Source organism: Corynebacterium kutscheri (assembly GCF_000980835.1).
Taxonomy (GTDB): Bacteria; Actinomycetota; Actinomycetes; order Mycobacteriales; family Mycobacteriaceae; genus Corynebacterium; species Corynebacterium kutscheri.
The window spans coordinates 922,747-1,384,119 of the sequence record NZ_CP011312.1 but is presented as its reverse complement, the minus strand read 5'-3'; the positions used below and the strand labels follow the sequence as shown (position 1 = coordinate 1,384,119).

414 protein-coding genes, 10 tRNA genes, 3 rRNA genes, 7 pseudogenes and 1 riboswitch (1 of these 435 only partly in view) are annotated in these 461,373 nt (G+C 46.1%); of the genes and pseudogenes, 246 read left to right on the top strand and 188 right to left on the bottom strand.

Annotated elements, in window-relative coordinates; translation table 11 throughout:
• The 6 genes from dxr to UL82_RS06325 form a co-directional block, all read left to right on the top strand.
• On the top strand, nucleotides 1-461 hold the 3' end of the coding sequence (gene dxr / locus UL82_RS06350) for a 1-deoxy-D-xylulose-5-phosphate reductoisomerase (RefSeq protein WP_046441302.1). Its footprint begins 715 nt before the window's first position; only the last 461 of its 1,176 coding nucleotides appear in the window; its start codon lies off the left edge, out of view; it ends in the stop codon at nucleotides 459-461.
• Nucleotides 462-1,658 carry a M50 family metallopeptidase gene (locus UL82_RS06345; RefSeq protein WP_046439763.1) on the top strand — a complete coding sequence of 399 codons (1,197 nt, stop codon included), beginning with the start codon at nucleotides 462-464 and terminating at the stop codon, nucleotides 1,656-1,658.
• 74 nt (nucleotides 1,659-1,732) lie between these two features.
• The gene (ispG, locus tag UL82_RS06340; RefSeq protein WP_046439762.1) at nucleotides 1,733-2,896 is read left to right on the top strand and encodes a flavodoxin-dependent (E)-4-hydroxy-3-methylbut-2-enyl-diphosphate synthase; all 1,164 of its coding nucleotides are present in this window, start codon (nucleotides 1,733-1,735) and stop codon (nucleotides 2,894-2,896) included.
• A 64-nt stretch (nucleotides 2,897-2,960) separates the two neighbouring features.
• On the top strand, nucleotides 2,961-4,784 hold the full coding sequence (locus UL82_RS06335) for a penicillin-binding transpeptidase domain-containing protein (protein ID WP_046439760.1): 1,824 nt from the start codon (nucleotides 2,961-2,963) through the stop codon (nucleotides 4,782-4,784).
• A gap of 41 nt (nucleotides 4,785-4,825) precedes the next feature.
• The gene (gene map / locus UL82_RS06330; RefSeq protein WP_046439757.1) at nucleotides 4,826-5,719 is read left to right on the top strand and encodes a type I methionyl aminopeptidase; all 894 of its coding nucleotides are present in this window, start codon (nucleotides 4,826-4,828) and stop codon (nucleotides 5,717-5,719) included.
• Nucleotides 5,720-5,721: 2 nt separating this feature from the next.
• Nucleotides 5,722-7,185, top strand: a complete 1,464-nt coding sequence (locus tag UL82_RS06325; RefSeq protein ID WP_046439755.1) for a cobyric acid synthase — start codon at nucleotides 5,722-5,724, stop codon at nucleotides 7,183-7,185.
• Here the strand turns inward: UL82_RS06325 and UL82_RS06320 are convergent.
• The 3 genes from UL82_RS06320 to UL82_RS06310 all read right to left on the bottom strand — a co-directional run bounded on the left by UL82_RS06320 (nucleotide 7,085) and on the right by UL82_RS06310 (nucleotide 10,661).
• The gene (locus UL82_RS06320) at nucleotides 7,085-7,924 is read right to left on the bottom strand and encodes a hypothetical protein (protein ID WP_126316972.1); all 840 of its coding nucleotides are present in this window, start codon (nucleotides 7,922-7,924) and stop codon (nucleotides 7,085-7,087) included. The two genes, UL82_RS06325 and UL82_RS06320, sit on opposite strands and share 101 nt — an antisense overlap.
• A gap of 187 nt (nucleotides 7,925-8,111) precedes the next feature.
• The gene (mtr, locus tag UL82_RS06315; protein WP_407921673.1) at nucleotides 8,112-9,500 is read right to left on the bottom strand and encodes a mycothione reductase; all 1,389 of its coding nucleotides are present in this window, start codon (nucleotides 9,498-9,500) and stop codon (nucleotides 8,112-8,114) included.
• A gap of 129 nt (nucleotides 9,501-9,629) precedes the next feature.
• Nucleotides 9,630-10,661, bottom strand: coding sequence for an alpha/beta hydrolase (locus UL82_RS06310; RefSeq protein WP_046439750.1), 1,032 nt, complete (start codon nucleotides 10,659-10,661; stop codon nucleotides 9,630-9,632).
• Nucleotides 10,662-10,995: 334 nt separating this feature from the next.
• On the opposite strand from UL82_RS06310, the gene mqo reads away from it, so the two are divergent.
• From mqo to cobA, 6 genes are all read left to right on the top strand, one after another.
• Nucleotides 10,996-12,501, top strand: a complete 1,506-nt coding sequence (mqo, locus tag UL82_RS06305; protein WP_046439749.1) for a malate dehydrogenase (quinone) — start codon at nucleotides 10,996-10,998, stop codon at nucleotides 12,499-12,501.
• Nucleotides 12,502-12,508: 7 nt separating this feature from the next.
• A complete protein-coding gene (locus UL82_RS06300; protein WP_046439747.1) occupies nucleotides 12,509-13,558 on the top strand; it encodes an ATP-binding protein in 1,050 nt (349 codons plus the stop codon).
• 70 nt (nucleotides 13,559-13,628) lie between these two features.
• Nucleotides 13,629-14,327: a vWA domain-containing protein gene (locus tag UL82_RS06295; RefSeq protein WP_046439745.1), complete on the top strand. Its 699-nt coding sequence runs from the start codon at nucleotides 13,629-13,631 to the stop codon at nucleotides 14,325-14,327.
• A 32-nt stretch (nucleotides 14,328-14,359) separates the two neighbouring features.
• Entirely contained in the window at nucleotides 14,360-14,980 is a 621-nt protein-coding gene (gene cobO, locus UL82_RS06290; RefSeq protein WP_046439743.1) for a cob(I)yrinic acid a,c-diamide adenosyltransferase, read from the top strand.
• Nucleotides 14,974-16,341: a cobyrinate a,c-diamide synthase gene (locus UL82_RS06285; protein WP_046439741.1), complete on the top strand. Its 1,368-nt coding sequence runs from the start codon at nucleotides 14,974-14,976 to the stop codon at nucleotides 16,339-16,341. Before cobO ends, UL82_RS06285 begins: the two co-directional genes overlap by 7 nt.
• Nucleotides 16,342-16,397: 56 nt before the next feature.
• Nucleotides 16,398-17,117 carry a uroporphyrinogen-III C-methyltransferase gene (gene cobA / locus UL82_RS06280; protein WP_052735899.1) on the top strand — a complete coding sequence of 240 codons (720 nt, stop codon included), beginning with the start codon at nucleotides 16,398-16,400 and terminating at the stop codon, nucleotides 17,115-17,117.
• Here cobA and UL82_RS06275 read toward each other — a convergent pair.
• The gene (locus tag UL82_RS06275; protein WP_046439738.1) at nucleotides 17,114-17,812 is read right to left on the bottom strand and encodes a YaaA family protein; all 699 of its coding nucleotides are present in this window, start codon (nucleotides 17,810-17,812) and stop codon (nucleotides 17,114-17,116) included. The two genes, cobA and UL82_RS06275, sit on opposite strands and share 4 nt — an antisense overlap.
• A 24-nt stretch (nucleotides 17,813-17,836) precedes the next feature.
• On the opposite strand from UL82_RS06275, the gene UL82_RS06270 reads away from it, so the two are divergent.
• Complete coding sequence (locus UL82_RS06270; protein WP_046439737.1) at nucleotides 17,837-19,597, top strand: proline--tRNA ligase; 1,761 nt, start codon at nucleotides 17,837-17,839, stop codon at nucleotides 19,595-19,597.
• A 333-nt stretch (nucleotides 19,598-19,930) separates the two neighbouring features.
• Here UL82_RS06270 and UL82_RS06265 read toward each other — a convergent pair whose 3' ends face one another.
• Nucleotides 19,931-20,683 carry a hypothetical protein gene (locus UL82_RS06265; RefSeq protein ID WP_046439734.1) on the bottom strand — a complete coding sequence of 251 codons (753 nt, stop codon included), beginning with the start codon at nucleotides 20,681-20,683 and terminating at the stop codon, nucleotides 19,931-19,933.
• Nucleotides 20,684-20,744: 61 nt separating this feature from the next.
• Here UL82_RS06265 and rimP point away from each other — a divergent pair, with 61 nt between their 5' ends.
• The 9 genes from rimP (at nucleotide 20,745) to UL82_RS06220 (ending at nucleotide 29,222) form a co-directional block, all read left to right on the top strand.
• A complete protein-coding gene (gene rimP / locus UL82_RS06260; protein WP_046441300.1) occupies nucleotides 20,745-21,287 on the top strand; it encodes a ribosome maturation factor RimP in 543 nt (180 codons plus the stop codon).
• Complete coding sequence (nusA, locus tag UL82_RS06255; RefSeq protein WP_046439733.1) at nucleotides 21,284-22,276, top strand: transcription termination factor NusA; 993 nt, start codon at nucleotides 21,284-21,286, stop codon at nucleotides 22,274-22,276. Before rimP ends, nusA begins: the two co-directional genes overlap by 4 nt.
• A gap of 61 nt (nucleotides 22,277-22,337) precedes the next feature.
• A complete protein-coding gene (locus UL82_RS06250) occupies nucleotides 22,338-22,616 on the top strand; it encodes a YlxR family protein (RefSeq protein ID WP_046439731.1) in 279 nt (92 codons plus the stop codon).
• A 100-nt stretch (nucleotides 22,617-22,716) separates the two neighbouring features.
• Entirely contained in the window at nucleotides 22,717-25,413 is a 2,697-nt protein-coding gene (gene infB / locus UL82_RS06245) for a translation initiation factor IF-2 (RefSeq protein WP_046439730.1), read from the top strand.
• Nucleotides 25,414-25,481: 68 nt separating this feature from the next.
• Nucleotides 25,482-25,901, top strand: coding sequence for a 30S ribosome-binding factor RbfA (rbfA, locus tag UL82_RS06240; RefSeq protein ID WP_046439729.1), 420 nt, complete (start codon nucleotides 25,482-25,484; stop codon nucleotides 25,899-25,901).
• 2 nt (nucleotides 25,902-25,903) lie between these two features.
• Nucleotides 25,904-26,476 (top strand): DHH family phosphoesterase, encoded by a 573-nt coding sequence (locus tag UL82_RS06235; protein ID WP_046439727.1) that lies wholly within the window; start codon nucleotides 25,904-25,906, stop codon nucleotides 26,474-26,476.
• Nucleotides 26,477-26,485: 9 nt separating this feature from the next.
• Nucleotides 26,486-27,772, top strand: coding sequence for an MATE family efflux transporter (locus UL82_RS06230; RefSeq protein ID WP_046439726.1), 1,287 nt, complete (start codon nucleotides 26,486-26,488; stop codon nucleotides 27,770-27,772).
• The gene (locus UL82_RS06225; RefSeq protein ID WP_046439724.1) at nucleotides 27,769-28,566 is read left to right on the top strand and encodes a metallophosphoesterase family protein; all 798 of its coding nucleotides are present in this window, start codon (nucleotides 27,769-27,771) and stop codon (nucleotides 28,564-28,566) included. Before UL82_RS06230 ends, UL82_RS06225 begins: the two co-directional genes overlap by 4 nt.
• Nucleotides 28,566-29,222 (top strand): 4'-phosphopantetheinyl transferase family protein, encoded by a 657-nt coding sequence (locus UL82_RS06220; protein WP_046439722.1) that lies wholly within the window; start codon nucleotides 28,566-28,568, stop codon nucleotides 29,220-29,222. The genes UL82_RS06225 and UL82_RS06220 overlap by 1 nt, the downstream gene beginning before the upstream one ends.
• Here the strand turns inward: UL82_RS06220 and truB are convergent.
• The gene (gene truB / locus UL82_RS06215) at nucleotides 29,212-30,102 is read right to left on the bottom strand and encodes a tRNA pseudouridine(55) synthase TruB (protein ID WP_046439721.1); all 891 of its coding nucleotides are present in this window, start codon (nucleotides 30,100-30,102) and stop codon (nucleotides 29,212-29,214) included. The two genes, UL82_RS06220 and truB, sit on opposite strands and share 11 nt — an antisense overlap.
• Before the next feature lie 180 nt (nucleotides 30,103-30,282).
• Here truB and UL82_RS06210 point away from each other — a divergent pair, with 180 nt between their 5' ends.
• From UL82_RS06210 to UL82_RS06195, 4 genes are all read left to right on the top strand, one after another.
• Nucleotides 30,283-31,257 carry a bifunctional riboflavin kinase/FAD synthetase gene (locus UL82_RS06210; RefSeq protein WP_046439720.1) on the top strand — a complete coding sequence of 325 codons (975 nt, stop codon included), beginning with the start codon at nucleotides 30,283-30,285 and terminating at the stop codon, nucleotides 31,255-31,257.
• Nucleotides 31,254-32,207 (top strand): nucleoside hydrolase, encoded by a 954-nt coding sequence (locus UL82_RS06205; RefSeq protein ID WP_046439719.1) that lies wholly within the window; start codon nucleotides 31,254-31,256, stop codon nucleotides 32,205-32,207. Before UL82_RS06210 ends, UL82_RS06205 begins: the two co-directional genes overlap by 4 nt.
• Nucleotides 32,208-32,331: 124 nt before the next feature.
• The gene (gene rpsO / locus UL82_RS06200; RefSeq protein WP_046439718.1) at nucleotides 32,332-32,601 is read left to right on the top strand and encodes a 30S ribosomal protein S15; all 270 of its coding nucleotides are present in this window, start codon (nucleotides 32,332-32,334) and stop codon (nucleotides 32,599-32,601) included.
• Between the two features lie 137 nt (nucleotides 32,602-32,738).
• The gene (locus UL82_RS06195) at nucleotides 32,739-34,997 is read left to right on the top strand and encodes a polyribonucleotide nucleotidyltransferase (RefSeq protein WP_046439717.1); all 2,259 of its coding nucleotides are present in this window, start codon (nucleotides 32,739-32,741) and stop codon (nucleotides 34,995-34,997) included.
• A 44-nt stretch (nucleotides 34,998-35,041) separates the two neighbouring features.
• On the opposite strand, the gene UL82_RS06190 is transcribed toward UL82_RS06195, so the two are convergent.
• The 3 genes from UL82_RS06190 to UL82_RS06180 are packed head-to-tail and all read right to left on the bottom strand — an operon-like array spanning nucleotide 35,042 to nucleotide 38,663.
• On the bottom strand, nucleotides 35,042-36,319 hold the full coding sequence (locus tag UL82_RS06190; protein ID WP_046439716.1) for an ABC transporter permease: 1,278 nt from the start codon (nucleotides 36,317-36,319) through the stop codon (nucleotides 35,042-35,044).
• The gene (locus UL82_RS06185; protein WP_046439715.1) at nucleotides 36,316-37,005 is read right to left on the bottom strand and encodes an ABC transporter ATP-binding protein; all 690 of its coding nucleotides are present in this window, start codon (nucleotides 37,003-37,005) and stop codon (nucleotides 36,316-36,318) included. Before UL82_RS06185 ends, UL82_RS06190 begins: the two co-directional genes overlap by 4 nt.
• Nucleotides 37,005-38,663, bottom strand: coding sequence for an efflux RND transporter periplasmic adaptor subunit (locus UL82_RS06180; RefSeq protein ID WP_046439713.1), 1,659 nt, complete (start codon nucleotides 38,661-38,663; stop codon nucleotides 37,005-37,007). Before UL82_RS06180 ends, UL82_RS06185 begins: the two co-directional genes overlap by 1 nt.
• A gap of 154 nt (nucleotides 38,664-38,817) precedes the next feature.
• Here UL82_RS06180 and dapB point away from each other — a divergent pair, with 154 nt between their 5' ends.
• The 7 genes from dapB to UL82_RS06145 all read left to right on the top strand — a co-directional run bounded on the left by dapB (nucleotide 38,818) and on the right by UL82_RS06145 (nucleotide 48,132).
• Entirely contained in the window at nucleotides 38,818-39,561 is a 744-nt protein-coding gene (dapB, locus tag UL82_RS06175; RefSeq protein WP_126317171.1) for a 4-hydroxy-tetrahydrodipicolinate reductase, read from the top strand.
• Nucleotides 39,561-40,313: an FAD-dependent thymidylate synthase gene (gene thyX / locus UL82_RS06170; RefSeq protein WP_046439710.1), complete on the top strand. Its 753-nt coding sequence runs from the start codon at nucleotides 39,561-39,563 to the stop codon at nucleotides 40,311-40,313. Before dapB ends, thyX begins: the two co-directional genes overlap by 1 nt.
• 59 nt (nucleotides 40,314-40,372) lie before the next feature.
• Entirely contained in the window at nucleotides 40,373-41,278 is a 906-nt protein-coding gene (dapA, locus tag UL82_RS06165) for a 4-hydroxy-tetrahydrodipicolinate synthase (protein ID WP_046441299.1), read from the top strand.
• A complete protein-coding gene (locus UL82_RS06160) occupies nucleotides 41,279-43,237 on the top strand; it encodes a ribonuclease J (protein ID WP_046439708.1) in 1,959 nt (652 codons plus the stop codon).
• The gene (locus UL82_RS06155) at nucleotides 43,234-43,842 is read left to right on the top strand and encodes a TIGR03085 family metal-binding protein (RefSeq protein ID WP_052735898.1); all 609 of its coding nucleotides are present in this window, start codon (nucleotides 43,234-43,236) and stop codon (nucleotides 43,840-43,842) included. The genes UL82_RS06160 and UL82_RS06155 overlap by 4 nt, the downstream gene beginning before the upstream one ends.
• Before the next feature lie 76 nt (nucleotides 43,843-43,918).
• The gene (locus UL82_RS06150; protein WP_046439704.1) at nucleotides 43,919-46,723 is read left to right on the top strand and encodes a DNA translocase FtsK; all 2,805 of its coding nucleotides are present in this window, start codon (nucleotides 43,919-43,921) and stop codon (nucleotides 46,721-46,723) included.
• A 365-nt stretch (nucleotides 46,724-47,088) separates the two neighbouring features.
• Nucleotides 47,089-48,132 (top strand): TerC family protein, encoded by a 1,044-nt coding sequence (locus UL82_RS06145; RefSeq protein WP_046439702.1) that lies wholly within the window; start codon nucleotides 47,089-47,091, stop codon nucleotides 48,130-48,132.
• Here the strand turns inward: UL82_RS06145 and UL82_RS06140 are convergent.
• Nucleotides 48,129-48,416: a YciI family protein gene (locus UL82_RS06140; RefSeq protein ID WP_046439701.1), complete on the bottom strand. Its 288-nt coding sequence runs from the start codon at nucleotides 48,414-48,416 to the stop codon at nucleotides 48,129-48,131. The two genes, UL82_RS06145 and UL82_RS06140, sit on opposite strands and share 4 nt — an antisense overlap.
• A gap of 36 nt (nucleotides 48,417-48,452) precedes the next feature.
• Here UL82_RS06140 and pgsA (UL82_RS06135) point away from each other — a divergent pair, with 36 nt between their 5' ends.
• The 4 genes from pgsA (UL82_RS06135) to UL82_RS06120 are packed head-to-tail and all read left to right on the top strand — an operon-like array spanning nucleotide 48,453 to nucleotide 50,722.
• On the top strand, nucleotides 48,453-49,022 hold the full coding sequence (pgsA, locus tag UL82_RS06135) for a CDP-diacylglycerol--glycerol-3-phosphate 3-phosphatidyltransferase (protein ID WP_046439700.1): 570 nt from the start codon (nucleotides 48,453-48,455) through the stop codon (nucleotides 49,020-49,022).
• Complete coding sequence (locus UL82_RS06130; RefSeq protein WP_083966436.1) at nucleotides 49,019-49,522, top strand: CinA family protein; 504 nt, start codon at nucleotides 49,019-49,021, stop codon at nucleotides 49,520-49,522. The genes pgsA (UL82_RS06135) and UL82_RS06130 overlap by 4 nt, the downstream gene beginning before the upstream one ends.
• Before the next feature lie 16 nt (nucleotides 49,523-49,538).
• A complete protein-coding gene (locus tag UL82_RS06125) occupies nucleotides 49,539-49,853 on the top strand; it encodes a helix-turn-helix domain-containing protein (RefSeq protein WP_046439698.1) in 315 nt (104 codons plus the stop codon).
• 47 nt (nucleotides 49,854-49,900) lie between these two features.
• The gene (locus UL82_RS06120) at nucleotides 49,901-50,722 is read left to right on the top strand and encodes a PspA/IM30 family protein (RefSeq protein ID WP_046439696.1); all 822 of its coding nucleotides are present in this window, start codon (nucleotides 49,901-49,903) and stop codon (nucleotides 50,720-50,722) included.
• A gap of 71 nt (nucleotides 50,723-50,793) precedes the next feature.
• Here UL82_RS06120 and UL82_RS06115 read toward each other — a convergent pair whose 3' ends face one another.
• The 3 genes from UL82_RS06115 to UL82_RS06105 all read right to left on the bottom strand — a co-directional run bounded on the left by UL82_RS06115 (nucleotide 50,794) and on the right by UL82_RS06105 (nucleotide 52,747).
• Nucleotides 50,794-51,405 carry an energy-coupling factor transporter transmembrane component T family protein gene (locus UL82_RS06115; RefSeq protein ID WP_046439694.1) on the bottom strand — a complete coding sequence of 204 codons (612 nt, stop codon included), beginning with the start codon at nucleotides 51,403-51,405 and terminating at the stop codon, nucleotides 50,794-50,796.
• Between the two features lie 3 nt (nucleotides 51,406-51,408).
• The gene (locus UL82_RS06110) at nucleotides 51,409-52,098 is read right to left on the bottom strand and encodes an energy-coupling factor ABC transporter ATP-binding protein (protein WP_046439693.1); all 690 of its coding nucleotides are present in this window, start codon (nucleotides 52,096-52,098) and stop codon (nucleotides 51,409-51,411) included.
• Between the two features lie 70 nt (nucleotides 52,099-52,168).
• Nucleotides 52,169-52,747: a biotin transporter BioY gene (locus UL82_RS06105; protein WP_083966513.1), complete on the bottom strand. Its 579-nt coding sequence runs from the start codon at nucleotides 52,745-52,747 to the stop codon at nucleotides 52,169-52,171.
• A gap of 76 nt (nucleotides 52,748-52,823) precedes the next feature.
• On the opposite strand from UL82_RS06105, the gene UL82_RS06100 reads away from it, so the two are divergent.
• The 5 genes from UL82_RS06100 (at nucleotide 52,824) to UL82_RS06080 (ending at nucleotide 57,404) form a co-directional block, all read left to right on the top strand.
• Nucleotides 52,824-53,030, top strand: a complete 207-nt coding sequence (locus UL82_RS06100) for a DUF3046 domain-containing protein (protein WP_046439689.1) — start codon at nucleotides 52,824-52,826, stop codon at nucleotides 53,028-53,030.
• Between the two features lie 321 nt (nucleotides 53,031-53,351).
• A complete protein-coding gene (recA, locus tag UL82_RS06095; protein WP_046439687.1) occupies nucleotides 53,352-54,461 on the top strand; it encodes a recombinase RecA in 1,110 nt (369 codons plus the stop codon).
• The gene (locus UL82_RS06090; protein WP_046439685.1) at nucleotides 54,454-55,047 is read left to right on the top strand and encodes a regulatory protein RecX; all 594 of its coding nucleotides are present in this window, start codon (nucleotides 54,454-54,456) and stop codon (nucleotides 55,045-55,047) included. Before recA ends, UL82_RS06090 begins: the two co-directional genes overlap by 8 nt.
• Before the next feature lie 143 nt (nucleotides 55,048-55,190).
• On the top strand, nucleotides 55,191-56,741 hold the full coding sequence (miaB, locus tag UL82_RS06085; protein ID WP_269078381.1) for a tRNA (N6-isopentenyl adenosine(37)-C2)-methylthiotransferase MiaB: 1,551 nt from the start codon (nucleotides 55,191-55,193) through the stop codon (nucleotides 56,739-56,741).
• Between the two features lie 18 nt (nucleotides 56,742-56,759).
• The gene (locus UL82_RS06080; protein ID WP_046439684.1) at nucleotides 56,760-57,404 is read left to right on the top strand and encodes an Rv2732c family membrane protein; all 645 of its coding nucleotides are present in this window, start codon (nucleotides 56,760-56,762) and stop codon (nucleotides 57,402-57,404) included.
• A gap of 59 nt (nucleotides 57,405-57,463) precedes the next feature.
• Here the strand turns inward: UL82_RS06080 and UL82_RS06075 are convergent, their stop codons facing one another.
• Nucleotides 57,464-58,069 carry an NAD(P)-dependent oxidoreductase gene (locus tag UL82_RS06075; RefSeq protein ID WP_046439682.1) on the bottom strand — a complete coding sequence of 202 codons (606 nt, stop codon included), beginning with the start codon at nucleotides 58,067-58,069 and terminating at the stop codon, nucleotides 57,464-57,466.
• A 103-nt stretch (nucleotides 58,070-58,172) separates the two neighbouring features.
• Here UL82_RS06075 and UL82_RS06070 point away from each other — a divergent pair, with 103 nt between their 5' ends.
• Nucleotides 58,173-58,556: a winged helix-turn-helix transcriptional regulator gene (locus tag UL82_RS06070; protein ID WP_046439680.1), complete on the top strand. Its 384-nt coding sequence runs from the start codon at nucleotides 58,173-58,175 to the stop codon at nucleotides 58,554-58,556.
• A gap of 23 nt (nucleotides 58,557-58,579) precedes the next feature.
• On the opposite strand, the gene UL82_RS06065 is transcribed toward UL82_RS06070, so the two are convergent.
• Nucleotides 58,580-59,725: a GNAT family N-acetyltransferase gene (locus tag UL82_RS06065; protein WP_046439678.1), complete on the bottom strand. Its 1,146-nt coding sequence runs from the start codon at nucleotides 59,723-59,725 to the stop codon at nucleotides 58,580-58,582.
• Nucleotides 59,726-59,805: 80 nt separating this feature from the next.
• The gene (locus tag UL82_RS06060) at nucleotides 59,806-61,113 is read right to left on the bottom strand and encodes a DUF349 domain-containing protein (RefSeq protein ID WP_046439676.1); all 1,308 of its coding nucleotides are present in this window, start codon (nucleotides 61,111-61,113) and stop codon (nucleotides 59,806-59,808) included.
• Nucleotides 61,114-61,432: 319 nt separating this feature from the next.
• Between UL82_RS06060 and UL82_RS06055 the strand changes: the two genes are divergently transcribed.
• From UL82_RS06055 to dapF, 3 genes are read left to right on the top strand one after another with little or no spacing between them, the layout of a single operon-like run.
• Complete coding sequence (locus UL82_RS06055; protein ID WP_046439675.1) at nucleotides 61,433-62,083, top strand: hypothetical protein; 651 nt, start codon at nucleotides 61,433-61,435, stop codon at nucleotides 62,081-62,083.
• Entirely contained in the window at nucleotides 62,080-63,003 is a 924-nt protein-coding gene (miaA, locus tag UL82_RS06050) for a tRNA (adenosine(37)-N6)-dimethylallyltransferase MiaA (RefSeq protein WP_083966435.1), read from the top strand. Before UL82_RS06055 ends, miaA begins: the two co-directional genes overlap by 4 nt.
• Nucleotides 63,004-63,011: 8 nt before the next feature.
• A complete protein-coding gene (gene dapF / locus UL82_RS06045; RefSeq protein WP_395921542.1) occupies nucleotides 63,012-63,866 on the top strand; it encodes a diaminopimelate epimerase in 855 nt (284 codons plus the stop codon).
• Nucleotides 63,867-63,895: 29 nt separating this feature from the next.
• Here the strand turns inward: dapF and UL82_RS06040 are convergent, their stop codons facing one another.
• Complete coding sequence (locus tag UL82_RS06040) at nucleotides 63,896-64,429, bottom strand: hypothetical protein (protein ID WP_083966434.1); 534 nt, start codon at nucleotides 64,427-64,429, stop codon at nucleotides 63,896-63,898.
• A 200-nt stretch (nucleotides 64,430-64,629) separates the two neighbouring features.
• The gene (locus UL82_RS06035; RefSeq protein WP_046439672.1) at nucleotides 64,630-65,373 is read right to left on the bottom strand and encodes a hypothetical protein; all 744 of its coding nucleotides are present in this window, start codon (nucleotides 65,371-65,373) and stop codon (nucleotides 64,630-64,632) included.
• Nucleotides 65,374-65,599: 226 nt separating this feature from the next.
• Between UL82_RS06035 and hflX the strand changes: the two genes are divergently transcribed.
• Together hflX and UL82_RS06025 are read left to right on the top strand one after the other, a co-directional pair.
• Nucleotides 65,600-67,261 carry a GTPase HflX gene (gene hflX, locus UL82_RS06030; RefSeq protein WP_407921672.1) on the top strand — a complete coding sequence of 554 codons (1,662 nt, stop codon included), beginning with the start codon at nucleotides 65,600-65,602 and terminating at the stop codon, nucleotides 67,259-67,261.
• A 124-nt stretch (nucleotides 67,262-67,385) separates the two neighbouring features.
• Nucleotides 67,386-68,672 carry a uracil-xanthine permease family protein gene (locus UL82_RS06025; protein WP_046439670.1) on the top strand — a complete coding sequence of 429 codons (1,287 nt, stop codon included), beginning with the start codon at nucleotides 67,386-67,388 and terminating at the stop codon, nucleotides 68,670-68,672.
• 191 nt (nucleotides 68,673-68,863) lie between these two features.
• Here UL82_RS06025 and UL82_RS06020 read toward each other — a convergent pair whose 3' ends face one another.
• The 4 genes from UL82_RS06020 to UL82_RS06005 all read right to left on the bottom strand — a co-directional run bounded on the left by UL82_RS06020 (nucleotide 68,864) and on the right by UL82_RS06005 (nucleotide 73,342).
• Complete coding sequence (locus UL82_RS06020) at nucleotides 68,864-69,130, bottom strand: HPr family phosphocarrier protein (RefSeq protein ID WP_046439668.1); 267 nt, start codon at nucleotides 69,128-69,130, stop codon at nucleotides 68,864-68,866.
• Nucleotides 69,131-69,449: 319 nt separating this feature from the next.
• Nucleotides 69,450-71,492: a PTS fructose transporter subunit IIABC gene (locus UL82_RS06015; RefSeq protein WP_046439666.1), complete on the bottom strand. Its 2,043-nt coding sequence runs from the start codon at nucleotides 71,490-71,492 to the stop codon at nucleotides 69,450-69,452.
• A gap of 84 nt (nucleotides 71,493-71,576) precedes the next feature.
• Nucleotides 71,577-72,542, bottom strand: coding sequence for a 1-phosphofructokinase family hexose kinase (locus UL82_RS06010; RefSeq protein WP_046439664.1), 966 nt, complete (start codon nucleotides 72,540-72,542; stop codon nucleotides 71,577-71,579).
• The gene (locus UL82_RS06005) at nucleotides 72,539-73,342 is read right to left on the bottom strand and encodes a DeoR/GlpR family DNA-binding transcription regulator (RefSeq protein ID WP_046439662.1); all 804 of its coding nucleotides are present in this window, start codon (nucleotides 73,340-73,342) and stop codon (nucleotides 72,539-72,541) included. The genes UL82_RS06010 and UL82_RS06005 overlap by 4 nt, the downstream gene beginning before the upstream one ends.
• Nucleotides 73,343-73,604: 262 nt before the next feature.
• Here UL82_RS06005 and ptsP point away from each other — a divergent pair, with 262 nt between their 5' ends.
• Nucleotides 73,605-75,299 (top strand): phosphoenolpyruvate--protein phosphotransferase, encoded by a 1,695-nt coding sequence (gene ptsP, locus UL82_RS06000; RefSeq protein WP_046439661.1) that lies wholly within the window; start codon nucleotides 73,605-73,607, stop codon nucleotides 75,297-75,299.
• Between the two features lie 156 nt (nucleotides 75,300-75,455).
• Here the strand turns inward: ptsP and UL82_RS05995 are convergent, their stop codons facing one another.
• Together UL82_RS05995 and lexA are read right to left on the bottom strand one after the other, a co-directional pair.
• Nucleotides 75,456-76,235, bottom strand: coding sequence for a DeoR/GlpR family DNA-binding transcription regulator (locus UL82_RS05995; RefSeq protein WP_046439659.1), 780 nt, complete (start codon nucleotides 76,233-76,235; stop codon nucleotides 75,456-75,458).
• A 358-nt stretch (nucleotides 76,236-76,593) separates the two neighbouring features.
• Complete coding sequence (lexA, locus tag UL82_RS05990; RefSeq protein ID WP_046439657.1) at nucleotides 76,594-77,286, bottom strand: transcriptional repressor LexA; 693 nt, start codon at nucleotides 77,284-77,286, stop codon at nucleotides 76,594-76,596.
• 327 nt (nucleotides 77,287-77,613) lie between these two features.
• On the opposite strand from lexA, the gene UL82_RS05985 reads away from it, so the two are divergent.
• Nucleotides 77,614-77,997: a hypothetical protein gene (locus tag UL82_RS05985; RefSeq protein ID WP_046439654.1), complete on the top strand. Its 384-nt coding sequence runs from the start codon at nucleotides 77,614-77,616 to the stop codon at nucleotides 77,995-77,997.
• A gap of 129 nt (nucleotides 77,998-78,126) precedes the next feature.
• Nucleotides 78,127-78,582, top strand: coding sequence for a transcriptional regulator NrdR (gene nrdR / locus UL82_RS05980; RefSeq protein WP_046439653.1), 456 nt, complete (start codon nucleotides 78,127-78,129; stop codon nucleotides 78,580-78,582).
• A gap of 38 nt (nucleotides 78,583-78,620) precedes the next feature.
• Here the strand turns inward: nrdR and hrpA are convergent, their stop codons facing one another.
• Nucleotides 78,621-82,556, bottom strand: a complete 3,936-nt coding sequence (gene hrpA / locus UL82_RS05975; protein WP_083966432.1) for an ATP-dependent RNA helicase HrpA — start codon at nucleotides 82,554-82,556, stop codon at nucleotides 78,621-78,623.
• A gap of 157 nt (nucleotides 82,557-82,713) precedes the next feature.
• Here hrpA and UL82_RS05970 point away from each other — a divergent pair, with 157 nt between their 5' ends.
• The gene (locus UL82_RS05970) at nucleotides 82,714-83,607 is read left to right on the top strand and encodes a hypothetical protein (protein WP_046439650.1); all 894 of its coding nucleotides are present in this window, start codon (nucleotides 82,714-82,716) and stop codon (nucleotides 83,605-83,607) included.
• A 25-nt stretch (nucleotides 83,608-83,632) separates the two neighbouring features.
• Here UL82_RS05970 and UL82_RS05965 read toward each other — a convergent pair whose 3' ends face one another.
• On the bottom strand, nucleotides 83,633-84,574 hold the full coding sequence (locus tag UL82_RS05965) for a hydrogen peroxide-inducible genes activator (protein WP_046439648.1): 942 nt from the start codon (nucleotides 84,572-84,574) through the stop codon (nucleotides 83,633-83,635).
• Between the two features lie 406 nt (nucleotides 84,575-84,980).
• Between UL82_RS05965 and UL82_RS05960 the strand changes: the two genes are divergently transcribed.
• Together UL82_RS05960 and UL82_RS05955 are read left to right on the top strand one after the other, a co-directional pair.
• On the top strand, nucleotides 84,981-85,577 hold the full coding sequence (locus UL82_RS05960; protein WP_046439647.1) for a peroxiredoxin: 597 nt from the start codon (nucleotides 84,981-84,983) through the stop codon (nucleotides 85,575-85,577).
• 2 nt (nucleotides 85,578-85,579) lie between these two features.
• Complete coding sequence (locus UL82_RS05955; RefSeq protein WP_046439645.1) at nucleotides 85,580-86,104, top strand: carboxymuconolactone decarboxylase family protein; 525 nt, start codon at nucleotides 85,580-85,582, stop codon at nucleotides 86,102-86,104.
• Between the two features lie 96 nt (nucleotides 86,105-86,200).
• On the opposite strand, the gene UL82_RS05950 is transcribed toward UL82_RS05955, so the two are convergent.
• Together UL82_RS05950 and UL82_RS05945 are read right to left on the bottom strand one after the other, a co-directional pair.
• Entirely contained in the window at nucleotides 86,201-88,744 is a 2,544-nt protein-coding gene (locus UL82_RS05950) for a DEAD/DEAH box helicase (RefSeq protein WP_046439643.1), read from the bottom strand.
• Between the two features lie 80 nt (nucleotides 88,745-88,824).
• Nucleotides 88,825-89,796, bottom strand: a complete 972-nt coding sequence (locus tag UL82_RS05945) for a PAC2 family protein (RefSeq protein WP_046439642.1) — start codon at nucleotides 89,794-89,796, stop codon at nucleotides 88,825-88,827.
• Nucleotides 89,797-90,222: 426 nt separating this feature from the next.
• On the opposite strand from UL82_RS05945, the gene UL82_RS05940 reads away from it, so the two are divergent.
• Entirely contained in the window at nucleotides 90,223-91,335 is a 1,113-nt protein-coding gene (locus UL82_RS05940) for a DUF4192 domain-containing protein (protein WP_046439640.1), read from the top strand.
• 123 nt (nucleotides 91,336-91,458) lie between these two features.
• Here UL82_RS05940 and UL82_RS05935 read toward each other — a convergent pair whose 3' ends face one another.
• The 5 genes from UL82_RS05935 to UL82_RS05915 form a co-directional block, all read right to left on the bottom strand.
• Nucleotides 91,459-92,139, bottom strand: a complete 681-nt coding sequence (locus tag UL82_RS05935) for a metal-dependent transcriptional regulator (RefSeq protein WP_046439638.1) — start codon at nucleotides 92,137-92,139, stop codon at nucleotides 91,459-91,461.
• A 313-nt stretch (nucleotides 92,140-92,452) separates the two neighbouring features.
• Nucleotides 92,453-93,442 carry a sigma-70 family RNA polymerase sigma factor gene (locus UL82_RS05930; RefSeq protein ID WP_046439636.1) on the bottom strand — a complete coding sequence of 330 codons (990 nt, stop codon included), beginning with the start codon at nucleotides 93,440-93,442 and terminating at the stop codon, nucleotides 92,453-92,455.
• Between the two features lie 145 nt (nucleotides 93,443-93,587).
• On the bottom strand, nucleotides 93,588-94,025 hold the full coding sequence (gene dtd, locus UL82_RS05925) for a D-aminoacyl-tRNA deacylase (protein WP_046439634.1): 438 nt from the start codon (nucleotides 94,023-94,025) through the stop codon (nucleotides 93,588-93,590).
• Between the two features lie 30 nt (nucleotides 94,026-94,055).
• A complete protein-coding gene (locus UL82_RS05920) occupies nucleotides 94,056-95,585 on the bottom strand; it encodes a DUF7782 domain-containing protein (RefSeq protein ID WP_046439632.1) in 1,530 nt (509 codons plus the stop codon).
• Nucleotides 95,586-95,596: 11 nt separating this feature from the next.
• A complete protein-coding gene (locus tag UL82_RS05915; protein ID WP_046439630.1) occupies nucleotides 95,597-96,064 on the bottom strand; it encodes a DUF3099 domain-containing protein in 468 nt (155 codons plus the stop codon).
• A gap of 57 nt (nucleotides 96,065-96,121) precedes the next feature.
• Here UL82_RS05915 and UL82_RS05910 point away from each other — a divergent pair, with 57 nt between their 5' ends.
• From UL82_RS05910 to UL82_RS05900, 3 genes are all read left to right on the top strand, one after another.
• Nucleotides 96,122-96,361 (top strand): DUF3039 domain-containing protein, encoded by a 240-nt coding sequence (locus tag UL82_RS05910; RefSeq protein ID WP_046439628.1) that lies wholly within the window; start codon nucleotides 96,122-96,124, stop codon nucleotides 96,359-96,361.
• Entirely contained in the window at nucleotides 96,358-98,061 is a 1,704-nt protein-coding gene (locus UL82_RS05905) for a DEAD/DEAH box helicase (protein ID WP_046439626.1), read from the top strand. Before UL82_RS05910 ends, UL82_RS05905 begins: the two co-directional genes overlap by 4 nt.
• A gap of 340 nt (nucleotides 98,062-98,401) precedes the next feature.
• Nucleotides 98,402-98,887, top strand: coding sequence for a DUF4190 domain-containing protein (locus UL82_RS05900; RefSeq protein WP_046439624.1), 486 nt, complete (start codon nucleotides 98,402-98,404; stop codon nucleotides 98,885-98,887).
• A 155-nt stretch (nucleotides 98,888-99,042) separates the two neighbouring features.
• Here UL82_RS05900 and UL82_RS05895 read toward each other — a convergent pair whose 3' ends face one another.
• Entirely contained in the window at nucleotides 99,043-100,665 is a 1,623-nt protein-coding gene (locus tag UL82_RS05895) for an RNA polymerase sigma factor (RefSeq protein ID WP_046441285.1), read from the bottom strand.
• 453 nt (nucleotides 100,666-101,118) lie between these two features.
• Complete coding sequence (ppgK, locus tag UL82_RS05890) at nucleotides 101,119-101,871, bottom strand: polyphosphate--glucose phosphotransferase (protein ID WP_046439622.1); 753 nt, start codon at nucleotides 101,869-101,871, stop codon at nucleotides 101,119-101,121.
• Between the two features lie 126 nt (nucleotides 101,872-101,997).
• Here ppgK and UL82_RS05885 point away from each other — a divergent pair, with 126 nt between their 5' ends.
• Nucleotides 101,998-102,867 (top strand): inositol monophosphatase family protein, encoded by an 870-nt coding sequence (locus tag UL82_RS05885; protein ID WP_083966431.1) that lies wholly within the window; start codon nucleotides 101,998-102,000, stop codon nucleotides 102,865-102,867.
• Between the two features lie 207 nt (nucleotides 102,868-103,074).
• On the top strand, nucleotides 103,075-103,371 hold the full coding sequence (locus tag UL82_RS05880; protein ID WP_046439621.1) for a DUF4193 domain-containing protein: 297 nt from the start codon (nucleotides 103,075-103,077) through the stop codon (nucleotides 103,369-103,371).
• A gap of 169 nt (nucleotides 103,372-103,540) precedes the next feature.
• On the opposite strand, the gene UL82_RS05875 is transcribed toward UL82_RS05880, so the two are convergent.
• Nucleotides 103,541-104,083 carry a DUF3093 domain-containing protein gene (locus tag UL82_RS05875; RefSeq protein WP_046439619.1) on the bottom strand — a complete coding sequence of 181 codons (543 nt, stop codon included), beginning with the start codon at nucleotides 104,081-104,083 and terminating at the stop codon, nucleotides 103,541-103,543.
• 166 nt (nucleotides 104,084-104,249) lie between these two features.
• Between UL82_RS05875 and dut the strand changes: the two genes are divergently transcribed.
• The 5 genes from dut (at nucleotide 104,250) to dxs (ending at nucleotide 108,961) form a co-directional block, all read left to right on the top strand.
• Nucleotides 104,250-104,717 carry a dUTP diphosphatase gene (dut, locus tag UL82_RS05870; RefSeq protein WP_046439617.1) on the top strand — a complete coding sequence of 156 codons (468 nt, stop codon included), beginning with the start codon at nucleotides 104,250-104,252 and terminating at the stop codon, nucleotides 104,715-104,717.
• Between the two features lie 62 nt (nucleotides 104,718-104,779).
• Nucleotides 104,780-105,499 carry a DUF3710 domain-containing protein gene (locus UL82_RS05865; RefSeq protein WP_046439616.1) on the top strand — a complete coding sequence of 240 codons (720 nt, stop codon included), beginning with the start codon at nucleotides 104,780-104,782 and terminating at the stop codon, nucleotides 105,497-105,499.
• Between the two features lie 96 nt (nucleotides 105,500-105,595).
• On the top strand, nucleotides 105,596-105,814 hold the full coding sequence (locus UL82_RS11410) for a TRAM domain-containing protein (protein WP_232009532.1): 219 nt from the start codon (nucleotides 105,596-105,598) through the stop codon (nucleotides 105,812-105,814).
• Between the two features lie 84 nt (nucleotides 105,815-105,898).
• The gene (locus UL82_RS05860) at nucleotides 105,899-106,849 is read left to right on the top strand and encodes a class I SAM-dependent RNA methyltransferase (RefSeq protein WP_232009531.1); all 951 of its coding nucleotides are present in this window, start codon (nucleotides 105,899-105,901) and stop codon (nucleotides 106,847-106,849) included.
• 210 nt (nucleotides 106,850-107,059) lie between these two features.
• The gene (dxs, locus tag UL82_RS05855; protein ID WP_046439615.1) at nucleotides 107,060-108,961 is read left to right on the top strand and encodes a 1-deoxy-D-xylulose-5-phosphate synthase; all 1,902 of its coding nucleotides are present in this window, start codon (nucleotides 107,060-107,062) and stop codon (nucleotides 108,959-108,961) included.
• Nucleotides 108,962-108,980: 19 nt separating this feature from the next.
• Here dxs and UL82_RS05850 read toward each other — a convergent pair whose 3' ends face one another.
• Complete coding sequence (locus tag UL82_RS05850; RefSeq protein ID WP_052735897.1) at nucleotides 108,981-110,165, bottom strand: HRDC domain-containing protein; 1,185 nt, start codon at nucleotides 110,163-110,165, stop codon at nucleotides 108,981-108,983.
• Between the two features lie 105 nt (nucleotides 110,166-110,270).
• Nucleotides 110,271-110,924 (bottom strand): DUF3000 domain-containing protein, encoded by a 654-nt coding sequence (locus tag UL82_RS05845; protein ID WP_046439612.1) that lies wholly within the window; start codon nucleotides 110,922-110,924, stop codon nucleotides 110,271-110,273.
• Nucleotides 110,925-111,124: 200 nt separating this feature from the next.
• Here UL82_RS05845 and hemQ point away from each other — a divergent pair, with 200 nt between their 5' ends.
• Nucleotides 111,125-111,826: a hydrogen peroxide-dependent heme synthase gene (gene hemQ / locus UL82_RS05840; protein WP_232009529.1), complete on the top strand. Its 702-nt coding sequence runs from the start codon at nucleotides 111,125-111,127 to the stop codon at nucleotides 111,824-111,826.
• A gap of 90 nt (nucleotides 111,827-111,916) precedes the next feature.
• Here hemQ and msrB read toward each other — a convergent pair whose 3' ends face one another.
• The 3 genes from msrB to UL82_RS05825 form a co-directional block, all read right to left on the bottom strand.
• Complete coding sequence (gene msrB, locus UL82_RS05835; protein ID WP_046439610.1) at nucleotides 111,917-112,327, bottom strand: peptide-methionine (R)-S-oxide reductase MsrB; 411 nt, start codon at nucleotides 112,325-112,327, stop codon at nucleotides 111,917-111,919.
• Nucleotides 112,328-112,449: 122 nt separating this feature from the next.
• Nucleotides 112,450-113,667 (bottom strand): glycosyltransferase family 87 protein, encoded by a 1,218-nt coding sequence (locus UL82_RS05830; RefSeq protein WP_197719652.1) that lies wholly within the window; start codon nucleotides 113,665-113,667, stop codon nucleotides 112,450-112,452.
• A gap of 39 nt (nucleotides 113,668-113,706) precedes the next feature.
• Nucleotides 113,707-114,363, bottom strand: coding sequence for a dihydrofolate reductase family protein (locus UL82_RS05825; RefSeq protein ID WP_052735896.1), 657 nt, complete (start codon nucleotides 114,361-114,363; stop codon nucleotides 113,707-113,709).
• Between the two features lie 180 nt (nucleotides 114,364-114,543).
• On the opposite strand from UL82_RS05825, the gene UL82_RS05820 reads away from it, so the two are divergent.
• The 17 genes from UL82_RS05820 to UL82_RS05740 all read left to right on the top strand — a co-directional run bounded on the left by UL82_RS05820 (nucleotide 114,544) and on the right by UL82_RS05740 (nucleotide 126,067).
• A tRNA-Val gene (locus UL82_RS05820) sits at nucleotides 114,544-114,615 on the top strand.
• Nucleotides 114,616-114,792: 177 nt separating this feature from the next.
• Nucleotides 114,793-114,868 (top strand) — tRNA-Gly (locus tag UL82_RS05815).
• Between the two features lie 33 nt (nucleotides 114,869-114,901).
• Nucleotides 114,902-114,973 (top strand) — tRNA-Val (locus UL82_RS05810).
• A 54-nt stretch (nucleotides 114,974-115,027) separates the two neighbouring features.
• Nucleotides 115,028-115,103 (top strand) — tRNA-Gly (locus UL82_RS05805).
• A gap of 36 nt (nucleotides 115,104-115,139) precedes the next feature.
• A tRNA-Cys gene (locus UL82_RS05800) sits at nucleotides 115,140-115,210 on the top strand.
• 10 nt (nucleotides 115,211-115,220) lie between these two features.
• Nucleotides 115,221-115,292, top strand: a tRNA-Val gene (locus tag UL82_RS05795).
• A 54-nt stretch (nucleotides 115,293-115,346) separates the two neighbouring features.
• A tRNA-Gly gene (locus UL82_RS05790) sits at nucleotides 115,347-115,422 on the top strand.
• A gap of 591 nt (nucleotides 115,423-116,013) precedes the next feature.
• A complete protein-coding gene (locus tag UL82_RS05785; RefSeq protein ID WP_046439608.1) occupies nucleotides 116,014-116,601 on the top strand; it encodes a copper resistance CopC family protein in 588 nt (195 codons plus the stop codon).
• Between the two features lie 3 nt (nucleotides 116,602-116,604).
• Entirely contained in the window at nucleotides 116,605-117,204 is a 600-nt protein-coding gene (locus UL82_RS05780) for a copper chaperone PCu(A)C (protein ID WP_046439606.1), read from the top strand.
• A 19-nt stretch (nucleotides 117,205-117,223) separates the two neighbouring features.
• A complete protein-coding gene (locus tag UL82_RS05775) occupies nucleotides 117,224-118,483 on the top strand; it encodes a Dyp-type peroxidase (RefSeq protein ID WP_046439604.1) in 1,260 nt (419 codons plus the stop codon).
• A 172-nt stretch (nucleotides 118,484-118,655) separates the two neighbouring features.
• Nucleotides 118,656-120,713 (top strand): threonine--tRNA ligase, encoded by a 2,058-nt coding sequence (gene thrS, locus UL82_RS05770; protein WP_046439602.1) that lies wholly within the window; start codon nucleotides 118,656-118,658, stop codon nucleotides 120,711-120,713.
• Nucleotides 120,714-120,751: 38 nt separating this feature from the next.
• Nucleotides 120,752-121,324, top strand: a complete 573-nt coding sequence (locus tag UL82_RS05765) for an HIT family protein (protein WP_046439600.1) — start codon at nucleotides 120,752-120,754, stop codon at nucleotides 121,322-121,324.
• A complete protein-coding gene (gene pgsA / locus UL82_RS05760; protein ID WP_083966430.1) occupies nucleotides 121,317-122,081 on the top strand; it encodes a phosphatidylinositol phosphate synthase in 765 nt (254 codons plus the stop codon). Before UL82_RS05765 ends, pgsA (UL82_RS05760) begins: the two co-directional genes overlap by 8 nt.
• Nucleotides 122,069-123,007 carry a phosphatidylinositol mannoside acyltransferase gene (locus tag UL82_RS05755; RefSeq protein ID WP_046439598.1) on the top strand — a complete coding sequence of 313 codons (939 nt, stop codon included), beginning with the start codon at nucleotides 122,069-122,071 and terminating at the stop codon, nucleotides 123,005-123,007. Before pgsA (UL82_RS05760) ends, UL82_RS05755 begins: the two co-directional genes overlap by 13 nt.
• A gap of 145 nt (nucleotides 123,008-123,152) precedes the next feature.
• Nucleotides 123,153-124,247: a glycosyltransferase family 4 protein gene (locus UL82_RS05750; RefSeq protein ID WP_046439596.1), complete on the top strand. Its 1,095-nt coding sequence runs from the start codon at nucleotides 123,153-123,155 to the stop codon at nucleotides 124,245-124,247.
• On the top strand, nucleotides 124,248-124,733 hold the full coding sequence (locus tag UL82_RS05745; RefSeq protein WP_046439594.1) for a hypothetical protein: 486 nt from the start codon (nucleotides 124,248-124,250) through the stop codon (nucleotides 124,731-124,733). It begins immediately after the preceding gene.
• A gap of 119 nt (nucleotides 124,734-124,852) precedes the next feature.
• Nucleotides 124,853-126,067: a DUF418 domain-containing protein gene (locus UL82_RS05740; protein ID WP_046439592.1), complete on the top strand. Its 1,215-nt coding sequence runs from the start codon at nucleotides 124,853-124,855 to the stop codon at nucleotides 126,065-126,067.
• Here UL82_RS05740 and UL82_RS05735 read toward each other — a convergent pair.
• Entirely contained in the window at nucleotides 126,057-127,349 is a 1,293-nt protein-coding gene (locus tag UL82_RS05735) for a hypothetical protein (RefSeq protein ID WP_052735895.1), read from the bottom strand. The two genes, UL82_RS05740 and UL82_RS05735, sit on opposite strands and share 11 nt — an antisense overlap.
• A 722-nt stretch (nucleotides 127,350-128,071) precedes the next feature.
• Between UL82_RS05735 and UL82_RS05730 the strand changes: the two genes are divergently transcribed.
• The 10 genes from UL82_RS05730 (at nucleotide 128,072) to UL82_RS05685 (ending at nucleotide 140,123) form a co-directional block, all read left to right on the top strand.
• Nucleotides 128,072-128,824, top strand: coding sequence for a YebC/PmpR family DNA-binding transcriptional regulator (locus UL82_RS05730; RefSeq protein WP_046439591.1), 753 nt, complete (start codon nucleotides 128,072-128,074; stop codon nucleotides 128,822-128,824).
• A gap of 176 nt (nucleotides 128,825-129,000) precedes the next feature.
• On the top strand, nucleotides 129,001-129,630 hold the full coding sequence (gene ruvC / locus UL82_RS05725; protein WP_046439589.1) for a crossover junction endodeoxyribonuclease RuvC: 630 nt from the start codon (nucleotides 129,001-129,003) through the stop codon (nucleotides 129,628-129,630).
• 34 nt (nucleotides 129,631-129,664) lie between these two features.
• The gene (gene ruvA, locus UL82_RS05720) at nucleotides 129,665-130,276 is read left to right on the top strand and encodes a Holliday junction branch migration protein RuvA (protein ID WP_046439587.1); all 612 of its coding nucleotides are present in this window, start codon (nucleotides 129,665-129,667) and stop codon (nucleotides 130,274-130,276) included.
• Between the two features lie 83 nt (nucleotides 130,277-130,359).
• A complete protein-coding gene (gene ruvB / locus UL82_RS05715; RefSeq protein WP_046439585.1) occupies nucleotides 130,360-131,436 on the top strand; it encodes a Holliday junction branch migration DNA helicase RuvB in 1,077 nt (358 codons plus the stop codon).
• Between the two features lie 59 nt (nucleotides 131,437-131,495).
• Complete coding sequence (yajC, locus tag UL82_RS05710; protein WP_046439583.1) at nucleotides 131,496-131,834, top strand: preprotein translocase subunit YajC; 339 nt, start codon at nucleotides 131,496-131,498, stop codon at nucleotides 131,832-131,834.
• Nucleotides 131,835-132,199: 365 nt separating this feature from the next.
• Entirely contained in the window at nucleotides 132,200-134,149 is a 1,950-nt protein-coding gene (gene secD, locus UL82_RS05705; protein WP_407921689.1) for a protein translocase subunit SecD, read from the top strand.
• A 2-nt stretch (nucleotides 134,150-134,151) separates the two neighbouring features.
• Complete coding sequence (gene secF, locus UL82_RS05700; protein ID WP_046439580.1) at nucleotides 134,152-135,258, top strand: protein translocase subunit SecF; 1,107 nt, start codon at nucleotides 134,152-134,154, stop codon at nucleotides 135,256-135,258.
• Between the two features lie 282 nt (nucleotides 135,259-135,540).
• Complete coding sequence (locus UL82_RS05695; protein WP_232009528.1) at nucleotides 135,541-137,139, top strand: ABC transporter substrate-binding protein; 1,599 nt, start codon at nucleotides 135,541-135,543, stop codon at nucleotides 137,137-137,139.
• 16 nt (nucleotides 137,140-137,155) lie between these two features.
• On the top strand, nucleotides 137,156-137,701 hold the full coding sequence (locus UL82_RS05690) for an adenine phosphoribosyltransferase (protein WP_046439578.1): 546 nt from the start codon (nucleotides 137,156-137,158) through the stop codon (nucleotides 137,699-137,701).
• Between the two features lie 139 nt (nucleotides 137,702-137,840).
• On the top strand, nucleotides 137,841-140,123 hold the full coding sequence (locus UL82_RS05685) for a RelA/SpoT family protein (RefSeq protein ID WP_046439577.1): 2,283 nt from the start codon (nucleotides 137,841-137,843) through the stop codon (nucleotides 140,121-140,123).
• Nucleotides 140,124-140,186: 63 nt separating this feature from the next.
• Here the strand turns inward: UL82_RS05685 and UL82_RS05680 are convergent, their stop codons facing one another.
• From UL82_RS05680 to UL82_RS05670, 3 genes are all read right to left on the bottom strand, one after another.
• Entirely contained in the window at nucleotides 140,187-140,444 is a 258-nt protein-coding gene (locus UL82_RS05680) for a hypothetical protein (protein WP_046439575.1), read from the bottom strand.
• A gap of 160 nt (nucleotides 140,445-140,604) precedes the next feature.
• Nucleotides 140,605-140,985: a hypothetical protein gene (locus UL82_RS05675; protein WP_046439573.1), complete on the bottom strand. Its 381-nt coding sequence runs from the start codon at nucleotides 140,983-140,985 to the stop codon at nucleotides 140,605-140,607.
• A gap of 472 nt (nucleotides 140,986-141,457) precedes the next feature.
• The gene (locus UL82_RS05670; RefSeq protein ID WP_046439571.1) at nucleotides 141,458-142,300 is read right to left on the bottom strand and encodes a peptidylprolyl isomerase; all 843 of its coding nucleotides are present in this window, start codon (nucleotides 142,298-142,300) and stop codon (nucleotides 141,458-141,460) included.
• A gap of 332 nt (nucleotides 142,301-142,632) precedes the next feature.
• On the opposite strand from UL82_RS05670, the gene tpx reads away from it, so the two are divergent.
• The 3 genes from tpx to hisS all read left to right on the top strand — a co-directional run bounded on the left by tpx (nucleotide 142,633) and on the right by hisS (nucleotide 145,127).
• Nucleotides 142,633-143,130 carry a thiol peroxidase gene (tpx, locus tag UL82_RS05665; RefSeq protein WP_046439570.1) on the top strand — a complete coding sequence of 166 codons (498 nt, stop codon included), beginning with the start codon at nucleotides 142,633-142,635 and terminating at the stop codon, nucleotides 143,128-143,130.
• Nucleotides 143,131-143,211: 81 nt separating this feature from the next.
• The gene (locus UL82_RS05660; protein WP_046439568.1) at nucleotides 143,212-143,841 is read left to right on the top strand and encodes an MBL fold metallo-hydrolase; all 630 of its coding nucleotides are present in this window, start codon (nucleotides 143,212-143,214) and stop codon (nucleotides 143,839-143,841) included.
• An 11-nt stretch (nucleotides 143,842-143,852) separates the two neighbouring features.
• Nucleotides 143,853-145,127 (top strand): histidine--tRNA ligase, encoded by a 1,275-nt coding sequence (gene hisS / locus UL82_RS05655; RefSeq protein ID WP_046439566.1) that lies wholly within the window; start codon nucleotides 143,853-143,855, stop codon nucleotides 145,125-145,127.
• Nucleotides 145,128-145,163: 36 nt separating this feature from the next.
• Here hisS and UL82_RS05650 read toward each other — a convergent pair whose 3' ends face one another.
• From UL82_RS05650 to UL82_RS05640, 3 genes are all read right to left on the bottom strand, one after another.
• Nucleotides 145,164-146,567, bottom strand: coding sequence for an L-serine ammonia-lyase (locus UL82_RS05650; protein ID WP_046439564.1), 1,404 nt, complete (start codon nucleotides 146,565-146,567; stop codon nucleotides 145,164-145,166).
• Nucleotides 146,568-146,808: 241 nt separating this feature from the next.
• Nucleotides 146,809-147,366, bottom strand: a complete 558-nt coding sequence (locus UL82_RS05645) for a CE1759 family FMN reductase (protein ID WP_046439562.1) — start codon at nucleotides 147,364-147,366, stop codon at nucleotides 146,809-146,811.
• A gap of 29 nt (nucleotides 147,367-147,395) precedes the next feature.
• Nucleotides 147,396-147,998 (bottom strand): TetR/AcrR family transcriptional regulator, encoded by a 603-nt coding sequence (locus UL82_RS05640; protein ID WP_046439560.1) that lies wholly within the window; start codon nucleotides 147,996-147,998, stop codon nucleotides 147,396-147,398.
• A gap of 182 nt (nucleotides 147,999-148,180) precedes the next feature.
• Here UL82_RS05640 and UL82_RS05635 point away from each other — a divergent pair, with 182 nt between their 5' ends.
• Nucleotides 148,181-150,916, top strand: a complete 2,736-nt coding sequence (locus UL82_RS05635) for a DEAD/DEAH box helicase (RefSeq protein ID WP_046439558.1) — start codon at nucleotides 148,181-148,183, stop codon at nucleotides 150,914-150,916.
• Nucleotides 150,917-151,014: 98 nt separating this feature from the next.
• Here UL82_RS05635 and ypfJ read toward each other — a convergent pair whose 3' ends face one another.
• On the bottom strand, nucleotides 151,015-151,890 hold the full coding sequence (ypfJ, locus tag UL82_RS05630; RefSeq protein ID WP_046439556.1) for a KPN_02809 family neutral zinc metallopeptidase: 876 nt from the start codon (nucleotides 151,888-151,890) through the stop codon (nucleotides 151,015-151,017).
• A 437-nt stretch (nucleotides 151,891-152,327) separates the two neighbouring features.
• Here ypfJ and aspS point away from each other — a divergent pair, with 437 nt between their 5' ends.
• From aspS to nusB, 15 genes are all read left to right on the top strand, one after another.
• Complete coding sequence (gene aspS / locus UL82_RS05625) at nucleotides 152,328-154,124, top strand: aspartate--tRNA ligase (protein ID WP_046439554.1); 1,797 nt, start codon at nucleotides 152,328-152,330, stop codon at nucleotides 154,122-154,124.
• Between the two features lie 340 nt (nucleotides 154,125-154,464).
• Complete coding sequence (locus tag UL82_RS05620; RefSeq protein ID WP_046439552.1) at nucleotides 154,465-155,718, top strand: phosphotransferase; 1,254 nt, start codon at nucleotides 154,465-154,467, stop codon at nucleotides 155,716-155,718.
• 56 nt (nucleotides 155,719-155,774) lie between these two features.
• Complete coding sequence (locus UL82_RS05615) at nucleotides 155,775-157,094, top strand: replication-associated recombination protein A (protein WP_046441268.1); 1,320 nt, start codon at nucleotides 155,775-155,777, stop codon at nucleotides 157,092-157,094.
• Between the two features lie 171 nt (nucleotides 157,095-157,265).
• Nucleotides 157,266-159,938 carry an alanine--tRNA ligase gene (gene alaS, locus UL82_RS05610; protein ID WP_046439550.1) on the top strand — a complete coding sequence of 891 codons (2,673 nt, stop codon included), beginning with the start codon at nucleotides 157,266-157,268 and terminating at the stop codon, nucleotides 159,936-159,938.
• Between the two features lie 131 nt (nucleotides 159,939-160,069).
• Nucleotides 160,070-160,576: a Holliday junction resolvase RuvX gene (gene ruvX / locus UL82_RS05605; protein WP_046439548.1), complete on the top strand. Its 507-nt coding sequence runs from the start codon at nucleotides 160,070-160,072 to the stop codon at nucleotides 160,574-160,576.
• 89 nt (nucleotides 160,577-160,665) lie between these two features.
• Nucleotides 160,666-161,817 carry an endolytic transglycosylase MltG gene (mltG, locus tag UL82_RS05600; RefSeq protein WP_046439546.1) on the top strand — a complete coding sequence of 384 codons (1,152 nt, stop codon included), beginning with the start codon at nucleotides 160,666-160,668 and terminating at the stop codon, nucleotides 161,815-161,817.
• A gap of 114 nt (nucleotides 161,818-161,931) precedes the next feature.
• Entirely contained in the window at nucleotides 161,932-162,768 is an 837-nt protein-coding gene (locus UL82_RS05595) for a shikimate dehydrogenase (RefSeq protein ID WP_046439545.1), read from the top strand.
• A gap of 10 nt (nucleotides 162,769-162,778) precedes the next feature.
• The gene (locus UL82_RS05590; RefSeq protein ID WP_052735893.1) at nucleotides 162,779-163,204 is read left to right on the top strand and encodes a prepilin peptidase; all 426 of its coding nucleotides are present in this window, start codon (nucleotides 162,779-162,781) and stop codon (nucleotides 163,202-163,204) included.
• A 60-nt stretch (nucleotides 163,205-163,264) separates the two neighbouring features.
• Nucleotides 163,265-164,473 (top strand): chorismate synthase, encoded by a 1,209-nt coding sequence (aroC, locus tag UL82_RS05585; RefSeq protein WP_046439543.1) that lies wholly within the window; start codon nucleotides 163,265-163,267, stop codon nucleotides 164,471-164,473.
• Nucleotides 164,474-164,620: 147 nt separating this feature from the next.
• Complete coding sequence (locus UL82_RS05580) at nucleotides 164,621-165,205, top strand: shikimate kinase (RefSeq protein ID WP_046441264.1); 585 nt, start codon at nucleotides 164,621-164,623, stop codon at nucleotides 165,203-165,205.
• 31 nt (nucleotides 165,206-165,236) lie between these two features.
• Nucleotides 165,237-166,313: a 3-dehydroquinate synthase gene (gene aroB, locus UL82_RS05575; protein ID WP_046439541.1), complete on the top strand. Its 1,077-nt coding sequence runs from the start codon at nucleotides 165,237-165,239 to the stop codon at nucleotides 166,311-166,313.
• 4 nt (nucleotides 166,314-166,317) lie between these two features.
• Nucleotides 166,318-166,755 carry a type II 3-dehydroquinate dehydratase gene (gene aroQ / locus UL82_RS05570; protein ID WP_046441262.1) on the top strand — a complete coding sequence of 146 codons (438 nt, stop codon included), beginning with the start codon at nucleotides 166,318-166,320 and terminating at the stop codon, nucleotides 166,753-166,755.
• Nucleotides 166,756-166,865: 110 nt separating this feature from the next.
• Nucleotides 166,866-167,960: a M24 family metallopeptidase gene (locus UL82_RS05565; protein WP_046439539.1), complete on the top strand. Its 1,095-nt coding sequence runs from the start codon at nucleotides 166,866-166,868 to the stop codon at nucleotides 167,958-167,960.
• A 224-nt stretch (nucleotides 167,961-168,184) separates the two neighbouring features.
• A complete protein-coding gene (gene efp / locus UL82_RS05560; RefSeq protein ID WP_046439537.1) occupies nucleotides 168,185-168,748 on the top strand; it encodes an elongation factor P in 564 nt (187 codons plus the stop codon).
• A gap of 2 nt (nucleotides 168,749-168,750) precedes the next feature.
• Complete coding sequence (gene nusB, locus UL82_RS05555; RefSeq protein ID WP_232009527.1) at nucleotides 168,751-169,446, top strand: transcription antitermination factor NusB; 696 nt, start codon at nucleotides 168,751-168,753, stop codon at nucleotides 169,444-169,446.
• Nucleotides 169,447-169,509: 63 nt separating this feature from the next.
• Here nusB and UL82_RS05550 read toward each other — a convergent pair whose 3' ends face one another.
• From UL82_RS05550 to UL82_RS05540, 3 genes are read right to left on the bottom strand one after another with little or no spacing between them, the layout of a single operon-like run.
• Nucleotides 169,510-169,938: a hypothetical protein gene (locus UL82_RS05550; RefSeq protein WP_046439536.1), complete on the bottom strand. Its 429-nt coding sequence runs from the start codon at nucleotides 169,936-169,938 to the stop codon at nucleotides 169,510-169,512.
• A complete protein-coding gene (locus tag UL82_RS05545; protein WP_046439535.1) occupies nucleotides 169,931-170,404 on the bottom strand; it encodes a YbjN domain-containing protein in 474 nt (157 codons plus the stop codon). The genes UL82_RS05550 and UL82_RS05545 overlap by 8 nt, the downstream gene beginning before the upstream one ends.
• A gap of 8 nt (nucleotides 170,405-170,412) precedes the next feature.
• Complete coding sequence (locus UL82_RS05540) at nucleotides 170,413-171,780, bottom strand: TIGR01777 family oxidoreductase (RefSeq protein WP_046439533.1); 1,368 nt, start codon at nucleotides 171,778-171,780, stop codon at nucleotides 170,413-170,415.
• Between the two features lie 181 nt (nucleotides 171,781-171,961).
• Between UL82_RS05540 and pyrR the strand changes: the two genes are divergently transcribed.
• The 31 genes from pyrR to UL82_RS05385 all read left to right on the top strand — a co-directional run bounded on the left by pyrR (nucleotide 171,962) and on the right by UL82_RS05385 (nucleotide 206,702).
• Nucleotides 171,962-172,534 carry a bifunctional pyr operon transcriptional regulator/uracil phosphoribosyltransferase PyrR gene (gene pyrR, locus UL82_RS05535; protein ID WP_046439531.1) on the top strand — a complete coding sequence of 191 codons (573 nt, stop codon included), beginning with the start codon at nucleotides 171,962-171,964 and terminating at the stop codon, nucleotides 172,532-172,534.
• A gap of 6 nt (nucleotides 172,535-172,540) precedes the next feature.
• A complete protein-coding gene (locus tag UL82_RS05530) occupies nucleotides 172,541-173,482 on the top strand; it encodes an aspartate carbamoyltransferase catalytic subunit (protein ID WP_046439529.1) in 942 nt (313 codons plus the stop codon).
• A gap of 15 nt (nucleotides 173,483-173,497) precedes the next feature.
• Nucleotides 173,498-174,886: a dihydroorotase gene (locus UL82_RS05525; protein WP_046439527.1), complete on the top strand. Its 1,389-nt coding sequence runs from the start codon at nucleotides 173,498-173,500 to the stop codon at nucleotides 174,884-174,886.
• A gap of 61 nt (nucleotides 174,887-174,947) precedes the next feature.
• Nucleotides 174,948-176,096 carry a glutamine-hydrolyzing carbamoyl-phosphate synthase small subunit gene (carA, locus tag UL82_RS05520; RefSeq protein ID WP_046441257.1) on the top strand — a complete coding sequence of 383 codons (1,149 nt, stop codon included), beginning with the start codon at nucleotides 174,948-174,950 and terminating at the stop codon, nucleotides 176,094-176,096.
• Between the two features lie 33 nt (nucleotides 176,097-176,129).
• Nucleotides 176,130-179,486, top strand: coding sequence for a carbamoyl-phosphate synthase large subunit (carB, locus tag UL82_RS05515; protein ID WP_046439525.1), 3,357 nt, complete (start codon nucleotides 176,130-176,132; stop codon nucleotides 179,484-179,486).
• 73 nt (nucleotides 179,487-179,559) lie between these two features.
• On the top strand, nucleotides 179,560-180,384 hold the full coding sequence (pyrF, locus tag UL82_RS05510) for an orotidine-5'-phosphate decarboxylase (RefSeq protein ID WP_046439523.1): 825 nt from the start codon (nucleotides 179,560-179,562) through the stop codon (nucleotides 180,382-180,384).
• A 315-nt stretch (nucleotides 180,385-180,699) separates the two neighbouring features.
• A complete protein-coding gene (gene mihF, locus UL82_RS05505; protein ID WP_046439521.1) occupies nucleotides 180,700-181,023 on the top strand; it encodes an integration host factor, actinobacterial type in 324 nt (107 codons plus the stop codon).
• A gap of 3 nt (nucleotides 181,024-181,026) precedes the next feature.
• Nucleotides 181,027-181,599, top strand: coding sequence for a guanylate kinase (gene gmk / locus UL82_RS05500; RefSeq protein WP_046439519.1), 573 nt, complete (start codon nucleotides 181,027-181,029; stop codon nucleotides 181,597-181,599).
• A gap of 64 nt (nucleotides 181,600-181,663) precedes the next feature.
• Complete coding sequence (rpoZ, locus tag UL82_RS05495; RefSeq protein WP_046439517.1) at nucleotides 181,664-181,942, top strand: DNA-directed RNA polymerase subunit omega; 279 nt, start codon at nucleotides 181,664-181,666, stop codon at nucleotides 181,940-181,942.
• 114 nt (nucleotides 181,943-182,056) lie between these two features.
• On the top strand, nucleotides 182,057-183,346 hold the full coding sequence (gene coaBC, locus UL82_RS05490) for a bifunctional phosphopantothenoylcysteine decarboxylase/phosphopantothenate--cysteine ligase CoaBC (RefSeq protein WP_126317167.1): 1,290 nt from the start codon (nucleotides 182,057-182,059) through the stop codon (nucleotides 183,344-183,346).
• Between the two features lie 55 nt (nucleotides 183,347-183,401).
• Nucleotides 183,402-184,616 carry a methionine adenosyltransferase gene (gene metK, locus UL82_RS05485; RefSeq protein WP_395922003.1) on the top strand — a complete coding sequence of 405 codons (1,215 nt, stop codon included), beginning with the start codon at nucleotides 183,402-183,404 and terminating at the stop codon, nucleotides 184,614-184,616.
• A gap of 102 nt (nucleotides 184,617-184,718) precedes the next feature.
• A complete protein-coding gene (locus UL82_RS05480; protein ID WP_046439514.1) occupies nucleotides 184,719-186,743 on the top strand; it encodes a primosomal protein N' in 2,025 nt (674 codons plus the stop codon).
• A 101-nt stretch (nucleotides 186,744-186,844) separates the two neighbouring features.
• Nucleotides 186,845-187,354 carry a peptide deformylase gene (gene def / locus UL82_RS05475; RefSeq protein ID WP_046439513.1) on the top strand — a complete coding sequence of 170 codons (510 nt, stop codon included), beginning with the start codon at nucleotides 186,845-186,847 and terminating at the stop codon, nucleotides 187,352-187,354.
• Nucleotides 187,355-187,367: 13 nt separating this feature from the next.
• Nucleotides 187,368-188,303 (top strand): methionyl-tRNA formyltransferase, encoded by a 936-nt coding sequence (gene fmt / locus UL82_RS05470; RefSeq protein ID WP_046439512.1) that lies wholly within the window; start codon nucleotides 187,368-187,370, stop codon nucleotides 188,301-188,303.
• On the top strand, nucleotides 188,300-189,766 hold the full coding sequence (locus UL82_RS05465) for an RsmB/NOP family class I SAM-dependent RNA methyltransferase (RefSeq protein ID WP_046439511.1): 1,467 nt from the start codon (nucleotides 188,300-188,302) through the stop codon (nucleotides 189,764-189,766). Before fmt ends, UL82_RS05465 begins: the two co-directional genes overlap by 4 nt.
• Before the next feature lie 10 nt (nucleotides 189,767-189,776).
• Entirely contained in the window at nucleotides 189,777-190,454 is a 678-nt protein-coding gene (gene rpe, locus UL82_RS05460) for a ribulose-phosphate 3-epimerase (RefSeq protein ID WP_046439509.1), read from the top strand.
• Complete coding sequence (ribD, locus tag UL82_RS05455; protein ID WP_046439507.1) at nucleotides 190,454-191,461, top strand: bifunctional diaminohydroxyphosphoribosylaminopyrimidine deaminase/5-amino-6-(5-phosphoribosylamino)uracil reductase RibD; 1,008 nt, start codon at nucleotides 190,454-190,456, stop codon at nucleotides 191,459-191,461. Before rpe ends, ribD begins: the two co-directional genes overlap by 1 nt.
• A gap of 6 nt (nucleotides 191,462-191,467) precedes the next feature.
• Nucleotides 191,468-192,070, top strand: coding sequence for a riboflavin synthase (locus tag UL82_RS05450; RefSeq protein ID WP_046439505.1), 603 nt, complete (start codon nucleotides 191,468-191,470; stop codon nucleotides 192,068-192,070).
• A 6-nt stretch (nucleotides 192,071-192,076) separates the two neighbouring features.
• On the top strand, nucleotides 192,077-193,336 hold the full coding sequence (locus UL82_RS05445; protein WP_046439504.1) for a bifunctional 3,4-dihydroxy-2-butanone-4-phosphate synthase/GTP cyclohydrolase II: 1,260 nt from the start codon (nucleotides 192,077-192,079) through the stop codon (nucleotides 193,334-193,336).
• A 39-nt stretch (nucleotides 193,337-193,375) separates the two neighbouring features.
• On the top strand, nucleotides 193,376-193,864 hold the full coding sequence (gene ribH / locus UL82_RS05440; protein ID WP_046439502.1) for a 6,7-dimethyl-8-ribityllumazine synthase: 489 nt from the start codon (nucleotides 193,376-193,378) through the stop codon (nucleotides 193,862-193,864).
• A gap of 11 nt (nucleotides 193,865-193,875) precedes the next feature.
• The gene (locus UL82_RS05435; RefSeq protein WP_046439500.1) at nucleotides 193,876-194,400 is read left to right on the top strand and encodes a PH domain-containing protein; all 525 of its coding nucleotides are present in this window, start codon (nucleotides 193,876-193,878) and stop codon (nucleotides 194,398-194,400) included.
• A 5-nt stretch (nucleotides 194,401-194,405) separates the two neighbouring features.
• Nucleotides 194,406-196,406 (top strand): excinuclease ABC subunit UvrC, encoded by a 2,001-nt coding sequence (gene uvrC / locus UL82_RS05430; RefSeq protein WP_046439498.1) that lies wholly within the window; start codon nucleotides 194,406-194,408, stop codon nucleotides 196,404-196,406.
• A gap of 5 nt (nucleotides 196,407-196,411) precedes the next feature.
• The gene (gene rapZ, locus UL82_RS05425; protein ID WP_046439496.1) at nucleotides 196,412-197,311 is read left to right on the top strand and encodes an RNase adapter RapZ; all 900 of its coding nucleotides are present in this window, start codon (nucleotides 196,412-196,414) and stop codon (nucleotides 197,309-197,311) included.
• Nucleotides 197,312-197,323: 12 nt separating this feature from the next.
• Nucleotides 197,324-198,310 (top strand): gluconeogenesis factor YvcK family protein, encoded by a 987-nt coding sequence (locus UL82_RS05420; RefSeq protein ID WP_046439494.1) that lies wholly within the window; start codon nucleotides 197,324-197,326, stop codon nucleotides 198,308-198,310.
• Nucleotides 198,311-198,366: 56 nt separating this feature from the next.
• On the top strand, nucleotides 198,367-199,350 hold the full coding sequence (gene whiA, locus UL82_RS05415; protein WP_046439492.1) for a DNA-binding protein WhiA: 984 nt from the start codon (nucleotides 198,367-198,369) through the stop codon (nucleotides 199,348-199,350).
• Nucleotides 199,351-199,747: 397 nt separating this feature from the next.
• The gene (gene gap, locus UL82_RS05410; RefSeq protein WP_046439490.1) at nucleotides 199,748-200,752 is read left to right on the top strand and encodes a type I glyceraldehyde-3-phosphate dehydrogenase; all 1,005 of its coding nucleotides are present in this window, start codon (nucleotides 199,748-199,750) and stop codon (nucleotides 200,750-200,752) included.
• A 92-nt stretch (nucleotides 200,753-200,844) separates the two neighbouring features.
• The gene (locus UL82_RS11405; protein WP_046439487.1) at nucleotides 200,845-202,059 is read left to right on the top strand and encodes a phosphoglycerate kinase; all 1,215 of its coding nucleotides are present in this window, start codon (nucleotides 200,845-200,847) and stop codon (nucleotides 202,057-202,059) included.
• A 24-nt stretch (nucleotides 202,060-202,083) separates the two neighbouring features.
• Nucleotides 202,084-202,866 (top strand): triose-phosphate isomerase, encoded by a 783-nt coding sequence (gene tpiA, locus UL82_RS11400; RefSeq protein ID WP_046439485.1) that lies wholly within the window; start codon nucleotides 202,084-202,086, stop codon nucleotides 202,864-202,866.
• 77 nt (nucleotides 202,867-202,943) lie between these two features.
• Nucleotides 202,944-205,712, top strand: a complete 2,769-nt coding sequence (ppc, locus tag UL82_RS05395) for a phosphoenolpyruvate carboxylase (protein WP_046439483.1) — start codon at nucleotides 202,944-202,946, stop codon at nucleotides 205,710-205,712.
• Between the two features lie 74 nt (nucleotides 205,713-205,786).
• Complete coding sequence (gene secG / locus UL82_RS05390; RefSeq protein WP_046439481.1) at nucleotides 205,787-206,023, top strand: preprotein translocase subunit SecG; 237 nt, start codon at nucleotides 205,787-205,789, stop codon at nucleotides 206,021-206,023.
• 70 nt (nucleotides 206,024-206,093) lie between these two features.
• Entirely contained in the window at nucleotides 206,094-206,702 is a 609-nt protein-coding gene (locus UL82_RS05385) for a GNAT family N-acetyltransferase (RefSeq protein ID WP_052735892.1), read from the top strand.
• 7 nt (nucleotides 206,703-206,709) lie between these two features.
• Here UL82_RS05385 and pgl read toward each other — a convergent pair whose 3' ends face one another.
• The 5 genes and pseudogenes from pgl to tkt all read right to left on the bottom strand — a co-directional run bounded on the left by pgl (nucleotide 206,710) and on the right by tkt (nucleotide 213,216).
• Nucleotides 206,710-207,417: a 6-phosphogluconolactonase gene (gene pgl, locus UL82_RS11035; protein WP_052735983.1), complete on the bottom strand. Its 708-nt coding sequence runs from the start codon at nucleotides 207,415-207,417 to the stop codon at nucleotides 206,710-206,712.
• Between the two features lie 15 nt (nucleotides 207,418-207,432).
• Nucleotides 207,433-208,377: pseudogene (locus tag UL82_RS11030) on the bottom strand (glucose-6-phosphate dehydrogenase assembly protein OpcA); the annotation flags it as partial.
• Between the two features lie 9 nt (nucleotides 208,378-208,386).
• Entirely contained in the window at nucleotides 208,387-209,940 is a 1,554-nt protein-coding gene (zwf, locus tag UL82_RS05375; RefSeq protein ID WP_046439478.1) for a glucose-6-phosphate dehydrogenase, read from the bottom strand.
• A 24-nt stretch (nucleotides 209,941-209,964) separates the two neighbouring features.
• On the bottom strand, nucleotides 209,965-211,047 hold the full coding sequence (gene tal / locus UL82_RS05370; protein WP_046439476.1) for a transaldolase: 1,083 nt from the start codon (nucleotides 211,045-211,047) through the stop codon (nucleotides 209,965-209,967).
• Between the two features lie 75 nt (nucleotides 211,048-211,122).
• Nucleotides 211,123-213,216: a transketolase gene (gene tkt, locus UL82_RS05365; protein WP_046439473.1), complete on the bottom strand. Its 2,094-nt coding sequence runs from the start codon at nucleotides 213,214-213,216 to the stop codon at nucleotides 211,123-211,125.
• A 279-nt stretch (nucleotides 213,217-213,495) separates the two neighbouring features.
• On the opposite strand from tkt, the gene UL82_RS05360 reads away from it, so the two are divergent.
• The gene (locus UL82_RS05360; protein WP_046441254.1) at nucleotides 213,496-214,428 is read left to right on the top strand and encodes a heme o synthase; all 933 of its coding nucleotides are present in this window, start codon (nucleotides 213,496-213,498) and stop codon (nucleotides 214,426-214,428) included.
• 60 nt (nucleotides 214,429-214,488) lie between these two features.
• On the opposite strand, the gene UL82_RS05355 is transcribed toward UL82_RS05360, so the two are convergent.
• From UL82_RS05355 to mptB, 4 genes are all read right to left on the bottom strand, one after another.
• The gene (locus tag UL82_RS05355) at nucleotides 214,489-215,466 is read right to left on the bottom strand and encodes a COX15/CtaA family protein (RefSeq protein ID WP_046439471.1); all 978 of its coding nucleotides are present in this window, start codon (nucleotides 215,464-215,466) and stop codon (nucleotides 214,489-214,491) included.
• 70 nt (nucleotides 215,467-215,536) lie between these two features.
• Nucleotides 215,537-216,286: an ABC transporter permease gene (locus tag UL82_RS05350; protein WP_046439470.1), complete on the bottom strand. Its 750-nt coding sequence runs from the start codon at nucleotides 216,284-216,286 to the stop codon at nucleotides 215,537-215,539.
• 9 nt (nucleotides 216,287-216,295) lie between these two features.
• A complete protein-coding gene (locus UL82_RS05345; RefSeq protein WP_046439469.1) occupies nucleotides 216,296-217,195 on the bottom strand; it encodes an ABC transporter ATP-binding protein in 900 nt (299 codons plus the stop codon).
• Between the two features lie 33 nt (nucleotides 217,196-217,228).
• Nucleotides 217,229-218,857, bottom strand: a complete 1,629-nt coding sequence (mptB, locus tag UL82_RS05340; protein ID WP_046439467.1) for a polyprenol phosphomannose-dependent alpha 1,6 mannosyltransferase MptB — start codon at nucleotides 218,855-218,857, stop codon at nucleotides 217,229-217,231.
• A 106-nt stretch (nucleotides 218,858-218,963) separates the two neighbouring features.
• Here mptB and UL82_RS05335 point away from each other — a divergent pair, with 106 nt between their 5' ends.
• The 7 genes from UL82_RS05335 to UL82_RS05305 are packed head-to-tail and all read left to right on the top strand — an operon-like array spanning nucleotide 218,964 to nucleotide 225,188.
• On the top strand, nucleotides 218,964-219,650 hold the full coding sequence (locus tag UL82_RS05335) for a helix-turn-helix transcriptional regulator (protein ID WP_083966507.1): 687 nt from the start codon (nucleotides 218,964-218,966) through the stop codon (nucleotides 219,648-219,650).
• Nucleotides 219,647-221,080 carry a Fe-S cluster assembly protein SufB gene (gene sufB, locus UL82_RS05330; RefSeq protein WP_046439465.1) on the top strand — a complete coding sequence of 478 codons (1,434 nt, stop codon included), beginning with the start codon at nucleotides 219,647-219,649 and terminating at the stop codon, nucleotides 221,078-221,080. The genes UL82_RS05335 and sufB overlap by 4 nt, the downstream gene beginning before the upstream one ends.
• Nucleotides 221,081-222,247: a Fe-S cluster assembly protein SufD gene (gene sufD, locus UL82_RS05325; RefSeq protein WP_046439463.1), complete on the top strand. Its 1,167-nt coding sequence runs from the start codon at nucleotides 221,081-221,083 to the stop codon at nucleotides 222,245-222,247. It begins immediately after the preceding gene.
• 18 nt (nucleotides 222,248-222,265) lie between these two features.
• Nucleotides 222,266-223,021, top strand: a complete 756-nt coding sequence (gene sufC, locus UL82_RS05320; protein ID WP_046439461.1) for a Fe-S cluster assembly ATPase SufC — start codon at nucleotides 222,266-222,268, stop codon at nucleotides 223,019-223,021.
• A gap of 57 nt (nucleotides 223,022-223,078) precedes the next feature.
• Nucleotides 223,079-224,344, top strand: a complete 1,266-nt coding sequence (locus tag UL82_RS05315; protein ID WP_046439459.1) for a cysteine desulfurase — start codon at nucleotides 223,079-223,081, stop codon at nucleotides 224,342-224,344.
• 23 nt (nucleotides 224,345-224,367) lie between these two features.
• Nucleotides 224,368-224,823 carry a Fe-S cluster assembly sulfur transfer protein SufU gene (gene sufU, locus UL82_RS05310; RefSeq protein WP_046439457.1) on the top strand — a complete coding sequence of 152 codons (456 nt, stop codon included), beginning with the start codon at nucleotides 224,368-224,370 and terminating at the stop codon, nucleotides 224,821-224,823.
• Nucleotides 224,820-225,188 (top strand): metal-sulfur cluster assembly factor, encoded by a 369-nt coding sequence (locus UL82_RS05305; protein WP_046439455.1) that lies wholly within the window; start codon nucleotides 224,820-224,822, stop codon nucleotides 225,186-225,188. Before sufU ends, UL82_RS05305 begins: the two co-directional genes overlap by 4 nt.
• On the opposite strand, the gene UL82_RS05300 is transcribed toward UL82_RS05305, so the two are convergent.
• Both UL82_RS05300 and UL82_RS05295 read right to left on the bottom strand, forming a co-directional pair.
• The gene (locus UL82_RS05300) at nucleotides 225,139-226,311 is read right to left on the bottom strand and encodes an HNH endonuclease signature motif containing protein (RefSeq protein ID WP_046439453.1); all 1,173 of its coding nucleotides are present in this window, start codon (nucleotides 226,309-226,311) and stop codon (nucleotides 225,139-225,141) included. The genes UL82_RS05305 and UL82_RS05300 overlap by 50 nt on opposite strands.
• Before the next feature lie 102 nt (nucleotides 226,312-226,413).
• Nucleotides 226,414-227,688 (bottom strand): YkvI family membrane protein, encoded by a 1,275-nt coding sequence (locus UL82_RS05295; protein WP_046439451.1) that lies wholly within the window; start codon nucleotides 227,686-227,688, stop codon nucleotides 226,414-226,416.
• 184 nt (nucleotides 227,689-227,872) lie between these two features.
• On the opposite strand from UL82_RS05295, the gene UL82_RS05290 reads away from it, so the two are divergent.
• Nucleotides 227,873-229,504, top strand: coding sequence for an ABC-F family ATP-binding cassette domain-containing protein (locus tag UL82_RS05290; protein ID WP_046441250.1), 1,632 nt, complete (start codon nucleotides 227,873-227,875; stop codon nucleotides 229,502-229,504).
• Nucleotides 229,505-229,842: 338 nt separating this feature from the next.
• On the opposite strand, the gene UL82_RS05285 is transcribed toward UL82_RS05290, so the two are convergent.
• Nucleotides 229,843-230,688 carry a serine/threonine protein kinase gene (locus UL82_RS05285; protein WP_083966426.1) on the bottom strand — a complete coding sequence of 282 codons (846 nt, stop codon included), beginning with the start codon at nucleotides 230,686-230,688 and terminating at the stop codon, nucleotides 229,843-229,845.
• 862 nt (nucleotides 230,689-231,550) lie between these two features.
• Here UL82_RS05285 and UL82_RS05280 point away from each other — a divergent pair.
• From UL82_RS05280 to UL82_RS05270, 3 genes are read left to right on the top strand one after another with little or no spacing between them, the layout of a single operon-like run.
• Nucleotides 231,551-232,402 (top strand): GDSL-type esterase/lipase family protein, encoded by an 852-nt coding sequence (locus tag UL82_RS05280; protein ID WP_046439447.1) that lies wholly within the window; start codon nucleotides 231,551-231,553, stop codon nucleotides 232,400-232,402.
• 15 nt (nucleotides 232,403-232,417) lie between these two features.
• Nucleotides 232,418-234,082 (top strand): AMP-binding protein, encoded by a 1,665-nt coding sequence (locus tag UL82_RS05275; RefSeq protein ID WP_046439445.1) that lies wholly within the window; start codon nucleotides 232,418-232,420, stop codon nucleotides 234,080-234,082.
• Nucleotides 234,083-234,094: 12 nt separating this feature from the next.
• Complete coding sequence (locus UL82_RS05270; RefSeq protein WP_046439443.1) at nucleotides 234,095-234,289, top strand: hypothetical protein; 195 nt, start codon at nucleotides 234,095-234,097, stop codon at nucleotides 234,287-234,289.
• On the opposite strand, the gene UL82_RS05265 is transcribed toward UL82_RS05270, so the two are convergent.
• From UL82_RS05265 to UL82_RS05255, 3 genes are all read right to left on the bottom strand, one after another.
• Nucleotides 234,279-235,643: a PFL family protein gene (locus UL82_RS05265; protein WP_046439441.1), complete on the bottom strand. Its 1,365-nt coding sequence runs from the start codon at nucleotides 235,641-235,643 to the stop codon at nucleotides 234,279-234,281. The two genes, UL82_RS05270 and UL82_RS05265, sit on opposite strands and share 11 nt — an antisense overlap.
• A 3-nt stretch (nucleotides 235,644-235,646) precedes the next feature.
• Entirely contained in the window at nucleotides 235,647-235,916 is a 270-nt protein-coding gene (locus tag UL82_RS05260) for an ACT domain-containing protein (protein ID WP_046439439.1), read from the bottom strand.
• Nucleotides 235,917-235,991: 75 nt separating this feature from the next.
• Nucleotides 235,992-236,495, bottom strand: coding sequence for a CAP domain-containing protein (locus UL82_RS05255; protein ID WP_046439437.1), 504 nt, complete (start codon nucleotides 236,493-236,495; stop codon nucleotides 235,992-235,994).
• A 329-nt stretch (nucleotides 236,496-236,824) separates the two neighbouring features.
• Here UL82_RS05255 and UL82_RS05250 point away from each other — a divergent pair, with 329 nt between their 5' ends.
• Nucleotides 236,825-238,258 carry a hypothetical protein gene (locus tag UL82_RS05250; RefSeq protein WP_046439435.1) on the top strand — a complete coding sequence of 478 codons (1,434 nt, stop codon included), beginning with the start codon at nucleotides 236,825-236,827 and terminating at the stop codon, nucleotides 238,256-238,258.
• On the opposite strand, the gene UL82_RS05245 is transcribed toward UL82_RS05250, so the two are convergent.
• From UL82_RS05245 to can, 4 genes are all read right to left on the bottom strand, one after another.
• Entirely contained in the window at nucleotides 238,248-238,700 is a 453-nt protein-coding gene (locus tag UL82_RS05245) for an RDD family protein (protein WP_046439433.1), read from the bottom strand. The two genes, UL82_RS05250 and UL82_RS05245, sit on opposite strands and share 11 nt — an antisense overlap.
• A gap of 56 nt (nucleotides 238,701-238,756) precedes the next feature.
• On the bottom strand, nucleotides 238,757-239,476 hold the full coding sequence (locus UL82_RS05240) for a glutamine amidotransferase (protein WP_046441248.1): 720 nt from the start codon (nucleotides 239,474-239,476) through the stop codon (nucleotides 238,757-238,759).
• Between the two features lie 46 nt (nucleotides 239,477-239,522).
• A complete protein-coding gene (locus UL82_RS05235) occupies nucleotides 239,523-240,095 on the bottom strand; it encodes a TetR/AcrR family transcriptional regulator (protein ID WP_046439431.1) in 573 nt (190 codons plus the stop codon).
• A gap of 62 nt (nucleotides 240,096-240,157) precedes the next feature.
• On the bottom strand, nucleotides 240,158-242,968 hold the full coding sequence (gene can / locus UL82_RS05230; RefSeq protein WP_232009525.1) for an aconitate hydratase: 2,811 nt from the start codon (nucleotides 242,966-242,968) through the stop codon (nucleotides 240,158-240,160).
• Nucleotides 242,969-243,333: 365 nt separating this feature from the next.
• On the opposite strand from can, the gene UL82_RS05225 reads away from it, so the two are divergent.
• The 3 genes from UL82_RS05225 to UL82_RS05215 all read left to right on the top strand — a co-directional run bounded on the left by UL82_RS05225 (nucleotide 243,334) and on the right by UL82_RS05215 (nucleotide 247,335).
• Complete coding sequence (locus tag UL82_RS05225) at nucleotides 243,334-243,798, top strand: Rv1476 family membrane protein (protein WP_046439427.1); 465 nt, start codon at nucleotides 243,334-243,336, stop codon at nucleotides 243,796-243,798.
• Between the two features lie 640 nt (nucleotides 243,799-244,438).
• Nucleotides 244,439-246,127 carry a DIP1281 family NlpC/P60 protein gene (locus UL82_RS05220; RefSeq protein WP_083966506.1) on the top strand — a complete coding sequence of 563 codons (1,689 nt, stop codon included), beginning with the start codon at nucleotides 244,439-244,441 and terminating at the stop codon, nucleotides 246,125-246,127.
• Nucleotides 246,128-246,201: 74 nt separating this feature from the next.
• On the top strand, nucleotides 246,202-247,335 hold the full coding sequence (locus UL82_RS05215) for a ferrochelatase (RefSeq protein ID WP_046441246.1): 1,134 nt from the start codon (nucleotides 246,202-246,204) through the stop codon (nucleotides 247,333-247,335).
• Here UL82_RS05215 and UL82_RS05210 read toward each other — a convergent pair.
• Nucleotides 247,328-248,095, bottom strand: a complete 768-nt coding sequence (locus UL82_RS05210; protein ID WP_046439423.1) for a hypothetical protein — start codon at nucleotides 248,093-248,095, stop codon at nucleotides 247,328-247,330. The two genes, UL82_RS05215 and UL82_RS05210, sit on opposite strands and share 8 nt — an antisense overlap.
• Nucleotides 248,096-248,140: 45 nt before the next feature.
• On the opposite strand from UL82_RS05210, the gene UL82_RS05205 reads away from it, so the two are divergent.
• From UL82_RS05205 to UL82_RS05195, 3 genes are read left to right on the top strand one after another with little or no spacing between them, the layout of a single operon-like run.
• Complete coding sequence (locus tag UL82_RS05205) at nucleotides 248,141-248,983, top strand: DUF3097 domain-containing protein (RefSeq protein ID WP_046439421.1); 843 nt, start codon at nucleotides 248,141-248,143, stop codon at nucleotides 248,981-248,983.
• A gap of 58 nt (nucleotides 248,984-249,041) precedes the next feature.
• Nucleotides 249,042-249,470, top strand: a complete 429-nt coding sequence (locus UL82_RS05200; RefSeq protein WP_046439420.1) for an NfeD family protein — start codon at nucleotides 249,042-249,044, stop codon at nucleotides 249,468-249,470.
• Nucleotide 249,471: 1 nt separating this feature from the next.
• On the top strand, nucleotides 249,472-250,653 hold the full coding sequence (locus UL82_RS05195) for an SPFH domain-containing protein (RefSeq protein WP_083966424.1): 1,182 nt from the start codon (nucleotides 249,472-249,474) through the stop codon (nucleotides 250,651-250,653).
• A 52-nt stretch (nucleotides 250,654-250,705) separates the two neighbouring features.
• Here the strand turns inward: UL82_RS05195 and UL82_RS05190 are convergent, their stop codons facing one another.
• Nucleotides 250,706-251,284 (bottom strand): helix-turn-helix domain-containing protein, encoded by a 579-nt coding sequence (locus UL82_RS05190; protein ID WP_046439418.1) that lies wholly within the window; start codon nucleotides 251,282-251,284, stop codon nucleotides 250,706-250,708.
• Nucleotides 251,285-251,387: 103 nt separating this feature from the next.
• A complete protein-coding gene (locus tag UL82_RS05185; RefSeq protein ID WP_046439416.1) occupies nucleotides 251,388-252,113 on the bottom strand; it encodes a TVP38/TMEM64 family protein in 726 nt (241 codons plus the stop codon).
• Nucleotides 252,114-252,351: 238 nt separating this feature from the next.
• Between UL82_RS05185 and UL82_RS05180 the strand changes: the two genes are divergently transcribed.
• The 3 genes from UL82_RS05180 (at nucleotide 252,352) to meaB (ending at nucleotide 257,517) form a co-directional block, all read left to right on the top strand.
• Complete coding sequence (locus UL82_RS05180; RefSeq protein WP_046439414.1) at nucleotides 252,352-254,151, top strand: methylmalonyl-CoA mutase family protein; 1,800 nt, start codon at nucleotides 252,352-252,354, stop codon at nucleotides 254,149-254,151.
• 6 nt (nucleotides 254,152-254,157) lie between these two features.
• Nucleotides 254,158-256,362, top strand: a complete 2,205-nt coding sequence (scpA, locus tag UL82_RS05175) for a methylmalonyl-CoA mutase (protein WP_046439413.1) — start codon at nucleotides 254,158-254,160, stop codon at nucleotides 256,360-256,362.
• 108 nt (nucleotides 256,363-256,470) lie between these two features.
• Nucleotides 256,471-257,517, top strand: a complete 1,047-nt coding sequence (meaB, locus tag UL82_RS05170) for a methylmalonyl Co-A mutase-associated GTPase MeaB (protein ID WP_046441243.1) — start codon at nucleotides 256,471-256,473, stop codon at nucleotides 257,515-257,517.
• Between the two features lie 45 nt (nucleotides 257,518-257,562).
• On the opposite strand, the gene UL82_RS05165 is transcribed toward meaB, so the two are convergent.
• From UL82_RS05165 to UL82_RS05155, 3 genes are all read right to left on the bottom strand, one after another.
• Complete coding sequence (locus UL82_RS05165) at nucleotides 257,563-258,507, bottom strand: DNA glycosylase AlkZ-like family protein (RefSeq protein WP_046439412.1); 945 nt, start codon at nucleotides 258,505-258,507, stop codon at nucleotides 257,563-257,565.
• A 20-nt stretch (nucleotides 258,508-258,527) separates the two neighbouring features.
• The gene (locus tag UL82_RS05160) at nucleotides 258,528-259,970 is read right to left on the bottom strand and encodes an SDR family NAD(P)-dependent oxidoreductase (protein WP_046439410.1); all 1,443 of its coding nucleotides are present in this window, start codon (nucleotides 259,968-259,970) and stop codon (nucleotides 258,528-258,530) included.
• Between the two features lie 57 nt (nucleotides 259,971-260,027).
• Nucleotides 260,028-260,113: transfer RNA gene (locus UL82_RS05155), tRNA-Leu, on the bottom strand.
• Nucleotides 260,114-260,289: 176 nt separating this feature from the next.
• Here UL82_RS05155 and UL82_RS11600 point away from each other — a divergent pair.
• From UL82_RS11600 to UL82_RS05140, 3 genes are read left to right on the top strand one after another with little or no spacing between them, the layout of a single operon-like run.
• On the top strand, nucleotides 260,290-261,822 hold the full coding sequence (locus UL82_RS11600) for an ABC transporter transmembrane domain-containing protein (protein WP_052735891.1): 1,533 nt from the start codon (nucleotides 260,290-260,292) through the stop codon (nucleotides 261,820-261,822).
• A complete protein-coding gene (locus UL82_RS05145; RefSeq protein ID WP_232009524.1) occupies nucleotides 261,819-263,630 on the top strand; it encodes an ABC transporter ATP-binding protein in 1,812 nt (603 codons plus the stop codon). The genes UL82_RS11600 and UL82_RS05145 overlap by 4 nt, the downstream gene beginning before the upstream one ends.
• 14 nt (nucleotides 263,631-263,644) lie before the next feature.
• Entirely contained in the window at nucleotides 263,645-264,187 is a 543-nt protein-coding gene (locus UL82_RS05140; protein ID WP_046439406.1) for a YbhB/YbcL family Raf kinase inhibitor-like protein, read from the top strand.
• A 74-nt stretch (nucleotides 264,188-264,261) separates the two neighbouring features.
• Here UL82_RS05140 and UL82_RS05135 read toward each other — a convergent pair whose 3' ends face one another.
• Together UL82_RS05135 and UL82_RS05130 are read right to left on the bottom strand one after the other, a co-directional pair.
• Nucleotides 264,262-265,368 carry a quinone-dependent dihydroorotate dehydrogenase gene (locus UL82_RS05135; RefSeq protein ID WP_046439404.1) on the bottom strand — a complete coding sequence of 369 codons (1,107 nt, stop codon included), beginning with the start codon at nucleotides 265,366-265,368 and terminating at the stop codon, nucleotides 264,262-264,264.
• Between the two features lie 18 nt (nucleotides 265,369-265,386).
• Nucleotides 265,387-266,397 carry a YncE family protein gene (locus tag UL82_RS05130; protein ID WP_126363849.1) on the bottom strand — a complete coding sequence of 337 codons (1,011 nt, stop codon included), beginning with the start codon at nucleotides 266,395-266,397 and terminating at the stop codon, nucleotides 265,387-265,389.
• Nucleotides 266,398-266,615: 218 nt separating this feature from the next.
• Between UL82_RS05130 and UL82_RS05125 the strand changes: the two genes are divergently transcribed.
• The 10 genes from UL82_RS05125 (at nucleotide 266,616) to UL82_RS05080 (ending at nucleotide 279,605) form a co-directional block, all read left to right on the top strand.
• A complete protein-coding gene (locus UL82_RS05125) occupies nucleotides 266,616-267,440 on the top strand; it encodes an undecaprenyl-diphosphate phosphatase (protein WP_046441239.1) in 825 nt (274 codons plus the stop codon).
• Nucleotides 267,441-267,494: 54 nt separating this feature from the next.
• Nucleotides 267,495-268,754, top strand: coding sequence for a cysteine--1-D-myo-inosityl 2-amino-2-deoxy-alpha-D-glucopyranoside ligase (gene mshC, locus UL82_RS05120; RefSeq protein ID WP_046439401.1), 1,260 nt, complete (start codon nucleotides 267,495-267,497; stop codon nucleotides 268,752-268,754).
• Nucleotides 268,755-268,757: 3 nt separating this feature from the next.
• Nucleotides 268,758-269,123, top strand: a complete 366-nt coding sequence (locus UL82_RS05115) for a hypothetical protein (protein WP_046439399.1) — start codon at nucleotides 268,758-268,760, stop codon at nucleotides 269,121-269,123.
• 31 nt (nucleotides 269,124-269,154) lie between these two features.
• A complete protein-coding gene (gene metH, locus UL82_RS05110; RefSeq protein ID WP_046439397.1) occupies nucleotides 269,155-272,736 on the top strand; it encodes a methionine synthase in 3,582 nt (1,193 codons plus the stop codon).
• A gap of 23 nt (nucleotides 272,737-272,759) precedes the next feature.
• Nucleotides 272,760-273,446: an HAD family hydrolase gene (locus tag UL82_RS05105; protein ID WP_046439394.1), complete on the top strand. Its 687-nt coding sequence runs from the start codon at nucleotides 272,760-272,762 to the stop codon at nucleotides 273,444-273,446.
• A gap of 32 nt (nucleotides 273,447-273,478) precedes the next feature.
• Nucleotides 273,479-273,742 (top strand): phosphoribosyl-ATP diphosphatase, encoded by a 264-nt coding sequence (locus tag UL82_RS05100; RefSeq protein ID WP_046439392.1) that lies wholly within the window; start codon nucleotides 273,479-273,481, stop codon nucleotides 273,740-273,742.
• A 9-nt stretch (nucleotides 273,743-273,751) separates the two neighbouring features.
• Entirely contained in the window at nucleotides 273,752-274,597 is an 846-nt protein-coding gene (gene hisG / locus UL82_RS05095; RefSeq protein WP_046439391.1) for an ATP phosphoribosyltransferase, read from the top strand.
• A 243-nt stretch (nucleotides 274,598-274,840) separates the two neighbouring features.
• A complete protein-coding gene (locus UL82_RS05090; protein ID WP_046439389.1) occupies nucleotides 274,841-276,148 on the top strand; it encodes an anaerobic C4-dicarboxylate transporter in 1,308 nt (435 codons plus the stop codon).
• A gap of 216 nt (nucleotides 276,149-276,364) precedes the next feature.
• The gene (gene aspA, locus UL82_RS05085) at nucleotides 276,365-277,879 is read left to right on the top strand and encodes an aspartate ammonia-lyase (RefSeq protein ID WP_046439387.1); all 1,515 of its coding nucleotides are present in this window, start codon (nucleotides 276,365-276,367) and stop codon (nucleotides 277,877-277,879) included.
• A 70-nt stretch (nucleotides 277,880-277,949) separates the two neighbouring features.
• Nucleotides 277,950-279,605: a formate--tetrahydrofolate ligase gene (locus UL82_RS05080; protein ID WP_046439385.1), complete on the top strand. Its 1,656-nt coding sequence runs from the start codon at nucleotides 277,950-277,952 to the stop codon at nucleotides 279,603-279,605.
• A 42-nt stretch (nucleotides 279,606-279,647) separates the two neighbouring features.
• Here UL82_RS05080 and UL82_RS05075 read toward each other — a convergent pair whose 3' ends face one another.
• Nucleotides 279,648-280,445, bottom strand: a complete 798-nt coding sequence (locus UL82_RS05075) for a RecB family exonuclease (RefSeq protein WP_046439384.1) — start codon at nucleotides 280,443-280,445, stop codon at nucleotides 279,648-279,650.
• A 66-nt stretch (nucleotides 280,446-280,511) separates the two neighbouring features.
• Here UL82_RS05075 and UL82_RS05070 point away from each other — a divergent pair, with 66 nt between their 5' ends.
• Together UL82_RS05070 and UL82_RS05065 are read left to right on the top strand one after the other, a co-directional pair.
• Nucleotides 280,512-281,870, top strand: coding sequence for a M18 family aminopeptidase (locus tag UL82_RS05070; RefSeq protein ID WP_052735890.1), 1,359 nt, complete (start codon nucleotides 280,512-280,514; stop codon nucleotides 281,868-281,870).
• 6 nt (nucleotides 281,871-281,876) lie between these two features.
• Complete coding sequence (locus UL82_RS05065; protein ID WP_046439382.1) at nucleotides 281,877-282,713, top strand: tRNA (adenine-N1)-methyltransferase; 837 nt, start codon at nucleotides 281,877-281,879, stop codon at nucleotides 282,711-282,713.
• A 69-nt stretch (nucleotides 282,714-282,782) separates the two neighbouring features.
• On the opposite strand, the gene UL82_RS05060 is transcribed toward UL82_RS05065, so the two are convergent.
• Complete coding sequence (locus tag UL82_RS05060) at nucleotides 282,783-283,922, bottom strand: HNH endonuclease signature motif containing protein (RefSeq protein WP_126316917.1); 1,140 nt, start codon at nucleotides 283,920-283,922, stop codon at nucleotides 282,783-282,785.
• A 188-nt stretch (nucleotides 283,923-284,110) separates the two neighbouring features.
• Here UL82_RS05060 and arc point away from each other — a divergent pair, with 188 nt between their 5' ends.
• The 9 genes from arc to UL82_RS05015 all read left to right on the top strand — a co-directional run bounded on the left by arc (nucleotide 284,111) and on the right by UL82_RS05015 (nucleotide 294,856).
• The gene (arc, locus tag UL82_RS05055; protein ID WP_046439380.1) at nucleotides 284,111-285,688 is read left to right on the top strand and encodes a proteasome ATPase; all 1,578 of its coding nucleotides are present in this window, start codon (nucleotides 284,111-284,113) and stop codon (nucleotides 285,686-285,688) included.
• Nucleotides 285,688-287,178 (top strand): depupylase/deamidase Dop, encoded by a 1,491-nt coding sequence (gene dop, locus UL82_RS05050; RefSeq protein WP_046439379.1) that lies wholly within the window; start codon nucleotides 285,688-285,690, stop codon nucleotides 287,176-287,178. Before arc ends, dop begins: the two co-directional genes overlap by 1 nt.
• 61 nt (nucleotides 287,179-287,239) lie before the next feature.
• Entirely contained in the window at nucleotides 287,240-287,428 is a 189-nt protein-coding gene (locus tag UL82_RS05045; protein WP_046439378.1) for a ubiquitin-like protein Pup, read from the top strand.
• 3 nt (nucleotides 287,429-287,431) lie between these two features.
• Nucleotides 287,432-288,856, top strand: a complete 1,425-nt coding sequence (gene pafA / locus UL82_RS05040) for a Pup--protein ligase (protein ID WP_046439376.1) — start codon at nucleotides 287,432-287,434, stop codon at nucleotides 288,854-288,856.
• Between the two features lie 9 nt (nucleotides 288,857-288,865).
• Entirely contained in the window at nucleotides 288,866-289,843 is a 978-nt protein-coding gene (locus UL82_RS05035) for a helix-turn-helix transcriptional regulator (RefSeq protein WP_046439374.1), read from the top strand.
• Nucleotides 289,844-289,851: 8 nt separating this feature from the next.
• Complete coding sequence (locus UL82_RS05030; protein ID WP_046439373.1) at nucleotides 289,852-290,829, top strand: helix-turn-helix transcriptional regulator; 978 nt, start codon at nucleotides 289,852-289,854, stop codon at nucleotides 290,827-290,829.
• Nucleotides 290,830-290,861: 32 nt separating this feature from the next.
• Nucleotides 290,862-291,110: a Sec-independent protein translocase subunit TatA gene (gene tatA, locus UL82_RS05025; protein ID WP_046439372.1), complete on the top strand. Its 249-nt coding sequence runs from the start codon at nucleotides 290,862-290,864 to the stop codon at nucleotides 291,108-291,110.
• 12 nt (nucleotides 291,111-291,122) lie between these two features.
• On the top strand, nucleotides 291,123-292,067 hold the full coding sequence (gene tatC, locus UL82_RS05020) for a twin-arginine translocase subunit TatC (RefSeq protein WP_052735889.1): 945 nt from the start codon (nucleotides 291,123-291,125) through the stop codon (nucleotides 292,065-292,067).
• Between the two features lie 38 nt (nucleotides 292,068-292,105).
• Nucleotides 292,106-294,856, top strand: a complete 2,751-nt coding sequence (locus tag UL82_RS05015) for a DEAD/DEAH box helicase (RefSeq protein ID WP_046439370.1) — start codon at nucleotides 292,106-292,108, stop codon at nucleotides 294,854-294,856.
• Here UL82_RS05015 and UL82_RS10620 read toward each other — a convergent pair.
• Nucleotides 294,853-295,458: a trypsin-like serine protease gene (locus tag UL82_RS10620; RefSeq protein ID WP_126363846.1), complete on the bottom strand. Its 606-nt coding sequence runs from the start codon at nucleotides 295,456-295,458 to the stop codon at nucleotides 294,853-294,855. The genes UL82_RS05015 and UL82_RS10620 overlap by 4 nt on opposite strands.
• Between UL82_RS10620 and UL82_RS05005 the strand changes: the two genes are divergently transcribed.
• The 4 genes from UL82_RS05005 to UL82_RS04990 all read left to right on the top strand — a co-directional run bounded on the left by UL82_RS05005 (nucleotide 295,439) and on the right by UL82_RS04990 (nucleotide 299,390).
• Nucleotides 295,439-296,569, top strand: a complete 1,131-nt coding sequence (locus UL82_RS05005) for a M24 family metallopeptidase (protein WP_046439369.1) — start codon at nucleotides 295,439-295,441, stop codon at nucleotides 296,567-296,569. The genes UL82_RS10620 and UL82_RS05005 overlap by 20 nt on opposite strands.
• Before the next feature lie 69 nt (nucleotides 296,570-296,638).
• Nucleotides 296,639-297,907 carry a bifunctional cobalt-precorrin-7 (C(5))-methyltransferase/cobalt-precorrin-6B (C(15))-methyltransferase gene (locus UL82_RS05000; protein ID WP_046439368.1) on the top strand — a complete coding sequence of 423 codons (1,269 nt, stop codon included), beginning with the start codon at nucleotides 296,639-296,641 and terminating at the stop codon, nucleotides 297,905-297,907.
• On the top strand, nucleotides 297,904-298,677 hold the full coding sequence (cobM, locus tag UL82_RS04995) for a precorrin-4 C(11)-methyltransferase (RefSeq protein WP_046439367.1): 774 nt from the start codon (nucleotides 297,904-297,906) through the stop codon (nucleotides 298,675-298,677). The genes UL82_RS05000 and cobM overlap by 4 nt, the downstream gene beginning before the upstream one ends.
• Entirely contained in the window at nucleotides 298,665-299,390 is a 726-nt protein-coding gene (locus UL82_RS04990) for a cobalt-precorrin-6A reductase (protein WP_046439365.1), read from the top strand. The genes cobM and UL82_RS04990 overlap by 13 nt, the downstream gene beginning before the upstream one ends.
• Nucleotides 299,391-299,441: 51 nt before the next feature.
• Here UL82_RS04990 and UL82_RS04985 read toward each other — a convergent pair whose 3' ends face one another.
• The 4 genes from UL82_RS04985 to UL82_RS04970 all read right to left on the bottom strand — a co-directional run bounded on the left by UL82_RS04985 (nucleotide 299,442) and on the right by UL82_RS04970 (nucleotide 303,079).
• Nucleotides 299,442-299,663: a hypothetical protein gene (locus UL82_RS04985; RefSeq protein WP_046439364.1), complete on the bottom strand. Its 222-nt coding sequence runs from the start codon at nucleotides 299,661-299,663 to the stop codon at nucleotides 299,442-299,444.
• An 81-nt stretch (nucleotides 299,664-299,744) separates the two neighbouring features.
• Entirely contained in the window at nucleotides 299,745-301,247 is a 1,503-nt protein-coding gene (cobJ, locus tag UL82_RS04980) for a precorrin-3B C(17)-methyltransferase (protein ID WP_046439363.1), read from the bottom strand.
• Nucleotides 301,248-301,895 (bottom strand): precorrin-8X methylmutase, encoded by a 648-nt coding sequence (locus tag UL82_RS04975; RefSeq protein WP_046439361.1) that lies wholly within the window; start codon nucleotides 301,893-301,895, stop codon nucleotides 301,248-301,250.
• Nucleotides 301,892-303,079, bottom strand: a complete 1,188-nt coding sequence (locus tag UL82_RS04970) for a precorrin-3B synthase (protein ID WP_046439359.1) — start codon at nucleotides 303,077-303,079, stop codon at nucleotides 301,892-301,894. The genes UL82_RS04975 and UL82_RS04970 overlap by 4 nt, the downstream gene beginning before the upstream one ends.
• A gap of 333 nt (nucleotides 303,080-303,412) precedes the next feature.
• Between UL82_RS04970 and cobN the strand changes: the two genes are divergently transcribed.
• The 4 genes from cobN (at nucleotide 303,413) to UL82_RS04950 (ending at nucleotide 310,168) form a co-directional block, all read left to right on the top strand.
• Nucleotides 303,413-307,012, top strand: a complete 3,600-nt coding sequence (gene cobN, locus UL82_RS04965) for a cobaltochelatase subunit CobN (RefSeq protein WP_046439357.1) — start codon at nucleotides 303,413-303,415, stop codon at nucleotides 307,010-307,012.
• A gap of 64 nt (nucleotides 307,013-307,076) precedes the next feature.
• Nucleotides 307,077-307,595, top strand: coding sequence for an FxsA family protein (locus UL82_RS04960; protein WP_046439355.1), 519 nt, complete (start codon nucleotides 307,077-307,079; stop codon nucleotides 307,593-307,595).
• Nucleotides 307,596-307,698: 103 nt separating this feature from the next.
• Nucleotides 307,699-309,303 carry an apolipoprotein N-acyltransferase gene (lnt, locus tag UL82_RS04955; protein ID WP_052735887.1) on the top strand — a complete coding sequence of 535 codons (1,605 nt, stop codon included), beginning with the start codon at nucleotides 307,699-307,701 and terminating at the stop codon, nucleotides 309,301-309,303.
• Between the two features lie 61 nt (nucleotides 309,304-309,364).
• Complete coding sequence (locus tag UL82_RS04950) at nucleotides 309,365-310,168, top strand: polyprenol monophosphomannose synthase (protein WP_046439352.1); 804 nt, start codon at nucleotides 309,365-309,367, stop codon at nucleotides 310,166-310,168.
• Between the two features lie 53 nt (nucleotides 310,169-310,221).
• On the opposite strand, the gene UL82_RS04945 is transcribed toward UL82_RS04950, so the two are convergent.
• Nucleotides 310,222-310,614 (bottom strand): RNA polymerase-binding protein RbpA, encoded by a 393-nt coding sequence (locus UL82_RS04945; protein WP_046439350.1) that lies wholly within the window; start codon nucleotides 310,612-310,614, stop codon nucleotides 310,222-310,224.
• Between the two features lie 134 nt (nucleotides 310,615-310,748).
• Here UL82_RS04945 and UL82_RS04940 point away from each other — a divergent pair, with 134 nt between their 5' ends.
• Genes UL82_RS04940 through UL82_RS11240 form a run of 3 tightly spaced genes read left to right on the top strand, consistent with a single transcriptional unit; the run spans nucleotide 310,749 to nucleotide 311,958 of the window.
• Nucleotides 310,749-311,084 (top strand): hypothetical protein, encoded by a 336-nt coding sequence (locus UL82_RS04940; protein ID WP_046439348.1) that lies wholly within the window; start codon nucleotides 310,749-310,751, stop codon nucleotides 311,082-311,084.
• 8 nt (nucleotides 311,085-311,092) lie between these two features.
• Nucleotides 311,093-311,782 carry a YceI family protein gene (locus UL82_RS04935; protein WP_046439346.1) on the top strand — a complete coding sequence of 230 codons (690 nt, stop codon included), beginning with the start codon at nucleotides 311,093-311,095 and terminating at the stop codon, nucleotides 311,780-311,782.
• An 11-nt stretch (nucleotides 311,783-311,793) separates the two neighbouring features.
• Nucleotides 311,794-311,958, top strand: a complete 165-nt coding sequence (locus UL82_RS11240) for a hypothetical protein (RefSeq protein ID WP_046439344.1) — start codon at nucleotides 311,794-311,796, stop codon at nucleotides 311,956-311,958.
• A gap of 142 nt (nucleotides 311,959-312,100) precedes the next feature.
• Here UL82_RS11240 and UL82_RS04925 read toward each other — a convergent pair whose 3' ends face one another.
• Nucleotides 312,101-312,370, bottom strand: coding sequence for a hypothetical protein (locus tag UL82_RS04925; protein WP_046439342.1), 270 nt, complete (start codon nucleotides 312,368-312,370; stop codon nucleotides 312,101-312,103).
• A 174-nt stretch (nucleotides 312,371-312,544) separates the two neighbouring features.
• Between UL82_RS04925 and UL82_RS04920 the strand changes: the two genes are divergently transcribed.
• Nucleotides 312,545-313,852 carry an MFS transporter gene (locus tag UL82_RS04920; RefSeq protein ID WP_083966504.1) on the top strand — a complete coding sequence of 436 codons (1,308 nt, stop codon included), beginning with the start codon at nucleotides 312,545-312,547 and terminating at the stop codon, nucleotides 313,850-313,852.
• Between the two features lie 21 nt (nucleotides 313,853-313,873).
• On the opposite strand, the gene UL82_RS04915 is transcribed toward UL82_RS04920, so the two are convergent.
• Nucleotides 313,874-315,169 carry a class I SAM-dependent methyltransferase gene (locus UL82_RS04915; protein ID WP_046439339.1) on the bottom strand — a complete coding sequence of 432 codons (1,296 nt, stop codon included), beginning with the start codon at nucleotides 315,167-315,169 and terminating at the stop codon, nucleotides 313,874-313,876.
• 321 nt (nucleotides 315,170-315,490) lie between these two features.
• On the opposite strand from UL82_RS04915, the gene UL82_RS04910 reads away from it, so the two are divergent.
• Entirely contained in the window at nucleotides 315,491-316,897 is a 1,407-nt protein-coding gene (locus UL82_RS04910) for an NAD(P)/FAD-dependent oxidoreductase (protein ID WP_046439337.1), read from the top strand.
• Nucleotides 316,898-316,954: 57 nt separating this feature from the next.
• On the opposite strand, the gene UL82_RS04905 is transcribed toward UL82_RS04910, so the two are convergent.
• A complete protein-coding gene (locus UL82_RS04905) occupies nucleotides 316,955-317,539 on the bottom strand; it encodes a class I SAM-dependent methyltransferase (RefSeq protein ID WP_046439336.1) in 585 nt (194 codons plus the stop codon).
• 57 nt (nucleotides 317,540-317,596) lie between these two features.
• Here UL82_RS04905 and UL82_RS11535 point away from each other — a divergent pair, with 57 nt between their 5' ends.
• Both UL82_RS11535 and UL82_RS11530 read left to right on the top strand, forming a co-directional pair.
• The gene (locus tag UL82_RS11535; protein WP_126316903.1) at nucleotides 317,597-318,136 is read left to right on the top strand and encodes a CorA family divalent cation transporter; all 540 of its coding nucleotides are present in this window, start codon (nucleotides 317,597-317,599) and stop codon (nucleotides 318,134-318,136) included.
• Nucleotides 318,081-318,632 (top strand): CorA family divalent cation transporter, encoded by a 552-nt coding sequence (locus tag UL82_RS11530; RefSeq protein ID WP_158407827.1) that lies wholly within the window; start codon nucleotides 318,081-318,083, stop codon nucleotides 318,630-318,632. The genes UL82_RS11535 and UL82_RS11530 overlap by 56 nt, the downstream gene beginning before the upstream one ends.
• A gap of 161 nt (nucleotides 318,633-318,793) precedes the next feature.
• On the opposite strand, the gene UL82_RS04895 is transcribed toward UL82_RS11530, so the two are convergent.
• On the bottom strand, nucleotides 318,794-319,315 hold the full coding sequence (locus UL82_RS04895) for a PaaI family thioesterase (RefSeq protein WP_046441231.1): 522 nt from the start codon (nucleotides 319,313-319,315) through the stop codon (nucleotides 318,794-318,796).
• A 264-nt stretch (nucleotides 319,316-319,579) separates the two neighbouring features.
• On the opposite strand from UL82_RS04895, the gene gndA reads away from it, so the two are divergent.
• The 9 genes and pseudogenes from gndA to UL82_RS04850 all read left to right on the top strand — a co-directional run bounded on the left by gndA (nucleotide 319,580) and on the right by UL82_RS04850 (nucleotide 329,745).
• Nucleotides 319,580-321,034, top strand: a complete 1,455-nt coding sequence (gene gndA / locus UL82_RS04890) for an NADP-dependent phosphogluconate dehydrogenase (RefSeq protein ID WP_046439334.1) — start codon at nucleotides 319,580-319,582, stop codon at nucleotides 321,032-321,034.
• A gap of 79 nt (nucleotides 321,035-321,113) precedes the next feature.
• Entirely contained in the window at nucleotides 321,114-322,445 is a 1,332-nt protein-coding gene (locus tag UL82_RS04885; RefSeq protein ID WP_046439332.1) for a DEAD/DEAH box helicase, read from the top strand.
• A 3-nt stretch (nucleotides 322,446-322,448) separates the two neighbouring features.
• A pseudogene (locus tag UL82_RS04880) lies at nucleotides 322,449-323,831 on the top strand (hemolysin family protein); the annotation flags it as partial.
• Nucleotides 323,832-323,922: 91 nt separating this feature from the next.
• The gene (locus UL82_RS04875; RefSeq protein ID WP_046439331.1) at nucleotides 323,923-324,975 is read left to right on the top strand and encodes a hemolysin family protein; all 1,053 of its coding nucleotides are present in this window, start codon (nucleotides 323,923-323,925) and stop codon (nucleotides 324,973-324,975) included.
• Nucleotides 324,962-325,858, top strand: coding sequence for a hypothetical protein (locus UL82_RS04870; protein ID WP_046439329.1), 897 nt, complete (start codon nucleotides 324,962-324,964; stop codon nucleotides 325,856-325,858). Before UL82_RS04875 ends, UL82_RS04870 begins: the two co-directional genes overlap by 14 nt.
• Nucleotides 325,859-325,877: 19 nt before the next feature.
• Nucleotides 325,878-327,290 (top strand): VWA domain-containing protein, encoded by a 1,413-nt coding sequence (locus UL82_RS04865; RefSeq protein ID WP_046439327.1) that lies wholly within the window; start codon nucleotides 325,878-325,880, stop codon nucleotides 327,288-327,290.
• A 271-nt stretch (nucleotides 327,291-327,561) separates the two neighbouring features.
• A complete protein-coding gene (gene nrdI, locus UL82_RS04860) occupies nucleotides 327,562-328,077 on the top strand; it encodes a class Ib ribonucleoside-diphosphate reductase assembly flavoprotein NrdI (RefSeq protein WP_046439325.1) in 516 nt (171 codons plus the stop codon).
• 42 nt (nucleotides 328,078-328,119) lie between these two features.
• Nucleotides 328,120-329,121, top strand: a complete 1,002-nt coding sequence (gene nrdF, locus UL82_RS04855) for a class 1b ribonucleoside-diphosphate reductase subunit beta (protein WP_083966421.1) — start codon at nucleotides 328,120-328,122, stop codon at nucleotides 329,119-329,121.
• 30 nt (nucleotides 329,122-329,151) lie between these two features.
• Nucleotides 329,152-329,745 (top strand): NADPH-dependent FMN reductase, encoded by a 594-nt coding sequence (locus tag UL82_RS04850; RefSeq protein ID WP_046439323.1) that lies wholly within the window; start codon nucleotides 329,152-329,154, stop codon nucleotides 329,743-329,745.
• Nucleotides 329,746-330,022: 277 nt separating this feature from the next.
• Here UL82_RS04850 and UL82_RS04845 read toward each other — a convergent pair whose 3' ends face one another.
• The 5 genes from UL82_RS04845 to secA2 form a co-directional block, all read right to left on the bottom strand.
• Nucleotides 330,023-330,577, bottom strand: a complete 555-nt coding sequence (locus UL82_RS04845) for a MerR family transcriptional regulator (RefSeq protein ID WP_046439322.1) — start codon at nucleotides 330,575-330,577, stop codon at nucleotides 330,023-330,025.
• Nucleotides 330,578-330,800: 223 nt separating this feature from the next.
• Entirely contained in the window at nucleotides 330,801-331,397 is a 597-nt protein-coding gene (locus UL82_RS04840; RefSeq protein ID WP_046439321.1) for a bifunctional nuclease family protein, read from the bottom strand.
• A 131-nt stretch (nucleotides 331,398-331,528) separates the two neighbouring features.
• Nucleotides 331,529-332,263: a transcriptional regulator FtsR gene (gene ftsR, locus UL82_RS04835; protein WP_046439320.1), complete on the bottom strand. Its 735-nt coding sequence runs from the start codon at nucleotides 332,261-332,263 to the stop codon at nucleotides 331,529-331,531.
• 54 nt (nucleotides 332,264-332,317) lie between these two features.
• A complete protein-coding gene (gene odhI, locus UL82_RS04830) occupies nucleotides 332,318-332,764 on the bottom strand; it encodes an oxoglutarate dehydrogenase inhibitor Odhl (RefSeq protein ID WP_046439318.1) in 447 nt (148 codons plus the stop codon).
• A 311-nt stretch (nucleotides 332,765-333,075) separates the two neighbouring features.
• Entirely contained in the window at nucleotides 333,076-335,367 is a 2,292-nt protein-coding gene (secA2, locus tag UL82_RS04825; RefSeq protein WP_046439316.1) for an accessory Sec system translocase SecA2, read from the bottom strand.
• Nucleotides 335,368-335,614: 247 nt separating this feature from the next.
• On the opposite strand from secA2, the gene UL82_RS04815 reads away from it, so the two are divergent.
• Together UL82_RS04815 and UL82_RS04810 are read left to right on the top strand one after the other, a co-directional pair.
• Nucleotides 335,615-336,013, top strand: coding sequence for a YchJ family protein (locus tag UL82_RS04815; protein ID WP_046439312.1), 399 nt, complete (start codon nucleotides 335,615-335,617; stop codon nucleotides 336,011-336,013).
• Between the two features lie 96 nt (nucleotides 336,014-336,109).
• Nucleotides 336,110-336,183 (top strand) — tRNA-Pro (locus UL82_RS04810).
• Between the two features lie 171 nt (nucleotides 336,184-336,354).
• Here UL82_RS04810 and UL82_RS04805 read toward each other — a convergent pair.
• Entirely contained in the window at nucleotides 336,355-337,656 is a 1,302-nt protein-coding gene (locus tag UL82_RS04805) for a DUF418 domain-containing protein (RefSeq protein WP_046439311.1), read from the bottom strand.
• 132 nt (nucleotides 337,657-337,788) lie between these two features.
• Here UL82_RS04805 and UL82_RS04800 point away from each other — a divergent pair, with 132 nt between their 5' ends.
• Complete coding sequence (locus UL82_RS04800) at nucleotides 337,789-338,571, top strand: class I SAM-dependent methyltransferase (RefSeq protein ID WP_046439309.1); 783 nt, start codon at nucleotides 337,789-337,791, stop codon at nucleotides 338,569-338,571.
• Between the two features lie 37 nt (nucleotides 338,572-338,608).
• On the opposite strand, the gene UL82_RS04795 is transcribed toward UL82_RS04800, so the two are convergent.
• The 23 genes from UL82_RS04795 to UL82_RS04700 all read right to left on the bottom strand — a co-directional run bounded on the left by UL82_RS04795 (nucleotide 338,609) and on the right by UL82_RS04700 (nucleotide 363,517).
• The gene (locus UL82_RS04795; protein ID WP_046439307.1) at nucleotides 338,609-340,384 is read right to left on the bottom strand and encodes an ABC transporter ATP-binding protein; all 1,776 of its coding nucleotides are present in this window, start codon (nucleotides 340,382-340,384) and stop codon (nucleotides 338,609-338,611) included.
• Nucleotides 340,377-341,012, bottom strand: a complete 636-nt coding sequence (locus tag UL82_RS11595) for an ATP-binding cassette domain-containing protein (protein WP_330217326.1) — start codon at nucleotides 341,010-341,012, stop codon at nucleotides 340,377-340,379. Before UL82_RS11595 ends, UL82_RS04795 begins: the two co-directional genes overlap by 8 nt.
• 42 nt (nucleotides 341,013-341,054) lie before the next feature.
• Complete coding sequence (locus UL82_RS11590; RefSeq protein ID WP_330217325.1) at nucleotides 341,055-341,483, bottom strand: ABC transporter transmembrane domain-containing protein; 429 nt, start codon at nucleotides 341,481-341,483, stop codon at nucleotides 341,055-341,057.
• A gap of 15 nt (nucleotides 341,484-341,498) precedes the next feature.
• Complete coding sequence (locus tag UL82_RS11585) at nucleotides 341,499-341,933, bottom strand: ABC transporter ATP-binding protein (RefSeq protein ID WP_330217324.1); 435 nt, start codon at nucleotides 341,931-341,933, stop codon at nucleotides 341,499-341,501.
• A gap of 63 nt (nucleotides 341,934-341,996) precedes the next feature.
• Nucleotides 341,997-343,619 carry a ribosome biogenesis GTPase Der gene (der, locus tag UL82_RS04785; protein WP_046439305.1) on the bottom strand — a complete coding sequence of 541 codons (1,623 nt, stop codon included), beginning with the start codon at nucleotides 343,617-343,619 and terminating at the stop codon, nucleotides 341,997-341,999.
• A 5-nt stretch (nucleotides 343,620-343,624) separates the two neighbouring features.
• Nucleotides 343,625-344,335, bottom strand: coding sequence for a (d)CMP kinase (cmk, locus tag UL82_RS04780; RefSeq protein WP_046439303.1), 711 nt, complete (start codon nucleotides 344,333-344,335; stop codon nucleotides 343,625-343,627).
• Complete coding sequence (locus tag UL82_RS04775; RefSeq protein ID WP_126363960.1) at nucleotides 344,335-345,147, bottom strand: pseudouridine synthase; 813 nt, start codon at nucleotides 345,145-345,147, stop codon at nucleotides 344,335-344,337. The genes cmk and UL82_RS04775 overlap by 1 nt, the downstream gene beginning before the upstream one ends.
• A gap of 267 nt (nucleotides 345,148-345,414) precedes the next feature.
• Entirely contained in the window at nucleotides 345,415-345,969 is a 555-nt protein-coding gene (scpB, locus tag UL82_RS04770; protein WP_083966420.1) for an SMC-Scp complex subunit ScpB, read from the bottom strand.
• A gap of 161 nt (nucleotides 345,970-346,130) precedes the next feature.
• Entirely contained in the window at nucleotides 346,131-346,946 is an 816-nt protein-coding gene (locus tag UL82_RS04765; protein ID WP_046439297.1) for a segregation and condensation protein A, read from the bottom strand.
• A 3-nt stretch (nucleotides 346,947-346,949) separates the two neighbouring features.
• Nucleotides 346,950-347,822, bottom strand: coding sequence for a ParA family protein (locus UL82_RS04760; protein ID WP_046439296.1), 873 nt, complete (start codon nucleotides 347,820-347,822; stop codon nucleotides 346,950-346,952).
• A gap of 178 nt (nucleotides 347,823-348,000) precedes the next feature.
• On the bottom strand, nucleotides 348,001-348,903 hold the full coding sequence (gene xerD, locus UL82_RS04755) for a site-specific tyrosine recombinase XerD (RefSeq protein ID WP_046439294.1): 903 nt from the start codon (nucleotides 348,901-348,903) through the stop codon (nucleotides 348,001-348,003).
• Complete coding sequence (locus UL82_RS04750) at nucleotides 348,896-349,546, bottom strand: NUDIX domain-containing protein (RefSeq protein ID WP_046439292.1); 651 nt, start codon at nucleotides 349,544-349,546, stop codon at nucleotides 348,896-348,898. The genes xerD and UL82_RS04750 overlap by 8 nt, the downstream gene beginning before the upstream one ends.
• Before the next feature lie 11 nt (nucleotides 349,547-349,557).
• Entirely contained in the window at nucleotides 349,558-350,508 is a 951-nt protein-coding gene (locus UL82_RS04745; protein ID WP_046439291.1) for a copper transporter, read from the bottom strand.
• Between the two features lie 12 nt (nucleotides 350,509-350,520).
• Nucleotides 350,521-351,714 (bottom strand): putative cytokinetic ring protein SteA, encoded by a 1,194-nt coding sequence (gene steA, locus UL82_RS04740; RefSeq protein WP_126317156.1) that lies wholly within the window; start codon nucleotides 351,712-351,714, stop codon nucleotides 350,521-350,523.
• A gap of 144 nt (nucleotides 351,715-351,858) precedes the next feature.
• On the bottom strand, nucleotides 351,859-353,613 hold the full coding sequence (gene recN / locus UL82_RS04735; protein WP_046439287.1) for a DNA repair protein RecN: 1,755 nt from the start codon (nucleotides 353,611-353,613) through the stop codon (nucleotides 351,859-351,861).
• 50 nt (nucleotides 353,614-353,663) lie between these two features.
• Nucleotides 353,664-354,617 carry an NAD kinase gene (locus tag UL82_RS04730; protein ID WP_046439285.1) on the bottom strand — a complete coding sequence of 318 codons (954 nt, stop codon included), beginning with the start codon at nucleotides 354,615-354,617 and terminating at the stop codon, nucleotides 353,664-353,666.
• The gene (locus tag UL82_RS04725; protein ID WP_046439283.1) at nucleotides 354,614-355,435 is read right to left on the bottom strand and encodes a TlyA family RNA methyltransferase; all 822 of its coding nucleotides are present in this window, start codon (nucleotides 355,433-355,435) and stop codon (nucleotides 354,614-354,616) included. The genes UL82_RS04730 and UL82_RS04725 overlap by 4 nt, the downstream gene beginning before the upstream one ends.
• A gap of 45 nt (nucleotides 355,436-355,480) precedes the next feature.
• A complete protein-coding gene (locus UL82_RS11215) occupies nucleotides 355,481-355,642 on the bottom strand; it encodes a hypothetical protein (protein WP_162487493.1) in 162 nt (53 codons plus the stop codon).
• The gene (locus UL82_RS04720; protein ID WP_046439281.1) at nucleotides 355,642-356,628 is read right to left on the bottom strand and encodes an HAD-IIA family hydrolase; all 987 of its coding nucleotides are present in this window, start codon (nucleotides 356,626-356,628) and stop codon (nucleotides 355,642-355,644) included. Before UL82_RS04720 ends, UL82_RS11215 begins: the two co-directional genes overlap by 1 nt.
• A gap of 174 nt (nucleotides 356,629-356,802) precedes the next feature.
• On the bottom strand, nucleotides 356,803-358,044 hold the full coding sequence (locus UL82_RS04715; protein ID WP_046439279.1) for a hypothetical protein: 1,242 nt from the start codon (nucleotides 358,042-358,044) through the stop codon (nucleotides 356,803-356,805).
• Between the two features lie 122 nt (nucleotides 358,045-358,166).
• A 5S ribosomal RNA gene (gene rrf / locus UL82_RS04710) occupies nucleotides 358,167-358,283 on the bottom strand.
• 198 nt (nucleotides 358,284-358,481) lie between these two features.
• Nucleotides 358,482-361,566: ribosomal RNA gene (locus UL82_RS04705) — 23S ribosomal RNA — on the bottom strand.
• A gap of 419 nt (nucleotides 361,567-361,985) precedes the next feature.
• A 16S ribosomal RNA gene (locus tag UL82_RS04700) occupies nucleotides 361,986-363,517 on the bottom strand.
• Together the 16S, 23S and 5S rRNA genes form the textbook arrangement of a ribosomal RNA operon.
• 884 nt (nucleotides 363,518-364,401) lie before the next feature.
• Nucleotides 364,402-364,580: riboswitch (cobalamin riboswitch) on the top strand.
• 52 nt (nucleotides 364,581-364,632) lie between these two features.
• Here UL82_RS04700 and UL82_RS04695 point away from each other — a divergent pair.
• Genes UL82_RS04695 through UL82_RS04680 form a run of 4 tightly spaced genes read left to right on the top strand, consistent with a single transcriptional unit; the run spans nucleotide 364,633 to nucleotide 367,179 of the window.
• Nucleotides 364,633-365,349 (top strand): energy-coupling factor ABC transporter permease, encoded by a 717-nt coding sequence (locus UL82_RS04695; protein ID WP_046439277.1) that lies wholly within the window; start codon nucleotides 364,633-364,635, stop codon nucleotides 365,347-365,349.
• 3 nt (nucleotides 365,350-365,352) lie between these two features.
• On the top strand, nucleotides 365,353-365,688 hold the full coding sequence (locus UL82_RS04690; RefSeq protein WP_046439275.1) for an energy-coupling factor ABC transporter substrate-binding protein: 336 nt from the start codon (nucleotides 365,353-365,355) through the stop codon (nucleotides 365,686-365,688).
• A 1-nt stretch (nucleotide 365,689) separates the two neighbouring features.
• Nucleotides 365,690-366,427 carry an energy-coupling factor transporter transmembrane component T family protein gene (locus UL82_RS04685; protein WP_052735886.1) on the top strand — a complete coding sequence of 246 codons (738 nt, stop codon included), beginning with the start codon at nucleotides 365,690-365,692 and terminating at the stop codon, nucleotides 366,425-366,427.
• Nucleotides 366,409-367,179, top strand: coding sequence for an energy-coupling factor ABC transporter ATP-binding protein (locus tag UL82_RS04680; protein WP_046439274.1), 771 nt, complete (start codon nucleotides 366,409-366,411; stop codon nucleotides 367,177-367,179). The genes UL82_RS04685 and UL82_RS04680 overlap by 19 nt, the downstream gene beginning before the upstream one ends.
• A 69-nt stretch (nucleotides 367,180-367,248) precedes the next feature.
• On the opposite strand, the gene tyrS is transcribed toward UL82_RS04680, so the two are convergent.
• The 3 genes from tyrS to UL82_RS04665 all read right to left on the bottom strand — a co-directional run bounded on the left by tyrS (nucleotide 367,249) and on the right by UL82_RS04665 (nucleotide 370,189).
• On the bottom strand, nucleotides 367,249-368,526 hold the full coding sequence (tyrS, locus tag UL82_RS04675) for a tyrosine--tRNA ligase (RefSeq protein ID WP_046439272.1): 1,278 nt from the start codon (nucleotides 368,524-368,526) through the stop codon (nucleotides 367,249-367,251).
• A gap of 59 nt (nucleotides 368,527-368,585) precedes the next feature.
• Nucleotides 368,586-368,762, bottom strand: a complete 177-nt coding sequence (locus UL82_RS04670; RefSeq protein ID WP_046439270.1) for a Trm112 family protein — start codon at nucleotides 368,760-368,762, stop codon at nucleotides 368,586-368,588.
• 155 nt (nucleotides 368,763-368,917) lie between these two features.
• Nucleotides 368,918-370,189, bottom strand: coding sequence for a thymidine phosphorylase (locus tag UL82_RS04665; protein ID WP_046439268.1), 1,272 nt, complete (start codon nucleotides 370,187-370,189; stop codon nucleotides 368,918-368,920).
• Nucleotides 370,190-370,395: 206 nt separating this feature from the next.
• Here UL82_RS04665 and UL82_RS04660 point away from each other — a divergent pair, with 206 nt between their 5' ends.
• Both UL82_RS04660 and UL82_RS04655 read left to right on the top strand, forming a co-directional pair.
• On the top strand, nucleotides 370,396-370,845 hold the full coding sequence (locus tag UL82_RS04660) for a cytidine deaminase (RefSeq protein WP_046439266.1): 450 nt from the start codon (nucleotides 370,396-370,398) through the stop codon (nucleotides 370,843-370,845).
• Between the two features lie 6 nt (nucleotides 370,846-370,851).
• Nucleotides 370,852-372,068, top strand: a pseudogene (locus UL82_RS04655) (NupC/NupG family nucleoside CNT transporter).
• Between the two features lie 87 nt (nucleotides 372,069-372,155).
• Here the strand turns inward: UL82_RS04655 and argH are convergent.
• The 10 genes from argH to infC all read right to left on the bottom strand — a co-directional run bounded on the left by argH (nucleotide 372,156) and on the right by infC (nucleotide 383,024).
• Nucleotides 372,156-373,589, bottom strand: a complete 1,434-nt coding sequence (gene argH, locus UL82_RS04650; protein WP_046439265.1) for an argininosuccinate lyase — start codon at nucleotides 373,587-373,589, stop codon at nucleotides 372,156-372,158.
• Nucleotides 373,590-373,765: 176 nt separating this feature from the next.
• Complete coding sequence (locus UL82_RS04645; RefSeq protein WP_046439264.1) at nucleotides 373,766-374,965, bottom strand: argininosuccinate synthase; 1,200 nt, start codon at nucleotides 374,963-374,965, stop codon at nucleotides 373,766-373,768.
• 62 nt (nucleotides 374,966-375,027) lie between these two features.
• On the bottom strand, nucleotides 375,028-375,525 hold the full coding sequence (locus tag UL82_RS04640) for an arginine repressor (protein WP_046439262.1): 498 nt from the start codon (nucleotides 375,523-375,525) through the stop codon (nucleotides 375,028-375,030).
• Between the two features lie 79 nt (nucleotides 375,526-375,604).
• The gene (gene argF, locus UL82_RS04635; protein ID WP_046439260.1) at nucleotides 375,605-376,564 is read right to left on the bottom strand and encodes an ornithine carbamoyltransferase; all 960 of its coding nucleotides are present in this window, start codon (nucleotides 376,562-376,564) and stop codon (nucleotides 375,605-375,607) included.
• 515 nt (nucleotides 376,565-377,079) lie between these two features.
• Nucleotides 377,080-379,605: a phenylalanine--tRNA ligase subunit beta gene (pheT, locus tag UL82_RS04630; protein WP_046439256.1), complete on the bottom strand. Its 2,526-nt coding sequence runs from the start codon at nucleotides 379,603-379,605 to the stop codon at nucleotides 377,080-377,082.
• Nucleotides 379,606-379,649: 44 nt separating this feature from the next.
• The gene (pheS, locus tag UL82_RS04625) at nucleotides 379,650-380,705 is read right to left on the bottom strand and encodes a phenylalanine--tRNA ligase subunit alpha (RefSeq protein WP_046439254.1); all 1,056 of its coding nucleotides are present in this window, start codon (nucleotides 380,703-380,705) and stop codon (nucleotides 379,650-379,652) included.
• A gap of 147 nt (nucleotides 380,706-380,852) precedes the next feature.
• A complete protein-coding gene (locus UL82_RS04620) occupies nucleotides 380,853-381,683 on the bottom strand; it encodes a TrmH family RNA methyltransferase (RefSeq protein ID WP_046441224.1) in 831 nt (276 codons plus the stop codon).
• A gap of 144 nt (nucleotides 381,684-381,827) precedes the next feature.
• Nucleotides 381,828-382,211 (bottom strand): 50S ribosomal protein L20, encoded by a 384-nt coding sequence (gene rplT, locus UL82_RS04615; protein ID WP_046439252.1) that lies wholly within the window; start codon nucleotides 382,209-382,211, stop codon nucleotides 381,828-381,830.
• Between the two features lie 66 nt (nucleotides 382,212-382,277).
• Complete coding sequence (rpmI, locus tag UL82_RS04610) at nucleotides 382,278-382,472, bottom strand: 50S ribosomal protein L35 (RefSeq protein WP_046439250.1); 195 nt, start codon at nucleotides 382,470-382,472, stop codon at nucleotides 382,278-382,280.
• A 30-nt stretch (nucleotides 382,473-382,502) separates the two neighbouring features.
• Nucleotides 382,503-383,024 carry a translation initiation factor IF-3 gene (infC, locus tag UL82_RS04605; RefSeq protein WP_083966419.1) on the bottom strand — a complete coding sequence of 174 codons (522 nt, stop codon included), beginning with the start codon at nucleotides 383,022-383,024 and terminating at the stop codon, nucleotides 382,503-382,505.
• 414 nt (nucleotides 383,025-383,438) lie between these two features.
• Here infC and UL82_RS04600 point away from each other — a divergent pair, with 414 nt between their 5' ends.
• Nucleotides 383,439-385,376, top strand: a complete 1,938-nt coding sequence (locus UL82_RS04600; RefSeq protein ID WP_046439247.1) for a DUF2339 domain-containing protein — start codon at nucleotides 383,439-383,441, stop codon at nucleotides 385,374-385,376.
• A gap of 115 nt (nucleotides 385,377-385,491) precedes the next feature.
• Here the strand turns inward: UL82_RS04600 and uvrA are convergent, their stop codons facing one another.
• Nucleotides 385,492-388,350 carry an excinuclease ABC subunit UvrA gene (uvrA, locus tag UL82_RS04595; RefSeq protein WP_046439246.1) on the bottom strand — a complete coding sequence of 953 codons (2,859 nt, stop codon included), beginning with the start codon at nucleotides 388,348-388,350 and terminating at the stop codon, nucleotides 385,492-385,494.
• Nucleotides 388,351-388,500: 150 nt separating this feature from the next.
• Between uvrA and UL82_RS04590 the strand changes: the two genes are divergently transcribed.
• The 3 genes from UL82_RS04590 (at nucleotide 388,501) to UL82_RS04580 (ending at nucleotide 392,883) form a co-directional block, all read left to right on the top strand.
• The gene (locus UL82_RS04590; protein ID WP_046441222.1) at nucleotides 388,501-389,118 is read left to right on the top strand and encodes an MBL fold metallo-hydrolase; all 618 of its coding nucleotides are present in this window, start codon (nucleotides 388,501-388,503) and stop codon (nucleotides 389,116-389,118) included.
• 257 nt (nucleotides 389,119-389,375) lie between these two features.
• The gene (locus UL82_RS04585; protein ID WP_046439245.1) at nucleotides 389,376-390,323 is read left to right on the top strand and encodes a DoxX family protein; all 948 of its coding nucleotides are present in this window, start codon (nucleotides 389,376-389,378) and stop codon (nucleotides 390,321-390,323) included.
• 301 nt (nucleotides 390,324-390,624) lie between these two features.
• The gene (locus UL82_RS04580) at nucleotides 390,625-392,883 is read left to right on the top strand and encodes a HelD family protein (RefSeq protein ID WP_407921686.1); all 2,259 of its coding nucleotides are present in this window, start codon (nucleotides 390,625-390,627) and stop codon (nucleotides 392,881-392,883) included.
• Between the two features lie 15 nt (nucleotides 392,884-392,898).
• Here UL82_RS04580 and UL82_RS04575 read toward each other — a convergent pair whose 3' ends face one another.
• From UL82_RS04575 to uvrB, 3 genes are all read right to left on the bottom strand, one after another.
• Nucleotides 392,899-393,363: a universal stress protein gene (locus UL82_RS04575; protein ID WP_046439242.1), complete on the bottom strand. Its 465-nt coding sequence runs from the start codon at nucleotides 393,361-393,363 to the stop codon at nucleotides 392,899-392,901.
• 165 nt (nucleotides 393,364-393,528) lie between these two features.
• Nucleotides 393,529-393,981 carry a universal stress protein gene (locus tag UL82_RS04570; RefSeq protein WP_046439241.1) on the bottom strand — a complete coding sequence of 151 codons (453 nt, stop codon included), beginning with the start codon at nucleotides 393,979-393,981 and terminating at the stop codon, nucleotides 393,529-393,531.
• A 63-nt stretch (nucleotides 393,982-394,044) separates the two neighbouring features.
• Nucleotides 394,045-396,138, bottom strand: a complete 2,094-nt coding sequence (gene uvrB, locus UL82_RS04565; protein ID WP_046441220.1) for an excinuclease ABC subunit UvrB — start codon at nucleotides 396,136-396,138, stop codon at nucleotides 394,045-394,047.
• Nucleotides 396,139-396,367: 229 nt separating this feature from the next.
• Between uvrB and UL82_RS04560 the strand changes: the two genes are divergently transcribed.
• Entirely contained in the window at nucleotides 396,368-397,351 is a 984-nt protein-coding gene (locus tag UL82_RS04560) for a hypothetical protein (protein ID WP_046439240.1), read from the top strand.
• Here the strand turns inward: UL82_RS04560 and coaE are convergent.
• The gene (coaE, locus tag UL82_RS04555) at nucleotides 397,290-397,922 is read right to left on the bottom strand and encodes a dephospho-CoA kinase (protein ID WP_046439239.1); all 633 of its coding nucleotides are present in this window, start codon (nucleotides 397,920-397,922) and stop codon (nucleotides 397,290-397,292) included. The genes UL82_RS04560 and coaE overlap by 62 nt on opposite strands.
• Before the next feature lie 189 nt (nucleotides 397,923-398,111).
• Complete coding sequence (locus UL82_RS04550) at nucleotides 398,112-400,160, bottom strand: glucose PTS transporter subunit IIA (protein ID WP_046439238.1); 2,049 nt, start codon at nucleotides 400,158-400,160, stop codon at nucleotides 398,112-398,114.
• 484 nt (nucleotides 400,161-400,644) lie between these two features.
• On the opposite strand from UL82_RS04550, the gene UL82_RS04545 reads away from it, so the two are divergent.
• From UL82_RS04545 to UL82_RS04530, 4 genes are read left to right on the top strand one after another with little or no spacing between them, the layout of a single operon-like run.
• The gene (locus UL82_RS04545) at nucleotides 400,645-401,637 is read left to right on the top strand and encodes an ABC transporter substrate-binding protein (protein WP_052735885.1); all 993 of its coding nucleotides are present in this window, start codon (nucleotides 400,645-400,647) and stop codon (nucleotides 401,635-401,637) included.
• 14 nt (nucleotides 401,638-401,651) lie between these two features.
• A complete protein-coding gene (locus tag UL82_RS04540) occupies nucleotides 401,652-402,668 on the top strand; it encodes a FecCD family ABC transporter permease (RefSeq protein WP_046439237.1) in 1,017 nt (338 codons plus the stop codon).
• Nucleotides 402,665-403,465: an ABC transporter ATP-binding protein gene (locus tag UL82_RS04535; RefSeq protein WP_046439236.1), complete on the top strand. Its 801-nt coding sequence runs from the start codon at nucleotides 402,665-402,667 to the stop codon at nucleotides 403,463-403,465. The genes UL82_RS04540 and UL82_RS04535 overlap by 4 nt, the downstream gene beginning before the upstream one ends.
• A complete protein-coding gene (locus tag UL82_RS04530; RefSeq protein WP_052735884.1) occupies nucleotides 403,462-404,202 on the top strand; it encodes a (2Fe-2S) ferredoxin domain-containing protein in 741 nt (246 codons plus the stop codon). The genes UL82_RS04535 and UL82_RS04530 overlap by 4 nt, the downstream gene beginning before the upstream one ends.
• 78 nt (nucleotides 404,203-404,280) lie before the next feature.
• On the opposite strand, the gene rpsA is transcribed toward UL82_RS04530, so the two are convergent.
• Together rpsA and UL82_RS11380 are read right to left on the bottom strand one after the other, a co-directional pair.
• Complete coding sequence (rpsA, locus tag UL82_RS04525) at nucleotides 404,281-405,744, bottom strand: 30S ribosomal protein S1 (protein ID WP_046439234.1); 1,464 nt, start codon at nucleotides 405,742-405,744, stop codon at nucleotides 404,281-404,283.
• A gap of 374 nt (nucleotides 405,745-406,118) precedes the next feature.
• Complete coding sequence (locus tag UL82_RS11380) at nucleotides 406,119-406,268, bottom strand: hypothetical protein (protein ID WP_232009521.1); 150 nt, start codon at nucleotides 406,266-406,268, stop codon at nucleotides 406,119-406,121.
• Nucleotides 406,269-406,304: 36 nt separating this feature from the next.
• Between UL82_RS11380 and UL82_RS04520 the strand changes: the two genes are divergently transcribed.
• From UL82_RS04520 to UL82_RS11280, 5 genes are all read left to right on the top strand, one after another.
• Nucleotides 406,305-406,982, top strand: a complete 678-nt coding sequence (locus UL82_RS04520; protein ID WP_232009520.1) for a class I SAM-dependent methyltransferase — start codon at nucleotides 406,305-406,307, stop codon at nucleotides 406,980-406,982.
• A 521-nt stretch (nucleotides 406,983-407,503) separates the two neighbouring features.
• Nucleotides 407,504-407,929, top strand: coding sequence for an Rrf2 family transcriptional regulator (locus tag UL82_RS04515; protein ID WP_046439232.1), 426 nt, complete (start codon nucleotides 407,504-407,506; stop codon nucleotides 407,927-407,929).
• 8 nt (nucleotides 407,930-407,937) lie between these two features.
• Nucleotides 407,938-408,225: an alcohol dehydrogenase catalytic domain-containing protein gene (locus tag UL82_RS11375; RefSeq protein WP_232009519.1), complete on the top strand. Its 288-nt coding sequence runs from the start codon at nucleotides 407,938-407,940 to the stop codon at nucleotides 408,223-408,225.
• An 88-nt stretch (nucleotides 408,226-408,313) separates the two neighbouring features.
• Nucleotides 408,314-408,949: a zinc-binding dehydrogenase gene (locus UL82_RS11370; protein WP_232009518.1), complete on the top strand. Its 636-nt coding sequence runs from the start codon at nucleotides 408,314-408,316 to the stop codon at nucleotides 408,947-408,949.
• An 832-nt stretch (nucleotides 408,950-409,781) separates the two neighbouring features.
• Nucleotides 409,782-411,941, top strand: coding sequence for a DUF5979 domain-containing protein (locus UL82_RS11280; protein ID WP_052735883.1), 2,160 nt, complete (start codon nucleotides 409,782-409,784; stop codon nucleotides 411,939-411,941).
• Between the two features lie 384 nt (nucleotides 411,942-412,325).
• On the opposite strand, the gene UL82_RS04500 is transcribed toward UL82_RS11280, so the two are convergent.
• From UL82_RS04500 to UL82_RS11335, 25 genes and pseudogenes are all read right to left on the bottom strand, one after another.
• A complete protein-coding gene (locus UL82_RS04500; RefSeq protein WP_046439230.1) occupies nucleotides 412,326-412,676 on the bottom strand; it encodes a hypothetical protein in 351 nt (116 codons plus the stop codon).
• Between the two features lie 367 nt (nucleotides 412,677-413,043).
• Nucleotides 413,044-413,247 (bottom strand): hypothetical protein, encoded by a 204-nt coding sequence (locus UL82_RS04495; RefSeq protein ID WP_046439228.1) that lies wholly within the window; start codon nucleotides 413,245-413,247, stop codon nucleotides 413,044-413,046.
• A 165-nt stretch (nucleotides 413,248-413,412) separates the two neighbouring features.
• On the bottom strand, nucleotides 413,413-414,114 hold the full coding sequence (locus UL82_RS11275) for a hypothetical protein (protein ID WP_197719651.1): 702 nt from the start codon (nucleotides 414,112-414,114) through the stop codon (nucleotides 413,413-413,415).
• A 373-nt stretch (nucleotides 414,115-414,487) separates the two neighbouring features.
• On the bottom strand, nucleotides 414,488-414,727 hold the full coding sequence (locus UL82_RS04485) for a hypothetical protein (protein ID WP_046439226.1): 240 nt from the start codon (nucleotides 414,725-414,727) through the stop codon (nucleotides 414,488-414,490).
• A complete protein-coding gene (locus UL82_RS04480; protein ID WP_052735881.1) occupies nucleotides 414,727-415,104 on the bottom strand; it encodes a hypothetical protein in 378 nt (125 codons plus the stop codon). Before UL82_RS04480 ends, UL82_RS04485 begins: the two co-directional genes overlap by 1 nt.
• Before the next feature lie 37 nt (nucleotides 415,105-415,141).
• Entirely contained in the window at nucleotides 415,142-415,543 is a 402-nt protein-coding gene (locus UL82_RS11205) for a hypothetical protein (protein ID WP_052735880.1), read from the bottom strand.
• Nucleotides 415,544-415,765: 222 nt separating this feature from the next.
• Nucleotides 415,766-415,978 carry a hypothetical protein gene (locus tag UL82_RS04470; RefSeq protein ID WP_126363840.1) on the bottom strand — a complete coding sequence of 71 codons (213 nt, stop codon included), beginning with the start codon at nucleotides 415,976-415,978 and terminating at the stop codon, nucleotides 415,766-415,768.
• A 22-nt stretch (nucleotides 415,979-416,000) separates the two neighbouring features.
• A complete protein-coding gene (locus UL82_RS10600) occupies nucleotides 416,001-417,176 on the bottom strand; it encodes a VG15 protein (protein ID WP_052735879.1) in 1,176 nt (391 codons plus the stop codon).
• A gap of 19 nt (nucleotides 417,177-417,195) precedes the next feature.
• Nucleotides 417,196-418,632, bottom strand: a complete 1,437-nt coding sequence (locus UL82_RS04455; protein ID WP_046439223.1) for a phage portal protein — start codon at nucleotides 418,630-418,632, stop codon at nucleotides 417,196-417,198.
• Nucleotides 418,632-419,381 carry a hypothetical protein gene (locus UL82_RS11005; RefSeq protein WP_052735878.1) on the bottom strand — a complete coding sequence of 250 codons (750 nt, stop codon included), beginning with the start codon at nucleotides 419,379-419,381 and terminating at the stop codon, nucleotides 418,632-418,634. The genes UL82_RS04455 and UL82_RS11005 overlap by 1 nt, the downstream gene beginning before the upstream one ends.
• Nucleotides 419,342-420,223 (bottom strand): hypothetical protein, encoded by an 882-nt coding sequence (locus UL82_RS11000; protein ID WP_126363838.1) that lies wholly within the window; start codon nucleotides 420,221-420,223, stop codon nucleotides 419,342-419,344. Before UL82_RS11000 ends, UL82_RS11005 begins: the two co-directional genes overlap by 40 nt.
• A 27-nt stretch (nucleotides 420,224-420,250) precedes the next feature.
• A complete protein-coding gene (locus tag UL82_RS11155) occupies nucleotides 420,251-420,400 on the bottom strand; it encodes a hypothetical protein (RefSeq protein WP_158407826.1) in 150 nt (49 codons plus the stop codon).
• Nucleotides 420,378-420,737, bottom strand: a complete 360-nt coding sequence (locus UL82_RS04445) for a hypothetical protein (protein ID WP_052735876.1) — start codon at nucleotides 420,735-420,737, stop codon at nucleotides 420,378-420,380. Before UL82_RS04445 ends, UL82_RS11155 begins: the two co-directional genes overlap by 23 nt.
• A gap of 245 nt (nucleotides 420,738-420,982) precedes the next feature.
• Complete coding sequence (locus UL82_RS11635; protein WP_083966415.1) at nucleotides 420,983-421,381, bottom strand: HNH endonuclease; 399 nt, start codon at nucleotides 421,379-421,381, stop codon at nucleotides 420,983-420,985.
• A gap of 547 nt (nucleotides 421,382-421,928) precedes the next feature.
• A complete protein-coding gene (locus UL82_RS10995) occupies nucleotides 421,929-422,108 on the bottom strand; it encodes a hypothetical protein (protein WP_126316872.1) in 180 nt (59 codons plus the stop codon).
• Between the two features lie 62 nt (nucleotides 422,109-422,170).
• Nucleotides 422,171-422,299, bottom strand: coding sequence for a hypothetical protein (locus UL82_RS11525; RefSeq protein WP_269078407.1), 129 nt, complete (start codon nucleotides 422,297-422,299; stop codon nucleotides 422,171-422,173).
• 62 nt (nucleotides 422,300-422,361) lie between these two features.
• Nucleotides 422,362-422,694, bottom strand: a complete 333-nt coding sequence (locus tag UL82_RS04425) for a hypothetical protein (RefSeq protein ID WP_046439218.1) — start codon at nucleotides 422,692-422,694, stop codon at nucleotides 422,362-422,364.
• Nucleotides 422,691-423,350 (bottom strand): DEAD/DEAH box helicase, encoded by a 660-nt coding sequence (locus UL82_RS11680; RefSeq protein ID WP_232009516.1) that lies wholly within the window; start codon nucleotides 423,348-423,350, stop codon nucleotides 422,691-422,693. Before UL82_RS11680 ends, UL82_RS04425 begins: the two co-directional genes overlap by 4 nt.
• Before the next feature lie 92 nt (nucleotides 423,351-423,442).
• Nucleotides 423,443-423,706 carry an SNF2-related protein gene (locus tag UL82_RS11675; protein ID WP_442873411.1) on the bottom strand — a complete coding sequence of 88 codons (264 nt, stop codon included), beginning with the start codon at nucleotides 423,704-423,706 and terminating at the stop codon, nucleotides 423,443-423,445.
• A gap of 902 nt (nucleotides 423,707-424,608) precedes the next feature.
• The gene (locus UL82_RS11355) at nucleotides 424,609-424,896 is read right to left on the bottom strand and encodes a hypothetical protein (protein WP_232009569.1); all 288 of its coding nucleotides are present in this window, start codon (nucleotides 424,894-424,896) and stop codon (nucleotides 424,609-424,611) included.
• Between the two features lie 135 nt (nucleotides 424,897-425,031).
• Nucleotides 425,032-425,223, bottom strand: a pseudogene (locus tag UL82_RS11520) (VapE domain-containing protein); the annotation flags it as partial.
• Nucleotides 425,190-425,579, bottom strand: coding sequence for a VapE domain-containing protein (locus UL82_RS11350; protein ID WP_269078412.1), 390 nt, complete (start codon nucleotides 425,577-425,579; stop codon nucleotides 425,190-425,192). The gene UL82_RS11350 and the pseudogene UL82_RS11520, both read right to left, overlap by 34 nt.
• A gap of 11 nt (nucleotides 425,580-425,590) precedes the next feature.
• The gene (locus UL82_RS11345; protein ID WP_232009515.1) at nucleotides 425,591-426,577 is read right to left on the bottom strand and encodes a hypothetical protein; all 987 of its coding nucleotides are present in this window, start codon (nucleotides 426,575-426,577) and stop codon (nucleotides 425,591-425,593) included.
• 614 nt (nucleotides 426,578-427,191) lie between these two features.
• Nucleotides 427,192-427,956: a DNA polymerase gene (locus UL82_RS11340; RefSeq protein WP_232009514.1), complete on the bottom strand. Its 765-nt coding sequence runs from the start codon at nucleotides 427,954-427,956 to the stop codon at nucleotides 427,192-427,194.
• 252 nt (nucleotides 427,957-428,208) lie between these two features.
• Nucleotides 428,209-428,574 (bottom strand): hypothetical protein, encoded by a 366-nt coding sequence (locus tag UL82_RS11335; protein ID WP_232009513.1) that lies wholly within the window; start codon nucleotides 428,572-428,574, stop codon nucleotides 428,209-428,211.
• Nucleotides 428,575-428,927: 353 nt separating this feature from the next.
• Between UL82_RS11335 and UL82_RS11330 the strand changes: the two genes are divergently transcribed.
• Nucleotides 428,928-429,074: a hypothetical protein gene (locus UL82_RS11330; protein WP_232009512.1), complete on the top strand. Its 147-nt coding sequence runs from the start codon at nucleotides 428,928-428,930 to the stop codon at nucleotides 429,072-429,074.
• A gap of 71 nt (nucleotides 429,075-429,145) precedes the next feature.
• Here UL82_RS11330 and UL82_RS04395 read toward each other — a convergent pair.
• From UL82_RS04395 to UL82_RS04385, 4 genes and pseudogenes are all read right to left on the bottom strand, one after another.
• A pseudogene (locus UL82_RS04395) lies at nucleotides 429,146-429,579 on the bottom strand (ssDNA-binding protein).
• Nucleotides 429,494-429,760, bottom strand: coding sequence for an ssDNA-binding protein (locus UL82_RS11515; RefSeq protein ID WP_269078406.1), 267 nt, complete (start codon nucleotides 429,758-429,760; stop codon nucleotides 429,494-429,496). The pseudogene UL82_RS04395 and the gene UL82_RS11515 overlap by 86 nt, the downstream one beginning before the upstream one ends.
• A 161-nt stretch (nucleotides 429,761-429,921) precedes the next feature.
• A pseudogene (locus UL82_RS04390) lies at nucleotides 429,922-431,070 on the bottom strand (DUF2800 domain-containing protein).
• A 16-nt stretch (nucleotides 431,071-431,086) separates the two neighbouring features.
• Nucleotides 431,087-431,494: a BRO-N domain-containing protein gene (locus tag UL82_RS04385; protein WP_052735875.1), complete on the bottom strand. Its 408-nt coding sequence runs from the start codon at nucleotides 431,492-431,494 to the stop codon at nucleotides 431,087-431,089.
• Nucleotides 431,495-431,686: 192 nt separating this feature from the next.
• Between UL82_RS04385 and UL82_RS10585 the strand changes: the two genes are divergently transcribed.
• Nucleotides 431,687-432,139 carry a hypothetical protein gene (locus UL82_RS10585; RefSeq protein WP_052735874.1) on the top strand — a complete coding sequence of 151 codons (453 nt, stop codon included), beginning with the start codon at nucleotides 431,687-431,689 and terminating at the stop codon, nucleotides 432,137-432,139.
• A 723-nt stretch (nucleotides 432,140-432,862) separates the two neighbouring features.
• The gene (locus UL82_RS04375; RefSeq protein ID WP_046439212.1) at nucleotides 432,863-433,978 is read left to right on the top strand and encodes a site-specific integrase; all 1,116 of its coding nucleotides are present in this window, start codon (nucleotides 432,863-432,865) and stop codon (nucleotides 433,976-433,978) included.
• A 41-nt stretch (nucleotides 433,979-434,019) separates the two neighbouring features.
• Here UL82_RS04375 and UL82_RS04370 read toward each other — a convergent pair.
• Nucleotides 434,020-434,093, bottom strand: a tRNA-Leu gene (locus tag UL82_RS04370).
• 175 nt (nucleotides 434,094-434,268) lie between these two features.
• Between UL82_RS04370 and polA the strand changes: the two genes are divergently transcribed.
• Entirely contained in the window at nucleotides 434,269-436,917 is a 2,649-nt protein-coding gene (gene polA, locus UL82_RS04365) for a DNA polymerase I (protein WP_046441202.1), read from the top strand.
• A gap of 113 nt (nucleotides 436,918-437,030) precedes the next feature.
• On the opposite strand, the gene UL82_RS04360 is transcribed toward polA, so the two are convergent.
• The 5 genes from UL82_RS04360 to UL82_RS04340 all read right to left on the bottom strand — a co-directional run bounded on the left by UL82_RS04360 (nucleotide 437,031) and on the right by UL82_RS04340 (nucleotide 442,574).
• Complete coding sequence (locus UL82_RS04360) at nucleotides 437,031-438,677, bottom strand: phospho-sugar mutase (protein ID WP_046439210.1); 1,647 nt, start codon at nucleotides 438,675-438,677, stop codon at nucleotides 437,031-437,033.
• Nucleotides 438,670-439,335, bottom strand: a complete 666-nt coding sequence (gene deoC, locus UL82_RS04355; RefSeq protein WP_046439208.1) for a deoxyribose-phosphate aldolase — start codon at nucleotides 439,333-439,335, stop codon at nucleotides 438,670-438,672. The genes UL82_RS04360 and deoC overlap by 8 nt, the downstream gene beginning before the upstream one ends.
• Before the next feature lie 42 nt (nucleotides 439,336-439,377).
• The gene (locus tag UL82_RS04350; RefSeq protein ID WP_046439207.1) at nucleotides 439,378-440,736 is read right to left on the bottom strand and encodes an MFS transporter; all 1,359 of its coding nucleotides are present in this window, start codon (nucleotides 440,734-440,736) and stop codon (nucleotides 439,378-439,380) included.
• A 49-nt stretch (nucleotides 440,737-440,785) separates the two neighbouring features.
• Nucleotides 440,786-441,502 carry a purine-nucleoside phosphorylase gene (gene deoD / locus UL82_RS04345; RefSeq protein WP_046439206.1) on the bottom strand — a complete coding sequence of 239 codons (717 nt, stop codon included), beginning with the start codon at nucleotides 441,500-441,502 and terminating at the stop codon, nucleotides 440,786-440,788.
• Nucleotides 441,503-441,635: 133 nt separating this feature from the next.
• Nucleotides 441,636-442,574, bottom strand: coding sequence for a sugar-binding transcriptional regulator (locus UL82_RS04340; RefSeq protein ID WP_046441201.1), 939 nt, complete (start codon nucleotides 442,572-442,574; stop codon nucleotides 441,636-441,638).
• Between the two features lie 293 nt (nucleotides 442,575-442,867).
• On the opposite strand from UL82_RS04340, the gene UL82_RS04335 reads away from it, so the two are divergent.
• The 4 genes from UL82_RS04335 to UL82_RS04320 all read left to right on the top strand — a co-directional run bounded on the left by UL82_RS04335 (nucleotide 442,868) and on the right by UL82_RS04320 (nucleotide 446,800).
• Entirely contained in the window at nucleotides 442,868-443,839 is a 972-nt protein-coding gene (locus UL82_RS04335) for a DUF368 domain-containing protein (RefSeq protein ID WP_046439203.1), read from the top strand.
• 280 nt (nucleotides 443,840-444,119) lie between these two features.
• Entirely contained in the window at nucleotides 444,120-445,034 is a 915-nt protein-coding gene (locus tag UL82_RS04330; protein WP_046439202.1) for an ABC transporter substrate-binding protein, read from the top strand.
• Between the two features lie 35 nt (nucleotides 445,035-445,069).
• Nucleotides 445,070-446,008 carry an amino acid ABC transporter permease gene (locus tag UL82_RS04325; RefSeq protein ID WP_046439200.1) on the top strand — a complete coding sequence of 313 codons (939 nt, stop codon included), beginning with the start codon at nucleotides 445,070-445,072 and terminating at the stop codon, nucleotides 446,006-446,008.
• 24 nt (nucleotides 446,009-446,032) lie between these two features.
• Nucleotides 446,033-446,800: an amino acid ABC transporter ATP-binding protein gene (locus UL82_RS04320; RefSeq protein WP_046439199.1), complete on the top strand. Its 768-nt coding sequence runs from the start codon at nucleotides 446,033-446,035 to the stop codon at nucleotides 446,798-446,800.
• A gap of 176 nt (nucleotides 446,801-446,976) precedes the next feature.
• On the opposite strand, the gene UL82_RS04315 is transcribed toward UL82_RS04320, so the two are convergent.
• From UL82_RS04315 to UL82_RS04280, 8 genes are all read right to left on the bottom strand, one after another.
• A complete protein-coding gene (locus UL82_RS04315) occupies nucleotides 446,977-447,723 on the bottom strand; it encodes a sulfite exporter TauE/SafE family protein (protein WP_269078405.1) in 747 nt (248 codons plus the stop codon).
• A 164-nt stretch (nucleotides 447,724-447,887) separates the two neighbouring features.
• Nucleotides 447,888-448,382, bottom strand: a complete 495-nt coding sequence (gene coaD, locus UL82_RS04310; RefSeq protein ID WP_046439198.1) for a pantetheine-phosphate adenylyltransferase — start codon at nucleotides 448,380-448,382, stop codon at nucleotides 447,888-447,890.
• A 4-nt stretch (nucleotides 448,383-448,386) separates the two neighbouring features.
• On the bottom strand, nucleotides 448,387-448,986 hold the full coding sequence (locus UL82_RS04305; RefSeq protein WP_046441197.1) for an RsmD family RNA methyltransferase: 600 nt from the start codon (nucleotides 448,984-448,986) through the stop codon (nucleotides 448,387-448,389).
• An 8-nt stretch (nucleotides 448,987-448,994) separates the two neighbouring features.
• A complete protein-coding gene (locus UL82_RS04300; RefSeq protein ID WP_046441195.1) occupies nucleotides 448,995-449,210 on the bottom strand; it encodes a biotin/lipoyl-containing protein in 216 nt (71 codons plus the stop codon).
• Between the two features lie 62 nt (nucleotides 449,211-449,272).
• A complete protein-coding gene (locus UL82_RS04295; RefSeq protein WP_046439196.1) occupies nucleotides 449,273-451,408 on the bottom strand; it encodes an ATP-dependent DNA helicase RecG in 2,136 nt (711 codons plus the stop codon).
• A 3-nt stretch (nucleotides 451,409-451,411) separates the two neighbouring features.
• Nucleotides 451,412-453,055 carry a DAK2 domain-containing protein gene (locus UL82_RS04290; RefSeq protein WP_046439194.1) on the bottom strand — a complete coding sequence of 548 codons (1,644 nt, stop codon included), beginning with the start codon at nucleotides 453,053-453,055 and terminating at the stop codon, nucleotides 451,412-451,414.
• 47 nt (nucleotides 453,056-453,102) lie between these two features.
• Nucleotides 453,103-453,732 (bottom strand): uracil-DNA glycosylase, encoded by a 630-nt coding sequence (locus tag UL82_RS04285; RefSeq protein ID WP_236685501.1) that lies wholly within the window; start codon nucleotides 453,730-453,732, stop codon nucleotides 453,103-453,105.
• Nucleotides 453,732-454,694: a thiamine-phosphate kinase gene (locus UL82_RS04280; protein WP_046439192.1), complete on the bottom strand. Its 963-nt coding sequence runs from the start codon at nucleotides 454,692-454,694 to the stop codon at nucleotides 453,732-453,734. Before UL82_RS04280 ends, UL82_RS04285 begins: the two co-directional genes overlap by 1 nt.
• 25 nt (nucleotides 454,695-454,719) lie before the next feature.
• Here UL82_RS04280 and UL82_RS04275 point away from each other — a divergent pair, with 25 nt between their 5' ends.
• Nucleotides 454,720-455,685 (top strand): DUF3515 domain-containing protein, encoded by a 966-nt coding sequence (locus UL82_RS04275; protein WP_046439190.1) that lies wholly within the window; start codon nucleotides 454,720-454,722, stop codon nucleotides 455,683-455,685.
• Between the two features lie 84 nt (nucleotides 455,686-455,769).
• Here UL82_RS04275 and UL82_RS04270 read toward each other — a convergent pair whose 3' ends face one another.
• Together UL82_RS04270 and UL82_RS04265 are read right to left on the bottom strand one after the other, a co-directional pair.
• The gene (locus tag UL82_RS04270; RefSeq protein ID WP_046439189.1) at nucleotides 455,770-456,849 is read right to left on the bottom strand and encodes a D-alanine--D-alanine ligase family protein; all 1,080 of its coding nucleotides are present in this window, start codon (nucleotides 456,847-456,849) and stop codon (nucleotides 455,770-455,772) included.
• A gap of 24 nt (nucleotides 456,850-456,873) precedes the next feature.
• Nucleotides 456,874-457,869 carry an NAD(P)H-dependent glycerol-3-phosphate dehydrogenase gene (locus UL82_RS04265; RefSeq protein ID WP_269078404.1) on the bottom strand — a complete coding sequence of 332 codons (996 nt, stop codon included), beginning with the start codon at nucleotides 457,867-457,869 and terminating at the stop codon, nucleotides 456,874-456,876.
• A gap of 132 nt (nucleotides 457,870-458,001) precedes the next feature.
• On the opposite strand from UL82_RS04265, the pseudogene UL82_RS04260 reads away from it, so the two are divergent.
• A pseudogene (locus UL82_RS04260) lies at nucleotides 458,002-459,000 on the top strand (bifunctional NUDIX hydrolase/histidine phosphatase family protein); the annotation flags it as partial.
• Nucleotides 459,001-459,287: 287 nt separating this feature from the next.
• Here the strand turns inward: UL82_RS04260 and leuD are convergent.
• Nucleotides 459,288-459,878, bottom strand: coding sequence for a 3-isopropylmalate dehydratase small subunit (gene leuD / locus UL82_RS04255; RefSeq protein WP_046439187.1), 591 nt, complete (start codon nucleotides 459,876-459,878; stop codon nucleotides 459,288-459,290).
• A gap of 18 nt (nucleotides 459,879-459,896) precedes the next feature.
• Nucleotides 459,897-461,339: a 3-isopropylmalate dehydratase large subunit gene (gene leuC, locus UL82_RS04250; protein ID WP_046439186.1), complete on the bottom strand. Its 1,443-nt coding sequence runs from the start codon at nucleotides 461,337-461,339 to the stop codon at nucleotides 459,897-459,899.
• Nucleotides 461,340-461,373 lie beyond the last annotated feature (34 nt).

Below are 461,373 nucleotides of genomic sequence, written 5' to 3'. Positions count from 1 at the left end.
GTATCGACGTTAGTGTGCATCCGCAATCAATTATTCATTCCATGATTACTTTTACTGATGGCGCGACTATTGCACAGGCTTCTCCACCATCAATGAAACTACCTATTGCTCTGGCACTTGATTGGCCTCGTCGGGTAGAAAAAGCCCATCCTCCCTTGGATTTTACTCAGTCTTTTTCGTGGGATTTTCAGCCAGTAGATAATGAAGCCTTCCCGGCAGTTGAACTTGCCCGTGAGGTAGCTCGCCGTGGCGGAACTTATCCTGCTATTTATAACGCGGCAAATGAACAAGCTGCGGCCGCATTTTTGCGAGGCGAAATCCATTTTCCACAAATTGTTGATATTGTCGCTGAAGTTGTGGAGTTGGGGATAGATTTTGCCGGTGTACCCTCAACTATTAATGATGTGCTGGAAACCGAAGCCCATGCGCGTCGAAAAGCTGATGAGCTGATGGGAGTTTAAGTGGCAGCGTATTTGTTAGGTGTTTTTCTTTTTGCATTAGGAATAGCAGCAACTATTGCCTTGCACGAAGCCGGTCATTACACTACCGCGCGCATGTTTGGGATGCGTGTACGTCGATTTTTTGTTGGTTTTGGTCCTATTGTGTGGTCGATGCGTAAAGGACATACGGTCTATGGCTTAAAAGCAATTCCAGTAGGTGGTTTTTGTGACATTGCCGGGATGACTAACCAAGATGAGGTAACCAGTGAAGAAGAGCCTCATGCTATGCGAACTAAGCCGTGGTGGCAGCGCATTATTGTCTTGCTTGGTGGCATCATTGTCAATGTTGTTGTTGCCGTGGTCATCTTTTATTTCTTGGCGATAAGCAGTGGCCTACCAAATCCTAACGTGGATACAACTCCAGTTGTTGGTGAACTTCGTTGTATTAGTAGTACTGCTGGGCAAACGTGCAGTGGTACTGGTCCTGCTGGGGAAGCAGGCATACAATCTGGTGACCGTATTGTTCAACTTGATGGTCAATCGGTAGAAAGTTTTGTTGACGTACGAGAATACGTATTAGCGAGACCAGGGAAAACAATAGAGTTTATTGTTGAACGTGGGCAGGAACAGTTCAGTATCCCGGTCGTAGTTGGGCACGTGGAAGGTATCGACAGCCGGGGAAACGTAGTTACCGTTGGTGCTGTTGGTTTAGTCGGTGAAACACCGAATTATTATCAGAAGTATTCGCCAGCACAGGCTATCGAAGCTAGTCTGCAATTTACGGGCACTGTTGTATCCGCTACGTGGGATGGATTAAAAGCTTTTCCTGCTAAACTGCCCGGCGTTCTTGCTGCTGTCTTTGGGGCTGAACGTGATGTAGAAAGCCCAATGAGTGTGGTCGGCGCCTCGAGAGTTGGTGGCGAACTAGTTGAACACAATATGTGGTCATCGTTTTTTATGCTGCTAGCTAGCCTTAATCTTTTTCTTGCAATGTTTAACTTGGTGCCATTGCCACCGTTAGATGGTGGCCATATAGCTGTTGTTATATATGAAAAAATCCGTGATTTTATTCGCCGGTTACGTGGGTTGCCGGCTGGTGAACCTGCCGATTATCGCAAACTTATGCCGTTGACTATCGGAGTTGCTGGATTATTAGTCAGCGTCGGTGTGCTGGTGATTATTGCCGATGTTGTCAACCCGGTTCGTCTGTTTGGTTAAGTGGTAGAATTAATCGGCATTCTAAGTTCAACGAGAGTGACTTTTTATCGAAGTCTTCAAGGAGCATCTCACCCGTGTCTAATGCTATAGGCCTTGGCCTTCCAGAAGCCCCACCACCAGTGCTTGCCCCCCGGCGCAAGACACGCCAACTAATGGTTGGCAATGTTGGTGTCGGTTCTGATTATCCGGTGTCTGTGCAGTCAATGACTACTACAAAGACTCACGACGTTAATGCAACTCTGCAACAAATTGCACAACTGACCGCTACTGGTTGCGATATTGTTCGGGTGGCCTGCCCGAAAACTGTTGATGCGGAAGCATTGCCGATTATTGCAAAAAAATCGCCTATTCCTGTGATCGCTGATATTCATTTCCAGCCCAAGTATATTTTTGCAGCGATTGATGCAGGTTGTGCGGCTGTGCGCGTGAATCCTGGCAATATTAAAGAATTTGATGGTCGTGTGAAAGAGGTTGCCAAGGCTGCTGGCGATGCTGGTATTCCCATTCGTATTGGTGTGAATGCTGGATCTTTAGATAAGCGGTTATTAGAAAAATACGGTAAGGCCACTCCTGAGGCGCTAGTGGAATCTGCGCTGTGGGAGGCGGGTTTATTTGAAGATCATGGCTATGGGGATATTGCGATCTCAGTGAAACATAATGACCCAGTCATTATGGTGGAAGCATATCGTCAACTTGCTGCCCAAAGCGATTATCCTTTGCACTTGGGTGTTACTGAAGCTGGGCCTGCTTTCCAAGGGACTATTAAATCTTCAGTAGCATTTGGTGCTTTGTTGGCTCAGGGAATCGGTGACACAATTCGTGTTTCACTATCGGCAGATCCGGTAGAAGAAATTAAAGTAGGCGATCAAATTTTACAGTCGCTTAACTTGCGTGAACGCGGGCTAGAGATTGTTTCTTGCCCTTCTTGTGGTCGTGCGCAAGTTGACGTGTACACCTTGGCAGAAGAAGTCACCGCAGCGCTTGATGGAATGGATATTCCATTGCGAGTAGCAGTTATGGGATGTGTGGTCAATGGTCCTGGTGAAGCACGCGATGCAGATTTAGGCGTTGCCTCTGGAAACGGCAAAGGACAAATCTTTGTTAAAGGCCAAGTCATTAAGACAGTGCCAGAGTCACAGATTGTGGAAACATTGATCGAAGAAGCAGTACGGCTATGCGATGAAATGGGTATTGAGATTAAAGAAGGAGCCGCCGCTAAGGTTTCCATCACTCAATAACATCTTTGTATTTTTGAGCACGCGAATACCCGCTTGATGGGGGTTCGCGTGCTATTTTTTAGCCATGAAAAACTCTTTCTCGGCAGTGCTCGTAGCAATGATGGCGTGCACAACACTAGTTGCTTGTACCCCTAAACCGGCTTCGGCAAAACCAGTAGTGGAGGAGTTTTTATCGGCGTTAGGTCACAGTGAATTTGCCGCTGCCGCGGAATTAACTGATCAAAAAGAAAGCGTAGAAGAAGTTCTGCGCACCTCTTATGAAGGTTTACAAGCGGAATCTTTATCTTATGAGCTTGAATCTGTCGAGGTAAAAGATACTATTGCGACTGCAACATACACGATGAAGTGGGCATTGCCACGAGAACGAGATTTTGAATATGAAACCTCGATGACTTTGAATCGGGTTAATGGGCAATGGTCAATTCGTTGGTTGCCTTCTGCTTTACACCCACAATTAGCTGCATACCAGCACTTAGAATTGCGAGCAATTAATGCGGAACGATCACGGGTTATTTCCTCTGATGGTGCGGATGTTTTAGTTCCCGGAAGCATTTATCGTATTTTGGTAGAACCTGATCAAATAGTTGATGCGGCAGCAACCGCTCGTGTTATTAGTAATGCACTTCAGGCGGCACATCAGCGTGATGAAACAGTACGCACTATTGATGCAGCTGAGCTAACTGAACAGTTAAAAACGGCTTCCGGAACATATTCGGTTACTACAGTTAATGCCGCTCAAGGCGTTATTGTTGAACAAGATCTTGCTTATACCCAAGGGGTGCGGCTGAATGAAGAAGCTGCGATGGTAGCGACTGATCCGAATTTTGCCCCAGATATTGTTTCTCGCGTCGCACAGCTAGTTGAAGAAGATTTGGCTGGAGCAAATGGTTGGCGAATATCGACAGTAACTTCTGACGGTGTGGTGATGGAAGATATTATCCATCACAGTCCAGAAGTAGCTCCGGCAGTAACTGTGAGTTTGGATCATAATATTCAGCGAGCGGCAGAAGAGGCTGTGGATTTGCGTGCTGATATGAAAACCATGATGGTGGTAATGCGCGCGTCAACTGGCGAAATTCTTGCCGTTGCTCAAACTGATAAAGCTGATGAAGATGGTGCAGTTGCTTTAACCGGACAATACCCACCTGGTTCGACTTTCAAGATTCTTACCGCAGCCGCAGGTATCCAGCGTCAAGGTCTGGTATCTGGATCACCGGTAGCATGTCCTGGAACTATGAACATTTTTGGACGTACGGTGACTAACTACAATGGTTTTTCTCTAGGGAATACTACTTTAGAGCGCGCTTTTGCACGCTCGTGTAACACCACTTTTGCTAGCATTTCGACGGATTTAGATAAAGGTGTTTTAAAAGATGTTGCCGCCCAATTCGGTTTGGGTGTGGACTATGACATTCCTGGTCTTACTACTATTACTGGCTCGGTACCAGAAGGCGAAACTGCTTTAGAAAAAACCGAAGCTGGTTATGGTCAAGGCTATGATCTTGCCTCTCCTTTTGGTATGGCCTTGGTCTCGGCAACGGCAGCGACCGGTCAAGCACCCACTCCAACCTTGATTTCTGGATGGGAAACAAAAGCCTCACATACACCTGCTGCACTTGATCCAGTACTCGTGGAGCAATTGCGAACTCTTATGGGCTCAGTTACTGAGGCTGGTGGCACAGCTGGGCGGATAACCTCAGCATATAAGGTGTATGCAAAAACAGGTGAGGCAGAAATTAATGGTGGATCGCATGCTTGGTTTACCGGTTATCGTCAAGAAGATGATCTTTCTTTTGCCACATTGGTAGTACTTGGTGGCGGTTCTGAGTCTGCAGTAGCGGTAACTAATCGCTTCTTTAGCCTTTATGATCAGTACGCTGGTCTATAAAGAACTGGGAGACTACCACCTAGCAGAGGTCGGGGTTTACGATGTTTGGTATGACTACAAAGCGTAAGCCCTTGACTCCGCAGCCTGCTACACCGATTCGTGAAGTTCCAGCGCATATTGCGCGCCCAGAATATGTATGGAAAGACAGCGTTCAAGAAAATATCGGTGAACCTTTTATCCAAACTCCTGAAGTCATTGAAGCAATGCGCGAGGCATCGAAGATTGCGGCCAATGCGTTACAGGTTGCTGGTGCTGCAGTAGCCCCAGGAGTAACTACTGATGAGCTTGATCGTATTGCACATGAGTACATGTGTGACCACGGTGCCTACCCATCGACGCTTGGTTATTTAGGTTTTCCCAAGTCTTGTTGCGTATCACTGAATGAGATCGTCTGCCATGGTATTCCTGATACTCAGGTGATCGAAGACGGCGATATTGTCAATATTGATGTCACAGCTTTCAAAAATGGTGTACACGGCGATACTAATGCCACCTTTTTAGCTGGCAATGTTTCCGAAGAACATCGTTTATTAGTCGAACGTACTAAAGAAGCTACTATGCGAGGAATTCGAGCAGCCAAGCCAGGACGTGAGATCAATGTGATTGGTCGAGTTATTGAGTCTTATGCAAAACGTTTTGGTTATAACGTGGTTCGTGATTTTACCGGACACGGTGTTGGTCCTACTTTCCACAATGGATTGATTGTCTTGCATTATGATTCTGAGTTGTACACCGATATTTTGGAACCTGGTATGACCTTAACTGTTGAGCCAATGATTAACCTTGGAGCCTTGGATTATCACATTTGGGATAACGGTTGGACAGTACAAAACGACGACCGCAAATTTACTGCTCAATTTGAGCACACCATTGTTATTACTGAGGATGGGCCAGAGATTCTTACCCTTGCAGATCAAGAGCTGGTCACTGAGTAAAAATGGTTGCAGTTCTTATCGCCGGGTGCACCTCAGATGCTGGGAAATCAGTAGTTGTGGCAGGGTTATGTCGAGCATTGTATCGACGTGGGATAAAAGTAGCGCCTTTTAAAGCTCAAAATATGTCGAATAATTCTGCGGTCACTCCCGATGGCGGTGAGATTGGTAGAGCGCAGGCATTACAAGCATTCGCTTGTGGGCTTGAACCTCGTACAGAGTTTAACCCGATTTTGCTCAAACCTGGTTCAGATCGGCAATCACAGTTGGTTGTCAATGGAAAGGCTACTGGAACCGTAAGCGCACGTAATTATATTGAACATCGCGAATATTTGCGTGAGGTAGCAGCCGATAGTCTTGCTCGTTTGGAATCTGAGTTTGAGATAGTTATTTGTGAAGGTGCAGGTTCGCCAGCCGAGATCAATCTGCGTGCTACGGATGTCGCTAATATGGGTCTTGCTGAGGCGGCAGATCTGCCAGTGTATTTAGTCGGTGATATTGATCGTGGTGGGGTACTAGCACATTTTTTTGGTACCCATCAGATTCTTAGTCCATCAGATCGGAAACGTTTCCAGGGATTTATTGTTAATAAATTTCGTGGTGATGCAAGTATTTTGCAGCCCGGTCTTGTTGAACTAGAAAAACTTACTGCTGTGCCAACTATTGGTGTTTTACCCTTTGTCGATGGTTTATGGATTGATGCGGAAGATTCCTTGCAATCACAGATTGGCAGTTCAATTGGTCCAAGTACCCAGGCGTTAGGTAATCAACGTATAAGAGTGGCAGCGATTCGATTGCCACGAGTATCAAATGCAACTGATGTAGAAGCATTAGCTTGTGAACCAGGTGTTGAAGTTACTTGGAGCGTTGATCCAGATTTTATTGCTGAGGCAGATCTAGTTGTTCTACCAGGATCAAAGGCAACTGTAAGCGATCTTGCTTGGTTACGTGAAAAAGGTATTGATCGGGTACTTATTGAACGCGCGCAAAAGAATCGCCCTCTCTTAGGTATTTGTGGTGGGTATCAGATGATGGCACAAAGTATTACTGATCCAGTGGAATCTGGTTTGTCCACACCGGTTGTAGGTTTGGGTATTTTCGATATTGATATTGCTTTTGATCCGGTTAAGACTCTACTGAGATATCCCGATGGTGCCTATGAGGTTCATCATGGTCAAGTCGTACGTGATAATGAACAACATTGGCTTATCGACGAAGGCACTCGTCGTGGGGCATTATTTGGCACTCATCGGCATGGGCATTTAGAAAATGATCATGCTCGGCGTGCATTTTTTCAAGAAATTATGTCCTATATAGATAAACCAGGATTTGTTCTTGCCCCAGATACTAGTTTTACCGCTGAGCGTCTTAGGCAGCTTGATTTACTTGCTGATGCATTGGAGCAGGCGATTGATATTCCTGCTTGGCTGAATGCGGTAGGTAGTTTTCCACGTTCAGGTCAGCATTAGCCGTTGGTAATGCATCATAGGCAGTGATGCTTGCTAGCACTGAAGACATAATTGAGCTAAGAAGAAGCCAATTGATGATTTCTAGTTTTAAAAAATCTGGCCAAAGATACAGTGGTGCGAAACTAATGCTGAGAAAAAGTACAATGACTATTGTTTTAAGTAGGAGGGCACAATAGGCGAATAAACGAGCTAATCGGCGCTGGCTTAGCCGTCGAAAAGCTCGTAGAGCTAAAACACAACTCAGTAGAGTTGCTAGCGATAACAAGATAATCAAAAGATTATTAGTGTTGCTTGCTTGGCGGATAACCAACGCTGCGATCATAAACGGACCGAGGCTAATAAACACCGTGATAATGGAAGTGTGCCAGGACAATTGCGCAAAGCCACTGAGAAAGGCGATAGCTACTGCAATAGGCATAGCAATGCTCACTGAGTTTAAGGCAATACTAGCTACGGCACTGGTAGAACTAAGTTGACCTAATCCTACGATGATCCCCACACTGAGAATAATTGTGGCGGCTATCGCAGAGCAGATACGGAAAATACGTTTTTCGCCACGGCGAAGGGTACATAAAAGAGTTCCTGCCGCACTGGCTGACATAAGTGCAGCAACTGAGATGGCGTAGGCTGTATTGTGATGCATCATGGTGGGGCTAAGCACAGCAAGCAGCAGCAGGCTAGCAGTTCCAATACTTAGCGAGGGGGCTAGGAAAGGATAATAAGGTGATGGTGCTGGCATAAAGTTGCTTTCCAATGGGGTGCAAGATGTAACGAGAGTCCATTCTAAAGGGGAAGCGATTCTGGTCTCGATTGCAACACGCGTAACACAAATAACAGCTTCTAGGTCTTTTGAAACAATAAAGTTGCTGGTCATGGGCATAAGAAAACACCCCAGCAGGTGCTGGGGTCACATGAGTTGAAGAAGTTTAGAATTCGAGTCCTAAAAGGGCATTCTCGGTAAGTTCGGCTAAAGCTGGGTGAATCCAATATTGATCGCGGGCTACTTCACGAACATCTAGATCGAAGGCCATGACGGTAATCAATTGATGGATAAGGGTAGTAGCTTGTGGGCCGAAGAAGTGGGCACCAATAAGCCGGCCAGTGTCTTTATTAGCAATAAGCTTGACAAAGCCTGTGCTATCTTCCATCGCCCAGCCATAAGCAACATCGCCATATTTTTGGATTTTTACAGTGATATTGATCCCCGCCGTACGTGCTTCTTCTTCGGTGAGGCCTACGGTAGCAATTTCTGGGTGGGTGAAAATACCGGCCGGAACAAATTTATGCGGCAGCTCGCGCAAATCATCTGCATGGAGCAGATTGTGCTTAATAGCTCGCATTTCCGCATTTGCTACATGCTTGAGTTGATATGGTGAGCTAACATCGCCGAGTGCCCAGACACCTTCGGCAGTAGTACGGCCATATTTATCAACTTTGATGCGGTTACCTGTCATCTCGACACCAGCTTGATCTAGGTCAAGCTGGTCGCCATTAGGAGTGCGGCCAGTTGCTACCAATAATAGATCCGCATCAAGATGGGTGCCGTCGTCAAGCGTAATAAAGATACGGTTTTCTTTTTCCTCGATGGTTTCTAATTTTCTACCTAGATGGGCATCCATCGCTTGGGAAGTTAAATCAGTAAAGGCCGTAGAAATATCTTTATCTAAATGGCGCAGCAAGCTAGCAGAGCGGTTAACAATGTGCACCTTGACACCAAGGCTATGAAAAACGTGCGCAAATTCCATAGCGATAAAACCACCGCCAAGGATAATCATTGATTGAGGTAGATCCGCTATGCGCATAATGTTTTCATTTGTGTAGTAGCGCACTCCAGATTTTTCGATTTGTTCTGGGATATTGGGACGAGCACCGGTAGCAATTACAATTTGCTCACCGCTAATTATGACATCGGTAGCGCCATTTTTAGTGGCAATAGTTTTTTCACCTACAAAGTGAGCGTGTCCGTCGTAGACATTGATATTAGGTGTCTGATCGCCACGGCGATAGTCTTCACCACTTTGGGCGATCGGGTCAATGCGATCAGCAAATACTCGGGTGCGGATGCTGGGCCAATCAATTGAGTCGATATGCGAGTTAATGCCAAACCGTGCGCTATCACGTATGATCTGGGCAACTTCGGAGGCATAAACAAACATCTTTGTTGGAATGCAACCGACGTTAAGGCAGGTGCCACCGAAGCGTCCTTTTTCGATAATTGCAATAGATTTGTCTGCGAACTCCTCGCCGGCGATAGAATTGCCAGAACCAGCGCCGATAATAATGAGGTCGTAGTGTTTATCGATGGCAGTAGGCACTTGGGTGATACCTTTCCTTCTTATGTTTTATTTTTTAGCGCGAGCTAAAAAGGAATAACGAGAACTTTTAACAATAGCAATGTGCCTATTATGCAACCATAAAAGGCGCTACGATGTTCCCGCTAAAAGTTAATTTTTTTCGACTGAGTTTTTCGTTGCCAGTATGTGTTGGATAAATGTGGTGGTCACGTTGAGTGCTTTTTCGCGTACCGCACTCTGAGAGAGAAAAACATCGTGAAGCGCGTTTTCGAGTTGAACCGTGGTAACTTCTCGCGCCAAAAATGGTGCCCACATACGAATCTGACGAACATCTAAAACAGTATCACTACGTTGCGAAGCAGGATTAAAAGCTTTATTCAGTTGCGAAGCAGTTGAACACAAAACCAGAGTGGGAACACCGGTTTTGATCTGATCTGCATGAATGCGGCGTTGACCTAATAAAACTGCGTGCAACCAACCCAAATATTTTACATGTCCGGTAATTGGTTTAAGTGATAGATCAAAATCCCATTCGCCTTTTTCACTGATATGGATGGATTCGCCGTAGGTAGATAGTTTGCCACCTGGGAACACAACATGGGGACGATGAGCATGAGAAATTCGAGTAATCTGGGACAATGTCTTGGTTACTGCCGGAGGAGCCATCATATCTAACCAAGGACTATTTAATACGCATGCTGCGATATGCGCATGTAAATCAGGACGTGTGCGCCGTAGATGGTCAAGCCATAGGCTAGCAATAAGACCACCCGTGGAGTGCGCAAGCGGAATAACGCTGTGGTGATCAGCAAGAATGATCTCCAGACTGGTGGTGAGTTCGGAGAAATAAAGTTCCATATCAGTGGCATAGTGTGCGCTTTGTCCGGCACGTAGCGAGCGACCACATTTTCGCGTATCGACGGCAAAAGTATCAATGCCATAGTGGTAAAGATGCTCGGCTATATGGCGATGGAAGAAATAGTCTGTCATACCATGTAGATAAAGTATTGCTACCTGATTTTTTGCTGGTTGCTGGGGTTGATAGCGAATAAGTGTTGCAACAATATCTGTTTCCCCATCGGGGTCGATACCAAGATTAATAGTGTGGTTAAAAAAATCTTCCCCCAGGATGTCTTGTTCCCAGGTAATTACATCTGGATTGATGAGGTAATCGTTATTCATGGTAGCGATCCTAATCGTAAAAAGAGGGGGGAGCGCGATGACTCTAGTGAATAAAGGTGGGTTAACCGTGGTCACTTAGTGTGTGTTTCTAGATAAAAGTTTTTGAAATGGGGGTAAAAGTGTGTGAATTTATAGAATAATGATGAGATTTTGATCTCTTATTTACAGAAAGGCGTACACTTGCAAAAGCAGTAAGCAATTGTGTTCCTCACATTGGTAAAAGGAATGTGAGTTTAGCTGGCATTTGTATTGGTGCTAGTTAATTTCACAGTTCACGATTGTTTTTAACAATTGAATCTGGACAGAAAAAACGTCACAACGCAAGGAAATTGATATGGCAGATTCCCCGCAGAGCGTAACAAGCAAGGCCACTGAAGAAGTTGATGTCCTTCTTATCGGTGCTGGAATTATGAGTGCAACCCTGGGGGCAATACTTCAGCAATTGGAACCTTCTTGGTCACAATTAGTCCTTGAGCGCTTAGCCGGTCCAGCGCAAGAGTCGTCCTCACCATGGAATAATGCCGGTACTGGCCACTCTGCCCTCTGCGAATTGAACTACACACCGGAAACTAAGAGCGGTAAAGTCAAGATTGAAAAAGCCGTTGATATTAATGAAAAATTCCAGGTCTCTAGGCAATTCTGGTCGCACCAACTAGAAGCAGGTGTGTTATCAGATGCTAAAGATTTCATTAATCTCGTACCACATGTTTCTTTTGGTCGTGGGGAACAGCAGATTGAGTATTTGCATCGTCGATATGAAGCACTAAAAAACCATCCGCTTTTCCCAGGCATGAGTTTTATTAGTGATCATGATGAATTCGCTGATCGACTACCACTTATGGCGGCAGGTAGGGATAAAAATGAAAAAGTTGCTGTGTCCTGGATCAATTCTGGTACCGACGTTAATTTTGGTAGCTTAAGCCAACAGTTTTTTGCTTCCGCAGCTAAAAATGGTGCTGAGGTACGCTATGGACACGAAGTAACCAACATTAAAGGTGAAGGAACCAAATGGAAAGTTACAGTTAAAGACCTACATACTGGGGATATTCACACTGTTTTAGCTAATTTTGTTTTTGTTGGTGCTGGAGGCATGGCCTTACCGCTCTTACAGAAGTCTGGAATTATTGAAATTCGCGGTTGGGGTGGATTCCCAGTCTCTGGTCTATGGTTGCGCTGCACGAATGAAGAACTGATTGCCCAGCATCATGCAAAGGTTTACGGACAAGCTGCTATTGGCGCACCACCAATGTCGGTGCCGCACCTAGACACCCGAGTAATTGATGGGAAAACTGGCCTTCTTTTTGGCCCTTATGCTGGTTGGACACCAAAATTCTTAAAAACTGGTAGTTGGTTTGATCTTTTTAAGTCGATTCGACCAACTAATCTGTTGAGTTATGTTGGTGTGGGCTTACAAGAATTTTCACTGACAAAGTATCTGCTCACCGAACTCATGATGGATAAAGAAGCCAAGATGGAATCTTTGCGGGAATATGTTCCGCAGGCACAGGATAAAGATTGGGAAATCGTGGTGGCAGGACAGCGGGTACAAGCTATCCAACCAGTAGTTGGCCCGAGATTTTCTACTCTGGCTTTTGGTACCACATTGATTAATAACGGTGAAGGCACTATCGCTGGATTGTTAGGTGCCTCACCTGGGGCCTCTATTGCCCCATCGGCCATGATTGAATTAATTGAGCGCTGCTTCGGACACAAGATGATTGAGTGGGGGCCAAAGTTAAAGGAAATGATTCCTTCCTATGGAACCAACTTATCTGCTGATCCAGCTCTTTTTGCACAGCAATGGGAACGCACCCAAAAAACATTAAAACTAGAGGATTAACACAATCGTGAGTACAACCACCGCACCAGGATTTCCTTTTTCGGCAGTGTATGACCAGGAGAGACTACAACTTGCCCTTATTTTAACGGCCATTGCCCCGCGGATCGGTGGGGTAGTTATTCGTGGTGAAAAAGGAACCGCAAAAACAACAACAGTGCGTGGTTTCCAGTCCATCTTAGGCGGGGCACCATTGGTTAATCTTCCTATTGGGGCCACCGAGGATCGCGTGGTGGGTGCTCTTGATTTAGAAACCGTGCTGACCACTGGTAAAGCCAATTATCGCCCAGGTCTTCTTGCCGAGGCAGACGGCGGAATTTTATATGTTGATGAGGTCAATCTGCTTGCAGATCATTTAGTCGATGCACTATTAGATGCGGCGGCTACTGGGCGAGTCACCATCGAACGCGATGGTATTTCGCATACTTCGCCGGCAAACTTTATTTTGGTAGGCACCATGAATCCGGAGGAAGGTGAATTACGCCCGCAGTTACTTGACCGCTTTGGACTTTCTATTGATGTTAGTGCCTCGCGCGATGTGGCAACACGCACCGAGATTATGCGTCGTCGATTAGCTTTTGAAGATGATCCGCAAGGATTTGCCGATGATTGGTCAGCTAGCGATGACACATTAAGCCAACGTGTTGCTCAGGCCAAGCACATCATTTCTCAGGTTGTGTTGAGCGATGAGAATTTAGCCCGCATTGCTCAGATCTGTGCTGCTTTTGATGTAGATGGTATGCGCGGTGATTTGGTGATTGCTCGAACTGCTCGTGCGCATGCTGCCTGGAGCGGGCGTAGTGAGGTTCTCGATGAAGATATTCGCATTGCTGCCGAGTTAGCGCTACCACATCGCCGGCGACGTAATCCTTTTGATGAACCAGGCCTTGATTCTGAGCAGTTGGACGAAGCTATGAATGAGCCTCTGCCACAAAATGGTTCCCCCACTGATCCACCGACAGAAAATGACTCTTCGCCAAAAGATAGCCCAGCAGAAAGTGAACCAACCAGCGATGGGGAGGTAGGTAGCGCAGATACAGGCGCGCCCTTTCGTAGCTAGGACGCTTTTACGTAAAACCTCACGGGTTCTTGATGCCACTCCTGGTAGACGTGCTCCTGCACAAACTCGTATTGGTTCGGATGTTCGACCGGTCAGAAATGGGCGTGGACTGAACTTGATTGGCACAATTCGTGCTGCTGCTGATCGTGGAGCACACATTGATGCCGGCCGTTTGGAATTTATTCCTACTGATTTGCGTGGTTCTTTGCGGCGAGGTAAAGAAGCTAACCTTATTGTTTTTCTCGTTGATTCTTCCGGTTCAATGGCCGCACGCGATCGGTTAAATGCAGTTACTGGTGCGGTGCATTCTTTACTCGGTGATGCTTATCAACGTCGAGACAAGGTTGCGGTGATCACTGTGCGCGGTAGTGCACCAGAAATAGTGCTACAACCAACAGGATCAATTGATATTGCCAAAAAACGTCTTGACGGTTTGCCCACAGGTGGACGCACCCCGTTAGCTGAGGGGTTGAATATGGCGCATGAACTTATTGAACGCGAATACCGCCGCGAACCCGGCCGGCCAGCTTTATTGGTGGTGCTTACCGATGGTCGGGCTACCGGAAAAGATGGATTGGCCCATTTGCGCAGCATCGCCGCCACTATTGCACAACGCGGACATACCGGAAGCGTAATAGTAGACTGTGAAAAAGGTGGCCGCATTCGCCTTGGTCTAGCTACTGAGTTAGCTCAAAATCTGGGCGGAACGTGTGTGCGTATCGAAGAGTTAAATGCCGAAGCACTCACTGAAGTCATCCAGGCACTATAAAACTTATCCAATCTCACCCAAGGAGAACACCCATGCCGCAGGGCAAAGTCGATCCAGCCAATATTCCTGATGATGGATTAACCACTCGACAACGCCGCATGTTACCCATAACAGCAGTACATACCGGCCCAGGCAAAGGAAAATCTACTGCTGCTTTTGGTATGGCCATGCGGGCTTGGAATCAATCAATGAATGTGGGCGTGTTCCAATTCGTTAAATCTGCAAAATGGAAGGTCGGTGAGGAGGCAGTATTTAAACGTCTTGGCCAATTGCATGAAGAAACCGGCATCGGTGGCGCTATTGAGTGGCACAAGATGGGCGAAGGGTGGAGCTGGACTAAAAAGCATGGCAGCGATGAAGACCATGCCAGAGATGCTCATGATGGTTGGCTAGAGGTTAAACGTCGCATTGCGCAGGAAGCCCATGATTTTTATGTGCTCGATGAGTTTACATACCCCATTAAATGGGGCTGGATTGATATCAATGATGTGGTGGAAACCTTAAAAAACCGCCCAGGAACACAGCATATTGTTATTACTGGACGTGATGCTGATCCACAACTTATCGAGGCGGCCGATTTAGTAACTGAGATGACTAAAATTAAGCACCCAATGGATGTTGGTCGAAAAGGCCAAAAGGGTATTGAATGGTAACCCCCGGCGTTATTATTGCCGCCACCAGCTCTTCTAGCGGAAAAACTACTATTGCAACCGGCTTAATGCGTGCCTTAAGCCAGCGAATGAGTGTTGCTCCTTTTAAAGTTGGCCCAGACTATATTGACCCTGGCTACCACGGACTAGCTACCGGATATTCGGGCAGAAATCTTGATTCCGTATTATGTGGTAGTGAACTTATCGGTGGCTTATACGCTCATGGAGCACAAGATAAAGATATTTCAGTAATTGAAGGCGTTATGGGGCTTTTCGACGGCCAAATTTCCCCAGACGAGCATACTGAGATTGCGCGTGGTTCCACTGCTGAGATTGCTGCGTTGCTTAAAATGCCGGTTGTTTTGGTTGTTAATGTCCGGGGAATGAGCCAGTCGGTAGGCGCACTAGTCAAAGGTTTTGCTACAACAGCTGCTGAGGTTCAGATTGCAGGAGTAATTCTTAATAAAGTAGGTAGTCCACGCCATGCTCAGGTTTGCCGGCGTGCTGTTGAAGCACAAGGTATTGAGGTTTTAGGGGCGATTCCTAGGGTAAGTGGCATTGAGGTGCCTTCTCGCCATCTTGGATTAATTACTGCTGGTGAGTTAGATAGTGCACAACAAGCAGTAGCGCAGATGGCGGAGTTCGTCGATAAACATATTGATATTGATCGGCTTATTTCTTTTGCGAATGTGCGCCAAGATATCACCCCCTGGCAGCCAGCTAAGGTAGTCAGGCGACAAGGAGAAGCAAGAATCGCTGTAGCAGCCGGTCCAGCATTTAGTTTTACCTATGCTGAACATTATGAATTGTTAGCGGCAGCTGGGGCAGAGATAGTGCCTTTTGATCCTATCGTTGATGATCTTCCTGATTGTGATGGCTTGATTATTCCTGGTGGATTCCCGGAAGAACATGCAGAGGCCCTCGCACAGCGCCAGGATTTAAACGCACAGGTACGAGCTTTTGTAGCAGCCAAAAAACCAGTACATGCCGAGTGTGCGGGACTACTATGGTTGCTAAAAACATTAGCTGGACAAGAAATGGTTGGTGTTATTGATGGGCACGGCGAACTAGGTAGTCGCTTAACTTTAGGTTATCGGCAAGCTGTAGCCTTAGCGGATTCAATTGCCTATGTCTCTGGTCAGCGCGTAATAGGACATGAATTTCACCATACGGCGTTGCACAATGTGACTGAAATCAATCCGGCATGGGGGTGGCATTTGTGGGATGGCACTGCAACTACCGAGGGATTCATTATTGATAATGTTCATGCCAGTTACCTTCACGTACACCCAGCTAGCGTGCCTGAGGCAGTGGAAAGATTCGTGCGTAGCGCTGTTGATAATCAAACGAGCACCCCGGTGTGAGCAATTACCTTGCGCGTTGTTAGGGCAAAATTAACCGGGGGACTAGAGTAGAAGAAATGATTGGAACAGTAACATTGGTTGGCGGCGGCCCAGGGGCATTTGATCTCATCACTGTACGAGGGCTGCGAGCGTTAGAAGCTAGCGATGTTATTCTCACTGATCATCTTGGCCCCGCCAGTGAATTAACTAAACTTATCGACGTATCCGATAAGCACGTTATTGACGTTTCTAAACTTCCCTATGGCAAACAGGTCGCCCAAGAGAAGATCAACGAACTTTTAGTCGCTTATGCTAAAGAAGGCAAAAAGGTTGCTCGCCTTAAAGGCGGGGATCCTTATGTGTTTGGCCGTGGTTTTGAAGAATTCCAATATGTTTCTGCAGCCGGTATTGCAGTTGAAGTAATCCCCGGTGTGACTAGCGCAATTTCAGTTCCTGCTTTAGCTGGAATACCGATTACTCAGCGTGGTGTGGTACACAGTTTTACTGTTATCTCTGGGCATGTGCCACCGGAGGAATCATTGAATGATTACCGTGCACTTGCTCAAACTGGTGGCACCTTGGCTGTCATTATGGGGGTAAAAAATGCCAGTGCTATTGCCCAAGCGCTTATCGACGCAGGAAAGCCTGCTGATACTCCAATTACTATTATTGAAGAAGGCGCTACCATATCCCAGCGCAGCTTCCGTGGACGATTGGACGAACTAGGCACAATTATTGCCGACAACAATATCAAGCCGCCGGCAGTTTATGTGATTGGTACCGTTGCTGGATTTTAATCAATCACCATAACAAGTTGTGAGCCAACAATGCGCAGATTCAGCCTGTTATTGTGGGCTATTTCTATGACCTCATCAATGGTGGTGGCCTGTTCAGGGTGATGCGCTAGCACCCTGGCCAGGACTCCCTTGTAGTGCTTATTAAAGTGGCTAATTATTTTTCCTTCTTTATTTTCCACTCGAATGGTATAAGCCTTGGGCGCTTTACCCAGAGACTGATATACACCGCTGCGAAAATCTAATATAAGTTCATCTACCTGTGCTAATGCATCAGTAATTTGTGTTGCCCACCGACTTTTAAGAGTGACCCCGCCAAGTTTGCTCTGCCCAGATAACCGATAGTATGGAATCGGATCAAAAGCACGTACGATCCCAAAAAGTGCGGAACCAATGGCAAGACGTTCTGGATGACGAAGATCATTGGCTTGTAATGCGTCGTAAAGTACACCGGTATAACGCATAATCGCAGGGGTAGTAGGAGAGTTAAAAAGCTTAGTATTTGCCTCGGCATCGCCACGTAATTTTTCTGAAAGCTTGAGAATTTTCATTGCCTCATCAACATCGAGTGTGGCTAGCTCTTGAGCAATCTCTAAGCGAGTGCGGTTGAGTGAGGGAAAACTCAAAGAAGCAAAGTTAAGCGGTGCTCCATCACCACCACGGTGCTTGGTTTCTGAAGGCGGCAAAATAATCAGCATGTAACTAGGGTATATTTTTTCACTATGATTACACGCTTATCCACGCTGTTCCTGCGAACCTTGCGCGAAGACCCCGCAGATGCCGAAGTACCCAGCCACAAGCTGCTTGTGCGTGCTGGATATATTCGCCGAGTAGCTCCCGGAGTGTATACCCTCTTGCCACTAGGACTTCGCACCCTACGCAAAATCGAAAAGGTTGTCCGCGAGGAAATGGATTCTATTGGCGCCCAGGAAATGCTTTTCCCCGCACTACTGCCGAGGGAACCCTACGAGGTAACCGGACGCTGGACAGAATACGGTGATGGTCTTTTCCGACTTAAAGACCGTAAAAACGCGGATATGCTGCTAGGTCCTACCCATGAGGAAATGTTTGCCGGAGTAGTAAAAGACCTTTACTCTTCGTATAAAGATTTCCCGGTTACCCTGTATCAAATTCAAACTAAGTACCGTGACGAAGAACGGCCTCGCGCTGGTATTTTACGTGGGCGCGAATTTGTGATGAAGGATTCTTATTCCTTTGACTTAACCGATGCTGGATTAGCAGAGTCTTACCTAGCACATCGACGTGCCTACCAGCGGGTTTTTGATCGCCTAGGGGTTAAGTACGCAATTTGTGCTGCTACTAGTGGCGCTATGGGCGGTAGCGCTTCCGAAGAGTTTTTAGGCTACGCGGAAACCGGTGAGGATACTTTTGTCCGCGCTACTGAGGGTGATTATGCCGCCAATGTGGAGGCTGTGGTTACTCAGCCTGGCATTGAGCGTCCCATTGAAGGACAACCCGAGGCCGTTGTGTACCAAACTCCAGCTGCGGAAACTATTGCAGCACTTGTGCAATGGGCACAGTCTGAGGGAGTGCTTATCGACGGTCGTCCAGTAGAGGCCAGCGACACACTGAAATGCATTATGGTGCGCACAACCGCCCCAGGCGCTGAGAGCTCCGAATTAATGGGCATTCTTGTTCCTGGTGATCGTGAAGTTGATATGAAACGACTCGAAGCTTCACTAGAACCACTCAGCGTTAGCTTGGCTGAGGAAGAAGATTTTGTAGCACACCCATTTATGGTTAAAGGATATATCGGCCCACGGACACTTAATGACAATGGTATTCGGGTACTTGCCGATCCGCGCGTTGTCAGTGGCACTAGCTGGATAACTGGTGCTGATATACCGCAACACCATATTGTTGGGCTGGTAACCGGACGAGATTTTCACATCGACGAATACATTGAAGCCGCCGAAATCAAAGAAGGTGACCCTGCTCCTGATGGACAAGGCGTGCTAACTCTTGCCCGCGGTATTGAACTTGGTCACATCTTCCAGCTTGGTCGCAAATATACTGAAGCTTTTGACGTTCAGATTCTTGATGAAAACGGCAAACGCGTTATCCCAACTATGGGTAGCTACGGTATTGGTGTTTCTCGCCTCATGGCTGTTTTAGCTGAACAACGCCACGACGAAAAAGGCCTTAACTGGCCAATCGATGCGGCTCCATACCAAGTGCACGTGTGCGTGGCTAATAAGGATGAAGCAGCGCTTCGCGCCGGGGAAGAGCTTGTTACGGCTCTTGATGAAGCAGGCATCGAAGTGCTTTACGACGACCGCCCTAAGGTTAGCCCTGGCGTAAAATTCAAAGATGCTGAGCTACTTGGTATGCCACTAGCAGTTATTCTTGGCCGATCTTTTGCCGACGGCATTATTGAGCTACGGGTACGCGGTGGGGAAACTTTTGATGTTGCTAAAGATGAAATTCTTGAGGTAATCAAGCAGCAGCTGGGTCGTGAGTAACAATCATTAGTACGAGAAAACTTTTCTCAAACACAGTAAAAATCTGTGGATCCACAGCCTTTGTGTAGGTAAGGATTCACAGATTTTTGGCTTTGGCTACTTACCATTTTGGGCGGGATCAATTTTATTTAGGGAATCAATATGCGAGACATTCTCACTTAGTAGACATGCTTTAAGGATGTTTTGTGCTGTAGCTTTATGGCTTAAGTTTTTCTTGATGTCGTGATTTTTCAATACCGAATAGCAATGTGGATCGTGCAGGAACGACGTGCTCACTATATGAGTACGGTTTGGTAAGCACTTACCGGATCATGCTAAGTCATATGAAAAACTTTAATGAGCACTAGTAGCAGCTCGTGCTGCTTCAATGAGAAGATATTGTCGCCAAGAAGGAGTTTCGGCTTGGCTAGCATGAAAAAGAATTTCTTCGAGAAAAAGTTTCTCTTCGGTAGTAATAAAATTTTGTGCGCTTGCCGCATCGGTAATCTGCGCAGATTCGGTAAAGCTATAACCTGCCTCCGCTACGAGGTCGTCGCTGAGGAGTTGTTGTAGCTGGGAAGCAGATTTGGTGTGGGTGCTAATAAGCGAAGTAATTGTGTCTTCGTTGTCGCTATAACTCAGCGCAACACCTAAGCCATAAATTGTTGCGTGGTGTCGCTGTAGTAATGCGGTTGCAGCTTCTGTTTCTGCATCGGTGAGTGTGATGTTAGCTGGGAGTTCAGGAATTGTAGCGCCAAGTGATGCTAGATGCACAAACTGGGTAGCAACAATACCCATGGATTCCTGCGGGATACTATCGACAGAAGTGAAGATTCTGGTGCTGGACTCAGTGATGTTATGTGCTGGAGTTGTAGCGGTTTTGATGGCACAAGAGTCAGGTGTGGAACCATCTTCGTGGTGTCCACATAAGCGAAGAATTTCTTTTTCCAGGGTTGCAGCATCTTCGGCTCGGTCGATGCCTTGTTCCGTGTTGGCTACCGCATCGGAATAGATAAGCGAGAGGGTGGGATCGGCGGTCGGGCCATGGAGTACACTACAGGAGGCGAGTGCGAACGCGGACAGAATGAGGCTGAAGACAGGTTTCATAACGCTTGCTACTTTATCGTGAATGCGCGGTGGTGCTGTAGCACACGCTAGGCTTGCAGGTATGGCATTTCCATCGAATTTAGATATTGAGGCAATAGTTTTACCGATTATTACCCGTTATGGATTAGATCTTGAAGGGATTAAAGTCTCACGGGCAGGGAAAAAATCTGTGGTTGCCATTGCAGTTGATGGTGATCAGCGGGTTGATTCTGATCGGATAGAAATTCTTTCTGGAGAGATTTCCCAGGCGTTCGATAAGGCCGAAGAAAATGGTGCCATAAACTTTGGGCCTGGTTACACCTTGGAGGTGGGAACTCCCGGAGTCGATCAGCCATTGACTAAGCCAAGACATTGGCGACGCAACCGTGGTAGGAAAATAATTCTTTCTTCCGGGGTAGGGCGCATTGGTGCGCTTGATGATACCGAAGAACGCGTGATTATTATTCGTCGAGTTGCTAAGAAATTAGTTGTGGATCCAGTTGAATTGGTGTCAGAGCTGGGTGCAGTGGTAGATATTGAATTCGCAAAGCCAGCAGCCGATGAGTTGGAGCTGGCAGCAATGTCATTTGATGAAGCCATTTCGTGGCGAGAGGAAAATAAGTGAATATTGATGTTTCGGCGCTCAAAGATATTGAGTCGCAAAGTGGGATCGCCGTTGATGATATGTTGGCTGTGATCGCACAAGCATTATTGCGTTCGTATCTTGAGTTTAAAGAAGCACCTGAACAAATCCCTGTTCGTGTTGATATTGATTCGGTAACAGGTGCAGTAAGTGTCATCGTTAGCGAACTTGATGATGACGGAACTGTGGTTTCTGAATATGATGATACTCCGTCGAATTTTAGCCGTATCGCAGGTACTGCAGTTCGGGAGGCGACGCTGCGAAGGATGCGAGAAGGTGAGGTTCGCCAAGCCTATTCGGAGTATTCGGAATACACTGGCCAAATTGTCTCTGGGGTAGTTCAAGCTGATTTTGCGGCAAATGAGCGCGGCATTGTTGTTGTGCATTTTGGTTCGGAAAATGATGGCCAGGATGGTGTGATTATTCCAGCCGAACAGATCCCGGGTGAGAAGTTTTCTCATGGCGATCGAGTCAAAGCATATGTGGTGGAGGTCAACCGTAATGAGCGTTCGCTGCAGATTAATCTTTCGCGTACCCACCCAGAACTGGTTCGTCGTTTGTTTGAATTAGAGGTGCCAGAAGTAGCCGATGGTTCGGTGGAGATTGTTTCTATCGCTCGTGAAGCTGGGCACCGCTCGAAGATTGCCGTGCGAGCAACTGTAAAAGGGCTTAACGCTAAAGGAGCATGTATCGGTCCACGTGGTCAGCGTGTGAATAATATTATGCGGGAGCTTGGCGGCGAAAAGATCGACATTATTGATTTCGACGAAGATCCCGCAAAGTATGTTGGGAATGCTTTAGCTCCATCGAAGGTTGTTAAAGCTGTCATCACTGATGAAGAAGCTCAAGCCGCACAGGTCACAGTTCCGGATTATCAGCTTTCACTTGCTATTGGCAAAGAAGGCCAGAATGTTCGTTTGGCAGCGCGTCTTACCGGTTGGAAGATTGATATCCGTTCGGACGCTAGCTAAATAATTACCAATTAGGACAAAAAATCGCGTACACTGGTGCGTTGTCCAACAAGGGAGCGTCATGCCAGCGCAGTGTCGCATGAAAACATGCATTGCTACTAAGCAGCGTTTACCTGAGCATGAATTGTTGCGGGTTGTCGCCGACCACGGTAACCCGTCGATTATTCTTGCCGACCCAGCAAGAGTTCTTCCTGGTCGGGGAGCGTGGATTACTGCCACGCTTGCGGCGTTGGAACAAGCAGAAAAGCGTCATGCATTTGCACGGGCGCTGAAAGTGTCTGCTCCGGTAGATACAGGTCATGTACGAAAGTACCTAACTGATAGGAAGACCGAACACTGATGGTAAGCACACGATGAAGCATCAGCGATGAACGTCAATGTAACTACGGTGGAGGCACGCGCATAACGGGCGGCCTCCTCCAAAAAACACGAGGAGAGAAGTGCCCGGAAAGCTACGTGTACATGAGCTTGCAAAGCAACTCGGTGTAACAAGCAAGGAACTACTCGCAACCCTGAAAGAACAGGGTGAGTTTGTTAAAACTGCATCTTCAACCATTGAACCACCAGTGGTTAAGAAGATGAAGCAGCATTATGGTCAAACTGAGGAAGCAAAGCCTGCGCCAGCTAAAGCAGCAGCACCTCAGCCACCAAAGCCGGCTGCTGCTAAGCCGGCAGCGCCAAAACCTGCTGCTGTGAAACCACAAGCGCCAAAACCAGCCGCACCAAAGCCGGCTGCACCTAAACCAGCAGCGCCAAAACCTGCTGCTGTGAAACCACAAGCGCCAAAACCAGCCGCACCAAAGCCGGCTGCACCTAAGCCACAAGCAGCGAAACCAACACCTTCCGCAATGCCTAAACCACAGGCACCAAAGCCGCGGGTAGCAAATAACCCATTTTCTACCGGTTCTCAGGCTCCACGACCAGGTGGCGGTCCTCGTCCAGGAGGTAACCCACGTCCTGGTCAGCGTCAGCAACGCCAAGATCGTGCCCCGCGTCCTGGTCAGCGTCAGGAACGCAGTGGTAATTCTCAGCCGTCGCAAGGTGGCGGACGCCGTCCATCTCCAGCGATGATGCCATCAACACCTTCGCCAGGAGCAATGCCATCGCGTTCAAATCGCGGAGGTCGCCCACAAAATAATCAGGGTGGCGGTGCAGGAAACTTTGGCGGCGCTAACCGTGGTGGTGGCGCAGCAGCACGTGGTGGCCGTCGCGGCGGCACCGCAGGTGCTTTTGGTCGCCCAGGTGGCGCACCACGTAAGGGACGCAAGTCGAAGCGGCAAAAGCGCAATGAGTACGAGGCAATGCAAGCACCAAATGTTATTGGTGGTGTGCGCCTTCCCGATGGTGGTGGCATGACGATTCGTCTTGCCCGCGGTGCATCATTGTCCGATTTTGCAGAGAAGATTAATACCGATGCCGCAGCTTTGGTACAGGCTCTGTTTAATCTTGGCGAGATGGTTACAGCAACTGCCTCGGTTAATGAAGAAACCTTGCAGCTGCTCGGTGAAGAAATGAACTACAAGGTTGAGGTCGTTTCTCCAGAGGACGAAGATCGCGAACTTTTGGAATCTTTCGACTTGCAATTCGGTGAAGACGAAGGCAATGAAGAAGATCTTGCTCAGCGTCCACCAGTAGTCACTGTGATGGGTCACGTTGACCACGGTAAGACTCGTCTTTTGGATAGCATCCGTAAGACTAACGTTGGTGGCGACGAAGCCGGTGGTATTACCCAGGGTATCGGCGCTTACCAGGTTAATGTGGATGTTGACGGTACTTCCCGCAAGATCACCTTCCTTGATACCCCAGGTCACGAAGCCTTTACGGCTATGCGTGCTCGTGGTGCTAAATCTACTGATATTGCGGTTCTTGTGGTCGCTGCCGACGACGGTGTTATGCCTCAGACGGTGGAAGCAATCAACCATGCTAAGGCAGCTGATGTGCCAATCGTGGTTGCCGTGAACAAGATTGATAAGCCAGGTGCATCGCCGGAAAAGATCCGAGGCCAGCTTACCGAGTATGGCTTAGTGCCAGAAGAGTACGGCGGCGATACCATGTTTGTCGATATTTCGGCGAAGCAGAATATCAACGTTGATGGCTTGCTTGAGGCTGTTCTTTTGACAGCTGATGCTAGCCTTGATCTACGCGCTAACCCAGATATGGATGCCCAGGGTGTTGCTATTGAAGCTCACCTGGATCGTGGCCGTGGCCCAGTGGCAACTATTATCGTTCAACGTGGTACATTGCGCGTGGGCGACTCTGTTGTGGTTGGCGATGCCTATGGACGCGTGCGTCGTATGGTCGATGAATTCGGTCATGATGTTGCCGAAGCTGGCCCATCACGACCAGTGCAGATGCAGGGTCTTAATGGCGTGCCAGGTGCTGGCGACAATATCCTGGTTGTTGAAGATGACCGGGTTGCTCGTCAGATTGCTAGCCAACGTAATGCTCGTAAGCGTAATGCTTTGGCTGCAAAGACACGCAAGCGCGTTTCCCTGGAGGATCTGGATGCAGTGCTTAAGGAACACTCCACCCTTAACCTCATTCTTAAAGGCGATAACGCTGGTTCCGTGGAAGCCCTGGAAGAAGCACTGCTTAAGATTGAAGTGGACGACGAGGTTCAGCTCAACATCATCGATCGTGGTGTTGGTGCCGTAACTCAAACCAACGTTACCTTGGCTGCTGCATCTGATGCCGTGATCATTGCGTTCAATGTTCGTGCCGAAGGCAAGGCTACTGAAAGTGCTAATGCTGAAGGCGTGGATGTTCGCTACTACACGGTTATCTACCGTGCAATCGAAGAGGTTGAAGCAGCTCTTAAGGGTATGCTTAAGCCAATCTACGAGGAGCGAGAGGTTGGTCGTGCCGAAATTCGTGCGATCTTCAAGGCTTCCTCTGTGGGACTTATTGCAGGTTGTATGGTCGAGTCCGGTAAGGTTCGTCGTAACGCAATGATCCGTTTGCTGCGCGACAATGCCGTTGTTGTGGAGAAAGCAACAATTGAGTCGCTACGACGCGAAAAAGACGATGTTACCGAGGTATCGGCTGGCTACGAGTGCGGTATGGTACTGAGCTATCCAGATATCCAAGTTGGTGATATTGTGGAAGTATTCGAACAGGTCGAAGTCCCTCGTGACTAAGAGCTAGAAAAAGAGACCGCGGTGTGCACTAACCACCGCGGTTTCTTATATAGAAAGGAAAAACTGAGATGAATGCTCGTGCCGGTAGGCTTGCTAAGCGCATCCAGACTATCGTTGCGACGGCTATTGAACTACAAATCAAAGATCCGCGCATGGAATATATAACGGTTACTGATACTCGTCTTACTGGTGATCTACATGATGCCACTGTTTTTTATACAGTGCGGGGTAAAACTCTCGACGATGCCCCAGATACTGAGGCGGCGGCGGAAGCACTCCATCGCTATAAAGGTCAACTACGTAAAATCGTTGGTGATCAACTAGGGGTACGGTTTACTCCTACGCTTTCTTTTGAGCTTGATACCGTTCCAGAATCTAGTGCACATATGGAACGTTTATTAGAACGTGCCCGACAGCGCGACGAAGAATTGGCTCAATTGAAAGAAAACGCTACGCCCGCAGGAGATGAAAACCCATATAAGGATTAGTAATGCTTGATTGGACCCCGGCAACTGCACGAGTAGATAAGACACAACGAATTGTCATTGTTGGGCATATTAACCCTAATGTCATTGGTAGCGTGTGTGCGTTGGGGTATGTGCTTTCATCTTTTGGTAAGCAGGTGCACGGGGTCATTGGGCAGCGAGAAGTTTTCGCTACTTTATTGTTAAGTATCCTTGGAGTACCACAGATTGAGTGCGTCGATAAGCTTTCAGAAGCTGATCTAGTAAACGTTGTTGATTATGGTGCACCTTTGCGAACAGGATTGTTAGAAACAGAGATTCTTCAGCGACCTCATCAAGTGATGATGTTTGATGATTATCGTTTCAACCAAAGTTTTGCTGACTCTAACATGATTGGCGTAGTCCTTTTGCAGCTAAGCACACACACTATTGGTCAGTTTCAGGAAGTTAGTACACAGGTAAAACACGATATTATTCGCAGACATTCCCATGATGCAGTAGAAAAATTGTCGGATACCTTTGACGGTGGTGGACAGGTGTGTGCCGACGAATGCATACTTGATGGCTCTTATGAATATGTTCGAACTATTTTTTCATAGCGGTAAATAATGTACGTTAATGCCCGAAAAATTCTGTCGCTTAGCCTTCCTGCTCTTGGTGTTTTAATAGCGACACCACTATTTCTACTTTTTGATACCGCCGTCGTAGGTCAGCTTGGTGCCTATTCTTTAGCTGCGCTAGGTGCTGGCTCAACTATTTATGCAATGGTTACCGGACAGTTAACCTTTATTAGCTACGGCACCACAGCACGTGCTTCGCGTAAATATGGAGCCGGGGACAAACAAGGAGCTATTGAAGAAGGTGTGCATGCCACGTGGTTGGCATTATGTGTAGGTAGTGTATTAACGCTTACTATCTATACTTTGGCGCCTCAGATTACTAGCTGGTTAGCCAATAATGATGAGGTCGCTCAGTTAGCTACTTCCTGGCTGCGTATTACCTGTTTTGGTATCCCATTAATGCTTATTGTTATGGCGGGAAACGGTTGGCTGCGTGGTATTCAAAATACGCAGTTACCTTTGTTGTTTACCCTAAGCGGTATTGTTCCTGGAGCGATATTAATACCGATTTTAGTTAATAGACTTGGAATTATTGGTTCGGCCTGGGCAACACTAATCGGTACGCTCATTATGGCTATCTGTTTTGTAAGCTACCTGGTATATCAATACTCGGGTTCGTGGCGCCCGGATGCAAAAATTATGCTCAATCAACTCATTTTAGGAAGAGATTTGATTGTGCGATCGCTGTCGTTTCAAATAGCAATTTTAGCTGCGGCAGCAGTGGCCGCGCGTTTTGGGCCAGAATCTTTAGCGGCACACCAGATTGCATTACAGCTGTGGAATTTTATTACTCTGGTGCTTGATTCGCTAGCTATTGCAGCACAAACTCTTACGGGGGCAGCCTTAGGTGCTGGGAGTGCAGTATTAGCTAGAGAAGTAGGTAAGAAAGTTATTGCTTATTCGATGAGCTTTGCCTGCGTATTGGCAATAGTTTTTCTGCTAGGAAAGGGTTTTCTTCCTCAGATTTTTAGTTCAGATCCTAATGTGGTTATGCAACTTCAGTCTCTTTGGTTTCCTTTGATCGTTATGATTGCTGTGGGCAGCATAGTATTTTCTATTGATGGTGTCCTTTTAGGTGCAGCTGATGCGGCCTTTTTAAGAACCATTTCTGTGCTTGCCATAGTTATAGGTTATTTACCTGGGGTATGGTTGGCCTGGTTAAGCGGTTCAGGTCTTGTTGGCGTGTGGTGGGGAATCCTCGCATCGTTAGTGATTCGGTTGTTAGCGGTTGCCTGGAGGTTCCAATCAATGCGGTGGGCTAGGGTAGAAGCGTGACTACGACTCTTTGGGCTGTTGCAGATTTGCATGCTGCGGTTAAAGCAAATACCGCGCGTATTGATGAAATTCAGCCGCGTGATCCTTCTGATTGGCTGATCGTAGCTGGTGATGTTGCTGAGCGAACAGAGTTGGTTATTTCGATATTGAATAAACTACGCAAACGTTTCGCAAAGGTTATTTGGGTGCCAGGCAACCATGAACTTTTTTCCCGTTCAACAGATCGCTATCAAGGTCGCGCCAAATATGATGAGTTAGTAGCAGGATGCCGCAAAATTGGTGTGCTAACCCCAGAAGATCCCTACCCGATATTTCATGGGATTACCATTGTTCCACTTTTTACCCTTTACGATTATTCTTTCCGTCCACAGGGCACCACGGTAGAAGAAGCAATTGCTCAGGCGCGGGCGAAGCAAATTATGCTTACCGACGAGTTTGCTATTGCTCCTTTCGTCGATATTCGGGGATGGTGCTGGGATCGCTTGGCTTATTCCATTAAGCGGCTTAGTCGGATTAGTGGACCAACGATTTTGATTAATCATTGGCCATTAGTAGTAGAGCCGATTAATTATTTACGCTCCCCTGAAATCGGCTTATGGTGTGGTACGCGTCATACGCGACATTGGGCACAGCGATATAACGCACAAGCAGTCATTTATGGACATTTGCATATGCCAAGTGAAATCGTCGTTGATGGAGTAACCCACTGTGAGGTTTCCTTGGGGTATCCAAAAGAGTGGCGAGTCCATGGAGATAAGCAACCGTGGCCATATCCAGTAATGGAGGTGGACTGATGCTTAACGCATTGTTATTTCCCGAAGAGGCCCGTTTTTTTACCTTGCGTACCGAAGGTATTGATTTAAGTCGGTTTAATGATCTACATCCGTTGGAAAAAGTTTTAGTTACTCATGCAGTGGATGCCCGAAAAGCAGAATTTGGTGATGCACGGTGGTGCGCGCATAAAGCATTAGAACTATTAGGTCGAGATACCGGTGAACCTATTTTGCGTGGCGAACGGGGTATGCCGTTATGGCCAGCAGCGGTTTCAGGTTCTATGACTCATACTGAAGGGCTGCGCGCGGCAGTTGTCGCACCGAGGCTTATCGTACGATCAATGGGACTTGATGCTGAACTTGCCGAACCAATGCCAGAGGGAGTCCTAAGCTCAATTTCTCGACCAAGTGAATTGCCGCAGTTAGAACGACTGAATGAAATTCCTGGAGTTAAATGTGCTGACCGGCTATTATTTTGCGCTAAAGAAGCCACCTATAAAGCATGGTTTCCCCTTACTCATAGGTGGCTAGGTTTTGAGCAAGCCGAGATTGAATTGCGTGACGACGGCAGTTTTATTTCGTATCTATTAGTTCGCCCAACACCGGTTCCTTTTATTGAAGGACGTTGGCTTATAAAAGATGGATATGTTTTTGCTGCGACAACGGTTAGAGCGTAGAAGGACGGGCGACGAAAATCGTCGATAAGCGCTTTCCTTTTTCGCGTACTAAAGCAATGGATTGTCCTGTCGGATTAACTGCTACCGCAACTTCTTTGAGCCCGCGCGGAGAGAGCCATTTGCCCATAGCTAAATCTGCTGCCTCAGATTCCGATACCGCGAGTACCGGGTAATTGCGTTGTAATGCTTGATCTAGGCTTAAACTCAGTCGCGGGTTATCGGCAAGCTCATCTAAAGTAAGCGCATCATTAAGGTGGTACGGACCAACGCTAGTGCGGCGCAGGCTGATCAAGTGACCGCCCACCTTAAGATCAGCACCCAAATCACGTGCAAGTGAGCGGATATAGGTGCCAGAGGAACAATCCACCTGGACATCAATATCGAGGAACTCTTCACGTCGAATGCCCGTAATATCAAAGCGTGACACAGTTACTGGTCGGGCAGGAAGTTCTACTTCTTGACCTTCACGGACTAACTGGTGGGCGCGTTTGCCATTAATTTTAATTGCGCTCACCGAGCTTGGCCGCTGCATGATTTCACCAGTGAGTTTTTTAACACCAGCTGTGATCTGTTCGTCAGTAATATGCAGTGCATTTGTGCTGTGCAATACCTCGCCTTCAGCATCATCAGTGGTGGTAGTTATGCCGAGACGGATGGTAGCTGTGTAACTTTTGGTGGCAAGGCGCATATGGGCAAGAAATTTTGTACCACGCTCAATACCTAGAACCAGTACACCGGTTGCCATCGGGTCAAGGGTTCCTGCATGTCCGATTTTGCGGGTATGAAAAATGCGTCGTAGACGGGCGACAACATCATGGCTGGTCATATCTTGTGGCTTATCGACGATAATAAGTCCGGATGTTGCTAGAGGATCAGTCATAAGAGCAGTCTAGCGGGAAATAAATACAGTTCTAATTAAGAGAACCTGTAGTGGAAGTGCGGTTGAGAATATTTGCTTTTATAACTGGACATATTCACGCTATCGCCATACAAGAGTCTGGGTAGATTTTTCTGACACTTACTGCCAGCTAGTAGTTCAATCTGAATATCAAGTATGTTTATGGACGTGGATATCTGGCATGGACTCGACGATGTACCCCAAGATTTTGCGGCCTCTGTGGTTACTATTGGTGTCTTTGATGGCATACATCGAGGTCATCGACTTTTAATTAGCGAAGCCACTCAGCGTGCTCGTAGTTTGGGGGTGCCATCGTTATTATTGACCTTCAACCCACATCCATTGGCTATTTTGCGCCCGGATCATATGCCGCCGATGCTTGGTAGTGTCGCACAGCGCGCTGATCTAGCAGAAGAACTTGGTGTTGATCATATGTTAGCGCTTAATTTTACTGCGGATCTTTCCCGGAAAACCCCGGAAGAGTTTTTCCATGACATCGTGGTAGGAACTTTAAAAGCCAAGGCTGTTGTGGTGGGGGAGAATTTTACTTTTGGTTTTAAAGCAGCAGGAACTACCGCTACGTTACGTAAACTATGTGCTGATAATTCAGTAGAGTTAACCGTCGTACCATTATTGACTGAAGATGACACGGTAGTTTGTTCCACATTTATTAGAAATGCATTGACGCAAGGTAATATTCGCCAGGCTAATTGGGCACTTGGGCGAGAATTTTCGGTTAAAGGTGAAGTAGTTCGTGGTGCTGGTCGCGGAGGCAAAGAACTCGGCTTTCCAACAGCTAACCTTTATTTCCCGGATAGCGTAGCTCTGCCGCGTGATGCAGTATATGCAGCCTGGTTTACTGTGGTCTCTGAAGCGCCGATTGATGGCGATATACAACGTGGGGTACGTTATCCAGCTGCGGTGTCAGTTGGCCATAATCCTACTTTTGGTGACGAGCGCCGTAGCGTGGAAAGTTATGTAATTGATCGTGATGCGGACCTTTATGGGCACACCGTGGTAGTCGAGTTCGTTGATCATGTACGTGATATGGAAAAGTTTTCTGGAGTCGAAGAACTTCTTGATGCCATGGCGCGCGATGTCGAAAACACTCGCCAAATCTTAGGAGTACAACGGTGACCAAGAAGGTTATTCTTGATTTAGACACCGGTATTGATGACGCTCTTGCTCTGGCATATACCTTAGGCTCAGAGGAATTAGAACTTATTGGTATTACTACCACATATGGAAATATCACCGTCGAAGACGGTATCCGTAATGATCTTGCTTTGCTTGATCTTTTTGGTCATCCTGAGATACCTGTTTATGCTGGCGAACCTCATGCCCTAGCAAAACAAGGTTTTGAGGTTTTAGAAATTTCTCAGTTCATTCACGGTAAAAATGGCATCGGTGATGTCACTATTCCAGATTCCCATCGACAAGTAGAAAAACTACCTGCGGTGGATTTTCTTATTCAAGCAGTTCATGAATATGGCGATGAGCTAATTATCGTGCCTACCGGAGCGATGACGAATATTGCGGCAGCAATTACTAAAGATCCTACTTTTTCCCATAAAGCACATATTGTGTTTATGGGTGGTGCGTTAACTGTTCCCGGCAATGTTAGCCACTGGGCAGAAGCAAACGTTCATCAAGATCCCGAAGCTGCAGACATTATGGTGCGTAATATAGCCGATATCACTATGGTTGGTCTTGATGTTACGTTGCAGACTTTGCTGACTACTCAAGAAACTAGCCAGTGGCGAGAATTGGGAACCCCAGCGGGAATTTTTCTTGCTGATGCAACGGACTACTATATTCGAGCCTATGATACTACCGCGCCGCATCTTGGTGGTTGTGGACTACATGATCCGTTAGCAGTAGGTGTTGCCGTTGACCCCAGCTTGGTTCAATGCATAGAAATGAATCTCAAAGTAGAAACCGCTGGCGCTACCAGGGGTAGAACTATTGGTGATGAAACACGTCTTAATGATACACAGAAGAATGCCCGTGTTGCTATCGGTGTTGATGTATCCCGCTTTTTAGCAGAGTTTATGCTTCGGGTAGGGCGCGTTGCACAGAGGCGATAATAACTGCTAAGCTTCTTAAGGTTTCTCATACTGTGGTCTGTAGCAGTTGAGAAGTGGGGCGTCGAGTAAAAATCGGGGCAACAATTTTGAAATACAGACTGAAATATATCAAGGAGTTTTACTCATGGCTTTGAACAGTGAGCAGAAGAAGTCCATTTTGGCCGAGTATGGCCTTCACGAGACCGATACCGGTTCTCCTGAGGCACAGGTTGCATTGCTAACCAACCGGATCAATAATTTGACTGAGCACTTGAAGTCTCATAAGCATGATCACCACTCTCGTCGTGGTCTATTGCTTCTGGTGGGTCGCCGTCGTGGCCTTTTGAAGTACCTAGCTAATAACAACGTTGATCGTTACCGTGACTTGATCGCCCGTTTGGGTCTGCGTCGCTAAGTTAAAGCTATGAAAACCCGCTACCACATATGGTGGCGGGTTTTTTCATGCTAAACTGCATAATCGTTGCAAAACATTAGAGTTTAAGACGGCACCGATGACCGTCGCCCCCAACGTCACAAAGAGGAGACGTTTCTTTGAGCAACGCCAATAAATACATCGAATTCATTGAAGATACCGAATTCGGAGTCACAGAGGCTATCGCCACCATCGATAATGGTGATTTTGGTACTCGTACCATACGTTTTGAAACCGGTCAGCTGGCCCGTCAAGCAGACGGTTCTGTCACAACTTATCTTGATGATGACACCATGCTGCTGGCTACCTGTACAGCTAGCAGTCAACCCCGCGAGGGATTTGATTTCTTTCCACTGACCGTGGACGTAGAAGAACGCATGTACGCAGCCGGTAGAATCCCAGGTTCTTTCTTCCGTCGTGAAGGTCGTCCATCGACTGAGGCGATTTTGGCCTGCCGTCTTATCGACCGCCCCTTGCGTCCCACCTTTGTTAAAGGACTGCGCAATGAGGTCCAGGTAGTAGTCACTGTTATGTCGATGAACCCAGAAGATTACTATGACGTAGTTGCCATTAATGGTGCTTCGGCAGCGACTCAGCTATCTGGTTTACCAGTTTCTGGTGCTGTCGGTGGTGTGCGTATGGCACTTATTGCTGATGATAAGCACCCAGAAGGAACTTGGATTGCTTTCCCTAACCACGAGCAGCATGAACAAGCTCTTTTTGAGCTAGTAGTTGCAGGTCGTTTGGTAACCAAGAAGAAGGGTCGTAAGACCACTACCGATGTCGCCATTATGATGGTTGAGGCCGGTGCTACTTCCACAGTGGTGGACAAGGTTGTTCATGGTGCTCCAGCTCCGACTGAAACTGTTGTTGCTGAAGGTCTAGAGGCCGCAAAGCCGTTTATTGAAGTTTTGTGTAAAGCACAAGAAGGCCTAGCACGCCGTGCGGCAAAAGAAGAGCAGGAATTCCCGCTCTTCCCACCATATTCTGAGCCAGTTTATGAGGCTGTGGAAAAGAAAGCAGCAAAGCGACTGCGCAAGCTTATGACCATCAAGGATAAGCAAGAGCGCGATGAAGCAACCAATGTGTTCATGGAGGAAGTTGAACAACAGCTTCTAACTACTTTTGATGAAGAAAACTCTGCTAAAGAGATCCGTGCTGCTTATAACGCGGTGATGAAGAAGATTGTGCGCCAAATGATCTTACGCGATCACTTCCGTATCGACGGTCGTGGCGTAACTGATATTCGTGATTTGGCGGTTGAGGTTGATCTTATTCCTCGTGCTCATGGTTCTTCACTTTTTGAGCGCGGTGAGACTCAGATTATGGGTGTTACCACTCTTGACATGCTCAAGATGGAACAGCACGTTGATTCATTGACTCCTACTGATTCAAAGCGCTACATTCACCACTACAACTTCCCACCATATTCTACTGGTGAAACCGGTCGAGTGGGATCTCCTAAGCGACGCGAAATCGGCCATGGTGCACTTGCAGAACGCGCAGTGATACCAGTGCTGCCTTCCCGCGAAGAGTTCCCTTATGCAATCCGTCAGGTCTCTGAGGCATTGGGCTCCAATGGCTCAACTTCAATGGGCTCTGTGTGTGCATCGACTATGTCTTTATATAATGCGGGCGTGCCGCTGAAGGCACCAGTAGCTGGTATTGCCATGGGCTTGGTTTCTGATGAAGTAGATGGCGAAACTCGTTATGTAGCCTTGACCGATATTTTAGGTGCCGAAGATGCTTTCGGTGATATGGACTTCAAGGTAGCTGGTACCGCTGACTTCATTACCGCATTACAGCTGGATACTAAACTTGATGGTATTCCTTCTGAGGTGCTTGCTCAAGCTCTAGATCAGGCGAAGACTGCTCGTCTGACTATTTTGAACACTATGGCTGATGTTATCGATACCCCAGATGATATGAGCCCACTAGCACCACGGATTGTATCGGTGAAGGTTCCTATTTCTAAGATCGGTGAGGTGATTGGACCTAAGGGTAAAACCATTAACCAGATCACTGAGGAAACCGGTGCGGATATTTCCATCGAAGAAGACGGTACCGTGTATGTATCGGCAGTCGGCGGTGAAGCTGCGGAGGCGGCGATTGAAAAGATCAATGCTATCGCTAATCCACAACTGCCAAAGGTAGGGGAGCGTTTCTTAGGTACTGTTGTTAAAACTACTGCTTTTGGTGCCTTTATTTCGCTTATCCCAGGACGTGATGGCTTGATCCACATCTCCAAGCTTGGTGGCGGAAAGCGCATCGAGAAGGTTGAAGACGTGGTCAATGTTGGCGATAAGATCGAGGTAGAAATCCTCGATATTGATAATCGCGGCAAGATTTCTTTAGGGCTTGTTGCTGAAGAAAGCTAAAAATGTGGCAGAATGCCCCTAGGAAGGAGATCCTTCCTAGGGGTTTATTCGTATCTTAGTGCGTCAATAGGATTCATCTTTGCGGCTTTATTCGCCGGGTAGTATCCAAAGAATAAACCGATGCCTAGAGAGAAAAGCAGCGCAACGACGATACCGGTTATTGGTGGGAATACTGCAAGGCCAATTAATTTTGCTCCTAGTATCCCTAGCGTACTACCAAGTACAACACCAATAATGCCTCCGATAAGGCACACAATCATAGATTCAACTACGAATTGTTTGCGGATATCTTTGCGTCGAGCACCGAGTGCTTTGCGTACACCGATCTCTCTGGTGCGTTCGGTAACAGTAACCAACATAATGTTCATAACGCCGATACCACCGACTAGTAGGGAAATACCAGCAATCGCAGAGATAGCAAGGCTAATTGTTTGTAGCTGTTTGCTAAAACTGGCAGCCTCTTGTCGGAAGTCCAGAACTTTACCAGTAAATTCATTGTTGTCGGCGTAGATTTCATCAAAGAATTTTTGTAGCTCGACCTTGAACGTAGAAGGATCTGTCGTTTCTAGAGGGCGGATAGAGATACTATCCCATTTTAGTTCCGAATTAGAGATATCTGGTTCTACGGTGTACGGGAAATAAAATTCCGGTGGGTCTTGGAAAGAAATAACACCTGATTGCTTTTTGGGCGCATACACTCCGATAATGGTGAAACTTCCGTATTCGCCGCTGGAGTTTTGCAATTCAATATCTTTGCCTAAAGCGGCTTGTGCATTGCCACCAAAGAGCTCATTAACCGTAGTTGGCGAAATAACTGCCACGTTTGCGGCAGCATCAATTTCATCTTCGGTAAAAAAACGTCCCGTCTGAAGTTTGACTTTTTTGATAGTAAAATAGTCGAGATTTACCCCACGAGCAGTTGTTTTTTCTTCTTTATCATCATCATTGCTCAGTGTCACAGTGTGCGAGCTATTATCACCAATAGAAATACCGGTTATCTGAGAGCCAAGAGAAGAGTCTTTAATACTATTAATAATTTCTGGGGTGATCTTTGAATCCTTATCGACAGGAGTTGAAGAATAAAGATAGGCATAGGGATCGTCGCTTTCTTGTGCTTCCCGAGAAATCACCTGCACAGTGAAATCATTAATACCGGATTCCGCTAATGATTGATTTGTTTGGGAGCTCAGTGAACGACCCAAGGTCAAGATCGCAATAACTGAAGAGATACCAACAATAATGCCTAATAGGGTAAGCAAAGAGCGCATTTTATTGGTGCGCAAACTCGATAGCGCTAGCCGGATGGCTTCAAGATAATTCATATCAGCGCTCCCTCTTGTAAATGTCCATCGACCATAGTGACTGTTCGAGAAGTTTCCGCAGCAAGCTCAGGATTGTGAGTAATAAAGACAATAGTTTTACCTAGATCACGGTTGAGATCGTGGAAAAGATCCATAACCATGCGGCCGGTAGAGGAATCGAGAGCACCGGTAGGCTCGTCGGCAAGCAATAATTTAGGATCATTAGCGAGCGCACGTGCAATAGCTACTCGCTGTTTTTGTCCACCAGATAGTTCTGCCGGGGTATGGGTCATCCGGTCTGCCATACCAACCTGAGCAAGTAATTCTGCAGCACGCTGCATACGTTGTTTACGCCCCATACCGGTGTACATCATGGGCATAGCCACGTTTTCTTGCGCAGAGATCCGGCCAATAAGGTTAAAGTTTTGGAAGACAAAACCAATATTTTGGCTGCGGTGATTTGCTAGTTGATCGTCGTCAAGCGCAAGTACATTTTCATCGGCAAAGTAGTACTCTCCTTGAGTTGGTCGATCAAGCATGCCGATGATATTCATCAGGGTTGATTTACCAGAACCAGAAGCACCAACAACAGCGAGAAACTCACCAGTTAAAACATTGAGGTTCACATTGGGCAGAATGGTAATTTCACCGGGGGTGCCAATATTAAATGTCTTGGTGATCCCATTGAGTTTAATAAGTTCTTCCATTATTGCGTCACCGTTGGGCTAAAGACCTGCTTACCAATTTGAGTGCGATGTGTTTCAGCATTGTTGAGTACTCGATCGCCTTCTTTAAGCCCGGAAGTAATAACAGTATGGGTACCCTCTGCAGCACCAGTTTTTACTTCACGCTCAGCAATAGTCATAGTGTTGCCTTCTGATGTTTCAGCGACAAGCACCTTGGTTGTGCCACTGTCTTCATAAATAGCTTTTGTTGGCACACTAATAGGTTGTTTTGTACTCTCCCCGGTGATACGTGTTTTTGCCGAGCTACCGATACGTAAACCTTCTTTATTACCGGTTACTTCAATTTCGATTGGGAAGGTAGGTTTTGCCGATGATGAGGAAGAAGAGGAATCAGAGCTAGCTGGCTTGTGTACAGCAACGGGGGAGATCAAAGAAACACGACCGGTGAATTCTTGATTGCCGGTTGCCGGGGTAGTAAAGCTAACCTGGTCACCAACTTTTACCTTTGCTAAATCTGATTCTTTGAGCTTAGCGCTGAGCTTGATCGTGGAGTCATCACCAACGGTAATCAGGGAACCGGAGGCTGGTTTGCCCTGTTCAGCTTGGATATCAGTAACTATGCCAGAAAATGGGGCCCGAATTTCTGAGGAGTTAATATCAAGACGCAGACGGTTGATAGTATTTGCTGCCGCAGCATCAGAGGTATTAGCACTGCGCCATGCCTGGTCAGCAGCACTTTGGTAGCTTTGAAGTTGTTGTTGGGAGCTAAAATCAGCAGCGGCAGCAGTAGTTTCTGCTTCCCGACGAGCCTCATAGGCACTAGCTACTTGCTGCTGGGCTTCGGCAAGTTCACGATCAATAGCAAGTAGAGATTCATTGTAAGCAGTTTGTGCTTCATTGAGGCCACGAACGCTAGCATTGAGTCGATTAACCGAATCGGCAGTAGCTAAACCAGAGTTGAGTACTGCTTGATCTTGGTTAGTGTTTTCTTGAGTTTGATTATCATTGTTGGTTCCACCAGTGAGGGCAAAACCTGCATTTGCACCTTGACGGACAACATCTAAGGTGGCAGTAATTAATTGATCGCGTGCGGTTGCCAGGGTAGCACCTTGTTGTCGTAAGTTGGTGTCATTGCCGGTATTAGCGTCGCGGAGCTTATTTTCAAAAGTACGCTGAGCTTTGTCATAGGCCTCAGAAGCGGTACGAATTCCAGATTGTGCAGAGTTAATACCACTGTTATAACCAGCGGCTAGCTGTTCACGATATTGATCTAATTGCAACTGTGCTTGCTCTGCTTGACCTAAGGCTTGGGCAAGTGCTTGAGCTTGACTAGCTTGTTGTGCACTCAGTTCGCGCTCAGCAGTAGAAGTGTCAATGGTGGCAAGAAGCTGCGAAGTAGTTACATTGTCGCCAACTTTGACTGCTAGGGAGGAAACTGGACCAGTGAGATGAGTATATAATGTGGCAGTTTTAGCAGGTTCAACGGTAGATTCAAGGGTTACCCGGCTAGTGGATTCACCAGTACCAATTTCGGTATAGTCGCTTGCTTGTAAAATATTGACTGAGCTGCCAAAGAAAGAACGCACGAAAGAGAATGCAGCAAAAAGAGCAATGATAGAGCCGATGGCTATTGCTGTAATAACCAGGGCTTTCTTTTTATTGGCCACAAGGGCTGACATATTGAATTCCTTTCGAATTTATTATTCTTTCTTAAAATAATCTGCCCCATGGTAACACAGCGTATAGGCCTTGTTACTGGGGAAACCCTGAATGTTTATAAGATTTCGCTACACTTTTAGGAAGTAAACATTTAAAAATATGAAAGTAGGGAGCATAATGAAAAAAGTCGGTGTCCTAGGTGCTCATGGTCGTGTTGGTCAGGCTGTTTGTGAAGGAGTATTGACCGCAGATGATTTGGAACTTGTCGCTAGATTAGATAGAGATGATTCTCTGTCGACACTTATCGATGCTGGTGCCGAGATTATCGTTGATTTCACTACTCCAGAGGTAGTCATGGATAACCTGGAGTATGTTCTTACACATGGTATTCATGCGGTGGTAGGAACCACCGGTTTTACTGCTGAACGCTTAGAAAAAGTACGGCAGTGGTGTGAGCAGGGAAAAGCAAACTGCTTAATTGCTCCTAATTTTGCTATTTCTGCAGTTTTAACTATGCACTTTGCTCAACAAGCTGCCCGCTTTTTTGATTCTGCTGAGGTAGTGGAGTACCACCATCCCAATAAGCTTGATGCGCCGTCGGGCACTGCTATCCACACTGCAGAAGGGATTGCGCAGGCTCGTCGCAAAGCAGGGTTGGGGGTACAACCAGATGCCACTACGCAGTCATTAAGCGGCGCGCGCGGGGCAAACGTGGATGGGGTAGCAGTTCATGCGGTACGAATGACTGGGATGGTTGCCCATGAAGAGGTTATTTTTGGTGCACAAGGTCAGTCGCTGACTATTCGCCAAGATTCCTATGATCGCACTTCCTTTGTGCCAGGGGTGCTTGTCGGTGTGCGAGACATTGAAAAGCATGCTGGTCTTGTTGTTGGGCTGGAACATTATCTCGATATCTAATGACTATTCAATCGAAATTATTGGTTGAACTCATTGCTGCGACAGATTTTCGCTTGCCGACGGATATTCAATGGCAAACCGATGCTGATGGTTCAGAGGCACTTATCGAGTTTGCTGGGCGTGCATGCTATGAAACCTTTGATAAACCGAATCCGCGTACGCAAGTGAATGCTAGTTATATTCAGCAGCTTATGGAGGTTGGCCATTTAGCATTACTTGAACACGCGAGTGCCACAATGTATTTGCGTGGCGTATCGCGTTTGGCAGCTCATGAGTTTATGCAACATCGGCATTTTTCTTTCTCACAATTAAGTCAGCGCTTTGTTTCGCATGATAATCAGCCGGTGGTTATTCCAGAGCTTATTGATGGTGATGAGCAACTGAAAAGACTCTTTTTACGAGCAGTTGACGAATCTCGCTTTGTTTATAATGAGTTACTAACATCACTTGATGAGCACCTTGTAGCGGAAACTAATGCGCTTCTGCGTAAAAAGCAGATATATCAGGCCGCGCGAGCTATTTTGCCTATGGCAATGGAATCACGGATGGTAGTTACTGGTAATTTCCGCACGTGGCGTCATTTTATTAGTATGCGAGCTACTGAGCACACCGAGATAGAAATTCGTCGCATTGCTGTTGAGTGCTTGAAAATTTTACAAAAACAAGCACCCGCAGTTTTTGATGATTTTGAAATCACCCAGCTTGCAGATGGCAGTGAAATGGCCTTAAGTCCTTATGCAATAGATTTTTAAGAGTTAGTTTATCGGGGTCAATTCCATCCCTGGTGCAAGAAGCAGGTAACCTGACTTTTATGAGCACAGATTATTTAGCAACCCGCGGATCTGAGTATTTTGGCACCATTTCTGTAGCAATGGTTACTCCTTTTGATGTCGCTGGTAAGCTTGATATTGATGCCTCGGTGAAGCTTGCAGCTCACCTGGTTGATCATGGTGTTGATTCTTTAGTGCTTTCTGGTACCACAGGTGAAGCACCGACTACAACCAAAAAAGAGAAGTTAGATTTGCTCAAAGCCGTGAAAGCGGCAGTTGGAGAACGCGCAAAAATTGTTGTTGGTGCAGGCACTAACAACACTGCTACTTCGGTTGATTTAGCACAGTGTGTAGCTCAGGCTGGAGCAGACGCGCTTTTGGTAGTAACTCCTTACTATTCAAAACCGAGTCAAGAAGGTATTTACCAGCACTTTTATGCTATAGCACATGCTACAGAGCTTCCGGTATGTGTTTATGATATTCCGCCGCGTTCTGTTATTCCTATCGAACCAGATACCATGCGTCGATTAGCTGAGATTGATACCGTTAAAGCGGTAAAAGATGCCAAAGGAAATATTGCAGAAGCCACCAGTTTAATTTGTGAAACAGGTTTAGCTTGGTATTCTGGCGACGATCCGCTTAACTTGCCGTGGTTAAGCGTGGGGGCAACCGGTTTTATCTCAGTGATAGGACACGTTGCGCCACAACTATTGCGTGAAATGTATACGCACTTTGCTTCTGGGACACTTGATGCCGCCCGTGCTATCAATGCCCAATTGACATCGCTTACCTCTGCTCAGGCTCGTCTGGGTGGGGTGAGCTTCGCTAAAGCTGCTCTGCGAATGCAGGGCATTGAAGTCGGTGATCCTCGGCTGCCTATTATTAAACCTAATGAGAAGCAGTTAGAAGAGCTCCGACGTGATCTAGAAAAAGCTGGAGTTTTATAAATGACTGAACCCCGTAGTCGTGCCCGGAAGGTCACCCGTAAGGCTGGTCCACCGGAGACTGCTGAGTCACCTGTTTTCCGATCAGTAGCGGAAAACAAAACTGAGACAAAATCTCGTAACAATAACCCCCGTCGCCGCCGCAATGGCCGTGGTAATGCGGGCGGAAATAGTGAAAACCGTAATCGTCGCAACGTTGTGAAGTCGATGCAAGGTGTTGACCTCACCGAGAGGTTGCCTGAACCACCTAAAGCCCCTCGTAATGGTTTGCGTATTTACGCTCTTGGTGGTGTTTCGGAGATCGGTCGTAATATGACGATCTTTGAGTACAACAACCGTTTGCTTATTGTGGACTGTGGCGTACTCTTCCCATCTTCAGGTGAGCCAGGCGTGGATTTAATTTTGCCTGATTTTGGTCCTATCGAAGACCAAATGCACCGAGTAGAAGCATTGGTAGTTACTCACGGACATGAGGATCATATTGGTGCTATTCCATGGTTATTAAAACTGCGTGATGATATTCCGATTATCGCCTCGAAGTTCACATTGGCATTGATCGATGCTAAATGTAAAGAACATCGTCAGCGGCCAAAACTAATCGAAGTTGATGAAAAGTCCAATATTGATCGTGGACCTTTCAACGTGCGTTTCTGGGCGGTTAATCACTCCATACCGGATTGCCTTGGCCTGGCCATTAAAACTGGTGCTGGTCTGGTAATTCACACTGGCGATATCAAGCTTGATCAAACACCTACTGATGGTCGTCCTACCGATCTTCCTGCACTATCGCGTTTTGGTGATGAAGGTGTAGATCTGCTGCTTTGTGATTCCACTAATGCTACGACACCAGGTGTCTCTGGTTCTGAATCAGAAATTGCACCTACTCTCAAACGCTTGGTTCGCGATGCCAAGAAGCGGGTTATCTTAGCTTCCTTTGCCTCCAATGTTTACCGTGTGCAAGCAGCAGTTGATGCTGCTGTGGCTGCAGGGCGTAAGGTTGCGTTTAACGGTCGGTCGATGATCCGCAATATGGATATTGCGGAAAAGATGGGTTATTTGCGCGCTCCTAAAGGTACAATTATCACCATGGATGAGGCAGCTAAGTTAGCACCTCATCGCGTTATGTTGATTACCACCGGTACCCAGGGCGAGCCAATGGCTGCACTTTCGCGGATGGCTCGGCGTGAGCATCGACATATTACTGTTCGTGATGGTGACCTCATTATCTTAAGTTCCTCTTTGGTACCAGGTAACGAAGAAGCTGTTTTTGGTGTCATTAATATGCTTGCTCAAATTGGAGCTACCGTTATCACTGGTCGCGAGGCTAAAGTACATACCTCTGGCCATGGTTATTCTGGTGAATTATTGTTCCTCTATAACGCTGCCCGACCAACAAATGCTATGCCAGTACACGGTGAGTGGCGTCATTTGCGCGCAAATAAAGAATTAGCCATTTCTACCGGCGTTGATCCTGATCGCGTGGTACTAGCGCAAAATGGTGTCGTTGTGGATCTTATCGATGGTCGTGCTCGTGTGGTTGGCCAGATTCCAGTGGGACATCTCTATGTGGATGGTTCAACTATGGGTGATATCGATGCTGAGGTGCTTGAAGAACGTACTTCGCTTGGCGAAGGCGGCTTAGTTTCGATTACTGCGGTTATTGATAACCGAACCGGTCGATTATTAGAGCGTCCAACCGTACAAGCACGTGGTTTCTCCGAAGATGCTGTTGCTATGATGCCTCAGGTTACCGATCTAGTAGAGAGCACCATGAATGATTTGGCTGCGGAAGGCGAGAATGATCCTTATCGTATGGTGGGTCATCTACGTCGTAAGATTTCTCGTTTTATTGAGCAAACGTGGCGTCGTAAGCCAATGATTATGCCGACTGTTATCCCAATGACTAGTGATAACGTGAATTTCTCCGATGATGATATTCGAGCAACACGCGAGTCATTGTGAGTCTTTCCGTTACTGAGCGCGCCGGCTTGGCAGACACGCTTCGTCTGCTAGGTCCGGCTGCACCCACATTGTGCGAGGGCTGGAATGCCCATGATCTTCTTGTGCACCTTTATGTGCGTGAAAATAACCGATTAGCTGCATTAGGAATGTTTGTGCCAATGCTGTCGGCGCGTTATCACGCTGCCTGCGCGCAAGCTAAAGCATGTGATTTTGCTGAGCTTGTTGAAAAATGGGCAGCTGGTTCTCCAGTAGGGGATAAGTGGATTAATGCTGCAGAACATTTTGTCCATCATGAAGATTTACTTCGTGGTGGTAGTTGTTGGCAACCCCGGCAATTTTCTCGTACTGATGAATTGGAGCTGCTTCAACTCGTGCGGCGTAGTGCAAAAATGTTATTGCGAGGAACCAATACGCCCGTGGTATGTGAACCGGTAGGCTATCCACGTTTTGTTGCTTATGATCGTCGGGGTGTTGCCGATAAAGGCGATGCGGTTGTTATTCTGCGTGGTCATATTGGCGAGATTTTATTGTGGCTATTTGGTCGGAAGGCAGCTGAGGTGGAAGTTTTAGGAAACACTGAAGAGCTAAAACTTTCAAGTGTATAAACTTGACTGATTTTTAATTTAGGTAAATCGTGTTTCGGATGTGATGAATGTGAATGATGAGTCTATGCTGTAGGGCATGACTGTCAGAAGCACTTCCACCTCATCCTCACGCCCATCCCGCGGCAAGAACACCCGTGGGCCTAATGGGCGAAGCAAAAAGAGTGCTTCACCAACAAGCCCGTCACGACGCGCTGTCGATACTTCTGAGGAAAGAACCGGCAGCGCTTTTCGTGCTGTTGGCGGCGGATTGAATAAGCTTTTTGGTGCTACTGCGCATGCTGTGGGAAGTGTAACTAGAAAAGTTGCCCATAAAAACGAATCAGACTACGACGATGATTTAGCTGGTCTGAACGAAGAGGGACAAACAAGCAGCTATAGCTCACCGCACAACGATACTATTGCGCTTATTTTTATTGCGCTTGCATTTATTATCGGCTCATCAGTGTGGTTTCATATCGCTGGTCCAGTAGGTGATGCAATTGCTACCGGTGTGCATGTGGTAGTTGGTGCTGGTGCCTATATTGTTCCATTATTTTTAGTCGGCTGGGCTGGTGTACTCATGCTGGGATTGCAACCAGAACACCATAGGCGTGGGGGAGTGTATTTCGGAGCTACCCTTATTTGCGGGGCAGTATTGGGTTTGTTGCATATTTTTGCTGGTACCCCTATTGCTTGGGAAGCGCGCAAATTAGCTGGTGGTGCTATTGGCGCTTATATTGGTGGACCGTTAGCAGCTGGCTTTTCTAGCTATATTGCTATCCCATTACTTGTCATTCTTATTGTTTATGGCGCTCAGCGCGTAACCGGTACTACTTTCCGGGAAGTTTATGATTCTATCGTTGAGCTCATTCACAGACCAGAAGAATACGACGATGATAGTGATGATGTCTATGCTGATGTCGATCAAGAACTTGATCATCGTGCAGGAATCACACCAGCTGCTCCGCCATTGCGCACTACAGCACCTCGTAATAGGTCACGCCGAACAACCCCAGCGGAGAACTATCCGCTTGATAGCGGGGTAGAAACACCAAGTCTATTTAATCGAACTACTCAGCCAGCTCAAGAAGCTAGCACGCAGGCTATTCTGGAAGCACCACTTGACGACGATTACCAGCCAACCGTAGCTATTGAACGCCCTGCTGCTCAACCGGCACCAGATGCGGTCGAACACCGTCGACAAGCAATTGTGCAAGCACGTGAGGTTAAAGCTGCAATACCAGTTCCTGATCCAGTTGCTCCACCAGTGGTTGCTCCGGTTGTCTCGGTCACTGAAAACCAGACCCCGCAGGAAAAACCTACCCACATTCCAAATAAAACGCCAGGTAAGAAATATGATTTACCTAGTACTGGCTTATTAGTACCGGGTGTGGCTCCTAAAGGTGAAACTGAAGCAAATCAGCGCATGATTGAAGCTATTAGCGATGTGTTTGCTGAATTTAAAGTAGATGCGCATGTCACTGGTTTTAGCCGGGGACCGACAGTGACCCGCTATGAAGTAGAGCTTGGTCCTGGAGTGAAAGTATCTAAAATTACTAACCTCCAAACTAACCTTGCCTATGCGGTGGCTACCGATAATATTCGTTTGCTTACCCCAATTCCGGGTAAATCGGCAGTCGGTATTGAAGTGCCGAATACTGATCGAGAAATGGTGCGCTTAGGTGATGTACTTAATGCTCCAGCAACTGTAGGCGATACCGACCCAATGCTGATTGGTTTAGGCAAGGATATTGAGGGCGATTTTGTCTCGCATTCGGTACAAAAGATGCCGCACCTATTGGTGGCTGGTTCAACTGGCTCAGGTAAGTCTGCATTTGTGAATTCTTTATTAGTATCATTGCTTACTCGGGCGAACCCAGAGCAGGTACGGTTAATTTTGGTGGATCCAAAGATGGTGGAGTTAACCCCCTATGAAGGAATACCCCACCTGATTACCCCGATTATTACTCAGCCTAAAAAAGCTGCTGCGGCATTGCAGTGGTTGGTTGAGGAAATGGAACAGCGCTACATGGATATGAAACAAGCCCGTGTGCGCCACATTAAGGATTTTAACCGGAAAATTGAAGCTGGCGAGATTCAAACTCCAGCTGGATCGCAACGCGAGTATCACAGTTACCCTTATATTGTGTGTGTGGTTGACGAGTTAGCCGATTTGATGATGACCGCACCAAAAGAAATTGAAGATTCGATTGTTCGTATTACCCAAAAGGCACGTGCAGCGGGTATTCACTTAGTGCTAGCAACGCAGCGTCCTTCAGTGGATGTGGTTACTGGCTTGATTAAAACCAACGTTCCTTCTCGACTGGCGTTTGCAACTAGTTCTTTGACTGACTCACGAGTGATTTTGGATCAAGCCGGGGCAGAAAAACTCATTGGTATGGGAGATGGATTATTTATTCCGCAGGGCGGGCGACCAATTCGTATTCAAGGTGCCTATGTAAGCGATGAAGAGATTCAGGCTGTTGTTGATGCAGCCAAGACTCAAGGCGAGCCGGAATACGTTGAAAACGTCACCGAAGAAAAAGCCACTGAAACTAAACGAGACATCGATGACGATATCGGAAAAGATATGGATGATCTCCTTCAAGCTGTTGAACTGGTAGTTACGGCACAATTAGGCTCTACCTCAATGCTTCAGCGTAAGTTGCGTGTTGGTTTCGCTAAAGCTGGTCGACTCATGGATTTGATGGAAACCCGTGGTGTTGTTGGTCCCTCAGAAGGATCAAAGGCGCGTGAAGTCCTGGTTAAACCAGAGGAATTAGAAACAATTTTGTGGATGATTAAGGGAGCTAATCCAGCTGATGCACCGAAAGAGGAACCTATGGATGAAGAAACAACGACAGTGCAGGCTAGCTATAACCCAACCAATTCTGCATTTTAGAAAATAAAACATTATCAGGCGACCACAGGTATGTGTGGTCGCCTTATGTGCAGACAATGCTATTGGACAATGGCACAGACTCTATCGCTATGAGTTATATCAAAATACAGTGCGTGTGGCTGTATGAATGCGTTTTTTATCTGAGACAGAAGTGTTGAGAGATAGCAGGATTGCGGCCTAAATGGCACAAGGATAAATCTTAAGATAGTATTGCTTGCCATTGGAGGGGAGTACCCCATAATCAGCATTGATCGTCAACACGGTTGCTTAGTGTAAAGCTCCCGGTCGTGCTGGCCGCCGTCGGTTGGTGGGGGAGACCTCTGGTTAATCCGTATTCTTAAAAAAGGAAAGACCGGAGGTCTTTTATGGAAGTCAATGCTTTGACCTGGGCAATAACCATTGCAGTGATTGCAGGTTTCTTTATTTTTGATTTTTATTCGCATGTGCGTACCCCGCATGAGCCGACTATTAAAGAGTCTGCCTGGTGGTCACTGTTTTATATCGCATTAGCTTGTGCTTTTGGGGTATTTTTATGGTTTGCCTGGAGCAAACCAGGTAATCCACACCAGCATGGTTTGGAGTTCTTTACTGGATATATCACGGAAAAAGCACTCAGTGTCGATAATCTTTTTGTCTTTGCTTTGATTATGGGAGCATTTAAAATCCCGCGAAAGTATCAGCAAAAAGTATTACTCATCGGTATTGCACTCGCACTAATATTCCGACTTATCTTTATTATTCTGGGCGCAGCGGTTATTGAAGCATGGTCAGATGTGTTCTATGTCTTTGGTATTTTCTTGCTTTACACTGCGATGAAGTTGATCGTCGATGAAATTCGTGATGTTCCAGAGCAAGACCCTAATGATATGCGAATTATTCGCTGGTTGCGCAAGGTTATTCCAGTTACCCCCACCTATGAAGAAGATCATCTCTTCGTACATAAGCGCGGACAATTTGCCCTGACCCCGCTGTTTATTGCCTTGGTTGCTATCGGCATGATTGACGTCATGTTCGCCTTTGACTCTATTCCAGCGATTTACGGTATTACTTCCGAACCATACATTGTGTTTACCACGAATGCGTTTGCCTTACTTGGTTTGCGCCAGATGTATTTCTTGCTCGATGGTTTACTTGATCGTTTGGTTTATTTGCCTTATGGGTTGGGCGCGATTTTGGGCTTTATCGGCGTTAAACTTATTTTGCATGCACTACATGAAAATAAGTTGCCGTTTATCAATGGTGGAGAGTCACTCAATGTGATGGAGATTCCTACCGCGTGGTCATTAATAATCATTATTGGGATTCTGGCTCTTGCAGTAGTGGCTTCGGTAATTAAAACTAAACGTGACGAGGCTCAGGGCGCTATTGATATTCGCAAGCGCCCCTCAGAATATGCTCGTGAAGACTAAATAGTGCCAATTACTGGATTCCAGGCATGGACTTCTCGCTTATCGACGAGTCCTTGTTCATAAAAAGGATCAGCATTCATGATGGCAGTGGCATCGTCCAAGGTGGCAGTATCGCCTAGCGAAAGAACAATAAGTGCGCCGCTATTGCCTTCTGTGAATGGTCCGGAACCAAGAATTTGTCCTTTTTTATTCAAGCTGGCGATGAATTCGCGATGTTGCGGGCGAGTAGCAGCAATCTCGTCGTTAGTCGGATCATAGTGATAAATAAATGCAAAGTAGCTCATGAAGATTCATTGTAATCTCAAAAAAGGGTAGGGTTTATGACTGTGAACGTGACAGATCCCAAACCATCAAATTTTAATCTGCCTAATGCACTAACTGCGGTACGTATTATTTTTATCCCGGTTTTTGCTTGGCTGGTGCTTAAAGCTGATGGACACCAGACATCATGGATGTGGTGGTCTTTTGTGTGCTTTATTCTTATGATGTTCACCGATAAACTTGATGGGGATATTGCTCGTGCACGCGGTATTGTTACCGACTTTGGAAAAATTGCGGATCCTATCGCAGACAAAGCATTAATGATTACAGCACTAGTGTGTCTTAATCTCGTTGGTTTATTGCCGTGGTGGATTACCACTGTCATTGTTGTGCGTGAATTAGGAATTACTTTCTGGCGGATGGCTGAATTACGTCGTGGTCGGGTAGTTCCTGCCAGCAAAGGAGGAAAGTTTAAAACTGCGTTGCAAACATGTGCTATTGCTTTGTATTTAGTACCAGTTCCGAGTTTTATGGCTATCCTTCAATTGATTGTTATGCTTGTGGCAACGCTGGTTACTGTTGTTACCGGTATTCAGTATCTTATTGATGCTCGAAGGGTTAATGCGTGACAGAAAATAGGCTGCTACCAGCACAAGAACTTATTGCTTGCTACCGTGATCGTCAGTGGACGCTGGCTACCTGTGAGTCGCTTACTGCAGGTTTGCTTGCAGCCACCATTGCTGATGTTGCTGGGGCAAGTGCAGTGCTACGTGGTGGTTTTATTACCTATGAAACAGAGCTGAAACATCAGTTAGCTGGTGTTGCTCGACAGACATTAGCCACCTTGGGGGCGGTAGCAGAGCAAACTGCAATAGAAATGGCTATTGGAGCGCGTGTGCGATGTCACGCTACTGTGGGGGCTTCACTTACTGGGGTAGCTGGTCCAGATGAACAAGAAGGTCATCCAGTTGGTGAAGTCTGGATAGGGGTGAGTATGAATCAACAGGCTTACGCTGTGCGCTGTGATTTAGTAGGCGATCGACGCAGTATTCGAGAACAAGCGGTAGTGCGAGCAATTGGTATGTTGAGCACGCTTGACTCAAGTGGTGGGAACAAACAAGATAGTTGAGCCGTTGGAGTAAGAGATGATGAAATATACAGCAATTCTAGATAAACCAGTGCCAACTAAGAAGACACCAGAGCCTTTGTTGCGTGAGGCTCTTGGTGCTGCTCTACGCTCCTTTAGGGCAGATAAAGGGATTACTTTGCGAGAACTAGCCGAGACTTCGCGAGTTTCGCCGGGTTATCTTTCCGAATTGGAGCGAGGGCGCAAGGAAGTGTCTTCTGAATTATTAGCGTCGGTATGCCATGCATTAGGAACCACGGTGGCTGATGTATTAATCGAAGCAGCCGGATCTATGGCGGTGCGTTCTGCCGAAGCAAGCCTTGTCCGGGTATAGAATAATTAAGAATTAAGATAAAAATAAGAAAGGCCGATGGTTAAGTTATGGCGAATCCGTTTACCAAAGCATGGAAATACTTAATGGCATTGTTTGATAATAAGATTGAAGAGCATGCCGATCCAAAGGTACAGATTCAGCAGGCTATTGAGGAAGCTCAGCGTCAGCACCAGGAGCTTTCGCAGCAGGCAGCTGCCGTAATCGGTAACCAGCGTCAGCTAGAAATGCAGCTCAATCGTCGGTTGGCAGATATTGAAAAACTACAGTCAAATACTCGTCAAGCATTGCAGCTTTCTGATAAAGCACGTGCCGAAGGCGACGAGAAAAAGGCTGTGGAATATGAAAATGCAGCCGAAGCTTTTGCTGCTCAGTTGGTTACCGCTGAGCAAGTGGTAGAAGATACTAAGCGGTTGCATGACCAGGCTTTACAACAAGCAGAAGTTGCCAAGAAGGCTGTGGAGCGCAACTCTATGGCTTTGCAACAAAAGGTGGCAGAGCGCACCAAGCTCTTAAGCCAGCTAGAGCAGGCCAAGATGCAAGAGAAGGTTGCTGACTCCATTCGGTCGATGGATTCGATTACTAATCGTGATACGCCAAATCTTGACCAGGTACGAGAAAAAATTGAGCGTCGATATGCTAATGCGTTAGGTTCAGCAGAATTGGCTGAGAATTCTATTGGTAGTCGTATGTCAGAGATTGAGCATGCAGGTATTCAACTTGCTGGTCATTCTCGATTAGAACAAATCCGTGCCGAGATGGGTGGTCAGCTTAACGCTGGATCTCCACAGCAAGCTATTGAACAAAATACAACTAGTGCCAGTGACGATGCCATTGCCCAAAAGATGCGTGAGCTCCGAGGCGAAGCTTAACAAGTAAGTGCTTAAACCAAATAAAACCGCTTCCTTCACATAAGAAGGAGGCGGTTTTGGTTATCTCGGTTTTAATCGCCAGCTCCGCGCGCATAGAGGGCATCACCAATAGCACGTGCTCGTCGTATAGAACGGATAATTACTGGGGTACCAAAAGCCGCGATAGAGAAATTTGCTCCGCGTGCTTTTCTTGCATCGAGCACTTCATTGACAGTGTTGAGCATGAGTGGGATAAGGCGAATAGTTAGTGAAAAAGCAAGCACAATGGTTTCAACAGGTACATTGAAACGAGCAGTAGGGGCAAGCATTTTTTCAAAGGAATCCATCATCTCTTCTACTGTGGTAGTCAAAGTAAGAAGAGTAGCTACCATAAGCGCTGAAAAAATAATCAAGATAAGGTTGAGCGCATAACTAAGCTCTCTTTGCCACCACTGAAAAATTCCGAGCATAATAAGAATCGGTAGTGCTGGCCAGAGCTGGCTCCATGCAATCCGAATTGGGATACGAGCAAGTACAAATAGTCCAGCGATAAAAAGCACGCAGCCAGCAGCGTAAAGCGGATCAGTGACCACAATGGTACTGACAAAGATATAAAAAATAAGGAAGAAGAATTTAAAACTGGGCGATAGTCGGTGAATGACTGTATTTCCTGGAACATAGAGCCCAAGCGGAATAGTATGCATTGGCTATAGAGTCCTTTGCTGCATAAGGTTCGTATAAAAAGCAATAACCTCTTCGGGGGAACCATCAGCGGCAATGGCATGATTATCTATGCATAATACTCGGTCGAAGCCTTGTAAAAAGTCAAGATCATGGGTGACTACAATAAGCTGCTGCTCGAGGGTATCAAAAATCTGGCGAATACGGCGTCGATTGAGCATATCCAATAGTGTTGTTGGCTCATCAGCAATAATGAGCTCAGGTTCAATAACCAACACACTAGCTAGGGCAAGCAGTTGTTTTTGCCCACCGGAGAGCATATGCGGTGAATGATCGCGATGATTAGCAAGTTGGAATCGTTGCATGACTTCATTAACTTTGGCTTCACGAACATCCTTGGTTAATTTATGCCGTCGTAAAGAAAAGGCAATGTCATCATGGACGGTAGGCATAACGATCTGGTTTTCAGCATCGGAGAAGACAAAACCAACTTTTTTGCGAATCTCTTTTGCCTGCTTATTGACGTTCATTCCATCGACTTCGACTGTGCCAGAGCTAGCTTCGCCAAGACCATTAATAAGTCGGATAAAAGTAGATTTCCCGCCGCCATTGGCACCGATAATTCCGATCCGATGTTCGCTAAGCGTAGTAGTGATATTGTCCAGGATGATTTTGTCATCATAATTAACGCTGACTGAATCAAAGCGTATGTCCATGAGGCTGCCTTAGATGCACTGATGACGCTCACGGTGGCACCGTAAGCGTCGATAAAATTGGAAAACTGTCTTATTTCTTACGCATGAGGTCAGGGAATGCCGCATGCACACTTAATGCAATGATGACTACAACGCTAAATTTGACAGCATCGGGGATAACAAAAGCACCCTGAGCGGCAAGTGCGGCACCAAAACTCATATCAGCACGAATAACAAGGCCAATACTGCCGCATAAATACTGGATAATTAACCCAACTGCTGCTGCGATAATGAAGGTGATAGTTGTCTGAGCTTTGCTGCGTCCACGTGCGGTGTAAGCAATGATGCCTGCTACTAGTGGTGAAATAAGGTAACCCACCAAATAACCAATGGAAACTCCCGGTAAGGCGGCAAGAACTGAACGCCCGCCAGCAAGAACTGGTAAACCTAGAAGTCCTAGGCCAAGAAAAAGCGCGGCAGCAAGAAAACCACGTCTGCCGCCAAGTACTAAACCGGCTAGAACGATGGCTGCATTTTGTAAAACGATAGGTACTCCGGCTGCCCCAACGGGGATAGAGACAAAAGCTAATACAATGATTAGTGCGGAAAAAACTGCAATATAAGCAAGATCCGTAAGACGGTTTCGAGAGTTGATCACGACTGTAGACAATACACTAAACACTGTTCAATTAGGATTGTTATTTGTGTTTTAGCAAGAGAAAAGTAAAGAGAAGTAGAATATTTTTATGCGCCTTACAGAATTTCAACAGTTAGTTGATGATGAATTTGGTCAAGCAAAAGGACAATGGCTATTGCACTCACACGTCCTTTCTACCCACGGCGCAACCCCAGATGAGTTGATTGAGTCTGGTATAGATCCGCGTGATGTGTGGTGGGCGCTGTGCGAAGAATTTCAAATTCCTCCAGAGCGCCAACTTGGTCGGGATGATTAAAAATGTGAGGAAATATGTTCGAAAATAATGATAAACATGATATGTAAATAATTTTCTTTCGAACATATTGGCGTGTATTGTAAAGTTTGTATCTGGGTGTGAATATACACTCGTTGTATCTCTTAGGTGCTTAAGTGCGTAAAGCAATGACCTAAGTACTCTAACTCTTATGCATGGTGTAGGTATGAGATAGTGCGCAGGGGTAGAAAGAAAACGTTTGATCCCATTGTGTCATTATTGGCTACATAGTGGTATCTCATTGATATGTGCTGGCGTAATTAGTAACAAAATATGTAATTAATAAAAATAGGAGAGTGTCTCGTGGCTTCCAAAAAGAACACTAAGGTTATTGCCGAAAAAGGTGAGAATCGTCAAAAGGCTCTTGATGCAGCATTAGCACTTATTGAAAAAGATTTTGGTAAAGGTGCAATTATGCGCCTTGGGGATGATAACCGTCCACCGGTGCAAGCTATTTCTTCTGGTAATACTGCAATTGATATTGCATTAGGTATCGGTGGTTTTCCACGTGGTCGCATTGTTGAGATTTATGGGCCAGAATCTTCTGGTAAAACTACCGTTGCGTTACACGCTATCGCTTCTGCACAAAGAGAGGGTGGTATTGCAGCTTTTATTGATGCTGAGCATGCTTTAGATCCAGAATATGCCCGTAATTTAGGGGTTGATACTGATGCGTTATTGGTTTCTCAGCCTGATACCGGTGAACAAGCATTAGAAATTACTGATATGTTGGTGCGCTCTGGTGCTGTTGATCTTATTGTTATTGACTCAGTAGCTGCTTTGACTCCGAAGGCAGAAATCGATGGTGATATGGGTGATAGTCACGTTGGTTTGCAAGCACGTCTAATGAGTCAGGCACTACGTAAATTAACTGGTGCGCTGTATAACTCTGGTACTACCGCTATTTTTATTAACCAATTGCGCGATAAAATTGGCGTTATGTTCGGTAGTCCAGAAACTACTACCGGCGGTAAAGCTCTGAAGTTCTATGCCTCAGTGCGTTGTGATATTCGGCGTACCCAAACTTTAAAAGATGGTCAAGACGCTATCGGTAGCCGTACTAAACTTAAAGTGGTTAAAAATAAGGTATCTCCACCATTTAAAGTCGCTGAATTTGATGTGATTTATGGTGAGGGTATTTCTCGAGAAGCTTCAATTTTAGAGATTGCTGCTGATAACGGCATTGTGAAAAAGTCTGGTGCGTGGTTTACCTATGAGGGAGAGCAGCTAGGCCAAGGTAAAGAAAAAGCTCGGTTGCATCTTAAGGCGAACCCAGAGATTGCTGATGAGTTAGAAGATAAAATCTTCCAAAAGCTTAAGATCGGTGCTTATGCGAACCAAAATGATGAGCTAACTGATGATCGTATAGATGTAATTCCAAACGTTGATTTTGATGATGTAGACGATGAGTAGTGCTCAAGATAAGCAAGCACGCTTACAACGTTTAGCTGAAGCTCTTGAGCACTATGAAGCTCATGGTAGTGATCTTTTTGATCATGGACTTGAAGAGGAAAAAGCTAAAGTGCGTAAGCGTGCTTTGCTGTTATTGGACCACCGTTTGCGCTCGAGGAAAGAACTTACCGATCGTCTTATCGCATTAGAATTTGAGCCGGACATCGTTAATAAAGTTATTGAAGATTTTATTCGAGTTGGCTTAGTTAATGATGAGGCTTTTGCAGAACAATGGGTGCGGGAACGTTTTGCCATGCGGGGTAAATCACGTTCAATTTTGGCAATGGAGTTAAGAGAAAAAGGCATTGCGGAAAGCATTAGTGCTCAGGCGTTAGCGCAAATAGATGATGACGACGAAGCTGCTAAGGCCGAAAAGCTGGCTGCTAAAAAAGCACGTAGTATTAAGGAAGTACCAGGCGATAAGAAAATGTACAATGCGGATTTGCGTCGGGTGGTTGGGGTGCTGGCTCGGCGTGGTTTTCCGGCAGGTTTAAGTATGCGTATTGCTCGCCAAGAACTTGATCGTCGAATAAATGAATTAAGCTAACCAGTTTTTTATTATTCGAACTGTCTTGAACTTGGTTGGCTCTTATGTTTGGGTAGGTTTAAAAAGAGCTTTTTATCAGCGTTTTTTCTTTTAGTGCTGTTGGTGTTAGGTAAAGCGTGAAATGACTACTACAATGACCAAGCGTGTCTGCACCTACTCAAGATTTTTCACTGCCCAATAGCGTCACTGACATAGGACGCGGCCGTACCTATGAAGTGCGTACTTTCGGATGCCAGATGAATGTTCATGATTCAGAACGCCTTTCTGGTTTGTTGGAAGACGCCGGTTATGTCCAGGCTGCTGAAGGAGTAGAAGCAGATCTGGTCGTGTTTAATACGTGTGCGGTACGTGAAAATGCTGATAAGCGTTTATATGGCACTCTTGGTCAGTTACGTAGCGTTAAAGCACAACGTCCCGGCATGCAAATTGCAGTAGGTGGATGTTTAGCGCAAAAAGATAAAGAAACTGTAGTTGAGAAAGCACCATGGGTAGACGTTGTTTTTGGTACCCATAATATTGGTTCACTACCTGCGCTGTTAGATCGCGCAGAGCATAATGCGCGTGCTGAAGTAGAAATTGTGGATTCTTTAGAGCAATTTCCTTCAGTCTTGCCAGCAAAACGTGAATCCGCTTACGCTGGTTGGGTTTCGGTATCGGTGGGATGCAATAACACGTGTACTTTTTGTATCGTTCCTTCTTTGCGTGGTAAAGAAGTTGATCGTCGACCTGGTGATATTTTGGCCGAAGTACAGGCACTTGTTGATCAAGGTGTTTCAGAAGTGACTTTACTTGGTCAAAATGTTAACGCCTATGGGGTTAATTTTGCTGATCCAGAAGCGCCTCGGGATAGAAGTGCTTTTTCAAAATTATTGCGAGCTTGCGGAGATATTAAAGGCTTAGAACGACTGCGTTTTACTAGCCCACACCCGGCAGAGTTCACTTCAGATGTTATTGATGCAATGGCGGAGACTCCGAATGTATGCCCACAGTTGCATATGCCATTGCAGTCTGGATCAGACAAAGTGCTTAAACAGATGCGTCGTAGCTATCGAAGCAAGAAGTTTTTAGCAATTTTGGATGAGGTTCGTGCAAAAATACCGCATGCCTCTATTACTACAGATATTATTGTTGGTTTCCCCGGTGAGACCGAAGAAGATTTCCAGGCCACCTTGGATGTGATGGAAAAAGCTCGTTTTACTAGTGCTTATACTTTCCAGTACAGTCCACGCCCAGGTACACCTGCGGCAGAATATGAGCTGCAAGTTGCTAAAGAAGTAGTGCAGGATCGTTATGAACGTCTGATTGCAGTACAAGAACGTGTTAGCCAAGAAGAGAATAACAAGCTCATTGGGCAAGAAGTAGAGTTGCTTGTGCAAGCTAATGGTGGTCGGAAAAATGATAAGACTCATCGTATGACTGGTCGCGCTCGAGATGGTCGCTTAGTACACTTTTTACCAGCTGGAAAGCTAGATCAAGAGATTCGCCCCGGTGACATTGTTAAAGTAAGCGTGACTGCGGCGAAACCTTTCTTCTTAATTGCTGATTCCGGGGTTAGTGAACATCGTCGGACAAAGGCGGGGGATATGTCGGCTGCCGGCAAGGTTCCTACTACTGCGCCAGTCGGCGTAGGCTTGGGGCTACCTAAAATTGGTGCGCCGTCAAGTGCACCGGCACAAACTAATTGTGGCTGCTAATAGAAAAGAGGGCATAGGGTGAGTACACCAGATTATGCTGAGTTGGAAAAGCAGGCTGCAGCGCGGATCAATCTGAGTAGCTATCAGTGGTTTCTTGTTGGCGCTGTGGTGACTTTCTTAGTGGGTTTGTTCTTGTTTCATTCCGGTGATGTTCGCGGTTATCAAGTACTTTTTTTCAGTGATGCAGCCAGTCAAGCGCGCATTAAAATTGCTGAGTATATTTTTGTGTTCATTGCTAGTATCGCAACGGTGATTTTTGCGGGACTAACGTTGATAACTAGGCGAATGATATGTGCCTATTTTGCTTGGTTACTAGGCGGAATAGCGATGCTAGTTTCCCTCTTGGGGATTTGGATGCGGATCCAATCTCATGCTGTTGATGGTGATCCTGGGCTAGGGATTGGTTTCATTGTAGAAGTTATCGCTGTTATCGTGATGATTTATGCTTTGAGTTGTACCATTTTTGCTCGTAGTGAAGATCAACTTCGGGCTCAGGAAGAGCGTCTACATAATGAAAAAATGGATGCTGTTGGTCAGGCACAGCAAGCTGTTTTTACTTCCCGTGACTACCTTGACCCGGAGACTAATCCTTTGCTTATCGACGACTGTAGACGACAAGCAGCGTTAAGACGAAAAAATAAACCAGACTTGACTCAATCTTAAAAATGTGGGGTGTTCGCTGCCATAACAGCGAACACCCCACATTTTTTAACCATTTCTATCTAGCCACGAGCGTTATCTGTAGTCGAAGCCACAGTAAAACGTTTACCACTAAAAGCTGGGTTTTCGATTTCATCGACAATTGCTACAGCGAAATCTTGACTGGAAACAAAATCGCCAGCAATAGTATCTAGCTCAGTGCGGTATTGACCAGTGCGTACTCCTGGTGCGATGAGTGGGGATGGGGCAACCATTGTCCAATTTAAATCGGTTGCTGCGAGATAAGCTTGGTAAATGGCGTAAAAAGCTTGTGCCTCGGGAAGGTATTCTGCCGGGAAATTAGGGTTTTCGAAAAGCAAGCCAGATTCGGTATTGAGTGATCCAGCACCTCCTACCACGATGAGTCGTCCGGTAGGTTTAGCGTCGATAAGCGCTTTGTGAGCATTGATTGCACCGTTGTAGTCATCTCGGCTAGCAACAGTGATAACTGTAGCGTCGTGATTATTAATGATTTCAGTAATAGCTTGGGTATCTTGAAGCTGGATGGGGTGGCTGCCAGAAAGGCTACCAGAGCGGGTATAGGTACTGACTTTATGTTCTCGATCATTTGCCTCTTGGGTAAGTGGCTGGCCAACAAGACCAGTAGCGCCGATTATCGCAATCTTCATGGGGTACTCCTTTTGGTGTGGTATCGGAACAATACTGATACTATCTATTAGTAACTGATTACCTCAACGTAACTAAAAGAAAATTTTTTTAGAAAGTTTTAATATGACTAGCACTTCTGTCAATCAACCTGCGGATATTTTAAATTCTTCTTGCCCATCACGTACGGTACTCCGTCATCTTACTGATCGCTGGACGCCTATGATCGTGACAGTACTAGCTACTGGTGAACAGGTACGTTTCAAAACGTTAAAAGAAAAAGTACAAGGTATTAGCCCTAAAGTGCTTACTGAAACTCTTCGTTCTATGCAAAGAGATGGATTGCTAAGACGTGAGGTTACCGCGAGTATTCCACCACGGGTTGACTATCAACTAACAGATTTAGGCATGAGTATTGTTGAACCGCTGAGTACCTTGCGATGTTGGGCAGAGACACATGTTGATGAGGTGATCGCACACCGCGAGGCTTATGATCGTGGCGTGAACTAAGCATTGGATGCTTGGTTATAAAGCTAAGAAAGTGTTTTCTGCCATGCCTGAGTCCGTGCGATAGAGTGAAACCCAAATTGTTCATTGATTTTTAGTATGCGGGTATTGGAAATTTCCATATCGGTATAAATTTTTCGTGTTTCTGGCCAAAGCTCGATAGCACTACGTATGGCCTGGGCTTTTAATGCCTGTCCAATTCCGCGACCTTGATGTTGTGGGTGGACAAAGGTAGCGCCTTGTTCAACCACTGTTGGATGGGATCCAGCTCGGTTAATTATCTCTGAAAAGGCGATGGGGTGGTCGTCGAAAAGCACGATGACGGTAGTAGTCTGATTTCCGCGATCTACAGTATGCACATGGCTTTGTTTAAGGCGCTGTGTGGTCCATGGTTGTGGCGATACACTAAGCGTTCCGGTGGGAATATGGGATTCTGCCAGTTCAAATAGGTTAAGCAAGCTATTGATATGAGCTTTATTCGGATTATGATCGCGATAAAAATCAAAACTATAACGTGGTGGTAGCGGTAAAATATGTTTTTCGGCCGGAATATAACCTTGTATTTCTGCTAGCGCGCAGTGAAAACCATTTTGAGAAAGTTCAGTGGTAACAACTTCATGAAGTCCGCTACCTGGGTGGGAGTGCCGCAGCCAAAAACGAACCACGGGGCGGTGAATTTTTTGGGCAAAACTGCAGGCTTCTGCAACAAGTGCTGAGACAATGGTAAATATCTCTTTATCGAGTGTTTCTCCAGGTAATGGCTGTAACTCTGCATCAAGAGTTATATCGCAATCAATGGCATTGAGATCTGATTGCATATTTAAATTGATCTCTAAAAACCCAAGGATAGGTTCGGTGAAATTATCTGGAGCATTAACAAAACCAGCTGTAAGCGTGGAGGTTTCTACTGCTGAGATCATTGGATAACCGTAGCTACCAGTAGCCGAAAGGGTAGTAGTACCAGCTAGTTGTACTGCAAGCAGGATGGTTTGTTTGAGTGGTGATCCGGCAAGCGCAGATAAAATTTGGGTGGCAGAAGAACTGGTTGCAGTATCATTGGTGATGTCTTGAGCAGCAAGGTTGGCAGAGAAAATAAAATTGCGCAGAACGTCACTAGGCTCATTGTGCGGTGCGTGGTTTGGAGGTAGTACTACCTGATAAAAGGAAACCATGAAAAAAGGGTAGCAGGGACAATAAAAAACTGTGGCACCTGCGTCGAGGTACCACAGTGAAGCAGTAATAAAGAAAACTTTTAGCGGTTTTCTACAGCATTGAGTGCAGCATCTGCCCATTCTTGCCACTGCTGTGCTTGTTGGCGAAGCTCAGCAGCTTTGGTTGTATTTCCCTTCGCCTCAGCTTGCTCAGCCTGAGCAGTAAAATCTTTGACCTTATCCAAGAATTGGCTAGCTCGCGCTTGTGCTGCTGGGTCGGTACGACGCCACTGAGCATCGGCAGCTTGAGTGACTCGCTTTTCGACGGCGTGGATCTTGTCCTCGTACTCACGTACCTTGTTACGCGGAACGTAACCGATAGCTTCCCACTTTTCTTGTAATTCAGCGAGCTTTCTACGTGCCTGATCAAGACCTTTTTCCGGATCAATCAACTGATCATATTCAGCTAATAATGCATCCTTAGCCTGGGCATTAGCCTCAAATTCTTGGTCTCGTGCAGTATTAACCTCATTACGTGCATTAAAGAAGTGATCTTTTGCAGCACGGAAAGCTTCCCACAGTTTGTCGTCGATATCGCGAGGTGCACGACCAGCTGCTTTCCACTCATCCATAAGACCACGGTATTTGCGGGCGGTTTCGGACCAATCGTTAGAGTCTTTTAACTCCTCGGCACGGGCAACAATGTCTTCTTTGATCTTACGAGCTGTTGCACGGACACGATCGAGTTCTGCGAAATGTGAGCCACGGCGGCGGTTAAAGGAATCGCGCGCTTTAGAATAACGCTTCCACAATTCATCATCAGTTTTACGGTCAATACCGCGAATAGTTTTCCACTCGGTGAGGATAGCCGAAATTCGGTCTCCAGCTATCTTCCAGTCTGTAGAAGTTTCTGCAATATTTTCTACTTCTGCTACGAGTTCTTCTTTGCGCGCAATAGCTTGAACGCGGTGAGCTTGTTTTTCTTGTTTTACTTGTTCAGCAGCAGCATCGGAGCTAGAAATGATTGTTTCCAGACGGTTAATAAGGCTATCAATATCGCCAATAACCGCAGCGCTAGGAACCTCCTCATTAAGCTGACTAGCCTTTTTCTTAATGTGTTCAGCGTCTTCAGGATGTGCTGCAAGTCGAGTTTCTAAGAGGCTAACTTCGGTGGCTAAATCGTCGAAACGCGCTGCATAATGTGCCAGCCCTTCTTGAGGGGTGCCAGCTTGCCACTCGCCGATTTTGCGTTCGCCAGTACTAGTGCGAACAAAGACAGCGCCAGTATCGTCAATGCGACCAAACTCAGCTGGATTGGTAGCTGTTTTAGCAGCAGTGACAGTAGTGCGGATGTGTGCTCCGGGGCGAGCGCCAGGGGTAGGGCGGGGGCCGGGCTTTGGTGTGGTCATGAAAGGATTCTTCCTCTTATTACTCGCGCCACGCGACGTGGCTGCCGATAACCGTATAGTGCCTAACTAGCATACGAAAAACTTAAGTGGGTTTAAAATATGGCATAGCACTGAAGATGCATATGCGCATATGCAAAACTCACTGTTTATAAAGATACCTTTTACCCGCAGTGCTGTCAGTTCATTGTCGCCGAGATACCAAAAGATACAGTGAGATATTTATGCCACCATTTAGTTCATTAGGTGAAAGAATCAACATCGTATGCTCGTAGCATTGCGGCTACAGCTCTTAAGGAAGTAAGGCATTAGAATCGATACAATGACCGCACACCGTAGCACAGTGATTATCGCGCCAGGATCACCAGCAATTATCGACGGGCTTGGTAGCGATAAGCCGTCGCATGAGCTTCGAGAAATCGCACGTGAGTGTATAAACACATCGAGTGGCGCGGCACGTATCGCAATTGTCGGCGATAAAGATGAAGCCATGCGCACAAATATTTCCGGTAGTTTTCAAGCCTGGGGTGCACCCCAGGTTCAGCTTGGTGTGGGGCAGTACTTACCCGAACTAATTGGTTATTACCTTATTGGAACAAAAGAACAGGGTAAGCGCATACACCAGGTAGAAATTAAATCTTATGCTTCTTTTGCTGAGGTTATTATCAACCCGCCTGAACTGGTGTTATGTATTCTAGATGGTAGCGCTGGTCTGACTGCACGTGCTCCGCTGGCACTGATTGATACCGCAGCTCAAGCTCATCAATGGTGTTGTGATCTATTGGCTACAACTAGTTCTTCTCGTCAAAATAACCTAGAAGTTGATCAGAAGTGGTTATCTGAGCGTGGTGTACTAGCACCTCAGCTATGGCTTGAATTAGCGCAGCTAACTGTTAGCGATGCACAGTTACATTATGTTGATGAATCCCTTGGCGTTGGCCGTTATGTTGCTCGTTGGGAGGTAGAGTGGTGATCCGTCCTATTGCTATTGTCGGTCCTACTGCTAGTGGAAAATCTGCATTAGGTATTCAATTAGCTCATAAACTGAATGGGGAAATAGTCAATGTAGATTCCATGCAACTGTATAAGCATATGGACATTGGTACCGCAAAACTTTCCCTAGCTGAACGAGAAGGAATCCCACACCACCAACTTGATGTATGGGAAGTCACAGAGACTGCGTCCGTGGCACGGTATCAGCTTTCAGCAATTAAAGATATCGAACATATTCTTTCTCGCGGCAAGGTTCCTATTCTCGTTGGTGGTTCCATGCTGTATGTGCAATCGCTTATCGATAACTGGCAGTTTCCACCTACCGATAACACAGTGCGTCAACGCTATGAAAAACGTTTGGCGGAAATAGGAATTGATGCCCTTCATGCTGAGTTAGCTTTAGTAGATCCTGCGGCTGCTGCAATTATTGAAGATAAAGATCCTCGTCGTACGATCCGCGCGCTAGAAGTTATTGAGTTAACCGGGCAGCCATTTAAAGCATCTCAGCCGGAAAAAGATGCGCCTCCGCGGTGGAATACTATGATTTTGGGATTGCGCACTAGTACTGATTGGCTTAATCCACGTATTGAAACTCGTACTCGGATGATGTTTGAAGCGGGTTTTGTTGAAGAAGTTGATCAACTAGTTAACCAGCATGGACTCATTGCTGATTCAACAGCAGGTCGTGCCATTGGCTATAACCAAGTACTTGCGGCTAGAGCAGGCGAACTTGATTGGGCGGAAGTTGAAGAAAAAACCGTTATTGGCACGCGTCGGTATGTGCGCAGACAACGTAGTTGGTTTAACCGTGATCCACGTATTACCTGGTTAGATGCGGAAAATATAACGGATCGGGTAATCAACGAGATAATAAACCAAAAATACGGTATCGCTGAATAAGGATGGCTATGGTGTTAAATTTTGCTAAAGGACACGGCACTGAAAACGATTTTGTTATCGTCGAAGACCTTGATGCTCATTATGATTTATCGGCAGAAAAAATTACGTTGTTATGTGATCGTCGTGCTGGGATCGGTGCTGATGGTTTATTGCGTGTGGTACGTGCTGGTGCATTAGTAAACTCAGGGATGATTAACACACTTGATGAGGGTATTTCTGATACCGATCTTTTTATGGACTACTACAATGCAGATGGTTCGATAGCAGAGATGTGCGGTAATGGTGCGCGCGTTTTTGCCCATTGGGTATTCGCACAAAATTTAGTAAACAGTGAGCAATTTGTGATTGGTACCCGGGCGGGGGCAAAAACTGTCACTGTACACAGCTGTGATGATAAAAATGCTGATATTTCGGTAAATATGGGTTCTGCTGAGGTTATGGGAGTATCGACGTGCATTATTGGTGATAAGACTTTTGCCGGGTTAGGCGTTAATGTAGGAAACCCACACCTTGCATGCATTGTTCCTAATCTGAGTAGTGATGATTTAACGAAGCTATTTTTAACCCAACCTGTTTTTGATCCAGAGTTTTTTCCTGCTGGAGTCAACGTGGAAATTGCCACAGAAATCACTAATGGTGCAACAAGTATGCGCGTGTATGAGCGAGGAGTAGGAGAGACCCGTAGTTGTGGCACAGGCACTGTTGCTACTGCGCTTGCCGCACTTGCTGATCAAGGAAATACTGAAGGCGTGGTTGAAGTGCATGTGCCTGGAGGGACGGTAATTGTGACTATTGACGCTAATGGTTCGGTATTGCGCGGGCCGTCGAAAATTGTGGCTCGGGGAACAACTTCGTTGATATAGGTTTGTTGTTGCTAGTTGAAGTGGGATGGTTATTCGCTCAGACGGCGTGCGGCCTTGCGCGCAGCGAGCCAGGATTCTTCTAATTCAGCGGCACGAGCATCGGCAATTTGTAAGAGTTTTTCTAATTGTGTGATGTTAAGATTTCGTTCCAGCCGGGCATGCATTCGGGAAGTAAAGCGATCTGAAGTATTGACTAAATAGTGAAAGCGCTCGATCGCTTCTTCTTGACAGTCGAGATCAGCTAGTGCTGGGCGGTACAGGGTACGATCAGCAATGGTCTCGGTGGACTGACCATGAAGGAAATCATGATACTGATCCAAAACATCTTGGATGTCTTCCATCGATAGGGTAATGCTAGAACGCAGCGCGGCTGTTTCTTTTTCATCAGGAGTGAAATGAATCAGCAGGTAGCTTGATAACAAGATAAATGAAGCTAGTACTACCCCAGGAAATTTAAGTAACCAGATTAGAACAAGGCAACCGATGACGATCACAATAAGAGGCCATCGAGGCCGTTGTGCGTTGATGGGAAGTCCGTCAAAATCTGGCATAATGACGATCATTGTACCGAATCTTGGTATAAACAGGGAATAAAATATAACAAATAAGTAATGTTCTGTTTTTGCTTCCGTGGTGATAAAAGTAAATTAAACCTGGTGGATAGGGTGAAAATGGATAAGAAAAGCGCCCAATGGTAAACATTGGGCGTTGAGTCTGTTCTTAAAATAGGGTGTGGTGAAATAGGTATGGTGTTAAAATTTCATTAGTGTCCACAGCCGCAGCCACCGGAACCACAACCGCCCCCGCCGGAACCACAACCTTGAGGAGCAATAATAGAACCAACCATGACTGCCGATCCAGCAAGTACTGAATTTTTCACTGGTAATTCAATGGTGTCCGGGAGGCAAACATCGAAAGCAAAAGAACCGTCGACAGTAGCATGGATAAAACGCTCGCCAGTGAGGGAATTTGTACGGTAGTCAGCCTCTAGTACACGAGCGCTAAAAGTTGCGCTGGCATCAGGGGTAGTGGCACCATCATTAATTTTTTGTGCGCCGAGAGAAGTTAATGTACCGACTTTATTACCAGTAGTTTCTTCAAAGTCGGCAACCGTTTCATAGTAAGCCACATCAGTAGCTAGAGCGGTGACAGCAACTTGTTGCCAGCGTTGTTCAGGTTCGTCGATAAGCAAAGGTCCTTGAGCTAGGTTTAAGGTAACTGTAGTTACTGGTTGATCGTTGTAATCGACAATTTCACACAGTGCTAACACATCATTGATCATGCTGACGTGTCCAAAGCTAAGCGCTACGGATTCGAAACCAGCAAAAGTAGCAAAAGGTTCAACTGCGAGAATATTAATTTGAGCGCCCGAGGAATCAGAATATTGGATTAATTGACCGCCGCGAACTTCCCCAGTGACGGTGAGTTTATTGGTAGCGATGGCCGCTTCAACTGCGTCCTGCCACTTATCAAATTTCATACCTAGGCTTAACAGGTCTGTGCTCATAGCTGCCCATCTTACGTGGTTGTGAGTCCTGATGTGCGTATCGAAGTGTCGTGATCTGCGCCCTAGTTTTTGGTATGCAGTAGTAGTTCGGGATCAGTGAGCTTATAACGGTGTTTTCAGCTATGGCTAGGTGATGGCTGAGTGAAAAAATCTTCTATGCCTGAAGAGAAAACCTGTAATTGGTAGCGATGACCAGCACATCTATGTAAGAATGAGGAGAACTATTATGACTAAAAATAATTTTAAACCTGAATTTAACCGTGATCAGCAGCCGCAGGAATCTGAGACTAAAAAGAAATACTCATTAGGTGCTCATACTCAAGAGCCTAAAAATAGTGTGAGAGATTCGCTATTAGATAAGGCTTTTAGTGATCATTTACCTACTCAACCGGCGGAACCACACAGTGAGGATCTTACTGGCTTGATCCGATCTGGTACTGACGACGAGATTTTTGATACCAGTTTGTTGGATCAGTTTTCGAATCAGCACGCTCCAACTACCGGTGAACTTGACTTAGAAGCTCGTTCTTCTTTACGACGATTGACTCGTGGTAGTGAAATCCATGCTACTGATCAAGATGATGGCTATGACGTTGAGTATCGAAAACTGCGTCTAGAAAGAGTCATCCTTGTAGGAGTGTGGACTAGCGGCACTACCGCTGAAATTGAAGCGACAATGAATGAACTAGCAGCACTAGCTGAAACTGCTGGTTCGGAAATCGTCGATATGCTCTACCAAAAACGAGATCGACCCGATCCAGGTACCTATATCGGTTCTGGCAAAGTAAAAGAGCTTGCTGAGATTGTGCAAGCAACCGGTGTTGATACAGTGGTTTGTGATGGTGAATTATCCCCTGGTCAGATGATTGCTTTAGAAAAAGCATTAGACGTTAAAGTCATTGACCGCACCATGCTTATTTTGGATATTTTTGCTCAACATGCCAAGAGCAAAGAAGGCAAAGCACAAGTATCACTAGCACAGATGGAATATTTAATTACGCGTGTGCGTGGTTGGGGTGGTGCATTATCACGCCAGGCTGGTGGTAGAGCAGGTTCTAATGGCGGCGTGGGTTTGCGTGGTCCTGGCGAAACCAAAATTGAGGCAGATCGTCGTCGATTGCGTGCAGATATGGCGAAATTGCGTAAAGAAATCGCTGGCATGAAAACTGCTCGTGAGATTAAACGCTCCCAGCGACGTGCTGCTACAATCCCACAGATCGCAATTGCTGGATACACCAATGCTGGTAAGTCATCGTTGATTAACGCTATGACTGGTGCTGGGGTACTAGTAGAAGATGCTTTATTTGCCACCTTGGATCCTACTACCCGGCGTGCAGAACTTGGTGATGGTCGTACGGTAGTGTTTACCGACACTGTGGGATTTGTACGCCATTTACCTACCCAGTTAGTGGAAGCATTCCGTTCTACCTTAGAAGAAGTGGTAGAAGCTGATCTTGTGCTACACGTCGTTGATGGTTCTGATCCTTTCCCATTAAAACAAATTGAAGCAGTCAATGGGGTTATTAGCGATATTGTTCGAGAACTGGGAGTAGAAGCGCCACCAGAGATCATTGTGGTTAATAAGATTGATGCTGCTGATCCGTTAGTTTTGGCAGAGCTGAAACATGCGTTTGACGACGTTATTTTTGTTTCTGCACACACTGGGCAAGGGATTCCAGAGCTAGAGACCCGAGTAGAACTTTTCCTTAATACTTTGGATGCTCATGTTGAATTACTTATCCCATTTACTCGTGGTGATATTGTTTCACGCTTGCATGAGCAGGCAACTGTTGTTTACGAGGAATATACCGACGCTGGTACCAAACTAGATATTCGCTTGCCGCAGTCGATGGCAGATGAATTAAAAGAGTTTATTGTGACCAGTTAAGTAGAGTAGATATTAAATAACTAAAAATGAAGCAATAAGAACTGTATTCTTATTGCTTCATTTATTTTCATGATGTGGTTAGAAAATTGTGAAAAAGAGCTCTGACAACGGATAATGTACGTTCGTGAGTATTTCTACATGGCGCTGGACTGTGCATGGTGATGGTAAGCATATCGAACCAGGAGCGATTGTTGCTCCAGATCAGCGATTGAGCTGGACACGAACTATTGGTATTGGTATGCAGCATGTAATTGCAATGTTTGGTGCAACACTTTTGGTTCCTACTCTGACCGGTTTTCCAGTTAACACGACGTTATTATTTTCTGGTTTAGGCACCATGATTTTTCTGCTCATTACCCGTAATCGGTTACCGTCGTATTTGGGTAGTTCTTTTGCTTTTATTGCTCCACTGATGGCTAGCCAATCAGAAGGCATTGGGGTGCAGCTCGGCGGCGTGGTTGCTGTGGGTATTACCTTGATTATCGTTGGTTTTATCGTAAAAGCTTTAGGTAAACGGGTACTTGATTTGGTGATGCCACCAGCAGTAACCGGCGCTATCGTGGCTTTGATTGGTTTGAACTTGGCACCAGCGGCAACAACAAACTTTGTTTCGCAACCAGGTGTGGCAGCAGTGACGTTATTTGCCATCTTATTATTTACTGTTGGTGGTAGAGGAATGATGGCTCGTTTGGGTATTTTGCTCGGCGTGATAATCGGTTGGATTTATGCAGCTCTAAGTGGAAATTTATCGGAAAATGCAGCTGAAACAATTGCTGCTGCTTCGTGGGTTGGATGGCCTGAGTTTCATACTCCAGTTTTTACGCAGTCAGCTATTTTGGTTACCTTACCCGTAGTTATTGTACTTATTGCGGAAAATGTTGGACACGTAAAAGCAGTCAGTGAAATGACTGGTAAAAATATTGATGATATTGCCGGAGATGCTTTAATCGCAGATGGTGTTGGTACTACTTTAGCCGGTGGTTTTGGTGGTTCAGGAACTACAACATATGCAGAAAATATTGGCGTTATGGCTGCCACTAAAGTGTATTCGACGGCCGCATATTGGGTAGCTGCTTTAACTGCAGTGGTCTTGGCTTTTATCCCTAAATTTGGTGCCCTGATTTTTACTATCCCTAGCGGTGTACTTGGTGGTGCTGCGATTGTCCTTTATGGTTTGATTGGCATGCTCGGGGTACGTATTTGGCAAGATAATAAGGTTAATTTTAATAATCCAGTGAATCTTACAATGGCGGCAGTAGCGTTAGTTGCTGGTATTGGTGATCTGACCTTGAGTATATTTGGCTTAGAACTCCAAGGTATTGCTTGGGGATCCATGGGGATTATTGTTTTATATCCTCTTATGAAATGGATTTATACCTATATCGGTGAAGGCAACGGTGCTAAATATTAACCCTAGAACGCGCTTAGGCTAGCTAGAACGGAGTAATTCTAGCTAGCTTTGGTTGGATATACAGCGTTTTTGTAGGAACTGAGATAGTCCCAGGCATGGGTATTAAAAATGTGCTTGGGGTATGAAAAATCCGGTGTGTTAAAGCCATTTTTTGTGGTTCAATACACCGGATTTTTATGCTGAATTAATTTTTACTCAGCGTCGAGATCTTTCTCGATAAGAGCAGCAATCTTTTCGACGGCTTCAGCGTTCTCGGAAGTAACGGTAACCTTGTCACCCTTTTCAGCGCCCAGAGCCATGATCATGAGAGAAGAAGCAGCATCGGTTTCATCATCGTCTTCGCCTTCGAGAGCGAGGAAGATCTCCTCATCGTACTCACCGGCAGCTTCAGCGATGATAGAAGCAGGACGTGCGTGCAGGCCGACGGCGGAGCCGACCACAACGGTCTTGGAAGCCATGAAATGGTCCTTTCATTGTGCCCACCCGTTCATGTGATTGGGGAAAGGGCGCTGTGATAGTGATATATGAGTGCTTCTATATTGATATCTAGAAGACCTGTGTCCGATTGTAGGCGGGAATGAATTACTTCGCTATGCAAAATGTGGGAAAATCCGAAAAAATATATGTGATTTATCTCGTTTGATTCCGTTTCTTCCCGAATTTGTTCTGTTTTATTGTTTGAACGGAGGTTTTCCTACTTAAAAAGCGCCCTCCACAGTGGGAAAGCGCTTTTATATCGAGAATTATTTTTAGTAGCTGCCAGTAGCTAATAATCTACTAGGCAGCAACTTTTTCTGCTTTTGCAGCAGCTGCTTCAATGGTCTTATTAGGCCATAGTTGTTTTAAAGCAATTACTGCTGCGGCAGCGGTAGCGATACCAGCGAGCAACGCGATAATCCATCCCCAGAGTGGGTCAATGGCAAAGAACACGAAGATACCACCGTGAGGAGCGCGCGAACCAACGCCAAGCGCCATAGATAGGGCACCAGTAACTGCGCCACCAGCCATCATGGCTGGAATGACTCGGAAAGGATCGGCAGCTGCGAAAGGAATAGCACCTTCGGAGACAAAAGAGAGTCCTAATAGCCAGGCTGATTTACCGTTTTCTTGCTCTGCTGGGGTAAAGAGATTCTTGCGAATCAAAGTAGCGATAGAAAGTGCAATTGGTGGAACCATGCCAGCGGCCATAACTGCAGCCATAATTTGCATGGAAGCCTCATCACCAGTAGATAGACCAGCAGTAGCGAAGAGATATGCAGCTTTATTAACCGGGCCACCAAGATCGAAGCACATCATGAGACCCAAAATAATTCCTAGCAAAATAGCGGAGGAACCAGACATCCCAGCTAACCAGTTTTGTAGTCCGGTCATAATTGCTTCCAGTGGACGACCCAGCAATAAGAACATGGCTAGGCCGACGATGAGGGAGGTAAGCAGCGGGATAATAACTACCGGCATGAGTGAAGCAATAATACGGTGTACCTTCCACGAACCGATCCACATTGCAATCAAACCTGCGAGTAAACCGGTGACCAGACCACCAATGAAGCCAGCACCAAGGGAGATAGAGATAGCGCCACCTACGAAACCTGGTGCAATACCTGGACGTCCGGCAAGAGCATAGGCGATATAGCCCGACAAAGCCGGAACAATAAAGCCCATAGCAGCTTGGCCAATAGCAAAGAGAACAGCACCGATATAAAGCAAGAGGTCAGAGCGTTCAAAGACCATCTCGGCACCGTCAACTATAACGGTGTTACCTGGAAGATCGGTTAATGAATAACCAGTAGCGATAGCTGACCAACCATTGGCCATATCGTAACCACCGAAGAGGAAGCCTAGCGCTAGTAGCAAACCACCAGCAGCAACAAACGGCACCATATAAGAAACGCCAGTCATGACTGCTTGTTGGATGCGTTTGCCCCAGCTTAATCCAGTGCCTTCTTCTGTAGAGCTAGTAGCAGCACTGCCACTGACTGTACGAGCGTGAGGGTTCTTTGCTGCTGCGATAGCTTCTTGAATCATGATTGCAGGCTCATTGATTGCTCGTTTGACACCTGATTCAATGACCGGCTTACCAGCAAAACGTTCCCGATCTTTTACTCCCACGTCGGTAGCAAATATGACCGCGTCGGCAGCTTTGATTGTTTCTTGTGGTACCGGAGTAACCGAAGAAGAACCTTGAGTTTCCACAACCAGTTCGACCCCATCCATTTCCTGAGCGGTTTGGGTGAGCGAATCGGCAGCCATATAGGTGTGTGCAATACCAGTTGGGCAGGCAGTAATAGCCACGATGCGGGTGACATCGGAGTTTGGTGTTGAATCGGTTGGTGGAGCTGCTACTGAAGTAGCTTTTTTCTTCGGTTCAGCATTGATTACTTCAGTAACTAGTGTGACGATCTCTGTTTCTGTTTGTGCATCACGAAGAGCTTGGACAAAGTCTTTGCGAACAAGAGCACGAGCCAGTTTAGAGAGAATCTTGAGGTGTTCTTTTCCGCCGCCAGCCGGAGCTGCGATAAGGAAGACCAGGTTGGCCGCTCCATCAGGCCCGGAGAAGTCTACGGCTTCACTTAAGCGTGCAAAGGCCAGCGTTGGTACGCTGACTGCCTCAGAGCGGCAGTGTGGGATAGCAATGCCACCCGGAACGCCAGTGCCAGATTTTGCTTCACGGGTCAAGGCATCGTTAGCAAGTTGCTCAGCGGAGTTAGCACGGTGTGCATCTGCAACAATCTGTGCCAAAGCTGTGATTACACCGGTGGTGTCGGTGCCTAACTTGCGATCAAGCGCGACAAGGTCGGTGGTGATAATAGGTTCAGACATAGGTTGAATCCTTGTGTCACTGGGGCCAAAGCTTCACAAACTTTTAGGCCTCGGCCCGCATTAATAAGAGGTTATGAAATTATGTCAGACCAGTGTGCGGATGGTTGTTTCCGCAATATTTACTTGGTCTGGGGTCGGAATGGTGGTACCAGGTAGACTTGCCGCCGCAGTGCCGTAAGCAACGCCTTGTCGTAGACATTCATCAAGAGGTTTGCCATCAGTGTGCGCCATGATAAAACCTGCCAAAGTACAATCGCCAGCACCAACAGTTGATAGAATTTTTGCTGGTGGTGGGGTTGCTACCCAGGCATTATTTGTGGTAACAAGAACAGCGCCGGCACTACCTAGAGTAACTAGCACATGTTCTACACCGCGTACTACCATCTTACGTGCAGCTTCTATAACGGGTAAATAGTTACCTTTTTCGGCCTGTGCTTCTAGTTCAAGACCATTGACGCCGACAAGCTGGCCGAGTTCCATGCCATTAGGTTTTAGAATGCTTGGAGCAGTTGACTCTAATTGTTGACTAAGCGCAATAAGTGGGGCATCTGAGGTATCGATTGCAACTTTGATGTTTGGATAGTTCTTATATAAAAGTTGGGTTAACTGAGCATACCAATCTTGTGGAACTCCAGGTGGTAAGGAACCAGCAAGAACTGCCCATTCGGCGTGAGCGCAGTGATCAATAAGGAGCTTTTCGACGGCTCGTTGCTGTTGTTCAGTTAAAGTAGCACCTTGACCATTTAGTTTTGTAGTAGTGCCGTCTGTTTCAGTAATAGCTGTGTTTACTCGTACCGGCTCGGTAACAGATACAGTTGCGCAGGGGAGTTCCTGGTTTTTCACTAAGGTGATGAAAGGATCATCGGCTGCGGCAGGAAATAGCGCGATAGTCTTTTTTGCGGCAGCTAAAACTGCTCCAGAAACATTGATTCCCTTGCCGCCAGCAACGCGTTGGCTTCCGGTTAGACGGTGAACTTGGCCGCGTTCAAGTGTGGTACCTAGATTGAAAGTGGCATCAATACTAGGGTTAGGGGTTAGTGTGACTATCATGGAATCACCAATTCAGGGTCGAAATTACGTAATGAGTCAATATTTGATTGGCTGATATTTTTATCAGTGACAATAAAGTTCAGGTCATTTAGAGCTGCGAAAGTTTCCACTGAATCTTTGCCAATTTTGGTGGAGTCGCATAGTGCAACAGAAATATTTGATTGATGCAGCATGGCTGTTTTCATATCGGCTTCTCGCGGATCAGAGGTAGTTAATCCTCTATCAATGCTAAGTCCGGTAGTACCTAGGAAAGCGATATCAGCACGCAAATTTTTTAATGCTTCGGTTGCTTGAGGCCCAACTATGGCTTGAGTCCGTGCTTTGACAATACCGCCCACGATAGAAACACTTGGTACTCCTGCTGTGGCTAAACTGCGGGCAATATTGGGGGAGTTGGTTACGACAACCCAGGATTGACCGACATAGTGCCTGGCCAGAGTATTAGCAAAGGCTTCAGTGGTAGAACCAGCATCAATAAAAATAGAAGCACAAGGGCTAGGAATAAGTTCTAAAGCAGCTTGAGCAATAGCTTGTTTGCGTCGCTGTGATTGATGAATCGGAAGGTCATTTACTTCATCAACAGCAAGGAGGTCGCTAGGTGAAGTACCGCCGCCGATAATAGCTCCCCCGTGTACTCGGCGCAGTAGGCCTTGTGTCTCTAGTTGTTTGAGGTCGCGGCGAATTGTTTCTGGAGTGACATCAAATTGTTGAGCTAAATGAGCAACGCTACATCGTCCTAATTGTTCGGTAATCGCAACAATTGTTGTTTGTCGATCGCTGACTTCGGCAAGTGTGGCCATATTCACCTCCTGGTGTCTGATCGTTTTTGAGTGATGCCCGTGGTGACTTTTTATGGCCACGACATGCTTTTATTGTTATTGGTTATGCATTTTTTAAGTCCATTGTGAGGGCTAGTTCTTAAAAATGTTGGTTCTAACGCCTAATTTATGCCCATTTCTTTTTGAATGTCAATATTTTCTTGTTTGATTGGTTGCGAGAGTGTGGATTTTGTGGTGATGTAGAGGGAGGTAATCCGCCATATGTGAAGATAGGTGAGAAAAATTGGATAACGTGATAAAAGACACTGTTATTAAGGGAACAGCTGTCGTCCCCGGCGTCCGATATGCAAAGGCAGTGTGGATTAGTCCACGCCCAGAACTTCCACATGCTGGAGACGTCATTGATGAATCTTTGCGTGAAGCGGAAAAAGAGCGTTTTGCAGCAGCTGCTGATTTGGTTGCCTCCCGCTTATTAGAGCGTTCTGCTACCGCTAAAGGTGCTGCGGCAGGAATTTTGAAGGCTACTGCTGGAATGGTTAATGACCGAGGCTGGCGCAAAGCAGTTAATAAAGGCATTCAAGGTGGTCACCCCGCGGCTTATGCAGTGGTGGCAGCAACTACCAAGTTTGTCACCATGTTTGAGGCTGCTGGCGGCGTTATGGCAGAACGTACAACCGACTTGCGGGATATTCGTGACCGTGTGATCGCTGAGTTACGTGGTGAAAAAGAACCCGGTTTGCCAGACGTTTCCGAGCAGGTCATTCTGTTTGCTGATGATCTTTCGCCAGCAGATACTGCTGCTTTAAATACCGAATATTTTGTTGGTTTGGTTACTGAGCTAGGTGGACCAACAAGCCATACTGCAATTTTGGCTCGACAGCTTAACGTTCCATGTATCGTGGCTGTTGGTGACAAAATTTCGCAAATTTCTGCTGGTGATCCAGTGCTTGTCGATGGTGCCCTTGGCACAATTACTCTCGGCGCTGATCCAGAAACTGCGAAGCAGGCTGAGCAAGAGTCGAAACTCTTAGCAGAACGAATTTCTCAATGGCGTGGTCCTGCCCAAACTAAAGATGGGTACCGGGTACAGCTACTGGCTAATGTGCAAGATGGTAAGGCTGCCCGCATTGCAGCTACTGAGAGCCAAGCTGAAGGTATTGGGTTGTTCCGCACTGAAATGTGTTTCTTGTCGGCGACCAAGGAACCTAGTGTAGATGAGCAAGCGGAGGTATATAAGAAGGTTCTTGAGCAGTTCCCTGAGTCGAAGGTAGTGGTTCGTTCTCTCGATGCTGGTTCTGATAAACCAGTTGCTTTTGCAAGCATGGCTGATGAGATGAACCCAGCACTTGGTGTGCGTGGTTTACGTGTTGCTCGTGCTAATGAAGCATTGCTTACCCGCCAGTTAGATGCTATTGCAAAGGCTGCCTCTGATTTGGGTCGTGGCGATGAAGCTCCGACATGGGTGATGGCACCGATGGTTGCTACTGCTAGGGAAGCAAAATGGTTTGCTGGTCTATGCGCTGAGCGCGGCCTTATTGCAGGTGCGATGATTGAGGTTCCCGCTGCAGCGTTGATGGCCGATAAACTCATGCCACATCTAGACTTTGTTTCTATTGGTACTAATGATTTAACCCAGTACACAATGGCAGCTGACCGAATGAGTCCACAGTTGGCTTATTTGACCGATCCATGGCAACCAGCGGTACTCCGGTTGATTCAGCATACGTGTGAAGAAGGTAAGCGTTTTAATACCGCTGTTGGGGTATGCGGTGAAGCTGCTGCGGATCCACTGTTGGCATGTGTGCTTACAGGTTTAGGGGTGAACTCGCTTTCTGCAGCTTCAACAGCAGTTGCTGGTGTCGGTGCTCAGCTGGCAGCAGTAGATTTTGAAACTTGCCAAAAAGCTGCAGACGCAGCGATTAATGCTGAGGGTGCTACTGAAGCACGTGCATTAGTACGCGCTATTTTAGAACCATAATTTTTAAGTTTAATCTTCTGACTAAGACTCACCCAAAGGGTGAGTCTTTTTTAGTTGGTTGTAGTTAGCGAATGCTGCCACGTAGATAAGCAAAAATAGCGTCACAGTGTGTGACGCTATGAAAAATTACTTTATCTTGCTTTTGTTAGAAGTATTTTATGGGGCGACAATGACTTCTACGTCGCGCTCGCGTAGAGCACGAACAAAACTTTCGGGTGCATTCGAGTCAGTGATAACTACATCAATATCTGAGACCGAACCGAAGCTAACCAAGTAATCAGTGCCCATTTTGGAGGCATCACAAAGTACAACCACCTTGTGTGCATTAGTAATCATGGTTGATTTAATAGCTGCTTCTTGGGAATCTGCGGTAGAAAGCCCATGATCAAGGGTTAGTGCATTGGTTCCAATAAAAGCTACATCAGCACGCATCAGAGCTAGTGTACGCAAAGCGGTATCACCAACAACTGCTTGGGTAATAGCACGGACAGTGCCACCAAGAAGTTGAACCTCATCAGCACCAGAATTAGCAAGTGAGAGTGCAATATTTAAGCTGTTGGTTACGATCGAGAGCATGTGTGACTGTGGCTGTGCGCCAATGAGATCAGCTAGCGCCGCAGTGGTTGTCCCAGCATCGAGGAAAATGCCTCCCATATCTTCAGGAAGAAAGCGCAGTGCTTCACGCGCAATAGAGTTTTTTGCTCCGGAGGCTGAGCGGGCGCGAGCATCGAGACTGAATTCAGTGGTTTGAAACGTTTGATTAGCTACGGCACCACCATGGACACGATGAACAACGCCTTCACGATCTAAAACTGCGAGATCGCGACGGATGGTTTCAGCGGTAACGTCGAAGCGACTGGCTAATTCAGTAACATTAACGCGGCCTTCCACAGCGGTTAAAGACGCAATCTGACGACGACGCTCCTCCGAGTACATTGTTCACCTTCCTTGGACTGTTTTGCTGGGTAGGGTTCAAACTTAAACACCACACAAAGCAACGTAGCGGTAGACATTTTCTGTGTTTATCTAATGCATCTATTCTTCCACGCTAATGTGAAACCGGGAGCATTTTTGGGATTATTTCGGCTATATTCGGGCACGATACAAAATAACGTGCTGGATTTTAGCGAAAAAGAACAAGGTGAGCGGTGAAAAACAAAACAAAGTGGGCATTATCTCACAGAAGGGAAAAGAGCTTCTGTCGCCTAATTTGGGGGTAAGGAAAGAGATGAATGCCCACGAGAAATACACAGAATTCTGTGTGCGGTTTTGATTGCTATATGTGAGAAATAGATTAAAGTTTTCGTAAAACTGAGACCACTTTACCCATAATTTCTGCATGGGTTCCATCTATTGGATCGAATGCTTCATTATGTGGAAGCAACCATATACCAGATTTGTCTTTGTGGAATTCCTTGACGGTTGCTTCGCCTTCGATGAGGGCGGCAACAAAGTCGCCTTGGTTGGCAGTCGGCTGTGAGCGAATAACTACCCAGTCGCCATCAAGAATTCCGGCGTCGCGCATGGATTCGCCAATAACTTGTAGCATGAAAAGCTCACCATCACCTACAATTTCTGCTGGTAATGGATAATAAACTTCAATATTTTCTTCAGCAAGTATGGGATAGCCAGCTGCAATACTGCCCATGACTGGGATCATATGGGCGGCGGTATTGAATTCTTCCGGAGTTGCTGCAGTGTTGATTGCTAGGCCAGGTTTCTTTTTATTTGTTGTTTCTGGCAATGCTCGAACATCCACAGCGCGAGGTTTATTAGGATCGCGACGAAGAAACCCTTTTTTTTCCAACATTTTCAATTGATATGCCACTGAAGATGTTGACTGCAATCCGGCTGCGTCGCCGATTTCGCGAATGCTAGGCGGATAGCCACGCAGTAGGACGGCATCGTGAATCACTTCAAGGATTCTGCGTTGTCGGGCACTAAGGGAAGAGGCATCGGGTTTCGAATTAGAAGATTGCTTAGCCATTGTTATTCCTAGATTTTATTGATTAAACCTATGTTTTATCTTGTGAGGATGGGTATATTTTCAACTCAGGTGTTCGAATAGATATTAAATCTAGGTGTCGAACAGTTTATGTGTTAATGGCTTTAACCATAGCATCTTTTCCTGACCATGGACACATGTGTTCGACTTTTTTGAAAAAAATCTTGACAACTATCGAACGGACGTTCATAATTTTGATACAAGAGTTTTTCGAACATTTATGCGTAAACGAGAAATGTAATTTCCGAATCCGTTGTTATTGTGACTGTCGATTTACTCATTCATATCAATAATTTTTTAGGAGACGACATGTCCACCACTTTTATTTCAACCACACGTTCAACTGTTTCCCGTAATGAGTTGGCTCGCCATACTGCGGCTTATCGCACACCTGTACAAAAAACTAGCCCAATTAGTGTGTGGGATGGCGAGCCTATTCTTGCTACAACAGGAGATAAGTATTCGGTTCGCACGTTAAATAACACCGCTTATCGGGTGCATTCTCAGAAATATGCTTGGCATAGTCCGCATGTAAATATACAAAAAATAGAAAAACGAAAAGAAATTCTACGAAATGGAATTTTTGGTGGTTTATTTGGACTTACCCTTACCATAGGTTTGCTGGTTGCAAGTCCAACTGCCGAAGAACCGGTAGGAACACCAGCAACCGTTGCTAGGGTAAATACACAGTAAATTTAGCTACAAAACCCTATTAGTTAGCCGTTATCTTATAGTGAGGAAAAGCTCCTTTTCTGGAAACGACAATAATTCTAAAATACGTAGGATAGAAGTCGGCTTAACTAATAGTAGAAGTGAGAGTAGATGTATTGCCCGTTTTGCCAGCACAATAACTCTAAGGTTATTGATTCGCGAATGATTGACGCTGGTACAGCTATTAGGCGACGTAGAGAATGCACTTCTTGCGCCGGCAGATTTACTACAGTTGAAAAAGCACAATTGCTTGTTGTCAAACGTAATGGTCTAATGGAACCTTTTAGTCGAGACAAAGTTATTGTTGGTGTCAGTAGAGCTTGCCAAGGCAGAGACGTTGGCGAAGATGCTTTAAAAAAGCTTGCTCAACAGGTTGAATCAAATATTCGCAGTCAAGGAAGTTCACAAGTTAATGCCAATGATATCGGTTTAGCTATTCTTGATCCGCTGCGAGAATTAGATGAGGTTGCTTATCTTCGCTTTGCTTCAGTGTATAAGTCTTTTGAAAGCGCGGATGATTTTGAGTCTGAGATACGTCTTATGCGGCGTCGTGATCGCACCGCTTGATTATCAGTAGAATCACGACGCCGATTACTGAATGCGTTTTATGATGCAGACAGATTGTTGATTGCTTTGGAGATTTTACGTTCGCTCACTGATTGAGCGGTGCCTAATCGTTGAGCAAATAGACTTACCCGAAGCTCTTGTAACATCCATTGGATTTCGCGAACTTTTTTCACTGGTGCTTGAGAATTAGGTAGCTCAGCTAAACGTTTCTTTAGCTGAGATTCCAAAGAATTTACAACATATTGACGATCTGCATCACGATCTGGGAAATGCTCCATATCCGCTAAACGCAACTGCATTGCTTGAAGATAGCGTGGTAAGTGTTTCAAATGTTCCATGCCATGAATCGCAATGGCATTTTTAGGCAGCAGGAACTTGAGTTGATTTTTAAGATCATCAATTGCAGGACCAGACCATTTTTTTAATTCACTATCCACCGCATAGTAAGCAATTAATGCTGGTGCAATGGCAACAATAGTTTGGCGAACTAGCCCAGGAACTTGCGGTTTAATTGCTGCGAGTAGTTGTGCGAATTTTTCTGGATCACGTACGACACCACCGTGGCTTAATAAAAGATCACGAGTGGCTGCAACACGTGCATCATCGACTAACCCGGTAACCCCACCATGCGGGAAATTTTCTACCCCTACTCGTTGCTTGATGGCTAAACCATTAACCATTTTTTGTGCATTAACTGGAATTTCACGTAACAATAAGGTCAAGGTGGCGGTCAACATGGAAGCGTCAGCTTCTTGACGAGTACCAACAACTTTTACTGCCACACCATTTTTTGTTGCTACCAGTGTGGGGTAGGCAGTGACTTTCTGCCCATCAACAGTGCTGATAATTTCTTCTTTAATTACTCCTAAAGTTTGGTTGGTCCATTCTGCTACCTCTTCTTGTTCAGCAATACGGCTTACCCGAGATACCGATGCTTTAATCTGATGTTGACGACGATGTTTAAGTTCATCAAGATTACGCGAAGCATCAATGATAGTTCCACGTCGATCTACTGCTGCAAAGCGCATACGCAAATGATCAGGAACTTGTGCGAAATCGAAGTCATTAGCATTGATGCCGCGACCGCCAAGCTGGCGAAGTTGATCGGCAAGTTGCACTGTTAACTCGCCAGCATTGGGATCTAAGGAATCGATGACTAATTGAGCATAATTAGGTGCCGGTACAACTTGACGACGTAAATGCTTAGGCAAACTTTTTATTAGTGCGGTAACTAGTTCAATCCGCATACCTGGTACCAGCCATTCAAATCCTTCATTGCGTAAACCAGCTAGTAATGGGATCGGAATATGGATACTTACTCCATCATCAATAGTTCCTGGCTCAAATTGATAGCTGAGTTGGAATTCAAGATTATCTTGGTGCCATATATCAGGGAATTGATCATTGGTAACAACCTCAGCCTCTTTGCTAAGTAACTGCTCTGGATCGAAATCTAACAGGGCAGGGGAGTTCGATTCAGTTTTACGCCACCAACGATCAAAACTATGCGCATTAGTGATATGTGCCGGTATACGTTGATCGTAGAAGGTAAAGAGTCTCTCCTCATCAACAATAAGATCACGGCGACGCGCTTTAGCTTCAATATTGGCGGCGTCGGCAAGCTTTTCGACGTTACGTGCAAAGAATTTGTGTTGGGTTGTCCATTGTCCTTCAATAAGCGCATTGCGAATAAACATATCGCGAGCAGCAGCAGTATCAATTCGACTATAAGCAACTAGTCGGTCATTAATAACTGTTACTCCATAAAGTGTTGATTTTTGATGCACTAAAGCGGTGGCTTTTTTGCTCGACCACACTGGTTCAGAGTATTGGTGGCGCAGTAGATCACCAGCGATATTTTCGATCCAACGAGGATCAATGGTAGCAACATCACGTGCCCAAAGCCGGGTGGTTTCTACCAATTCAGCAGCCATAATATACTCCGGTGGCTTTTTAGCTAGAGACGAACCAGGAAAAATCATAAATTTTGTATTACGGCTGCCATGAAATTCACGACCTTCGGCTGAGCGAACACCAATATGCGAAAGCAAACCAGTGAGCAGAGATTGATGTATTAAATCAGGTTGGGATGAACTAAAGGTTTTTTCTACTGTTGTCCAACCAATCTGTTCGCCAATGCTGCGTAATTGGCGAACTAAATCCCACCACTCGCGAATACGCATGTGATGCAGGTATTCTTTTTGTACTTGGCGTCTAAATTGATTTCCGCTTAGCTGTGCGCGTAGTTCAGAGACGTATTCCCATAGCTTGAGGTAGCTAAGGAAATCACTAGTGTTGTCTTTAAAACGTGCATGGAGTTGGTCAGCATGCGCCTGATGTTCTAAGGGACGTTCACGAATATCTTGAATTGTTAAGGCTGCCACAATAATCATTGTCGCTTCTAAACAACCTAAGCGCTCTGCTTCGATGAGCATACGCGCCATGCGTGGATCAAGCGGGATGCGCGCTAAGGTACGACCAATATGAGTTAACTGTGGTTGTCCATGAGGATCTTCTTTTTGTTTGAGCGCACCAAGTTCATGCAGCAACATAAGACCGTCTCTAATAGAACGGGTATCTGGTTTTTCGATAAAAGGAAAGGCATCAATATCACCTAACTTAAGGCTTGCCATCTGCAAAATAACGCTTGCTAGATTAGTGCGTAAAATTTCCGGATCAGTAAATTCTGGTCGAGATAAGAAATCTTCTTCGGAGTACAACCTAATAGCGATACCATCTGCTACGCGTCCACAGCGTCCTGAACGCTGATTGGCACTGGCTTGTGAAATATCTTCGATAGGCAACCGTTGTACCTTGGTTCGCACTGAGTAACGAGAAATACGCGCAGTGCCAGTATCAATAACATAATGAATACCTGGAACTGTTAGTGAAGTCTCAGCGATATTAGTAGCTAATACAATGCGACGCTTGGTGTGTGGACGGAAAACACGATGCTGCTCTTCGTTGCTTAACCGACCATAAAGAGGAGTGACCTCAATGTTTTTCCATTGTTGGGTAGCAATAAGTTCCATTGCATCACGAATATCAGCCTCGCCAGCAAAGAAACATAAAATATCGCCTTCACCTTCACCCATGAGCTCAATAAGCGCATCAATAAGGCCATCGGTAGGATTGCCCACTTCATTGGGCCGATAACGTATTTCTACGGGATAGGTTCGTCCAGAGACTTCTATGATGGGGGCATCATTAAAATGTCGCGAAAAACGCTCAGGATCAATGGTTGCTGAGGTAATAATTACTTTCAGATCTGGTCGTTTAGGAAGAAGCTGCTTGAGACAACCAAGTAGAAAATCAATATTTAAACTGCGTTCATGAGCCTCATCAATAATGATGGTGTCGTAGGCATTAAGGAAACGATCACGCTGCATTTCGGCAAGCAAAATACCGTCAGTCATTAATTTGATAGCGGTTTTTTGCCCTACGCGATCATCAAAACGAATAGCGTAACCAACTGATTCGCCGATTTTTTGTCCTAATTCTTCTGCAATACGTTCGGCAACGGTACGTGCGGCTAAACGTCGTGGTTGGGTATGCCCAATAAGTCCACGCACGCCTAAGCCTAATTCCAAACAAATCTTAGGAATCTGAGTGGTTTTACCAGAACCAGTTTCACCAGCGATAATAACGACCTGATTATTGGCAATGGCTGTTTTAATATCGTCTTTTCTAGCACTAACTGGTAGCTGAATGGGATAGTTTGGCTTTGGGATAGAGTCTTTTAATTCAATTTGTTGTTGTATTGCAGACTTAACGTCTTGATTAATGGCACTAAAAGCCTTCGCAGAATGTGCGCCTGCTAGGCGGCGTCGAAAAGCACGTTCATCGCTAATACTTACTTGGGCAAGCTTTTCGACGATATTTTTACGTAATTGAACTAGTTCGGGGGCAAGTAAAGTAGGAGAATTTTTTTTCTTATGAGTGTGCTTTTTTTGAGAAGAAGATTGGGCAGACATAGTTAATGTTCTAAAGTAAGTAGCGTTTTTGGCTTTAATAGTGAAAAGTGGGTAAAGAAGATTATCCGTGAAATAGGTTCTTTTGATAAAGAGTTTGTGCGGAAAATCGGTAGTAACTGAATGCTTTTAGTATATGCAGGAAGGGTTTCATTACGAGATGACGACACCACCAAATAATCCTTTTGACGGTTATGGTAATCGGGACGCAGATAAGTATGAGCAAAGTCAGCCTGGATATGGCTATGGCATGGGATATCCCAAAGATTCAAATGATTATGAGCAAGCATCTTATTCAGCAATAGCAGCTACTGATGGCAAGTTAGATATTATGCTGGCCATTAAATATGGTATTCAAGCTACTTTTAAACGACCACTGTTGTGGATCGGTGGTGCGGCGCTATTTATGCTAGTAATTGCTTCCATATCAGCATTTACTGCGCTTATTTCAGATGATTCTTTTGAATCGTCGAATAGTTTTGCAGAGGTTATTTTTAATATAGTACTGACAATTGCCACGTTTTTAATTAATCCATTCCTTTATCGAGCATTTCTTTTGGCAATGGATTTGAAAGAGATTAATTTCACCAGTGTGCGCGAAGGATTTAGCTATAAGTCTTCGTTGCTTATCCAGATCATCTCATCATTGATTACCGGAATCTTATTGTCGCTAGGATTCGTTTTCATACTGATATCCGTAGTCGCAGGTACTGACTATGGGGAACCAAACTGGGCGATGTTTATATTAGGATGCATTGTTCTTCTAGGTATTACAATAATCATTACCCCACTTATTTCTTATTGGCTCTACTACGTTGTTGATGGACAAAGTGGGCTTGTTGATGTGATGAAGCAGGCAGTTGAGGATGGAAAACGTAATTTCTTCCAAATTATTGGGTTCTGCATTCTTTTTAATATTGGTGCTCTACTGTTTATTCTTGTTACTTTGACCTTGGGTACTGTGGTGGCTCTCCCGGTTTATTTACATGCACAAACAAGCGTGTACCGCCAGATTTCTGGACGAGGACACGCTGTAGTAGGTTCTTCGCAATAAGCCAACTGGATCCACTTGTTGTGGATTATAGCTTTTCAATCGCCTCGTGGAATGCTTGCGTTAAGCTGGCAGCCAGGAGGCGATAGTCGTCTGTACGAGAAAAAGAGGTACGGAAAGCTAAACCAATATCGCGTCGTGCATTAACGAAATCGCTGAAATAAGCAGTTTCAACACCTGGGCGCGAACATTCAATATCGACGGCAGATTCGGGCACAAGAGTAGCCCCCATGCCGGCGGAAACCAGCTGCATAATAGTTGTCAATGAAGCTGAACGGGTATGTGAGGTGCTGGTGCTTTCCTCAGGATTAAGATCGATTTGATGACATAAACTTACTATTTGATCATGTAAGCAGTGTCCGTCGTCAAGCAAAAGTAGATCAACATTGCGCAGATTATCAAGCGTGAGATCTTCTTTTCCAGCGAGCTCATGACCTTCTGGGACGACCATGACGAATTTTTCGGTGTACATGGGGATTTCTTGGATACCAGCTTGATTATTAGGGGTGGCTAATATGGCGCAATCAAGCACTCCATCGCGTAGTCCGGTAAGAAGATGTTTGGTTTGGTCTTCGACGATATTAAGTTGTAGTTCAGGGAAATCTTTCTGAGTTATAGCTAGGATTTCCGGCAAAATATAGGGTGCGATTGTAGGAATAATACCCAAGGTAAGTGGACCATGTAGTGTGCCGGCAGCGCCTAGTGCGTGGGCCATAAAAACATCGGCTGCCTCAAGGGTTGCCTTGGCATAGGGTAAAAGGGATTGGCCAGCGGGGGTAATAATGACGCGCCTGGTAGATCGTTCAATGAGCTGTACATCTAAACCAGTTTCCAAAGCAACAAGCGCTTGAGATAGCGAGGGTTGGGAAATATTAAGTTTCGCTGCGGCGGTGCCAAAGTGGCGATTTTCTGCAATCGTAACAAAAGTGCGAAGCTGTGCCAGGGTTGGTCGATACTCTTTATTGTTCATACCTATAACTATATAACTAAATAAAGTAATTTCATATTGACCAATGCTACGCCGCGATGCATAATGATCGAGAGCTTCGTAAAGCGTATATATGAGTCATTATTTATGATCCACGACACGATAGCGATGTGTTGTATTAGTCGATGATTGACATAGCTAGCGGAGTGCATAACTAAAAATACATATTTGATTACGCGTTGTTGTGTAACTGGTGGTTTAACTACTTTCTTAGCTATCGGGGGTAGTGATGAGTGCTGTATGTGCTACCTCGTGTCACCAAAAAGGGGTAGCTGGAAATAATACAGAGTTTTCTCTGCGTTATTTTCGATGTGGCTAGTTATGCAGCCAGCGGGTAGTCAGTGTGACTGATGACATTGATTTTAACTATTTCTATAAGGAGATAGCCATGGCTATTTTGACTGTGGGCGAGAAGTTCCCAGATTTTAACCTCACTGCGCTTAAAGGCGGTGACTTACATGATGTAAATGCAACCCAGCCAGAAGATTATTTTGAAAAGGTTTCTTCGGACTCTTACCCAGGCAAGTGGAAGGTTGTGTTCTTCTACCCAAAGGATTTCACCTTCGTATGCCCAACCGAAATCGCTGCTTTTGGCAAGCTTGATGAGGAATTTCAGGATCGCGATACTCAGATTCTTGGTGGCTCCATTGATAATGAGTTCTCTCACTTTAATTGGCGGGCAACCCACCCAGAGCTCAAGGGCGTTCCATTCCCAATGTTTTCGGATATCAAGCACGAACTTATTCGTGCGCTTGGCGTAGAAAACGAAGAAGGTGTTGCTGATCGGGCAACTTTTATCGTTGATCCAGATAACATTATCCAGTTTGTTTCTGTTACCCCAGATGCTGTCGGCCGTAACGTTGATGAAGTTCTTCGTGTGCTTGATGCATTGCAGTCAGAAGAAGTGTGTGCATGCAACTGGCAAAAGAATGATCCAACCAAGAACATTGATAAGTTTGCAGAACTACAGGAAGGTTTGAAGTAAAAATGAGTTTGGATAACCTAAAGTCTTCGCTTCCTGAGTATGCAAAAGATTTAAAGCTGAATCTTGGCTCGTTAGCTCGTGGCACTGAGCTAAGCGAGCAGCAGTTGTGGGGGACTTTCTTAGCTGCTGCAGCGGCTTCGCGTAATGAGGCAGTATTTTCGGAAATTTCCGAGGAAGCTAGCCAGCACCTTAGCGAAGAAGCAACCAATGCTGCACTAGCAGCAGCATCGATTATGGCAATGAACAATGTGGCTTACCGCGCTCGTAGCTGGCTTGGCGACGATTACGCTCAGGTGAAAATGGGTCTGCGGATGAACGTTATTGCCAACCCTGGTGTGGAAAAGATCGACTTTGAGCTGTGGAGCATCGCAGTATCTGCGATTAATGGTTGTGAGCACTGCACCCTTGCTCATGAGAAAACCGTACGCAATGAAGGTGTAACCAAAGAGCAGGTTTTTGAAGTTATAAAAATTGCTGCAACTATTCAAGGCATTGCCCAGGCCGTAGAGATTGAGGCTGCCCGCTAAAAAGCGAGTTTTTAAGCTATTAACCTATTTTGCCCTAGCACTATTTTTAGTAGGTGCTAGGGCAAAATAGGTTATTGGGCTCGTTGTAATCTGTGGTTAATAGGTGATAGAAAGGCTAGCTAACCGTATCTCACCTGCGGCATCGGTAGCATCGAGATCAACAATTGCGTGGAAGGCAAATGCATTATCGTCTTCTGGGTCTTTAAGTATCTGGCGTACCTTCCAGTGGCGCTTGTCATCTTTGTTGATACTAAAATATTCAGGCCCACGAGCACGAGAACTGGTATCTAGATCGCTGTATTCATCGAAATAAGCGTCGAGAGCAGCCGTGAAGTCTGGTGTTTGATCAAGGTAATTAAACATTGTTTCGAGTGTTTCTTCTTGTTCAAAAGCAAAAAGCTCTACTACCCGGAACATGAGGTTGCGCACCATAACGGTGAGCGCGCGTTGGTTAGCACTCAGTGCATTGGGGTCAGAAACTCCAAAGGCTAGTTCTTGGGCTAGTGTTTCCTCTGAGATTGGGGCATCAGGATCAGATAGTTGTGCCCACTCATCGACAAGTGAGGAATCAACCTGTCGGATAAGCTCGCCAAGCCAAATGATGATGTCCTCAAGCTCGGCAGTGCGATATTCTGGTGGAACAGAATGCTCTAGAGTGCGCCATATATCGGTTAGATAGCGAAGAGCTACGCCTTCACTGCGAGCCACATTATATGTGGCAATAAGATCAGAGAAGGTCATGCCGTGTTCAAGCATATCGCGTACCACTGATTTAGGGCTTAACTCAAAATCACGCGCCCATGGTTGTCCTGTGATATAGGCAGTGTAGGCAGTATCAAGTAATTCTTCTAGTGGCTGTGGCCAGGTAATTTCTTCGATGATATTCATGCGTTCGGTGTAATCTACACCTTCCGCTTTAAGATTAGCTAGTGCTTCATTACGAGCATGACGCTGTTGTGCTAAGAGAATTTGCCGTGGGTCTTCTACAATAGCTTCAAAAACACTGATGATATCCAAGGTATAGGTATCAGAATCAGGATCAAGCAGCTCTAAAGCAGCGAGTGCAAAAGGCGCAAGTGGTTGATTAAGTGCAAAGTCGCGTTGCAGATCAATAGTTAATGCATAACTGCGTCCATAGATATCAGGTTCCTCATAACGTACAACGATGCCAGCTGCTAATAGACTGCGTAAAAATTCAAGGAGGGTAAGAATATCTCGATTCTGTTTTTCCCGACTATCGTGATTTCCCCGGATAAGTTTTTTGAGTTCCTCATAGGTATCACGAGGCCGAGTAATCATATTGATGAGCATTGAGTTGGAAACTCGGAATTGGCTTTTCATCCCCTCGGATTGAGCGTCGATAAGCCGATCGAAAGTTTTTTCTGTCCAAGAAATCTGCCCCTCGCGTGCTGATTTTAACCGCAGTTTTTTTAATTTCTTAGGATCTTGACCAGCACGTTTGCGCAGAGCAGCATTTTCAATTTCATGCTCTGTTGCTTGAATATAGACATGGCCAACGGTATCAAAACCGGCTCGTCCCGCACGTCCAGCAATTTGATGGAATTCACGCGAGTTGAGGATACGTTGTTTATTGCCATCAAATTTAGCTAAGCCCGTAAATAAAACTGTGCGAATAGGAACATTAATTCCTACGCCTAGAGTGTCTGTTCCACAAATAATCTTTAGCAAACCAGTCTGTGAGAGCTTTTCGACGAGTCTACGATATTTTGGCAGCATACCGGCATGATGAATACCGATCCCACGACGTAATAACAATGAAAGAGTGCGCCCAAAAGTAGTGGTAAAACGAAAATCGCCGATTTCTTTTGCAATAGCGCGTTTTTCTTCTTCAGTGATTATCTTATGCAGACTTTTTAGCCCCTGAGCTCGTTCAATTGCTTCACGTTGGGTGAAGTGAACTATATAAATAGGAGCTTTGTTTTCTTCTAGAAGATTTTCAATCGTTTCAGTTACCGGGGTATATACATAATGAAATTCTAATGGGACTGGGCGCAGTGCATGTGCACCAACTAAAGAGGTCGTTCGGCCAGTACGACGGCTTAGATCTTCTTGTAGAAAAGTAGTATCACCTAAAGTGGCACTCATAAGTAGAAATTGTGTTGCCGGTAATTCAAGTAATGGTACCTGCCAGGCCCAGCCGCGTTCCGGATCAGAATAGTAATGGAATTCATCCATCACCACCTGATCAATAGCAGCATCAGCACCATCTCTTAACGCAATATTAGCTACAATTTCTGCTGTCGCACAGATAATAGGGGCATTACCATTAACCGTGGCATCACCGGTCATCATGCCAACGTTTTCTGGTCCAAAAACTGAGCATAAGGCAAAGAATTTCTCGCTGACCAGTGCTTTAATGGGGGCAGTGTAGTAACTGCGTTGCCCTTTGGCTAAGGCAATAAAATGTGCAGCAATAGCCACCATAGATTTACCAGATCCGGTGGGAGTAGCAAGAATAACGTTATCACCAGCAAGGATGCCTAGGCTGGCTTCTTCTTGTGCCGGATATAAGGTAATTTCTTGGCTCTTGATCCAGTCTAAAAAAGAATCGAAAATTGCTTCGTCGATAAAAGACTCGGGGACATCATTAAGATCAGGCAGTAGGTTGCTAAGATTCATCTTTTCTACCTTAGCGTTAAAATAGTGATGCCTCACAGCAATGCGTGAGGCATCAATAATAAACAGTTAAGAAGGTCCGCTTAGTCCTCGCTGGGATCCTCATGGGACGATGAATTACCTTCAATAGATCGGTCATCGAGGGTAGCTAGGAAATTCTCAAATTCTGCGCCGAGTTGTTCTCCACTAGGCATAGAACCTTCACCCGGTAGAACCGCAGTAGGGTTATTTTGACGATAGCGTTCCAACTCTTCGTCGTATTGCGTTTCGAGCATACTTACTACCTGTTCGATCTCCGGTGAACCTTGAATTTGTTCCTCGATTTGTACGGCTATGCGTGCAGCATCCTCTTCCAAGCTATGCAGCGGAATAGTCAAGTGTGCCGCTTTGCTTATCGCCTCTAACAGCCCCAAAGTAGCACTGGGGTAAGGCGAAGCCGATAAATAATGAGGCACATGTGCAGTAAATCCGGCTACCTTTTTCCCGCGTTGATGCAGTAAGCGTTCTAATAATAAAGTTGCTGATCCGGGAACCGTAATTTTTGTGTCTAAACTAAATTGGCTATCGATAAGCTCTGGAGTATTACCATGAGCTGAAATAATAAGTGGCCGAGAATGCGGTACCGCCATCGGTGCAGAATAAAGACAAATTGTTTGATTTACCCCAAACTTATCGACGAGATCAGCAACCGCATGGGTAAAGCTTTCCCAGCGCATATCTGGCTCTGGACCAGATAAGAGTAGGAAAGGGGTACCTTTATTATCCTTCAGAACATTAATGCCAAGGTTGAGATCTTCGACATCAACGACAGTGTTGTAATCGATAGTTACCGCTGGGCGTCGAGAACGATAATCGATGAGTTCATCGGAATTAAAAGATGCTACTGGTAAATGATCTAAGGCAGCTAATAAGTGCTCAGAACTAGCATCAATAGCTTGACCTGCATCAGCGTAGCCTTCTAAAGCGACAATGAGCGTCGGCCCGTCACTATTGGGAGTTTTTACCTCAGGTGCGGGAAATACGAGTTCGTACATGCGGCGATTTTCCTCCTGCATGTTGTCCTCCTTTTTACTGGCTATATATCGCTTTTATTTCTACTGGGAAGAAAAATACAGTAGAAATTTTGTTTAAGAATACCCGTTTTTGTTGTTTTCTTGGTTGAAAAACAGCATTGCTGAGAAACCTACTTTAAGGTATTACATTGTGTAACAGATATGCAGTCTTATTTGTTCCCATATCCTGCGGATAAAAGTACATAAGGTAGGTCTTGGTTTCTCTTTTTTGAGTTGGAATTTCTCAGTCTATTATTGCTTGCAGTGCGACCTATCATTATTGCGAAAAGACTGCATGAAAGTCAATGAGTTATGAAAAATAGATAAAATCTGTGGAAAACCTTTTTCAAAAAGAGAAAGTTTTCCACAGATTTTCTAGAATAAGAAAAAAGTTTCCCGAAAGCTATAAAAACGTGTTCTGCTTATTCTATGAACACATTATTGATTCTAAAACCAGGAGATTTTTTAGCTCAGTTGCCTGGTATTTTAGGTTATTATCCCATCGAGTCACTGGTCCTTGTCGGTTTGGCTAAACCACTGAGCAACTGTAGTGTTATGGGTCCGATTCTAAGAATAGATATAGCCCAATTAGCATACCCGGATATTTTTCGTGACTGTTTAACAGTAGTGGGCAACGACAATTACGTTTACTTTGGCTTTTTTATTAGCGATGATAAAGATGAAATTTTTATCGACCAATACATTCGTTACCTTTTCCAATATGCTAGCGCTGATGCTTTTCCATTAGCTGCTTTATGGTCGGTGGTTGGAATAACAGAAGGTTCTGAATACGAATTGCGTTTTCTTAGTGAAGATGCATTTGGATATTTTGGGCAGTCAACCCCACAAAACCCATGGTATTCCGGATTAGTGGGCAGTATTGCTCATGCACAAAGCACACTCGAACTTACCCAACGCGGTTATAATATTGAACTTTCTGCAGAGCATGTGGCTTGTTTCTTTGCCCCAGATATAGATGATCCTTATAGCGAAAAACTACGAACAATTATTACTGAACAAGCACATCGAGATGCAGAAAATATTCTTTTAAGATCACAAAAATCAGCGTTATCGGATATGAAAAACCTTTATCAAACAATTCAGGACTATCTTTGCACCACCGAGCCTAACCCACCAGGTATGATTCACATTCAGGCATTAGCTACGCTTCTGGCACAAACTCGACTTCGAGACAGTATTATCGATCTTTTATATGCTCACCCACAAACAAGTCGACAATTATTACATGCCACTGCATTAAAAACGCGCAGCATAATTCGTAGCAACGCACTTGCCCTTTATGCGGCGGTGGCAATTAATGAAGGAGTAACCGCACGAGTGCATAAAGCTTTAAAGGCTGCTCATGAGGAGACACCACAGCATGCATTAACTAGGCTTATTGGTCTTGCTTATGCAACAGAAAATGGAAAAGAGATTATTGCTCAGCTTATTGAAGTAAGCCGCAATGAAAGAGAGAATCTTTTATTTGAACTCGATAGTAGATCTACGCATAAAGGCGGAAATCCTGGACATGCTGCATGATAGCTGTTGAATAAACTATGGATCGCCATATGGATGGGCACGTTAATACGAGCAAAAGAAAGCTCCACAGAGCTATTGCCGCTATTGTCAATAGCTAATCTGTGGAGCTTGAAGTATTTGAAGTTAGATGGTCTCGACGCGTACTGCATGTGCAAGGTCATTGTGCAGTTCTACGATTTTGTTATTGTGCTTAATGCGAATGTGATCGCCGAAGTTTTCTATTTCGATTTCGCTGCCAGTACGTACTCCGGCGTTGGTTAGTGCGGAGAAATGCTCAGCATCAACTTGAAGAATTTCATTGACTTGTACCACGCGCACTTTAAGGTTTTGCCCTTGAGGTAGATCAATAGCGCGAGTTCCCACTTCAAGTTTTTCTTGTTTGCTGACACCGAGATCTTTGAGACCTGGAATGGGGTTGCCAAAAGGAGACCGCTCAACGTTATCTAAAACATTGATAAGGCGTCGCTCTACTTCCTCACTCATGACGTGTTCCCAGCGGCATGCCTCATCATGGACTTTGTTCTCGTCTAAACCGATAATATCGGTGAGTAAACGCTCTGCTAAGCGATGTTTACGCATAACGGCGGTAGCTAGTGCACGTCCATCGGGAGTCATCTGAAGACTACGATCGCTTGCTACAACAACAAGGCCATCGCGCTCCATGCGGGCGACTGTCTGACTTACTGTAGGGCCAGACTGGTCAAGACGTTCTGCAATGCGAGCGCGAAGGGGAGTGATACCTTCTTCTTCGAGTTCGTAGATTGTTCGAAGATACATTTCGGTGGTATCGACTAGATCCTTCATGGTTTCGTCTCTTTCACTAAGGCGGCGGTAAACCGCCGGAGTAACGCTAACTAATCTTAGGTTTATTTATACACGTTTATTGAGGTTCATTTAGGGTAAATGGACCTAGGTAATAGATAACACTTCAGAGAATGTCTAAGTGTACGCGTGTAAATTATAGCCTCATTCCATTATTAACGCCATGTAGATAGCGTCTTATTATAGTTCCTGACTATCATTGTACGCGCTATGCAGCAAGTTTGAGGCTATCCTAGGTTTTTAATTCGGTATCTTAATGGATAAAAATAAACCCGATTATGACTAGATAATTTATCTAGCTGGCATAGGCACGAAGCTTTTCTGCTCGAGAACCGTCGCGAAGTTTAGACATAACCTCACGTTCAATTTGACGCACTCGTTCTCTGGACAAACCAAACTGACGACCAATTTGATCCAAAGTGCAGGGAACACCATTATCAAGCCCATAGCGCATTCGAATCACATCTTGTTCACGCTGTTCCAAAGTTGCTAAGACCGTTCGGATATCAGAATGGCGTAAGGAAGCAACCACGGCAGACTCAGCATCGGTGGCCTCTGAATCTTCAATAAAATCACCTAAAGGTGCTTCTTCATCAGCACCTACTGGCATATCTAAACTTACTGGGTCACGTGACTGGCGAAGCAACATTTCAATTTTAGATTCATCAATGCCAGATTCTTCAGCTAATTCTTCATGGGTAGCTTCACGGCCGAGCTGTTGGTACATCTCGCGTTTAATCCGAGAAAGTTTATTAACTTGTTCAACCAAGTGAACTGGAAGTCGGATAGTGCGTGATTGATCCGCCATACCGCGAGTAATAGCTTGACGGATCCACCAGGTAGCATAAGTGGAGAATTTAAAACCTTTAGAATAGTCAAACTTCTCCATTGCCCGGATTAACCCAAGATTTCCCTCTTGAATAAGATCAAGCAACGGCATTCCACGACCGGTATAACGCTTAGCCAACGAGACAACAAGACGTAAATTTGCTTCTAAAAGATGGGAACGCGCTTTGCGTCCTTCTTTAACCAGTACTTTTAAATCACGCTTCATAGCGCGGGTTAAAGGTTTTTCGGAATTTTCTAATAAATATTCGGCATAAAGGCCGACTTCAATAGTTTGGGCTAATTCGACCTCGTCTTCTGCCTCAAGTAGTGAAGTCTTTCCAATTCCGTTGAGGTACACACGGACAAGATCTGCGGAAGGATTGTCGTTAGTATGTCCACGGCGACTTCCGCGGTCTACATCATCTGAAAGAAATTCATTTTGTGCGGGACTTGTCATCAGTGACCTCCTAGAATTAGGGTTTCTGAACTCTTTAACGCTAGAAGTACTAAGAAAGTTCCCGAATTAGAAAACCTGCTGTATAGTAGCCAAATTTAAGACTTAGCCTTATGTTTATGCCGGGATCAATGATCAAGCAAACGACTTAGAGACACTCGACAAGAACTGTAAAAGGACCAGAATTAACGCTTTCGACTTCCATCATTGCACCAAAGCGCCCTTGTTCGACGTGAATACCTAATTCTTGAAGATCAGCAGCAATACGATCAATCATTGGCTTAGCTATCTCACCAGGTGCTGCATCTGACCATGATGGGCGCCTTCCTTTAGCAGTAGCGCCAAGTAAGGTAAATTGACTCACCAAAAGCACAGGTGCGCCAGCATCAAGCACACTACGTTCTCCACAAAGGATGCGCAGTTCAGAAATTTTACGCACCATTTTTTCACATGCAGCTTCGTTATCGGTGCGAGAAATACCGACAAGAGCAAGAATACCGCCGGTATCTGGACAATCAATCGCTCCGACGACCTCACCATTAACACGTACGCTTGCTTTACTGACTCTGGTTAAAACGGCCTTCATTATTATTCCTTTTACACAAGTGCGGCTAGGTTAGAGATTGGTGATTTCGCTTGGCAGAATAAAACCGTGACGAATGAGATCAACGACAGGTACAACCACTGCTTTTTTTAGTGCATCCTCGTTAAGACCTTTACTTAAGGCATATAAATCGGCTACCTCACCCAAACTTAACCCTTGCGGATGCAATCCTTGGATGATTGCCAGCAGATGCGTATCAATATCATGACTAAAGCGTGGTCCATCTGTACGATGCAATCGCAAAGCAGTCGGACTAAAACCCATGGACTCTGCTGTATTCGTTAATTGAACATCTTCTTTTGCCACCCCAGGACGAAGTAAAAATTGAGTGGCCAAGATTTCTTCAGCAGTAATTGTGCGAAGCCAGTGAGTTCGTAAAAAGTATTCTTCGATCTCGTTACCGAGTGGTTCGTCGATAGGCTGAGTAAGTTCTTCAGCAAGAACCTCACTTGGTAGCGACTCATCTATTTTTTGGATAGCAATGTAGCCAAAACCAATATGGGTTACCTCCGCCTGATCGAAATGACGCAACCAATGCTCAGTTTTAAGCTGACCTTCCGCACTACGCGGATCAATAGATTCATCACGAAGCCAAGTCCCTACATAATGCATAGGATCAGCAAGATCTCGCTGTAAAATCCATGCAGCAACACCATGCGACGGTAACCAACTAGCAACACGTTGTTGCCAAGATTCATTATTGCGATGTACCCAGGCGCCCAAAATATGCGCACTACCATCAACGCTGAGATAATCACTGACCTGAGAGACTACTAACTCAGTTGCCCCATCAAGATCTAAACCAGAATCTCGATAAACATGGTTAATTTCTGGTGGACCGACAACAAAAGGTGGATTAGAAATAATCCGTTGGAAGCTACGCCCAGCAACCGGCTCAAACCACGACCCCGCTAATAGCTCAACCTCCATATCCGCCCCGGCGAATGTTGCTTCAGCAAGTTCTAGCGCACGCGGATGAACATCAGTAGCTGTAAAACGTTGGGCACAGTGTGCCTGACCAAGAAGTTGTACCCCAGAACCAGTTCCTAAATCAAGTACGTCATATACCGGAGAACTAGGTGTGGTGTTGATAAGACTTAAACTTGCCGCACCTACTCCCAAAACATGATTCGCCCCGGGAATGTGACCAGCAATCATGGACGCATCCATATCAGAAAATACCCAGCGATTGGTATCAGCAAATACGTGGGGTCGAATATCAATACTGGCATAAAAACCGCTGGTAACTATATCTTCGATAAGGATCTTAGCGGTTGAAAGATCGTCGAAAAGCTCTGTGGATAAAACAGCAGCTAAATCAGGTTGACTAACCGGACGATGTAATAAAAACGCCTGAATTAGTATTGCTATCGGATCATTTTTTCGATGAGCTAGAGCGTGTAGTACTGCCTGTGGCTCCCCACGATAGAGGGCAGCTTGAGCAGCCGAACCAAGTGCAGCGGATACTCCGGCGGGGGTGAAATCTACTGACTTGAAAACTTCGACAAGACGGGGAGCAAGTGGAGTAAGCAAAGAACGCATGAAAAGTAATCTTATGTTGTAGCTTGTGGGGGATCGGTAGGCTGTTCGGCATGTGAACCATCAGTTAGTTGCGGGTGAACAAAAGACTGAAGCTGTTCATAGTGGCGAGCAGCAGCTGGCTTATACATTGCGGGCGTGCGCGAATCGCGAGGAGAACCTGCTCCATTGGCGATCACAACGGCAATCCATGGCAAAGGAACTGAGATCAAAAACAAGATTGTGGAAAGGATGACGTTGTGCCATCCCAAATAGGTCACAGCACTGGCAAGTAAAAAAGGCACACGGGACCCCTGCAACCATTTATAGGCAACCTCGCGACGGTGAATATTATGTTCCGCACTTGGTTTTACGTCTGTGATTAAAGCAACTCGGCGCCAGGGGAGGTGTCGTAACACATGGCGAAGTTTTTTCTTTGTAGAGGAATCATTATCATCATCGCCGTCGATGTGATCAATAATGTGATCATCATTAGCAGCCATGTCCACATGGTAGACCGTTATGTGCTTTAGGAAGAAAAGTGGGGCAATATAGGTGGGGTGACTACACGTACTCAGACTATCGAACGGCCAGACGTTAACGTTGATCCTTCCATCGGCGATGACACTCCGAAGTTCTTCCACTACGTGAAAAAGAACCAAATTGTTGATTCTGCGGTATCCGGCAAGATGGTGGTAGCACTATGCGGTGAAACTTTTCCAGTGACCAAACAAGCGAAACCAGGATCACCGGTTTGTCCAGATTGTGAGCGTATCTATCGAGGTTTACGTAAAAAGTGAGTAGTGATCTTCGTCTTTGGCAGCGTAAGGCGCTAACGAAGTACCTCATGACCAACCCCAAGGATTTCCTAGCGGTGGCAACTCCTGGGGCAGGTAAAACAACGTTCGCTTTACGCGTTGCTACCGAATTAACTACCCGTCGCACAGTTGATCGTGTGATTGTGGTTGTTCCTACCGAACACCTTAAAGTGCAATGGGCCGCTGCAGCCGCGCGAGTGGGAATAAGCCTTGATCCGAATTTTAGAAATTCTGACGCGGTTAATCCCCAATATGATGGTGTTGTAGTGACTTATGCTCAAGTAGCCATGCATCCGTTTAAACATTATGCGGTAGCAACAGCAAAGCGAACTTTGGTGATTTTGGATGAGATTCACCATGGTGGTGATGCTAAAAGCTGGGGTGATGGCATTCGGGAAGCTTATGCTGATGCTGAGCGTAGATTAGCCTTAACTGGTACTCCTTTTCGTTCCGATGATTCACCAATTCCTTTTGTCCGTTATGTTGATGATGGACAAGGACATCAGATTTCGCAGGCTGACCATACATATGGCTATTCTGATGCGCTTGCCGACGCTGTTGTGCGTCCGGTGGTTTTCATGGCATATTCCGGTGAAGCGAGGTGGCGTACCTCCGCTGGGGAAGAATATGCTGCCCGGCTAGGCGAGCCGTTAAATGCTGAGCAAACAGCGCGCGCATGGAAAACTGCACTTGATCCACGTGGCGATTGGATTCCAGCTGTTTTAGGCGCGGCACATAAACGGTTATTGCAATTGCGTAAAGCTATTCCAGATGCTGGTGGCCTAGTTATTGCTACTGATAAAACCACTGCGCGCGCCTATGCAAAAATTCTTGAAACCTTAAGTACAACACCAGTGGCCGTAATTCTTTCCGATGAGGTTGGCGCCTCGGAACGTATTGAAGAATTTTCTGCTAGTGATGATGAATGGATGGTTGCGGTACGCATGGTTTCCGAAGGTGTAGATGTGCCACGCTTAGCAGTGGGGGTTTATGCGACAAGTAGCGCTACTCCGCTATTTTTTGCACAGGCAATTGGGCGTTTTGTGCGTTTGCGTCGTAAAGGAGAAACTGCATCGGTATTTCTACCTTCGGTGCCTGTATTGCTTGATCTTGCTAGCAAGTTGGAGAAATCACGTGACCATGTTTTAGGTAAACCTGATCGATCCAAAGAAGGCTGGGATGACGAACTATTAGCTGAGGCAAATAAGAAGGAAACCGAGAAAGATGAACTGAAATCCTATGAATCCTTAGGTGCTGATGCTGAATTAGATTCATTGATTTACGACGGTTCTACCTATGGCACGTCGACAATGGCTGGTTCTGCAGAAGAAGATGATTATCTAGGTTTGCCAGGGCTACTTGATGCAGATCAAATGCGTTTATTACTGCGTAAACGACAAGCTGAACAATTAGATGCGCGTGAAGCTGAAGCAAAACAATTACGTAAGCAAGAGCAGGAAAAAGCTAAACAGGATCCGCCTAGTAGTGTGCCGGTTGCTAGCCAACAGATTCCACAATTACGTAGAGAACTCAATGCATTAGTAGCGATAACTGCATCACGTACTGGTAGGCCACACGGTGCGATTCATACTGAAGTTCGGCAAAAATGTGGCGGACCTCCGACTGCGATGTGTTCAGCTGAACAATTACAACAGCGTATTGACTATTTACGACGCTGGTAGCTGCTAGGTTATAAAGTCTTTATACGGAACATATAAGCCCCTGCGAAAACCATAGCATTGGATTTTCACAGGGGATCATTGCGCTTAAAACTGAATAATTATGGTTATATTCTTTGCTTATGCAGCAGATATACGGTTATCAGGAGCGTTATCTGGTGAAAATAATGCAGACTATGCTTACCCTTATAAGCATGAAGACTGCTACTATCGAACCTGTTTAATGATGCGGACAATTAAAGCCAAGTGATTTTGGTTACTGTCCAAACAGTGGGCATTTTAGTTTTCTGGGCATAATGAACATGTGTAGAGCAAAGTTTAGCTAAGTGTGAAGGAGTATAAAATGACTTACCCTAACAACAACTCATCTGGTGATTCGCCTTATTCAGATAATAATGAATTCCCTTCTTATAACAGTTATCCCGATCCTGCTTATGGGGCAGCTGGTGGTTATACAAATTATGCGAATGTACCAGAGCGAAAGAACAACATAGCAACATGGGCGCTAGGTGTAAGTATTGCCGCATTGGTACTGACGATTACGGTAATAGGTATCATCGGATCGTGGCTGTTTGCACTGTTAGGTATTGTCCTTGGCATTGTTGCCATCATGAGAGCGCGTTCTATCGCTAAAGATGGTCAGCCTTTGGATAAGCCTCGTATGGGTCTTTCGATAGCTTCGTTAATAATAAGCGTAATCGCGTTAGTACTTACCATTGTGCTTTTCATTGGTGGGGCAGCGGTTCTTTCACAATTCTCTGATTGTTTTGGCCTTCCAGAAGATCAAGTACAACAGTGCATTCAAGATCGAGTCAACCAGATGAACTAGCACAAATTAAAAATGCAGGCACAACGTAAGTTAAGGTGCCTGCATTTTTTGGTATAGCCTTTTGACGAATAAATAAATGCTCGAAGATGAATGAGTTGGTATTCATCTTCGAGCACTTATTTATTTCTAGCTATCTGCTTTAATTTTTGTATCGATTAGTCTAGGTAATCACGAAGCACCTGCGAACGCGATGGATGACGCAGCTTAGACATAGTCTTTGATTCGATCTGCCGGATACGCTCACGGGTTACCCCATAAACCTGACCGATCTCATCGAGTGTGCGTGGCATACCGTCGGTAAGCCCGAAGCGGAGCTTAACCACGCCTGCTTCACGCTCAGAAAGTGTATGTAGCACATCGCGAAGCTGATCTTGGAGTAACGTAAATGATACCGCGTCTACAGCAATAACTGCTTCGGAATCCTCAATGAAATCACCAAGCTGACTATCACCTTCATCGCCGATGGTCTGATCCAAAGAAATAGGTTCACGCGCATATTGCTGAATTTCCAGCACCTTTTCTTCGGTGATGTCCATTTCTTTAGCTAACTCTTGTGGGGTAGGCTCGCGACCTAAATCCTGCAAGAGTTCACGCTGAATACGGCCAAGTTTGTTGATAACTTCAACCATATGTACCGGAATACGGATGGTACGAGCTTGGTCAGCCATTGCGCGGGTAATCGCTTGACGGATCCACCACGTTGCATAAGTAGAGAACTTGTAGCCCTTGGTATAGTCAAACTTTTCGACGGCACGAATAAGACCCAAGTTACCTTCTTGAATGAGGTCCAAAAACGCCATGCCTCGGCCGGTGTAACGTTTAGCCAACGAGACGACCAAACGCAAGTTAGCTTCGAGCAGGTGGTTTTTGGCTTTGCGTCCATCACGAGAAATAGCTCGCAGATCACGCTTTACAGCAGGAGTCAGCTTTGCTTCTCGATCACCGTTATTGTAGGCCTCTTCCATTTGCTCCATGCGATAAGAAGCGTATAGGCCAGCTTCAATGCGCTTGGCTAAAGATACCTCTTGCTCGGCATTAAGCAGTGCGACCTTACCGATTTGCTTGAGATAAGCGCGAACGGAGTCTGCAGAAGCCGTTAGCTCAGCATCTTTGCGTGCTTGGCGCAATGCGGCTGATTCATCTTCATCCCATACTGAAGAACCATCGTCTTCTTCGTCTTCCTCCTCGTCGCCACCGAGGTTGTCGATCTCATTGACAGAAACGTCATTGTCATCATCAAGATCGTCACTATCAGTATCGTCCTCATCGTCGAGGTCGGTATCAAGATCGTCCTCGTCTAGTGCAGAAGTGAGATCATCAAAGTCATCTGTGCCATCGAAATCAACAAAATCATCAGTGACATTTTGATCGTCATCGAGGACATCGGTGACTTCTAGCACGTTATTTTCTACAGCTGATTCTGTTTCTACTGCTTTAACTGTGCGGGTTGTTTTTTTTGCAGTCTTTTTCGCTGTTTTCTTGGCTGCTGTTTTCTTTGTTGTCTTCTTGGCCGTCGTCTTTTTGGCGGTCTTTTTTGTTGTTTTCTTTTCTGTAGTAGCAGAAGAATCCGTATCAACAGATGAAGACGTAGCAGTAGAAGGAGTCGTGACTACACTATCGCTGGTGCTCAGTGCAGTGCGCGGCGAAGCTTTACGAGCTGTCTTTTTCGCAGTTTTTTTTGCGGTCTTCTTTACGGCTTTTTTAATGGAGCCAACGCCGGCTGGGGTTTCGCCAGTGCGTGCAGAAGCTAAGGATTCTGAAGTCTCAGTGGCTGCCACGTACGCCCTTTCCTCTGGGTGAATTAGTTCTTCAAATAGATGCACAGTGGGCATACCTACACCAAACATCTTTAAGAGCTAAAAAAGTTCTCCGAATCTTTGTTTACCCAGTAATGGATCAACAACGTGTAAAAACCACGTTAGATAAGGAGCTCAAACATACGGGTAAATACCATTATGAAAGGTATCTTTATTTCACCAGCGGATAAGAAAACGCAAGCTTAAAGATATGATAATTGACCGTATGTCAAAGAAGTTTGAAATTATATGCTTGTCAATGTGTATCAGACAAAGTGCCATTATAAAACAAAAAATGCAAAAAGGTGGTTCCGGAACCATTTTCTAGTTTTTACGGTGTTTATAAGCACAATAAAACCAGGCACACCTGAAGCTGATGAACAGCATAAAATTTAAGGGCGCCTGGTCGACTAGACATATAAGATATGTCCTAATTTAGGGATGTAGTTGATCTCGTACCGCAAGTGCCGCGCCGACAATTCCAGCACGATTACGCAAGCTAGCTGGAACAATCGGGGTATTAATATCTAACATTGGACCCCACTTATCGAATTTGCGAGAAATTCCACCGCCAATAATAAAAATAGTGGGATTAAATAAAGCTTCATAGACTTTTAATACTTTGGTCAGACGTTTTGTCCATTGCTTATAGCTGAGTTCTTCACGATCTTTGACCGCAGAAGAAGCGCGATGTTCAGCTTCTTTACCATCAACTTCTAGATGGCCTAGTTCAGTGTTGGGAAAAAGTGCACCATCGATAAGTACCGCAGAGCCAATTCCGGTCCCTAAAGTTAAGAGAATAACCGCGCCGTGGCGAGCATGCTCATCACCAAAATTAACTTCGGCAAGACCTGCTGCATCAGCATCGTTGAGGACAGAAATTTCCCGTTCACCTAAGTGCCGAGCAAATAATTCGGTGGTATCGGTGTTTACCCAAGACGGATCAATATTAGCGGCACTGCGCGCAACACCATTTTTGATCACACTGGGCAAAGTAATACCTACCGGACCATCCCATTGAGCTTGTCGGATAATTTCGGCGATGGTTTCTGCTACTGCATCGGGAGTTGCTGGTTGTGGAGTAAGGATCTTAATCCGTTCACCGATGAATTCACCTGTGGCTAGATCCACCCGGGCTCCTTTGATTCCAGAGCCACCAACATCAATACCAAAACCTACATTTTCCATAGCCTCAGATTCTAGCGAAACTGCTCCTTAACTATGAGGCAGTATTGGCTATGATTTTTGTGATTTACAGCAGAGGTAATTCTGTGAACGCTGGCAGATTTTCTATTTTTCAGGATAATTGTGCCTATGGTTTCCGGTTATGTTTTCCCCAGTTTTGTTGATCTTAATAATGATGATTTGCTGCCTTCTTTGGCTAGCACTGCTGTTGAATGTGCACTTCAGGCAGCGGTAGCTATTAAAGAAAAGCGTGCGGAGCTAGGGGATCCAGGCCAATATGCACGAACGAAATCCTCTGCGGTGGATCCAGTTACTATCGTTGATACGATGGCGGAAGAAATGATTGTGGATTATTTAGAGCACAATCGTCCGGGGGATGGAATTATCGGCGAAGAAGGAAGCTCAACTGTTTCCATTAGTGGAGTTACTTGGGTGATTGATCCCATAGATGGAACTGTGAATTTTATCTATGGAATTCCACACTACGCGGTGAGTATCGCAGCAGTAATCGACGGAGAAGTTATAGTTGGCTGTGTTGTTAATGTGGCTACCGGAATATGTTATCTCGCCGCGCGAGGACAAGGAGCTTTTGCTTGTAGTAGTGATAAGCCACGTCCGTTAACAGCTTCAAAAAGTACTCAGTTAAGTCAGGCTTTAATTGGGACGGGTTTTTCTTATTCGGAGGTACGTCGTAAAGATCAGGCCGAAGTTCTTGTTGAATTTTTGCCTAGGGTACGCGATATTCGTCGTTTTGGTAGCGCAGCTTTAGATTTTTGTGCCCTCGCGGAAGGACATCTTGATGCTTATTATGAACATGGTTTACAACCGTGGGATTTCGCGGCTGGATCATTGATCGCCGCCGAAGCAGGGGTAGTGGTTTCTACCCCTAGTATTTCCGCTCCGGGTGCAGAAGGACATATTTCTACGGGAGCTGCTCCAGGAATTAGCGCTGAGTTTTCCCAGCTTATATCAGGTATTCCAGCTCGGCTTGACCGTTAAGCCCTTTTAGGAATAGTGTTTCCTTCGGCGCATAGGAACGGGGGTAATCTCGTGACAAGATGACAATGATTAATTCTTCCTTTACCATGCGCCCAGAGCGATATGTGATCGTTGGTGTTTCTTGGCTTTACTTGGCATGGTCATCACCTGCGGTCTAAAAGCGATAATTATTGATAAATACTGCATGTATTGCAAAGGAAACTAGCCATGGCCACTGATTATGACGCACCACGTCGTCGTGAAGAAGATGAACTCGAAACTGATTCTCTTGAAGGGCTCAAAGCAGCAGAAGCTCATTCTGGAAATATTGATGCTGATGAAGAAGAAATGGTGGAGGCCTATGATTTGCCATCCCTAGATCTCAGCGGTGAAGAGCTTAATGTCACCGTTGTTCCGCGTCGCGAAGATGAATTCACCTGCTCAAGCTGCTATTTGGTGCAAAGCAATAAGCGTATTGACCATGTTGAAGACGATGGTTCGATTATTTGCAAAGATTGCGCATAACTTCTCATCCATAACTGTCTCACCCTTTATGGCGTTTGAAAGTAAGCATTTAAGGTAAGTGGCCGCTTATTTTATGCTCTAACGAGAATAACTAACAGAGAACCCCTGGTTAGATAAGCCATATGGCTTAACTTGCCAGGGATTTGCTAATGATAAAAGATTCTGAAAACTAGTTGGTTAATGTTTTTATTGCTGTTTCATATTGATTAGGAAGAAACGCTTTGAGTAAAGCCTCTGGATTTTTAGTTCCTACCAGCCAATAAGGCGTGGGGTCTTCTGGATCGTCAAGAACCAACATGACCATTTCTGGTACCCACGAATGCGAGATAAGAAAAGCCGCTGGATCAAGTTGACGGCCCATAGCGTTACGCTTTGCAGTTGCTGGAACGGCTAAACTACGTGCGACTACCGTATGCGGAAGATTTGCCGTATTCGAGACTAACCAACGAGTGCCATCGGGATCTTCTTCAACTTTCAGTATTGTTTTTGACATATTAAGTAACACCCATACCGCTACGATGCTTAAGACAATGGCGGGAATATACAACCACGCCATTGTGCGGTTGAGCGCAAATTGTGCGCTTAAAAGGGCAACAAGAAGCGCTGCGGCAATCCACCAATACCAAGGAACCCATTGGCGTTCAGAGTATAAGACCTTAACCTGGCCAGAGGCCTGCGGATGCGTGGAGTCATTGTCTGTTGATGAGGTCACGCTCACCAAGTCTACTTCACCGGCGAAAAGAAGCGAGCTGTAGAAGTTATTTCTTAAGATGTTTTAAGACCTTGACGTTGGTTTGGGTAGATCAAATAGAACAAGGAAAATATTTGTGACCATATCAATTATGGTTAAGGTGATAAAGCAACGATAGGCTAGAGCGATGAGCAAATTCTTCCAAGTTGATTATGATGTAACCACTATTTCACTGAAACGGCTAGATAAAGAGCTTCCTTTGCCTCAGCGCGCGCATCGTGGTGATGCCGGTGTTGATTTATATAGCACACAAGATGTAGTTATTAAGCCTGGTCAACGATTACTCGTTGGAACTGGAATTGCGCTTGCTTTGCCAATTGGCACTGTTGGTTTGGTACACCCACGATCAGGACGTGCATTTAAAGAAGGTCTGAGCATTGTTAATACTCCAGGGACAATTGATGCTGATTATCGAGGAGAAATTAAAGTCTGTTTAATTAACCTTGATCGAGATCAAGACATTCATATTCAGCGAGGCGAGCGGATTGCACAATTAGTTATTCAACGTGTGGAGCTGCCAGAAATTATTGAGGTGGATGATTTAGACGAGACAGTACGAGGGGCACAAGGATATGGCTCAACAGGATTGAATTAGCTACCAGGTATCGTCGTAAAGCAGGAAAATAGTTAACTAGCACGGACTTCAAGGAAAAAACTATGGCAAAGTGGCCGTTTGGACGCAATAAAAAAGAAACACCAGTTGAATCAACCGAATCTGTATCGGATGCAGTAGATACGCAAGATACGCAGCAGGTAGAAGAATCCGATACCGCTGTCGTGCATGATGCTACAGAGCATGGTCCTTTCGATGGTGATTCTGTTGATATAACCACCTTTGATTTTTCTGATTTCTCGCTCGGCGTATTAAACCTGGGTAGTTTACAGATACCACTTCCAAAAAACAGTGAAGTACAGGTAGAGATGGGAGCGCAGGGGCCAAAGATGTTGCATATTCTTACGCCTTTTGGCCGGATAACACCGGTTGCTTTTGCAGCACCTCAATCAGCTGGTCAATGGCGTGAGGCTACCAAAGAAATTGCCGAGAGCATGCGTAACGACGGATTAACTGTGCATATTGACTCTGGCCCGTGGGGACGAGAAGTTATCGGTTCGACTGACGACGGGGGTGGGATTGTGCGCATCATTGGTGTGGATGGGCCACGGTGGATGCTGAGAATGACTGTTGCTGCACCGATTGCTACCGCCGAGCAAATGGCGCAGATTGCTCGTGAAGTTATTGCGCGTACCTTCGTCTACCGCGGTAATGAACCAATTCTAGCTGGTAGCCCACTACCAGTTACCTTGCCTGGTCCACTAGCTGAACAAGTGCGTATAGAAGCAGAAAAACGCGCTCAAGCGGAACAAAATAACCAGTAGACCACCGCACTATCTGGTGGTGTGGGTGATAAAAGAGTAATCAAAGCTATCGCGAAACGTTCAGCGATAACGATATAGAAATGGAAAAACTACCTCGTGACAGATCTAATTGTTGGCGCTGAACTTATTGCTGAGATCACTCGTATTGCGCATGGTGGGGAAGGCATTGCGGTAATTAATGGTTGCGTAGTTTTCATTCATGGTGGGCTTCCAGGGGATAAAGCTCAGGTGCGCATCGTGGAAAAGCAAAAGAAATTTGCCCGTGCAGATTTAATTAAGGTAGTAGAACCAAGCGATATACGAGTAGAATCTTGATGTCAGGCGGCTGCACAAGGTGGCGGTTGTTGTGGATTTGCTACGGTTGATCCTAGCCAGGAGCTATCACTTAAAGAAACAATCGTGCGCGATCAACTCCAACGAGTCGGCGGTGTACAGCAACTTCTAGTACCTGAACGCATTGATTTACAGCCTTCGCAGCACTGGCGCACTCGTATCCGCTTGGGCGTCGATGAACATGGGCGGGCAGGAGTACGTAAGCGGGCAAGTAACGAGATCATCATTGGTACTGAGTGCTCACAAGCTGTAACCGGACTTTTCGACGCTATTAAAGACGTTCGTTTTTCTCCGGGCAGTGAAGTTGTTGCAGTTAAAGATGATTTTGGTGAGATTCACGTTGTTGAAATTTCTAAAGCACCGCGTGGCCGACGAAGTGAAAAAATTACCCGAGTAATCAGTGGTGATAAATTAGCAACACAAATTGTTGATGGGTTTTCCTTCCGCTTGCCAGCAACTGGTTTTTGGCAAGCACATATCCATGCTGCTCAGGCTTATTCCGATATTATTTCTCGCTGGTTGGAAGAACGTTATGCTGCAGCAACAACTAACGCACCGGTAGCTTGGGACCTTTATGGTGGGGTAGGGGTTTTTGTCCCGGCATTGGCTAGGGCATTAGGTAATAAAGTAGCAATCCACTCAGTTGAATCTTCACCTACCTGTGCGCGCAGCGGTGAAGAAGCTTTGGTAGGACTGGCCGCTAAGAAAGTTACTTTTCATTCGGCAAGTGTCGAAAAAGCCTTAGGGCAACTTCCACATCCTCACGTGGTAGTGCTTGACCCACCACGTACTGGAGCTGGTGAAGATGTCATTCGGGCCATTGCTACTACTGATCCACAGTGCATTGTTCATATAGGCTGTGATCCAGCAACTTTTGCCCGAGATATCCGCACTTGGAGTAATGCAGGTTATACGATAGACAAATGGGTCGTAGTCAATGCTTTCCCTGGTACGCACCATGTAGAAGTGCTAGCGCTACTGCGACCAGCTAACCTTATTGACGCAGAAAAAAGATAAGAAAAAGTGCGTTAGAAAAATCTAAGTGTCGTGTTACGCATCGGAGATGCTGGTTATAATTGAAAAAATAACAGCGCAAAAACAGGTAGCTGAGTAATTTTTCAGTCCGGCAGTTTTGTCGCGCTGCTATAGAAAATTTTGGAATCAACGCAACCTACGTCGGTGTACGAGCAGCGACCTATTGTAAGAAAGGTACTTTCGATTTCACCCATGGGTATTTTGAACCGCATTACACAGCCCAGCGATCTCACGGATCTAAGTTACGAGCAGATGGAGTTACTCGCTGCGGAGATCCGAGATTTTTTGGTGGAAAAAGTTTCTGCCACTGGCGGACATCTAGGACCAAACTTAGGTGTTGTTGAACTCACCTTAGGGTTGCATCGAGTTTTTGATTCTCCTCATGATCCCATCATTTTTGATACCTCGCACCAGTCTTATGTGCATAAAATCCTTACGGGGCGCAAAGATGGCTTTGATACTTTACGGCAAAAAGATGGACTTAGCGGTTATACTGCACGCACAGAAAGCAAACATGATTGGACAGAGTCTTCTCATGCTTCCGCAGCACTAAGTTATGCTGACGGGTTATCCAAAGCTTTCGCTATTCAGAAACAAACAGACCGCAATGTCGTAGCAGTTGTTGGCGATGGTGCATTAACTGGTGGTATGTGCTGGGAAGCTCTTAACAATATCGCCTCTGCTAAAGACCGCAATGTCGTTATCGTGGTAAATGATAACGGACGTAGTTATTCACCTACTATCGGTGGTTTTGCCGAGAATCTTGCTAGCTTACGCATGCAATCCTTTTACGATCGAGTGATGGAACATGGCAAAACTACTCTTAAATCAATGGGCTGGGTTGGCGAGCGTACTTTTGAAGCTTTACACGCTTTTAAAGAAGGCGTGAAATCTGGGGTAGTTCCTACCGAAATGTTTCCTGAACTAGGAATGAAATATATCGGTCCAGTTGATGGACATGATCTTAAAGCCATTGAATCTGCATTTCGATATGCTCGCAATTATCACGGCCCGTTGATTGTGCACTTGGTTACTGAGAAAGGCCGTGGTTATGCACCTGCAGAAAATGATGTTGCCGAGCTGATGCATTCAACTGGCATTATCAATCCTAAAACTGGAGAACCTGTTGGTACCGCGAGCCCTGGTTGGACAGCGCTTTTTAGCAAAGAACTTGTTTCTGTAGGCGCAGAGCGAGAAGATATTGTGGCTATTACCGCCGCAATGTCGGGACCAACTGGTTTAAGCGCATTTCAAGAAAAATATCCAGAACGGTTTTTTGATGTAGGAATTGCAGAGCAGCATGCAGTTACCTCCGCAGCCGGATTAGCACTTGGTGGCATGCATCCGGTGGTAGCTTTATATTCCACCTTCCTTAACCGTGCTTTTGATCAGTTGCTGATGGATGTTGGATTACTTGAGCAACCCGTGACATTTGTACTTGACCGCGCCGGAGTGACTGGTTCAGATGGGGCGAGCCATAATGGTGTATGGGATTTTGCGATTACCTCGGTAGTTCCAGGTATTCATGTTGCTGCACCACGTGATGGGGAACAGCTTAAAGAACTCTTCCGTGAAGCAGTAGAAATCACTGGTCCAACTGTGCTGCGTTTTCCAAAGGGAAGTTTACCTACTCCAACACAAGCTGTTGATCGGTTACACGACGGGGTAGACGTAATGCTCTATACCGAGGCTAATGCCGATGATGACACACCAAGTGTGCTTATTGTTGCTGTGGGAACAATGGTGACTCAAGCCTTAGAAGCCGTGGCTGCACTTGTAGAACTTGGGGTGAACTTCACGGTGGTTGATCCACGATGGGTAGTTCCAGTTGCTCCTAGTCTTCTTGCACTTGCTGACGATCATGATTTGGTTGTTACCATTGAAGATGGTGTGATCCACGGAGGTATTGGTTCCCTGATCAGTGAGGCATTATCGGCAGCAAGTATTGATACCGTATTAAGGCGTTTAGCATTCCCACAGATCTTCCCACAACACGCAAGTCGAGCGGAACTGTTCGCAGAAGTTGGCCTTGATAGTGCAGGTATTGCTGCATCTTTAGTGAGTTTTACTCGGGAGCTTTTCGACGTCGGATAGTCGAGTAAAAAAGTAGTTTTTAATCAAAGAATTCATCTGCGATGACATCAAAGGTGAGTTCTTTTTGCCATGCGCGCACCTGTGCGTGAGTAAAAGCGTGATCAAGATCTTCTATTGTGACTATTTCGGAAGTCTGGGTGCATTTCCATACAATTTCTCGCAGAGCCTTGGCCTCAATGAGATTATCAAGTGGTAGTGAGTGAGATTCTGCGACAGGGATTAAAGATTCTTTAATGTGGTTATAGCTGAGGTGGCTCTCCGTATAATAGCGCGCCCATTGATTTCGGGGCGGAATATCGTTGTTATAGGTGACTGATTTGGGACGCTGAGCAGGAGGTATTGTGTGTGCTTTTTTAATTGCATTGAGCCATATTTTTGCCAGACTAATCGCAATAGGCTTGCCGTGTGGGCGGATCTGAGAAAGTTGGAAGGCAGGACGCTGCGCTAAGTGGATAAGTGCTTTATCAGTTAATAATCGATTAGGTGCTTTATTTTCTTGTCGTGCTTTATTTTCTCGGGCTATCCATAGCTCACGAAGGATAGTTAGTTCTTTCGGGGTGCGCAGCTCATGGATTCCTTTAGTATTTTCCCAGGAACGTTGGCGATGAATAATGCGTGCATATTTTTTAACGATATGCCCACATTCTTGCTCTAGCCAGTGGCGCTTATTTTCCTGTTGTAGTTTTTCATCCAATGCTTGAGCAAGCTTGTCTAGATAGGCAACATCTAGTGCCGCATAGTCAATCATGCCTTTAGGTAGCGGACGTTGGGACCAGTTTTCTGCGCCTTTTCCCTTTTTTAAGTGCACACCGCATAATTCTTCAACCATATAACTGAGATTTACATAGCTAAAATTAAGTAATCGACTTGCGATTTCAGTATCAAAAAGTTGAGCGGGAGTAAGTCCAAGCTCAGCTAAACTAGGAAGATCATTGGATGCAGCATGCAATAACCAAGTATCGCTATTGAGCACGGGTGCTAAATAAGTACGCACAGCATCAGGGTGATCGATAGGATCAATAAGGAAAATATCGGAATTTGTCCGCTTAATTTGGATTAAATAGGCGCGATCATCGTAACAGAAGCCACTAGCGCGTTCGACATCAAGGGCAAACGATCCACGTGCTTGCGCAAGGGCGTGGGCGGCATTATTAATTTCGCGTTCCGTACTACAAAGATGAACCGGAAAAGGAGAGGTACACACGAGTTTTTCTATGCTGTAAAAAATCTGTAGCAGACGACGTTGGTGCGATCTACGACAAATAAACTAACGACAGTTGGCACAAGGCTAATAGTTATAGCTGATAAGTTAAGAACTTGATGAAAGTCGAATAACTCCTTCTGGCGGTAGCCCCGCAACCTGGGCAAGTACGCTGGCAAAAGCCTCTACGTGATTATGGAGTTTTTCGCTGTTAGCGGTCCAGGAAGCACGCATTTCTAGTTGATAAGCACGTGGCGGACCGCCAATATCTCCAAAGCGAACTGACGCAGTAGAGGTTACTGTTCCACCGAGATTAGTAAAATCAGCATTGTTTTCGACGAGTCCCTCGTTCAGCCATTGCCATGCAACATCAGGAAGCAGTGGATCATTTGCTACTGCATCTTCCATATCTGCTTGGATATAAGCAACCAAGCGCATAGACCCAGACCACGCATCGTCAGCATTAGGATCATGGAGAAGAATGAGGCGTCCGAAAGCATCACCATCACTATTTTGAGCTACTAAAGATTCATCAGTTATTTGCTCAGGAGGTATGACTTCTAACCCAATAGCATGGCTAAATGGGGCTAGGCGCTGTGGGGGTCGGATGGTACCGAGACTGATTTCGGGGCGAAGGTGTGCTTCATGCATGGATTCGACGGCTCGGGAGAATTCAACCGGTATCGTCGAAGTTTTTGCGTCTGTCACAGGCGTCGCTTGAAACTCGTTCACAAAGGACAAAGTAATGCTGAAATGATGCATTGTTGTTAAGGCGCGCCGTGATCGTGCTGTGATGAGGGTATAAGACGCTCATTATGGGGGATAAAGTGCGATTAAGTCTAGCCTTAGTCGCGTAAAGCTGTATTAAAGGGGTAGAGTCAAAAAGCGAAAATCAAACTTATGGATGATGCCTGGCGTCACATTTAGCTAAGTGTTATCGATATAACGGGAGAGGAAAAGTAGTGGCAAAGAAGCTGAACTTTGATGAGTTAAACAGTATGCAGCGCTATTCACAGTGGGCAACATTTCGTGCTATTCCTGGTGCACTAGGAACTGACCGTGAAGAAATTATTGCCCAAGCTCAGGCATTTTTCGAAGATCTAGCAGCTCAGGGTGTAGTAGTTGTACGTGGTATTTACGATCTTTCTGGGTGTCGAGCCGAAGCCGATTTTATGATTTGGTGGCATGCTGAGAATTTCCGGGAGCTACAAAAAGCTTATTCTGACTTCCGTCGTGAAACTGTGCTAGGGCAACTAACTGAAGTTTTTTGGATTGGTAATGCTTTGCACCGTCCATCCGAGTTCAATAAGTCGCATCTGCCTTCCTTTATTATGGGTGAGGAGCCACAGGACTGGATCACAGTTTATCCTTTCGTGCGTTCCTATGATTGGTATCTTATGGACCCACAGGAACGTCGCCGCATTCTTAGCGAGCATGGCCAAGCTGCACGAGATTTCCCAGATGTACGCGCTAATACGTTAGAGGCTTTTGCCTTGGGTGATTATGAGTGGCTGCTAGCCTTTGAATCTCCGGAATTGCACCGGATTGTTGATCTTATGCACACCATGCGTTATACCGATGCACGTTTGCATGTTCGGGAAGAAATTCCATTTTTCTCCGGTTGTCGAGTCGAAGTAGCAGAGCTTATTAAAGTTCTTCCATAAAGCTTTTCGACGTGCCATATTTAAGGCCGCTGTGCTGATAGAACAGTACAGCGGCCTTACATACTTTTACTGTGTAAAAAAGCCAAAATTTTATTGCACTGGTTTTTCTTCTAGGGTCAAACAAACGGAGTTGATGCAGTAGCGAAGATCGGTAGGGGTGTTATACCCTTCACCGCTAAAAACATGTCCAAGATGTGACTCACAGGTTGCACATAGTACTTCAGTGCGAGTCATTCCTAGCGAATTATCGACGCGTTCGATAATTTTGTCGCCAGCGAGAGGAGAGAAAAAAGACGGCCAGCCACAATGAGAGTCAAATTTTTCCGTGGAACGGAAAAGCTCTGTGCCACAAGCACGGCAAGAATAGACTCCTTCGGTGGTGGTGTTGGTATATTTGCCAATATGTGGAGCTTCGGTACCAGCTTGGCGAAGAACACGATACTCTTCCGCATTGAGGCGTTGGCGCCATTCGGTATCGGTAATTAATTTGAAATCAGTCATAACTGTGCTCCTTAAATAGCTGCTCGTTGAGGTCTATGCCTAATCCAACAGCAGATACCTAACTAATGATTCCCGATAGAAAAATATTTTTTCTAGAGTGTATGAAAAGCAGAGTTGGTAGGCTATTTTTCTACAGTGGTAGGTTCATTTTTCCACCACATCAGCGCGCTAATGGCGATGGCAATAATAATGAGACCCCAACCAATAGTGGGTTGGAAGAAAGCTATCCAGCGCCCATAATCCAACCAGCGGGTTGATTCCCAATCGTCAGGGGATAAACAGAAATATGCACCAAACCATGCTATTGGATTATGTACTGCAGAAATGCGAAGCAAGATAGTAAAAAAGAGCGGGAAGATCATCATCGAGTAGTACATCTGCCCTAAAGAGCTTAAAAAGCACACGCCGACGATAAGTAATGAACTAGTAGTTGTTACCCACAACAACGGATCTAAGTAGCGAATTCTTAACAATGCGATAAGTCCAATGAGGATTAAGACACTGAAAATGAAAAACCATAATGCAGTAAGCCAACCAGGCATGCCGAAATAAACACTGAGCCCACGCAAAGAACTATTTGAATAGTCGCGTATTTCGCCCAGATAAGGTGTGGTTTTAGTGAAATAATCGCCAGGTTGGACAAGTAGTGGCCAGGCGGCAAGGTTCATGCCTAAAACTACTGTCATCGCAGCTACGATTGTGCGCCATTGCCACTTGATTAATGGTAAAAAGAGCAAAGGTAAGAACATTGGTTTTACAAGAATAGCGAGACCAATAACAATGCCGGCAAGCCAGGTGCGCTCGTTAAGTAGAAGCCACATAAAAGCAACGAGTGCTAAAAAAAGTACTCCATTAATATTGGCAAAAATGAGTGTATTACGTACCGCCTCGGTTAAAAATGCAGCAGTAATCGCAATGGGAAAGATTGCAGATTTGAGACTATAGCCAAAAAGACGAGTCAGTAGACCAAGACCGGCGATAATGGCCGCGGTATTGAGCGCAATAAAAAGACAGCGCGCTAAAAAGAAATGCCCAAACAACGCCATGGGACTAAGCAATAGGGTTGCTCCAGGATTATAAAGATAATGTGGATCAACGTGAAGATACACTTCGTTATAGACCGGTACGCCCTCAAGAAAACGTCGTAACGCGTTGTAAACGGTGGAGAAATCATCCGTTGTATCCCCATTAATGGCTAGCACTATGGTGCGATGTGCAACCAGCATGAGTGCGAGTGGCCAAAAAATTATGGTGAGCAGTCGATCCTGTGCGGTGCGGTGGGCACCACCGATTGGCAGTGGGGTTGTTATGCGCATCGAGGCAGTAAAGAGGGCAGTCACGTTTAGAAACCCTAGTTCACTTGGTTTGGTTTTTGTGGGTTAAACACGTCGGTAGCGCAAAAACACTGTGCCGTCTGTATGAAGATAGTGCGCTTTTAAGTCCATGTCTTGTATCCCATGCGTATCGACGCTGTTTTGTATGCTTCCACTGACTAGCTTCGGGGACAAGGTGAGGTTGAACGCATCAATGAGTCCGCTGGAAATAAATTGAGTATAAAGTCGAGGGCCACCTTCTAACAGAATTTTCTGATACCCAAGTGAATAAATTATCTGCGTAATTTCATGCGCTTGAGAAGTATCGCAATGCAACACACGTGCGCCAGTTTTTTCTAATGCTTGACGACGGTTTTTTTCAATACTGTAGTTGCTGATAATGATCGGCGGGGTGTGGGTATCGGTAAATAATCTGCTGTTAGTATCAAGCTTTCCGCTGGCACTAACCACGATAATCGGTCGATGTTCAGTATCGGGCTGAACAATGCCGCCATAATTTTCGGTTCGAACTGTTCCAGCGCCAACGAGAACACAATCAGACCAGGAACGGGCATAGAGCAATAAATCACGATCAAGCTCATTTCCTAATTGGCCACTGGTGTGCTTAACAGCTGTGGCGCCGTTAATACTCATAGCCATAATCGCGCGAATCTCGCGGCCAGGAATAGGATCATCCCAGATATCGTGGACACTAATGTTCATAATGGCAGGATACTAGAATTAGCGCACAGTATTCGATAAGTATGTATCCGTAACCAGGCGATAATGGGTAAAACTGCTTTATCGGCAGGCTGTAATACGAATTAGGTTGTAGTAGGAAGTGCTGATAAATTTGAATGGGTGTGAAAATAATGATTGTTTCCATTATTTTTTTATCGGTAAGGTTCTATGGCTCAGTGGAAGAGCGTTCCGTTCACACCGGAAAGGTCGCTGGTTCGATCCCAGCTAGAACCACAGAGCTAAAGCCCCTGTTTAGCAGGGGCTTTAGCTCTTTTTATGGAGCAGGCTTATTTAAGCGGCAGCGTCGCAGTGTTTATCTAGGAAACTGGTTTGATCTGGGACTGTGCAGGGGATTTGTGTAGTGCGGATAAGACTTGTAAGCTTTTGTCTCGCACAGAATGATATGTGCATGCGGATGTAGCGCAGTTGGTAGCGCATCACCTTGCCAAGGTGAGGGTCGCGAGTTCGAGTCTCGTCATCCGCTCCACGTACATTTATATTGTACGGCTGTTGGTAATTTGCGCGTTTAGCTCAGCGGGAGAGCGCTTCCCTGACACGGAAGAGGTCACTGGTTCAATCCCAGTATCGCGCACAGGGTTGCTAGTGATAGTTGACCTTAGAGAATCACGTTTTGTGGTTGTCGTATGCGGATGTAGCGCAGTTGGTAGCGCATCACCTTGCCAAGGTGAGGGTCGCGAGTTCGAGTCTCGTCATCCGCTCCAAGTATGTTTACATACTTACCGGCGCTCATGCGCCACGGTGGAATGGCCGAGTGGTGAGGCAACGGTCTGCAAAACCGTGCACACGGGTTCGATTCCCGTTTCCACCTCATAGTGTTTGCGCGTTTAGCTCAGCGGGAGAGCGCTTCCCTGACACGGAAGAGGTCACTGGTTCAATCCCAGTATCGCGCACAGGGTTGCTAGTGATAGTTGACCTTAGAGAATCACGTTTTGTGGTTGTCGTATGCGGATGTAGCGCAGTTGGTAGCGCATCACCTTGCCAAGGTGAGGGTCGCGAGTTCGAGTCTCGTCATCCGCTCCAAGGTTTGGTCTCAATATATTTGAGCTAAGTAGTAAAAAGTGTGTCTATCTGACGTGTTTTCAGATAGACACACTTTTTTGTTTACTATTTTCTTACCGTGAGATTAGTTGGTAGTACCTTGGATTATTCTTGGTATAGAAATAGTTTTACTTTTTAAAGTAATCACTTGATTTTAATGAAATATATGTGACTGAAAAATTGAACTGCTAGCGGTTATAAAAGAATTATTAGGCATACACGTCTTTAAACATTGTTGCCAGTTGATCTTTATAGGGGTATGAAATGTAGTTCCTAGTAGATTAGCTGTGCAGGTAGAAATCGTATGCGTCTTATATCAAGAATCGCTAACTATCATGCTTGGATGGGCGAGAAAGAATAATATCTTTTTAGCCGTGAGCAGGAAAACAGGTCATGGGAGATAGTGGTTATTGCTTGTTGGAAATATATCTTCTTTTTAAATAAGAATTATTTTCAGCATGTCGGGAACTTTTTGTTCATACATACCGACTGTTAACGTGGTCGAGTAAGCGCTTTTTATTTGATCAACATGTAATCCTGGTGGACGAAAAAAGCACCTTCAGAAAGGAACATATGAAGTTTCGTAATGCTGCTGCGATCACCGTGGCCACAGCAGCAATGCTGATGCATGCTCCTACTGTATCGGCGCATGATGCCGTAATCGGATCAACCCCACAGGATGGGTCTGTTATCAGTGAATTTCCGACTCAAATTGTCCTAGAGTTTTCGGGTATTCCTAAAGAGGGATTTAATACTATTGCAGTTAGTGATCAAGACCAGAATGTTCTTTTCACGGGTGAACCTACGCTTGTGGCAAACACGCTAACATTGGATGTTCCTGATGAGGTCAAAGCCCAAGCAGGTGAATATACGGTAGGTTTTCAGATTACCTCTTCTGATGGACATGCTACTCGCGGAAAAACTACATTCACTTTAAGCGGTGGGCAGACTACTTCGGCTTCTCCTACGTCAGTAGTTGCTGAACGTGCATCTGATACAGAAACTACTAGTAATTCAGGGATGTCTGAGCTTGCTGAGAATTCTGATATAACTGCGTTGCGCTGGTTTATTGTTGGTGGTGCGGTATTGGTTATGTCTGCAGTGATTGCATCGACTATTGCTAGAAATCGTAAGACAAAAGAGACTGAAAAGGATAATTAAAATATGAGTATTGTTATTCGTCGTAGTGCAATAGCTTTAGTTGCTACTGCAGCCCTAGGACTTACTGCTTGCTCTAACTCTGAGCAGGACTCCACTAAAGCAACTAGTGCTGATGCATCGAGCTCGATGATGACGAGTTCAATGCACGCGGCTAGTCAGAGCGTAACCCTTGAAGACGGTTATGTTCGTGCCATGGAAGATGACTCAGAAATGACCGCTATTTTTGGTGTTTTGCATAACAACACCGATAAAGAAATTAATATTGTTAGCTTTAGTACTACCATGGACGCTAAAACCTTTGAACTGCACGAAGTAGTTGATGGTAAAATGCGCATGAAAGAAGGCGGTTATACCGTTCCTGCTCACGGCATGCTTGTTTTGCAACCAGGTCATGAGCACATGATGGCTATGGGCGTGGCGACGCCAGTGAAAGCTGGTGAAAGTGTAGACGTTACTTTAAAGCTTTCCGATGGATCTATGGTCGATATTGCTGATGTACCAGTGCGTACCGTTGGTGCTGGTGATGAGGACTATGGTTCTGAAGGTCATGAGCACATGCAGCATATGCATGGTGAGACAACCGCTACTGAGCACAATCACTAAGAGAAAGTAATAAGCTGCCGTGTCTGGTTTTGATACACAATCTCAGCAATCTATTTCCCGACGAGGATTTTTGCTAGGCACGGCAGGCATCGCCGGTGCTACTGGTTTATCGGCATGTAGCCACGGGCAGGAAGCGTCAGTTACGCAATCATTAACCCACGATGTTGCTGCAGATACTCTTGTCGGCGACTCTACGGTTGAATTTCACGGTCTACATCAAGCAGGTATTGCAACTGGTAATCAGGCTAGTCAAACAATGGTGGCCTTTAATTTCCGAGCCGGCAGTGACCGTAAATCAGCTCAGCGCTTAATGCGTCTTTGGACCGAAGATGCTCGGCGGCTTTGTCAAGGTCTTAATCCCTTAGGCAGTTTAGAGCCGGAGATGACTACTCATCCGGCAAAATTGACTATTACGGTTGGTTTAGGCGAGCGGTTTTTTGACTTCGCTGAAATAGCGCATATGCGTCCTTCGTGGCTTAAAGATATGCCAGTTTTTGAAAATGATCAGTTAGACGATGCTTATGGTCAGGCAGATCTTGTCCTTCAAATAGCTTCTAATGATCCAGTTACAACTGCCTGGGCAGTGCGACATATGACTCGTGCTGGCTCTTCCATTGTGACAACCAGATGGTTTCAAACGGGATTCCTTAATGCTCAAGGGGTATTAGAAAAAGGAGCAACCCCACGTAATCTTTTTGGGCAAAAAGACGGAACAATTAATCCACGTACAGACGAAGATTTTTACAAGCAAGTCTGGATTAGTTCTGAGGATGCCGAGCTGCCTTGGTTGGTTGGTGGAACAAGTTTAGTTGTGCGGCGAATTGCTATGAATCTTGACAAATGGGAGATGCTTGATCGAACTTCTCGTGAAGTAGTTATTGGGCGCACACTAGATAGTGGTGCACCACTAAGTGGTACCGATGAATTTGACGAGGCTGATTTTGAAGCCCGTGATTCTTTTGGATTGCCAGTTATTGATGCCCGTTCCCATATGGCTTTAGCGGCGCCTCCTTCGGATGCGCCTGAACAACGTATTTTGCGTCGCGCTTATAACTATAATGAAGCACCTATAGCAGGCTCAGATCAGCTCAGTAATGCGGGACTAGTTTTTGGCGCTTATCAAAAAAATCCACTGCTGCAATTTTTACCTATACAGCAACGACTTTCCGCTAGCGACCGGCTTAACGAGTGGATTACTCATATTGGTTCGGCAGTATTTGTGATCCCGCCAGGTGTAGATGAAAACCACTATTGGGCGCAAGAAATTCTAGAATCCTAGCAGCTATAAGAAAATAAGCGTCGAAAAGCTTTATTCGATGCTTTGATTATTGTTCTGACATTGTAGGATTGGCGATGTATGTCTGTGCTGAGCGCACAGTCAGTGTTGGAAACTGTATTTCCGTCCAGGTATGACGGGTATACATGAGCGCAGTAAAGGAGCGCACACGTACATGGCCAATAATGAAGATGCACGTTCATACGCAGCATTTACCGTCCCAGCTGGTGCACCGGTTGGACAAGTAATGCGCGAATTAGAACTGCCGAATAAGGGCGCTGACGCTATTGTATGCGTTAAGGATTCCGAGGGAGTACTTAAAGATCTCTCGTTTATTCCAGATACGGAACAAGAATTTTTGCCTGTGGCCGCCAATACTGAAGAAGGTCGTGCCGTTATTCGACACTCGTGTACGCACGTTTTGGCGCAGGCAGTGCAAAAAGAATTTCCTGGCACCAAATTAGGCATTGGCCCAGCTATTGAGAATGGTTTTTATTACGATTTTGATGTCGCTGAGCCTTTTACCCCAGAAGATCTACAGCGCATCGAAAAAACGATGAAGAAGATCATTAAACAAGGGCAAAAATTTGAGCGTCGTGTTTATGCTGACCAGGAAGAAGCCGCCGAGGCGTTAAAAAACGAACCTTATAAACTTGAGCTAATCCAGGATAAAGGATCTGTTGACCCTCATTCCGATGAGGCTACTGAGGTTGGCGCGGGTGAATTAACCGGATATTACAACCTTAACCCACGCACTGGTGAAGTAGAGTGGTACGACCTCTGTCGTGGTCCACATGTACCAACCACTAAGTATATTCCGGCCTTTGCCTTGACTCGTTCCTCGGCTGCATATTGGCGTGGTGATCAGTCCAATGCTGATCTTCAGCGTATTTACGGTACTGCCTGGGAGTCCAAGGAGGCACTTGAAACATATCAACTCATGATGGCCGAAGCTGAAAAACGTGATCATCGCCGGCTGGGTGCTGAGCTAGATCTATTTAGCTTCCCGGATGAGATTGGGTCTGGTTTCCCAGTGTTCCACCCCAATGGTGCTACTGTGCGCATGGAGATGGAAGAGCATTCTCGTCGTCGTCATATTGCAGATGGATACTGTTTTGTAAACACTCCACACTTGACTAAGGGAGATTTGTTTAAGAAATCAGGTCACCTTGACTGGTATGCCGAGGGGATGTTCCCGGCTATGCAGCTCGACGGTGATTATGACGAAGAGGGCAACGTTACCAAACCGGCTCAGGATTATTATGTCAAGCCGATGAACTGCCCGATGCATAACCTGATTTTTGCTTCTCGCGGTCGTTCATACCGAGAATTGCCTTTACGTCTCTTTGAGTTCGGTACAGTATATCGTTATGAAAAATCTGGCGTGATTCATGGTCTTACTCGTGCTCGTGGTTTTACCCAGGACGATGCCCATATTTACTGCACCGAAGAACAGATGGAAGATGAGCTTACTAAGGTTTTAGAGTTCATTATTTCTTTGCTGCGTGATTATGGCTTAGATGATTTTTATCTAGAGCTTTCTACCAAAGATCCTAAGAAATATGTTGGATCGGATGAGATTTGGCAGCGGGCAACTGAAACATTGGAGCGGGTTGCTACTCGTTCTGGACTTGAGTTGGTTCCAGATCCTGCCGGTGCAGCATTCTATGGGCCAAAAATCTCGGTTCAAGCGCGTGATGCCATTGGCCGTACGTGGCAAATGTCTACGGTACAGCTGGACTTTAATCTACCTGAGCGTTTTAATCTGGAATATACTGCTTCCGATGGAACTAAGAAGCGTCCAGTGATGATTCACCGAGCACTTTTTGGCTCCATTGAGCGCTTCTTTGGTGTGTTGCTTGAGCATTATGCTGGCGCATTCCCAGCATGGTTGGCACCGCATCAAGTGGTAGGTATTCCAGTAGCAGATACTTTTGTTGATCATCTTGAAACAGTAGTAGCTGCACTGCGCGAACGTGGTATTCGGGCAGACGTAGATACTTCCGATGATCGTATGCAGAAGAAAATCCGCAATCATACTACCGGCAAGGTTCCGTTTATGCTGCTAGCTGGTGCACGCGATGTGGAGGCAAATGCTGTGAGCTTCCGTTTCCTTGATGGTACGCAGATCAACGGTGTACCAGTTGCGGAAGCTATTGAGCTTATCGACGCATGGATTCGTTCTAGAACAAACGAGCAGCCAACTGAAGCTAGTATAAGTACTCGTCGATAAGCGCTTAATAGGTAATGTGATCGTGGGGAAAGAGAAAAATGCGTGACTATGTAGATCAAGGTGCTGGGGTTGAAGATCGTTTAGAACGACTTTGGGCACCGTACCGGATGAACTATATACGCAATGAATCGCCTTCTACCACGGGCGAAAAAGGTGTTCGAGCTAACCCTTTTATCACTATTCCTAGCCTTAGTGATGAAGATGGATTAATTGTTGCTCGCGGACAACATGTATATGCGGTGCTTAATCTTTATCCCTATAACTCAGGGCATATGATGGTTGTGCCTTATCGTCAGGTTGCGGAATTAGAAAATTTGACTCTAACGGAATCGACAGAGTTGATGCTCTTTGCTCAAACCGCTATTAAGGTGTTGAAGAAAGTCTCACAACCTGATGCAATAAATGCCGGTTTCAACTTGGGTCGATCATCTGGTGGCTCAGTTGGTGAGCATCTGCATATGCATATTGTGCCCCGTTGGAATGGGGATGCTAGCTTTATGACCATTATTTCCGGAACAAAGGTATTGCCACAGCTGCTTCGCGATACTCGTTCTTTACTAGCTCAGGGATGGATAGATCTAGAAGGCGCACCAGGAGTTGCTCATGCTTAGTGTTTCTGGCCGCAAGCCCGCAGCAGTAATCGTAGAACCAGTTGCAAAGGTATTCACTAAGTTAGGGATTAGCCCTAATGCCGTGACTGTACTTGGTGCGCTTCTTACTATCGCTATAGCGGTTATTTTGATTCCAGCTGGACATCTTTTTGCTGCAGCCATATTAAGTGGCCTTTTTGCTGCCTTTGACATGGTAGATGGAACCATGGCGCGATTAAGAGGTGGTGGAACAAAATTTGGTGCCACCTTAGATGCTACCTGTGACCGTGTTACTGACGGTACACTTTTTGCAGCTATTACTTGGTGGCTGATTTATCGTGATCATGCGCATCCAGCTGTTGTTTGTGCGGCCTTTATTGTTTTAATTAGCTCCCAAGTAATTTCTTATGTGAAAGCTCGCGGGGAGGCTAGTGGTATTAGCGTCGTTGGTGGACTTATTGAACGTCCAGAGCGATTGATTCTTGGTTTAGCCGGTATTGGGTTAAGCGGTTTGGGTGTACCTTATGCGATAGAAATCGCCTTATATATTTTGGCGGTAGGCAGCATTATTACTATTGGACAGCGGCTTTATATCGCTGCTCACGATGCGCATGCATATGAGATAATTACTGCTCCAAAAGGTGCAAAAACTTTCGATGACATTGAAACCATTTCTGATGAGGCTTCACATGCAGCGAAGTTAACGTCGGAAAGTCCTTTTATCAAAAGTAATGCAAAAGATAATGCGCCGAAAGCGAAAGATTCATGGCACGGTTAAAATTGCGTAGTCAGCTTAGTACCGTGGGGTATCTTACTGGCTGGAAAATTGTCGGTTTTTTGCCGGAAAAAGTTGCTATCTGGATTTTCAGAATGGGTGCTGATTTTGTTAGCAAAAATGGTACGAAGCCAGAACAACTTCGTAAAAATTTAATGCGGGTAGTAGGGCCAGAAAAAGTCACTCGTGAATTAGTGCGCGATGCTATGCGTTCCTATGCGCGTTATTGGTGCGAAGCATTTCGGCTACCGCGTTTAGTTGGAAATCAGCAACTTATTGAACGTATCCATCGTGGTTTAGTGGGAGAAGAATACTTACGCACTTCGCTTAATTCAGGTAGGGGAGTTGTCCTTGTTGCCGCCCATTCTGGAAATTGGGATATGGCGGCATATTATTTTGCGCATAAGTTCAGCAGTTTTACCACTGTGGCAGAACGGCTTGAACCGGAAGCTGTATATCAAGCTTTTGTTGATTTCAGAACATCTTTAGGTTTTCAAGTATTGCCTTTAAAAGGGGGTGTACCGCCGTTTCTAGAATTGCGTAGAGTAATACAACGCGGTGAGGTGGTATGCCTGCTTGGCGAAAGGGATCTCAAACGTAGTGGGGTAGAAGTTGAGTTTTTTGGCGAAACTACTCGTATGCCAGCTGGTGCGGTTCGCTTAGCACAAGAAACTGGTGCTTGTTTGCATGTAGTAGATCTGTGGTTTGAAGAAGACGGCTGGGGCATTGGGATTAGTCCTGAAGTTAAAGTCGAGGAACTTAATGCAACTGTGCAAAAAGTTGCCAAGATTATGGAAGAAAACATTGCCCGACATCCTCAAGATTGGCATGTACTGCAACCACTATGGTTAAGCGACCTTGATCAAGATCGCTACCAGAAGGGGTTAGCAAGTCCAACTCAGTTGGAAACAGAAGCCGCATTGGAGTGAAAAGTTATTTCGCTGTCGATATTCATTGATGCTACGACATACGGGTAAACCAATAAATTGATTATTTGTATCGTAGCGTGCACAGCAAGATAGATGATTAGCAATACGTATAAGCGCACTGTTCTTCACTGATAAGGGGATAATAATGAGGATTGGTATTATTTGCCCTTACTCTTTTGATGAGCCAGGTGGAGTTCAGGCTCACATCATTGATTTAAGTTATAAACTGCAAACTTTAGGGCATGAAGTGGGAGTTCTTGGCCCATGTTCAGATACTACTGAGGTACCCGACTTTGTAACCAAAGGTGGTAGTAGTATCCCAATTCCTTATAACGGGTCGATAGCGAGACTTAGTTTCGGACCACAAGTGTTGAAAATTGCGCGTCAGTTTATTAACGATGGCGAATTTGATGTTTTGCATATTCATGAACCAAATTCGCCAAGTTTTTCTTTGGCTGCGTTACGAGTTGCCCAAGGGCCAGTGGTGGCTACCTACCATGCGTCAAGTAGTGGATCAAAGTTACTAAAAGTGGTTTTACCGTTTCTTCGTGGCAGTTTAGAAAAGATTCGCGGTGGCATTGCTGTTTCTGAAATGGCTCGACGCTGGCAGGTGGAACAGCTTGGTGGTGATCCTATTTTGATTCCTAATGGGGTGGAAACGAGAAATTTCCGTCGCGCTATTGTGACAGATGATAAGAAATTGCCCATAGAGATAGTATTTTTAGGGCGTATCGACGAACCTCGTAAAGGTCTTGACATTCTTTTAGCTGCGTTACCAGAGGTCCAACACCAGATAAAAGTGACCGTGATTGGTGGTGGAACTCCACGGAAAGTACCTGGTTATGATGTAAATTTTGTCGGTCGGGTTAGTGATGAAGAAAAAGCAGCTATTTTAGGCCGTGCCGATATTTATGTTGCGCCTAATACTGGTGGGGAAAGTTTTGGCATTGTTCTCGTTGAAGCAATGGCGGCTAGGTGTGTAGTAGTAGCTAGCGATATTGAGGCCTTTCAATCAGTATGTGATATTGATTCAGAAACCCCAGCTGGAGTGGTATTTAGAAATCATGATTCGCATGATTTAGCACGAGTGCTTAATAAAGTTATTGCAGATAAGCAGCTGCATACTCAATTGCTGCAGGCTGGTGATGCACGCGCTGATTTTTATGATTGGGATAATGTTGCCCGTGAAATTGTGCGTGTGTATGAGACGGTTCTTGATGGGCAAAAGGTAGTGGCATAGATAATGACAGTGTTACTTATTGTGCTTGCAGTCGTAATTACTGCCATTGTCGCATGGTCATATGCCATGGCTCAGCGACTTAATCGGTTACATATTCGCACTGATTCTGCATTGCAGCAATTACAGACTTCTTTAGATCGTCGGGCGGCTTTAGTAGCGGTGCTTATTGAAGGCACCACAGAAGCATGTGCGAAAGCGCAACGTGTTCAGCTTACTTATGCCACCTTCGCATTGCGAGCAGAAAAAGAACGCGAGGTTTCTGCGGCTATTATGGGTTTGCAAGGACACATACCAGCGCCAATTGTTGATGCGGAAGCCCGACTACAGCTGGCCCATCGTTTTTATAATGAGGCAGTAGCAGATACGAGAGCTTTGCGGGTTCGACCTTTGGTACGGCTTCTTCGCTTAGGCGGTACTGCAAAGTTGCCCGAGTTTTTCGAATACACTGACTACTGGGTAAGCGGAGAGTTAACCGGGGATTTTTAGTACATGTGGGGCATTTTAACCCGGGTAGGGTAGCGATGTAGGCATAGTATATTCAAAGGTAAAAATATTTAAATAGTTATTTTCTTATACATACTTGTAAAGAAAGGCCAGTTACACATATGACTTCTCGTTCACCTGCTGCGGCTACTACACAGCGGTTGATTGTTCCTGATTTTATGCGTGGTTTTGCGTTATTAGGCATTGCTATTGCAAATATTACGACTGCATGGGTGTTTGTCGATAGTAGCGCGTTAGGAACTCGTACCATGTATGGGTTGATTAGTGCCGAACATACCTTATTGGACCAAATAACGATGGTAGTTACCGGTATGTTTGCCCATGTACGTGGATTGCCTATGTTTGCCACGTTATTTGGTTATGGTCTTGCTTTTTTGGTTAATAGTGCGGAACAAAAAAGCTGGCCAATCAATAAGGCTCGGCGGGTATTGTGGCGCCGTTATGCAACTTTAGCCATTTTCGGAAGCATACATGCGGTGTTTATCTTTTTTGGAGACATTATTTTCCTTTACAGCTTATTGGCGCTGTTGCTCATTTGTTTAATTAATTTTTCCGAAAAAATATTGCTGTGGATTGCAGGCGTTTGTTTTACTCTTGGGGCACTTATTGCTATAGGCTCAGCAGCACTTGAATCAAAGTTTTCCCTGGGTAGTTCAGCTGCTTTAGTTAATTTGGAAACATACGGTGAACAGTTAGTTTTCGGTTTGGGTATGGTATTGGCCAATACATTTCTTTTTATTATTATCGGCTCTAGCATTATCCCGTGTGTCATTATCGGTTATGTAGCTGGGCGGCGGCGTATGCTGAGCAATGTTGATCAGTATCGTAAGCCATTGACAATAGCTGCTGTTATTACCTTGTGTGTTTGTATTGGTATTGGGATTCCGTTCGGCTTAAGTGTAGCTGGGATAGTAGGGAACCCATCGTTATGGGTGGGGATTAACACTGGATTAGGCATTGCATCTGGGCCAGGGTTTATTGCCTTGGTAGCTTTGCTTTTCGACGCTCGTCCAGCATTACAATCAACCCTTTTTGTTCGTATGTGCGCAGCCTTAGGTAAACGCTCTATGACTGGTTATATCGCGCAAAGCTTGCTAATGATTGTGCTGGTAGTTAATTATGGTCCGTTAGCGCTAGGAACTAATCAAGGTGTAAGTGTATTAGTTGGCCTTGCCATTGTTGTGTGGGTAATAACGCTTGTAGGTGCCTGGATATTAGAACTTAAAAATATTGCTGGCCCGATAGAAACATTGCATCGTCGTATTGCCTATTCAAAGCCAACACCATCAAATATGGTTACTCAAGTTACGAATTAGCTTGAGCAGTAAGTTTTGTTTCCTGGTACCACCAGATGCCGGCAATGATGGTGATCATAGCAATAAGTAGATTGCGGATAACTAAAACCAGTGCGGGGAGTACGTCTGGTTGTAAGGCAATAAAAGAATCGTAGTAGCGCGGATAGATAAGCGAAGTACAAAAGGTAGCAATTAAGGTCAACACAGCCGCGAACCGAAGCCACTGTGAGGTGGGGCGAAGAGAAATTGCTACTGTCATAGCTGGTGCGATCCAGGCCATGTATTGTGGACTAAAAACTTTATTGGTGCTGAGCAATAGCATAATAAGAAATAGAATAAGTGCCACTGTTGTGTGTGGGCTTCTGATTTGGGTACGCAGTTGTTGAATTGCCCAACATAGTGCAAAAAGAAGCACAGCAACCATAGTAATACTAGTAACGGTGGTCATTGCTTCTACGCCGAAGCCGTAGATTTCAAAACTTTTGGATTCTGCGAAAGCCACCGTATAGGAATCGGTATCATTGAGCATTCCCAAGAGGACAAATGGGGTAGCGGCAAGTGATTCAATCTGGAGACCGCGATCAGATTGATAGGTTAATGGGCTAAGTAAGCGGGAAACCCCGCTAAATCCAATGATAATTGCTAAACTAGTCAGCGAGGCAAAAAAGATTGCAATGCGCTGCCAGGTTCCAGAAGATCTATAGTACCCAACTAAACTTACCCCTAAAATTCCTGGCCATAGTTTCATCATGGTAGCTAGTGCTAATAAAAAGGATGCACTACGAGGGTGGCGCAAAAGACAAATAGTAAAAACACCGACGATAACGCCGGGAATAATATCTAAGCGTGTGGGATATACTTGCCCAAGTAAAAAACCAAAGAGCACCCAAAACCAACCAGCAATAATTTTTCCGGGAGCAGCGGTGCCCAATAAATAGGCCAAAAAAGCGGCATCAGTAATTAAAAACATTACTAAGAATGCAAAAATAAAGATAGCTTGAGCATTATGAGCCGCATCAAGATGAAAGAACCGGTAGATAAATTCTATCGGCCAGATACCAGCAGCCGGATATTCTTTAAGCGCGGTTGGATCAGCGGAACTTACACCGTTGAAGTAATAATAAAGATCTCCAAGTGTTCGCTGGTCTAGCCGTAGGCGGCGCAAAAGTAGGAGCCGAAAAACTACCCAACCCATCCATAAGAATGCCGTGGAGTTAAGAAAGCGTCGAAAAGCAGCACCACTATTAAGCCGAGGTGTGCCTATCACTGAAGTGTTGAGGGTAGAGCTGGTAGCAGAGCACATATAAGATTTTGTCCTTTTGATTTGTAAAGGGTGCGGATCAAGACACGGACATTGAGTTTACCCAGAAGTAAGATATAAATGCTGTCTTAGATAGCAGCCGATCTAGTTTTTAGCGATGAAACAAACCATATTTTTTAAAACCTAAAGTATGCGACACGCCAAAATTCAGGATGCTCTCAACCTTGAACAGGTTAATGATGTTTGTTTTTACATCAGCGTGCTTGATTCTATAAAAACATTGATACGCATGGACAAGCAGTATGGCTACGCTGTAACGCTGAATTTACTGATGCTGATTAGATACATGTAACTGTTTTTGTCTATATGAGTGACATGATCTTGCTGTTTTCTTCGTCGGTGTATCGAGATCGTACAGTGTGAAAATCGAATTGGTAGATGATGCTATTTGTTTTTGGAACTTATAAGTGTCAATGAGTGGTTGCTCTGTGACCAATTCTTGCTGCGTGCAATAGCAAGTCGAGTCATTACTTATGGGCGTATGCTCAACCAGTTAGGGAAATTAGTAGTATTAATTACTTAGGAAGGGATTATGCGTGCACTACCTAAACCAGGGTTTGGTAATTTTCAGTGACTTTTATGCGCGCGTATAATGGCCACGTTGTGTTTGCTCTGTGACAATATGACGCGCTCGCTGGAGAATCCCGTGGGGTCCGCTCTGTGACATGAGGAGACAAAAGAAAGTAACGGAAAGAAGGTAAGTCATGTCCGGACACTCTAAATGGGCAACCACGAAGCATAAGAAAGCCGCCAACGATGCAAAGCGGGGTAAGGAATTTGCCAAGCTCATTAAGAACATCGAAGTTGCAGCACGTACCGGTGGCGGTGATCCTGCTGCTAACCCAACACTTGACGATATGATCAAAAAGGCCAAGAAGGCCTCTGTTCCCAATGATAATATTGAGCGTGCTCGTAAGCGTGGATCAGGTGAAGAAGCTGGCGGCGCTGACTGGCAGACCATTATGTATGAAGGCTACGGTCCTAATGGAGTAGCCATCCTTATCGAGTGTCTTACCGATAACCGTAACCGTGCTGCCTCAGAAGTGCGTACTGCCATGAATAAGAATGGTGGCAATATGGCTGAATCGGGCGCGGTGTCTTATATGTTTGCTCGTCGTGGCGTTGTATTAGTTGATAAGGGCGAATTAAGCGAAGACGACGTGCTTATGGCCGTGCTCGATGCTGGTGCTGAAGAAGTCAACGACATCGGTGAGAAATATGAAATCCTTTGTGTACCTTCTGATATTCCAGCAGTTAAAGACGCATTGATAGAAGCGAATATCGAAGTTGATGAAGCCGATAGTGATTTCCGGGCATCGGTTTTAGTACCACTGGATGTATCCGGTGCTAAGCAGATTTTCCGACTTATCGATGCACTTGAAGATAGTGATGATGTGCAAAATGTTTATACAAACATTGATATTTCTGATGAGGTTCTAGCTGAACTTGATGCTTAAGCATTGTTTTAGCTAGTACGTTTGGTGGCCGCGGTGGCGATGGTTGTAGTGAAATTATCGCCACTGCGGTTTTTGTGTATCAAATATTCGAAATAATGTGCTATCTTGGAAAAGATTTCACCTCTAGGTGATACACCAAAGCGGATAGAATCCCAGATTAGGAAAGGCACACTGAGGTGACTATTAAAGGCCTACGGGTGATGGGCATTGATCCGGGTCTAACGCGCTGTGGCTTATCAGTAGTGCAAGCCGGTCGTGGGCGAGCTATTGTGCCTGTATCTGTAGGAGTGGTGCGCACACCTGCTGAAGAAGAACTTAGCGTGCGTTTATTGGAATTATCTGAAGCAGTTAATGCGTGGATGGATGATTATCAGCCAGACGTGGTTGCTATTGAACGTATCTTCGAGCGAGGCAATGTATCGACGGTAATGCACACTGCGCATGGGGTAGGAGTACTTGTGTTAGCTGCTGCGCAGCGAAATATACCGGTGCATATGTACACCCCAAGTGAAGTAAAAAAAGCTATTTCAGGAAATGGCAGAGCAGATAAAAAACAGATGACTGCCATGATTACCCGTATTTTAGGTTTGAGTGAAGCCCCCAAGCCTGCGGATGCAGCCGATGCACTTGCTTTGGCGGTGTGTCATTGTTGGCGTGCTCCGCTGCTAAGTAGAAAACGTGAAACTGAAAAGCTTGTTGAGGCACAGCGTCGTCAGCAAATGGGCAAACTTGGTCAAGCTAAGCAGCAACAATTACGTCAACTACATGGTCAAGTTATTCAAGAAAAACCAAGTCGCTGGGTATAAAAATAATTAGCGACCATAACAAAGGACAACAAATATGATTGCATCATTACGCGGCAAGGTTATTGCTAAAGGTCTCGATCACTTTGTTATTGAATGTCATGGTGTGGGTTATCAAGTACAAGCTACCGCACATACTTTAGGGCAATTACGTTGTGATGAAGAGGCTTTTGTGCTTACCACAATGGTGGTTCGAGAGGATTCACAGGTGCTTTATGGCTTTTTAGAGGAAGAAAGCCGAAAAATGTTTGCGCTATTGCAAATTGCTAAAGGTTTAGGGCCACGATTAGCTTTAGCTGCGCAGTCGGTACTAAGTGCCACTGAGATTGCACAGGCTATTAGTAATAAAGATGCAAAGACATTGCAAAAAATACCTGGGGTAGGGGCAAAGGTTGCTGATCGGCTGGTATTGGAACTTAAAGATAAGGTTGCCGGCTTTGGCGATACAGCAACCGATATGCAGCTCGACATTGTAATGAGTGCATCTGGTAGCGAAGCAACTAAACAACAGGTGCTTGAGGCGCTTATTGGCCTAGGCTTTAGCGAAAAACAAGCAGAGCCGGTACTGGTTAGTGTATTGGCTAATAATCCAGAAGCAGAGACTGCCAGCGTTTTGCGGGCAACACTGAGTGCTTTAGGTAAAAAATAGCACGCGAACATTAGAATGATGGGGCAGCAGTGTTGAGGATAATAAAGCATTCTTGGCTGCGCTAGAGCAATAGAAAGGTAGAAATGGCTAAGGTAGAAAAAACGGAGTTTTCGCTTCCGGATACCTTGCGTTCTTCCACGCGCACTCCTGATGGCGCGGTTGAAGCTAATCAGCAGCCTAGTGATGTGGATACGGAAACTACTCTACGTCCCAAAAGTCTAGGGGAATTTATTGGCCAACCCAAGGTTCGCGATCAATTAGATTTGGTTCTTACGGGAGCAAAAAACAGAGGCGTAACGCCTGATCATGTGTTGCTTTCTGGTCCGCCGGGTTTAGGTAAAACTACAATGGCGATGATTATTGCCTATGAGATGGGTACGAGTTTGCGCATGACCTCGGGGCCAGCATTAGAACGTGCTGGTGATCTGGCAGCAATGCTTAGTAATCTTATGGAAGGTGATGTTCTTTTTATCGACGAAATTCACCGTATGGCCAGACCAGCTGAAGAGATGCTTTATATGGCAATGGAAGATTTTCGTATCGATGTCATTGTTGGTAAAGGCCCCGGTGCTACCTCGATTCCTTTAGAGCTTGCACCTTTTACCTTAGTAGGAGCAACTACTCGTTCTGGTATGTTGACCGGACCCTTGCGCGATCGATTTGGTTTTACTGCGCAAATGGAATTTTATGGTGCCGAAGATCTTAAAAAAGTAGTGACTCGAGCTGCAAAAATTCTTGGTGTTGGTATTGATGCCGATGCTGCATATGAGATTTCTTCGCGTTCGCGCGGTACACCGCGTATTGCGAACCGACTTTTGCGTCGGGTGCGTGACTTTGCCGAAGTGCATTCAGATGGACATATTGATCTAGCCGCCGCCAAAGCAGCACTAGTGGTTTTTGATGTAGATGAAAAAGGCCTTGACCGCTTGGATAGAGCGGTGCTTCATGCACTGGTAAAAAGTCATGGCGGTGGACCAGTTGGCATTTCCACACTTGCTATTGCGGTAGGAGAGGAAGCTTCGACTGTAGAAGAAGTCTGTGAACCTTATCTGGTTAGAGCAGGGATGATTACCCGTACTGGGCGGGGACGGGTAGCTACAGCTGCTGCATGGCGGCATATGGGATTAGAACCACCAGAAAATGCTGCAGCGTTGTCCTAGATAAATGAGGAGATGTCTAAACACCTGTAGTAGTAAATCTTCTGGCAAACTAGACGACTATGGATAGTCTATTACTTCTGCTCTTGTTAATGGCTGTATTAATTGTGCCTTCATTTTTAATGCAACGTCGACAAAAGCGCCGCATGGATGAGATCACTCGAATCCAGGAGGAACTTACTATCGGGCAACGAGTTATTACAACTGCTGGTATGCATGCCACAGTGCGTGGAGTAGATGAGAAAACCGTTGAGCTAGAAGTTGCACCAGGGGTAGTAAGCGTCTATGAAAAAATTGCTATTGTGCGTAACCTAACCAAGGAGCAACTCGCGGCGGCAGACGTCGAAAAGCAAGTTGATTCAGCATCAGATGATGCAATTAGCGATGTAGAAGAAAACTAATTGTAGATTTGTCGTAGCCTTTACCACTCTGGTTATGTGTGATTTATACCCCACCTCGTAGGAAAATCATTGTTACGGGGTGGGGCTGGCTTTATGCACAGGGGGGTAGTGACGTACCATTTGCAATCGTATGTGTATCTTTAGCTTCTTCTTAAGAAGCGAGATGGTGTACGCCATTCCAATTGATGAGCATTGTTTCTAAGGTACGCTTTAGTCCTATGCTTGAAAAGTTACCGTGGTTGTTAAAAGCCGTGGTAGTAGGTAGTTGGCTGCGCAACGATAATAATATATAGAGGAGAAACGAGAAATTGGCTTCGAAAACTCGATCAGCGAGTTCGAAGTGGCAGGCTTGGCCTAAGAAGGCAATCGGCATTTTCGTGGCGATTATCGTCGTGATTTATGCACTGATTTTCTTCACTGGTGATCGCACTGCTACTGCGAAACTCGGCATCGACCTTCAAGGCGGTACACGTGTGACGTTGGTGCCTCAAGGCCAAAGCCCTACCGATGAACAACTTAGCCAGGCGCGTACTATTTTGGAGAATCGCGTTAACGGTATGGGTGTTTCCGGAGCAAGCGTGGTTACTGACGGTAATACCTTGGTTATTACTGTTCCAGGTGAAGAAACTTCACAGGCACGCGCTCTAGGACAAACCTCCCAGTTGCTATTCCGTCCGGTTTTGCGCACTGGAGTACCGGATTTGGAAAAAATTCTTTCAGTTGCTGAAGAAATGGCGAATCGCTGGGTTGAAGTAGGCGTAATTACCGCCGAAGAAGCTAATGCATCTTTGGCGCAACTAACTGCGACGCTTAACCAAGCGAATCAAGCTAGTGCTAGCACCAGTGATGCTGAGGGAAATAACACTGAAACTGAGGTTCAAGCAGATACCATTGCTACTCCTGAGGTAACTGCAAGTGCACCAAAAGAACCGTCAAACTCAATCGAATCAGAAGCGCTGCGCACTAAGGTGCTAGAAGTTTTGCACACAGATCGTCAGTCCACCGATGCTACTACACAGGTGGCAGCTAGTGCGCTTATGCAGTGCACTAATGATCAGCCTGATCCTTTGCAAGGCACAGATGATCCGGCATTACCTTTGGTTACCTGTGATCCATCACAAGGTGTGGCCTATATTCTTGACGTTGCTCCTTTGCTTATCGGTGAAACTGATGAAGAAAATGGTGCTCGACTTACCGGTAACGAGATTGATACCAACCGTCCGATTACTGGTGGGTTGAACCCTCAAACTGGTCAGATGGAGATTTCTTTCTCCTTTAAGTCTGGTGGCGATCACCAAGGTTCGGCAACCTGGGCGCAGTTAACTCAGCAGTACTTACAACAGCAAATCGCTATCACTTTAGATTCGCAGATTATTTCTGCACCGGTGATCCAATCTGCGACTCCAGTTGGCTCGGCTACCTCGATCACTGGTAGCTTCACTCAGCAAGAAGCTCAAGAGTTAGCTAATAATTTGCGTTATGGTGCATTGCCACTGAGCTTTGCTGGTGAAAATGGTGAATCAGGAGGAACAACAACTACCGTTCCAGCTTCGTTGGGCATTGCTTCGTTGCAGGCAGGACTTATAGCAGGCCTGGTCGGTTTGATCTTGGTTGCGCTTTATTCGCTTTTCTTCTACCGCTATTTCGGTTTGATCTCTATGTTCTCCCTGATTATGAGCTTTGTACTGGTTTATGGTGCATTGGTTCTATTGGGTCGTTGGATTGGATATTCACTTGATCTTGCCGGTATTGCGGGTTTGATTATCGGTATTGGTACTACCGCAGACTCCTTCGTCGTGTTGTATGAGCGTATTAAAGATGAAGCACGCGATGGTAGAAGCTTCCGTTCCGCAGTACCGCGTGGTTGGGATCGTGCTAAACAAACAATTGTCACTGGTAACGCGGTCACCCTCATTGCTGCAGTAGTGGTTTACTTCCTCGCTGTGGGTGAAGTTAAGGGATTTGCCTTTACTTTAGGGCTTACTACTGTATTTGATATTTTGGTTACCTTCTTGCTTACTGGTCCGCTAGTAATATTGGCTTCAACAAAACCATTTACCGCAAAGCCGGCATACAACGGTATGGCGAAGGTATTTAAGCTGGGCGAACAACGCCGTGCAGAACAAGCTGAAGCAGAAAAACTTCATGAAGAAGCAGCACACCGAGCAGTTCAAATTCAGAATTCTGAGGGTAGTACTGACAGCCTTGTGCCAGAAACCGTTGAGACAAAGACAACAGCTACGCTTGTGGCACCGACCCATACAGATCTAGATGAATCCGAGATCGAGCTAGAAAACAAGGATGAGGAGAAATAAATATGAACTCGGAATCTTCCTTGATGGATAAGCTTTATACTGGCGAAGGCGGTATTGACTTCGTTTCTCGTCGTAAAACGTGGTATCAGATTACAGCTGGCATTCTTATTGTGTGCATTGCTGCTATTCTTATTCGCGGATTCTCATTGGGTATTGATTTTGTTGGTGGCACCAGGATTACGATGCCGGCTGCAGATCTAGAAACCACCAGTGTGAGTGAGACTTTTACTAACGCAACTAATGTCGAACCAGAGTTAGTTCAAATCGTTGGTGCCGGCGATTCTCGTATCCTAGAAATTAATAGTGAGCTGCTCACGCAAGATCAGATTGATGCTGTACGAGTTGCTCTTTATGAGCAATATCAACCGCTTGGTGTTAACGGACAACCAACCCCAGATGCAATTGGTGATTCCACGGTGTCTGAATCGTGGGGGTCGACTATTACTACCCGGATGCTGATCGCTATGGCAGTTTTCCTGGTAGCAGTCTTTATCTATATTTCCTTGCGTTTGCAGCGGGAAATGGCGGTTGCTGCGTTAGGCGCACTTGGGGTAGATCTTGTTGCTATCGCAGGTATTTATGCATTAGTTGGTTTTGAAGTAAGCCCGGCGACTGTGATCGGTTTGCTTACGGTGTTGGCTTTCTCTTTGTATGACACCGTCGTTGTTTTTGACAAGGTGCGAGAAAATACCCTCGGTTATCTGGGCAATAAGCGAATTACCTATGCTGAGCATGCTAATTTGGCGGTCAACCAAACGGTAATGCGTTCTATTTCTACTACCGTGATTTCTGCATTACCAATCATTGCTTTGATGGTTATCGCAGTATGGTTGTTAGGGGTAGGAACTCTTAAGGATTTGGCGTTGGTTCAGCTTATCGGTGTGATTGAAGGAACCCTTTCTTCGGTCTTTTTGGCAACACCATTTTTGGTCAGTCTGAAGAACCGTAAGAAGGAAACCCGTGAACATACTAAAGAAGTACTTGCGCTTCGTTCCGGTGAAGTTGATCTTGTTGAATCTTCCAAACCTGCTGGACAAGATAAGCGCAGTGTTGTGCTTCCTGAAACCTCAGAGCAATCAACTGGTGCTAGCTGGCGACCAGGTCGTTAATATAGCTTAAGGTAAATACACTTAGTGTGATCTAGGATAAAGCGTTACGACGTTTATCGCAGTAGCTTGAAGTGCTTACGTATTTAAATATGTAAGCACTTTTTACGTTTTTATGGTGAACCCTAGTTATAGGCAAGATTAGTTGGAATAGGGGTAGTTCACTGCTAGTGTTTTCACCATTTATACTGAATTGAGTAAGTGTTACCCGATTCGTATTTATATGTGGTATTTCCTAGTATGTACGCAGGATAGATGCGTTCATCAGCATAGAGGAGAAAATGCGTGCCAAAGGCAAGTATTCGAAAACTGAGCGCATTGTTGTGCGCGCTGTCGTTGGGAATTGCTGCTTGTGGATCCGCAGATGAGAAAGCCCGAAATCCTAGTCATGGCCAATTTGGTTATGTTGTGAATTCTGCATTGGTAACAACTAATGCGGGCTCTTATATTGGGGCATCAACAGACGCAGTTCTATTGAGTACGCGTATTTATCCCAGTGCATATGTATTAGGACCTAAAGGTCAAATGATTCCTAATTCTGACCTCCTAACCACTCGGGTGCTACCTGGTATTCAGCAACAAGTCGTTTATACAATTGCGAATGACGCAGTGTATTCCGATGGACAACCAATTACGTGCGATTCTGTGCTACTAGCTTTTACTGCTGGTACCATGCCAGAACTTTTTGACTCTTATTTACCGCTGATGCAGCAGGTGGATAAAGTAAATTGCACTGCGGGCGCTAAAGTAGCCACGGTTGTGTTCAAAGATGGCTTTGGTTCTCGCTGGCGCCAACTTTTTGGTCCAGGTACTTTATTACCTGCACATGCGATTGCGGTTAAAGCAGGAATGAGCCTTGAAGAACTTAATCGAGCGCTGCAAGAAAAGGATACTTCTGCTTTAGAACAGGTAGCACAGATTTGGAAAGATGGTTTTAATCTTTCTGCCTTTGACCCTGAGCTACAGGTATCTGCTGGTCCCTTTAAGATTTCTAGCGTGGGTAGCCAGGGTGAAGTTGTGTTGGTACGCAATGAAAATTATTTTGGTGAAGCCGCTAATCTGGCTAGCTTGGTTGTATGGCCTCGCGGAACAGATATGACTGAAATAGCTGCAGCTGGCGATATACAGGTTGCTGATATTGATAACACAGAAAATATCAGTTGGTTTGATCGTGATGCAGTCGATAATCCTTATTCTGTTGTTGCCGAACCAGGTGTACAAACTGAATCTTTAATATTAGCCACTGCAGGTGTTTTTTATCAGCCAGAGAACCGCCGTGCTTTTGCTTCCTGCATGGATCGTATGTCTGTTGCCAAGATTTCTGCACAATACACTGGGGTAGCAGTACAACCAGTTGTAGCTAGAACAGTACGTTGGGCTGATCCTGCAATAGCTGGGATGAGTGATATTTTAGCTCCTTATCAGGAAATAAATCTTGAAGAAGCAAAGAAATTAAGCGGACAGACTATTCGCATTGGTTATGTTGGTCCTGATGAGCGCAAAGCAGCTATGGTGGAAGCTATTGCACGCAGTTGTGCAGCCGCTGAGATTACTGTGGTTGATGCCTCTGTAGAAGGATCAAATTTAGGCGAATTAAGCCGAACGCATGTCAGTCAGTGGGGGTATGAAACTTATACTGAGGGAACAATTGATGCCTTTCTGACAGAAATTGACCCTATATATGAGTTTGCTTCGGTTGCTGATCAGAGCACGGATTATGAAAAAACACGCGCTCATGAACAGGCCAGTTGGGAGCACATGGAAACAATTTCTTTGGCTACTCAACCACGAGTTTTCATAACTGAGAGGTTCGTGAGTAACGTAGTAGTAAATACAGACCGATCAGGTATTGGTTGGAACATGGATCGGTGGAAAGAAAATTAAAGGCCCGTCATAGATAATGATTCAAGATCTTACACTTACCCCTGCTCAGCAAGCTTTAAAAGAAAAAACTCGACTTGTTCCCGATTTCCCTGTCCCGGGAGTCCTTTTCGAGGATCTCACTCCCGTTCTTGCAGATGCTGATTCCTTTAAATTGCTTGTTGATGAGTTAACTCTCGCGGCTGAAAAAATGGGGGCAGATATGGTTGGCGGCTTAGATGCTCGGGGCTTTTTATTAGGCTCAGCTGTTGCTTATAAATTGGGTGCTGGTATTTTGGCTATTCGTAAAAAAGGTAAGTTGCCTCCGCCAGTACATACTCAGGAATACGCGTTAGAATATGGCAGCGCAGCCCTCGAGCTACCAGCAAGCTCATTAGACATTCAAGGCAAAAAGATTGTGCTTGTCGACGATGTTTTAGCAACTGGGGGCACCTTGGTCGCTGCGAAATCTTTGATTCAGCGTTGTGGCGCAGAAGTTGTAGGTTTTGCTGTGGTTTTGGAAGTTCCTGGTTTAGGCGGGCGTGATCGGTTGGCCGGAACTGAGCTTTTCGTCGTTAATGAGTAAAAAATGTGTTTGGCTGTGGGTAAAACTCACAGCCAATAATTAATGGGCGGATGTATTTGGCATTTTTGGGAAATGAACGACACCTAAGACGTGTTGGAAGTAGATACGTCGCCAATGAAAATTCAAGGAATTTGACCATATGACACAGGATAACCGCCCCGCGCGTCAGCAGTCTTCTGTGCGAAGCATGTCAGCGCGGCTTGCACGCAGTTTGACCGGTAATAGGGTCAAAATTAACCCAGTTTTGGAGCCGTTGTTAAGTATCCACCGAGAGTTTCATCCTCGTGCAGATGCTCAATTGCTAGAACGTGCCTATGAAACCGCAGAGCGTCTACATGATGGTGTGTATCGCAAATCTGGTGATCCATATATCACCCACCCATTAGCTGTAGCGACGATTGCTGCCGAAATTGGTATGGATACCACCACTTTGGTCGCTTCTTTACTACACGATACGGTTGAAGACACAGATTATTCCTTAGCTGATCTCACTGATGATTTCGGTGAGGAAGTTGCTCGACTAGTCGATGGTGTAACCAAGCTTGATAAGGTGGCACTAGGCGCTGCAGCAGAAGCTGAGACAATCCGTAAAATGATTGTTGCTATGGCGCAAGACCCACGTGTGTTGGTAATCAAGGTCGCTGACCGGTTACACAATATGCGTACCATGCGGTTCTTGCCGCCGGAAAAACAAGCGAAAAAAGCGCGCCAAACTCTCGAAGTAATTGCGCCACTGGCACATCGGTTGGGAATGGCCAGTGTGAAATGGGAACTTGAAGATCTTTCTTTTGCAATTCTGTATCCCAAAAAATACCAAGAAGTTGTACGCCTAGTGGCTGACCGAGCTCCTTCAAGAGATCGTTACCTTAAAGAGATTACCGGTCAACTTAACGCAGCTTTTAAAGAAAATCATATCCCAGCAGAGGTTATGGGACGACCAAAACATTATTGGTCTATTTACCAGAAGATGATTGTGCGAGGTAAAGACTTCGATGAGATCTTTGATCTGGTGGGAATTCGGGTTTTAGTCGATGCAGTGAACAATTGCTATGCGGCCATTGGTGTCGTACACTCGTTGTTCTCTGCAATGCCAGGGCGCTTTAAAGATTATATTTCTTCCCCGAAATTTGGTGTTTATCAATCCCTGCATACTACGGTTATGGGCGATGTGGGTAAACCTATTGAAGTACAAGTGCGTACCCATGAAATGCATTACAATGCAGAATTTGGTATCGCTGCCCACTGGCGATATAAGGAAACTAAAGGTAGCCATAAAGGCGAACAATCTGAAGTAGATCAGATGGCCTGGATGCGTCAATTATTGGATTGGCAAAAAGAAGCTGCTGATCCCAATGAGTTCCTTGATAGTTTGCGCTATGACCTAACAAGTAAGCAGATTTTCGTGTTCACTCCTAAAGGCGATGTGGTAAATCTGCCGGCAGATGCTACTCCAATTGATTTTGCTTATGCAGTACATACTGAGGTGGGGCATAGGTGCATTGGTGCAAAAATCAATGGCAAATTGGTTGCTTTGGAGTCAACGCTTAAATCTGGCGACAGAGTAGAGATTTTTACCTCAAAGGATCAAAACGCTGGCCCTAGTCGGGATTGGCAAGACTTTGTAGTCTCTCCTAGGGCAAAAGCAAAAATTAGACAGTGGTTTGCTAAAGAGCGTCGAGAAGAATATTTAGAGGCCGGTCGGGATGCTTTAGCTGCTGAGGTACAGCGCGGTGGGCTACCAATGCATCGATTGTTTAATGCTCAGTCGATGAAGGAAGTAGCCACTCAGCTGCATTATCCAGATGTTGACGCTCTTTATGCCGCGATTGGTGCAGGCAGCGTTACTGCTAGACATGTGGCACACCGTCTTATGGCGGCATTTGGAAATATCGAAGATGCCGAAGACACGTTGGTTGCACGCACTCCGTTTAGCGAACTGGTGACCTCAAAGCAAAAGGTATCGGATTCCTCCGGAATTTTGGTTGAGGGAAGCCCTGATGTGATGGCTAAGCTGGCCAAGTGTTGTATGCCAGTTCCTGGGGATAAGATTTTTGGTTTCGTTACTCGCGGTGGCGGAGTATCTGTGCACCGAGTTGATTGTACGAATGCGGAAAAACTTCAGGAAGAAACTGCCCGGCTGATAAATGTTTCCTGGGCTTCAGAAGACAAAACGACGGTTTTTGCCGCCACTTTGCAATTAGAAGCCTTAGACCGAAGCGGCTTATTGATGGAGCTTACTAGAGTTGTCAATGAGCAACGAGTTCAGGTGATCGCCATGAATTCGCATTCTTCTGATGATCATGTGGCAACAGTGCGTTTTACTTTCACTGTTTCTGATACTAAACAATTGGGAAGTTTAATGACTCAATTACGCAATACGGAAGGCGTTTTTGATGTTTACCGGGTAACCGCTGGGGGCTAAAGAAAAGAAAGTGGGAGTATAGATAGAAATATCTATACTCCCACTTTTTATTTTCAAAAATTATTACTTGAGGAAGTTCTGTAGCTTGCCGGTGAAGGTAAGCAGAGCAGTCGCAATACCAATGATGGTGCTGACAATGCTAGCCCAGGCAGCGATTTCTTTTACATCAAGGTTAGAAGAAGAACCTGAATCCTGTTTTTCTGCAGTGGTCTGAGTAGTGATTTCCTGAGTAGTGGTTTCTGCATGAGCAGGAACAGAAACGGTTGCACAGGTTAGTGCGGTTGCAGTTGCTACAGCTGCGATACCTTTACGAAGCGACATGAAATACCTTCCGAATTAAAAAATTTTTAGCATATGCTAAATGATTCGCCAGTTTAGCTTTAGTTAAAGATCTATGCAAAGATCGTTAGACTTATTTAAGAAAACAAATTGGCTTTCAGTACATACTGAAAGCCAATTGAATGCTCAAGTATTTCAAAAATTACTTGAGGAAGTTCTGCAATTTACCGGCAAAGGTCAAAGCGGCAGTAAGAACACCGATAACGGTAGAGATGATAGCGAACCAATCACGAAGCTTCTTGGTGTCAATCTTGCCCTTCTCATCGGAGGAACCAGCGGTGATATCAGAAGAACCGTTGGCAGAACCATTGTTCTTATCCTTGTCGGTGCTGCCGTTTGCGCTGCCGTTATCTGGTTTTTTCTCTTCTTTCTTTTCTTCAGCAGCTGTAGTTTCAGTTGCTGCTTCTTGAGTGGTAGTAGTCTCGGTGGTGGTCTCCTGAGCGTAAGCAGGAACTACGCCGGAGAAGGAAACAGCGGTTGCAGTAGCGACTGCAAGCAGTGCTTTGCGGGAAACGAGCTTCATAAGTGTAAATCCTTAAATTTTAAGGGGCGAATATTAAGTTCTCGAGTCACTTTAACCTAAGTCAAATATGTGTGCAAGTGTTTTCATGGCTTCTATTTCATCCTGTGAATTTCTTGATAATACGGTGTGAGGTGCACTTTTCTACTAAAAACATTTCTACGTAGAATTATAGAGAACTTAATACTGAAAGTCAGTGTTGTTTATTTTCTTTTATTTTAATAGTTTAAAACGTTTGCATTAGGGTGCGTTAAGGAAGGAAAGCGATAACTAAAATAAATCCTCTATGGTGATTTTTCACGTCGACAAGCATGTAGTTATTTGCTACGGATAAAAGTAAGAAAGATTGCCAACGGGTTATCAGCTTTCTTATGTGGATAAAAAGAAACTGGTCTGATTCTGCTATCACAACAGAACCAGACCAGCTAAAACTACTCGTTAGTGCAATTAAATAGCTTCTAGGTAGTAAATCTTCTTAGGAAGTAACGGATACTTTAGTAATGCGTACTTCTTCCGCAGGGCTGCCATCTCCGCCACCATTAGCGGTTCCCTTATCAGCAATAGCGTCAAGGGTGTTCAGGCCAGAATCGGTAACCTGGCCGAAATAGGTGTAGGAAGGAGCAAGTGGGGAATCCTGGTAGTTGAGGAAGAATTGTGAACCGTTGGTATCGGCACCAGCGTTAGCCATAGCGATAGAACCACGTGGGTAGGTAACCGGGGTGGAAGTATCTGCGGCCTCATCGGTGGGGTATTCATTAGCGAAGGAGAATCCTGGGCCACCGGCACCAGTGCCGGAAGGGTCACCACATTGGAGAACAAAAATGCCTGAAGTGGTCAAACGGTGGCAAATGGTGTCATCGTAGTAGCCATTGTTGGCAAAGTGCTCGATCGCATTAACCGTACATGGAGCAACACTACGATCAAGCTCCATAGGGATGTCACCTTGGTTGGTGGTCAAAGTAACCGTCACAGTGCCCTTTGTAGAGATATTTTCAGTTTGTGGCTTGGAAATCTCTTTAGAGGCGGTGCCAGCATCTGGGTAGCTACAGCTAACGGTATCGGCAAGTGGGGTCTCACGGGTAAGCGACAATGTCTTAGAATCCGCAGACCGAGTAGTAGAGGTGGTGGATTCTGCGGTGACGTCTTCTTCGTTAGTGTTTGTCGCGGCAAAATAGATACCGCTTACGATAACGAGAAGGGCGACTGCCGCTGCTGCGGCAACACCGAGTGGTTTCGTTTTTTCCGCGCGGTCACGAGATTTAATCTCTTTGTCGAGGCTGCGCATAGCGTCCTCGCGGCGTTGCTTATTCGTGCTCACCTTTTTCTAAGCCCTTCAATAATCTGATGCAATGAAAACGTGGTCAATTGTAACTAATAAAAGGTAAAAAATTGCATTTACGCTGTGCACTGAGACTAATGGGTAAAAGCTTTGGTGCATGTGATGAAGTGAAATAAATGAACCGTATGTGTAATTATGCACTGGGAAACAAAATAAATGCTGGTATAAGTGATCGTCGATAAGCAATTATAAAGGAATGTTTTACCTGCTTATTGCCTATATTTCTAAAATGGGTTTTATCGTTAATCTGATATTTTTGCCGGCAGAGACACCTATGGCGCACCTATGAAGCTTTAGCTATTGTGGTCGTCATGAGTGAAATTCTTTTTAAAGGTGAACCAACTGAAACCTCTGGTGATATCCCAGCAGTAGGTGAGATGCTTCCTCGGTTTGAATTGCTACGCACGGATCTTTCCGAAGTAACCAATGAAGATTTTGCTGGAAAGCGCATTGTGCTTAACATTTTCCCTTCGGTAGATACCGGTGTATGCGCCCAAAGCGTGCGACGTTTTAATGAGCTAGCTTCTGATCTTGACGATACAGTTGTTGTTTGTGTTTCTATGGATCTTCCTTTTGCACTCGCTCGTTTCTGTGGTGCAGAAGGTCTGGATAACGTTGTGGCAACTTCGGCATTCCGTGCTTCTTTCGGTGCTGATTATGGGCTAGTTTTGGCTGGTTCACCACTTCAAGGATTGCTAGCACGTAGCGTTATTATTGCTGATGGTTCGGGAAAAATTGTGTATACACAGTTGGTTAATGAAATCACTGACGAGCCAGATTACGATGCTGCTTTAGCTGCGCTGGCTTAAAGAAGACCATGAAATAGACGCTATGAGTTGAAAGGACGAGTCAAGTAAAGACTCGTCCTTTTTCACGTTATGCTGTAGTTTATGGAGATTCTTGGTTTTGCTGCAGGGCCATATAAAACAAATTGCTACCTGGCTATTGCGGATAAAAAAGTTACTGTCATTGATCCGGGTATGCACGCAGCTGCACATATCGACCGTCATCTCCTAGATAATGACTTGATATTAGAGCAGATCATACTTACTCATGGGCATATTGATCACACTCGTGATGCCGGAACCTTAGCATTAAAACACCAGGTTCCGGTTTATATACACCCCGCTGATGAGTTTATGCTTGCTGCTGGTGAAGGGGTTTCTCCGGAATCTCAAATACTTTTCGACGCTGCACATATGACTCCTATTAAGCAGCTGTTTCATCTTAACCACGGGGAGCATATTAGTTTAGGGGAGCAAAAATTTGAGGTTCGTCATGCTCCCGGGCATTCACCAGGTTCTGTGTTATTCGTAAGCGACGAATTTTGTTTTTCTGGTGACGTTGTCTTTAAAGGATCGATTGGACGTACTGATTTGGCTCAAAGCAACCCGAAAGATATGCAGCGCAGCCTGCAAGAACAAGTGCTCACCCTTGATGATCGTCTACAAATACTTCCCGGACATGGTCCGATTACCACAATGCGTGCTGAACGCATGACTAATCCATTTCTCCGCTAGGATACTTATCTGTGAGTGAGACAAAGAAGATAACAACGTTTTCTGCCCCCAAGGGCGTTCCTGACTACCTGCCACCACACTCTGCTGAGTTCATTGCGGTACGCGATAGTTTTGCCCATCAAGCGCATCTGGCAGGCTATGAGCACATTGAGCTTCCAGTTTTTGAAGACACTTCTTTGTTTGCACGCGGTGTAGGCGAATCTACCGATGTGGTAAGTAAAGAAATGTACACTTTCGCTGACCGTGGAGATCGTTCTGTTACCTTGCGCCCGGAAGGAACCGCCGGGGTTATGCGGGCAGTTATTGAACATAATCTTGATCGGGGTCAATTGCCGGTCAAGTTAAACTACTATGGCCCATTTTTTCGTTATGAGCGCCCTCAATCAGGTCGGTATCGGCAGCTTCAGCAAGTAGGCGTTGAGGCAATTGGCATTGATGATCCAGCCTTGGATGCTGAAGTAATTGCTCTAGCAGACCACAGCCTTAAAGCTATCGGATTAACTGGTTATCGGTTGGAGATAACCAGCCTCGGTGACGATACTTGCCGGCCAGCATATCGAAATAAGCTGCAAGAATTTCTCTTTGCGCTGCCGTTAGATGAAGAAACTCGTAAACGTGCAGAAATCAATCCTTTACGGGTACTTGATGATAAACGAGCCGTAATGAAAGAAATGACTGCTGATGCACCGCTTATGCTTGATCACCTTTCTGTGGAAAGTCGTGAACATTTTGAAACTGTTACCGGCATGCTCGACGACCTAGGTGTGGCATATGTCGTCAACCCTCGCATGGTGCGCGGTCTCGACTATTACACCAAGACAACTTTTGAGTTTGTCCATGATGGTCTTGGTGCTCAATCGGGTATCGGCGGCGGTGGGCGTTATGACGGCTTGATGTCACAGCTTGGTGGTCAGCCGCTCTCGGGTATTGGTTATGCTCTGGGGGTAGACCGCTGCTTATTAGCATTACAAGCAGAAAATAAAACTGTTACTGATGGTTCGCGGGTTTCTGTTTTTGGTGTGGCATTAGGTGTAGCAGCAAAACGAGAAATGGTGAAACTCATCGACACTTTACGGCAAGCAGGAATCTCTGCTGATATGTCCTATGGTGATCGTGGCTTAAAAGGTGCGATGAAAGGTGCTGATAGAGCTGGTGCTCGCTTTGCTTTAGTACTTGGCGATCGGGAACTAGAACACGGCATTGTGGCAGTTAAAAATTTGGTTGAACATGCTCAAGAAGATATTGCCCTGGTCGATATTGTTGCTGCTCTTTTAGCGAAGCTCTAGTTTTTTTAACTAGAGCTTCCTAGTGCTTCGCTAGGTTTAGCATTCTGGCAGGCTGACGGGGAATCCAAGATGAACTGCCAGCCCACCGGTGGCGGTTTCTTTATATTTGGTGAGCATATCGTGACCAGTATCGGCCATCGTTTTAACAACCTCATCAAGACTTACCCGATGTGTGCCAGTAGAAAATTGGGACATACGCGCTGCATTAATAGATTTCATCGCGCCGATAGCATTGCGTTCGATACAAGGAATCTGTACTAGACCGCCTACTGGATCGCAGGTTAAACCGAGATTATGTTCCAAACCAACTTCAGCGGCGTGCTCTACTTGTTCTGGTGTACCACCAATAAGCTGGCATAATCCAGCAGCAGCCATGGCAGAGGCACTTCCGACCTCGCCCTGGCAACCAACTTCAGCACCAGAGATTGAAGCATTTTCTTTAATAATAATGCCAATAGCAGCTGCGGCGAGGAGGAAATCTCGGTGGCTATGGCTAGTAAAACCAGGCAGGAAATCTCTAGCGTAATGCAAGGTAGCTGGGATAATTCCGGCAGCACCATTGGTAGGAGCAGTTACTACTGCACCTCCAGCAGCATTTTCTTCATTTACGGCTAAAGCATAAAGATTAACCCACTCCATAGCCCACAGTGCGTCGGTGGCAAGATCTCTATTACCGCTAGAAAGACGGGCATACATTTCTGGAGCTCGGCGTGCCACATTCAGACCGCCAGGAAGAATCCCTGTGGTTTTTAAGCCATCGGTGACACATGTACGCATGGTTTGCCACACACGATCAAGATGGGTAAAGACGATATCTGGGTCGTGATGTAGCGCAAGTTCATTAGCTAGCATAAGTTCAGGGATGCTGAGATTATGTTGATGGCACAGCTTAAGAAGCTCAGCACCGGTTTTAAATGGATAAGGCAGCTTTGTAGAGGTATCGTCGATAGCTCCTGTTGGGTTTATTTCTTTGGCGCGAAGTTGTTCGCGTCGTTGACTAGCAGTCACAATAAATCCGCCGCCAACAGAGAAATAGACCTCGGGATCACCAATTCGTGTTCCATTGGCATCGAAAACAGTAAATGTCATCCCATTAGGATGCGAAGGCAAAGCAATCGCGTCGAAAATAAGCCGATAGGAGATCTCTCCACGCGGACCAGAAATAGTACCGGTGGTTGGTATATCGCTGCCAAATTCTGGTTGGGCATTTCTAGGCACATCAGTGGGAGTAAAACCAGCAAGTCCGAGTAAAGTTGCTCGGTCAGTACCATGGCCAACTCCAGTAGCAGCCAATGAACCATGCAAGGTAACCGCAATAGTGTGGGAAATATATTCCGGGTGTAGCTCTAAGAACTCATAGGCGGCACGCATAGGGCCAACTGTATGAGAAGAACTAGGACCAATACCGATGCTAAATAAGTCAATTACGCTGATGGGCACTGCGAAAACGATTCCTTTGGGGTGAATAATGGGGGCTGGTCTTTGGCGACATAATACACGAATCGCGGGCTAACGTTATAAGACGTTATAAGAGTTGTCTACCTAGGGTTAGCTCGTTTTCTACTATCAGGTAATTGATATGGGGCGGTTTATTTCACTACCGGGATAACTGAGCGAAAGTTCTTCTTAGCGAAGATACTTACCAATTATTGGTTTATACATGTATTCATTATCAGATGAATTAGTCAAGAGTTGTATCAGAAGGAATAAGCAGGCTTACTAATTCGCTAGCGGCACGATCAATACGTGAGTCCAGAGCAGATTGATATTCTGGTGTTTTATCTGATGGGGTCACTAATACTGCGGTAGGAACAATCGCTGCGCGCAAATATGCGAAGAGAGGACGTACTGCATATTCTAAAACGAGAGCATGGCGTAAGCTTCCAGCATTGCTTGCAATAATAACTGGCACCTTGATCAAGGATTGTGGATCAAGTACATCAAAGAACATTTTGAATAATCCGGAATAACTGGCTTGGAAAACCGGAGTTACTGCAATGAGTGCATCAGCCTGAGTTACTTTATCAATGGCTTCCTGAAGTTTTTTGCTAGGCGTTGTGCAATCAATAAGCATATCGACAAGATCATGTCCGAGATCTTTGAGCTCAATCAGGTAGATAGTGGTTTGCTCATTGTGTGTGCTTAAGTGTTGTTCAACACGGGCGGCAATAGCTTCACCTAATTTTCGCGAGCTTGATGGATTAGATAAACCAGCATGAACGATAGCAATAGTGCGCATAGAAAGTATTTTATCGACGGATATTAAGCTTAGATAGCTGGTGGATTAATAGGATTGGTACCATATTTACAACCGTTAAGAAAGATAGTTAGTAGAACTTGTTTACTCGTTGCATCTTCTGGTGATGCATCAGATGGATAAAATAATTGTGCGGTATGAATAATCATCAAGCCGTTGAAGAAACTGAGTGCACTAATACTATTGTGAACTAATCCGCTGTCATGGAAATGCTCAATTAAGTTATGAAAAAGCGTTATGGTTTGTTTTCTTTGTTTTTGTAGCTTATCGGTTAATGAATCAAAGTCAGCATAAATTAATAAGGGGAGTAGGGCATTGATACCGGTTTCTGGAAAATGGTGATTAAGCACTTGTAGTGCGTTAAGAGTACTTATTGAACCGGTCTTAATATCGTTAATGATTTTTTGAATAAGCGTATTCGTTTTATCTGCAACGTGGGAAAGTGCTTCTTCGAGAAGATCTGCGCGAGTAGGAAAATGTCGATATACCGTAGCTGTACCAACGCCTGCTTTTTTCGCTACCAGTTCTACGGTGAAATCGGTTCCTTGATTAATTAACAGGTTTGCGGTTGTTTCAATAATAAGTTTTCTTCGCCAGAAAGCATCGGCACGCATGGAAGTTAAACCCTCATTGTAGTGATAGTGAGGTGGTTGAAAATATGGATCACTTTAACACAAAAACTGAGAGTGTTTGCTATCACTTATCCTAAAGCTGATGTTTTCAATGTTGGTATGTTCTAGAAAAACTTATTCGTACAAGGTTTTATTTTGAGTATCCCACATTAAAATAACGAACTATGGACCGCACTCAATTTGCTCAATACCAGCATCAGGCTAACCTCATTAAAGAGATGCGGCAACGTGCTTATAATCTTTTTGAGAAACTATCGCATGAAGAAACAACAGCGCGGCTATTGGGGCAGATACAAGCAGGTGATGAGTCTGGCAGTATTCATCTTCTTGACCCAGCATTAGTTTATTGGCCTAATAATCTTTATGTACGCGCTGAATTTGCTGATTCGCCGGAAGTATTAAATATCTTGCAGGCTTTTCGACGTCATACTCAACAGATTGAATCTTTAGTAGAAGAAAGCGCTGGTGCCTATAGCGGATTTTTTCAGCGGCTAAGTCGAAGTTTTTCTGGTGGTTTTGATCAGAAAAAAGCCCAGAATGCAGCAGAGCAATTAGTTAATCTTCTTAACGACTACACCACACAGAATCTCTATCAGCAGGTCGCAGGAATCGTAAACCGTGCATTAGAGGTAGAAGGACAGCAAGCGCAGGGGGTAGCGCTTTCGGATAATGCTCTTGGTGTGCCACAAAAATATATTGATGCTGCGCATAAAGCTTTAATACAAGCAGTACGAGGTATAGATTATTCTCCGTTTGCTACAGCTAGTATTGATACGGTAGATCGGCTACATATTATTCCGGCACAAAATTTAGTGCGTCGTATTGTAGAACATCCTGCCTCAGTAGAATTTTTACAAGGACGTGCACAGGGGTTGCTGCAAGAATTATCACAGCAGCGAGCAATGATTTTATTGTCTGGGATGGACGTCGAAAAGCTCAAAGAAGTAACCAATGAGCGATTGCGTTTTAGCGGTCTTGATAGCATTGGAATTACCACTGTGGCGGAAGTCTATCTAGCTCATGAAGCGTTGTTACGGCAAGTATCTGGAATTGGTGAGCAAACGGCACAACGAATGAAAGCTGCTGCACAGTCGTTGTATGCTGAGGCACAGCAATCGGTGGGGAAAAATATTGGTGAAGAAAAAACTATCGAGACTGTAGAACTATTAACAGTTCTCGATAAATTTTCTCAGGCTAATCAGCTAGATGATCTACAACGTGAGCGTAGAGACCGATTGATTGCTTATTTTCAAGATTTTTCATCATCAATTACTGCAATTGGTGAACCATTTGTGGTGGTTAAGTTTGGGGAAAAATTCTATGATCAATTTATTGAAGATATTGCCTGGGCAAATGCGAGTCCAGAACTTTTCTTGCCGCGAACAGTTGTTGAATTCGAAGGTGATATCTGGCAGGACTATTTGGATCGCCCAGCGCATTATCAATCTTTACTAGCTGAACTTTTAGGCGCTGGTAGCAATAAAACAGGCGGTGAAAACCTCGATGAGGACACCCTAGAACAGATACGAAACCTGGTATTAGATCAGTCGTTGCTCAATGGCCTTCATCTGCGTGGCTATCAAAGCTTTGGTACGAAATTTGCGCTTGTTCAACGCAAAGTCATTATTGGCGACGAGATGGGTCTAGGTAAAACTGTACAAGCTATTGCTGCTGCAGCGCATATTCATGCTCAGAATAAACAGCCAATCCATACCGCAGTAGTAGTACCCGCCTCGCTCATTATGAATTGGAAACGTGAGTTAGAGAAGTTTTCTACCCTGCATATTTTTGTCGGACATGGAATAGACAAAGAAGTAGCTGTTCAAGCTTGGCGAGCACGAGGTGGGGTTATTATTGTTACCTACGATGGTGCACGTACTATGGATCTTGGCCATTGCGACATGGTTATTGTCGATGAAGCTCACATGATTAAAAACCCTGCGGCACAGCGCTCGCAGGCCGTTGCCGCACTGATTAAAGAAGCTGAGTATGCCATTTTAATGAGTGGTACTCCCATGGAAAATCAAGTATATGAATTTGCTAACTTGGTTAAATACCTTGACTCTGAATTAGGCACACTCAAAAAAGGGGTTATCCGCCCTACTGAGTTTAGAGCACGAATAGCGCCACTTTATTTGCGAAGAAATCAAGCAGATGTGCTTGATGAACTTCCAGAAAAAGTGGAGCATATAGAGTGGATTGAACTAAGCAGCGAGGATCAAAAAGAATATACGAAGGCTATTGCAGAAGGCAGTTGGATGCGCGCTCGACGTGCTACTTTATATGCGCCTAATCCAGGTTGCGCCAAGATAGAGCGTATCCGCGAAATCATTGATGAGGCACTGGAAGAAAATCGAAATGTGCTTATTTTTAGTTATTTTCGAGATTCCATTCTACGGTTAGCTCAGGAATTTGGTTCACATGTGGTTGGCGTTATCTCTGGTGAGGTGTCTCCGATTATGCGCCAAAAGTATGTTGATGCGCTTGGCGAATCTGGCAAAATTCTCATTGCTCAAATTGGTGCCGGAGGAGTAGGGCTTAATATCCAAAAAGCTTCAGTGGTGATTCTGGTCGAAACACAGGTTAAACCCACTATTGAAGATCAAGCTATTGCGCGCGCACATCGTTTGGGACAAATGAGCGTAGTAAACGTTTATCGCATAATCGGTGATGAAACTATCGACGAGCGGCTTTATGAACGCAATGTAGAAAAACGCAAGCTTTTCGACGCTTATGCTAGGCAATCTGATGCAGCGCATGTTGCTGATGCAGTAGATATTTCTGAAGCACAATTGGCACGAGAAATTATTACCGAAGAACGTATTCGCTTAGGACTAGAAAGTGATCTCGAGTTAGCTCCTATTGTGTTAACCGAAACAACCGATCACACAAGTGGATAAAACAGCATAAAAGTGAGCAGTAGTAGCTAAAAGTAGCTATCTGGTGTTCACCGCACTATGGTGAACACCAGATTATCGCGATGAGTCTAGCGGGTTGGTTAAGAATAAACGCCGCGGCCGAGAGTATCGCAGGAACTCATACGGCCGGAATTATAACCAGCTAAGAAAGCCTGCTGGCGTTGTTCGGAAGAACCATGAGTAAAGGACTCAGGCGAGACTTTATGTCCAGAACGGGTCTGAATATTATCGTCACCAACGGCACGGGCAGCATCAATAGCATCCTGGACTTGTTCTGTTGTAATTGGCTCCAAAAAGGCATTTTCACCTTTATCTGCGTAGTGTGCCCAAATACCGGCATAACAGTCTGCTTGCAGCTCTATTTTGACTGCATTGGAATCTTCACCTGGATCATTGTAGTTAGATAAACCAAGTGTTCCTTCCAGGTTTTGAATATGGTGTCCGATTTCGTGTGCAACAATGTATTCCTGTGCAAAAGCGGTGTTTTTAGTGCCGTATTTTGTTAAAGAATCAAAAAACGATACATCGAAATAAGCGGTGGTATCGCGGGGACAATAGAAAGGCCCAGTTGCGCTACTAGCCTGACCACAACCAGTAGCTACTGCGGATTGGAAGACATTAATCCCTGGTTCGGTATAGGTAATATTTGCTTGTGCTGGTAGCTGCTCACGCCAAATTTGATCCACGCTTAGGGCAGTAAATTCTACCCGACAATCGGCATGGGTATTAGCATCTTCACCAGTTTGACAGTGATCGAGATTGCCGCTGGTATTAGTAGTTTCATTAGTGGTACCTGAACCAACAATTTGTCCTAGATCGCTAGGATTGCCACCCATCAGAAGAAAAAGTCCTACTAAAACTAAGGTGCCAATACCGCCGCCAAGAGCGACGCGGCCACCGCTACCACCAGAAGTGGCACGGGAAGAAGTTTTTTGAATATCGCCTCTAAACGTCATAAAGCATATTCTGTCATAATACGTACGTAATTCTGTGTGTATGTGCTGGACAGAATACGGTTTTAGGCGTGGATTCTTTAGCTAAAAAGATAATCTGCCATGTTTGCTGGGTATCATAAGAGCAGCAGCGGAATTAAAAAATAGCTAAAATTCCACATAATTGGCGTAAAAACAGGTCTTGTGTGCGCAGTAATTTTATTAGGGTGTGGTTTTAAGCACTGTAAAGAGTTTTTACCTTGGCTTGAGATACAAAGATACCCGCTGTCTTCTTTTCACTTGGTGATCTGCGGTATCATGATGCAGTTGAATATCATCCATGACGTAGCCCTGATTTTTTCAAGCTGAACCGCTAAAAATTCTGGTGCTAATAGTTAAATGGGTGAGCAAGACGTGACTGTCGCGTTTTGGTGTCAAAGATTGGAAAGGACGAAGAGTTCGTGCTGCGCACTCATCTCGCTGGAGAACTCCGTAAGGACATTGCAGGCCAGACCGTAACCCTGACTGGCTGGGTGTCGAGACGTCGCGATCACGGTGGTGTGATCTTTATTGATCTGCGTGATTCCTCAGGATTGGCACAGGTCGTGTTCCGTGAGAATAAAGTCGCAGAACAAGCACACCATCTTCGTAGCGAATTCTGTGTAAAAGTAACTGGCGTTGTTGAACCACGCCCAGAAGGTTCTGAAAACCCTAATCTGGCTTCTGGTGATATTGAGGTTAACGTTAGAGAGCTAGAGGTGCTTAATGAGTCCGCAGCACTGCCATTCCAAATTGATGATGCTAGTGCAGTGAGTGGTTCTGGAGCCGTTGGCGAGGAAACTCGTTTGAAGTATCGTTACTTGGATCTGCGTCGTCCTGCGCAAGGCAATGCACTACGACTTCGCTCGCAGGTGAACCAAGCGGCTCGTAAAGTTCTCGGAAACCATGATTTTGTGGAAATCGAGACTCCAACCCTGACTCGCTCTACCCCAGAAGGCGCACGTGATTTCTTGGTGCCAGCGCGACTTAAGCCAGGTTCCTGGTATGCGTTGCCACAATCACCACAGCTATTTAAGCAGTTGCTTATGGTTGCTGGTATGGAGCGCTATTACCAGATTGCACGCTGCTACCGTGATGAGGATTTTCGCGCCGATCGTCAGCCAGAATTCACTCAGCTTGACGTAGAGATGAGCTTTGTAGATCAAGATGATGTGATTGCGCTAGCTGAAGAGATCTTAAGCGAACTATGGAAACTCATTGGCTACGAGATCAAGACACCTATCCCACGCATGACTTATGCAGAGGCGATGCGCAAGTATGGCTCTGATAAGCCGGATCTGCGTTTCGATATTGAAATTGTTGAATGCACTGAGTTCTTTAAAGACACCACTTTTAGGGTCTTCCAAAATGAGTATGTTGGCGCTGTTGTGATGCAAGGCGGCGCAGCACAGCCACGTCGCCAGCTCGATGCTTGGCAGGAATGGGCAAAACAACGCGGTGCCAAGGGATTGGCCTATATCCTCGTTGGAGAAGACGGCCAATTAAGCGGTCCAGTAGCAAAGAATATCTCTGAGACAGAGCGTGCAGGAATTGCTGAGCACGTGGGCGCGCGTCCTGGCGACTGCATTTTCTTTGCTGCTGGTGATACTAAGAGCTCTCGTGCTCTGCTGGGTGCTGCACGTGGTGAAATTGCTAATAAGCTTGGATTAATCAAAGAAGGCGATTGGGCCTTCACGTGGATTGTTGATGCGCCACTTTTCGAGCCATCAGCCGATGCTACTGCTTCTGGCGATGTAGCACTAGGTAACTCGAAATGGACCGCAGTACACCATGCTTTTACTTCGCCGAAGCCAGAATGGCTTAATAATTTCGAAGAAAATCCTGGTGAAGCTACTGCTTATGCTTATGACATTGTGTGTAATGGCAATGAGATCGGTGGTGGATCCATTCGTATTCATCGTCGTGATGTGCAAGAGCGTGTCTTTAAAGTTATGGGTATTACCGAAGAAGAGGCTCGTGAGAAATTTGGTTTCTTACTCGATGCTTTTGCCTTTGGTGCACCACCACATGGTGGCATAGCCTTTGGTTGGGATCGTATTGTATCGCTACTAGGTGGTTTTGATTCCATCCGTGATGTTATTGCGTTCCCGAAGTCTGGTGGTGGTGTTGATCCACTTACAGATGCACCAGCACCAATTCCGCTTGCGCAGCGTAAAGAAACCGGTGTGGATTTCAAACCTAAAAAGGTAAGCGAATAACGAAAACGCTGTAGGCAGACGTGGTGGTATACGTCGATAAGCACAGTAAGAGGATGGATTCTAAATGCTGTGCTTATTCCTGGCGTGTGTGTCCGGAGCATGAAAAACGGTGGGTAAGTTTCTAAGCTCGCACTCTGGATTAGGTATGTTTGCTAATTATGGACGTACCACATTGAGCCATACCACACATGTGATAACAATTATGAGTCTGCGGTTCTGCGCAGATACGGCGCATAATAATGTCAAGAGGAGACCTCAAGTAATAAAAGGTCGGTTAGCAAATGCGTCGTTCATATCAATCATTCGGTATTTATCTGAATGAGCGAAAGAGAGTTCTTTTATGAGCACCACCGAGAACAAGTCGGCAATGTCAGAACAATCTACCTCCGAGATCATCACAATCGCAGAAGATCTGCTTTCTCAGAGATTTGGTGGTACTCAACAACTTTCCGACGTAGAAAGCCTTAATGGGTCGGGTATCGCAACGGTGCTTCGCGCACGAGTAGCTCCTTCACCTTTTTTACAGCAGCGCTCCGTTGTTATTAAATACATGCCACCGACAGGTTTGCTTGTCGACGACACCGCTATCGTGCGCGAAATTGCGGCATACCAATTTACTACTTCACTTAGTGAGGAAGTACGTCCCGGTCCGGTATTGCTTGCTCATGACGCAGATAAGTCGATTGTCGTAATTACTGATTCTGGTGACGGTGATACTTTCTTTGATCTTTTAGACACTGATGATGCTGAATTACGCATATCAATTTTGCGTAATCTTGGGGAAGCCCTGGGAAAAATGCATGCCGATACGGCTAGTAAAGAGGAAGATTTTCTTATTTTACTGAAGCGAATGCTGCATAAATACCCAGAAGCAGCAAAAGTTAATGCTTTTAGAGAAGCCTTTTTAGTGCGAGCTATTGATGTTGGCCAGCATATTATTGAACAACAGGGCATTGAAGTGCCGCAGATTGTAAAAGACTTAGCTAAAAATTCTGCTCGTCGGTTGTTTTATGGTCAGCACCGAGCATTTACTCCCTTTGATCTTTCACCAGATAATATTATCGTTGCCGAACGCACGCATTTCTTAGATTATGAATCGGCTGGTTTTAGAGATGCCACCTTTGATATTGCGTGCGTTATTTGTGGTTTCCCGCAATTTTTGTTCTCTCGTCCGATCCAAGATGATGAAGCAGATGTTTTTATTGATTCCTGGGTCAATGAGGTCGGTAAAATTTGGCCGAATGTTAATAATCTCACCCGTTTGCATATTCGTATTACTACTGCAATGATCGGTTGGGCATTTTCTTCAATAACTTTAATGCTTGCTGGGCTAGTAGGCGACACATTCGAAGATGACTATATTAAACGCCAGGCTGATGATTTTGATACTGATGACCTGCTTACACAATTTTCGGATGCCAGTAAACAACTCTTTGATACCACAGATGATTCCCGCGAAGAATTAGTTTTAGTGCGTAATGATCTAGTAGAAACGTTTGAAAGCATTGAGCGCTTTGCTGCTAGGGGTTCCGATACTAAACTGCCGGCAGTTGCACAGTTTGCCCGCAGGATGGTTGACGTACTTGATAGCTAATACTTTAAGGAGTTTTCTTGCCTGATCAAGGGCTTTTCGACGATCCATGCCAGAGGATAACAGAGGAAACCACAACCAATACGGATGTTTTTGGTGGTGGGACACATTCACCTTTAGCTGCGCGTATGCGACCACGTAGCTTAGAAGAGGTTGTAGGACAATCTCATTTACTTGGCCCAGGTAAACCACTGCGTCGGCTTGTTGAAGGTTCTGGGGAAGCATCGGTGATCCTTTATGGACCACCGGGAACTGGTAAGACAACGATGGCCAGTCTTATTTCTACTGCTACTGGACATAATTTCGTAGGTCTTTCTGCACTAAGTTCTGGAGTAAAAGAAGTACGGCAGGTTATTGCCGAAGCAAGAAAAGCATTTATTCATGGACAAAAAACAGTTCTTTTTATTGATGAGGTACATCGTTTTTCTAAAACTCAACAAGATGCACTGCTTGCAGCAGTAGAAAATCGGATTGTACTCTTAGTTGCAGCTACCACGGAGAACCCTTCTTTTTCAGTGGTAGCGCCATTGCTTTCGCGTTCATTGTTATTGCAATTAACCTCACTGAGCCCAGAGGATATTAAAGAGGTTATTCTCCGTGCAGTACAGGATGAACGTGGATTAAATGACCGCGTCACAATAGATGATGAAGCATTAGCCCAGTTGGTGGTATTAGCTTCAGGTGATGCTCGCCGTGCGTTGACTTATTTGGAAGCTACCGCTGAAGCAGTTGCTGATGGTCAAATAATAACTACACAAGTGATCGCCGAAAATATTGATCGGGCAGTTGTGCGTTATGATCGCGATGGGGATCAGCATTATGACGTTACTAGTGCTTTTATTAAATCGATTCGTGGTTCAGACGTTGATGCTGCATTGCACTATCTTGCCCGCATGGTTGCTGCTGGGGAAGACCCACGCTTTATTGCCCGTAGACTTATTGTTCATGCCAGTGAAGACATTGGCATGGCTGACCCCCAGGCATTACAAATAGCAGTAGCAGCTGCCGAAGCAGCACAGTTAATTGGAATGCCAGAAGCTCGTATCCCACTAGCTCAGGCGACAATTTATTTAGCTACAGCACCCAAATCCAATTCGGTCATTATGGCTATTGATTCTGCTCTCGCAGACGTCCATGCTGGAAGGATTGGGTCTGTTCCACCGCATTTGCGCGATGGACACTATGAGGGAGCAAAAAAATTAGGTAATGCCGTGGGATACCGGTATCCACATGATCATCCCAGCGGGGTTATTACCCAACGCTATATTCCAGAAGAACTTGATGCTGCTCTCTATTACGACCCCAGTGATCATGGACAAGAAAAACGTATTCAGGAATATATTGGTCGATTACGTAACATTGTGCGCGGGAATCCCTAGACAAGAAAAATTGTTTGTAGGCAAGTAAGGAGTACTTTATTCGTCGAAAAGCAAGCGAGTGCGGGTTTTGCGATATTTTTGGGTAAAGTATCACCTGGTATGTCTCACGCTTCATAAAAAGAAGAGTGAGATTAAATATTTAAAAGATTTTTCTAAAGCGAGGACGCCGACGTGCAGACCCATGAGATTCGGGAACGATTTACTAATCACTTCGTTAAAGCAGGACACACTGCGGTACCAAGTGCATCCCTGATCCTAGATGATCCGAACCTGCTGTTCGTCAATGCCGGCATGGTTCCGTTTAAACCTTATTTCCTTGGTCAACAGAATCCTCCTTTTGCTAATGGTACTGCTACCTCTATTCAAAAGTGTGTACGTACCTTAGACATCGAAGAGGTAGGTATTACCACTAGGCACAACACCTTTTTCCAAATGGCCGGAAATTTCTCCTTTGGCCAGTATTTTAAAGAAGGTGCTATTAAAAATGCTTGGGGGCTATTAACTGGTTCTGTTGCAGAAGGTGGCTATGGACTAGACCCAGAGCGGCTATGGGTAACCGTTTATCTTGACGATGATGAAGCTGCCGATATTTGGGAGAAGCAGATTGGTGTGCCCGCCGAGCGTATTCAACGCCTAGGTATGGCTGATAATTATTGGTCAATGGGTATTCCTGGTCCATGTGGTCCCTGTTCAGAGATCTATTATGACCGCGGTGCTGAATACGGTGCCGAGGGTGGACCAATAGCTGATGATAATCGCTATATGGAAATCTGGAACCTCGTCTTCATGGAAAAAGAACGCGGCGAGGGTATCGGCAAAGACAATTTTGAAATTCTAGGCCCACTACCAAAGAAAAATATTGATACCGGTCTTGGCGTAGAACGCGTTGCCTGCATTTTGCAAGGTGTCGATAACGTTTATGAGACCGATTTGCTGCGTCCAGTTATTGTTGCCGCAGAAACATTAACCGGAACAAAATATGGCGCTAAACACCAAGATGATATTCGTTTCCGAGTAATTGCAGACCATTCGCGTACCGGCATGATGCTTATTCTCGACGGTGTAACTCCCGGTAATGAGGGACGCGGTTATATTTTGCGCCGCCTATTGCGCCGTATTATTCGTTCAGCACGTCTTTTAGGCGCTACCCAGCCTACGATGGCTCGGTTTATGGAAACCATTATGGATACCATGACTCCGTCATACCCAGAGATTAGCGAAAATCGGGAACGAATCCTTCGAGTAGCTGTGACCGAAGAAAAAGCCTTTTTGAAAACTTTGGAATCTGGTACCGAGCTTTTCGAACAGGCAGCACAAGAAGTAAAAGCTGCAGGTGGTAGCGTCGTGGGTGGTGAAAAAGCATTTGCTTTGCACGATACCTATGGTTTCCCGATTGACCTCACCCTAGAGATGGCTGCAGAAGCTGGCTTAGGAGTCGATACCACTGGTTTCGATACTCTTATGGCCGAGCAGCGTGCGCGCGCAAAAGCAGACTCTAGGGCAAAAAAGCATGGACATGCTGACCTTTCGATATACCGGGAATGGGTAGACGAACATCCGACCGAGTTCACTGGTTATGAAGAGCTAAGCAGTGAGGCAAAAGTACTAGGTTTGGTCTTACAAGGCGAAAAGGTCTTTGAGGCAGCAGAAGGTGATGAAGTCGAAGTTATCCTAGATCAGACTCCACTTTATGCTGAGTCTGGTGGTCAGATGGGTGATCATGGTCAGATCATCGTTGGCGACACTGTGCTTAACATTAATGATGTACAAAAGGTGGGTAAGAAACTTTGGGTACATAAAGCTAAGGTTGCTTCTGGCGGGTTAAGCGTTGGCGACACCGTGCTTGCACAGGTAGATAAAAAGTGGCGTCACCAGGCTCGCCAAGCCCATACAGCTACCCACCTTATTCATGCTGCTCTGCGCGATATTCTAGGCCCTACTGCTGTTCAGGCAGGATCTTTGAACCGACCAGGTTATGTACGTTTCGATTTCAATTACACTGAGCAGCTTACCCCAGAACAATTATTGCGGATTGAAAATCTGACCAATGAAGCTGTCGATGCAGACTGGGAAGTAGAAACCATTGAAACTAGCCTGGCCGAGGCTAAAGCCATGGGTGCTATGGCACTTTTCGGTGAGAACTATGGCGATGTTGTGCGAGTAATCAAAATCGGTGACCCATTTTCTATGGAATTATGTGGTGGTACCCATGTGGATTCCTCGGCACAGATCGGCCCAGTGTCGATTCTTGGTGAGTCTTCTATTGGTTCAGGTGTGCGTCGTATCGAAGCCTATTCCGGTCTGGATTCTTTCCGTTACCTTTCTCGTGAACGCGCACTTATCGAAGGTTTAGCTACTAGTTTGAAGGCTCCTGCTGAAGAAGTACCGGCACGTATTGAGGCGCTGACTGAAAAACTAAAAGAAGCTGAAAAAAATCTTGAGGAAATGCGCCGTCGACAATTGGCTAACCAAGCGTCAGAACTGATTGCTGGTGCTATTGAAGTCAATGGTTTCATCTTTGCCGCAATGCGCTTGCAAAAGGGAATTTCTGCTAGTGATATGCGCACCATGGTTGTCGAAGGTATCAATCGTAGTACTGATCGTGCTGGTGTTCTAATACTGGTTAGTGAAGACGGCAATGGCAAGGTTCCTTTTGTGGTTGGTGTTTCTAAGCCAGCAATTGCTCGTGGTGTAAAAGCCGGTGATTTGGTCAAGACGTTGAATAACTATATTGACGGACGCGGTGGCGGAAAGCCAGATATTGCGCAGGGATCTGGCACTAAGATTGAGGCGCTTCCGGCTGGCTTCGAGGCTTTGCGGGAACAATTAGCTAACTATGCTTAATATGGTTTTGCGTGTTAAGGCTATGAAGTTATAGATTTTATCGGCTAAGCACCATAGATTATGTGGTGCTTAGCCGATGTCTTTTAGCACTCTATTTAAAAGAGGAGTAGCGATGATAGTGGGGAGATTTTGTGGACGTTATACCAGATAAACCTGGACACAATGATCCTGGAGTAGGACGACGTTTAGGTATTGATGTAGGAACAGTTCGTATCGGAATCGCGGTTTCTGATCGAGACGCAATTATGGCAACTCCGGTAGAAACCGTCCCTCGCAAAACTGACCTATGCGATAGTGATCAAGAAGATATTGATCGCATTATCGAGTTAGTTTCTCATTATGAGGTAGTAGAGGTTGTCGTTGGATTGCCGCGTGATCTTAAAGGTAATGGCTCCCAAAGTGTTCGACATGCCACCACCATTGCAAAACGCATTGCACGCAGGATAGAAAAATCTGGAAAAAATATTCCGGTGCGCCTTGGCGATGAACGGCTTACTACAGTTGTTGCTACACATGCGCTGCGGGCTGCGGGGGTAAAAGAGAAAGCCGGGCGTAAAGTTATTGACCAGGTAGCAGCGGTGGAAATTTTACAATCTTGGCTAGATGGACGAAGAAATACTTTGAGATTGGGCGAATAATACCCGGTTTTTTCTTCTGTTCTATTAGTGTAGAGGTAACCTAGGCACAACGAGCGCCGAAAATTCTACGACGAAAGGCCCGCTTATTTATGCGGATGGAACCCAAATACGTTAAGCGCCGTCAGCGCGGACTAGCAGTAATGATTACAGCGCTGACGCTTATTGTCGGTGCGGTTGTGTATATTGCTGTTTCTATGAGTAATCGCACGCCTACAGATTACGAAGGAAGCGGTAACGGAGTAATGCAGCTGGTTGAGATCAAGGAAGGGTCGAGCATGTCTGAGCTTGGTCCAGAATTGGTAAAACGCAACATTGTAGCGACTAACTCTGCTTTCCAAACCGCAGCAGCAAATAATCCGAAGGCAAGCTCAGTAGTTCCAGGTTTTTATCGACTTCAGGAACATATGAGTGCTAAGGAAGCTGTTGCTGCGTTAGTTGATCCAAATAATCTAGTTGATTTGCTTGATATTCATGGTGGGGCAACCTTAATGGATGTCAGTGTGGTCGCTGGTGGAACGCGACTGGGTATTTATTCACAGATCGCTGAGGTTACGTGCACCGAAGGTTCAACCAATTGCATTACTGTAGAAGAGTTGCAGAAAGTAGCAGCAACGGTTGACCCTGCTGTTTTAGGGGTTCCTAGTTGGGCAATTCCTCAGGTTATTGCTCGTGGTGAAGATCCTCGCCGCCTAGAAGGGTTAATTGTTCCTGGAGAATATGTAGTAAACCCTAGTGATGATGCTCAAGCCATTTTAACCCAGTTGATTACTGCTTCTGCTGAAGTTTATGCATCCACTGATATTGAAGGTCGTGCAGAAGCCATTGGTCTTACTGCCTATGAACTTCTTACTGCGGCTTCCCTTATTGAGCGGGAAGCTCCGGCTGGTGATTTCGATAAGGTTGCACGGGTGATCTTAAACCGGTTGGCTGAACCTATGCGGTTAGAGTTTGATTCCACAGTGAATTATGGTCTTTCCGAACAAGAAGTAGCTACTACGGATGAAGATCGTGCTCGAGTAACGGCGTGGAATACTTATGCTATGGATGGCCTGCCAGAAACTCCTATTGCAAGTCCATCAAAAGAAGCTATTGAAGCTATGGAAAACCCTGCTGATGGTGACTGGTTATTCTTTGTCACTGTCGATATGGATGGCACGACAGTGTTTAGCAATACTTTTGAAGAACACCAAGCAGCTACTGCTGATTCCATTAATAATGGGGTTCTTAGCTCGAACCGCTAACTTAAAATTATCCGCTCCAGGTTTTTCCTGGGGCGGTATTTTTATACCCGCATAAGAGTAAGGAAAAGCAAAACTCGTTGTTTAGGGTATAAGTGCTATGCCAGACTAGGGGATATGACTGAGATTTTCTGCGCTGCAGTATTAGGTTCGCCAATTGAACATTCATTATCGCCAGTGCTGCATAATGCCGGTTATCAGGCGTTGGGTTTGCCTTTTTCCTACACTCGTATTGAAGCTACTGCGCAAACCCTACCAAATATTGTTACCCAGGCAGATCAGCAGTTTCGTGGTTTTTCAGTGACTATGCCAGCCAAATTCGCGGCATTGGCCTATGCCAATACGGTTAGTAACCGGGCTCAGTTGATTGGTTCCGCAAATACTTTGGTACGTACAGATACTGGCTGGTATGCCGATAATACTGATGGTGAGGGACTTATCGGGGCGATCAATGAATTAGCGATCCCTCATTTAGGTGTAGGCAGTGCAGTAATTATTGGCAGCGGTGGCACAGCTAGATCAGCAATATGGGCGCTTGCACAAACAGGTTTTTCCAACCTTTGGGTTATTAATCGAACTGATCGTCGTCAAGAGCTTCAATCCTTGTGTGATCAGTTGGGAATAACCTTGAACTACCGTACTTTTAGGGAACTTAAACCAAAAGAATTAGCCGATATTGTCACTTATGCACAGCTTTTAATTTCTACAGTTCCTTCAGAAGTAATTAGTCAATATCTAGATGTACTTGCTCGGACCAATCTTATCGACGTCATCTATGATCCTTGGCCAACTCCATTGGTGGAAAAAGCACGAGAACGAGGTTTTTCGGCATGTGGTGGCTATGTTATGTTGGCGCATCAGGCAATGAGTCAATTTGAGCAATTCACACAACACCCAGCACCACGTAAACATATGCGTGCCGCATTAGAAGATGCGTTAGGAATAGTCGATTAAGGGATATGCAATGGCGATGAAAATTCTTGTAGGAATAGCCATTATATTGTGGGCGACTTCACTTTGTGTCTATGATTTTCGCTATCGACGACTGCCAAATTTTCTTACATTGCCAGCTATTATCGGCACGACTACTCTAGCTTTGCTAGTAGATCAACCACAAGCATTATTTGGTGGATTACTATGGTTAGGCATTTATTTCTTTCTTGCATTAATGAACTTAAATATTGGTGGCGGGGACATAAAATTAGCTCTTAGCCTGGGAATACTTGTAGGCATGGTGGATCTTATGGCAGTTTTTGTAGCTATTTTTATCGCTTCTTTGTTAGCAATTATCGAGTTAGCTTTTTATCGTCGACAAACACAATACAGCTGTGCCCATGGCCCACATATGATCATTGGTGCTTTGACGGCAAGTTTAATTTTTATTGCATAAAATGGGGATGTTTCTCTAGGAAAATAATGTATTAAGCGCAAGATATGGAATAATTTGGTCATGCTTCGTTGGACTACGTCAGGAGAATCACACGGGCAGGCTTTGATCGCCATGATCGAGAATATGCCTAGTGGGGTACCAATCCGTACTGAAGAAATTTCTTATCAGCTTGCTCGCCGTCGGCTTGGATATGGACGCGGTGCGCGCATGAAATTTGAAAAAGACGAGATAACGATGCTTGGAGGCGTCCGCCATGGCAAGACGCTAGGTAGTCCTATCGCCATTATGATTGCTAATACTGAATGGCCTAAATGGACAACCATTATGTCTGCCGATCCACTTGATTATGCTGATCCAGCTGTGGCAACGGCACTTAATTCTGGTCGAGGAGCTCAATTAACTAGGCCGAGGCCTGGACACGCGGATTTTGCTGGCATGCTGAAATATGATTTTGATGAAGCACGCCCAATTTTAGAACGCGCCTCAGCACGAGAAACCGCTGCACGAGTTGCCGCAGCAACAGTGGCGCGTAACTTTTTAAGAGAAACCCTTCAGGTGGAAGTCTTTTCTCACGTCATTTCAATTGGTCGTTCAGAGCCATATACTGGTGTTTCACCAACTTTTTCCGACTGTGAGGATATTGATAGATCCCCAGTGCGCGCTTATGATAAGCAAGCAGAAGAATCAATGATTGCAGAAATCGAGGAAGCTAAGAAACAAGGCGATACTTTAGGCGGAGTCGTTGAAGTCATCGTTGATGGATTGCCTATTGGTTTAGGCAGTCATGTTTCATCTGAGTCGCGGCTTGATGCACAACTTGCCTCTGCGCTTATGGGAATCCAAGCGATTAAAGCAGTAGAAATCGGGGATGGCTTTGAAGAAGCCCGACGACGTGGTTCAGAAGCGCATGATGAAATAGTGCGTGATGAAACAGGCATTCATCGATTAAGTAATCGTGCTGGTGGTATCGAAGGTGGTATGACGAACGGGGAAACACTGCGCGTTCGAGCAGCTATGAAACCTATTTCAACTGTTCCACGGGCTTTGCAAACCATTGATATGACAACTGGTAAGAAAGCTAGTGGCATACACCAGCGTTCTGATGTTGTTGCGGTGCCCGCAGCAGGTGTGGTCGCAGAAGCCATGGTTGCATTGGTGCTAGCAAAAAATGTACTCGATAAGTTTGGTGGGGATTCGCTCCTCGAAACACAACGCAATATTGCTGCATATCAGGATAATATTGCGCGTCGTTTGAACTTTGATTCATAACTTTGATCCCTAGGACAAGAAAAGAAATACATGTCTGATCCTATTGATGTTCGGTTCATTACTGACGAGGCTATGTATAACCAGTCTGGTGAAGCCGACTTATTGCAGCTAGATGAATCGGCTGTACTTAGTGAAGATAGCAATTCTATGTTTGTTGAAAGTACTACAGCAGAACAAGCTGCAGAGAAGAAAAAACCGATTGTAGTTTTAGTAGGCCCTCCAGGAGCTGGAAAGACTACGATTGGTCGTCGATTGGCACGTGCCTTAAACACCACTTTTATCGACTCTGATGATCTGATTGAAGAAACTATAGGTAAGCCTTGCGGTGTGGTTTTTAGTGAATTAGGTGAAGAAAAATTCCGGGATCTTGAAGAAGAACAGATTGTTCGGGCACTACATAGTGATGGAGTAGTTAGCCTAGGCGGTGGGGCAGTACTACGAGAAGCAAATCGACTAGTGCTCAATGATCATAATGTTGTGTGGATTGATGTTTCTGCCGAAGAAGGTATTAATCGAACCAGCACCGATAATACTCGACCAGTATTAGCTGCGAGCGATCCACTTGCCCACTACAATGAACTATTAGCTCAACGTAGTCCCTTATATCGTGCGGTATCAGGTTATCGGGTACGTACCGATCAGCGCAGCCCTCAAAAAGCGGTTGCTGATGTGCTCGGATTTATTGAATCTGCGATTATTAGTAATACCCCTTCTGCTCGGGATATGAAATAAACAATAAAATAGGCGAAGGACGGTGCCGGATATGGCAGTCGTAGAAGTATCGGGCAATACAGCCTATGACGTAATCATTGATCATGGGTTAAATAACCAAATCGTGGAAAAAGTGCGTCACAGTGGTGCACATAAGGTTGCGATTATTACCCAAACGAGCGTTGATAAGTATGCTTTAGCGCTAGAACAAGCTTGTACGCAAGCTGGTTTTAGCTGTTTTGTTTGGGAAATTCCTGATGCAGAAGACGCTAAAACTCTTCAGGTTGCCGGTGAGCTATGGGATAAATTAGGCACGGAGAATTTTTCTCGTACCGATCTTATTATTGGCCTCGGTGGGGGAGCAGCTACTGATCTAGCTGGTTTCGTGGCAGCATGTTGGATGCGCGGTATCAAGGTTATTCAGGTTCCCACCACACTTTTGGCAATGGTTGATGCAGCTGTTGGTGGTAAAACCGGAATTAACACAGCTGCTGGTAAAAATTTAGTGGGTTGTTTTCATGAACCCGCGGCTGTGTTTATTGATCTTGATTTCTTAAATACTTTGCCTACCGAAGAGCTTATTGCTGGTAGCGCAGAAATTATTAAAACTGGTTTCATCGCTGACGAAGAAATTCTACGCCGCTATGAACAAGACCCCGCAGCATGTTTAAGAGTAGACGGATTTTTACCTGAGCTTATTCAGCGCTCGGTAATAGTGAAGGCACGAGTGGTAAGCCAAGACCTTAAAGAATCCAGTCTGCGAGAAATCCTTAACTATGGACATACTTTCGGACATGCAGTTGAGCTTTATGAAAACTTTAGTTGGCGCCATGGCCGTGCCGTAGCTGTAGGCATGATGTTTGTCGCCAATCTTGCCTACCAACGCGGGCTTATTGACGATGCTTTGCTAAGACGACATAGCAATATTCTTAAGGCAGTTGGTTTACCTACTAGCTACGCTCAAGATCGTTTTGATGAGCTCTACACAGCCATGACTAGAGATAAAAAGAATCGCGATGGAGCTATTCGTTTTGTAGCGATTACCGAGGTAGGCCAGACCACTCGTATCGAAAACCCAAGTGTTGCTGAGTTAGATCAAGCCTATCAGGCGCTTGCACCGGAGAAATAAAATGATCACGATACTTGTCCTTAATGGTCCAAATCTCAACCGATTAGGTAAACGCCAACCAGAGATATATGGTTCAACCACTCTTGTTGATGTAGAAGAACGTTTAAAAAACTATGCTCAACAACGTGGGGCACAGTTAATAGCTCGACAATCGAATCATGAAGGCGAGCTTATTGACTGGGTGCATGAAGCCGTCGATAAGCAGTGGCCAGTAATTATTAATCCTGGCGGATATACGCATACATCGGTAGCGCTACGGGATGCTTTGGCTGAGGTTGCTGATGGGCCAGGGTTTATTGAGGTGCATATTTCAAATGTACATGCTCGGGAAAAATTCCGGCATCATTCCTATCTTTCTGCTCTTGCTCTCGGTGTGATCGCTGGATTGGGTGTTCGTGGATATGAGTATGCGGTAGATTTTTTACTTGCGCATCGAGGATAGATTTTTTGCAGTCTTAAATTTTTTCTATGCAAAGAGATACTTTTGAACAACCACGAGGTCTACTATGGGCATATAACTAACCTCTTTAATTGTGTTTTAGGGAGCGCACCATGGCTTTAGCTGATACTCGTTTTCTTACCCGTCGTCGAACACTTGCTGCGATACTTGCTGGTCAACGTATTGATAGTATGTTAGTGACGCATTTGACTCATGTGCGCTATCTTTCTGGTTTCTCTGGCTCAAACGGCGCACTTATATTGCATAAGGATCTCTCTGCACTGATTGCTACCGACGGACGTTATACCACGCAAATCGCAGAAGAAGTACCAGATATTGAAGCACTGAATGCTCGTGCAGTCGGAGTTGAATTACTTAAAACTATTTCTGGACCACGCCGGGTAGGTTTTGAAGCAGATTATGTTTCTGTTTCTGAATTAAAAAAACTTGAGGCAGCGTGCCCGGAGGATGTCACTTTAATTCCTATTAGTGGAGTCATTGAAGGAATTCGGTTGACAAAAGACTCCTTGGAACGTACTCGGTTAGCGGAGGTTGCCACAATAGCTAACTCCGCTTTTGCGGAACTTTTAGCTGCCGGTGAGCTACGTGCTGGGATGAAGGAATATGAGGTTGCTGCTCACTTGGAGTATCGCATGCGGATAAAAGGTGCTGAGCGGCCTAGTTTTGATACTATTGTTGCTTCTGGCCCTAATTCTGCTAAACCCCATCATGGTGCTGGCGATCGAATTATTTGTAACGGCGATTTAGTAACTGTTGACTTTGGTGCACACTGGGCGGGTTTTAATTCTGATACGACGCGCACTGTTATGGTCGGTCAGCCGAATGATTTTCAGCGTGAGATCTATGATGTTGTGTTGCGTGCACAAAGCGCTGGGGTGGCAGCAGCTACTCCAGGAACTCCATTAGTTGAAGTTGATCGCGCATGTCGTGACATTATCGAGCAAGCTGGCTATGGAGATTTTTTTGTTCATTCCACCGGGCATGGAATTGGTTTAGATGTGCATGAACAACCGGCAGCCGCAGTTACTGGAACTGGGGAATTGGCAGAGCATATGACTTTGACTATTGAACCGGGTATTTATGTTCCAGGTAAAGGTGGGGTGCGCATTGAAGATACTCTTATTATTACCAATGGTAAGGCGCAAAATTTAACTGATTTACCAAAAGAATTAATCATTATTGATTAATTTTGATAATTGATTAATTGGTAATAGCTAGGTGAAGTAGTTAAAGTCACAATCTCTGTGTGTGCTTAAAGCACTTATCGTATTTTCTTTGTTCAATTATGTGAGTGGTAAATGGGATTTTGTATTGTGCTGGTGTAACATGATTACGCTAACCGCTTAGTGGTAGCTATTGTGCCGCCTTTAAGCTATTTATTTGCTGTTTCATAACCGAAGGAAGTTTGCACGTGCCATCTACGTCTGATTTTAAGAATGGTCTTGTTCTCAAGATTGATAATAAACTCCAGCAAATTATTGAGTTCCAGCACGTGAAACCAGGCAAAGGTCCTGCTTTTGTGCGTACCAAGCTCAAGGATGTTGTCTCTGGTAAGGTCACCGATAAGACTTTTAACGCTGGCGTTAAGGTAGAAACCGCTACTGTTGATCGTCGTGATATGACCTACCTCTACAACGATGGCACGAGTTACGTTGTGATGGATGCCAAGACCTATGAGCAGCACGAATTGGCACCACATTTACTTGGCGACGCAGCACGTTTTCTACTAGAAAACACCACCATTCAGGTTTCCTTCCACGAAGGTGAGCCACTGTTTGCTGAACTACCTATCTCTATTGATTTGCGTGTTGAGCACACTGAACCAGGTTTGCAAGGCGATCGTTCTAATGCGGGCACCAAGCCAGCAACGCTTGAAACCGGCGCAGAAATTCAAGTGCCACTGTTCGTCGAGATCGGTAACGTCGTCAAGGTGGATACCCGTGATGGTTCGTACCTGTCACGTGTGAACAACTAATCGTGGCTAAGAACAGTAGGAAGCATAGCCGTAGTTTTAAACGTCACGGCTCACGGTTTAAAGCACGGCACAGAGCGGCAGCGATTCTTTTTGAAGCAGAGATTCGTGATCTTGATCCGGTAGCTATTATCGAGGATCGGATTAATCTCTCAAAAATTGATACGGTGTTATCTGCTCCTGTGCCAGCTTATACCCAACAGATTGTTGCTGGGGTAGCAGAACAGCTGGATCGTATCGACGAGATTATCTCTGCGCATCTTGCTGAAGAATGGACCTTGGAGCGTATTCCGGCCGTTGATCGGGCAATTTTACGTGTTGGTTTATGGGAGATGCTTTTTAATGAAGAGCTAGATGCTCCGATTGTGGTGGTTGAGGCTGTCGAATTAGCTAGCTATTTGTCTACCGATCAATCGCCAGCGTATATTAATGCACTTTTAGATGCAGTGGTACGCAATATTGATGATGTAGTAGCCGGTAAACCAGCTACCGAAGAAATTTTTCCCGAAGTCGATGCGGAAGGTCCAGAAGCACTACTATCGGCTACGGATATTAGCGTAGAATTCGATGACGATTTTAACCTTGACACCGAAATTGCCAGCGATGTTGCAGATGCTGAGTTAATTGATGGCGTCGAGAATGATTCTGAGGATATAACTACGATGTCATATACGTACAATGAGTCAGCAGAACGCGATTAGTTTTTTACTTGATTGAGTAAGCCGCCGATTTTCCTTAATGTGGAATCTCGGCGGTTTTATTATTTAGCTGGTGGCTTGCTGAAACTGCGGGAGTAAATCATTCCAATATTGAAAACCTTGCACAATAGCTGTCACACTATACGAAAGTAATCCCAGTAATTGCTCATCACTGAGACCAGCTGCAATGACAGCTTCTTTATCTATGCGTATAAGTGAAATATCCTCGTGTTCAACTATGCTGACTCGAACTGTGGCTAGGTGTGAATTTAAAGTATTGGCGGTTAAATAAGCCTGTGGGCTAAATTTTTCCAGTTCTGGGTTTAAAGGCTTATCACCACGAATAAACATAGAATTATGCAGCACTCCAAAACTAAAGTTAATGCCCTCGATATTAGCTACTGCATATCCCAGATGAGACTGACTCATCTCTAAGGTGATTCCCAAGTTAGACATGATGTGCGCAATACGTGAAATAGTAACGGGGTTAGGCATTATCAGTCTCCCAGGTAATAAGTTCAGGTACATTGATTTCCCAACGATTCCACAGTGCGATAAAACTTTCTAAAGCTAATAAACTAAACGCACCTAGTTGGTTGATACTGATACCATTTCCTATCCAAAGGCTTCGCTGTGCTAAGAGGATAAGCCCGGTGTTTGATTCACTAAAGCTCACACTTGGTGCCAATTGGGTAGTGTTCCATTGTGCAATTTGGGTCATAATATCTGCGGCAGTATCTGCTGATGGTTGTCCCCGCCAGCGAGTAAGCGCAATAAGATGATTATCCTGGATGAAAAAGCTGATGGATTGATTAATAAAGCCTGTATTAAGTACTGTATGTTCAGCCGACCACTCATATTTAAGGTTTTCATCAGCTAAAATTGCAGCAACCTGTTCTAATAATTGCTTTGGCTGGTTGGTAGAGACTTTCAGAATCTTATCATTTTCTTTATTAGGCATAGGATCCTCTACACAGTGGTATCAAAAAGCTTTTCATTACCTAACTCATGGGCAAGAGCTTCGTTTATTTGAGGATAACGGAAAGTATGACCAAGCGTGGTGAGCTTTTTCGGAATCGCACGGTGACTAGCTAGCGCGAATTCTGTTGCCCCCTGGGTGCCAAAAAGTAACTTGGGTCCAAAATCGGGTATGGGGAAAAGTGCTGGTCGATCAAGCTGAAGAGCTAATTCATTAGTAAGCGTAGAATTGTGTATTGGATTTGGTGCGCAGGCATTAATACTGCCACTTAATCGCTTATCGACGATTGCCCGAACATAAATATCAGTGAGATCATCAATAGAAATCCAGGGTAGCCAACTATCGCCGTGGGTAAGTTTTCCACCTAAACCGGTAGAAAAAAGTGTTTTTAATACCGGTAAAATACCGCCAGAGCTACTTAACACAACACCGGTACGCACAGTAACAACACGTTTGCCAGCGGAAATAGCTGGTTGACAGGCATGCTCCCAATCTGCACAAAGCTCGGCTAAAAATCCTTCTCCTTGTGGTGATTCTTCGCTTAATAGCTCTGCTTGTTTATCACACCCATAAAAACCCATTGCACTAGCAGTAACCATGGTTGAACAACGAGTACTCGTGGCAACTAATTCTGCGAGTTTAAAAGTAGGTGTGATTCTAGACTCTCGAAGTGCAGACATATGTGCTTGCGTAAAGCGTCCGCGAATTGGTTCGCCGGCGAGGTGAACAAGTACATCGATGTCGTTAAGCAAATCAGGATCAGGATTAATCGGGTTCCAATGGCGTTGATAACTTTTTAGTTTCTTGGTTCCCGGTTTGCGGACTAACACAATAACTTTATGCCCAAGAACACTTAAAAATGCTCGCAGTGCACTACCTATGGTACCGCGACTACCACTAAGAGCGATGGTTAATGGAGCAGCATTATTGCCTAGGCAAGCAAAACGTTGAGCGCTGCTGATGTCGTGAATAAGTTGTTGTTGGCGATATGCAAGTAGGGGAATAATCGCATTATGCGGAATACGAGTGTGTACCGAGTCGGTAATTAGTGTTCCTGATTCATGATCGAAAAATTCGTGTACATGGCGCCAATTGGCTAGTGCTTTAATCGGGGATTTAATGCAAACATCGCTGAATTTTCGTCCTTCGATATAGCCGGAAAGATCATGACGTGATTCCCACCGCAATCCCGCTGGTAGCGCAAATACCGTGGTGCCAGTAGCAAGGTTCGTGGCCTGTGAGCGCGCAGTCATGGGAAAAAAGGTAGGCATCAATCTGGCAGACACACCTGGTTGAGTGTGCCACTGCCAAACAAAAGCACGATCGGCAGGAACAATGTGCGAGGTGCGTAAGACCACAGACAACCTTTCCGGAGCTAAAACTTATTTTCTCTATTGCAAGCATAGTCTTTGATAAAGACAAGCAGGAAAGTTAAAACTATAAAAGTTTTCCTTGACCGTAGATGTGCTAATATCGCTGACGGTAGTTTAAACAGACATCCTTTAACGGACCGCACAGAGAGGCGGGGAAGGAGGTCCGATGAGTGAACAGACCGAAGCAATAGAGCTGCTTAGTGCAGCTGATGTTGCACGTACTGTGGCACGCATTGCGCACCAAATTATTGAAAAAACAGCGTTGGATACCACTATCGATCCGCGTGTTATGTTGCTAGGTATTCCTTCTGGTGGAGTTCCCTTGGCCAGGCGTTTGGCCGCCAAGATTGAAGAATTTACCGGTGTTGTACTTCCTGTAGGAAGCCTCGATATCACCTTATACCGTGACGATTTACGTACTAAGCCACACCGAGCTTTACAAGTTACTGATATCCCAGTAGGCGGTGTTGATAATAAAATCGTCATTCTTGTTGATGATGTGCTTTTTTCTGGGCGAAGTATTCGAGCGGCCTTGGATGGTCTGCGCGATATCGGTCGGCCAGAACAAATCCAGTTAGCGGTTCTTGTTGATCGAGGGCATCGTCAACTGCCTATCCGTGCCGATTACGTAGGAAAGAATTTACCAACCGCGCGTAGTGAATCGGTTCATGTTTTACTGGCAGACATTGATGAGCGTGACGCGGTTGTATTAACTCGCACACCAGGCGAAGGAAACTAAATAAATATGAAGCACCTGCTTTCCATTGCAGACTTAAGCAAAGATGACATTGTTGGGTTAATGAATGAAGCGGATAGATTCCGGGAAGCACTTGAAGGCAGGGAGCTAAAAAAACTCCCGACTTTACGTGGGCGGACAATCTTTACGCTGTTCTACGAGAATTCCACCCGAACCCGAAGTTCTTTTGAAACAGCGGGCAAGTGGATGAGTGCAGATGTTATTAATATTTCTGCATCATCTTCTTCGGTAAAAAAAGGGGAGTCGTTAAAAGACACCGGGCTAACATTAACCGCTATTGGTGCTGATGCATTGATTATTCGTCACCCGTCTTCGGGGGCAGCTCAGCAATTAGCCCAATGGGTTACTCAAGAAGGTACTGGGCCATGTGTTATTAATGCCGGTGATGGTGCACATCAGCATCCCACTCAAGCACTTCTTGATGCAGTAACCATGCGGCAGCGTATTGGCACAATTAATGGAAAAAAGATTGTCATCGTAGGTGATTGTCTTCATTCACGAGTAGTTCGCTCTAATGTTGATCTCTTATCTACCTTGGGCGCAGAAGTAGTATTAGTTGCCCCACCAACCCTATTGCCACATGGGGTAGATAATTGGCCGGTTCGATATTCCTATGACATGGATGCTGAACTTAGCGATGCAGATGTCGTGATGATGCTGCGCGTACAGCAAGAGCGCATGCATGGAGGATTTTTTCCTTCTCATCGTGAATACGCCACTTTATATGGCATGTCTCAACAACGCGCAAAGGCATTAGGAAAACACGCAATTATTATGCACCCTGGGCCAATGTTGCGTGGAATGGAAATTAATTTTTCGGTAGCGGATTCACCACAAACAGCTATTTTGCAACAGGTTAATAATGGTGTGTACACCCGTATGGCAGTGCTTTTTAGCTTAATTGCCGGTTCCGATTCACCCGGTTTTTAGGAAGGAAAACTTTTTATGGCTACCACTGATTCTTATCCCGCAACCGGCACATTAGCTCCGGCTGCTACTAGCAGCTTAGTTATTAAAAATGTTCGCCCTTATGGTGAGGGCGAAGCTCAAGATATTTTTATTCGCAATGGAATTATCGAAGCAATTGATCTAGCTGGAACGGTTGATTATTTAGCGGATCAGGAAATAGATGCTCAAAATGCAGTAGCGTTACCCGGATTCGTCGATATGCATGTTCATCTACGCGAACCTGGTAGGGAAGATACCGAAACTATTGCTACTGGTTCTGCTGCGGCGGCAAAAGGTGGTTTCACTGCTGTTTTTACTATGGCGAACACTAATCCAGTGTTAGACCAGCCTATTATTGCTGAATCTGTTTGGTTTAAAGGTCAAAATATTGGTCTGTGTGATGTTCATCCGGTTGGTTCCATTACTAAAGGGCTAGCCGGTAAAGAGCTCAGTGAGTTCGGTATGATGGCTCGCTCGGAAGCCAAGGTACGCATGTTTTCTGATGATGGAAAATGCGTAGATAACCCGTTATTGATGCGTCGTGCAATTGAATATGCCAAAGGGCTCGATGTGCTACTTGCCCAGCATTGTGAGGATCCACGTTTGACCGAAGGGGCGGTTGCTCATGAGGGTGAAACTGCTGCAAAATTAGGTTTGCGAGGTTGGCCGCGAGTTGCTGAAGAATCTATTGTTGCCCGAGATGCTTTATTAGCACGTGACTATGGTAACCGAGTACATATTTGTCATGCCTCAACTGCCGGTACCGTGGAGCTTTTAACATGGGCGAAGCAGCACAATATTCCGATTACTGCTGAGGTTACTCCGCATCATTTATTGCTTAACGACGAGCGTTTGCACACCTATGATGGAGTTAATCGAGTTAATCCGCCGCTGCGGGAAGAAAAAGATACTGTGGCCTTGCAACAGGCTTTACTTGATGGCGTGATTGACTGTGTAGCAACCGATCACGCACCACATGGTAGTGAAGATAAATGTTGTGAATTTGAACATGCTAAACCAGGCATGTTGGGTTTAGAGACCTCCTTAGCCATTATTCACCAATTATTTGTCGAAACCGGGCTTGCTGATTGGCGTTTTGTTGCTCGGATTATGAGTGAGCGTCCAGCTGAAATTGTGCGCTTGCCTGGTCATGGTCGCCCTATTGCAGTGGGCGAACCAGCTAACCTTGCCCTTGTTGATGATTCCCGTCGATGGGTTGTTCGGGGTAAAGAAATGGCATCCAAGGCAGAAAATACGCCTTTTGAGAATATGGAGTTTTCTGCTCAGGTAGTGGCCACCATTTTGCGTGGGCGAATCACTTGTCTTAATGGACAGCCCCAATTTTCTGCGGTTGAACAAAGTGCAGTGCGAGATGCAAAAATCTAATATATTGAAAGATATTAATAATATTTCTTTGCTTGAGAAAGGCGATGCAGTGGGTTCACACGTGCACAGTAACGACCGTCGAGAAGCATTACTTGTTCTTGCTGATGGTCGTGTTTTTAAAGGATTAGGTTTTGGTGCAACGGGAACCACATTAGGTGAAGCAGTATTTACTACTGCAATGACCGGCTATCAAGAGACCATGACGGATCCTTCCTATCACCGACAAATTGTGGTTGCTACTGCACCACAGATTGGTAATACCGGATGGAATGATGAAGATAGTGAATCCTATGGCGATAAAATTTGGGTTGCTGGATTAGCTATTCGAGATCTTTCGCAGCAGGTATCGAATTGGCGGGCGAAACATAGCTTGGAAGACGAGATGATCGCCCAAAATATTATCGGTATTCTTGGAATAGATACTCGCGCGGTGGTGCGGCATTTACGCAATTATGGTTCTATCGCAGCAGGTATTTTTTCCGGTGCAGATGCAGCTTTGCCCGTCGAAGAGCTTATTGCCATTGTGAATGAACAGCAATCAATGGCCGGATCCGATTTAGCAAGTGAAGTATCAACCACTAAGGAATATATTGTTGAGCCTGACGGTGAACATCGCTTTACCGTCGTTGCTTACGATATGGGGATAAAAAGCAATACTCCTCGTAATTTTGCCGCCCGCGGTATAAGAACTATCGTAGTGCCAGCTAACACGCCTTTTTCAAAGATTACCCAGTATAATCCGGACGGGGTTTTTATCTCTAATGGTCCAGGCGATCCCGCAACTGCCGATGAAATGGTTGCTGTAGTCCGTGATATTTTGGCAGCGAAAATTCCGCTCTTTGGTATTTGTTTCGGCAACCAGATTCTCGGACGTGCTTTGGGCATGCAGACCTATAAATTAAAGTTTGGCCATCGAGGCATCAATGTACCAGTTATGAATCATCTTACGGGCGAGATTGATATTACTGCCCAAAATCATGGTTTTGCCCTACGCGGTGAACTCGGAAAGGTTTTTGATACCGCATATGGTCCAGCACAGGTTACTCATACTTGCCTTAACGACGGAACAGTTGAAGGCGTAGCACTTGTTAATGGTATGGCGTATTCAGTGCAATACCACCCGGAAGCAGCTGCTGGACCCCACGATGCTAATCCATTATTTGATCAGTTCATCGAACTGATTGAACAGAATAAGAAGAATCAACTTTAAGCCGAAAACTAGGACAAAGGAAGACAAAGAAGCATGCCAAAGCGCGACGACATTAACCACGTCCTTGTTATCGGTTCTGGGCCGATTGTTATTGGACAGGCTTGTGAATTTGATTATTCTGGCACTCAAGCATGCCGAGTACTCAAAGAAGAAGGCTTAAGGGTTACCTTGATTAACTCTAATCCGGCGACAATTATGACTGATCCGGAATTTGCTGATCATACTTATGTTGAACCCATTGAGCCGGAATACATTGAAAAGATTTTTGAAAAAGAAGCAGCACAAGGGCATCCCATTGATGCTGTGCTAGCAACACTCGGTGGACAAACCGCGCTTAATGCAGCTATTCAACTTGATCGCCGGGGAAGTTTAAAGAAACATAATGTAGAACTTATTGGTGCTGATATTGAGGCTATTGAGCGCGGTGAAGATCGGCAAAAATTCAAAGATATTGTAGCCAAAATTGGTGGGGAATCAGCACGTTCACGGGTATGTCACACAATGGAAGAGGTTCGCGAAACCGTTCACGAACTAGGACTGCCAGTTGTTGTTCGCCCTTCTTTTACTATGGGCGGGCTAGGCTCGGGGCTTGCTTTTAACGATGAAGATTTAGAGCGTATTGCTGGTGGGGGACTAGCTGCTTCGCCAGAAGCGAATGTTCTTATTGAAGAATCCATCCTGGGCTGGAAAGAGTATGAGCTTGAGCTTATGCGGGATGGGGCAGATAATGTCGTTGTTATTTGCTCAATCGAAAATGTCGATGCTCTTGGAGTACATACCGGTGACTCGGTGACAGTTGCCCCTGCAATGACACTCACTGATCGTGAATATCAGATAATGCGTAACCAAGGTATTGCTATTATTCGCGAGGTTGGAGTAGACACTGGTGGTTGCAATATCCAATTTGCGGTCAATCCAGTTGATGGTCGTCTTATTACTATTGAGATGAATCCACGAGTATCTCGTTCTTCGGCACTTGCCTCTAAAGCAACAGGTTTCCCGATCGCAAAGATTGCCGCCAAATTAGCAATTGGTTACACGTTGGCCGAGATTACTAATGACATTACCGGGGTAACACCAGCAGCTTTTGAACCTACCTTGGATTATGTTGTGGTCAAGGCACCGCGCTTTGCTTTTGAAAAATTTGTTGGCTCGGACGATACCTTAACTACCACGATGAAATCGGTAGGTGAGGCCATGAGCCTTGGGCGTAACTATATTGCTGGTTTGAATAAAGTCTTACGCTCTTTAGAGAATAAACAGTCTGGTTTTTGGACCGTAAGTGATCAGGTTTTTGCTGGCGAACGCGCCCACGATGTTGAGGCGGTATTAGCTGATTTACGACGACCAACAGAGGGGCGTATCTACGACGCTGAATTAGCGCTTCGGTTAGGAGCGAGTATTGATCAGGTTTACCAGGCAAGTGGTATCGACCCGTGGTTTCTTGCCGAGCTAGCAGGACTGATTGATTTCCGTGAACGTTTGGTTGCAGCACCAGTATTAGATGAAAAACTTTTGCGTCAAGCAAAATTCTACGGTCTTTCCGACCAACAAATCGCTGCACTGCGTCCAGAAATAAATGGCGAGGATGGTGTTCGTCGATTGCGCTGGTCACTAGGGATTCGACCAGTGTTTAAGACTGTGGATACTTGTGCTGCCGAATTTGAAGCGACTACCCCATATTATTATTCGGCCTACGAGCTGGATCCAGCGGCAGAATCAGAGGTACGTCCACAAACCGAAAAAGATAAAATCCTTATTTTAGGATCTGGACCTAACCGGATTGGTCAAGGTATTGAATTTGATTATTCCTGTGTGCATGCTGCTCTAGAACTATCACGGGTAGGTTATGAGACCGTCATGGTTAACTGTAACCCGGAGACTGTTTCTACTGATTATGACACTGCCGATCGCCTTTATTTTGAACCTTTGACCTTCGAAGATGTTATGGAGGTCTATTATGCCGAGTCTCAATCAGGTACGGTTGCAGGCGTTATTGTCCAATTAGGTGGTCAGACTCCATTAGGGCTTGCTGAAAAGCTACGTGACGCCGGGGTACCAGTTATCGGTACCTCACCAGAGGCGATTAACCTTGCTGAAGATCGCGGTGAATTCGGTGAAGTATTACGTGCCGCTGGATTACCAGCACCAGATTTTGGTACCGCTACCACATTCGCAGAAGCCACTCAGGTTGCTAAAGAAATTGGCTATCCGGTACTGGTACGTCCTTCCTATGTACTTGGTGGACGCGGAATGGAAATTGTCTATGATGAATCTTCTTTAGCTGATTATATTGAGCGTGCTACTGAAATCACTTCGGATCATCCAGTATTAGTGGATCGTTTCCTAGACTCAGCTATTGAAATAGATGTTGATGCCCTATGCGACGGCGAAAATGTTTATCTCGCTGGTGTTATGGAACATATCGAAGAGGCAGGTATCCATTCTGGTGATTCCGCGTGTGCTTTACCCCCGATGACCCTAGGACCAGAAGACATTGAAAAAATACGGGCATCGACCATTTTGCTAGCGCAAGGCATTGGCGTAAAAGGCTTGATGAATGTGCAGTATGCACTCAAAGATGACACTTTATACGTCATTGAGGCCAACCCGCGTGCATCGCGTACTGTGCCATTTGTTTCCAAGGCTACTGGAGTTCATTTAGCTAAAGCAGCTGCGCGGATTATGACTGGTTCAACTATTGCGGAACTACAGGAAGAAGGCTTAATACCTACTGCTTATGATGGTGGTTCTTTGCCTTTGGATGCTCCGATTGCGGTCAAGGAAGCGGTATTGCCGTTTACTCGTTTCCGTCGCGCAGATGGCAGTCTTTTAGATACTTTGCTCTCGCCAGAAATGAAGTCTACCGGTGAGGTTATGGGGTTGGCTGATAATTTTGGTGCAGCGTATGCCAAGGCCGAAGAAGGAGCGTTTGGTGCACTTCCTACTCAGGGAAATGTGTTTGTTTCTGTGGCTAATAGAGATAAGCGTACTTTGATTTTCCCTATTCAGCGCATGGCCTCGCTTGGTTTTAAGATTTTTGCTACCAGAGGTACTGCAGCAATGCTACGTCGTAATGGAATTAGCTGTGAAACAGTACTAAAGCAAAGCGAAGCTGGTCAAAGTGGAAAACAAGCGATTGTAGATCTTATTAACGCTGGTGATATTGACCTCATTCTTAATACTCCAGCTGGTTCAGCTGGTGCACGCAATGATGGTTATACCATTCGTGCAGCGGCAGTAGCTGCAGGAGTTCCCTTAGTGACAACAGTGCAAGGAGTTACTGCTGCGGTACAAGGAATTGAGGCTTTGCGTGCAGGTGTGTTAAAGGTACGCCCGTTACAAGAACTTGATCATGGGTTGGTGTTGTCAAGCGTGATTGAGCAGTAATTTTTATAGAGATAAAGGCTGTGGGCTAGAAAAATGGCTCGCAGCCTTCGTTTTGTATAGCAAAAGGAGAATCATGACTGGATTTGGGCAAAAATTAGTAGCTGCTGGTCACCAATATGGCAGGTTGTGTGTGGGTATTGATCCACATCCAGAATTACTGCGGAAGTGGGGTTTAAATAATGATGTCGCAGGACTAAAAGAATTTAGTTATCGCTGTACGCAAGCCTTTGCTGGTCGAGTTGCTTTAGTAAAACCACAAGTAGCTTTTTATGAAGCCTATGGTTCGCAGGGGTTTGCAATTTTAGAAGAAACTATTGGCTTATTGCGTGCTAAAAACACACTGGTTGTTGCTGATGCTAAACGCGGCGATATTGGTTCAACGATGGCTGGATATGCACAGGCTTGGCTTGACGACGCTTCACCGCTGGTATGCGATGCGGTAACGGTTTCCCCATTTTTAGGCTTTCACTCGCTTGATCCCATATTTGATAAAGCAGCAGAGACTAACCGGGGGGTTTTTGTTTTAGCGGCAACAAGTAATCCAGAGGCGCGTCAGCTACAGGATCAGAAAAATAACGCAGGAGTAAGTATTTCACAGCAGATTATTGATAACTGTTGTGCAATGAATGCTGAGCAATTACAGCAGGAAAAAGTTGGCAATGTAGGCGTGGTTGTTGGCGCAACATTGGCTCAGGCGCCAGAGTTAAAAAATCTTAATGGCCCAATTTTATTGCCAGGTGTTGGTGCCCAAGGTGGTAGCGCTGAGGATGTGGCTCGGCTTACTCAAGGAGTAATGGAACTAGGTTTTCCGAATATATCTCGGGTAATTTTACAAACTGGTCCCGATATTGATGCGTTAATTAATGCGGTAACTGATGCTAGTGCTTGCCTGGGTTAAATGTGAAAACTCCCACAATCTATTTTCCCAGGTCAACATAGTTATCAGGGTTATTGAGATTTGATCCAATGACCTGCATGTTTATTTGTTAAGGGGCGTTTTACCTGTTATTTTGTATTTGGTGCTACACTAAGCCAGATCGACGAAATGGCGTGTTAAATTGCACGGTTGTACTTTAGGGGTTTAACCTGTGAGACGATCGCCATTTGTTCCACTGCGCGGTATAACTTTTATGCAGTGGGAAGTGTATCGTTGATGCTTGGTGTTTTTGAACCCATCTTTGTAAATAATAAAATTTTGAATCGGAGGAACCCCGTGGCCCTTCCCCAGTTGACCGATGAGCAGCGCAAGGAAGCTCTTGCGAAAGCAGCAGAGGCACGTAAGGCACGTGCAGAGCTAAAAGAACAGCTCAAGCGCGGTGATATCACTCTTAAGGAAGTACTTTCCAAGGCTTCTACGGATGAGATCATTGGTAAGACCAAGGTGTCCGCTCTTCTTGAGTCTTTGCCTAAGGTTGGCAAAGTCAAGGCAAAGGAGATCATGGAGAATCTTGAGATTGCCCAGACTCGTCGTTTGCGTGGTCTAGGTGACCGTCAGCGTCGTGCTCTACTAGAGCACTTCGGTTTCACCGAGGATTAAAAAGTGACAGGCGATAACCCTATCGGAAGACTCGTTGTTTTAGCCGGCCCTTCTGCGGTTGGTAAGTCAACAGTGGTTCGTCGCCTGCGTGACGAAGTTCCTGACCTTTACTTTTCGGTTTCAATGACCACCAGGGCGCCTCGCCCTGGTGAAGTAGAAGGACAAGATTACTTTTTCGTTTCTCCAGAGGAGTTTCAACTCCGTATTGATAACGGTGAAATGCTCGAATGGGCAGATATCCACGGTGGGTTACAGCGTTCTGGAACCCCAGCGGGTCCTGTCGATCAGGCACTTAATCAAGGACGTCCGGTTCTTGTTGAGGTTGATCTAGAAGGTGCTCGGAATGTGGTGACGGCAAAACCTGATGCACATACTGTGTTTTTGGCGCCACCGTCGTGGGATGTACTTGTAGAACGTCTTACTGGTCGAGGAACTGAACCAGAAGATGTGATCGAGCGTCGTCTGGAGACCGCACGTCATGAACTTGCCGCTCAAAATGAGTTTCAACATATTGTTGTCAACAAGGTTGTTGATGACGCCGTCGCACAGATCAGCGACATTCTTCTGGGACGCTAAAATAAGCGCCAGAAATACTTGCTTTAATTAGACTTCTGTACACGAAAAGGTGACTGTGACCAACGTGAGCAACGTGACCGACAGCAATGACGGCGTGTTCGATACCCCTACCGGTATTACTGCGCCTCCCATCGACGAACTGCTCAAACGCGTATCGTCTAAGTATGCTCTGGTAATTTTTGCCGCGAAGCGTGCCCGCCAGATTAATAGCTACTACCAGCAGGCCGACGAAGGTGTTTTTGAGTTTGTCGGTCCACTGGTTACTCCAGAGGCACAAGAAAAGCCATTATCGATCGCATTGCGTGAGATTGAGGCTGGTCTTCTCGACCACGAAGAGGGCTAAGCATTACTTTTATTTTCCCCGTACTGTTTTAAGTAGTACGGGGATTTTTATATAAATAAACCCGGTAGACTTTCTTAGGTCAGCTAAGAAAAGAATATGAGGAGCACATAAGTGTTGGAATCTGTGCAGGCATCTGAAGAAATAACTCTTCAAGATTCTGGCCGAAATATTGTTGTTGGTGTAGCTGGCGGTATTGCCGCATATAAAACGTGTCAGCTTATCCGAGATTTTAAAGAAGCTGGCGACAATGTAACGGTAGTTCCCACAGAAGCTGCACTGCAGTTTGTTGGTGCAGCAACTTTTGAAGCTCTCTCAGGTAATCCCGTATCCAGTAGTGTTTTTGACGCAGTAGATAGTGTGCGGCATGTGCGGGTTGGCAAAGATGCTGATCTTATTGTGGTTGCTCCGGCTACGGCTGATTTCTTAGCACGGGTTACTCATGGTCGTGCCGATGATCTTTTAACAGCCACCTTATTGGTCGCAACGTGTCCAATTGTGCTTGCTCCAGCAATGCATACTGAAATGTGGTTTAATGCTGCTACCCAAGATAACGTCAAAAAGCTGCGCGATAGAGGAATTATTGTGTTAGAACCGGCGCATGGGCGGTTAACTGGTAAAGATACTGGCCTAGGACGATTGCCGGAACCAATACAAATTGCTCAGTTAAGCCGAGCAGTACTAGCTGGGGCAAAATTAGCGCAATCATTAACAAATAAAAAAGTGCTCATTAGCGCTGGAGGTACGCGGGAAGCTATTGACCCAGTGCGTTTTATCGGTAATCACTCTTCGGGAAAACAAGGTTTTGCACTAGCTGAGATTGCCACTCAACGAGGAGCACAGGTGACTATCGTTGCTGGAATAACAGATGAGCTACCAATACCGAGCGGAGCAAAGATTATTCGTGTTTCTTCTGCATTAGAGATGCGACAGGCAATGCTTGAGCAGGCTGGTGAAGCTGATGTCATTATTATGTCGGCAGCTGTGGCTGATTATCGGCCAAGCAATGTAGCTGAAGCTAAATTAAAAAAGGGCATTGCAGACAATAGTTTAGGGCAACTTCGCTTGGTAGAAAATCCTGATATCCTTGCAGAACTTGTCGCACAGCGGGCAAGTGGTCAGTGGCAAAAAAATCCAGTGATTATCGGTTTTGCAGCAGAAACTGGTGATGAGCGCCATACTGCATTGGAGTATGGACAAGCCAAATTGCAACGTAAAGGCTGTGACTTATTGATGTGCAATGATGTTTCTGCTGGTCAAGTATTTGGGCAGGGAACTAATGCGGGGTATATTCTTGATGCTCACGGTGGAATAAATAAAGTGAAAAAGAGCACGAAACTTGTTGTTGCTGCTCAAATCATAGATGCCAGCGAAAAGTATCTTGCCAAATTAGACAGCTTGGTCTAATTTGGGTGAGGTAAATCTTTCATAGCAATGAAAAAGGATCGTAGTTTTCGTGACTCTGAACTCCCAGACGGGCAATTTCCGTCTCTTCACTAGTGAATCTGTCACCGAAGGTCACCCAGATAAAATCTGCGATGCCATTTCGGATACCATTTTGGATGCCTTGCTCAGTGTTGATCCGTATGCTCGCGTAGCAGTAGAAACCTTAGTTACTACTGGTCAGGTTCATGTTGTCGGTGAGGTTTCTACCTCTGGTTATGTTGAGATCCCTAACCTGGTACGCGATAAGCTTGTCGAGATCGGTTTTACTTCTTCGGAAGTTGGTTTTGATGGGCGTAGCTGCGGAGTGAATATCGCAATTGGCGAGCAATCACGTGAAATTGGCGCTGGAGTCAGTAATTCGCAAGAGGTACGCGATGGGGTATCGACTGATAGCAATGACCAAGCTGGTGCTGGTGATCAGGGACTCATGTTTGGCTATGCAACTAATGAAACCCCAGAGTTCATGCCATTACCTATTGCGTTAGCTCATAGACTTGCTCGTCGTTTGACTCAGGTACGTAAAGAAGGCATTGTTAATCATTTGCGTCCGGACGGCAAAACTCAGGTAACACTAGCTTATGATGATCATGGTCGCCCAGTCTATTTGGATACGGTAGTAGTTTCTACCCAACACGATCCAGAAGTAACCCAAGAATGGCTTACCCGGCAGATCCGTGAGCATGTTGTTGAATGGGTGCTGGAAGATGTTGATCTTGTAGATGATAATTACCAGCTGTTGGTTAATCCTTCTGGTTCTTTTGTGCTTGGTGGGCCTATGGGTGATGCCGGTTTAACCGGTCGTAAAATTATTGTGGATACCTATGGTGGAATGGCACGCCATGGTGGTGGTGCATTCTCTGGCAAAGATCCATCAAAAGTAGACCGTTCAGCAGCTTATGCAATGCGCTGGGTGGCGAAAAACATTGTGGCTGCTGGCTTAGCAGATCGTGCTGAGGTACAAGTAGCTTATGCTATTGGTCGCGCGAAACCAGTGGGACTTTACGTAGAAACTTTCGGTACTGCTCAACATGGGCTTAGCGACGCTGACATTCAAGAAGCAGTACAACAGGTATTTGATCTACGCCCAGCAGCTATTGTTCGCGACCTTGATTTATTGCGTCCTATTTATGAACCAACATCTGCTTATGGGCATTTTGGTCGAACTGATCTGTCTTTACCATGGGAAAACACTGATCGAACGGAAGCATTAAAAGCTGCTGCTGGTGTGTAGCAGTGTTATGGCATACTGAGCAGAAATATCGTATAGCACTGCTTTGAACAGCTAAAACACTGCCCAATAAGAAATGTCCGGGCTATTGGCTAGTATGTGGATATGATATCGTCTCGTGAGCCAGCAGCACATGCGCCTATTGCGCGTGTGCTGCCTTTGCTCGGGTTGAGCAAACTTGATCGGGTATTCGATTATCGGATTGATTCCACTCAAGATGAAGCAGCTCAACCAGGAGTACGGGTACGGGTTCGATTTAACGGCCGAAGTATTGATGCCCTTTTATTGGAACGAACAAGTGTTTCTGATTTTGAAGATAAACTTTTATGGCTGGACTCAGTAGTATCACCTGAGATTGTTTATCCACCGGCTACTAGCAGGCTTATTGATTCATTAGCAGATCGATATGCTGGCACCCGTAGCGATCTTATCCGGTTAGCACTACCATCTCGGGTAGCTAAAGCAGAAGAAGCTGATACTAGTACTAGCTGGGAAGAATTAGGTACGGCCACTGAGCCCGATTTAAGTTCTTGGATGGCTTATCAGCATGGTAAAAGTTTTGTTGATGCAGTATTAGCTGGTGAAACAGCTCGAGCTGCTTGGCAGATTGCCCCTGGAGACAATTGGGCATTAGCTATTGCTACCTTAGCCACCAAGGTTGTGTTAGGTGGACATGGTGCACTTATCATTGTTCCAGATCAGCGTGACATCGATAAAGTAGTAATAGAATGCAAAAAATATGTCAGCGCTAAACAGATTGTTGAACTTACCCACGCTATTGGACCACACGCACGGTATCGACGTTTTTTAAGTGTATTACATGGTCAAGGTCGGTTAGTAGTCGGCACGCGTAGTGCAGCTTTTGCCCCTGTTAAAGACCTTCAATTGTGTTTTATTAAAGACGATGGTGATGAAAATTTAATTGAGCAGGTTGCCCCTTATCCACATGCACGAGAAATATTGACTACCCGCAGCGCTTTAGAGAAAACCTCACTTATTATGGCTGGGCATGCTCGCACTGCAGAGGTGCAATTACTGGTCGAATCTGGTTGGGCACATGATCTGGTAGCAAGTAAAGAATCATTACGAAATCGTATGCCTTTTATTCGGGCAGCAGGTGATTCTGATTTTGAGCTAGCTAAAGATCCACGAGCACGACAAGCACGATTGCCACAGCTTGCTTTTGACATCGCACGCAAATCTTTAGCTGCTGAGCAGCCGGTGTTGATCCAAGTTCCACGCAAGGGCTATATACCTGCATTATCGTGTGCTCAATGTCGTACTCCAGCTCGGTGTCGTCATTGTAATGGCTCCCTAGAAATACCCGCGGGTGCTTCTGGCAGTACGGCATTTCCTACTTGCCGATGGTGTGGGCGTGCTGATGTACACTTCCGTTGTTATGAATGTGGTTCTTATAAACTTCGAGCAATAGTTACTGGGGCACAGCGTACAGCAGAAGAATTAGGAAGAGCTTTTCCATCGGTACCAGTAATTGTCTCTGGCGGTAATAAGATTACTGATTCAGTACCAAATAAGCCTGCCTTAGTTGTGTCGACCCCAGGAGCTGAGCCATACGTTGACAATGGTCTTTATGGCAGTTGTTTATTACTTGATCCATGGATATTGCTTGGAATGCCGGATTTACGCTCGGCAGAAAAAGCTTTTGCTAAGTGGTGTGCGGCAGCAGCACTAGTATTACCATCGCATAAAGGCGGCGAGGTTGTTGTTACCGCAGATCCAGCGTTTCATTTAACACAGTTTCTTATTCGGTGGGATGTTGTTGGAGCTGCCAGGCGTGAGCTACAAGAACGTAAATCGGTGCACTTTCCTCCAGCAGTACATATGACTGCCATTGATGGACCATATGCAGCAATTGAACATTTTCTTGAGTTAGTGGAACTACCTGAACACGCAGAAATCCTTGGCCCAGTCGATCTTCCGCCAGGAGTAAGTGTGCCAGGTGAATACGATGAGCAAAAATATGGTTCCCTGCAACGAGTCCTTATTCGAACACCGTTAGGCCCGCGTTCACAATTAGGTAAAAGCTTAAAAGCTGCTTTAGCCGCTAGAGTATTGCGCAGGGATAACCTGCCCTTGCGAGTCCAAGTTGATCCAGCAACAGTAGGCTAACACTAAGGTACTTTTAGCAATAGATATCTTTAAGAGCTGACAAGCAGATTAAAGTAAAACTATAAAAGTAAAATCGCATATTTTTTATTGGAAAGGGTTCTATGACCATTCGCGACATTCGTATTTTCGGTGATCCAGTTCTTACTACTAGGGCAGAAGAGATTACTATTTTCGACGATTCTCTAGTACAGCTTGTCGACGATATGTTGGAAACAATGGATAATGCTGGCGGAGTGGGTTTAGCTGCGAATCAAATTGGATTATTACGCCGGATTTTTGTTTTTGATTGCAGCCACACAGAAGATGGAATGCGCGGGCATATCATTAATCCAGTATGGGAGCCTATTGGCGATAAAATGCAGACGGCAACTGAAGGATGTCTTTCTATTCCTAACATCAAAGGTGATGTTTCTCGGTATGAAACTGTCCAAGTTACTGGTCAAGATATGACCGGGAAAACCATCTCGATGGTGTGTTCCGGTTTAATGGCTCGCTGCGTCCAACATGAAACTGACCATTTAGATGGTCAGTTATTTCTGCGCTTATTAGATTCCGTTGATCGTAAACAGGCTATGTCGGAAATTCGCGAAGCTAGCTGGTTTAACGCTTAAAGGAGATAATGAATTGCGACTTATTTTTGCTGGCACGCCTGAGGTAGCTGTCGTAGCTTTAGAAAAGCTCATTGCAAGTAACCATGAGGTTGTTGCTGTATTAACTCGTCCTGATGCACCAAAAGGACGTGGACGTAGCCTACATCCTTCACCGGTAGCTGAGGTAGCTAAAAAATATGGGATTGAAATATTAACGCCTAAAACTTTAAAGACTGCTACCGAAGATGGAATTGCAGTTCGTGCCCGTATTGCTGAGTTAGCTCCAGATTGTGTACCAGTGGTTGCGTATGGAAATCTTTTGCCTAAAGATGTTTTAGAAATGGTGCCGCATGGGTTTATTAATCTGCACTTTTCTTTATTGCCTCGGTGGCGTGGTGCCGCCCCCGTACAAGCTGCAATTATCCATGGTGACCTGATTACCGGTGCAAGTACATTCCGCATCGATGAGGGATTAGATACTGGTGAAGTAGCAAAAACTATTAAAGAGCCCATTGCTACTAGCGATACTGCCGATGATCTTTTAACTCGTTTGGCTTATCGCGGCGGCGATTTACTAGTGCAAACCATGGATGAAATTGCAGCTGGCACGGCTGTATTTAAGCCACAAGAAGGCGAAGCAACACATATTTCAAAGATCTCTAAAAATGATGCTCGGATTATTTGGACACAACCAGCAGCTGTTATTGATCGACTTATTAGAGGCGTGACACCAGCTCCGGGAGCCTGGACAGAACTTGCTGATCAGCGTTTTAAAATTGGTCCAGTAAAATTAGTTGATTCTATAACGCTTGCTCCTGGATCTCTGCACATAGAAAAGAAACGTGTTTTAGTTGGCACTGGTGATACCGCAGTAGAGTTGGGTTCTATCCAAGCTCCAGGAAAAAAGATGATGCCAGCAACAGATTGGGCACGCGGTTTAGCTAGTACAGAAGGTTTGATGTTTCAATGAGCCAGGGTGGTTTTAGATCACGTACATCGTCACAGAAGAAAGTGAAGAAAACTGACAACAAGTCAGTTACCCCTAGGCGTTCACCACAGCGCAAACACTCTGAGCCTAAAGACGATTTGCGTATGATTTTTCAAGACATTGACCTACCGCGTGCAATCTCTTTTGACGTGCTTTATCGGGTAGAAGTAGATGATAGTTTTGCCAATCTCGTATTACCACGACTATTGCGTGACTATAGACTCACAGGAAGAGATGCTGCTTTTGCTACTGAGATTACTTATGGAACATTGCGCTCCCAAGGGGTTGTGGATGCAGTGATTGCCGAGTGTTCTAGTCGCAGCCTTGATTCTTTGTCTGCTGGTGTTTTATCTGCTTTGCGCTTGGGAACCTATCAACTTATGTACACCAGGGTAGAACCTCATGCAGCTGTTGATACTTCAGTGCGTATCGTAGAAGCTATTGGACAAGAAAGAGCGAAAGGATTTGTCAATGGTATTTTGCGAACAGTTTCTCGAACCACACCGCAGCAATGGTTAGAAAAGCTTGCACCCGATACTGAAATTGCCGCACTCGCTTTTAAACATGCGCATCCAGAGTGGATTGCGCAAAGTTTCGCACAAGTTATTGGAAAAGAAGAATTAGCTACAGCCTTAGAAGCTGATTCGAAACGACCAATTGTGCACCTTATTGCTCGCCCAGGTGAGATTTCTGCTGAAGAATTAGCATTGATTACTGGCGGTATTGAAGGTACCTATTCTCCGTACGCGGTTTATCTTGAATCTGGTGATCCCGGCAGCATTGAACCAGTGCGTCAAGGGCTTGCTGCAGTACAAGACGAGGGAAGTCAACTTATTGCTCGCGCTGTTGTAGAAGCTCCATTAGAAGGAGAAGATCAAGGTCGATGGCTAGATTTATGTGCTGGTCCCGGCGGTAAAGCAGCTTTAATGGGAGCATTAGCCGCTATTGATGGCGCGCATGTTGATGCGGTTGAAATTAGTGAACACCGCGCTCAGCTCATTGCTAAGACAGTACGTGATTTTCCGGTTACGGTTATCACTGGGGATGGTCGTAATCCAAATCTTGAACTAGGTTATGATCGAGTACTTGTTGATGCGCCCTGTTCTGGTTTGGGTGCTTTGCGGCGTCGTCCAGAAGCACGGTGGCGGAAAAAAGAAGCAGATATTAATCAGCTCAGCACATTACAGTTCGAATTGCTTTCTTCGGCAATTAATCTTGTTCGTCCTGGGGGAATCGTCGTTTATTCGACATGTTCACCTGATTTACGCGAAACTCGATCAGTTGTTGATAAGGCGTTAGCGTCATTACCGGTGAGTGAGTTAAATGCTCATGAATTAGTACCAACCATGCTTAATACTGGCGAGAACTTAAGTGTTCAAATGTGGCCACATCGCCATGGTACTGATGCCATGTTTTTTGCGGTACTGAAAAAACTGCCAGTGTAGACTATCTTTTATGCCTACTAATTCTTTTACTCGACCGATTATTGCTCCTTCGATTTTAGCTGCTGATTTTGCCAAACTCGGTGAAGAAATAGCTGCTGTTAGTAATGCCGGTTGGCTTCACGTTGATGTGATGGATGGGCATTTTGTGCCCAACCTTTCCTTCGGTGGTGATGTTACTGCAGCAGTTAGTAGGAGCACTGATCTTGCTCTTGATGTGCACCTTATGATCGAAAACCCAGAAGCATGGATTGATACCTATGTTAAAGCTGGAGCGGATTGTATTATTTTCCATGTTGAGGCCACCGGTGATCCACTAGGTCTTGCTCGCAAGATTAAAGAACATGGTGTGCGGGCAGGTTTTTCAATAAAACCAGGAACTCCCATCGAGGATTACCTTCCGAATTTAAATGAATTCGACTTAGTATTGGTGATGAGCGTGGAACCAGGTTTTGGTGGACAAAAATTTATGCCTGAGCAGTTAGAAAAAGTACGCACTTTACGCAGCTATATTGACGAGCATAAGTTAACTACCCTTATCGAAATTGATGGCGGAATTAGTGCTGAAACTATCTCCGCTGCGGCTGAGGCGGGCTGTGATGCTTTTGTCGCTGGTTCAGCAATTTATGGACAAACTGATCGAGCCCAGGCAGTTGAAGAACTGCGTCAGCTCGCCCAGGCAGCTTATTGATGTTAAAAACACTGCTTGTCGACGATTTACCTCGTAGTACTGCCCCAATTGTGTTACAAGCAATTAAAGTAGCGGCACAGGCCGCAGAACAGGTGTGGGGTACAACTAGCCCGAATCCCAGCGTTGGAGCGGCAATAATATCTGCTAGTGGAAAAATCGTCGGTGTTGGTGCGACCCAACCGGTTGGTGGTGCACATGCTGAAGTAATGGCTTTACACGCAGCAGGTGCTCAAGCTCGCGGTGGCCATGCGGTAGTTACTCTTGAACCTTGTAACCATCAAGGACGAACCGGGCCATGTTCGCAAGCATTACTAGCAGCAGGTATTAAAAAGGTAACGTATCTGTGTTCTGATCCGTATCCACAGGCTGCCGGAGGAGCTGAGTTTTTATCTTCTCATGGTATCGAAGTGGAATGTTTGGGGGTGCGTCCGCGCGCTTTGGTTGCGTGGTTATTCGCTATTAAACAATCCAGACCAGCAGTTACTTTAAAATGGGCACATACCTTAGATGGGTTTATTGCTGCCCAAGATGGTATGAGCCAATGGATTACGGGAGTAAAGGCAAGAGAATATGTTCATCATGATCGAAGTCATCGAGACGCGATCATTATAGGAACCGGAACAGCTTTTGCTGACCGACCACAGTTAACCGCTAGATATCCAGATGGCAGCCTTTATCTACAACAGCCACGTCGAGTAGTTATTGGTCGTAGAACTACTGATTTAGGGTTTGAACAGTTTACGGAAATAGAACTAGCACTTAATAGGTTATGGGATAGCGGAGCACGTGATGTGTTGGTAGAAGGTGGACATCAACTATGGACTTCATTTTTACAATTAGGCTTAGTGGATTTCATTCATGATTACACTGCACCTGCGTTGTTAGGTGCAGGGATACCACTACTGGCGCAATCACTTACTGAAAATATAGCTGGGATTTATCGTTTTGAAGTGTTAGCACATCAACAACTTGGTGTAGATAGTTTTAGCTGGTTAGAAAGGAAATAGGGTGCAGTGTTTACCGGCATTGTAGAAGAAGTAGGAAAAGTTGCTGCCATTGAAAAACTTGATGATAGTGTGCGAATTAAAATTACTGCGAATACCGTTATCAGTGATGTACACCTAGGTGATTCAATAGCAGTCAATGGAGTGTGCTTGACAGTTACCTCTTTTGGGGATGCTTTTTTTACTGCTGATGTAATGCAAGAATCCTTGAATCGTTCATCTTTGGGTAGCTTAGAAAAAGGGTCGTCGGTTAATTTGGAACGAGCATTGCTTGCCCAGTCTCGTTTAGGCGGACACATTATGCAAGGTCATGTTGATGGCACAACTACGCTTTTATCCCGAACTCATTCCCAACATTGGGATGTTTTGCGGTTTAAGTTGCCTAGCCATTTGGCACGTTATGTCGTCGAAAAAGGATCAATTGCACTTAGTGGAACTTCATTGACTGTATCGTCGGTAGGCGAAAACTGGTTTGAGGTGTCATTGATTCCAGCGACTTTGCTGCACACAACCCATGGTGAGTTGAAAATTGGCGATGAAGTCAATATTGAAGTTGATATCTTAGGTAAGTACGTCGAAAAGATGCTTTCTACAAGAACCCAAGTAGAGTAAATAATCGTGAATTTAGATGAAGATACCCCCGTACGCCTCGATTCGGTAGCAGACGCGATTGCTGATATTGCTGCCGGCAAGGCTGTAGTTGTCGTCGATAATGAAAATCGCGAAAATGAAGGCGATATTATCTTTGCCGCAGAAAAGGCAACGCCAGAATTAGTGGCCTTTATGGTTCGGTATTCTTCGGGATATATCTGTGCACCGTTATTAGCTAAAGATTGCGATCGTCTCGGGTTACCAGCTATGACTGCACATAATCAGGACGCACGAAACACTGCCTACACCATTACAGTTGACGCGAATACCGGTACGACAGGTATTTCTGCTACCTCACGAGCAGAAACCTTACGTCGCTTAGCTAATCCAGCTTCTATCCCTAGTGATTTCACTCGCCCGGGACATGTAGTACCACTTCGAGCACGTGAAGGTGGCGTGCTCGTACGTGATGGGCATACGGAAGCAGCCGTTGATCTTGCTCGCTTGGCTGGTCTTTACCCAGCTGGCGTACTCTGTGAGGTGGTATCTGAGGAGGATCCCACTGATATGGCACGTTCACCGGAATTACGCCGGTTTAGTGATGCTCATGGGCTAAAGATGATCTCTATTGAGCAACTGCAAGAATATCGTCGCGGACATGAAACTCAAATAGAGCGCGTAGTAGAAACCCGGTTGCCTACGCAACATGGCGAATTTCGCGCCCTTGGCTATCGCAGCATGATTGATGGTGTAGAGCATGTTGCATTAGTAAAAAATGAACTCTCTACTACTAAACCAGTGCTAGTTCGAGTCCACTCGGAATGTTTAACGGGTGATGTTTTTAGCTCTGAACGTTGCGATTGTGGTGCGCAATTACATGCTGGAATGTCAATGGTTAATGAAGCTGGCAGTGGCGTAATTATTTATTTGCGCGGTCAAGAGGGGCGAGGTATTGGCCTGCTTGCTAAGTTACAGGCATATGTATTACAAGATGGTGGTACTGATACCGTTGATGCAAACCTTGAACTTGGCCTACCAGCAGAGGCACGAGAATATTCGGTTGCCGCACAAATTCTTAAAGATCTAGGCGTTACTACGATCAATCTGATTAGTAATAATCCACATAAGGTTAAACAATTAGAAAACTATGGCATAAAAGTTGCCGATCGGATTCCGTCACCAGCAAATATTACTAAGGATAATTATCGTTATCTTGCTACCAAGCGAGATCGTATGGGACATGATCTGCCATGGTTAGCGGATTTTCCAGAAAATCTGCACCAATAAAATCGAGCAACGATAAAAATAAGGGATATAAAAAAGAGCATGAGCAAAGAAGGATTGCCAACTATTGGTGCACTTGATGCCCGAGGGTTGCAGGTAGCAGTTGTTTCTGCCACGTGGAATAAAGAAATCTGCGATCAATTACACCTACGAGCCCAAGAAACTGCGCAAGAATATGGTGCACACGTAGCTGATTTTCGAGTTGTTGGTGCTCTGGAATTGCCTGTTGTAGTGCAAAAACTTGCGCAACACTATGATGCTGTGGTGGCCACCGGCTGCGTGATACGAGGCGGAACCCCTCATTTTGAATATGTGTGTGATTCAGTAACTGCTGGGTTAACTCGGGTTGCGCTTGATGAATCTACTGCCATCGGTAACGGTGTACTGACTACTAATACTGAAGCAGAAGCACGACAGCGAGCTGGTTTCGCAGATTCGATAGAAGATAAGGGCAGCGAGGCCATGACAGCTGCCTTACATACTGCACTTGTACTACGTAGTATCGCTAATACGGGTAGGGAAAAAGAGTAAGGTTAAACGTTATGGTTGAAAATCAGCCCCCACGGCTTTCTGAGGAAGAAATACAACGTTACGTTGCTGCTGATCCCGCTCGCACAACCACTCAAGGATGGGAGATAGAAATAACCTCCCGTAGGTTAAAGATGTGGTCTTATATCGCAGCTGGGATTATTCTTGGGCTACATATATTTTTGGCGGTTGTTGTTGCTATTGGCGATACTGGTACAACTGTCACCTTAGTCGACCAGTGGGGCTATTTTCTGGTTGGACTTATCTTAGCAACGGGCACTTTTATTGCTTTGCGTAGACCACGGATACGCGCTAACTCTGATGGGGTAGAAGTACGCAATTTTTTTGATGCGCGTTTTTATCCCTGGACAGTCGTTTATGGGCTTAATTTCCCAGAGGGTACTCGTTTTGCCCGCTTAGAGTTACCTGACTTTGAATATGTTCCAACCTGGGCGTTACAGTCTGCTGATGGGATTCATGCCATACATGCTTTAGAAAAATTCCGCGATCTTGAAGCCCACTACATGCCTGAGGATTAATATCTATGGCTGATCCGTCAACCTATCGTCCGGCACCTGGCACCATTCCTATGGCACCAGGTGTTTATAAATTTCGCGATGATACTCAGCGTGTTATCTATGTAGGTAAAGCAAAAAATTTACGTGCTCGATTAAGCAACTATTTCCAAGATCTTTCTCAGTTACATCCGCGTACCCGCCAAATGGTTACTACTGCTAGCTCAGTGGAATGGACTGTGGTTGCTAGTGAAGTAGAGGCTTTACAACTGGAATACACGTGGATTAAAAAGTTTGATCCGCATTTTAATGTTAAATATCGAGACGATAAAACCTACCCGGTACTAGCTGTGAGTGTGGGTGAACGCTATCCACGGGCTTTTTTCTATCGCGGACCACAACGTAAAGGCATACGTTATTTTGGTCCTTATTCTCATGCGTGGGCGATAAGGGAAACTCTTGATTTATTGATTCGGGTCTTTCCTATGCGCACGTGCACCAAGGGGGTTTTTAACCGTCATGAGCAATTGGGCAGACCATGTCTTTTAGGGTATATCGATAAATGTGCAGCACCTTGTGTAGGTCGAGTTTCAGAAATTGAACATCGAGAAATAGTAGATGGTTTTGTTAGCTTTATGGCTGGTCACACCGATAAAGTTGAACGATCACTGACTCAAGAGATGACTCAAGCTGCTGAAACACTTGATTTTGAACGCGCTGCTAGGCTACGGGATCAAATTAGTGCCATACATAAAGTCACTGAACAGCAATCTGTTGTGCTTGGCGACGCAACAGATGCAGACGTTATTGCGGTAGAAGCAGATGATTTAGAGGCAAGCATTCAGCTCTTCCATGTACGCAGTGGTCGCATTCGTGGTCAGCGTGGCTGGGTCGTGGAATGCACAGATGACAGCTTAGAAGAACTTATGCAAAGTTTTATTATTCGTTTTTATTCTGATGCATTAGCGGCCGAAGAAGATGTATTGCGAAGCGAAGAAAAAATTTCGCGTCGAGGTGTTGATAAACAATCTTTTGATAACACCGCATATAAGGTGATTCCAAGAGAAATTCTGGTCAATATTGAACCTGCTGATCCTGGGCATGTCCAAGAAGTACTCAGTGAACTTCGACATGCACAGGTACATGTGCGCTTACCTCAACGAGGGGATAAACGAGCGCTTAGCGAGACAGTATATAAAAATGCTGTTGATGCTTTTAAACAGCATAAACTCAAACGGGTAAGTGATTTAACGGCACGTTCTGCGGCATTACAGGAAATTCAAGACTACTTAGGTTTAGATGAGGCTCCACTGCGCATTGAGTGTACTGATATTTCACATATTCAAGGTACTGATGTTGTTGCGTCACTAGTGGTTTTTGAAGATGGTCTACCTAAAAAGAGCGATTATCGACGCTATAAAATTAAAGAAGCAGCTGGTGATGGCCATTCAAATGACGTTGCTAGCATCGCTGAGATTACCCATCGACGGTTTTTGCGGCATACCAAAGATAAATTAAACGTGCCTGAATCCGAGGAATTTGATGGTTCAACTTTTGTTGATGAGACAGTAGAAACTAGAAAACGTTTCGCCTATCCACCACAACTTTTTATTGTTGACGGTGGTGCACCTCAGGTTGCTGCTGCACAAAAGGTTTTCGATGAGCTAGGTATCAATGATGTCTTTTTAATTGGCATTGCCAAACGACTAGAAGAAATTTGGCTTCCCGATGACCCAGAACCTCTGATTTTGCCGCGCACCTCGCAAGCACTTTTTCTTTTCCAGCACATCCGCGATGAAGCACATCGTTTTGCAATTAGCTTCCACCGCCAACAACGTTCAACACGGATGCGCCATAGTGAGCTTGATGATATTAAAGGCCTAGGCCAAACACGTCGTACGGAGTTAGTAAAACATTTTGGATCGGTAAAAAAGCTTAAGCAAGCCTCGATAGCAGAAATTGAGGCAGTAAAAGGTTTTGGTCCAGGGTTAGCAGCCAAGGTTTTTGCGGCATTGCACCCTGTAGAATAGTCGTCATGACTGTAGATCTCCATGGCGATATTGAACCGCGTACTGATATTCCACCTGTCATTATCACTGGTCTTTCTGGTGCCGGACTGAGCTCGGCAGCACGAGTTTTAGAGGATATGGGTTGGTTTGTTGCTCAAAATATGCCACCAAAAATGGTATTGGAATTAGTCGAGCTATGCGCACAAGATAATTCACCCACCAATAAAGTAGCTGTGGTTGTTGATGTTCGCAGCCGAGATTTTGCAGGAAACCTCGAAGAAGTTATTTCGCAGATGTCTATTCGTGGTTTGCAACCACTGGTGTTATACCTTGATGCTCGTGATGATGTGCTTATTAAACGTTTTGATAATTTACGTCGCACACATCCGCTGCAAGGATCAGGCACACTCCAGGTGGGAATTAATCGTGAACGTGAACTAATGAGCGCGATTAAAGAATCTGCCGATGTAGTCATTGATACTTCTGATCTATCTATTCATGATCTTCGTCGTGTCATTGTTCCTAATTTTGCCAATATTGCTAATAAGTTGCAGCACGTTACTGTGCAATCATTTGGTTTTAAACATGGTTCTCCACGCGATACAGATATCTTGATTGATGTGCGCTTTTTACCTAATCCATTTTGGGTACCAGAACTGCGTCCTTTTAGGGGCGTAGATAAACCAGTCAGTGATTATGTGCTTAACCAAACTTCAGCCCAGGAATTTTTAAATAATTTTGAGACGATGTTTAAAGATATGCGTCCTGGTTTTCAGCATGAAGGCAAAAATTTTATTACCGTCTCAGTAGGCTGCACTGGTGGGCATCATCGCAGCGTCGCCATTGCTGAAGAGCTAGGTCGACGTCTTTCGCAAGTTGAGGATCTTGATGTCACGGTTAGCCATCGTGATATTGATCGCCACTAGGAGGTACCTGCGTTGACACAGATAATAAAGCCACGTGCGGTGGCAAGTCTTGGCGGTGGACACGGCCTGTTCCAAACCCTAAGAGCCATTCGTCATTTAAGCCCAGAAGCAATTACCGCTATTGTCACTGTTGCTGATGATGGTGGTTCCTCAGGGCGTATCCGTCGGGAACTTGGCCAAATTCCACCTGGTGATCTGCGTATGGCCTTATCTGCATTGGCTCCTATGACTGATGAGGGATTGATGTGGGAAGAAACCTTGCAACATCGTTTTGGTGGGCATGGTGCTCTTGCCGGGCATGCGGTGGGCAATTTACTTTTAGCTGGTCTTTATGATGTTTTAGGCTCTGAGGTCAAAGCACTTGATACAGTGGCACAGCTTATTAATGCCCAAGGTAGAGTCTTGCCCGTAGCCGAGCAGCCACTAGATATTGAGGCCGATGTTGCTGGTCTTGACGATGATCCACGCATTATGCGCCAGGTACGAGGACAGGTAGCAGTAGCTTCTACACCTGGTTCAGTACGCCGGGTACGTCTTATTCCAGAAAATCCACCTGCATGTTTAGATGCAATAAGTGCAATCCATAATGCTGACATGGTTACCTTAGGCCCGGGTAGCTGGTTTAGCTCGGTTATTCCGCACATATTAGTACCAGGAATTGTTGAAGCTTTAGAACAAACTCAAGCATTACGTGTGGTCATTCTTAATCTAACCTCGGAACCAGGGGAGACTACTGGGTTTTCTGCTGAACGCCATATTCATATTTTGCGCCAACATGCCAATACACTAACCGCTGATCTAGTTGTTGCTGATGCTACTGCTATTTCTAATGAAAGCGATCGCAGATATTTAGAAAAAGCTGCCGAATCCATTGGTGCCAAAATTGTTTTCCATGACCTCAGCATTATCGACGACAATGGCTTACCTACGGCACTTCATGATCCAATAAAATTAGCTACTGCGTTGGAATCAGAATACGTCAAGTTTTACCGTAGTTAGGGATATACTAGAATTTTTTGGCTAGTGTATCGATACCTCTAAAAAGAAAGGTTGCCGTGTCTTCCTTTACCGTTGACGCTAAAGCAGAGCTTGCTCAAGTGGAAGTCTCTCGTAGCCACGCCCGCGCAGCAGAGATCGCCGCTATTATTCGCTTTGCCGGATCAATGGATGCTATCGCCGGTAAGTTGGTTGTGGAGGTTGAACTCGATCATGCTGACGTTGCCGCTCGTTTTAAACGAGAGGTTGAAGATGTTTTTGACATTCCAGTACATGTAATGGATTTGGGTACTACTGCACGCAAAACCCCGCGTCATCTTATTCGTATGACTGAAGATGCAGATACATTGATTAGACGTATCGGTTTAGTTACTCGTTCAGGTCATTCTGTGGTGGGATTACCACCACAAATTATTACTGGAACTGTTGAAGATGCTGAAGCTGCTTGGCGTGGAGCTTTTTTAGCTGCTGGACAGTTATATGATCCAGGTCGTAATACTGGCTTAGAGGTATCGTGCCCTTGTCAAGAGGCTTCGCTAGCATTAGTCGGTTGCGCTCGCCGGTTAGGTATTGCTGCTAAGACTAAAGAAACCCGTGGCGTGGAAAAAGTAACTTTACGTGATGGCGATGCTGTGGGCGCATTACTATCGCGCATGGGAGCGCATACTCAACGATTGAAATGGGATCAGAAACGACTAACTAGAGAAACACCAAAATCAGGGGCTAGGTTAGTCAATTTTGATGATGCTAATTTACGACGTTCTGCGCGCGCTGCAGTTAAAGCAGCAGCGCGTGTAGAACGTGCCATGACTATTTTAGGCGATGACGTCCCAGATCATTTGGCTGAAGCAGGACAATTGCGTGTACAGCATCGCCAGGCTTCTTTAGAAGAGCTTGGTCGGCTCGCAGATCCACAAATGACTAAAGATGCAGTTGCTGGCCGTATTCGCCGTTTGCTTACTATGGCAGATAAGCGAGCAGAAGAACTCGGTATTCCTGATACCAGTCATGATGTAAGCGATGAGCTTGGCGACGATATGTAAATACGTGATCTAAGGAACTAATAACCCTCATGTGACTAGCTTCATATGAGGGTTATTCTTAAGGGCTGCACACAATTACTGAATGGGTTTTGTGTGGGTCAATCACCTCCGATTGAGGGTGTCTATGTCATATGCCACGCCATTCAATTCGGACATAAAACCAACTTTAACAACATTTCGGATGTACCCTACCCCAAATATGGGGTATTTTGTGTGTTAGTGAATCTTCTACCACTTAAGAAAATTTCTGCACGTTTCAGCTTTCCTCGCTACACTTGGCAATTGAGGTTGAGCCGAACAGAATCAAAAATTTTTTTGGAATTTTTCGGACAAACTCGGAAACGAATCAAAATGTTCGGTTCACATTAATTACTCGATTACTTTGAGGAGACTAAAAGTGACGATTCGCGTAGGAATCAATGGCTTCGGCCGTATTGGTCGTAACTTCTTCCGTGCCCTTTTAGAGCGCGGTTCCGACATCGAGGTTGTTGCAGTTAACGACCTTACCGATAACCACACTCTGTCCCACCTGCTCAAGTACGATTCCATCTTGGGTCGTCTAGGCAAGGAAGTCTCCTATGATGACGAGTCCATCACTGTTGATGGTCACCGCATCATCGTTGCCGCAGAGCGCGATCCAAAGAACCTCAAGTGGGGTGACTGGGGCGTTGATATCGTAATCGAGTCCACCGGTTTCTTCACCGATGCTGAAGCTGCTAAAGCTCACATCGAGGCAGGCGCAAAGAAAGTTATCATCTCTGCTCCAGCAAAGAACGAGGATGCTACCTTCGTTGTTGGCGTTAACCACACCGATTACGATCCAGCTAAGCACACCATTATCTCCAATGCTTCTTGCACCACCAACTGCTTAGCACCAATGGCAAAGGTTTTGGATGAAAAGTTCGGCATCGAGTCCGGCCTTATGACTACCGTTCACGCTTACACTGGTGACCAGCGCATCCACGATGCTCCTCACAGTGACCTGCGTCGTGCTCGTGCAGCTGCTCAGAACATTGTTCCAACCTCCACTGGTGCCGCTAAGGCTGTTGCTTTGGTTCTTCCACAGCTTAAGGGCAAGCTTGACGGCTATGCTTTGCGTGTACCAGTTATCACCGGTTCTGCAACTGACCTTACCTTCAAGGCCACCAAGGAAGTTTCCGTTGAGGCAGTTAACGCTGCTATCAAGGAAGCTGCTGAAGGCGAGCTCAAGGGCGTTCTTGGTTACACCGAGGATCCAATTGTCTCCACCGACATCGTTACCGATCCACGTGCATCCATTTTCGACGCTGGCCTAACCAAGGTTATCGGTGACCAGGTTAAGGTTGTTTCTTGGTACGACAACGAGTGGGGTTACTCCAACCAGCTTGTTTCTCTTACCGAGTACGTTGGCGAGCGCCTCTAATCTTGTCTAACCCCCATATAGCCCGGGGTGTGCCCTGGTGGTACACCGTGGGCTTTTGGTCTATTTATATAACGAAAGGTGAAAATAAACGTATGGCCGTAAAATCTTTGCAGGATCTGCTCAACGAAGGTGTTGAATCCCGCCACATTCTAGTTCGTTCCGATTTCAATGTTCCGCTAAACGACGATCGCGAAATTACTGATGCCGGTCGTATTACTGCATCACTTCCTACTATTAAGGCACTTGTCGATGGTGGCGCACGCGTTATTCTTATGGCTCACCTAGGTCGACCTAAAGGTGAAGTCAATGAGAAATTCTCATTAGCTCCTGTTGCCGAGGCACTATCAGAAGCTCTTGGCCAATACGTTGCTCTTGCTGGTGATGTCGTTGGTGAAGATGCTCATGAGCGTGCTAATGGTCTTAACGACGGCGATGTTCTCTTGCTAGAAAACGTTCGCTTTGATCCTCGCGAAACTTCTAAAGACGCCGCAGAGCGTGGTGAGTTTGCTGATCAGCTGGTTGCCCTTGCCGCAGAAAATGGTGCTTTTGTCTCTGATGGTTTCGGTGTTGTCCACCGTGCACAAGCATCTGTTTATGATGTTGCGCAACGCTTGCCACACTATGCTGGCACCCTAGTGCAAAAAGAAATTGACGTGCTCCAAAAGATCGTCGAATCTCCAGAACGTCCTTATGTGGTAGTTCTTGGGGGAGCCAAGGTTTCTGACAAACTTGGCGTTATTGAAGCACTAGCAGAAAAAGCTGACAAAGTTATTATTGGTGGTGGCATGTGCTACACCTTCCTTGCTGCTCAGGGCATTAATGTTCAAGAGTCTTTGTTGCAAGAAGATCAAATCGAAAAGTGTGCAGAACTGCTTAAGACCTACGCGGATAAGCTAGTTCTTCCTGTTGATCTCACCGCAGCTAAAGAATTCTCACCAGAGGCAGAAAACACCATCGTTAAGCTAGATGGTATTCCTGAAGGCTGGCAGTCTCTTGATATCGGACCTGAGACCGTCAAGAAGTATGCCGAAGTATTGGCAAGCGCAAAGACCGTATTCTGGAATGGTCCTATGGGTGTCTTTGAATTTGAGGCTTTTGCTAATGGTACCCGTGGCGTTGCTGAAGCCATTATTGAAGCAACCAAGGCTGGCGCATTCTCTGTTGTCGGTGGTGGCGATTCTGCTGCGGCAGTGCGTTCTTTGGGCCTAGATGAGGCAGCATTTAGTCATATCTCTACTGGCGGTGGCGCATCGCTAGAGTTTTTGGAAGGCAAGGAACTTCCAGGCGTTAAGGTTTTGGAAGTTTAAGCAACAGAAAGGTTCCTAAGAACTATGACACGTACACCATTTATTGCTGGTAACTGGAAGATGAACCTTGATCATCTTGAGGCAATCCAGACTGTCCAAAAACTTGCTTTCGCTCTACCTAAAGAATATTACGAAAAGGTCGATGTAGCAGTTACCGTTCCGTTTACCGATCTACGTAGCGTACAAACCCTCGTCGAGGGAGATAAGCTAGAAATCACCTACGGTGCACAGGATGTTTCAGTACATGAATCTGGTGCATATACTGGTGAAATCTCTGCTACCATGCTCGCTAAGCTCGGCTGTACCTGGGTAGTGGTTGGACACTCTGAGCGTCGGGAATACCACGGTGAAACTGATGAAATCGTCGCGGCTAAGGCAAAAGCAGCATTAGGTAAGGGAATTTCGCCTATTGTTTGTGTTGGCGAACCGCTAGAGGTTCGTGAAGCTGGTACCCATGTTGATTATGTGGTTGAGCAGACTCGTGCTTCCTTGGCCGGCTTAAATGCTGAGGAGCTTGATAAGACTGTTATCGCTTATGAACCTGTCTGGGCTATTGGCACCGGTAAGGTGGCTAGCGCTGCTGATGCGCAAGAAGTTTGTGCAGCTATCCGCGTGCTCATTGCTGAAATCGCTGGGGCAGAGGTCGCAGAGAAGATCCGTATTCTCTATGGTGGCTCAGTCAAAGATGATACCGTTGCTGAGATCGTCGGACAGCCTGATGTTGATGGTGGGCTTGTTGGCGGTGCTTCCCTAGACGGTGAAGCATTTGCCAAGCTTGCTGTTAATGCAGCCAGCGGCTCGCTCTAAAAGCATTTTTTGATATGAGGTGGGCGCTGTGTTAATAGCGTCCACCTTTTGTCGTATAAACGAAAAGTAAAACTACTATGACTGAAAAAGTTGAATTCACTGTTCTAGAGGATATTCTTTACCTAGCTGAGATCCTAGGCACTGTGATTGCCACAGAAATTAGCGAAGAATCAGTTGAATTGATCAAGAAGACTCGCGTACTTTCTTTTGAAATTGCCAGTGGTCAGGCTGATATGCAAGAACTCGTTACCTTATTAGAGAACACTAAGGTAACGGATCGAATTCATATTGTGCGCGCATTTAGCCATTTCGCTTTGCTCGCCAATGTGGTAGAAGATGTCCACGATGCGCGCAATGCTATTATTGCTGCTGAAAATGGTGAACCCGCCCCAGATTCCACCCTCGAAGCCACGTGGACAAAACTCAAAAAAGAGGTTGCCTCGCATCAGTTAAAGGATGTTATCGATCGGGCAGAAGTCGCCCCGGTACTTACCGCACACCCTACTGAGACTCGTCGTCGAACAGTTTTTGATGTCCAATATCATATTTCTGAACTGCTTAAACGTCGCCATAGCACGCTGGCCTTTCCTAATGCGTTAAGTAAATCTCGGCTCAAAGAAATTGATCAACAAGTACTTCGATGGTTAACAATTCTCTGGCAAACTGCACTTATTCGCATTGCACGACCACGTATCGAAGACGAGGTAGAAGTAGGTTTGCGTTATTATCGGCTAAGCCTTTTGGAAGCAATTCCAGAAATTAACCGATCGATTAACCGCAGTCTAGTTGAACAATTTAATGAATCACCTAGTGAAAATGCTGTCATCAAGCCAGGATCCTGGATTGGTGGCGATCATGACGGTAATCCTTATGTCACTGCGAATACGCTACGCTACGCTACTCGTCGTGCAGGCGAGACTGTGCTGAAGTATTACGTCACTCAATTACATAATCTTGAACATGAACTCAGCATGTCTGATCGGTATACGCCAATAAGCAAAGAACTCATTGCGCTAGCCGATCAAGGTCATAATGATATTCCTTCGCGTATTGACGAATCCTATCGACGCGCTGTCCATGGCATTCGTGGTCGAGTATTAGCAACGCTTACTGACCGCATCGGATCTGATAGCGCAGAAGGAAGCTGGCATGAGATTTTTAAGCCTTATAGCTGTCCGGAAGAACTTGCTGATGATCTTCGCATTATTGATGATTCTTTGCGTGCAGCCCACGATGAAGTCATTGCCGATGAACATCTAGCTTTAATACGTAGTGCAGTGGCCAGCTTTGGATTCCATCTCTATTCAATGGATTTGCGTCAAAATAGCGAGAGTTTTGAAGATACAATCCATGAGGTTTTCCAACGTGCTGGCGTATGTTCGAATTATCGTGATCTCAATGAAACAGATAAACGTGAGCTGCTTTTAGCCGAACTTGTTTCGCCACGGCCACTGTTAAGAACTAACGCAGAGCCTTTTAGTGAACCAACTCAGCGTGAACTCGATCTTTTTGCAGAAGCAAAGCGCGCCGTCGATAGTTTTGGTTACCGGATGATCCCACATCTAGTCATCTCAATGGCATCGTCGGTAAGCGATATTTTTGAACCCATGGTCTTGCTGAAAGAATATGGTTTACTTGAGGTCAAAGACGGTAACCTTTTTGGCCATATTGATATTTCGCCGCTATTTGAAACAATTGAAGACCTGCAAGCTGGGGCAGCAATTCTTGAAGAACTATGGCAAATCCCTATCTACCGTAAGTATTTGCATAGTCGGAATAATGTTCAAGAAGTAATGTTGGGTTACTCGGACTCCAATAAAGATGGTGGCTATTTTGCTGCTAATTGGGCGTTATATGCCAGTGAAGTGGAATTGGTAAAAGTAGGCCGCAAACATAATGTTTCACTACGATTATTCCATGGTCGTGGCGGTACCGTTGGCCGTGGCGGTGGTCCTTCTTATGAGGCAATTTTGGCGCAACCAAATGGTGCGGTAGATGCGACTATGCGAGTTACCGAACAAGGAGAGATCATCTCAGCGAAATATGGCTCCAAGGACACTGCACTAAGCAATTTGGAAGCACTGGTTTCTGCAACTATCGAAGCTACTTTATTAGAAACTGACCAGCTTAAAGATTCTCGCGAAGAAGCCTATGAAATCATGGCGGATATTGCTGCGCGTAGTCAAAAAGCATATGCACAGCTCGTCCATGAAGATCCTGGGTTTATTCAGTATTTCACAGAGTCGACTCCATTAGCTGAAATTGGTTCGCTTAATATTGGTTCACGTCCATCAAGCCGGAAACAAACAGAATCCATTGATGATCTACGCGCAATTCCATGGGTGCTTAGCTGGTCGCAGTGTCGTGTTATGTTGCCTGGCTGGTACGGTGTTGGTTCGGCAATTTCTTCATGGATTGCTGAAGGCGATAGATCCAGTCGTATTGCACAGCTACGTGAGCTAAAAAAGACTTGGCCGTTTTTTGACTCTGTGTTGTCTAATATGGCACAGGTGATGAGTAAAGCAGAGATGCAACTAGCCGAATTCTATTCGCAGTTGGTCTCAGATAAACAAGTCGGGCAACGAATCTATGCCGCGATTGCAGAGGAATTTGATCTTACTGCCCAAATACTTGCTGAAATTACTGGCGATGAGCTTCTTGCCGATAATCCACGCCTAGCTCGTTCAGTACGATCTCGGTTTCCATACCTTTTCCCTCTTAACGTTGTACAACTAACCTTTTTAAAGGAATACCGTGAAATGGAAGATGCCGAAAATTCCCTTGTCGCGCAAGGAATTCAGCTCACCATGAATGGGTTGTCTACAGCTTTACGTAACTCAGGTTAGACACGTGTTCCCAAAAGTTAATGACTTTGGTGTAAAGTTGTTCAAAGTTTGTGATAGTTAGTAAAGGAACGTACATGACACTCGCTCTTCAGATCATCTTGGTTATCGCCTCTGTGATCATGACCCTCTTTGTGCTCTTGCACCGTGGTAAAGGCGGCGGTCTTTCTAGTTTATTTGGTGGCGGTGTCCAGTCGAATCTTTCTGGCTCTACCGTAGTAGAGAAAAATTTGGATCGCGTCACCATTTTCACCGCTATCATTTGGGTCGCTTGTATCGTTGGTTTGAATCTTATTCAGGCCTACGCAGCATAAAAGCAACATAATACAACCGGCGTCCACAGTAGTGGGACGCCGGTTTTTTCATAGAAATAGAGATATACACATGCACATAGAAGAATTTTTTCCGCCTTATGGTATCCAGATAAGCGCTGCCGAGTTAACCATGCGACCAATTAGAGAATCCGATTTAGAAAAACTCATTAGCACACTCGAAAAACCAATTTATAACGATCCAAACGTTGATTATGCTTTTCCATGGTACAAACTGGATCGATTATCGCGAGCACGTTCTGTATTTGAGTACCAATCAAAGTGGAAAACTGAAAGCACCGCCCATGATTGGCGAATACCCTTTTTGGTTTTAATTCAAGATGAAATTATTGGTTCCCAAGAAATTCAAGCCAAAGATTTTTTAAATACGAAAACAATCATTTCCGGCTCCTATTTATTCCTGGCTCAACAAGGAAAAGGCTATGGAAAATTAATGCGACAAATGATACTCGCTTTAGCCTTTGATTATTTTGGTGCTGAATATGCTTATAGTGAGGCAGCTATTGCTAATGGTGCTTCGCGCGGAGTGTCTCGTGCCCTAGGCTATACCGAGACTATTGGGGAAACCGTGGCTATGCGGCTAGCTAAAAAAGATTTTATTCGCCCCACTATTCCACTACAGATTAAAGGCGCCGAAAATGCTCTTTTCGGCGCCTGGTAAAAATCTCTTATAGTTCAGTAGCTGCGTTATCAGCGAGAATAAGAAGAGTTTCACTTCTTCCACGAGCTCCCGCAGCTGGCCAATCTACTGCAGCAGAACCACGAACGATATGCCCGGCTGCTTCGGCTTTTTCTGCGCCAGCAACAAGCAGCCATACTCGCTGTGCAGTAGCAACAGCTGGAAGCGTCAGTGTTACTCGCTCACGTGGCGGCTTAGGAGAATCAGTAACTGGTACTACTAATTTCTCTGATTCTTTTACCGCCTCAGTGTGCGGGAACAAAGAATTAATATGTCCTTCACCACCCATGCCTAGCAGATGTAAGTCAAAACCCCGTGGGGCATGAGTTTTAAGCACTTGTTCATAAGCTGTTGCAGCAGTAGTGAGGTCAACTTCACCAAGCCTAAAGCCATGGATATTTTCTTCAGGAATATCTATGTGGTTCAGCAAAGCAGCACGTGCTTGCCCTTCATTAGAATCTGGATGGTTAACTGCCACATTACGCTCATCACCAAAGAAGAGGTGTACCCGCTGCCAATCAATATCCTTATCGCGCAGTTTTTCTAGCATCCCAATGCCAGCACCACCGCCAGTAAGAACAATGCGAGCAATACCATCACCGGTAACACCACCGTTACGATTTATGCAATGAACAACCTCAACGAAGCGCTCGGCTGCTGTATCAGTCACAGCGTCAAGATCTGCGACCCGAATCACATCTAGTTGTTCGTTGAATTGTACTTCGCCTAGCCCTTTTAATGCTCGAGCGTATGCTGGGTCAGGATCAAGATGACGTAGTTCTTCTGCTAGGCAATCGGCTTCATTACGCTTGGCTAATGCTACGCGCTGGGTATTTTGACCAGGGAATCGAACTATAAGAGTATCCCCAGCTGAATTGTTTTCAATAACGAGCGTACCTTGGGCACGATCAAGTTCTACTTTTTCTACTGGGATAGGGAAGCGTCCTTCCTCATCCATGGTATGAATACAATGACAATCTAAGCGTTCTACTGGTACGCCTAGTCTTTCAGTAAGCCAACCAGCAGCAAGATCAACTGATGGGGAATTTTGCCCACCATAAATGCGTACTGCTGAAATAGCTTCATAGGGTGGCTGATCTAGTGCCGAGGCGAGCACGCCACGCCATGGGGTAAGCCGTGACCAAGCCATATCAGAGTCACCAGGGGTGAAGTAAATGCGTCGATTATTAAGCGCATCAACTGGTGGATCATAAAGTGAATCAGTAATCCTACGCTGAGCGATTTGACCAATAGGATCTGCAATTGGATTAGCTGGTGCACTATACGGCCACCACGCCACAATAGGAGTATCTGGTAGTAATAATGGAGTTACTACATGTACAAGGTGCTGTGACACTTCACCACTAAGTCGCATAAGAATAATCTCGCTGGCACCAGCGTCGCCACCAAGACGTAGTTCAGCGTCAATAACATTGTCACCATGATCTTCACCAGTAAGCATGACCAGAACACGCGAAGGATGCTCACGGGAAGCTTCGGTCGTTGCTTTAATGATGGCATCTACATCGTCAGTAGTTTTTGCTACCACGATAAGAGTGAGTACGCGGGAAGTGGTCATTTGACCTGCGGTATCACGAATGGAAACGAGCTTTTTGGCGATCGAGTGAGTATCGGTATTAGAAAGTTCAAAAATCATGAAAAACTCCTATGGACGACGCCATGCGCGATGAACACTTGATAGCATACGATCAGCAGATTCTGGCCCCCAGGTGCCTGCTGGATATTTTTCCGGCTGGCCATGTTCTGCCCAATAGTTGATAACGGGATCAAGAATCTTCCAGCTTAATTCCACCTCTTCATTAGTGGGGAAGAGGCTTGCCTCATCAAGCAAAGCATCAAGAATAAGACGCTCATAAGCTTCAGGGGATTCTTCAGTAAAAGCTTCAGCATAGGAAAAGTCCATATTGACATCCCGAACTTCCATTGCCGAACCGGGTACCTTTGAGCCAAAACGCATGAGCATTCCCTCATCTGGCTGTACCCGGATCACTACAACGTTTTGTCCTTGACTATGCCGGGTTCCCTCGCCAAAAGGCTGATGTGGAGCATCTTTAAAAACAAGCGCAATTTCAGTTACGCGACGGCCTAAACGTTTGCCAGTACGCAAATAAAATGGCACGCCTGCCCAACGACGCGAATTAATCTCTAAAGTGCATGCGGCATAGGTTTCGGTCTTAGAATCTGGATCAAAGCCTTCTTCTTCGCGCAGACCAACAACCTTCTCACTGCCTTGCCAACCTGAGCCATATTGTCCCCGAGCAGTAGTCTGAGCAAAAGGCTCTACCGCACGAGTAGCTCGTAATACCTTGATCTTCTCGGTCTGTAACTCAGCTGGAGTAAAATCAATTGGCTCTTCCATAGCGATAAGAGCAAGCAACTGAATAAGGTGGTTTTGGATAACATCTCGTGCTGCACCAATGCCGTCATAATAACCAGCGCGTCCGCCCAAACCAATATCTTCCGCCATGGTGATTTGCACATGATCGACGTAGTGAGAATTCCACAATGGATCAAAAAGCTGATTAGCAAAGCGCAATGCCAAAATATTTTGTACGGTCTCTTTACCTAGATAGTGATCAATACGGAAAACAGAGTTCTCTGGAAATACTGCATTAATGAGTCGGTTAAGTTCCTCAGCAGATTTTTTATCATGACCAAAAGGCTTTTCGATGATAACTCGTCGCCAAGAATCACTACCGTCAGGTGCTTGAGCCATACCGCTGCGCTGTAATTGGTGACACACATCAGAAAAATAAGCTGGCGGCACAGAAAGATAAAAAGCCCAGTTGCCAGCGGTACCATGATTATCAAGCTCACGCAGCTTTTCAGCTAGATTGTCAAAAGCTTGATTATCGTCAAAATTGCCGCTAACAAAATGCATACCTTCAGCCAGGCGTTGCCATACGTTATCGCGAAATTCAGTACGGGCGCCTTTTTTAACTGAAGTTAACACATATTCTTCAAAGTCTTTTTTGCTCCAATCGCGGCGACCATAGCCTACTAGTGCAAAACCAGCAGGCAGGAGGCCGCGATTAGCGAGATCATAAATGGCAGGCAGTAATTTTTTGCGCGCAAGATCGCCGGTAACACCGAAGATCACCATGCCGCATGGCCCAGCGATACGCGGAAGACGCTTATCGTCATCATCACGTAAGGGATTATCGTTAAATATTGGTTCCATATTTACGGTGTTATTCATTTTCCAGTTACTACCTGCTATCTCTTAAACCAAACGTGCCTGCATAGAGTCGAGTAATTCGCTCCACGCTGCTACAAATTTTTCTACGCCTTCTCGCTCAAGGGTAGCGAATACATCTTCAAAATCGATACCTGCTTCAACGAGTTCGGCGAAAATAGCTTCCGACTCATCATTTTTGCCAGTCAAAGTATCACCGGTGATATTATCACCTGCAATTGCAGCATCAATGGTGGGCTCAGGCATTGTATTAACGGTATTTGGACCAGCTAAATGAGTAACATAAAGATCTTGTGGGTAATCAGGGTTTTTTACCCCGGTTGAAGCCCACAGCGGCCGCTGAACATTTGCACCTTCGGCAAGATCGGCAGCGTCGAAAAGCTCAGTGAAAATGTGATAGGCCCGACGAGCATTGGCCACACCTGCCTGACCGCGTAAATCAAGAGCCTGCGGAGTACCGATTGCTTCTAGGCGAGCATCAACCTCAGAATCAAGGCGAGAAACAAAGAAAGAAGCTACAGAGAAAATCTTAGTTACATCAAGGCCAGCTTTAGCAGCACGGTTAATACCATCAATATAGGCAGCAATAACCTCACGGTAACGCGGTAGCGAGAAAATCAAAGTAACATTTACGCTAATTCCCTCAGCCAAGGCGTCAGAGATAGCTGGCAAAGATCCCTCGGTAGCTGGAATTTTAATCATTACATTAGGACGATCAACTTTCTTCCACAGTTCGCGTGCCTGGGAGAGGGTAGCATCTCGATCCTCAGAGATACGTGGATCTACTTCAATAGAAACTCGACCATCCTGGCCACCAGATTGTTCAAAAATGGGCAGGAAGATATCACAAGCATTGCGTACATCATCAACACTCATGGCATATACTGCTTCATCAACACTGGCACCTTGTGCTTTTAATTCTGCAATCTGTGCATCATAGGAGTCACCTTTGCTCATAGCAGCGGCAAAAATAGCCGGATTTGTGGTGACACCAACAATATTTTTGGTGGCAATGATTTCGGCAAGATTGCCAGAGGTGATGCGTTCACGAGAAAGATCATCAAGCCACGTGGATGTTCCAGCTGTGGCTAATTGTGCAATTGCATTCATTGGTATGTCCTATTCTTAATAGTATTTAACCGAAAAGCGCCCATATTTTAGTGGGCGCTTTTAGATATAACGTAACTAAGCGTTCAAAGATTCCTTTGCAGCAGAAACAACTGCTTCAGTAGTAATACCGAACTCTTGATAAAGTTTCTCATATGGTGCAGAGGCACCGAAGTGTTCCAAACTTACCGCACGTCCCTGAGTACCTAAATGGCGGTACCATGGCAGTGCAATACCGGCTTCAACGGAAACCCGTGCCCGCACTGCGGCAGGTAATACTGACTCTTGGTACTTAGCATCTTGCTCCTCAAACCAATCCAGGCACGGAACCGAAACCACGCGGGTGGCAATTCCTTCGGCTTCCAACTGTACGGCAGCTTCAACAGCAAGCTGCACTTCCGAACCGGACCCCATGAGGATAACATCTGGGGTTGGTTGAGAAGCTTCCACGAGCACATAAGCACCACGCTGAACCCCTTCGAATGCCTTTTCTTTTGTACCCTCAAGTACTGGAACGTTCTGGCGAGTCAGTGCTAAGCCCTTTGGTCCTTCCTTATAAAGCAAAGCAGCACGCCACGCCGCAGCGGTTTCATTAGCATCTGCTGGACGCAACATAGATACCCCTGGGATAGCACGCAAAGAGGCAAGCTGTTCAATTGGCTGGTGGGTAGGCCCATCTTCTCCTAGACCAATGGAATCATGGGTCCACACATAATATGCATCAGTGCCCATTAATGAGGTTAGTCGCACTGCGGGGCGCATATAGTCGGAGAAAATCAGGAAAGTGCCACCATAGACCCGGGTGCCGCCATGGAGTGAAATACCATTCATAATTGCACCCATGGCATGTTCTCTGATACCAAAGTGCAAATTACGCCCGCCTGGCTCAGTAGTCCATTCATCGGTGCTAATAGATTGAGGTCCAAAAGAAGGAGCACCCTTAATAACGGTGTTATTAGAGCCAGCTAGATCGGCAGAACCACCCCATAATTCCGGCAAGGTCTTACCTAGTGCTTGTAGAGTTGCTTCGGAAGCCTTACGGGTTGCCACACCCTTTGCATCAGGCTCCCACGTTGGAAGTTCAGCATCGAAATTAGCTGGTAGTTCACGGTTGCTTAAGCGATCAAACAGCGCCTTCTGCTCAGGATGCGCTGCTGCCCAGGCATCAAATTTTTGTTGCCACTGAGCATGTTTATCTGCACCACGTTCAACTAATTTACGAGTATGGACAATAACGTCATCAGCAATAAAGAAATTCTGTTCTGGATCAAAGCCCAAAACTTTCTTGGTATCAGCAATTTCTTGCTCACCTAGAGCAGAACCATGAACTGCACCGGTATTCATTTTGCTCGGAGCAGGATAACCAATAATCGTGCGCACGCGGATAAAGGTTGGATGAGTGGTATCGGCCTTAGCCTTTTCGACGGCTTCTTCAAAGCCAAGAACATTCTCGCCGCCTTCTACTTCCAACACCTGCCAACCATATGCACGGTAGCGTGCAACAACATCTTCGGTAAAAGCAATGCGAGTATCTTCCTCAATGGAAATACGGTTGTCATCCCAAAAAACAATGAGGTTTCCTAGTTCTTGGGTACCTGCCAAAGATGAAGCCTCAGCAGTAACACCTTCTTGTAGATCGCCGTCAGATGCTATGACATAAATATAGTGATCAAAAGGTGATTCCCCAGGTAGTGCACTAGCGTCGAAAAGCGCACGCTCACGACGTGCAGCCATAGCCATGCCCACCGCAGATGCTAAGCCCTGGCCAAGTGGACCAGTGGTAATTTCAACACCTTTGGTATGGCGATATTCTGGATGCCCAGGAGTAAGTGATCCCCAAGTACGTAGTGCTTTAAGGTCATCCATCTCTAGCCCAAAGCCACCCAAATATAGCTGAATGTACTGGGTAAGGGACGTATGTCCGCAAGAAAGCACGAAGCGATCGCGGCCAGCCCACTGAGTATCATGCGGATCAAGGTTCATAACGCGCTGGAATAGCGTATAAGCCAACGGAGCCAGACTCATTGCAGTGCCAGGGTGTCCTGAACCACAATTTTGAACAGCGTCTGCTGCTAGCAGGCGGGCAGTGTCAACCGCCTGAGTATCTAAATCCGACCAGTCATCTGGGTACGAGCGTTGGGTTAGCTGTTCTAATGAAGAAGACAAGCTCACGAAAATCCATCCTTACATACTTGGTGTTGTTCGGAATCTGTTGCGATGCAACAAAACCATGTCCTTTACAATAGTCCTAGAAAATTTATTAGGGCGCCATAGGGGTTAAGAATCTCACATAGGATGTCTAAATAGCCTAAAGTATAAAAACGTCTTACCATTGGTAAGGTTCGATAACTTATAGCTATCTGTATAAGATTATTAACATTGTCCATGCATGAGCGAGGACAATACCAACTATTTTTAACAGCCTTTTACATTGTCTGGGAGGACGCCATCTTGGAGACCATTAAGGCCTATATCGCGCTCACTAAGCCGAGGGTCATTGAGCTCCTTCTTGTTGCAACTATTCCCGCAATGTTGCAGGCTCAACGCGGTGAAAATAATATTGCGCTTATCTTCCTCACGGTTATTGGTGGGTGGATGGGTGCTGCTGCGGCCAATACTTTTAATATGGTCGCTGATACAGATATAGACCAGAAAATGGGGCGTACCAGGGCGCGCCCATTGGTACGACACACAGTAAGCAACCGAAACGCCACTATTTTTGCCTGGGTGCTAACCGTTACAAGCTTCCTGTGGCTATATGTGTTGTGTAAATCTCTATTAGCAGCTTGCTTTATTTTACTGACGATTTTCTTCTATATCTTTGTCTATACAAAGTTTCTTAAGCGTCGCACACATATGAATATTGTCTGGGGCGGCGCCGCTGGTTGCATGCCGGTGATGGTTGGTTGGGCGGTAATAACCGATAATATGCCCGCTGATTTACCAGATCAGTGGTGGCAAGCCATCGTATTATTTATGATTATCTTCTTCTGGACACCACCGCACACCTGGGCGCTGGCTATGAAATACAAGGAAGATTATGCAGCTGCTGGCGTTCCTATGTTGCCGGTAGTACGTACACCCGTACAAGTAACCCAACAAATTGTCGGTTACACCTGGGCTACAGTGCTTACCACATTCTTGCTTATACCAGCTGCCGGCTGGATCTATGCGTTAGTATCTGTTGCGTCTGGTATTTGGTTTTTAACAATGGCAATTTCTTTGCATCAAAGCACAAAAAATGGTGATCAAGTTAAGCCACTGAAGCTATTTATTTTATCTAATAATTATCTAGCAATTCTTTTTATGGGACTTTCCCTCGATGCAGTGCTTGGCTTAGAAACTATTGGTTCTATGCTGGGTTGGACAACAACCTTCTTTTAACCGCAATAAAAAAATTCGGCAGGAAAACGCATTGTATTTTCCTGCCGAATTTTTTATGTACTAGTGCTGATATTCAGCATCACCAGTAGGTGAACCCGTCAAACTAGCAGTTCCACCTTGCCGCTGTTTGCCAGATGCCCATAAAAGTGAACAAAACGCTACTACCACAGAACTCATACCAATATGAATTGGTACCGACCACCGTGGCACCCCAAGACGGTATTGAGCGACACCGATAATAGCTTGAAGAAGAATCATAAGAATCAAACCCCAACCGATTCGTTGAGATTTCTTTGGTGCTTGTTGTAAGGCCAAACCCAGTACTAAAAGCGCCGTGAAAGCAAGGTAACAATACATTGTCCAGGCATGCACATGAGCCATCCAATCAATATCAACTTCCAGTCGACCTTGCATACCCACCCCAGAATCACCAGAGTGAACACCCGCACCAGTAACCATAGTTCCAGTAACAAGTACTGCAGAAAGCAAAATTGCGGTTAAAGCAGCAAGACCGCGTAGCCCACCACTAAAGAACTCTTCAATAGAGCCATCGTCAGGCTCAGTAATGCGGGCATAAAGGATACCGGCTAACCAAACTAACAGCATTGACGGCAAGAAGTGAAGCGCAACTGCCCACCATTGCAGATCAAGCCATACCGAAATTCCACCGATAACAGCTTGCACCACAATACCTAAACATTGAAGCAGAGCATGATTAATAATTTCTTTGCGACGACAAGCTTTACCAACAGCTACGAAAACAGCAATAGCTAAGGCAACCAGAACAAAAGTAAGCAAACGGTTACCAAACTCAATAGCTTGATGAATCCACGGTGCCGCGCCAGCAACTGGTACCAACGAACCCTGATGGCAATTAGGCCAAGTATCACAACCTAACCCAGACCCAGTCACACGAACAATTGATCCAGTGACAGTAATAGATCCTTGAGCAATAAGTAGTAATAAGGCTAGTCGTCGTTGCAGCTTAATAGTGGGTATCCACGTGCGGTTCTTTTGCTTGTTCTCTGCTGTAGTCACGTTGTGTCATTCTACGCACCAAGAGTGAACTACACAGTCAAGGCAAACATGAGATACACCACGGGAACTTTTAATTAGTGAATTTAAACCATCGAATCGCTGCAAGCGAGCTAAGCACTAACCAACCTAATAAAATTAGGATTTCTAGCCATGGAATACCCCCAGAAAAAGCAGTTGTTAGCCCATTAGCTAAAGAAACTGAGGGAATAAGATTTAGTAATACACCCGGTTGTGTTTGTGCTCGAAAAATAACATAGCTTGCAATACCAACTAGAATCACCCAAATAAGATTGGCAAGCCCTAAAACCAATTCTGAGCTTAATGTACCGCCCACCAGCATCCCGATTGCGGTAAAAGCAGCCACTCCAAGAAAAAATACCATGATCGCCGTGCCGACAGCACCAGACCAACCAAATAACAGGCTTGTGCCTAAAAGAAGGATAAGTTGCAAAGTGCTTACTACAAGTACTCCACAAATTTTTCCGAGAATAATTGCCCAGGTAGGTACCCCGGATGCTCCAGCGCGTTTTAGTGCGCCATAGCGACGATCAAAAGCCAAAGAAATAGCTTGTCCAGTAAAACCAGAACTCATTGCTGCTACTGATAACATCATCGGCACAGCTTGGGTCAGTGGGGTAGGGCTATCAATAAGCGGTAAGGTAGCAATGGCGATAAGCATGCCCCACGGAATGATAAAACTTAACAGTAATTGTTCGCCGTGGCGGAGAAAAAGCTTGGCTTCAATAGTTGCCTGTGCATATAAAATGCGAGCAATACTCGCTTGTTCCGGAGATGGTGAGAACGTACCTGGGGCATACATTAAACTAGGTTATTCCTTTCCAGTGATCTCAAGAAAAACGTCCTCTAAACTTCTAACACGTGTATCCAATGACGTGATAAGCACTTCTTGCTCAGCAGCTGCTGCAAAAACTTTTGCTAGTTGTATAGGAGTAATTTCTGCATCAAGCTCATAATTACAAGGCTTAATAGTACGTAACCCAGGAAAAGAAAAAGTAGCCGTTGTACGAATACGCAATGCTTCCTGAGTGCTTGATTTCTTTAGTTCTTCTGGAGAACCAGAAGCAACGGCTACGCCTTGGTCAATAATAATGACCCGATCAGCTAAAAATTCTGCTTCATCAATTAAATGAGTAGTCACAATAATAGTGACTCCATCAGCTCGCAATTGCTGGATGAGTTCCCATACAAGTAGCCGCGATTGCGCATCTAATCCGGTAGTAGGTTCATCTAAAAAAACAAGTTCTGGTCGACCAATAATCGCAAGAGCTAACGAAAGTCGTTGTTGCTGCCCACCAGAGAGTCGTCGATAAGTAGTGTTAGCTTGAGATCGCAAGCCAACAACGTCGATAAGCCATTCAGGATCTAAAGGATTTTTGCTATAACTGGCAGCCAGTTTCAGCATTTCCATTACTTTAACCCCGGAATAACTACCACCGCCTTGGAGCATAATACCTATCCGGCGACGCACCTGATCATGGTGGCGTGAGGGGTCAAGGCCAAAAATACGAATCGTTCCAGAAGTGGGAGCAGAAAAACCCTCACACATTTCTATAGTCGTGGTTTTACCCGCTCCATTAGGACCCAAGAATGCAAGTATCTCGCCTCGTCGCACGGCAAAACTGAGCCCATTAACAGCGCGTTGAGAGCCATATTGCTTAACGACGTTATCCAGCTCGACAACGTAATCATTGGATTCTAAAAAGGTCACGGAAAACTAGTTTATGCCAGCTGAGTGAAATTGCTAACGCACACGACGAGTTACCCACCAATAAATCGAGGCAAGAATTGAAAAACCAATGGCTGCCCCGATATAGATCGAAAGTACGGTTGTTGGGGGGAGACTAAGTCCGCGGGGGAGGACAAAAAAAGAAATGATTGCTGAATAACCCATAACCATACCTCGGAATAAAATCCGATTAGCCCACCCAGCAAGCGGGAAAATCGCCCACAACATATACCAAGGGTGCACAACTGGAAATAGTATGACCAATACAAAAGTAGAGATTCCCAATGCTCCCAAGGGATGAATCACACCACGATAGGTACCAATAAGCATGCGCAGCATAAATATACCGGCTACTGCAATGCCTACAGCACGAGTAACACTTAAAATCGCTTCGGTATGATCACCTAAATCCAACACCATTCCCAGCCAACCAAAAACTACTCCCACACCAGTTGCAGCAGACATCCAACTTCGAATACTCACTGCACCACCTTGGGCAGAAATCCAGCCAGTATTAATCCCAGAAATCAAGGTAACTAGTATGACACTGCCAATAAGGATGAACACCTGGCTAAGAATCGCCACTGCCCAGGAATAAAAATGTTTATGCTCTCGCCCATGCAGTACCCGGGCATGAAATACCCCAATAAAACCTAAGCCAATAAACCCCGTAACCTTGACCATTCCCGCACAAGAAATAAGGAAACTACCTGCACAAAGAAGAAGCATCGATTGTGTATGCCAACCCAACATAAGCTTATCGATACCACGTAAACCTAGTTCAAAACCTCCAAGCAAAAGGCCTAACAGTATTGCTTCATTATGGATACCGGCAACTAGATGAATGATTGTTAAAGGGTTAAGAATGCCCAACCATAATGCCGCTTGAGGTTGAACCCGGCAACGTTGAGCTAAAGTCATAAGCGCCCAGGCCGCTAAAGCAATCCCGGCAATAGACACAACCCGATGCGCAAAAACTCCCAGCGCAATATTGTCACCGGTCATAGCGCTTATTATTCGAGCAAGCCCTAAAGATACTGGCCCATAAGGCGAAGGGGAGTGCGCCCAAATAAAAGGTACACTGCGCGCTAACGGGTCATCGGCTCCTAAAATATCTATTGGACCTGCCGAATAAGGATCCAACCCTTGACGCACAATTGATCCATTAGCTAGATAAGAATAAATATCTTGCGAGAACATAGGAGCGGTCAATAAGAAAGGCAAACTCCAGGCAAGATAGGTTCGCCAGATAAAAGAGTTGGTGACAATACCTTGATGTTGGTTTTTGCCTCGTAGGTACACACCCACATAGGCAGCAAGCTTTAACCAAGCAACAACTAATAATCCAATCCCAATGAAACAAAGGATTGTTGAGGTTTGCAGCATTCTAGATAGGAGGGAGCCTAGGGGGTAACCAATATAGGTACTATTAACCACTGGCAGGGCACCAGCACCTAAACCACCAATAGCAATAAGGATGACACCAGTAGCACCAATCCAACGCAAACGGGTAACTCGATAGGCCTCGATAACGCTGAGCTTTGCATTTGAGGGCAACTGCTCAAAATGCAGGAGAGCAGATCGCGATCCAGGTTTGCCCATTCGAGGCAATTCACCGCGAACCGCCTGATATAACTCATGCATGAATATTCATTTTACAGGTGTCTCAGGTTGCGCTCGGGAATAGATTTAAGGAACACTATTGTTGTCTAAAGGTGAGCAGTGATGTTCTTTGGAGGTGGAAAAAGTTATGCCCGACACACGCACGACTGATGGCGAAACCCGTCGACAAATCATGCTTCTCATGTTGCGCAATAGCCCTATTACCGCTACCCAACTGGGACAAAGCCTCGGACTCTCGGCAACGGGAATACGTAGACACCTAGACAATCTCGTGGACAACGGGTTTGCCGAACGCGCGCCAGCACGAAAAGTTGCTGGCACACATTCCAGAGGGCGACCTGCTAAAACATTCCGATTAACCTCTGCTGGGCGAGCACAATTCGGTCATGACTATGACTCATTGGCAGTCCAAGCACTTCAGACCTTGCGCGAAACCGGTGGCGATGAAGCCGTCAGAGCATTTGCCAAGAAAAGAGCACAATCTATCGTCGATGGAGTCGATTCTTTAACCGGAATCGAAGAAGCTGCAGAGGCCGTCGTAGAAGCTTTTTCACATAAAGGATATGCCGCAACCGTTTCAACAACGGATTTAGGGGTACAAATATGCCAGCATCACTGTCCTATCGCCGGTGTTGCCGCTGAATTTCCAGAACTATGTGAAGCCGAGCATGAGGTTATTGCTGCGCTTTTTGGCCAGCATGTCCAGCCACTTGCCTCAATTGCTGATGGGCATGGAATATGCACCACGAATATCCCGATTACCCCGATAAAGACACATTCACCCATAACACCCGATGAAAGGAGCGGTTCATGACTCAGCCAGGTGTCACAACGCCGCAAACCGACGATGAAATCATCGAGTCTATCGGTCCGTACAATTATGGTTGGCATGATTCCGACGACGCAGGTGCTGCAGCCCGGCGTGGACTCAATGAAGACGTTGTACGCGATATCTCTCAAAAAAAGAACGAACCAGAATGGATGTTGGAGCAACGCCTGAAGGCGTTAAGCACCTTCGAGAAAAAACCCCTGCCTACCTGGGGTGCAGATCTTTCCGATATCGACTTCGATAACATTAAGTACTTCGTCCGCTCCACAGAGAAACAAGCACAAACATGGGAAGACCTTCCCGAAGATATTAAAAACACTTACGATAAATTAGGCATTCCAGAAGCAGAAAAACAACGTCTTGTTGCCGGTGTCGCTGCTCAATATGAATCTGAGGTTGTTTACCACCAAATTCGTGAAGATCTAGAACGCCAAGGCGTTATTTTCCTAGATACTGACACTGCATTACGAGAACACGAAGAACTATTTAAAGAATACTTTGGCACCGTTATTCCTGCTGGTGACAATAAATTCTCGGCACTAAACTCCGCTGTATGGTCGGGTGGTTCCTTCGTTTACGTGCCCAAGGGCGTACACGTTGATATTCCGCTACAGGCATATTTCCGCATCAATACAGAAAATATGGGACAGTTTGAACGCACCCTTATTATCGTGGATGAAGATGCGTATGTGCACTATGTTGAGGGCTGTACCGCGCCGATTTATAAATCAGATTCCTTGCACTCAGCAGTAGTTGAGATCATTGTGAAAAAAGGTGGTCGCTGCCGCTACACAACCATCCAAAACTGGTCTAATAACGTCTATAACCTGGTCACCAAGCGCACCAAGTGCGAAGAAGGTGCTACTATGGAATGGGTTGATGGCAATATTGGGTCCAAAGTAACCATGAAATACCCGGCAGTATGGATGACTGGCCCACATGCTAAGGGAGAAGTACTTTCGGTTGCTTTTGCTGGCGAAGGACAATTCCAAGACACCGGCGCAAAAATGACCCATATGGCGCCCTATACTTCCTCTAATATTGTTAGCAAATCTGTTGCTCGTGGAGGTGGGCGTGCTGCTTACCGTGGTCTGGTGCGCATTAACGCTAACGCACACCACTCCACCTCAAATGTCGAATGCGATGCACTACTAGTTGACAATATTTCGCGTTCAGATACCTACCCTTATAATGACATCCGCAATGACCACGTCTCACTCGGCCATGAAGCAACTGTTTCTCAGGTCTCTGAAGAGCAGCTTTTCTACCTGATGTCACGCGGTATTGCTGAAGATGAAGCCATGGCCATGATCGTACGTGGTTTCGTCGAGCCCATTGCTAAAGAGCTGCCCATGGAATATGCCTTAGAGCTTAACCGCCTTATCGAATTGCAAATGGAAGGATCGGTGGGCTAAATGGCCGAAACTGTTAAAAACGCAACCGTGCACAACAACAAAGGCGATCTTTTTACTTCCTTTAATGTTGCTGATTTCGATGAGGTACGTGGCCGCGACGAAGTATGGCGTTTTGTACCGGTACGCCGTTTACGTGGGCTACACAACTCAACCTTTAGTACTTTCCGTGACGCTGATATCACCGTCGATGCTAGTGCTGAGGTGACAGTAGAACGTATCGCTACCACTGATAACCGCGTCGGCCGCACCGGTGGCATGGTTGATCGTGTTGCTGCTCAAGCTTTTAGCAGCGTTTCCGAAGCCGTCTACGTTGGCTTTGCAACTAATAGTGTAACCACACAGCCGGTTACCATCACCATCACCGGAGCTGGGGTAGAAACAACTACCTTCTCCCACATAGTGATTGAAGTTGAAACTGGTGCCGAAGCTACCGTTGATCTGCGTTATCTCGGTAGTGCCACCCACGCCGACAACATAGAATTCATTATTGGCGATAATGCGCGACTAACCGTTATCGTAGATGCTTCCTGGAATGACGATACAGTTCACATTTCCGGTCAAGCTGCCATACTCGGCCGAGATGCAGTGTTACGCCATAATAGTGCGGTCTTTGGTGGCGAAATTGTACGTATCGTACCGCGAGTGCGCTTTACTGCCCCCGGTGGCGATGCTGAAATGCTCGGGGTTTATTTTGCTGACGACGGACAATTCTTCGAACAGCGCCTACTTGTTGATCACGCAATGCCAAATTGCCGATCCAACGTACTCTACAAAGGCGCGCTACAAGCTGATCCACACTCTGATAAACCAGAAGCTCGCACCGCCTGGGTAGGAGATGTACTCATTCGCTCCAATGCACAAGGCACCGACACCTACGAAGCAAACCGGAACCTCGTACTCACCGAAGGCGCCCGTGCAGATGCAGTGCCAAACCTAGAAATCGAAACCGGAGAAATTGCTGGAGCCGGACACGCAGCTACAGTCGGCCGTTTCGACGATGAACAAGAGTTCTACCTTAAATCACGCGGAATCCCAGAAGCTGAGGCTCGGCGGTTAATCGTGCGTGGTTTCTTCTCGGAAGTTATTGGACGCATCCCCGTCGAAAGCATTCGCGAAGAACTAGAAAACCGCATCGCTGACGAACTCGAAACACTGCATACCCTTTAAATTTAAGAAAGCACAAACATGAGCACCCTAGAAATCCGCAACTTGCATGCGCAGGTCATTCCCTCAGACGAAAACGCCGAACCAAAACCCATTCTCAAAGGCGTCAATCTCACCATCAACTCCGGTGAAACCCACGCCATCATGGGGCCTAATGGTTCCGGCAAATCCACCCTGTCCTACACACTATCTGGGCACCCTCGCTATGAGGTCACCGAAGGCGAAGTACTTCTCGACGGCATTAACCTACTTGAACTAGAAGTCGACGAACGCGCCCGCGCCGGCCTTTTCCTTGCCATGCAATATCCCACCGAAATCCCAGGTGTTTCTATGGCAAACTTCCTACGTTCTGCTGCTACCGCTGTTCGCGGTGAGGCACCCAAGCTACGCGAATGGGTTAAAGAAGTCCGCGAAGCCCAAGAAAAACTCCACATAGACAAAGCTTTTGCAGAACGCAGTGTTAACGAAGGTTTTTCTGGTGGCGAGAAAAAACGCCACGAGGTACTACAACTCGATTTACTCAAGCCAAAATTCGCTGTCATGGACGAAACTGACTCCGGCCTTGACGTAGACGCACTACGCATTGTTAGTGAAGGAATCAACCGTTACCAAGAAGAAACCAATGGCGGAATCCTCATGATCACGCACTACAAGCGGATCCTTAACTACGTTAAACCCGATTTTGTCCACGTCTTCGCCGACGGCAAAATCGTTACCTCCGGTACCGCCGAGCTTGCTGACGAACTCGAAGCTAACGGCTACGATCAGTTCCTATAACCCACACAGAGCCCGTGGAAAAACACCCCACGGGTTCTTTTTTGCTTAGGACTTTTTATGGACTCACTTCACCACCCTGATGGCTTACTCCACATAGAAAACATTCGAGCACAGTTCCCAATCCTGCGCGAAACTGTGCGCGGCGGAAAACCACTGATTTATCTCGACTCTGGGGCAACGTCGCAACGCCCAGAATCTGTGTGGCGAGCCGAAGAACAATTCGTGCTACACACAAACGCTCCTGTACATAGAGGAGCCTATGAATTAGCTGAGAAAGCTACTGACGCTTACGAACAAGCACGTGAAAAAATTGCGGCTTTTGTCGGCGCCGACTGGCACGAACTAGCCTTTACCAAAAACGCAACTGAAGCACTCAACCTTGTTGCCTACACGCTTGGCGACGACCGCGCCGGAGATCTCCAGGTAACAGCTGCAGATACCGTAGTGGTCACTGAGCTAGAACACCACGCAAACCTTGTTCCTTGGCAAGAACTATGCCGACGAACCGGCGCCACATTAAAGTGGTACACCAGCACCGACGATGGTCGTATCGACCTAGACTCACTGGAACTAGATGACACTGTAAAGATTGTTACTTTTACTCATCAATCCAACGTTACTGGCGCAGTGGCAGACGTCGAAACGCTTGTGCAACGTGCCCACAATGTGGGAGCCTTAACCGTACTAGACGCCTGCCAATCGGTTCCCCATATGCCAGTAGATTTTCATGAACTCAATGTTGATTTCGCGGCTTTCTCTGGGCACAAAATGTGTGGGCCAAGTGGGGTAGGAGCACTCTATGGAAAAGCGCAACACCTGGCAAAGTTTCCACCGTTTCTTACCGGCGGATCAATGATTGAAGTAGTCACCATGGAAGGTTCCACCTACGCTGAGCCACCCCAGCGATTCGAAGCCGGAACACAAATGACCTCTCAAGTTGTTGCCCTAGGAGCGGCAGTAGATTTCCTAAACCACATCGGTATGGAGAAAATCGCTGCGCACGAACACACATTAACCACCTATGCGTTAAAAAAACTACAGCAAATTCCGGGTTTGCGTATCCTAGGCCCCATAGACTCAGATAAGAGAGGGGCAGCAATTAGCTTCTTAGTCGATGGCATTCATCCACACGATTTAGGTCAAGTGCTTGACGATCAAGGTGTATCAATTCGAGTGGGGCATCATTGTGCCTGGCCAATTCATAGAAGTTTGAAAGCACAATCAACAGCGCGAGCCTCATTTTATTTGTACAACACCATAGCTGAAGTAGATGCGCTCTATGAGGCAATCCTTAAAGCTAAAGAATTCTTTGACATCGATTAGTCTATGTCGAGGATGAAAAAATTATGAACCTTGAATCTATGTACCAAGAAGTGATCTTGGATCACTATAAGAACCCGCATCACCGTGGCTTGCGCAGTGCTTTTGACTCTGAAGTGCACCACGTCAATCCATCGTGCGGCGACGAAATCACCCTTCGCGTTTTACTCTCTGAGGACGGCAGCTCTGTCGTAGATGTTTCCTATGATGCTGAGGGATGTTCAATTAGCCAGGCATCAACGTCAGTAATGGCTGAGGAGATTATCGGCTTGCCCATAGACAAAGCTGTGGAAAAACTGACCGACTTCGAAAAAATGATTACCTCACGAGGCAGCTATGACGGTGACGATGAATTAATCGGTGACGGAATAGCGTTCTCTGGGGTGTCAAAGTATCCAGCACGTGTTAAATGCGCGTTGCTCGGTTGGAAAGCCTTCCAGGCAGCCACGAGTGATGCTCTTGAGACAAAGGGGATCTCATGAATAATGAAAATGAAGAATTCGTTGTACGTTCCGAGCAATCAGAAGAAGACGTCGCAAAAGCTTATGACATCGAAGAATTAATGCGCGACGTTATCGACCCAGAATTAGGTATTAATGTTGTTGATCTTGGGCTTGTCTATGACATCTGGATTGAAAACGGCACCGAAGCGCACATTAATATGACCCTTACTTCGCCGGCATGTCCACTTACCGACGTCCTTGAAGATCAAGCGCAAACCGCAGTGATCGGAAAGGGGGTCGTCGATAAGCTTTCGTTACATTGGGTATGGATGCCGCCGTGGGGTCCGCATTTGATTACCGAAGATGGCCGTGAACAGCTACGGGCTCTCGGTTTCTCTGTGTAATTAGCGCGTGCCCGGCCTGTTCAATAACTTCATTGTTATTGATGTATCTTCGCTTGGTGTAATTGCATGTCCATTCATAGTGTCCATCGGCAGTGATCTCAACTTTGGCGCTGCCGGCTGTAACCTGTCCGTGGTGAAATGGGCACAGCAACACGAGGTTAGAAATTGTGGTCGGCCCTCCCATAGACGCAGGAATAATATGATGTGCCTGCGTCCCAAATTGGGCTGGAACGTGACAACCTGGAGCAGCACAATATGTTGTATGTCCTATAAGTGCTTGTCTTTGTTTTTTATTGGCACTGCGCTGCTCAATCACAGCTGCTTCTATGGGAAGATTGGTGTCATCATCATAAACCACTGCCCAGCCAGCTGGTTCCAACTTTTCCGCCAACATTTTTAAAGTAGCGTTAGAGCCATCGGTTAGCGTATAGGAGTCACGGCTCAGCCCCTCAGTGAGCTCGCTATAGCGCATCACAACGTGCACGCCGATGCCACAATTATTCGTCGATTCAAAAAGCTGCTTTAAAGCAACAGCTCGTGCATGATGATAATCCAGCCCAGAATCACGGTCATAACAGCTGGCGGTACGCTTTTCTAAGGCCGTAAAGAAGTCATTAAAAACTTCAGTATTTAGCCTTGCGACGATCGTACGCATTCCATATTCATCCATGGTCTTTGATATTCGAACGCTGCTTCTAGGCTTCTTAGCGCTCTGAATATTCAACTTACGAACTTTCGCTCGACATGCTGTACGCAATGCACCAAAAGTGCGTGTACGCGCAAGTTGAACCATTTCTAGGCGCAATTGTTCCCGCGAATACTGAACATCACTAGCAAGTTTATGCACCTGCTGATTAATGAGTACAAGTTCATCCAGGCTGAGTTCGCCATTAAGTGCTTGCTGTAATGCATTATCCCGGATTAGTTTCTCAGCTTTGTTTATGGGAGCGAAAAGACTCTGTGCAGTAAGAAAATAATTATGCGCCGTTGTACTATCAATTTTAAGAAGTTCGCTGATTTGATCGGTGGTGAGTTTGGTATCGAAAAGCTCGCGAGCAAGGCCAACGCCGTGGCGTGCTATATGGCAAAGCTGATCAATCATCATGGTTTTAGCTTTACCCATAGACTTTCCTGAGACAAGGTTTTTGAGTTGAAAAAGCAAAATCTGTGGAAAACTCAATATAAATGAAAAGAGTTTTCCACAGATTTTAGAAATTTTTAACTATTATTTTTGTTCTTGCGTATCAGGCAGCGCCACGGTGTGCTCGTCGGGAAGCACTTCTTCGAGATCTTCCATAATGGATTTGTGGAGGTCTTCAGCGTCAAGATTAGACGCCGCGGTAGCCTTTTTCAGTCGAAGAGCATCTTTTGAACTGAAGTTTTTCAATGGGTGGTGCTTTTTAAATAGCAATCGACGTACGCGGTCGCGTCGTTTTGTCTCTTCTTTAATAGCACTGCGATCACGAATCCAGCCTGCGATAAGCACTACTGTCAAAGCAATACCGATGTAGCCCAAGATAGGGTAGACCACAGCGACTAGTGTTTTAAACCCGGCAAAGCTACAACCAAAGCCAATCAGACATATCGTAATAAAAATTAATCGAAAACGACTAGGTTGGTTCGCACTGAGTCGTTTTGCTAGGGCATAAAACATACCGATCGCAGTATTAAAAATCATGCCGAAAATAACTATAGACATAGGTGTTCCCAGCATTGGATGAATCTGGTTAACAATACTAAGCATTGGCATATCATCGGCATATACATCCGGAATGCTAATAAAAAGCGCTATGACAATAAGCATTAGTAGCACTGAAAAAACAATGCCGCCGCCTAATCCACCATACGCAGCAGCCTTGGGATCAAAATTGTTTCCGCCAATCACAATAGCCATCGACACACCAATAATTAGCGTCATACCAACATAATTCAGTGCACTAATCCACCAGTTTGGCAATGTGGAATCAAGATTCGCACGGGCGAAAGAATCCAACTCAGAAAAGTCTATGGAAGAGGTTGCAATCGCATAGACACCCGCCCCAACGATAAAAACAATGATAAATGGCGTGATTGCCCCGATAACCGTGCTTACCTTATCAACATCTAACATGCCTGCTAGCAAGGTAATAACAAGCATAATGAGAGCACCAATCCAGGGTGCTAAACCAAATTGCTGATTAAGGTTGCTACCGGCACCTGCAAACATAATAAAACCGGTACAAAACAAAGTGGCTATGGTTGCAATATCGAAAAGTCGCGCGGTAATAGGGTGGGCTACTTTATCAAACACAACTTTGTGCTCTAAGGCGCGAAAATAGCTGCCCAGCTGTACGACGGCAATACAACTTACGATCATTATCAATGAGGCAACAATGGCTCCGATAAGACCGTGGGAGCCGAAAGCAATAAAATATTGCAGCATTTCTTGGCCGGAAGCAAAGCCAGCTCCAACAACAAGGCCGACGATGGACATAGCAATTCCAAGCGATCGCTTGAACAAGGGAATTCTCCTTGGTCTGCGCGGCTACGGATCTCGCAGCTCACAGAGTCCCACCCTATACAAAATAAAAATGAAATCGAATATTTCTTAAGGTTTTTCTATGAGGAGTTGCCATTTTGTTACCGCTGGGTCAGGGAAAATAACGATTCGGGAACAGTTGTTTGATCAGCTAGACTGTTTCGCTGTGATTGTAACCAATGACTTTGAGGTACGCGTTGGCGCCCGCACGTTATTATATGCCCCTGGCCAGCATCTTCGGGTGCAGCCGGGTGACCGGATTGGGCTGGTAGGGCGAAATGGTGCGGGTAAAACAACTACCATGCGTATTCTTGCTGGCGAGACACAGCCGTATGGTGGTTCGGTGACTCGTTCGGGTGCTATTGGTTATTTACCGCAGGATTCTCGGGAAGGAAATATCGATCAGTTAGCGCGTGACCGGGTGTTATCGGCGCGTGGGTTGGATCAGCTTATGTCTTCGATGCAGCGTCAGCAGGAAATCATGGAGCTTAGCGAGACTCCTGCTAAGCGCGATCAGGCAATTAAGAAGTATTCTCGGTTGGAGGAACGTTATCAGGCGTTGGGTGGTTATGAAGCGGCTTCTGAATGTGCCCAGATTTGCGATAATCTTGGTTTGCCGGAACGTGTTTTGGATCAGCCATTAAAAACTTTGTCTGGTGGTCAGCGTCGGCGTGTTGAGCTTGCCCAGATCCTTTTTGCCGCCTCAGCAGGTAGTGGGAAGTCACAGACTACTTTGCTTCTCGACGAACCTACCAACCACCTTGACGCGGATTCAATTACTTGGTTGCGTAGCTTTTTAAAGAAACATGAGGGTGGGTTAATCCTTATTTCACACGATGTTGAGCTTCTCGACGCCGTCTGCAATAAAGTGTGGTTTTTAGATGCAGTACGTGCCGAGGCCGATGTGTACAACATGGGTTTCGAAAAATACAAAGAAGCCCGCGCTACCGATGAAGCTCGCAGACGACGTGAGCGTGCCAATGCAGAGAAAAAGGCTGCCGCTTTACGGGATCAAGCAGCTCGTTTGGGTGCTAAAGCGTCTAAAGCTGCTGCAGCAAAACAAATGCTCCACCGTGCAGAACGCATGATGAACAGCCTAGATGAGGTACGTGTTGCCGATCGGGTTGCTGCGATTAGTTTCCCCGAGCCTGCTCCTTGTGGAAAGACACCACTGCAGGCTCAAGGACTTACTAAAATGTATGGTTCTTTAGAAGTTTTCGCTGGGGTCGATTTAGCCATCGATAAAGGCTCACGTGTCGTGGTACTAGGTTTTAATGGTGCCGGCAAAACCACCCTGCTTAAACTGCTAGCTGGGGTAGAACGTACCGATGGCGAAGGTGGCATTGTTAGTGGACATGGGTTAAAAATTGGCTATTTTGCTCAGGAACACGACACCATTGATCCTAATAAATCAGTCTGGCAAAACACTATCGAAGCTTGTCCGGAAGCAGGCGAGCAGGATCTGCGCGGTTTACTAGGTGCCTTTATGTTCCAAGGCGAGCAGCTAGAACAACCAGCCGGGACTTTATCTGGTGGTGAAAAAACCCGTTTAGCACTCGCTGCCCTGGTTAGCTCACGGGCAAATGTTTTGCTTCTAGACGAACCCACCAACAACCTCGATCCCATTTCGCGTGAGCAAGTCTTGGATGCTTTACGCACATATAAAGGGGCAGTAGTACTCGTTACACACGACCCTGGAGCTGTACGTGCCCTAGAACCAGAGCGGGTTATTGTTTTGCCTGATGGTGACGAAGATTTATGGAACGACGAGTATATGGAGATCGTCGAGTTGGCTTAGGTTTTAGGATTGTTTGTGCCGGCTATTCGGCAGCTGAGCGGGATTATCATCAGAAAACACAAGATCCCGCACCATTAATCGCCACCTTCCATAACTCATCATCACCAGGGAAGAGGTGGTCATAAACATTCTAAGTTATCGATGCTGACGTATATCCTCGTACCTTTCGAATTTACTTCACTAAGATACTGGCAAAGATCAACAGCTGACTCCTGTTATAGTTGAACACCAGCATTATTGGAAGATTTCAAATATAAATACTCTATCGAAAACGTGCTTCATTGCGGGGATTTTTCATGCTAGGGAGTTGCAACCTCGAATCAGCACTCCATCCATGTTTAAATCTTTCTAAGAGTTTTTAGTTCACCCAACAATTCAGCTCCATTGCTAAATCGGCGGCTAGGTTCTCGTTGCAAACATTTATCTATCATTGCAACAAGTTCTTGATCTAAATCGAAACGATAGCTTGCCACAGAGGGAGCTTGACAGTTTTGTAGCTCAAACTCATGATCAACGATCTCTTTCTTAATATCAAAAGGAAGCTGACCAGTAAGGCAGTAAAATGCGAGAATACCTAAACAAAAAATATCGCTGCTTGGAACTGGCTCACCTCCTGGAATATGTTCAGGGGATCGCCATCCGAGAGTGCCCGGTTGCGATATCCCAGTCAGTGTAGTTTTGGCTAAATATCGAGCGAAGCCAGGATCCATCAGAACATAAGATCCGTCTGACTTTAGTCGAACATTACTAGGGGATAGGTCTCGATGAACTACTGCGAGGTTATGTATTTCTTTTAGACCTTTAGCTAGATCAATGATCAATTTCCAGGCTTCATCGGAAGTGAACTGGCGATGTAAATGTGCGGTCAAATCAGATCCATCTAACCACTCTTCTATCCAGGATAAGGCTTGTGGTGGATCCCCAATTACGATTAGCTCTGTGAACGGTCGGACAACTTGAGGTGAGTCAATATTTCTTAATAAATCCACTTCGCGTTGTGCCCGTATAATGGTGACCTGATCGTTCACTGGATTTCCGGAAAGAAAAATAATTTTAGCGACAGCTGGAGCGCCATTAAAGATTCCTTTCCAAACACTTTTTTGACCACCATCTGCAAGTCGTTCTGCATTCGTCATTTTGAGAGCCGAAGTCACTTGACTGATTATTTCCTTCTGCTTTGACATAATATCTCAATACCTTTGGTAAATTTTAGGACATTAGATACATTACGCCCAAATAGCCACTTAGGGTGATCAATTCACCTAAAGTGGCTCAGAAAAACGCAATTGCAAAGTCATCCGCGTCTTCATTACCCCAAAGATGAGCTATAGACAAAGATGACACCACTTTTAAACTTTGACCATGCTTTAATTTAGGTTGCCAGTTGGGGAGACCCCATCCCAAAATAGAAGCATGGAAGCTGTCCCATCTAAGCTTCTCAAGATCTTGACCGGGAAAGTTCCACACATTGACAAAATCCCCGTATTTTAATCAGCAATGCATATGCACCGGCTTATAAGTAAGCATCCCTACTACGGTCCAGGTACAATAGCTGGGTTTTTGACTCACTAAACCTACCGGGCGGTAGAGTTTTCTCGGAGGAAACTTCAATAGGAGACATGGAGGTTGAATATTTCACTTAAAACCCAAAGCGGTTCCACCAAATATCAAATAAAGAATCACACTCTATCGAGAACGCCACGAAATTTCACACTAACGTCCCCACGAAACCATCGGAAATAAACTCATTCCGACCGAGTCTCATATGAATCCAAAATACGGTCGCCATGAACCGCTGTATTTCTAGTGCTCCAAAACATGGAAAACTAGCCCCACAAAAGTTGGTTCCCTAGGCAACCAATGCCCTCACAAAACCCATATCAAGCAACCACCAGACTGCCCTAGTCTAAAAACTTGCATGGGCAAAACAACTACGCTAGCGTAACTTTCAACCGGTAGGGTTACAGGTGTGTAACGATTGCTCGCATGTTTGCGATACACATTAAGGTTAAACCCTCACATTTTCATATAGTTAGAAGAAACTCCATGACTACATTTCGCCGTCGTTTAGCTACTGTTTTGTGCACGCTTGCTGCTACATGCACAGTAGCAACTGTTCCACATGCAAGCGCTGCTCCGAATGCTTTTGTTGCTTTTGGTGACTCAATCATGGCTAACCCTACCGTCGATGGTTGGTTTATGTCTAAGGTCACTGCTGGGTCAAGTGGCTCTTCTGGTTCTTCGGATGTGGATATTAATCGCGGCTGCGCTACGGATCGTAATGGTCTTGCTAAACAAGCTGCGGCGCGACTTGGCATGGCGGCCTGGGATTATTCTTGCCCAGGTGCTACTGCTCATTCTGGTGGTAAGGTTTTCGCTACCCAAATTAATGAGGCTATTGCCGATGGTGCACTTGATGCAAGCACTCGTGTGGTGGTTATTCAAATCGGAATTAATGACACTCATGCTGCCTATACAAAGAGTATTCCTGCTGATGTTTTGCACAATAATTATGTTTCGACGATGGTGCCAGAAATTCAGCGTATCCGACAAGCTGCTCCACATGCGCAAATAAAGATGATCGGTTATCCGTCAATCACGGACAATAACTATACGGTGTGCCTTGCTCAGTGGGGTTTTAATCTGCATACTATTGAAGCTTTGCCCATGGCAACGCATTTTGAGAATCAGGCAGAAGCTATGCAGCGTGATGTTGCACAGCGTACTGGAATTCAATTTGTCGATGTTCGCGCTCAGTCTATGGGGCACGGTATGTGTGCTTCCGATGAGCAACGCTGGATGGGCGCTTTTATCGATTTAGGTGCTGCCCGCAATATGCCCGTTCACCTTACCGATAATGGCAAAGCTCAGGTTGCCCGAATTATCGCCGAGTCTTAAGTAAAGAAAGCTTCAATGTCTCATACTATCGTCGAAAAGCCTGTTGATCTTTATGTACCAAAGAGTCGACAATTAATTCAGCTTGCAGAATCTGTCCCTTATATTGTACAATCCGGGGTTCTTGCTTTGCGACGCCCCTATGGCGCGAAAGTTATTACTTCGGGTATCGCTCGGTGGGGGTTTTCCTTAGCTTTTCTATTAGAAAATGCGGCTGAGCATTCACCTAATCGCACTGCGATTATTGATGATCTCGGCGAGATAAGTTATCGTGTGTTGCGTATTCGAGCGCGCCGTTTTGCTGCCGGCTTGGCTAATTTAGGGGTAGTAGAAGGCGACAAGGTCGGTATTATTGCCCGCAATTCTCGGGTAACTCCCATTACTTTAGCTGCTTTAGCTTATTTGGGCGTCTCACCGATGATTATGAATCCGATGTCTTCGCCGGCACAGTTGGATCGTATTATTCGTTCCTATGGGGCGAAAGCCCTTGTTGTTGATGCGGCTTATGTTGGGCAGCTGCGTGATTTAGGTCTTCCTATTATTATTGGCTATCACGATGATGAAGACCCCGCACCAGCAGATCTATCCACTATGGAGCAGATTATTGATGCTGCACCGCTTAATCCGATAGTTGCGGAAAAACCTACTCGTATGCCTACGGTCATTATGAGTTCAGGTACGACTGGTTTGCCTAAAGGTATTGTCCGTGGGGTTCCTAAAACACCTCAGGTATTAGCCTCTATTTTGCCAAAGATCCCATGGCGGTTGCACGGGGTTATTCAGCAACATGCCTCACTTTTTCATGCTTGGGGTTGGCTAAACCTTAATCTCGTCTGGGCAACCAAATCGACGATGATCGTGCATCGATACTTTGATGGGAAACAAGCCACCGATGATTTCTTGAATTATGAGGTCACCGGAATTATTTCGGCAGCAATCTTCCTTAAAGATTTCGAAGAAGAGTACGGTTTAAGAGATATTGATTCTCAAACCCATCTGCGCAAAGCAAAACAGTTGCGTTTTATTGCCAGCTCGGGAAATGCTATTCCACCAGTATTAGTACATGCGCTTAATCGTCGTTTTGGCAATGTTGTATGTAACTTTTATGGTTCCACTGAACATGGTCCGATCGCTACCGCAAGTGCCAATGAACTTGCGGCTGATCCTGATCGCGCTGGTACTATTGCCCGTGGTATCCGGGTTAAAATTTTCCGGGAAGATGGCACTGAGGCAGCCACTAATGAAGTTGGCATGGTCTATAGCTGTAACTCGGAATCAATGGTCGGCTATCTATCGCCAACTGATGAAGCCACTGTCAAAGATCACATGTTAGGCACTGGTGATCTAGGTTTTATCGACGATCAAGGTTTCTTGCATGTTCGCAGCCGTTATGACGATATGGTGATTAAAGGTGGGGAAAACGTTTATCCTCGTGAGCTGGAAGAATTTTTGCATACGCTAGACGATATCCATGATGCTTATGTCAGAGGTATTCGTGGTGAGATCATGAGTGAGCTCAATGCCTATGTTGTCCGCGCCCAGGGGAGTACTATTGATGAGGATTCTCTGCGCAAAATTGTTGCTGATAACCTAGCGCAGCATAATATTCCGGACAACATTATCTGGCTAGATAAACTGCCTCGTAACGACGCTGGAAAGGTTATTCCCCGCGAGCTTCTTTGATAGTCTGTAAGCATGACAAACAAAAAGAAAGCTCTGATTATTTCTACTGTGGCCACCGATATCGTGCTTAAAGCAACGGCCTGGCACTTTCTTTATCATCTACCGGCAGAAAAAATTCGTGGCCGCAAACCACTCTGGGCCGCCGTTACCACTATATGTGGTACGGTCGGCCCATTGGCGTTTTTATTTTATGGGATTAATTCCTAAAACCATGCACCGGCGCTGGGATATGTCCACCACGATGAATAAATTCTGAATTATCCACCCGCGAAACCGGAATCACCGGTGCATATCCAAGCAAGCCACCAAAGTTCACCTCATCGCCAGGTTTGGTTCCTGGAACTGGGATAACCCGAACTGCAGTGGTTTTATGGTTCATTACCCCGATAGCGGCTTCGTCTGCAATCATGCCAGAGATAAGTTCGGCAGAAGTATCTCCCGGAATCGCCACCATATCAAGGCCAACCGAGCAAATTGCGGTCATTGCTTCAAGCTTATCAATACTGATATTGCCCGCTCGTACCGCATCAATCATGCCTTTATCCTCAGAAACTGGGATAAAAGAACCAGATAATCCGCCGACACGGGAGCACGCCATCATGCCGCCTTTTTTCACTGCGTCGTTAAGCAAAGCAAGCGCTGCAGTAGTGCCGTGGGTTCCTACCTGAGCCAGACCCATGTGTTCCATAATGTGCGCTACTGAATCACCCAGTTCTGCCGTAGGCGCTAGTGAAAGATCTACAATGCCAAAGGGCACACCGAGTCGCTGCGAGGCCATTGTTCCTACTAGCTGGCCAGCACGAGTAATTTTAAAAGCTGCTTTCTTAATTGCTTCAGCTACCTGGTCTAAGGTTGCGCCATCAAGATCACCAAGAGCTCTATTGACTACACCTGGACCAGAAACGCCTACGCTTACTACGCAATCGGGCTCTTCAATACCGTGGAAAGCACCTGCCATAAAGGGGTTATCGCCTACAGCATTAGCAAAGACAACCAGCTTGGCACAAGCAATAGCAGACTGATCCTTGGTTAGCTCAGCAGCTTCTTTAATAACTTCACCCATTGTGCGTACCGCATCCATATTGATACCAGCACGCGAAGAACCAATATTGACACTTGAACATACAACATCAGTAACGGTTAGTGCTTCTGGTATAGAACGAATTAAACGCTCATCACCAGGAGTCATTCCCTTTTCGACGATTGCAGAATAGCCACCAATAAAGTTCACCCCGACAGCTTTTGCCGCTTTATCCAAGGTCTTAGCCAGCTGGACTGGAGAACCAGAAACTGACTGCGCAATAAGGGCTATCGGAGTAACTGAAATGCGCTTATTAACAATAGGAATACCTAGTTCTCGTTCAATGCCTTCACATTCTGGAACCAGATTCTTAGCTAGGCGAGTGATTTTTTCATATACTGCCTCGCACGTATCGTCCATGGTAGAGCGCACGCAGTCGAGCAAACTAATGCCCATGGTCACAGTACGAATATCAAGACGATATTTTTCAATCATCTCGATGGTATCAACAATGTTGTAGTGAGATTCTAAATTGTTCATGGGCTAGATCGTATTCATTGCGTCGAAAATGGCCTGCGATTGGATACGGATAGTAAGTTTTTGTTGCTCACCAACTGCGTTCATTTTTTCTTGTATTTCTGAAATACCAATCTGTGCTTCGTTAAACGCCACATGCAAGATCATGGTGAAGTACTCATCCATGAGCGTTTGAGAAACATTGTGGATATTGATATCCATTTCAGCGCAGGCAGTGGCAACAGCAGCGATAATTCCAGTGTGATCGGCACCGGTTACAGAAATAATGGCGAACATGCTGTTTTACTTTACGCCATAAGATAGAAAAACTGCGCTGTCTTGACTATAAACAACGCAGTAGATAGTTATTTTTTAAAAGAACCCACGGAAAACCGCAATATATTGGCCAAGGTTATTTTGCACCAAACCAACGCCACCGACACCTAAGTTTGGCGAAAGTAGCACACTATTATGGGTAGGGGATTCTTTCCACTGCTGTACCGGCGCATTAATATCGGTCCAGGCAGTACGAGCGATCACCTCAAAAGCATTAATATCACTTTGATGCCAGGTGTGATGTCCGCCCTGAGAATTGAGATAGTTTGCCCAATCTTGCGCTTGGTTAGCCCATTCCTGGCTATAGGCAACTGGGGCGAGACCATGTTGAGCGCGATAAGCATTGATTTGAGCAAAAATTACTGCTTTCTCTGCTGCTAAGCTGATACTGTCAACGCTAATAGCTGGAAATGCAGCATGAATACGATGAAAAACTGCAATTCCACTTTCACTGCTAGTTTGAGCCAAAGCAACCGGTGTAGTAACACTAGCAACTAAAGCAATGACGGCAGCGGTGAGTACCTTTATTAGTTTCTGCACAAAATCACCTAAATGTTATGAGGAAGCAATTCTTATCTGTATGTGACCTCACATGCTAGCGAATTGTTACAGGTTTTTTACTTAAATTTATATAAGAATAGAATTTTAAAAATAGAAGAAAACTTTAAACCCGCAGGTCACTCCACCTTATTGTTGTGATAAAGCCCATAAAATATTTAAAGCCCAGTAAGTAACCTTGATTTACAATATTCACGAGCTTAACTTTGGTCACAATTTTCACAAAAAATTACCCTCTTTCTACCCCCACAAAAGCCACTGAACTATATACTGGCGGACAATCTATAAACCCCTCAAGGAGTAGCTAATCTATGGCACCATCACTGTCAAAAATTGCTATGGCTTCAATCGCCACAGCAATACTTATTGGTACCGGTATTTCAGCAGGTACAGCGATGTTTTACCATGAGCCCACCGCAGCTGAATATGAACTGACCACTCCATACCACACGGTCAGCACCCAAATCCACGATCCAGACAATGTACTTACCGATACAGATATCCAGCTACTTAATCAAAGCTTTACGGTGCCTGAGGTAGTCAGGCAGATACATTTCATTGTTTTCGCCAACAATGATGAAAATGTCAATGACACCGTGGAGTACTATCTGCGCAGTAATATCCCAGAAACAATTGACGGGGATTCTTTTAGCCCCGGCACGCTTTTTGTTGGTGTTGGACTTGATCCTCGTGCAGCCTTTATCTTTGCTGGTGATGATGTTGCCAATACCTTGGATCTCAGAGAATCTGAGCACCTACACCAATCTATCGATGCGATTAAACCTGCCGTTATAAATGGCTTCATTGGTCAAGGGCTTGTCGACGGGCTGCATAGCGCAATCGATATTGAAGCAATCAGTCAAGCACATCTTGCCAAAGCCGAGGAAAATAGGTTATTTGCGATACTAGGTTCTGGAGCAGCTGGTGCTAGTGTCGCATTCTCAGCAGTTTTTGCTGGTGGAATACGTCGTCGCAAACAAGAAGAAAAAGCTTTGACTGCTCGCAAACAGTGGTCGACTGTGGCTAAAGAATATGGTGAACTTGCTAGCCGGTTGGATCATCTTGATATCCGCGCGCATTCACTACAGTCACCACTAGTGGATACCGAATTACGCAACCAATGGGAAGAAATTAAAACTGATTTCCTAAAAATTCATGATCTAGCTCATGAACTTACCTATCTTCACGCCGATTCTTCCGATAACCAATACCGTAGCGAAGCAAAAAAGATTGCCCGTGCTTTTGAAGTCACCGAATCAACTGGAAATGCAGAGAAAAATATTGAAAAGCTTTTTGCATTAGAAAATGGTGATGCCAAAGTACGTACTCGCGAGATACAAGAACTCATTAATGACATCAATGAAGCCATTACAGAACTTGAAAACACAGATACCGGTCTTTATCACAGCCTGGTTGAGGTACGTACTCAAGCACAAGAATTAAGTGCTGATACTGATGATCCGCACTTTATGAATAAATTTGTGGAACTTTTTAACCAATACCGTATTGCCCTAGAGAAATTCCGCGAGCAGACCTACGGTAAGGAGAAGCAAAGCATTAATCCGCCACGTTTAGATAGTGAGGATTATCGACCAGGTTATGGCTATAACGGCTTTGTCCCTTATTGGGTTATCCATAATTGGTATACCGATCAGGCAAACCACAATTACACCAATAGTAACAGTAGTTACAATACCTCGTTTAGCTCTGGTTTTTCTGGAGCCGGTGGTTCATCTAGCTTTTAATAACCGTTACCTGGGTACCAGCTAATAGATCAAAGACATGGCGTTGCGACGCATGTGCCAACGCAGTAATAAAAACCACGATAACGGTACCCAGGACAAAGAAAATAGCGCCATCGCCACGCGAGAATAGGAAATAGAGGACTAGTGCAAGAATCAACCATGTATTGCGTACTAAACTGCTCCACCAACGCTCATAACGATAGTGAATTTCTAGCCCCAACAATTTTTTTCCTAATGTGATACCAAAAATCCACTCGCAGATAACTTTATAACCATAAAGGGCCAACACTGATAACACAGCAACGAGAACTGCCCCCTGCAATGTAGGGGAGAAGACCTCTGCTGCAATGGCCGGCATAGCCAATAAAAGACCGCCGATAATAAGAAAATCACAGATAGCCGCTACGACGCGACGAATGATAATGGTTCCATTTAAATGCACAGGTTATTAACCTAGCAAAATACAAACTCGTGCTTTAAAAGATGCAGTTGTGATTTTTAGCGCTTTCCTTCGCATACTTCTACAAAATTACGCAAAACTTGGTTGGAATAGGTGGTGTTCACATCAGGTAACGTCGCTACGATTGCGTCATAACGCTCAGGAGAGAAGTAACCGTAATCATAATAGAAATCCATCCGAGTTTTCATAGCTGCCGCATCCATCTCAGCATGGAATTGACATGCCCAGGTGGTGTCATTAGCACGAATCATCTGTATCGGACAGCTCGAACCAGTTGCTAGAACAACAGTTCCGGTTCCTACCGCAATAGTATTTTCGGTATGTCCAGTAAGCGAGGTAAAACTTTCCGGTAGATCATAAGTAATCCGATCCGTTAATGCAGCCTGGGTAAGCGTTACCGTCGTTGCGCCGGACTCTTCTGGATGGGTGCGCCCTACTTCGCCACCGGTGAGATAGGTAAGCAAAGAACTACCGAAACAGATAAAAAAGACTGGCAAATCAGCATTAACCAGACTGTGTAATTGCTCGTGCACATGTTTTTGCCATGCACAATAGTCTGGTTCAGTCACATTTAATGGACTACCACCCACAATCACGCCATCATAATCAGCTAGGCAACCAATTGTCTTGGTGGTATCGTCGATTATTTTTTGATCTAATTGCTCCGGTTGCAATCTAGTGGCGCGCAAAACGTCATTATACTCGGCATGGGCGACATCAAGGCCAGATCGCGGCGAAACCAAAAGCAAGGAAACCATAACCACTACCATAGACCAAGCGGTCTATAAAAAAGGAATTGAGTCGTTAAGCTCGAATACGAGCACGAACAGTTTCTTCAACAAGGTTGAGTACTTGCTCTAATTCTTTCTGATCCGCACCAATGGCTAATTTAGAGATAAAACCATCCATTACTGTCTCTAAAAAAGTATGCAGTACCTCTATAGGAACATCTGGACGCATACCATCTTGAGCAATATTTGATTCTAAGCGGGCTCGCACCGCCTCATCGAGAATTTTTTGATGCTCTTGCCAGCGGGCACGAAATGCCATATCGGTGCGCAACATAGTAGAAATCTCTAGTCGGGTCGCTAACCAATCATGACGTTCTGGATGGGCAAGCATATCGCGCATTACTGCTACCAAACCATTACTAGCTACCACCTCAGCCATACGAGCTGCATCTTCTCGCGCTAAAGCTAAAAAGAGGTTTTCTTTATCGCCAAAATGATGAAAAATTGCGCCCCGAGATTTCCCCGTAGCTTCTTCTAGCAAACGTACCGTTGCTCCACCGTAGCCATGCTCTGCAAAGCATTTCCGTGCGCCTTCAAGTATTTCCTGGCGACGCAACTGAAGTTCTGCATGACTAACGACAGGCACCTAAATCTCCTCTTAAAAAATTGTTTAAGAGGGTTGCACTAGAAACAACCCTCTTTATGATCTTAGGACTTAATCATTTGGCGCAGTACATACTGCAAAATACCACCATGGCGATAATAATCAGCCTCACCCGGGGTATCGATACGTACAATCGCATCGAACGTGATTGTCTCACCAGATTCCTTGGTAGCAATAACCTGCACAGTTTCTGGTGTGACTCCATTATTTAGCTCTTCGATGCCAAGAATATCGAAGGTTTCAGTGCCATCTAATCCCAGCGATTCATGCGATTGCCCAGTAGGGAATTGCAATGGAATTACCCCCATACCAATGAGGTTGGAACGGTGAATTCGTTCAAAGCTTTCAGTGATAACAGCACGTACGCCTAAAAGGTTAGTGCCCTTGGCTGCCCAGTCGCGTGAAGATCCAGTGCCATATTCTTTACCGCCTAGTACCACTAGTGGAATACCGGATTGCTTATAGTTTTGGCAGGCGTCGAAGATAAAGGCTTGTGGCGCACCTTCTTGAGTAAAATCACGGGTATATCCACCAGCAACATGAACAAGCTGATTCTGCAAACGAATATTTGCAAAAGTACCGCGCATCATCACTTCATGATTACCACGACGAGACCCCAACGAGTTGTAATCATTGCGTTCCACGCCATGCGCATCCAGATATTGTGCTGCTGGAGTACCAGGTTTAATTGACGACGCAGGGGAGATGTGGTCAGTAGTTACCGAATCACCTAACTTAGCTAGCACACGAGCACCCTTAATATCTGTGACAGCTTCTGGTTCTAATTCCATGCCATCAAAATATGGTGCTTTGCGAATATAAGTAGAAGATTCATCCCATTCAAAAGTCTTGCCAGTAGGAATAGCAAGGTTTTGCCATTGCTCATCGCCTTTAAAGACATCGGCATAGTCGGCTTCATAAAGCTCACGAGAAATAGCTTGAGCAATAGTCTGCTCAATTTCTTCCGTGGATGGCCAAATATCTTTTAGGAAAACATCATTTCCATCCTGGTCTTGTCCCAGAGCTTGGGTATCGAAGTCAAAATCCATGGTACCGGCAATGGCATAAGCGATCACCATGATTGGTGAAGCCAGGTAATTCATCTTCACATCAGGTGAAATGCGACCTTCAAAGTTGCGGTTACCAGAAAGTACAGCGGTAGCAGTTAAATCATATTCGTTAATAGCGGCAGAAATTTCTTCCGGGAGTGGGCCGGAGTTACCAATGCAGGTAGTACAACCAAATCCAGAGAGATAAAACCCCAGAGCTTCTAAGTCTTTCCACAGATCTGCACGCTTATAGTACCCATCAACCACCTGTGATCCTGGTGCGCAGATCGTCTTGACCCATGGCTTTGCTTGTAAACCTTTTTCTGCTGCTTTGCGAGCAATCAAACCAGCACCAATCATCACTGAAGGATTAGAAGTATTAGTACACGAGGTAATAGAAGCAATAGCAACCATGCCATGATCCAAGGTGTACTCTCCGCCATTAGGTGAGGTAACTGTTACTGGACGAGAAGGACGTCCTTGTGCACCATGCGCGGCAGATTCACCATTTCCAGCACGGGAAGAATTCAAGGTAGATGGCATTGGTGCAGCATCTTGGTCTTCGCCTTCTGAGCCCATACGTACGGCCACAATTGAGTCGTCTTCAACAACTGCATCCTGGGTATATGTTGGTAAATCTTTACGGAACTGTTGTTTAGCCTGAGAAAGTAAAATACGATCCTGAGGTCGTTTCGGTCCAGCAATCGATGGAACCACCGTCGCAAGGTCTAGCTCTAGATATTCCGAGTATTCAGCTTCGGGAGCATCCTCAGCTAGCCACATTCCTTGTGCTTTAGCATAAGCTTCAACCAGCTCAACTTGCTTAGCAGGGCGGCCAGTAAGCATCAGATACTTAATAGTTTCTTCATCAATGGGGAAAATTGCACAGGTAGAGCCGAATTCAGGTGACATATTGCCAATGGTTGCTCGATTAGCTAGTGGAATTGACTTCACACCATTGCCATAGAATTCAACAAATTTCTGCACTACGCCATGCTCACGCAACATTTCAGTAATCGTAAGCACAACATCAGTTGCAGTAACTCCGGTAGGAATTTCACCAGTAAGCTTGAAACCAACAACCTTAGGAATCAACATAGATACTGGCTGTCCAAGCATGGCTGCTTCAGCTTCAATACCGCCTACGCCCCAACCTAAAATGCCCAAACCATTTTCCATAGTGGTATGGGAATCGGTACCAATACAGGTATCTGGGTAAGCAAGCCCGTCATTGTCAAAAACTACTCGGGCTAAATGCTCAATATTAACTTGGTGCACAATACCGGTTCCGGGAGGAACAACACGGAAGTTAGAGAAGTTCTCCGCCCCCCACCGAAGGAATTGATAGCGCTCTTCATTGCGCTCATATTCAATAGCAACATTTTCTTCTAAAGCTTGCGAAGAACCAAAGGCTTCAATAATAACCGAGTGGTCAATCACCATCTCAGCAGGATTAAGTGGATTTACCTTATCTGGGTCGCCTCCTAGTGTTTTCACAGCTTCACGCATTGTTGCTAGATCAACTACACAAGGAACACCAGTAAAATCCTGCATAAGGACACGAGCTGGAGTGAATTGGATTTCCACCTTCGGCTCAGCAGCAGGATCCCAGTTTGCAATAGCTTCAATGTGTTCTTTAGTGATATTTGCACCATCTTCAGTACGCAAGAGGTTTTCGCCAAGAACTTTAAGGGAGTACGGCAGCTTCTCCATGCCTGGTACAGCATTCAATGCGAAGTAATCATATGAATTATCGCCAACTTCAAGCTTTTTCTTAGCATTAAAGGAGTTTTTGCTTGTGGTCACAGTAAGCTCCATTTTCCGTTCGTATTTATGAGGTGCGTCATTCAAGAAAACTCACCCACATGAATATGGCTGTTTATCCATGTTTCGGGGTATGTCGACATCACATACTGCACATATACAGTCCAACGTCGTCTGGCGCCCATCTTAACAGTACGATCGTTCTGTTGCGGAACTTCAGCTTTTTATGCCCGTTTTCTACCCCCATTTAGGAAATTAGCCCAACTAAAAAGGTTCCCAATAGTCAATAAAGAAAAAATATTGAGCAAACGCAACCAAGAATCCAAGCGTCGAAATGCAATAAAGATCAGCTTTACTGTTAGGGTAAAAACGTTTTATGCCACACTATCTATTACTAGGGAGAGAAGTTGATTCCGTCAGATATAGATCTTCATGAGCTCTCTAAGCAGATTAATGACGATCAAATCGCTCTGGAATCTTCCAACCCTAAGCTACACACAGAGTTAGAATCTGCTATCACATATGCGCAGGAAAATGGATTTGGCAGCGTAGGTATTGCGATTCTAGATTCCACCCCAGCAAAGACTGCCGATCTACGCGATATCGCTCAAGAGCTTCTTATCACCTCACACTTAGATACAGTCATAGTTCGCGCTCCCAGTTCTGGCGCCATTGTGAGCACAGTACATAATCGAGCCGATATCGAATCCGCCCAATGGCACTTCCTAGCGAACCCAAACTACGCAGAGGCAACCACGGTACTTGTTGACCACATTAACGCCGAACCCGTTCCCGGAGCAGCAATAAATATACTTACCGCCATTAGTACAATTTTTGCCATTGCTATTGTCGTATTTTTTAACCGCTCTTAAAAAATAAATTAATTGCAACAGTCAAGGCGTTAGGCTTGTATTTAGAAAATCCTAACGCCTTTTATGCTACACAATTCACCCTCCGGCAATCGTGGTTAATTAAAAAATCAAGTTATAAACCTTGCTTTTTATAAGAGCTCACCTTTTATAGGATCTCGCACCCCATATTTAACAACACGCCGAAGATTTTCCATAAAGTGTCAAATGTCACATATGTAACTATGTAACACTAGAACCCCAGGTCAGCACCGGTTACCAAATCGTAATAAAGGGTGTGACTCTTGTGACTAAAATGTAACAATGAGAAATAAGTGTGCAGTGTGCTTTAAAGTTCAATTGTCGACTCATGAGTCGATTTTGGAAACTTGACTTTCTATTAGCATCAGAAGCATCGGGCATGTGGGGAAGCACGCATCGATAACTCAGCAGGGAAGCCGGCTTTCAAATCGACCCAAATGGCGGCGAATTAAAAATGGAAGCCACGATGCAAGCCCATGTCCAGTGACAGAGCAGCTAGCTCATACGCTACTTAGTCAAGTCTGTTAACTTTAATAGACTGGGTCAAAACATGGGTTTATTGCATCTTGCGACAGGAGTTCCCTGAGTGAGTACATTATCTCTCGTGGGTCGTAGCACCCGGATGCACCGCATCATGCGCAGTACTATTGCTGCTCTAGCAGCTGCTGCCTGCGTATCGACGATTTCACCCGTCGTAGCGCAACCAGTTAATCCCAGTGATGAGGAAATAACCGCCGCCACCCAAGCAGTAGGAACTGCTGAATCGCATGTTTCCGCACTTGCAGTTCAACTTTCTTCTGCTGAATCAGCTATTGCTGAACTTGAATTACGCATGGGGCAGCTACGCGAAGCCGTCAATAAAGCCTTAGTGGACTTGCATGATGCCCAGGCGAAAGCAGAACAAGCGCGCCAAGGTGTGAGTGCAGCACGGGCTAATCTTGATGCCACCCAGTCAGAAATTATTGATGCCCAGGCACAGCTAGATGAAATATCTCGTACAGCATACCGACAGGGAACTACCCCTAATGGTGTCTCGGCAATCTCTGGCAATGGAAACTCAGAAGATTCACTTGATCGCCAAACTTATCTTCGAACTACTGCGCAAACACAGCGTGCTGCTATCGACGAACTTGATCGCTTGCGCACCGAACAAGCGAATGAAGAGTCAAAACTACGTGAGGCACGCAATCTAGCGGAAAAACGTGAACAAGAAGCAACTACTGCTCAAGAACACGCACAATCAGCTATCAACGAAAATTCTGCTGCCCTAGCTGGCCAGCAAGAACAAATGGCTCAGCTCACTGCGGATCGTGATGCGGCTCAGGTACAACTAGATGTTGCTCGCGGAAATATTACTGTTCTTAATACTCAACGTTCTGACTATGAAGAGTATGAGGCTGCCGAAGCCGCCCGAAAAGTAGCCGAAGAGGAAGCACGTGCTGCTGAATCATCGCGCCAAGCCGCTGAGGAAGCTCAAAAAGTAGCCGAGGCAGCTGAAGCTGAGGCAATGCGCCAAGCTGCAGAAAAAACCGCTGCCGAGGAACGTGCTGCTGCACAAGCGAAAGCAGAACAAGCAGCAGCAGAGGCTGAAGCTGCTCGACAACGTGCCCAACAAGAAGCAGCTGATGAACAAGCTGCTCGTGATGCCAGTGCCGCTGCGGCTGCGGCTGCTTCTGCCGCCGCAGCAGCGATTATCGCCGCAAATACAGCAACCCATGCCACCACAGAAGACCCTTATACCGACACTGAGGACACATCTATCGCAGCAGTCCAAAACCCAAATCTCAGTGACACGCTTGCTTCTGTTCTTAAAGATCTCGACGTCGTAACACTAGATACAGATACTTCGGTCAGTGAGAAAGCAACTTCAATAATTTCCGATGCTTCTCGAGATACCAAAATTGAAACCGTCATTAGCCGAGCTATGGGAGTCGTCGGTACGCCTTATGCTTGGGGCGGTGGCGATGCTAATGGACCAACACGTGGAATCCGTGATGGCGGCGTAGCTGATTCTTATGGTGACTACAACAAAGTTGGCTTCGACTGCTCCGGTCTGGTGCTCTACGCATTTGCTGGCGCTGGAATTTCTCTTCCACACTACAGTGGTTACCAATACCAGCGTGGCACACAAATCAGTCCACAAAATATACAACGCGGTGATCTCATCTTCTACGGGCCTAATGCCGAACATCACGTAGCAATTTATCTTGGCGACGGTCAGATGATAGAAGCGCCAAATTCTGGCTCTACAGTTCGAATCTCTCCAGTTCGATGGTCTGGTATGAGCCCTTATGCAGTACGCATGTTTTAAATAATGGAAGGCAAGCACCCAATAGGTGTTTGCCTTTTCTTTATTTTATAACGCACAATGCTACATTTGCTGCTATGGCATTCACTGCAGGGTATGAAGTAGACAAGGCAATTGCCAATTTAAGTGTCGAAAATATCGATGCTCTTTTAGTCCTCTCTTTTGGCGGACCAGAGCGACCAGAAGACGTTCGACCATTTTTAGAAAATGTCACCCGCGGTAGAGGCATTCCTGCTGAGCGTCTCGACGAAGTTGCCGTCCACTACCACCATTTTGGTGGGAAAAGTCCACTTAATGATCTCAATCGAGAGATTATTGCCAATGTTGAAAAAGAACTACATCAACGTGGACTTTCCATACCTGTGTATTTCGGCAATCGGAACTGGCACCCTTATGCTAATGATGTTGCCGAACGCATGTATGCCGATGGGCATCGAACCATTGCGGTATTAGCCACTAGCGCCTGGGGTGGCTACTCAGGGTGTCGTCAATATGGTGAAGATATTATTGCCATGCTTAATCATCTTGCCCATACTGTAGGAACAGATGAACCACTTCATTTTATCCGGCTGCGCCAATTCTTCGATCACCCAAAGTTTATCGATGCCAATGTGCAGGCCGTTAACGAAGCTTTTGCACAAGTCACTCCGGGAAAAAGTACGCGCCTAGTATTTACCGCGCATTCTATTCCAGTATTAGCAAATACTGCCTCCGGTACCAGTGAGGATGGCACTTTATATTCCAACCAAGTTTATGAAGCTGCCCGATTAGTTGCAGAAAGAGCACAAGCTGGGGCATATGCTCAACATTATGATTTAGTGTGGCAATCGGCTTCAGGCGATGGAAAAATTGCCTGGTTAGAACCAGATATTTTAGATTTTGCCCAAGAAGTCCGAGAAAAAGATGGCGATGATGCAATCGTTGTCTGCTCTATCGGTTTTATCTCTGATCATATGGAAGTAGTGTGGGATCTCGATAATGAGCTCCAATATGAGGCTCAAAAAATGGGTCTAGAGGTTGTAAGAGCCCTCACTATTGGCCCTAGTACAGAATTTGCCGAAATGGTTGTCGATATTATCGACGAGTCCCTTAATCCACAAAAGGCATTACACCTTGGAACTGTTGTTTCTAAAGGCTGCACCTATAATGGTGCGCCTTGTCAACCAGAATGCTGTCAGCCAGCACGAAGAAAACCACCGGTTGCTACCTAGCCCATTCCACTAGAGCATATGTGCACGCGGCCATTCGTGCATGACGAATATGTCTTGCCAAGGAAAGAAGCTCAGGGTCAAATTCATGGTCTTGAGCAACCTGCGTTACTGTTTCCACAATTGCTGCAACCCGATCAGCACGGGCAATAAGTTGCGCTGCTCGCGGCGGAATATGATCTGGCAGCCCTGGGTTTTCATAAAAATCACTAAGCGATCCCACAGTAAGGCGCGGATTAGGTAGCTTCGTGGTGTGCGAGGTATCGCAATGTTCGATTAGTTGTGCTGCTGTTGTCGCTGCCTGAGTCAGCGCATAGTCTGCTTCACCTGGAAGTAAATAATTAGGTGCAGGTAGCAGTCCCTCATATTCGTACCATCGCCACTGGCAACCAGAAGCATCAAATTGTGGGACAAGAACGTGATAGCGGTATGGGTTATGATCAGCAATAAAAATTGCCCCCTCGGTTATATAACGCATGGCTTCGCTATGCGGTGGCAAGCGTATAGGATCCCCAGGTCCGGTTAAAGCAACCTGTAATAGTGGTGTGTGGGGGCGGGGATTATCGATAAGTGGGGAAGTAGTATTACGAACTTGAAGTAAAAAATCGGTGGTAAAGAATTCACCACCATATAATCGGTGCGGACCTCCTAGTTCAGTAAGTGCATAATCAAGATCATCAAAACTTTCTTGTCCATAAAGCCAGGCTCCTAACCATAGAGCAATGTTTTGAATGGGAGAGTAAACAATATTACGGATATTCATAAGCGGTACCAGCGTAGCGCATAGTTTCTACTACCATGTGTTCTCATGAGTTCTTCTGATCCCTACGGTCACGATATTCTTTCTGGGCACCCCCGTAATAAAAAGCCAGATTACCCGCTTGTTCCGGCTCGTCCAGGTGAGATTGTTGAAGTACTTGCCGACGGTTTTGTTGGCGCTATCGTAGGTTTTGAGCGCACATATGATGGTGATTTTATTCGTTTGGAAGATCGCTATCATACGCAGCGTCTGTTCAAAATGCGTCCTGGGGCATTTATGATTGATGGTCAGCGGATAACATTAACTCGCTTCGTCGAAAAGCAAGCTCCACGGCGTTCTAATTCTGGTTCTAAACAGGTAGCTGGTGTACAGGCCAAAGTAGCAGCACCATCTCGAATTTGGGTAGAAGGTGTTCATGATGCAGCACTGGTGGAAAAAATTTGGGGCCACGATCTACGCGTTGAAGGCGTCGTCGTAGAATATTTAGAAGGCTTAGATAACCTGGAAGAACGACTAATAGAATTTCAGCCTAATTCCAAACGTCGTATTGGTGTCCTCGCCGATCACTTGGTTACCGGCAGTAAAGAAATGCGACTTACTCAATCAGTAGGACCACATGTACTAGTTACTGGTCATCCTTTTATTGATATTTGGGCGGCAGTTAAACCCGAGCGGGTTGGCTTACGCGCTTGGCCGGAGATTCCTTATGGCGAAGATTGGAAAACTGGAATTTGTCAGCGGGTTGGTTGGTCAAATCCGCAAGAAGGCTGGCATCGAATCTACCATGCCGTACAATCGTTTCGAGATATTGATTCATCCCTTATTGGAGCAGTAGAACGCTTGGTTGATTTTGTTACTACCCCCGAGCTCAATAAGGAAGACCTGGTATAAGTTAAATCAGCAAAATTTTGTCTGCCCCAGCTAAGTTTTTTCGTCTACGCTATACCCTGTGGGTGCGCTTATCTGGTTTATTACAGCAATTGCTCTTGCCAGCGCAGAACTATTTGTTGGCGAGTTAACTCTGCTTATGCTCGGCAGCGGTGCGCTTGCTGCTGCAGGTATCGCTTTATTTAATGTTCCTTTATGGGTAGAGATCTTAATCTTTTCGCTTGTCAGCATTGGCATGTTGTTCTTTATTAAGCCCGCATTAAAAAAGCGTATGCACCAACCCCTAGCTTTAGATACTTCTCATAATGCTTTAGTAGGAAAGCAAGCAGAAGTATTAGAAACTGTTACTGCGCATTCAGGAATGGTACGTCTCGATGGAGATATTTGGAGTGCTCGTAGCTTTGTCAGCGGCGAAGAATTTTCTCCACATGAATATGTCCAGGTATATGGCATTAATGGTTCTATGGCGATGATTGGAAAGGAAATTTAACGTGACTACGTTACTCACGCTTGCTATCATCACCTTGTTTATTGTAACGGTGGTGGCAAAATCCATTGCCCTTATTCCGCAAGGTGAAGCGGCAGTAATTGAACGGTTGGGAAGTTATACTCGTACAGTTTCTGGTGGGTTAACACTACTTGTTCCGTTTATAGATCGAGTACGGGCGAAGGTTGATACCCGCGAACGTGTGGTTTCTTTCCCACCTCAAGCAGTGATTACTCAGGATAACCTGACCGTCGCCATCGATATTGTGGTGACTTTTCAAATTAATGATGCTGCTAAAGCGATCTATGGTGTGGATAACTACATTGTCGGTGTGGAACAAATCTCCGTCGCAACGCTGCGAGATGTTGTTGGTGGTATGACCTTAGAAGAAACCCTAACTTCACGCGATGTCATTAATCGACGCCTACGTGGTGAACTAGACGCAGCCACCACTCGTTGGGGCTTGCGTATTTCTAGAGTTGAATTAAAAGCTATTGATCCACCGCCATCAATTCAGCAATCTATGGAAATGCAGATGAAAGCTGATCGCGAAAAGCGAGCCATGATTCTTACCGCTGAAGGCCGTCGCGAATCTGATATTCGTACTGCTGAAGGTGAAAAGCAAGCAAAAATTTTAGCCGCCGAGGGTGAAAAACACGCTGCTATTTTGGCTGCAGAAGCTGATCGTCAAGCTACTATTTTGCGCGCCGAGGGCGAGCGCGCAGCAAAATACCTCTCCGCACAAGGTGAAGCACGCGCAATTCAAAAGGTTAATGCAGCCATTACGGCTTCCCAGGTAACCCCAGAAATTTTGGCTTATCACTATCTAGAAAATATGCCTAAAATTGCCGAAGGTCAGGCATCAACGATGTGGATGATTCCAAGTCAATTCGGTGATGCTTTAGAAGATTTTGCTAAAACCTTTGCTAAAAAGGACGCAGACGGGGTATTTCGCTATGAGCCAGCACAAGTACACAATGAGGCTGAAAAAGTGCTTGCAGAAGACGACAAACAAGACTGGTTTAGTACTGAATCCAATCCAGAGATTGCTGCAGCCGTAGCAGCTGCTAACGCTGTTGCGAATAAACCTGTCGACGAAGAACCCATGCTCACTGCTCAGCCTAATCCGGCTGCACCGGCAGAAATTGAATCTGCTCAAACTACTGAAACTAACAATCAACCATAAGATAAAAAAATAAGAGTAGGCGTTAAGGTTTTTGAGATCTTAACGCCTATTTTTAACAGGTCATCTCAGTTTCTGCTCGGTTAAGCAGGCTAACCGCTTGCTTATAGCCGGCTACTTCTGCTTGCCACCCAGCAGCTTGTAACCGCTGACTCATTGCTTGTTTAGAAATACCTAGTTCCTCAGCAGCTTCATTTTGGTTTAATCCAGACCGAACCAAAGAAGTAGCTTCTTTACCTTCTGCGGTTCTTTTCATTAAAACATGGCCTAACAAAATGAAAGAAGCTTGAATATCTTCTGCCCATGCTTTGTCTTTACGTTTGCCACGCTTTACCCCAACTTTAACTACGCCGGCACGAGTATGTTTACCCATTACTGTCTTAAGCAATGACATAATTCCCGCTTCATCATCATTGCTTACCCCAATAGCGATTGCCCAATCACCATAGGCAAGTAAAGCCATAACAACATCAACGGTGGCTTGTGCAGTATCAATGCAGCCAACAATATCTTCTACACCGATAATCCGAAATGGATTTACCCCTTCCAAGGTGGCAAGTGCTTGTGCAGAATTTGCTACTAATTCTGCACGTCGACGTTCTCGTCCCCGGTAACGAGCTTGAACTGCAAACATTAGCTATGAGCTCCTTAAAACACCCAAAATCTTTCTATAGTCAAGGCTAGTGGCTAGAGTACCGGCATATAAACATTAGGTGCCGTAGAGTGTAAATTACTAGCTACCCCTGCGAACGTGGAGACTGTTCATCAATTATTTTAAGCGGTAGCTTTGCATCAATATATAAACCACTAAGGCCTAATCCAGCTAATAAAACCACAGCTATTAACAATGCTGGATTAAACCCGGTAGCTAAAGCATCACCTAAAATAACTGTGGCAATTGTCCCTGGAGCAGACCCAACCAGCGTGGCAATAGTAAACCCTACCAAGGGAACAGAAGATAGTGCTGCGACATAGTTCAATATCGAAAATGGAATACCGGCGATCATACGCAATGAGCAAATAGCTAACCAACCACGCTGTTTTAATCGCCGATCAATATTTACTACCGCTGGGTGAGATAACTGTGGCCGAATCCAATCACCAAGAAAATAACGCACAATTGTTAATGAAAGCGCAGCCGATACCGTGGTACATACCAACGCAATAAGAATCCCTAAACTCGGCCCGAATAATACGCCCGCGCTAAGAGTTAATAATGTGCGTGGAATTGGCAGTTGGGTGATACCGATATATAACCCGGCAAAAAGAAAAATAAACCACCGACCAGTTGTATAAGACCAGCTTTGAAAAGTGGCCAGGGGAGGAACGTCGATAAGTAGCATTGCGACAATAACACCGAGAACTAGTGTGGTAATGACCACCTTTTTTCCGATAGGAAAAGCGCGAAATTCCGCTACAGCGCTGCGAAAAAGCGTGGTAAGAAAGTGTAAAAAGCCGCTCACATCTGTTCATGGTAATCGGATTGTGAGGAAGTTAATGTGCGCAACGCACCATCTGACGCGCGCAATGGTATTAGAGTTGGAAAATGGTTATGAGGCGAGAGTCACCAGCTCTATAACTTTCGTCCTAGGCCACTTTTAGCCTTGAAATCGTACAATGTGACAATCACAGAGCTAACTTCGTTGTGCATGCTGTGTGGTTGTCACTTAAAAAAATATTAAAAAGGGAGTGGGTTTTCTCGTGACTGAAGCACGAACTGACCTATCTGGATCCTTTGATGCATCCCAGCAGGCCTGGTATAAGGCCGTTGCTGGTGTTTTTGCGCGAGTACAAAAAAAGGATGTCGCTGACATTCCGTTAGATATTTGGCGCAAATTAATCAGGACCACCTATGACGGCATCGACGTCAATCCTTTGTACACTCGTGCAGAGGAACATAGCGAACTCAACGCCCCAGGCGAATTTCCATACACTCGCGGACACCACAGCGTTGCTACCAAGGTAGGCTGGGGAGTTACCGAATCCTTCGGCGCTAATGCTACTAACGCCGAGGTGCTACATGCACTTGAAAACGGCACCACAGACCTCGTACTTTATGGCGAAGCTGATATTGCCGAGCTACTCAAGGGTGTATACGTCTCTATGGCACCGGTACGCCTTAATGCTGGCAGTTCCACGGTCGAAAAGGCTGCTGAACTCTACCGCGTCGCTGATTCCCAAGAAGCAGCACCGGCACGCCTAGAATTAGGTGCATCACCGCTTAGCTCGCTTATCGACGGTTCGCCATCAGTATCTATTGACGATGCAGTCAAGCTTGCTGTTGAAGCAGCACAGCGCGAAAATACCCGGGCCATCTTGGTCGATGGCGTCAGCTTCTCCAACCAGGGCGCCTCTGATGCTCAAGAAATTGGGTTAGCTCTTGCCGCTGGTGTTGAATACCTTCGTGCACTTACTGCTGCTGGTCTAAACATTCAAGAAGCTCTTGACCAGATTTCTTTCCGGTTTGCAGTCACCGATGATCAATTCGCTCAAATTGCAAAGCTACGTGTTGCCAGGCGTTTGTGGGCTCGCGTTGCTGAAGTCGTTGGCGCACCAGAACATGGTAGTGCTCCGCAGCACGCACTAACAGCTCCGGTCATGTTTAGCCAACGCGATCCATGGGTAAATATGCTGCGTAGTACTGTCGCTGCCTTTGCCGGTGGGGTTGGCGGAGCTACTGATGTTGAGGTTCTCGTTTTCGACTGGGCAATTCCTGGCGGACTTCCTAAAACTTCCCGTGCATTTGCTCACCGTATTGCGCGTAACACCAACCTCTTATTGCTCGAAGAGTCTCACCTTGGTCATGTTGTTGATCCCGCTGGTGGTTCTTACTATCTAGAAGACCTCACTGAAAAACTCTCCGAAAAAGCATGGGATTTCTTTACCTCCGTAGAACACAATGGTGGTTTCAGCGATAGTCTCGACACCATTAAACAGGCACTCGATGAAACTCATGAGGCAGTACGCAAAGATATTGCTTATCGACGCAAGCAGCTCACTGCTATTAATGAGTTCCCGAATCTAGCCGAAGCACCACTTGCTGCTGATCTACGAGTAGAGCCTAAGCATGTTCGCCGCTGGGCAGCTGAATTTGAATCCTTCCGTAACCGCTCTGATGCTTTCCAGGAAGTTAAAGGACACCGCCCACGCATTGCGTTGATCCCGCTGGGTCCACTAGCAAAGCACAATATTCGTACTGGTTTTACCACCAACTTGCTTGCTTCCGGTGGCATCGAGGCTTTGAACCCAGGACAGGTTGTACCAGGTACGGAAGAATTTACTACTGCTGCCAAGGAAAGCCCGATCGTAGTTATCTGCGGTACCGATGCAGAATATGCTGAGAGCGGCCCAGAGGCGGTAAAGGCTCTGCGCGAAGCAGGAGTAGAAACCATCTTGCTTGCTGGCCCGAACATTGACGGCGTAGACGTCGATGATTATTTGAACATGAAGATCGATGCAGCTCAAAAGCTTACTGAGCTGCTTGAAAAGTTGGGAGCGTAACGCAAAGTGAGCACCATCCCTAATTTCAGTGACGTTGCAGCACATTCCGATGCTAGCGCTGGTATCACCGATTCCAAGGAGTTGCGTGAGCAGGTCTGGACTACTCCAGAAGGCATCGATGTCCCTCGTATCTTCAATCGTGCCGATCGCAATGACGCCGTAGATATTGAGCAATTAGATTCTTTCCCAGGTTTGCCGCCATTTATGCGTGGCCCGTACCCGACGATGTACACCAACCAGCCGTGGACGATTCGCCAGTACGCTGGTTTCTCCACTGCTGCTGAGTCCAACGCATTCTACCGTCGCAACCTTGCAGCTGGTCAGAAGGGTCTTTCGGTGGCCTTCGACTTAGCTACCCACCGTGGTTATGACTCAGATAATGAGCGCGTTATTGGTGACGTCGGTATGGCCGGTGTAGCTATCGACTCCATTTTGGATATGCGCGAGCTTTTCGCTGGTATCGACCTTGGTAATGTATCCGTGTCGATGACTATGAATGGCGCTGTGCTTCCTGTGCTGGCCTTTTATATTGTCGCCGCCGAGGAGCAAGGTGTTGCCCCAGAGCAACTTGCCGGAACCATTCAGAATGACATTCTTAAAGAATTCATGGTTCGTAACACCTACATTTATCCACCGAAACCATCCATGCGTATCATCTCTAACATTTTCGAGTACACCTCGATGAAGATGCCACGCTTTAATTCGATTTCAATTTCTGGTTATCACATCCAGGAAGCCGGTGCGACCGCCGACCTTGAGCTCGCTTATACCCTTGCCGATGGCGTGGAATACATCCGCGCTGGTCAAGAAGTGGGTCTTGATGTTGATAGATTCGCACCTCGTCTCTCCTTCTTCTGGGGTATTTCCATGAACACCTTCATGGAAATCGCTAAGCTGCGCGCGGGTCGTCTTCTCTGGAGCGAACTGGTAGCAAAGTTTGAGCCAAAGAATAAGAAGTCACAGTCACTGCGTACCCACTCCCAGACTTCTGGTTGGTCGCTGACTGCGCAGGATGTTTTCAATAACGTTGCTCGTACCGTTATTGAGGCTATGGGCGCAACCCAGGGGCACACTCAGTCGTTGCACACAAATGCTCTCGACGAAGCTCTTGCTCTGCCTACCGACTTCTCAGCCCGTATTGCTCGTAATACTCAGCTGCTTTTACAACAAGAATCCGGTACGGTACGCCCAGTCGATCCATGGGCTGGTTCTTATTACATCGAGTGGCTTACTGAGCAACTCGTTGAGCGTGCCCGCAAGCATATCGAAGAGGTTGAAGAAGCCGGCGGTATGGCTCAAGCCACCATTGAGGGTATTCCGAAACTACGCATCGAAGAGTCCGCTGCACGTACCCAAGCACGTATCGATTCTGGCCGTCAGGCTCTTATTGGTGTGAACAAGTACGTTGTCGAAGAAGATGAGCAGATTGAAGTGCTCAAGGTCGACAATTCTAAAGTTCGTGCCGAACAAATTGCTCGCCTAGAAACCTTGCGTAGTATGCGTGATGAGGCAGAAGTCAAGCGCACCCTTGCCGCTTTGACTGAAGCAGCACGTATGGAGCACAAAGAACCAGGCGATCTCGAGCACAACTTGCTCAAGCTATCTGTTGACTGCGCTCGAGCACTGTGTTCTATCGGCGAAATCTCCGACGCTCTTGAAGAGGTCTTTGGTCGCCATGAGGCTGAGATCCGTACTCTTAGCGGTGTCTACAAGGAGGAAGTCCGAAAGGAAGGTACCGTGAGCAACGTCGAAAAGGCCATTAAGATGGCTGATGCTTTCGAGGCCGAAGAAGGTCGCCGTCCTCGTATTTACATTGCGAAGATGGGCCAAGACGGACATGACCGTGGTCAAAAAGTGGTTGCTTCCGCTTATGCCGATCTTGGCATGGATGTTGATGTCGGACCGCTGTTCCAAACCCCAGCAGAGGCTGCTCAAGCCGCTGTTGACGCCGACGTACATGTAGTCGGTATGTCCTCGCTTGCTGCGGGTCACTTGACTCTCATGCCAGCTTTGAAGGAAGAGCTGAAAAAGCTCGGCCGTGAGGACATTATGATCACCGTTGGTGGTGTGATCCCACCAGGTGATTTCCAGGAGCTTTATGATGCCGGTGCTGCCGCCATCTACCCTCCAGGAACAGTGATTGCTGATGCCGCCATCGACCTGATGGATAAATTAGCAGCCACCCTAGGCTTTGAGCTGAACGTGGACTAAACCCCATGAAAGCCGGTCACAGATGTATTCTGTAGACCGGCTTATGCATTATGAAGGACTGATGAAGACGTGGACGAACAATATCTCGAACACCATCTCGGATCGCTGATGACTACAGCAGGAACCGATCTCGGCCCCTCGACGGCTATTGCACCAGAAATAGTCAAACGAGCCCGCCGACGTATCGACGTCGATGAGCTTTTCAATGGCGTACGCGCCGGTGATCGTACCCTTATCTCGCGCGCAATTACGCTATTAGAATCCACTGCGGCGGCACACCGAGTACTGGCACAAGAACTTCTCGTACGTTTATTGCCTTTTTCCGGTAATGCTTTGCGGGTAGGAATTACTGGTGTACCGGGGGTAGGCAAATCCACCTTCATCGAAGCCCTGGGGCAAAAATTACTTGATGAAGGGCATCGGGTAGCAGTATTAGCGATTGATCCTTCTTCTACTAAAACCCGCGGTTCTATTCTTGGTGATAAAACTCGTATGGCTAAACTAGCTCGGGCTCACAATGCGTTTATTCGCCCTTCGCCTTCGGCAGGCACGCTTGGTGGTGTAGCTAAAGCGACCCGAGAATCCATGGTAGTTTTTGAAGCTGCCGGTTTCGACGTGATTTTGGTAGAAACTGTAGGTGTGGGTCAATCTGAGGTTGCAGTTAGTCAAATGGTGGATTGCTTTACCTTCCTAGCTCTTGCTGGTGCAGGCGATCAGCTACAAGGCATTAAAAAAGGTGTGCTAGAAATGGCTGATCTCGTTGCTATTAATAAAGCTGATGGACCAAACTTAAAAAACGCTAAACGCGCAGCTAGGGAACTAGGTGCTGCAATGCGTATGGTTCGTGCCGAAGACGGTATTTGGCATCCGCCAACAATAACGATGTCTGCAGCAGAACACGAGGGCATCGATGAGTTCTGGCATTATGTTTTGGATCACCATGAGATTATGAAAAAACACGGTGTTTTTGAGAAAAATCGTCGTGAACAGCAAGTCCAGTGGACCTGGTCAATGGTACATGAAACTATTTTGCAGCGGCTTAATAACTCACCAAAGGTTATTGAAACTAGCCGGCTAGTAGAACAACAACTTCGCGATGCGCAAATTACCCCTACCTTGGGTGCGCAAAGGATTCTCGAAGCTTTTGATCACTAAAAATACTGCGGCCTATTACTCTTAATGTAATAGGCCGCAGTTTTCTTATTCACCAACACGACCAATAATTTCCGCCTGGTGTAGTGTTGAGGCCCAAGAAAGACCATTTTTAGTAAGCACGCGCAATCGATCTATTTGCGGGTGAAATACTTCATCCCGGTCGGTATACGCCATAATAAGCTCGTCGAAAGGCGGTAATTCGCGTGTTAACTGTAGCGCCTTATCTATTTCTTTGGCAACAACGTTTTCTTGCCAACGACCCATATAGTACTGCTTATTATCGCACGTAATAGTTAGTAACTCACCAGTTGAAATAAGAGCATCAAGCTCTTTGGCTATGGTGGTTTTCGATAGGGTAGACCACCACATACAATCGGCAATCTGTGCTGGACCACGGCTAGAAAAATAGCGACGCACAATTTCTCGAATGGGATCTTCTGGCATAGTTATCTCATTAAGAGCCGCGGTAGCAATAAAACTATCATGCCTTCCAATCTTTTTTCCTTGCACAATAAGTCCTAATCGGCCTAGTCGACGTAACAAGTTCGACGCTATTGACGCATCAATTCCTAGTTCGGTTTTTAACTCATCTCGGCTGCGCAGTTGCATAGTTAACTCTATGATGCGCCGACTGTAGTCCTCATAAGTGCCACTATCAATATCAAGTCGACGCGCAGAAGCTGCTACGCTTGCTAAACCACGAGCACCAATTACTTGGGTCAACCATAAATCTTGAGCACAAATGGCATGGATAGTACCGCGTTGAGTCCATGTTCGTACTACTGAGTAGTCTGCATAGGCTGCTTCCACAGCTTCTTCATTAACCTGGCTACGCAACGCAAGGGCAGTGATACTGCCACGATAATTTTGTGCTTGGCTAGCAAGCATATGATATGCAACATCGACTGCTGTCTGCAGCTGCTTCATAGCGTCACTAGGTGAAAGAGCCTGAGCAATAACTCGCCGAGCCTGTAATTCTTTGCGCTGCATAACCATCTTTTTAATCTAACTCACCAGGGATGGGGACGATAATCTTTTAAAAAGCAACCATATAGATCAATGCCGTTTTCTCCCTGAACAATGGGATCATAAACGCGTGCGGCACCATCAACAAGATCCAATGGAGCTTTAAAGCCTTCCTCGGCAAGACGTTTCTTTGTTGTTTGCGGCCGCTCATCAGTAATCCACCCGGTATCAACCGCTGTAACCAAAATTCCTTTGCTAGCTAGTTCTGTCGCTGAGGTTCGCGTGAGCATATTCAGTGCCGCCTTGGCCATATTAGTATGCGGATGACCAGCGCCTTTATAACCACGGCCAAATACGCCTTCCATTGCCGAAACATTAACGACGTATTTACGACGTGCCGGTGCGGCTTCTAATGCTGGTCGTAGTCGATTCATTAAAATAAATGGGGCAGTGGCATTACATAGTTGTACTTCTAGCATTTCAATAGGATCTACTTCACCTACCTTAGCCACCCAAGAATTATGGCTCACCATATCTGGGATGAGTCCGCCCGCATCAATACCATGGATTTCATTGCCGGCAGAAAGTGCTTGGTGTACGTGCTTAGCTATCTGCGTAGCACTAGTATTAGAACCAGCAAGCAGGGCAGTAGGGTGCGGGTGCGTCGAGACTCCCAAACTGAGCGTCTCCACATCACGCTGACGCCCACTTAAGGGTTGAGCTTCGCCATCAACAAGTAAAGAATACGCATCACGGCTACGCCGGACTGTTTGGGCAGCATTATTAATAAGAATATCGAGTGGTTTACGAGCTACTTCTTCAGCTAATTCACTGACCCGTTGAGGATCGCGAAGATCAATTCCAATAATATGAAGGCGATCAAGCCATTCATCTGAATCCGCGACTGCGCTAAACCGACGCACCGCATCCTTAGGAAAACGCGTAGTAATAGTCAGATCTGCACCGTCACGAAGCAATTTCAGCGCAATGTACATCCCAATTTTAGCCCGACCACCGGTTAACAATGCACGTCTACCACGTAAATCAACGCGTGCTTGCCGACGGTACCGGTTATCACAAGCGCACCGGGGACATAGTTGATGATGGAAAGAATCAACTAAGGTATAAGGTTTTTTACAGATATAGCAATTCTGTGGACGGCGTAATTTTCCAGCAAATCCATGTGGCGTAGCTACTGCACCGACTTCTAATGCAATGGGTTCTTGCCCTCGAGGCTGGATCAAAAGACCTGCGGTTTCATCATCGACGCGTCGTGGATGTGCGGTAGCTGTAGCTGCTAAGATCTCCGCATCTGCAGCACGACGGGCAGCTTTAGCCGCTTTTCGACGAGTCTTTTTTACTTCTTTAAAAAGTTTGCTTACTGCGTGCTGTAAAGTTTGCGATTGGGGATCGTCAACAGGCAAGGCACCTGCTTGCTCAAGTACTCGCAGGCAGGTGGCGAGATCATTAGGATTAATAGCAGTCATGATCCTCTACGAAAAATCCACGGCCTTCGAAAACGATGACCGTGGATATATTATTTGTGCCCGAGGGGGGACTTGAACCCCCACGTCCGTTAGTAGGACACTAGCACCTCAAGCTAGCGCGTCTGCCATTCCGCCACCCGGGCTTGGGTATTAGAAACAGCTTAACCAAGCTGCGACTCGCATAACTTTAAGCGAGTTAGGAAAAATATACAAATCCCCAGTAAAAATGGTTTATTGTTACCCCAAATAGATAACCACCTAACGGTAGTATTTATTAATTGTGAGAATCCCCCAACGCATGCGAACATGGTCGTGGTTCGTGCCCATTCAACCACCTGCAGATCAACACACCATTCATCCACAGCGATGGAGCTCGCCTCGTCGCTTAGTCTTAGATTTTCTCTTCGCGCATCCTAAAGCGACCATTCTACAATTACTATGCCAATCTATTGGTTCAGGTATAGCGGCGTTCGCTGTCATTATTATTGCTGATCTTGTTGACTCAATTTTTACTCAAGGTCAAATTTTTAAAGCCATCATTCCGCTGAGTCTTTTTATTCTTATTCTCATTGTACAATGGATTGGTGAGGCAACCGCAGATGGTCTTGTCACCATGTCTATGGCTCGGCTAGGTCATACCGCACGGATATTTCTTACTCAAGAGTTATTAGATAAAGGACCGGGAACAAATTCACCGGGCACCATTATGAATACAGCAGATGCTGATGTGTATTCAGTTGCTGCCATTAAAGAAATTCTCGGTTTTCCGGTCATGATGCTTTCTTATTTAATTGCCGCCGCAATTGGTTTATGGCCAGTCTCACCGCTTATTAGTGTTGGAATTATTATCGGCGCGTTAGCAACTATGGCTGCATCCTGGTTTACCGCTCAGCCGATTACTAATATCTCTAGTTTGGTTCGTCAGGCTGAGGCACAAGCAGCTAGTTTAGCGACCGATGCAGCCCAAGGATCACGGGTCATTAAAGGTTTAGGCGCTGTTGAGGCAGTTGAAGGAAAGTATCTCATTGCCACCGAAAAAGCCCGCTTGCTTAAGCTTAAAGATGCCAAAGTAGTTGCTTGGATGAGTTTTATCCGGCAAAGCGTGCCGGTGTTTTTTAATATTCTTATTATTACCGGTGCTGGTTACTTGGCGGTGCAGAATAAAATCACAGCTGGAGATCTTCTTGCCGTAACACTACTGGCGCCACCAGCAATGAGTGTTACTGGTCATGCGTTGGGCATGTTCAGTGTTTTTTGGGGAAGAGCTATTGCTGCAGCCCAGCGGATTGAAACACTCATTACCCACATAGATAACACTCCTAATAGATCTTCTCACATAGAAAATCTTCAACCTGGGCTTCATATTTGGGCACCGCGTCGTCGCAGCTATGAGCGATTCTGGGCGTTGGCACAGCAACCAGAAGTGATTGCACCACCACATGTAGTCAATATTTTTGAGGGAACTCTAGAAGATAACCTCAATCCTAATGGAGATATTGCGCTAACAAAGATACATCAAGCGCTTCATGCGGCAAGCTGTGACGATATTGTGCAACGCTTAGGCGGATATGGCAAGCAGGGACAACTACCAGATACTGATTTAGGTGAAGCCGGACTTCGGCTCTCTGGTGGGCAACGCCAACGGATTGCCATCGCACGTGCATTAGCCCGTAATCCAGCCATATTGCTTTTCGACGAACCAACTTCAGGGCTAGATGCAGTAACTCTTGATCTTGTGGTTGATCGGGTCGCGCATATGCGCAAAAACCAGGTCACGGTGGTAATTACTGGGCGACATTCCTGGCTTTCTGCGGCTGATTACACCTATGGCTTTGAAAAGGAGGTCATGTGATCAACGGTACTGACTATTCTTCCGATTCCTTAGCACCTGCTTCGCTGAGCAGCAGTATTCAGTTTTTAAAAACTCTGCCTCATGCAGCAACGAAAAAATGGTGGACGGGTATCCTTTTTATCTTCTCTTTAGTTATTATTGCGACCCAAATTCAATCAGGTGCATTTGGTTTTGCCGTCGATACGCTTACTGGGCGTAGTCTTCCTCTTATCGGAACAGGTACATCCGCTTTATGGACTCTTATTATTATCGGCTCTGCTACCTTGGTTTTTGAGATTATTAGCCGTTATATTGGCGAATATCTTCTAGGGGTAAAGCTACACAATCTAAGTATTGATTTATCACGTGCCTGTTTGCATTCAGTGCTTCATGCTCCAGTACCTGAAATGATGAAATTAGGTACCGGAAATGTGATTACTCGTATGACTAAAGACATTAATGATGCCATACGAACACTATTGCTTATTGGTAGTCGAGCGATACTAACCGTTGTAGTTTTTCCTATTACGTTTGTTTCGCTATTACTGATCCACCCTATTTTTTCACTACCACTTATTGTATTAGGTGGTGGACTTTTCTACTGTGCCCGACCAGTGTTGCGACTATTACCACTAGCAACCAACTCCATGAGTGTGGCTGAGGCACACCGAAATTCTGCAGTATTAGATACTTTGCGTGGTTTACCCACGTTAAGAGTATTTAGCTTAGGTGCTTGGGCGATAAAACGGATGGAGAAAAAGTCCTGGGATTCAATCCAAGCTCATGCGGATCGACTGCCTATTCTGCTTCGGCTTTTAGGAATTGCCCAATTCACCTATGGGTTGTGGATGCTAAGCACCATTGTGTTAGGTATTGTACTGGTTGCTTCCGAGCAACTTAGTGTCGGTGGTGCGAGTGCGGCGATCTTCTTGGTCTTCCGCGCAGAGGTACAGGTGTTCCATGCACTCTTTTTTGCCGGTGATATTCAAAATACTGCCACCAGTATTGGTCGGGCAGTAGCACTAGCTAAGCTGCATCAACCTAGCGCGCATACTGATTGTGTAGATCTCAATGCTCCAGTTGATGTTGAACTTAAACAGATTAATTTTTCCTATCCTGATGGTGGAAAAATTATCAATAATCTCGATATCACCTTTGCCGCAGGAACAACAACTGCCATTGTTGGTGCTTCTGGAGCGGGAAAGTCAACTCTTGCTGGTCTTATTTCTGGACTACAACATCCTGATAGTGGACAGATTCTTATTGGTGGTATTGATACTAACCAGGTCAGCGATATGTGGACAGCACGTAATGTGACCTTGGTTAGTCAAGAAGTTCATATTTTCTCTGGTACCTTACGTGATGATCTTCACTTTGCCGCCCCTCATGCTAGTGATGAGCAGCTATTAGCAGTATTAGCGCAGGTTGGTTTAAAACCTAACACCTCTGATTGGGTGCGTGCTTTTCCCCAAGGGTTAGCTACTCCGGTAGGTGCCGGCGCTAAAGATTTAAGCCCGGAGGTACAACAGCAGGTTGCCTTAGCACGGGTGCTTTTACGTAACCCCCAAGTAGTTATTCTTGATGAAGCCACCGCTGAAGCAGCCTCTGATTCCACCGATACGCTTGAATCAGCAGCAAAGCTCGTTACCCATGGTCGTACCGCTATTGTTATTGCCCACCGCTTAGTTCAAGCAATCAGTGCCGATCGCATTATTGTTATGGATCATGGAAAAATTATCGAAGATGGCAATCATGAAAGCTTATTAGCATTAGGGGGACGTTATACCCAATTATTTACTAGGTGGAGTGGCAGCACTGCAAAGAGTTAAGTAAAAATACAAGTATGAGCTCATACATTGATCCCCGTTTTCCGGGTGCTGACCCTTACGCACCGCTTAAAAAGCTTCCCATCTTTGAGTTAACTTCAACCACTTTTGCTAATGGTGCAGAAATTCCTGTTCCACAAGCTGCTCCGCATAATGTTTCCCCAGCATTATCATGGTCGCAGCTGCCAGCTGGTACGAAAAGTATTGCGATTACTTGTTTTGACCCTGATGCTCCTACCGCAGCAGGTTTCTGGCACTGGGCAGTATTTAATATCCCAGTCGATATCACTGAAGTAGCCGAAGGTGCAGGAAGTCAAAAAAACCTTGGCATTAATAATGCTATTGCTTTACGCGGTGATTCTGGCCAACGCACTTATTACGGGCCACAACCTCCACAAGGACATGGCCCGCACCGTTATCTTTTTGCGGTTCATGCGGTTGACGTGGAGAAATTAGATATTTCTCCGGATGCAACCCCAGCTGTGTTGGGCTTTAATCTTTATTTCCATTCTCTTGGCCGTGCAATCCATTGGGGCTGGTACGAGAATCCCACCGAATAAGAGCTATTACCGCAACTAAAAATTATTTAGGTTGCTTGTGCGATAAGAAAACCCCGGTAGTACCGGGGTTTTCTTTAATCTAGTGTCCAAGGTTTTCCGCATCCAACAGCTTCAGAAATAGTAATTAAGCCATGCTCACGTAATTGCGCAGCAATTCCTAAATGAATATCGCGAATCCAATCTGGCCCACCGTAAATCATTCCGGTATATCCTTGCAATAGGGTAGCACCAGTAGCGATACGCTCCCATGCTTGCTGCGGGGTCTCAATTCCACCCACGCTAATAAGAACCAGCTGATCGCCTACTTTCTGATATAGGCGATGCAAAACTTCTAGCGAGCGTTGAGCGAGTGGACGACCAGAAATACCACCATCGCCTAACTGGGAAACGCTACGTGCAGAAGTTTTTAACCCTTCACGCGAAATTGTCGTGTTCGTAGCTACAATGCCAGCAAGTCCAAGTTCTATTGCAAGATCTGCCACAGCATCAATATCTTCATCGCTTAAATCTGGCGCAATTTTTACCAAGACGGGTACTTGTGTTGCCTCTTGGACAGCAACCAGAATAGGACGAAGTGATGCAACTGCCTGTAAATCACGCAGCCCTGGGGTATTCGGTGAGGAAACATTAACCACCAAAAAATCTGCCAAATTACCTAATAACGCTGCACTACGACGGTAATCATCTACTGCTTTTTCTGCCTCAACAACCTTTGTTTTCCCGATATTAATGCCCACAACAGCATCGGTTTTGCGTCGTCGTAAATTAGCTGCTACCTCAGCGGCACCAGGGTTATTAAAACCCATCCGATTCAAAATGGCTTTATCTTTAGGTAACCTAAACAGCCGTGGTGCTGGGTTTCCTGGTTGTGGAGAAGCAGTCACCGTACCTAATTCAGCGTAGCCAAAACCAACCTGTGCCCACGCATCAGGAGCATGACCGTCTTTATCAAAACCAGCAGCCAACCCTAATGGTCGAGGGAAAGTAACCCCAAAAACAGTTTGTTGCAAAATCGGATCATCAACAATTAATAGCTTACCGACGGTTTTGCCTAACGGACGGATTCCTTGCAGGATGCCCATGCCCCGACTAATAATTCCATGAATCCGCTCCGGAGAAAGCAAAAACATTAATTTCAATGCTAGTTGGTAAATCTTAGTACGCACCGGGTGGTGGTTCATGCTAATTCCTTTAAAAAGTTATTGCTCGATAATCTGCATACCGTCACTAGTTGCCGAGGTGGCCACAATAGTACCCGATGCTAGTACTACTATATTGTGAACACCTGCAATGGATGCAAAAGAAGCTTCCTGGTGCATACTTCCGTCGGACTGAGAATAAGAAGCAATAGTGTTATCACTAGTAGTAGCAACAAGAACTCGCTGGTTACTGCTGTCCCACGCTACCGCCCACGGACTTTGACCTACTGGATAAGTTTTATTAAGGCGCACAATATCATCAGAAAAATACAGTGCTACTTGCCCACCTATGGTGTCACTAGCAATAAACATGCCGCGTTCACCTGGCGAAATTTGGCCGACTCCTTTACCTACACGTAACAGCGCCCCAAAGTTTTCACTTTCCCATTCCACCTGTTGAACAAGGGTATAGGATCGATTGATTCGCACCACCGCATCTGTTTTTTCGGGAACCTCAATAGCAATCATTTCATCGGTGGGGTATTCGGTAGCTAATTCTTTTTCTTGCCCATCCGGGGTAATTTTTATCAGCCGGGCTTGTTCTTTAATACCAGCCAGAATAACTCCGGTAGACGTTTTTACCGCCGTGGTCACAGGTTTTGAAGTAGTAACGGTAGTTATCTTGAAGCTCTGAGCATCAATAACCATCACCGCATCAGGGCAGGCTACAATAAATTCAGATTTAGTAGCAGTCATATCAGCGCACTCGGGATCTAACTCAATAGCGCGAGTAGCACTGGTACGGAAATCGTCGATGCGCCCAAGAAGCACTTGATTATTGGTGCGCACAGCAATAATTTCCTCGGCTTGTTCCAAATCCATAATCTTTGTGCCGGCCATAAGTACTTCACCAGAAGGATTTATTGCAGCAGGGGAGGCCATCGCTGTGGCATTACCCATATTTTCTCCGATATCCCCGGCGCTTTCGCCTTGCGTGCATCCACCAAGAATTAATGCGGAAATGCTCAGTGGGATAAGGATTCTGAAAGGTTTTTGCTGCGCCTTTTTCACAAGGCTCCAGACTACCATTAGCGCAAAGCAGCTCTACTGTTGCTTTAAAAAAGGGGGTAATCAAGAACACAAAAAAATTTTTTCGTCACCGACTCGCCACTGGTGGTAACTAAGACAAATTTTCTAAAGAGTCTATGGTTTAAAGTGTGATTTTTTCTCCGAATACCAGTGTGCTTCATACCACCGTCGTAGCTGATGCTGCCAGTACAACCACTGATATGTCTTGGTTGCAAGTCATTACGCTATCAGTTGTCCAGGGGCTGACAGAGTTTTTACCAATTAGTTCATCAGGGCATCTTCGTATTGTGTCTTCGCTATTTTTCGGTCAGGATGCCGGTGCTTCTTTTACTGCTGTAGTACAGCTTGGTACTGAAGCTGCTGTCTTGGTGTATTTTGCCCAAGATATCTGGCGCATTCTCAAAGCATGGTTTATCGGTCTTTTCCGCCCTGATCAGCGCAATTTTGATTATCGCATGGGGTGGATGGTTATTATCGGCACTATTCCGGTATCAGTTATTGGCCTACTAGCTAAAGATCTTATTCGCGATAATCTACGTAATTTATGGATTACCGCAACTGTACTCATTGTTTTCTCGTTCGTATTTATCGCTGCAGAAAAGTGGGGAACAAAAAAGCGTGACTTTGCTCAATTAACTATGAAAGATGCCATATGGATGGGACTAGCACAGTGTTTAGCATTGATTCCTGGTGTATCACGCTCAGGCGGTACTATTTCTGCAGGTCTTTTCTTAGGTCTGAACCGAGAAGTTGCGGCCCGGTTTAGCTTTTTACTAGCAATCCCAGCGGTACTTGCTTCCGGTCTTTTTTCGCTACCTGATGCTTTTGCCCCGGATGCTGGGCAAGCTGCTAGCGGTATGCAACTACTAGTTGGCACAGGTATCGCTTTTGCACTTGGTTATGCCTCTATTGCCTGGCTGCTTAAATTTGTTTCCAACCACTCCTTTAGCTGGTTTGCAGCTTACCGAATCCCAGCTGGCATTATCGTTATGTTTTTGCTCGCTACCGGCTTTTTAACTGCTTAAGGTAGAAACGAACTATTTTCGCACCATCGGCGAAGAAAGGTTATTGTTTAATCCATGCAATCATGGCCGCAACCAAGCATTCCCACCACTATTTCTTTTAGTACTCAGTTAGAGCTTTTTGATACTGCCGATCAGGTTATTAAGCCAGTTGCACTGCCTGATAACCCACAACAACCAGTAGGAATCTATGTTTGTGGAATCACTCCTTATGATTCCACGCACCTCGGCCATGCAGCCACTTATGTCACTTTTGACCTCATTCAACGCCAACTTATTGCTTTAGGTCACAAGGTACATTTTGTACAAAATATTACCGACGTCGATGACCCGCTTTTTGAGCGCGCTCAGCGCGATGGAGTTGATTGGCGAGAACTTGGTACCGACCAGATCAATCTTTTCCGCGGCGATATGCAAGCACTTTCCATTCTGCCCCCACAGCACTATATCGGTGCAATGGAATCAATAGACGAAGTTGTTTCCATGGTGAGCGCTTTATTAGCCAATGGTAGTGCTTATATTGTTGACGATCCCACATACCCAGATATTTATGCTTCAGTCTCAGCAACTAAGCATTTTGGTTATGAATCCAACTATGATCGCGCAACCATGGCTAAGTTTTTTGCTGAACGCGGCGGTGATCCACAACGTCTAGGTAAGCGTGATCCTCTCGATGCATTAATTTGGCGTGCGCATCGGGAAGGGGAGCCCCGTTGGGAAGCACCTTTTGGTGCTGGGCGCCCTGGTTGGCACATTGAGTGTTCTGCAATTGCAACCAATAGATTAGGCCATAGCTTTGCTATCCAAGGTGGTGGCAGTGATCTGATTTTTCCGCATCATGAATTTTCTGCTGCCCATGCAGAAGCAATCTATGGTGTGCACCGCATGGCTAATCATTATGTGCACACCGGTATGATTGCTCTTGATGGGGTCAAAATGAGTAAATCACTAGGTAATCTAGTTTTTGTTTCCCAACTTATTAGCGATGGCACAGATCCTAGTGCAATTCGATTAGGCATCTATGCCGGGCATTATCGCAATGATCGAGATTGGTCAAACGAGGTGCTTACTACAGCGCATACTCGACTTTCTCACTGGCGTGAAGCATTGGCACGCTGTAGCGATCTGGAAGCTAGCACTGCTTGTATTAACCAAGTGCAACAATTACTTGCCCATGATCTTGATACTCCAGCGGCATTATCAACTATTGATTCCTGGGCGCAAAATATTTTGGCCCAGGGTAGTACCGATACCAATCCACAAGCACAAGAGTTGCTGCGTAATGGGTTAGATCTTTTATTAGGCGTTAAACTTTAATCCATGAATCTCAGTACTCAATTTCGCCCAATTATCGACGAATTTATCGCTAACCTGGAGACTTTTGCTACTGGTAGCTACCTTAAAGAAGAAGAACGTGAGTTTTGGGAGCAGCCTTTTGATCCAGCAGCATTACCACGTTTGCGAGCTCTTTTGGAAGCTTTCTTATCAAAGGTAGAAACAACGAATGTGGATGAGACCTCAGCAATTACTTTAACTACCCAGTTTTTTACTCGGCTCAGTGATTTTAATGCCGAGTACGCGGATGCAGTGATCGAACCAGAAGAACAAGAAGAGATTATAAGTTTTGTGCACCAGGTTTTCCTTAGCCGTGGAATTGAAATCGAAGAACTACCTGAATTTGAGTAAAAGGCTAGGTAGGTTTTAGCTAGCCACAGTAATGAATATCGCTACGCCTACTTTGAAAACAGATTTTCTCGACGCCTTAACACAACGTGTTCTTATTGGCGATGGCGCCATGGGCACGCAATTACAGTGTTTTGATCTCGATATTGATAATGACTTTTTAGGTTATGAGGGCTGCAATGAAATCCTTAATGTCACCCGTCCTGATGTCATAGCACAGATTCACCGAGCCTATTTCGAGGCCGGTGCTGATTTAGTAGAAACTAATACCTTCGGTTGCAACTTATCTAACCTAGCTGATTATGGGATTGCTCATCGGTGCCAAGAATTAGCGTATAACGGGGTAGCTATTGCCCGTCGCGTAGCAGATGAGCTCGGTCCAGGCCGGGCGGGAATGCGGCGTTTTGTTGTTGCGTCGATAGGGCCGGGAACTAAGCTTCCTTCCCTAAAACAGATAGCTTTTAACGACTTAAAAAGCTACTATTTTCAGGCTGCTTTAGGCATGGTTGATGGTGGGGCGGATGCAATTCTTATTGAAACTGCACAAGACTTATTGCAGGTAAAAGCAGCTGTTCATGGTTGTCAAGAAGCTTTTAAAGAGTCTGGTGTCCGGCTTCCATTAATCTGTCATGTCACAGTAGAAGCTACCGGAACTATGCTGTTGGGAACTGAAATCGGTGCTGCGCTTACTGCACTGGAACCATTAGGCATCGATATGATCGGCCTTAATTGTGCAACTGGGCCAGATGAGATGAATGAGCATCTGCGTTACCTTTCTCAACATGCCAGTATTCCCATTTCGGTTATGCCTAATGCTGGTTTGCCGGTATTAGGAGAAAATGGTGCCACGTATCCACTTGATGCGCTTTCATTTGCTCAGGCATTAAAAAACTTTGTCGAAGAGTACCAGGTAGCAATGGTAGGCGGTTGTTGTGGGACAACGCCTACTCATATCAGTGCGGCACGCGATGCAGTCATTAATGCTGTTGTTACCCCACGAAAGTTTCGCGGTGAGAATGCGGTATCTTCGCTCTATACCTTAGTACCGCTTAGTCATGATACAGGGATCACCATCATTGGTGAGCGAACGAATGCTCATGGTTCTACAGCTTTTCGGAAGGCAATGCTGGCTAATGATTGGCAAAATTGTCTCGATATTGCCAAACAGCAGACTCGCGATGGCGCACATATGTTGGATCTCTGTGTAGATTATGTTGGTCGAAATGGGCAAGCAGATATGGCGCAACTCGCTAGTCTATTAGCAACAAGTTCTACGCTACCAATTATGCTCGATTCCACTGAACCAGAGGTTATTCGAACTGGATTGGAGCAACTAGGCGGGCGATGCGCGGTTAACTCGGTTAATTTCGAAGATGGTAACGGTCCTGATTCGCGCTATCAACAAATTATGCAGTTGGTAAAAAAGCACGGTGCGGTAGTTGTTGCCCTTACTATCGACGAAGAAGGCCAAGCACGTACTGCGGAAAAGAAGTTAGCAATTGCCCATCGGCTTATTGCCGATATTACTGGTACGTGGGGGTTAAAAGAATCTGACATTATCGTCGATATGCTTACTTTTCCGATCTCTACTGGTCAGGAGGAAACCCGTCGTGATGGTGTAGAAACTATTGCAGCAATTCGAGAATTGAAAAAATACTACCCACAGGTACGCACCATCTTGGGTATATCTAATATTTCTTTTGGTCTTAATCCGGCTGCGCGTCAAGTGCTGAACTCGGTGTTTCTTCATGAGTGTGTTAAGGCTGGTCTTGATTCTGCTATTGCACACAGCGCCACAATCTTGCCTATGAATCGTATTGATAATCGGCAACGCGAGGTCGCGCTGGATATGATTTATGACCGTCGAAACGCAGAATATGATCCGCTACAAACTTTTATGGCGCTTTTCGACGGTATTTCTGCAACAGCTGCTAAAGATGCTCGGTCAGAAGAACTTGCCGCCCTGCCATTATTTAAACGTCTTGCTCAGCGGATAATCGATGGAGAAAAAGTAGGCATCGAAGCAGATCTTGATGCTGCAATGGTTGAAAAAACTCCACTTGCTATTATCAATGAGGATCTTTTAGCCGGTATGAAAACGGTTGGTGATCTTTTCGGGTCTGGCCACATGCAGCTTCCATTTGTGTTGCAATCTGCGGAAACTATGAAATATGCGGTGTCATATTTAAAACAGTTTTTAAAAGCTACTGATAATTCCGATAATAAGGGAACCATTGTCATTGCCACAGTCAAAGGCGATGTGCACGATATTGGCAAGAATTTAGTGGATATTATTTTAAGTAATAATGGTTTCACTGTAGTCAATATCGGGATTAAACAACCGATCACTAATATTTTAGCTGCGGCGAAAGAGCATAATGCCGATGCGATTGGTATGTCTGGGTTGCTTGTTAAATCCACCGTGATTATGAAAGAAAATCTCCAAGCAATGAATAACTCTGGGAATTCTCATTATCCAGTTATGCTTGGGGGTGCGGCTTTAACCAGGTCATATGTCGAAGATGAGCTCACCAAAATTTATGATGGTGAAGTGTATTACGCTCGGGATGCTTTTGAATCTTTACGTCTTATGAACGAATTTATCGCGATTAATCAGGATAAAAAGTTTGCCTCTTCTGCTTGTGCTACCAACAGATTGGCTCAGGAAAAACAAGAGCGCACTAACCGCCGTGCGCGTAATAAAAAGATTGTCCAACAGCGTAAAACTACCCCAAATTTAGTAACCATTCCCACGCGTAGTTGCGTTGCTGAAGATTTTGCCTTGGCAACCCCGCCTTTTTGGGGCACACGGATTATTAAGGGAATAGCGCTCAAAGAATATTTACCGCTACTTGACGAGCGTGCCCTTTTCTTAGGTCGCTGGGGGTTAAAGCCTACTCGTGGCAAGCATGGTTCTAGTTATGAGCAACTTGTCGAAACCGATGGGCGGCCACGGCTACGCTATTGGATTGACCACTTAAAAACTGAAGGAATTTTAGATCACGCAGCACTAGTATATGGCTACTTTCCGGCAGTATCTGAAGGTGATGATGTCATTATTCTTGCTCAACCGCACCCAGATGCTCAAGAGATAGCCCGAATAAAATTTCCTCGTCAAAGACGCGGAAAATTTTTATGTATTGCGGATTTTATCCGTTCCAAAGAATTAGCTCTCCACAGCGGTAATGTTGATGTACTCCCATTACAACTGGTCACTATGGGACAACCTATTGCAGATTTCACACATACACTTTTTTCTGCTGATAAATACCGCGATTATCTTGAAGTTCACGGGATTAGTGTTCAACTTACTGAAGCACTAGCAGAATATTGTCATGCTAGGGTGCGCAGTGAACTACGTTTTGCTGATGGTAGCCACGTTAATGCTCAAGACACACAGGAGCTACAAAAATTCTTTGATCTTGACTATCTCGGTGCTCGGTATTCCTTTGGTTATGGGTCCTGTCCAAATTTGGAAGATCGGGCTATAGTAGTCAATCTTTTAGCAGCACAGCGTATTGGGGTGGTTCTTTCCGAAGAATTTCAATTACATCCAGAACAATCCACTGATGCTTTTGTGCTCTACCATCCAGAAGCAAAATACTTTAATACCTAGCTAACCATTAAGCTAAAGAAATTATGCTGAACGCAATTTTTTGGGATATGGATGGCACTCTCGTTGATTCTGAGCCGCTGTGGGCAGAAGCTACGTACACGATGAGTGAACTTATGGGCAAAAGACTTACTCCACAGCAACAGGCTCGTACCACTGGTGCCAACTTTGATTTCACATTGGATCTTTGTGCTAAGAATGCTGGCTTAAATCCACTCACCATTGACCGTGATTATTGGCGTTCAACTCTATACACAGAGGTAAAAAAGCAGCTTGCTACCGGTTTGGACTTACTGCCAGGAGTTAAACAACTTTTGGAAGCTTTTTCTGCTCAACACATGCCTATGTATATCACCACCAATACAGAACGCGAGGTTGCTGAGGTCTCTTTCCAAGCTATCGGAAAACACTATTTTCGTAATACGCTGTGCGGAGATGAAGTTCTGGCTGCTAAACCAGCTCCAGATATGTATCTTCGCGCAGCGCAATTAGCTCATAGCGCACCGCAAGACTGTCTTGTTTTTGAAGATTCAGTAACGGGTGTCAGTGCTGCGTTAGCCGCCGGCTGCCAAGTAATTGCTATTGATCATGATCCCAATCAAGCAATCCCGCCAGCAGCAACAAAGCTAAGTACGCTGCATGGTTCACCAACCTTGGACGGAATAACGACTGATATGATACATACGTGGTTTAATAATATGAGAAAACGCTGAAATATACGGTGTACTGTGGCATAATTTTTTAAGTGAAGAACTTCGATAGCTTATTTAATGAACTTCAAGAAAAAGCCGCTCATCGACCACTAGATTCCGGTACTGTTGCCGCATTGGATCAGAATATCCATACGTTAGGCAAGAAAATCATCGAAGAAGCCGGCGAGGTGTGGCTTGCCGCTGAGTATGAATCTGATGAGTCTCTTGCCGAAGAGCTTTCTCAACTTATGTACTGGGCTCAGGTCATCATGATTAAACGTGGGCTTACGCTTAACGACGTTTATCGCTACCTTTAGGAATCTGTCATGCTTAAAATTGCTGTGCCAAATAAAGGCTCATTATCGGATGCGGCTGTATCTATTTTGAAAGAAGCAGGTTATCGCGGCAGGGGAGAGACTAAACAACTTAATGTTCTCGATACCGATAATAATGTCGAGTTCTTTTTCCTCCGGCCTAAAGATATTGCCATCTACGTAGCTAATGGACAGCTTGATCTTGGCATTACTGGACGCGACCTTGCTGCTGATACCAGGGAAGAAACCCACGAGGTTATGCAATTAGGCTTCGGAGCTTCTACTTTTCGTTATGCTGGCCCTAGTAACAAAAATCTCAGCGTTGCTGATCTTGCTGGAAAAAGGATTGCTACTAGCTATCCTAATCTGGTTCGCAAAGATCTCGATGATCGCGGAATCGAGGCCACCGTTATCCGGTTAGAAGGAGCGGTAGAGATTTCCATCAAACTCGGGGTTGCAGATGCTATTGCTGATGTAGTTTCTACCGGACGTACCTTACGCCAACAAGGATTAACACCCTTTGGGGATGTTATTTGCCAATCAGAAGCAGTGATTGTGGGTCGTATTGGTAGTGAAATTACCAGCGAACAACAAATATTTTTACGCCGCATCAAAGGTATTTTGCATGCACAAAACTATCTTATGATTGATTACAATATCGATCGCGCACAGTTAGCTAAAGCTACTGCTATTACCCCTGGTCTTTCCAGCCCGACGGTATCTCCACTGGCAAAAGAAAACTGGGTAGCTGTTCGAGCAATGGTGCCAAAGAAGCAAGCAAATCGCATCATGGATGAGCTTTCTGCAGTCGGCGCCACAGCAATTTTGGCAACTGATATTCGAATAGCTCGCACCTAGTATAGCGGGGGTAAAAATGGGGGAGAGACCATCAGAATTTCTCCAGGTGATTACCTTTACACGAAAATTATTTTTTAGTTTTTTGTCACATAACGCGCCGTCGATAAGCAAAAAATAACCTCCTCGCTGCTAAATCGATTCACTTATGCCGTACGGAAGAAAAAATTCGTTTTGCTTCCTAATAGGAATCTCTTGCACTATTAAAAAGAATTCTTATTCAACCTTAAAGGGGTAAAACCACTCATGGCACTCATACATATCTTTATCGTTTTAGCCGCGATCATTCTCGGCGCACGACTAGGCTCCATTGCAATCGGTTTTGCCGGCGGACTGGGTGTACTTGCACTCGGCATTTTCGGCGTACCTGTTACCCGTGACGATATTCCATTTGATGTTATTGGCATCATCATGGCTGTTATCGCAGCTATTGCCGCTATGCAACGCGCCGGTGGCATGGACTACCTTGTTTACCTAAGCGAAAAAGCACTACGCAAAAATCCTAAATACATTACGTACGTAGCCCCAGTAGTCACTTATTTAATGACCCTTTTCGCAGGCACGGGCCATACCGCATTCTCTACCTTGCCAGTGATCGTTGAGGTTTCTAAAGAATCTGGGGTTCGTCCATCTCGTCCGCTATCAGTTGCGGTCGTTTCTTCCCAGCTTGCCATCTGTGCCTCTCCAATCTCAGCCGCCGTGGTATTTATGGCTAGCGTTTTAGAACCACTAGGAGTTGGCTACCTTTCATTCCTAGCCATTATGATCTTGTCTACATTCTTGGCAATTTTCCCTACCGCATGGCTATCTAACCGTCTCGGAAAAGACCTTGACAAAGATCCTATCTATCTGGAGCGAAAAGCTGCCGGATTGGTTGCTAACCCAATGGGGGCAAGCACTTATGTTCCTACTCGCCAGGCAAAAAATTCAGTCCTTATCTTCCTTTTCGCTATCGTTGCAGTGATGGTGTACGCCACTTTGATTTCTGATCAAATTGGTCTTATCACTGATCCAGCCCTACCACGCAATGAAGCAATCATGGCCGTTATGCTTACTGCCGCTACCATCACTGTATTAGCCTGCAAAATTCCCGCCGCCGAAATTCTTAACACCCAAGTATTCCGTTCCGGCATGTCTGCCTGCATCTGTGTACTCGGTGTTGCATGGTTAGGCACAACCTTAATTAACCACTACATCGAAGACATTAAGGGTTTCTCTTCAACAATTCTTGGCGACTATCCATGGTTATTAGCAATTGTGCTCTTCTTTGCTGCTGCTCTACTGTATAGCCAATCTGCAACAGCTAAAGCACTTATCCCAGCAGCACTAGCAATTGGTGTTTCCCCACTTACTGCCGTTGCCAGCTTCTCCGCAGTCTCCGCCTTGTTCATCCTCCCAACCTATCCAACCTTGCTCGCTGCAGTAGAAATGGATGACACCGGTTCAACCCAAATTGGTAAAGCTGTCTTTAACCACCCATTCCTTGTTCCAGGCACACTATGTATTGCTATCAGCGTTGCGCTGGCTTTTGCATTAGGAACTGTGCTGATCTAAAAATTTCAGGCAGTAGTTTTGACCAAACCAAAACACTGTCTACCCCTATACGGGTCTAAGGGAAAAATATCACACCTATATCGCTGCTGTTCATGGTGTTAGAAAATCACATATCTTTGCGAAAGGTTTATTTATGCGTATGAACGCATTTTTCACCCTAAAATTCCGCTACTTTTAAAAGAGAAAAACAACTATCTCATACAAAGAGGTGTAACTATGGCAAAACCAACCAAAACCGACAAAACTGACACCCCAGTTGCCGAAGACCCAACCCTTGCACAGATCAAAGAAACAACTTTGAAACCCAAAAAGGGTTTCCGTATCGAAGAAGATCTTCTCGGTGAAATCTATGTTCCCGATAATGTCTACTACGGTGTGCACACCCTACGCGCCATGGATAACTTCCAGATCTCTCGTACCACCATCAACCAGGTACCTGAGTTCATCCGCGGCATGGTTCAAGTCAAAAAGGCAGCGGCTCTTGCCAATCGACGCCTACATACTCTGCCAGCAGAAAAAAGCAAGGCTATTGTGTGGGCATGCGATCAGATTCTGAATGAAGGTCGCTGCATGGATCAATTCCCGATCGATGTTTTCCAAGGTGGCGCCGGTACTTCAGTCAATATGAATACCAACGAAGTCATTGCCAACTTAGCACTAGAACATCTCGGCGAGCCCAAGGGCGCTTATCACATCATCAACCCTAATGATGATGTCAATATGAGCCAGTCCACCAACGACTCCTATCCAACGGGTTTCCGTCTCGGTGTTTATGCAAGCATCGACACCCTTATCCAGCAGATCGACGCTCTACAAGCCTCCTTCCGCGATAAGAGCCAGGAATTTGTCGACATCCTCAAGATGGGGCGCACCCAGCTCCAAGACGCTGTGCCAATGACCCTAGGCGAGGAGTTTATGGCCTTTGCGCATAATCTCGCCGAAGAACAAACCATTTTGCGCACCGCCGCTGATCGACTCCTAGAGATCAACCTTGGTGCCACTGCAATTGGCACCGGCCTTAACACCCCTGCCGGGTACCGACACCAAGTAACTGCTAGCCTCAGTGAAGTCACCGGACTTGATATTAAGTCTGCCCGCGACCTCATCGAAGCTACCAGCGATACCGGCGCTTATGTTTTGGCACATTCCGCAGTCAAACGCGCCGCGATGAAGCTCTCCAAGATCTGTAATGACTTGCGTTTGCTTTCCTCTGGACCAACCGCTGGTTTACATGAAATTAACCTGCCACCACGCCAAGCTGGTTCTTCAATCATGCCGGCCAAGGTCAACCCAGTTATTCCTGAGGTAGTCAACCAAGTTTGCTTCAAAGTTTTCGGCAATGATCTCACCGTTACTATGGCAGCTGAAGCAGGACAACTACAGCTTAACGTCATGGAACCAGTTATCGCCGAAGCACTATTTGAATCAATTCGTATTCTAGGAAATGCCGCCGACGCCCTGCGCGAAAAATGCGTCGTTGGCATCACCGCAAACGCCGATGTCTGCCGCGCTTATGTGGAAAACTCAATCGGTATTGTCACCTACCTTAACCCGTTTATCGGACACCACAATGGGGATCTTATCGGCAAAGAAGCCGCAGATACTGGCCGCAGTGTTCGAGAGCTAGTACTTGAAAAAGGTCTTCTTGATCAAGCCACACTCGACCAAGTACTCAGCACCGAAAACCTCATGCATCCGGTCTTTCGAGGCACGCTGCATCTAGACTCCTAAAACCAACTTACCCCAGTACCATCTTTGGTACTGGGGTATTTTTCAACTCTACGTATTAAGGAGAAAGATCATGCCTACTGACATCGAAATCGCCCAAGCCCATACCCTTGAACCCATTACTGAGATAGCCCAACGCGCTGGTATTCCCGATGACGCGGTTATCCCTTATGGAGCAGCCAAGGCAAAAATCGACATCACTCGTTTTGACCGACACAACAATGGCAAACTAGTGCTCGTTACCGGTATGTCGCCAACACCAGCCGGCGAGGGCAAATCTACTGTACTCATTGGGCTTGCCGACGCGCTACGCAACCGTGGACGAAATACGATCGTTGCACTTCGTGAACCCTCCCTCGGACCAGTAATGGGTATTAAAGGCGGCGCTGCCGGTGGTGGTTATGCACAAATCGTCCCCATGGAAGACATTAACCTACATTTCACTGGCGATTTCCATGCAATTACTGCTGCCACCAATACACTTGCCGCATTAATTGATAATCACATCCACCAAGGCAACGCCAAGCGTATCGACGTTCGCCGCATCTCATGGCAACGTTGCCTCGATGTCAATGACCGCTCACTACGCCATGTGGTCACAGGTCTAGGTGGTAAAGCCCACGGTGTACCTACCGAAACCGGTTTTACTATTACCGCCGCCAGCGAAATTATGGCGATTCTGTGTCTTGCCCAAGACCTCAATGATCTCGAAGAACGTATTGGTGCTATCGTTATCGCCCAAGACCTCGACGGCAACCCAGTCACCGCCGCCGATATTAATGCCCAAGGTGCCTTGACCGCACTTATGAAAGAAGCCATCAATCCTAACCTGGTGCAAACACTCGGCGGTACCCCAGCATTTGTCCATGGGGGACCGTTTGGCAATATCGCTCACGGTTGCAACTCACTTATCGCCACCCAAACAGCACTAACCTTTGCCGATATCGTACTTACCGAAGCTGGCTTTGGCTCGGATCTCGGGGCTGAAAAATTCTTTGATATTAAAGCTCGTGCTGGCAAACTCAATGTTTCTTGCGCGGTTATCGTCGCAACGATTCGTAGCCTAAAGTACAACGGCGGCCAAGACCGTGCCGAGCTCACCAGCGAAAACCTCTCAGCGCTCAGCGACGGCATTGTCAATCTCGAACGACATGTAACTAATGTACGTAAATTCGGAGTCACACCAGTTATTGCACTCAACCGTTTCACCACTGATACCGAAGAAGAAATCGCCTGGATGCACAATTGGGCACAAAACTACGGAGTACAACTTGTTGCTTGCGATGTCTGGGCACATGGTGGACAAGGCGCACTTGAGCTTGCCGATACCGTTAGCGCGGTCGTCGACACTGCTACCGATTCCACACAACTCTATGACACAAACAAAGGCCTACTCGCCTCGATTACTCGCATCGCCACCGAGATCTACCGAGCAAAAGACGTGCACTTAAGTAAACAAGCGCTGACCGATCTCGCCTACATAGAAAAAAATGGCTGGGGCACGCTACCGGTATGCATCTCTAAGACACAATATTCATTTAGCGATGACCCTACTGCTTTAGGTGCCGCCGAAGGCCACACCCTACATGTTCGGCAACTCCTGCCGCGCATTGGCTCTGGTTTCATTGTCGCACTCACTGGCGATGTCATGACCATGCCAGGTCTACCTAAAATACCGGCTGCAGAAAAAATCGCGATAAAAGATTCTAAGATCACCGGATTGTTCTAAACCCAATAATAAAACGCACCGTCTTATGACGGTGCGTTTTTTCTATGTGGGCCAGCCGGGGTATGCCGGTGGCTGACCGCCAAACTCTGGACATAGAGTTTTGTGCGGACACCAGCCGCATAGTTTTGAGGTTTTGGGGCGAAAATTCCCGGAACGACCGTCGCTAAGAATCTTTTCCCATAAATCACCCAAATCGCGCTCAAAGTATTCTAATTCCTCGCGTGAAGGCGCTAAAAACATAGAATCCAGCACCTTAAGATACATCAAGCGCAGCTGGGTAGGAATCGTGCCGAACAAGCGCCAATACACCAACGCATAAAAACGCATCTGAAATTTAGCAGAATCGGAATAGCGCGGCAGAGGCTTCTTACCGGTCTTATAATCGACTACACGCACCTCACCAGTCGGGGCAATGTCCACCCGATCTATGAACCCGCGCACCGGCACACCATTAGGCAAGCGCGTATCGACATACATCTCACACTTATGTGCGTCAAAGCCCTGCGGGTTCTCCATCTGGAAATACCCCTTGATCAGCTCACGGCATTCCACAAGAAAATCATAGGTCTGTTCTTGTGGAACCAGCTCAACTAACGACGGATCCTTAGCAGTCATCGCCGCCCAATTAGGTTTCAAACGCTTAACCGCTGCCGGATAAGTTCGCTGATCACGCGACCAACCGTGCATATCCTCCAAACACGCGTGCACCAGCGTTCCTTTAACCTGCGCCACCGTCGACGGCTCCGGCAATTTATCTATGGCGCGGAAGCGATATAACAACGGGCACTGCTTATAGTCACTGGCACGAGAAGGAGATAGGGCAATATTTTTTGCTGACATAACAGCTCACAGCATAGCGCACGTCGCATACCTCCCTACATAGAGTTTGCGCCTAGTGTTAACTCTATGAAAGAGACACCCCCAACTGTTATCGCTCCCCAGGCACATATCGGTGCCGATAGCGAAAATGCCTCCCAATCCGAACGCAGGGAAGCCAACGCCTACGATTTCATTAACTTTGTAGCTAGTTCTCCCAGTAGCTTCCATGCCGCCGAGTCGGCTGCGGAACTTCTTGAAGCGGCAGGTTTTATCCGTCGCAAAGAAACTGACCCATGGCAGGCAACCCCTGGTGGACATTTTATTGTGCGTGGCGGCGCCTTAATGGCATGGTTTGTGCCTGCCACGGCATCCCCGGAATCAGGTTTTCGCATCATCGGGGCACACAACGATTCACCTGGATTCAAACTAAAGCACAACGCCAGCTTCACTACCGCAGGATGGCAACAGGCCGCCGTCGAAGTCTATGGGGGACCAATCCTACACACGTGGTTTGATCGCGAACTTGTTCTCGCCGGAAAAATCGGACTTAACGACGGTACCACCCGGCTCGTAACCACCCCGCCGATTCTGCGCATCCCAACGCTTGCCATTCACCTTGATCGCGAAGCCAACACCTCACTTAGCCTGAAACGTCAGCTGCATACCCAGCCAATCTATGCGGTGGGTGATGAGAGAACACATATTCTAGAAATCGTCGCCGCCTCTGCCGACATAGAGTTTCCGTCGATTATTAGCCATGATCTGATCACGGTAGACGCTCAACCTGGTGAAATTTTCGGTGCGGATTCTACGTTGCTAGCTAGTGGGCGGCTCGATAATCTTTCTAGCGTGTATCCCGGTGTGCAAGCGCTGATCAGTGCTACCCAGGATTCGCTTATCGATAACCACGCTTCTAACGATATTCTGGTTCTTGCGCTTTTCGACCACGAAGAAATTGGCTCCACTTCTACCACTGGGGCAGCCGGGCCGATTCTTCAGGATGTGTTAGAGCGCACTGCTTTTGCTCTTGGCGCGACCCCCGATGACCTACATAGAATGTATGCGCGTTCAAGCTGTATTTCCGCAGATGCTGCGCACTCAATCCACCCCAACTACACAGAGCGTCACGACGCCCATAATTATCCGTTGCTAGGCCAAGGGCCGGTACTAAAGATTAACGCCAACCAGCGCTACGCCTCTAACACAGAAACCGAATCTCTATGGATAAGGATGTGCCGTAATGCAGGCATCACTAGTCAAGTTTTCGTTGGTAATAATGATATGCCGTGTGGTTCGACAATTGGGCCAATCACGGCCACACGTTTAGGTATTCCTACCGTAGACGTTGGAATACCGTTGCTAAGTATGCATTCTGCCCGCGAGCTTGCCAGCACGGTTGATTTAGAACAGCTCATGCGGGTTCTCCACGCGTACCTGATAGGGTAAATCTCTATGGCATATTCCGGACCTTTCCAAGCGGGCGACCGCGTTCAGTTAACTGATCAGAAGCGTCGGCACGCAACAATTGTTCTCGTTGCGGGCGAAAAGTATTTCACTCACAAGGGCGCAATCAACCATGATGACATCATCGGTGCGCACGAGGGAACCGTCGTTAAGTCTGATCAAGGCGCTGACTATCTTTGTTTCCGCCACTTGCTTGTCGACCATGTGCTATCCATGCCGCGTGGCGCTGCAGTAATCTACCCCAAAGACTCAGCACAAATTCTTGTTGAAGGCGATATTTTTCCCGGCGCACGAGTGCTTGAAGCTGGTGCTGGATCGGGCGCATTGTCTATGTCGTTGTTGCGCGCTGTCGGCGAGCAAGGCGAAGTTATCTCCTATGAGATTCGTGAAGATCACTTAGCGTACGCAGAATCGAATGTCGATGAATACTTCGGTGGGCGGCCACAAAATTGGAGTCCGCGGTTGGGGGATCTCAAAGAGGTCACGCTTCACGACATAGACGGCCCCGTGGACAGGATTATCCTCGACATGCTGGAGCCGTGGGAATGTCTACGTACTGTCAAAGAACTTCTGCTACCTGGCGGCGTTTTCATGACCTATGTGGCTACTGTTCCACAACTTATGAAGGTTATGGAGGGAATCCGCGAACAGCAGTGCTTCACTGAACCGCGCGCCTGGGAATCGTTGGTACGCGAGTGGCGAGTCGAAGGCCTAGCCACCCGGCCAGAGCACCGCATGAATGCTCACACCGCGTTTCTTATTTGGACACGCAGGCTTGCCGATGGCGTTACTCCGCCTCGTCCGCAACGACGTGCCCGGAAATAAAAGCGAAACCCAGCCACATAGAGCTGGGTTTTCTTTTCAGGAACGCAGGCTTAGGCGCATAAAAGGATTTTACGCGCCACGAGCTAATTCGTGTCCAGAGAATTCAATCACTTCAGGACGGTTAATCGATTTTCGTTTCGAATAATTACACTGCCATACGTATTCGCCAACGTCGTTAATGCTTACAGTCGCATGACCTGAAGTAACCTGTCCATGGTGGTACGGACACAGCATCACTAAGTTTGGGATCGAGGTCGGCCCACCATTTTTCGCCGCGATAATGTGGTGTGCTTGTCCACCGTATTTAACAGCGAGTAAACAACCAGGAGCGGCGCAGACTGTTGTATGACCGATCAAGGCTTGGCGTTGTTTCTTATTCGTACTACGTTGCTCAATAACTGCTGCTTCTATGGGGAGGAGAGTATCGTCATCATAAACAACCACCCAGCCGGTCGCCTTAATTCGTTCATGGATGGCATCTATGGAGATAACGCTGCCATCAGTAAGTGCATAGGTGTCACGATTCAGACCGTCGAAAAGTTCGCGCGCAGTCATAATAACGTGCACACCAATATCGGTAGAGGTGGCCTTATTGTAGTACATGCGCAGCAGCGCCTGGGCGCGAGCGTGGCGGTAATCTAGGCCAGAACTACGGTCGTATTCGCTAGCGGTTAGGCGTTCAAGTTCACTGAAAAAGGCGCGGAAAACCTCGTCGTTAAGCCTTGCGACAATCGTGCGCATACCGTATTCATCAACGCCTTTAGACACTTTAACGCTACTGCGCGGCGGTTTGCTGCTTTTAATATTATGCTCGCGAACTTCCTTCTTGCACGCTGCATACAATTCAGAAAAATTCTTGCCGTGCGCCAACTGAATCATATCTAAGCGCAACTTTTCGCGGGAGTACTCTATGTCAACAGCGAGTTTGTTTACTTGCTGATTAATCAACACCAGCTCATCAATACTTAGCTCCAATAACCGCGCATGCTCAATTGCTTGACGACGAAACTCTATGTCGTCAGAAGCGCACTTCCCATAAAGTTTTGCAGCAACCCGCCGATAATTGCCTGCGGTAGTAACATCAACGCGAAAAAGCTGCGCAATCTGATCGGTAGCTAGCTGAGCGTCGAAAAGCTCACGGGCAAGTTCTATGCCGCGGTGTGCTATGTGGCTTAGCTGGTCGATCATCATAAGTTGAGCTTCTCCCATAGAGTTTTATCGTGCAAGGGGATAGTCGGAAAAAGAAAAAATCTGGGGAAAACTTTCCCTTATTGGAAAGAGTTTTCCCCAGAAAAAGGCGTTTTTATCGAAACTATTGATTCAAAGGCGTCTTTTCTGCGAGAATTAATGGTTTGGATGTCCATTTTATGGGGTGCTCATTAGGGTATGGTTGTGTCATGCCTTCTTCCGCGGATCACTATTTTGAAGTCACTGAACTCAAAGCTCAGCTAGCGCGGGTTCAACGTATTAACAATGACTTAGGGGCGCGCAATACAAAGTTAGCTGAGTTATTAAAAACGTCGCGGGAAAAACTTTCGGTGCTCAATGCCCAGTTAGAAGACTTAGCTATGCCACCATCGACATATGGTACTTTTTTAGAGCTTTCCTCATCACAGTTGACACATAGCAGTGATGATGGTGTGAGCACTGCTGAGGTGTTTACCGCTGGTCGAAAAATGCGACTACCGGTATCACCTTTGGTTGATCCGCAGCAGCTCATCCCTGGTGTGCAGGTACGTCTTGGTGAGGGCAGTCAAGTTGTAGAAATTACTGGGTTCGCCGAAACCGGTGAATTGGCGGTTTTAGTGGAGATAATTGGTAGCAACCGCGCCCTCGTTACTGACTCTATGGGGCAGGAGCAGGTTGTTAAGCTTGCTGCGCCACTAACGCAACAGTTCTGCCGTCAACCGCGCGCCGGGGATACCCTGCTTATTGATGCCAAAGCTGGTTATGGTTTTGAGGTGATTCCGAAGACGGAAGTTCAGCGGCTGGCGTTAGAAGAAGTTCCTGATGTTACTTATGCGGATATCGGTGGTCTCGATACGCAGATCGAACAAATCCATGATGCTGTTGAGTTACCTTTTGCTTATCCGGATCTCTATCGCACCTACGAATTGCATCCGCCGAAGGGGGTGTTGCTCTATGGTCCGCCAGGGTGTGGGAAAACCTTGATCGCCAAGGCGGTAGCAAATTCTCTCGCCTCGCGTATCGACGGTTCCACCCAGAGTTATTTCATTAATGTCAAAGGACCAGAGCTCTTAAATAAATTTGTTGGTGAAACCGAGCGTCGTATTCGGTTGATTTTCGAACGCGCGCGCGAGTTGGGGGAAAGCGGTCGCCCGGTCATTATTTTCTTTGATGAAATGGAGTCGATTTTCCGCACCCGAGGTTCTGGTGTGAGCTCAGATATGGAGACCACGGTGGTTCCGCAGCTGCTTACCGAGCTCGATGGGGTAGAAGGTTTATCCAATGTCATTGTTATTGGTGCCACGAATCGTGAAGAGTTAATTGATCCCGCGATTCTGCGCCCGGGGCGTCTCGATGTAAAAATCCGGGTGGAGCGGCCTAATAAGGAACATGCACGCGATATTTTTCATCGCCATTTAAACACTGATGTACCGCTGGCTGAAGACGTCGATACGCTTATTAACGCTACTACCGAGCATCTATTTGCTCCGCATCCATTTGTAGAACTCACTCTGGTTAATGACGACATAGAGATTTTGCATTATCACGATTTCGTTTCTGGTGCGATGATCGCCAATATTGTTAGCCGCGCAAAGAAGTTTGCTATTAAAGAGCAAATTGCTGGTCTAGGACGTGGCATTTCGACGGCGCATTTACTTGCTGCTGTGGATGCGGAGTATCGGGAGAATGAGGATCTGCCCGACACGTCCAACCCTGATGAGTGGTCACGTATTATTGGTCGGCATGGATTGCAAGTAAGCCATGCGCGGGTTCTAAGGAGGCTTTAATGCGTTTTATTGGGACCGAGACTGAATACGGCATTGCTACTCCAGATAATCCAGTATTATCGCCAATTATTAGTTCTTCGCATGCGGTTGTTGCTTTTGGGGTAACTGAGCCTTGTGCAACTGGCACGCGCTGGGATTTTGCACAGGAATATCCTTTGCGTGACCAGCGTGGTTTTGATTTGCGTCGCTATCATACGGTACCGGTTATTGATCCAACAGCTATTGGTTCAGCGAACGTTATTTTAAGCAATGGGGGCAGATTCTATGTTGATCATGCGCATCCAGAGTATTCTTCTCCGGAGACTACCTCAGCTTTTTCGGCGATGCTCTATGATCTTGCTGGTGATCGCATCCTTCTGCGTTCTGCTCAGCGGGTGCGAGACATTACGGCGCAGGGACAATCTGTTCTTGAACATCACGATCCCTGTCCAGAGCTGAAATTTTATAAAAATAATGTCGATGGTAAAGGTGCTAGCTACGGGGCGCATGAAAATTATTTTTATTCCCGTAGCGTAGATTTTGATGTGCTCGCTCAAGGACTCATTCCGTTTTTTGTCGCTCGTCAGGTTATTACCGGTGCCGGTCGAGTGGGGTTAGGCCAATACGGCGAAAAACCTGGTTTTCAAATCTCACAACGCGCAGATTATATTGAGCAAGAAATCTCCTTAGAAACTACCCTTAACCGGGGAATTATCAATACCCGCGATGAGCCACATGCCGATGCCCAGCGTTATGGTCGGCTGCATGTAATCATTGGTGATGCCAATATGTCACACACCTCAATCTTGCTTAAATTAGGTATGACCTCGCTGGTATTAGATGCTATTGAACAAGGTGTTGATTTCAGTGATTTAAAACTTGTCGATGCCGTAGCTGAGGTCACCAATGTCTCCTATGACACCAAGCTCAATCATAAACTTCAGCTTTGCGACGGGCGCATGATGACTGCGTTAGAGCTACTTGGCGAATATCGCGCTCGGGTACCCCATACTGATCCGCTCGTGATTAAGACCTGGGATGAGGTACTTTCTGCGCTCGAAACAGGTTATCGTGGAGCGGCGCATCTTCTTGATTGGTGTGCAAAACTAGCACTTATTGATAGTTATCAGGCACGCGGTAGTAGCATTGCGGATCCTAAACTTGCACTTATTGATCTGCAATATAGCGATATTGATCCCGAAAAAGGGCTGTATCATGCACTTGTGCGCAAACAAAGAATACGTACCTTAGCCACTGCACAAGAAATTAACGCAGCCGCCTGGATACCGCCACAGGATACGCGCGCACGATTACGCGGATACCTCGCGTATGAACATGCTAGACATATTCAAGCAATTAGTTGGGCAACGGTTCTTGTCGACGTCGAAAAGCAATCATTAGCGCGTATTTCTATGCCAGAACTTGATGATATTTCTTTTACCCCCGGTGCTATCAACAGTATCGTTGCTGAACTTGATTCTGCTGGTTATATCGATTGGGTACTGCCTTAAACTGGCCAATTCAGGCTAGGCTAAAACTACATACAACTACCACATAGAGAAAGGGATCCCTATGCGTAATCCGCAGTCGCAGGTTTTTGGTCGAGACGGTAGCGGTGATGATCCGGTCGACGAGTTAGCTAGTGGGCAGACTCAGATTAATACTCAAGGTGTAGATGATCTGCTCGATGAGATTGATGGATTATTAGAAAATAACGCAGAAGAGTTTGTTCGTTCCTATGTTCAGAAGGGTGGACAATAAAAGGTGTCCGCCTTTACTCGACGTATTACCGGGATTGAAACGGAATACGGAATTACCTGCATTAGTAGCTCAGGGAAAAAATGTCTTGACCCAGATGAGATCGCTCGTATTATGTTTCGACCGATCATTAAACAGTGGGGGAGCTCAAATGTTTTTGTCCCTAATGCGTCTCGGCTATATCTCGATGTGGGCAGCCACCCAGAAATTGCTACCGCAGAGTGCGATAGTTTAAGCCAGCTTATTGCCTATGATCAGGCTGGAGATCGCATTGTTGATGAGCTTGCTCGTACCGCTGAAAAAACCTTAGCAAAAGAGGGCACTAAAGCGGCAGTGTATTTGTTTAAAAATAACCTTGATTCTCAAGGAAATTCCTATGGCTGTCATGAAAATTACTTAGTGAGCCGAGAAACAGTTTTAAAAACGCTAGGTAAACAGCTGCTTCCTTTTCTTATTACTCGGCAGCTTATTGCCGGTGCTGGATGTATCAAAAATGGCCAATTCCATTTTTCCCAACGTGCCGATCATGTATGGGAGGGGGTCTCAAGTGCGACTACGCGTTCTCGCCCCATTATTAATACTCGCGATGAACCGCACGCCGATTCCCATCTTTATCGACGATTGCACGTCATTGTTGGGGATTCTTCGCTGTGTGAAGCAACCACAGCGCTTAAAATCGGTTCCACACTGCTAGTACTAGAAATGATCGAGGCAGAATATCAGGTACCGGCAATTGAATTAGATAATGAGATCGCAGCTATTAGAGAAATTTCCCGTGATCTTAGCGGGGCAACCACTGTTGCGTTAAAAGGACGCGATCCTATGTCTGCCCTAGATATTCAGCGTCATTATCTTAATGCCGCACGCCAATGGCTTAGTGTGCGCGATGATTCTCAAGCTGGTACCAGCAATAACGAGCTAGAGCTGGTGGTAACTCTATGGGAGAAAACACTGACCGCTATTGCTAGTGGAGATATCAGCACAATTGCCACCGAGATCGATTGGGCAATCAAGCTGCAACTTTTGCGCCGCTACCAACAGCGTTTAGGCACTACTGATTTTTCGCATCCCAAGCTTGCTCAAATCGATCTTACCTACCACGATATTCGACCAGGTCGTGGGTTATTTAAAATATTGGAAGAAAAAAATGCTGTGCGACGCTGGGTTGTTCCTGCCGACATAGAGTTTGCGCTTAATCATGCACCACAAACTACTCGCGCAAAATTACGTGGGGAGTTTATTCGTGCTGCTCAAGAAACCGCTGCACCGGTATCAATTGATTGGTTGCGGTTAAAAGTTTCTCGTCCAGAACCACAGATTATAGAACTTAGTAACCCATTTTCAGCCGTAGACCAGCATGTTGATGAGCTTATAGATTATATGCACACCCATCGTGGGCACTATAGAGATGCTGAATCGTTAGATAGTTAGATTTTAAGTATGGCTAAAATTTCTCCCGAGGAGCGCTGCGTTAATCTTACTTTCGCGTTGCTTAAAGCTGCGCCTTCTTTTGCCGAGCATTCTTTTTTGCTTACTCAGGTACCCGGTTATGATTACTCGCCGTACCATGAGCCAAAAGCGCAAGAAAGCGCCCGAAAAATGCTTAATCGAGATATCCGCCATCTTAAAAATGCCGGCGTCCCTATTGAGGAAGTGCCCACAGATAATGGGATAAGTTACCGGATTCAATTAGAAAACTATGGGTTGCCAGAAGTGCATTTCACTGCTGAAGAAGCCACCATCATTGCACTTGCTGGCCAGGTAGGTAGCAATGATCAACTATCGACGTTTAGTCGTTCCGGATGGACAAAAATAGCAGCTAGTGGTGCTGATAGAGATTTATCTGCTACTAGTAGGGTCACTTTTATTAATGATTTTTCTGCACTAAACCTCAGTGATTTTGAAACACTTGTAGCTGCGTGCAATAGCAAACACCGTATTTCTTTTTTCTATCAGAAAAATAAAGCCTCAGATTTGCATGAACGGTGGTTGGATCCCTGGGCAATTGCCACCCGTTATGATCGACTCTACCTCGTTGGTTTCGATCTCGACCGTCTTGCTCCGCGTACTTTCCGGCTTACGAGACTTAGTGAAATCAGCATACTTAGTGATCCCCATACTGAACTTTATGGCACTTTTCACTTGCCGCCAGCCGGTAGCAATCTAGAAGAAATCGTCGAAAAGCAAGTGCACAATGGTCAAGAATTAATAACCGCTAGGCTTCGTTTAGCCCCCGATTATAAGGGTGAGTTTCTTGGTTTAGGCACTCATATTGATAAAGACATCATAGAGCTTGTCGACGTTGATCGTGCGTGGTTGGTTCGTACTGCTGCCGCGCACGCGCCCGAAGTAGTTGTTCTTTCACCTGAGAAGGTACGTCAAGAAGTTATAGATTTACTCCAGGCAGTTATTAAATAAGGATCTTCATGGCTAAAACTCCAGCGGTTAATCGGGTTGCTGATCTTGTCCGTCTGCTGAACTTATTACCGTATTTACAATCGCATCCACATAATTCGCTGATGGAGACAGCTACTGATTTAGGTCTTTCTCCGGCAGAAATGATGCACGACCTGCGTCGACTACATTGCTGTGGTTATGGAAATTTTCATGATGAGCTCGTTGATCTCACCATAGATTATGCGCAAGTTCAGGTACTTAATTCTCAAGGTCTCGATAAACCGCTACGGCTAACGCACACTGAGGCAGGGGCGTTATTACTTTCTTTAGAAGCCCTTGAAGCAATGCCAGGGTTATTTAACCAAGAGGTGGTACGCTCAGCGGCAGCAAAATTACGTGAGATTGTCGGGGTAACTGCGCAGTCGGTTTTTGATGCTCCTGCGCACGGTTATGATCTAGGTGCCGAGGCGCTTATGGAGGTAGTTCGACAAGCCGTCGATAAGCACGTGCGACTACAGTTTAATTATTATTCTCAGCATAGTGATTCTTTAAGAATGCGGGAAGTATCAGTAGCACGTATTTTTACCCATGAGCGTAGCGTTTATATCACTGGGTGGGATCATGAGGTGCAAGAGCACCGCACCTTCCGGGTTGATCGAATGCATGATGTTTATCTGGGGGACAAGCCAGCTACCCCCAATGAAAATAAGTTTAAGTTTAACCCTGCTAACCCCTTCGGGTTTGAATCAGACATGTCAACCGTCACGTTACAGGTGCATAAAGAAGATGCCTGGGTGCTTGATTCTTTGCCCATAGAGCTCGAATCGACATCAGATTCCCCATGGTTAACAGGGGTCATTCCGCTTGTCTCTCAGACCTGGTTAGTTCGTTTTGCCATCTCGCATGCTGACCGCATTAAAGTAGTAGCACCTGCTGAAATTGTTAAACTTTTGGCAAAACGGGTTCAGCTCGGGTTGAACGCGTATGATACTGAGTTGAATAACTAATTATTAAGCCCGCGGGTTGAAAGGTTTTATGCATGCCAAATCTAGGTTTTTGGGAAATTCTGGCAATTCTTGCTGTTATTGTTTTGCTCTTCGGCGCTAAAAAACTTCCTGATGCTGCTCGTTCCCTAGGGCGTTCTATGCGTATTTTTAAGTCCGAAGTTAAAGAAATGAAAAATGATGACGTTGAACGTGCCGAGATCGAAGCACAACGTGTGCACAGCGAAATTCCTACGGTTCAGGAAACCATGACTCAGCCAGTAGAAAAGAAACTAGAAAACTAATAGTTCATAATTATGGCGAAAAAGAAACCAGCAGATGGTTCCATGCCTCTTGTCGAGCATCTCCAAGAACTGCGGCGACGAGTCATTATTTCCATCATTGCACTAGGTATCGGGACAATAGTTGGCTACTACTGGTATCAAAACACCATTATGGGTTTAAGCAGCCTTGGTGATATTTTGCGTGGTCCGTATTGTTCGCTACCGGTAGAAAATCGTGCGTCTTTTACCCTTGATGATGAATGTCGTTTATTGGCGACTTCACCATTTGAAATGTTTTTGCTTCGCCTTAAAGTAGGCGCACTGGCTGGTTTAGTTTTTGCTTCACCTGTTTGGCTATACCAAATTTGGGCTTTTATTACCCCTGGCCTGCATAAAAATGAGCGCCGAGCTACCTTCTCTTTTGTTTCTGCAGCAGTAATTCTTTTTGTTGCTGGTGCCATGATTGCGTATTTTGTTGTGTCCTACGGCTTAGAGTTCTTGCTTACTATCGGTGATGAAACTCAAGTAGCGGCATTAACTGGTGAACGTTATTTCAATTTCTTACTGGCATTACTACTTATCTTCGGAGTTAGTTTTGAAGTGCCTCTGCTACTGGTCATGCTCAACGCGGTTGGGGTTTTGACCTATGAGCAGGTAAAAGATAAACGGCGCATCATTGTTGTGCTTATGTTTATCTTTGCTGCTTTTATGACTCCTGGCCAAGATCCTTTCTCTATGTTGATCTTGGCGTTGGCGCTAAGCCTTCTTGTCGAATGTGCATTACAGGTTATGCGTTTGCATGATCGTCGAGTACAAACCAATAGACCTGCATGGCTTGATGTCGATGATGAAGAATCTTCTGGTGATATCGCCGCTGCAGCACCAATTGGTAATGCAGAATCGGTTCGGCCGAGTCCTAGTGTTATCGATCGTCCCCAGCCGATTGATCAGAAAACAAATTTTGATGATGTGCTCTAGCTAAGTCACTGAAGCAAGTGTGCTTTAAAATAAACCCCATGACTGTTGAGCCGATCATTATCGAAGGCGTAGATATTAGCAACTGCCCGCACCTGCAAAATTTTCGCAGTACTTTGGGCTTTAAGTTAGATGCCTTTCAGCTCCAAGGATGCGTATCGGTTGAACGTGGTCGTGGGGTTTTAGTCTGCGCACCAACTGGAGCGGGTAAAACGATTGTTGGTGAATTCGCAGTTTCGCTCGCTTTAAGCAAGGGCAATAAATGCTTTTATACCACTCCAATTAAAGCGCTCAGCAACCAGAAATATCACGATCTTATTGCCGTTTATGGTTTCGATCGGGTTGGTCTGCTTACTGGCGATGTCTCTATTAATGCAGCTGCTGATGTTGTTGTGATGACTACCGAAGTCTTGCGCAATATGATCTACGCTGATAGTCCTACACTTGATCGCCTGAGCCATGTAGTTATGGACGAAATCCATTTCCTTGCTGATCGCTCCCGCGGCGCAGTCTGGGAAGAGGTGATTCTTAACCTCGATGAATCAGTCTCTGTGGTTGGTCTTTCAGCTACGGTAAGCAATTCGGAAGAATTTGGTCGCTGGTTAAGTACCGTTCGCGGCGATACTGATGTGGTTGTCACCGATCGCCGTCCCGTACCACTTGATCAATGGATGCTTGTTGGTCGACGCATGCATGAGCTTTTCGACGCTGTGGGTTCAACAGATGTCAATCCTAGGTTGTCTGCTCACATAGACCGTATCGAAGGTGCCCAGCCACGCGAGGGCTCTCACCAAGGTTTTGGTATCCAACGCAGTGGCAGGCCACGCCAACAAGATAAATATCGTCCCATTTCTCGCCCAGAAATGATCGAGTTATTAGCCGAACACACCATGCTACCGGCTATCGACTTTATTTTTTCTCGTGCGGGCTGCGATGCCGCACTTTATCAGTGTTTAAATTCTCAATTAGTGCTCACCACAGAGCAGGAGAGCACGACTATCGCAGAGATTATTGAGGCTGGAATAGTAGATATTCCTGAAGAAGACCTAAAGCTACTTGGTTACCGGCAGTGGCGCCAAGCACTTATGCGTGGCTTCGCTACGCACCATGCTGGTATGCTGCCAGCATTTCGACATATCGTCGAAAAGCTTTTTACCCTGGGATTATTGCGAGTAGTCTTTGCTACCGAAACTCTTGCCTTAGGTATTAATATGCCGGCGCGCACCGTGGTACTTGAAAAGTTAGTGAAATATAACGGTGAAGCACATGTTGCACTTACTCCTGGTCAATACACTCAGTTAACTGGGCGTGCTGGTCGACGTGGTATTGATACCATTGGTAATGCAGTGGTGCTGTGGGCACCTGCTACCGATCCAGAGGCAGTTGCTGGTCTTGCTTCTACCCGTACCTATCCACTGATTTCGACTTTTGCTCCGGGCTATAATATGAGCGTTAATTTGCTTAAAACTATTGGTTTTTCGCCTGCTCATCGTATGTTGGAAAAGTCTTTTGCCCAGTTCCAAGCAGATGGTTCTATCGTCGATGAAGTGCGTGAGATTGAGCGTGCTGAAGCAAAAGAAAAAGAATTAACTGCGCAGCTCAACCAACTTATTGGTTCGGATGAAGCCGTAGCAGAATTTTTAGACTATGTTCAATTACGCCGTGAGCTAAGCCAAGCGGAAAAGAAACTACGTAAGCATCTTATCGAAGAACGTGAAATTGAAGTACGACGGGTACTTTCTAAGCTCCAATTAGGTGATGTAGTAGCGCTTCCGGGTAAAAAACGCCCACTATTAGCGGTAGTTGTTCAACCAGCTGATAATGCACACACACCAAAACCATGGTTCATTATGGAATCTGGTTGGTCAGGACGCATTACTAGTGATGCACTTGGAATTGCGCCCATAGTTGTTGGCCATATGCGCCTACCGCGCAAAGTTATTGCTTCACCACGAAGAAATACCCGTGTGGTTTCCGAATTATTCCAACGTAACAATTTTGCGCGCCCCAAACGCATGCGACACCAACCACGAGTACGACCTACTAAAGCTATTACTGCACTGCGCGAACAATTACGTGCTCATCCAGCACACCATTGGCCGGGTCGGGAAGAGCTCGCTCGGGTGGGTGAAAAACTTGTTCGCCAGCGGGCTATTACTTATGCCCTGCGAGAAAAAATCAGTGCCGCCACAGATACCTTAGGGCGTACTTTTGACCGTATTTTGGCATTACTTGCAGAAATGGATTACGTGGAATATACCGCCGAGTCAATCCCGCGTATTACTAATGAAGGCGAGCGGTTAGCTTTAATCCATAGTGAATGTGATCTACTAGTTGCCCAGTGTCTTAAGCGTGGTATTTGGGATAATCTTGACCCAGCTGAGTTAGCCGGCGTTGCAAGCATGTGCACTTTTGAAAACCGAAAAGAAACCAAAGGCACAGCCAGCGGAGCAACAGATAATATGCTTACCGCAATGAACAATACTATGCGTATCTGGGAAGAAATTAGTGTCGATGAAAAACGCCATCGTCTTCCTATTACGCCCTATCCCGAAGCAGGTTTCGCGCTTGCAATACACCAATGGACTGCTGGGGCACCACTAGGATATTGTCTTGCTGCAGCCGCCCAATCCGGTGCGGAACTCACCCCAGGCGATTTTGTACGTCAATGTCTACAAGTTATCGATCTACTAGAACAGATTCGCAAAACCGCTTATACCAAAGACACTGCACATAATGCCCGGCGTGCTATTGATGCCATTAAACGAGGCGTTGTTGCCGTGGGCTACTAATAATTATCTGCCCACCATTGCAATTCCTGGTGGTGGGCTTTAGTAAGAGCTACCACAGCTAAACCGGTATTTATTTTCCCAGGATCAATAATCATCGATTGAATACCAACAATATTATTTCCTACTAAAACTGGTCCGCCAGAATCACCATAGTTCGCTACTGGTCGGTTATAAATAACTCCCGCTGCACGCACAATAGTTTTCCTATTACTACCAATAAACCATGGCGCATACACAATATAGCGGCCGGTTAGCGGTTTTCCTGCCCACCCAATAGTGCGCATTTTCATCCCTGGTAGCAGCGACATAGTAGCTAGTCGCCAATTAAAAGTAACCCCAAAAACTGGTGCAGTGAGATGAATTAAGGCTATATCGGTAGTCAAATGATGTATCACCGCTTTATCTGCGTATCGACGCCATAAGCTACCATCATCAACTCGCCCGCTTAACATACAATCGTTGTTATCACGCACAAAATGTCTCGCTGTCATAACCAATGTTGGGCTAAGCAGCACCCCGCTACACCGAGATCTGCTTCCGCGTAGGCGAACATGTTGGCTCATAGTGTTTACAATAACCGGCATGACAAATTTTTTTTCCACCCAGGTGTACCTTGACCGTATCCACCGGGTGCAAATGCTTGCCCAAGAAAAAGGACTCAGTGGGCTTATTATTGGCTCTGGCGCACAGCTGATTTATCTCACCGGATCACGTATCTCCACCCATGAGCGTCTATTAGCTTTAGTTATTCCAGCTCACGGCACACCCACATTAGTACTACCAGCAGTTGATCGCGGAGATATCGCTAAGTCACCACTTGCTCAACTTGGTTTTGATATTATTACCTGGGAAGATGGCGAAAACCCGCACCATATTGCCATAACAGCTTTAGCACTTTCTCCTACTACAACAACCCCCGAAATTGCCCTAGGGTCAGAGCTTAGCGCAGATCATGTACTAGCACTTATGGCTCTACTTCCTCATGCTTCATTTAGTTTAGCTACCTCTGTCTTAGCCGAGCTTTTTATCGCCAAAGACAGCCCAGAAATAGCAGATTTACGCTTCGCCGGTGAAGCTATCGATCGCGTGCATGCACAAGTACCTGAGCTATTACGCGCCGGGCGCACGGAAAAAGAGGTAGCGAAAGATCTTGAGCAGCTTATTCTTCGTGAGCATAAGACAGTAGATTTTGTGATTGTGGGCTCAGCAGAAAATGGAGCCAATCCGCATCATGATTTTTCTGATCGAGTGTTAACAGTAGGGGATATGGTTGTTGTCGATATCGGTGGAACCACCGCATTGGGCTATCACTCAGATTGCACCCGTACTTATATTGTCGGTGGATTAGAATCTGCTAACCCAGATGCATTGGCTATGTATGAAGTGCTCTTCCAAGCACAAAAAGAGGCTGTCCAAGCGGTGCGTCCTGGGGTTACGGCACACTATATTGACAATGTTGCACGCCAAGCAATTACTCAAGCTGGATATGGCGAGTATTTTATCCACCGTACCGGCCATGGGATTGGTTTAAGCACACATGAGGAGCCTTTTATTATGGCCGGTAATGATCTCGTGCTTAGCCCTGGTATGGCTTTTTCTATTGAACCAGGTATTTATATTCCTCATCAGTATGGTGCCCGGATTGAGGATATTGTGGTGGTCACAGATACTGCCTGCGAGCTTCTCAACAATCAACCTCGTATCTTGCGTTAAATATTTTAGGTGATATCTCTCAACAACACGTATCAGGGTAGGTGGGAGAACAGAGTAGACTCGTAGTCTATGAATAATCCTGCTCGTACAGATGCTCTCCACCTAGCGCAAGGCCGTGATGGTGAACATAAAACGCAGGTCAGTGTCGTTGGTATTGGCGCTGGTGGGTTTGCTGAGCTTGGCCGTAGCGCACAAAAAGTATTACTTGAAGCTGCGGTCATCATTGGTTCCTGGCGCCAATTGGGTCTTCTTCCCGATCATATTTCTGGATTACGTCATCCTTGGCCAAGTCCAATGCTGCCGTCTATCCCGGAGATTTTTGCTAATTTCCAAGGACAACGCATCGTTGTTTTAGGTTCTGGCGATCCTATGTTTCATGGTATTGGTACGACTTTGCGCAAAGTGTTACCGCAACTGGATTTTAATGTATATCCGCAACCGTCTAGTGCTTCTTTAGCCTGTGCGCGCTTGGGGTGGGCGTTAGATCGTACTCCAGTAGAAAGTTTGGTCACCAATGAAGTGAATACACTTTTACTACGGATTCAAGAAGGAAACCGCTTTTTGGTTCTTGGCCGTGATGAAAATTCACCGCAACAAATTTGCGATTTTTTGGTCACTGCTGGTCAGCCTCAGGCGATCATTGAGGTACTTAATGATCTTGGCGGAGTTGATGAATCCTATACCCAAGGCACTGCTGCACAACCACCATCAGTGGTGAGTTCGCTTAATGTCATTGCTATTTCACATCTTTTGCCACCAACGCTTAGCAGAGTTCCAGGGCTTAACGACGATCTATTTACTAACGACGGACAACTAACCAAGCAACATATTCGTGCTTTGACAGTGTCTGCGCTAAGGCCTAAGGAAGGTGAAACTCTTTGGGATATTGGTGGCGGTGCTGGTTCTATCGCCATAGAGTTTTTGCGAGCTACTCAAACAAGTCATGCGGTATGTTTTGAACAGGAACCTTCCCGCCAGCAACGTATCCTCGATAATGCATTGCAATTAGGGGTTGCTCATCGGTTAGCTGTACAGGCAAGTGCTCCCGACAATTACACCTGTGTACCAGATAATCCTGATGTCATTTTTATTGGCGGGGGACTGACTGCTCCTGGTGTATTTGATGGTGCCTGGCAGCGGCTTAACGATGGTGGACGATTAGTAGCTAATGCGGTAACCATCGAGTCGGAACAAAAACTTATCGAACTTCGTCGACAGTTAGGTGGAAGCCTGTCACGCTTTGCTATGTCTCATGAGCGTGGCGTCGGCAGTTTTAGTGCCTTTCAATCTGCTTTTCCCGTTACTCAGTGGTCAATTATTAAGGAAGCTAACTCATGACCGTTTATTTTATTGGTGCTGGTCCTGGTGCCGCCGATCTGCTTACTCTTCGTGCCGATGCGCTTATTCGATCTTGTCCGGTATGTCTTTATGCTGGATCGATTGTCCCAGAGTCGGTTTTAGCTAATACCCCTGATGGTGCAGAGGTAATTAATACTGCTCGTATGCCGCTTGATGAAATTATGAAAGTCATTGTTCGAGCTAACGCTGAAGGTAAAGATGTTGCTCGCTTACAATCAGGCGATCCATCAATTTATTCTGCTCTTGCAGAACAAATTAGACGGCTTAGCGAAGCTGGTATCAACTACGAGATTGTTCCGGGCGTGGCTTCTTTTAGTGCGGCAGCTGCAGTGCTTGGTCATGAGCTTACGGTGCCCACAATTGGACAGTCTATTATTTTAACCCGTGTTTCTGGTCGTGCTTCAGCTATGCCAGCAGGTGAGGATCTACCAACTTTAGGAAAATCTAAGGCTACTTTGTGCATCCATCTGGCAGCTCATGATATTGATCGAGTTGTGGCGGAGTTGATTCCTAATTATGGCAAAAATTGCCCAGTAGCTGTTGTTGCTTTTGCTAGTCGTCCAGAAGAGATTACTCTTCGAGGAACATTGTCTGATATTGCTGCCAAAATGAAACAGGAAGGCATTACTCGTACTGCCATTATTATTGTTGGTCGAGTACTAAGCGCTGAAGGTTTCCCAGATTCTTTCCTCTATTCTGATGATCGTCCACGTGATGAGCACGGAAGGACAATCCCGTGCGCGCATTAATTCTTGGTGGAACTGGAGAGGCACGAAAAGTAGCCGCATTACTTATTGAACGCGGCTGGCAGGTTACTAGTTCACTTGCTGGGCGGGTGGCTAATCCAAAGCTACCTGTAGGCGAGGTACGTATCGGTGGTTTTGGTGGGGCAGCTGGTTTAGCGACGTGGTTGCGCACTAATAATGTCGATCTTGTTATTGATGCTACTCATCCTTTCGCAGAAAGAATCTCTTTATCAGCTTCGGAGGCAACCCGTGCTACTGGTATTCCATTGATCGCATTACACCGACCTACATGGGAGAAAAATCCTCAAGATCGTTGGGTTGAGGTAGCCGATATGACTGAGGCTGCTCGGTTAGTGGCACAGCGTTTTCACCATATCTTTTTAACCATTGGTCGCCAGCAACTAGCATCTTTTGCTGCTGACCCGCATAATCTCTATGTGATTCGTACTGTAGAGCCACCTGAGGTGGCGTTACCACCTCGTCATAGACTTATTCAATCACGTGGCCCTTTTGATGTTGCAGCAGAGAAAAAACTCATGCGAGACAATCAAATTGATGCGGTAGTAACAAAGAATTCCGGTGGTGCATTAACTACGGCCAAGCTTATTGCTGCTCGTGAGTTGGGTATCACAGTGGTTATGGTTCAACGACCAATATTGCCTCAGTGTTCGGCAATAGCACATACTCCGGAAGAAGTTTTAAACTATCTCACATAGTAAAAGGCTGACCAAGAGATCTTTTTTCTTGGTCAGCCTTGAACATGCTTCTTAGAAGCGGAAAATATTAAAGAAGATGGTACGAAGTGGTCCTAGCGCGGCAAGGATAAGAAATAGGGTAGCCAAAGCACCACCAATGCTGTTGATGTTGAGATTGCTTGGCGACGACGCACTTACTGCCTGAGCCGTAGCCTCTGGAACTACAACTGCGCCGGCAAGCATAGTGGTGGCAGAAATAGCTGCAATGGCACGCTTTATGGTTTTAGTACTCATCTTTTCTCCTTGACTAACACACGCTTTACCTTTTACTATCGATGCACAAGATTAAACTGTTACATTTTTAGCACAACAATTTTAACCGTAACGGCGGGAAGTAAAAACGCGGGTCGCTAAGTTGGTTGGCGATGTATACGTAGTCGTGGTTGTTGCACCAATAATAATCATTGTGCGCATATCTACAATCTCAGGATCAAAATCAGCCAAGGTGGTTACAATGACATTCTCTTGGTCACTACCTACCGCGCGAGCCACAATCACTGGGGTAGTAGGAGCTTGATACTCCGCGACAATATCACGCAAACGTGCTACCTGCCAGCGACGTTCTTTTGAAGCGGGATTATAAACTGCAAACGCCATATCAGCGCCGGCAAGAGCACGAATACGCTTTTCGACGATATCAAAAGGTTTAAGCCGATCTGATAACGAGATCATGCCGAAATCATGTCCTAATGGTGCACCAACGCGTGAAGCTACTGCTTGGGCAGCAGTCATACCCGGAATAATACGTACTGGAACTTCTCGCCATTGCGGATCATCAGCTGTTTCTAGTACCGCTGCCGCCATGGCAAACACTCCTGGATCACCCGAAGAGACGACAGCTACTTTGCGACCTGCTTTCGCCAAGTCAAGCGCCATAGCTGCGCGTTCGGCTTCTACCTTGTTATCGGAAAGATGTCTGCGCTGCCCGGCGCGCACCGGAACCCGATTAACATAAGTGGAATAGCCAACGATATCTGTGGCAGTTTTTAGCTCAGCTAGTGCTTCAGCTGTTGTCCATTTATGCGAGCCAGGGCCTAAACCAATAACAACAACTTCACCTGGTACGGCATTATCTTCTGTTTTATGTTGGGCTACCAAAGAAGGAACAACTGCCACCGAAAAATAAGGTACTTGGGTGGCATCGGTTTCAAGCAGGGGAGTGATCTGCTCGTTAGTCATACTGGCACGAGAGACAACAAAGGCGCGTTGAGCAACGCCAGCCGCAATCATGGCTTTCCGTACCTTTTCAAAAGTGCGGCCAAGTTTTAATACGACTGCACTATCAGCAGCACTAAGATGCTGTATCAGTGCCGCTTCATCCAAGGTACCGGGGATAATGCTTAGCACTTCCTCGTCTTCTGCTAGCGGCATGCCCAAGCTATCCGCAGCTGCAGTCACCGAAGGAATACCAGGAATAATTTCGGCTGGGAAATCCTCCGCCAACATACGGTGGAGGTGTTGATATGAGCTATAGAGCATGGGGTCACCTAGTGCTAGTACAGCAACGGTTTTACCAGCACTAAGATGCGTACGTAGTTTTTCTGCAGCGGTAAGATAAAATTCTGCCATTGCTCCGGCATAGCCGCCTGGATGATCAGTGTGGCCAGTAGTAACCGGATATTCTAGGTGCTCTTGTATTTGATCATCACGAAAATAACACTGCGCAATAGCCTGCGCTGTTGACGAGCCTTGTGGTCGTGAGTGGAAGGCAATAACGTCTGCACGTTCAATGGCTTTAACTGCTTTAACAGTTAGTAGCTCAGGATCACCAGGTCCAACGCCAATTCCGATCAGCTGTGTCCTATGTGTTGAGTTCACTTAGAGAATTTCCTTTTCCGTTGCCAAAGCGTTAATAGCCGCACAAGTAATAGCAGAACCACCACGCCGGCCATGAACGGTAATAAATTGCGTGCCTAAGCGTTGCGCATGTTCAGCAACCGCCTGTTTTGATTCGGCAGCGCCAATAAAACCTACTGGGATCCCCAGGATCACCGATGGTCTCGGTGCATCTGGGTGATCCTCAAGCCACTGCAATAAGTGGAATAGAGCAGTAGGCGCATTACCGATGGCAACTACGGCATCATCAAGATGCGGCTGCCATAGTTCCACTGCAGCAGCAGTACGAGTAGTGCCAATGCGTCGAGCTAACGCAGGTACTCGCTCATCGTGGAGAAAGCACAGTACCTCATTGTTATACGGCAATCGAGAGCGCGTAATACCAGAGCGAACCATATTCACGTCAGTAATAATTGGTTTTCCAGCTTTAAGTGCTTCCCGAGCAGCCGGGACAGCATGGGCGCTAAATTCTATGTCACGGGCGAGATCTGTCTGCCCAGCGGCGTGAATCATGCGCACTGCTACCTGAGATTGCAAATCGTCAAAAGCGCTGAGATCAGATTCTTCTCTGATCATCTTAAAGCTACGACGATAGATCTCTCGACCATCGGTAATGTAGTCAAAACTCAACGATTGTTCACCTCATATTCCCCGTCGCCGGTGGCTACGTACTCAGTGTGAGCTCCTAGTGGGTGGCCGCAGCGGCGGTCACAGCCAGAAAAGTGCACCAGCATATTAATGTCCTTGCCTGATGTTACTAAATTAGTTGCATCAAGCTGGGTATTAGTGTGCGATTTTGCACACCCTGGTAGGCCAGTGCACGCAGTGACCTTAAGCCATGGGGAATCCACGTCAAAGATAATGCCCATTGGTGCCAAAACCTTAACCACTGCTTCAGCTTCTTCAGCTTTAAGGTCATGGATAACCAAAGATGCCCCTGGGCTAATGGTCGTTTGAGCGCCAACAGCGTTAAGTACCCGAGCGACCTGGGAAGTAAGGAATCCAAAGCGCAAGCCACCACCTAAGGTAACGGTACCGTCTGCGTTATTGATCCAACCAATAACACGTTCTCCTATGGCTGGTGTTGGTACTGGAGTTTCTGCAGTTGCACGACGAGTAGCAAAAGTTTCCGCTACTGACTCTTCGACCTGGGTACGCACTGGTTGGTTTTCATGTACCCGCCAGCTCTGCCCACGGTTAAGTTGCCAGGTACGAGTAGCATGCAATAGAACCTGTGGAATGTCTTCTTTATTCATTAGGACAGTGGTCAGTTCGCCGCCAAGAATGAGCTGCCAAAACTCACCATTTTTGATTACCCCGAAATCGGGTCGGTGGGCAAGGATAGTGCCATCACCAGCATCAAAGCCAAAAAGGGTACGCCCCGATAAACCGGCTACGATATCGTCGCTAAGTAAAGTGCGATCGACTTCTTCGATAATGGGCTGGAGTTCACGGCTTAATGGGGAAGCAATCATATTGCGGATCTTGTCATGAGCACGTGATGGCAAAAGTCCTTCGGCACTGACCTTGTCAGCAAAGCCTAGTTCGTCTTTAACCCCACGGAACTGCATATTGCCACGAGTGGTGATGTGGATAGTTTTATCACCAAACTCTTCAGCAATATCGGCGATAATTGCCCACTGTTGTGCACTGATCTTGCCACCAGGAAAGCGAACGCGCCCTACAGCACCGTCTTCAGCTTGGTGTAATTTTAAGGTGCCGGGGCAAATATCACCACGACTGCGGTCTGGGTTATCAATCAATACTGCGGAGCTAGCGCATGATTGAGATTCTTGATCAAATGGATAAGTCATAGCTTAAAATCCTAAACCAAAAGAATGTTATTTAATACATCAAAAAGTCGAATAGTGACCAAATAAGCAATCGTGGAAATAGTCACATACACACCAGGTTAATTATTACTTTCGGCAATATCGTACACGGCCAGTACCCACATTATTACAGCCATAACTTCACTATCGACTAGGGTTTAATCAGAATACGTCGCCTATACACGTATATCGGAAGCCGGTGAAATTCCGGGCGGTCGCGCCACTGTCATAGTCAGACCTGATATACGAAAGCATATCGACGTACTTATCCAACCAAGCCTATCGTGGGCGCGTCACCCAATACCAAGGATTTTTATGATCACACTGCTGTCTACCTCCGATACAGATCTGCTCACTGCCAAAGTTGCAGCAGAAAATGAAACGGTGGCATACCAATTTGCAAACCCTAATTTCGTTGATTCTCGCCGGCTAGAAGAGCTTGTCAAGACAACAGATATTTTCGTTGTTCGTCTCCTTGGTGGAAAACGCGCCTGGGAAGAAGGTATCGCCGCACTATTAAAGTCGCAAAAACCAGTTGTTTTTGTTTCTGGCGAACTTGCCGTTGATGCTGAACTTACTGATATTTCTACAGTTCCAGCTGGGGTAGTAACCACAGCACATACTTATTTAGCAGAAGGCGGCACCGAGAACCTTATTAACCTGCATCATTTCCTTTCCGATACTCTTTTACTGACCGGTTTAGGCTTTAAACCACCAGCACATACCCCATTATGGGATGTGGTGGAATTTGCACCAACTCGTAATCCCAATGGACCACGGATTGGCATTGTCTACTATCGTGCCCAGCATCTTGCTGGTAATACTGCGTATATCAAAGGTCTTGCCGAAGCCATTGAGGATCGCGGGGGGCAAGCAGTATGCATTTATGCCGCATCATTGCGTCAAGCTCCACAAGATCTACTCGATAAACTTGCTACCCTCGATGTTTTGATCACGACCGTATTAGCAGCTGGTGGCACTAAACCAGCTACTGCTGGTGCTGGTGAAAATGATGAAGCATGGGATGTGGCAGCGCTAGCAGAGTTGAATATTCCTATTATTCAAGGTCTTGCGCTCACCAATGCCCGCAGTGATTGGGAAGATAATGACGAAGGACTCAGCCCCTTAGACGTCGCAACGCAAATTGCCGTACCAGAATTCGACGGTCGCATCATCACTGTTCCGTTCTCATTTAAAGAATTTGATGCCGATGGTTTAATTTCCTATGTCCCAGACCCTCAACGTGCTAAGAGGCTAGCAGGTATCGCATATCGCTATGCTCGTCTGCGCCATGTGGATAATTCGGAGAAGAAAATCGTGATGATGTTCTCTGCGTATCCCACCAAGCATGCGCGTATTGGTAATGCCGTGGGCTTAGATACCCCAGCTTCTGCGCTACGTGTACTTCATGCACTTGCTGATGCCGGCTACAATCTAGGCGATACCGATGCAATTCCTGGTTATGCTGATAATGACGGGGATGCACTGATGCACGCAATTATTAGTGCTGGTGGGCATGATCCAGAATGGCTGACCGAAGAAGTGCTCGCAAATAATGAGCTCAAACTTGATGGTGCAGACTACACCGCTTATTTCAATACGCTTCCTGCCGATATGCAAGAAGAGATGACTAAACACTGGGGTGCAGCTCCAGGAACACACTATGTTAACCCGCAGACCAACGAGATCTATATTGCCGGACTACGCTTTGGCAACATCGTGGTCATGGTACAACCTCCACGTGGCTTTGGTGATAATCCAGTTGGTATTTATCACGATCCAGATTTACCCGCTAACCACCACTATCTTGGCACCTATTATTGGTTACGTGAGCACTTTGGTGCTGATGCCATCGTACACATGGGCAAACATGGAAATATGGAATGGTTACCGGGTAAAAACGCTGGTCTATCGGATTCTTGCTATCCAGATCAAGCCATCCACGAGCTACCTTTGATCTACCCATTTTTAGTTAATGATCCAGGTGAGGGAACTCAAGCTAAGCGACGTGCTCATGCAGTACTTATCGATCATATGATTCCACCCATGGCACGTGCTGAATCTTATGGTGATATCACCCGTCTAGAACAGCTTCTCGACGAGCATGCCAGTATCGCTGCTATGGATCCAGCTAAACTTCCTGCTATCCGTCAAGAAATCTGGACGTTATTGCAAGCTGCCAAGATGGATCGCGATCTAGGCTGGGATGAGCGTCCAGATGAAGATGCTTTCGATGACAAGATGATGGAAATCGACGGCTGGCTGTGCGAGATCAAAGACGTGGCTATTCGTGGCGGTCTGCATACGCTCAGTGAAGCCGTCACCGGAGAAGTTCGAGTCGAACTCGTTTTGGCGATGCTGCGTGCCCGTCAACTCTGGGGTGGTGAAAAAGCGGTTCCAGGCTTGCGTGAAAGCCTTGGTCTTTCCGAACAAGGCGATGAAACCCGTCATCGCGTCGACGACATTGAACAGCTAGCTCACAACCTATTAACCCAGTTGGAAGAGCGCGACTGGCAAGAAGCAGCAGTTGAAGAAATCATTGCTAACACCGAGCTACCACAAGAAGCCGATCAGATAGCACTGACGCATCTTTTGCGTTTTGCTTGCCAAGAAATTATTCCACGCCTAGCACAATCCGCCCTAGAAATCCCACAGATTCTTCGTGCCCTTGATGGAAACTTTATTGAGGCTGGCCCATCGGGATCACCTATGCGTGGTCTCATTAATGTGCTACCGACCGGACGTAATTTCTACTCCGTTGATCCAAAATCTGTGCCTTCTCGTCTCGCTTGGGAAACCGGACAACTACTGGCTGATTCACTGATTAAGCGCTATCAGGAAGAACATGATGGGGTTTATCCTAAATCTGTTGGGCTTTCAGTGTGGGGCACCTCCGCAATGCGTACCTCTGGTGACGATATCGCAGAAGTCTTTGCGTTACTTGGTGTCCGTCCAATCTGGGATGAAGCATCGCGACGGGTTATTAACCTTGAGGTTATTTCATTAGAGGAACTCGGCCGACCACGCATTGATACCACCGTACGCATTTCTGGCTTCTTCCGTGATGCTTTCCCACATGTTTTAACGCTTCTCGACGACGCAGTACAGCTTGTTGCTGGACTTGATGAGCCGGCTGATCAAAACTATGTTCGTGCTCATGCGCTTACCGATGGTCAAGATGACCACGTTCGTCGCATTTTCGGTTCTAAACCAGGTACTTATGGTGCTGGTTTGCTCCAGCTTATTGAATCCGGAACCTGGCGTGACGATAATGATCTCGCCGCGGTATATACCACTTGGGGCGGCTACGCTTATGGTCGTGGCCTTGATGGGGTAGAAGCCAAAGAAGATATGCGCAAGGCTTACACTCGAATCCAGGTAGCTGCCAAAAATGTCGATTCCAAGGAACACGATATTGCTGATTCAGATGATTATTTCCAATTCCATGGTGGAATGGTTGCTACCGTACGCGCCCTAACCGGTAAAGATCCAGAAGCCTATATCGGTGATTCCACCCGTCAGGAAACTGTTAAAACACGTAGCCTGCATGAAGAATCCCGTCGAGTTTTCCGCGCCAGAGTAGTCAACCCTCGCTGGATTGCGGCAATGCGTGAGCACGGATACAAGGGTGCTTTCGAAATGAGTGCAACCGTGGATTATCTGTTTGGCTACGATGCCACCACTGGGCTTATGGATGATTGGATGTATGAAACTCTCACCGAAACCTATGTTGCGGATCCTGAAAACCGAGAATTTTTCGAGCAATCTAACCCATGGGCGCTCCGCGATATTTCTGAGCGCCTTATAGAAGCAGCTGATCGTGGTCTCTGGGAAAACCCAACTCAAGAGGCACTCGATACGCTACGCTCAACTTTCCTGGAGCTGGAAGGTTCCCTAGAAGACCGTGCCGAATAGAACTCTGGGTTAACTTAAGCTGATTGACAGTCTTTCCTCAGTTTTTCTAGGTAGGCTGTCGATCATGAGATTGTTAGCTGTCTTCCCGTATGTTCTTATCGAGACATTAGCTTTCTGGGGCGTTGCTTCCTGGTTAGGGGTGGGCAAGGCCTTGTTATTGTTGCTAGGTTTTTTCTTTGGCGGTTTATTTATCGCCGCCTGGCAGATGAACGGCATTGCCCGCAAGGCTGTTGAGGGAAAACAAGGCCCTGGTCAGACTGTCGGCGATCTTGGTCTTATTGCTGCTGGTGCTATGGCAGTAGCATTACCTGGCTTTGTTTCTTCGATTTTAGGTTTACTGCTTATAATCCCTCCTACACGATCAATAATTCGTTCCGTATTAGCACGGAAGCTACGAGCTTTGGTAGAAGACTTTGGTATGCGCAGTTACCAGGCGGCTAATATGAATCGTCCGCGGGCTAATTTTGGTAGTTTCAACGAAGATTTTTCCTCGCCTCATGCCAGTGCCCAAGTGATTGACGAGCAAGAGATTCAGCAATGGAGTAAGAACGTCAGCCCAGACGATTTTAGTAAACCAGCATAAAAATTTTTTCATCAATCCAGCGCCTGTAGGGAAACTCATATTTTCCTACAGGCGCTGCTATCTTAAATAACGAAATTCTCTTTTATCACAGAAAGAATCTATCGTGATAGCTCTTGTAGTTCGCAGTTTACTTGCCATCGCCGCAGGTTTTTTTGTCTACGCTTCCTATGAGCCTCATGGTTGGTGGTTACTGGGTATCTTTGGCATGACCTTGCTTTACGCAGCACTTATGCCTTGGCAACAAACTATTTTTTATCGTGTTCTCCCAGCACTGCGATCCTCACAAATAACGCTTACCAGTACAATTAATCGTCGCAGTGGGGCTTTGCTAGGTTTTTTACATGGATTAAGTCTTTATCTTTTACTTTTGCCTTGGATCGGTGAATTCGTTGGTGCAATGCCGTTTATTGTACTTAGCATCTATCTCGCTTTATGGTCACTTGCCTTTGGTATAGGTGCCGCAATACTTTTTTCCCATCCCTGGGCAGTATGGGGTTATCCTTTCCTCTATCTAGCTTTTGAGTGGGGACGCTCGCATTTCCCTTTTGGCGGCTTCGCCTGGGTTCGACTGGCTTGGGGTCAAATTAATGGCCCGCTTGCCCAATTAGCCCCGCTGGGTGGAGTAGCTTTTGTTAGCTTTGCGACGGTTTGTCTCGGCGTAGCGATTGCCCATCTTTTCTCTGCTACAGCTTCTCAGCACATCCGTCTGTTCTCGGTACGTACTAATCAACGAGCTGTTTCGGTTATCATTGTCAGTACTTTCTTAGCTATTTCAGGAATAGCTTTTTTCACTAATGGATCCGCTGATGATACAGGTAGCGTACGTATTGCAGCTATCCAAGGAAATGTTCCTCGCCTAGGGTTAGATTTTAATGCTCAGCGACGTGCAGTATTAGAAAATCATGTTCGCGAAACTGAACGGCTTAATCAGCAGGTAGATCTGGTCATCTGGCCAGAAAATTCTTCCGATGTGAATCCTTTTACCGACTCCCAGGCAGCAACCCTTATTGAAGAAGCAGTAGAAAGTGTCCAAGCTCCTATTTTGGTGGGCACGATCACTCGTGATGATATTGGTCCTCGTAACACTATGGTTGTTATGGATCCACACACTGGTAGGGGAGAGCAACATAATAAAAAATATCTTCAACCTTTTGGTGAGTATATTCCGTGGCGCAATTTTTTCCGTCGTTTTTCCCCACTGGTCGATCTGGCTGGTAATTTTCAACCAGGTACCGGCACTGGGGTAGTTCATATGACGGCTGCGCTTAGTAACCGCGTGGTAGCAGTTGGAATAGCTACTTGCTATGAGGTTGCTTTTGATGCAGCTGGTCGTGATGCGGTACTTGCCGGCGCAGAGATCCTTACTACACCCACAAATAATGCTACTTTCGGTTTTACTGATATGACCTACCAGCAATTAGCAATGAGCAGAATGCGTGCTTTAGAGTTAGACCGTGCGGTAGTGGTTGCTGCCACTAGTGGTGTGTCTGCTTTAGTCGCGCCTGATGGGAAAGTGTTATCTCATACTGAAATCTTTGAATCAGCTACACTCAGTGCTGATCTACCACTTCGTACCCACATCACTTATGCTGCGCGCATTGGTTCAGCACTAGAATATGTCTTAGTTTTTATTGGCATACTTGGTGTTATGCTTGCTCTTTGGCAACAAAAACGTCCGGCACGTACTTTCCTACCTGCAGACGCATAGTCGCGCCTATACAATGAAATAAATTTACTTCACCCCTTTCACGAGGAGATACGAAACCTCTATGAATCAACCAAGCGATAACACTTTGGTGATTATCCCAACCTACAATGAGTTGGAAAACCTGCCCTTAATTACGGGTCGGGTTCGCACAGCCACACCGCAGGTACATATCTTGGTCGTCGATGACAATAGTCCCGATGGTACGGGTAAAGCCGCTGATGAATTGGCTGCACAAGATGACCATATCCACGTTCTGCACCGCGATGGTAAGGGTGGCTTATTAGGCGCGTATATTGCAGGTTTCCGCTGGGGTTTGGAGCGCGATTTTGATGTTCTTTGCGAAATGGATGCCGATGGCTCACATGCCCCGGAGCAACTTCACCTATTACTAGATCAGATCAATCAAGGCGCTGATCTAGTTATTGGTTCACGTTATATCCCAGGTGGTGAGGTTGTTAATTGGCCTAAGAAACGCTGGATTTTATCTAAGGGTGGCAACCTATATATTTCCCTAGCGCTTGGTGCAGGGTTAAGCGATATGACCGCAGGGTATCGCGCTTTTCGACGCAGTGTGCTTGAAACCATTGATCTTGATCAGCTATCAGCAGCTGGCTATATTTTCCAAGTTGATATGGCCTGGCGTGTGGTTCAAGAAGGTTTCGATGTCCGCGAGGTACCTATTACTTTTACTGAGCGTGAAATTGGTGAATCAAAACTTGACGGTAGCTTTGTCAAAGATTCACTCGTAGAAGTGACCAAGTGGGGGATTAAGCACCGATTCATGCAGGCCACCGCGTTAACAAAAGAATTAAGTAAGCTAGCTAAACATGAAATTGATCGTTTCCGAAACCGGAATATGATCTAGCAACCTAAAATGGCTCTCACTGCAACAGTGAAAGCCATTTTTAGTCATTGTTTTTATTCAGCTTGTTGAGCAGCTGCTGCTTCCTCTTCTTGCTGTTTGAGTAGACGTGCTGCATTACGACGACGCTTACGTAGTAACTCGATACGTTCTTCTAACAGCACATCAAGTTCCTCGATGGAACGACGCTCTCGTAGCATATCCCAGTGGGTACGAGGTGGTTTTGCTGGCTTAGACTCAAGGCCTTCACCTTCAACGAGGTGTCCGATCTGTCCGTTCTTGCATAGCCAAGTGCCAGGGATTTCTGCATCGTCTGCGAAAGGAACTTCGTAGATTTCACCGGTTTCAGTACGGTAGCGCACCATCTGGCGTGGAGCAAGATCATGATCGCGATCAGTCTCATAACTTACGGCACCCATGCGGCTACCGCGAAGAACGCGTTCTGCCATTATCGGATCTGTCCTTTCGACGTGATTTTAAGACTCTTAACTATAACGCACTTCGACCTAGTATTGTTCCCAGGCAACTCGAAAAGGTGTAAAAATACCTTTGAGCTAGCTCTTCAGTCTAGAATCTAACAACGATGACAGCCCATACAACAAAACGAAATCCTACCTGCCAATGGTGTGGTACTGAATTTCTAGCAACCAGTCGTGGTCGGCCTAGGAAGTTTTGTAGTCATGCGTGTCGTCAACGTGCTTATGAGCAAAGAAATGCAGTCACTGGAACAAACATTTCACCAGATGCAGTTATTATGCATCCAGAAAAAGCCGTTCAGTTCCATGATTCTTTGTTTGAACTTCGTTGTGCCGCAGAAGATATAGCTACTGCGGTAGCAGAAAACGCCGACCCGGCCGAGATTAATAAGTTATGTTCAGAACTTGTCAATCTTGCTCGACGTATTGAAAAGATCAGGTAAAAAGTTTTATGGATAAAAAGCGCACTATCATAATATTTGGCGGGATAAGCCTTATTGTTGTCTTATCACTATTTGCTCTTTTTACGGTTCTTTATCCTTTACTCACCGGCCCGGGAGTAAAAACTGAGGAACTTGATGCTAGCAATGCGAAACCAGCAACCACAGATATTAATGGTCAGTGGTCAGTTATCTACGGCAGCGCGCCGAATATCAGCTCCGTAGGCTTTACTTTTCATGAAATCTTACCATCGGATAAGCGTGTTACCTCCGGTTCAACTCGTAGTGTCACTGGTGCTATAAAGGTTGAAAATGAGACCTTAACCGCTGGTCGCGTTGTTGTTGACATGGCAGAAATCGGCACTGATCAAGAAAAACGCGATATTAATGTGCGCAGCAAGATTTTTGAAACAGATAAATATCCTGAAGCTACTTTTGAAATAAGTGAAAAGGTAGATCTTTCCGCGGTACCAGATGATGCGTCAGTAAGCGAAGTTGTTGTTCCAGGGATACTTACTATTCATGGCGAAAGCAATCCTGTCGAACCAAAATTTAAGGTTGTTCGCTCAGGCGAGCGTCTTATTATCAGCACGAGCATTCATATTAACCGCCTGGATTATAAGGTTGAGACACCCGAGTTTGTGGCAGCAAAGATTGATGAAGAAGGCGATATTAACGTTCTTCTTACCTTAGCTAAATAAAAGGATCTCACATGCCACAACGTTTCATTCCATTTATTTGGTTACGTTTGATCGTCATTATCCTTTTTGGGATTTTCCTTATTAGCGAAAAAATGTGGCTCGTTGCCGTGATTGCTGCTGGTTTAGCTCTTTTAAGCGCGTATCAACTTTATCTGGCTTATCAAAACAAAAAGTAGCATTAAATTAGCCCTGTTCTTAAGGCAAAGGAATGGGGCTATTTTTGTCACAAGTGACAAAAATAAACAAACCGGGATTTTCGACACGGGGCAGCACGCCACCATTTTTTCACCCCATAAACATGCCAAGATAACATATCCGTCAATTACTCAACACATCCAACTCAGCGACTCCATGGAATGTAATAGCCATATCTAACAAGGCAGTTAAGTTGTTCAAACCAGCATAAAACTCAAGGTTAACCCACTTGCTATCAATAATAAACCATAATAAATGTCCGATAATGTACATTATGTCATTTAGCTCTACTCTTAATATTTGAGACCAGCTAAAAAATAAGCCGACTTCACAAGCAATTAAAGCCTTCGCATCGTTTCTATGGCCAGTATCTATTAACGCTTCACGGCCCATTAATTAGCGCCACACCGATCGGTAAAATCAGTAAAGAAATTACTCGTCTCACAATATGGAATTTACATCTTAAATAATGGGAGTATAATTTACTGCATTCCCTAATAACCCAAGGCCAAGGAGAAACCATTGTCGACGATCGTAGAAGCCAGTCCACCTACAACCACCCCCACCATGCGGCGACGCATTATCGTCGCATCAACAATTGGCACCACCATTGAGTTCTATGACTTCTATGTCTATGCCACTGCTGCAGTAGCTGTTTTTCCACACCTTTTCTTCCCCAAAAATGATGATCCCACCGTTGGTTTACTCGCATCTTTTGCCACTTTTGGACTAGCTTTCGTCGCACGCCCACTTGGCTCTATCATCTTTGGTCACTTCGGTGATCGCATAGGCAGAAAAGCTACTTTGGTAGGCTCGCTTTTAACTATGGGAATAGCAACTTTCCTCATTGCTTTTTTACCTACCTATAATCAAGTCGGCGTTATCGCTCCAGCGCTGCTTGCGCTTATGCGCTTTTGCCAAGGTCTTGGCTTAGGCGGTGAATGGTCTGGAGCTGCACTTTTAGCTACAGAAACAGCTGATAAAGGAAAACGTGCTTGGGCAGCTATGTGGCCACAATTAGGAGCTCCCTTCGGATTCCTTTTCGCTAATGGATTTTTCCTTATCCTGGTAAGTCTCTTAGGGCATACTAATGGCGATATCGAGGGTGCTTTTATGACCTGGGGCTGGCGTATCCCCTTCGGGCTTTCTGCCATATTGGTCATCATCGGCCTCTGGGTACGGATTACATTGGAAGAAACACCAGTATTTAAAACTGCGGTCGATTCCGGGAAAAAAGTAAAAATGCCGATCACCGAAGCCATAAAAACTGCCTGGCGTCCCATGATCTTAGGCACCTTCATTATGTTGAGCTGCTATACGCTCTTTTACCTGGTAAGCACCTGGGTGCTTTCTTATGGCATAGCTAGTAAAGAACAAGGTCTAGGTCTTGGTATCACCTACACTGATTTCCTCAAGCTGCAATTAATATCCATCTTTGCTTTTATCCTCGGCATCCCAATTGCTGGACAACTAGCCGATAAACGCGGTCGTCGTAAAACACTTATCGGTATCTCCTTACTAGTTATCACATTCGGTTTTACTTTTAATATCTTTCTCAATATCGAAACCGCCACTAAACTCAGCGTCTTAGCATTTTTAACTATCGGGATGTTTATCATGGGACTAATTTTTGGCCCAATGTCGGCAGTTCTACCAGAGCTTTTTCCTACCCACGTCCGCTATACCGGTTCTGGGATTAGCTACAACGTCGCTTCCATCCTAGGCGCTGCAGTAGCACCATTTATTGCCACCGCATTAGCAAAAAATTATGGGGTTATCGCAGTAGGCGGTTACCTGATAATGGTTGCCTGTATTACTTTAATTGCCGTGCTAAAAATGCCAGAAACTAAAGATATGGATCTTAGCGAAATTTAACCGACATAATTCTTACAACTTTTAACGTCTACCACGTCGATTGCGTACCGTAACTGTACACTGCACAGTATCTAATGCACCGACGTGGTACAGCGCTTCTAGCATGCTTAAATAAAACAACCATAACCTGCGATACACCGCATCAAAACCTTCGGCAGCAGCTTCACGTAAGCGTCCCTCAAATATTTCTCGTTGCAAAGAAACACCACGCATATGATGCGAACCAATATGTGTCTGTGAAACTACTCGCAAACCGGTATAAACGTCGAAAAGCCGATGAATTTCCGTGACAGTGCTCAGCTGAAAATCTGGCCACAAATATGCCTGTGCAACACTTAACGTCTGCCGGGTCAGTTCTTCAAATCCAGTAACCGCCACCATCGACTGAATAGCTGCTCGCCCACCAGTAACTAGCATTCGATCCAATGTTTTTGCATAAGCGCGTCTGGCTTTTGCACCCATATGCTCTAATTTTTCGATACTAATAACTGCATCATAATGTGTTGGCCAGCTACGTGGCGTTGGCATCGGTGAATCCAATAATTCAACATGTACTTCACCTGATAAACCAGCAGCAGCAAGGATTTCTCGCATGTCGGTAGCTAGCTCCGCATCGGCAGTTAAATTATCAACTGTTGCTCCTCGTTCTGTTGCAGCAAGCGCCAGAGCCGGTGTTGAAGCTGGAAAATCCAACACATGTGTACCGCGAGTAACCTTCGCTGCGTCCAAGAGCATCAGTACACTACGCATCTGAGCATCAGCTAGATCAGCACGTTCTGTAATAGTCGGATCACTAAAAGTAGTGTCATCAACAAAATGATGTGCAGGTTCATTACCTCGCCCAGCACCGGGAACAAAACTTTTTATTGCAATTCGCTCAGTGGTAGGAACCCCCGAAGAAAAAAGAGTTCCATGGCTACTCATCGAATCCATAGCGGTTAATCGAACTAATGCGGGAGAAATCTCTAAACCATTGTAGGCAGCCCGAATATTCGTTATCGATGCTTTAGGTTGATATCCCACCTCAAGTAGGCGACTTAAAACTGTTACCAGATTTTCTGATTCCCACTCCCCAGCCATAAAGCTTTCTGCAAGACCCAACCAACCTGCATCAGCAATACGAGCAAAGAGAGCTTCTTCAAGAACAACAAGATCGGGGTTCTCACCATCAAAACGTAAACCAGCTTTCGCACATGCCGCTGCAAACTCTGCTTCTACCGCACGCGCACGCCACCTAACTTTAAAACTATCCGGAATTTCTGCAATACGCGGCCATACCTGTGCATCGATATACCCACCCCCGGAAGAATTCTGCACTATGGCACCCCCTTAATTGCATACCAGATTAAAACAATGACCGCCGGCTCATGCAGGCTCCAACCGCTCCAAGTGTATTCATCTTCTTAACTCAGTCGGTGCTGCAACGCAGAAAACATAACCTGTTTTTCGACTCTCCCCTAGCGTAATCAGTAGCCTCTCCGGCTAGAATCCCCCTAAAAAGCTAAGGATAATACCATTACAGAAAGCGCAATTAAAGGTTTTTAGCAAGAGCAGGCTAATATGGGGAAAATCACGCACGATACATCTATATCGGGCGCCTAAAATATACTTTTTGTTTTCTCCAGGAGAAAAAATACTATGCCAGAGACCCCATTTCGCCCTGAAGGTGGTCGCCACCACGTTGTCATTATCGGTTCCGGCTTCGGCGGCATCAACGCAGCACATGCACTCAAAGATGCAGATGTCGATGTCACCCTCATCGATCGTACTAATCACCACTTATTCCAGCCACTTCTATACCAAGTAGCAACTGGTATTCTTTCTTCCGGCGAGATCGCACCAGCAACACGTCAAGTACTAGCTAAGCAGCACAATCTCAACATCATTAAAGGTGAAGTCACCGATATTAATACCAGTGACAAACTCGTTACTGCTAGCCTAGGTGACTATACCACCGACATCTCCTACGATTCTCTTATCGTCGCTGCCGGAGCAGGTCAGTCTTACTTTGGAAACGACCACTTTGCCGAATTTGCCCCAGGCATGAAAACCATTGACGACGCCCTCGAACTTCGCGCCCGCATTATTGGTGCTTTTGAGCGCGCTGAGATCACCAATGACGCTGAAGAACGCGATCGTCTACTTACTTTTGTTGTTGTTGGTGCAGGCCCAACTGGTGTTGAATTAGCTGGTCAGTTAGCCGAGATGGCGCACCGCACTTTAGCAGGTAACTACACAAGAGTTAATCCAGCCAATGCGAAGATTATTTTGCTCGATGGCGCACCACAGGTCTTACCACCGTTCGGTAAGCGTCTTGGCCGCAATGCCCAGCGCACTCTAGAAAAAATTGGTGTCACTGTTAAACTCAATGCCATCGTTACCGATATCACTGAAGATACAGTGACCTACAAGTCCACCATTGATGATTCACTCCATACCATCCATTCTTATTGCAAGATCTGGTCCGCTGGAGTTTCTGCTTCCCCATTGGGCAAGCTTCTCGCTAACCAGCTCGGTGCTGAACTAGACCGTTCTGGCCGAGTACACGTTAATGAAGATCTCTCCGTTGGCAGTGATAAAAATGTCTTTGTTATCGGCGATATGTCCAACTTTGAAAATCTACCTGGTGTAGCTCAGGTAGCTATCCAAGGTGGCGAATATGTAGCCGAGCAAATTGCTGCCGAGGTTGACGGTAGATCAAATACTGAGCGTAAGCCTTTCGAATATTTTGATAAAGGCTCCATGGCTACCGTTTCACGTTTTAATGCGGTAGTAAAAATGGGCAAGGTAGAAATTACTGGCTTTGTCGGCTGGTTATTGTGGCTAGTTGTCCACCTGATGTTCCTCGTTGGTTTCCGCAACCGCTTTACCGCAGCTTTCTCTTGGGGTATTAATGCGCTCTCGCGCAAACGCTGGAATTTAGCAACCACCCGCCAGCAACTTCATGCTCGTACCGCATTTAAAAAGCTTAATAACTTTGTCGCTGATGAATCTAAAGATCAGCCCATCGAATTGCGCGACACCGCCCAATTCGATAACAAATAAGGCTTTTAACACTGCTATCGTGTTCAAAAACCCGGCTGATCAGCCGGGTTTTTCTTATTATGGTTTGCGTAACACTGCAACTAGAAAAGATGAGGACTCATCAAAAGGAGCTAATTCCCAACTGGAAAAAACATTCTCGCGAATAAAGCCCACTTGTTCTGCAGCTTGGAAAAAATAACCAAAGGGTAAGCCACGCCCAGCACCAAATCCAATAACTGCGCGCCCACCTGATCGTAAAGAATCAAAAATATGACGCAGTGCCTGTGGTACGGTGTCTAATTCCAAAAAGGTTAAGACTTGTCCAGCACACAACGCAATATCAAAACCATCTTCAGCAATAGGATCTTCTACTAGATCGCCAACATAAAAAGTAGCTTCAGGAAATTTCTCACGAGCAATGTCAATCAAAACTGGATCTAAATCTGATCCCACCACAATATGCCCCTGCTGGCTTAGATAGCCGCTTAGTCTGCCCTGTCCACATCCAGCATCAAGAATACGAGAGCCACGAGCAGCCATAGCGTCGATAAGCCGAGCCTCACCGTAAATGTCTTGGCCTTGGGCAAGGAAAAAATCCCATCGACGAGCATAATTAATCGAATGCTGGGGATCGGCCGCTGTTATTTCTTTCCATGTTTTCATCCCTACATTATATGTTGAATTAACATATTTTTATTCCACCACTAGAAAGATCACCCCATGAACTCAAATAAAATCGAGTTATTAGAAAATTTTGCTGATCATTGCTTATTTTTTAGCCCTGGTAAACAAGTTCAAAATATTAAGTTAGATAAAGCGCTTATCCATGCTCGAAACCGCCATACACTACCTGGTTTTATCTGGTTAAGTTTGCACCAACCAACAGAAGCACAAATGTCAATGGTGGCCGAAGTTTTTAATATTAATGACCTTCTTATTGAAGATGCAGCTAGTGCTATCCAACGCCCAAAGGCAGAACGTTATGATGATCAACTATTTTATGCGTTGCACTCAATTTCCTACTCAGATTTTGATAAAAGATTAGGGTCGGTTCGTTCTGCAGGATTGGTTATTCAAACCGGTACGGTACAAATGATTGTCGGTACTGGGTTTATCGTTACTATTCGCCATAATACGCAACTTCCCGATGTATTGAAGTACTTAGCTGAAGATCCAGAGCTTATCGACGGCGGCCCCTTGTCTATTGTCTGGGCGATTTCTGATCGCTATCGTCGATACCTATTCGCAGGTTGTTACTGAACTAAGCGATGATGTCAATCTCCTAGAAGAAACAGTATTTGATCCAGATCAAACCTTTAGTATTGATCAAATCTATTTACTGAAAAAAGAAATCCTAGAAATGCGTCATGCAATTGGCCCTTTAGACTCTGTATTACGTTTGCTCATCGACGTTCATCAGCAATACACCACTGAGTCCTTGCGCAACCGGTTAGGTGATGTTCGTGATCACGCAATTGTGGCGCGAGATGCAATTCATAACTTTGACGAACGTTTAAGCTCTCTTATCGATGCAGCTGTCGCCAAAATTTCATTACAACAAAATAATGATATGCGAGCTATTTCCGCTGTAGCTGGTATGGCAGTTGGTCCGACACTTATTGCAGGTATTTATGGAATGAACTTCGATAATATGCCTGAATTGCATTATCACTATGGTTACTACTTCGTCCTTGGCGCAATGGTACTCATGAGCTTGCTGCTATGGCGATTTTTCAAACGAAAAGACTGGTTATAAAACCAGATGATTCCGAACAAAAGACGATAGTTAATAAAAATCCTTAGGTCATGTGCTTTATCACAATGGGTTAACCGCACACATGTCCTAAGGATACATTTCTATTAATTACCTAGTAGATTGCTTAAAACGCATACTTAAAAGCCAATACAACCGACGCATTAACTAGTTTGTGTACTGTTGGAATACTCAACAAACTTATCTTCTGCCCGACCAGGATTACCTTTTACCGGAACCGGTGCAAGCATAGTACGAAGCGTCGTGCGAGCGACAAGCTGATCACGATGAAACATCTCTACATTAATAAGCTGGGTATTGTGCCCATTTCGAATCATCTGCGCATGAGCACTAATAACACCAGCACTGACCGGTTTAATAAAATCAGTATTGTTGTTGACTCCTGCCACGAGTTTCCCTTGAGCTGCCACTACACCCATTACTGAGCCTACCGATTCTGCAATGGCGCAATAGACTCCACCATTGACCACACCAGAAACCTGAAGATGGCTTTTATCAACATGTAATTCTGCACGACAATTTTCGTGATCGATTTCTACAAAACGCAATCCTAGTGATGCCGAAAAACCATCATTTAATTCATTAATCTTGGCGAGTTCTCGAATATGCGCACCCTCGGCAGGAATAGCACCAAGAAGAGAAAAAATATCGTCAGTCATGGTCATTAATCTAGTGAAAAACACTGAACTTTGCTCGCCCACTCGCCACTTTTTAAGCAGATCAGACTAAAACGCAATCAGATTCACATTTTATCTTGGTTTTTCCACTCCTCTAGAACCCAAGATAAAACAATGATGACCAGTAGCAACAAAACACCACATGCATATTCACTGTGGAATTACTCACCCATGCCTTAAATTTAAGCAAATTTAAATGTCCGAACGGACAGGAACTAACCATGCTGGCTTAAGGAATGTAGACTGCACACCATGACTGAACAGAGCACTTTGGCACAGATCGGCGTTGTCGGCCTCGCTGTGATGGGATCTAACTTGGCCCGCAACTTCGCACGCAATGGCAATACGGTTGCTGTCTATAACCGCAGCTACCAAAAAACCCAAGATCTTATGGATAATCACGGCCATGAAGGTGCCTTTATTCCTACCGAAACTATTGAAGAGTTCGTCGCTTCCTTAGAAAAGCCACGCCGCGCCATTATTATGGTGCAAGCTGGTGCTGCTACTGATGCAGTAATTAACCAGCTCGCTGATGCAATGGAGGAAGGCGACATCATTATTGATGGCGGCAATGCGCTCTATACCGATACGATTCGTCGGGAAAAAGAAATTTCTGCTCGTGGCCTCAATTTTGTTGGCGCCGGTATTTCTGGTGGTGAAGAAGGCGCGCTTAATGGTCCATCTATTATGCCAGGTGGTCCAGCAGAAACCTGGAAAGCACTAGGACCATTGTTGGAGTCTATTGCTGCTGTTGTCGATGGGGTTCCCTGTGTGACTCATATCGGACCCGATGGAGCAGGTCACTTCGTCAAAATGGTGCACAATGGCATTGAATATGCCGATATGCAGGTCATTGGCGAGGCATACCAGCTACTACGTTATGGCGCAGGCATGACTCCTGGTGAAATTGCCGAAACTTTTAAGACCTGGAATGAAGGCGATCTTGATTCCTATCTCATCGAGATTACCGCTGAGGTGCTCGCTCAGGTGGATGCCGAAACTGGTATCCCACTAGTCGATCTCATTGTAGATTCCGCTGGACAAAAAGGCACTGGTCGATGGACGGTTAAAGCCGCACTTGATCTAGGAATTCCAGTAACCGGCATTGGTGAAGCTGTTTTCGCCCGTGCACTTTCTGGCGCAACTGCTCAGCGCTCTGCCACTGTAGCTGCACTTCCTTCTGGTGATCTCACAACTATTTCTGAGCTGGGAATTCAACGTGAAGCTTTTATCGAAGACGTACGCCGTGCGCTCTACGCTTCTAAGCTAGTTGCTTATGCACAAGGCTTTGATGAAATTCAGGCTGGTTCAAAAGAACATGGATGGAATGTCGATCCTTGTGATCTAGCTACCATCTGGCGTGGTGGTTGCATTATTCGCGCACAATTCCTTAACCGCATCCGCGAAGCGTATAACACCAACCCAGAGCTATCCTCGCTATTGCTTGATCCTTACTTCCTTAGCGAGCTCGACAAACTTGTCTCCTCTTGGCGTCGGGTTGTCGTAGCAGCAACTCAAATTGGCCAACCAATTCCGGTATTTGCTTCTTGTCTATCATATTATGACAGCCTTCGTGCGAAGCGTCTGCCGGCTGCGTTGATCCAAGGACAGCGTGACTTCTTTGGTGCCCACACCTACCAACGTGTAGATAAAGAAGGTACCTTCCACACCCTATGGTCTGGCGATCGCACAGAGATCGAAGCCTAAAACCATACTTTCCTAGCCCGCCGCTGGTTTGTTTATGTACTAACAATCAGCGACGGGCAAACGCATATAGAAAGACCCTATGACCTTATTTTCTACGCTTGGTCTTCCCAAAGAAATTGTTTCCGAGCTCTCTCGTAGTGGAATTACCGAAGCATTTCCTATTCAAGCTGCCGCTATTCCTGATGCTTTAGCTGGAAAAGATGTGCTTGGTCGTGGCCCTACCGGCTCAGGTAAAACTTTCACCTTTGGATTACCTATTATTGCTCGGTTAGCTGCTCAGGGAGCAAGCGTGGCAGGTAAACCACGCGCATTAATTCTAGTACCCACTCGTGAATTAGCAGCACAGGTCCGGCAACGTCTTAGTGATCCTGCCCGAGTAATGGGATTAAGAATTATTGATATAGTCGGCGGAGTAAATATTAACCACCACATTCGCCAATTAGCTGCGCCCGTGGATATTTTAGTGGGTACTCCTGGGCGTATCCAAGATCTGATTAACCAGCACAAGCTCTTTTTAGACCAGGTAGCTATTACCGCTCTTGATGAAGCTGATCAAATGGCTGATATGGGCTTTTTACCACAGGTAACCAAGCTCTTAGCTTTAACCAATAAAAATTCACAACGGCTTTTATTCTCAGCAACGCTAGATAATGATGTCGATAAATTAGTCAAGAAATTCCTCCACAATCCTGTTATCCATTCCACGGCTCCGGCACAAGCTGCTGTAGCAACCATGCAGCACTATCAAGTGCGAGTAGGTCAACGACCAGAACGCAATGTACTGGTAGCAAAAATTGCTGCCCGCCACGGTAAAACCATTATGTTTATGCGCACAAAACATGGTGTGGATCGCCAGGTGAAAAAACTACGCCGAGTAGGCATTAATGCCGTGGGGTTACACGGCGATAAGGGACAATCAACGCGTACTAAAGCGTTAGAAGGCTTTTCGACGGGTACTGTTCCAGTCCTAGTAGCCACAGATATTGCTGCGCGAGGTATTGATATCTCTGATGTCGATCTGGTCGTTCATGTTGATCCGCCTGCTGAACATAAAGCATATCTCCACCGCGCCGGGCGTACCGCGCGTGCTGGTGCTACTGGTTTAGTACTCACCCTTGTAATGGACACTCAGATTGATGAAGTTGAAAAACTACTCAAAAAAGCAGGTGTACACGCTAAACTAGTCGATAGTCATAGCGTCGAAAAGCTCACTGGAGCCCAAGAACCTCATGGTTCTGCGCTACCGCCTTTTGGTGCGATAGTAGAAAAAACTAGCCCTCACCGCACCAAAACAAGGAAGAGTTCCCAGCGTGAACAAGCTTTTACTGCGCGGAGAGCGAAAAAACGCAATGCACAATCAAATACATGGGGCAAAGGCTCCGTAGAAAGACCTCAAAGGCGTAGCCGCTAAAACATGGATATATTCATATCGATTATCTCGCTCATTGGATTTGTACTACTTACTGCTAGCACAGGTTTATTTGTTGCTATCGAGTTTGCCCTCACCGGGTTGGAGCGCTCCATCATCGACCAAGATGTAGCTCACCGGGGCGATAAACGAGCCCATGCTGTACAACGGGATTACCAAAATCTTTCGTTTGTGCTTTCCGGGGCGCAATTAGGTATTACAATTACTACACTCGCTACCGGTTATCTTGCAGAACCAATTTTAGCGCGATTTATTCTTCCATTACTTGAAGCGATAGGCGTTGCTGAAGCTACTGCGGCAAGGGTTTCATTAGTGTTGGCGCTTATCATTGCAACCTTATTGTCAATGGTATTCGGCGAATTAGTGCCTAAAAATATTGCGATTACTAATCCGCTAGGAGTAGCACGCTATGCCGTTGGTCCGGTCAATGCTTTTAACACTGTTTTTAAATTCTTTATTAAAAGTTTGAATCGTTCAGCAAACTGGTTGGTACGTCAAATAGGAATTGAGCCCGCCGACGAACTTGCCTCGGCACGTTCTACTCAAGAGTTAACGGCTCTAGTAAAAAGTTCCGCTGAAGCTGGTGAGCTCCAACCGCATACTGCCACCATGATTGACCGCTCACTGAAATTTGGGGAAACTACTGCAGAAGAGGTTATGACTCCTCGCTCGACAGTAGAAACGCTCAGCCATGATGACACGGTGCTAGATCTTATTGCTAAAGCCATTGATACTGGTTTTTCACGATTTCCAGTTATCCGCGGTGACCTCGACGATACTATCGGTGTTGTTCACTATAAAGATGCTTTTTCTATCCCTGCTCAAGATCGCCACAATACCCAGTTGTGTACTATCGCTCGTCCGATTCCAGTAGTACCTGAATCTCTTGATGGCGATGCTGTACTTAATGCAGTTCGCTCCGCTGGTTCACAGGTAATCCTGGTCGCTGATGAATATGGTGGCACCGCAGGGCTTATTACCATTGAAGATGTTGTCGAAGAGATTCTCGGTGAGGTTTATGATGAACACGATGATGCCGAAGCCGAACGTGATTTCCAACGTTTTGGCAATTCCTGGTCGGTTTCTGGATTAGTGCGTCTCGACGAACTCAATGAAATTGTTGGCTACCAAGCACCTGATGGACCTTATGAAACCTTAGGTGGGCTGATTATGGCTCAACTTGGACGCATTCCAAAAGCTGATGATGAAGTATTACTACCACAGGCCGATAATCCTTTCCTAGCTGAATTTGAATCTGGTTACAATGGCCGCTGGTTTGCTAAAGTCACCGCGATGGAAGAACGACGTGTGGATACAGTTATTCTCTCCCCGATTACAGATGAAGAAGCAGAAAATTATCTCACTGAGGTAGAAGCTGGTAATGGTCAGGCACCAGCACGGTTAAAACTTTCCGAAATTATTCAGATACAAAATTCAGAACAGGATAAGGAATAAGGCCATGGGTGTTTTTAGCACCATTATCATGATTGTGGGTTTGCTTGTGGCCAATGCCTTTTTCGTGGCCAGTGAGTTTGCCCTGATTTCTTCTCGACGAGACCGGATAGAAAACCTCATTGCCCAGGGACGTCGCGGAGCTCAGCGAGTGCTTCATGCAACTGAAAACCTTTCTTTAGCGCTCGCAGCCTGCCAATTTGGGATCACCATCTGTTCGCTTATTCTTGGTAAAGTCGCGGAGCCAGCTATCGCGCATTTTATTGAGGAACCTTTCCATGTACTAGGTATGCCCGATAATCTACTCCACCCAGTATCCTTTGTTATTGCCTTAGGTCTTATTACTTATCTGCATATTCTCTTTGGTGAAATGGTTCCTAAGAATATTGCGCTTGCTGGACCAGAGACCTTAGCATTGTGGCTTACCCCTGCACTATTAGCTTTCATGCGCATAACGCGTCCTTTTATTGCGTTTATGAACTGGTTAGCACGTATTACCCTGCGACTTTTTGGAATCGAACAAAAAGATGAATTAGATTCAACTGTCGATCCACAACAATTAGCAACCATGATCGCTGAATCCAATTCAGAGGGACTGCTTGATGCTGAGGAAACTGCTCGCCTGCGCAAGGCACTTCGTTCTGATCAACGTTCGCTGACCGAAGTTATGATTCCATTAGAAAAAGTTCGCACCCTAGATTTTGGGCACCGCGGCCCACAAATTAGTGCATTGGAAACTCTTGTCGGCGAAACTGGGTTCTCACGTTTTCCGGTACTGAATAAAGATGGCTCCTATATCGGTTATGTTCATATCAAGGATGTTCTTGACCGATTTGAAGATCCCGACGGTGATACCACGATCCATCGCGCTGAAATTCGTCCTCTATCTATTGTCGATGCCTCCGGCAGTCTTGAGGATGCTTTGGAATTAATGCATCGTAAATCTGCGCATATGGCGCAGGTACGCCAACGTGGTCAACTCATTGGCGTTATTACGTTAGAAGATCTTATTGAAGAATATGTGGGAAAGTTTTCTGACTGGACACATGAACAAGCTTAATATGCCCCCAGAAACTATTCTTAGTCCACAGCAGTGGCAGCCATTAGCCAACCAACATGCCTACCGTGCAGAAAAACTTACTCGCGATCACTTGGCTCGTCGCAAAGCAGGAATAACACATCCCGTATTTGATTTCCTTTTTGAGTACTATCCTATTCGGGTTGCGCATTTACAACGATGGCATCCTGGAGTAGGCATTGGGTTAACCGGTGATTGCCCACAAGCATCATGGCGCAACTATCACACCACTCATGGGGTAACAACTGCGGATATCAATAGGCTTTTTCATACTCGAGGAGACTCGATACGCTACTTAAAGCAACTGCTTATTCGCACTGAAACCAATCCGGTACATTTTGATTGCTTCGGACTGCATGAATGGGCGATGGTCTATAAAACAAATTCGCCACGACATAATTTACCCCTGCGTCTTGGGGCTGCAGGTAGTGATGCAGTCGTAGAAGCCCACTCAATTCGGTGTACGCATGTTGATGCGTTTCGATTTTTTACCCCGGCTGCTCGCCCACTTAATCTTACTGTGCTTAACCGTCAGGACCAGCCGGTTAGTGAACAACGTGCATGTCTACATGCCGCAATGGATTTATATAAATGGGCAGCTAAGCTCAGCCCGCTTGTTCCAGGCGATTTATGGTTAGACTGTTTTGAATTGGCCTGGGATGCCCGAATCTTGGATATGGAAGCATCGCCTTATGATTGTCGTGCTTATGGGCTAGGTGTTGTTGCTATTGAGACTCCTGCTGGAAAAGCTGAGTATGTTGAGCGCCAGAGACAATTAGCTCAACGAGCTACTCCCCTGCGCAATCGGCTTGTCGAAGTCATCTCACAGGCAGAACAGATTAAACTGGTTTCAGCCGACCACTAGGAAACGTGAGGGAAAATCAGTGGGCAGACATACAACTGGTGAAAAAAATAATAAGATCGCAGGATCATTGATTGCAACGATCATCGCTATTATTGTCGCGATCGCTCTTGCGGTGTTCTGGTTTGTCAGTACGCGTACTAATGATTCCACTATGACTAGTGCGAACTGCGTTGCTGGCGATCTTAGCCTTGGTGTAGCTGCAGATACCGAAGAACGTGCACAGAGTTTTATCGAAGCATACAATGCTTCCTCGCCAATTGTGCGCGATCATTGCGTTACTGCCCGCTATAGCGAACTTTCTGAAGCGGGCGTTTATTTAACTACTAGCTCTGAAGGCCAAGTCAATGCTCTTCTGACTGAGGCTAACCGTTCCGCAGCAACCCTTGATTGGCCAACTATTGCACAAATTCCCGCTGGGGTAATTTCTACTGGTGCTTTTGATTGGAATAATCCTGATGCAATTACTTATGCCGTGGCAACTAATTCGGTAGCAGCTGCTTTAGTGTCTGCGCAGGTTAATAATAATAGTGTCGATACTATCCACGATGATCTCAATACTAACCGCACTACCACCCTTGATGGTGCGGTAGCTGACCAAGCGCAAACAATTTCCGCTACTGAAAATGACAAAGCTGAAGGGTATAGTTTTTTTGCCGCACCAGATCTCTATGTTCCAGTGCGTGCAGTTGCGCTAAGTCCAACCGATAGTGTTTCTGAAGATACCACCCGAGCAGGTGCCGATTTTTCCAGTTCACAAACGGTGGCTGAGACAACTAACACCACGGCTCGTATCGCAGCATATGAGGCTCTCGCACTTTTCGACGGCTCTGCTACCGCTGATAGTAATGCTAGTGCACCTGGAAGCAATCAAGAACAACCAGTAACTGATACGCTTTATCTTTTTGATACTTCTGCATCTATGGGTACTGTTTTTGAAACTACTGCCCAAGCTATTGCTGATGCAGCATTAGCTATTGGTGCCCAAAACCACCCAGTTGCCCTGTGGAATTACTCTTCGCCACTTAATCCTGGTGTTACCCAAGGTTGGCGCGTTAATGTCGCCTTCTCCAATGGTGCTGGCGGCAATGAAGCTGCCACAGCCGTTACTCGTTTTGGCACCGGAGGTATGTCTTATACCCGAAGTTCTCTTCATGCCGCGTTAAGTTCTGCCAGCGCTCAGGCACAAGAAACCTCACGACCAGTACGCGTTGTCTTAGTCACTACCGGTACCGACGATACTGATGATCTAAGCACCAGCACTCAAACTGCGCAAGCTGCCGGGGTTATTCTTGATGTAGTACACATTGGCACTGGCGAACAAGATACGGCAGTTGCTACGGCCGCACAAGAATTAAAAGGTAATGTTTATCTAGCAAGCGAGCCTAATCAGATTGCTGATGCAATAGCTTCAGCATCTGGACTGGGATCTTAAACTAAGAAGTTTTTAACTTTCTAACGCTGTCACCGGTAACTCAAAACATTTGAGTTACCGGTTTATTTTTATCTCCCTGCTACTAATCTCTTTCCTTTTATCCCGCATATCCCTGAGCTATCAATATTAGGTTTAGCTAACATCACCTAAATGTAATAATCAATAAAGCAATCCCACACAACAAAGAAAAGTTCAATCCATTGAACTTTTAAAAACATAGCTTTGAACTTTAGTGTTGCGATTCTTGTAATTACAAGATTAGGCTGTGCTCATGGACGCTCGCATACTTGCCCCCTCAGAGTCCCCGGACATCATCTACTTCTCTAGTGCTTCGGAAAATACTCATCGGTTCGTACAAAAACTTAATCGAGCAGCCGCAAGAATTCCCCTGCGACCCAAGATTGAAGGAACCATACAAGTCAGCCGTCCCTATGTTCTTATCGTCCCGTCCTATGGCGGCGGCGAAGAAAAAAGTGCTGTTCCTAAACAAGTTATAAAATTCCTCAATAATCCCACCAACCGCCAGTTCTTACGTGGTGTTATTACTTCCGGCAACACTAATTTTGGCTCAGCTTACTGTATTGCAGGTTCTGTTATTTCCGCTAAATGCCACGTCCCAAACCTATATCAATTTGAATTACTAGGCACTGACTACGACGTCGCACGGGTTAACGAAGGCCTCGATGAATTCTTTGCACAATTAAATAATCCCGATGAGATCAACACATCGATCCCCATCGATTCAGAAATACATTCCTCCGAGCTCACAGCTCAGAATAATTCCTAATTTTTTTAGCAATACCTTGCCATTACATTCGAAAGGAACCCAATGGCCTCACAGGATGTTATTACTCCTCCACAATTTCGATATGCCCCCGATAAACCAATACATCCCATCAATTGGAACAAGCTCATTGATGATAAAGACCTTGAGGTATGGAATCGCCTGACAGCTAATTTTTGGCTCCCCGAAAAAGTACCACTATCCAACGACTTACCTTCGTGGCGTCGTCTCACAGACGATGAGCGCACCCTCACCATGCGGGTATTTACTGGGTTAACTCTCCTAGATACCGTGCAGGCTACTGTGGGCGAAATCAGCCAGATTCATGATGCACAAACCGAGCATGAAGAAGCCGTTTATACAAATATTGCATTCATGCAATCAGTACATGCTCGCTCCTACTCTTCGGTATTCTCAACCCTGTGTAGCACTGCAGAAATCAACGAAGCTTATGATTGGTCTACCCAAAATGAAGTGCTCCAAGAACGAGCCAAGACAGTATTGCGGCACTATTTCGGCGAGGATCCGCTCAAGCGCAAAGTCTCTTCCACTTTGCTTTCCTCATTACTGCTCTACGCCGGTTTCTACCTACCCCTGCATTTTTCCGCTTGTGGAACAATGACGAATACAGCAGATATGGTTCGTCTTATTCTTCGGGATAAAGCAGTGCACGGTTATTATTCTGGCTATAAATACCAGCGTGGATTAGAAAAACATTCTGCTGAAAAGCAAGAAGAAATGCGAATCTTTACCATCGAACTACTCGAAAAGCTCTACCAACTAGAACTGGAATATTCCGGGGAGCTTTATAAAGACAGTGAGTTAATGCCTGATGTCGAGGTATTCGTCCGCTACAACGCAAATAAAGCCTTGATGAATCTCGGTTATCCTGCTTATTTCGCACCAGAAGAAACTCAAGTAAACCCCCGAATTCTGGCAGCACTAACTCCTGGAGCAGATGAGAATCATGATTTCTTCTCTGGCTCTGGCTCCTCTTATGTTATCGGCCGGGCGGAAGAAACTTCTAACGAAGACTGGGATTTCTAATTTCTTCATAACTTATTCACAAGGAAAACTATGTCTACAACAGATAATAAACTCGATATCGCCGTCATTATTGGCAGCCTTCGTGGCGGTTCAGTTGCGCGCAAGATCGCACAGAATACTCTCCATATGTTCAGTGATGAAGTAACTGCACATATCGTTGAAATCCGTGATCTCCCACTTTATGATTTCGACTACGATGACCCAGAGATCACAGATAAACCAACTCCTAAGGAATACACTGCATTCCGCGAAACCATCAAAAAAGCAGATGGGGTTTTATTCGTGACTCCAGAAAATAACCGCACCATTCCTGCTTGCCTAAAAAATGCTATCGATATCGGATCGAAGCCAAACAATGATGTTGCATGGAAGAATCTCCCAGCAGCAATTATCAGTCACTCAGTTGGGCGCATGGGCGGCTACTCATCACAGAAAAATTTAAAATTAGCCCTGTCCTATTTTGATATGCCCATCCAAGGACAGCCAGAAGTTTTTCTTGGCCAGTCCCCATCGTTATTGAACGAAGATGGCAGTTTCCTATCAGCAGATACCACCGAGTTTGTTCAAGGGCATATCGATAGGTTCATAGATTTAGTAAAGCGTAATCCGCGCCCTAAGCGCTAATAAGCAACGCATATCTTATTGTCGATGTTTATCCGGCAACCTATTGTCTGCTGGTAAATACAAGAATGCTTTAACCTTTAATAGCTCAGCCGGTAACTTATACTTTCCAGTTACCTGCTGAGTTTTATTTGTGCCTAATTTTTTATGGCGCTAGAAAAATTAATTAAAACTCTGCTTATCCACTAGCAGCATTCATATAGCAAAAACCCAGACCAGCCAGAGAAAATTGGTCCGGGCTTTAATTAGGTAACGTATTTAGGTTTAAGCCGCTTTTTAGTTAAGAAGACTTACGACGGCGTCGCACCGCTAGTTCATCGACACCAACAACATTATCGCCACCAAAGGAATCGTCGATACGCTCGGAAGGGAAATTGGAAATAGTACCGGTAAGTTCCTTCATAATTCCTGGAACTGCAATACCAAACACCCCTTGCCCACCGCCAAGAAGGTCAATAACTTCCTCATTAGAGCTGCACTCATATACCGTGGCACCATCGGAAACTAGGGTGATATTAGCAAGGTCATCTACACCGCGGTCACGTAATTTATCTACTGCCAAACGAATATTTTGCAAAGAAATACCTGTATCAAGAAGTCGTTTAACAATCTTGAGTACCAGCACATCTTTAAAAGAATATAGTCGCTGAGAACCAGAACCATGGGCAGTACGAATGGTTGGGGTAACCAAACCGGTACGTGCCCAATAATCCAACTGTCGGTAGGTGATGCCGGCAACCTGGCAAGCAGTAGGAACGCGGTATCCTACTTCTTTATCTGGACCCATATAGAAAAGGGATCCTTGTACACCTGGTGCGTCATTGTATTCAGTCATGTTTGTTTTTACTCCTGCGATCTCTGGCTTCGCTTCGAGCCCTCTTTTATTCTTAGCTAAGGTTAAACCAACGTCAAGCAAAAATCGCGCAACACGCCCGAAACATAAACCTCAAGTTGAAGTTTAGACTTTAATTACACCATTGTCACCTTTAATAACATAAATAACAATGACAACAATTGTTTTAGTATTCACTAACTAGCTGGCACTATTTACAATTCTGTTAGTTCTTATCTTCATCTAGACCTGGAAAATCATCAATATCAGGTAGCTCAGAACCTAAATCTCCAAGTTCTAGATCTTCTTCCCTAATCCCCATTTCGGAAAGCAAAGCCTGAAAATCTTCATCACTATCTGGAACTGGCACGCTCTTTTTACTTGGTTCAGGATAAATTTCGAAATAGCGCTGCATATCGTCATCAGAGATAAAAATAGATGCCTGCTGCATAACTTCTTCATCCACAACAATGCGACCTAATACATGCTGAGCAAATCCAATTGCATCAACCGGGCGAGCATCAAACTCACGGCCATCGCTAAGCACAATCGAGGCAATAAAAACACCCTGATAATAAGAACTAATACGTATTTCTTCTAACCCCACTCCATCTTGTTGGAAGAGTAAATCAGAAAAAATATCATACTTCTGCGGACGATTAGGAATATAACCACTATCACGCATAACCATTGGCATAACATCGTGATAAGTCACCCAAATAGGCAGAATTCGACCACTATCATTACCACGCAAAAGAATACAGCAATGCTCATCTGGCCCAATAAACCTAGCGCCTAGACAATCAACTTCCTGAAAAGCCATTTTGATCTCCTGTTAGTCTCTGGTGCGATAAATAAAAGCTCCCAGCTTTCATAACTGGAAGCTTTATCTTAAAATCTGGCTTGAACTGCAGTTTTATCTGTTTGATAACACTACAACTATGCAATAAGTTTTTATGAATGATTGCCACGCAAGACACTTTTTACCAAAGTAGCATGCATTGATACCACCAAAGCAGTCATTTGCTGCTTCATATCATCAGCTCGTTCTTTGCCATCAGCACTTAACCTCGCCACTGGTGTAGCTGCTCGTTGAATCAAATCCGCTTGACGCGCAGCAGTGTTACGCAGAGACTTCAAATGGCGAGTATCGAAACCAAAACCTTTCAGCTGCTCAGCAACACTAACGATGCTCACATCATCATTAGTAAAAAAACCTGAGGAATCTGGCACGACCACATGTGCTTCAATGAGCTCAGTAACTAACTGTATGCTCACTTCAGCACGCTCCGCCAAATCAGAATCAGTAAGCCGAGTTAAGGTAGGTGCAGCAAAACTTTCCGGCCCAATAAGCTGATCACCAGTAGTCTTCTTGAGCTGAGTCACAGCCCCCGAATCCATTGCCTCTAGCTGTTCGCGAATTACCTTTAACGGCAAATAATTATCACGCTGGGTAGTCAAAATAAACCGCAACCGATCTACATCATCGGCTGTAAAACGACGATACCCAGATGAAGTCCGCTGCGGGGTAATAAGGCCTTCTGATTCCAAAAAACGGATTTTAGAGACAGTAACGTCCGGGAATTCCTTAGTAAGGGTCTCGATAACTACGCCGATAGACACAGTCTTTTTTGCCCGTTTAGTGCTTTGCTGAGCAGAAGCAGTACTCTGATGCGCGGTTGCGTTCATAAATATATAAAACTCTTAAAGCTAGAAAAGGTCAGGGGTATCCATAAACACACATTAACTGCGCGAGGTAGAACCAATGTTACCCGCTAAGAAAACCAAACGGAACTTACCGATCTGAATCTCATCACCGGTAGAAAGAATCTCACTGTTACGAGGTTCACGGTTGATATAGGTACCATTTAAAGATCCAACATCAACAACTTCGAAGGTTTCATTTTCCAGACGAAACTCCGCATGACGACGAGAAACCGTCACATCATCTAAGAAAATATCGCTCTCTGGATGCCGGCCAGCAGTAGTAACCGGACGATCTAATAAAAAGCGTGCTCCGGCGTTGGGGCCACGCTTAACAACCAGCATAGCTGCACCTGCTGGAGGTGTAATGTCCGAGCCAGCTGCAGGTGTTGCTACCGCACCAGACTCCATTTCCTTGAGCAGATCCGCGCGAAAAACGGATGTGGTTTCAACCTGTACCTCAGGTTCACCAATGATGTCGCTCATGTTCAACCTCCGAGTTTGCTGTTTTTATGACTTAGCTTTTATCCTGTTTCACCGCAGATAAGCAGCAGCAACATTATAGATAAAAACAACCTCACTAAATTTTACAACTTTATTTCTACTGACCGCAGATACTGAAACTATAGAATGCAGATACCTACGCAAGCTAATGAATAACATCATAGCCGCTATTGCTAAAAATCAATGGTTTAGGTTCATATCACAATCAAAAAATTCTCTTTTTATTACGCTGCGTCTGGCTTTTTATTAGCTTTTAGCGCATAGAGTGACAAGTGCTATCCCCCCATTCTCACCTATTTAAAGATTGCTCCAATTCCTTTTAATACTGAATTACCAGAACCGGCAAGCGGATTATCAGAAACCATATATGTCCAGGTTGCTGATGGACGAGCTAAACCATGATCTGCTAAATGCGCACCCTCATCGTCGATAAGCACTTCTTTAAAAGTAGTTACAGCTTTATCCACGGCGCGTTGTGCTAATTCTTTAAACTCTCGTACTGCAATGCGGTGGTACTCATCAATGGGGGTTTCTCGAGCAATTGCGCGCAAGTGAATGGATTCTCGAACATCATCCATCAGTGCTAGATGCTCACTCCACTCATAATCCAAGTGATACAACATAATTTCTCTGGCAGCTTGTTCGACAATCGCTGAATCAAGGTGCATAAGTTCTTGCGCCCGCTGTGGGGCTCGTTGAGATAATTCCTGCCAGGCTTGGTTACTATCAAGCAAAACAGAGCGGCGTTCATCAACGATAATGCGTTGATCGGCAAGCAGCTTATTGTACTTCCATGTTTGAGAATGAATTTCTAGTAGCTGCCCTTCGGTAACACGCTGGCAATGCTCTATCCAATCACGAATCCGCTTAGATTCAATAAGTCCATCAGCTTCTGGTTGCGCAGTCACTTCTTCGCCAGCTCCACCAACTGCAACCACATCGTCTTCTAATGATAAGAAGAAAAGTGATAACCCCGGATCTCCTTGACGTCCTGCTCGACCACGCAATTGGTTATCCAATCGAGAGCTACGATGTCTAGTCGTACCAATCACAGCAAGCCCACCGCGGGAAACAACTGCTTCATAATCACGTTCATCTGCCCCACCAAGGCGAATATCGGTACCTCGACCAGCCATCTGAGTAGAAACAGTCACCCGAGCTAAATCACCAGCTTCGGCGATAATGCGTGCCTCTTCTGCATCATTTTTTGCATTCAAAACATTGCAATCAATACCTGCCTCAGCTAGTGCTTGAGCAATTGCCTCTGATTCAGCAACATCATGAGTACCAATCAACACTGGCTGACCGGTTTCATGCAGTAAGCGAATTTCTTTAATAATGGCGCGAAACTTCTCTTCACTGGTTGCATAGACTCGATCAGCTTCATCAAAACGACGTAGTTCCTTATGCCGTGGGATCTCGGCTACCCGCAAATCATAAAACTGACGCAGTTGGTCAGTTGCTTCCACAGCAGTACCAGTCATACCACAAACAACTGGATATCTACCCATCAACGCCTGCAGAGTAATAGTGTCCAGAATCCGCCCACCCTCAGTGACTTTCAGTCCTTCTTTGGCTTCCACAGCAGCTTGTACCCCATCTGGCCAACGCTGTAAATCGGCAACACGACCTTTAGAGGCGTCGATAAGTGCAACTTTTCCGTCTCGAACGATATAGTGAATGTCTCGAATCAGTAGCGCTTGAGCGTGTAAGGCAAGATTAACTTGAACGAGTGTAGAACCGACATGTTCGTCGTCGTAAAGCGAGTTAATGCCTAACCGATGCTCAACTTTTTGTGCGCCTTGCTCAGTAAGAAAAACATTGCGCCGGTCATCATCAAAGATGTAATCCTCGCCTTCGATCAACTTAGCAACAATCTGCGTAATCCGGCCAGTAGGAGCATAACCAGGCTCATTGCCGGCAAGAACAAGTGGAACCAATGCCTCATCTACTAAAACACTGTCAGCTTCATCAACAACAGCTACATCTGCACCATGTTGTACTGCGTCTTTTCGGTCAGTAATAAGCTGATCTCTTAATACATCAAAACCAATCTCACTTACTGCCCCATAGACAATATTGGCCCGGTATACTTCCCGACGTTGTTCACGGCTAAGGTTTTCGGTAATCGCAGCCACGCTAAGATCAAAAAACTCTACCAGCGGCCCCATCCATTGAGCATCGCGGGCAGCCAAATAATCATTGACAGTAATCGCATGCACGCGTTTACCCATCAGTGCGAAACCAGTATTTGCCATTGCTCCGACTAGGGTTTTACCTTCACCAGTGGCCATCTGGATAACATCGCCACCAAGCAGTCCAAGAACAGCCTGGTTTTGCACATCAAATGGTTTTAGACCTAGAGTGCGCTCAGCAGCAATACTTAAAAGTGCAAGAAACTCCGCAGGCTGTACAAGCTCACCGGTATGAGCTAATTCCTTGGCACGGGCTGCAATCTCCGTGTCGCTTTTCGACGCCCATTGATCACGCCAAGTATCAACTTTATCCACGACTGCTCGGGATTTCTTTTGATTACGGGTAGCTTTGCCACCCATGGCATTCCAAAACCAGTCAAAAGTTGCCACTTAAATTCGTCATCTCCTTGGAAGGCGTGAGAAAAGATAATGTCGCATCATATATCGCTACAACCCGTCTCATTAAACTAATAGCGTTTATTCTGCCATGAGCTAAGAAAGCAATAAGAAAAATCGCTGCCAGCGTACACCCGATTGCTAGCATTGCTCTAGCTCCATCGAGAATCATTGATCTTTTCAAGTAAAATAGTGGACTAGCTATCTGATATCAGCCTTATTGTAGGGAAAACGCGTTTTTATGAAATTAATTAAAACCATTACTGACTGTCCTTGTGGATCAGGATCTGACTTTAATGATTGCTGTGAACCCTATCTGAATGGTACGATAGCCCCGTCTACCGCAGAAAAACTAATGCGCTCTCGATACAGTGCCTTTGCACTAGCTAATCGTGATTATCTAATCAAAACGTGGTATCCCGATACCCGTCCGCTCGACATTCAATTCGCTGAAGATATTAGCTGGGTAAAGCTAGAGATCCTGCACATTACTGGGGGAACAGAATTTGATTCCTATGGTGAGATTGAATTTGATGCTACCTACATTATTGGCATTGATCCCACAATACATATACACCACGAACGCTCAGTTTTTCGCCGACAAAACGGCCGCTGGTTTTATGATGACGAGATAGAATAAGTCCCCAACTAGGTGCACAAACCTTTTACCTGCCAATTAGGCATAGTAGATAACAGTAGTGTAACCTTTCCCTCGTTACAGGGTTTCCTATAACAACGGGCTATGGCGCAGCTTGGTAGCGCACTTGACTGGGGGTCAAGGGGTCGCAGGTTCAAATCCTGTTAGCCCGACAAAATATATAGACCAGAGCAAAATGTCCTGGTCTATTTTTTGTTTTACACTAATCCGGGATCAACCCTTTGAAAAAAGTTAATCAATATCAAGACCGCTAACTAGACAATTAAAGTTTTTTCATTGAAGCTATGTCTATTAGCCACGGATACTAGAATGTGCTAGCCCAATTAAATCGAATAATTTTCTGGTTCTTTTCCTGGTGGCACCTGAGAAAACTTACGCGTTGCCCACCTAATAAACGATTCCCATGGGCCACGACGATGAAACCGCGGCAAAAGCTGCCACAACATTGCAAAAATCGAGATTCCTACTATTTGAACAGCAAACTCAATCCAGGCAAAGGTTTCACCATTATCAATCGTATCGTAATCCGTATCCAGCTTAGGGCTGGGAGGATACTTAAGGTCATAAAAATCCGACCAATTTTCTGCTTGATTAACTAGATCTTGGTATTCTTGCCACGGCCGACCATACTGCGTTTCCTCTGCTTGAGGCGCCATCTCGGTAGCTCCTAAGCTGCTGCCATCATTATTAGTGAAGGACACAAGTATGACCAGTATTCCAGAAGCAATAACATGCAAAGTATATGAGGTTAACGACATTTGCCCCATAGCGCGCAATGGGTACATTACTTTACGCAACAAATTCGGCTCACAGATAACGACGCAAAGAGAAATAACTGCAAGAGCTACCGCAATAGACAGCACAACGTCGCCAAGACCACCACTATGTGCCATCGGAGAGAAGTAATCGCGCCAAAAACTAAAATTTTCTTCATACTCCGGAAGTAATCCATCACTGAATGCCGCAGACTTATCTGCTACATAAGTAGCACTCTCATCCCCATATTGAGCATGAATCCCTTTAATCCGATACCAAAACGCAAAAATTGTTGGTACTACCGTTATCCCGCCAAGCAGTAACCATTTTTTCCTACTACCTTGTTCAATGAAAATGCGGTGAACAATCATACCGCTAAGTCCGTAAGCTAACCAGGCAAATAACGGGTAAACACCGACTAGCCAGCCGGAATAGATACCAAGCAACACTGCTAAGGCAGCTATTGCGGGTCCTATAAAAACCAGCCCAATCAAAAGTAACGCCAGATTACGCGTGCGCCAATTGATAACCAGAGTGAGAATAATAATCTCTGCAGCAATCGAACCCAAAACAACAACAATATAGGAAGGAAATGCTTCGAGAAGAAACCCAATACCAGCAATAAGCAGCCCACGCGTTAATAATGACAATCGCATTTGTAACTGTGGTACTCCACCTAATATGCGTCCCCGCGCTGAAATAATTCCTACTGATACTCCAGCAAGGACAGCAAATAACGCCGAAGGGAAACCACTAGCTACTCCCCTAATTACTGGGTGAGTAATTCCAGAATGCGCTGCAATCATCCCGATAATTGCTAATGCACGAGCTAAATCCAAACCATAGATTCGGGCTGATTCTTTTTGCATCGTTTCACTATATCCCCTCTCATCTTTAAAGTTTCTCTGACACCAACCATAGGATATTTTCGTTTATCTAACAGTTATAAAAACACCAGTATCACACTAGGAATATCAGTACCACTAAGATAAGAAAACGCTATGTATATCCCCCCATTATCTCATCGCAATACACCGAAATTTTCCTCGGCTGAGCACCGACGCAATTCATCGGCAGCTTTTAATCAAGGTGCGAGCAACTATCACGATATTCGCCCCGGTTATCCCTTAATAGTCCAGGATTTTTTCCGTGCATATTTACCGCAGCACCAACTCACCATTGTCGATATTGGATCCGGCACCGGTAAACTCACCGCAAATTTAATTGATTTAGGTACTGTTATTGCACTTGATACCAGTAAAGATATGCTTGATGAACTTGCTAAACACACACCAGCACATCGCATACGTGCCCGTGCCGAAGCTACTGGATTAGGCACAGGAACTATCGACGCAATTACTTGCGCCCAAACCTGGCACTGGCTTGATACAAATCAAACCAGCCATGAGTTAGCGCGGATATCTACTTCTGATGCCCCATTATTATTGGTGTGGAATTCCCTTAATGTAGACATCCCCTGGGTACACCGGCTCAGTAGGATTATGCATTCTGGCGATACCCTTAAACGTGGCTTCATTCCTCCGCATGCAACTCCCTGGGAGATAGTTGATATTCTGCGTGACTCCTGGATACAAACACTGCTCCCCGAAGATATACATGCGCTTACCCGCACACGTTCTTATTGGTTACGGGCAAATAACACTACGCGAGCACGGGTAAACTCTAATCTGAATTGGTATCTTTATGACCACCTCGGTCATACTCCAGAAACTCTCATCGAACTTCCCTACCGTGTCGATGCTTTTATTCTGCGCAAGGCTTAAACCCCACCAAAACTTTTCCCTGACATTGTAGTACTACTTAACTACGTCCTTTTATCCATGCCTGCCATAAAGTATGGTAACGCCCCTGAAGGCTAAGTAATTCCGCATGGCTACCAGCTTCAACGATTTCACCAGCCTCCATAACTACTACCACATCAGCCGCTTGTGCTTGATCTAGTCTATGTGCCACCACTAATGCAGTACGATCTCGGGTGACTTCCTCAGCTGCTTGTTCTAATGCCGTTGCGCCTTGCGAACCAGCTTCTGCGGTCGCCTCATCCATAATCACAATTGCTGGATCCAATAATAAAATACGCGCTAAAGCTAATTGTTGTGCCTCTAATGGCTCGATTGCTAAGCCACGCGCACCAACAACGGTATCAAAACCATCAACCAATTGTTCAAACCACTCTAACGCATGCACTCTGTTGAGCACATAAATAAGTTCCTCATCAGTAGCATCAGGTCGCGCTAAGGTGAGATCTTCACGCAGAGTTCCAGAAAAAACATATACTTCCTGGCTAACCATAGCCAATCGCGCTTTGCGCTCTGCATCAGAAAAAGTAGTCACCTCTTGGCCGTCGATAAGCACTTGACCAGAACTTGGTTCCCGAAGCCCTGCTACAAGTGCTGCAACTGTTGTTTTCCCGGCACCCGAAGCACCTACAATAGCAACTGTTTGCCCAGGTTCAATGCGCATATTAACGTTACGAACTGCCCACTGATTTTCTTGATAGCTAAAATTAACCTGTTTTAGTTCTACCTCACCGCGCGGTACACCAGCATGCGATGACGGTACTTCTACTGGCGGATTCACACTCACGCCCACAATGCGCGCTAATGAAGCATAACCAGATTGAACCGTGTCAAGCACACGCATAAGCATATTAATTGAGCCACGAATACGGATCAATAGCAATACCGCAGCAGTAACTCCGCCAATACTAACGCTGTGTGAACGAACCAAGAAAAAACCCAACAGAAGGGCAAAAAATAGCATGACCCATTCCCCAAGTATGAGCCAGGAGTTTAGCGTTAGCATAGTCATGCGTGCACGCATACCACGAGTAACAACCTGCCACGAAGCCTCAGAAACACGGTTATGCATTACTTCTTCCATCCGATAAGCACGCACAGTATCACGACCGCGAATTGCTTCTAATACCCGATGGGCTCGCTCACCCATACTGGCACGCTCTGCTGCATACCGCGCCGGGGCTACTCTAAGGTACTGTCGTGCTCCCCAATAATAAATAGGGGCAGCTGCTAATGGGATAAAGAAAAACTGCCATTCAATACTAAAAAGTGCAATTCCGGTAACAACGACGGTAAACAGTGCGGTCGTTAAAACCGGAATAGATTCAGTCACCGACTGCGATAGGGTAGCTACATCATCAGTGGACCGACTAATCAAATCACCGGTACCAGCATCTTCAACCTGGTGTGTGGGTAAGCCCAAAGCAGTACTGACCATATCTTCTCGTAAATTAGCAATAATTCTTTCGGCAAGCCGCGAAATCAGATAAAACCCCAGTGCATTAGCTATTGCAGCAACTAGTACAATAAATGCAGTAACCATAGCGAGTTGGATAAGTTGGGTGCTTGCGTGCGCAGAATTGTCACTGCTGCTGACAATATCAATAATTCTTCCCAGCATAATCGGCACCCACGTAGTAGCAACAGCGCCGCAAATCAGCAGTACTACTGCCAATAAAAACCACCATCGTGCCCGCGGGATAGCGCGCAGTTGTACACTAAGTTGGCTTCGAATATCGCTTACTCTGGCTAATGGAAAATGTAAGTCACTATTCATAACTGCCTACTAACCAACTTTGTGCTTGATCAACGGTTACTACCCGATCAGCAACTATGCGCCAACTTGGTGCATCACTAACGACGACAGTTCGCTTCCCTATTCTTAACTGAGCAACCCGTTGCGCAATCTGGGATTCGGTGACCGAATCCACCGCAGTAGTGGGATCAATAAGCATCAATACATCAGGATCTGCAGCAAGTGCTCGGGCAAGGGCTACTCGCTGACGCTGTCCACCAGAAAGTAATCGTCCTTCCTCACCTACTTCACGCTGATCCCCACCAGGAATATCAGTACCGCTAGCGGCATAGAGTGCTTGAGTAATCTCAGTGCTACTGTGCTGCGTTGAAAAAGCAGCAATATTTTCTGCAATAGTGCCGTCGAAAAGCGAAGCCTGATGCGGGGCAACAATAACTCGGCACCGATCTAATGTTTCCCAGCGATCACGCTCTGCAGAACTCAATTTATTTTCAATAACACTTATCCCCAGCGGAATACGTTCGACAACATCATTAGAATCTGTAGTTAACTCACGGATATAACCAGCACGCAGTACTTCTTGAATCCGGGCTCCAGAGGCCTTGGCCGATGCCCATTTTGAAACTAGGTTACGGCCAAACATGGTCATTGGGGTGATAATGAATTGGGTAAGCCCAACAACAATAATTACTTAACCGATGCTAATAACACCATTGATAGCCATAAAGCCACTGACTACACCTAATGAAGTAGTCAGTAACATGCCGGTTAGCTCGGTAGCACCATTAAGTCTAGCCTCAGCACTATTAGCAGAAATCGTGCGCCTAAAAGCCTCATCCGAAGCAACTTTATAACGTTGACGTACTGTGGTTACCGCACCCAAGCCTTTAATAATTCTTAACCCTTGCACTACGTCAGTTGCAGTAGCGGCGGCATCAGCAACCGCTGCTTGCCGGTGTCCAGAACGTTTTTGTAAAGGCGTACCAAAAAGCATTGCCACCATAATCAGCAGTGGAGCTCCCATAAGAATGGCAACACCTAATATCCAATGAGTACGGGTAAGCATTGTTGTCACATAGACAATAGAGGCAAACTCAGCCACCGGAAAAACAGTAATCATAACGGTGGTAGCTACTCACTCAGTATCTGCACTTGCTATAGATAACAAGCTACCGGCACTTCGATTATGCCCAGCTAAACCACGAGGATCTTGGATTCTATCGGTTACCTCAGTACGTAAATCATGCCCAAGAATAAGCTCTGATCGGATTAAGAAAAAACGGGCGGAAAAATTGACCCCAAAATTAAGGACAATAACGACGCTTAGTGCAATCAACCAGGGAAAAAATTGGGTGAAATCTCCACTAGCAATACCTCGATCAATTGCATTGCCGACAATAACTGGTAATAATGCCTGGCAGATAAAGGCTGCTGCCGTAGAAATACTGGCTACAAAACTCCAGGGACGCTGCGCCAAGACTGTTTTGAGTGTCCACCGCTTATCTTGGGCAGTGGGTAACCGTGATGCTTGGCTGCCAGGTCCAGGTAGGGCGGAATAATTAATTGCCACTACTTTTTACCTTTCCTTACAAGAAACCCGTGGCTTTGGTGAAGGCCACGGGCTAGGGTGTGTTTAGTTTTTTTTGCCTCGTCGCTCGCGCACGCGAACCGCAATGCGAACTGGTGAGCCGGTAAAACCAAAGGCTTCCCGGAACTTTCGCTCCAAATAACGGCGATAACCTGCATCGAGGAAGCCGGTGGTGAATAAAACGATTGTTGGTGGTCGAGTTGAGGCTTGGGTGGCAAAAAGAACCCGTGGTACTCTACCGCCCTTCATCGGTGGTGGGTTTTGCGCAATGGTAGCTCGCAACCAGTTATTAAGCTGACCAGTAGTAATACGCTTATCCCAACTCTCTAATGCTTCCACCATATATGGTTCTAGACGTTGGACAGCACGCCCGGTTTCAGCAGAAATATTAATGCGTTTTACCCATGGAATATGGGCGAGCTGTTGTTCTATTTCGCGCTCTAATTCCCACCGGCGATCTTCTTCCATAAGATCCCATTTATTAAAGACCAGCACTAACGCCTTGCCGGCTTCCAGGATCATATTCAGCACACGCTGATCTTGTTCCGAGACCGGCTGTGAGGAATCAATCATAAAAATACAGATCTCGGCCGCATCAATAACTCCCCGAGTGCGAAGCGAGGCATAGTACTCATGTCCTTGAGCGTTTTTAACCTTCTTGCGCAAACCAGCGGTATCAATAAACTTCCACAGATGCTGATCTAATTGCACCAATGAATCCACTGGGTCAACGGTAGTACCAGCAACATTATCGACCACTGAACGTGATTCACCGGTAAGTTTATTAAGCAGGCTGGATTTACCCACATTTGGCTTACCAACCAAAGCCACGCGACGTGGACCTTCAGTAATTGTGGAACTGCGTGGAGTTTCTGGGAATCGTGCCAGAATTTCTTCCAAAACATCTGCACCACCGCGACCATGTTGTGCAGAAACCGGCCATGGGTCGCCAAGTCCTAATGCATAAAACTCGGCCATATCTGCATAAAAAGTCTCGGAATCAAATTTATTGGCTACTAGAATAACCGGCACATCTGCCCGCTGGAGTTTCTTTGCCATGACCGCATCGGTCTCAGTAATACCAACCATGGTATCGACGACCATAACAATAACGTCAGCTGTCTGCATAGCAACCTCAGCCTGACGTGCGATTGCTGCATGAATGCCTTTGACATTAGGATCCCAGCCACCGGTGTCTTGCACCCAAAAACGTTTTCCGCCCCAATCGGCAAGATAAGAGATGCGGTCACGAGTTACCCCGGGAAAATCTTCCACAACTGCTTCACGACGGCCAATAAAACGGTTCACCAGTGAAGACTTACCCACGTTTGGTCTACCAACAATAGCTACCGTGCAAAGAGCTTCTTCGAAATGCCCCGGTTGTTCAACACCAAAAGCGCGTTCGAGATCTTCCCATTCCTCGTCGGTATAATCATTACCAAAATCAGGATCAGAAAACTCAGTCTCGTCGATATCTTCGATATCAAAGGATGGGTCGTAATTAAACTCGGACTCATCAAAATCGGTGGCAGCATAGCCGCCATGAGGGGCAGGAATATCTTCTTCGATAAATACTTCCTGAGCATCCATTTCGCCATCGTGAGTGTGATAAACGAAAACTGTCTCTTCGTCTTCGCCTGGCATACCAAGGTTCTTTTTATTAGCCATAAGACTTAGTTCATCCTTTCTGCGGATGCTTCAATGAGCCCAATGAGCTCAGCGATAACATCATCAAGCGACATGTCAGAGGTATCAACAATCACAGCGTCTTCCGCAGGGCGCAGTGGGTCTGTGGTACGAGTAGAGTCTATTTCATCTCGTCTCAGCACATCAGCTAACACCGCGTTATAGTCAACAATTCGTCCGGCCGCATTATCTTGATCACAGCGACGTTTCGCACGTACCTCTGCCGATGCAGTAAGAAAAATCTTTATGGGTGCATCGACAAGTACATTAGTGCCAATGTCTCGTCCATCAAGTACGCAACGACCAGCACGCTTAGCTAGCTTGCGTTGCAAAGCTACCAAATTGTTCCGAACTTCTGGAATAGCCGCTACCGCAGACACCTGCCTGGTTACCTCCACACCGCGGATCTCTTCAGAGACGTCTTCGCCATCAAGAAGTACTGCACGTGACTGCGGATCGTCATTAACACTTAATGGAATTGCACCACTTAATGCGACTATTGCAGCAGTATCAGAAACCGATACGCCTTGGCGTAAAGCATAAAGCGTAGCCACCCGATACATAGCACCAGTATCAATATATTTTGCACCAAAATGGGTTGCAATGGCGCGACATACTGTAGATTTACCCGCACCAGAAGGACCGTCGACGGCCACAATTAATCCACCGGGAACGTTTTCTAATGTTACCGGCGACATTACATATCCACCGCCTTATACAAACTGGTTAGTTCGGAAGAATTTAATGCTCGGTAAAAACCGGGCTTCATATCCCCTAACGAAACTGTATGTAGTTTGGTACGCACCAAATGCTGCACTGGGTAACCAGCCGCTTTAAGCATGCGGCGAACAATATGTTTGCGTCCTTCATGAAGTTCAACGCGTACCAAGGATTTTCCTTGATAGGTATCAACAATTTGTACATAGTCTGCCTTGGCAATGCCGTCGTCAAGCTCAATGCCAGCACGCAACTGCTGGATAAGTTTATTATCTGCTTCGCCTAAAACGGTGGCTAGGTAGGTCTTCGATACGTGATACTTCGGGTGCATGAGCCGATTAGCCAACTCACCATCGTTGGTTAAGATCAGCAGTCCTTCGGTATCTGCGTCAAGGCGACCAACATGGAAAAGTCGCTGGCCAGAGGCAATACGTTCACTCATAAGATCGCCGATACAAGGACGGCCTAGTTCATCACTCATTGTCGAGTGCATTCCGCGAGGCTTATTTAAAATGAAATACTGATTCTCATCATTGACATTAATACGCACACCATCAACACGAATAACATCGCGATCGGGGTACACTCGTAAACCCTGCTGGGCAACAATCTTACCGTTGACCTCTACCCGTCCAGCGTCGATAAGTACTTCGGCGTGACGACGAGAAGCAACTCCTGCCCTCGCTAAAACTTTTTGTAACCGAATACCCTCGCCCTGATTATTTGCCGAGGAATCGAAAGCAACCTTTTTTACATGCTGTTTACGAGCTGGACGAGCATTAGACAACAACATGTCCGAATCACGAGGTTTGCGTTCCTGTTTTACTGGCTTAGCAGCTTTTGGCTTGCCAAAGCGATTGCGTTCTACACCACGTCCCCCCGGTTGGTGGTGCGAATTTTTATGGGAGCGACTAGAGCCGGCGCCCCTTCCCGGTGTGCCATCACGGCGAGCGGATTGAGCCACGATATGTGTCCTATCGTAAAAAGATATGTGATTATAAATACGCAGTCACTCTACAGGAGTTTTTTTCGCTTGTCGATGACACTAAGAAAAACGACACTAAAAGACTTCGTCAATGGAATCAACATTAGGCAGTAACGGAGCCAGATCTGGTAGCTGCGCTAAAGAATCAATACCTAATAACTCTAAAAAGAGCTCCGTAGTTTCATAGTGCATCGCCCCATATGCACCAGCACTTTCGTTATTGCTCATATCAACTTCCCGAATCAAACCGCGCAGCTGCAATGTGCGCATAACGCCATCAACATTAACTCCACGAATCGCTGATACTTGGGCGCGAGTCGCTGGTTGTCGATACGCCACCACGGCAAGAGTCTCTAATGCAGCTCGTGATAATTTTGTTTGGGAACCATGTAGCAAAAACTTTTCGACGATAGCCGCATTTTCAGCCACCGTATAAAGCCGCCACCCTTCTGGGGTTTCTCGTGCTTCAATGCCACTACCGCGCTGTTTCAATTCCTCCGCCAGCTGACGCAAAACGCTTAATATAGTCGCCGAATCATATTCAGTAACCTGCGCTAACTGTTCCACACTAACTGGAGTGTCAATAACTAGAAGAATTGATTCCACCTGACTACGCAGTTGGGAGATCATTGGTAGTTCCATCGCTTTATTGTTACATAGATATCTTATTAACTTTTTGAATACACGCAGGCTCTTAAAACAGACTTTACTATTTTCATTTAACTTAAAATATCCAAAAATCAAGAATAGAATCTTGATTTTTTATTTCATCAGCGTATATGACAATGAAATTATTGCCAGTTACTTGCGGCAACCACTGCTGGGTCCACTTCCAGACCAGTCCATGCTATGTGTAGTTCACCAAGAGCTTCTTCCTGTTCTACCCCGATAGCCTGTGCTTTATAAAGTTCTAAAAGAGCTAAAAACCGACCTACTATCTGCATTGATATAGTGCAATCTTTAGTTAAATCAGCAAAATTTAACCAATAATTTGCTCCTGCCACCCGCAAGGTATCGAGTATTTTTCCAGCTTGTTCAGGAACCGATACCGCAACGTGGTGAATATGGTTGGTAGCAACTGTTTCTGGCGGTTGTGGCCGAAATACCCCAGCAGCTAGCTGTGCAAAGCTTTTATAATCATGGCCTAAAACAACCGGCGGCAATAAACATGCAAACTGTTCTTCAAGACTAACCACTCTAGGATATCTTCGACGTGCTTGCTGTTGCCACTGAGCAAATCTATCCGCAACCTGTGCATATGCACGATATTGCAAAAGGCGTGCAAAAAGTAAATCGCGGGTTTCTAATAAAGCCAAGTCTTCTTCGCTATCAACGTCACCACGAGGAAGCAATCGAGCAGCCTTTAAATCTAAAAGCGTTGCCGCAATAACTAAGAATTCTGTAATCTCATCTAGCTCTGCTGACTCACCTAATTGGCGTGCATACGATACAAACTCATCGGTTACCTCCGCAAGAGCTACTTCAGTTACTTCAAGCTTACGTGATTGAATAAGCTGTAAAAGCAGATCAAAAGGTCCCTCAAAGTTCTTTAAAACCAGCCGAAAACCAGTAATCTCTGGTTGCTGTTGCGAAATAGCTACTGGCATATGCTAGCGCGTGGTGCGTTCAATAACTTCTCGTGCCAATTGTCGGTACTGGTGTGCCCCTGGTGAATGTGGTGCCCAGGAAGTGATAGGTTCCCCAGCAACAGTAGTTTCTGGAAAACGCACCGTACGGGTGATAACAGTATCAAAAACACGATCTTGAAAAACTTCCACTACTCGCGACATAACTTCCCGTGAGTGCGAGGTACGTCGATCAAACATTGTTACCAAAATACCGACAATTTCTAAGTTGAAATTAAGGCGATCCCGTACTTTTTCCACGGTATCGGTAAGCAGTGCTAGCCCGCGCAAGGAGAAATACTCACATTCCATAGGAATGATAACTCCATGTGAACAAGCAAGCGCATTAACAGTCAATAGTCCCAAGGAGGGTTGGCAGTCGAGAATAATGTAGTCATAATCTTTAAGCACTGGGCGTAATGCTCGCGCTAAAGTTTGTTCCCGACCAACCTCATTAACCAACTGAATTTCTGCTGCGGATAGGTCAATATTTGCTGGTACCAAGTCTAAACCCGGTACCGAAGTATGGTGAATGGCATTATGTATACCCACGGTATTATCCACCATCAGGTTATAGACAGTGACATCAAGTTCCTCATAAGCAATATTCAACCCAGCCGATAGCGCCCCTTGGGGATCCAGGTCGACTAAAAGAACTTTCCTACCTGCCTCCGCAAGGCATGCACCCAAATTGATTGTCGAAGTAGTTTTACCCACCCCGCCTTTTTGATTGCACATACTAAGAATTGTTGCCGGACCATGACGATCAAGAGGCGCTGGATCTGGAAATTCGCGCAGAGGGCGCCCAGTAAGACCCACCTTCTGTTCGGGGGCTTCAAACAGTCCCGATTCGCTCATGTCAATTCCTTTTCCTTGACTATTACCTATATCTTGCCGGCCGGCAGGACATGTCCACTTTTTTCATTCAAGCTTACACGTCTGTCATTTATTTCTTGTACCTACACTACTGCCAAGGTAGCTCTAAGCAAGGTAACAAACCCTAACGCCGTGTCGCAGTACAACTACTTGCGCTCTGTTATGCGCGCGGATGCGCCGTACGCCATACTTGACGCAAATTCTCTGCCGAAACATGGGTATAAATTTGAGTTGTGGTCACTGAAGAATGCCCCAATAATTCTTGCACCACACGCACATCTGCGCCACCTTCAATCAAGTGGGTACCAAAACTATGTCTTAAAGTATGTGGGGAAATATCTTTAACAATCCCCGCCCGTTGTGCAGCTTGTTTAATAATTGCCCACGCACTCTGTCTAGATAACTGACCACCACGCTTATTAAGAAATAAAGCATGCGACTTACCCTTAGCTAAACTTGGTCGCCCACGCACAACATATGCCTCAACAGCCGTAATTGCTTTTGTCCCCATTGGTACAATACGCTGCTTATTTCCTTTGCCGGTAAGACGTAAAACCCCGGTTAATTCACTAAACTCATCAACTGGCAATGCACTAATTTCTGATATTCGTGCGCCTGTCGCATAAAGGAGCTCAATAAGTGCCTTATCCCGAAGATCAAATGGAGTTGCATATTCTCCATCAGGGATAGCGTCGATAAGCTGAGTGACTTCCTCGATACTTAACACATCAGGTAGGTGCTTAGGGGTAAGTGGTGGTGAAACCTCCTGAGCTACATCAATATCTAGCTCACCTTCCAACATTGCAAACTTATGCAAGCCACGAGCAACCACTAAAGCACGCCCGCTTGAAGAAACCGCTAACCCACCACGGCGTAAATCCCGCACATAAGCTTCCAGATCAGTTGCCGCAACTGACTCTAAATCAGTAATTTTTGCGGCTTCTAACCAGGAGAGGTACCGTTGCACATCACGCCGATAATTACTTAAAGTATTTGCGCTAAGCCCACGTTCTACTGATAAATGGGTAAGCCAATTACGCGCAATAAGACCAGGATCAGCCACGTGCGATCTTCTTCATATCAGCACCAGGGGCTGCTTTTCGACGCGCAGCAAGCCGCGTGGGCCGAAGAGAAAAAGCACTATTAGTGCCACGTAATGCATACCCGCCTTGAAGAACCTGATAAACAGCCAAAATACCGGCAACAGCAATAGCATTTGCTATCTCGCCACGGAAAACCTGTGCCACAGCTGCTTCCACATCAACCCAGCTAGTACTCATATCGGCTTCTTCGTCTTCTAGCATTGGTCTCTCAACCTCTAGCAAATCCTGGGCCAGAAACACCCGCACTGCCTCATCACAAAAGCCAGGACTGGTTGCTAGATCAAGCAGTACCGACCATTTTTTAGCGGCTAACCCGGCTTCTTCGCGTAATTCGCGTTGTGCACAATCAAGAGCTTCTTCATCAACATAATCCAATAAACCTGCTGGTAACTCCATCAAGCGCTGACCTATTGAATGTCGGTATTGCTCCACTAGAAAGATTTTTCCTTCCCGAAAAGCAACCACTGCTACCGCACCAAAATGTTCGACTACTTCCCTTGAAGCACTCGTACCACCTGGCATCACCACCTGATCACGGCGAAGCGCAATGATAGGAGCGTCGACAAGCAACTCAGAATCTAGAACCTGGAAATCATGCTGCATAAGAAACCAATTTAACCACGCATATTTGGTGCTGGGGAAGCAGCTTCAGCCGATGCTGCTGCGCCATATTGTCCAGAGCCACCAGCAAGTTGTTCTCTTACCGCCAAAACTGTGGCGATTCTACCCCAAGTGCGATCAACTGAATCTACAGTAGATACTTCCTGCCTAGCTAAGGCATTATCGCGTAAAATTCCCATCACACCAGTATCCGCAGCACTAAAAATGCGACCCGCAACTACTACCCCGGATCCTCGTGAATCTAAAGCACGGGCAAAAGCAGCTTGATTCTGGGCAGTAAAATTATCTTCGAAACCGTCTTTATTACCAACAATAAAAACAATTGCTTGAGCTGGCAAAATGGTTCCTTCTTCATAAGAAATATAGCCGTCGCCACGCAATCCACCCAGCACAATGGCTCGTTCTTCGATAGTGGATTGTTGTTCAGCAGTTTCACGATTAAGTAGTAATGCTGAACCTAATGACTGCCCAGCATGGGTTCCCGCATCAAGTTGATCGGTTGATAAGGTCGCACCTGCTGGTAGCGTCGTAGAAACAATATTTTTTAATCCATCCGCACCCGATTGGTTAAAAAATTTATCTTTTAATTCAATAGTGCCGGAGTTTATTGCCCCTGCAAAATCTAATAAGTAGCGCACACTAGCAATATCATCTGCATCGGCATCCTCAGTGTGCATAATAAGTACTGGGCGTTCGGTCAAACTGCCGGCAACGAAATCCAGCGCAGCAGTATCAATAAAGCTATCAGCAGTTGCTGCTTGCGCTTCTGCTATCTCTGCTTCATGAAGTGCTTGATCGCGTTGCTGTTCCAAATCTGCACTTATCTCATTAGCCCCACCAGATAAATTAGGCGCAAGAATATAGGTTCCGCCTGCTACACCTAGGGCAAGACCAAAGGCAATACTTGCAATAACCGTTGCGGAACGACCGCTGTTTTTTGCCATGTTTTCTCCCCTTTAGCTAAATAATCCCTGGAACCACAACGCAATGTTGTTCCATGTATCAATAAGATTTTCACTAAAGCTGCCACTACCTGTGGTACCCGCGATAAGCACAATCACAGCGCAAGCAACAAAAATACCTAATACTGCCCACAACCAAGCCAGGTTTCCAACGGTTCGGATAGTGTAAAGATCACCGATAACCTGTGCATCAACAAGTTTTGTGCCCACTTTAGCCCGTGATATTAACGAAGATGGGTTCGCTTGTTCACCACCGGAAAAAATACCCGCTAAATTCAACGGCGCCCCGGCATTAACAATTAATTGTGCCCCATGATAATCGGCTAAAAGAAGCGCTAAATCGGTTGCAGAATCAACCGCAGCAGGAAATGTCATTGCCGCAATGCCAAGATCTTGTATTCTTTCCAAACCAGTCGCATGTCCATCAGGATCTGCTGGCAATACGACACGCGCACCACTACGCAAAGCATCAGAACCAATACCAGCCGGATTACCGACGATAAGATCAGGTTTATACCCAAGCTCAACAAGCGTATCGGCAGCACCATCAACACCGATAATTGCGGGTTCAAATTCTCGAATAAAATTACGCAGTTGTTTCATCTGGCTGCGATGCCCCATGCCAGGGCTTACCACAAGCACTTTGCGACCTTCTATTGTAGAACCAATATCGGGGATCCCTAGACCGTCGATAAGCAGAGGTGCTTCGGAATGGATAAATTGGATACTGTTTCCAAAATAGGCCTCCATATGATCTACCAGCGATCGTTGCGCCTCAGCGAAATTCTGTTCAGCGGATTCTGTGGTAACAACTACGCCAGCAACAACCATCTTGTCGCCATAATAAAGCTGTCCTTCATCGGTAAGCCGTGCTTTTTTCCCATCTTTAAAGCCATTCCAGACTTCCTCGCCTACCCCTTCGACCAGGATAATTCCCTCGTCCAGGAGCATCTGTGGGCCGAAGTTAGGAATAATTCCGGTAGAAAATTGCCCGGCATTAATCACTGCTGCTGGATGCGCATCAATTAGTTTTTGCGCAAGACCACGCGAAACGTCTGCCTGATCAATAACCGCAATATCACCTTCGCTTAAACGTTTAAAACCTTTAGCATTATCACGACAATCACGAAGAGGCGCGGATAGGCCGGGAAGTTCACTGGCGCGAGAGAATAGACTCATGCTTGGTATTGTGACCATGTGCAAGAGTAAATGTGTGAAGGCACGCGGTATGAAAAGAACTTTTCTCCCAGCAGGAACCCACTAACTGCATATAACATTGTCCAACTATGTATTTTTCACCCCCTTTGCAACCAAGGAGGACCTTAACCAGTTTTAGTGAACTTCTGCTGAACTTGCCCGCCAAGCAGCGATAGTTTTCCGGGCAGTTGCTAGTAATTCCTCAGCATGCGCACGTCCAGTCTCAGTGTCATCTAAACCAGCAAGCATACGAGCAATTTCTTCTACTCGTCGCTCATCATCAAGTTTTTCTACTGCGGAAGTCACTGATTCATCACCGACATTCTTAGAGACATGCACATGAGTGTCAGCAAAAGCGGCTACCTGCGGCAAATGCGTGACCACAATAACTTGGTTTTTTTGCGCCAACCTAGCTAAGCGTTTAGCAATTTCTACCGCAGCACGACCACCTACCCCAGCATCAACCTCATCAAAGACCATCGTGGTTCCTGAAGAACCTGCCGATAGCACAACCTCCAAAGCAAGCATTACTCGAGATAGCTCACCACCAGATGCCGAAGTAGCTAATGGTCGTGGCTGCGCAGCTGAATTAGGAGCCAGCAAAAACTCCACCTCATCAAGACCGTTTTTACTCGGGGCAACAGTGCGCACGTCAACTACAAAAACAGCCTTATTCATCGCTAGACCATGTATCTCTTGAGTTACTGCTGCACTTAATTTTTCTGCCAGCGCAATACGCGCAGCTGATAATTTTTTGCCCACCTTTAACATGCTGGCCTCTGCATCAGCGACATCTTTAGTCAGTTTTTCCAATGCTTCTGGTGAGGTATCAATCGTTGCGCGCTTTTTTTCTGCTTTTTTCAGCCACTTTATGACCCCTTCAATATCGGGAGCGTATTTGCGAGTCAAAGATTTAAGCTCCTGCTGACGCAGCATTAACTTATCTAGTTCCTCATCATCACTAGGCAATTGATTCAAAAACCGTCCCACTTCGGCAGAAACTTCACCGGTAATAGCAATAACATCAGCTAGGCGATCGCCTAACCCGCGTAAATCTTTATCTTCACTTCCTAAAAGCACTGATGCTGCTTGCCCAAGCAAATCAGAAGCACCATTTTGATCATCCTCGATCGCACCATATTCACTTATTGACGCTGCCCCATCAAGATGTGCAAGCACGGTTAATGTTTGCTCTCTTAGTGCATCAACGTCTTGCAAACGTCGAATAGTTTCTTGCAACTGAAGATCTTCACCAATACTTGGGTTAATAGCGGTAATTTCATTAATCGCAAAATCCAACCGATCTGCTTCTTGCGCTAATTCCATCCGAGAATTGGTATGCTCGCGTAACTTCTTAGCCATTTCTCGCCACTTTTTATAGGCAGCAGAAAAAGTGGCAGCCAGTTTTTGCACATCTGGATCCATACGATCAAGCGCATCGCGCTGCCGATCTAGACTCAATAGCCGGAGTTGATCATTTTGCCCGTGAATAGTTAATAATTCGGTACTAAAACTATGCAAGCTACTTGCTGGAACCGCACGGCCACCAAGATGCGCTTTAGAACGTCCATTCGCATTAACGACCCGAGTGGCGATAATCTCACCATTTTCATCCGGTTCCCCACCAGCGGACTCCACTACCTCGCGCACTACGGCATGTGCATCCTCGCTAAGGTTATCAACAATAAAACGTCCTTCAACCACTGCACGAGCCGCACCTACTCGCACCCTTGAAGCATCTGCACGACCACCAGTTAAAAGACGCAAACCAGTAACAACCATGGTTTTACCGGCACCAGTCTCACCAGTAAGAACAGTGAGCCCCGAACTAAGCTCCAATGATGCCTGCGGGATAACGCCTATGTTTTCAAACTCAATTTCAGCGAGCATGAACTAATCATAGCGAACCGACCCACCAATATGCGAACATGAGTGCTAAATTACAACATATCCTCTGAACAATCCGAGGTATCTTTTCTTTCCTCAGCAGGTCCACGCCAACCGGCTACCGGAAGTCGAAGCTTAGAAACCAATCGATCCGCAAAGGGCAAATCATCCAACCGAATCCACTTCACCGGCCGCTGACCACGAACTACTTCAACTCGATATCCCGGTGGCATATCAATACTACGTGCCCCATCAAAAACAACCGTCGCCGGAAAAGTTGTCGGCAAGCTTTCTATTGCCACCCGCGATTGTGGACCCACCACTAATGGTTTAGTAAAAAGAGCATGTGCATTATTAGGTACTACCAATATGGCTTCCAATTCTGGCCACAATACTGGCCCGCCCGCAGAAAATGCATAAGCGGTTGAACCAGTCGGGGTAGATACCAATACTCCATCGCAACCAAAAGAGCTTACTGGCCTGCCATCAACTTCTAAGATTGCATCAAGTACGCCTCGTCGATTGCTATTTTCTATACTAACCTCATTAAGTGCCCAGCCACTTCCACAAATAACTCCCTGTGCGTTTTTTATCAATACTGAAAGCGTCATCCGCTCTTCAACATGATAATTATTATTGGTAATCCGGGTAACAGCCTCATCAATGGAATCTTTTTCCCATTCCGCCAAAAAACCAACGTGGCCTAAATTAATTCCTAGCATAGGCAAATCAGCTGCATGCGCCATATCGGCGGCACGCAAAAAAGTACCATCTCCACCAAGCACAAGTACCAGCTCTACCCCCTGTGTGGGATCGCTAGCACATTTCGATAATGCAAACTGGCTTAGCACTGGATGATCGATAATAACTTGCTGATCATAATGATCAAACACTCTCACATCAATCCCGGCATCATATAAAAGCTCCGCAGTAAGTGCCGCAGAAGCAATATTTGATGCTCTACCAGTATGCGGAACTAATAAAACACTTCTTTTCGACGTGCTCATTGTGGCCCTTCTAGAACAGCTCTAGCGATTAAATCATGAATTTCTTCTTCGCTTTTCGACGCCTCGCCACCATCTTTAATCAGCCACAAAAAATACTCCACATTACCGCTTGGCCCTGGCAGTGGACTAGCTACGGCATCAATAAGACTTAATCCTAGTGACTGCGCAAATACCGCAATCTCCTGGGTAACCTCTGCACGCAACTGATTACTACGTACTACGCCACCGCTGCCCAACCGGTCTTTACCCACCTCAAATTGTGGCTTCACCATTGGTAAAAGATCAGCTCCCGGAGAAAGACACGCCACGATAGCCGGTAGTGTGAGTTTCAAGGAGATAAAAGAAAGATCACCGACCATAACATCGCATAATCCCCCGCATAGTTCTGGGGTGAGATAACGAATATTTGTCCGATCTAATACACGCACGCGATCATCATTTTGTAATCGCCAAATAAGCTGACCATAACCGACATCAACCGCTACCACTTCACGTGCTCCCCGACGTAATGAAACATCAGTAAAACCACCTGTAGAAGCCCCTGCATCTAATACTTTTTTATCTTTAAGATCAAGACCATGCGCTTCAAAGTGTGCTAAAGCACCGAGTAATTTTTGTGCCCCTCGAGATGCCCAATCCTCAATAACAGCCTCGTTGACTTTAATAGAGATATCCGCCGTTACTTGGGTGGCTGGTTTGGTAGCTAGCATACCAGCCACTAGAACATGTCCGCCACGAATCAACTCTGTGGCATGCTCACGTGAGCGGGCAATTTTACGTCGAACCAGCTCAGCATCAAGACGGTAACGTCCAGCCATGGCACATCCTAATCAAAAATCGGAGCAAAAATAACTTTATTAAACCTACTGTAAAGCCTGCGCAAGAACATTATGCGCACGTTCTAAAATATCGGCTTCTTCTTCTAATGAAGAAAAACTCTCCCCCAATACTTCTTCAACTTGTTCCTGTAGTTTTTCCGGCGTCACCGACAATGCCCGTGGATCACCAGGAATAGGTGCACTCATTACTGCCACTGCCCAACTGCACGTTGCGCATGTTGGCCCTCAGCACGTACTTCACCATTAAAAGCTTCTGGCTTTGTCCATGCGCAAGCAATAGCAGAGCGTAACGCTTCAGTTGCAGTACTTGTATTATTACCACCGCTAAGAACCAACGTATCGCCGTCGAAAAGCGCAGTAAAACTACCTTGTGGACCAGGAAGTAGCTCTTCTGGTGTGCGATGTAAATCAATCAAACCATCTGCAACATAGGTGGGGCGTTCTTCTGGAATTGCTCGCAATAATGCCCAATGCAAAGAGACACCGGTGAGCACGTGTAAACTATCCATACCCGCAGCCACTCCGCCTGCAATATCGGTATTCAGCCGATCGCCAATTGCTAAAGGTTTAATTGCGGATAATTTTCGTTGTGCAGAATAAAACATGGCTGGTTCTGGTTTACCAGCGCTTATCGGAGTAACACCAGTAGCGCTTACCAAAGCAGCCACCATGGATCCATTGCCCACCAACAAACCACGCTCAGAAGGCAAAGTTGTATCTAAATTGGACGCAAAATATTTTGCACCACGACGAATTGCAAGCGCTGCCTCACTAAGTTGTGCCCAACCAGTATCAGGGTTATGCCCATGAATAACTGCTACAGGATTCTCATCTGCGCTAACAACGACCTTTAGTCCTGCCTGAGTTACCAACTCTTTAAAAGAATCTGAGCCTAATACATAAACTGGCGAACCCACCGGAAATTGATCAGTAACCAATTCAACCGCTGCCATAGCAGAAGTCAAGATTTGATCAGAAGTGGTTGTAATATTCATGCCATTGAGTAATTCTGCAACAGCAACCGGACCCCGCGAAGCATTATTGGTGATATAAACAACTGGAACCGGCGAAGCATTGATGACTTCTGGTGCATCAGGAAGTGGCCGTCCACCCTCCCAGACCGTACCATCAAGATCAAATAGCAATGCATCGTAGATATCCAAAAGGCTCATGGCAGACAATTCTAGCTGCCATAAAGTCCGGGAAGAAAACTATGCTAAAACTATGCCGGCGTGATCGTTTAGTTTTTACTAGCAATCCCACCGGCAGTTGGCTTATTAGTAAGCTAAATTGTTTCTATCAGAAATATGCTCTCTGGTAGAAGCTAAAAGTTACGCTCATAGGAATTATTCATTCATAGTCGAATCAGTTACCGCATCCGAATTTAACTCAGCTGATGCGTCAAGTTCTGCAAGACGTTCTTCTGCATCTAAGAAGCCATCCTCATCTTGACGCTGCGCAGCCTCAAACCACTTACGAGCATCTTCAGTACGATCTGCGGCAAGTAGAAGATCGGCATAAGCATAAGATAGCCGTGCCCAGGATAGTCCTCTCCGATTACGCTTTGGCTTAGCTTTTTCAATTTCCGACAAAGCAGAATCAATTTGGTTCAAATCCCGACGAGCATTAGCTACCACAATAGCTAACTCAATGCGTGTTTCTTCACTGAGCGCGGAGAAATCCTCCTCGCGTGCAATTTCAATTGCTTTTTCCGGGCGACCCAAGCCACGCTCAGAATCAGCTATCACCGCAATAAGTGCCGAATTACCACTCATACGACGAGCCGCGCGCAGCTCCGAGAGAGCTTCCTTCCACTCTCCTGCATGATAAGCTGCGATTCCGCATGTTTCCCGAACCACAGCCACGCGACCAGCACGCTCTTTAGCGGCACGAGCATGCCTTAACGCAAGTGCTGGATCTTCTTCCAACCAGGTAGCCGTCATAATCAAATGCTTAGCTACCGCATCTGCATTAGGACGCGAAAGTACCCGTAAATCTTGCAACACCATTGGATCAAGATCGCGGACATCAATATCAGCTGGCAAAGCTGGCTCATCGCTTAGCTTCTTGGTACGTTCCTCTCGGAAATTACTGCGTTGTGGACCATAAGCAGCCTTATCTCGGTTTGCACCACCGCGTTGTGCATGTTTGCGTCCGTTATATCCGCTGTTGCCTCGCTGCTCACGGTTACCACGATCTTTATGTTCGCCACGCTCATCATAACGACGCTCGCTACGATCATCACGGTTATATTCTAAGCGGTGATCCCTGTTGTAACGACGTTCCCCTCGGCCTTCATAGCGACGGCCACCACGATCATTATCATTTCGACGCTCACCACGATCGTCATAACGTCCTCGTTGACCACGATCATAGTCTCCGCGACGATTATCAGATCGATCATCGCCTGCATCACGACGATCCCAGCGCTGTCGGTTGTAACCGCTGCATTGAGAATCATCCGAGTAACGCTTACTATCGCGTGAATAACCGCCCTTGCGGTCACGGTTTTCATAACGACGTCCGCCACGATCATTATTACGTTCGCGACTATCATTACGGCGTTCGCGATATTGCTCTTCGGCCATGATCATCCTATCTATTGTGTTTTTCTGGAACACGATACACAAAAAGAACGTATGAGTGGTGCAGGCTCATAAAAACCTTTATCACCACTCATACGCTCTTATCGTTACACTTTGAAGTTTTAGGTTGGCGGTGACCTACTCTCCCACACCCTCCCAGGTGCAGTACCATCAGCGCAATCAGGCTTAGCTTCCGGGTTCGAAAAGGGACCGGGCGTTTCCCCAACGCTATAACCACCAACACGACTATAAACAACACAGTACACACCCCACAAACACACATGTGCTTGTTAACGTGCGTGTGCTGTGTCAGACACTGCACAGTGAACACAAACCCAACAACAACCACCACCATAAAGCAGCAGAACAACAATTATTCACGTTTCTTTGAACCCATTAACATGTTTCCCTATTTTGCCTTATTCATGTGTCAAAAAAAGGATTGTTTGTATCGGCATATTAGTACCAGTCACCTCCATGAGTTACCCCACTTCCAGACCTGGCCTATCAACCCCATCATCTCTAGGGAACCTCAAACGAAACCTCATCTCAAAACAGGCTTCCCGCTTAGATGCTTTCAGCGGTTATCCCTTCCGTACGTAGCCAACCAGCCATGCCACTGGCGTGACAACTGGCACACTAGAGGTACGTCCGTCCCGGTCCTCTCGTACTAGGGACAGCCTTCTTCAAGTTTCAACGCGCGCGGCGGATAGAGACCGAACTGTCTCACGACGTTCTAAACCCAGCTCGCGTGCCGCTTTAATGGGCGAACAGCCCAACCCTTGGGACCTACTCCAGCCCCAGGATGCGACGAGCCGACATCGAGGTGCCAAACCATCCCGTCGATATGGACTCTTGGGGAAGATCAGCCTGTTATCCCCGGGGTACCTTTTATCCGTTGAGCGACACCACTTCCACACGTAGGTGCCGGATCACTAGTCCCGACTTTCGTCCCTGCTCGAGCTGTCACTCTCACAGTCAAGCTCCCTTGTGCACTTACACTCACCACCTGATTACCAACCAAGCTGAGGAAACCTTTGGGCGCCTCCGTTACACTTTAGGAGGCAACCGCCCCAGTTAAACTACCCACCAGGCACTGTCCCCAACCCAGATCATGGGCCAAGGTTAAGGTGCTCAATCCGATCAGAGTGGTATTTCAACTTGCGACTCCACACACACTAGCGCATATGCATCAACATCTCCCACCTATCCTACACAAACCGAACCAAACACCAATACCAAGCTATAGTGAAGGTCCCGGGGTCTTTTCGTCCTGCCGCGCGAAACGAGCATCTTTACTCGTACTGCAATTTCACCGGGCCTGTGGTTGAGACAGCAGGGAAGTCGTTACGCCATTCGTGCAGGTCGGAACTTACCCGACAAGGAATTTCGCTACCTTAGGATGGTTATAGTTACCACCGCCGTTTACTGGGGCTTAAATTCTCCGCTTCGACACCACAAAAGCATCTAACAGGTCCTCTTAACCTTCCAGCACCGGGCAGGCGTCAGTCCGTATACATCAACTTCCACGTTTTCGCACGGACCTGTGTTTTTAATAAACAGTCGCTTCCCTCTATTCTCTGCGACCACCACCAGCTCAAACAGTTAGTCACCAGCAGTGGTCCCCCTTCTCCCGAAGTTACGGGGGCATTTTGCCGAGTTCCTTAACCACAGTTCACCCGAACGCCTTAGTATTCTCTACCTGACCACCTGTGTCGGTTATGGGTACGGGCCGTATATAAACATCGCTAGAGGCTTTTCTCGACAGCATAGGATCACCAACATCCCCAAAAAAGGGTACGCATCACGCCTCACCCACAAGTGGTACGGATTTACCTATACCACGGGCCACACGCTTACACCACAATCCAATAAGTGGCTCAGCTACCTTCCTGCGTCACCCCATCACTTAGCTACTACCAACGAAGATCCCACGCACACACCATGACACACACCCAAAAGGCACACACCATGACACATGGATGGTTAGTACCATTGATTCACCATGGTCGCTTACACACGGGTACCAGAATATCAACTGGTTATCCATCGACTACGCCTGTCGGCCTCGCCTTAGGCCCCGACTCACCCTGGGAAGATTAGCTTAACCCAGGAACCCTTAGTCATCCGGCGGAAAAGTTTTCCACTTCTCATTCGTTACTCATGCCTGCATTCTCACTCGCACACAGTCCACAATCGTTTCCACACACTGCTTCACACCATGCACGACGCTCCCCTACCCAAAACAACAACCAAAATTGTTGCCTTGCCGCGGCTTCGGCGGTGTACTTGAGCCCCACTACATTGTCGGCGCAGAACCACTCGACCAGTGAGCTATTACGCACTCTTTCAAGGATGGCTGCTTCTAAGCCAACCTCCTGGCTGTCTTCGCGATCCCACATCCTTTCCCACTTAGTACACCCTTAGGGGCCTTAACCGGCGATCTGGGCTGTTTCCCTCTCGACCAACGGAGCTTATCCCCCGCAGTCTCACTGCCATGCTCTCACTTCACCGGCATTCGGAGTTTGGCTGACATTGCTAAGATTGTAGTCCCGCTCAACCAACCAGTAGCTCTACCTCCGGCAAGAAACACACAACGCTGCACCTAAATGCATTTCGGGGAGAACCAGCTATCACGGAGTTTGATTGGCCTTTCACCCCTACCCACAGCTCATCCCCTCAGTTTTCAACCTAAGTGGGTTCGCGCCTCCACAACCTCTTACAGCTGCTTCACACTGGCCATGGGTAGATCACCCCGCTTCGGGTCCAGAACATGCCACTAACACACCCAATTAGGATTCGCTTTCGCTACGACTACCCCACACGGGTTAACCTCGCGACATGCCGCTGACTCGCAGGCTCATTCTTCAAAAGGCACGCCATCACCCACCCAAAAGACAGGCTCTGACGGATTGTAAGCACACGGTTTCAGGTACTCTTTCACTCCCCTCCCGGGGTACTTTTCACCATTCCCTCACGGTACTATCCGCTATCGGTTAATCCAAGTATTTAGGCTTACCGGGTGGTCCCGGCAGATTCACAGCAGATTCCACGAGCCCGCTGCTACTCGGGGACATACATCACCACACCATGCGTGTTTTCATGTACAGGACTCTCACCTTCTACGGTTAGGCATCCCAACCTAATTCCACTAACACACACACCATAGCCACTGTCCTGTCAGAAACAATGACACATACACCCCACAACACCGCACACGCAACCCCTGACAAGTATCACACGCATACGGTTTAGCCTCATCCGCGTTCGCTCGCCACTACTAACGGAATCATTATTATTTTCTCTTCCTACGGGTACTGAGATGTTTCACTTCCCCGCGTTACCTCCACAACAGCTATATATTCACCATTGGGCTACCACACATCACTGTAGTAAGGTTTCCCCATTCGGACATCCTCGGATCAACGCTTTATTGACAACTCCCCGAGGCTTAACGCAGCCTTACACGTCCTTCATCGGCTCAGATTACCAAGGCATCCACCGTGTGCCCTTCAAAACAAACAAACCAACACAAAAAACAAATAAAAAACACTAAGAACAAAGAAACAAAACACAAACACACATAAACAATGCATTCATGTTAAAAACAATAATTGCTAAAAATATTGCTAAAAAATTCGCGTCCACTATACAGTTCTCACACAACACAACCCCAACAAAAAAACAACCACACACTTTAAGTATCATTGTTGCTTTTTTGGTTGAAGCCACATATAGAACAAACCCACAAGGATTGCCCCAGACACCCAACAGCACACCAAACCACACATGAAACAACCTGTGTCATGCTCCAGCTACCCCATGATGACATCATGGATGTTTCACACACTAGTCTTTTGTTTCACCCCACCACACACAATGTGCGTGGGTGATGTGCTCCACCCGGATAAACAAAAACAAAACAAAAAATATAAGCTCCTTAGAAAGGAGGTGATCCAGCCGCACCTTCCGGTACGGCTACCTTGTTACGACTTCGTCCCAATCGCCAATCCCACCTTCGACCACTCCCTCCACAAACGTGGTTAGGCCATGGGCTTCGGGTGTTACCAACTTTCATGACGTGACGGGCGGTGTGTACAAGGCCCGGGAACGTATTCACCGCAGCGTTGCTGATCTGCGATTACTAGCGACTCCGACTTCATGGGCTCGAGTTGCAGACCCCAATCCGAACTGAGGCCGGCTTTCAGCGATTCGCTTACCCTCACAGGCTCGCAGCGCGTTGTACCGACCATTGTAGCATGTGTGAAGCCCTGGACATAAGGGGCATGATGATTTGACGTCATCCCCACCTTCCTCCGAGTTAACCCCGGCAGTCTCTCATGAGTCCCCACCAAAATGTGCTGGCAACATAAGACAAGGGTTGCGCTCGTTGCGGGACTTAACCCAACATCTCACGACACGAGCTGACGACAACCATGCACCACCTGTATACAGACCTAAAAAGGAAAAACTATCTCTAGCCCGATCCTGTACATGTCAAGCCCAGGTAAGGTTCTTCGCGTTGCATCGAATTAATCCACATGCTCCGCCGCTTGTGCGGGCCCCCGTCAATTCCTTTGAGTTTTAGCCTTGCGGCCGTACTCCCCAGGCGGGGCGCTTAATGCGTTAGCTACGGCACGAACCCCGTGGAAGAGGCTCACACCTAGCGCCCACCGTTTACGGCATGGACTACCAGGGTATCTAATCCTGTTCGCTCCCCATGCTTTCGCTCCTCAGCGTCAGTTACTGCCCAGAGACCTGCCTTCGCCATCGGTGTTCCTCCTGATATCTGCGCATTCCACCGCTACACCAGGAATTCCAGTCTCCCCTACAGCACTCAAGTTATGCCCGTATCGCCTGCACGCCCGAAGTTAAGCCCCGGAATTTCACAGACGACGCGACAAACCACCTACGAGCTCTTTACGCCCAGTAAATCCGGACAACGCTCGCACCCTACGTATTACCGCGGCTGCTGGCACGTAGTTAGCCGGTGCTTCTTATCTAGGTACCGTCACAAAAAAGCTTCGTCCCTAGCGAAAGAGGTTTACAACCCGAAGGCCTTCAATCCCTCACGCGGCGTCGCTGCATCAGGCTTGCGCCCATTGTGCAATATTCCCCACTGCTGCCTCCCGTAGGAGTCTGGGCCGTATCTCAGTCCCAATGTGGCCGTCCACCCTCTCAGGCCGGCTACCCGTCGACGCCTTGGTAGGCCATTACCCCACCAACAAGCTGATAGGCCGCGGGCTCATCCCTAACCGAAAAAACTTTCCACCACACACACTAAAATGTGGTCCTATCCGGTATTAGACCCAGTTTCCCAAGCTTATCCCGAAGTTAGGGGCAGATCACCCACGTGTTACTCACCCGTTCGCCACTCGAGTACTCTCTTGCAAGCAAGAAAGCCTTTCCGTTCGACTTGCATGTGTTAAGCACGCCGCCAGCGTTCGTCCTGAGCCAGGATCAAACTCTCCACAAAAAATAAGAAAAATTATTGGGAAAGCCCAACAACTGGCAAAAAATAAACAAAAACAATTTTTAGTATTTAACAAGCACCCACAACCATCCCCCAGCCCCTTACCCTCAACACAATAAAATCCTAAAAACTATATTGAAGAAAAAAGATAAGAAACAAGAAAACAAATCATGGTCACTTGCCGGTCACACCACAACACCATCAGTGACATCTGATCACCACAGTATCAGGCGTAAAAACAAAAACCATTATCCCCCACCACAATAAACACATATGTGAATACGTGATAAGAAAAAGAAAATATGTGTAAAACAAAAAACAATAACACACAACACAATGACCAAACACAAACACTTATTCAGCATTCATCATTAATCACTAGATTCTGTGTGTTACATGTTGTAACAAATGATTTGGCACACTATTGAGTTCTCAAACAACCCACACCCACCACACAACAAACAATGCTTGCTGTAATAAGGTGAAATGCTGTACTACAGTCACTTTAAAAAAGTTTAAGTAATTGCAGCGAAGAAAAACCTTACAAAACTTTTCCTGTTATTGTCAAGTTTCGTTTTTCTTTGGGAAAAAATTTTTATTGTTGCCACCGTGTTTGTTTCACACAACCTTGTTTGTGTTGTGTGGTGCTCGCGGCGACTGGAACAAAGTTACACACGACTTCCCAACAACACAAATCCACAGGTCACAACATTTTTTTACACAAATAACAATCATCATTATCAAAACTTAACTAACCCTTAAAATCTTCTTGAGCAATAAAGTCCCACATTGCATGTGATATCAGCTAAGCGTGTACACAAATACCCACATTGTCAGTGAGCTTCACCATAAAACATCAATTTTTCCTCCTACGCACTAATAACACTCTATTGTTCAGTTGTTACGGTTTTAAGTGGGAATGCCAGTGAAAATCCGGCAGCGGCCCTCGCCACTGTATTTTTAGTCTTTCATATACCACTGTCGATATTCGATAGGAAGGGAAAGGCACTTGGGGTATCCCTCAAGGTAGAAGCCAGGAAACCCTTGCCGCAACGGACATATTCATCCAGGTATGCGAGGTGCATACCTTTGTCACTAAAGAAAGATCTGGTTTTCCTATGCACATTGCAGAAGGATTTCTTCCGGTCACCCATTGCGTTGCATGGGCAGCCGCTTCAACTCCGTTTGTGGTCTATGGCGCCAATCGAGTGCGTACGCAACTAAAAGAACACCCAGAAACGGGCCTACTTTTAGGCGCTGCTGGTGCATTTAGCTTTGTTCTCTCGGCAATCAAAATTCCATCAGTCACTGGTTCCTCTTCACATCCTACGGGTACCGGATTAGGAGCAGTTCTATTTAAACCACCTGTTATGGCCTTTATGGGTAGCATCGTTTTACTCTTCCAAGCACTTTTACTTGCACATGGCGGTATTACAACTCTGGGCGCAAATATTTTCTCTATGGCTATTATTGGCCCCTACGCTGGTTATGGAATCTTTTTACTCAGCCGAAAATTAGGTTCAGGCTTTGACGTCGCAGTCTTTGCTGCCGCTTTCATCGCTGATTTATCTACCTACGTTATGACAGCGCTTCAGCTTTCCCTCGCGCACCATGGAGCAGGTATCGGAAATGCCTTCGCGACTTTCCTTGCTCTTTACGCACCGACGCAACTGCCGCTTGCAATTATTGAAGCTCTCATTACGGTCATGATTTTCCGCTCTCTTCGTGTTATTGCGGATAAGGAACTCAAGGTATTGGGATTTATTTTTACACCTCACACACCTGAAAAAGCCGTCGATCCAAAAATAACCACTAGTACTACCAAAGGCGTGTAAATCATGAGTAAAAGAACAACAACTTTTCTGTTTATCGGTCTCATTGCACTTCTTGCAGCTTTCCCTATGTTCTTTAACCTTGGTAGTGAAGATATTGAAGAGCCTTTTGCTGGTACCGATGCCACAGCTGAAACACTTATCGCCGAAGAAAACCCAGATTATGAGCCCTGGTTTGAACCACTTATTGGTGAGCTTCCCGGTGAAGTAGAATCAGGATTATTTGCTCTTCAAGCAGCATTGGGAGCCGGTTTTCTAGGCTATGCCCTGGGCGTATTTCGTGGACGCAAGAACGCCGAAGACTCAGCTGTTGAAGCGATAATAAGTACTTCAGAAAACTAGAATGAACCCACTAGAGCAAGCCGCGTCGAAAAGCCCTTGGGCACAGGTTCATATTTTAGAAAAGACAGTCCTCTTCTTCGGATTAACTATTCTAAGCATTATTATGCACTCGTGGCAGGGATTTAGCCTCTTAGCTTGCATTCTTATCGCTTTGATATTGATTTCTCGTGTTCCACTGCGTGTGTATCTTTCATTGGTTCTTGCCCCAGCCACCTTTATTGCGCTGGGGCTTGGCCCACTTATTTTTGCACTCACCCCCTCAGGTTTTGTGCTTATCGACGGCGGCATATCTAACGCTATCATCGTTCTTTGCAGAAGTACTCTTGCAATGAGCTCAACCATGCTATTTGCGCTTACTACCCCGTTTCCACAAGTGCTATCTGGGCTACACAAACTACATCTTCCAGAAACACTGGTTCAAGTTATCGCACAAACTTATCGCATGTCTACCATGCTTGTTACGACCTCACAGGTTATGTGGCAAGCTAGTGCCCAACGGCTTGGACAACGAACTTTTTTGATCTGGATTCACTCAGTAGCACATCAGGCAGCGTCATTATTTGTGATCTCTTTTACCCGCGCTAGACGTATGCAAGATGGCATTCAACTACGCGGCGATCTCAATTATGCCCTCACCTATGGAACGCATTTTCACTCACAACCACCCCGGCTTTGTTTAGTGCTTTTTTATCTTCTTGGATTCATTGTTTTAGGAATACTATGCCGCTTATTTCTTTAGCTCATGTCAGCTTTGCACACCCCAATGCCCCATCAACTTTCCAAGATATATCTATTGATATACATGTTGGTGACCGCATTGCTTTACTTGGCGCTAACGGTAGCGGTAAGTCCACACTCATGAAACTCATGTGCACTGCTCTGCGTCCTAAAACTGGCAGTGTCATTATCAATGACCAACCTAGCACCTATACTAAAAATGACCGAAATAGGATACGCAGCATTGTCCAAATGGTGCTTCAAGAACCCGATGAACAAGTTTTTTGTCTTTCAGTACAAGATGATATCGAATTTGGGCCAAGAAATTTAGGTCTCAACGATAATCAAGTAGCTACTCGCTGCCTCATGGCAGCTCACGCAACAGAAGTAAGTGATCTTCTTGATCGAATACCTCATCAACTTTCCTATGGACAGCGCAAACGAGTTGCTTTAGCAGGTGCATTAGCTATGTCGCCGCAAGTTTTGCTTCTCGACGAACCCACAGCAGGACTTGATCCAGCAGGAGTGCACCGGTTGCTTTCTATCATCAAAAATCTTGACGCCGCAGTGTTGCTCGCTACTCACGATGTTAATTTTGCTTATGCTTTTGCTGATACGTGGGCAGTGTTACATAAAGGACAACTTAGTGTTGCAGCTAAAGACAAAATAATCGCTGATCGTGAGCTACTGAAAGATGCCCGTTTAGACCTTCCCTGGGCACCTTTAGTATCAGCACTTATAGGGAAAAAGGTTACTTTCCCGGAAGAATTATAGCGAAAAGGCCATGGGTTCTAGCCCATGGCCTTGTTTTTCTAATTAAAATATATTGCCTAAGCGTACGTCTTAAGAGAAATGCACCCCAGCAAAATTCTTCTTTCCTTTACGCAGAACCAACCATGAGTTATGTAACAAATCTTGTTCACCTGGCTGCCAATCTTCTGTTTCAATGCGCTGATTATTCACATATGCGCCGCCTTCTTTTATGGTTCGACGAGCAGCACCTTTAGAATCAGCCAATCCGCTAGCAACCAATAAATCAACAATGCTGCGTGAGTCATCGTCGCTAATCTCAGCAATAGTTGTCTCGCTCAAAGCACCTTTTAGCGTGGCCTCATCAAGCTTACTAAGCTCCGCGCGACCGAATAGTGCTTGTGCGGCTAATTCTACGGCAACGGTAGCCTCTTCCCCATGCACTAAAGTGGTCATTTCTTGTGCTAAACGACGCTGAGCTTCCCTGGCATGTGGACGTTCTGTAACTGCAATCTCAAGTTCAGCAATTTCTTCCTTGCTTAGGAAGGTAAACCACCGTAAGTAATCGATAACAACCGTGTCTCCAGCATTGAGGAAGTACTGGTACCAGGAATAAGCACTGGTGCGCTCAGGGTCTAGCCATAGTTTGCCGCCGCCGGTTGATTTACCGAACTTCTCACCATGAGCATCAGTAACCAATGGCATCGTTAATGCGTGAACGCGTGAGCCGTCGATACGTCGATTAAGATCTACACCCGAAACAATATTTCCCCATTGATCCCCACCACCGATTTGCAGAACGCAGTCATAGTTACGGCGTAATTGCACGTAATCATTAGCTTGCAAAAGCATGTAAGAGAATTCGGTGTAAGAAATACCATCAGATTCTAAACGACGCTTCACTGTCTCACGATCGAGCATGGTGTTAAGCGAGAAGTTCTTACCGATATCCCGCAAGAACTCAATCACAGAGATATTGTTAGTCCAGTCTGCATTGTTAACCATAATGGCATCATTGGTTTTACCGGATTGGAAATCAACAAATTTACGCAGCTGATTTTTAATTGACTCTAAGTTCTCAGCAATCTTTTCTTCGGTAAGCATCACACGCTCGCCCACATCACGTGGATCCCCGATCATGCCAGTTGCCCCACCAGCTAAAGTAAGCGGACGGTGTCCAAATTGTTGAAACCGGCGCAACATTACCATCGGCACTAGATGTCCGGCATGCAATGAGTCACCTGTGGGATCAAAACCGCAATATAACGTAATGGGATTTTCACATGCTTCACGCAGTGCATCAATGTCGGTGGAATTATTAATAAGACCGCGCCAGAGTAGCTCGTCAATAATATTTGTTGCCTGAGTCACTGTATATTGTCCTTGTAATTATTTCAGTTTTGGTAAAAGGGTATATCTGCGTATGTGCATCAATTCGCTGGCCATGGTGTAGCTTCATCAACAAGCATAACTGGGATGCCATCATCAATTCGATAGGCAATAGCCAATCGCTCATTGACTAGTACTTGTTCATCTTCTAAATATGTCAGCGGACCTTTATCTTGTGGGCAAACAAGAATTTCCAAAAGCTGAGGATCAATACTCATAAACGTTGAGTTTATCCTATTAGGCTAAACATTGAGCAATAAGACTTTTTGCTTAACGACGCTTATCCCCCTTGGCTATGCCAACAAAAAGTCCCCACAGAAAAATCTGTGAGGACTTTTATACAGAAGCCTCTTAATTGTCTTAATTACCTGAATTAATCCACAGTATCCAAGATAATCTGGCGTTCTGCCGACGGAGAGTCGCTAATAACTAAGCCAGGCATGACAGATTCTAGTGCTGGCTCAAAGGCAGCTGGAGTATCGGTATACAAGGTAGCAATCTTTTGCCCCTTGGTAACCTTTTCGCCTTGAATTGCATGCAAGCGAATGCCTGCACCAAGCTGTACATCATCTTCCTTGCGGGCACGCCCTGCACCCAAACGCCAGGAACCAACACCGAAAGCCAATGCATCAAGGGTGGTAATGTAGCCGTCACGATCAGCCACAATTTCATGAGTGTTCTCTGAATATGGCAATGGGGCTTCAGGATCGCCACCTTGAGCACGGATCATTCGCTTAAATACATCCATGGCGCGACCGTCGTCAAGAGCAGCTGCAACATCAACATCAGTCTGACCTGCACTATTAAGCATACGACGAGCAAACTCAACAGTGAGTTCACGAACATCACTTGGGCCGCCACCAGCAAGAACCTCGAAAGTTTCCTCAATTTCAAGTGAGTTACCAATGGTTAAACCAAGTGGAGTAGACATATCAGTAAGCACAGCAGAGGTTGGCACACCTGCATCATTACCCAAGCTCACCATGGTCTTAGCAAGTTCTTTAGCCCAAGCCAAATCTTTCATAAAGGCGCCGGTACCAACTTTAACATCAAGGACTAAAGAGCCAGCGCCAGCCGCAATCTTCTTACTCATGATAGAACTGGCAATCAATGGAATAGCATCTACGGTGGCAGTCACATCACGTAGTGCATAGATACGCTTATCAGCCGGGGCTAAATCTGAACCGGCAGCAGCAATAATAACTCCAACATCTTTAAGAATTTCATCCATCCGCGCCGAAGTCATATTCACATCAAAGCCTGAAATAGCTTCCAACTTGTCCAAGGTACCGCCAGTGTGTCCAAGACCGCGACCAGAAAGCATAGGAACTTTAACCCCAAAAGCGGCTACCAATGGACCAAGGATCAAAGAAATTTTATCCCCGACCCCACCCGTCGAGTGCTTATCAGCAGTAGGAGCACCCAAGTTTGAAAAGTCCATTCGCACACCGGATTCGATCATCGCGTTGGTCCAGTACACCAACTCTCGACGGTTCATGCCATTTAAAAAAATGGCCATGAGCAGGGACGCAAACTGCTCATCGCCGACATTGCCAGCCGTGTAGGTGTCAATAATAAATTTGATTTGCTCTGGACTTAACTCACCAGAATCCCGCTTTGTGCGGATGACATCAATTGCATCCATGGATACCCCATCCTTTCTAGGTCACACAACACTTTATATCGTGATAGGTATTACTTGAATAATCGATTATGATCTGATTATCATTCCAATTGGAACAATTGTCAACCATCTAGTTAACATCCGTTCTAGAGCTAAGAATCTGACAACTTGCACAATCCGAACCCTTACTCTGCGGAATACTGCTGTTAAAAGAAAGAGTGTGAATTATGAGCGCCCCCAATGATGCTGAGCTGCTCACTGCCGCCCATAAGGCTGCAGAAAATGCCTACGCCCCATATAGTAACTTTCCTGTTGGCGCTGCTATTTGGGATGGAAACTCCGATGTACTTACCCTTGGCTGCAATGTAGAAAATGCCGCTTATGGCGAAACCATCTGTGCTGAACGCAATGCTATGACCACATTAGTCAGCTCTGGCGTCAAAAAAATACATACTGTAGCCATTATCGGTTCTAAAGCAGCCCGCTGCTACCCATGCGGTGCTTGCCGGCAGGTTCTACGTGAATTCGGCTGTGAACGCATCATCGTCGAGGATGAAGAAGGAAATCCTTTAAGCTACAGCTTCGAAGAAATCCTACCTTTTTCTTTCGGCCCTGAATATCTCCCCACCACTGCTGCCCGCAACCACGGCAGCACTCAAGAAGAAAAGGAGGCATAAACGATCATGGATCGTTTTCAAGGTCTCATTGGCATTGTTTTAATCTTTGCCATTATTTTTGGATTCTCCTCCGCTCGCGGCAGAATTAAGTGGCGCACCCTGGGTATGGGTTTTGCTCTCCAGATCTCCTTCGCCGTTATTGTGTTAAGTTGGGATCCTGGTTTTAAGGCTCTTGAATGGGTGTCCCACCAAATTCAAAAGCTTATTGATTTTACTGCTGAGGGTACATCCTTTGTTTTCGGCCCACTCTTCGGCGAAAACGTTGGCTTTATTTTCGCACTCAACGTACTTCCAGTAATTATTTTCTTAGGCGCTATCGTCGCGGCTCTATACTATTTGCGCATTTTACAGTGGTTTGTAGAAATCGTCGGTACCGCACTTGGCAAGGTCATGGGCACCTCCAAGATTGAAAGCGTCTGGGCTAGTACCGTGATCTTCCTTGGTCAGTCCGAAGCACCATTAGTTATTAAGCCTTGGATCCCTAAACTCACCCGTTCTGAGCTTTTTGCTTGTATGAGCGGTGGATTTGCTTCCGTGGCAGGTTCCACTCTTGTAGGTTACTCGCTACTAGGTGCGCCTCTTGAGTACTTGCTTGCTGCTTCGATCATGAATGCCCCAGGTTCTTTGCTCGTCGCTAAAGGCCTGATCCCTGAGACTGAAGTTTCCACCGCAAGCGCTAATGTGCGCGAGGTTCGAGACACTGAAAACCGCAACATTATTGATGCTCTTGGCTCTGGTGCTATGGCCGGCGGCCGCATTGCCGTTGCCGTTGCCTGCATGTTAATCGCTTTTATCGCTTTGATCGCCATGTTCTCTGCCATTATCAGTGGCGTTGGCACCATGTTTGGCCAGGACAATTGGTCACTAGAAGGCCTCTTCGGCATTGTATTAGCTCCACTTGCTTGGGCAATCGGCGTCCCATGGGAAGAAGCCGGACTTGTCGGTAACTTCATTGGGCAAAAACCATCCTCAATGAATTCGTCGGCTACACCTCATTCTCTGAGCATGTCGATACGATGAGCGCTAAATCTATTCTCATCTCTACCTTCGCACTTGCTGGCTTCGCTAACCTTAGCTCTATTGCTATTCAAATTGGTGCTTTTGGTGCGCTTTGCCCAGAACGTCGATCGGATGTTGCCTCCTTAGGATTACGTGCCCTATCAGCCGGCTTCCTCACTAATATGCTCAATGCAGCTATCGTCGGTGTTGTGGCCATAATTTAGAAAACACTTATCTTCACCTAAAAACCAGCTTTGATGCGATACTTGTCCACATTAAAGCTGGTTTTTTCTTCTCTATGTCAAAGCAATCTATCCTCGTACCGGAGTGTTTGCCCACTTCCGGTACTGATCAATAAGTGCATTCACACGCTCACGTTGTTCATCAACACGCACCTGTGCAGTTCCACCACGGGTAGCACGCGACGCCACCGCCCCATCAATAGTGAGTACTTCTTTAACCTCCGGGCGCAAACGCGGATCAACACTAGCTAATTCTTCATCACTTAATTCATCTAGACCAACCCCACGGGCTTCTGCGATACGCACACACGCACCAGATGCTTCATGAGCTTGTCGGAAAGGAACGCCTTCACGGACCATCCATTCAGCTAAATCAGTAGCTAAAGTAAAACCAGCTGGAGCTAATTCCCGCATACGATCGCTATGGAAAACCAATGTTGAAACTAATCCGGTCATCGCTGGTAGTAGCAGATTAAGCTGCGCTACTGAATCGACGATGGGTTCTTTATCTTCTTGGAGATCACGGTTATACGCTAGCGGCATAGCCTTTAAGGTGGCCATCAGTCCAGCAAGGTTACCAATAAGACGTCCTGATTTACCACGAGTCAATTCCGCAACATCAGGGTTTTTCTTCTGCGGCATAATCGACGATCCAGTTGACCATGAGTCGTGCAAGGTAATATAACCAAACTCAGGGGTACTCCACGCAATAATCTCTTCGGCCAGCCTAGACATATCCACTCCGATTTGTGCGAGCACAAAAGCAGTTTCACTGGCAAAATCACGTGAGCTAGTCGCATCCAAAGAATTATCTGCGGCAGAATCAAATCCTAATTCTTCAGCAATCGCTTCTGGATTAAGTTTCAAACTTGATCCAGCTAACGCACCCGATCCATACGGTGATACAGCTAGCCGCTTATCTAAATCCTGTAACCGTTCAATATCGCGCAACAATGGCTGAGCATGTGCTAATAACGCATGTGCTAAAAGCACTGGTTGTGCTGCTTGAAAATGAGTTTTACCTGGCATAATTACCCCAGGATGAGCTGCTGCCTGAGTACTTAACGCCTGTGCCAAATCACTTACTTGCACAGCAATATCACGAATAGCATCGCGCACCCACATACGGAAAAGAGTAGCTACTTGATCATTGCGTGACCTACCAGCGCGTAAACGGCCACCAACTTCTGTACCAACTCGATCAATAAGACCGCGCTCCATAGCTCCGTGTACGTCTTCGTCGGTCGGATCTGGAACAAATGCGCCACTTGCTACATCGGCACCAAGTTGATCAAGTCCAGCAAGCATAGTGGACAAATCCTCATCACTAAGCAGACCTGCTGCATGCAATACTTTTGCGTGTGCTTTAGAAGCAAGAATGTCATATGGGGCAAGTACCCAGTCAAAATGAGTAGATACGCTTAGCGCAAACATAGCCTCACTTGGCCCACCGCTAAAACGACCACCCCACAACGCGCCTTGATTAGTACCATGCTGTTGCATTGTTGTCCTTCACTTTCGTTCCTTTATATTGTGTTCTACAGCGATCAAGCAGCTCAATGACGACTACCTGGGTTCCTCAAAAAAGAGTAGCTAATGAAGCAGAAAGCGCGACCTTAACAACAAGGCCACGCTTTCACTTATATTCTTTCTCCACAAAGCCTAGTTAGTTATGCATTTTACTGGGCATCACGATCACGTTTATTAGCAATCTTTGAACTCAACCCATGTAGCTCAACAAAGCCCTTTGAGAAGGTTTGATCAAAAGTATCGCCCGTGTCATAGGTGGCCAAATTAAAATCATACAGCGAGTGATTGGAACGACGGCCATTTACAGTTGCTTTACCAGCTTGTAAAACCATGCGAATATCACCGGTGACATGCTCTTGGGTTGATTCAATAAATGCATCCAAACTGCGCTTAAGCGGAGCAGTCCATAATCCGTCGTACACCTCTTCTGACCAACGAGCATCAATCCCACGTTTATACCTAGCGAGCTCCCGCTCAATAGTAACGTCTTCAAGTGCCTCATGGGCAGTAATTAAAGCAATAGCACCTGGTGCCTCATAAATCTCGCGTGACTTAATACCAATCAAGCGGTCTTCAACCATATCGAGACGACCAACGCCTTGGGCACCGGCGCGACGGTTCATCTCTTCGATAGCTTCTAAGACGGTAACCGGACGCCCATCGATAGCTACTGGTATCCCAGATTTGAAGGAGATAATCACCTCATCTGGGGCATTACCTAAGGAAGGATCCTCGGTATATGCATACAAATCTTTTGTTGGTGGATTCCAAAGATCCTCCAGGAAGCCAGTTTCAACGGCACGCCCCCACACATTTTGATCAATCGAAAATGGAGATTTCTTTGATTGCTCAATCGGTAGATTAATTTCTTCGGCAAAGGCAATAGCTTTATCGCGGGTCCATGCATAATCACGAGCGGGAGCAATAATTTCTAAATCAGGGTTTAACGAACGAAACCCTACCTCAAAACGAACCTGATCATTGCCTTTACCGGTACAACCATGTGAAACGTGGGTACCACCGTGTTCTTTAGCTGCCTGAACAAGATGTTTGACAATAAGCGGGCGAGAAATTGCAGAAACTAATGGGTATTGCTTCATGTACATGCCGTTGGCTTTAATCGTCGGCAAGCAATAGTCTTCTGCGAATTCATCCTTCGCATCAACAACAATCGACTCCACGGCACCACAATCAAGTGCGCGCTGGCGTACTGATTCCATATCTTCGCCGCCTTGACCTAAATCAAGCGAGACCGCGATTACCTCACCACCAGTCATCTTGGCTAGATAAGGAATAGCTACCGAAGTATCTAAGCCACCAGAATACGCAAGTACCACGCGTTGAGTCATATTGTTTTTCTCCTTGTTTTATTTTTGCTTTTCGACGTCTTTGCAGCCGTAATTAATCAAAACTATGTACTGGGATAGGTCTTACGTCGCTCAAACATCTCAGCAAGTTCGGCACCTGTGATTGGATCACGAGCAAGCACAAAAACAGTGTCATCTCCGGCAATTGTGCCAACGACTTCTTCCATACCTACCCTATCGATAAAGCTGGCAAGAAATGGTGCTGCCCCCGGTGGGGTACGCAAAACTGCAATATTTCCTGAATATTCAACTGCTACTAGCAGGTCATCAAGCATTTTACGTAATTTCTCCCGTGTTCCAGCAGAAGTCACCGCTGCCGATTCATCGGGGTTACCAACTACATAAAAAGCTCGCCCTGCTTCGCGACGCACTTTACGTGCGCCAAGTTCATCAAGATCGCGTGATAGAGTTCCCTGGGTAATATCTACCCCACGGTCTTTCAATAGCTGGGAAAGTTGCATTTGACTATAAATCTGATTATTTTCCAGCAAATCCAAAATCAGTGCCTGCCGCACTGTTCGCGTGATCGGGGTCGCTGACACAACGTTCTCCTTTGTCAATAATGGTGGCTTAAAACAACACACGAGTTCTCTAAGCTCGTCTCGTGCGAAATGCCAAAGTTTATTCACGATGTGGCTGGTGTTCCATCAACCAGGTCATTAATGCTTTCTGCGCATGTAAACGATTCTCTGCTTCATCAAAAACCACAGATTGTGGACCATCAATCACGCTTGCGGTTACTTCACTACCTCGATATGCCGGAAGACAATGCAAGAAAATGGCATGCGCATGCGCTCTATCCATGATTTCATCATTAACCTGATAAGGCATAAACGGTGTTTTTCGATCAAACCCATCAGCTTCCATTCCCATAGATACCCAGGTATCAGTAATAACAACATCCGCGCCAATAGCCTCATCGAGATTATCGCTAATAGTTATTACCGATCCAGTTTCTTTAGCACGGCGTCGTGCACGATCAACAAATTCTGACTGTGGTTGAAAATCTACCGGTGCAATAATTGAAATATCCATACCTGCGGTAGCAAAACCAAGCATATAGGAATTAGCCATATTATTATTGCCGTCACCTAAATAAACGGCCTTCTTTCCATTAAGACCTAGCCAACCTTCTTCTGGACATAAATGTTCAATGCAGGTTTGCAAATCAGCAAGAATCTGACAAGGGTGAAAGGAGTCACTCAGGCTATTAATAATAGGAACCGTAGCAGTTTCGGCCATTTGGGAAAAATTATCATGAGCGTAGGTGCGCCACACAATAGCAGAAACCATACGAGATAAAACTGCACCCGTATCTTGATAGGTTTCTCCTTTACCTAGCTGAGTTTTTCCGGTATCTACCACAATGGCATTACCACCTAGGGCTGCAATACCAGCGTCAAAAGAAAACCGGGTACGAGTAGAAGTTTTATTAAAAAGCACTGCCACCGACTGCGGACCAGCAAAAGTACGAAAAGCATATGGATCTTTTTTCATCCGGAGCGCTAAATCAAGCACTTCTTTTTGTTCAGCTGGGCTAAGATCATCATCAGCGAAAAAATGCCGAACTGATGGGCTCATCTTTTCTTACTCCTTCTGCTTGTACGCACCGCTCCAAATTATGCAGAAGCTACACATTATCTTCAATTATATGCGATGGTCTATTTTTATGATGCTTTGATTGCTAGCAAAAAATCATCCATCAGTTTAAGTTTTGCCATAACTGGGATTATTTTTTAAAATGCTCATCACTTTGGCTAGTCAAATATCGCACCAATTATTCCAAATGCGACATATTTTAATCTCTGACCAGTATTTTTATAATTTAATCATGCTGCGATCCACTATTAAGAATAGTCATTTTTGCCATGCTCAAATATTTTTAATAACTCGCCTTCACTGCAATAAAGTTGATCATGTTAGAAAAATCATCTCAGCATAATGCTATCTATTCTGGACGAATAAAGGTTAGGTAGTTTTTTCTTTACTTATATTAATAAGATTCGCATTCTGAAACCTCTCCCAGGACAAAAACTGGCACCTCTTAAGCTGAGGTGCCAATTATAGGTTTCACAAGTGAATTAAAATGCAGTGTTTTAAGCGCGCATGGCTGCACCAAATACTGCAACAGCTTTTTCTACTGCAGCAAGTCGTCCTACCGAAGCTTCCTCATCGGTGAGGGTGCGATCATTTGCTCGGAAAATCAAGTTAAAGGCCAAACTCTTTTTATTTTCACCGAGGTTATCTGAGCGGTAGACATCAAATAAAGATACTTTTTCAAGTAACTCTCCCGCTGATTCTTCAATCAACCGACGAACATCTTCTGCTGGAATATCCTCATCAACAACCAAAGCTAGATCTTGATTGACCGTTGGGAAGGCAGAAAGAACCGGAGCTGGATAATTTTCTTTCAACGGTAAAGCCGTTACGTTAAGTTCCATAGCACACACGCGCTGTGGTAAATCAAGACGCTCAAGAACCTGCGGGTGTAGTTCACCAGCATGTCCAACAACGACACCGTCGACAAGTAATTCTGCGCAACGACCTGGATGCCAAGGTAAATAACCTTGTTCATCAGTATTGCGTACCTCAAGTTCTACCCCAGCCGCACGGGCAACGATCCGTGCTGATTCAATAGCATCAGCATAGGTATAAGGGTGTCCTTGACCCCATGGGCCAGAAAACTCGATTTCCCCGCTGCCGATAGTGGCTACATAAAGCGGTTGATAAGGCAAAGTAGTTAATAATTCAGCAACCTCTTTTTCACTTGGCCGCTGCGAAATATCGAGCATTGGTGATCTACCATCGCCGCGAGCAATGGATACTTGCTGCATACCGAATAAGCTCAATGAAGTCTGCCCACGTGCGATATTACGTTTAAGAGATTCCAACATCGACGGCAATAATGTCGTGCCCAAAACGGCATAGTCGGCATCTAATGGATTTTGAACAGTCACCACTTTGCGGCGCTCATCATCTGCACTTAAACCCCACACATCAAAAGTATCCTGACGGATAAATGGAGTCGGCAAAATTTCTGCATAACCGCCATAGGCAAGGGCATGTCCAATAGCGCGCTTGCGTTTTTGTGCAGAAGATAATCCTTTACCTACTGGTGCCTGCGGCACAATCGAAGGAATAGCCTCTAATCCTTCAAGACGTACTACTTCTTCGACTAAATCAGCAGACTCGCCCAAATCCCAACGCCATGTTGGTGGGATAACTTGAAGCATGTCCCCGTTGGCGGTAACCATACAACCAATTTCTTCTAGTCGTTTGATTACAGTTTCTGGGGTGTAATCTACACCAGCGATATGTGAAGGGCGATGAACATTCATCTCAATGGCAGTAAAAGCTGGTACATCACCAACAAGCGTACGTGCTGTACTGATGGTACCACCGGCAATTTTTTGCAAAAGAGCGCACGCAATATCAAGTGAACGCTCGATAATAGCTGGATCAACACCTCGTTCAAAACGCCTGGATGCCTCAGAGCTAAGCTTATGGCGACGCGATGTACGAGCAGTAGTAATTTGATCCCAATTAGCTGCTTCAAAGTACACGGTAGTAGTGGTCTCAGAAATCTCGGAAGAATTACCTCCCATAACCCCAGCTAACGATTGAATGCCATTATCATCACAGATCACAACGTCTTCTTCGCTAAGCGTACGTTGCACATGATCTAGCATTTCTAAAGTTTCATCTTTTTTAGCAGTACGCACCACTAATGAACCAGTGATTTTGTCAGCATCAAAAGCATGCATCGGCTGGCCAGTCAACAACATAACGAAGTTAGTGACATCAGTTGCCGCATTAACTGGACGCTGTCCGCACAGCATCAAAATACGCTGTAACCAAAATGGTGATTCAGCTTTAGGATCAATACCTGATACTTTTCGCAAACCGAAACGACGAGCCTTAGTATCTGCGTGTAGCTCGACATCAATAAGCGTGTCACTAGGCACCGGCACCGTGGAAATATCGATACCTGCTACTGATGGATCCAGAACTGGATCCACATGAGTAAAGCCAAAAGCACTTGCTAGTTCACTAGCTAAACCACGCAGTGATAACGCATAGCCACGATCTGGGGTGATATTAACATCAAAAACAATATCATCTAGACCAAGAATATCGCGCGCATCGGCTCCAGGTTCCCCCAGGCTTGGATCAAGGGTAATAATGCCAGAATTTTGTTTATCGCTTAACCCTAGCTCGGCAGCAGAACAGATCATGCCTGCCGACATCCGGCCATAGGTTTCGCGTTCAGAGATAGCAAAGTTTCCTGGAAGCACTGCTCCGGGCAAAGAAACTACCACAATGGATCCCTCGCTGAAATTACGGGCACCACAAACAATAGACTGTAACTCGCCAGTACCATTTGCCTGTCCTACATTAACCATGCAGTGACGAATAGGTTTTTTAAAACCTTCTAGCTCCTCGATACTTTCTACGCGACCAATCACCAGTGGGCCGGTTGTTTCCGGAATAGGTAAATAGCCCTCAGTTTCAAAACCAACTTGAACAAAAGCAGCATCAAGTTCTTCTGGGGTAACGTTCCACTGGGAGTTATTCGTTCCTGCGCGCAGAATATCCGTCACCCAGTTCTGAGAGATAAGCATAAGTAAAGCTCCTTGAAAAAATTTTTATGATCTAGGTGAGGTGATTAAGCGTGTACACCAAATGGCAAAGTAAAACGAACGTCGCCTTCAACCATATCGCGCATATCATTAAGGCCATTTCTAAATTGCACAGTACGTTCCAATCCCATACCAAAAGCAAAACCGGAATATACCTCTGGATCAATTCCAGCTGCCCGAAGCACGTTGGGGTTTACCATGCCGCAACCGCCCCACTCAATCCAGCCAGCGCCACCCTTCTTATTTGGGAACCAAACATCAATCTCTGCGGAAGGCTCAGTGAAAGGGAAATAATTGGTACGCATGCGCGTGCGGGTTTCGGGACCGAAAAGGCTCTTTGCCAAATGATCAAGAGTACCTCGCAGGTGAGCCATAGTCAGGCCTTTATCTACCGCTAAACCTTCAATCTGATGGAATACCGGGGTGTGGGTGGCATCAAGTTCATCGGTACGAAAAACTCGACCTGGGCACACCACATAAATAGGTACCTCACGCGAAAGCATGGTGCGCATCTGTACTGGGGAGGTGTGGGTACGCAACACCTGCTGCGAACCGGATACAGAAACATGGAAAGTATCTTGCAAAGTACGTGCCGGATGATCAGGGATAAAATTCAAGGCATCAAAATTAAAGTATTCGGCTTCAACTTCTGGGCCTTCAGCTACCTCATATCCCATTGCCACAAAGATATCGGCAATATTCTCGCTCAACGTAGTAATAGGATGTAGCGCGCCTACTTGTTTACGAGTAGTTGGTACGGTGATATCGACTCGCTCTTGTTTCAGTACCTCCGCGTTACGCTTTTCTTCAAGGACTTCCTTGGTCTCGTTATAAAGCTTTTCGACGCGTCCTCGTGCAACATTGACCAACCGACCAGCATCTTTACGCAACTCTTTTGCTAACCCACCTAATGCCCTGCGTGCCTGCGGGATATAGGCATTATCACCTAAATGATCACGACGAGCTGCCGCAAGTTCTTCAAGATTGCGTGCTCTAGCAAAGGCTTGCGCAGCAGCCTTTGCTGCTCGAGCTAAGTGTTCTTCGGTTAATTGAATATCCTGAGGATCCGACACAGTGTTTATTCCTTCACGGCAATTAAGTTTCCATGGTTATTAAATTTTTCCACGGGCACAATTCTAACCCTCACATACTACCTATACGAGGATGGTTTTCTTAAGCGCTACCTAGATATACGCACATAATTTTAACGATCATAAGAAAAAATTTATTTAATCAACAGCAGTTGCGTACTTTTTATACTGCACCTTTGCTGACTCATACAAGCAAATACTAGCTGCGGTAGCAAGATTGAGTGATTCAGCACGCCCTCGAATCGGAATGCGTACTCGATGATCTGCTGCTTGAAGTAGCTCTTTGCTTAACCCATGAGCTTCATTACCAAACAACCAGGCAGTAGGCTTTGCTAATAATTCTTCTGCCTCATCTAAATCGACTTCTCCATCAGCAGTAGTAGCTAAAATCTGTAAGCCACGTGAACGTAATTGCCCTAGTACATCTTTAATATTTGTTTCTCGAACAACTGGTAAATGAAATAGTGATCCTGCCGAGGCACGCACAGCTTTTGAACTCTGCGGATCAACAGTTTCTCCTGCAAAAATCACCGCATCGGCACCTACCGCATCCGAAACTCTAATCAAGGTTCCAGCATTTCCAGGGTCATTTGTTTCCACCGGAACACTTATTAGACGTGGGGTACCTACTAATGCCTTACCCATAGACCACAGCACTGGATCACATACAGCAAAAATTCCCGGAGTATGTGTGGTATCGGAAAGGTACTTTGCCGCACGCTCACTAATCGGGTGCAGGTAAACATTCATATGCCCTGCTAAGCGAACCAATGGTTCACACCGCTGAGCAGCAATCTCAGTAATAAAAACATCACGTGCTGCTCCTGTGGCAATTGCTGCCTCGACAGAATTCTCCCCCTCAACAATAAAAGCCTGAGCCTTTCGGCGAGCTGCCGCGCGATGTAATTTTGCCGCTGCCACTATCCGTGGGGTGCGTTCACTAAAAGGATTCTCAAAATCAAGTTTCATACATTCAAGATTAACAGTCCACCCGGACATGACTTATTTCTACATAGAATACCTGTATAAAGGTACAAAAATGACGCTGTCTCATAGTTATCACTAATGAGATCAGCGTCGTTTTTAAAGAACGTCACAAATAAAATTGCGCAGTTAAGCAGCCTTAGGGGCGTTAACATCTGCTGGCAGTGCAGCCTTTGCAGCCTCGCAAATTACAGAGAAAGCAGCGAAATCATTAACAGCTAGCTCAGCAAGGATCTTGCGGTCAACCTCAATGCCAGCAAGCTTCAAGCCCTGGATCAAACGGTTATAGGTGATGTCATTCATGCGCGCAGCTGCGTTGATACGGGTGATCCACAGCTTACGGAACTCAGACTTACGTGCGCGACGATCGCGGTAAGCATAAGTCATAGAGTGTAGCCACTGTTCCTTTGCCTTACGGTAAAGGCGGGAACGTTGGCCACGGTAGCCCTTGGCGGATTTGAGGATAACGCGACGCTTCTTCTTAGCATTCAGCGAGCGCTTGACACGTGCCACAGTAATACTTCCTTACAGTTAAAAAGTTTTAGGGTTTAGTTTTCTTTATGGAGGCGAAGACCTAAATTATGCCTTGCCCAGAAGACGCTTAACGCGTTTAACATCAGCCTTATCGACGGCCTCGTCACCCTTCAGGCGACGGGTACGACGAGATGGCTTACCCTCCAGAAGGTGGCGGCGGTTAGCCTGCTCACGACGCAGTTTGCCGGAGCCGGTGGTCTTAATACGCTTCGCGGTGCCCTTGTGGGTCTTCTGCTTCATTGTATGTACGTCCTTTTGACTTTTCAGTGTTTACTTTTTGCCCTTACGGAGCGGACCTAGAACCATGGTCATATTTCGTCCGTCCTGCTTTGGCTTGGCTTCTACCACACCAAAGTCGGCGACATCTGCTGCCAGGCGCTCCAAAAGTCGGAAACCTAGTTCTGGGCGAGATTGCTCGCGGCCACGGAACATAATGGTCACTTTGACCTTGGAACCTTTTTCAAGGAAGCGGATTACGTTGTTCTTTTTTGTCTCATAATCGTGATCATCGATCTTGGGACGGAACTTCTGCTCCTTAACCACAGTCTGCTGCTGGTTCTTCCGAGCTTCGCGAGCTTTCTGAGCCTGCTCGTACTTGAACTTTCCGTAGTCCATAATCTTGCAGACTGGCGGCTTTGCGTTAGGTGCGACCTCAACAAGATCAAGGTCAGCGTCATAAGCGAGCTTTCTGGCATCGTCAATACGCACGATGCCCACCTGCTCCCCGTTAGGGCCGACAAGTCGAACCTCGGGAACTCGAATGCGCTCATTAATGCGAGCTTCAGCGCTGATGGGGACTCCTCAAAATAGCGGATGGATTTTTCGACGTACCGGCAGTCGCTATGTATTAATCCCCCAGGTAGTTAGCACACAACAAAAACCCGCTCCTACAAAAAGAAGGAACGGGAGATCCATGCACCCTGCACAAACAGTAACTGGACAACCACTTACTGCATATACACGTACCTTTTAACCTTTTACCAACCGAACAATACGGCAGTGAAAAGGTGGGAAGATCTCCACTTGCGACCTAGATATGTGAGACAAAGAATACACAATTCTTATTAGTACCGTTTAATAGCACATAACTAGGCGGTAGCGTTTAAAATATTAACACATTCTTGCATCAAGACAAATTAACCTCCTTGCCCCAAGAAAATACTCCTCATACCAACACTATAAATCTAACTAAGCAGGTACCGAATTGTGAATGAAAAAACTCCCGAGCAGATATTTCGCCAACTCATCGAACAAGAAAAGCGTAACTATAGCGACCGCATGGAACTGTATAATCAATTGCTATCACAGTTTTGTAGTCATCCTACAGCAAATGAGCATACTCCCTCCACAACAAATCAACCCTCAAGTACTTCTATTCTTGCCCCTTCCACCACAATACCAAGCACTCCCCCTACACATTCACCAACTTCGATAACTCCATCAACACAAGATAATCCTTATCAAACAGGCACACCAAAAACTAATATTACCTCAGCACCGTCTAGCACAACCACCCAACCCCCTTATCCAACCCCAGCTCAACCACGCTCATCGCGTACATCGAGTTTCACTAAGCGTACGCCACAAGATCAAGAACAAACTATTACTCGTGCAGTAGCACTTGGCGGTAGCTTTATCACCTTTATCGGCATTGTGCTGTTGATTGCATTCGCTATTCAAAACGGCTGGCTCGGTCTTAGTGCCCGTATTACTCTTGCCTTTATTGTTTCCGCAGTTCTTGCTGGTGTTGCACTAAAAGTTCGCACAACCACTCTGCCGGTCACCTTCCTATCACTTGCCTCAACATCGCTTGCCACTGCACTTATCACAACACTTATTACTGTGCACTATTTACATTGGTGGTCAGCATTTATTGGTAGTTTTATTATCGTTTTCCTCTACGGAATTTTTAGTGCCGCAGCACTGCGTTTCGACGATCATAAGCTACTATCCGCTACTGCAACCCTAGGGCTTTTGGCTACTAGTATTCACATTCTAGAAAATCCTTACCAAGAAATAGCCTCTTTTATAATACTGCTCATTCCTGCTGGAATATTTGCACTTTCACTGAAGCTACACCCCAATTCAGCATTACGCACTGTTGGCGCCATTACTTTAGTCCTTGGTCTAACACAAGTTCTTCCTAGACCTGGCACAACGTCGATAAGCACGATTGACTACCTAGCCATAGCTCTCACTAGCTTAGTTATCCTTGGTCTCAGCGTTACCCCGCTATACGTTAAGCCACAAGACCTATGGCTAGACCACGTTATACCTAGCATGATCAGCCCTCTTATTGGAGCTTATGTCTTAATTTGTTTACCAGTACTTTTCCCCAACATCACACTTGTATTAAGCGCTGGACTAATTATTGGTTTAACCTTTACTCGCTCCGATAAGTTAGGACTGGTACGAGCTACCGGGCAAACACTATTACCTACTGCGCTAGCTACTATGCTTATCAACGCACTTATCGAACCAGTAAATATTGTTTTTGCAGTTTTCTTTATGGTCTGGCTACTACTGCTTCCTCAACTTAAGCACTGGTTAGCCTGGCTCAGTTGGTTGTTATGCTGCATGATTATTACTGGAAATATTTTCCTCTTTATCAGTGGAATATATCTAGAATTCCTCTTTATCAATGAAATACAACTAGAATCCCTCTCCCCAGCAATCCAACCGTTAGGCACCGCTGGACTTATTGTTTTCGTCTTCTTAGCCATCGCTGCAGTTATGTTTTTAAAACAGAAAACAGCTCTCACTGATCTTCCCCAGCCACTGCTTTATGTAATCGGTATTGTCGCGTTGTACTTATCCAGTGGGGCAATCATTATGCCGCCAACAGTTTTAGCATTTTTTAAGCTTGACTCAAATCTTGTTACTATCACTTTCTTTAGTATGCATGCCGCAGTCTCAATAAGCTGGATGGCTCTTGGCGCATTCCTACTATTAAGCCAGCGAACACTTAAAAATCGTGCTGCATTAGCAACCGGATTAGCACTTGCAGCTGCTTCAGTGTGCAAATTGATCTTCTTTGATCTTTCTACCCTCGGTGGATTCCCACGCGCAATAGCGTTTCTCATCTGCGGATTAGTGTTACTTGCGGTAGCAGTACGTCGCAATGCTTTGCAACGCAAGGCTTAACTCACCGGATTACTTCTCAAACGGGTAATCTCCTACTACGAAAAGCGGCACAGATAAAAATATCACCGTGCCGCTTATTATTTTTAGCTACAGAAATACCTAAATAAGTACAACATTACTTCGCCATAAGTACCTCATGAAGGAATTTTCCGGTATGGGACGCCTTGACTTTAGCTACTTCTTCTGGAGTCCCTTGAGCAACCACGGTACCGCCGCCCGAACCACCTTCTGGGCCCATATCAATAATCCAGTCTGCACTCTTGATCACATCTAAATTATGTTCAATAACAATCACTGAATTGCCTTTATCTACTAGACCTTGAATCACAATCATCAATTTGCGGATGTCTTCAAAATGCAAGCCAGTGGTCGGTTCATCCAAGATATAGACAGTTCGTCCGTTTGATCGCTTTTGTAGTTCGCTAGCAAGTTTCACTCGTTGAGCTTCGCCACCAGACAAGGTAGTTGCAGACTGGCCTAAGCGCACATAACCAAGACCAACTTCATTCAATGTGCTCAAATACCGATGAATAGAGGTAATCGGTTCAAAAAATTCTGCTGCCTCTGAAATCGGCATATTTAATACTTCAGCAATATTTTTTCCCTTGTAATAAACTTCAAGCGTTTCTCGGTTATAGCGCGCGCCACCGCATACTTCACAAGGAACATAAACATCGGGTAAGAAGTTCATCTCAATTTTTAAAGTGCCATCGCCTTGGCATGCCTCGCAACGGCCGCCTTTAACATTAAAAGAAAACCGCCCTGGTTTATATCCACGTACTTTCGCTTCTGAAGTCTCGGCAAAGAGGGTTCGTATTTTATCGAAAACACCAGTATAAGTAGCAGGATTCGAACGCGGGGTACGTCCAATGGGTGATTGATCTACCTGCACTAATTTATCTAAATTAGCTACGCCTTCAACACGCTTCGCTCGACCAGGCACAGTACGTGACCGATTAAGTTTATCAGCAAGGGTTTTAGCCAAGATTTGATTAATAACCGTTGATTTACCAGATCCAGAAACACCAGTAACGCATACCAGAACTCCTAACGGAATGGTGACATCAATATCTTTAAGATTATTTTCTTTTGCCCCGACTATGCGCAACACCCGTTCCGGATCTATTTTTCGACGAGTTTCTGGCACTCCCAACTGCTTGCGACCAGAAAGATATGCGCCAGTAATAGAATTTTCACACGTGTAAATACCTTCTGGTTCACCTTGATAGACCACTTCACCGCCATATTCACCGGCTTTAGGCCCGATATCAATAAGCCAATCAGCTGCTTTAATAGTGTCTTCATCGTGCTCAACCACGATCAGTGTATTACCGATATCACGCAGATGTTCCAAAGTTGCAATAAGACGTTGATTATCACGTTGGTGTAGACCAATTGAAGGTTCATCAAGCACATAAAGCACCCCAGCTAAACCAGAACCAATCTGGGTAGCTAACCGGATACGTTGCGCCTCACCGCCAGATAAAGTACCTGCCGAACGCGATAGCGTCAGGTAATTAAGCCCAACATCTAAGAGAAATTTCAATCGCGCTTGAATCTCTTTGAGCACTGCCCCAGCAATAATTTCTTCGCGTGTGCCAAGAATCAACGTATTTAAGAATTCAGCCGCATCAGCGATAGAAAGCTCCGCAAGCCCGGCAATAGAAAGCTCTCCGTTACTTTCTGAAGCCAAACGCACCGCTAGAATTTCTGGCTTAAGCCGTGCTCCGTTACAGGTTGGACAAGCAATTTCACGGGTATAGGCCAATAAGCGTTCTTTTTGTGACTCGGAATCAGTTTGTTCTAGTTTTCGATTTAAATAACCTAAAACGCCTTCGAAAGGAGCACTCCAATTACGCACTCGGCCATAACGATTCTTATACCGAACAGTAACTACCTCCGAGCTACCATGCACAATTGCTTTTTGCGCTGTTTTACTCAAAGAGTTAAATGGAGCATGTGCATCGAAGCCTAAAACCTCACCAAGACCTTCAATGAGCTTGACAAAATAATTATGGTTGGGGCTACTACTCCATGGCTGCACAGCATCAACCGCTGGCGCATCCGGATCGGGAATAAGTAATTCCACATCTACTTCTGTACGTGTACCTAAGCCATCACACGCTGGGCAAGCACCATAAGGTGAGTTAAAAGAAAATGTACGAGGTTCTAGCTCATCAATACTTAAGGTGTGTCCATTAGGACAAGACATTTTCTCCGAAAAACGCCGCACCCGCTGTGGGTCATCCTCAGCTAAACCAACAAACTCAACCGCAACAACTCCGTCGGCAAGCTTTAATGCAGTTTCAATAGAATCGGTCAAACGTTGTTTTTGACTGCTTTTTACTTGCAAACGGTCAACAACCACATCAATGTCATGTTTGACCTGTTTTTTTAAGGTTGGCGGATCACTGAGTTGATAAACTTCACCGTCGACAAGCACGCGAGAATAGCCCTGCGCAGCCAAATCTTGAAAAAGATCAACAAATTCACCTTTACGGGTGCGTACTACCGGAGCCAAAACTTGAAAGCGCAGTCCTGCTTCCATAGCGAGTAATTGGTCTACAATCTGCTGCGGGGTTTGCCTGGTGATCGTAGCATCACAGACTGGACAATGAGCAGTACCTGCACGAGCAAATAACAGACGCAGATAATCATAGATTTCGGTAATCGTGCCAACTGTCGAACGTGGATTACGGTTAGTAGATTTCTGATCAATCGAAACCGCCGGAGATAAACCATCAATAAAATCGACATCAGGTTTATCCATTTGCCCAAGGAACATACGTGCATATGAGCTCAACGACTCAACATAGCGACGTTGGCCTTCAGCGAAAATAGTGTCAAAGGCAAGCGAGGATTTACCCGATCCAGAAAGCCCGGTGAAAACCACCATAGAATCACGGGGCAGATCAATATCTACCCCTTTAAGATTATGTTCCCGAGCTCCACGAACAATAAGACGATCAGCCACTAAAAATCCTTCTACCTTGTTATGCCGTGTTTATCCACGCCGATAATCTGCAGCTTTATCCGCTTCAAACCTGCATATCAATTACAAATCTCCTCAATGTTAGCAAAATTCGAACATAATAACGAAGCACTTTTCGTCTACTCTAAAACTATGACTGATTCCCATACTTTAGAACCGCTTCACTTTACCCATATCTCCGTCTCAGAAATGGATAATAACTGCTACCTCATTTATGCCGGCACTTCTGCCCTGCTTATCGACGCTGCCGATGACGCCGAAAAGTTATTGAAGTTAGCAGAAGAAAATAATGTCCGTATCACCCATGTAGTAACCACCCACCGCCATTGGGATCACGTACGTGCTCTGCCCGAAGTATTAGAACGCACCGGTGCTACCCATTATGCCTCTTATCTTGATGCTCCAGCTCTACCTGCTCATGTAGATGTAGAACTTCACCACGGCGATACCATTGAGTTTGCAGGACACGAATTAGAGGTCAGTATTTTACGAGGTCATACCCCTGGTGGAGTAGCTATCGCTGCCACCATTGAAGATCGCATTCATCTTTTTGTTGGCGATAGTCTTTTTCCTGGTGGAGTAGGAAAAACTACCACCGAAGGTGATTTCCAACGACTTTTCCAAGATGTATATGACCGGTTATTTAATCGCTATCCAGATACCGCTGTTGTGCATCCTGGACATGGAAAACCCACCACTTTAGGAACTGAACGACCAGAGCTGACCACGTGGTGGGATCGACGTTGGTGAACACAATTTACTTAGTAATTATTTAATGCTGCCAATACACACATAGTGATAACAAAATAATGACAACTAGGTATCACCTAGGCAAAAACATCAGCATTCAGCAATTGATTACTCGCCTCACCCCACACAGAGTTTATTTCGCACGTACACTTAGTATGGTTACGTTTTATCAATGATCATCTTCTTATGGGTGAGCGTCGAAAAGCGTCCATAAAGATACACCAATAGTAGAAAAGTAGTTAAGGAGAAGTACCCCTATGATTCGCAAACTAGGTCGGCCAATGCTGGCTTCTGTATATATTGCTGATGGTGCAGATACCGTACTTAATACTTCGGATCGTGTAGAAGAAACGGAAGTAATTATTCGTCGTATCCGTACTATTCTTCCGCGTAAGTATCATAAAAATTTGCCTAGCGACGCCGAGCTAACTACTCGTGTTGTTGGTGTAAGTAAAATTGGCGCGGGTTCTTTGCTCGCCCTGGGTAAAGCACCACGCACTTCGGCAGCAGTACTTGCTGTACTTAGCGCCCCAACAATCCTAGCACGCAATGCTTTTTGGGAAACCCAGGATCGAGAAGAAAAAATTACCCGCAAGCAAGGTTTTCTTACCTCTGTCGCGCTTTTAGGCGGTTTGGCTATTACCAGTGTTGATACTGCCGGGAAACCAGGTCTTAAATGGCGTGCTAATAAAGCTGCACAAAAAGCAAATAAGCAGCTCCAACAGGCACTTCCCACCAAGAGCGAAACTGAAAAATTTGCTGATTCTGCCAGTGCTTCTGCTGCGGCTTTTGCGCATAGTGCTAAAGACTGGTTTGGAGAAGCCAGCGATAAGGTCACTGACTACACCGCGCAGGCACAAGACTATATCAATGAAAATAAAAACGAATGGCTAGCTTTTGCTGAAAACAGTGCCGCCGGAGCACGCTCCACGCTTGCCGATGCTGCAGATCAGGTACAGGGATTCTTTAATGATCTCGATACCGATAAGTGGCTTGACCAAGCGCAAGATAATGCCAAAATCGCTCGTAAAAAGGTAGTTAAAGTAGCAGAAAAAGCGCAAGCACAGGCGAAGAAAGCTGCCTTCGATGCCGAGAAGAAAACTGGTCGAGCTTCTCGACGGGCTTCAAAGAAAGCCACTAAACTGCAAAAACGTGCCGATAAACTTGTTCAACGCGCTCAAAAGAAGCTGGGTGATCTGTGTTAAAAGCACCTACCTGCCGTTAACAAACGGCATATAATTATCTCGTTGGTCGCCGCACTGGCTGTTTTAAATACAGCATTCCTGGCAGTGCGGCGATCTTTATTTTTCACGGAATAATTCATCTGCAAAAACGTAAAGACGATAGTGTCACTAATATAATTTTTTAAGAAAAACTGCTTTATCTTAACGTGTACGCGCACTAATTTTTTATCATCATTTTTCCAATAACTATAAAACCCATAAAATAGCTAGCCACAAGCAGCACTAACTTATAGCTTTATATCCGCCACATAATTCGAAAGGCTTGTCCCGAGTGAGCAATTCTGCATCATACGATGAAGAACTCCAAGCTGAACAGATATATGTCGATGGGCTGTTTCATCGTCTCGATCAAGAGGTTACGACCGCCCAACAACACCTCAACCAAGTGATGTTGGAAGTAGATCCAGCAAACCCTGATGCGGAGGCACTCGTTCGTCGTGAAACTGAATACCACAGTCTCAACGCTAAAATCGATCGACTTAATCTTGCCCAATTAGGTCTCGTCTTTGGCCGGGTCGATGTTGAAACTGCCAATCCAGAACTTATTGATAATCCAGTGGCAGGTAATCCAAAACTCGACCGTCGCTATATCGGACGGATGGGGTTAGATGATCGCAATGATGATTACCGCACGCTGCTTCTAGATTGGCGCGCACCTATGGCACGCCCTTTTTACTTAGCGACAACTGCTCAGCCAGAAGGTGTGCACACTCGTCGGCATATCCGTACCCAAGGCACAACAGTCACCGCTATTAATGATGAAATTTTGCACGCGGATGCTACGACTAATACCACTTCGCTAGGCATCGGTGATGAATCGGCGCTATTACAAGCACTTAATGCCGCTCGTACTGGTCATATGAACTCAATCGTTGAAACTATTCAACGAGAACAAGATGAAATTATTCGCGATAACACGCGCGGGGTTATGGTTGTAGAAGGTGGTCCAGGAACTGGTAAAACTGCTGTTGCCTTACATCGGATCGCTTATTTGCTTTATACCTGGCGCAAACAACTTACCAACACCGGTGTATTAATTGTTGGTCCGAATAATACCTTCTTAAATTATATTTCGCGCGTGCTTCCTGAACTAGGCGAAACCGGCGTTGTACTTTCTACTATTGGTGAGCTATTCCCTGGTATTCAACCTACACACACTGACTCTCTTCTTACTCAAGAAATCAAAGGCAGCATAGAAATGGTGACTATTCTTAAGCGACTAGTCAACCATTACCAATCGTTACCAACTCAAAGCGAAACCATACTAATTGATGGCTTGGAACTTACTATTGACGCTTCGTTGATTAAATCTGCTCGCACTAGAGCACGACGTTCGCGTCGCCCACATAATATGGCGCAACCCATTTTTAAAGATCAGCTTGCTGAGCTACTTGCTCAGCACATGGTTCAGCTTATTGGTGCTGATCCTTTAGGTGGGCATAATCTTCTCTCTGCTGCTGATATTGCTCAGCTTCATGATGATCTTCTCGAAGACCCGACCGTCGATAAGCTTGTTGAACGCTTTTGGCCGCTACTTGACCCCACTGAAGTTCTCCACAACTTCCTCCATGACAATCAGTTGATTACTACCATCGCCTACGATTACAACGAAGAAACCCAGTCGGCTCTCTTCCGAGATAGTGATACGGGTTGGACATCATCAGATACAGCGCTTATCGACGAATTAGCTGTACTCATCGGGCTTCTTGACCCAGAGGAAGAACGCAAACAAGCAGAACAAAAATGGCGTGAACAACTCGCCTCGGCCGAAGATGTACTCGATGTTCTTTCTAGTTCCGGTAATACGGACCTCGATGATGATTCCGTTGATGCCGAAGTTCTTTCAGCATTTGACGTAATCGATGCCGAACACTTAGCACGGCGTCAAGAGTCACGTGACCACCGTTCTACTGCACAACGAGCACGTGCCGATTACACCTGGGTATATGGTCACATTATTATTGATGAAGCACAAGAACTTACCCCGATGCAATGGCGTATGATTATGCGACGTTCACCATCTCGTTGGATGACTATTGTGGGTGATATTTCTCAAACCAGTTCCCCGGCAGGTGTAGATTCCTGGGCAGAAACACTATCACCTTTTGTCGGTACCCGGTTTCGTACCCATCAGCTCACAGTCAATTATCGCACAACAGCACAAATTATGGAGGTAGCTAATTCAGTTCTGGCTCGGTTTGCACCAGAGACTATTCCTAGTACTACTGTGCGTACCGACGGCTCACCAGTACACTACTACCCTTATGATACTGATCCGGAAAAATTAGCCGAACATTTGCAAGCAAAATCACCAGAACGGCTTCATATGATTATCGGTCCAGATAGTGCAGAGAATGCGACAATACGCGGGATAAGTTCAGTTAAAGGCTTGGAATTTGACCAGGTAATTCTCATCCAACCTGAGTTAATGGTTGCTGAGTCGCCACAAGGATGGCAAAACCTCTTTGTTGCCTTAACTAGGGCAACACAACAGCTACATATTATCGGAGAGATGCCCTAACCAGCTTATCGACGTTTACCGCTCATCACTGCTTTTATCAGTTGTTACGGTATGAACAATCATCACGTCACAATCTGACTGACGGGCTACGTCTGCTGGTACCGAACCTAATAACCGGCCGGTCAACGAGTTAATGCCACGATTTCCTACGACTAAAAGATCAGCATCATACTCGTTGACAATCGCCATAAGAGCTTCTACTGGGGTGCCGCGTCGAATTGCAGTCTCAACTTTTTTCGCACCGCAGGCAGTTGCATATTCTATAGCTTTGGTAAGGTTTTCTGCTGCTTCATCCATTCCTATCACGGTGATGGAATCTCGACGTATATGTGCATTTATCTCATCGTTTGATTCATAATATGCACATCCAAGTACTAAAAGCGCATCGAAAACTGCCGCCATATGTGCGGCTCGTTCTACTGCTAAAAATGAAGATGCTGATCCATCAGTACCAACCACAATTGTGGTGTAGCTGCTCATGAAAACCTTTCACATGTCTTTTCTTGAACCAGGCAAACAATAGGTGCATTAAAAAGCGGATGTACTCCCTTTTAAAAGATAAACATCCTGCCGGCTGCAACTGTGCTTAGTGTAGCAACTTTTTACAAAAGAGATGAGCTCAGCTAAGACTATAACGGATCATTATCACTGCTCATGGTCAGTATTAACTAGCATCACATCGACTTTAGCTTTACGAGTTATCGCTCCTGGAATATTACCTGTAATTCGTCCTAGTAAACTATCCAGACCTCTGTTTCCTACTACTACAAGATCAGCGTCAAGTTCATCAACAACAGAGAGTAACGCCGGTACTGGTGCTCCTGGAACCGCACGTATATTAACCGTCATCGCGCCTTCAGCTTCAGCATAAGCTTGTGCCTCAGCAAGGATTTCTAAAGCACGCTCTTTGGAGTAAACCGGAATTGAGTTCATTTCTACATGAGTGGGACTTGTTAATGTTCCTGCGTCTATATGGTGTGCACATACAATCGTTAACACCGCATCATAAGTGGCAGCGAGACTTGCTGCACTACGTACTGCATAAAGGGAAGTATCGGAGCCATCAGTACCGGTTACAATCGCAGAATAAGAGATCACGCAGCATCTTTCCTCAGGTTTTGGTTACGCTAGCACACTAGTCTAATAGGTATATTTTTTCAATTACATGCCTGCGTCGCGAAGTCCTCGTAATTCCTTTTTCAAATCTGCAATTTCATCACGTAATCTTCCAGCAAGCTCGAATTTTAATTCTCGTGCTGCTGCACCCATCTGGGCAGTAAGATCAGTAATAAGTTTCTCTACTTCCACCGTGGGCATACTGCTAATATCCGGCTTCTCAGCCATACCAACATCAGCAGCAGCAGAAACTTCTGTTGTTACTGAATCATTAACTTGATCCAAAATATCGGCAATTTTCTTCCTTAAAGGCTGAGGATCGATACCATGTTCCGTGTTATATGCAATTTGTTTTTCCCGACGACGCTCGGTTTCATCAATAGCGTATTGCATAGAGTCGGTGATCTTATCGGCATACATAATAACCTCACCAGAAACATTTCGCGCAGCACGGCCAATAGTTTGGATAAGCGATCGCGTCGAACGCAAAAAACCTTCTTTATCGGCATCCAAAATAGCTACTAATGACACTTCTGGCAGATCCAACCCCTCACGAAGTAAGTTAATACCCACCAAGACATCATATTCACCTAAACGCAGTTGACGGAGTAATTCTACGCGCTGCAAAGTATCAATGTCTGAGTGCAAATATCGCACCTTGATACCATTTTCCAGCAGATAATCGCTAAGGTCTTCGGCCATCTTCTTAGTCAACGTAGTAACAAGCACCCGCTCTTGTTTCTCAATACGCTGACGAATCTCATAGATAAGATCATCAATCTGGCCTTTCGTGGGCTTCACGGTAATCTTTGGATCAACCAGACCCGTAGGACGAATAACCTGCTCTACATACTCGCCCTGGGCAGCAACCATTTCATAATCACCTGGTGTCGCTGAGAGATATACTGTTTGGCCAACACGTTTTTCAAACTCTTCCCACGTCAAAGGTCGGTTATCTAAAGCTGACGGTAGCCGGAAACCGAATTCCACCAGATTACGCTTACGCGACATATCACCTTCATACATGCCGCCAATCTGAGGTACTGTCACGTGGGATTCATCAATAATGGTGAGAAAATCTTCTGGAAAATAATCCAATAGTGTTGCCGGAGCCGAACCCGGCTCACGTCCGTCCATATGACGTGAATAATTCTCAATACCAGAACAAAAACCAACCTGTTCAATCATTTCTAGGTCATATTCGGTACGCATACGCAAGCGTTGTGCTTCTAAGAGTTTGCCCCGATTTTCTAGATCAGCAAGACGCTCGGCTAATTCTGTTTTAATATCTTCAATCACTTTAACCATGCGGTCTTCGCTAGTTACATAGTGCGTAGCTGGAAAAATACGTAGCTCATCAACCTTGCGGATAACATCGCCGGTAAGTGGATGAATATAGTACAAAGCGTCAATTTCATCACCGAAAAATTCCACTCGTACTGCAAGCTCTTCATAAGCCGGAATAATATCGACTGTATCGCCTTTAACCCGAAAAGCACCGCGAGTAAAACCAACATCATTTCGGTCATATTGAATATCTACCAATAACCTCAAGAAACGATCGCGCTCAACTTCTTCACCCACTCGCAGCACAACGGATCGATCTAAATAACTTTGTGGCGTGCCCAAACCATAAATACAGCTTACTGAGCTAACTACTACCACATCACGACGCGATAGCAAGGAACTCGTTGCCCGGTGGCGCAGACGTTCTACGTCGTCATTAATGGAAGAATCTTTTTCAATATAGGTATCTGTTTGCGCAATATAGGCCTCTGGTTGGTAGTAATCGTAATAACTAACAAAATACTCCACCGCATTATTAGGCAATAGCTGGCGTAACTCATTAGCTAGTTGCGCAGCCAAGGTTTTATTTGGTGCCATCACCAAAGTAGGACGCTGCTGCTTTTCAATTAACCAGGCAGCAGTCGCTGATTTTCCGGTACCTGTTGCCCCAAGCAGAACAATATCGCGCTCACCTCGGTTAAGCCGCTCATCTAATTCTTTAATTGCTGCTGGTTGATCTCCTGCGGGTTGGTACTCGGAAATAACCTCGAACTTCGCATTACTTCGTTCAATCTCACCAACAGGACGAAACTCGGAATAAGACAACTCGGGGTTTTCTGCAGGAAAAGCCATAGCCTTAAGCATAGACCATTTTCTTCGCACATGCGTTCTGTAGTTAGAATCCACGCGCTCACCCCATCGGGGGTAATAAGAAAATCTACGGCACTATTGGTCTCTTTTTCTCGTCTAACTTCTTCGAACGCTTTTCACCAAACGCTAAATCCTATGCTGATCTCTGATAAGAACCGCGTCGAAAAGCAGTCTTTACCACTTATCTATATGAAGGAGTCCAACTACAACCATGAATGCTCACAATAGTAATCTCCAACTGATTGATCTTGCTGAAACCGATGCTCTCGTTACTAATGAACTCATTACTGAATTAGCAAAACGCAAGATCTGTGTTACTGAACAACACGATCGCACAGAGCTTAAAGCAACCCAGCTTATCCTTGATAATGGAATGCGAATTACTACTGCTGCGCTTTCTGAATCTCTCATTGGTGCAGAACCAGAATATAGAAGCGCTCAGATTTCAAAATTTTTGGATGTCAATTTGGCTTCACCATTATCGCTTATCATGCGCGACGATATTAATTTTCGTGATCCGAAAATTTTGGCGTTATTTCGGATTGTATTGTTAAAAACTGCCCCAGTTAATGCCACAGATACCTACTATTATGCACCCCGTAGTGCAGGTTTAGTGTGCTTACTAGCATTAAGAATTCATCACCATGTGCTAGTGCTAGCTGATCACCATGTACTTGGAGAAGATATCGCCTTCCTCTATGAAATAGCCACGAAAAATATGGTGCAAGAATTATCAGATTTCACAATTATGGGCACTGAAGATACCCACGAAAAAATACTGCGAGATCTTAACTATGAACTCGCACTTGGCTGCCCACATATCGACGAGAGTGTTACCGATAAGCACTGTGATTGCCAGACTTATCAGCATACCGATGAATTAGCCTTAAGCATTAATGAGGTATTGCGCTACCCCGTTATTATCAAGCTCCAAGCTCCGCATCTACTAGTGGCTTCAATAATGAAGGCATTACCAGTACTGTTTACCTATAAAGAGTTTTATTGTATCGCCCCAAGCGCTACAACCTTAGTTTTTAGTGGTACAGAAACCTGTATCCCAGCAATGTCCTATATCGCCGAAACATATCGTGATGAAAGTAGGCTGCCACACGTTTATCTTGTTCGCAAAGACTCTATCCAGCGCTATTATCCGCCGGAGTATTCGGATCTTTTCCCGGCTGTGGAAGCTGCTTAATAAGCTGCAACAACTGTGTTTCCAATTCCTCAAGGCTACCGTTATTATCCAAAATAAAGGTAGCTGCTGCGTTACGCTGCTCCCGGGAAATTTGGACAGCGATTCTTTGACGTGCATCTTCTTCACTAAGACCACGACAAATTAATCGCTGTACCCGGGTTTCATCTTCAGCATCCACAACAAGCACTACATCCATTTCCTTATGGTGACCATGATCAACCAATAATGGCATATCCCACACCACAACATTATGATTTTTAGCTTCGTAGCTGCGAAAAAGTTCTTGGGTGCGTTCCTCGATACGCGGGTGTGTTATCTGGTTAAGCAGTAATCGAGCTTGTTCAGTAGCAAAGGCTCGCTGAGCTAATAACGATCGATTAAGGCTACCATCCGAGTACAAGATATCCTGACCGAAAATTTTGGCAAGCTCACTTAAAGCTGGCGTATTAGGGGCAACAATCTCGCGGGCAATAAGATCCGCATCGATAATAGGATAACCATACTCAGCTAGCATGCGTGCTACCGTTGATTTTCCACTACCAATACCGCCTGTAAGCCCGATTTTTTTCATAGTGGTTAAGGATACTCGATAAGTTACTCAACAGTCAGAACGTATATGAAAGAGCAATAAAAGAAGCGGTACCAAAGTTTTACCTCTGGTACCGCCTCTTAATTAACTTTTTTTAAATCTACTCCTTGCTTTTATAGTCGAATGATTCTACGACTACAGCACATGCCAGGGAGAAGTTTTGACCTAAAATTATGCCTTGGTGGAGATGATGTCTGTGTCATAGGACGCAGCAGGTGCAACAACACCAGTGACATTTTCAAATTTAGGAGTATTGGTCACCAATACTGGAGTAATCAAGTTATATCCCTTGGAGCTAATGAACTCAGGATCAAAAGTGATCAAAGTATCGCCGGCCTTGACATGCTGCTTCTTTGCTACATGCACTTCAAAACCTTCGCCGCCCAACTGGACGGTATCAATACCAACATGGACGAGTAGTTCAATACCGTTATCTAAGCGTAGACCAACAGCATGACCAGACTTTTGAACGGTAAGCACGCTACCATCGGCAGGCGCAACAACCTTATTGCCAGTTGGGATAATTGCAACACCTTGGCCTAGCTTTGCCGCAGCGAAAATAGGATCAGGAACCTCAGACAAAGCTACAACTTGTCCCTCAATTGGGCTGCTGATGGTAGTTACGGCACCAGCTTGCAAAGCAGTTTTAGTATCTGCGGTAGCGGTTGCTACCGCTGCACTAGCAGCTGCTGGAGCGGTAGTTACTGGAGCCTCGTCGCTAGCAGGTTCTGGAGTAGCTGGCGCTGCGTCTTCTTCCTGCTCAGCCTGTGCCTTGGCCTGAGCAATAGCTTCACGAGCAGCTTGCTTTTCTTCATCGGAGCGGTAGTCGAAAAGAACAACCAAGATGAAAGAGGTGAAGAAGGCTGCTGCGATTGCCAGTGCGTAGCCAAATATTGGGGTCATTGCAGGAATGGTCAGCAAGGAGGTGAATACGAAGGCATTAGCAGTAATCTTAAAGAAACCAGCTACCACACCACCAACGAAACAGCCAGCAAGCAAACGTGGGTAGGTCTTCTTAAAGCGCAGCACAATGCCGTAAAGGGAAGGCTCAGACACACCGCCGAGTAAACCAGCCATCAAACCACCGGTCGAGATCTGACGCATCTGAGAGTTGCGTTCGCGGATCGAAATGAACAGAACACCAGCAGCTAATCCGAAGCAAGCGAAGTTCCAGGTACCCATTGGGCCTTGGATATAGTCGTAACCCAGGGTGGCCAGATTTTGCACCATAATGGCATTCAGTGGCCAGTGCAGACCCAGTGGCACTAGGAATGGGTAGAGCAATGGAATGATGATAGCCAAAACAAATGGGGAGAAATCATTAACCGCTGCTAAGAAGTTAGAGATACCGTTACCAATACCCACACCGAATGGGCCGAGCAAGAATGCGGTAACCGGAATCATGATCAACATAGAGAAGAATGGTACGAAGACCATTTGGATGGAAGAAGGAATGATCTTCTTCAGCCCCTTCTCCACAAAGTACAAGCCAATCGACGAGAGAAGTGGTGGGAAGACCTGGCTAGCGTAGCTGTTGATCACTAATGGCATACCCAAAACCTGCACGATATCGCCTTGAGCACCCATCGCAAGGAAGTCCGGAGTCAGGAAGGCAGCCGGAATAGCGGCACCAACCCACTCATTTGCACCTAGCTTCTTAGCTGAGGTGGCACCAATCATAATCGGTAGGAAGTAGAACACCGAACGCCACATTGCGTGTAGCAATTGGAATGTTGGTGGTTGCTCTTCAATTGGCGCACGGAAGTCCTGCATACCGAATGTATCGCAAAGGATCAAAACGGTAATGATAAGCGATGCACCCAAAAGCGCCCACAGAATTGGACGGAAGGTATCAGAGAGGAATTCGAAACAGTAATCGATCCAGCTATAGCGACCACGAACGCCGCCGTATTCCTTCTTATCGCTAGCCTTCTTAGACTCATTGCCTTCGCCGGAGAGCTTGGAAGCAACACCAGGTAGCTTTGCAATGCCAGCGTAGTATTCAGCAACACCTCCGCCCATAACTACTTGGAGGCCGGTGGTACCCTGTGCCACAACGCCGAGAACGTCTTTGTGGTTATCCAGAGCTTCTTGATCAGCTTTAGACTGATCCTTTAATTGGAAACGCAAACGAGTTGCACAATGGGTGAGCGACGTGATGTTATCCGCGCCACCGACCTTGTCCAAAATGAACTCAGATGTCTGCTGCGTAGACGCCATGAGCCTACCTTTCAAACGTTGTGTTTGTTCTGTTCCAAACATCGACACCTGTTCAAATGGTCACAGTCGGAACAAAAACCGGAAAACGATTCTCATTCTAGCCAGAAAACGGGCTGGATACAATACAAAAACAACAAATTCAGAAACTTTTACTGCCCCTTGTTGATCCCGGTTTAAGCACTTGTTTATTTTTCTCATTTTAAGTATTTATGCAGGCTACAGCACTTCTTCTAATAAATACCTACTAGAAGTTATGGATCACTTTTTCGATACAAGTGTCTCCAAGCTCACATCTTATTGAGCTAAAAACCAATACGGCTCCTAGGACTTATTGATAGCGTTTCTTTTTAGGACAAGTCATCTATTCTTATAAGTCCTTCTTGAATTCCGCGAAATCCATAAGCGACCCATCAGTTCGCTTTCCCTTTCTCAATGTTTTCGCAGCTTGTCCAATGAACTCAAAAGAATCGAAAGAGTATTTATCGTGAAAAACACGTCACCTACATCATCAACTGTCCTTGTTGTCCTAGCGTCGGTAATCACCCTCAGCGCATGTAGTACTTCTACCCCTGAAGCAACTGATACAACAGCCGCTCAAGCTACTGATTTTTCACCGGTAACTATCACTAATTGTGGATTCGAGGTCACAGTTTCTACGCAACCACAGCGCATTATCACGCTTAACCAGGGAGCAACCGAAACTCTTTTGGCGCTTGATTCCCAAAACACAATGGTTGGCACCGCATATCTTGATAGTGAAATTGACCCTGCAGTGCAAGATGCTTATGCACAAATCCCTGTTCTAGCCGAAAAATATCCAACACAAGAAACTGTCCTAGAAAAGCAACCAGATTTTCTCGTCGCTTCCTATGCCTCTGCTTTTGATGAGAAAAACGCTGGCTCCCGAGAAGAACTAGCCAAACTTGGCATCGCCACCTACCTGGATCCATTTGCGTGCCCCGATAAAACAATGCGGGCAAAAGCTTCCTGGGATTCAATTACCGCATCTGTCCAAGAACTCGGTGAGCTATCCGGGCATAAAGAGACAGCTCAATCTTTAACTGCAACCATTATGAAGGCTGTATCTAAGGCAGAATCTAACAAGGTTGCACAAGGTAAGAAGGTTTTCTGGTGGGATTCCAAAACTGATACTCCTTATGCAGGAGCTGGCCACGGCGGACCGCAACTACTCCTAAATACAGTGGGTGCAGAAAATATTTTTGCTGACTTAGAAGGTAACTGGACTGATGTTTCCTGGGAAGCTGTATTAACAGCAAATCCAGATTATATTGTTGTTGCTGATGCCAGTTGGGATACTGCCGAGTCAAAAATTGCCTTTGCAAAAACTGATCCTGCACTCAAAGAACTCGATGCAGTCAAAAATGATCGTTTTATTACTATTCCATTCGCAGAAAGTACCCCTAACGTTCGAACTTATAAAGGAATCAAGCGTTTAGAAGAAGGCTTTGTAAAGTAAATCTAATAAATCCGATGTCTTTTAAAGTTACGAGTGCACTTTCCGTCGTGCTCATCCTGCTACTTATAGTAGGTATTGTTTTTGGTGTTGCTTCCGGAGTAGCAGAGCTTAGTCCAGCAACTGTTTTCCGCTCGCTCATTGGTGATGCACCCGATCCAATCACCTATCATATTGTAGTTAGCCGCAGGCTTCCTCGAGTACTCTCTGCGGTAATAGCCGGTGCTGGTCTTGCCTTATGTGGAGCTATCTTACAAACACTTACCCAAAATCCCCTCGCAGATCCTTATATTTTGGGTATTTCTGGCGGTTCATTCCTGGGCGCAGCCTTAGTAATTACCGGTGGGATAACCCTAACGTCAACTGGTTCTTTTAGCGCTATCGCAATTGCTGCTTTTATCGGCGGCATTTTGTCTCTGCTCGCAGTTTTTAGCTTATCGACGACTCGCGCCGGCACACTTGAGCCGCAAAGAATGATCCTCGCTGGTATCGCTATCGGTCAACTTTCCTCAGCTGGTGCAAGTGCTTTGATCTATTTTAGTGATAAGGATGCCGCTCAACGTATTCAAGCATGGTCATTGGGTTCTTTAGCCGGATCGCAATGGTCAGGTCTCCCACTAAGCGCAACGATTGTTGGCATACTTTTATGTGCTGCACTATGTTCGTGTCGTGCTTTAGATGGATTTTCTTTTGGTACCGAGGCTGCTAAAACACTTGGGGTTAATGTCAATGTTATTCGCTGGACTTTGTATATAACAGTCTCTTTAACCACGGCTACTTTAGTAGCGCAAACTGGAATTATCGGCTTTGTCGGATTGGTTATTCCGCACTTTGTTCGCATGATTGTTGGTCCACTGCATGGTTATGTAATTCCGCTTTCGGCTCTTATCGGTTCAGTTTTTCTCGTATGGACAGATATCACCTGCCGAGTAGCTTTTAGTCCTCGTGAACTTCCACTGGGTTTAATCACAGCAACAATTGGTGTACCAGCTTTCCTCTTTGTGCTGCATAAACAAAGGCAGGCGCACATATGAGCATCCCTAAAACAACTACCCCGGATGCACTTAATGTTTCCAACGTATGCTGGAGCGCTGGTAAAACACTAATTCTTAATAAGGTAAGCTTTTCTGCTCCAGCAGGAAAAGTCACTGGAATTATTGGTCCTAACGGTTGTGGAAAATCTACCCTCATCAAAACTGCGCTTGCACTACTGAGCCCAGATTCTGGGGAAATCCGGGTTAACGGTGTAAATCCGCATTCCTTATCGTCGAAACGCCTAGCCCAACTTACTGCCTTACTTGCACAGCATTCACAAGCTCAGGTGGATTTGAAGGTAGAAGATATTGTTGCATTAGGCAAAATCCCCCATCAAAACGGTTGGGCAAGCCCAGCACAGATCAGCCAAGATTCTCTTAGTGAATCACTCGCTGCTGCTGGCATTGAACAGCTACGGGGCAGATTTTGGTCGACTTTATCTGGTGGTGAACGTCAACGAGTCCAACTTGCGCGAGTTTTTACGCAAAACCCGAAAATCCTCTTTATTGATGAACCTACCAATCATCTCGACCCGGGAGCTGCCTGGGAGATTATGCAGGCCATCACCACCCGTGGTTTTTCTGTTGTGGGTGCGTTTCATGATCTAAATCTAGCGGCACGGTTCTGCGATGTCATTGTGGTAATGAAAAATGGCTGTGTCCAAGCTTATGGCACGCCTGTAGAAACTCTAACGCCAGATATTTTGCAGGAAATCTACGGAATTAATGTATATGTGGATCAACATCCTATCGACGGTGGACCACTGGTTATTCAAACTGGGGTGACACCACGATGATCAGTAATAATCCAACTGGAATTTTGATAGTACATGCCACTGGCCTGGATGAAAGCAAGACTGCCACGTATCAGGCCATTGCTCAGCGATATCGGGCACAGAATCCGGGGGCAATTATCGAGGTATGTGTGCTTAGTGCACCAGGAATAACTTTGGGGCAAGCACTGACTAATTTACAGGAGCACAAAGTAGCTGCAGTGCGCATTATCGCACCGGAGCATGATAGTGATCGCACACGTATTTCCTGGATTCGCAGAATCGCTAAGCATTGGTATGTACAGCAAGAAAATCCACCGAGCATTGCTGTATATACCTCAAAAATCCAAGAATCTGCGCTTTTAGCTGCTATTGAAGACGCGGATTCTCAACCAGATTCTAGGAAAACACAGACGGTAACTACGGCGGCTCCGCTATTAAGTCCGGCTTGGGAAAAAGTGCCAAATTTTACCCGTCATGTTCTTATCTGCCGTGACCCACGGTGTTCTGCATTAGGAGCTGATGCCACAGCTTCTGCTCTGGCAGAAGAATACGCGCGACTCGGATTAAGTGATGATGAAGTACTTATCACTCAAACTGGTTGTCTTTTCCCCTGTTCGCTGGGTCCAGTTATGGCGGTTTATCCAGAGGGTATTTGGTATGAATATGTCGATGAAAAGCTAGTGCGCAGAATTGTCACCCAGCATTTATGCGACGATACGCCCCTAGTTGAACACTGTGCTAGAGACCTTAATGCATAATTAATCTAAAACATATAAGTAGAGCACCTAGGAACTACTACCTAGGTGCTCTACTTTTTTAAAGCACTAATTTAATAATTAGTTACCAGCGAGCTTCTCGCGCAGAGCAGCGAGCTGCTCATCAGAAGCCAAGGAACCGCCTTCTACCTCAGGAGCTGCTGCTGCCTCTGGTGCAGCCTCAGCAGACTCGGAGGAGTAGTTGGTCTCTTCACCGGCTGCGGCAGCCTCAGCTGCTGCAATACGGTTGCGCTCGATCTGAGCGGTATGCAGGTTGAAACGACGCTCGGACTCTGCATAGCGTGCTTCCCATGCCTGACGCTGCTCGTCGAAGCCTTCAAGCCACTCGTTGGTCTCTGGGTCGAAGCCCTCAGGGAAGATATAGTTGCCCTGCTCGTCATAAGAGTCAGCCATACCGTACTTGGATGGATCGAACTCTTCGGTGTAATCCTCATCGGCCTGCTTAAGCGACAAGGAGATACGACGACGCTCAAGGTCGATGTCGATGACCTTGACCATAGCCTCATCACCAACGTTAACAACCTGATCTGGAACCTCAACGTGGCGTTGAGCCAACTCGGAAATGTGTACCAGACCCTCGATGCCCTCTTCGACACGAACGAATGCACCGAATGGAACCAGCTTGGTGACCTTGCCTGGAACGATTTGGCCGACTGCATGAGTACGAGCAAATACACGCCATGGATCTTCCTGGGTTGCCTTCAAAGAAAGGGATACCCGCTCACGATCAAGATCAACGTCAAGAACCTCAACGGTGACTTCGTCGCCTACGGTAACAACCTCAGATGGGTGGTCGATATGCTTCCAGGACAGTTCGGAAACGTGAACGAGACCGTCGACACCGCCGAGATCGACGAAAGCGCCGAAGTTGACGATGGAGGAAACGACACCCTTGCGAACCTGGCCTTTTTGCAGCTGGTGTAGGAACTCGGAGCGAACCTCAGACTGAGTCTGCTCAAGGAAGGCACGACGGGACAGAACAACATTGTTGCGCTGCTTGTCAAGCTCAATGATCTTAGCCTCGATCTGCTGACCAATATAAGGATCAAGGTCACGAACACGACGCATCTCAACAAGAGACGCAGGCAGGAAGCCACGTAGACCGATGTCAAGGATCAAGCCGCCCTTAACAACTTCAATGACGGTACCGGTAACTGGCTCATCGTTTTCTTTGAGCTGCTCGATAGCGCCCCAAGCACGCTCGTACTGAGCACGCTTCTTAGAAAGAATGAGGCGACCTTCTTTATCTTCCTTGGTCAAAACCAAAGCATCGATCTGGTCGCCAACTTCGACGACCTCATCTGGATCGACATCATGCTTGATGGAAAGCTCGCGGGAAGGAATAACACCCTCGGTCTTGTATCCGATATCAAGCAAAACCTCATCGTGGTCTACCTTAACCACGGTGCCCTCGACGATGTCACCATCGTTGAAATACTTGATGGTTGCGTCGACAGCTGCGAGGAAATCCTCAGCGGAACCAATATCATTAATGGCTACCTGAGGGACGTTTTTGGAGGACATATGTTAATTGCTCCGAATTAAGTAGGAATAGTTGATGGACAAAAAGCGCCTCTTCTCTTTGCAGCAACCAGACACATACCATCTTTTAAGCCATAGCTTTAAAAGATGAGAGTGCATCTAGTGCCATCCCGATTCCACACCGATCACGCTATACTCTCCTACAAAAGCAAAACGAAGACACAGTATATCAAGACGCCTCGACAATGCTAGCCTATTTTTGCAGCTTAAGCAAGTGAAACACCGAAATTTTCCCAGTTCATATATCTTCCCCACTGGTCAATACCAAAACGGGTAGCACATTAAATAACTAATTCATCAATAATCACAGCACTACCAACGTAATTTTCATGAGTATCTCTTCACCCCCACCCCATTTACCACCCATCTTCAGCAGCAAAAAGATCAATAATAAAAAGCTTAACGACGATACATCCCCCACTCGCCCTACCGATCTCGCTATAGCAGCCACCACAGCCAATAAACACTGGTGGGATAGCGATGCCAATGATTACCATCATCGGCACAGCACATATCTTTCTTCTTTTTATTGGTGCCCAGAAATGCTGCACGAAAAAGACGCTGGGCTTCTTGGCTCAATCGATAACCAAAAAATCTTAGAAGTTGGCTGTGGCTCTGCACCATGTTCACACTGGCTTGCTAGCAGATACCCAGATGCCCAGGTAACAGCGTTTGACATTTCTGCCCAGATGCTTCGCAGATACGGTGAAACTAGCGATACTAAAAGTACTCATTCCCCACCTAACCTTCACCTCCTACAAGCAAATGCCTTAGCACTTCCTTTTGCAGAAAAGAGTTTCGATATTGTGTTTTCTGCTTTTGGCGCTTTTCCTTTCCTACCAGATTTAACGGCCGCGTTTACCGAAGTGGCTGCCGTGATAAAACCAGGAGGCTTGTTTGTATATTCCATCGGTCACCCTATGCGATGGATTTTCGATGATGACCCCGCCAGCATGCAGGTTCGTTATTCCTATTTCGACAAAGATTACGAAGAACATGACGAATATGGACAACTTAGCTACGCTGAATACCAACACCAATTTAGCGAGCACATCCGAGCTCTTTCTGCCACAGGTTTTTCGCTTTACGACGTCCACGAACCCGCTTGGCCAGCAGATCTAACCCAAACCTGGGGACAGTGGTCTCCCCTTCGCGGTGCACATTTTCCCGGTACCGCTATATTTTCCGCCCGGTATAAATCGTTGCAAACAGGGACATAGTAAATTAAGTAAAGGATGAGCGCCCAAAAACCTTTAAAATCTTACGCATCTTCCGATAAATTTATTCTTCCCCACCCCGCTAGCCTATACATTTTTCTATCAAGACACTTGACGAATAACACGGGTACATACAGGCCAAGAAGATATTTTGTCTAAAAATCTGGGTTCACTAAACCAAAAAACTCATCACTTCTGCCAGTTGCAGATAAACCCCAGTACCTTCATTGCAACAAAACTCAGACAATACTACTGTCCGTCGATCTCAAACGCCTACGCAGCAAGCACCCATCTGCATACAGGTCTACCTCACACAAGCTGGACTAACCAACGGTTTCTTATAATACAAAAGGCTGCCCCACAACGATCTACTACAGGTGAAAACCAAACTAAATATAGTGCGGGTCTCGATAGCAGCAGATCTTCTCAACAAGCTTTTTACCAATACCAATTCACCTACCTTTGACAGCTGGTGGCTAGCATAAGTAAACTTGTACCTATTATAGATACAAGTTAGGAAAAGCATGGATACTAAATTTGCCCAAGCAATCCACGCCTTAGTCTATATATCAGAGACCACAGAAATCGCCAGCTCTCAAGCCCTGGCAAAAAGCGTAGGCACCAATCCAAGCCACATTCGAAAAATCACTAGCATGCTCAAACAAGCAGCACTAATAGAAAGCAGTCAAGGCAAAGCAGGATTCACTCTGGTAAAACCAAAAGAATCAATCACCCTCGCAGAGATCTACCAGGCCGTCCACCCCGACAAATACCTATTCAATCTGCACCAAACCCCCCACCCACAATGCCCCATAGGAAAACGCATTTCGCTCGTACTTAAACCAACCTTTGATCAGTTCAAACAAGACCTCGCCAACTCTTTAGGCACTAAAACTCTCAGTCAGCTCATCGACGATCTTTACTACAGCACCAACAACTCAACTCTTTAAGGAACCACATGAAAACCGCCCAGCCACACAATTACAGCAAGAACAATCTCAACCTCCAACTTCAAGATGCCCCTATCCCAACACCGAAACCGGGACAAGCACTTCTTCGAGTACTCACCGCTGGAGTTAATCCACTAGACAATATGATTACCCGCGGTGAAGTCAAACTCATCACTTCCTACACATTGCCACTCATTGCCGGAAATGAGGTCGTTGGTATCATCGAATCTCTCAACGGTAAAAGCAATGATTTAGCTGTCGGCGACCGGGTTTTTGCTCGACTACCACTAAAATAGTATTGGTACCTTTGCCAAATATGTAGCTGTAGATCTCCATGCGCTTGCACCAGTACCTTCCTATCTCAGCAATATTGAAGCCGCTGCTATGCTACTGACTGCCTTAACCATCATGCAATCCCTGGCAGTGATAAATCCGCAGCCCAATACATCAATCTTCATCTCAGGTAGTACCGGTGGCGTAGGAGCTATGGCTATTCCCATCGCTAAAGCTCAGGGACTGACTGTCATCACCAATGGATCAGCAGCCAACCGAGAACGTGTACTAAAACTCGGCGCAGACCGTTTTTTGGGCTATCAGCATGAAGACTACACCTCAATCCTCTCAAATATTGACTATGCTCTCGATACTCTTGGCGGAGCAGAAACTGAAAAACAAATGAGCATCCTCAAACCCGGTGGCCACCTAGTATCACTTCGAGGCATGCCGAATGGAGCTTTTGCCCAGCGAATGAAGATATCAAAACCCAAACAGCTACTCTTTAAACTAGCCGGGCGAAAATTTGACAAAATGGCCAAACGTTACAAAGTCGCCTATGACTTTATCTTTGTTGAATCCGATGATAACCAACTGCGACAGGTATCTCAGCTACTAGAAGAACTCCAACTTACACCCTCGGTAGACACGGTATTCCCCTTCGAAGAAGTTAACAACGCTCTAGCCAAAATCGCTTCTGGACAATCCCGCGGTAAAACTGTCTTGACCATTGCAGAAAGCAAATAAAGACAGAAACTATTGTTCCATCCTGAGTTTTTCACCACTATTTATGGTGTCATACTGCTTACTGTGAAATAGGAACCTATCACACATGTATACGTCCTATTCCTATACCAATAGGTATTAGCATCACCAAGCAGTATTAAAAAACGTCCCCCTTTTCCAACTACTGCTTATTCTGGAGAAGTTTTCTGCTTCATTCCAGGCAAAGAGGCAAAACGTTGCATGTCGCAATACATCAACCCGCACAATCAAAAAGCTTGGGTTTTATTATCTTTTCCGCTTAAAACACCTGGTAATAAGACTTATATTGGACGAATATTCTAGAAACGTTGCACACTAAACACCAAAAGACCAGTTTAGAAAAACTCCAAACTAGTCTTATTGTGCCCTTGGTGAGACTCGAACTCACACTGGATGAGCTTCAAACAAGCCCCATGACCAGCATAAACGCAGGTAGAAGAGGGTTTTCTTATTTTTTTCTTTTGTTGTCTGTTTCCATTTTTTTCCTGCGGTTTTCCGTCTTGTGTCGTGGAAATGTCGTGGAATTGTCATGGGATTTTCACCTCTTCATACAGCACTTTTACCACCTGCAAAAACTAAAAACGTGGCAACAGCCGGAAACAAAAACAAATACACAGCAACACCCACCAACACTTGTCTAAACCCCGCTACAGATGATAATTTAAATCAATAAGACATTGACAACAGCCTTTGCGGAACCACACCAGGCTGCTTCAAAGCCTGTCACCCCTCTAATCCTTTGACATAAGGCGAGGGAAAATGTCTTGCGCTCTATATATAAAGAGCACTCTCAAAAAAACGATACGGAAAAAACATGAATCATTCCCCTACAAAAAGAAAAACAAGCCAAGGCTTATTACATAGCCCATGGCTTGCTATACTCTTCACACTTCTTCTCATAGCAAGTCTTGTACCACTTGCTATCAACTTCTCTCATAGCGCAACAGCACAAGAAACTACACTTTCTGAAACAACAGACAACACTACCACTGCTGTAGAAGATGCTACCGCGGTTAATGATCTACAGTCTGATAACACTGAAACCCAGCCTTCTGATCAACTCCCTGTAGAGGATGCACCAGCTACACAAGATCCACAGGATGCCCTCGCAGGTGAAGAACCTTCTTTCTGGGACGGTATCTGGCAAAGCATCAAAGACTTCTTTGGTTTCACAGAAGACACAACCGACCAAGACTCTACCGAGCCGGTTATTGACGAAAACAATAACCCTGTAACCCCAGTAGCCGAAAATTGGGCTAAGTTCGAAATAACTAAAAATATTGTTGTTACCAACAATCGGGGCGGATCAGACGACGCGAAGAGTAAAGAGCTCGCTGAACAATTAAAAAAAGAAAACAAATCATTCAAGTTTAATTGGGAATGCACAGAGCCAAATATGAATAAAGCTAGCGCTAGCGGCTCTTTCGCCCTTAAGACAAATGAGACAAAAGACAACGGCATTTTACTTGCTGCCGGTACTAAATGCACAGTAACTGAAGATAAAAACAGTGCACTTGTTGGAGGGTTTGACCACAGCCTTTCCGTCAAATTTAGCGGTAAGCCCGGTGATATCAAGACAAATGATTATCAATTCGAGTTTACTTTGAAGGACAACGACACATTCAAGTTTGCAATTCAAAATGAATACACTCCTATCGAAGAAGAGGAAGAAACAGGTCAATTCACCTTAGAAAAGAAGGTTGAAGGCCTTAAAGAAAAAGATAAAGACAAAGAATTTGAGTTCACCTGGGTATGCCGTGAAGATGAAAACACAGCCACCAAAGGTGAAACAGCACTAAAAAATGGCGCACGAATCACCATTACCCACTTACCGCTGGATTCCACTTGCCAAATATCTGAAAAAGCACCGGAAATCGACGGCTACACCCATCTAGTAAACTGGCAAACCAACGACCAAGATAGACTGACACCTACTGATTCGGTTTTCGTTAACCCGCGCAAAAAAGAAGAAGATCCGCTGGTCGTCACAGCGATCAACACCTATGTCAAAGAAGATAACCCAGTTCCACCAAAGCCTCCGGTTCCAGGTAAAGGTACTTTCACCTTAAAGAAAGAAGTGAAAGGCCTTGACCAAAAAGACAAGAACAAGGAATTCGAGTTTAAGTGGTCATGTCGTAGTGAAGAAGTAAAAGCACCGGTTAAAGGTAGTGCCAAACTCAAAGACGGTGCAACCTTTAAAGTGGAAAATCTTCCACTTGACTCCACCTGCTTACTCTCAGAAACCAATGCAACAGTTACAGGCTTTAAGCATTCGCTACAGTGGTTGACTAATGGTAAAGAAAAAGTATCTCAAAACGGCATAGTAGCTATTGACCCGCGTAAAGAAGATGGAACAGAACTAGTTGTTACCGCGGTAAACAGCTACACTAAGGATGATAAGCCAGCACCAACGACTACTTCGTCTTCTCCTGCGCCAACAACTACAACGACTTCGTCGTCGACAATTCATCCGGTTCCGACAACCTCGGCAACGTCAAGCATGACACCAACAACGTCTGCTTCTAGCACCTCGTCAGCAACATCGACCTCATCGACTACTTCGTCGGTACAGCCAACCACGACGACTTCGTCTACTGAGCCGATTGTTCCAACCACAACCGGTAAGTTCCCGCCGATTATTCCAATCCCGATTCCTATTCCGGTTCCTCCGGCACCATTCCCACCAGCACCAGCACCAGCGCCTGCTCCTGCTCCTGCTCCTGCTCCGAATGGTGGAAACAATAGCCCTGCCCCAGGCGTGACCACCGCACCACACCACGGTGGCAACAACACTGCCCAGCCACAGCAGAACAACACCAAGAACACCACTAGTGCTGCTCCTGGCCAAGTAAATAAGGGCAAGGGTCTTGCGAACACTGGTGCTTCTGTTATCTGGTTAGTACTTGTAGCGGTTCTTCTTGCTGCAGTCGGTGGGTTTATTACCTATCGTGGGCGTAACGCTAAAAATAGTTAACACATACCATGTGTTAGGTTATAGCTAGTGCATATAAAAATATCCCCTCTTTTCTCTAGGTGTTATAGCGGGTAAGAAAAGAGGGGTATTTTTATACTTTCAACAGTTCTTTAATCTCATCTATGTTGCCAGCATCGGTTAAACACTAGTCTTTGTGTGTTATCAATCGTCATTACGTTTACCTATTGTCCCCCTGGGTTGAGCTCTTAGTGATTGCATCAGGACCTCTGACTGCCAAATACCCCAGGGTGAAACATACAATCACACACTTTTAGCCCATAACAACAAAAACTCTTACGATCCCATGTAAAGGAACCGTAAGAGCAGCAAAAATAAAAAACCAGAGTCAGTGACCAAAACTATCACAAACTGGTACGAGTTTAATCAGATAGAGTCTGAGCTATCACTACCATACTTTGATTCATAAAGCTTATTCTGAGCCTCATCTGCTAAGGACTTAAAATAATCCGCTTTATCCTGATGACGACCACGTGCCTCATAAATAGCGTGATTCAAAGACATCGTAGTGTAATACTGGCACAGGGAACGCTGCTCCTCACCAAACTCCCTAACGCACCATTGGACACCCTCGTCCCAGTGCTTTGAAAAATTGCGTTGAACCTCCTGTCCATATTCCTCAGGAGTGCGTGCTGCATGCGCTGGAGCGATTGCAGCTGTGGAACCTGCCATCATGATGACGCTAGCGATAGCTAGGCTAATTTTACGAAGTTTCATAAGAGAAATCCCCTCAGCTGAAAAATAGGATAGGTAGATGTTCCGGTAGGAACAATACGAAACAATACAATACTTTCCATGAAAACTAAATTTTTACTGAGAGAACCATAATAGGGGGTTAAAGATGAAATTCAACACAGTTATCGGCATATGCAACCACCAAAAAAATAAACCCCCTCTACCAGCCACAAACGACTAGCAGAAGAGGGCTATCCCTTTTATGCTTTCAACAGTTCTTTGGTCTCATCTATGTTGCTAGCATCGATTCCGCACACTTTAAACGGTACACAGCAAATCACATAAAATTTAAAACACAACCGCTAAAAACAGTGCTAGCCTACACACAAGAAACGATGCAGGAAATAAATTATTCTTTAGATTCTTCCTTATCCTTCCTTGCCATAAATGCGTACTCAAATATGTACTCAATCCACGTAGGAAGATAAAGAATAATAGTTACAACGATACCAACCCACCAAAGTCCGGCCTCTCTAGTTACGTAATGCACAAAAAGCATATAGCCGAATAATGTAAATAAAAATCCACCTACACCTTTTACCACTTTACGCATAATCTAACTTAAACACCCATCAACTGCATCGCCGACTCGCACCCACCCATCAGCGTCAGACCTGTACCAAGCCCAACCTCCCCTAGCAAAACAAAAAACATATAAAAAAGCAGGTACGCGCCTAGCAAGAACCCTACCTTTTCCCCCAACCCATTTGACACCACTCTAAATTTTCTTCCCGCTTTGCTTAATCCCCTCCCAAATTGTTCCCCAATCAGGATCTGCAACAATAGGATATGCGTAATCCTCAGCTTTATGTAAAACTACCTGTGTCAGGCTGTGCCCATCCGTCTCAAAGTAAGTTTTAACAGACCTTCCATTACCATCGACCGCCCAAGGAGCCTGAACATAGCCAACAAATTCTCCCTCTTCATAAAGCAACGCGCTACCATCTTCGGTAACTTCAACAAGATCAGCGCCATAAAGTGGGTATTCAATTTTTTCTGCCGCATTCCGATTTTTCAACACGGCATGAATCTGCGCTGAATTAGAATCAGCATGAGCAACGAAATCTATGTTAAATTCGCCAACTACCACTGGAGTAGTTCCTCCTTCTAATGACAGCTCATTAGTTGTGTCCGGAAGAATAAAACCAACGGTTTCAGAAGCAGCATCGGTAAGAGTAACTGCGACTTCTCCAGTAGTAATCTGCTCTACCTTAACGGTCGTATCAAGGTCTCTTGCTACCAAAGCACTACCCTCTTCAGAGAAAGGAAGTTCCGATTCCTCTGATTTTATAACGTTTTGTGTTGCTGAAATTAATTCTTGCTTAGAAGTTTCATTAGCAAAGACAGGCACCACATTTACGAGAGACATCGGCACCACAACGGCGCATATACGTGTCACTACTTTTATCTTTTTTATCATTTCCCTTACTTTTTTTGGCTAAATTCGTAAGCATTATGCTCACAAAACAAAAGTAACATTTTCTTGAACAGTGTTTAATATTTTTTCCTTAAAAGTAATTTCCATCTCACCCGTTTTTCGTCAGGTCATACACAGGGCGATCTACCTGCGAGCAAAAGCCTCCAACCAACTAAGCCACAATTCAGCCATCAAGCTAATACGGATGACACGACCTAAAATTTCGTATTCAAGATACTTTTTCGTAAAACACGCTACAATTAAAACACAAAAAAGACCCCCTTTTTACCCTGCCACGCACAGCAAGCTAAAAGGGGGTCAAATCTTTTATACAGGCCGCTGAAACAAAATCTCCCACGCCGCAATATCCGGTGGATCAGGCGGCGGTGGTGTAGAACCATGCCCTATCCACCGCATCACCGCACGCACATACAATAATCTCCCAAGCACGCGCTTCTGCGATCCTTCGAGCGTCGCGCTCATCATCAAAACGCACCTGCAAAGCATCCACACGAGATTCCAACTTACCTACCCTAGTAAGTTCAGCGGTACGTTCATCTCCGCGTGCTGTCAGACTGAGCTCATAAGGGGTTGCGTAGTCGGTAAAAAGTTTCATTAGTCGGTCTCCTTATCGATAGTAAAACCACCTGGGGTTGTAGTCAGTGTGGTCACATCAAAGGTATTTTTGGGCAGAAATTGCGCACGGATACGCCCATGCCAGATCATCGGTACGATCACGTCAGCGCCTTTAGTGGTTAAAGACTGATCAGTCAACAAGAAGCCAGCTAACTTATCTTCTGCAGAAGTTACAGGCTCATACTTACCATGTGCTTCTGACTTCTTCAGTGGGATACCAGATGGAATCATGTCTGTAAAACCTGCCAACTTTGTGCCATCGATTGTCACACTTCGAGCAACATCGGTACCGTGTGCTGAGCCCAGCCATTTCTGGCTACCCGAGCCCCATTTTTCGGTTTTTACGTTGAATTGCATGGTAAAACCTCCTCTAAGGTTTTATAAATAAAAGTGTTTATAGTTGTTTTGCGCGGTCGATGATTGCTTGCCGGTCAATACCTGCATTACTTCCTCGCCCTTGACCTGGGTCTTCGCCCACACGATGGCGCTTAGCTAAAACTTTGGCCTGCATGCGCATAGTCTCTTCACTACCGGTGAGAAACATTTCTGCCTCCTCATCGGTGAGGTTGTATTCTTTCGCAACTGTGTTTCGACATAAAGTGGTGGCGACCTTGGTTTTTTCAGCTTCGAGTTCTTCAATGCGTTCATAGGCTTTTTCAAGCTCGGTTTTGTTTGCATCTTGCTGGTCTTGAAACTGCCTGGCTAAAGGCTCTAGTTCTTTAACTTTTGCGCGATAGCCAGCTGCTTCACGGCGTAATTTTTCCACATATTCACGATCAAAAGTTTCGGGCTGCACAGCCTGTTCTTTATCTTGCGATGTGGTGTTTTGCCACCTCGTTGGGCGTTGGAACGGCCTGTTCGGTGGTATTTTCTACTTGATCCATGGTTCAAAACCCTCCTGGGATTCATTTTTTCTTTGGGTAGCACAAAACCCCACTACTTCCACCAGGGAAATAATGGGGTTTTTCTTTGTGCTGGTGCGCCGCCGGGACTCAAACCCGGTGGGCTTATCAAAAACTTAAGCGGCGCTTTGGTTCGTCTGACAGGCTACATATTCCAACGTTACAGCGACTACGCCATGCTCATACTCAGAAGCGGCGTAGTCAATCACCTCCTGGGGAAGCTTTCCTGCTAGAAAGGCATCCGTCAAAAGGCTCGCAATAGCGGACTCGTACTCGCCATGGCCTGCATCATGCTCACCGTTATCCCTATCAACTTCAGGAGGGAGCATTTGATCAATACGCTGGTAAACCTCAAAATCGGTGAGCATTTTTCTTCGCTCCCTTCTTCATTCGTTTCGCGGGGTGCGCGGTGTTAAAAACTACTTTACCACCTGGCAAGACATCGTAGCTTACTTCAAGGAGTATATCGTCTACTTGTCGCCACACAAACCGGCGAGCACCTCCAGACCAATAATAACTAGGCTTCTCCAAAGCGTCACGGACAGCATCAACGATCTTTTGATCCGTCCATTCTTTCGGGAACTTTGACACGCCCTCGCGCTTGGAATCCCACCTATGTCCATCAGCAAGGCTTTCATCATGTGGGCGTCCACTACCATCCCTAGCTATGTGGTCGCGCCACCCATGAAGTACATGCCCAGGCATCTTCTTCAAAGAAGGCAGTTTTTCACCTTCAAACACCATGGACTTCCCACCATGGCGGTACCTAGGGGTGCGCGCATACTGTAATTTCGGCCAATCAATATTACCGCCGCGCTGCTCCCGCATCGCTGTAATCGTATGCTGCCAGTCTCGTAGCTCAAGCGAACCACCAAACTCCCTACTTGTTTGAGCCCACAAGTCTTTCAGCTCACGATTGATTTTCGGCAAATCAGACCCATCACGGTTAACCTCAATACCAAGGCAACGACAATTATCATGAAATTGCCTACCACCTGCACCCACCGTGTCGCGGGAATACACCCCACCCCTGGAAGCTAACATCAAACAAAACGCACAAGCACCTGGCTCTGGAAGCCTAGCAAAAAGCGTTCCCGCCCGTAGAGTTGCCTGATACACTATGTCCCTAGCAGGCTGCATAACTAAACGGTTAACAATCCCACCAAGCTTGCGCAGTGCTAATGCGCGATGAAAATCTTCACCTTTACGTGAAGTGTTCATAGCCCAGCGAAAAGATCCCCTAGCCTGCTCAAATCCCACCGGATCAGCCACCTCCGGATATTCCAAGCCTGCCAGATGCTCATCAAGAGAACGGGTCAAAAACAAATAATTCGCCGCCGCATGGGCTGCGTACTCACCATAGGTGTGCACAATAGCGTAGAAAGGATCAGTCAAGATTTTCTTTTGATCAGCAAAAGATAGTTCCGCTGTTTGCTTCCACCAGGAAACAAGATCACGTTGTGCCAACATCCGCAACATATCCAAAGCATCGGAATATTGTTTATCTAACTCCGGGTTTCTTACCACCTCACCTCCTTTTTAATCGCTATTGGTCTTTGACCTCCCTATTCGCTTTCGCCAGCCCCACAGCACTATCACTAATAGCAGTAGCTGCCTGAGCTAATCCCGCTAACGCCATCGAAGCGTGCTGTTGTTGAAGCTCACGGAGCATAATTTCTTGCTCAGCCTCACTAAAACCCGTCCGATCCCACACAACCTTGGAGTGAGCTGGAACAATACCCGCTTGAACTGCCTTAAACATCGCATCCATAGTGACAGCAAGAGTCAGCATTGACGCATCACGCCAAATCGAGGTCAGCGAACTAATAAACGCTTTATCAGCGGGCTTACCATCTACAATCGACTGGCACACATAAGCTAAATCCTGGCACAACGCCTGCCCAAAAGAGGATTGTCTTAACTCAGCGCGCTTAACCAAGCGAGCTTCCTGCCCACGAATCGCATCAGCCGATGGTGGATTATCGTGAACAAAACCTAGATAAGTTACCGGGACTCCTGCCTGCGCTGCGACCAACTGAGCTAACATACGCAGCTGGTCAATATAGGGCGCAGGAGAAGCAGCAGTAAACTGCCCAACATCTGGAGTTTGGATAGCTTCACTATCTTCAGAACCACCGGGCGGTATGAGCAGGGCTTTGTTCATTGCAGCTTGCCAGCCGTATTCTGCGAGCTCGTTCTTACTTGGCTGCTCAGATAGTCCCAAATCTTCAGGCCAAACATTTTTAATCCATTTTTGCGGCGTGGTATAAATCTCACGGTTATACTCCATACCCAAAATGGTGCGCACACCATGATCAGTGTAGTAGCGCACAACAGGGGTAATCTCAGAGCGCCCGCGATACTGCCCTGACCTAGCACGATTCGGCAACGCGATAAGACTACAACGACCCTGATGATGCTCTGTACGACCTACATGCTGCCTACCGTCAGTGTCAGTCTGGCGAGTAATGGTTACATCTGGAAGATACAAAGTTTCAAGAATTTCGCCTTTTTCATCTATCCGACGTACGTAACCCGAAGACATGCGGTTAAGCCTGGCATCCCACTCATAGGTAGCCTGTGTGGGCGGGATTGCGGTTACTAAAACAGGAGGTTCCCCTTTATCAGGATCACCTGCTGTAGCCGCTAGAAAACCAACACCAGTAACCAGCGAATCAAGAATAGCTTTCGCTACCTCAACATCAAGCTGATTATCAGAAAAAACCTGGCTTAGCTCCGTAGTATCGTGTGCTGATCGCCAACCGCGCCATTCAAGGCGCTCTGCAAGAGAATCAACCACGATTTCCGGCCAGCCTAGTATTGCCTCCACATTTTGCAACGCATGCGGGATGGCAATACCAATGTTTTTTATGTCGATTTCACCATCGTAATATCCCCACTGGCGGGTATTTTTCGCATCATAGCGTAAAAGATTTTGCAAAAGCTTGCCAATAATAGCTTTTTCACTTTCTAAAAGCGACATCAGCCCATCAACACCTTCCTACGCCCTAATCCGCGTCTTACCCTGCGTCCACGGTTAATACGAACCTTGCCTGAGTTCAAAGCCTCACGCCTGCCAACATTTGCAGCAATCATTGCCACACACAGATCAACAAGCTGATGTGAGTCACGAGTCTTTTTACCCACAGTAAGACCAAACTTATTCCATCTAGCGCGCGTGTTTAGTGTGTGCGCGACCAAAGCGGGATCGCCATCATGGCGAAAAGCCCCGTCAAAACCTTCATCATCTATAAGCGATCGAATGATTTCGACTTCTTGGCTAAATTTTCGGTTTCGCTCCGCACCACCAGGGGCAGACAAACGCATATCCCACAGCACGGAACTACCCTGAACCCCAGGGGTTGCCCATACACGCAGCTTGCGGTGAAAATCCCTATGCCACTGATCGATAAGAGGTTTCCAATAAGAAGCCTCCGTGGTGTCATCTTTCGCCGGTGAAGGATCCACACCAAACCACACCACCCTATAGGTGTCAAAGACTTCACGCACCCGCGCATCCACCTCATCACGATCAACAAGAAAGCCCTCACCACGCTTACCGCGCGGACGTGACCATACTCCCAGGGTTTGGTTAAACCCGTCTGAAATGCGACACCCCATAAGCGCTGTTGCATCCTCAGATTTTGAGCAATCCAAAAACAAAGCTATCTGATCGCCTTCATCAAACATTTTCAACGGATCAGCAAGAGCAGTAAACGCTTGCGCTGACACATACGCATCTTCCTGATCAGCGACCCCGTTAAGATAAAAACGAATCGCCTCAGCAGCCGATAAAGACGGGTCAACGATTTCAGCGCTAAGACGCTCAATATCCACCCATGGCGCATCTGAATAAGCCTGCCTAATAGCACATCATAAAAATCTAAGCGCGGATCGGCTTCAATCGAATCATACAAAATATCCTTGTTAAGACCTTTGTATTTACCGGATTGCTGTTTCTGCCACGCCTCAAAAGACTGTTCACCAACCGAATTAGCGCCCTGGGTATGGGCGTTCGTAAACTCCACCATACGAGCTTGTAACGCACGCTTGGATTTACCCACGTTACGACGAGCAACAGCAGCAAGTCTATGCCCACCTGAAGCCTCGGTAAAATGGTGAGTTTCGTTAAGAACACTAAAGGTGGCCGGGTCGCCCTCAGCTGAGCGTTCTGAAGCGGTAAGAACCTCCATCCGTGCACCAGTACCCTTAACAAAGGTTGCAGTTTGCCCTTTATCTAAGCGGTAGTACTCCACCGCATCAGCACCAAGCATCGCATTTGCCACACGAAGTAACTTCTTCGATTGAGTCTCTGAATTTGATGCAATCTGAACAAGTGGAAGCTCATGGCGTTTACCTGTCCATTTCTCACCATCCCACCACAGCTGTGACGGAGCTAGAAGCTCCATGCAACACATCGCGGCTGTGATCCAGTCTTTACCAAGACCTTTCGCGCCGCGTTTCACACCTCGCCGGTAAATAAAACGTCCGTGCTCATCATAGGCGTACCACAAGATCAAAAAACGCGCTTGCCCATCGGTAAAACGCCACATCTCGCCTTCATCGTTAAGCAATCCCGGTTCGTCAGTACGCCACTCCGCTCAATCAATAAGTAGCGGACCAAGAGAATTTTCCAGTAGCTCAAGCTTGGTTTCCTGATCCTCTGGCCAAGGCAGTGTCAACCACTGACCTAGCGCACCACGACGATAACCAGGAGGTAGGCAAAGATCAGAGTTTGCCGAATCGTTCACGGGCATCCACCACCCTCACATCATCAGATACCAATACCGGTTGTATGTCTTCGATTTCCCACTGGAGTCTTTTCATAGCCATAGGCGATAATCCAAGACGGTCTTCAAGCTGTCGAACTTCTCCAAGCAAAGCAGCATTAGCGCTACTAGCTTCCTCAGGGTCTTCGGTAAGGTTTCGTAGGATGAGGTAGCGAGCTACAAGAAAATCATCACCGTTTTTCTCCCACATCACAGCTTGAGGCTTGCGCCACAGCGCTACCCAGCCAGCAGGTGCACGCCCACTTAAAGGCCACGCAGGTGTTCTTCCCTTGCGCCCCCAGCAGGTAAGGTTTGCCAATCAGGGCGGGCGTTTCTGCGGCGTGCATCCTTCTTCGGAGGTGGTCCTGGCATACGGTCACCTCCTTTAAAAAACTTATTTTTCTACTCTCAGACGAATCAAATTAGTCGTTGCCGCGCTCAAAACCTCCAAACCCGTACAGATTCCGAAGCCCTATGCCCTCCACCTGAGCTTTTGCCGCCATTAGGGGGTATGTTCCCACCCCTATTTTTAAATTAGGGTACACGTTGTGGGGGTGATTTGGGTTAGTTGATGAGTCCTGGGTGTGGTAGTTCACGTCGTTTTAGTTTGGCTTGTTTTTTCGCTTTTCCGGCGGCGGCTTCTTTTTGGGTTTTCGTTTTATGGCATGATACGCACAGGGTTTGGAGGTTATAGTCTTCGTCGTAGCCGAAGCCTCGGGTGTTGTCGATATGATCTATGTCAAAGGGTGGTTGTTTGGTGCCGCATGTTTGGCAGGTGTGTTTATCTCGAGTGAGGAATGCGTTTACGGGTTGAGAGTTGTACGTGTTGGGTGTTGTTGTATGGCCACGGCATGTGTTCACCGCCTTTTTCTTTGCGTATTGAGTAAACCCCCAGCACCTTTGTTGGTGTGGGGGTTTAAAAACTTTTTGAGCGTATAGTCTGTCGTCGCGTCGATTGTACATCCTGTTCTGTCAGCTGTCTAGATTCCAGATAACCAACAACCTCGGACAGCAAATACGTGGCTCTCGCTGCCCGCTTCCTCACCCTGATGTGTCCACGATAAGCCCACGTGTACAGGTCCTCCACCGCATACCTGTACCCTAGTTAGTTGAGCTGCAAAATGATCACGGCTCCCAGTTGCCATGGTTCGTCGCGGCCGATGATGTCACTGAATTCGACTGGGTTGATGAGCTGGTCAATGCGCTTGATGTGCGTGCGCATGAGGTCGTGGAGGTCATCTACCCAGTCAAGTCGTAAGCATTCGTCCGCGTGCCATCGTAGCCACGCTGCCATATGTGGGCCGTGTTTGTGCATGATGACGGTGGGCTGGATTTCCTCAATGGCGTTGCCACCGTCTCGTATAGCTCAGCGCAGAGATCGTGGTCGAGATCGACGGCTGCGGCGTTACCGGGTGGTTTGGAACTAAACGAGCCCCCACTAGTTCTGATTTCCGGTGAGGGCGTTGCGGCGGTTTTGGCCTGATCGAGTCGGGCGTACCTATAGAAAAGGTCAGTGGCGGTTTGTCTGAATTGGAATTCGTCGATCAAGTCTGCCTTCTTTGATGTTGGTGAGGTGAAATACTACTTCGGTGGTGTCGGCGACTACGATGTCTGCTTCGAGGACTTTTACTGCTCCTTTCTGGTGGAGGACAAATTTTCTTCTGACTGTGGCTGGTCGCTTAATCGTCATTGCCCGGCTCCTTTCAGGATTTGTTTGACGGCGTCGAAATTCTTGGTATCGAATCCTGTCCATCAGCAGCCCTCGCCGTTGATGGTTGCTTCAACGAGTGGGAGTTCAAGTTCGTTGTTGGTGGCCATTTCTTCGACTTTGTGTGGGTAGTTGTCGATGAGATCACCAATGACGGTGAGGCCGAGTTGCATGAGTTTACGTTCTGTTTGGCGGCATTTCATACAGCCGGGCCTGCTATATACGGTCGCAGTGTTCACACTTGTTCCTTCCTGTAGGTTTTGATTTCTTCCGCAAGTTCATCGCGGTGACGCCGAATCTTCGCTAGCTGGGATTGTGCTTCGGATAGGTCTCGGCGAGATTCTTTACATGCGTTCTCCCATTGTTTGGCGGTTTCTTCGGCTCGTTCGCAGCGCCGCTTGATGCGCTCGAGTTCAGCCCCCATGGTTTCGAGGTTTACTCGCGCGTCTTGGCACTGTGCCTCGGAGTGATTGAGTTGAGTCTCGATGGTGTTGACTCGCCGCCTGTGAGCCTCAAGTAGAAGACCAATGTCAATGGTTGGCACATCCGGGTCATGGGGTTGACTCATGGTGCGTCCTTTCCTAGTTGTGCCTTGACTGCGTTGATAAGCGCTGACTGGGTGATGTCTTTCCGCTCCAGTGCCGCCATAACGTCGTCGTCGATAGTGTTCGTTGCGTTGATATGGATGATGCTGACTGGTTGTGTTTGCCCCTGCCGGAACAGGCGGGCGTTGGTTTGCTCGTAGAGCTCTAGTGACCAGGGTGTGGTGAGCCAGACCATGATATGGCCGCCTGTTTGGAGGTTGAGTCCATGCCCTGCAGACGCTGGGTGGATGAACCCGATGGGGATTTTTTGTTCGCACCAATCATCCATGTCTTGGCTGGTTGAGAGTTCTTTTCCTTGGGGGAATTTTGCTTCGAGTCTTTCTAGTTCATGTTTGAACCAGTAAGCAACGAGAATGGTGTTTCCTGATGCTTGCTCGACGATGTCGGCTAATGCGTCGAGCTTTTGATTGTGGATGTGACGCACCCCGTCGTCTGTGTAGATGTCCCCTGAGGAGAGCTGCTGGAGTTTGTTAGAGAGTGTTCCGGCGGTTCCTGTGTCGATGGTGGTGACCATATCGTCGCATAGCTGGTTGTAGATGGTTCTTTCTTTGGGGTTGAGGTGGACGTTTATTGTAGTTGTGGCTAGTGGTGGTAGGTCGAGGTAGTCGGTTGTTTTCATGGATACGGTGATGTCTTTGATGAGGTCGTAGATCTGTTTGTCTGCTCCTGGTCGGATTTTGTAGGAGTAGATTTGTGCTCCGTTTCGTTTGTCTAGGAGGAAGTACCTGTTGCGGTAGTGGGTGAGGTTTTTCCGAGCCGTTGTCCTTGGTCGATGAGGCGGAATGGGGCCCAGATGTCTTCGAGGCTGTTGGGTGCTGAGGTTCCGGTGAGGCCGATGATGCGGTGGATTTGTAGGAGTTTTGTTTTGAGTGCTTTGAAGCGTTTCGATTTGTGATTTTTGAAGCTGGATAGTTCGTCGATGACGACTGTGTCGAATGGCCATGTGTTGCCGAGTTCGTTGACGAGCCAGGGGATGTTTTCTCTGTTGATGATGTAGATGTCTGCGTCTGTGTTGAGTGCGTTTCATCGGGTGGTGGGGTTTCCGGTGATGATGCTGATTCGGAGGTTTTTGAGGTGGTCCCATTTTTTTGTTCGTTGGGCCATGTGTCTCTGGCGACTCGTAGTGGGGCGATAATGAGTGCTTTTGTGATTGCGTATCGGTCGGTGATGAGGTTGTTGAGGGCTGTGAGGTTGATGATGGTTTTTCCCATGCCCATGCCGAGGAAGATTGCTGCTTGTGGGTTGGTTTCGATGAAGTTTGTGGCGAATTGTTGGTAGTTATGTGGTTTGTATTTCATAGATGGCGTTTCGGATTTGGTTTGGGTGGTTGATGTAGGTTGCGTGGAAGCCGAGTTGTTGGAGTTGGTTGATTCGGTATTGTTGTAGGGGGCGTGGTTTTTTGTTTGGTGCTTTGAGTTCGATGAATCCTATGTGGCCTTTCGGTAGGAGGATGAGTCGGTCTGGGATTCCTGCGGTTCCGGGTGTTGTGAGTTTGAGGGCTATTCCTCCGAGGTTTTTGACGTGTTGTGTGAGTTGTTGTTCGATGTGTTTTTCGTCCATTGGTGGTGTCTTTCTTTTGGGTGTGGTTTGGCAACAGGGCAACAACTAACGGGCAAGTTCTATTAGAGGGTCTGATTTAAGGCTTTTAAGGGCTATATGGTTGTTAGTACCCTTTAATCCTTTATTTTTCTTTTCTTGTTAATTAGTTGCTGCCTTGTTGCCTTAGTTGTTAAAAAGGTGGTTTTTACTGGGCTTTTCTTGGCAACAAGTGGTGGCAACAACTGGCAACAACCCTTATTTACTATTTTTGTAACTTAGGTCATTAGCAATTAGGGTTCGACCGTTCATCCATAGGTTGTTGCCAGTAGTTGTTGCCGCTAAAACGGTGGCTGCTCACCTACCTCGAACTCATACAGCCGTTGCTTCCCGTAAGGCGGTACTTTGCGGACAATGCCGGTCTTTGCCCACATCGGCATCTTCTGCATAATCGACGCAATCGCATACGAATCCGCCGGCTTCATATCAACAGGATCACGACCAAAACACTCAGCCCAAATCTCCGCATTCGACACAAACCGGCGTTTCAACCCACCAGCACGCGACGCAAAATCAGTGAAGTCACCATCCGCACCAGACAAATACGCGCGACGCTCCCTCACACTCATCGACACCCACCCATCCGGCAGCGGAGTATCCAAATACTCCTCCACCAGTCCGGCACGTTCGTCCGACTCGATCGCGGCGTCCTGCTCCTGCCTAACGGCCTCAGCAACGACACCTGTTAAATGCAGCTGGTCACCGGACTTGAACCGGAATAGAGCCTCAGCCCAAATCTGATCCACTGTTGGTTGATCCAGCTCCCATGACTTCTTCGCCGATGCACCGGTGATCTTCGCCGGCCAGAACCGTCGCCCTCCGGTGTTGTCTCGCAGGAAGCCGTTTTCTGCGTTGGTCGATCCTACGATGATGCACTGACGCGGGTGCGACTCCACGGTGCGGGCATAGGCGGCACGGAATTTATCATCTGTCCTCGAGACAGGAACCCTTTAACCGTTTCGACATCCATCTTCCGCATGCCAGCAAGCTCGCCGAGTTCAAGGATCCAGTAGCCTTGCAGCTTTTCCGCACCGGTTTTGTCGCGCATGTCTGTCAACGACAGCGCGTCGGAGAACCATGCTTCGGCGAGTTTGGCAAACAGCGTGGACTTGCCTGTGCCCTGTGGTCCGTTAAGGATCAGCACCGTGTCGAATTTCGTTCCTGGGTGAAACACCCGAGCTACTGCTGCTGTGAACGTTTTCCGTGTTACTGCCTTGATGTATTCGGTGTTTTCCGCACCTAGGTAGTCGATAAGTAAGGCGTCTAACCGTTGCTCGCCGTCCCTGCTGGCGGATCGTTGAGGTAGTCCCTGATCGGATGGTAGCAGCGTGACGCAGCTGCGATCTGTAGCGCTTCAGTTGTTTTCGTCCCAGAGTACAGGCCGAAGGCTTTCTCTAGGTACAGCTTAAGCTGGGCTACATCAGCGTCTGACCATCCTGTTTTTGTTTGCGCCCATGGTAGCTTCGCGTCGTTGTCTACGCATATTGTCTCTGATAGTAGGTTGTATTTGATGGGTTGCAGCAGCGGGTCATGGGTGAGGATCTTGGTGAGATTTTCAAGTGTGTCGTCGTATTCTCCGGAGTTTTTTCTTGTGAGGTTTGCTGTAGTGCGCCAGCTTTCCTTCGGCTTCTGTGTCTCAGATTCCTGGGTATCATTCTGGTTTCCTTGGATTAGGAGGTTGCCGAAGTCTTCGGCTGCTTTCTGATCGGCTTCCCTGTCCAGTAGTGCTTTAACCTCGTGGTCTTCGCGTGCGAGGCCGAGCATTGCTTTGTAGGAGGGGCGTTTGTGGGTTGGTGTACCTTGTTTCGCTTCGTCGTCCCATGTTCCGAACTTGTGGAGTCTCACGAGGTCGAAGGCGATGACGAGTTGACCGCCCGCGGGGTCGGTTCCGTGGTGCGAGTAGAGGAATTTGTCGTCGTAGATCACTGCACCGGCTGTTGATTCACCTGGTGTGTATGTGTAGCGCCCTTGGGTGTTTGTTGGGGTGTAGGTGTCGTGGATGAAGGTTTCGATGGCTTTGCTGATCGGGTAGGTTCTGCAGAACGCGCCCACAAGACCCGGTTTTGTGAGCGGGTCAGCTTGTTTGTCGGCGCGTGCTTTCAGGTGCTCGGTTTGGCGTGACGAGGTTGGCCATGTGGACATGTCGCGCCAGTCGTCGTAGCATGCGAGAACCTCGTCTGGGTTGATCCACGGGCCGGTGTTGGCTTTGTGCAGCGGCTCGACATCGACTGGATGGGTAGGCCAGTACATAAGCCGGTGTGCTTCATAGGTGGTGTCGTCGAACGCGTCGATTCCGACGTCTGCTACGAGTCTTCTGCACACAGCTGCGTATTCGTCTGGTGTGACATCACGTGTCAGCGGCGCGATGATGCGGAACCGTGGTCTGTCTGCTGTGTGTGAATGGGTGGAGTAGCAAACCCACTCGTAGGGCAGTGTTGCCGGTAGGTCGGTGAGTGTTTGATGCGTTAGTGTGTCCGCGTCGAGGGCGATCAGGCTGCGGGTGAGGATGTTGTTCTTGCGGCGTCTACCGTTGGCGAGGTGGCCTCCGACGAACCCTCCGAGGTCTTTTTCGTCGTCGCGTTTTGTTTTCGGCAGCGCCTGGTATTCGGCTGCTGTTTTGGTCCCTGGCCTGCTGTTGGTGAGGCGTTGCTGGAGTGTTGACCAGTCCGTGAGTTAATTGTCCCAGAGCACGGCGAGTCGTGATCCTGCTGTGGAGATTTTCAGTTCTCTGTTCATGGCGGTGTCCTCCTTTCGTTAGTCTTTTTGGTAGAAGGGGCATTCGTAGCCGTCCGCTGTCAGCGGTATTCCGTCGGCCCATTCGGGTGCTTGTTCCATGATCCGGCACACTGTGTCAACTGGTGTGTCTATGTCGGCTTCGATGACGGCTTCGTCGTGGATGTGCATGACGATGGTGTGGCCTGCTTTTCCAAGGTTGTTATGGAGTGCGCGAGGAGGTCGCGGGCGACGGCTTGGGTGATGTTCTCTACGAGTTTCCCGCCGTAGGTTTCTAGTTGGTTGAATTTCCGGTTCATGCCCACCCCGTAGAACGTGATTGTCTCGTTTCCGAACCTGTTGGTTCCGATCCCTGCTTTCGGGTAGACCAGTGATCTTCCTGATGGGAGGGTTACGAGTAGCATGCCTGCGTCGATGCGCATGGTGATGTTGCGAACTTTTGTTGTTTCGCCTGTGGTGATTGTGTGTTTTGCTGCGTCGTCGATGGCGTACCAGTAGTCGACGATGTGCTGGTTTGCGTCTCGCCATTTGCTGACGATTATGCGCATTTCGTCGTCGCTAAGCCCCATGTGTTTACCTCCCATCGCTTCGATGGCGTTTACTCCGCCTTGGTATCCGCAGGCGAGGACAGCGACTTTTCCTTTTTGCCGAAGCTCGGCGTTCATCCCGTGTTTTTCCACCGGTACTCCGAACATTTGCGATGCTGTCGCGCAGTAAAGGTCTTTGCCGTCGATGAACGCTTGGAGGGTGTTGTCTTGCCCGGCTAGCCAGGCGAGGACGCGGGCTTCGATGACGGAGTAGTCGGCGACGATGAACTTCTTCCCCACGGCGGGGATGAACGCGGTGCGGATCAGCTGACTGAGTGTGTCTGGAACGGAGTCAAACAGCAGCTCCATGAGGTCGTGCTGTTCTGACGAGCTCGCGGGCACCGGTTAGATCACTGATGTAGTTTCTTGGGAGATTCTGTACTTGGACTAGCCTGCCAGCCCACCTGCCGGTTCTACCAGCACCGTAGAACTGGAGCAGCCCATGTACTCTGCTGGTTGCTGGTGTCGCGCATTGCTGCATGGCTTGGTACTTTTTCACGGAGCTGCGTGACATGTCTTGGCGTAGTTCGAGGACGCGTTTAGCTGCTCCGGTTGCTGTTTCTAGTGCTGCTTGAACGTTTTCTTTCTTAATGGAGTCGATGGGGCACCCGTTGTCATCGAGCCATTTTTCAGCTGTGTTGGAGAACCAGGGTTGTCTAAACCGGTGAGTTCTTTCTCCTCATCAACACAGTGCTCTCGGTAAGCATCGTCAACGTTGATCGCATGCTCTGCGAGATCGAGGTCGACGAGGATTCCGTTGTCGTTGATTCTTTGGTCTGTTGCGTACTGGTCCCAGACCCAGTCAGGCAGCGGGAATCGTTCAAGCTTGGTGCGCATCTCCTGCTCGGTCTCCACGTCACGACGGTTGTACTCGATGAAGTCCGCCCACCGTTCTGGTGCTGATTCTGGCCGGTTCCTGTGTGTCATGTTGGATGCGTCAAACAAAGCTGGCGCATCAACGGCTCGTGGTTTTGTTGGGACGCAGAAATACTGGATGAGGTTCTTAACTTCGGCGATTTTCTGCGCTTTAAGGCTGAGTACTTTCGCGGCTTAATCCAGTGACATGGGTAGCCCGATGGATGCGCACCACACCATGGTGCAGCGCCAGCCACCGGGATCAATGAACTCCCCCGCGGGTAACCTTCCTAGCTGTTGTAACCACCGTGACAGGCAGACCCTCTCGAATTGAGTGTTGAACGCGTACTTAGTGATGGTTAGGTCTGTTAGAGCATTAATTTTACTGGTTCTGGTACTTTTTCTCCCGTTGCTGTGGATACGACGTGGGTTGGCCCGTTGTCGATTGCGTAGGCGGACAAGAGGATGTCGAAGTCGTCGGCTGCTGCGTATTTGTAGGCTCCCCCTTTGGCGATATTGGCGGAGCTGAATGTCTCAATGTCGATGGAGAGGGTGCGCATGGTTTCTTATGAAGTTTGTTGGTAAAAGAAAAAAAGGGCGCCCTCTTGTTGTCAGGTGGGGCGCCACAACCTGTTATTTCCTACTAGTCGAGGAAGCCTCCGAAGCCGCCTGTGCTACCAAGACCGAACTCGGACTCGGCTGTTGGTGCGATGTCACCGAAGTCATCCTCTGCGGTAGCACCACCGGACAGCGGCTCACCGTCTTCAAGCTTCAGCACATTGCCCAGACCCGCACCAACCCCTTGTTGCCTTGGGCGGAGAAGGCGAAGAACTCGAGCGTTACAAGACCGTAGGCCCCGGAGCACACGTCTCCTTCTTGCGCTGATACGGCTTTACCCCCGGAGAGTTTCAGCAATTGTGGCTTGCGGTTAACGTTTGCGTTCGCATTGATAAAATAGTGACCCGCGTATACTGGGTCTTCGCGTTCGAGGTCACCGTCGCGAAGTGGCAGCTTCAGGGCGCCGCGGGGTGGGATCTTCCCCCCCCCCGAACTCACCGATCCCCTCCTGTAGCGCATTCTCGATGGCTTGCTCGATCAGCTTCAGGGTTTCCGTGTCGTCCTTGAGGATCAGTAAGGACATTCCGTAGGACTCTTTTCCGGATTCTTTATTGACCCTCGGTGCTTCGACGTGGACGTAGGAGAAACGGACTTTGTCAGTGCGGACTCGGCGGGCGGACAGCAACTTAGCGTTGGACATGATAGTGGGTTTCCTTTCTAGGAATTAGGGATAAAAGGCTTGATCTTCGCAGTGATAAGTCGGTGGATATCCACTAGCTCATCGAAGATGGTCTTTAGCAACCATGAGGGCTGCTTTCTTAATACGATCCGAAGGTATAAAATTCGTCTCCTTATCTTGGGTTATGCCACGTCAGCGAAATCATCAGTGGCGCTATGCGACGCTATAGCAGGGCGGTTATCATCCACAGGCACTAGCGTCGGTTTACCGTCTGGCATATGCACCAGATCACCGAGAACCTCCGTGAACGCCTTCTTGTCCATGAGCTTTTCCATCCGGGTCAAAGTGATCAACTTCCGGTCATAAATATCGGTGAACCCAGCGTCAGCAGCAGCACGAGCAACCGCATCAGGATCGGTGTACTTTCGTGTCGCTCGACCGGCAACCAGTTTGAACCCCGGCCACACGCGCCCCTGCTCCACGGCCTGCTGCGTGGTGTACCGCTCTAGATCAGCCAGCCACGCTTTCACCTGCGGAGCCATAGACAACGCTTCGGCGATCTCACGATCTGACAGCTCGGTAGCATCGGCGAATTCGAACTTCGCAATCGCTAGGTTTTCCTCAGCTCGTTTCCTACAGGTTGCCTTGATCTCGCAGAATTGGCACCACTCGCCTGCGTTGAAATCACCCTCGCCAGCAGCGGCGAGCTTCGCCGTCGGCTCGACAACGGTTTCAGCCCAGTCCAACAGGTCCGGTGCTGACATGACGAACATGGAGATGTTCTCGCGGCGTGGCTGGTAAATAACCATCTCGATGCTGGTGGAGTCGAAGATGAAGTCGAAGGCTTTCATCGCCCCGAGCGCGTAGAGCTTCATTTGCGAGTTATCCCACGCATCGACACGGACACCAGCGCCGTACTTGAAGTCAATGACCGTCAGTGTTTTGCCGTGGGCGATGAGGCAGTCTCCGGTTCCGAACCCATCGGGAACCCAGTCGGAGAAGTCCAGGCGCTGCTCTAGGTAGATCAGCGATGATGGGTCCTCGTTTTGGGCTTGTCGTCAGCGCTCGAAGACGTATTCTGCGTAGTCGTTGGTGTAGTCCTCCATGTCGTCGTCGTTGTATTGTGACACGGGGCGTTGGGAGCGTTGGTTGAGTGCTCTACGGATTTTGTGTTCTCCGAGGGCGTGTGCTGCGGTTCCTTCCTCTGCTACTGTTGAGGTGGTTTCCTGCATGTTGCCTTTGAGAATTTTCGCTAGCTCGCCCACAAGGATCGTGGTTTTTGAGGTTGACACCGCATCAGCAAAAAGAACTTTTGGCTTATCTTCTTCCACTTTCGCAGCGAGAGCCTTATTCTTGCTCCTGCTTCAGGCTGGTGGCCAGCTGGATAATGAAATCCGGGTTAGTCAGTGTCTTCTCGATTGTTTCCAGGGTCATGTACGCCCCGTGCCTACGAATCAAAGGGAGGATCTCCTCGAATACCAACCGCTCAAACTCTTGCGCGGTTTCTAATTCACTACCAACGATGAGCCGGTAAAGATCAGACTCCGTAATAACACGGACTTTTTGTGTACGTCCCAGCCGATCTTGGATGGGGTCGTGTTTCGCGACCCCACGGCAGTGTCGCTTAATAGCTTCAGCGACATTCTTATATCCGAGGGCTGCAGCTACATCTTTTGCCACCCATCGAGGCTCGCCTTCTTCATCGACGATCACACGAATTTCGTGTTGGTGAAAGCTAAAAAGTTCCATCTTCATTGAATTGCTCCTTTCTTACTACAGGCCTATCGAAAAGCTTCACCCTCTCGGTGAGCGCTTTTTGCGGTGTGTAAGCGATTATGGAACACAATGAGCGAATTATGCAAGATTTTGGCGAAACTCCTCCATTTCAGCAGGTAGACATATAGCGGAAATTGCTAACACTATGCAGATTATGTAGAATCTGACACCATGAACCATGTCGATTGGATAGGCGACGTAACTGAAAATGAGTCGGTAAGGGCAGTCGCCATAAAGGCAGGCATACCCCAACGCACCCTGGCCGGACAGGTAGAAAAAAACCACATCACAGCCGAAAACGTCATAGCTATAGCAATCGCCTACAACCACCACCCAGTAGGCGCACTCGTAGACACCGGCTACCTAGAAGAAAAATGGGCGCAACAAATCGACCCCATGCGCGCACTACGCGAAGTCTCAGAAGACGACCTAGCCGATGAAACGCTGCGACGCATGAAACTGGGCCTCACCACAGGCAGCGCACTCGACATGCCGCTCGACGAGCTCATCACACTACGCCGACAAGAACTCGGCAACTACATCGACCACCGACTACAACAAGCACTAAAACAGCAAAACCACATCGACGACCTCGCTAAACGCCGCCACACCACCTCCAAATAGCCTACGAGCTTGGGGTGACCACACATCTCATCGAGGTATGGCAGGGGATGCGTGAGCGAGTCACAGTATAAAAACAAGCCCCCTAGGAAAATACCTAGAGGGTTTGCGCTTTTAAGCTACGCTATAACAACATTTGCGCACCACCATCTCCCCAACCAATTCGCAAAGAAAATACTTAAAGACCTAGGAATCTAACCATGACAAACACATACACCGTACGAGCCAGCTGAGAAAGCGGCTGGTGGGTCGCCACCGTAGACGAAATCCCAGGCTTAAACCACCAAACACGCCGCCTAGACCAACTCGAAGAATGAACACGCGAAGGCCTAGAACTATTCCCAGACATTGAGCCCAACCCAGACACGGCAAACATCCGCATCATCGTAGAAAACGAGCCAGCAATCGCACAACAAGCACAAGAAGCAAACCAACAAGCCAAACAAGCACAAGAAAAAGCCACTACACTCATGCGCCAAGCAGCCCGCGAACTCGCAGAACAAAACCTCCCCTACCGTGACATCGGCTTCCTACTCGGTGTCAGCTTCCAACGCGCACAAGTACTAGCCACCACATAGCCCCACAAAAACAAAAACGCCTACTGTAAAAAACTATTTACAGTAGGCACTTAACAAACTAAAAAAGTGTAGACCCAAAGTCCGAAAATTGCCGCCCGGGGTCTTCTTGCTTACGCTCAACCCTGGCTCACGCAAGAAAGCATACCACATGGCATCAATCAAAAAATACGACACCGCACAAGGCACCGCATGGCGGGTACAATACCGCTCCCCCGACGGACGCTCACGCACCAAACAAGGCTTCAAAACCAAAACCGAAGCCCAAATATGGGCAGCAGACAACACCATAAACATCCACACCGGCAAATGGATCAACCAAAACCTCAGCAAAAAACGCATCGAAAACTACCACGACACCTTCTTCGCCACGAAAGCACACCTATCCCCAACATCCCTACACGTAATGAAAAGCTCCTGGACTAACTGGGTAGAACCAAAATGGGGAAAACGCCAAGTAGGAAGTATCCAACGCACTGAGGTACAAACCTGGCTTTCAGAGCATACTGACCAGGCGGTCTCAATCCGACGCGCACACGGTGTCCTCGCAGGAATCCTAGACATAGCCAAAGAAGAAGGTGCAATCACAGAAAACCTCGCACGAGGTGTCGTACTCCCACGTAAACCCTCCCCGAAACACGTATACCTGTCGATGGAACAGCTTGTAGCTCTACACAACGAATGCTCAGAGCATAAGGAATTGGTACTACTGCTAGGGACTGTGGGACTGCGCTGGGGAAAAGCTACCGGGTTGAAAGTATCCGACATTCCTGACATTGGGGAACGTATTCACATCACCCGGGCTATAAAATGGGCTGGGAGGACGATGCATGTTGGGGAACTTAAAGGGCGCGAAAACCGGGTTGTGAGTGTGCCTGCATCTGTCATGGAGTCGCTACGTAAGCTATGTGTTGGTAAGGCACCCAATGATTGGGTTTTCTCTGAGTCTGCAGGCGGGCCGCTAAAACTACTGCAGTCTGGTTCTTGGTTTGATTGTGCTGTGGATCGGCTCTTAAAGGGGAATCCTGCGGTGCTTCCATCGCGTATCACCTCTCATAGTTTGCGGCATGTGGCCGCGGGGTTGATGATTTCGTCAGGTGCGAATGTGAAGGTGGTGCAGTATCAGTTGGGGCATAAGGATGCGTCGGTAACGTTGAATACTTATGCTGCTTTGCTCGATTCTGATCTGGATCAGATTGGTGTGGCGTTGGAAGAATCTCTGGCAAATGTCGTGGGATTGTCGTGGGATCGCCATTCTGGGGCATGAAAAAACCCTTCCTGTGCTGGTCAGGAAGGGTTTCTATGTAGTGCCCCTGGTGAGACTCGAACTCACACTGGACGGGTTTTGAATCCGTTGCCTCTGCCAATTGGGCTACAGGGGCGCTGGAAGAAAATAGTAGTCTACCAACGACAAAATCTAAAATTGACCTCTCTACCTGCACTCATGAGTAACTCATTTGCTTACGTTTATCCTTAACCACTGTTAGCTAGTGGCCATGTCTGCCTCATTAGCTAGACTAGAACACCGTGACTGATACTCATGTGCGCCCCCGCCTCATGCTCATCGATGGCCATTCCATGGCTTTTCGTGCGTTTTATGCCCTTCCAGTAGAAAATTTTTCTACTTATGGTGGGCAGGCAACCAACGCTGTATATGGCTTTTTATCTATGCTCTCCAAACTCATCGTCGATGAAGACCCCACGCATATTGCGGTAGCCTTTGACGTTGGTCGGACAACTTTTCGCACCGAAATGTTCCCGGACTATAAGGCGCAGCGCGAGTCTGCACCCCCAGGATTTAAGGGACAGATAACACTGATTAAAGAGGTTCTTCAAACCATGGGCATTGTAACCTTGGAAAAAGAGAACTATGAAGCGGATGATATTATCGCTACGCTAGCTACTGCAGCGAAACAGGATAATTTTGAAACGCTTATTGTTACCGGCGATAGGGATTCTTTCCAGCTAGTCAATGACACCACCACTGTTTTATATCCAGTAAAAGGTGTCAGCGTACTTAACCGTTTTACTCCGGAATCAGTGTTTGCAAAATATGGGCTTACCCCTGTGCAATACCCTGATTTCGCTGCTCTACGAGGTGATCCTTCCGACAATTTACCCTCGATTCCTAAAGTCGGCGAGAAAACAGCCACCAAGTGGATTAATACTTATGGTTCCTTGAATAATTTATTAGAACACGCTGATGAAATTAAAGGTGTGGTTGGTCAAAATTTACGTGAGCGCATCGAGCAAGTACGGATGAATCGTACTTTGACCGAGATGATTAAAGATCTTGAATTGGAATACTCCCCAGTTCAACTTGAACCTCGCCCAGCACAGGTAAGTGCGGTAACTGAAAAATTTGATGAGCTTGAATTTGGCTCTACCTTGCGCGATAAGGTGCTCCAAGCAATTCGTGCTAATGATGCTGATACAAATACTTATAATGACAATGAACCGCACACTGAGGTCACTATTAGTGATGTCTGCCTAGCTCAATATTTAGCTAAGCATCACGATCAACCATTAGCGTTAGTAGTTAGTGGTCGTGCGACTCCTGGAACTGGCGATGCTTATTCACTAGCGATCGTCGATACGCAGTATCACGGCATTGCCTGTGATCTTGGTGAAATTACTGCCGAAGATGAAAAAGCACTAGCTAGTTGGTTAGAAAGTCCTGCGCCAAAGTTTTTACATGAGGCAAAAGCTTGCTATCACATGCTGTCTGGACGCGGTTTTAAGCTAAATGGTATTACCCATGACACCGCCATTGCTGCGTATTTATTACGGCCAAGCCAGCGTACCTATGGTTTACGCGATGTATATCAACGTCATTTACAACGCGATTTAGTTACTGAAGAAGCAACTGGGCAATTAAGTCTTCTGGATGAGTCCAATTTTGACCAGCTTATCGCGCAAGCAGTAGCAGTTATGGAGCTGAGTAAATCACTGACCGCAGAGCTGCAAAAAGTATCATTTTTTGATTTGTATCAGGATCTAGAAATCCCATTGGTACCAATTTTGGCACGGATGGAAGAAGCCGGTATTCACGTTAATGCTGAAGCATTAAATCAACTCCTAGAAACTATTACTCATCAAGTAATTGAACAGGAATCCGCTGCGCGTGCGCTTGCTGATGATCCGGAGCTAAAATTAACCAGTCCAAAGCAATTGCAAGTTGTACTTTTTGAAACTCTTGGCTTACCCAAGACAAAGAAAACAAAAACTGGTTACTCCACTGCAGCAAAAGAAATCGAACAACTTGCGGTTGATCATCCGCATCCTTTCCTTGATCATTTGCTAGCTTTTCGCGAACACCAAAAAATGAAAACCACTCTAGAGGGGCTGATTAAAACTATCGGTACCGACGGCCGAATTCATACCACTTTTAACCAAACGGTAGCTTCAACCGGTCGGTTATCTTCAACTGATCCAAACTTACAAAACATCCCGGTTCGTACCCCCACCGGGCGTGCTATTCGGTCAGCTTTTATGGTTGGTGAAGGCTATTCCACTTTGCTTACCGCAGATTACTCCCAAATTGAGATGCGTGTCATGGCACATTTGAGTGCTGATCCAGGGCTTATCAAGGCTTATCATGATGGTGAGGACCTCCATAATTATGTTGGGTCTCAGGTCTTTAATGTACCGGTCTCAGAAGTTACTTCGGATATTCGTCGCAAAGTAAAGGCCATGTCTTACGGTCTAGCCTATGGGCTTTCTGCCTTCGGTTTATCTCAGCAACTTAATATCTCCGGAGGCGAAGCGAAAAATATTATGTCTGCCTATTTTGAGCGCTTCGGTGGGGTGAAGCGCTACCTTGATGAGGTGGTTGAAAAGGCTCGCAAAGACGGCTATACCGCAACGCTTTTTGGTCGACGTCGGTACCTTGCTGAATTAACTAGCGATAATCGTGTAGTACGAGAAAATGCCGAACGTGCCGCGCTTAATGCACCAATCCAAGGTACTGCGGCCGATATTATCAAGGTTGCTACCATTAGAGTAGACCGAGAATTTACCCGCAATCAGCTTGCTTCGCGCATTCTGCTACAAGTCCACGATGAATTAGTTGTTGAAGTTGCTGATGGTGAGCTAGAACGTGTACGAGAGATCGTAGAAAAAGAAATGGATTCTGCCATCACTTTACGCGTTCCGCTGGAAGTTTCTACCGGTGTGGGTACGAACTGGGATGAAGCTGCGCATTAAATACGTGGTATCTATTTATTAGAAAACCAACCTTAACCGAAATATAAAGAAGCGCACCGCTTAGCAGTGCGCTTCTTACTCACTATCAGCTTAATTACTTGTGACCAAGTGTTTTATAGCCCTAAATGCTCACGCAAATCTTGTGCAATGCGATCCAGGCGCTCAGTTGCCTCAGCACGTGGAACATTATCTCCTTCAACGGGTAGAACCACTTCAAGGTAGAATTTAAGCTTTGGCTCAGTACCAGATGGGCGGCAAATAACTCGGTCACCAGATTCGGTAATAAAGTACATGCCATCGGTTGCACCAATACCCAACTCGTCTTTAGCCATATCTTTGACCTCAATAATCTTAGCCCCAGCTAATTGCGTTGGCGGCTGGTTACGCAACGTCGCCATTGAGGTACTAATAATACTGAGGTCTTCTACCCGGAAGGTCAATGGTGCAGTTGCATAAAGACCATGGGTACGAGCTAAATCATCAAGAGCATCATCAAGGGTCTTGCCTTGAGACTTCAACTCACCAACCATACTTGCTACCACGATGGAGGTGGAAATACCATCCTTATCAGCTACGGCTTCTGGATCACAGCAATAACCAATAGCTTCCTCATAACCAAAACCAAGATGTGGGGTGCGCGCAATCCACTTAAAACCAGTCAGGGTCGCATCATGGTTGAAACCAGCATTAGCAGCAACCTTTGATAGCAGGCGACCAGAAACAATGGAATTAGCAAAACTATGACGATCAGCAGCAACATGATCAATCATATAGTTACCTAATAATGCGCCAAGTTCATCGCCGGTAAGCTGGCGAAATCCACCTTCTGCTTGAGCATCAGGAACAGCTACGGCGCAGCGATCGGCATCAGGGTCATAAGCAATAATGACCTCGGCACCGATCTTGGTAGCATGTGCCTTCGCTAGATCCAGTGCACCTTTTTCCTCTGGGTTAGGAAAATTTACCGTAGGAAAATCTGGATCTGGTTCTGCTTGTTCAGGAACCAGGCTAACGTTAAAGCCGGCCTCTTTGAGTAACTTCTCCCCTAGGGCGGCCCCAACACCATGCATTGCAGTTAAAGCAATAGTGACATCACGATACTTACCAGCAAGCTGGTTAGCACGTGCCAAGTAATCAGCACGAGTATCAATTTCTTCGATGTTCTCAGTGCTCATCGGAATTTCATCGGCAAATCCTGCTTCGGCAATAGCCGCAGCAATTTCTTTATCCGCAGGTGAAATAAGTTGTACTCCCTCAGCAGCACCGGTTGCTACCCGGCCACCGAGGTACACCTTATAACCATTATCTGCTGGTGGGTTATGCGATGCAGTGATCATAATTCCAGCGTCTGCACCTAGTTTCTTCACGCTAAAGGCAGTCAATGGAGTTGGGTTTTGCTGTGGCAAAATCAATGCTTTACCACCAGCTGCGGAGACAACTGCAGCAGCATCCTTATGGAACTGCTCCGAACCATGACGTGCATCGCAACCGATAACCACAACTGGATTCTCACACTGTTTATTGAGCCAGTTCATTACCCCAGCTGTGGTGCGAATAACCACAGCTCGGTTCATCCGTGATTCACCTGCACCGACCTCACCGCGAATACCTGCAGTACCGAAGGTCAATGCACCAGCAAAAGCTTTACTGAGTTCTTCTTCATTACCCTCAGCAATAAGCTTATCGATGAATCCTTTTGTGCTGGGATCAGGATCGTGCGCTGCCCATAAGCGTGCGGTTTCTAAAAGTTGGTTATTCATTCTCATCAAACCCTGCCAGAATACCGGCAGATGCAGATAGCCCTAGGCGGGTTGCTCCTGCCTCAATCATTTCTGCTGCTGCTTCAGGAGTACGAATACCACCGGAAGCCTTAACGCCTAATCGCCCACTAACAGTGTCAGCCATAAGTTTAACTGCATGTGCACTAGCACCGCCAGCTGGGTGGAAACCAGTAGAAGTCTTCACAAAATCAGCACCAGCTGCTTCAGATGCCTTACAAGCAGCAACGATTTCCTCATCGGTCAGTGCCGCGGACTCAATGATAACCTTAACGATTGCTGGGGCTGGGGCTGCATCGCGAACAGCCTTGATCTCCTGCTCCAACTCATCAAAAAGCCCCTGTTTAGCTAGAGCAATATTGATGACCATGTCAATTTCTTCGGCACCATCGGCAATAGCACGAACAGTTTCAGCAGCTTTCACCTCTGGTTTAACCGCACCAGATGGGAAGCCAACAACCGTTGCTATATGCAGTCCTGCGGGAACCTCAACTGGTAGCTGTGATGGAGAAATGCAAATGCTGTAGGTACCAAGGGCTGTGGCCTCGTCGATAAGCGCTTGTACATCAGCAGCGGTTGCCTCTGGTTTAAGCAAAGTGTGGTCAATCATCTGGGCAACAGTGCTACGAGTGATAGTCATATTTTCTCCTTAAAAGCTATTAAGACGGGGGTGGGCTGGTTTTTATTCAGAAATCGGTGCAGGCATTTTTTCTTCACTGGCTTCTGCACGTGCCATGGTGTAATCAGCGACGAAGTAAATTGCGAAACCGCATGCGCCAATCGCTGCCAGGATCCACATGATGGCGCTGTAGCTAAAGTCCAAGGCTTGCAAACGGGCAGTGTAAGCAATACCAAGTGGAATCGCGATATTAATAGTCAGGTTATAGAAACCAATTGCAATACCCGACTTAGCAGGCAGGATTCGGCTCAACGCAGTATTAACTAATGGAGCATAAAGCAAAGCAAAACCGGAAGCGAAGAAGACAATAGAAATAATAATTGCCCAAATGCTGCTTTGCATGCCTAAAGCTGCTAATACCAGGGCACCAATAATCATTGATAGCGCTAGGTTGATAGTAACGCGAGAAGATAGTACTTTACCGATTTTTCCAGAGAAAATACCAATGAGAATAGCGCACACATAACCAGGAATCATCAATGTTGCTGCTCGATCTTGGCTTAGGCCGTGTAAATCGCTAGCTGCGAAAGGAAGTAGGAAGATGTAACCAAGCTGGGTGGAATAAATAATGAAAACCAAAACAATAGCCCAAATATAACGGCCATTGGTAAAGAATTCTGGGGTAACCAGCGGCTGTTTGCCATTTTTCACGTGCCAAATAAAAGCAACAAGTCCAGCTACTGCTGGTAGCATCCACCACCAGTTGAACTCTTGAATGAACATGGTCAAGCTGGCTGCAAAGACCGCAATCAAAAAGAGCCCTAAGGCATCAAGATGGCCTTCTACAGCTTCATCCTCAGGAACATGCTTAATTAAAAATGGCACAGTGAGGATCAAAACCAGTGGAACTAGGAACATATAGGTCCAAGAAACGTGAGTAGAGATCAAACCACTAGTCAGTGCGCCAATGAGTAAACCGGATTGGAAAGCAGCCGTCGAAAAGCCTAAATAGGTTTTCTGGTCTTTCTCCGAAAGGTGCTTGGTTACATAAATAACGTACAAAGTCTCTGCCGCAGCCAAACCAGAAGTTTGGATAATGCGTCCTAAAAGAACGATTGGCCAAGAGCTAGAAAAGATAAAGGCCAGCACAGAGCCAAAGACAATAAGTGCCACACCGGTAAGCATGAGCTTACGAATAGAGATAGAGTCGGCAAGCGCAGCATAAACCACAGCGCCGATACCAATAATCACACCCGCAAGCGATGCTTGTAGGCTGGCAGTATTAGGATCGATACCTAAACCTGCTGCCATAGGTCCGGTCATTGTCTTAAAACCGTTATCAACTACCAGGCAGAAAACGAAGGAGAACAATAAAACCGGCACTGCTGCCTTAGGGTTTACTCCCGTATGGCTAGTTTCCATACGAGGGTTAGATGTACTCACGATTTTTGTACCTTTCAAAAAATCTGCGCTATAGCGCTGCTAGTGGCAATGCCAATTCCATCATCTGGGTAAAGGCGGTCTCACGCTCATCAGAGCTAGAGTTTGCGCCAGTGATGAGGTTATCGGAAACGGTAAACAAACCTAGTGCATCCACACCTGCATACGCAGCGGTAGCATAGAGCGCTGCGGATTCCATCTCCACGCCAAGCACACCCATGCGTGCCCAACGCTCGGTGACAGTTTTATCCGCATTGTAGAAAACATCGGAAGATAAAACATTACCCACGTGAACAGGAACGTTCTGCTTCTCGGCTTCGTCGGTAATGCCCTTGAGCAACTTCCAGGATGCAGTTGGTGCATAAGTTCCGGGCAGATTGTACTGGCTAAGGAAGTTCGAATCAGTCGAAGCAGACACGCCCACAATCACATCATAAAGGTCAATGTCTTCCTGCATTGCCCCAATAGAGCCCACGCGGATAATCTTCTTTACCTTGAAGAAGTTAATAAGTTCATAAGAATAGATGCCAATAGAAGGCATACCCATGCCAGAACCCATAACCGAAACCGGGGTGCCCTTGTAAGTACCGGTATAGCCAAACATGTTGCGCACAGAGTTGAATTGAACAAGATTATCTAAGTAGGTCTCTGCAATGAACTTTGCACGCAACGGATCACCAGGTAGCAAAACCGTATCGGCAATATCAACGCCGCGGGGGTTAATATGGGGAGTGAGAATATCAGACATGACAGAACTCCTAGACTATAAGGGAAGACATGAGCAATGTTCATATTGCTCCTTGAGGTCAGCCTAAATCTGTCAAGAACATATGTCAATGCAATTACGCACATTTGTTCAGAATGGTGAACTAATACACAACCTAGCTTGCTTCAATGATTCTTTCCGCAGTATCACGGTCAATAACTAAGTGAGTTGCTAACCCCATATGAAGTGCTACTCGTATCGCTTCCATCTTAGATAAGCCACCAGCAACCAAAAGTCGGATCGGCCTAGTTGAAAGATCTTTAATCGTAATGCCAACTGTCCGGGCATCGATTTCTTGATCCGCCACCTCACCCGTAACGGTATAAAAACGTGAGCACACATCGCCTATTGCATTCTGCCGCAACCGCTCAATTTCCTCATCGCTTAAATAACCAAGGTTCATTAATAGATTTTCTGGCTGCACATCTCCAACAGTAAAAACAGCCATATCAACTTTCGCACCTTCTTCAAGCATGTGCGCAATATGGCGATCCTGAACCACAATCTCTTTAGCTTTTCGATTATCAAAAATTACCGGTAACGGCAGAGTAAGCATTTCTGCATTCAACGCCCGCGCAAATTTAGTCAAAGTCACCACATCATGAGTATTGCGTTCAGTATGTGAATGCCCACCTTTAAGTTGCACAACTTTAATCCCCTGCAGTGCCAACGGGCGAATATGCTCTGCCACCACGCCCATGGTATGCCCCCAAGAAATGCCCACCGACATATTATCGCTAAGACATTCCTCCAAAAGTGCTGCTCCTTGGCTACCTAATTCTTGCCGTAACTCATGCTCAGTCTGTGAGGCCGGGCGCACAACGTGCACTTTTTCCAAACCAAAAAGTTCCATCAACCGGGCAGCTACCGCATCTTGATCTTCACGAGGATCATTAATGTGAATACTCACAAACCCCATTTCCCGTGCATATGACAGCATTTTAGAAACAGTAGGTCGCGACACCCCAAGAGTTTTTGCTACCTCAATCTGCCCCATTCCAGCAATGTAGTACAACCTAGCAGCATCAATCGCGAGCGCATCACGTGTTTCCATACTTTCCATGATGACATATCTTTACCTCCCCTTTTTTCTCCCGCTTCGGCTACCAGATAAGAAAAAAGCATAAGTGCTGATTACAAGCTTTTTTACTGTATTCATATTTATGACTATCTAACCAATCTCGACCAACTAACCTTCCTAAAACCCACCCTAAGCAGTAGGAAAAGACATATATCTCTACACAACTTTAAACTTAACGACGAGCGTCAATACCGATCCAGCTCACATTGTTCGGTACTGTTATGAGCGATCAAAATATCGACTAGACATAAGGTTGAAGCACACATATGACCGCTCCCCAGACCGCGAGTACGACCGATACAGCTACCAGCTCTCGTAATCCGTTTAGCTTGCTAATTAATGTTTTCGTCGGTGTTCTTATTGGTCTTGCAGAAATGGTTCCCGGCGTTTCTGGCGGCACCATTGCACTTGTCGTTGGCATTTATGAACGTGCCGTGCGTAATGCCAACGCGCTTTTGCATTCCGTACGCGTACTTTTTAGTGACCCTAAAAGCTTTGGCACCGCTATTAAAAAAATCGAATGGTCATTTCTCATCAGCGTTGGTGTTGGAATGATCGGCATCATCTTGGTTTTCTCCGGAGTGATGCATGATTTCGTCGAGAATCATCCTGAAAATGCTCGCGCATTATTCCTAGGAATGGTTACCGTAAGTCTGATCGTTCCCATTCGGCTTACCGATCGCGTCGATCTCAGCAATAAGAAAATTCCAGCCGCTATCCTTTTTCTTATCGGCGCGATAATGCTTTTCTTTATCACCGGTATATCTTCAACTGAAAAAACTGACCCATCCTTAATTCTGATTTTCTTCGCAGCCTCTATTGCTATCTGTGCGCTAGTGCTGCCAGGCATTTCCGGCTCATTTATTCTGTTAATAATGGGACTCTATCAGCCAGTTATTGCAGCAGTCAGTAACCGCGATCTTAGCATCATGGGTGTTTTCATCCTCGGAGCGATAACTGGTCTGACTCTTTTTATTAAACTGCTTAATTATTTGCTTCACAAACACCACACACTAACTATGGTGTTTATGGCTGGCCTCATGCTTGGTTCTTTGCGCGCCTTGTGGCCCTGGCAAGATGAAAATTCACAATTCCTTGCCCCTTATGGCAATATCGGGGCTACCATCGGCCTTATTTTTGTTGGCGCACTTATCGCTGGTGGAGTCATGCTCCTAGAGCGATTTACTGATTCTGGCACCCAAAATACAAACTCATCCACTACCCCACAACACGACTAATCAAAGCGCATAGTCTAGTTCTTAGATTATTTATTTGCCTCTACTTATATCGGTGGCTTCAATAGAAGCCACCTTTTTTATGTGCTTATCATGTCATTTTCACTATTTTTAATAACACGTCGCCATAGCTAGTTGCATAACGCAAAATCATGCTTGCTATATTTTTAAATGCATGAAAGTAAATAATTTTTAACGCATTTACCCAGTTAAAATCAAAAAATATGCAAAAAGTATTCATTGCGATTATTAATATTACTAAATCCGGTATAATATCTATTTTATGAAGCGCCCACTGACACGCCTCGTTGCTCTCGCAACTACGCTCAGCCTAAGCCTAGGATTAAGCGCCTGCGTAACCAATGAGGAACAAGGACATCCTGACGGTTGGGAAGAAATCTCCCCCGCCGCAGTTGCCGAAATTCAGGCACTTGTTCCCCCAGAACTTGCCAACAAAGGCACGCTTGTCGCTGGAACCAATCCGCCTTTTGCTCCTTTTGAGTTTAAAGACTCACAACACAATATTATTGGTGTAGAGATGGATCTCGCACGCGCCGCAGCATCAGTTATGGGTCTTGAGTTTCAAGCCCAGCAACTAGATTTCTCTCTTATTTTACCTTCACTATCTGCTGGGACCATTGATATAGCAGCAAGTGGGTTTACTGATACCGAAGAACGACGTAGCAACTATGACTTCGTTGATTTCCTCTATGCCGGTATTCAGTGGGGTCAAAAAACTGGTGCAAATTTCTCCCGCGAAAACGCTTGCGGTCTTACTATCGCAGTGCAGCGCACAACGGTCTCCGAAACTGATGATGTTCGTCCACTCAGTCAAGCATGCATTGATAAGGGCGAAGCTCCTATCGAAATTCTTTCCTATGACACTTCCGACCAAGCAGCAACAGCACTTGTTCTTGGACGCGCTGACATTTTTAGTGCCGATTCACCAGTCCTTGCATGGGCTATTGAGCGTGCCGATAAAGAAATCGAGACCACGGGTCATATTTTCGATGCTGCTCCTTATGGCATGGCGGTACCCAAAGATTCACCACTTGGCCCGGCACTAACAGCAGCAATGCAACACCTTGTAGATACAGGTGACTACGCACGAATCTTATCCATGTGGGGTATCAAAGAAGGCCTTATTACGCACGCCGAGCTTAACGCGCCGCTAAGCGCCGTCCAAGAATTCTTCTAGCTTTTTACGACCTCATCTACTAAGGATCAATAACCATGACAACACAATCCCTTCCAGTAAGTCCCATTGAAGCCAAACCATTACGGCATCCTGGACGCTGGATAGCAGCAGTGATTTTATTACTATTATTTCTGTGGTTTATCTTTAGCGCCGCAACCAATGAAGCTTATGGATGGGATGCTTACCGACAATATCTTTTTGATACCCGGATTGCTGCCGCTGCTGCGCGCACTTTAGCATTAACCGTTCTATCAATGGTCATTGGTGTTGTCCTTGGTGCAATTGTCGCAGTACTACGCATGTCACCGAATCCAGTTTTACGCGGGGTATCATGGTTTTACCTGTGGATTTTCCGAGGTACTCCGATCTATGTGCAGTTGGTTTTCTGGGGTCTTCTCGGATCGATTTATCAATCAATCAACCTAGGTTTTGCCGAGATTTCTTTAGATGCCTTCCTGTCTAATATGTTTATAATCGCCGTCGTTGGTCTTGGTCTTAATGAGGCCGCGTATATGGCTGAAATCGTGCGTTCTGGTATTCAATCCGTACCTGAAGGGCAAACTGAAGCCTCAAAAGCTTTAGGTATGAGTTGGTGGATGACTATTCGGCGCACCATATTGCCACAAGCAATGCGAATTATTATTCCTCCCACTGGCAATGAATTAATTTCCATGCTCAAAACCACGTCTTTGGTCGTTGCAATTCCTTACACTGCCGAACTATATGGACGTGCTACTGACATTGCTGCCGCACTTTTTGACCCAGTACCGCTGCTTCTTGTCGCGGCAACCTGGTACTTGGTTATTACCTCTTTGTTGATGGTGGGTCAGAACTACCTAGAAAAGTACTTCGATCGTGGCGCAACTCGTCAGTTAACTGCACGCCAGTTAGCAGCATTAGCCGACGCTGAGGGCACACTGCCTAAAAACGTCAATATCATTGCAGAAGCACCTAAAAAGAATCTCAACGACTAGAAAACCTAGGATAGGAAAACATCCATGGAAAACAATTTAATGATTGATGCACAGCAGGTGCATAAATCCTTCGGTGGTCTCCGGGTACTGAAAGGCATTGATCTTCAAGTTCCTACCGGTAGCGTGTCGTGTTTGATCGGTCCATCAGGCTCGGGTAAATCTACGATGTTGCGCTGCGTTAATCACCTAGAGAAAATTACTGCTGGTCGGCTCTATGTTGATGGTGAACTTATTGGGTATAAAGAGCGCGACGGCATACTTTATGAAATCTCTGCCAAAGAAGCCGCTCGTCAGCGTGCAAATATTGGCATGGTATTCCAAAACTTTAACCTTTTCCCACACCGCACCGCGATTGAAAACATTATTGAAGCTCCGATTCATGTTAAAGGGATCTCAGAGGAGGAAGCGCGCGCTACCGCAAAAAAACTTCTTGACCAAGTTGGTTTATTACACAAAGCAGATGCTTTCCCGGCCCAGCTTTCTGGTGGACAACAACAACGTATTGCTATTGCTCGTGCGGTAGCAATGCAACCAAAACTTATGCTTTTCGACGAACCAACCTCAGCGCTTGACCCTGAACTAGTCGGTGAGGTACTTCGGGTGATGCGAGAGCTTGCCGAAGAAGGCATGACCATGCTGGTAGTTACCCATGAAATGGGATTTGCCCGTGAGGTTGCCGATGAGGTGGTCTTTATGGCCGATGGTGTCGTGGTAGAAAAAGGTAATCCACACCAGGTCATTGAAGATCCCCAACAGGAACGCACCAAAGCATTCCTTTCTAGTCTGCTTTAACTACATTCCTCTTGGTAGGTTTTTGCACTCATAGCTAAATAATTTTAGTTTTTAACCCGTAGCTACGAGTGCATTAATTTTTCTACCTACATTTTGTACCACACTGTTTTCTCTTCTATTTCTATTGTAGACAATAGAAATAGCGTGCCAACGTGATTGCTTTATAAGATAATCGATTAAAGCAATTGAATAAAACCACGTAGAAGTACCAAAACGCCACCTATCCCAGCAATACTCAAAGCTAGTGCACGAGCGTTAGCAAGCGGCACCTTGCGTGCTAGTATTCCACCACTAAGCAAACCAATGCCCATTCCTAGTCCACTGGCAACAAAAATCCACGGGTTTATCTGACTTATATCTCCGGTTCCAGCAATAAATTTTGCTATCAATGAACATAATGCCGAGACTACAAAAATTGGTTGTAGAGTAGCCGCAAAATTCTTATGCTCCCAGCGTGCTGCCTGTGCATATACCGTTATCACTGGCCCTGCGATACCAGCAAGGGTGTTCGTAAAACCACTAATTGTACCGGCAGCCACAGCTGGTGTAACACCAGTAGCAGGCGGAACAAAACGTGCACCAAAAGTAACCAAACTCAATGCTAGTAATAAAAGACTACCGATAACGATGTGTAATACCGGTACTGAAACAGCCGAAACAACCCATGCACCTGGTATTGATCCAAAAAGAGCACACGGTGCGATGATCAAAAATTTATGCCAATCAATATTCTTATACATCGTGGCTGCAATCATAACGGCGTTAATCATAGCCAAGATATTAATAACTAAAACACCGTCAACTGGGCCTAGCACAATACTTAAAACTGATCCTGCAATAAGACCTAGCCCCATACCAGAAATCCGCTGCATACACGAACCTATGAGAACCGCTAGTCCAGCACATATTGCGGTAGCTAACACATACCTCCCCCCTTATCTTGAGTAAAACACGATGGTATTTTGTGCATTAGTATGCTCTACTAAATAATAAAGTAACGCCTAAAAATTAAAATAACTCAACACTGGTTCACCAGCATTAAGTAATACAGATCGTAGCTTAACTATAAAAGTGCTATCACGGTTTCTTAACGGCTAACTCGCAATTTTTCTTGCATCGCCTGATAAACATTCTTCGGCAACATCTCAGAAACATCACCACCATAACGCATTACTTCTTTACACAACGTAGAAGAAATATAGCCATATTTAGGATCTGTCATAAGAAATGCGGTCTCAATTCCGCTGAGTTTACGATTCATCTGTGCCATCGGCAGCTCGTACTCATAATCTAATGATGAGCGTAGCCCTTTAATCAAGACGGAAATATCACGTGCACTGGTGTAATCAACGAGCAACCCACTCCAATGATCAACTATCACCGAGGTATTTATGCCTTCGTCGATAAGCGCCTGGCGAATGAGCTCTTTACGCTCTTCAACATTAAACATTCCCGATGGTTTATTGGGATTAGCGGTAACCAATACTACGACTTCATCGAAAAGCTCATGTGCACGCATAATAATGTCGATATGACCGCGAGTAACTGGGTCAAAAGAGCCTGGACAAACAGCTGTAGTCACAGTTTTACTCCTTAGACTCTGTTATCTTGGCATCAGCTAGATCACGATGAAAAACCGCCATATCCATGCGAGCAATACCAAAAGTACGCTTTTTAAGTTTCTGTGTTGTTGGCACATAGCCAGCCGGCCAAGCGGTTTCTGGCGAATCTCGGTGGCGTTCCACTACAACAGCACCACCGTCGACAAGCGTTGGCTTTAACGCCTCAAGCATTTCAACGATAATCTCATCAGCGAGATCATAAGGCGGATCAGCTAAAACCAAATCAAAATAATCCCGTGGTGCACTGGCAACATAAGCAGAAGCCGGCATTTCTTCAATTCGCACATGAGGATGCTTGACTACTCCAGCATTAAAACGAATCACTTCACAAGCCTGAGAATTATTTTCCACCAATACTACTTCCGCTGCTCCACGGCTAGCAGCCTCCAATCCAAGCGCACCCGATCCGGCAAAAAGATCAAGTACTCGTGCATCAATAAAACCAAAACGCACCTGAAGAGAGGAAAAAAGCCCCTCACGTGCGCGATCACTAGTCGGACGAGTCCCTGTTGGTGGAACTTTAATTTTTCTGCCGCGTGCCTCACCAGAAATAATGCGAGTCATACCCACTTTTATTCTGCCTCCTTAAGCTCAAGTAGTTTATCTCCACCGGATACATCTACATGATCCTCATAATGTACTACCGCGACTACTCCTGGCCCCGGCGCGACTAATGGTGCTTCGAGTTTAACGGCTTCGACACTAGCGACAAGTTCCCCGGTAGCTATTTTTTGACCCGGACTAACATGGTAGTGAACGATTCCAGCAAAGGGTGCGCAGATAAACATAGTTTTAACCTTATCGCATTCTTCTTTGTGTTTTTGCTCAGCAATATTTTTGCCCATCAGAGTTAAGTTTTAGCTAGAAATCCTTGAGCATCATCATCAATGTCCACAACAAGAGCTCGCGCTTGTTCTGGATACTTATCGACGATTTTTTGTGCCTGTTCATGTGCTTTTTCGATAATCTTGCGGTGTTTACTTAACCGAATAAAACGCAGTCGTCCCATGCCTGATTGTTGCTCACCTAATACATCACCTTCTTGCCGATATTCTAAGTCGATTTCCGCTAGGGAAAAACCATCGGTAGTTGCTGCGACTGATTGAATACGCGCATAAGTATCTGAATCAGGTTCAGCGGCGGTGTGCAGTAGGCAAATTGAATCATTACCACCACGACCTACACGTCCGCGTAGTTGATGTAATTGGGAGATACCGAATCTTTCTGCTTCCCGAATCATCATGACGGTTGCATTGGGTACATCAATGCCGACTTCAATAACAGTGGTAGCTATTAAGACATCTATCTCACCGTGAGCAAAGGATTTCATAATATGTTCTTTGTCCTCAGCTGGTAATTGCCCATGTAAGAGTGCAATGTTGAGATTGTTAAAAACTCCGGTGTGCAAATGTTCATAGATTTCTTCTACCCCACCTGTGCCTTTAACCCGTGGGCACACAATATATGCTTGTCGTTGTCGTGCTACTTCTTCACGGATGCGTTCATAGGCGCGATTAACCCAATTAATCTTGCTATCAGGTACCACATAGCTTTTAATTGGTCTTCTTCCCCCCGGAAGTTCGCTTAGTATTGATTGACTAAGATCGCCGAAAGCGGTCATGGCAATGGTGCGCGGGATTGGTGTTGCTGTCATCACTAGCATATGCGGACTTAACCCTACTGGCGCTTTTGCTCTCAAGGTGTCTCTTTGCTGCACTCCGAAGCGATGTTGTTCATCAACGACATAAAATCCCAAGTGATAGAACTCTACGGTTTCTTGGATAAGGGAATGCGTACCAATGACGATATTGGCTTCACCAGAAACAATATCTAATAAGGCTTGTTGGCGCTGATAGGTATTAAGAGAGCTAGTAAGAAGAACTACTTTTGCTGCTACGCCGGCTTGATGAAGAAGTTGGGTAATACTGCGGCTATGTTGTTGGGCAAGAACTTCAGTAGGTGCAAGTAGTGCGCATTGAACACCGGCATCGCATGCTTGCAGCATGGCTAATAAGGAGACAATGGTTTTGCCTGAACCGACTTCGCCTTGCAGCATTCTGGTCATCGGTGTTTTGCGGGAAAGGTCATTACTAATTTCGGCGATGACCTGTTGCTGACCGGTGGTCAAACTATACGGTAATGCAGCTAATAGTTGGGATCTCATCCCGATATCACTTGGCGCTAGTGCTTTAGCTGTGAGGTTATTTGTATCGGCTCGTCTCAGCGCCATGACTAATGCTAGTTCTAATGCTTCGTTATAGCGCATTCGATGAAGGTAAGGCTGTGGCCCGGTAACACCGGGAAAATGAATACCGCGGATTGCTTCGTCAAAAGTAACCATCTCTTTGGGCGCACAGTTCCCCAACGGCTCAGCAATATCGGGTAGGTGTTTTAATACCTCTGCAATTGCTCCTAAAATCCGCCAACTAGGCATTTTCTTTCTTGCCGGATAGATGGGGATATAGTCCAAGGATTGAATAAGACTCAGAGTTTTCCTTGCTGAACTAGCAGAAATGAGTCCTTTAAGCCCGGAACTGGTTTGTATTTTAGCTCCTGGGCTTGCCATCACCATATATTCTGGGTGCTGTAATTGCGGTGTGTCCCGAAAATAGCTCAAGGTGCCAGTAAACATTCCACGAGCACCAATAACTAAGGTATGTGGTATCCACCGGGCATTGAAAAAACTGGCCTCAATAATATTTGTTGTATATGGGGTAGTCGAATCACCGGAAATACGCACAGTATAGATAACTTGTCCGTCAGGCAGTCGGCGTTCATTCGTATCGACGATTGTTCCTAAGCAGGTAATGGTATCACCGGGTGCAACAGTACCATCGTTAAGATCAAGTCCATGAGCTGCATATTTTCTAGGATAATGGCTAAGTAGTTCTTCAACGGTGGTATAGCCAAAAGCTTGTTTTAATGCTGCAGCTTCTTTTTCACCCACAATCGATGCTAGTAAGCGAGTGTCATGCCAGCCAAACATGAGTTACTCCACTCCTAATTCAACACTGCATCCTAGGTTTTCAGCTGGGTAAATCATCACTTCTATTTTTCGTGACGGTGGTAGTCCAGCACTTATTGCAGCCACGGTAATATCTGTGAATAACTCAGTATCAACAAGTAAAGTTAGTTGTTCCCCACCGGATTCAAGCAATCTACGTGCAGAAATAATAACGCAATTAAGCACATCTTCAGCTACAGCAACAGTATCAGTGCCAGAAATACCCAAAAAATCGCCTTTGGCACAAGGACCAGCTTGGGTTAGTCGTGCTTTATCAGCAGTTTTAATAATAACGGTGCGCATAGCTGCAACAGCCTCAGCCATTGCATAGGTATCTACCCCTAATGGTTGGCTAGGATCATGTACTGCCAAGGCAGCAAGACCACGCACAAGTTGAACAGTAGGTAAAATGAAAAGATCTTGTTCAAAAGCGTGACTAGCTAATTCAATACTGGCAAGCTCGGTTTTATCCGCCATGCCATTAGGAAGAAGAATAATCTCTTGGGCACCGCTTGCATGAGCTTCACTAGCTAGTGACTGCACAATATCTTCGACTTCACTAGCACGGGTTACCACTCGGGCACCGGCATTGCGATAGAGAGTTGCTATTGCTCCCGGAGGAGTAACTGCAACTACTGACCTGCGCACGGTACGTGCACTCGTTTCTACCGAAGGCAGGACTTCAATATGGAGATTGCTTACTGTGCCTTCTGCAAAAGCACGTTCAATAACTTTTGCGGCATAAAAAGTATGAATATGTACTGTAGCAGAAGTTTCACTTATAGCTGCTAGCTGTATGCTATCGCCTAATTTTGCTAGCCCGGCTCTATGTGCTTCCAAATCTGGGGTTTCAATAAAATACATGACCTCCAGATATCCTTGGTGCCCATGTGATTGTCCTGGTTGTGTTGTTTCGTAAGCTATATCTTCTTGAGCTTCAAAAATGCTTGCTGCGTCTACCATCGTATTTATTGCCACAGTGGTTGATTGATTATGTGGCTGTCCGGATACTTCAGCAAGTAGCGCTTCAAGAATAACCACAAAGCCTTGTCCGCCAGCATCAACTACTCCAGCTTTACGTAACACTGCTAAATGGGAAGGTGTATTTGCTAGTGCAATAACTGCAGCATCTGTTGCCTCTTTTACCACACCATATAGGCTGCGATCACTAGCTTGGTGTGCGGCAATCGACGCTGCACGTAAAACAGTAATAACTGTTCCCTCTACCGGATCAGAAATAGCGCGATGAACAAATACCAAGGCGTTGCCTAATGCTTGTTCGATACAGCGTCCATCAACTGCACCAGTATGAGCAGCTTGAGCTACCCCGCGCAGTACCTGGGAGACAACTACTCCGGAATTTCCTCGCGCACCGCGTACCGAACCAACGGCTAACGCGGTAGCAATAGCTGGGGCATCGTCGATACGTTCAGGTTCAGCTTCAATAAGCTGCTCTGCTTGTTTTAATGCGGCACTCATTGTATGTGCCATATTAGAGCCAGTATCGGCATCGGGGACCGGAAAAACGTTGAGCGCGTTAATTTCGCTGCGGCGTTGCTCTAAGGAAGCCACTGCTCGGTGTGCCCATGAAAGCAGGCCACGTCCACCCAGCGTCTCCGGTTTAGTCATGGTGTGTTATTTTACAGTTTGGGTATGTTTTCTTGCACATAACTACCCTATGCGGAAGGTAATTCCCAGTTCACAGGGCTACTACCTTGTTCCTTCAGCATCTTATTTGCTCTACTAAAAGGCCTCGAGCCGAAAAAACCACGATACGCTGACAATGGAGATGGATGCGGGGAACAAATACAACGATCATTACCAATGATCGGGGCAAATTTTTGTGCTTCTTTACCCCACAAAATAGCCACCAAAGGCGCGTTTCGACGAGCAACCGCATCTACTATGGCATCGGTTATTTCTTCCCATCCTTTATTTTTATGTGCAGCAGTTACCCCAGCAGTTGTTGTTAATACTCGGTTAAGTAACAATACGCCCTGGTCAATCCAGGCAGTGAGATCACCGTCGATAGGCTCTGGAATAGCTAAATCTTGACTTAGCTCCATGAAAATATTTTTTAGACTTTTAGGAAGCGGCCTAACTCCCGGCGCGGTACCAAAGGCTATTCCTATGGCATGACCAGGAGTGGGATAAGGATCTTGGCCGATAATAAGTACTTTCACTTGCTCTAGTGGTAAAGACAAGGCACGAAAAATCTGTTCCCTTGGCGGTACTACATTATCTTCAGTGGCGATAAATTGTAGGATTTTTTCTGCATTAAATATGCCATTCCAGGAAGCATGCATTAGAAACTCTGCCATCCATTTTCAAATTGAGGGGCTTGTTTATCTACACTAACCGCAATGGTTTTTGTTTTGGTTACTGTGCCAATGCGACGGAAACCGCTAGGCGCATCCAAACACGTAGTACCAATAAGAGTGTGGTCTTCTCCACCGCGTAAAACCCATTCCCAGGGGTCAGCACCAATGGCTTGAGCCGCTTTATGCATTAAAGCACTTGGGGCAATAGCTTCTTTATGTAGATTAATGCTTACTGATGATCGATTCGCCATCAGCTTTAGATCATGGATAAGTCCATCAGAATTGTCTGTCATAGCAGTTACTCCTGCTGATCTTGCTACGAATCCCCGTCCTGGTGGCACTGCAGCAGCACAGTGCGCAGCCACTAAAGGTTGAAATTCTATGGGTACTTTTTTACGCCCATAATATTGAAGAAGAGCCAGACCGGCTGCGGATTCGCCGATTACCCCAGAGGCAACAACATCTTGGCCAACTCGTGCTGCGTCTAAGGTAAGTGCGGGAATCGATCCGCCTAACCGACCAACGGCGGTTACTGATAATACTATGGAATCACCTTCAGTAATATCACCGCCGACTAATTCGGCATTGTAGTCTCCTACTCGTTGGGCAATACCGCGGGCAAGTTCGGAGACAAATTCTAATCGAGTAGTTTTAGGCAAACTCAGCGCAAGCAGTGCTGCTACTGGGCGCGCCCCCATTGCTTCTACATCGGCAAAGTTTTGGGTAATTGCTTTGCGTCCAATTTCTGCTGGGGTGGACCAATCAAGGCGGAAATGGCGATTTTCTACCAGCATATCGGTGGTGACCACGGTGCGGGAGTTCGGTGCGCCATGGTCGAGTACTGCTGCATCATCACCATTTCTTGAGCTTGGGGCATGTGCAATGATGACGTTGATAGCTGCTTGTTCGCCAACCTCAGCAAGTGTTGGATTATTGCCTTGATTCATTCCACTCAGTATAAGCTAGATGGTCATGAGCACTGCATCCGAAGTCCGCCGTACTCCTATTGTTATTGCATTGATTTTAAGTCTTCTGCTAGTTATCGGGGTACTTATTGGTGCCCGAATTACTTTAGAAAAAGCAAGTAAGCAACCTGTTGCGATGGCTACAATCGATTCGCCTTTAGCTGACTCTCAGCAGTGCTCACAATTTATTAATGCGGTGCCCGAGAAGTTTTTTGGATTTCCGCAAGCAGAAATTGCCCAACCGGTACCAGCTGGGGCGGCTGCTTGGCAGAAAGATAGTGGTAAGCGGGTCACACTTCGTTGTGGCGTTTATTTGCCATTGCAATATAACGCTTTATCGATAACAAAAGATATTGAGGGCGTGCAGTGGTTGCCAGTAGTTGATGCAACCCCTGGCTCAAATATGTACACCTACTATGCTGTAACTGTTAGCCCGCATATCGCGGTAACTTTCGATGCTTCATATACCGATCAGCCAGAGAAAGAATTAGCTGCTCTTAAAAACGCAGTGGCTGTTTTAGAAACCATTGTTGCACAACCTTTTCCTACCCCACTGATTGATCTTGCCCCTGATACTGATTTGGCTCAAGAAACGGCTGCTTCATGCCAAGATTTTCTCGAACGCTTACCGGAAGAGATTTCTTTCTATACCCGCTCTACTAGTGACGCCCTGGAAAAAAATATGGCGGCGTGGACAGCGAGCGGATATGAACCCATTGTTGTTCGATGCGGGGTAGGTTTCCCAGACAACTACACTGCAGGAGCACAATTACAACAGGTCAATGATCTTACTTGGTTTGAAGATACTACTTTAGGCAATGGCACTACTACTTCTACGTGGTTTGTTTTAGGACGAGAAGCGATCGTAGCGCTTCATGTTCCTCAAGCAAGTGGTAATGCGGCAGTGGTAGCAATGAGCCACGTTATTAGTGAAACTATCGCAGCAACTAATGTAGAGCGTGCGGCTAACTAAAAGTGAGCTAATTTAAAAACCACTTCTGGTTTTAGAGTATTTTTACTCGAAAGCTAGAAGTGGTTTTAGTAGTTTTAAAAGCGATTATTTTACTAGTGCTTGATCGATAAGGATGCTTAATAGTAAAGCGTAGTCAACGCCTGAAGCAGCAAAGACCTGTGGATACATTGAAATCGGGGTGAAACCAGGCAGAGTATTAATTTCATTAATAACAAGCCCAGTGTGAGTAATAAAAAAATCTACTCGCGCTAGACCAGAGCAGTTCAATGCTTGGAAAGCAGCCACACTCATTGATTGCACCTGAGAAATAGTTTCTACTGGTAGTGGGGCTGGAATTTCAGCGGTCACCACATCATCAAGGTATTTGGTATCAAAACCATAAAAACCTTCCTCACCGCCGTCAGTATCGCTAAGCATGGCAGGAGTAGAAGCAACAATACGTCCATCTGGGTATTGCAATACCCCGCATTCTACTTCTTTGCCGATAATTTCTGATTCGACAATAACCTTGGTGTCATTTTCAAGTGCCGTAGCAATAGCAGCGTCAAGGTCTTCCCAACGGGTAACCCGAGATACCCCAATTGAGGAACCGCCTCGTGCTGGTTTAACAAAAACGGGCAGTCCTAGTAGTTGTTTTTCCTCGTCAGTAAGACTGCGTGCCCCATGCACAATAACTTCTTGGCATACCGGAAGCCCCACCGAACTTAACAGTTTTTTAGTGTATTCCTTATCCATTCCGCATGCAGAACCTAGGACACCGGTGCCTACATAAGGGATTCCCGATAGTTCAAATAGTCCCTGGATGGTACCGTCTTCACCATTGAGACCATGCAGCACAGGGAATATAACATCAACTTTGGCGTGTAATTGTCCGCTTAGGGTACGAAACTCCCCCCTCGTTTGCGGATTAACCGAAAGCACTACTTCCTCACGCCGTTCTACCACCGGCATGACCCGATCAACGGTTTTCAACTTCTCGGGGTCAGTTTCACCAACAACCCACGCACCATCTTGAGTAATTCCAATGGGTACAACCTCATAGCGCTGTGGATCAAGATGACTCATAATGGCACCGGCAGACACGCACGATACAGAATGTTCCGAGCTACGCCCACCATAAACAACAGCAACTGTGATCCGAGAAGATGAAATAGTAGAAGTCACTGTGAAAACTTTACTCGAAAAAACTCATTCTGCCTTTTTAGACCGACCCATAAGCGCGGTAACCATATGATCAACAGCTAGGCCTTTATGACAAACATTAAAAACTGCTTCAGTAATTGGCATTTCCACGCCGACAGTTTCTGCTAATTGAAAAATAGACATAGAAGAAATCACACCCTCAGCAACCTGTCCATGAGTTGCTTCACGAGCTTGTTCCAGGCTTGCCCCCGCGCCTAGCCGAGCCCCAAAACTACGATTACGCGATAATGGTGAAGAACATGTGGCAACCAAATCACCGACACCAGCAAGTCCGGCAAAAGTGCGTTGATCTGCCCCCATTGCTACGCCAAGTCGAGTTATCTCGGCAAGTCCGCGCGTCATTACACTCGCTAGTGTGTTTTCTCCAAGGCCGCGTCCTGAGGCCATGCCACAGGCAAGAGCAATCACATTTTTGCACGCACCACCAATTTCACAACCAATAACATCAGCATTCGTATATGGCCGAAAATAATCGGCAGACAGTGCTGCTTGGACAAGTTTTGCTCGGTTTTCGTCCTGGCATGCGATCACTGTAGTCGCGGGTTGTTCTTCGGCAATTTCACGAGCAAGATTTGGCCCAGATAATACCGCAATACGGTCAAGACCAGCATCAGTGACCTCATTAATAACCTGGCTCATGCGTAAAAAGGTTCCACGCTCAATACCTTTAGCCAGACTTACCAAAGTAGCTTTTTTCGGTATAAGCTGCGTCCATTCTTTAAGATTTTCACGCAATGTTTGCGATGGTACTGCTAACACAACAATTTCTGCATCAGCTAACACAACGCTAGCGTCACTATGTGCCGAAAGATTCTCCGGCAATTTAATATCAGGAAGGTACCCCTCATTGCTACGAGTAGTGTTAATAGCTTCGGCAACTTTTTCCCGACGCGCCCACAATGAGGTGATACAGCCGGCATCTGCAAAAACTTTTGCCAATGTGGTTCCCCAAGAACCCGCCCCCATTACTGCAACCTTCACCTGTGGTCTCCTTAAAAAGAATCGTCGAAAAGCCAACTAAACAACCCAAGTCATTTTCTGAAAAAATTCTACAAGCAAATGTATTTCCTCGCTCTGGGCTATTGTATGAAAGGCAGAAGGAAAAGGAGAATAATGTCGCTTCCGCAGAATAACCGACCTCTCGAAGTAGATAAAGATCAACATTCGTCTTTCGCACTTGCCGGTCAATACCAAACCATCATTGCCAAGCCAGCCAAAGAGTTTCGCAGCATAACACTCGCTGCTGGGGCAGTATTGTGGCGTCACACTGCTGAAGGTATCGCGGTTGCATGTGTGCATCGTCCACATTATGACGACTGGTCTTTTCCAAAGGGAAAAATCGAAGCTGATGAATCACTTCCGGTCACTGCGGTACGCGAAATTCTCGAAGAAACCGGTTATGAGACTCGTCTCAATAAATTGCTAGGTAGGGTCTATTATCCAGTTAAAGACCGCACCAAAGTAGTTTACTATTGGACGGCTTCAGTTACCGGGGGTACTTTTACCCCCAATAACGAAGTCGATGAATTGCGCTGGCTACCAATTGATCAGGCTCGCGAATTGCTCAGTTATGAGCTTGACCGTGCTCTTTTAGCTAAAGCCGTTGAAAGTTTTTCTGCACCGATAACTTCACAGATTATTTATGTTCGCCATGGGCAGAGCATATCGCCAGAAGATTGGTCGGGCTATGACAGAGACCGTCCACTTACTGCGCGCGGGAAAATCCAAGCTATATCACTTGCTCCGCTTTTAGCTGCCTATCGCCCTGATGCTTTATATAGTGCAATTCCGCTACGATGTGTAGCTACTCTTAAACCCGCTGCTAAAGTGCTTGGATTAAAAATCAGTTCATCAGCTAATTATGGCAATACCAGCATGCTCGTTTCTATGTCTAGCGCGCAAAAGGAACTTTTAAAGCTTATCAACGCTCAAGGTAGCTACGTCATTGCTAGCCAAGGTACCGCGATACTCGATATGATTACTTGGTTATCGGCTCGGGATAAGTTTCCTTTAGATGGCATTAAGGCTCGTCAAGCAGGCGTATGGGTATTGTCTTTTAGCAATGGCAAGCTAATTGGCGCCGACTATTTAGAATCACCACTACCTATTAAACGAGGTAAAATCCGTCTCCTTACCACTGAGCAACACAAGTATCGCAAAGCTAAAAAGCGAGCACGCGCTAAAGAAGCACGCAAAATAAAGGAAGCTAAAAAAGCATTGCGGGCACAAAAGCTTGCTGAAGAAAAATCAACAGTGCCAGAATTATCCCAAACAGCTACCCCGGTGGCCTCACAAACAGAACCTGTAACAACACCGTCGGCTAATCCAGCTGAGCTTGCCCGCAAGCTCAAGGACACGCAGCACACTTCAAAAGGCCACGAAGGCAAATAACTAATTAGTTACTGTACTGTTGGTTTGAAGCTGGGACGAGTGTGTTCGAATTGTTCGATCTCAGCTTCTTTACGCAAGGTGAGTCCGATATCGTCGAGACCTTCCATTAACCGCCACCGAATGTAGTCATCTACTTCAAAGCTAATTACGCTCTCACCTGCAGTGACGGTGCATGATTGTAGGTCAACTGTTAATTCTAAGCCGGGTTCATTATCCATAAGCTTCCATAAAAGCTCGATATCGGATTGTTCCATAATGCCAGTTAATAGACCAGCTTTGCCTGAGTTACCGCGAAAAATATCGGCGAAACGTGATGAGAAAACTGCTCTAAAGCCATAATCCATTAATGCCCATACCGCATGTTCGCGGGAGGAACCAGTACCAAAATCAGGGCCGGCAATAAGTATCGAACCATGTGCGTAGGTATCTTGATTGAGCACAAAATCGGGCTCATTGGTACGCCAATTGTTAAATAATCCATCTTCGAAACCAGTTCGGGTTACTCGTTTAAGAAACACTGCCGGAATGATTTGATCGGTATCTACATTGGAGCGTTTCAAGGGCACGCCAACACCAGTATGATTAATAAATTTTTCCATATTCCCCGTGTCCTTTTCTTAAACCAGATCCGCTGGTGATGCTAGAGTGCCTCGGACTGCGGTTGCCGCAGCTACTTCTGAAGAAACCAAGTGAGTACGACCACCAGGGCCTTGACGGCCTTCAAAGTTTCGGTTGCTTGTCGACGCTGACCGTTGCCCTGGTTTTAGCTGATCAGGGTTCATTCCCAAACACATTGAACAGCCAGCGCTACGCCATGTGGCCCCAGCATCAATAAAGATTTTGTCCAGTCCTTCTTCCTCGGCAAGTTTTTTTACCAATGCAGTAGCTGGTACCACCATCATGGACACTGAATCAGCTACTTTACGTCCGCGTAAAATCTCAGCGGCGGCACGCAAATCCTCTATGCGAGCATTTGTGCATGACCCTAAAAAGACCGTGTCAATCTCGATTTCTCGCAATGGAGTGCCCGGAGTAAGCCCCATATACGCTAGGGCTTTTTCTGCAGCCAGGCGATCATTATCATTACCAAAATCTTCTGGAAATGGGACAGTTTCTCCCAATGGCAATCCTTGGCCAGGGTTAGTTCCCCAGGTAACAAAGGGGGTAATTGTCGAGCCATCAATATCGACGACGGTATCAAACTGCGCACCTTCGTCGGTAGGCAATGTTTTCCAATATGCTACGGCTGCATCCCAATTCGCACCGGTTGGTGCCATTTCTCGACCATAAATATAATCGAAGGTAACTTGATCTGGGGCAATCATACCGGCACGGGCACCTGCTTCAATCGACATATTGCAGATTGTCATGCGCGCTTCCATTGAAAGTTTCTCAATGGCTTCACCACGATATTCAATAACATGCCCCTGGCCGCCACCGGTGCCAATTTTAGCGATAATCGCCAAAATGAGATCTTTAGCTGAAACACCAGGTTGTAGCTGACCACTTACGTTAATAGCCATTGTTTTAAATGGTTTCAGTGAAAGCGTCTGGGTTGCCATAACATGTTCAACCTCAGAAGTACCAATACCAAACGCCATCGCACCAAAAGCCCCATGAGTTGAGGTATGCGAATCACCACACACAATAGTCATACCTGGTTGTGTTATCCCAAGTTGTGGACCTACTTGGTGAACAATTCCCTGGTTAACATCGCCCATAGAATGCAGTCGTACGCCAAATTCTGCACAATTTTTACGTAAGGTTTCCACCTGAGTACGCGAAGTAGGGTCTTTAATTTCTAATAGGTCACCTGCAACAATACCTTCAGTTGGCACATTATGATCCTCAGTGGCCAGATGCAATTCCGGGTGGCGTAGCTTGCGTCCGGCCATGCGTAGACCATCAAAAGCTTGCGGAGAAGTCACTTCATGCAATAATTGGAGGTCAATAAAGATAAGATCTGGATTACCTGCTTCACCTTTGCTCACAACATGGTCACGCCATACTTTTTCGGCCAAGGTCAAGGGCTGGGTATTGGTATCCATAGGGCTGGTCATGGATCTATTCACCTCATTCACTTACATCCCATAA

Bases quoted from the DNA above. Each gene is read 5' to 3' on its own strand.
- UL82_RS06335 (WP_046439760.1), top strand. From the start codon at position 2,961: ATGAAAAACTCTTTCTCGGCAGTGCTCGTAGCAATGATGGCGTGCACA.
- map (WP_046439757.1), top strand. From the start codon at position 4,826: ATGTTTGGTATGACTACAAAGCGTAAGCCCTTGACTCCGCAGCCTGCT.
- UL82_RS06325 (WP_046439755.1), top strand. From the start codon at position 5,722: ATGGTTGCAGTTCTTATCGCCGGGTGCACCTCAGATGCTGGGAAATCA.
- UL82_RS06320 (WP_126316972.1), bottom strand. From the start codon at position 7,924: ATGCCAGCACCATCACCTTATTATCCTTTCCTAGCCCCCTCGCTAAGT.
- UL82_RS06310 (WP_046439750.1), bottom strand. From the start codon at position 10,661: ATGAATAACGATTACCTCATCAATCCAGATGTAATTACCTGGGAACAA.
- mqo (WP_046439749.1), top strand. From the start codon at position 10,996: ATGGCAGATTCCCCGCAGAGCGTAACAAGCAAGGCCACTGAAGAAGTT.
- cobO (WP_046439743.1), top strand. From the start codon at position 14,360: ATGCCGCAGGGCAAAGTCGATCCAGCCAATATTCCTGATGATGGATTA.
- UL82_RS06285 (WP_046439741.1), top strand. From the start codon at position 14,974: ATGGTAACCCCCGGCGTTATTATTGCCGCCACCAGCTCTTCTAGCGGA.
- cobA (WP_052735899.1), top strand. From the start codon at position 16,398: ATGATTGGAACAGTAACATTGGTTGGCGGCGGCCCAGGGGCATTTGAT.
- UL82_RS06275 (WP_046439738.1), bottom strand. From the start codon at position 17,812: ATGCTGATTATTTTGCCGCCTTCAGAAACCAAGCACCGTGGTGGTGAT.
- UL82_RS06270 (WP_046439737.1), top strand. From the start codon at position 17,837: ATGATTACACGCTTATCCACGCTGTTCCTGCGAACCTTGCGCGAAGAC.
- UL82_RS06265 (WP_046439734.1), bottom strand. From the start codon at position 20,683: ATGAAACCTGTCTTCAGCCTCATTCTGTCCGCGTTCGCACTCGCCTCC.
- rimP (WP_046441300.1), top strand. From the start codon at position 20,745: ATGGCATTTCCATCGAATTTAGATATTGAGGCAATAGTTTTACCGATT.
- UL82_RS06250 (WP_046439731.1), top strand. From the start codon at position 22,338: ATGCCAGCGCAGTGTCGCATGAAAACATGCATTGCTACTAAGCAGCGT.
- rbfA (WP_046439729.1), top strand. From the start codon at position 25,482: ATGAATGCTCGTGCCGGTAGGCTTGCTAAGCGCATCCAGACTATCGTT.
- UL82_RS06235 (WP_046439727.1), top strand. From the start codon at position 25,904: ATGCTTGATTGGACCCCGGCAACTGCACGAGTAGATAAGACACAACGA.
- UL82_RS06230 (WP_046439726.1), top strand. From the start codon at position 26,486: ATGTACGTTAATGCCCGAAAAATTCTGTCGCTTAGCCTTCCTGCTCTT.
- UL82_RS06220 (WP_046439722.1), top strand. From the start codon at position 28,566: ATGCTTAACGCATTGTTATTTCCCGAAGAGGCCCGTTTTTTTACCTTG.
- truB (WP_046439721.1), bottom strand. From the start codon at position 30,102: ATGACTGATCCTCTAGCAACATCCGGACTTATTATCGTCGATAAGCCA.
- UL82_RS06210 (WP_046439720.1), top strand. From the start codon at position 30,283: ATGGACGTGGATATCTGGCATGGACTCGACGATGTACCCCAAGATTTT.
- rpsO (WP_046439718.1), top strand. From the start codon at position 32,332: ATGGCTTTGAACAGTGAGCAGAAGAAGTCCATTTTGGCCGAGTATGGC.
- UL82_RS06190 (WP_046439716.1), bottom strand. From the start codon at position 36,319: ATGAATTATCTTGAAGCCATCCGGCTAGCGCTATCGAGTTTGCGCACC.
- UL82_RS06185 (WP_046439715.1), bottom strand. From the start codon at position 37,005: ATGGAAGAACTTATTAAACTCAATGGGATCACCAAGACATTTAATATT.
- UL82_RS06180 (WP_046439713.1), bottom strand. From the start codon at position 38,663: ATGTCAGCCCTTGTGGCCAATAAAAAGAAAGCCCTGGTTATTACAGCA.
- thyX (WP_046439710.1), top strand. From the start codon at position 39,561: ATGACTATTCAATCGAAATTATTGGTTGAACTCATTGCTGCGACAGAT.
- dapA (WP_046441299.1), top strand. From the start codon at position 40,373: ATGAGCACAGATTATTTAGCAACCCGCGGATCTGAGTATTTTGGCACC.
- UL82_RS06160 (WP_046439708.1), top strand. From the start codon at position 41,279: ATGACTGAACCCCGTAGTCGTGCCCGGAAGGTCACCCGTAAGGCTGGT.
- UL82_RS06150 (WP_046439704.1), top strand. From the start codon at position 43,919: ATGACTGTCAGAAGCACTTCCACCTCATCCTCACGCCCATCCCGCGGC.
- UL82_RS06145 (WP_046439702.1), top strand. From the start codon at position 47,089: ATGGAAGTCAATGCTTTGACCTGGGCAATAACCATTGCAGTGATTGCA.
- UL82_RS06140 (WP_046439701.1), bottom strand. From the start codon at position 48,416: ATGAGCTACTTTGCATTTATTTATCACTATGATCCGACTAACGACGAG.
- pgsA (WP_046439700.1), top strand. From the start codon at position 48,453: ATGACTGTGAACGTGACAGATCCCAAACCATCAAATTTTAATCTGCCT.
- UL82_RS06125 (WP_046439698.1), top strand. From the start codon at position 49,539: ATGATGAAATATACAGCAATTCTAGATAAACCAGTGCCAACTAAGAAG.
- UL82_RS06120 (WP_046439696.1), top strand. From the start codon at position 49,901: ATGGCGAATCCGTTTACCAAAGCATGGAAATACTTAATGGCATTGTTT.
- UL82_RS06115 (WP_046439694.1), bottom strand. From the start codon at position 51,405: ATGCATACTATTCCGCTTGGGCTCTATGTTCCAGGAAATACAGTCATT.
- UL82_RS06110 (WP_046439693.1), bottom strand. From the start codon at position 52,098: ATGGACATACGCTTTGATTCAGTCAGCGTTAATTATGATGACAAAATC.
- UL82_RS06100 (WP_046439689.1), top strand. From the start codon at position 52,824: ATGCGCCTTACAGAATTTCAACAGTTAGTTGATGATGAATTTGGTCAA.
- UL82_RS06090 (WP_046439685.1), top strand. From the start codon at position 54,454: ATGAGTAGTGCTCAAGATAAGCAAGCACGCTTACAACGTTTAGCTGAA.
- UL82_RS06075 (WP_046439682.1), bottom strand. From the start codon at position 58,069: ATGAAGATTGCGATAATCGGCGCTACTGGTCTTGTTGGCCAGCCACTT.
- UL82_RS06070 (WP_046439680.1), top strand. From the start codon at position 58,173: ATGACTAGCACTTCTGTCAATCAACCTGCGGATATTTTAAATTCTTCT.
- UL82_RS06065 (WP_046439678.1), bottom strand. From the start codon at position 59,725: ATGGTTTCCTTTTATCAGGTAGTACTACCTCCAAACCACGCACCGCAC.
- UL82_RS06060 (WP_046439676.1), bottom strand. From the start codon at position 61,113: ATGACCACACCAAAGCCCGGCCCCCGCCCTACCCCTGGCGCTCGCCCC.
- UL82_RS06055 (WP_046439675.1), top strand. From the start codon at position 61,433: ATGACCGCACACCGTAGCACAGTGATTATCGCGCCAGGATCACCAGCA.
- dapF (WP_395921542.1), top strand. From the start codon at position 63,012: ATGGTGTTAAATTTTGCTAAAGGACACGGCACTGAAAACGATTTTGTT.
- UL82_RS06040 (WP_083966434.1), bottom strand. From the start codon at position 64,429: ATGATCGTCATTATGCCAGATTTTGACGGACTTCCCATCAACGCACAA.
- UL82_RS06035 (WP_046439672.1), bottom strand. From the start codon at position 65,373: ATGAGCACAGACCTGTTAAGCCTAGGTATGAAATTTGATAAGTGGCAG.
- hflX (WP_407921672.1), top strand. From the start codon at position 65,600: ATGACTAAAAATAATTTTAAACCTGAATTTAACCGTGATCAGCAGCCG.
- UL82_RS06020 (WP_046439668.1), bottom strand. From the start codon at position 69,130: ATGGCTTCCAAGACCGTTGTGGTCGGCTCCGCCGTCGGCCTGCACGCA.
- UL82_RS06015 (WP_046439666.1), bottom strand. From the start codon at position 71,492: ATGTCTGAACCTATTATCACCACCGACCTTGTCGCGCTTGATCGCAAG.
- UL82_RS06010 (WP_046439664.1), bottom strand. From the start codon at position 72,542: ATGATAGTCACACTAACCCCTAACCCTAGTATTGATGCCACTTTCAAT.
- UL82_RS06005 (WP_046439662.1), bottom strand. From the start codon at position 73,342: ATGGCCACACTTGCCGAAGTCAGCGATCGACAAACAACAATTGTTGCG.
- UL82_RS05995 (WP_046439659.1), bottom strand. From the start codon at position 76,235: ATGTACTCGGAGGAGCGTCGTCGTCAGATTGCGTCTTTAACCGCTGTG.
- lexA (WP_046439657.1), bottom strand. From the start codon at position 77,286: ATGGCTAAGCAATCTTCTAATTCGAAACCCGATGCCTCTTCCCTTAGT.
- UL82_RS05985 (WP_046439654.1), top strand. From the start codon at position 77,614: ATGTCCACCACTTTTATTTCAACCACACGTTCAACTGTTTCCCGTAAT.
- nrdR (WP_046439653.1), top strand. From the start codon at position 78,127: ATGTATTGCCCGTTTTGCCAGCACAATAACTCTAAGGTTATTGATTCG.
- hrpA (WP_083966432.1), bottom strand. From the start codon at position 82,556: ATGTCTGCCCAATCTTCTTCTCAAAAAAAGCACACTCATAAGAAAAAA.
- UL82_RS05970 (WP_046439650.1), top strand. From the start codon at position 82,714: ATGACGACACCACCAAATAATCCTTTTGACGGTTATGGTAATCGGGAC.
- UL82_RS05965 (WP_046439648.1), bottom strand. From the start codon at position 84,574: ATGAACAATAAAGAGTATCGACCAACCCTGGCACAGCTTCGCACTTTT.
- UL82_RS05960 (WP_046439647.1), top strand. From the start codon at position 84,981: ATGGCTATTTTGACTGTGGGCGAGAAGTTCCCAGATTTTAACCTCACT.
- UL82_RS05955 (WP_046439645.1), top strand. From the start codon at position 85,580: ATGAGTTTGGATAACCTAAAGTCTTCGCTTCCTGAGTATGCAAAAGAT.
- UL82_RS05950 (WP_046439643.1), bottom strand. From the start codon at position 88,744: ATGAATCTTAGCAACCTACTGCCTGATCTTAATGATGTCCCCGAGTCT.
- UL82_RS05945 (WP_046439642.1), bottom strand. From the start codon at position 89,796: ATGCAGGAGGAAAATCGCCGCATGTACGAACTCGTATTTCCCGCACCT.
- UL82_RS05940 (WP_046439640.1), top strand. From the start codon at position 90,223: ATGAACACATTATTGATTCTAAAACCAGGAGATTTTTTAGCTCAGTTG.
- UL82_RS05935 (WP_046439638.1), bottom strand. From the start codon at position 92,139: ATGAAGGATCTAGTCGATACCACCGAAATGTATCTTCGAACAATCTAC.
- UL82_RS05930 (WP_046439636.1), bottom strand. From the start codon at position 93,442: ATGACAAGTCCCGCACAAAATGAATTTCTTTCAGATGATGTAGACCGC.
- dtd (WP_046439634.1), bottom strand. From the start codon at position 94,025: ATGAAGGCCGTTTTAACCAGAGTCAGTAAAGCAAGCGTACGTGTTAAT.
- UL82_RS05920 (WP_046439632.1), bottom strand. From the start codon at position 95,585: ATGCGTTCTTTGCTTACTCCACTTGCTCCCCGTCTTGTCGAAGTTTTC.
- UL82_RS05915 (WP_046439630.1), bottom strand. From the start codon at position 96,064: ATGGCTGCTAATGATGATCACATTATTGATCACATCGACGGCGATGAT.
- UL82_RS05900 (WP_046439624.1), top strand. From the start codon at position 98,402: ATGACTTACCCTAACAACAACTCATCTGGTGATTCGCCTTATTCAGAT.
- ppgK (WP_046439622.1), bottom strand. From the start codon at position 101,871: ATGGAAAATGTAGGTTTTGGTATTGATGTTGGTGGCTCTGGAATCAAA.
- UL82_RS05885 (WP_083966431.1), top strand. From the start codon at position 101,998: ATGGTTTCCGGTTATGTTTTCCCCAGTTTTGTTGATCTTAATAATGAT.
- UL82_RS05880 (WP_046439621.1), top strand. From the start codon at position 103,075: ATGGCCACTGATTATGACGCACCACGTCGTCGTGAAGAAGATGAACTC.
- dut (WP_046439617.1), top strand. From the start codon at position 104,250: ATGAGCAAATTCTTCCAAGTTGATTATGATGTAACCACTATTTCACTG.
- UL82_RS05865 (WP_046439616.1), top strand. From the start codon at position 104,780: ATGGCAAAGTGGCCGTTTGGACGCAATAAAAAAGAAACACCAGTTGAA.
- dxs (WP_046439615.1), top strand. From the start codon at position 107,060: ATGGGTATTTTGAACCGCATTACACAGCCCAGCGATCTCACGGATCTA.
- UL82_RS05845 (WP_046439612.1), bottom strand. From the start codon at position 110,924: ATGCATCATTTCAGCATTACTTTGTCCTTTGTGAACGAGTTTCAAGCG.
- msrB (WP_046439610.1), bottom strand. From the start codon at position 112,327: ATGACTGATTTCAAATTAATTACCGATACCGAATGGCGCCAACGCCTC.
- UL82_RS05825 (WP_052735896.1), bottom strand. From the start codon at position 114,363: ATGAACATTAGTGTCCACGATATCTGGGATGATCCTATTCCTGGCCGC.
- UL82_RS05785 (WP_046439608.1), top strand. From the start codon at position 116,014: ATGAAGTTTCGTAATGCTGCTGCGATCACCGTGGCCACAGCAGCAATG.
- UL82_RS05780 (WP_046439606.1), top strand. From the start codon at position 116,605: ATGAGTATTGTTATTCGTCGTAGTGCAATAGCTTTAGTTGCTACTGCA.
- thrS (WP_046439602.1), top strand. From the start codon at position 118,656: ATGGCCAATAATGAAGATGCACGTTCATACGCAGCATTTACCGTCCCA.
- UL82_RS05765 (WP_046439600.1), top strand. From the start codon at position 120,752: ATGCGTGACTATGTAGATCAAGGTGCTGGGGTTGAAGATCGTTTAGAA.
- pgsA (WP_083966430.1), top strand. From the start codon at position 121,317: ATGCTTAGTGTTTCTGGCCGCAAGCCCGCAGCAGTAATCGTAGAACCA.
- UL82_RS05755 (WP_046439598.1), top strand. From the start codon at position 122,069: ATGGCACGGTTAAAATTGCGTAGTCAGCTTAGTACCGTGGGGTATCTT.
- UL82_RS05750 (WP_046439596.1), top strand. From the start codon at position 123,153: ATGAGGATTGGTATTATTTGCCCTTACTCTTTTGATGAGCCAGGTGGA.
- UL82_RS05740 (WP_046439592.1), top strand. From the start codon at position 124,853: ATGACTTCTCGTTCACCTGCTGCGGCTACTACACAGCGGTTGATTGTT.
- UL82_RS05735 (WP_052735895.1), bottom strand. From the start codon at position 127,349: ATGTGCTCTGCTACCAGCTCTACCCTCAACACTTCAGTGATAGGCACA.
- UL82_RS05730 (WP_046439591.1), top strand. From the start codon at position 128,072: ATGTCCGGACACTCTAAATGGGCAACCACGAAGCATAAGAAAGCCGCC.
- ruvA (WP_046439587.1), top strand. From the start codon at position 129,665: ATGATTGCATCATTACGCGGCAAGGTTATTGCTAAAGGTCTCGATCAC.
- ruvB (WP_046439585.1), top strand. From the start codon at position 130,360: ATGGCTAAGGTAGAAAAAACGGAGTTTTCGCTTCCGGATACCTTGCGT.
- yajC (WP_046439583.1), top strand. From the start codon at position 131,496: ATGGATAGTCTATTACTTCTGCTCTTGTTAATGGCTGTATTAATTGTG.
- secF (WP_046439580.1), top strand. From the start codon at position 134,152: ATGAACTCGGAATCTTCCTTGATGGATAAGCTTTATACTGGCGAAGGC.
- UL82_RS05690 (WP_046439578.1), top strand. From the start codon at position 137,156: ATGATTCAAGATCTTACACTTACCCCTGCTCAGCAAGCTTTAAAAGAA.
- UL82_RS05685 (WP_046439577.1), top strand. From the start codon at position 137,841: ATGACACAGGATAACCGCCCCGCGCGTCAGCAGTCTTCTGTGCGAAGC.
- UL82_RS05680 (WP_046439575.1), bottom strand. From the start codon at position 140,444: ATGTCGCTTCGTAAAGGTATCGCAGCTGTAGCAACTGCAACCGCACTA.
- UL82_RS05675 (WP_046439573.1), bottom strand. From the start codon at position 140,985: ATGAAGCTCGTTTCCCGCAAAGCACTGCTTGCAGTCGCTACTGCAACC.
- tpx (WP_046439570.1), top strand. From the start codon at position 142,633: ATGAGTGAAATTCTTTTTAAAGGTGAACCAACTGAAACCTCTGGTGAT.
- UL82_RS05660 (WP_046439568.1), top strand. From the start codon at position 143,212: ATGGAGATTCTTGGTTTTGCTGCAGGGCCATATAAAACAAATTGCTAC.
- UL82_RS05645 (WP_046439562.1), bottom strand. From the start codon at position 147,366: ATGCGCACTATTGCTATCGTTCATGCTGGTTTATCTAATCCATCAAGC.
- UL82_RS05640 (WP_046439560.1), bottom strand. From the start codon at position 147,998: ATGCGTGCCGATGCTTTCTGGCGAAGAAAACTTATTATTGAAACAACC.
- UL82_RS05635 (WP_046439558.1), top strand. From the start codon at position 148,181: ATGGACCGCACTCAATTTGCTCAATACCAGCATCAGGCTAACCTCATT.
- ypfJ (WP_046439556.1), bottom strand. From the start codon at position 151,890: ATGACGTTTAGAGGCGATATTCAAAAAACTTCTTCCCGTGCCACTTCT.
- UL82_RS05620 (WP_046439552.1), top strand. From the start codon at position 154,465: ATGAGCACCACCGAGAACAAGTCGGCAATGTCAGAACAATCTACCTCC.
- mltG (WP_046439546.1), top strand. From the start codon at position 160,666: ATGCGGATGGAACCCAAATACGTTAAGCGCCGTCAGCGCGGACTAGCA.
- UL82_RS05595 (WP_046439545.1), top strand. From the start codon at position 161,932: ATGACTGAGATTTTCTGCGCTGCAGTATTAGGTTCGCCAATTGAACAT.
- UL82_RS05590 (WP_052735893.1), top strand. From the start codon at position 162,779: ATGGCGATGAAAATTCTTGTAGGAATAGCCATTATATTGTGGGCGACT.
- aroC (WP_046439543.1), top strand. From the start codon at position 163,265: ATGCTTCGTTGGACTACGTCAGGAGAATCACACGGGCAGGCTTTGATC.
- UL82_RS05580 (WP_046441264.1), top strand. From the start codon at position 164,621: ATGTTTGTTGAAAGTACTACAGCAGAACAAGCTGCAGAGAAGAAAAAA.
- aroB (WP_046439541.1), top strand. From the start codon at position 165,237: ATGGCAGTCGTAGAAGTATCGGGCAATACAGCCTATGACGTAATCATT.
- UL82_RS05565 (WP_046439539.1), top strand. From the start codon at position 166,866: ATGGCTTTAGCTGATACTCGTTTTCTTACCCGTCGTCGAACACTTGCT.
- UL82_RS05550 (WP_046439536.1), bottom strand. From the start codon at position 169,938: ATGCCTAACCCCGTTACTATTTCACGTATTGCGCACATCATGTCTAAC.
- UL82_RS05545 (WP_046439535.1), bottom strand. From the start codon at position 170,404: ATGCCTAATAAAGAAAATGATAAGATTCTGAAAGTCTCTACCAACCAG.
- pyrR (WP_046439531.1), top strand. From the start codon at position 171,962: ATGAGTGAACAGACCGAAGCAATAGAGCTGCTTAGTGCAGCTGATGTT.
- UL82_RS05530 (WP_046439529.1), top strand. From the start codon at position 172,541: ATGAAGCACCTGCTTTCCATTGCAGACTTAAGCAAAGATGACATTGTT.
- UL82_RS05525 (WP_046439527.1), top strand. From the start codon at position 173,498: ATGGCTACCACTGATTCTTATCCCGCAACCGGCACATTAGCTCCGGCT.
- carB (WP_046439525.1), top strand. From the start codon at position 176,130: ATGCCAAAGCGCGACGACATTAACCACGTCCTTGTTATCGGTTCTGGG.
- pyrF (WP_046439523.1), top strand. From the start codon at position 179,560: ATGACTGGATTTGGGCAAAAATTAGTAGCTGCTGGTCACCAATATGGC.
- UL82_RS05480 (WP_046439514.1), top strand. From the start codon at position 184,719: ATGATATCGTCTCGTGAGCCAGCAGCACATGCGCCTATTGCGCGTGTG.
- def (WP_046439513.1), top strand. From the start codon at position 186,845: ATGACCATTCGCGACATTCGTATTTTCGGTGATCCAGTTCTTACTACT.
- UL82_RS05465 (WP_046439511.1), top strand. From the start codon at position 188,300: ATGAGCCAGGGTGGTTTTAGATCACGTACATCGTCACAGAAGAAAGTG.
- rpe (WP_046439509.1), top strand. From the start codon at position 189,777: ATGCCTACTAATTCTTTTACTCGACCGATTATTGCTCCTTCGATTTTA.
- ribD (WP_046439507.1), top strand. From the start codon at position 190,454: ATGTTAAAAACACTGCTTGTCGACGATTTACCTCGTAGTACTGCCCCA.
- ribH (WP_046439502.1), top strand. From the start codon at position 193,376: ATGAGCAAAGAAGGATTGCCAACTATTGGTGCACTTGATGCCCGAGGG.
- UL82_RS05435 (WP_046439500.1), top strand. From the start codon at position 193,876: ATGGTTGAAAATCAGCCCCCACGGCTTTCTGAGGAAGAAATACAACGT.
- uvrC (WP_046439498.1), top strand. From the start codon at position 194,406: ATGGCTGATCCGTCAACCTATCGTCCGGCACCTGGCACCATTCCTATG.
- rapZ (WP_046439496.1), top strand. From the start codon at position 196,412: ATGACTGTAGATCTCCATGGCGATATTGAACCGCGTACTGATATTCCA.
- UL82_RS11405 (WP_046439487.1), top strand. From the start codon at position 200,845: ATGGCCGTAAAATCTTTGCAGGATCTGCTCAACGAAGGTGTTGAATCC.
- tpiA (WP_046439485.1), top strand. From the start codon at position 202,084: ATGACACGTACACCATTTATTGCTGGTAACTGGAAGATGAACCTTGAT.
- ppc (WP_046439483.1), top strand. From the start codon at position 202,944: ATGACTGAAAAAGTTGAATTCACTGTTCTAGAGGATATTCTTTACCTA.
- secG (WP_046439481.1), top strand. From the start codon at position 205,787: ATGACACTCGCTCTTCAGATCATCTTGGTTATCGCCTCTGTGATCATG.
- UL82_RS05385 (WP_052735892.1), top strand. From the start codon at position 206,094: ATGCACATAGAAGAATTTTTTCCGCCTTATGGTATCCAGATAAGCGCT.
- zwf (WP_046439478.1), bottom strand. From the start codon at position 209,940: ATGAATAACACCGTAAATATGGAACCAATATTTAACGATAATCCCTTA.
- tal (WP_046439476.1), bottom strand. From the start codon at position 211,047: ATGAATGCAATTGCACAATTAGCCACAGCTGGAACATCCACGTGGCTT.
- UL82_RS05350 (WP_046439470.1), bottom strand. From the start codon at position 216,286: ATGTATGCCCCAGGTACGTTCTCACCATCTCCGGAACAAGCGAGTATT.
- mptB (WP_046439467.1), bottom strand. From the start codon at position 218,857: ATGCATGAGTTATATCAGGCGGTTCGCGGTGAATTGCCTCGAATGGGC.
- UL82_RS05335 (WP_083966507.1), top strand. From the start codon at position 218,964: ATGCCCGACACACGCACGACTGATGGCGAAACCCGTCGACAAATCATG.
- sufB (WP_046439465.1), top strand. From the start codon at position 219,647: ATGACTCAGCCAGGTGTCACAACGCCGCAAACCGACGATGAAATCATC.
- sufD (WP_046439463.1), top strand. From the start codon at position 221,081: ATGGCCGAAACTGTTAAAAACGCAACCGTGCACAACAACAAAGGCGAT.
- sufC (WP_046439461.1), top strand. From the start codon at position 222,266: ATGAGCACCCTAGAAATCCGCAACTTGCATGCGCAGGTCATTCCCTCA.
- UL82_RS05315 (WP_046439459.1), top strand. From the start codon at position 223,079: ATGGACTCACTTCACCACCCTGATGGCTTACTCCACATAGAAAACATT.
- sufU (WP_046439457.1), top strand. From the start codon at position 224,368: ATGAACCTTGAATCTATGTACCAAGAAGTGATCTTGGATCACTATAAG.
- UL82_RS05305 (WP_046439455.1), top strand. From the start codon at position 224,820: ATGAATAATGAAAATGAAGAATTCGTTGTACGTTCCGAGCAATCAGAA.
- UL82_RS05300 (WP_046439453.1), bottom strand. From the start codon at position 226,311: ATGGGTAAAGCTAAAACCATGATGATTGATCAGCTTTGCCATATAGCA.
- UL82_RS05285 (WP_083966426.1), bottom strand. From the start codon at position 230,688: ATGTCAAAGCAGAAGGAAATAATCAGTCAAGTGACTTCGGCTCTCAAA.
- UL82_RS05280 (WP_046439447.1), top strand. From the start codon at position 231,551: ATGACTACATTTCGCCGTCGTTTAGCTACTGTTTTGTGCACGCTTGCT.
- UL82_RS05275 (WP_046439445.1), top strand. From the start codon at position 232,418: ATGTCTCATACTATCGTCGAAAAGCCTGTTGATCTTTATGTACCAAAG.
- UL82_RS05270 (WP_046439443.1), top strand. From the start codon at position 234,095: ATGACAAACAAAAAGAAAGCTCTGATTATTTCTACTGTGGCCACCGAT.
- UL82_RS05265 (WP_046439441.1), bottom strand. From the start codon at position 235,643: ATGAACAATTTAGAATCTCACTACAACATTGTTGATACCATCGAGATG.
- UL82_RS05260 (WP_046439439.1), bottom strand. From the start codon at position 235,916: ATGTTCGCCATTATTTCTGTAACCGGTGCCGATCACACTGGAATTATC.
- UL82_RS05250 (WP_046439435.1), top strand. From the start codon at position 236,825: ATGGCACCATCACTGTCAAAAATTGCTATGGCTTCAATCGCCACAGCA.
- UL82_RS05240 (WP_046441248.1), bottom strand. From the start codon at position 239,476: ATGGTTTCCTTGCTTTTGGTTTCGCCGCGATCTGGCCTTGATGTCGCC.
- UL82_RS05220 (WP_083966506.1), top strand. From the start codon at position 244,439: ATGCACCGCATCATGCGCAGTACTATTGCTGCTCTAGCAGCTGCTGCC.
- UL82_RS05215 (WP_046441246.1), top strand. From the start codon at position 246,202: ATGGCATTCACTGCAGGGTATGAAGTAGACAAGGCAATTGCCAATTTA.
- UL82_RS05210 (WP_046439423.1), bottom strand. From the start codon at position 248,095: ATGAATATCCGTAATATTGTTTACTCTCCCATTCAAAACATTGCTCTA.
- UL82_RS05205 (WP_046439421.1), top strand. From the start codon at position 248,141: ATGAGTTCTTCTGATCCCTACGGTCACGATATTCTTTCTGGGCACCCC.
- UL82_RS05190 (WP_046439418.1), bottom strand. From the start codon at position 251,284: ATGTTTGCAGTTCAAGCTCGTTACCGGGGACGAGAACGTCGACGTGCA.
- meaB (WP_046441243.1), top strand. From the start codon at position 256,471: ATGACTACAGCAGGAACCGATCTCGGCCCCTCGACGGCTATTGCACCA.
- UL82_RS05165 (WP_046439412.1), bottom strand. From the start codon at position 258,507: ATGCAGCGCAAAGAATTACAGGCTCGGCGAGTTATTGCTCAGGCTCTT.
- UL82_RS05160 (WP_046439410.1), bottom strand. From the start codon at position 259,970: ATGACTGCTATTAATCCTAATGATCTCGCCACCTGCCTGCGAGTACTT.
- UL82_RS05140 (WP_046439406.1), top strand. From the start codon at position 263,645: ATGAGCTCATACATTGATCCCCGTTTTCCGGGTGCTGACCCTTACGCA.
- UL82_RS05135 (WP_046439404.1), bottom strand. From the start codon at position 265,368: ATGAACCACCACCCGGTGCGTACTAAGATTTACCAACTAGCATTGAAA.
- UL82_RS05125 (WP_046441239.1), top strand. From the start codon at position 266,616: ATGTCTTGGTTGCAAGTCATTACGCTATCAGTTGTCCAGGGGCTGACA.
- mshC (WP_046439401.1), top strand. From the start codon at position 267,495: ATGCAATCATGGCCGCAACCAAGCATTCCCACCACTATTTCTTTTAGT.
- UL82_RS05115 (WP_046439399.1), top strand. From the start codon at position 268,758: ATGAATCTCAGTACTCAATTTCGCCCAATTATCGACGAATTTATCGCT.
- metH (WP_046439397.1), top strand. From the start codon at position 269,155: ATGAATATCGCTACGCCTACTTTGAAAACAGATTTTCTCGACGCCTTA.
- UL82_RS05105 (WP_046439394.1), top strand. From the start codon at position 272,760: ATGCTGAACGCAATTTTTTGGGATATGGATGGCACTCTCGTTGATTCT.
- hisG (WP_046439391.1), top strand. From the start codon at position 273,752: ATGCTTAAAATTGCTGTGCCAAATAAAGGCTCATTATCGGATGCGGCT.
- UL82_RS05090 (WP_046439389.1), top strand. From the start codon at position 274,841: ATGGCACTCATACATATCTTTATCGTTTTAGCCGCGATCATTCTCGGC.
- aspA (WP_046439387.1), top strand. From the start codon at position 276,365: ATGGCAAAACCAACCAAAACCGACAAAACTGACACCCCAGTTGCCGAA.
- UL82_RS05080 (WP_046439385.1), top strand. From the start codon at position 277,950: ATGCCTACTGACATCGAAATCGCCCAAGCCCATACCCTTGAACCCATT.
- UL82_RS05075 (WP_046439384.1), bottom strand. From the start codon at position 280,445: ATGTCAGCAAAAAATATTGCCCTATCTCCTTCTCGTGCCAGTGACTAT.
- UL82_RS05070 (WP_052735890.1), top strand. From the start codon at position 280,512: ATGAAAGAGACACCCCCAACTGTTATCGCTCCCCAGGCACATATCGGT.
- UL82_RS05065 (WP_046439382.1), top strand. From the start codon at position 281,877: ATGGCATATTCCGGACCTTTCCAAGCGGGCGACCGCGTTCAGTTAACT.
- UL82_RS05060 (WP_126316917.1), bottom strand. From the start codon at position 283,922: ATGGGAGAAGCTCAACTTATGATGATCGACCAGCTAAGCCACATAGCA.
- arc (WP_046439380.1), top strand. From the start codon at position 284,111: ATGCCTTCTTCCGCGGATCACTATTTTGAAGTCACTGAACTCAAAGCT.
- dop (WP_046439379.1), top strand. From the start codon at position 285,688: ATGCGTTTTATTGGGACCGAGACTGAATACGGCATTGCTACTCCAGAT.
- UL82_RS05045 (WP_046439378.1), top strand. From the start codon at position 287,240: ATGCGTAATCCGCAGTCGCAGGTTTTTGGTCGAGACGGTAGCGGTGAT.
- UL82_RS05035 (WP_046439374.1), top strand. From the start codon at position 288,866: ATGGCTAAAATTTCTCCCGAGGAGCGCTGCGTTAATCTTACTTTCGCG.
- UL82_RS05030 (WP_046439373.1), top strand. From the start codon at position 289,852: ATGGCTAAAACTCCAGCGGTTAATCGGGTTGCTGATCTTGTCCGTCTG.
- tatA (WP_046439372.1), top strand. From the start codon at position 290,862: ATGCCAAATCTAGGTTTTTGGGAAATTCTGGCAATTCTTGCTGTTATT.
- tatC (WP_052735889.1), top strand. From the start codon at position 291,123: ATGGCGAAAAAGAAACCAGCAGATGGTTCCATGCCTCTTGTCGAGCAT.
- UL82_RS05015 (WP_046439370.1), top strand. From the start codon at position 292,106: ATGACTGTTGAGCCGATCATTATCGAAGGCGTAGATATTAGCAACTGC.
- UL82_RS05005 (WP_046439369.1), top strand. From the start codon at position 295,439: ATGACAAATTTTTTTTCCACCCAGGTGTACCTTGACCGTATCCACCGG.
- UL82_RS05000 (WP_046439368.1), top strand. From the start codon at position 296,639: ATGAATAATCCTGCTCGTACAGATGCTCTCCACCTAGCGCAAGGCCGT.
- cobM (WP_046439367.1), top strand. From the start codon at position 297,904: ATGACCGTTTATTTTATTGGTGCTGGTCCTGGTGCCGCCGATCTGCTT.
- UL82_RS04985 (WP_046439364.1), bottom strand. From the start codon at position 299,663: ATGAGTACTAAAACCATAAAGCGTGCCATTGCAGCTATTTCTGCCACC.
- UL82_RS04970 (WP_046439359.1), bottom strand. From the start codon at position 303,079: ATGACTTATCCATTTGATCAAGAATCTCAATCATGCGCTAGCTCCGCA.
- cobN (WP_046439357.1), top strand. From the start codon at position 303,413: ATGATCACACTGCTGTCTACCTCCGATACAGATCTGCTCACTGCCAAA.
- UL82_RS04960 (WP_046439355.1), top strand. From the start codon at position 307,077: ATGAGATTGTTAGCTGTCTTCCCGTATGTTCTTATCGAGACATTAGCT.
- UL82_RS04950 (WP_046439352.1), top strand. From the start codon at position 309,365: ATGAATCAACCAAGCGATAACACTTTGGTGATTATCCCAACCTACAAT.
- UL82_RS04945 (WP_046439350.1), bottom strand. From the start codon at position 310,614: ATGGCAGAACGCGTTCTTCGCGGTAGCCGCATGGGTGCCGTAAGTTAT.
- UL82_RS04940 (WP_046439348.1), top strand. From the start codon at position 310,749: ATGACAGCCCATACAACAAAACGAAATCCTACCTGCCAATGGTGTGGT.
- UL82_RS04935 (WP_046439346.1), top strand. From the start codon at position 311,093: ATGGATAAAAAGCGCACTATCATAATATTTGGCGGGATAAGCCTTATT.
- UL82_RS11240 (WP_046439344.1), top strand. From the start codon at position 311,794: ATGCCACAACGTTTCATTCCATTTATTTGGTTACGTTTGATCGTCATT.
- UL82_RS04925 (WP_046439342.1), bottom strand. From the start codon at position 312,370: ATGGGCCGTGAAGCGTTAATAGATACTGGCCATAGAAACGATGCGAAG.
- UL82_RS04920 (WP_083966504.1), top strand. From the start codon at position 312,545: ATGCGGCGACGCATTATCGTCGCATCAACAATTGGCACCACCATTGAG.
- UL82_RS04910 (WP_046439337.1), top strand. From the start codon at position 315,491: ATGCCAGAGACCCCATTTCGCCCTGAAGGTGGTCGCCACCACGTTGTC.
- UL82_RS04905 (WP_046439336.1), bottom strand. From the start codon at position 317,539: ATGAAAACATGGAAAGAAATAACAGCGGCCGATCCCCAGCATTCGATT.
- UL82_RS11535 (WP_126316903.1), top strand. From the start codon at position 317,597: ATGAACTCAAATAAAATCGAGTTATTAGAAAATTTTGCTGATCATTGC.
- UL82_RS04895 (WP_046441231.1), bottom strand. From the start codon at position 319,315: ATGACCATGACTGACGATATTTTTTCTCTTCTTGGTGCTATTCCTGCC.
- gndA (WP_046439334.1), top strand. From the start codon at position 319,580: ATGACTGAACAGAGCACTTTGGCACAGATCGGCGTTGTCGGCCTCGCT.
- UL82_RS04885 (WP_046439332.1), top strand. From the start codon at position 321,114: ATGACCTTATTTTCTACGCTTGGTCTTCCCAAAGAAATTGTTTCCGAG.
- UL82_RS04875 (WP_046439331.1), top strand. From the start codon at position 323,923: ATGGGTGTTTTTAGCACCATTATCATGATTGTGGGTTTGCTTGTGGCC.
- UL82_RS04870 (WP_046439329.1), top strand. From the start codon at position 324,962: ATGAACAAGCTTAATATGCCCCCAGAAACTATTCTTAGTCCACAGCAG.
- nrdI (WP_046439325.1), top strand. From the start codon at position 327,562: ATGGACGCTCGCATACTTGCCCCCTCAGAGTCCCCGGACATCATCTAC.
- nrdF (WP_083966421.1), top strand. From the start codon at position 328,120: ATGGCCTCACAGGATGTTATTACTCCTCCACAATTTCGATATGCCCCC.
- UL82_RS04850 (WP_046439323.1), top strand. From the start codon at position 329,152: ATGTCTACAACAGATAATAAACTCGATATCGCCGTCATTATTGGCAGC.
- UL82_RS04845 (WP_046439322.1), bottom strand. From the start codon at position 330,577: ATGACTGAATACAATGACGCACCAGGTGTACAAGGATCCCTTTTCTAT.
- UL82_RS04840 (WP_046439321.1), bottom strand. From the start codon at position 331,397: ATGGCTTTTCAGGAAGTTGATTGTCTAGGCGCTAGGTTTATTGGGCCA.
- ftsR (WP_046439320.1), bottom strand. From the start codon at position 332,263: ATGAACGCAACCGCGCATCAGAGTACTGCTTCTGCTCAGCAAAGCACT.
- odhI (WP_046439318.1), bottom strand. From the start codon at position 332,764: ATGAGCGACATCATTGGTGAACCTGAGGTACAGGTTGAAACCACATCC.
- UL82_RS04815 (WP_046439312.1), top strand. From the start codon at position 335,615: ATGAAATTAATTAAAACCATTACTGACTGTCCTTGTGGATCAGGATCT.
- UL82_RS04805 (WP_046439311.1), bottom strand. From the start codon at position 337,656: ATGCAAAAAGAATCAGCCCGAATCTATGGTTTGGATTTAGCTCGTGCA.
- UL82_RS04800 (WP_046439309.1), top strand. From the start codon at position 337,789: ATGTATATCCCCCCATTATCTCATCGCAATACACCGAAATTTTCCTCG.
- UL82_RS04795 (WP_046439307.1), bottom strand. From the start codon at position 340,384: ATGAATAGTGACTTACATTTTCCATTAGCCAGAGTAAGCGATATTCGA.
- UL82_RS11595 (WP_330217326.1), bottom strand. From the start codon at position 341,012: ATGACCATGTTTGGCCGTAACCTAGTTTCAAAATGGGCATCGGCCAAG.
- UL82_RS11590 (WP_330217325.1), bottom strand. From the start codon at position 341,483: ATGATTACTGTTTTTCCGGTGGCTGAGTTTGCCTCTATTGTCTATGTG.
- der (WP_046439305.1), bottom strand. From the start codon at position 343,619: ATGGCTAATAAAAAGAACCTTGGTATGCCAGGCGAAGACGAAGAGACA.
- cmk (WP_046439303.1), bottom strand. From the start codon at position 344,335: ATGTCGCCGGTAACATTAGAAAACGTTCCCGGTGGATTAATTGTGGCC.
- UL82_RS04775 (WP_126363960.1), bottom strand. From the start codon at position 345,147: ATGTTGTTGTCTAATGCTCGTCCAGCTCGTAAACAGCATGTAAAAAAG.
- scpB (WP_083966420.1), bottom strand. From the start codon at position 345,969: ATGATCTCCCAACTGCGTAGTCAGGTGGAATCAATTCTTCTAGTTATT.
- UL82_RS04765 (WP_046439297.1), bottom strand. From the start codon at position 346,946: ATGCCAGTAGCTATTTCGCAACAGCAACCAGAGATTACTGGTTTTCGG.
- UL82_RS04760 (WP_046439296.1), bottom strand. From the start codon at position 347,822: ATGAGCGAATCGGGACTGTTTGAAGCCCCCGAACAGAAGGTGGGTCTT.
- UL82_RS04750 (WP_046439292.1), bottom strand. From the start codon at position 349,546: ATGCAGCATGATTTCCAGGTTCTAGATTCTGAGTTGCTTGTCGACGCT.
- UL82_RS04745 (WP_046439291.1), bottom strand. From the start codon at position 350,508: ATGGCAAAAAACAGCGGTCGTTCCGCAACGGTTATTGCAAGTATTGCC.
- recN (WP_046439287.1), bottom strand. From the start codon at position 353,613: ATGCTCGCTGAAATTGAGTTTGAAAACATAGGCGTTATCCCGCAGGCA.
- UL82_RS04730 (WP_046439285.1), bottom strand. From the start codon at position 354,617: ATGAGCACGTCGAAAAGAAGTGTTTTATTAGTTCCGCATACTGGTAGA.
- UL82_RS04725 (WP_046439283.1), bottom strand. From the start codon at position 355,435: ATGGCTGGACGTTACCGTCTTGATGCTGAGCTGGTTCGACGTAAAATT.
- UL82_RS11215 (WP_162487493.1), bottom strand. From the start codon at position 355,642: ATGAGTGCACCTATTCCTGGTGATCCACGGGCATTGTCGGTGACGCCG.
- UL82_RS04720 (WP_046439281.1), bottom strand. From the start codon at position 356,628: ATGAGCCTTTTGGATATCTACGATGCATTGCTATTTGATCTTGATGGT.
- UL82_RS04715 (WP_046439279.1), bottom strand. From the start codon at position 358,044: ATGGCCGAAGAGCAATATCGCGAACGCCGTAATGATAGTCGCGAACGT.
- UL82_RS04695 (WP_046439277.1), top strand. From the start codon at position 364,633: ATGCACATTGCAGAAGGATTTCTTCCGGTCACCCATTGCGTTGCATGG.
- UL82_RS04690 (WP_046439275.1), top strand. From the start codon at position 365,353: ATGAGTAAAAGAACAACAACTTTTCTGTTTATCGGTCTCATTGCACTT.
- UL82_RS04685 (WP_052735886.1), top strand. From the start codon at position 365,690: ATGAACCCACTAGAGCAAGCCGCGTCGAAAAGCCCTTGGGCACAGGTT.
- UL82_RS04680 (WP_046439274.1), top strand. From the start codon at position 366,409: ATGCCGCTTATTTCTTTAGCTCATGTCAGCTTTGCACACCCCAATGCC.
- UL82_RS04670 (WP_046439270.1), bottom strand. From the start codon at position 368,762: ATGAGTATTGATCCTCAGCTTTTGGAAATTCTTGTTTGCCCACAAGAT.
- UL82_RS04665 (WP_046439268.1), bottom strand. From the start codon at position 370,189: ATGGATGCAATTGATGTCATCCGCACAAAGCGGGATTCTGGTGAGTTA.
- UL82_RS04660 (WP_046439266.1), top strand. From the start codon at position 370,396: ATGAGCGCCCCCAATGATGCTGAGCTGCTCACTGCCGCCCATAAGGCT.
- argH (WP_046439265.1), bottom strand. From the start codon at position 373,589: ATGCAACAGCATGGTACTAATCAAGGCGCGTTGTGGGGTGGTCGTTTT.
- UL82_RS04645 (WP_046439264.1), bottom strand. From the start codon at position 374,965: ATGACTCAACGCGTGGTACTTGCGTATTCTGGTGGCTTAGATACTTCG.
- argF (WP_046439260.1), bottom strand. From the start codon at position 376,564: ATGAGCCCATCAGTTCGGCATTTTTTCGCTGATGATGATCTTAGCCCA.
- pheT (WP_046439256.1), bottom strand. From the start codon at position 379,605: ATGCTTATCTCTCAGAACTGGGTGACGGATATTCTGCGCGCAGGAACG.
- UL82_RS04620 (WP_046441224.1), bottom strand. From the start codon at position 381,683: ATGAAACTTGATTTTGAGAATCCTTTTAGTGAACGCACCCCACGGATA.
- rpmI (WP_046439250.1), bottom strand. From the start codon at position 382,472: ATGAAGCAGAAGACCCACAAGGGCACCGCGAAGCGTATTAAGACCACC.
- UL82_RS04590 (WP_046441222.1), top strand. From the start codon at position 388,501: ATGACTGATTCCCATACTTTAGAACCGCTTCACTTTACCCATATCTCC.
- UL82_RS04585 (WP_046439245.1), top strand. From the start codon at position 389,376: ATGATTCGCAAACTAGGTCGGCCAATGCTGGCTTCTGTATATATTGCT.
- UL82_RS04575 (WP_046439242.1), bottom strand. From the start codon at position 393,363: ATGAGCAGCTACACCACAATTGTGGTTGGTACTGATGGATCAGCATCT.
- uvrB (WP_046441220.1), bottom strand. From the start codon at position 396,138: ATGGCTTTTCCTGCAGAAAACCCCGAGTTGTCTTATTCCGAGTTTCGT.
- UL82_RS04560 (WP_046439240.1), top strand. From the start codon at position 396,368: ATGAATGCTCACAATAGTAATCTCCAACTGATTGATCTTGCTGAAACC.
- coaE (WP_046439239.1), bottom strand. From the start codon at position 397,922: ATGAAAAAAATCGGGCTTACAGGCGGTATTGGTAGTGGAAAATCAACG.
- UL82_RS04550 (WP_046439238.1), bottom strand. From the start codon at position 400,160: ATGGCGTCTACGCAGCAGACATCTGAGTTCATTTTGGACAAGGTCGGT.
- UL82_RS04540 (WP_046439237.1), top strand. From the start codon at position 401,652: ATGTCTTTTAAAGTTACGAGTGCACTTTCCGTCGTGCTCATCCTGCTA.
- UL82_RS04535 (WP_046439236.1), top strand. From the start codon at position 402,665: ATGAGCATCCCTAAAACAACTACCCCGGATGCACTTAATGTTTCCAAC.
- UL82_RS04530 (WP_052735884.1), top strand. From the start codon at position 403,462: ATGATCAGTAATAATCCAACTGGAATTTTGATAGTACATGCCACTGGC.
- rpsA (WP_046439234.1), bottom strand. From the start codon at position 405,744: ATGTCCTCCAAAAACGTCCCTCAGGTAGCCATTAATGATATTGGTTCC.
- UL82_RS04520 (WP_232009520.1), top strand. From the start codon at position 406,305: ATGCTGCACGAAAAAGACGCTGGGCTTCTTGGCTCAATCGATAACCAA.
- UL82_RS04515 (WP_046439232.1), top strand. From the start codon at position 407,504: ATGGATACTAAATTTGCCCAAGCAATCCACGCCTTAGTCTATATATCA.
- UL82_RS11375 (WP_232009519.1), top strand. From the start codon at position 407,938: ATGAAAACCGCCCAGCCACACAATTACAGCAAGAACAATCTCAACCTC.
- UL82_RS11370 (WP_232009518.1), top strand. From the start codon at position 408,314: ATGCTACTGACTGCCTTAACCATCATGCAATCCCTGGCAGTGATAAAT.
- UL82_RS11280 (WP_052735883.1), top strand. From the start codon at position 409,782: ATGAATCATTCCCCTACAAAAAGAAAAACAAGCCAAGGCTTATTACAT.
- UL82_RS04500 (WP_046439230.1), bottom strand. From the start codon at position 412,676: ATGAAACTTCGTAAAATTAGCCTAGCTATCGCTAGCGTCATCATGATG.
- UL82_RS04495 (WP_046439228.1), bottom strand. From the start codon at position 413,247: ATGCGTAAAGTGGTAAAAGGTGTAGGTGGATTTTTATTTACATTATTC.
- UL82_RS11275 (WP_197719651.1), bottom strand. From the start codon at position 414,114: ATGATAAAAAAGATAAAAGTAGTGACACGTATATGCGCCGTTGTGGTG.
- UL82_RS04485 (WP_046439226.1), bottom strand. From the start codon at position 414,727: ATGAAACTTTTTACCGACTACGCAACCCCTTATGAGCTCAGTCTGACA.
- UL82_RS04480 (WP_052735881.1), bottom strand. From the start codon at position 415,104: ATGCAATTCAACGTAAAAACCGAAAAATGGGGCTCGGGTAGCCAGAAA.
- UL82_RS04470 (WP_126363840.1), bottom strand. From the start codon at position 415,978: ATGCTCCCTCCTGAAGTTGATAGGGATAACGGTGAGCATGATGCAGGC.
- UL82_RS04455 (WP_046439223.1), bottom strand. From the start codon at position 418,632: ATGTCGCTTTTAGAAAGTGAAAAAGCTATTATTGGCAAGCTTTTGCAA.
- UL82_RS11635 (WP_083966415.1), bottom strand. From the start codon at position 421,381: ATGTACAATCGACGCGACGACAGACTATACGCTCAAAAAGTTTTTAAA.
- UL82_RS10995 (WP_126316872.1), bottom strand. From the start codon at position 422,108: ATGACGATTAAGCGACCAGCCACAGTCAGAAGAAAATTTGTCCTCCAC.
- UL82_RS11525 (WP_269078407.1), bottom strand. From the start codon at position 422,299: ATGCAACTCGGCCTCACCGTCATTGGTGATCTCATCGACAACTACCCA.
- UL82_RS04425 (WP_046439218.1), bottom strand. From the start codon at position 422,694: ATGAGTCAACCCCATGACCCGGATGTGCCAACCATTGACATTGGTCTT.
- UL82_RS11680 (WP_232009516.1), bottom strand. From the start codon at position 423,350: ATGAAAACAACCGACTACCTCGACCTACCACCACTAGCCACAACTACA.
- UL82_RS11355 (WP_232009569.1), bottom strand. From the start codon at position 424,896: ATGAGTGTGAGGGAGCGTCGCGCGTATTTGTCTGGTGCGGATGGTGAC.
- UL82_RS11345 (WP_232009515.1), bottom strand. From the start codon at position 426,577: ATGTACTGGCCTACCCATCCAGTCGATGTCGAGCCGCTGCACAAAGCC.
- UL82_RS11340 (WP_232009514.1), bottom strand. From the start codon at position 427,956: ATGGAGCTGCTGTTTGACTCCGTTCCAGACACACTCAGTCAGCTGATC.
- UL82_RS11335 (WP_232009513.1), bottom strand. From the start codon at position 428,574: ATGACACACAGGAACCGGCCAGAATCAGCACCAGAACGGTGGGCGGAC.
- UL82_RS11515 (WP_269078406.1), bottom strand. From the start codon at position 429,760: ATGTCCAACGCTAAGTTGCTGTCCGCCCGCCGAGTCCGCACTGACAAA.
- UL82_RS04385 (WP_052735875.1), bottom strand. From the start codon at position 431,494: ATGAAGATGGAACTTTTTAGCTTTCACCAACACGAAATTCGTGTGATC.
- UL82_RS10585 (WP_052735874.1), top strand. From the start codon at position 431,687: ATGAACCATGTCGATTGGATAGGCGACGTAACTGAAAATGAGTCGGTA.
- UL82_RS04375 (WP_046439212.1), top strand. From the start codon at position 432,863: ATGGCATCAATCAAAAAATACGACACCGCACAAGGCACCGCATGGCGG.
- polA (WP_046441202.1), top strand. From the start codon at position 434,269: ATGCTCATCGATGGCCATTCCATGGCTTTTCGTGCGTTTTATGCCCTT.
- UL82_RS04360 (WP_046439210.1), bottom strand. From the start codon at position 438,677: ATGAATAACCAACTTTTAGAAACCGCACGCTTATGGGCAGCGCACGAT.
- deoC (WP_046439208.1), bottom strand. From the start codon at position 439,335: ATGACTATCACTCGTAGCACTGTTGCCCAGATGATTGACCACACTTTG.
- UL82_RS04350 (WP_046439207.1), bottom strand. From the start codon at position 440,736: ATGGAAACTAGCCATACGGGAGTAAACCCTAAGGCAGCAGTGCCGGTT.
- deoD (WP_046439206.1), bottom strand. From the start codon at position 441,502: ATGTCTGATATTCTCACTCCCCATATTAACCCCCGCGGCGTTGATATT.
- UL82_RS04340 (WP_046441201.1), bottom strand. From the start codon at position 442,574: ATGGAAACACGTGATGCGCTCGCGATTGATGCTGCTAGGTTGTACTAC.
- UL82_RS04335 (WP_046439203.1), top strand. From the start codon at position 442,868: ATGACCGCTCCCCAGACCGCGAGTACGACCGATACAGCTACCAGCTCT.
- UL82_RS04330 (WP_046439202.1), top strand. From the start codon at position 444,120: ATGAAGCGCCCACTGACACGCCTCGTTGCTCTCGCAACTACGCTCAGC.
- UL82_RS04325 (WP_046439200.1), top strand. From the start codon at position 445,070: ATGACAACACAATCCCTTCCAGTAAGTCCCATTGAAGCCAAACCATTA.
- UL82_RS04320 (WP_046439199.1), top strand. From the start codon at position 446,033: ATGGAAAACAATTTAATGATTGATGCACAGCAGGTGCATAAATCCTTC.
- UL82_RS04305 (WP_046441197.1), bottom strand. From the start codon at position 448,986: ATGACTCGCATTATTTCTGGTGAGGCACGCGGCAGAAAAATTAAAGTT.
- UL82_RS04300 (WP_046441195.1), bottom strand. From the start codon at position 449,210: ATGTTTATCTGCGCACCCTTTGCTGGAATCGTTCACTACCATGTTAGT.
- UL82_RS04295 (WP_046439196.1), bottom strand. From the start codon at position 451,408: ATGTTTGGCTGGCATGACACTCGCTTACTAGCATCGATTGTGGGTGAA.
- UL82_RS04290 (WP_046439194.1), bottom strand. From the start codon at position 453,055: ATGACTAAACCGGAGACGCTGGGTGGACGTGGCCTGCTTTCATGGGCA.
- UL82_RS04285 (WP_236685501.1), bottom strand. From the start codon at position 453,732: ATGCATGCTTCCTGGAATGGCATATTTAATGCAGAAAAAATCCTACAA.
- UL82_RS04280 (WP_046439192.1), bottom strand. From the start codon at position 454,694: ATGAATCAAGGCAATAATCCAACACTTGCTGAGGTTGGCGAACAAGCA.
- UL82_RS04275 (WP_046439190.1), top strand. From the start codon at position 454,720: ATGAGCACTGCATCCGAAGTCCGCCGTACTCCTATTGTTATTGCATTG.
- leuD (WP_046439187.1), bottom strand. From the start codon at position 459,878: ATGGAAAAATTTATTAATCATACTGGTGTTGGCGTGCCCTTGAAACGC.
- leuC (WP_046439186.1), bottom strand. From the start codon at position 461,339: ATGACCAGCCCTATGGATACCAATACCCAGCCCTTGACCTTGGCCGAA.